Source organism: Agrobacterium sp. 22-226-1 (genome assembly GCF_053522345.1).
In genome coordinates this window covers 114,814-561,803 of record NZ_JBNWCP010000001.1, presented here as the reverse complement: position 1 = coordinate 561,803, position 446,990 = coordinate 114,814, and the positions used below count along the sequence as shown (strand labels likewise).

At 59.9% G+C, this 446,990-nt stretch carries 434 protein-coding genes, 7 tRNA genes, 2 pseudogenes and 2 riboswitches (2 of these 445 only partly in view); of the genes and pseudogenes, 197 read left to right on the top strand and 246 right to left on the bottom strand.

Annotated features, from left to right (window positions below; all coding sequences use genetic code 11):
* The 4 genes from ACQZ5K_RS02745 to moaB all read left to right on the top strand — a co-directional run.
* Window positions 1-866: the 3' portion of a polyprenyl synthetase family protein gene (locus tag ACQZ5K_RS02745; RefSeq protein ID WP_035261923.1), read on the top strand. Its footprint begins 151 nt before the window's first position; the window shows 866 of its 1,017 coding nt (coding positions 152-1,017); its start codon lies off the left edge, out of view; it ends in the stop codon at window positions 864-866.
* Between the two features lie 189 nt (window positions 867-1,055).
* Window positions 1,056-2,903 (top strand): tetratricopeptide repeat protein, encoded by a 1,848-nt coding sequence (locus ACQZ5K_RS02740; protein WP_137002924.1) that lies wholly within the window; start codon window positions 1,056-1,058, stop codon window positions 2,901-2,903.
* A gap of 6 nt (window positions 2,904-2,909) precedes the next feature.
* Window positions 2,910-3,800, top strand: coding sequence for a 4-(cytidine 5'-diphospho)-2-C-methyl-D-erythritol kinase (locus tag ACQZ5K_RS02735; RefSeq protein ID WP_448739570.1), 891 nt, complete (start codon window positions 2,910-2,912; stop codon window positions 3,798-3,800).
* Window positions 3,801-3,901: 101 nt separating this feature from the next.
* Entirely contained in the window at window positions 3,902-4,447 is a 546-nt protein-coding gene (gene moaB, locus ACQZ5K_RS02730; protein WP_059760674.1) for a molybdenum cofactor biosynthesis protein B, read from the top strand.
* Window positions 4,448-4,681: 234 nt separating this feature from the next.
* Here the strand turns inward: moaB and ACQZ5K_RS02725 are convergent, their stop codons facing one another.
* The 5 genes from ACQZ5K_RS02725 to ACQZ5K_RS02705 all read right to left on the bottom strand — a co-directional run bounded on the left by ACQZ5K_RS02725 (window position 4,682) and on the right by ACQZ5K_RS02705 (window position 10,161).
* Entirely contained in the window at window positions 4,682-5,557 is an 876-nt protein-coding gene (locus ACQZ5K_RS02725) for a dienelactone hydrolase family protein (protein ID WP_448739569.1), read from the bottom strand.
* Between the two features lie 118 nt (window positions 5,558-5,675).
* Window positions 5,676-6,704 carry an alcohol dehydrogenase AdhP gene (adhP, locus tag ACQZ5K_RS02720; protein ID WP_004440101.1) on the bottom strand — a complete coding sequence of 343 codons (1,029 nt, stop codon included), beginning with the start codon at window positions 6,702-6,704 and terminating at the stop codon, window positions 5,676-5,678.
* 150 nt (window positions 6,705-6,854) lie between these two features.
* On the bottom strand, window positions 6,855-7,256 hold the full coding sequence (locus ACQZ5K_RS02715; protein ID WP_035263190.1) for an MAPEG family protein: 402 nt from the start codon (window positions 7,254-7,256) through the stop codon (window positions 6,855-6,857).
* A 112-nt stretch (window positions 7,257-7,368) separates the two neighbouring features.
* Window positions 7,369-8,874 (bottom strand): IMP dehydrogenase, encoded by a 1,506-nt coding sequence (guaB, locus tag ACQZ5K_RS02710; protein ID WP_004432717.1) that lies wholly within the window; start codon window positions 8,872-8,874, stop codon window positions 7,369-7,371.
* 285 nt (window positions 8,875-9,159) lie between these two features.
* Window positions 9,160-10,161 (bottom strand): MBL fold metallo-hydrolase, encoded by a 1,002-nt coding sequence (locus ACQZ5K_RS02705; protein WP_448739568.1) that lies wholly within the window; start codon window positions 10,159-10,161, stop codon window positions 9,160-9,162.
* A 209-nt stretch (window positions 10,162-10,370) separates the two neighbouring features.
* Here ACQZ5K_RS02705 and ACQZ5K_RS02700 point away from each other — a divergent pair, with 209 nt between their 5' ends.
* Entirely contained in the window at window positions 10,371-11,768 is a 1,398-nt protein-coding gene (locus ACQZ5K_RS02700) for an MDR family MFS transporter (RefSeq protein WP_035236057.1), read from the top strand.
* On the opposite strand, the gene ACQZ5K_RS02695 is transcribed toward ACQZ5K_RS02700, so the two are convergent.
* The 6 genes from ACQZ5K_RS02695 to ACQZ5K_RS02670 all read right to left on the bottom strand — a co-directional run bounded on the left by ACQZ5K_RS02695 (window position 11,769) and on the right by ACQZ5K_RS02670 (window position 18,745).
* The gene (locus tag ACQZ5K_RS02695; RefSeq protein WP_448739567.1) at window positions 11,769-12,509 is read right to left on the bottom strand and encodes an RlmE family RNA methyltransferase; all 741 of its coding nucleotides are present in this window, start codon (window positions 12,507-12,509) and stop codon (window positions 11,769-11,771) included.
* A complete protein-coding gene (locus ACQZ5K_RS02690; RefSeq protein ID WP_448739566.1) occupies window positions 12,506-14,134 on the bottom strand; it encodes a Ppx/GppA phosphatase family protein in 1,629 nt (542 codons plus the stop codon). The genes ACQZ5K_RS02695 and ACQZ5K_RS02690 overlap by 4 nt, the downstream gene beginning before the upstream one ends.
* 217 nt (window positions 14,135-14,351) lie before the next feature.
* A complete protein-coding gene (locus ACQZ5K_RS02685) occupies window positions 14,352-15,119 on the bottom strand; it encodes an SDR family oxidoreductase (protein WP_448739565.1) in 768 nt (255 codons plus the stop codon).
* A gap of 11 nt (window positions 15,120-15,130) precedes the next feature.
* Window positions 15,131-16,330: a mandelate racemase/muconate lactonizing enzyme family protein gene (locus ACQZ5K_RS02680; protein ID WP_448739564.1), complete on the bottom strand. Its 1,200-nt coding sequence runs from the start codon at window positions 16,328-16,330 to the stop codon at window positions 15,131-15,133.
* A 180-nt stretch (window positions 16,331-16,510) separates the two neighbouring features.
* Window positions 16,511-17,659: a galactonate dehydratase gene (gene dgoD / locus ACQZ5K_RS02675; RefSeq protein ID WP_448739563.1), complete on the bottom strand. Its 1,149-nt coding sequence runs from the start codon at window positions 17,657-17,659 to the stop codon at window positions 16,511-16,513.
* A 54-nt stretch (window positions 17,660-17,713) separates the two neighbouring features.
* Window positions 17,714-18,745 (bottom strand): L-idonate 5-dehydrogenase, encoded by a 1,032-nt coding sequence (locus ACQZ5K_RS02670; protein WP_448739562.1) that lies wholly within the window; start codon window positions 18,743-18,745, stop codon window positions 17,714-17,716.
* 222 nt (window positions 18,746-18,967) lie between these two features.
* On the opposite strand from ACQZ5K_RS02670, the gene ACQZ5K_RS02665 reads away from it, so the two are divergent.
* Window positions 18,968-19,729, top strand: coding sequence for a GntR family transcriptional regulator (locus ACQZ5K_RS02665; RefSeq protein WP_004432690.1), 762 nt, complete (start codon window positions 18,968-18,970; stop codon window positions 19,727-19,729).
* A 46-nt stretch (window positions 19,730-19,775) separates the two neighbouring features.
* Here ACQZ5K_RS02665 and ACQZ5K_RS02660 read toward each other — a convergent pair whose 3' ends face one another.
* The 4 genes from ACQZ5K_RS02660 to ACQZ5K_RS02645 are packed head-to-tail and all read right to left on the bottom strand — an operon-like array spanning window position 19,776 to window position 23,987.
* Complete coding sequence (locus tag ACQZ5K_RS02660; protein WP_448739561.1) at window positions 19,776-20,936, bottom strand: ABC transporter ATP-binding protein; 1,161 nt, start codon at window positions 20,934-20,936, stop codon at window positions 19,776-19,778.
* A gap of 15 nt (window positions 20,937-20,951) precedes the next feature.
* Window positions 20,952-21,782, bottom strand: a complete 831-nt coding sequence (locus ACQZ5K_RS02655; protein WP_004432685.1) for a carbohydrate ABC transporter permease — start codon at window positions 21,780-21,782, stop codon at window positions 20,952-20,954.
* Window positions 21,779-22,696 carry a carbohydrate ABC transporter permease gene (locus ACQZ5K_RS02650; protein ID WP_059760857.1) on the bottom strand — a complete coding sequence of 306 codons (918 nt, stop codon included), beginning with the start codon at window positions 22,694-22,696 and terminating at the stop codon, window positions 21,779-21,781. The genes ACQZ5K_RS02655 and ACQZ5K_RS02650 overlap by 4 nt, the downstream gene beginning before the upstream one ends.
* Before the next feature lie 46 nt (window positions 22,697-22,742).
* Window positions 22,743-23,987 carry an ABC transporter substrate-binding protein gene (locus tag ACQZ5K_RS02645; RefSeq protein WP_448739560.1) on the bottom strand — a complete coding sequence of 415 codons (1,245 nt, stop codon included), beginning with the start codon at window positions 23,985-23,987 and terminating at the stop codon, window positions 22,743-22,745.
* Window positions 23,988-24,314: 327 nt separating this feature from the next.
* Window positions 24,315-24,424, top strand: a riboswitch (guanidine-I (ykkC/yxkD leader).
* 73 nt (window positions 24,425-24,497) lie between these two features.
* Here ACQZ5K_RS02645 and ACQZ5K_RS02640 point away from each other — a divergent pair.
* The 7 genes from ACQZ5K_RS02640 to atzF all read left to right on the top strand — a co-directional run bounded on the left by ACQZ5K_RS02640 (window position 24,498) and on the right by atzF (window position 34,206).
* On the top strand, window positions 24,498-25,571 hold the full coding sequence (locus tag ACQZ5K_RS02640) for a putative urea ABC transporter substrate-binding protein (protein WP_448739559.1): 1,074 nt from the start codon (window positions 24,498-24,500) through the stop codon (window positions 25,569-25,571).
* Between the two features lie 60 nt (window positions 25,572-25,631).
* On the top strand, window positions 25,632-26,450 hold the full coding sequence (locus ACQZ5K_RS02635) for an ABC transporter permease (protein ID WP_004432677.1): 819 nt from the start codon (window positions 25,632-25,634) through the stop codon (window positions 26,448-26,450).
* Window positions 26,447-27,193, top strand: a complete 747-nt coding sequence (locus ACQZ5K_RS02630; protein ID WP_448739558.1) for an ABC transporter ATP-binding protein — start codon at window positions 26,447-26,449, stop codon at window positions 27,191-27,193. Before ACQZ5K_RS02635 ends, ACQZ5K_RS02630 begins: the two co-directional genes overlap by 4 nt.
* A gap of 163 nt (window positions 27,194-27,356) precedes the next feature.
* Window positions 27,357-28,172 carry an urea amidolyase associated protein UAAP1 gene (locus tag ACQZ5K_RS02625; protein ID WP_448739557.1) on the top strand — a complete coding sequence of 272 codons (816 nt, stop codon included), beginning with the start codon at window positions 27,357-27,359 and terminating at the stop codon, window positions 28,170-28,172.
* Window positions 28,173-28,188: 16 nt separating this feature from the next.
* Window positions 28,189-28,839, top strand: a complete 651-nt coding sequence (locus ACQZ5K_RS02620; RefSeq protein ID WP_174056264.1) for an urea amidolyase associated protein UAAP2 — start codon at window positions 28,189-28,191, stop codon at window positions 28,837-28,839.
* Between the two features lie 4 nt (window positions 28,840-28,843).
* Entirely contained in the window at window positions 28,844-32,380 is a 3,537-nt protein-coding gene (gene uca / locus ACQZ5K_RS02615; RefSeq protein WP_448739556.1) for an urea carboxylase, read from the top strand.
* Complete coding sequence (gene atzF / locus ACQZ5K_RS02610) at window positions 32,380-34,206, top strand: allophanate hydrolase (protein ID WP_448739555.1); 1,827 nt, start codon at window positions 32,380-32,382, stop codon at window positions 34,204-34,206. The genes uca and atzF overlap by 1 nt, the downstream gene beginning before the upstream one ends.
* A gap of 232 nt (window positions 34,207-34,438) precedes the next feature.
* On the opposite strand, the gene ACQZ5K_RS02605 is transcribed toward atzF, so the two are convergent.
* The 4 genes from ACQZ5K_RS02605 to ACQZ5K_RS02590 form a co-directional block, all read right to left on the bottom strand.
* Complete coding sequence (locus ACQZ5K_RS02605; protein ID WP_448737323.1) at window positions 34,439-35,227, bottom strand: transporter substrate-binding domain-containing protein; 789 nt, start codon at window positions 35,225-35,227, stop codon at window positions 34,439-34,441.
* A 123-nt stretch (window positions 35,228-35,350) separates the two neighbouring features.
* Window positions 35,351-36,007 carry an amino acid ABC transporter permease gene (locus tag ACQZ5K_RS02600; RefSeq protein WP_142778715.1) on the bottom strand — a complete coding sequence of 219 codons (657 nt, stop codon included), beginning with the start codon at window positions 36,005-36,007 and terminating at the stop codon, window positions 35,351-35,353.
* Window positions 36,008-36,012: 5 nt separating this feature from the next.
* Complete coding sequence (locus tag ACQZ5K_RS02595) at window positions 36,013-36,816, bottom strand: amino acid ABC transporter ATP-binding protein (protein WP_004432658.1); 804 nt, start codon at window positions 36,814-36,816, stop codon at window positions 36,013-36,015.
* Complete coding sequence (locus tag ACQZ5K_RS02590) at window positions 36,813-37,436, bottom strand: DUF1989 domain-containing protein (protein ID WP_448739554.1); 624 nt, start codon at window positions 37,434-37,436, stop codon at window positions 36,813-36,815. Before ACQZ5K_RS02590 ends, ACQZ5K_RS02595 begins: the two co-directional genes overlap by 4 nt.
* Window positions 37,437-37,856: 420 nt before the next feature.
* On the opposite strand from ACQZ5K_RS02590, the gene ACQZ5K_RS02585 reads away from it, so the two are divergent.
* A complete protein-coding gene (locus ACQZ5K_RS02585) occupies window positions 37,857-39,035 on the top strand; it encodes a M24 family metallopeptidase (RefSeq protein ID WP_448739553.1) in 1,179 nt (392 codons plus the stop codon).
* 77 nt (window positions 39,036-39,112) lie between these two features.
* Here ACQZ5K_RS02585 and ACQZ5K_RS02580 read toward each other — a convergent pair whose 3' ends face one another.
* The 8 genes from ACQZ5K_RS02580 to pxpB all read right to left on the bottom strand — a co-directional run bounded on the left by ACQZ5K_RS02580 (window position 39,113) and on the right by pxpB (window position 46,008).
* The gene (locus ACQZ5K_RS02580) at window positions 39,113-39,526 is read right to left on the bottom strand and encodes a VOC family protein (RefSeq protein WP_004432652.1); all 414 of its coding nucleotides are present in this window, start codon (window positions 39,524-39,526) and stop codon (window positions 39,113-39,115) included.
* 47 nt (window positions 39,527-39,573) lie between these two features.
* Complete coding sequence (locus ACQZ5K_RS02575; RefSeq protein ID WP_448739552.1) at window positions 39,574-40,740, bottom strand: M24 family metallopeptidase; 1,167 nt, start codon at window positions 40,738-40,740, stop codon at window positions 39,574-39,576.
* Between the two features lie 100 nt (window positions 40,741-40,840).
* Complete coding sequence (locus ACQZ5K_RS02570; protein ID WP_448737318.1) at window positions 40,841-41,479, bottom strand: GntR family transcriptional regulator; 639 nt, start codon at window positions 41,477-41,479, stop codon at window positions 40,841-40,843.
* Between the two features lie 12 nt (window positions 41,480-41,491).
* On the bottom strand, window positions 41,492-42,733 hold the full coding sequence (locus tag ACQZ5K_RS02565) for a hydantoinase/carbamoylase family amidase (RefSeq protein ID WP_448739551.1): 1,242 nt from the start codon (window positions 42,731-42,733) through the stop codon (window positions 41,492-41,494).
* Window positions 42,730-43,677 (bottom strand): hydroxyacid dehydrogenase, encoded by a 948-nt coding sequence (locus tag ACQZ5K_RS02560; RefSeq protein WP_448739550.1) that lies wholly within the window; start codon window positions 43,675-43,677, stop codon window positions 42,730-42,732. The genes ACQZ5K_RS02565 and ACQZ5K_RS02560 overlap by 4 nt, the downstream gene beginning before the upstream one ends.
* Window positions 43,674-44,318 (bottom strand): GntR family transcriptional regulator, encoded by a 645-nt coding sequence (locus ACQZ5K_RS02555; RefSeq protein ID WP_448739549.1) that lies wholly within the window; start codon window positions 44,316-44,318, stop codon window positions 43,674-43,676. Before ACQZ5K_RS02555 ends, ACQZ5K_RS02560 begins: the two co-directional genes overlap by 4 nt.
* The gene (locus tag ACQZ5K_RS02550; protein WP_004432635.1) at window positions 44,315-45,286 is read right to left on the bottom strand and encodes a 5-oxoprolinase subunit C family protein; all 972 of its coding nucleotides are present in this window, start codon (window positions 45,284-45,286) and stop codon (window positions 44,315-44,317) included. The genes ACQZ5K_RS02555 and ACQZ5K_RS02550 overlap by 4 nt, the downstream gene beginning before the upstream one ends.
* Window positions 45,283-46,008 (bottom strand): 5-oxoprolinase subunit PxpB, encoded by a 726-nt coding sequence (gene pxpB, locus ACQZ5K_RS02545; RefSeq protein WP_448739548.1) that lies wholly within the window; start codon window positions 46,006-46,008, stop codon window positions 45,283-45,285. The genes ACQZ5K_RS02550 and pxpB overlap by 4 nt, the downstream gene beginning before the upstream one ends.
* Before the next feature lie 174 nt (window positions 46,009-46,182).
* Here pxpB and ACQZ5K_RS02540 point away from each other — a divergent pair, with 174 nt between their 5' ends.
* The 6 genes from ACQZ5K_RS02540 (at window position 46,183) to ACQZ5K_RS02515 (ending at window position 52,120) form a co-directional block, all read left to right on the top strand.
* Entirely contained in the window at window positions 46,183-46,956 is a 774-nt protein-coding gene (locus tag ACQZ5K_RS02540; RefSeq protein WP_196378002.1) for a LamB/YcsF family protein, read from the top strand.
* 15 nt (window positions 46,957-46,971) lie between these two features.
* On the top strand, window positions 46,972-47,826 hold the full coding sequence (locus ACQZ5K_RS02535) for a D-amino-acid transaminase (RefSeq protein WP_448739547.1): 855 nt from the start codon (window positions 46,972-46,974) through the stop codon (window positions 47,824-47,826).
* Between the two features lie 335 nt (window positions 47,827-48,161).
* Window positions 48,162-49,142 (top strand): TRAP transporter substrate-binding protein, encoded by a 981-nt coding sequence (locus ACQZ5K_RS02530; protein ID WP_448739546.1) that lies wholly within the window; start codon window positions 48,162-48,164, stop codon window positions 49,140-49,142.
* Window positions 49,143-49,223: 81 nt separating this feature from the next.
* Entirely contained in the window at window positions 49,224-49,757 is a 534-nt protein-coding gene (locus ACQZ5K_RS02525; protein WP_448739545.1) for a TRAP transporter small permease subunit, read from the top strand.
* A gap of 3 nt (window positions 49,758-49,760) precedes the next feature.
* Window positions 49,761-51,062 (top strand): TRAP transporter large permease, encoded by a 1,302-nt coding sequence (locus tag ACQZ5K_RS02520; RefSeq protein WP_174004789.1) that lies wholly within the window; start codon window positions 49,761-49,763, stop codon window positions 51,060-51,062.
* A 131-nt stretch (window positions 51,063-51,193) separates the two neighbouring features.
* Window positions 51,194-52,120, top strand: coding sequence for a dihydrodipicolinate synthase family protein (locus ACQZ5K_RS02515; RefSeq protein WP_448739544.1), 927 nt, complete (start codon window positions 51,194-51,196; stop codon window positions 52,118-52,120).
* 173 nt (window positions 52,121-52,293) lie between these two features.
* Here the strand turns inward: ACQZ5K_RS02515 and ACQZ5K_RS02510 are convergent.
* A tRNA-His gene (locus ACQZ5K_RS02510) sits at window positions 52,294-52,370 on the bottom strand.
* Window positions 52,371-52,686: 316 nt separating this feature from the next.
* Here ACQZ5K_RS02510 and ACQZ5K_RS02505 point away from each other — a divergent pair.
* Together ACQZ5K_RS02505 and ACQZ5K_RS02500 are read left to right on the top strand one after the other, a co-directional pair.
* Window positions 52,687-56,475 carry an ATP-binding protein gene (locus tag ACQZ5K_RS02505; protein ID WP_448739543.1) on the top strand — a complete coding sequence of 1,263 codons (3,789 nt, stop codon included), beginning with the start codon at window positions 52,687-52,689 and terminating at the stop codon, window positions 56,473-56,475.
* A gap of 78 nt (window positions 56,476-56,553) precedes the next feature.
* A complete protein-coding gene (locus tag ACQZ5K_RS02500; RefSeq protein WP_448739542.1) occupies window positions 56,554-58,218 on the top strand; it encodes an ABC transporter permease in 1,665 nt (554 codons plus the stop codon).
* A gap of 308 nt (window positions 58,219-58,526) precedes the next feature.
* Here the strand turns inward: ACQZ5K_RS02500 and ACQZ5K_RS02495 are convergent, their stop codons facing one another.
* The 5 genes from ACQZ5K_RS02495 to ACQZ5K_RS02475 all read right to left on the bottom strand — a co-directional run bounded on the left by ACQZ5K_RS02495 (window position 58,527) and on the right by ACQZ5K_RS02475 (window position 64,252).
* Window positions 58,527-59,339, bottom strand: a complete 813-nt coding sequence (locus ACQZ5K_RS02495; RefSeq protein WP_004432617.1) for an ABC transporter permease — start codon at window positions 59,337-59,339, stop codon at window positions 58,527-58,529.
* A 4-nt stretch (window positions 59,340-59,343) separates the two neighbouring features.
* Window positions 59,344-60,252 (bottom strand): ABC transporter permease subunit, encoded by a 909-nt coding sequence (locus tag ACQZ5K_RS02490; RefSeq protein ID WP_004432616.1) that lies wholly within the window; start codon window positions 60,250-60,252, stop codon window positions 59,344-59,346.
* Window positions 60,253-60,263: 11 nt separating this feature from the next.
* A complete protein-coding gene (locus ACQZ5K_RS02485) occupies window positions 60,264-61,421 on the bottom strand; it encodes an ABC transporter ATP-binding protein (protein ID WP_448739541.1) in 1,158 nt (385 codons plus the stop codon).
* 165 nt (window positions 61,422-61,586) lie between these two features.
* Window positions 61,587-62,684, bottom strand: a complete 1,098-nt coding sequence (locus tag ACQZ5K_RS02480) for a polyamine ABC transporter substrate-binding protein (RefSeq protein ID WP_004432613.1) — start codon at window positions 62,682-62,684, stop codon at window positions 61,587-61,589.
* A gap of 152 nt (window positions 62,685-62,836) precedes the next feature.
* A complete protein-coding gene (locus tag ACQZ5K_RS02475; protein ID WP_448739540.1) occupies window positions 62,837-64,252 on the bottom strand; it encodes a helix-turn-helix domain-containing protein in 1,416 nt (471 codons plus the stop codon).
* Between the two features lie 254 nt (window positions 64,253-64,506).
* Between ACQZ5K_RS02475 and aceA the strand changes: the two genes are divergently transcribed.
* Together aceA and ACQZ5K_RS02465 are read left to right on the top strand one after the other, a co-directional pair.
* Complete coding sequence (gene aceA / locus ACQZ5K_RS02470) at window positions 64,507-65,796, top strand: isocitrate lyase (protein WP_137452356.1); 1,290 nt, start codon at window positions 64,507-64,509, stop codon at window positions 65,794-65,796.
* Window positions 65,797-65,880: 84 nt separating this feature from the next.
* A complete protein-coding gene (locus ACQZ5K_RS02465) occupies window positions 65,881-66,138 on the top strand; it encodes an SMc00767 family acetate metabolism repressor (RefSeq protein WP_004432604.1) in 258 nt (85 codons plus the stop codon).
* A 65-nt stretch (window positions 66,139-66,203) separates the two neighbouring features.
* On the opposite strand, the gene ACQZ5K_RS02460 is transcribed toward ACQZ5K_RS02465, so the two are convergent.
* The 4 genes from ACQZ5K_RS02460 to ACQZ5K_RS02445 all read right to left on the bottom strand — a co-directional run bounded on the left by ACQZ5K_RS02460 (window position 66,204) and on the right by ACQZ5K_RS02445 (window position 69,270).
* Window positions 66,204-66,557: a hypothetical protein gene (locus ACQZ5K_RS02460; RefSeq protein ID WP_448739539.1), complete on the bottom strand. Its 354-nt coding sequence runs from the start codon at window positions 66,555-66,557 to the stop codon at window positions 66,204-66,206.
* Window positions 66,558-66,669: 112 nt separating this feature from the next.
* Window positions 66,670-67,542, bottom strand: coding sequence for a LysR family transcriptional regulator (locus ACQZ5K_RS02455; protein ID WP_448739538.1), 873 nt, complete (start codon window positions 67,540-67,542; stop codon window positions 66,670-66,672).
* A 253-nt stretch (window positions 67,543-67,795) separates the two neighbouring features.
* Window positions 67,796-67,930: a hypothetical protein gene (locus ACQZ5K_RS02450; RefSeq protein WP_280110028.1), complete on the bottom strand. Its 135-nt coding sequence runs from the start codon at window positions 67,928-67,930 to the stop codon at window positions 67,796-67,798.
* A gap of 155 nt (window positions 67,931-68,085) precedes the next feature.
* Window positions 68,086-69,270 (bottom strand): NAD(P)/FAD-dependent oxidoreductase, encoded by a 1,185-nt coding sequence (locus ACQZ5K_RS02445; RefSeq protein ID WP_448739537.1) that lies wholly within the window; start codon window positions 69,268-69,270, stop codon window positions 68,086-68,088.
* 123 nt (window positions 69,271-69,393) lie between these two features.
* On the opposite strand from ACQZ5K_RS02445, the gene ACQZ5K_RS02440 reads away from it, so the two are divergent.
* The 6 genes from ACQZ5K_RS02440 (at window position 69,394) to ACQZ5K_RS02415 (ending at window position 77,979) form a co-directional block, all read left to right on the top strand.
* Complete coding sequence (locus ACQZ5K_RS02440) at window positions 69,394-70,830, top strand: glutamine synthetase family protein (RefSeq protein WP_035260676.1); 1,437 nt, start codon at window positions 69,394-69,396, stop codon at window positions 70,828-70,830.
* A 12-nt stretch (window positions 70,831-70,842) separates the two neighbouring features.
* A complete protein-coding gene (locus ACQZ5K_RS02435; protein ID WP_448739536.1) occupies window positions 70,843-72,129 on the top strand; it encodes an NAD(P)/FAD-dependent oxidoreductase in 1,287 nt (428 codons plus the stop codon).
* Between the two features lie 136 nt (window positions 72,130-72,265).
* A complete protein-coding gene (gene zwf, locus ACQZ5K_RS02430) occupies window positions 72,266-73,741 on the top strand; it encodes a glucose-6-phosphate dehydrogenase (RefSeq protein WP_004432590.1) in 1,476 nt (491 codons plus the stop codon).
* 10 nt (window positions 73,742-73,751) lie between these two features.
* Window positions 73,752-74,450, top strand: a complete 699-nt coding sequence (gene pgl / locus ACQZ5K_RS02425; RefSeq protein ID WP_020812896.1) for a 6-phosphogluconolactonase — start codon at window positions 73,752-73,754, stop codon at window positions 74,448-74,450.
* A 127-nt stretch (window positions 74,451-74,577) separates the two neighbouring features.
* On the top strand, window positions 74,578-76,398 hold the full coding sequence (edd, locus tag ACQZ5K_RS02420; RefSeq protein ID WP_448739535.1) for a phosphogluconate dehydratase: 1,821 nt from the start codon (window positions 74,578-74,580) through the stop codon (window positions 76,396-76,398).
* Window positions 76,399-76,614: 216 nt separating this feature from the next.
* The gene (locus ACQZ5K_RS02415; protein ID WP_448739534.1) at window positions 76,615-77,979 is read left to right on the top strand and encodes a metallophosphoesterase; all 1,365 of its coding nucleotides are present in this window, start codon (window positions 76,615-76,617) and stop codon (window positions 77,977-77,979) included.
* 23 nt (window positions 77,980-78,002) lie between these two features.
* Here ACQZ5K_RS02415 and ACQZ5K_RS02410 read toward each other — a convergent pair whose 3' ends face one another.
* From ACQZ5K_RS02410 to ACQZ5K_RS02385, 6 genes are all read right to left on the bottom strand, one after another.
* Entirely contained in the window at window positions 78,003-78,359 is a 357-nt protein-coding gene (locus ACQZ5K_RS02410) for a hypothetical protein (protein WP_035236048.1), read from the bottom strand.
* Between the two features lie 241 nt (window positions 78,360-78,600).
* Window positions 78,601-79,689: an ABC transporter ATP-binding protein gene (locus ACQZ5K_RS02405; RefSeq protein ID WP_448739533.1), complete on the bottom strand. Its 1,089-nt coding sequence runs from the start codon at window positions 79,687-79,689 to the stop codon at window positions 78,601-78,603.
* 20 nt (window positions 79,690-79,709) lie between these two features.
* Entirely contained in the window at window positions 79,710-81,365 is a 1,656-nt protein-coding gene (gene bglA, locus ACQZ5K_RS02400) for a beta-galactosidase BglA (protein WP_448739532.1), read from the bottom strand.
* A gap of 37 nt (window positions 81,366-81,402) precedes the next feature.
* Entirely contained in the window at window positions 81,403-82,563 is a 1,161-nt protein-coding gene (locus ACQZ5K_RS02395; protein ID WP_448739531.1) for a carbohydrate ABC transporter permease, read from the bottom strand.
* A 1-nt stretch (window position 82,564) separates the two neighbouring features.
* Entirely contained in the window at window positions 82,565-83,578 is a 1,014-nt protein-coding gene (locus ACQZ5K_RS02390) for a carbohydrate ABC transporter permease (protein WP_004432574.1), read from the bottom strand.
* 105 nt (window positions 83,579-83,683) lie between these two features.
* Window positions 83,684-85,045, bottom strand: coding sequence for an ABC transporter substrate-binding protein (locus ACQZ5K_RS02385; protein ID WP_196378021.1), 1,362 nt, complete (start codon window positions 85,043-85,045; stop codon window positions 83,684-83,686).
* 274 nt (window positions 85,046-85,319) lie between these two features.
* On the opposite strand from ACQZ5K_RS02385, the gene ACQZ5K_RS02380 reads away from it, so the two are divergent.
* The gene (locus ACQZ5K_RS02380) at window positions 85,320-86,345 is read left to right on the top strand and encodes a LacI family DNA-binding transcriptional regulator (protein ID WP_020812905.1); all 1,026 of its coding nucleotides are present in this window, start codon (window positions 85,320-85,322) and stop codon (window positions 86,343-86,345) included.
* Between the two features lie 92 nt (window positions 86,346-86,437).
* On the opposite strand, the gene ACQZ5K_RS02375 is transcribed toward ACQZ5K_RS02380, so the two are convergent.
* From ACQZ5K_RS02375 to motA, 29 genes are all read right to left on the bottom strand, one after another.
* Window positions 86,438-87,337, bottom strand: a complete 900-nt coding sequence (locus ACQZ5K_RS02375) for a bifunctional methylenetetrahydrofolate dehydrogenase/methenyltetrahydrofolate cyclohydrolase (protein WP_448739530.1) — start codon at window positions 87,335-87,337, stop codon at window positions 86,438-86,440.
* A gap of 77 nt (window positions 87,338-87,414) precedes the next feature.
* Window positions 87,415-89,190, bottom strand: coding sequence for a hypothetical protein (locus ACQZ5K_RS02370; RefSeq protein WP_448739529.1), 1,776 nt, complete (start codon window positions 89,188-89,190; stop codon window positions 87,415-87,417).
* A 114-nt stretch (window positions 89,191-89,304) separates the two neighbouring features.
* Window positions 89,305-89,979, bottom strand: coding sequence for a WecB/TagA/CpsF family glycosyltransferase (locus tag ACQZ5K_RS02365; protein WP_448739528.1), 675 nt, complete (start codon window positions 89,977-89,979; stop codon window positions 89,305-89,307).
* A 200-nt stretch (window positions 89,980-90,179) separates the two neighbouring features.
* Window positions 90,180-90,713 (bottom strand): flagellar basal body-associated FliL family protein, encoded by a 534-nt coding sequence (locus ACQZ5K_RS02360; RefSeq protein WP_004432561.1) that lies wholly within the window; start codon window positions 90,711-90,713, stop codon window positions 90,180-90,182.
* A complete protein-coding gene (locus ACQZ5K_RS02355; RefSeq protein WP_004432559.1) occupies window positions 90,713-91,081 on the bottom strand; it encodes a hypothetical protein in 369 nt (122 codons plus the stop codon). Before ACQZ5K_RS02355 ends, ACQZ5K_RS02360 begins: the two co-directional genes overlap by 1 nt.
* A 29-nt stretch (window positions 91,082-91,110) precedes the next feature.
* Complete coding sequence (locus ACQZ5K_RS02350) at window positions 91,111-91,668, bottom strand: rod-binding protein (RefSeq protein ID WP_035236043.1); 558 nt, start codon at window positions 91,666-91,668, stop codon at window positions 91,111-91,113.
* 115 nt (window positions 91,669-91,783) lie between these two features.
* Window positions 91,784-92,203 carry a hypothetical protein gene (locus ACQZ5K_RS02345; protein WP_004432556.1) on the bottom strand — a complete coding sequence of 140 codons (420 nt, stop codon included), beginning with the start codon at window positions 92,201-92,203 and terminating at the stop codon, window positions 91,784-91,786.
* A gap of 14 nt (window positions 92,204-92,217) precedes the next feature.
* The gene (gene fliR / locus ACQZ5K_RS02340) at window positions 92,218-92,973 is read right to left on the bottom strand and encodes a flagellar biosynthetic protein FliR (RefSeq protein WP_020812910.1); all 756 of its coding nucleotides are present in this window, start codon (window positions 92,971-92,973) and stop codon (window positions 92,218-92,220) included.
* Window positions 92,970-95,057, bottom strand: coding sequence for a flagellar biosynthesis protein FlhA (gene flhA, locus ACQZ5K_RS02335; RefSeq protein ID WP_004432552.1), 2,088 nt, complete (start codon window positions 95,055-95,057; stop codon window positions 92,970-92,972). The genes fliR and flhA overlap by 4 nt, the downstream gene beginning before the upstream one ends.
* A 157-nt stretch (window positions 95,058-95,214) precedes the next feature.
* On the bottom strand, window positions 95,215-95,481 hold the full coding sequence (fliQ, locus tag ACQZ5K_RS02330; RefSeq protein WP_003503352.1) for a flagellar biosynthesis protein FliQ: 267 nt from the start codon (window positions 95,479-95,481) through the stop codon (window positions 95,215-95,217).
* Between the two features lie 48 nt (window positions 95,482-95,529).
* Window positions 95,530-96,000, bottom strand: coding sequence for a flagellar hook assembly protein FlgD (gene flgD / locus ACQZ5K_RS02325; RefSeq protein ID WP_020812913.1), 471 nt, complete (start codon window positions 95,998-96,000; stop codon window positions 95,530-95,532).
* Complete coding sequence (gene flbT, locus ACQZ5K_RS02320) at window positions 95,991-96,440, bottom strand: flagellar biosynthesis repressor FlbT (RefSeq protein WP_004432543.1); 450 nt, start codon at window positions 96,438-96,440, stop codon at window positions 95,991-95,993. The genes flgD and flbT overlap by 10 nt, the downstream gene beginning before the upstream one ends.
* Window positions 96,437-96,781, bottom strand: a complete 345-nt coding sequence (gene flaF, locus ACQZ5K_RS02315) for a flagellar biosynthesis regulator FlaF (protein ID WP_004432537.1) — start codon at window positions 96,779-96,781, stop codon at window positions 96,437-96,439. Before flaF ends, flbT begins: the two co-directional genes overlap by 4 nt.
* A gap of 34 nt (window positions 96,782-96,815) precedes the next feature.
* Complete coding sequence (locus ACQZ5K_RS02310; protein ID WP_448739527.1) at window positions 96,816-97,919, bottom strand: flagellar hook-associated family protein; 1,104 nt, start codon at window positions 97,917-97,919, stop codon at window positions 96,816-96,818.
* Between the two features lie 3 nt (window positions 97,920-97,922).
* Entirely contained in the window at window positions 97,923-99,401 is a 1,479-nt protein-coding gene (gene flgK / locus ACQZ5K_RS02305) for a flagellar hook-associated protein FlgK (RefSeq protein WP_448739526.1), read from the bottom strand.
* Between the two features lie 22 nt (window positions 99,402-99,423).
* Entirely contained in the window at window positions 99,424-100,719 is a 1,296-nt protein-coding gene (locus ACQZ5K_RS02300; RefSeq protein WP_035263923.1) for a flagellar hook protein FlgE, read from the bottom strand.
* Window positions 100,720-100,824: 105 nt separating this feature from the next.
* On the bottom strand, window positions 100,825-101,496 hold the full coding sequence (locus ACQZ5K_RS02295) for a response regulator transcription factor (RefSeq protein ID WP_004432529.1): 672 nt from the start codon (window positions 101,494-101,496) through the stop codon (window positions 100,825-100,827).
* 282 nt (window positions 101,497-101,778) lie between these two features.
* Window positions 101,779-102,345, bottom strand: a complete 567-nt coding sequence (locus ACQZ5K_RS02290) for a lytic transglycosylase domain-containing protein (RefSeq protein WP_059760571.1) — start codon at window positions 102,343-102,345, stop codon at window positions 101,779-101,781.
* Window positions 102,293-103,654: a flagellar hook-length control protein FliK gene (gene fliK, locus ACQZ5K_RS02285; RefSeq protein ID WP_448739525.1), complete on the bottom strand. Its 1,362-nt coding sequence runs from the start codon at window positions 103,652-103,654 to the stop codon at window positions 102,293-102,295. Before fliK ends, ACQZ5K_RS02290 begins: the two co-directional genes overlap by 53 nt.
* Entirely contained in the window at window positions 103,651-104,928 is a 1,278-nt protein-coding gene (gene motC / locus ACQZ5K_RS02280; protein WP_448739524.1) for a chemotaxis protein MotC, read from the bottom strand. Before motC ends, fliK begins: the two co-directional genes overlap by 4 nt.
* On the bottom strand, window positions 104,925-106,232 hold the full coding sequence (locus ACQZ5K_RS02275) for a MotB family protein (protein WP_448739523.1): 1,308 nt from the start codon (window positions 106,230-106,232) through the stop codon (window positions 104,925-104,927). Before ACQZ5K_RS02275 ends, motC begins: the two co-directional genes overlap by 4 nt.
* Window positions 106,229-106,885: a hypothetical protein gene (locus ACQZ5K_RS02270; RefSeq protein WP_448739522.1), complete on the bottom strand. Its 657-nt coding sequence runs from the start codon at window positions 106,883-106,885 to the stop codon at window positions 106,229-106,231. Before ACQZ5K_RS02270 ends, ACQZ5K_RS02275 begins: the two co-directional genes overlap by 4 nt.
* Window positions 106,886-107,198: 313 nt before the next feature.
* A complete protein-coding gene (locus ACQZ5K_RS02265; protein ID WP_448739521.1) occupies window positions 107,199-108,491 on the bottom strand; it encodes a flagellin N-terminal helical domain-containing protein in 1,293 nt (430 codons plus the stop codon).
* A gap of 308 nt (window positions 108,492-108,799) precedes the next feature.
* Entirely contained in the window at window positions 108,800-109,237 is a 438-nt protein-coding gene (locus ACQZ5K_RS02260) for a hypothetical protein (protein WP_004432518.1), read from the bottom strand.
* Window positions 109,238-109,242: 5 nt separating this feature from the next.
* Window positions 109,243-110,325, bottom strand: coding sequence for a flagellar biosynthesis protein FlhB (gene flhB / locus ACQZ5K_RS02255; RefSeq protein WP_004432517.1), 1,083 nt, complete (start codon window positions 110,323-110,325; stop codon window positions 109,243-109,245).
* A 128-nt stretch (window positions 110,326-110,453) separates the two neighbouring features.
* Complete coding sequence (gene fliG, locus ACQZ5K_RS02250; RefSeq protein ID WP_020811423.1) at window positions 110,454-111,497, bottom strand: flagellar motor switch protein FliG; 1,044 nt, start codon at window positions 111,495-111,497, stop codon at window positions 110,454-110,456.
* Window positions 111,498-111,524: 27 nt separating this feature from the next.
* Window positions 111,525-112,064: a flagellar motor switch protein FliN gene (gene fliN, locus ACQZ5K_RS02245; protein ID WP_035263929.1), complete on the bottom strand. Its 540-nt coding sequence runs from the start codon at window positions 112,062-112,064 to the stop codon at window positions 111,525-111,527.
* A gap of 64 nt (window positions 112,065-112,128) precedes the next feature.
* Complete coding sequence (locus ACQZ5K_RS02240; protein ID WP_168207961.1) at window positions 112,129-113,088, bottom strand: FliM/FliN family flagellar motor switch protein; 960 nt, start codon at window positions 113,086-113,088, stop codon at window positions 112,129-112,131.
* The gene (gene motA / locus ACQZ5K_RS02235; protein ID WP_004432509.1) at window positions 113,085-113,957 is read right to left on the bottom strand and encodes a flagellar motor stator protein MotA; all 873 of its coding nucleotides are present in this window, start codon (window positions 113,955-113,957) and stop codon (window positions 113,085-113,087) included. Before motA ends, ACQZ5K_RS02240 begins: the two co-directional genes overlap by 4 nt.
* A 186-nt stretch (window positions 113,958-114,143) precedes the next feature.
* Between motA and ACQZ5K_RS02230 the strand changes: the two genes are divergently transcribed.
* From ACQZ5K_RS02230 to ACQZ5K_RS02150, 17 genes are all read left to right on the top strand, one after another.
* A complete protein-coding gene (locus ACQZ5K_RS02230; protein ID WP_004432508.1) occupies window positions 114,144-114,923 on the top strand; it encodes a DUF1217 domain-containing protein in 780 nt (259 codons plus the stop codon).
* 1 nt (window position 114,924) lies between these two features.
* Complete coding sequence (gene flgF / locus ACQZ5K_RS02225; protein ID WP_004432506.1) at window positions 114,925-115,659, top strand: flagellar basal-body rod protein FlgF; 735 nt, start codon at window positions 114,925-114,927, stop codon at window positions 115,657-115,659.
* Window positions 115,660-115,670: 11 nt separating this feature from the next.
* Window positions 115,671-117,077, top strand: a complete 1,407-nt coding sequence (gene fliI / locus ACQZ5K_RS02220) for a flagellar protein export ATPase FliI (RefSeq protein ID WP_448739520.1) — start codon at window positions 115,671-115,673, stop codon at window positions 117,075-117,077.
* A gap of 42 nt (window positions 117,078-117,119) precedes the next feature.
* Window positions 117,120-117,644 (top strand): hypothetical protein, encoded by a 525-nt coding sequence (locus ACQZ5K_RS02215; protein WP_425292520.1) that lies wholly within the window; start codon window positions 117,120-117,122, stop codon window positions 117,642-117,644.
* Between the two features lie 171 nt (window positions 117,645-117,815).
* Window positions 117,816-118,208, top strand: a complete 393-nt coding sequence (gene flgB / locus ACQZ5K_RS02210) for a flagellar basal body rod protein FlgB (RefSeq protein WP_004432502.1) — start codon at window positions 117,816-117,818, stop codon at window positions 118,206-118,208.
* Window positions 118,209-118,211: 3 nt separating this feature from the next.
* Window positions 118,212-118,631, top strand: a complete 420-nt coding sequence (gene flgC, locus ACQZ5K_RS02205; protein WP_020811275.1) for a flagellar basal body rod protein FlgC — start codon at window positions 118,212-118,214, stop codon at window positions 118,629-118,631.
* A complete protein-coding gene (locus ACQZ5K_RS02200; RefSeq protein WP_004432500.1) occupies window positions 118,628-118,963 on the top strand; it encodes a flagellar hook-basal body complex protein FliE in 336 nt (111 codons plus the stop codon). Before flgC ends, ACQZ5K_RS02200 begins: the two co-directional genes overlap by 4 nt.
* 18 nt (window positions 118,964-118,981) lie before the next feature.
* The gene (gene flgG / locus ACQZ5K_RS02195) at window positions 118,982-119,770 is read left to right on the top strand and encodes a flagellar basal-body rod protein FlgG (protein WP_004432499.1); all 789 of its coding nucleotides are present in this window, start codon (window positions 118,982-118,984) and stop codon (window positions 119,768-119,770) included.
* 20 nt (window positions 119,771-119,790) lie between these two features.
* Window positions 119,791-120,279 (top strand): flagellar basal body P-ring formation chaperone FlgA, encoded by a 489-nt coding sequence (gene flgA / locus ACQZ5K_RS02190; protein WP_004432498.1) that lies wholly within the window; start codon window positions 119,791-119,793, stop codon window positions 120,277-120,279.
* Complete coding sequence (locus ACQZ5K_RS02185) at window positions 120,276-121,397, top strand: flagellar basal body P-ring protein FlgI (RefSeq protein WP_078051260.1); 1,122 nt, start codon at window positions 120,276-120,278, stop codon at window positions 121,395-121,397. Before flgA ends, ACQZ5K_RS02185 begins: the two co-directional genes overlap by 4 nt.
* Complete coding sequence (locus ACQZ5K_RS02180; RefSeq protein WP_004432496.1) at window positions 121,394-121,930, top strand: MotE family protein; 537 nt, start codon at window positions 121,394-121,396, stop codon at window positions 121,928-121,930. The genes ACQZ5K_RS02185 and ACQZ5K_RS02180 overlap by 4 nt, the downstream gene beginning before the upstream one ends.
* On the top strand, window positions 121,927-122,646 hold the full coding sequence (gene flgH, locus ACQZ5K_RS02175) for a flagellar basal body L-ring protein FlgH (RefSeq protein WP_020810646.1): 720 nt from the start codon (window positions 121,927-121,929) through the stop codon (window positions 122,644-122,646). Before ACQZ5K_RS02180 ends, flgH begins: the two co-directional genes overlap by 4 nt.
* A gap of 28 nt (window positions 122,647-122,674) precedes the next feature.
* Entirely contained in the window at window positions 122,675-123,175 is a 501-nt protein-coding gene (locus ACQZ5K_RS02170; RefSeq protein WP_035259607.1) for a flagellar basal body-associated FliL family protein, read from the top strand.
* On the top strand, window positions 123,172-123,909 hold the full coding sequence (gene fliP, locus ACQZ5K_RS02165) for a flagellar type III secretion system pore protein FliP (protein WP_448739519.1): 738 nt from the start codon (window positions 123,172-123,174) through the stop codon (window positions 123,907-123,909). The genes ACQZ5K_RS02170 and fliP overlap by 4 nt, the downstream gene beginning before the upstream one ends.
* 372 nt (window positions 123,910-124,281) lie before the next feature.
* Window positions 124,282-125,202, top strand: a complete 921-nt coding sequence (locus tag ACQZ5K_RS02160; RefSeq protein WP_020810649.1) for a flagellin N-terminal helical domain-containing protein — start codon at window positions 124,282-124,284, stop codon at window positions 125,200-125,202.
* Between the two features lie 408 nt (window positions 125,203-125,610).
* Complete coding sequence (locus ACQZ5K_RS02155; RefSeq protein ID WP_142778667.1) at window positions 125,611-126,573, top strand: flagellin N-terminal helical domain-containing protein; 963 nt, start codon at window positions 125,611-125,613, stop codon at window positions 126,571-126,573.
* Between the two features lie 240 nt (window positions 126,574-126,813).
* Window positions 126,814-127,755, top strand: a complete 942-nt coding sequence (locus tag ACQZ5K_RS02150) for a flagellin N-terminal helical domain-containing protein (protein WP_059760551.1) — start codon at window positions 126,814-126,816, stop codon at window positions 127,753-127,755.
* A gap of 187 nt (window positions 127,756-127,942) precedes the next feature.
* Here the strand turns inward: ACQZ5K_RS02150 and ACQZ5K_RS02145 are convergent.
* A tRNA-Thr gene (locus ACQZ5K_RS02145) sits at window positions 127,943-128,017 on the bottom strand.
* Window positions 128,018-128,172: 155 nt separating this feature from the next.
* Between ACQZ5K_RS02145 and ACQZ5K_RS02140 the strand changes: the two genes are divergently transcribed.
* The 10 genes from ACQZ5K_RS02140 to ACQZ5K_RS02095 all read left to right on the top strand — a co-directional run bounded on the left by ACQZ5K_RS02140 (window position 128,173) and on the right by ACQZ5K_RS02095 (window position 135,023).
* On the top strand, window positions 128,173-128,439 hold the full coding sequence (locus tag ACQZ5K_RS02140) for a hypothetical protein (protein WP_448739518.1): 267 nt from the start codon (window positions 128,173-128,175) through the stop codon (window positions 128,437-128,439).
* Between the two features lie 103 nt (window positions 128,440-128,542).
* A complete protein-coding gene (gene murA / locus ACQZ5K_RS02135; protein ID WP_127756374.1) occupies window positions 128,543-129,835 on the top strand; it encodes a UDP-N-acetylglucosamine 1-carboxyvinyltransferase in 1,293 nt (430 codons plus the stop codon).
* A gap of 114 nt (window positions 129,836-129,949) precedes the next feature.
* Complete coding sequence (locus ACQZ5K_RS02130) at window positions 129,950-130,390, top strand: DUF2948 family protein (protein WP_004432481.1); 441 nt, start codon at window positions 129,950-129,952, stop codon at window positions 130,388-130,390.
* A 133-nt stretch (window positions 130,391-130,523) separates the two neighbouring features.
* Window positions 130,524-131,822, top strand: a complete 1,299-nt coding sequence (hisD, locus tag ACQZ5K_RS02125) for a histidinol dehydrogenase (protein WP_448739517.1) — start codon at window positions 130,524-130,526, stop codon at window positions 131,820-131,822.
* Between the two features lie 3 nt (window positions 131,823-131,825).
* Window positions 131,826-132,299 (top strand): UPF0262 family protein, encoded by a 474-nt coding sequence (locus tag ACQZ5K_RS02120; RefSeq protein WP_004432477.1) that lies wholly within the window; start codon window positions 131,826-131,828, stop codon window positions 132,297-132,299.
* A 2-nt stretch (window positions 132,300-132,301) separates the two neighbouring features.
* Complete coding sequence (locus ACQZ5K_RS02115) at window positions 132,302-132,790, top strand: arsenate-mycothiol transferase ArsC (RefSeq protein ID WP_448739516.1); 489 nt, start codon at window positions 132,302-132,304, stop codon at window positions 132,788-132,790.
* A 143-nt stretch (window positions 132,791-132,933) separates the two neighbouring features.
* Entirely contained in the window at window positions 132,934-133,152 is a 219-nt protein-coding gene (gene infA / locus ACQZ5K_RS02110; RefSeq protein ID WP_003503453.1) for a translation initiation factor IF-1, read from the top strand.
* Between the two features lie 33 nt (window positions 133,153-133,185).
* A complete protein-coding gene (locus ACQZ5K_RS02105; RefSeq protein WP_425647871.1) occupies window positions 133,186-133,809 on the top strand; it encodes a Maf-like protein in 624 nt (207 codons plus the stop codon).
* 3 nt (window positions 133,810-133,812) lie between these two features.
* Complete coding sequence (gene yacG / locus ACQZ5K_RS02100) at window positions 133,813-134,040, top strand: DNA gyrase inhibitor YacG (protein WP_448737286.1); 228 nt, start codon at window positions 133,813-133,815, stop codon at window positions 134,038-134,040.
* A 149-nt stretch (window positions 134,041-134,189) separates the two neighbouring features.
* The gene (locus ACQZ5K_RS02095; RefSeq protein WP_448739515.1) at window positions 134,190-135,023 is read left to right on the top strand and encodes a DUF6030 family protein; all 834 of its coding nucleotides are present in this window, start codon (window positions 134,190-134,192) and stop codon (window positions 135,021-135,023) included.
* A 12-nt stretch (window positions 135,024-135,035) separates the two neighbouring features.
* Here ACQZ5K_RS02095 and galE read toward each other — a convergent pair whose 3' ends face one another.
* The 3 genes from galE to mscL all read right to left on the bottom strand — a co-directional run bounded on the left by galE (window position 135,036) and on the right by mscL (window position 138,146).
* Complete coding sequence (gene galE, locus ACQZ5K_RS02090) at window positions 135,036-136,067, bottom strand: UDP-glucose 4-epimerase GalE (RefSeq protein WP_448739514.1); 1,032 nt, start codon at window positions 136,065-136,067, stop codon at window positions 135,036-135,038.
* A 329-nt stretch (window positions 136,068-136,396) separates the two neighbouring features.
* Window positions 136,397-137,563 (bottom strand): pyridoxal phosphate-dependent aminotransferase, encoded by a 1,167-nt coding sequence (locus ACQZ5K_RS02085; RefSeq protein WP_448739513.1) that lies wholly within the window; start codon window positions 137,561-137,563, stop codon window positions 136,397-136,399.
* A 154-nt stretch (window positions 137,564-137,717) separates the two neighbouring features.
* Complete coding sequence (gene mscL / locus ACQZ5K_RS02080) at window positions 137,718-138,146, bottom strand: large conductance mechanosensitive channel protein MscL (RefSeq protein WP_448739512.1); 429 nt, start codon at window positions 138,144-138,146, stop codon at window positions 137,718-137,720.
* Between the two features lie 218 nt (window positions 138,147-138,364).
* On the opposite strand from mscL, the gene ACQZ5K_RS02075 reads away from it, so the two are divergent.
* Entirely contained in the window at window positions 138,365-141,874 is a 3,510-nt protein-coding gene (locus tag ACQZ5K_RS02075; protein WP_127756378.1) for a PAS domain-containing hybrid sensor histidine kinase/response regulator, read from the top strand.
* A 54-nt stretch (window positions 141,875-141,928) separates the two neighbouring features.
* Here the strand turns inward: ACQZ5K_RS02075 and ACQZ5K_RS02070 are convergent, their stop codons facing one another.
* From ACQZ5K_RS02070 to ACQZ5K_RS02010, 13 genes are all read right to left on the bottom strand, one after another.
* Window positions 141,929-143,776, bottom strand: a complete 1,848-nt coding sequence (locus ACQZ5K_RS02070) for a methyl-accepting chemotaxis protein (protein WP_448739511.1) — start codon at window positions 143,774-143,776, stop codon at window positions 141,929-141,931.
* Window positions 143,777-143,919: 143 nt separating this feature from the next.
* Window positions 143,920-144,621: a transcriptional regulator VisR gene (gene visR / locus ACQZ5K_RS02065; protein ID WP_003522758.1), complete on the bottom strand. Its 702-nt coding sequence runs from the start codon at window positions 144,619-144,621 to the stop codon at window positions 143,920-143,922.
* Window positions 144,622-144,674: 53 nt separating this feature from the next.
* Window positions 144,675-145,406, bottom strand: a complete 732-nt coding sequence (visN, locus tag ACQZ5K_RS02060; RefSeq protein ID WP_003522759.1) for a transcriptional regulator VisN — start codon at window positions 145,404-145,406, stop codon at window positions 144,675-144,677.
* Between the two features lie 370 nt (window positions 145,407-145,776).
* The gene (gene fliF, locus ACQZ5K_RS02055; RefSeq protein ID WP_448739510.1) at window positions 145,777-147,459 is read right to left on the bottom strand and encodes a flagellar basal-body MS-ring/collar protein FliF; all 1,683 of its coding nucleotides are present in this window, start codon (window positions 147,457-147,459) and stop codon (window positions 145,777-145,779) included.
* Between the two features lie 129 nt (window positions 147,460-147,588).
* Entirely contained in the window at window positions 147,589-147,972 is a 384-nt protein-coding gene (gene cheT, locus ACQZ5K_RS02050) for a chemotaxis protein CheT (protein ID WP_003522761.1), read from the bottom strand.
* 14 nt (window positions 147,973-147,986) lie between these two features.
* Window positions 147,987-148,532 (bottom strand): chemoreceptor glutamine deamidase CheD, encoded by a 546-nt coding sequence (gene cheD / locus ACQZ5K_RS02045; protein ID WP_003522762.1) that lies wholly within the window; start codon window positions 148,530-148,532, stop codon window positions 147,987-147,989.
* Window positions 148,529-148,918, bottom strand: a complete 390-nt coding sequence (gene cheY2 / locus ACQZ5K_RS02040; protein WP_003503467.1) for a chemotaxis response regulator CheY2 — start codon at window positions 148,916-148,918, stop codon at window positions 148,529-148,531. Before cheY2 ends, cheD begins: the two co-directional genes overlap by 4 nt.
* On the bottom strand, window positions 148,918-149,973 hold the full coding sequence (cheB, locus tag ACQZ5K_RS02035; RefSeq protein WP_003522763.1) for a protein-glutamate O-methylesterase CheB: 1,056 nt from the start codon (window positions 149,971-149,973) through the stop codon (window positions 148,918-148,920). Before cheB ends, cheY2 begins: the two co-directional genes overlap by 1 nt.
* Window positions 149,970-150,878 (bottom strand): protein-glutamate O-methyltransferase CheR, encoded by a 909-nt coding sequence (cheR, locus tag ACQZ5K_RS02030; protein ID WP_003522764.1) that lies wholly within the window; start codon window positions 150,876-150,878, stop codon window positions 149,970-149,972. The genes cheB and cheR overlap by 4 nt, the downstream gene beginning before the upstream one ends.
* Window positions 150,879-150,891: 13 nt before the next feature.
* Window positions 150,892-153,159 carry a chemotaxis protein CheA gene (locus ACQZ5K_RS02025; protein ID WP_448739509.1) on the bottom strand — a complete coding sequence of 756 codons (2,268 nt, stop codon included), beginning with the start codon at window positions 153,157-153,159 and terminating at the stop codon, window positions 150,892-150,894.
* Window positions 153,160-153,175: 16 nt separating this feature from the next.
* Window positions 153,176-153,541, bottom strand: a complete 366-nt coding sequence (cheY1, locus tag ACQZ5K_RS02020; RefSeq protein WP_003493773.1) for a chemotaxis response regulator CheY1 — start codon at window positions 153,539-153,541, stop codon at window positions 153,176-153,178.
* Window positions 153,538-153,837: an STAS domain-containing protein gene (locus tag ACQZ5K_RS02015; RefSeq protein ID WP_003522766.1), complete on the bottom strand. Its 300-nt coding sequence runs from the start codon at window positions 153,835-153,837 to the stop codon at window positions 153,538-153,540. The genes cheY1 and ACQZ5K_RS02015 overlap by 4 nt, the downstream gene beginning before the upstream one ends.
* Window positions 153,837-155,444, bottom strand: a complete 1,608-nt coding sequence (locus ACQZ5K_RS02010; RefSeq protein ID WP_448739508.1) for a globin-coupled sensor protein — start codon at window positions 155,442-155,444, stop codon at window positions 153,837-153,839. Before ACQZ5K_RS02010 ends, ACQZ5K_RS02015 begins: the two co-directional genes overlap by 1 nt.
* Before the next feature lie 506 nt (window positions 155,445-155,950).
* Here ACQZ5K_RS02010 and ACQZ5K_RS02005 point away from each other — a divergent pair.
* The 7 genes from ACQZ5K_RS02005 to mnhG all read left to right on the top strand — a co-directional run bounded on the left by ACQZ5K_RS02005 (window position 155,951) and on the right by mnhG (window position 162,435).
* Window positions 155,951-156,328 carry a hypothetical protein gene (locus ACQZ5K_RS02005; RefSeq protein WP_142780088.1) on the top strand — a complete coding sequence of 126 codons (378 nt, stop codon included), beginning with the start codon at window positions 155,951-155,953 and terminating at the stop codon, window positions 156,326-156,328.
* A gap of 106 nt (window positions 156,329-156,434) precedes the next feature.
* A complete protein-coding gene (locus ACQZ5K_RS02000; protein WP_448739507.1) occupies window positions 156,435-159,353 on the top strand; it encodes a monovalent cation/H+ antiporter subunit A in 2,919 nt (972 codons plus the stop codon).
* Window positions 159,353-159,688 carry a Na+/H+ antiporter subunit C gene (locus ACQZ5K_RS01995; protein WP_003503487.1) on the top strand — a complete coding sequence of 112 codons (336 nt, stop codon included), beginning with the start codon at window positions 159,353-159,355 and terminating at the stop codon, window positions 159,686-159,688. The genes ACQZ5K_RS02000 and ACQZ5K_RS01995 overlap by 1 nt, the downstream gene beginning before the upstream one ends.
* Complete coding sequence (locus tag ACQZ5K_RS01990) at window positions 159,685-161,331, top strand: monovalent cation/H+ antiporter subunit D (RefSeq protein ID WP_035239397.1); 1,647 nt, start codon at window positions 159,685-159,687, stop codon at window positions 161,329-161,331. Before ACQZ5K_RS01995 ends, ACQZ5K_RS01990 begins: the two co-directional genes overlap by 4 nt.
* Entirely contained in the window at window positions 161,328-161,816 is a 489-nt protein-coding gene (locus ACQZ5K_RS01985; RefSeq protein WP_448739506.1) for a Na+/H+ antiporter subunit E, read from the top strand. The genes ACQZ5K_RS01990 and ACQZ5K_RS01985 overlap by 4 nt, the downstream gene beginning before the upstream one ends.
* Entirely contained in the window at window positions 161,813-162,094 is a 282-nt protein-coding gene (locus tag ACQZ5K_RS01980) for a K+/H+ antiporter subunit F (RefSeq protein WP_003522772.1), read from the top strand. Before ACQZ5K_RS01985 ends, ACQZ5K_RS01980 begins: the two co-directional genes overlap by 4 nt.
* Window positions 162,091-162,435 carry a monovalent cation/H(+) antiporter subunit G gene (mnhG, locus tag ACQZ5K_RS01975; protein ID WP_003522773.1) on the top strand — a complete coding sequence of 115 codons (345 nt, stop codon included), beginning with the start codon at window positions 162,091-162,093 and terminating at the stop codon, window positions 162,433-162,435. Before ACQZ5K_RS01980 ends, mnhG begins: the two co-directional genes overlap by 4 nt.
* Window position 162,436: 1 nt before the next feature.
* On the opposite strand, the gene ACQZ5K_RS01970 is transcribed toward mnhG, so the two are convergent.
* Window positions 162,437-162,715: a hypothetical protein gene (locus ACQZ5K_RS01970; RefSeq protein ID WP_448739505.1), complete on the bottom strand. Its 279-nt coding sequence runs from the start codon at window positions 162,713-162,715 to the stop codon at window positions 162,437-162,439.
* Between the two features lie 102 nt (window positions 162,716-162,817).
* On the opposite strand from ACQZ5K_RS01970, the gene ACQZ5K_RS01965 reads away from it, so the two are divergent.
* The gene (locus ACQZ5K_RS01965) at window positions 162,818-163,078 is read left to right on the top strand and encodes a helix-turn-helix domain-containing protein (RefSeq protein ID WP_020810388.1); all 261 of its coding nucleotides are present in this window, start codon (window positions 162,818-162,820) and stop codon (window positions 163,076-163,078) included.
* A 123-nt stretch (window positions 163,079-163,201) separates the two neighbouring features.
* Here the strand turns inward: ACQZ5K_RS01965 and ACQZ5K_RS01960 are convergent.
* The 5 genes from ACQZ5K_RS01960 to ACQZ5K_RS01940 form a co-directional block, all read right to left on the bottom strand.
* Window positions 163,202-163,277 (bottom strand) — tRNA-Phe (locus tag ACQZ5K_RS01960).
* A gap of 239 nt (window positions 163,278-163,516) precedes the next feature.
* Complete coding sequence (locus ACQZ5K_RS01955) at window positions 163,517-163,942, bottom strand: hypothetical protein (RefSeq protein ID WP_448739504.1); 426 nt, start codon at window positions 163,940-163,942, stop codon at window positions 163,517-163,519.
* 155 nt (window positions 163,943-164,097) lie between these two features.
* The gene (locus ACQZ5K_RS01950; protein WP_448739503.1) at window positions 164,098-166,314 is read right to left on the bottom strand and encodes a 3-hydroxyacyl-CoA dehydrogenase NAD-binding domain-containing protein; all 2,217 of its coding nucleotides are present in this window, start codon (window positions 166,312-166,314) and stop codon (window positions 164,098-164,100) included.
* A 147-nt stretch (window positions 166,315-166,461) separates the two neighbouring features.
* Window positions 166,462-167,670 (bottom strand): acetyl-CoA C-acetyltransferase, encoded by a 1,209-nt coding sequence (locus tag ACQZ5K_RS01945; RefSeq protein ID WP_448739502.1) that lies wholly within the window; start codon window positions 167,668-167,670, stop codon window positions 166,462-166,464.
* Between the two features lie 36 nt (window positions 167,671-167,706).
* Window positions 167,707-169,503, bottom strand: a complete 1,797-nt coding sequence (locus ACQZ5K_RS01940; protein WP_448739501.1) for an acyl-CoA dehydrogenase C-terminal domain-containing protein — start codon at window positions 169,501-169,503, stop codon at window positions 167,707-167,709.
* Window positions 169,504-169,879: 376 nt separating this feature from the next.
* On the opposite strand from ACQZ5K_RS01940, the gene podJ reads away from it, so the two are divergent.
* From podJ to ACQZ5K_RS01920, 4 genes are all read left to right on the top strand, one after another.
* A complete protein-coding gene (gene podJ / locus ACQZ5K_RS01935; RefSeq protein ID WP_448739500.1) occupies window positions 169,880-173,620 on the top strand; it encodes a cell division protein PodJ in 3,741 nt (1,246 codons plus the stop codon).
* A 263-nt stretch (window positions 173,621-173,883) separates the two neighbouring features.
* Complete coding sequence (locus ACQZ5K_RS01930) at window positions 173,884-174,810, top strand: sulfite exporter TauE/SafE family protein (protein ID WP_003522786.1); 927 nt, start codon at window positions 173,884-173,886, stop codon at window positions 174,808-174,810.
* Window positions 174,807-175,634, top strand: a complete 828-nt coding sequence (locus tag ACQZ5K_RS01925; RefSeq protein ID WP_035265149.1) for a TIGR02186 family protein — start codon at window positions 174,807-174,809, stop codon at window positions 175,632-175,634. Before ACQZ5K_RS01930 ends, ACQZ5K_RS01925 begins: the two co-directional genes overlap by 4 nt.
* A gap of 160 nt (window positions 175,635-175,794) precedes the next feature.
* Window positions 175,795-176,232, top strand: a complete 438-nt coding sequence (locus ACQZ5K_RS01920; RefSeq protein WP_003522788.1) for a universal stress protein — start codon at window positions 175,795-175,797, stop codon at window positions 176,230-176,232.
* 48 nt (window positions 176,233-176,280) lie between these two features.
* On the opposite strand, the gene pdeM is transcribed toward ACQZ5K_RS01920, so the two are convergent.
* Together pdeM and ACQZ5K_RS01910 are read right to left on the bottom strand one after the other, a co-directional pair.
* Window positions 176,281-177,009 (bottom strand): ligase-associated DNA damage response endonuclease PdeM, encoded by a 729-nt coding sequence (gene pdeM / locus ACQZ5K_RS01915; RefSeq protein ID WP_065654494.1) that lies wholly within the window; start codon window positions 177,007-177,009, stop codon window positions 176,281-176,283.
* A 34-nt stretch (window positions 177,010-177,043) separates the two neighbouring features.
* Window positions 177,044-179,563 carry a ligase-associated DNA damage response DEXH box helicase gene (locus ACQZ5K_RS01910; RefSeq protein ID WP_448739499.1) on the bottom strand — a complete coding sequence of 840 codons (2,520 nt, stop codon included), beginning with the start codon at window positions 179,561-179,563 and terminating at the stop codon, window positions 177,044-177,046.
* A 121-nt stretch (window positions 179,564-179,684) separates the two neighbouring features.
* Here ACQZ5K_RS01910 and ACQZ5K_RS01905 point away from each other — a divergent pair, with 121 nt between their 5' ends.
* Window positions 179,685-180,188: an RrF2 family transcriptional regulator gene (locus tag ACQZ5K_RS01905; RefSeq protein WP_003519926.1), complete on the top strand. Its 504-nt coding sequence runs from the start codon at window positions 179,685-179,687 to the stop codon at window positions 180,186-180,188.
* A 97-nt stretch (window positions 180,189-180,285) separates the two neighbouring features.
* The gene (locus ACQZ5K_RS01900; protein ID WP_078051285.1) at window positions 180,286-180,747 is read left to right on the top strand and encodes a carboxymuconolactone decarboxylase family protein; all 462 of its coding nucleotides are present in this window, start codon (window positions 180,286-180,288) and stop codon (window positions 180,745-180,747) included.
* 26 nt (window positions 180,748-180,773) lie between these two features.
* Here ACQZ5K_RS01900 and ACQZ5K_RS01895 read toward each other — a convergent pair whose 3' ends face one another.
* The 3 genes from ACQZ5K_RS01895 to ACQZ5K_RS01885 all read right to left on the bottom strand — a co-directional run bounded on the left by ACQZ5K_RS01895 (window position 180,774) and on the right by ACQZ5K_RS01885 (window position 183,174).
* Complete coding sequence (locus ACQZ5K_RS01895) at window positions 180,774-181,415, bottom strand: YitT family protein (protein ID WP_448739498.1); 642 nt, start codon at window positions 181,413-181,415, stop codon at window positions 180,774-180,776.
* Between the two features lie 71 nt (window positions 181,416-181,486).
* Complete coding sequence (locus ACQZ5K_RS01890) at window positions 181,487-182,098, bottom strand: YitT family protein (protein ID WP_035236585.1); 612 nt, start codon at window positions 182,096-182,098, stop codon at window positions 181,487-181,489.
* 134 nt (window positions 182,099-182,232) lie between these two features.
* Window positions 182,233-183,174 carry a methyltransferase domain-containing protein gene (locus ACQZ5K_RS01885; RefSeq protein WP_448739497.1) on the bottom strand — a complete coding sequence of 314 codons (942 nt, stop codon included), beginning with the start codon at window positions 183,172-183,174 and terminating at the stop codon, window positions 182,233-182,235.
* 168 nt (window positions 183,175-183,342) lie between these two features.
* On the opposite strand from ACQZ5K_RS01885, the gene ACQZ5K_RS01880 reads away from it, so the two are divergent.
* A complete protein-coding gene (locus ACQZ5K_RS01880) occupies window positions 183,343-183,609 on the top strand; it encodes a DUF6460 domain-containing protein (protein ID WP_003493739.1) in 267 nt (88 codons plus the stop codon).
* A 1-nt stretch (window position 183,610) separates the two neighbouring features.
* Window positions 183,611-184,108 (top strand): CAP domain-containing protein, encoded by a 498-nt coding sequence (locus ACQZ5K_RS01875; RefSeq protein ID WP_003519931.1) that lies wholly within the window; start codon window positions 183,611-183,613, stop codon window positions 184,106-184,108.
* Window positions 184,109-184,305: 197 nt separating this feature from the next.
* On the opposite strand, the gene ACQZ5K_RS01870 is transcribed toward ACQZ5K_RS01875, so the two are convergent.
* Window positions 184,306-185,397, bottom strand: coding sequence for a quinone-dependent dihydroorotate dehydrogenase (locus ACQZ5K_RS01870; RefSeq protein ID WP_448739496.1), 1,092 nt, complete (start codon window positions 185,395-185,397; stop codon window positions 184,306-184,308).
* Window positions 185,397-185,750, bottom strand: a complete 354-nt coding sequence (locus tag ACQZ5K_RS01865; protein WP_448739495.1) for a DUF952 domain-containing protein — start codon at window positions 185,748-185,750, stop codon at window positions 185,397-185,399. The genes ACQZ5K_RS01870 and ACQZ5K_RS01865 overlap by 1 nt, the downstream gene beginning before the upstream one ends.
* 243 nt (window positions 185,751-185,993) lie before the next feature.
* Here ACQZ5K_RS01865 and ACQZ5K_RS01860 point away from each other — a divergent pair, with 243 nt between their 5' ends.
* Both ACQZ5K_RS01860 and ACQZ5K_RS01855 read left to right on the top strand, forming a co-directional pair.
* Window positions 185,994-186,644 (top strand): response regulator, encoded by a 651-nt coding sequence (locus ACQZ5K_RS01860; protein WP_035265127.1) that lies wholly within the window; start codon window positions 185,994-185,996, stop codon window positions 186,642-186,644.
* A 112-nt stretch (window positions 186,645-186,756) separates the two neighbouring features.
* The gene (locus tag ACQZ5K_RS01855; RefSeq protein ID WP_003519935.1) at window positions 186,757-187,407 is read left to right on the top strand and encodes a S24 family peptidase; all 651 of its coding nucleotides are present in this window, start codon (window positions 186,757-186,759) and stop codon (window positions 187,405-187,407) included.
* Between the two features lie 55 nt (window positions 187,408-187,462).
* Here ACQZ5K_RS01855 and ACQZ5K_RS01850 read toward each other — a convergent pair whose 3' ends face one another.
* Window positions 187,463-188,215: a polysaccharide deacetylase family protein gene (locus ACQZ5K_RS01850; RefSeq protein WP_003519936.1), complete on the bottom strand. Its 753-nt coding sequence runs from the start codon at window positions 188,213-188,215 to the stop codon at window positions 187,463-187,465.
* Window positions 188,216-188,241: 26 nt separating this feature from the next.
* Entirely contained in the window at window positions 188,242-189,537 is a 1,296-nt protein-coding gene (gene uppY / locus ACQZ5K_RS01845; RefSeq protein WP_448739494.1) for a Wzy-type polysaccharide biosynthesis protein UppY, read from the bottom strand.
* 287 nt (window positions 189,538-189,824) lie between these two features.
* On the opposite strand from uppY, the gene uppX reads away from it, so the two are divergent.
* Window positions 189,825-191,117 carry a Wzx-type polysaccharide biosynthesis protein UppX gene (gene uppX, locus ACQZ5K_RS01840; RefSeq protein ID WP_448739493.1) on the top strand — a complete coding sequence of 431 codons (1,293 nt, stop codon included), beginning with the start codon at window positions 189,825-189,827 and terminating at the stop codon, window positions 191,115-191,117.
* A 37-nt stretch (window positions 191,118-191,154) separates the two neighbouring features.
* Here the strand turns inward: uppX and ACQZ5K_RS01835 are convergent, their stop codons facing one another.
* Window positions 191,155-191,916, bottom strand: a complete 762-nt coding sequence (locus tag ACQZ5K_RS01835) for a transporter substrate-binding domain-containing protein (protein WP_448739492.1) — start codon at window positions 191,914-191,916, stop codon at window positions 191,155-191,157.
* A 170-nt stretch (window positions 191,917-192,086) separates the two neighbouring features.
* On the opposite strand from ACQZ5K_RS01835, the gene ACQZ5K_RS01830 reads away from it, so the two are divergent.
* Complete coding sequence (locus ACQZ5K_RS01830) at window positions 192,087-194,051, top strand: glycosyltransferase family 2 protein (RefSeq protein WP_448739491.1); 1,965 nt, start codon at window positions 192,087-192,089, stop codon at window positions 194,049-194,051.
* Between the two features lie 178 nt (window positions 194,052-194,229).
* On the opposite strand, the gene ACQZ5K_RS01825 is transcribed toward ACQZ5K_RS01830, so the two are convergent.
* The 4 genes from ACQZ5K_RS01825 to ACQZ5K_RS01810 all read right to left on the bottom strand — a co-directional run bounded on the left by ACQZ5K_RS01825 (window position 194,230) and on the right by ACQZ5K_RS01810 (window position 196,666).
* Complete coding sequence (locus ACQZ5K_RS01825) at window positions 194,230-194,523, bottom strand: hypothetical protein (protein WP_003519942.1); 294 nt, start codon at window positions 194,521-194,523, stop codon at window positions 194,230-194,232.
* 52 nt (window positions 194,524-194,575) lie between these two features.
* Window positions 194,576-195,301, bottom strand: a complete 726-nt coding sequence (aqpZ, locus tag ACQZ5K_RS01820; protein WP_003519943.1) for an aquaporin Z — start codon at window positions 195,299-195,301, stop codon at window positions 194,576-194,578.
* Between the two features lie 137 nt (window positions 195,302-195,438).
* Window positions 195,439-195,512 (bottom strand) — tRNA-Gly (locus ACQZ5K_RS01815).
* 56 nt (window positions 195,513-195,568) lie between these two features.
* Window positions 195,569-196,666 (bottom strand): 2'-deoxycytidine 5'-triphosphate deaminase, encoded by a 1,098-nt coding sequence (locus tag ACQZ5K_RS01810; protein ID WP_080818826.1) that lies wholly within the window; start codon window positions 196,664-196,666, stop codon window positions 195,569-195,571.
* A 73-nt stretch (window positions 196,667-196,739) separates the two neighbouring features.
* A riboswitch (SAM riboswitch) is annotated at window positions 196,740-196,818 on the top strand.
* A gap of 42 nt (window positions 196,819-196,860) precedes the next feature.
* On the opposite strand from ACQZ5K_RS01810, the gene ACQZ5K_RS01805 reads away from it, so the two are divergent.
* The gene (locus ACQZ5K_RS01805) at window positions 196,861-198,045 is read left to right on the top strand and encodes an O-succinylhomoserine sulfhydrylase (protein WP_448739490.1); all 1,185 of its coding nucleotides are present in this window, start codon (window positions 196,861-196,863) and stop codon (window positions 198,043-198,045) included.
* 233 nt (window positions 198,046-198,278) lie between these two features.
* Entirely contained in the window at window positions 198,279-198,671 is a 393-nt protein-coding gene (gene apaG, locus ACQZ5K_RS01800) for a Co2+/Mg2+ efflux protein ApaG (RefSeq protein ID WP_003503545.1), read from the top strand.
* Window positions 198,672-198,720: 49 nt separating this feature from the next.
* Here apaG and ACQZ5K_RS01795 read toward each other — a convergent pair whose 3' ends face one another.
* The 3 genes from ACQZ5K_RS01795 to ACQZ5K_RS01785 all read right to left on the bottom strand — a co-directional run bounded on the left by ACQZ5K_RS01795 (window position 198,721) and on the right by ACQZ5K_RS01785 (window position 202,127).
* A complete protein-coding gene (locus ACQZ5K_RS01795; RefSeq protein ID WP_080817974.1) occupies window positions 198,721-199,710 on the bottom strand; it encodes an Hsp33 family molecular chaperone in 990 nt (329 codons plus the stop codon).
* A 242-nt stretch (window positions 199,711-199,952) separates the two neighbouring features.
* On the bottom strand, window positions 199,953-200,870 hold the full coding sequence (gene argF, locus ACQZ5K_RS01790; protein WP_448739489.1) for an ornithine carbamoyltransferase: 918 nt from the start codon (window positions 200,868-200,870) through the stop codon (window positions 199,953-199,955).
* A 57-nt stretch (window positions 200,871-200,927) separates the two neighbouring features.
* A complete protein-coding gene (locus ACQZ5K_RS01785) occupies window positions 200,928-202,127 on the bottom strand; it encodes an acetylornithine transaminase (protein WP_448739488.1) in 1,200 nt (399 codons plus the stop codon).
* Window positions 202,128-202,558: 431 nt separating this feature from the next.
* On the opposite strand from ACQZ5K_RS01785, the gene ACQZ5K_RS01780 reads away from it, so the two are divergent.
* Window positions 202,559-203,092, top strand: a complete 534-nt coding sequence (locus ACQZ5K_RS01780; RefSeq protein ID WP_003519984.1) for a GcrA family cell cycle regulator — start codon at window positions 202,559-202,561, stop codon at window positions 203,090-203,092.
* Window positions 203,093-203,461: 369 nt separating this feature from the next.
* Here the strand turns inward: ACQZ5K_RS01780 and phoB are convergent, their stop codons facing one another.
* From phoB to phoR, 7 genes are all read right to left on the bottom strand, one after another.
* Window positions 203,462-204,145, bottom strand: coding sequence for a phosphate regulon transcriptional regulator PhoB (phoB, locus tag ACQZ5K_RS01775; RefSeq protein WP_003493692.1), 684 nt, complete (start codon window positions 204,143-204,145; stop codon window positions 203,462-203,464).
* Between the two features lie 30 nt (window positions 204,146-204,175).
* A complete protein-coding gene (gene phoU / locus ACQZ5K_RS01770; RefSeq protein ID WP_003519985.1) occupies window positions 204,176-204,901 on the bottom strand; it encodes a phosphate signaling complex protein PhoU in 726 nt (241 codons plus the stop codon).
* Window positions 204,902-204,997: 96 nt separating this feature from the next.
* Window positions 204,998-205,813 (bottom strand): phosphate ABC transporter ATP-binding protein PstB, encoded by an 816-nt coding sequence (pstB, locus tag ACQZ5K_RS01765; protein WP_003519986.1) that lies wholly within the window; start codon window positions 205,811-205,813, stop codon window positions 204,998-205,000.
* 14 nt (window positions 205,814-205,827) lie between these two features.
* The gene (pstA, locus tag ACQZ5K_RS01760; RefSeq protein ID WP_448739487.1) at window positions 205,828-207,150 is read right to left on the bottom strand and encodes a phosphate ABC transporter permease PstA; all 1,323 of its coding nucleotides are present in this window, start codon (window positions 207,148-207,150) and stop codon (window positions 205,828-205,830) included.
* Entirely contained in the window at window positions 207,147-208,631 is a 1,485-nt protein-coding gene (gene pstC / locus ACQZ5K_RS01755; RefSeq protein WP_065654532.1) for a phosphate ABC transporter permease subunit PstC, read from the bottom strand. The genes pstA and pstC overlap by 4 nt, the downstream gene beginning before the upstream one ends.
* Window positions 208,632-208,894: 263 nt before the next feature.
* On the bottom strand, window positions 208,895-209,929 hold the full coding sequence (locus ACQZ5K_RS01750) for a substrate-binding domain-containing protein (RefSeq protein WP_065654533.1): 1,035 nt from the start codon (window positions 209,927-209,929) through the stop codon (window positions 208,895-208,897).
* 195 nt (window positions 209,930-210,124) lie between these two features.
* Complete coding sequence (gene phoR / locus ACQZ5K_RS01745) at window positions 210,125-211,396, bottom strand: phosphate regulon sensor histidine kinase PhoR (RefSeq protein WP_448739486.1); 1,272 nt, start codon at window positions 211,394-211,396, stop codon at window positions 210,125-210,127.
* Between the two features lie 233 nt (window positions 211,397-211,629).
* Here phoR and ppk2 point away from each other — a divergent pair, with 233 nt between their 5' ends.
* On the top strand, window positions 211,630-212,511 hold the full coding sequence (gene ppk2 / locus ACQZ5K_RS01740) for a polyphosphate kinase 2 (RefSeq protein WP_003519991.1): 882 nt from the start codon (window positions 211,630-211,632) through the stop codon (window positions 212,509-212,511).
* Window positions 212,512-212,560: 49 nt separating this feature from the next.
* Here the strand turns inward: ppk2 and ACQZ5K_RS01735 are convergent, their stop codons facing one another.
* Entirely contained in the window at window positions 212,561-213,706 is a 1,146-nt protein-coding gene (locus tag ACQZ5K_RS01735) for a hypothetical protein (protein ID WP_448739485.1), read from the bottom strand.
* Between the two features lie 255 nt (window positions 213,707-213,961).
* Here ACQZ5K_RS01735 and ACQZ5K_RS01730 point away from each other — a divergent pair, with 255 nt between their 5' ends.
* The 4 genes from ACQZ5K_RS01730 to ACQZ5K_RS01715 all read left to right on the top strand — a co-directional run bounded on the left by ACQZ5K_RS01730 (window position 213,962) and on the right by ACQZ5K_RS01715 (window position 215,882).
* Entirely contained in the window at window positions 213,962-214,924 is a 963-nt protein-coding gene (locus ACQZ5K_RS01730) for an NAD(P)H-dependent flavin oxidoreductase (protein WP_020811427.1), read from the top strand.
* Between the two features lie 136 nt (window positions 214,925-215,060).
* Window positions 215,061-215,136, top strand: a tRNA-Thr gene (locus ACQZ5K_RS01725).
* Window positions 215,137-215,280: 144 nt separating this feature from the next.
* Entirely contained in the window at window positions 215,281-215,469 is a 189-nt protein-coding gene (locus ACQZ5K_RS01720; RefSeq protein WP_003519994.1) for a type II toxin-antitoxin system HicA family toxin, read from the top strand.
* A 5-nt stretch (window positions 215,470-215,474) separates the two neighbouring features.
* The gene (locus tag ACQZ5K_RS01715; protein ID WP_448739484.1) at window positions 215,475-215,882 is read left to right on the top strand and encodes a type II toxin-antitoxin system HicB family antitoxin; all 408 of its coding nucleotides are present in this window, start codon (window positions 215,475-215,477) and stop codon (window positions 215,880-215,882) included.
* A gap of 50 nt (window positions 215,883-215,932) precedes the next feature.
* On the opposite strand, the gene ACQZ5K_RS01710 is transcribed toward ACQZ5K_RS01715, so the two are convergent.
* The gene (locus ACQZ5K_RS01710) at window positions 215,933-216,148 is read right to left on the bottom strand and encodes a helix-turn-helix domain-containing protein (protein ID WP_448739483.1); all 216 of its coding nucleotides are present in this window, start codon (window positions 216,146-216,148) and stop codon (window positions 215,933-215,935) included.
* Between the two features lie 45 nt (window positions 216,149-216,193).
* Here ACQZ5K_RS01710 and ACQZ5K_RS01705 point away from each other — a divergent pair, with 45 nt between their 5' ends.
* A complete protein-coding gene (locus tag ACQZ5K_RS01705; protein ID WP_020811433.1) occupies window positions 216,194-216,352 on the top strand; it encodes a YqaE/Pmp3 family membrane protein in 159 nt (52 codons plus the stop codon).
* Between the two features lie 317 nt (window positions 216,353-216,669).
* Window positions 216,670-216,912, top strand: a complete 243-nt coding sequence (locus tag ACQZ5K_RS01700; RefSeq protein WP_003519998.1) for a DUF982 domain-containing protein — start codon at window positions 216,670-216,672, stop codon at window positions 216,910-216,912.
* A 94-nt stretch (window positions 216,913-217,006) separates the two neighbouring features.
* Here ACQZ5K_RS01700 and ACQZ5K_RS01695 read toward each other — a convergent pair whose 3' ends face one another.
* The 6 genes from ACQZ5K_RS01695 to ACQZ5K_RS01670 all read right to left on the bottom strand — a co-directional run bounded on the left by ACQZ5K_RS01695 (window position 217,007) and on the right by ACQZ5K_RS01670 (window position 224,859).
* On the bottom strand, window positions 217,007-217,399 hold the full coding sequence (locus ACQZ5K_RS01695; RefSeq protein WP_020810556.1) for a PRC-barrel domain-containing protein: 393 nt from the start codon (window positions 217,397-217,399) through the stop codon (window positions 217,007-217,009).
* A 128-nt stretch (window positions 217,400-217,527) separates the two neighbouring features.
* A complete protein-coding gene (locus ACQZ5K_RS01690; protein WP_448739482.1) occupies window positions 217,528-218,409 on the bottom strand; it encodes a helix-turn-helix transcriptional regulator in 882 nt (293 codons plus the stop codon).
* Between the two features lie 109 nt (window positions 218,410-218,518).
* Window positions 218,519-220,708, bottom strand: a complete 2,190-nt coding sequence (locus ACQZ5K_RS01685) for a TonB-dependent siderophore receptor (protein WP_448739481.1) — start codon at window positions 220,706-220,708, stop codon at window positions 218,519-218,521.
* 179 nt (window positions 220,709-220,887) lie between these two features.
* The gene (locus ACQZ5K_RS01680) at window positions 220,888-222,564 is read right to left on the bottom strand and encodes an ABC transporter permease (protein WP_448739480.1); all 1,677 of its coding nucleotides are present in this window, start codon (window positions 222,562-222,564) and stop codon (window positions 220,888-220,890) included.
* A 73-nt stretch (window positions 222,565-222,637) separates the two neighbouring features.
* On the bottom strand, window positions 222,638-223,654 hold the full coding sequence (locus tag ACQZ5K_RS01675) for an extracellular solute-binding protein (protein ID WP_003503602.1): 1,017 nt from the start codon (window positions 223,652-223,654) through the stop codon (window positions 222,638-222,640).
* A 149-nt stretch (window positions 223,655-223,803) separates the two neighbouring features.
* The gene (locus ACQZ5K_RS01670; protein WP_448739479.1) at window positions 223,804-224,859 is read right to left on the bottom strand and encodes an ABC transporter ATP-binding protein; all 1,056 of its coding nucleotides are present in this window, start codon (window positions 224,857-224,859) and stop codon (window positions 223,804-223,806) included.
* Between the two features lie 360 nt (window positions 224,860-225,219).
* Here ACQZ5K_RS01670 and ACQZ5K_RS01665 point away from each other — a divergent pair, with 360 nt between their 5' ends.
* Entirely contained in the window at window positions 225,220-226,932 is a 1,713-nt protein-coding gene (locus ACQZ5K_RS01665) for a long-chain-fatty-acid--CoA ligase (RefSeq protein ID WP_448737245.1), read from the top strand.
* Window positions 226,933-227,071: 139 nt separating this feature from the next.
* Window positions 227,072-228,697, top strand: coding sequence for a glucose-6-phosphate isomerase (gene pgi / locus ACQZ5K_RS01660; RefSeq protein WP_448737244.1), 1,626 nt, complete (start codon window positions 227,072-227,074; stop codon window positions 228,695-228,697).
* Window positions 228,698-228,758: 61 nt separating this feature from the next.
* Here the strand turns inward: pgi and ACQZ5K_RS01655 are convergent, their stop codons facing one another.
* The 17 genes from ACQZ5K_RS01655 to ACQZ5K_RS01575 all read right to left on the bottom strand — a co-directional run bounded on the left by ACQZ5K_RS01655 (window position 228,759) and on the right by ACQZ5K_RS01575 (window position 248,385).
* On the bottom strand, window positions 228,759-229,487 hold the full coding sequence (locus tag ACQZ5K_RS01655) for an esterase family protein (protein ID WP_448739478.1): 729 nt from the start codon (window positions 229,485-229,487) through the stop codon (window positions 228,759-228,761).
* Window positions 229,484-230,449, bottom strand: coding sequence for an acetylxylan esterase (locus ACQZ5K_RS01650; protein ID WP_448739477.1), 966 nt, complete (start codon window positions 230,447-230,449; stop codon window positions 229,484-229,486). The genes ACQZ5K_RS01655 and ACQZ5K_RS01650 overlap by 4 nt, the downstream gene beginning before the upstream one ends.
* A 124-nt stretch (window positions 230,450-230,573) precedes the next feature.
* On the bottom strand, window positions 230,574-231,500 hold the full coding sequence (locus ACQZ5K_RS01645) for a carbohydrate kinase family protein (protein ID WP_003520009.1): 927 nt from the start codon (window positions 231,498-231,500) through the stop codon (window positions 230,574-230,576).
* 100 nt (window positions 231,501-231,600) lie between these two features.
* Complete coding sequence (locus ACQZ5K_RS01640) at window positions 231,601-232,299, bottom strand: orotate phosphoribosyltransferase (protein ID WP_448739476.1); 699 nt, start codon at window positions 232,297-232,299, stop codon at window positions 231,601-231,603.
* A 167-nt stretch (window positions 232,300-232,466) separates the two neighbouring features.
* Window positions 232,467-233,504 (bottom strand): dihydroorotase, encoded by a 1,038-nt coding sequence (pyrC, locus tag ACQZ5K_RS01635; protein WP_448739475.1) that lies wholly within the window; start codon window positions 233,502-233,504, stop codon window positions 232,467-232,469.
* Window positions 233,505-233,617: 113 nt separating this feature from the next.
* The gene (locus ACQZ5K_RS01630; protein WP_269830508.1) at window positions 233,618-234,655 is read right to left on the bottom strand and encodes a 4-hydroxyproline epimerase; all 1,038 of its coding nucleotides are present in this window, start codon (window positions 234,653-234,655) and stop codon (window positions 233,618-233,620) included.
* 126 nt (window positions 234,656-234,781) lie between these two features.
* Window positions 234,782-236,104 carry an alpha/beta hydrolase gene (locus ACQZ5K_RS01625; protein ID WP_269828426.1) on the bottom strand — a complete coding sequence of 441 codons (1,323 nt, stop codon included), beginning with the start codon at window positions 236,102-236,104 and terminating at the stop codon, window positions 234,782-234,784.
* 186 nt (window positions 236,105-236,290) lie between these two features.
* The gene (locus ACQZ5K_RS01620; RefSeq protein WP_448739474.1) at window positions 236,291-237,787 is read right to left on the bottom strand and encodes an acetyl-CoA hydrolase/transferase family protein; all 1,497 of its coding nucleotides are present in this window, start codon (window positions 237,785-237,787) and stop codon (window positions 236,291-236,293) included.
* A gap of 291 nt (window positions 237,788-238,078) precedes the next feature.
* Window positions 238,079-238,879, bottom strand: a complete 801-nt coding sequence (locus ACQZ5K_RS01615) for a phosphodiesterase (protein WP_448739473.1) — start codon at window positions 238,877-238,879, stop codon at window positions 238,079-238,081.
* 66 nt (window positions 238,880-238,945) lie between these two features.
* Window positions 238,946-240,238 (bottom strand): ABC transporter substrate-binding protein, encoded by a 1,293-nt coding sequence (locus ACQZ5K_RS01610; RefSeq protein WP_448737237.1) that lies wholly within the window; start codon window positions 240,236-240,238, stop codon window positions 238,946-238,948.
* Between the two features lie 42 nt (window positions 240,239-240,280).
* Window positions 240,281-241,102, bottom strand: coding sequence for a carbohydrate ABC transporter permease (locus ACQZ5K_RS01605; protein ID WP_448737236.1), 822 nt, complete (start codon window positions 241,100-241,102; stop codon window positions 240,281-240,283).
* Entirely contained in the window at window positions 241,102-242,028 is a 927-nt protein-coding gene (locus ACQZ5K_RS01600; protein ID WP_448739472.1) for a carbohydrate ABC transporter permease, read from the bottom strand. The genes ACQZ5K_RS01605 and ACQZ5K_RS01600 overlap by 1 nt, the downstream gene beginning before the upstream one ends.
* Window positions 242,025-243,170 (bottom strand): ABC transporter ATP-binding protein, encoded by a 1,146-nt coding sequence (locus ACQZ5K_RS01595; protein WP_262534735.1) that lies wholly within the window; start codon window positions 243,168-243,170, stop codon window positions 242,025-242,027. Before ACQZ5K_RS01595 ends, ACQZ5K_RS01600 begins: the two co-directional genes overlap by 4 nt.
* 216 nt (window positions 243,171-243,386) lie before the next feature.
* Entirely contained in the window at window positions 243,387-244,199 is an 813-nt protein-coding gene (locus ACQZ5K_RS01590; RefSeq protein WP_448739471.1) for a class I SAM-dependent methyltransferase, read from the bottom strand.
* A 174-nt stretch (window positions 244,200-244,373) separates the two neighbouring features.
* Window positions 244,374-244,450 (bottom strand) — tRNA-Arg (locus ACQZ5K_RS01585).
* A gap of 217 nt (window positions 244,451-244,667) precedes the next feature.
* Complete coding sequence (locus ACQZ5K_RS01580; protein ID WP_035263949.1) at window positions 244,668-246,086, bottom strand: ATP-binding protein; 1,419 nt, start codon at window positions 246,084-246,086, stop codon at window positions 244,668-244,670.
* Window positions 246,087-246,336: 250 nt separating this feature from the next.
* A complete protein-coding gene (locus ACQZ5K_RS01575) occupies window positions 246,337-248,385 on the bottom strand; it encodes a methyl-accepting chemotaxis protein (RefSeq protein WP_448739470.1) in 2,049 nt (682 codons plus the stop codon).
* 351 nt (window positions 248,386-248,736) lie between these two features.
* Here ACQZ5K_RS01575 and rpmH point away from each other — a divergent pair, with 351 nt between their 5' ends.
* Genes rpmH through yihA form a run of 4 tightly spaced genes read left to right on the top strand, consistent with a single transcriptional unit; the run spans window position 248,737 to window position 251,746 of the window.
* Window positions 248,737-248,874 (top strand): 50S ribosomal protein L34, encoded by a 138-nt coding sequence (gene rpmH / locus ACQZ5K_RS01570; protein WP_003493611.1) that lies wholly within the window; start codon window positions 248,737-248,739, stop codon window positions 248,872-248,874.
* 36 nt (window positions 248,875-248,910) lie between these two features.
* On the top strand, window positions 248,911-249,294 hold the full coding sequence (gene rnpA, locus ACQZ5K_RS01565) for a ribonuclease P protein component (protein WP_003520031.1): 384 nt from the start codon (window positions 248,911-248,913) through the stop codon (window positions 249,292-249,294).
* Window positions 249,294-251,096: a membrane protein insertase YidC gene (gene yidC, locus ACQZ5K_RS01560; protein WP_448739469.1), complete on the top strand. Its 1,803-nt coding sequence runs from the start codon at window positions 249,294-249,296 to the stop codon at window positions 251,094-251,096. Before rnpA ends, yidC begins: the two co-directional genes overlap by 1 nt.
* The gene (gene yihA / locus ACQZ5K_RS01555; RefSeq protein WP_035263945.1) at window positions 251,093-251,746 is read left to right on the top strand and encodes a ribosome biogenesis GTP-binding protein YihA/YsxC; all 654 of its coding nucleotides are present in this window, start codon (window positions 251,093-251,095) and stop codon (window positions 251,744-251,746) included. Before yidC ends, yihA begins: the two co-directional genes overlap by 4 nt.
* Before the next feature lie 12 nt (window positions 251,747-251,758).
* On the opposite strand, the gene ACQZ5K_RS01550 is transcribed toward yihA, so the two are convergent.
* Window positions 251,759-252,136 (bottom strand): hypothetical protein, encoded by a 378-nt coding sequence (locus ACQZ5K_RS01550; RefSeq protein WP_269828265.1) that lies wholly within the window; start codon window positions 252,134-252,136, stop codon window positions 251,759-251,761.
* 271 nt (window positions 252,137-252,407) lie between these two features.
* On the opposite strand from ACQZ5K_RS01550, the gene argB reads away from it, so the two are divergent.
* Complete coding sequence (gene argB, locus ACQZ5K_RS01545) at window positions 252,408-253,292, top strand: acetylglutamate kinase (RefSeq protein WP_003503698.1); 885 nt, start codon at window positions 252,408-252,410, stop codon at window positions 253,290-253,292.
* Between the two features lie 47 nt (window positions 253,293-253,339).
* On the opposite strand, the gene ACQZ5K_RS01540 is transcribed toward argB, so the two are convergent.
* Complete coding sequence (locus tag ACQZ5K_RS01540) at window positions 253,340-254,257, bottom strand: EamA family transporter (RefSeq protein WP_448739616.1); 918 nt, start codon at window positions 254,255-254,257, stop codon at window positions 253,340-253,342.
* Window positions 254,258-254,363: 106 nt separating this feature from the next.
* Here ACQZ5K_RS01540 and ACQZ5K_RS01535 point away from each other — a divergent pair, with 106 nt between their 5' ends.
* Both ACQZ5K_RS01535 and ACQZ5K_RS01530 read left to right on the top strand, forming a co-directional pair.
* Complete coding sequence (locus ACQZ5K_RS01535) at window positions 254,364-255,077, top strand: pyrimidine 5'-nucleotidase (RefSeq protein WP_448739468.1); 714 nt, start codon at window positions 254,364-254,366, stop codon at window positions 255,075-255,077.
* Window positions 255,078-255,177: 100 nt separating this feature from the next.
* Window positions 255,178-255,795, top strand: a complete 618-nt coding sequence (locus ACQZ5K_RS01530) for an EF-hand domain-containing protein (RefSeq protein ID WP_448739467.1) — start codon at window positions 255,178-255,180, stop codon at window positions 255,793-255,795.
* 41 nt (window positions 255,796-255,836) lie between these two features.
* Here the strand turns inward: ACQZ5K_RS01530 and ACQZ5K_RS01525 are convergent, their stop codons facing one another.
* Window positions 255,837-256,094 (bottom strand): BQ00720 family protein, encoded by a 258-nt coding sequence (locus tag ACQZ5K_RS01525; RefSeq protein WP_448739466.1) that lies wholly within the window; start codon window positions 256,092-256,094, stop codon window positions 255,837-255,839.
* Between the two features lie 56 nt (window positions 256,095-256,150).
* Window positions 256,151-256,576 carry an Hsp20 family protein gene (locus ACQZ5K_RS01520; RefSeq protein WP_080791469.1) on the bottom strand — a complete coding sequence of 142 codons (426 nt, stop codon included), beginning with the start codon at window positions 256,574-256,576 and terminating at the stop codon, window positions 256,151-256,153.
* A 206-nt stretch (window positions 256,577-256,782) separates the two neighbouring features.
* Between ACQZ5K_RS01520 and ACQZ5K_RS01515 the strand changes: the two genes are divergently transcribed.
* Window positions 256,783-257,727, top strand: coding sequence for a nucleoside hydrolase (locus ACQZ5K_RS01515; RefSeq protein ID WP_448739465.1), 945 nt, complete (start codon window positions 256,783-256,785; stop codon window positions 257,725-257,727).
* A gap of 70 nt (window positions 257,728-257,797) precedes the next feature.
* On the opposite strand, the gene ACQZ5K_RS01510 is transcribed toward ACQZ5K_RS01515, so the two are convergent.
* Window positions 257,798-260,131 (bottom strand): methyl-accepting chemotaxis protein, encoded by a 2,334-nt coding sequence (locus tag ACQZ5K_RS01510; protein ID WP_448739464.1) that lies wholly within the window; start codon window positions 260,129-260,131, stop codon window positions 257,798-257,800.
* A 166-nt stretch (window positions 260,132-260,297) separates the two neighbouring features.
* Window positions 260,298-261,164 carry an LOG family protein gene (locus ACQZ5K_RS01505; RefSeq protein ID WP_031234344.1) on the bottom strand — a complete coding sequence of 289 codons (867 nt, stop codon included), beginning with the start codon at window positions 261,162-261,164 and terminating at the stop codon, window positions 260,298-260,300.
* A 138-nt stretch (window positions 261,165-261,302) separates the two neighbouring features.
* On the opposite strand from ACQZ5K_RS01505, the gene dapD reads away from it, so the two are divergent.
* From dapD to ACQZ5K_RS01490, 3 genes are read left to right on the top strand one after another with little or no spacing between them, the layout of a single operon-like run.
* Entirely contained in the window at window positions 261,303-262,157 is an 855-nt protein-coding gene (dapD, locus tag ACQZ5K_RS01500) for a 2,3,4,5-tetrahydropyridine-2,6-dicarboxylate N-succinyltransferase (protein ID WP_059759385.1), read from the top strand.
* Between the two features lie 15 nt (window positions 262,158-262,172).
* The gene (dapE, locus tag ACQZ5K_RS01495) at window positions 262,173-263,369 is read left to right on the top strand and encodes a succinyl-diaminopimelate desuccinylase (protein WP_448739463.1); all 1,197 of its coding nucleotides are present in this window, start codon (window positions 262,173-262,175) and stop codon (window positions 263,367-263,369) included.
* Window positions 263,353-263,949: a hypothetical protein gene (locus ACQZ5K_RS01490; RefSeq protein ID WP_003520047.1), complete on the top strand. Its 597-nt coding sequence runs from the start codon at window positions 263,353-263,355 to the stop codon at window positions 263,947-263,949. Before dapE ends, ACQZ5K_RS01490 begins: the two co-directional genes overlap by 17 nt.
* Window positions 263,950-263,971: 22 nt before the next feature.
* Here ACQZ5K_RS01490 and truA read toward each other — a convergent pair whose 3' ends face one another.
* Genes truA through def form a run of 3 tightly spaced genes read right to left on the bottom strand, consistent with a single transcriptional unit; the run spans window position 263,972 to window position 266,268 of the window.
* Entirely contained in the window at window positions 263,972-264,775 is an 804-nt protein-coding gene (gene truA / locus ACQZ5K_RS01485) for a tRNA pseudouridine(38-40) synthase TruA (protein ID WP_448739462.1), read from the bottom strand.
* Complete coding sequence (gene fmt / locus ACQZ5K_RS01480) at window positions 264,775-265,710, bottom strand: methionyl-tRNA formyltransferase (protein WP_448739461.1); 936 nt, start codon at window positions 265,708-265,710, stop codon at window positions 264,775-264,777. Before fmt ends, truA begins: the two co-directional genes overlap by 1 nt.
* A 45-nt stretch (window positions 265,711-265,755) precedes the next feature.
* A complete protein-coding gene (def, locus tag ACQZ5K_RS01475; protein ID WP_448737225.1) occupies window positions 265,756-266,268 on the bottom strand; it encodes a peptide deformylase in 513 nt (170 codons plus the stop codon).
* A gap of 148 nt (window positions 266,269-266,416) precedes the next feature.
* Between def and ACQZ5K_RS01470 the strand changes: the two genes are divergently transcribed.
* Window positions 266,417-267,610 (top strand): DNA recombination protein RmuC, encoded by a 1,194-nt coding sequence (locus ACQZ5K_RS01470; protein ID WP_448739460.1) that lies wholly within the window; start codon window positions 266,417-266,419, stop codon window positions 267,608-267,610.
* Window positions 267,611-267,663: 53 nt separating this feature from the next.
* Window positions 267,664-268,563, top strand: a complete 900-nt coding sequence (locus ACQZ5K_RS01465; protein ID WP_448739459.1) for a ribokinase — start codon at window positions 267,664-267,666, stop codon at window positions 268,561-268,563.
* Window positions 268,564-268,575: 12 nt separating this feature from the next.
* On the opposite strand, the gene trmB is transcribed toward ACQZ5K_RS01465, so the two are convergent.
* The 27 genes from trmB to sppA form a co-directional block, all read right to left on the bottom strand.
* Window positions 268,576-269,274: a tRNA (guanosine(46)-N7)-methyltransferase TrmB gene (gene trmB / locus ACQZ5K_RS01460; RefSeq protein ID WP_448739458.1), complete on the bottom strand. Its 699-nt coding sequence runs from the start codon at window positions 269,272-269,274 to the stop codon at window positions 268,576-268,578.
* 167 nt (window positions 269,275-269,441) lie between these two features.
* The gene (gene metK, locus ACQZ5K_RS01455; protein ID WP_003520054.1) at window positions 269,442-270,704 is read right to left on the bottom strand and encodes a methionine adenosyltransferase; all 1,263 of its coding nucleotides are present in this window, start codon (window positions 270,702-270,704) and stop codon (window positions 269,442-269,444) included.
* Between the two features lie 190 nt (window positions 270,705-270,894).
* The gene (locus ACQZ5K_RS01450; protein WP_003520055.1) at window positions 270,895-271,314 is read right to left on the bottom strand and encodes a helix-turn-helix domain-containing protein; all 420 of its coding nucleotides are present in this window, start codon (window positions 271,312-271,314) and stop codon (window positions 270,895-270,897) included.
* A gap of 133 nt (window positions 271,315-271,447) precedes the next feature.
* Window positions 271,448-273,037, bottom strand: coding sequence for an apolipoprotein N-acyltransferase (lnt, locus tag ACQZ5K_RS01445; protein WP_448739457.1), 1,590 nt, complete (start codon window positions 273,035-273,037; stop codon window positions 271,448-271,450).
* 222 nt (window positions 273,038-273,259) lie between these two features.
* Entirely contained in the window at window positions 273,260-274,405 is a 1,146-nt protein-coding gene (locus ACQZ5K_RS01440) for a hemolysin family protein (RefSeq protein WP_448737220.1), read from the bottom strand.
* 15 nt (window positions 274,406-274,420) lie between these two features.
* Window positions 274,421-274,927: an rRNA maturation RNase YbeY gene (gene ybeY, locus ACQZ5K_RS01435; RefSeq protein WP_448739456.1), complete on the bottom strand. Its 507-nt coding sequence runs from the start codon at window positions 274,925-274,927 to the stop codon at window positions 274,421-274,423.
* Between the two features lie 10 nt (window positions 274,928-274,937).
* Entirely contained in the window at window positions 274,938-275,993 is a 1,056-nt protein-coding gene (locus ACQZ5K_RS01430; protein WP_020812441.1) for a PhoH family protein, read from the bottom strand.
* A gap of 40 nt (window positions 275,994-276,033) precedes the next feature.
* Window positions 276,034-277,437 carry a tRNA (N6-isopentenyl adenosine(37)-C2)-methylthiotransferase MiaB gene (gene miaB / locus ACQZ5K_RS01425; protein WP_448739455.1) on the bottom strand — a complete coding sequence of 468 codons (1,404 nt, stop codon included), beginning with the start codon at window positions 277,435-277,437 and terminating at the stop codon, window positions 276,034-276,036.
* Window positions 277,438-277,502: 65 nt separating this feature from the next.
* Window positions 277,503-278,297, bottom strand: coding sequence for a lyso-ornithine lipid O-acyltransferase (olsA, locus tag ACQZ5K_RS01420; protein ID WP_059759361.1), 795 nt, complete (start codon window positions 278,295-278,297; stop codon window positions 277,503-277,505).
* A gap of 30 nt (window positions 278,298-278,327) precedes the next feature.
* Window positions 278,328-278,756 (bottom strand): Fur family transcriptional regulator, encoded by a 429-nt coding sequence (locus ACQZ5K_RS01415; RefSeq protein WP_003503749.1) that lies wholly within the window; start codon window positions 278,754-278,756, stop codon window positions 278,328-278,330.
* A 64-nt stretch (window positions 278,757-278,820) separates the two neighbouring features.
* Window positions 278,821-279,315 (bottom strand): GNAT family N-acetyltransferase, encoded by a 495-nt coding sequence (locus ACQZ5K_RS01410; protein WP_059759360.1) that lies wholly within the window; start codon window positions 279,313-279,315, stop codon window positions 278,821-278,823.
* A 68-nt stretch (window positions 279,316-279,383) separates the two neighbouring features.
* On the bottom strand, window positions 279,384-280,052 hold the full coding sequence (gene tsaB, locus ACQZ5K_RS01405; RefSeq protein ID WP_448737217.1) for a tRNA (adenosine(37)-N6)-threonylcarbamoyltransferase complex dimerization subunit type 1 TsaB: 669 nt from the start codon (window positions 280,050-280,052) through the stop codon (window positions 279,384-279,386).
* A 19-nt stretch (window positions 280,053-280,071) separates the two neighbouring features.
* Window positions 280,072-280,635 carry a NifU family protein gene (locus ACQZ5K_RS01400; protein ID WP_003520066.1) on the bottom strand — a complete coding sequence of 188 codons (564 nt, stop codon included), beginning with the start codon at window positions 280,633-280,635 and terminating at the stop codon, window positions 280,072-280,074.
* 146 nt (window positions 280,636-280,781) lie between these two features.
* Window positions 280,782-281,273, bottom strand: a complete 492-nt coding sequence (locus ACQZ5K_RS01395) for a universal stress protein (RefSeq protein ID WP_003503758.1) — start codon at window positions 281,271-281,273, stop codon at window positions 280,782-280,784.
* Between the two features lie 115 nt (window positions 281,274-281,388).
* Window positions 281,389-282,453 carry a tryptophan--tRNA ligase gene (gene trpS, locus ACQZ5K_RS01390; protein ID WP_059759352.1) on the bottom strand — a complete coding sequence of 355 codons (1,065 nt, stop codon included), beginning with the start codon at window positions 282,451-282,453 and terminating at the stop codon, window positions 281,389-281,391.
* 103 nt (window positions 282,454-282,556) lie between these two features.
* Window positions 282,557-282,961, bottom strand: a complete 405-nt coding sequence (locus ACQZ5K_RS01385; RefSeq protein ID WP_448739454.1) for a VOC family protein — start codon at window positions 282,959-282,961, stop codon at window positions 282,557-282,559.
* Window positions 282,961-284,550 carry a murein biosynthesis integral membrane protein MurJ gene (gene murJ, locus ACQZ5K_RS01380; protein ID WP_448739453.1) on the bottom strand — a complete coding sequence of 530 codons (1,590 nt, stop codon included), beginning with the start codon at window positions 284,548-284,550 and terminating at the stop codon, window positions 282,961-282,963. The genes ACQZ5K_RS01385 and murJ overlap by 1 nt, the downstream gene beginning before the upstream one ends.
* A 4-nt stretch (window positions 284,551-284,554) precedes the next feature.
* Window positions 284,555-287,383 (bottom strand): [protein-PII] uridylyltransferase, encoded by a 2,829-nt coding sequence (locus ACQZ5K_RS01375; RefSeq protein ID WP_448739452.1) that lies wholly within the window; start codon window positions 287,381-287,383, stop codon window positions 284,555-284,557.
* A gap of 96 nt (window positions 287,384-287,479) precedes the next feature.
* Window positions 287,480-290,131 (bottom strand): DNA mismatch repair protein MutS, encoded by a 2,652-nt coding sequence (gene mutS / locus ACQZ5K_RS01370; protein ID WP_448739615.1) that lies wholly within the window; start codon window positions 290,129-290,131, stop codon window positions 287,480-287,482.
* Between the two features lie 190 nt (window positions 290,132-290,321).
* A complete protein-coding gene (olsB, locus tag ACQZ5K_RS01365; RefSeq protein ID WP_003520073.1) occupies window positions 290,322-291,203 on the bottom strand; it encodes a l-ornithine N(alpha)-acyltransferase in 882 nt (293 codons plus the stop codon).
* A 94-nt stretch (window positions 291,204-291,297) separates the two neighbouring features.
* Entirely contained in the window at window positions 291,298-293,544 is a 2,247-nt protein-coding gene (locus ACQZ5K_RS01360; protein WP_448739451.1) for an ATP-binding response regulator, read from the bottom strand.
* A gap of 55 nt (window positions 293,545-293,599) precedes the next feature.
* On the bottom strand, window positions 293,600-294,088 hold the full coding sequence (lspA, locus tag ACQZ5K_RS01355; protein WP_003520075.1) for a signal peptidase II: 489 nt from the start codon (window positions 294,086-294,088) through the stop codon (window positions 293,600-293,602).
* Complete coding sequence (locus ACQZ5K_RS01350; RefSeq protein ID WP_448737212.1) at window positions 294,088-294,948, bottom strand: TrmH family RNA methyltransferase; 861 nt, start codon at window positions 294,946-294,948, stop codon at window positions 294,088-294,090. The genes lspA and ACQZ5K_RS01350 overlap by 1 nt, the downstream gene beginning before the upstream one ends.
* A complete protein-coding gene (locus ACQZ5K_RS01345; RefSeq protein ID WP_448737211.1) occupies window positions 294,945-296,078 on the bottom strand; it encodes a class I SAM-dependent rRNA methyltransferase in 1,134 nt (377 codons plus the stop codon). Before ACQZ5K_RS01345 ends, ACQZ5K_RS01350 begins: the two co-directional genes overlap by 4 nt.
* A 92-nt stretch (window positions 296,079-296,170) precedes the next feature.
* Window positions 296,171-296,512, bottom strand: coding sequence for a LapA family protein (locus ACQZ5K_RS01340; RefSeq protein WP_448739450.1), 342 nt, complete (start codon window positions 296,510-296,512; stop codon window positions 296,171-296,173).
* A gap of 64 nt (window positions 296,513-296,576) precedes the next feature.
* Complete coding sequence (locus ACQZ5K_RS01335) at window positions 296,577-296,903, bottom strand: integration host factor subunit beta (RefSeq protein ID WP_219256707.1); 327 nt, start codon at window positions 296,901-296,903, stop codon at window positions 296,577-296,579.
* Between the two features lie 2 nt (window positions 296,904-296,905).
* Window positions 296,906-297,859, bottom strand: coding sequence for a signal peptide peptidase SppA (sppA, locus tag ACQZ5K_RS01330; RefSeq protein WP_448739614.1), 954 nt, complete (start codon window positions 297,857-297,859; stop codon window positions 296,906-296,908).
* Window positions 297,860-298,093: 234 nt separating this feature from the next.
* On the opposite strand from sppA, the gene lptC reads away from it, so the two are divergent.
* From lptC to ptsN, 6 genes are all read left to right on the top strand, one after another.
* Complete coding sequence (gene lptC / locus ACQZ5K_RS01325; RefSeq protein WP_059759327.1) at window positions 298,094-298,759, top strand: LPS export ABC transporter periplasmic protein LptC; 666 nt, start codon at window positions 298,094-298,096, stop codon at window positions 298,757-298,759.
* A gap of 13 nt (window positions 298,760-298,772) precedes the next feature.
* Entirely contained in the window at window positions 298,773-299,336 is a 564-nt protein-coding gene (locus tag ACQZ5K_RS01320; protein ID WP_003503784.1) for an LptA/OstA family protein, read from the top strand.
* Between the two features lie 9 nt (window positions 299,337-299,345).
* On the top strand, window positions 299,346-300,155 hold the full coding sequence (gene lptB / locus ACQZ5K_RS01315; RefSeq protein WP_003520083.1) for an LPS export ABC transporter ATP-binding protein: 810 nt from the start codon (window positions 299,346-299,348) through the stop codon (window positions 300,153-300,155).
* A 153-nt stretch (window positions 300,156-300,308) separates the two neighbouring features.
* Window positions 300,309-301,859, top strand: coding sequence for an RNA polymerase factor sigma-54 (rpoN, locus tag ACQZ5K_RS01310; protein ID WP_448739449.1), 1,551 nt, complete (start codon window positions 300,309-300,311; stop codon window positions 301,857-301,859).
* A 234-nt stretch (window positions 301,860-302,093) separates the two neighbouring features.
* A complete protein-coding gene (gene hpf / locus ACQZ5K_RS01305; protein ID WP_059759321.1) occupies window positions 302,094-302,666 on the top strand; it encodes a ribosome hibernation-promoting factor, HPF/YfiA family in 573 nt (190 codons plus the stop codon).
* 82 nt (window positions 302,667-302,748) lie between these two features.
* Window positions 302,749-303,210: a PTS IIA-like nitrogen regulatory protein PtsN gene (gene ptsN / locus ACQZ5K_RS01300; protein ID WP_003503792.1), complete on the top strand. Its 462-nt coding sequence runs from the start codon at window positions 302,749-302,751 to the stop codon at window positions 303,208-303,210.
* Between the two features lie 80 nt (window positions 303,211-303,290).
* Here the strand turns inward: ptsN and grpE are convergent, their stop codons facing one another.
* On the bottom strand, window positions 303,291-303,926 hold the full coding sequence (gene grpE / locus ACQZ5K_RS01295; RefSeq protein ID WP_080852756.1) for a nucleotide exchange factor GrpE: 636 nt from the start codon (window positions 303,924-303,926) through the stop codon (window positions 303,291-303,293).
* A 112-nt stretch (window positions 303,927-304,038) separates the two neighbouring features.
* Window positions 304,039-305,130, bottom strand: coding sequence for a heat-inducible transcriptional repressor HrcA (gene hrcA, locus ACQZ5K_RS01290; RefSeq protein ID WP_020811203.1), 1,092 nt, complete (start codon window positions 305,128-305,130; stop codon window positions 304,039-304,041).
* 135 nt (window positions 305,131-305,265) lie between these two features.
* Here hrcA and rph point away from each other — a divergent pair, with 135 nt between their 5' ends.
* Genes rph through hemW form a run of 3 tightly spaced genes read left to right on the top strand, consistent with a single transcriptional unit; the run spans window position 305,266 to window position 307,849 of the window.
* Entirely contained in the window at window positions 305,266-305,982 is a 717-nt protein-coding gene (gene rph / locus ACQZ5K_RS01285; RefSeq protein WP_003503798.1) for a ribonuclease PH, read from the top strand.
* Window positions 305,983-305,999: 17 nt separating this feature from the next.
* Window positions 306,000-306,644, top strand: a complete 645-nt coding sequence (gene rdgB / locus ACQZ5K_RS01280; protein WP_003520089.1) for an RdgB/HAM1 family non-canonical purine NTP pyrophosphatase — start codon at window positions 306,000-306,002, stop codon at window positions 306,642-306,644.
* A gap of 5 nt (window positions 306,645-306,649) precedes the next feature.
* Complete coding sequence (gene hemW / locus ACQZ5K_RS01275) at window positions 306,650-307,849, top strand: radical SAM family heme chaperone HemW (protein ID WP_448739613.1); 1,200 nt, start codon at window positions 306,650-306,652, stop codon at window positions 307,847-307,849.
* Window positions 307,850-307,920: 71 nt separating this feature from the next.
* Here the strand turns inward: hemW and dnaA are convergent, their stop codons facing one another.
* From dnaA to mutM, 4 genes are all read right to left on the bottom strand, one after another.
* Window positions 307,921-309,381 carry a chromosomal replication initiator protein DnaA gene (gene dnaA / locus ACQZ5K_RS01270; RefSeq protein WP_448733069.1) on the bottom strand — a complete coding sequence of 487 codons (1,461 nt, stop codon included), beginning with the start codon at window positions 309,379-309,381 and terminating at the stop codon, window positions 307,921-307,923.
* An 869-nt stretch (window positions 309,382-310,250) separates the two neighbouring features.
* Complete coding sequence (gene rpsT / locus ACQZ5K_RS01265) at window positions 310,251-310,517, bottom strand: 30S ribosomal protein S20 (RefSeq protein ID WP_006310170.1); 267 nt, start codon at window positions 310,515-310,517, stop codon at window positions 310,251-310,253.
* Between the two features lie 195 nt (window positions 310,518-310,712).
* Window positions 310,713-311,486 (bottom strand): enoyl-CoA hydratase, encoded by a 774-nt coding sequence (locus tag ACQZ5K_RS01260; RefSeq protein ID WP_003520092.1) that lies wholly within the window; start codon window positions 311,484-311,486, stop codon window positions 310,713-310,715.
* Between the two features lie 31 nt (window positions 311,487-311,517).
* A complete protein-coding gene (gene mutM, locus ACQZ5K_RS01255; RefSeq protein WP_448739448.1) occupies window positions 311,518-312,414 on the bottom strand; it encodes a bifunctional DNA-formamidopyrimidine glycosylase/DNA-(apurinic or apyrimidinic site) lyase in 897 nt (298 codons plus the stop codon).
* 143 nt (window positions 312,415-312,557) lie between these two features.
* Between mutM and ubiE the strand changes: the two genes are divergently transcribed.
* The 3 genes from ubiE to olsE all read left to right on the top strand — a co-directional run bounded on the left by ubiE (window position 312,558) and on the right by olsE (window position 316,025).
* Window positions 312,558-313,334 (top strand): bifunctional demethylmenaquinone methyltransferase/2-methoxy-6-polyprenyl-1,4-benzoquinol methylase UbiE, encoded by a 777-nt coding sequence (gene ubiE / locus ACQZ5K_RS01250; RefSeq protein ID WP_003520094.1) that lies wholly within the window; start codon window positions 312,558-312,560, stop codon window positions 313,332-313,334.
* Window positions 313,335-313,370: 36 nt separating this feature from the next.
* Window positions 313,371-314,945 carry a 2-polyprenylphenol 6-hydroxylase gene (gene ubiB, locus ACQZ5K_RS01245; RefSeq protein ID WP_448739447.1) on the top strand — a complete coding sequence of 525 codons (1,575 nt, stop codon included), beginning with the start codon at window positions 313,371-313,373 and terminating at the stop codon, window positions 314,943-314,945.
* Window positions 314,946-315,110: 165 nt separating this feature from the next.
* Window positions 315,111-316,025, top strand: a complete 915-nt coding sequence (olsE, locus tag ACQZ5K_RS01240) for an ornithine lipid hydroxylase OlsE (protein WP_448739446.1) — start codon at window positions 315,111-315,113, stop codon at window positions 316,023-316,025.
* Window positions 316,026-316,033: 8 nt separating this feature from the next.
* Here olsE and ACQZ5K_RS01235 read toward each other — a convergent pair whose 3' ends face one another.
* The 3 genes from ACQZ5K_RS01235 to ACQZ5K_RS01225 form a co-directional block, all read right to left on the bottom strand.
* Window positions 316,034-316,408, bottom strand: coding sequence for an MmcQ/YjbR family DNA-binding protein (locus tag ACQZ5K_RS01235; RefSeq protein ID WP_078051349.1), 375 nt, complete (start codon window positions 316,406-316,408; stop codon window positions 316,034-316,036).
* The gene (coaBC, locus tag ACQZ5K_RS01230; RefSeq protein WP_448739445.1) at window positions 316,405-317,610 is read right to left on the bottom strand and encodes a bifunctional phosphopantothenoylcysteine decarboxylase/phosphopantothenate--cysteine ligase CoaBC; all 1,206 of its coding nucleotides are present in this window, start codon (window positions 317,608-317,610) and stop codon (window positions 316,405-316,407) included. Before coaBC ends, ACQZ5K_RS01235 begins: the two co-directional genes overlap by 4 nt.
* 69 nt (window positions 317,611-317,679) lie before the next feature.
* Window positions 317,680-319,263 carry a peptide chain release factor 3 gene (locus tag ACQZ5K_RS01225; RefSeq protein WP_003520100.1) on the bottom strand — a complete coding sequence of 528 codons (1,584 nt, stop codon included), beginning with the start codon at window positions 319,261-319,263 and terminating at the stop codon, window positions 317,680-317,682.
* A gap of 90 nt (window positions 319,264-319,353) precedes the next feature.
* On the opposite strand from ACQZ5K_RS01225, the gene dut reads away from it, so the two are divergent.
* The 3 genes from dut to cysK all read left to right on the top strand — a co-directional run bounded on the left by dut (window position 319,354) and on the right by cysK (window position 321,638).
* Window positions 319,354-319,824, top strand: a complete 471-nt coding sequence (dut, locus tag ACQZ5K_RS01220) for a dUTP diphosphatase (RefSeq protein WP_448739444.1) — start codon at window positions 319,354-319,356, stop codon at window positions 319,822-319,824.
* Between the two features lie 87 nt (window positions 319,825-319,911).
* A complete protein-coding gene (locus ACQZ5K_RS01215; RefSeq protein ID WP_448739443.1) occupies window positions 319,912-320,529 on the top strand; it encodes a LysE family translocator in 618 nt (205 codons plus the stop codon).
* A gap of 140 nt (window positions 320,530-320,669) precedes the next feature.
* Window positions 320,670-321,638 carry a cysteine synthase A gene (gene cysK / locus ACQZ5K_RS01210; protein ID WP_003520103.1) on the top strand — a complete coding sequence of 323 codons (969 nt, stop codon included), beginning with the start codon at window positions 320,670-320,672 and terminating at the stop codon, window positions 321,636-321,638.
* A gap of 211 nt (window positions 321,639-321,849) precedes the next feature.
* On the opposite strand, the gene ACQZ5K_RS01205 is transcribed toward cysK, so the two are convergent.
* From ACQZ5K_RS01205 to rsmI, 11 genes and pseudogenes are all read right to left on the bottom strand, one after another.
* Window positions 321,850-323,382: a YifB family Mg chelatase-like AAA ATPase gene (locus ACQZ5K_RS01205; protein WP_448739442.1), complete on the bottom strand. Its 1,533-nt coding sequence runs from the start codon at window positions 323,380-323,382 to the stop codon at window positions 321,850-321,852.
* A 185-nt stretch (window positions 323,383-323,567) separates the two neighbouring features.
* Window positions 323,568-324,527 carry a glutathione synthase gene (gene gshB, locus ACQZ5K_RS01200; protein WP_003503823.1) on the bottom strand — a complete coding sequence of 320 codons (960 nt, stop codon included), beginning with the start codon at window positions 324,525-324,527 and terminating at the stop codon, window positions 323,568-323,570.
* A 244-nt stretch (window positions 324,528-324,771) separates the two neighbouring features.
* Window positions 324,772-325,284: a cupin domain-containing protein gene (locus ACQZ5K_RS01195; RefSeq protein WP_174055919.1), complete on the bottom strand. Its 513-nt coding sequence runs from the start codon at window positions 325,282-325,284 to the stop codon at window positions 324,772-324,774.
* Window positions 325,285-325,367: 83 nt separating this feature from the next.
* Window positions 325,368-326,495, bottom strand: a complete 1,128-nt coding sequence (locus ACQZ5K_RS01190; RefSeq protein ID WP_448739441.1) for a sn-glycerol-3-phosphate import ATP-binding protein UgpC — start codon at window positions 326,493-326,495, stop codon at window positions 325,368-325,370.
* Window positions 326,496-326,505: 10 nt separating this feature from the next.
* Complete coding sequence (gene ugpE, locus ACQZ5K_RS01185) at window positions 326,506-327,348, bottom strand: sn-glycerol-3-phosphate ABC transporter permease UgpE (RefSeq protein ID WP_448739440.1); 843 nt, start codon at window positions 327,346-327,348, stop codon at window positions 326,506-326,508.
* Between the two features lie 11 nt (window positions 327,349-327,359).
* Window positions 327,360-328,328, bottom strand: a complete 969-nt coding sequence (locus ACQZ5K_RS01180) for an ABC transporter permease subunit (protein WP_170985783.1) — start codon at window positions 328,326-328,328, stop codon at window positions 327,360-327,362.
* A gap of 83 nt (window positions 328,329-328,411) precedes the next feature.
* Window positions 328,412-329,710 (bottom strand): extracellular solute-binding protein, encoded by a 1,299-nt coding sequence (locus ACQZ5K_RS01175; protein ID WP_080818117.1) that lies wholly within the window; start codon window positions 329,708-329,710, stop codon window positions 328,412-328,414.
* 120 nt (window positions 329,711-329,830) lie between these two features.
* A pseudogene (locus ACQZ5K_RS01170) lies at window positions 329,831-329,995 on the bottom strand (DapH/DapD/GlmU-related protein); the annotation flags it as partial.
* Window positions 329,996-330,223: 228 nt separating this feature from the next.
* Window positions 330,224-330,358 (bottom strand): annotated as a pseudogene (locus tag ACQZ5K_RS01165) (maltose acetyltransferase domain-containing protein); the annotation flags it as partial.
* Window positions 330,359-330,391: 33 nt separating this feature from the next.
* Window positions 330,392-330,760, bottom strand: a complete 369-nt coding sequence (locus ACQZ5K_RS01160) for a YraN family protein (protein WP_448739439.1) — start codon at window positions 330,758-330,760, stop codon at window positions 330,392-330,394.
* Window positions 330,750-331,691: a 16S rRNA (cytidine(1402)-2'-O)-methyltransferase gene (gene rsmI, locus ACQZ5K_RS01155; RefSeq protein ID WP_448739438.1), complete on the bottom strand. Its 942-nt coding sequence runs from the start codon at window positions 331,689-331,691 to the stop codon at window positions 330,750-330,752. The genes ACQZ5K_RS01160 and rsmI overlap by 11 nt, the downstream gene beginning before the upstream one ends.
* A gap of 268 nt (window positions 331,692-331,959) precedes the next feature.
* Between rsmI and dnaN the strand changes: the two genes are divergently transcribed.
* The 7 genes from dnaN (at window position 331,960) to ACQZ5K_RS01120 (ending at window position 337,184) form a co-directional block, all read left to right on the top strand.
* Window positions 331,960-333,078, top strand: coding sequence for a DNA polymerase III subunit beta (dnaN, locus tag ACQZ5K_RS01150; RefSeq protein WP_080818129.1), 1,119 nt, complete (start codon window positions 331,960-331,962; stop codon window positions 333,076-333,078).
* A gap of 193 nt (window positions 333,079-333,271) precedes the next feature.
* Entirely contained in the window at window positions 333,272-333,865 is a 594-nt protein-coding gene (gene pmtA, locus ACQZ5K_RS01145) for a phospholipid N-methyltransferase PmtA (protein ID WP_003520115.1), read from the top strand.
* Window positions 333,866-333,960: 95 nt separating this feature from the next.
* Window positions 333,961-334,557 carry a histidine phosphatase family protein gene (locus tag ACQZ5K_RS01140; RefSeq protein ID WP_448739437.1) on the top strand — a complete coding sequence of 199 codons (597 nt, stop codon included), beginning with the start codon at window positions 333,961-333,963 and terminating at the stop codon, window positions 334,555-334,557.
* A 4-nt stretch (window positions 334,558-334,561) separates the two neighbouring features.
* The gene (pyrF, locus tag ACQZ5K_RS01135) at window positions 334,562-335,269 is read left to right on the top strand and encodes an orotidine-5'-phosphate decarboxylase (protein ID WP_448737195.1); all 708 of its coding nucleotides are present in this window, start codon (window positions 334,562-334,564) and stop codon (window positions 335,267-335,269) included.
* Between the two features lie 20 nt (window positions 335,270-335,289).
* Complete coding sequence (locus ACQZ5K_RS01130; RefSeq protein ID WP_003520118.1) at window positions 335,290-335,577, top strand: DUF1330 domain-containing protein; 288 nt, start codon at window positions 335,290-335,292, stop codon at window positions 335,575-335,577.
* Between the two features lie 121 nt (window positions 335,578-335,698).
* The gene (locus tag ACQZ5K_RS01125) at window positions 335,699-336,679 is read left to right on the top strand and encodes a complex I NDUFA9 subunit family protein (protein WP_448739436.1); all 981 of its coding nucleotides are present in this window, start codon (window positions 335,699-335,701) and stop codon (window positions 336,677-336,679) included.
* A gap of 349 nt (window positions 336,680-337,028) precedes the next feature.
* Window positions 337,029-337,184: a hypothetical protein gene (locus tag ACQZ5K_RS01120; protein ID WP_004439462.1), complete on the top strand. Its 156-nt coding sequence runs from the start codon at window positions 337,029-337,031 to the stop codon at window positions 337,182-337,184.
* Window positions 337,185-337,287: 103 nt separating this feature from the next.
* Here the strand turns inward: ACQZ5K_RS01120 and ACQZ5K_RS01115 are convergent, their stop codons facing one another.
* Window positions 337,288-338,094, bottom strand: coding sequence for an undecaprenyl-diphosphate phosphatase (locus tag ACQZ5K_RS01115; protein WP_080852772.1), 807 nt, complete (start codon window positions 338,092-338,094; stop codon window positions 337,288-337,290).
* Between the two features lie 159 nt (window positions 338,095-338,253).
* Between ACQZ5K_RS01115 and ACQZ5K_RS01110 the strand changes: the two genes are divergently transcribed.
* The 13 genes from ACQZ5K_RS01110 to guaA all read left to right on the top strand — a co-directional run bounded on the left by ACQZ5K_RS01110 (window position 338,254) and on the right by guaA (window position 351,811).
* Window positions 338,254-338,946, top strand: coding sequence for a glutathione S-transferase family protein (locus ACQZ5K_RS01110; RefSeq protein WP_003520121.1), 693 nt, complete (start codon window positions 338,254-338,256; stop codon window positions 338,944-338,946).
* Between the two features lie 126 nt (window positions 338,947-339,072).
* Window positions 339,073-340,224: a tRNA epoxyqueuosine(34) reductase QueG gene (queG, locus tag ACQZ5K_RS01105; protein ID WP_448739612.1), complete on the top strand. Its 1,152-nt coding sequence runs from the start codon at window positions 339,073-339,075 to the stop codon at window positions 340,222-340,224.
* A gap of 3 nt (window positions 340,225-340,227) precedes the next feature.
* Window positions 340,228-341,100, top strand: a complete 873-nt coding sequence (locus ACQZ5K_RS01100; RefSeq protein WP_448739435.1) for an SDR family oxidoreductase — start codon at window positions 340,228-340,230, stop codon at window positions 341,098-341,100.
* A 428-nt stretch (window positions 341,101-341,528) separates the two neighbouring features.
* Complete coding sequence (locus ACQZ5K_RS01095) at window positions 341,529-341,897, top strand: septal ring lytic transglycosylase RlpA family protein (protein ID WP_059759243.1); 369 nt, start codon at window positions 341,529-341,531, stop codon at window positions 341,895-341,897.
* A gap of 61 nt (window positions 341,898-341,958) precedes the next feature.
* Window positions 341,959-343,248 (top strand): RsmB/NOP family class I SAM-dependent RNA methyltransferase, encoded by a 1,290-nt coding sequence (locus ACQZ5K_RS01090; RefSeq protein WP_448739434.1) that lies wholly within the window; start codon window positions 341,959-341,961, stop codon window positions 343,246-343,248.
* A gap of 155 nt (window positions 343,249-343,403) precedes the next feature.
* Window positions 343,404-344,681 (top strand): imelysin family protein, encoded by a 1,278-nt coding sequence (locus ACQZ5K_RS01085; RefSeq protein WP_425648000.1) that lies wholly within the window; start codon window positions 343,404-343,406, stop codon window positions 344,679-344,681.
* Window positions 344,682-344,739: 58 nt separating this feature from the next.
* Window positions 344,740-346,263 (top strand): di-heme oxidoreductase family protein, encoded by a 1,524-nt coding sequence (locus tag ACQZ5K_RS01080; protein ID WP_448739433.1) that lies wholly within the window; start codon window positions 344,740-344,742, stop codon window positions 346,261-346,263.
* Window positions 346,263-347,384, top strand: coding sequence for an imelysin family protein (locus ACQZ5K_RS01075; protein ID WP_448739432.1), 1,122 nt, complete (start codon window positions 346,263-346,265; stop codon window positions 347,382-347,384). The genes ACQZ5K_RS01080 and ACQZ5K_RS01075 overlap by 1 nt, the downstream gene beginning before the upstream one ends.
* 4 nt (window positions 347,385-347,388) lie before the next feature.
* Entirely contained in the window at window positions 347,389-348,483 is a 1,095-nt protein-coding gene (locus ACQZ5K_RS01070) for a DUF1513 domain-containing protein (RefSeq protein ID WP_448739431.1), read from the top strand.
* A gap of 51 nt (window positions 348,484-348,534) precedes the next feature.
* Complete coding sequence (locus ACQZ5K_RS01065) at window positions 348,535-348,987, top strand: TspO/MBR family protein (RefSeq protein ID WP_448739430.1); 453 nt, start codon at window positions 348,535-348,537, stop codon at window positions 348,985-348,987.
* A gap of 78 nt (window positions 348,988-349,065) precedes the next feature.
* Window positions 349,066-349,515, top strand: a complete 450-nt coding sequence (locus ACQZ5K_RS01060; RefSeq protein WP_003520131.1) for a PaaI family thioesterase — start codon at window positions 349,066-349,068, stop codon at window positions 349,513-349,515.
* Window positions 349,512-350,150 carry a 5'-methylthioadenosine/S-adenosylhomocysteine nucleosidase gene (locus ACQZ5K_RS01055; protein WP_020812397.1) on the top strand — a complete coding sequence of 213 codons (639 nt, stop codon included), beginning with the start codon at window positions 349,512-349,514 and terminating at the stop codon, window positions 350,148-350,150. Before ACQZ5K_RS01060 ends, ACQZ5K_RS01055 begins: the two co-directional genes overlap by 4 nt.
* Before the next feature lie 83 nt (window positions 350,151-350,233).
* Window positions 350,234-351,811, top strand: a complete 1,578-nt coding sequence (gene guaA / locus ACQZ5K_RS01050) for a glutamine-hydrolyzing GMP synthase (RefSeq protein WP_149742833.1) — start codon at window positions 350,234-350,236, stop codon at window positions 351,809-351,811.
* Window positions 351,812-351,851: 40 nt separating this feature from the next.
* Here the strand turns inward: guaA and ACQZ5K_RS01045 are convergent, their stop codons facing one another.
* Together ACQZ5K_RS01045 and ACQZ5K_RS01040 are read right to left on the bottom strand one after the other, a co-directional pair.
* Window positions 351,852-352,340 (bottom strand): hypothetical protein, encoded by a 489-nt coding sequence (locus tag ACQZ5K_RS01045; RefSeq protein ID WP_448739429.1) that lies wholly within the window; start codon window positions 352,338-352,340, stop codon window positions 351,852-351,854.
* 143 nt (window positions 352,341-352,483) lie between these two features.
* Window positions 352,484-353,062 carry a TetR/AcrR family transcriptional regulator gene (locus tag ACQZ5K_RS01040; RefSeq protein WP_448739428.1) on the bottom strand — a complete coding sequence of 193 codons (579 nt, stop codon included), beginning with the start codon at window positions 353,060-353,062 and terminating at the stop codon, window positions 352,484-352,486.
* Window positions 353,063-353,405: 343 nt separating this feature from the next.
* On the opposite strand from ACQZ5K_RS01040, the gene ACQZ5K_RS01035 reads away from it, so the two are divergent.
* Entirely contained in the window at window positions 353,406-354,107 is a 702-nt protein-coding gene (locus ACQZ5K_RS01035; protein WP_448739427.1) for a methyltransferase, read from the top strand.
* Window positions 354,108-354,198: 91 nt separating this feature from the next.
* Window positions 354,199-354,915, top strand: a complete 717-nt coding sequence (locus tag ACQZ5K_RS01030; RefSeq protein WP_448739611.1) for a 2'-5' RNA ligase family protein — start codon at window positions 354,199-354,201, stop codon at window positions 354,913-354,915.
* Window positions 354,916-355,113: 198 nt separating this feature from the next.
* Here ACQZ5K_RS01030 and ACQZ5K_RS01025 read toward each other — a convergent pair whose 3' ends face one another.
* Window positions 355,114-355,281 carry a hypothetical protein gene (locus ACQZ5K_RS01025; protein ID WP_003503889.1) on the bottom strand — a complete coding sequence of 56 codons (168 nt, stop codon included), beginning with the start codon at window positions 355,279-355,281 and terminating at the stop codon, window positions 355,114-355,116.
* Window positions 355,282-355,518: 237 nt separating this feature from the next.
* On the opposite strand from ACQZ5K_RS01025, the gene ACQZ5K_RS01020 reads away from it, so the two are divergent.
* The 3 genes from ACQZ5K_RS01020 to ACQZ5K_RS01010 all read left to right on the top strand — a co-directional run bounded on the left by ACQZ5K_RS01020 (window position 355,519) and on the right by ACQZ5K_RS01010 (window position 357,682).
* Window positions 355,519-355,866 carry an ArsC family reductase gene (locus ACQZ5K_RS01020; protein ID WP_448739426.1) on the top strand — a complete coding sequence of 116 codons (348 nt, stop codon included), beginning with the start codon at window positions 355,519-355,521 and terminating at the stop codon, window positions 355,864-355,866.
* A gap of 12 nt (window positions 355,867-355,878) precedes the next feature.
* Entirely contained in the window at window positions 355,879-356,355 is a 477-nt protein-coding gene (ybaK, locus tag ACQZ5K_RS01015; RefSeq protein WP_125145165.1) for a Cys-tRNA(Pro) deacylase, read from the top strand.
* Between the two features lie 88 nt (window positions 356,356-356,443).
* Window positions 356,444-357,682 (top strand): aminopeptidase, encoded by a 1,239-nt coding sequence (locus ACQZ5K_RS01010; protein WP_448739425.1) that lies wholly within the window; start codon window positions 356,444-356,446, stop codon window positions 357,680-357,682.
* Window positions 357,683-357,688: 6 nt separating this feature from the next.
* On the opposite strand, the gene pecM is transcribed toward ACQZ5K_RS01010, so the two are convergent.
* Window positions 357,689-358,552, bottom strand: coding sequence for a 4-hydroxybenzaldehyde efflux transporter PecM (gene pecM, locus ACQZ5K_RS01005; protein ID WP_448739424.1), 864 nt, complete (start codon window positions 358,550-358,552; stop codon window positions 357,689-357,691).
* An 81-nt stretch (window positions 358,553-358,633) separates the two neighbouring features.
* Between pecM and ACQZ5K_RS01000 the strand changes: the two genes are divergently transcribed.
* The 3 genes from ACQZ5K_RS01000 to ACQZ5K_RS00990 all read left to right on the top strand — a co-directional run bounded on the left by ACQZ5K_RS01000 (window position 358,634) and on the right by ACQZ5K_RS00990 (window position 361,209).
* Window positions 358,634-359,134: a MarR family winged helix-turn-helix transcriptional regulator gene (locus ACQZ5K_RS01000; protein WP_448739423.1), complete on the top strand. Its 501-nt coding sequence runs from the start codon at window positions 358,634-358,636 to the stop codon at window positions 359,132-359,134.
* Window positions 359,135-359,241: 107 nt separating this feature from the next.
* Window positions 359,242-359,949: a FadR/GntR family transcriptional regulator gene (locus tag ACQZ5K_RS00995; protein WP_003520144.1), complete on the top strand. Its 708-nt coding sequence runs from the start codon at window positions 359,242-359,244 to the stop codon at window positions 359,947-359,949.
* Between the two features lie 57 nt (window positions 359,950-360,006).
* Window positions 360,007-361,209: a mandelate racemase/muconate lactonizing enzyme family protein gene (locus tag ACQZ5K_RS00990; protein ID WP_448739422.1), complete on the top strand. Its 1,203-nt coding sequence runs from the start codon at window positions 360,007-360,009 to the stop codon at window positions 361,207-361,209.
* On the opposite strand, the gene xseA is transcribed toward ACQZ5K_RS00990, so the two are convergent.
* Window positions 361,210-362,808, bottom strand: coding sequence for an exodeoxyribonuclease VII large subunit (gene xseA / locus ACQZ5K_RS00985; RefSeq protein ID WP_448739421.1), 1,599 nt, complete (start codon window positions 362,806-362,808; stop codon window positions 361,210-361,212). It lies immediately after the preceding gene.
* A gap of 189 nt (window positions 362,809-362,997) precedes the next feature.
* Between xseA and ACQZ5K_RS00980 the strand changes: the two genes are divergently transcribed.
* The gene (locus tag ACQZ5K_RS00980; RefSeq protein ID WP_448739420.1) at window positions 362,998-363,240 is read left to right on the top strand and encodes a hypothetical protein; all 243 of its coding nucleotides are present in this window, start codon (window positions 362,998-363,000) and stop codon (window positions 363,238-363,240) included.
* Between the two features lie 12 nt (window positions 363,241-363,252).
* The gene (locus ACQZ5K_RS00975; protein WP_448739419.1) at window positions 363,253-363,624 is read left to right on the top strand and encodes a hypothetical protein; all 372 of its coding nucleotides are present in this window, start codon (window positions 363,253-363,255) and stop codon (window positions 363,622-363,624) included.
* Here ACQZ5K_RS00975 and ACQZ5K_RS00970 read toward each other — a convergent pair.
* Entirely contained in the window at window positions 363,621-364,604 is a 984-nt protein-coding gene (locus ACQZ5K_RS00970; protein WP_448739418.1) for a Gfo/Idh/MocA family protein, read from the bottom strand. The genes ACQZ5K_RS00975 and ACQZ5K_RS00970 overlap by 4 nt on opposite strands.
* Before the next feature lie 180 nt (window positions 364,605-364,784).
* On the opposite strand from ACQZ5K_RS00970, the gene ACQZ5K_RS00965 reads away from it, so the two are divergent.
* From ACQZ5K_RS00965 to ACQZ5K_RS00950, 4 genes are all read left to right on the top strand, one after another.
* The gene (locus ACQZ5K_RS00965) at window positions 364,785-365,345 is read left to right on the top strand and encodes a cysteine hydrolase family protein (protein ID WP_448739417.1); all 561 of its coding nucleotides are present in this window, start codon (window positions 364,785-364,787) and stop codon (window positions 365,343-365,345) included.
* Window positions 365,345-366,328: a GlxA family transcriptional regulator gene (locus ACQZ5K_RS00960; RefSeq protein ID WP_448739416.1), complete on the top strand. Its 984-nt coding sequence runs from the start codon at window positions 365,345-365,347 to the stop codon at window positions 366,326-366,328. Before ACQZ5K_RS00965 ends, ACQZ5K_RS00960 begins: the two co-directional genes overlap by 1 nt.
* 108 nt (window positions 366,329-366,436) lie before the next feature.
* Window positions 366,437-367,387, top strand: coding sequence for an aldo/keto reductase (locus tag ACQZ5K_RS00955; protein WP_448739415.1), 951 nt, complete (start codon window positions 366,437-366,439; stop codon window positions 367,385-367,387).
* Window position 367,388: 1 nt separating this feature from the next.
* Window positions 367,389-367,832, top strand: coding sequence for a GNAT family N-acetyltransferase (locus tag ACQZ5K_RS00950; protein ID WP_003524518.1), 444 nt, complete (start codon window positions 367,389-367,391; stop codon window positions 367,830-367,832).
* On the opposite strand, the gene ACQZ5K_RS00945 is transcribed toward ACQZ5K_RS00950, so the two are convergent.
* On the bottom strand, window positions 367,833-368,723 hold the full coding sequence (locus ACQZ5K_RS00945) for a LysR family transcriptional regulator (RefSeq protein WP_448739414.1): 891 nt from the start codon (window positions 368,721-368,723) through the stop codon (window positions 367,833-367,835).
* A 115-nt stretch (window positions 368,724-368,838) separates the two neighbouring features.
* Here ACQZ5K_RS00945 and ACQZ5K_RS00940 point away from each other — a divergent pair, with 115 nt between their 5' ends.
* The gene (locus tag ACQZ5K_RS00940; RefSeq protein ID WP_448739413.1) at window positions 368,839-369,840 is read left to right on the top strand and encodes an aldo/keto reductase; all 1,002 of its coding nucleotides are present in this window, start codon (window positions 368,839-368,841) and stop codon (window positions 369,838-369,840) included.
* Window positions 369,841-369,892: 52 nt separating this feature from the next.
* Here ACQZ5K_RS00940 and pheT read toward each other — a convergent pair whose 3' ends face one another.
* The 6 genes from pheT to infC all read right to left on the bottom strand — a co-directional run bounded on the left by pheT (window position 369,893) and on the right by infC (window position 375,845).
* On the bottom strand, window positions 369,893-372,316 hold the full coding sequence (gene pheT / locus ACQZ5K_RS00935) for a phenylalanine--tRNA ligase subunit beta (protein WP_448739412.1): 2,424 nt from the start codon (window positions 372,314-372,316) through the stop codon (window positions 369,893-369,895).
* A 24-nt stretch (window positions 372,317-372,340) separates the two neighbouring features.
* Complete coding sequence (pheS, locus tag ACQZ5K_RS00930) at window positions 372,341-373,423, bottom strand: phenylalanine--tRNA ligase subunit alpha (protein ID WP_080833170.1); 1,083 nt, start codon at window positions 373,421-373,423, stop codon at window positions 372,341-372,343.
* Window positions 373,416-374,294 carry a phosphotransferase gene (locus ACQZ5K_RS00925; RefSeq protein ID WP_127756722.1) on the bottom strand — a complete coding sequence of 293 codons (879 nt, stop codon included), beginning with the start codon at window positions 374,292-374,294 and terminating at the stop codon, window positions 373,416-373,418. The genes pheS and ACQZ5K_RS00925 overlap by 8 nt, the downstream gene beginning before the upstream one ends.
* A gap of 175 nt (window positions 374,295-374,469) precedes the next feature.
* The gene (gene rplT, locus ACQZ5K_RS00920; protein WP_003493358.1) at window positions 374,470-374,874 is read right to left on the bottom strand and encodes a 50S ribosomal protein L20; all 405 of its coding nucleotides are present in this window, start codon (window positions 374,872-374,874) and stop codon (window positions 374,470-374,472) included.
* Between the two features lie 40 nt (window positions 374,875-374,914).
* Window positions 374,915-375,118, bottom strand: coding sequence for a 50S ribosomal protein L35 (rpmI, locus tag ACQZ5K_RS00915; RefSeq protein WP_003493355.1), 204 nt, complete (start codon window positions 375,116-375,118; stop codon window positions 374,915-374,917).
* Window positions 375,119-375,308: 190 nt separating this feature from the next.
* Window positions 375,309-375,845 (bottom strand): translation initiation factor IF-3, encoded by a 537-nt coding sequence (gene infC, locus ACQZ5K_RS00910; RefSeq protein ID WP_078051391.1) that lies wholly within the window; start codon window positions 375,843-375,845, stop codon window positions 375,309-375,311.
* Window positions 375,846-376,032: 187 nt separating this feature from the next.
* Here infC and ACQZ5K_RS00905 point away from each other — a divergent pair, with 187 nt between their 5' ends.
* Both ACQZ5K_RS00905 and ACQZ5K_RS00900 read left to right on the top strand, forming a co-directional pair.
* Window positions 376,033-376,821: an alpha/beta hydrolase gene (locus tag ACQZ5K_RS00905; protein WP_448739411.1), complete on the top strand. Its 789-nt coding sequence runs from the start codon at window positions 376,033-376,035 to the stop codon at window positions 376,819-376,821.
* 118 nt (window positions 376,822-376,939) lie between these two features.
* Window positions 376,940-377,554: a transglutaminase-like cysteine peptidase gene (locus ACQZ5K_RS00900; RefSeq protein ID WP_003524508.1), complete on the top strand. Its 615-nt coding sequence runs from the start codon at window positions 376,940-376,942 to the stop codon at window positions 377,552-377,554.
* 57 nt (window positions 377,555-377,611) lie between these two features.
* On the opposite strand, the gene mbfA is transcribed toward ACQZ5K_RS00900, so the two are convergent.
* Entirely contained in the window at window positions 377,612-378,595 is a 984-nt protein-coding gene (gene mbfA / locus ACQZ5K_RS00895; RefSeq protein WP_448737165.1) for an iron exporter MbfA, read from the bottom strand.
* A 140-nt stretch (window positions 378,596-378,735) separates the two neighbouring features.
* Between mbfA and ACQZ5K_RS00890 the strand changes: the two genes are divergently transcribed.
* Window positions 378,736-379,206, top strand: a complete 471-nt coding sequence (locus ACQZ5K_RS00890) for a group III truncated hemoglobin (RefSeq protein WP_174038732.1) — start codon at window positions 378,736-378,738, stop codon at window positions 379,204-379,206.
* A gap of 162 nt (window positions 379,207-379,368) precedes the next feature.
* Window positions 379,369-380,472: a TRAP transporter substrate-binding protein gene (locus tag ACQZ5K_RS00885; protein ID WP_065654685.1), complete on the top strand. Its 1,104-nt coding sequence runs from the start codon at window positions 379,369-379,371 to the stop codon at window positions 380,470-380,472.
* Window positions 380,473-380,479: 7 nt separating this feature from the next.
* On the opposite strand, the gene ACQZ5K_RS00880 is transcribed toward ACQZ5K_RS00885, so the two are convergent.
* On the bottom strand, window positions 380,480-381,574 hold the full coding sequence (locus ACQZ5K_RS00880; RefSeq protein WP_448739410.1) for a helix-turn-helix domain-containing protein: 1,095 nt from the start codon (window positions 381,572-381,574) through the stop codon (window positions 380,480-380,482).
* 145 nt (window positions 381,575-381,719) lie between these two features.
* Here ACQZ5K_RS00880 and ACQZ5K_RS00875 point away from each other — a divergent pair, with 145 nt between their 5' ends.
* The gene (locus tag ACQZ5K_RS00875; RefSeq protein ID WP_448739409.1) at window positions 381,720-382,793 is read left to right on the top strand and encodes an alpha/beta hydrolase family protein; all 1,074 of its coding nucleotides are present in this window, start codon (window positions 381,720-381,722) and stop codon (window positions 382,791-382,793) included.
* A gap of 18 nt (window positions 382,794-382,811) precedes the next feature.
* Here the strand turns inward: ACQZ5K_RS00875 and ACQZ5K_RS00870 are convergent, their stop codons facing one another.
* The 3 genes from ACQZ5K_RS00870 to ACQZ5K_RS00860 all read right to left on the bottom strand — a co-directional run bounded on the left by ACQZ5K_RS00870 (window position 382,812) and on the right by ACQZ5K_RS00860 (window position 384,428).
* The gene (locus tag ACQZ5K_RS00870) at window positions 382,812-383,330 is read right to left on the bottom strand and encodes a GNAT family N-acetyltransferase (RefSeq protein ID WP_448739408.1); all 519 of its coding nucleotides are present in this window, start codon (window positions 383,328-383,330) and stop codon (window positions 382,812-382,814) included.
* A 19-nt stretch (window positions 383,331-383,349) separates the two neighbouring features.
* Window positions 383,350-383,931 carry a helix-turn-helix domain-containing protein gene (locus ACQZ5K_RS00865; protein ID WP_448739407.1) on the bottom strand — a complete coding sequence of 194 codons (582 nt, stop codon included), beginning with the start codon at window positions 383,929-383,931 and terminating at the stop codon, window positions 383,350-383,352.
* Window positions 383,932-384,026: 95 nt separating this feature from the next.
* Entirely contained in the window at window positions 384,027-384,428 is a 402-nt protein-coding gene (locus tag ACQZ5K_RS00860; protein ID WP_448739406.1) for a ketosteroid isomerase-related protein, read from the bottom strand.
* A gap of 73 nt (window positions 384,429-384,501) precedes the next feature.
* Here ACQZ5K_RS00860 and ACQZ5K_RS00855 point away from each other — a divergent pair, with 73 nt between their 5' ends.
* The 3 genes from ACQZ5K_RS00855 to lepA are packed head-to-tail and all read left to right on the top strand — an operon-like array spanning window position 384,502 to window position 387,875.
* The gene (locus ACQZ5K_RS00855; RefSeq protein WP_448739405.1) at window positions 384,502-385,110 is read left to right on the top strand and encodes a GNAT family N-acetyltransferase; all 609 of its coding nucleotides are present in this window, start codon (window positions 384,502-384,504) and stop codon (window positions 385,108-385,110) included.
* Window positions 385,107-385,976, top strand: coding sequence for a carbon-nitrogen hydrolase family protein (locus tag ACQZ5K_RS00850; RefSeq protein ID WP_448739404.1), 870 nt, complete (start codon window positions 385,107-385,109; stop codon window positions 385,974-385,976). Before ACQZ5K_RS00855 ends, ACQZ5K_RS00850 begins: the two co-directional genes overlap by 4 nt.
* 60 nt (window positions 385,977-386,036) lie before the next feature.
* Window positions 386,037-387,875 (top strand): translation elongation factor 4, encoded by a 1,839-nt coding sequence (lepA, locus tag ACQZ5K_RS00845; RefSeq protein WP_448739610.1) that lies wholly within the window; start codon window positions 386,037-386,039, stop codon window positions 387,873-387,875.
* Between the two features lie 64 nt (window positions 387,876-387,939).
* Here the strand turns inward: lepA and ACQZ5K_RS00840 are convergent, their stop codons facing one another.
* Window positions 387,940-388,347 (bottom strand): DUF2000 family protein, encoded by a 408-nt coding sequence (locus tag ACQZ5K_RS00840; protein ID WP_142780032.1) that lies wholly within the window; start codon window positions 388,345-388,347, stop codon window positions 387,940-387,942.
* Between the two features lie 94 nt (window positions 388,348-388,441).
* Between ACQZ5K_RS00840 and ACQZ5K_RS00835 the strand changes: the two genes are divergently transcribed.
* Window positions 388,442-389,218, top strand: a complete 777-nt coding sequence (locus ACQZ5K_RS00835; protein WP_448739609.1) for an AraC family transcriptional regulator — start codon at window positions 388,442-388,444, stop codon at window positions 389,216-389,218.
* On the opposite strand, the gene ACQZ5K_RS00830 is transcribed toward ACQZ5K_RS00835, so the two are convergent.
* A complete protein-coding gene (locus ACQZ5K_RS00830) occupies window positions 389,219-390,106 on the bottom strand; it encodes an NAD(P)/FAD-dependent oxidoreductase (protein ID WP_448739403.1) in 888 nt (295 codons plus the stop codon).
* Between the two features lie 154 nt (window positions 390,107-390,260).
* Here ACQZ5K_RS00830 and ACQZ5K_RS00825 point away from each other — a divergent pair, with 154 nt between their 5' ends.
* On the top strand, window positions 390,261-390,719 hold the full coding sequence (locus tag ACQZ5K_RS00825) for an Rrf2 family transcriptional regulator (protein ID WP_020808452.1): 459 nt from the start codon (window positions 390,261-390,263) through the stop codon (window positions 390,717-390,719).
* Window positions 390,720-390,790: 71 nt separating this feature from the next.
* On the opposite strand, the gene ACQZ5K_RS00820 is transcribed toward ACQZ5K_RS00825, so the two are convergent.
* Together ACQZ5K_RS00820 and ACQZ5K_RS00815 are read right to left on the bottom strand one after the other, a co-directional pair.
* Window positions 390,791-391,108: a hypothetical protein gene (locus ACQZ5K_RS00820; protein WP_003524488.1), complete on the bottom strand. Its 318-nt coding sequence runs from the start codon at window positions 391,106-391,108 to the stop codon at window positions 390,791-390,793.
* A gap of 72 nt (window positions 391,109-391,180) precedes the next feature.
* On the bottom strand, window positions 391,181-392,593 hold the full coding sequence (locus ACQZ5K_RS00815; RefSeq protein ID WP_448739402.1) for an aminotransferase-like domain-containing protein: 1,413 nt from the start codon (window positions 392,591-392,593) through the stop codon (window positions 391,181-391,183).
* A 116-nt stretch (window positions 392,594-392,709) separates the two neighbouring features.
* Between ACQZ5K_RS00815 and ACQZ5K_RS00810 the strand changes: the two genes are divergently transcribed.
* Window positions 392,710-393,585, top strand: a complete 876-nt coding sequence (locus ACQZ5K_RS00810) for a DMT family transporter (protein WP_448739401.1) — start codon at window positions 392,710-392,712, stop codon at window positions 393,583-393,585.
* Between the two features lie 12 nt (window positions 393,586-393,597).
* On the opposite strand, the gene ACQZ5K_RS00805 is transcribed toward ACQZ5K_RS00810, so the two are convergent.
* The 4 genes from ACQZ5K_RS00805 to ACQZ5K_RS00790 form a co-directional block, all read right to left on the bottom strand.
* Window positions 393,598-394,710 carry a glycoside hydrolase family 25 protein gene (locus ACQZ5K_RS00805; protein WP_035240397.1) on the bottom strand — a complete coding sequence of 371 codons (1,113 nt, stop codon included), beginning with the start codon at window positions 394,708-394,710 and terminating at the stop codon, window positions 393,598-393,600.
* A gap of 178 nt (window positions 394,711-394,888) precedes the next feature.
* The gene (locus ACQZ5K_RS00800; protein WP_059759498.1) at window positions 394,889-395,077 is read right to left on the bottom strand and encodes a YegP family protein; all 189 of its coding nucleotides are present in this window, start codon (window positions 395,075-395,077) and stop codon (window positions 394,889-394,891) included.
* Between the two features lie 58 nt (window positions 395,078-395,135).
* Complete coding sequence (locus tag ACQZ5K_RS00795; protein WP_448739400.1) at window positions 395,136-395,861, bottom strand: type 1 glutamine amidotransferase; 726 nt, start codon at window positions 395,859-395,861, stop codon at window positions 395,136-395,138.
* A gap of 138 nt (window positions 395,862-395,999) precedes the next feature.
* Window positions 396,000-396,449, bottom strand: a complete 450-nt coding sequence (locus ACQZ5K_RS00790) for a DoxX family protein (protein ID WP_003524478.1) — start codon at window positions 396,447-396,449, stop codon at window positions 396,000-396,002.
* Between the two features lie 145 nt (window positions 396,450-396,594).
* Between ACQZ5K_RS00790 and ACQZ5K_RS00785 the strand changes: the two genes are divergently transcribed.
* Both ACQZ5K_RS00785 and ACQZ5K_RS00780 read left to right on the top strand, forming a co-directional pair.
* Window positions 396,595-396,900 carry an Rdx family protein gene (locus ACQZ5K_RS00785; RefSeq protein ID WP_003524477.1) on the top strand — a complete coding sequence of 102 codons (306 nt, stop codon included), beginning with the start codon at window positions 396,595-396,597 and terminating at the stop codon, window positions 396,898-396,900.
* A 119-nt stretch (window positions 396,901-397,019) separates the two neighbouring features.
* Window positions 397,020-397,106, top strand: a tRNA-Leu gene (locus tag ACQZ5K_RS00780).
* Between the two features lie 186 nt (window positions 397,107-397,292).
* Here the strand turns inward: ACQZ5K_RS00780 and ACQZ5K_RS00775 are convergent.
* Window positions 397,293-397,703 (bottom strand): pilus assembly protein N-terminal domain-containing protein, encoded by a 411-nt coding sequence (locus ACQZ5K_RS00775; protein ID WP_448739399.1) that lies wholly within the window; start codon window positions 397,701-397,703, stop codon window positions 397,293-397,295.
* Between the two features lie 415 nt (window positions 397,704-398,118).
* On the opposite strand from ACQZ5K_RS00775, the gene ACQZ5K_RS00770 reads away from it, so the two are divergent.
* The 9 genes from ACQZ5K_RS00770 (at window position 398,119) to ACQZ5K_RS00730 (ending at window position 406,981) form a co-directional block, all read left to right on the top strand.
* The gene (locus tag ACQZ5K_RS00770) at window positions 398,119-398,301 is read left to right on the top strand and encodes a Flp family type IVb pilin (protein WP_196378158.1); all 183 of its coding nucleotides are present in this window, start codon (window positions 398,119-398,121) and stop codon (window positions 398,299-398,301) included.
* 74 nt (window positions 398,302-398,375) lie between these two features.
* Window positions 398,376-398,888, top strand: coding sequence for an A24 family peptidase (locus tag ACQZ5K_RS00765; protein ID WP_142780024.1), 513 nt, complete (start codon window positions 398,376-398,378; stop codon window positions 398,886-398,888).
* A gap of 117 nt (window positions 398,889-399,005) precedes the next feature.
* The gene (gene cpaB, locus ACQZ5K_RS00760; RefSeq protein ID WP_127756704.1) at window positions 399,006-399,812 is read left to right on the top strand and encodes a Flp pilus assembly protein CpaB; all 807 of its coding nucleotides are present in this window, start codon (window positions 399,006-399,008) and stop codon (window positions 399,810-399,812) included.
* 11 nt (window positions 399,813-399,823) lie between these two features.
* A complete protein-coding gene (locus ACQZ5K_RS00755; protein WP_424243863.1) occupies window positions 399,824-401,392 on the top strand; it encodes a type II and III secretion system protein family protein in 1,569 nt (522 codons plus the stop codon).
* 56 nt (window positions 401,393-401,448) lie between these two features.
* Window positions 401,449-402,141: a CpaD family pilus assembly protein gene (locus ACQZ5K_RS00750; protein WP_448739398.1), complete on the top strand. Its 693-nt coding sequence runs from the start codon at window positions 401,449-401,451 to the stop codon at window positions 402,139-402,141.
* A 34-nt stretch (window positions 402,142-402,175) separates the two neighbouring features.
* Entirely contained in the window at window positions 402,176-403,459 is a 1,284-nt protein-coding gene (locus ACQZ5K_RS00745) for a CtpF protein (protein ID WP_448739397.1), read from the top strand.
* A 33-nt stretch (window positions 403,460-403,492) separates the two neighbouring features.
* Window positions 403,493-404,965 (top strand): CpaF family protein, encoded by a 1,473-nt coding sequence (locus ACQZ5K_RS00740; protein WP_448739396.1) that lies wholly within the window; start codon window positions 403,493-403,495, stop codon window positions 404,963-404,965.
* A 15-nt stretch (window positions 404,966-404,980) separates the two neighbouring features.
* On the top strand, window positions 404,981-405,985 hold the full coding sequence (locus tag ACQZ5K_RS00735) for a type II secretion system F family protein (RefSeq protein WP_448739395.1): 1,005 nt from the start codon (window positions 404,981-404,983) through the stop codon (window positions 405,983-405,985).
* 9 nt (window positions 405,986-405,994) lie between these two features.
* A complete protein-coding gene (locus ACQZ5K_RS00730) occupies window positions 405,995-406,981 on the top strand; it encodes a type II secretion system F family protein (RefSeq protein WP_080852824.1) in 987 nt (328 codons plus the stop codon).
* Between the two features lie 77 nt (window positions 406,982-407,058).
* Here ACQZ5K_RS00730 and ACQZ5K_RS00725 read toward each other — a convergent pair whose 3' ends face one another.
* Window positions 407,059-407,883, bottom strand: a complete 825-nt coding sequence (locus ACQZ5K_RS00725; RefSeq protein ID WP_448739394.1) for a tetratricopeptide repeat protein — start codon at window positions 407,881-407,883, stop codon at window positions 407,059-407,061.
* Between the two features lie 142 nt (window positions 407,884-408,025).
* Between ACQZ5K_RS00725 and ACQZ5K_RS00720 the strand changes: the two genes are divergently transcribed.
* Complete coding sequence (locus ACQZ5K_RS00720) at window positions 408,026-409,420, top strand: leucyl aminopeptidase family protein (RefSeq protein ID WP_448739393.1); 1,395 nt, start codon at window positions 408,026-408,028, stop codon at window positions 409,418-409,420.
* A 109-nt stretch (window positions 409,421-409,529) separates the two neighbouring features.
* On the opposite strand, the gene pncB is transcribed toward ACQZ5K_RS00720, so the two are convergent.
* The 8 genes from pncB to ACQZ5K_RS00680 form a co-directional block, all read right to left on the bottom strand.
* A complete protein-coding gene (pncB, locus tag ACQZ5K_RS00715) occupies window positions 409,530-410,834 on the bottom strand; it encodes a nicotinate phosphoribosyltransferase (RefSeq protein ID WP_065654709.1) in 1,305 nt (434 codons plus the stop codon).
* A 211-nt stretch (window positions 410,835-411,045) separates the two neighbouring features.
* Complete coding sequence (locus ACQZ5K_RS00710) at window positions 411,046-411,405, bottom strand: hypothetical protein (protein ID WP_448739392.1); 360 nt, start codon at window positions 411,403-411,405, stop codon at window positions 411,046-411,048.
* A gap of 95 nt (window positions 411,406-411,500) precedes the next feature.
* Entirely contained in the window at window positions 411,501-412,352 is an 852-nt protein-coding gene (locus tag ACQZ5K_RS00705) for a C40 family peptidase (RefSeq protein ID WP_448739391.1), read from the bottom strand.
* An 18-nt stretch (window positions 412,353-412,370) separates the two neighbouring features.
* The gene (locus ACQZ5K_RS00700) at window positions 412,371-412,715 is read right to left on the bottom strand and encodes a MarR family winged helix-turn-helix transcriptional regulator (RefSeq protein WP_003524457.1); all 345 of its coding nucleotides are present in this window, start codon (window positions 412,713-412,715) and stop codon (window positions 412,371-412,373) included.
* Between the two features lie 363 nt (window positions 412,716-413,078).
* Window positions 413,079-414,185: a DUF475 domain-containing protein gene (locus ACQZ5K_RS00695; protein WP_269830597.1), complete on the bottom strand. Its 1,107-nt coding sequence runs from the start codon at window positions 414,183-414,185 to the stop codon at window positions 413,079-413,081.
* A 291-nt stretch (window positions 414,186-414,476) separates the two neighbouring features.
* Window positions 414,477-415,394 carry a DMT family transporter gene (locus ACQZ5K_RS00690; RefSeq protein WP_121490394.1) on the bottom strand — a complete coding sequence of 306 codons (918 nt, stop codon included), beginning with the start codon at window positions 415,392-415,394 and terminating at the stop codon, window positions 414,477-414,479.
* Window positions 415,395-415,517: 123 nt separating this feature from the next.
* Window positions 415,518-416,399: a LysR family transcriptional regulator gene (locus tag ACQZ5K_RS00685; protein WP_448739390.1), complete on the bottom strand. Its 882-nt coding sequence runs from the start codon at window positions 416,397-416,399 to the stop codon at window positions 415,518-415,520.
* Entirely contained in the window at window positions 416,396-416,686 is a 291-nt protein-coding gene (locus ACQZ5K_RS00680) for a putative quinol monooxygenase (protein ID WP_448737143.1), read from the bottom strand. Before ACQZ5K_RS00680 ends, ACQZ5K_RS00685 begins: the two co-directional genes overlap by 4 nt.
* 178 nt (window positions 416,687-416,864) lie before the next feature.
* On the opposite strand from ACQZ5K_RS00680, the gene ACQZ5K_RS00675 reads away from it, so the two are divergent.
* Window positions 416,865-418,361 (top strand): CoA-acylating methylmalonate-semialdehyde dehydrogenase, encoded by a 1,497-nt coding sequence (locus ACQZ5K_RS00675; protein ID WP_448739389.1) that lies wholly within the window; start codon window positions 416,865-416,867, stop codon window positions 418,359-418,361.
* A 92-nt stretch (window positions 418,362-418,453) separates the two neighbouring features.
* Here the strand turns inward: ACQZ5K_RS00675 and ACQZ5K_RS00670 are convergent, their stop codons facing one another.
* Window positions 418,454-419,503 carry a Fe(3+) ABC transporter substrate-binding protein gene (locus ACQZ5K_RS00670; protein ID WP_035264601.1) on the bottom strand — a complete coding sequence of 350 codons (1,050 nt, stop codon included), beginning with the start codon at window positions 419,501-419,503 and terminating at the stop codon, window positions 418,454-418,456.
* A gap of 173 nt (window positions 419,504-419,676) precedes the next feature.
* On the opposite strand from ACQZ5K_RS00670, the gene rirA reads away from it, so the two are divergent.
* The 7 genes from rirA (at window position 419,677) to ACQZ5K_RS00635 (ending at window position 425,945) form a co-directional block, all read left to right on the top strand.
* The gene (gene rirA / locus ACQZ5K_RS00665) at window positions 419,677-420,144 is read left to right on the top strand and encodes an iron-responsive transcriptional regulator RirA (protein WP_003524449.1); all 468 of its coding nucleotides are present in this window, start codon (window positions 419,677-419,679) and stop codon (window positions 420,142-420,144) included.
* A 172-nt stretch (window positions 420,145-420,316) separates the two neighbouring features.
* Window positions 420,317-421,363 (top strand): AbrB family transcriptional regulator, encoded by a 1,047-nt coding sequence (locus ACQZ5K_RS00660; protein ID WP_448739388.1) that lies wholly within the window; start codon window positions 420,317-420,319, stop codon window positions 421,361-421,363.
* 141 nt (window positions 421,364-421,504) lie between these two features.
* The gene (gene osmF / locus ACQZ5K_RS00655; RefSeq protein WP_003524447.1) at window positions 421,505-422,416 is read left to right on the top strand and encodes a glycine betaine ABC transporter substrate-binding protein OsmF; all 912 of its coding nucleotides are present in this window, start codon (window positions 421,505-421,507) and stop codon (window positions 422,414-422,416) included.
* A gap of 93 nt (window positions 422,417-422,509) precedes the next feature.
* Window positions 422,510-423,676, top strand: coding sequence for an ABC transporter permease (locus ACQZ5K_RS00650; RefSeq protein ID WP_448739387.1), 1,167 nt, complete (start codon window positions 422,510-422,512; stop codon window positions 423,674-423,676).
* Window positions 423,673-424,611, top strand: a complete 939-nt coding sequence (locus tag ACQZ5K_RS00645; protein WP_448739386.1) for an ABC transporter ATP-binding protein — start codon at window positions 423,673-423,675, stop codon at window positions 424,609-424,611. The genes ACQZ5K_RS00650 and ACQZ5K_RS00645 overlap by 4 nt, the downstream gene beginning before the upstream one ends.
* Window positions 424,608-425,348 carry an ABC transporter permease gene (locus ACQZ5K_RS00640; protein WP_448739385.1) on the top strand — a complete coding sequence of 247 codons (741 nt, stop codon included), beginning with the start codon at window positions 424,608-424,610 and terminating at the stop codon, window positions 425,346-425,348. Before ACQZ5K_RS00645 ends, ACQZ5K_RS00640 begins: the two co-directional genes overlap by 4 nt.
* A gap of 108 nt (window positions 425,349-425,456) precedes the next feature.
* Window positions 425,457-425,945 (top strand): gluconokinase, encoded by a 489-nt coding sequence (locus ACQZ5K_RS00635; protein ID WP_448739608.1) that lies wholly within the window; start codon window positions 425,457-425,459, stop codon window positions 425,943-425,945.
* Here the strand turns inward: ACQZ5K_RS00635 and ACQZ5K_RS00630 are convergent.
* The 7 genes from ACQZ5K_RS00630 to ACQZ5K_RS00600 all read right to left on the bottom strand — a co-directional run bounded on the left by ACQZ5K_RS00630 (window position 425,942) and on the right by ACQZ5K_RS00600 (window position 436,079).
* On the bottom strand, window positions 425,942-427,243 hold the full coding sequence (locus tag ACQZ5K_RS00630) for an NAD(P)/FAD-dependent oxidoreductase (RefSeq protein WP_448739384.1): 1,302 nt from the start codon (window positions 427,241-427,243) through the stop codon (window positions 425,942-425,944). The two genes, ACQZ5K_RS00635 and ACQZ5K_RS00630, sit on opposite strands and share 4 nt — an antisense overlap.
* A gap of 1 nt (window position 427,244) precedes the next feature.
* Complete coding sequence (locus ACQZ5K_RS00625) at window positions 427,245-428,606, bottom strand: glutamine synthetase family protein (protein ID WP_003524441.1); 1,362 nt, start codon at window positions 428,604-428,606, stop codon at window positions 427,245-427,247.
* A gap of 253 nt (window positions 428,607-428,859) precedes the next feature.
* Window positions 428,860-430,107, bottom strand: coding sequence for an NAD(P)/FAD-dependent oxidoreductase (locus tag ACQZ5K_RS00620; protein WP_448739383.1), 1,248 nt, complete (start codon window positions 430,105-430,107; stop codon window positions 428,860-428,862).
* 101 nt (window positions 430,108-430,208) lie between these two features.
* Window positions 430,209-431,849 (bottom strand): ABC transporter ATP-binding protein, encoded by a 1,641-nt coding sequence (locus ACQZ5K_RS00615; protein WP_448739382.1) that lies wholly within the window; start codon window positions 431,847-431,849, stop codon window positions 430,209-430,211.
* 5 nt (window positions 431,850-431,854) lie between these two features.
* Window positions 431,855-433,000 (bottom strand): ABC transporter permease, encoded by a 1,146-nt coding sequence (locus ACQZ5K_RS00610; protein ID WP_448739381.1) that lies wholly within the window; start codon window positions 432,998-433,000, stop codon window positions 431,855-431,857.
* The gene (locus tag ACQZ5K_RS00605; RefSeq protein WP_448739380.1) at window positions 433,000-434,094 is read right to left on the bottom strand and encodes a microcin C ABC transporter permease YejB; all 1,095 of its coding nucleotides are present in this window, start codon (window positions 434,092-434,094) and stop codon (window positions 433,000-433,002) included. The genes ACQZ5K_RS00610 and ACQZ5K_RS00605 overlap by 1 nt, the downstream gene beginning before the upstream one ends.
* A 140-nt stretch (window positions 434,095-434,234) precedes the next feature.
* Complete coding sequence (locus tag ACQZ5K_RS00600; RefSeq protein ID WP_448739379.1) at window positions 434,235-436,079, bottom strand: extracellular solute-binding protein; 1,845 nt, start codon at window positions 436,077-436,079, stop codon at window positions 434,235-434,237.
* A gap of 205 nt (window positions 436,080-436,284) precedes the next feature.
* On the opposite strand from ACQZ5K_RS00600, the gene mepA reads away from it, so the two are divergent.
* From mepA to dapB, 4 genes are all read left to right on the top strand, one after another.
* On the top strand, window positions 436,285-437,334 hold the full coding sequence (mepA, locus tag ACQZ5K_RS00595) for a penicillin-insensitive murein endopeptidase (RefSeq protein ID WP_448739378.1): 1,050 nt from the start codon (window positions 436,285-436,287) through the stop codon (window positions 437,332-437,334).
* 100 nt (window positions 437,335-437,434) lie between these two features.
* On the top strand, window positions 437,435-437,818 hold the full coding sequence (locus tag ACQZ5K_RS00590) for a methylglyoxal synthase (protein ID WP_003524431.1): 384 nt from the start codon (window positions 437,435-437,437) through the stop codon (window positions 437,816-437,818).
* A gap of 22 nt (window positions 437,819-437,840) precedes the next feature.
* Window positions 437,841-438,863 carry a glucokinase gene (locus ACQZ5K_RS00585; RefSeq protein ID WP_059759115.1) on the top strand — a complete coding sequence of 341 codons (1,023 nt, stop codon included), beginning with the start codon at window positions 437,841-437,843 and terminating at the stop codon, window positions 438,861-438,863.
* Window positions 438,864-438,989: 126 nt separating this feature from the next.
* Window positions 438,990-439,817 carry a 4-hydroxy-tetrahydrodipicolinate reductase gene (dapB, locus tag ACQZ5K_RS00580; RefSeq protein WP_035240383.1) on the top strand — a complete coding sequence of 276 codons (828 nt, stop codon included), beginning with the start codon at window positions 438,990-438,992 and terminating at the stop codon, window positions 439,815-439,817.
* Between the two features lie 9 nt (window positions 439,818-439,826).
* Here dapB and phnF read toward each other — a convergent pair whose 3' ends face one another.
* Window positions 439,827-440,564: a phosphonate metabolism transcriptional regulator PhnF gene (phnF, locus tag ACQZ5K_RS00575; protein ID WP_448739377.1), complete on the bottom strand. Its 738-nt coding sequence runs from the start codon at window positions 440,562-440,564 to the stop codon at window positions 439,827-439,829.
* 82 nt (window positions 440,565-440,646) lie between these two features.
* Here phnF and phnG point away from each other — a divergent pair, with 82 nt between their 5' ends.
* The 8 genes from phnG to phnC all read left to right on the top strand — a co-directional run.
* Complete coding sequence (gene phnG / locus ACQZ5K_RS00570) at window positions 440,647-441,108, top strand: phosphonate C-P lyase system protein PhnG (RefSeq protein ID WP_448739376.1); 462 nt, start codon at window positions 440,647-440,649, stop codon at window positions 441,106-441,108.
* On the top strand, window positions 441,108-441,716 hold the full coding sequence (phnH, locus tag ACQZ5K_RS00565; RefSeq protein ID WP_448739375.1) for a phosphonate C-P lyase system protein PhnH: 609 nt from the start codon (window positions 441,108-441,110) through the stop codon (window positions 441,714-441,716). Before phnG ends, phnH begins: the two co-directional genes overlap by 1 nt.
* Window position 441,717: 1 nt before the next feature.
* Window positions 441,718-442,827, top strand: coding sequence for a carbon-phosphorus lyase complex subunit PhnI (locus ACQZ5K_RS00560; protein WP_448739374.1), 1,110 nt, complete (start codon window positions 441,718-441,720; stop codon window positions 442,825-442,827).
* A gap of 133 nt (window positions 442,828-442,960) precedes the next feature.
* Complete coding sequence (locus ACQZ5K_RS00555) at window positions 442,961-443,863, top strand: alpha-D-ribose 1-methylphosphonate 5-phosphate C-P-lyase PhnJ (protein ID WP_065654731.1); 903 nt, start codon at window positions 442,961-442,963, stop codon at window positions 443,861-443,863.
* Window positions 443,860-444,636 carry a phosphonate C-P lyase system protein PhnK gene (phnK, locus tag ACQZ5K_RS00550; protein WP_003524419.1) on the top strand — a complete coding sequence of 259 codons (777 nt, stop codon included), beginning with the start codon at window positions 443,860-443,862 and terminating at the stop codon, window positions 444,634-444,636. Before ACQZ5K_RS00555 ends, phnK begins: the two co-directional genes overlap by 4 nt.
* Before the next feature lie 4 nt (window positions 444,637-444,640).
* Window positions 444,641-445,348, top strand: a complete 708-nt coding sequence (phnL, locus tag ACQZ5K_RS00545; RefSeq protein ID WP_448739373.1) for a phosphonate C-P lyase system protein PhnL — start codon at window positions 444,641-444,643, stop codon at window positions 445,346-445,348.
* Window positions 445,345-445,962: a transferase hexapeptide repeat family protein gene (locus tag ACQZ5K_RS00540; protein WP_448739372.1), complete on the top strand. Its 618-nt coding sequence runs from the start codon at window positions 445,345-445,347 to the stop codon at window positions 445,960-445,962. The genes phnL and ACQZ5K_RS00540 overlap by 4 nt, the downstream gene beginning before the upstream one ends.
* A gap of 234 nt (window positions 445,963-446,196) precedes the next feature.
* A protein-coding gene (gene phnC / locus ACQZ5K_RS00535; protein WP_448739371.1) for a phosphonate ABC transporter ATP-binding protein crosses the window boundary here: on the top strand, window positions 446,197-446,990 show its 5' portion. It continues 67 nt past the right edge of the window; the window shows 794 of its 861 coding nt (coding positions 1-794); its start codon is at window positions 446,197-446,199; its stop codon lies off the right edge, out of view.

Here is a 446,990-nt window from a genome sequence, read left to right as displayed (position 1 = left end):
ACCACCTCATCTCTTCCGGCGGCAAGCGCCTGCGGCCGATGCTGACGCTCGCCTCGGCCTCGATGTTTGGTTACGAGGGCGACAACCACATCAAGCTCGCCACCAGCGTCGAATTCATGCATACGGCGACGCTTCTGCATGACGATGTGGTGGATGAAAGCGATCTGCGCCGCGGCAAATCCACCGCCCGCACCATCTGGGGCAACCAGGCGAGCGTTCTCGTCGGCGACTTCCTTCTCGGCCAGGCGTTCCGCATGATGGTGGATGTCGGCTCGCTCGATGCGCTCGACGTGCTGTCCACCGCCGCTTCGGTGATCGCCGAGGGCGAGGTGTTGCAGCTTTCGGTCGCCAAGAACATGGAAACGACGGAAGACGATTATCTGCAGGTGATTCGCGCCAAGACCGCCGCCCTTTTCGCGGCGGCGGCGGAAGTCGGCCCCATCGTCGCCAAGACCGACAAGGCGACCCGCAGCGCGCTGAAATCCTACGGCATGAATCTCGGCCTCGCCTTCCAGCTGGTCGACGATGTGCTGGACTACGGCGGCAAGTCCGCCGATCTCGGCAAGAATACCGGCGACGATTTCCGCGAAGGCAAGATCACCCTGCCAGTCATCCTCTCCTATCGTCGCGGCACGCAGGATGAGCGCGCCTTCTGGCGCAATGCCATCGAAAAGGGTGAAAGCAGCGACGAGAACCTTGAAAAGGCGCTGGGCCTGATCACCAAATACAACGGTCTTGGCGATACGATCGGCCGCGCCACGCACTACGGCACCATCGCCCGCGATGCGCTCGCACCGCTGCCGCAGAGCCCCTGGAAAGATGCGCTTCTGGAAGTGATCGACTTCTGCATCGAGCGTCTGAACTGACGCCGCAGGCCGGGCGAAAGGCGGATGGAAAAGACCATCCGCCCACTGTTCCGGGCCAGCTTCTCCGCAAGGCGTGATTGTGGCCGGGGCCATAATTTCTTGCGGCGTTGCTTCAAAAAAGCCATTCTATCGTGACCAACAATGGAAACTGATTTTTCCGTGCTTCTGCACAAAGGCAAAGGTTCCCTCATGCGGCGTAAACCAGCACTCCGTCTTCTCTGCAGCGCGGCTCTTGCCGCTGCTCTCGCAATCGGCGCGGGTGCAAGCCCCGGCTTTGCGGAGACGAAGGCGACACCGGAAGACAAGGCCGTCACGTTCGATCCCGGCAAGGTGAATACCTTCTCCGGCGCCTTCCTCGCCGGGCGCAATGCCGATGTCGATCAGGATTATCCCACCGCGATTTCGCTTTACAAAAAGGCGCTGGAATTCGACCCGGCCAATACGGAAATCCGCCAGCGGCTGATGATCGCCGAACTTCTGAGCGGCAATTTCGAGGCCGGCGCAAAAATCGCCGATTCGATGAAGGACGATACCTCGGTGGAGCGCGTGACGACCATCGTGCGCGGTCTCGACGCCATCAAGGACAAGGAATTCGCCAAGGCCGAGAAGATCCTGAAATATACCGGTCCGAACGATCTCGACCGCATGGTCAACACGCTTTTGACCGCTTGGGCGCGCGCCGGTTCCGGCAAGCCGAAGGAAGCGCTGGCGCTGGTCAACAATATGAAAGGCCCGGGCTGGATTTCGATCTTCCAGAAATACAATGCGGCGGCCATCGCCCTTGTTTCCGGCAATAACGAGGCCGCCCGCAAGAGCCTGAACGAAGCGGTGACGGACCGCGAAGGCGGGGCAACCGCCTCCGATACCTATATGCGCGCTGTGATGGCGCTTGCCCGGCTGGAGGCTTCCGCCGGCAACAAGCAGAAGGCGCTGGATGCGATTGCGGTCGGAGACACTTTCGCACCGAATTACGCGCCGCTGAAAGCGCTTCGCCAGTCCATCGAAAATGGTGAAAAGCCGGAACAGCAGATCACCAACGCGGTGGAAGGCGCCGCCAGCGTCATGTTCTCCATCGCCGGCGCGCTGAACCGCGAAGGCGCCGAAGAGATCGTGACGCTTTATCTGCAGACGTCGCGCGCGCTCGATCCGAAGAGCCCGGATACGCTCATCCTTCTCGGCGGTCTCTCCGAAGCGCTGAAACAGCCTGACCGCGCCATTGCCTTCTACCGCGAGGTGCCGAAGGATTCGCCGATGTATCGCATCTCCGAGCTGCAGCTCGGGCTGACGCTCGCACAGACCGGCAAGGTGGATGAGGCGCGCAAGCACCTCAAATCCCTCCTCGAATCCGATCCGAAGGACATTCGTTCCTATCTCGCCTATGGTAGCGTGCTTTCGGACGCCAAGGACTACAAGGCGATGGCCGAGAACTACGACAAAGCCATTGAGGTCATCGGCTCCGTGCCACAGAAATCCGACTGGTCCGTCTTCTTCCAGCGCGGCATCGCCTATGAGCGGCTGAAGGAATGGGACAAGGCCGAACCGAATTTCAAGCGGGCGCTGGAGCTGAACCCGGAACAGCCGCAGGTTCTGAACTATCTGGGTTATTCCTGGGTGGACAAGGGCATCAATCTCGATGAAGGCATGAAGATGATCAGCCGCGCCGTCGAGCTTCGGCCGAATGACGGCTACATCGTCGATTCGCTCGGCTGGGCGCATTATCGCCTCGGCGCTTTCGATGAAGCCGTGACCGAGCTGGAGCGGGCGATCGAACTGAAAGCCGGCGATCCGACCATCAACGACCATCTGGGCGACGCCTATTGGCGGGTCGGCCGCAAGATCGAGGCGGTCTATCAGTGGAACCGCGCATTGATCGGCGATAGCGACGACGTGGACAAGGCCAAGGTGAAGGAAAAGATCGCCAACGGCCTGCCGCCGGTGGAAAAGGATGCCGAAAATACCGCCAAGAAGGACGTCGCGCCGGTGCCACCGGCTCCTCCGGCACCGGCACCGGCTGCCACTCCGGACAAGAAATCCTGACGCCGCATGCGCGGGCATGACGTTTCCGGGGCCACCGAGACCATCGAGGCGGCCCCGGCCAAGATCAATCTGGCGCTGCATGTGACCGGCCAGCGAGCGGATGGGTATCACCTGCTCGAAACGCTGGTGACCTTTAGCGAAGCCGGCGACACGATCCGTATTCGCGACGCCGATGCCGACAGTTTCTCCATCTCAGGCCCTTTCGGCGATCTTTTGCGCGCGGGCGATGGCGGCGATAACCTCGTCACCCGCGCCAGAGACCTGTTGCGCGATGCGCTTGCATCGACGGGTCAACCGGCACCCCCGGTCGCCATTCATCTTGAAAAGAACCTGCCGGTGGCTTCCGGTATCGGCGGCGGCTCGGCGGATGCGGCGGCGACGCTGCGGGGGCTTTTGCGGCACTGGCGTGCCGGGATCGCACCGGATACGCTTGCATCCATGGCGCTGACGCTCGGGGCGGATGTGCCGATGTGCCTTGAGAGCCGATCCCTGATCGCGCGCGGCATCGGCGAGGACATCGAACCGGTCACCGACCTGCCGGAACTGGCGATGGTTCTGGCCAATCCGCTGAAGGCGGTCTCGACGCCGGAGATTTTTCGGCGATTGCAGAACAAGACCAATCCGCCCCTGCCCGCCTCTGCGACAATCGGCTGGATGGATTTTCTCGCTCAAAGCCGTAACGATCTGCAACCGCCGGCTCAGGCGCTTCTGCCAGAGATCGGGGAAATCATTGGGTTGCTGTCGCAGGAGGGGGCTGCGCTTGTGCGCATGTCCGGTTCAGGGGCAACCTGTTTCGGGATTTTTCATTCCCTTGAAGCGGCCAGGAAAGCGGAAACATCGCTTCGGAAGAGGCGCCCCGGCTGGTATTTTCAGGCGACGCGGACCATTGAGGATTAGGGCGGCGGGCCCGCCGCTCCCAGTTTTGTTTGAGCATCGGATTTTCCGAAAACCGCAATACACTTTTCGGTCCGATGCTCCCGGCATTCGAGGATAAGGCCATGGCAGGCGAAAGACCCTTCATTCCCCTTGGCATTGCGGTTTTGACCGTTTCGGACAGCCGCACGCTGGAGAACGACAAATCCGGCGATACGCTCGTCGCAAGGCTGGAGGAAGCGGGCCACAGGCTCGCGGCCCGCGCCATCGTGCCTGATGACAAGGCAGCGATTGCCGGCACGGTGCGCGACTGGACGCTCTCTGAAGGCGTGGATGTGGTGATCACCACCGGCGGCACCGGCTTTACCGGCCGCGATGTGACGCCCGAAGCGCTGGAGCCGCTGTTCGAAAAGCGCATGGATGGGTTTTCCGCCCTCTTCCACCGCATCTCCTATGACAAGATCGGCACCGCCACCATCCAGTCACGCGCGACCGGCGGCGTGGCGAATGCAACCTTCATCTTCGTGCTGCCCGGCTCGCCGGGTGCGTGCAAGGATGCGTGGGACGGCATTCTGAAAGCCCAGCTCGATTATCGCCACCTGCCCTGCAATTTCGTGGAGATCATGCCGAGGCTCGACGAGCATTTGAAGCGCGGGGCTGGGGGCGTTTAGATCAGCGAACCGGAGGTGCGTGGGGCTTCACCCCCCTCTGCCCTGCCGGGCATCTCCCCCTCAAGGGGGGAGATCGGCAAGAGGCCCTCTTGTCGCTTCATTCTCAAGCTTCAAGATGGACGAGACATCGCCGCAGATCGATCTCCCCCTTGAGGGGGAGATGCCCGGCAGGGCAGAGGGGGGTGAAGCCCCACGCACCTCCGGCTCGCAGACAATGCACACCCAAAACCCCCATCACGCCAGATACTTCTTGAAGAACTCCGTCGTTCTGCCCCAGGCGAGATCGGCAGCCGCCTTGTCGTAGCGCGCCGAGGACGTGTCATTATTGAAAGCGTGGTTGACGCCGTCATAGACGAAGATTTCGAAGGTCTTGCCGTTTTCCTCCAGCGCCTTCTTATAGGCGTCGATGCCGGCATTGATGCGCTCGTCGAGACCCGCATAGTGCAAAAGCAGCGGCGCCTTGATGGCGGGTACATCGGTCGCCGGGGCCTGCTGGCCGTAATAGGCGACACCGGCATTCAAACCTGCCGATTTGGTGGCAAAACGGTTGACCAGCCCGCCGCCCCAGCAGAAACCGACAGCACCGACCTTGCCATTCGCCCCCTGCCGGGCCGCAAGCCATACCCGGCCCGCTTCGGCATTGGCGACGGTCGCATCCATGTCGAGACCGCTGAACATCTGCCGCGCCTTCTCCTCATCGGCGGGCGTGCCGCCCTGCGGGGATAGGAAATCGACCGCAAGCGCCCTGAAACCGGCGAGTGCCACACGCCTTGCCACGTCACGAATATGGTCGTTCAGACCACGGTTCTCGTGGATGACGATGACCGAGCCGATGGGGCCGGAAACGGTTTTCGGTGTAACGAGGTAACCCTTCATCTCACCGCCGGGGGCGGGATAGGTCACCTCCTCGGCGACGATCCTGTCGTCATCGGCCGCGATGACTGCCGCACGGGCGCTGTTGGCCGAAAGAAGCGGGGCGATGGCCGTCGCCGCTGCACCAGACCCGGCCAGTACGGTGAGCTTTTCCATGAATTTGCGGCGATCGAGGCTGAGATGGGTATATTCATCGTAAGCGTCGATCATGGCCTGCGTGATCTTGGGCTTGTCCATCGCTCTATCCTCCTTGAACGCACGGATGCGGAAGGATAGCGCAGATCGCCCCGCGGGGAACGAGGCGGGGGCAAGCGGCGCCACACATTTGCGTGAGCGCCGCCAGCCAGTTTTCACATCAGGCGGCGAGGTCCACGACGATACGGCCGTCGATCTTGCCCTCTTCCATGCGGTGGAAGATATCGTTGATGTTTTCGAGCTTGTCCCAGGAGAAGTGGGCCGCCACCTTGCCTTCGCCGGCAAAGGTCAGCGCTTCCTCCAGATCCTGCCGCGTGCCGACGATGGAGCCGCGCACCGTGATGCGCTTCAGCACCGTGTCGAACACCGGAATGGAGATGAAGCCCGGCGGCAGGCCGACAAGCGCCATTGTACCCTTGGAGCGCAGGAAACCGTAAGCCTGCTCCATGGCCTTGGGCGACACCGCCGTCACCAGCGCGCCATGGACACCGCCGGTCGCCTTCTGCACCTGCTCCACCGCGTCAGGCGCGCGACCATTGACGACGACATCGGCTCCGAGTTTTTTCGCAAGCGCCAGCTTGTCGTCAAAAATATCGGCGGCAACGACATGCATGCCCATGGCCTTGGCATATTGCACGGCCATGTGACCAAGCCCGCCAATGCCTGAAATGACCACCCACTCACCGGGCCTGACCTCGGTTTCCTTGAGGCCCTTATAGACGGTGACGCCGGCGCAGAGCACCGGTGCGGCGGGGCCGAAATCGAGATTATCCGGCAGGCGGCCGACGAATTTCGGATCGGCAAGGCCATATTCGGCAAAGCTGCCATTGACGGAATAGCCGGAATTCTTCTGGCTCGGGCACAGCGTTTCCCAGCCCGTGCGGCACGGAATGCAGCATCCGCAGGCGGTGTAGAGCCAGGGCGTGCCGGCGCGGTCGCCTTCCTTGATGCCGGTGACGCCAGCGCCGATCTTGGCGACGTAACCCACGCCTTCGTGGCCGGGGATGAAGGGCGGATTGGGTTTGACCGGCCAGTCGCCGGTTGCGGCGTGCAGGTCGGTGTGGCAAATGCCCGTCGCCTTGTAGTTGATGAGAATTTCACCGGGGCCGGGATCCGGTATCGCCACTTCCTCGATGGTCAGCGGTTTTCCAAACGCGCGGACGACGGCTGCCTTCATTGTCTTAGCCATGACATACTCCCTAATCTCTGCTCGCCTGAAATCCTCGACGGCGAGGCAGAGATTAACGGGGATGGGGCGTCATGGAATTGACCCATCGCAAATCGGAGCATTTTGCAAGGCGGGATTGTCTCACTTATGAGGCAACCTCACGGTGCTGATTTACTCCAGCGCCAACCATATGGCGAGCCATGCCCACAGGCAGACGACCAGCGCAAAGCCGATGCCGAACAATGCGCCACGCTGACGCAGGCGGTTGCTGGTGACGTGGACATAGGAATGGGCATAACGCGAGAGCACGAACAGCCATGCCAGAACGACGGTGACGATATTGTCCGCATCCGTGATGTAGAGCAGCAGGCAGGCGATGTGAAACAGCACCGGCAATTCGAATTGATTGGCGATGTTGCGGTTCACCAGATGGCTTTCGCGCGCCTCCTCGCCCCGGTCGCGCAGCTTGATCGCCGATTCGCGATCCTTGAAGGTGTATTTGTTGCGCCGGACGATCAGAAGCCCGTAAAGCCAGAAGACCAGAAAGACATGGGCGATCATCGGCCAGAACATTGCGGTCGTGGGTGACATGCTTTCTTCTCCAATCATGAAAACGCTCCCCGATCCGGCATGAATCGGGGAGCGCCAAATACTCAGTATCCTTTTACGGATTCGCCTCGAAAGATCAAACCGCGCCGGGGTAGTTCGGGCTTTCGCGGGTGATCGTCACGTCATGGGCGTGGCTTTCGCGCAGGCCCGCGCTGGAGATGCGAACGAAGGTGGCACGCTCCTGGAATTCCTTGATGTTGCTGCCGCCGACATAACCCATGGCGGCCTTGAGGCCGCCGGCCAGCTGGTGCAGGACGCCGGAAACCGGACCCTTATAGGGAACCTGACCTTCGATGCCTTCCGGAACGAGCTTCAGCGTGTCGCGCACCTCGGCCTGGAAATAACGGTCGGCGGAACCGCGCGCCATGGCGCCAACGGAGCCCATGCCGCGATAGGCCTTGAAGGAGCGTCCCTGGTAGAGGAACACTTCGCCCGGGCTTTCATCCGTGCCGGCCAGCAGCGAGCCGATCATGACGGCGGAAGCGCCGGCGGCGATTGCCTTGGCCAGATCGCCCGAGAACTTGATGCCGCCATCGGCGATAACGGGGATATCAGCCGCATTGGCGACTTCAACCGACGACATGATGGCAGCGAGCTGCGGAACGCCAACACCGGCGACGATGCGGGTGGTGCAGATGGAGCCGGGGCCGATACCGACCTTGACGCCATCGGCGCCAGCATCGATCAGCGCCTTGGTGCCGTCGGCGGTGGCGACATTGCCGGCGATGATGCGAACCGAGTTCGACATCTTCTTGACCTGCGAGACGGCATCCAGCACGCGCTGCGAATGGCCATGCGCGGTATCGACGACCAGAAGGTCGACGCCGGCATCGATGAGGCGCTCGGCGCGCTCAATGGCGTCAGCACCGACGCTGATGGCGGCGGCGGCGCGAAGACGGCCCTGCGCATCCTTGGTGGCGTTGGGGTTCAGCTGCGACTTCTCGATATCCTTGACGGTGATGAGGCCGACGCAATTGCCCTTTCCATCCACCACCAGCAGCTTTTCGATGCGGTGCTTGTGCAGCAGGCGGCGCGCTTCCTGCTGATCGACGCTGCTTTCCTTGACCGTGACCAGGTTTTCGCGGGTCATCAGTTCGTAAATCTTCTGCTGCGGATCGGAGGCGAAGCGCACGTCGCGGTTGGTGAGAATGCCAACGAGACGGCCGTTCTTGTGGCCGCCGGAACCGCCGTTTTCAACGACCGGAATACCGGAAATGCCATGCGCCTTCATCAGCGCCTGTGCTTCAGCAAGCGTCGCATCCGGGCCGATGGTGACCGGGTTGACGACCATGCCGCTTTCGAACTTCTTCACCTGCCGTACTTCTTCGGCCTGCTCGATGGGGGTCAGGTTGCGGTGGATAACGCCGATGCCGCCGGCCTGGGCCATGGCGATGGCGAGGCGGCCTTCGGTAACCGTATCCATGGCGGAAGAGAGAATCGGCAGGTTGAGATCGATATCGCGGGCAATGCGGGTAGCGATATTCGTCTGTCCCGGCATGACTTCGGAATGCCCGGGTTGCAGCAACACATCGTCAAATGTGAGAGCGTCCAAACCAGTGGGTGTTTGAATGATGCGTGCCATGACCAAATTCCTTCATACTGAAAATGCGTGGCCGTTCCGGAACGAAAAGTTCACCCCGGCGCCCTGCAAGGATTGCTTGGAAGTTGGCGAGGGCTGGTAACACGTTCATGACAGGAAGGGAATAGAAAAAACCCGGAATCGGCTTCCGGGCTTTTTCTGTTGCTGCATTGCAGCAGACGCTGGAGAGTGTCGTGTGGATTCCTGTTTCACACGACGCGCTCTAACTGCTTGTTTTTATGCATGTCGTTATCGCAAAACCCGCTTAACACTCTTGCGCGTCATGCATCAGATGTCGAACTGATAGGATTTCGGCACGAAACGATAGCCGGTATCCAGCTTTTCCGCGTAACCGACCGCCGGGAAAGGCATGTGATACCCGAGGAAAGGCAAACGGTCGGTGGCGATCATGTCATAGACCTTCTTGCGGGTCGCGGCGGCTGCCGCCTTGTCCATGTCGAATTTCACCTCCCAGTCTGGTTTCTGCAGGGAAAGGACGAAATGGTTGGCCGTATCCGCCGTCAGGATGAGTTGTTTGCCTTCCGATTCGACACGGAAGATCATATGGCCCGGCGAATGACCGAAGGCCGCCACGCCGGTGATCCCGGATACGACACTGGCGCCGTCGCCAATGAAGGTCGCCTTTTCCGCCAGCGGCTTGACGTTCGTGAGAACGCCCTTGTGGCCGCCTTCGGCAGGCGTGCCGACGCGCTTCTCATCCGTCCAGAAATCATATTCCGCCTGGCCGAACACGTAGCGCGCCTTGGAAAAAGCCGGAGCGCCCTTTTCCATCAGGCCGCCAATGTGGTCGCCATGCATATGGGTCAGCACCACCACGGTCACATCTTCCGATGTATAACCGGCGGCCGCCATGCCCTCGATCAACCGGCCATTGCCCGCACCGCGCCCGGCCTCACCGAAACCGGTATCGAACAGCACGAGATCGGTGCCGGTATTGACGAGGACCGGCGAGAAGGAATTGACGAATTGCTCCTTCGGCAGAAAATTGTCTTCCAGCAGTTTTCCGACCGTCTCCGCCGGCTGGTCGGTGCCGAAGGTCTCGCCGGGATTGGGGGCCGCGCGCGCGCCATCCTTCACCACCAGCACTTCGAAATTACCGAGCTTGAAGCGATTGGTTTCAGGCGGCATCGCGTGTTCTATCTCCATGGAGGTTTGCGGCTGGTTGGTCTGGGCCGTTGCCGTGCGCGCCATCAACAGCGGCGCACCGAGAACGCTTGCGCCCGCCGCACCGATGAGGCCGCGTCTGCTCATGCTCAAGGATTGGGTCATTATCTTTCTCCCGATATCGCCAACTGGCCGTGATCGCCAACTGAACCAAGCCAACGGACAATAGAGCGATAAAGTTGCAAGAAAACCGGCCTCACGCAGGTTTGATCGGAACTTGAGAAATTGATAATTAACGTGTTGGCAAGCCCGCTTATCAGGCGTAGGAGGAACGGCGATATCCTTTGTCGCAGCGGAAAGCCGCAGGCAGCCTCATGAACCGCATCATTCCCCTCATCCTGGCAGTCGCTCTCTTCATGGAGCAGATGGACTCCACCGTCATCGCCACCTCGCTGCCGGCAATTGCCGCCGACCTTCATGTCGGGCCGATCACGCTCAAGCTCGCATTGACGGCCTATATGGTGGCGCTGGCGATCTTCATTCCCATCAGCGGCTGGATGGCCGACAAATATGGCGCGAAGAAAATCTTCCGGTTCGCCATCGGCGTCTTCGTGGTGGGGTCGATCTGCTGCGCGGTGTCGTCCTCGGTGTTCGAATTCGTGCTCTCGCGTTTCCTGCAGGGCATGGGCGGGGCGATGATGACGCCCGTCGGCCGCCTCGTGCTTTTGCGCACGACCAAGCGCAGCGAACTCGTCTCCGCCATGGCGCTGCTGACAATTCCGGGGCTGGTGGGACCGCTGACCGGCCCGCCAATCGGCGGCTTCATCACCACCTATTTTTCATGGCACTGGATTTTCCTGATCAATGTGCCGATCGGCGTCATCGGCATCTGGCTCTCGACGATCTTCCTGCCGGAAATCGAAACCACCAACCCGCCGCCGATGGACGGCAAGGGCTTCGTGCTTTCAGGCATCGCCGCCTCCGGCGTGGTGTTCGGCCTCTCCGTCGTCAGCCTGCCGGCGCTGCCGCCCGCCATCGGCATTGCCTCGACCATCATCGGTTTCATCTGCGGTTTTCTTTATCTGCGCCACGCCGCGCGCCACCCCGCCCCCATTCTGGATTTTCGCATTTTCCAGAACGCGACCTTCCGGGCGGCGTCCGTCGGCGGCACCGTTTTCCGCATTTCCACGGGCGCCATACCCTTCCTGATGCCGCTGATGCTGCAGATCGGTTTCGGGCTCAACCCGTTCCAGTCGGGCATGATTACCTTTGCCGGCGCAATCGGTGCGATCACCACGAAATTCATGGCCAAGCGGGTGTTTGCGGCAACCGGATTTCGCTCGACACTGATCGGGGCCGGCATCGTCGGCGCCTGCACGACGCTCGCCAACAGCTTCTTCACCCCGGAAACGCCCTATCCGCTGATCATGATCTTCCTTGTGACAGCGGGATTTGCCCGGTCCTTCTTCTTCACCGGATCGAACGCGCTCAGCTACTCCGATATCGAGGACAGTCAGGCCAGCCAGGCGACCTCGATGGCGTCGGTGCTGCAGCAGATCAGCCTGGCGCTGGGCGTGGCTTTCGCCGCCTCCATTCTGGAAGTCAGCAGCATGATGTCCGGCACGCATCTGCAGCTCGCCGATTTCCACATCGCCTTCACCATCGTGGCGCTGGTATCGCTGTTCGCCATCGTGCCGATCATCCGCATGGACGGTAATGCCGGGGCGGCCGTTTCCGGCCACCGGGGCAAGGTCTCACAACCGGCGGAGTGATCAGTCTTCGGAAGCCTCTTCGGCTTCGGATACGTCGGTCGGCTCGTTCTTGCGGCCCTTGAAGTGCTTGGCAAGCAGGAACATTTCCACCGATTCCGAGCGTGAGGACGCCGGCTTGATGTGCAGAACCTGCTTGAAGTTCTTCTTCAGCATATCCAGCAATGCCTTTTCCGTGCCGCCCTGGAAGGTCTTGGCAAGGAAGTGACCGCCTTCCGCCAGCACCTGAACGGCGAAATCGGCCGCGACTTCGCACAGATACATGGTGCGGATATGGTCGGTCTTCTGGTGACCGGTGGTGGGCGCGGCCATATCCGACAGCACCAGATCGGGCGTGCCGCCAACGGCCTCCATCAGCTTTTCCGGCGCGCTCGGATCGAGGAAGTCAAGCTGCAGGATTTTCACACCGGGAATGGGATCGATCTCGAGGAAATCGATAGCCGCGACGCGGATATCGTCCTCGGTCGAATCCGTCACCTTGGAAGCGATCTGAGACCAGCTGCCGGGAGCGGCGCCAAGGTCGATGATGCGGCGCGCGCCTTTGAGAATCTGGTGCTTGTCGTTGATTTCCAAGAGCTTGAAGGCGGCGCGGGCGCGGTAGCCTTCAAGCCTGGCGCGCTGCACATAGGGGTCGTTGATATGACGTTCCAGCCAGCGGCGCGACGAGGCCTTGAGCTTGGTCTTCTTGACCTTCTGGCCGATCTTGCGGCCGGTGCGGTTGTTGCTTGTCGGCGCCTTGCTCATGTCAAACCTTCCGTCCTGTCCTGCCGTGTCATCTGCATGCGCCGAATGCGGTTGCGCCGCCATGCGCCGTCATCCGCCATCATATCCGTCAAAAGGCCTTCGCGCAGGCCGCGATCCGCCACGCGCATACGGCGTGCCGGCCAGCGGCGGCGAATGGCCTCGAGAATGGCGCAGCCGGCCAGAACCAGATCGGCCCTGTCAGGCCCGATGCAGGCATTGGCGGCGCGGCCCGCGAAATCCCATGCGAGCAGCTTGTCCTGCATCGCCGTCACCTCGGCATCGGAAAGCCAGAGGCCATCCACCTTGCGGCGATCGTATCGTGGCAGATCGAGATGGACGCCGGCAAGCGTCGTCACCGTGCCCGAGGTCCCGATCAGGTGAAAATCCTCGTGATGGGTTTGCGGCGCGAGAGGCGGGCAATGGAAGGCATCGAGCAGCCCCTCGACTTCCCGCACCATGGCGGCGAAGACGTCCGGCGTCACATCGCGCCCGCCATGACGTTCCGAAAGCGTGACGACACCGACCGGCAACGAGGTCCAGTGGGTGATGTGATTGGCGAGCCGGTTCGAGCGGTTTTCCCCGACCTTGATGACGGCGATTTCCGACGATCCGCCACCGATATCGAACAGCACGACGGAGCGGGCTTCGCGCCCGACGAGAGAGGCACAGCCAGACACCGCAAGGCGGGCTTCCGTCTCGCGGCTGATGATTTCGAGCTTCAGTCCCGTTTCCCGCGTAACCCGCGCCAGAAACTCTTCGCCATTCGACGCAGCACGGCAGGCCTCGGTAGCGATGAGCCGCATGCGCCTGATCGGACGACCGGAGAGTTTCGCGGAGCAGACTTTCAGCGCCTCGACCGCACGATCCATGGCGTCGTCGGAGAGCCGGCCGCTCGACACCAGCCCCTCGCCCAGCCGGACGATGCGCGAAAAGGCATCGACGACCCGGAACTGACCGGGCCGCGTCGGCTGCGCAATCAATAGGCGGCAATTATTGGTGCCGAGATCGAGCGCGGCATACATATCCGCCGGCGGCTCCTGGCCATGCTCATGCTGGCGGCCTGCATGGCGCGCGGATATTTCAGATTGCCGATGCGGTTCCTGCCCGGCCCCATTGGCGCGGCCATTCTGCTTGCCGACATGTTTCGGCGCATGGGTGGGAACCAGCGGACGGCCCTGTGGATCGCGACCGCGTGGATCGCGGTGACCACGCTTGCGGTGGCGCGACTTTCGCCCTGCGCCCGGCGGCACGGAGGATGGATTGGCAGCATCTGTTGCGGCTGGAGCCTGCGTCTGCACGGTGGAAGCTGGGGCAGCCTGCTGAGACGCACCCTTGCCGCGAGAGCGCCTGCGGCGCTTTCTCTTGCGCGGCTCGGCATCCGGCTCAAGAGCCGATACATAGGAGGAACCGGCCGGAACATCCGCGGCAACATCATGCGACAGCACAACAGCGTCACGGGGCTGACCGTCACGCTTGTGTTTCTTGCCACGACGGGATCGCTTCGCTTTCCCTTTGTTCGCCACCGACGCCCCTTGTTCCGACGGCTTTGGGCCGTTTCCGGGGTCGATCACTGTCTTGTCCATTTCGCCGCGCACAAGCGTAGACGCTATGCTGCTGGCTTTCATAAGGTTTCGTTGGGCGGACAATACCAGCGCAAGCGATTTTAGCCAAATGGTTTTTGCCGGGCGGCGTGTGGCAAAGGCTCACACATCACCAAGGTTGCGTGACGCCCGCGCCGAGTGCACGCTTCATCGATAAGAGTTTCATGCTGCTCCTCCGCTGGTTTTGCTGGAACCCGTCACGCTCTCCCCAAGCGTGACGAAACCAATTGCGGGCGCTCGCCTACAACACGGAGATCATGCCGCCATCGGCATAGACGATCTGGCCATTGACGTAGTCGGATGCGGCGGACGCAAAATAGATGACGGTTCCCGCCAGTTCTTGGGGCCGGCCCCAGCGCCGCGCCGGCGTGCGCGCCTTGACCCAGGCGTCGAATTCCGGGTTGGCGAGCAGGGCCTCGTTCATATCGGTGATCATGTAACCGGGGCCGATCGCATTGGCCTGAATGCCCTTTTCGGCCCACTCGGCCGCCATGGCCTTGGTCAGCATCTTGATGCCGCCTTTCGCCACGGTGTAAGGCGCAACCGTTGCCCGGGCGAGTTCGGAGGTCAGCGATCCGATATTGATGATCTTGCCGGAACCGCGCTCCGCCATTCGCCTCGCCGCCTCCCGGCCGACGAGGAAGGCCGACGTCAGATTGGTGTCGATCACCCTTCGCCAGTCGGCGGTCTCCAGCTCCAGCATCGGCTTGCGGAACTGGATGCCGGCATTGTTGACGAGGATATCCACCCGTATGCCGTCCCGGTCGAACCGCTCGAAGGCTGCGATGACAGCGGCTTCGTCGGTCACGTCGAACGCCGCCGTCAGCACCTCACGACCTGTCGACCGCATCGCCGCAGCCGCCTCTTCCAGTCGGTTGGCATCGACGCCATTGAGGATCACCCGGGCGCCGGCATTCGCCAGCCCCTCGGCAAAGGCCCGCCCCAAACCGCGGGAGGAACCGGTGATCAGCGCCGTCTTACCGCTGAGATCGAATAGTGAAACGCTCATGACGATTCCCCTCAGAGTTCAGAGACGCGGACGGACAGATCCGAGCGTTCGAAGAAGGACGGTTGCAGTTCAGTGCCGAGGCCGGGGCCTTCCATCGGATAAACGAAGCCGCCCTCGATACGCGGAACCTCCGTCACCAGTTCGCGATACCAGCCCTTGTAAAAAGCGCGCACGCTTTCCTGGATAAGCGTGTTGGGCTGCGAAAAGCTCATGTGGATGGCGGCGGCGAAGCCGACTGGGCCGATGCAGTCATGCGGGGCAAAAGGCCGGTGATAGGTTTCCGCCATGGCCGCGATCTTGCGGCCCTCGGTCAGACCTCCCGTCCAGCACAGATCGGCCATGACGACATGGGCGGCATCGCGGTCGAGATAGTCCTTATAGGCAAAACGGGTGCCGAGCGTTTCGGAGGCGCAGGTCCACACATCGGTGGAATGCGCGTATTCGGCAAGCGCCTGCGGCGAATTCATCCGTATCGGATCTTCGTACCATGTGGGCTTGAACGGCTCGAGCGCCCGCGCGATCTGCTTGGCAACCGGCAGGTTCCACAGCGAGTGGAACTCGACCATGATATCCATCTTGTCGCCGACCGCCTTGCGGATCAGTTCGAACGGCTTGATCGCCGTCTTCATCTGTTCCGCCGTGATGAACAGGCCGCGGTTTTCCATCGCCGGAGGATCGAACGGCCAGATTTTCATGGCCGTGATGCCGTTCGACAGAAGGTCTTCCGCCAGTTCGCCCGCCCGGTTCATGAAACCGTCGAGGTCTTCGTAAGGACCGGCTTCCTCATCCAAATTCCAGGTATCGACCGGCTTGATCTTCTTCGTCCGCACATAGCGGCTTCCGGCGCAGGTATTGTAGACACGCATCTTCTCCACGCAGAGCCCGCCCAGCATCTGGTGGACAGGCTGTCCGCACACCTTGCCGAAAATATCCCACAGCGCGATGTCGACTGCGGAAGCCGCCCGGTGTTCCGCCCCCGTCGAGGCATGGGCCATCGGCAGGTTGAGCATTTCCCGGTGAAGGGCCTCTATATGAAGCGGATTGCGGCCCACGAGCCGGCTTGCCAGCGTATCGTGGATGTGGGCCTCGACGGCCGCCGCCCCATAAAAGGTTTCGCCGAGACCGGTAACGCCCTGATCGGTCTCCACATGCACCCAGAGAACATTGGAGAACTCTTCTGCTCGAAAAGTCTTGATCGCAGTTATTTTCATCATTGCTTCCATTTCTGTCTGCCCGTCGTTTCGTTTCCAAATTGCATGGACAGGACCATCTACTTATCTCTCACAAGAAAACATGCTCCAGTCCCAAAGGCGGTTCTCGTCAGCTCTCCGATGCACCGGTTCCAACGGAGAGAATCGTCACTGTCAGAAAAGCCTGCCTCATCGCTGCGCTTACCATTCGGCGAGACTGCCATCCTGATGACGCCAGAGCGGATTGCGCCAGCGATGGCCTTGCCTTGCCATTTCGATCACATGCGCCTCATCAACCTCGATACCCAGGCCGGGACCCTGCGGTATTTCGACAAACCCGTCCTCGTAACGGAAGACATCCTTGTTGGTGATGTAGTCCAGAAGGTCGCTGCCCTGATTGTAGTGAATGCCAAGGCTCTGCTCCTGGATAAATGCGTTGTAGCTGACAGCATCGATTTGCAGGCAGGCAGCCAGAGCAATCGGCCCAAGCGGGCAATGCGGCGCAAGGGCGACGTCATAGGCCTCCGCCATCGTCGCAATCTTGCGGCATTCGGTAATTCCGCCCGCATGCGAAAGGTCCGGCTGGATAATATCGACATAGCCGCCGGAGAGGACGGATTTGAAATCCCAACGTGAATAAAGCCGCTCGCCGAGCGCGATCGGAGCCGAGCAATGATTGGCGATTTCCTTCAGCGCCTCGAGATTTTCCGAAAGTACCGGCTCTTCGATGAACATCAGCTTGAACTGCTCGAGTTCCCTTGCCAGCACCTTGGCCATTGGCCTGTGAACCCGGCCATGGAAATCGGCGCCTATGCCGATATGCGGCCCCACCGCATCGCGCACGGCGCCTATGGTCGCGACGATGGCGTCAATCTTGTCGTTGCCGTCGACGATCTGCAGCTCTTCGGCGCCATTCAGCTTGATCGCCTTGAAGCCCGCGGCAACGACGGCCCGCGCATTGTTCGCCACGTCGCTCGGACGGTCACCGCCGATCCATGAATAGACCTTGATCCGGTCGCGGCACTGGCCTCCGAGCAGCGCGTGGATCGGCTGGCCGAGCGCCTTGCCCTTGATATCCCAGAGCGCCTGGTCGATCCCGGCAATCGCGCTCATATGGACTGCACCGCCACGATAAAACCCGCCGCGATACATGACCGTCCAGTGATCCTCGATCAGGAACGGATTCTTGCCGATGAGGTAATCCTCCAGCTCATGCACGGCAGCCTGAACCGTCAAAGCCCTGCCTTCGACCACGGGCTCGCCCCAGCCGGTGATGCCCTCATCCGTCTCGATCTTGAGGAACAGCCAGCGTGGCGGAACGATATAGGTGGTGAGTTTTGTGATCTTCATGATAGTTGCCTTCATCTCCGCCATCGAAGCGGATCGCCGCGCCCACGGTGCCTCTTAGAACGATAATTGCACCTTCATCGCCCGCGACCTGTCAGTGGCGAGCATGAACGCGTCATTCGCCTCCTGAAACGGCAATGTATGGGTTACGAGCGGTGTAAGATCGATGCGGCCGGAGTTCATCAAATCGATGGCCTGCTGGAACTCACTGTCGAAACGGAAGGTGCCGCGCAGCTGCAATTCCTTGGTGACGATGGCGTTGATCGGCAATGTAACATCGCCGCCAAGCCCGAGCTGGACGATGATGCCGCCGGCGCGGATGGCTGCGAGTGCGCCGTTGAGCGCAGCCTGATTGCCCGAGGCCTCGAACAAGATGTCGACCGTACCCTTGCCCGTGGCGTAGGGCGCAAGCGCTTCCGGCGTCGTCGCCATGTTTAGAGCCGCTGTCGCGCCGAGTTTACGCGCGACCTGCAGCGGGAATTCGCCCACATCCGTCGCGATGATCTCCGCAGCGCCCGCATTCCGCGCCACCAGCACGCACAATGCCCCTATCGGACCGCAGCCCGTGACCAGAACCCGCTTGCCCAGAAGCGGCCCCGCCTGTTTCATGGCGTGCAGAACAACCGCAAGCGGCTCGGCCATGGCCGCTTCCGCCATGGTAACCGTCTCGGCAATCGGAATTGCCTGGGCGGCGCTGACGGTGATGCTCTGGCGAAAACCGCCCTGCGCATGCGGCAGGCGCATGGCGCTGCCCATGAACTGCATGTTCATGCACTGGTTATGGGCGCCCTCCCGGCAATATTCACATTCGTAACAGGGAGAACTCGGATTGACCGACACCCGCATGCCCGGCACCAGATGCGAAACACCGGCGCCGCATTCCTCGATAATGCCGGCCATCTCGTGGCCGAGCGCCATCGGCTCACGCACGCGGATGCTGCCGGAACCGCCATGCAGGTAATAATGGAGATCCGAACCGCAAATGCCTCCGGCCTTGACGGCAATCCGAACCTGACCGGCAGCCGGGGCGACGCTGGCCACGGGTTCGATCCGCAGATCCTTTTGAGCGTGAATGATAACGCCTAACATCGAATTTTCCTTCCTGATTTCGCTGTGACGGTGCCTGAGCAGCCTTCAAGCGAGACATTTTTTGGTTTGATGGTGCCGTGCGCTGGCGAAAAGCTTTCTCGCCGGGCCGGCGCTTCCTTTGAAAATTCTGGAAATCTGAAATATTGAGAAATTTCCTGTCATTGCATTTTGCAACTGACGAGACGGAACGGTAACGTCAGGCAGAATCTCGAGGAATGAAGCATGACCAGTGAAGACAAGAACGGGACGAAAGATGAGGACGGCAATCCGCAGGAGAAGAAGAGACGCAACAGCGTCAACCTGACGGAGCTTGCCTATGAGCGCATCGAGCACCTGATCATTACCTGTGAACTCAAGCCTGGCCGCTTCCTTTCCATTCAAGACCTGCAGAGAGAGACCGGATTGAGCCGCACGCCCGTGCATCAGGCGGTCAGCCGGCTGGCAGCCGATACGCTCGTGATCATTCAGCCCCGTCATGGCCTGCAGATCGCGCCCATCGACCTCGCCCGCGAGCGAATGCTTCTGCGTTTGCGGCGCGACCTCGAGCGTTTCGTCGTGTCGCTGGCCGCCGAGCACTCCACGTCCACGCACCGTTCGCAGATGCTGCACATCACCCGCATTCTGAAAGACCAGCGCGACACGATGGCGATCGGCGATTTCAATATTTTCGACCGTCGTATCGACAAGCTGATCCTGCTGGCGGCGGGAGAGCCGTTCCTCGAGCATACGCTGCGGCCGCTCCACACCCTGTTCCGGCGCATCGGCCTGATCCATCACCGCAATATCGGCGGCGCGGAAAGTCTGGCCGGAAGCATCCAGAGCCATATCGGCATACTCGAGGCAATCGCCAAGCGGAATGTCGCGCTGGCCGTCGAAGCGTCCGACCAGCTGATCGACTATGTCGACCGGATGTTCGATGCCCTCGAGAGGGACATCGATCCATCCATCCTCGATTCCAGCCTGGAATCGCTGATCTCGCTGTGAAGTATCGCCTCTTGCATTCTTCATGATCCGGCTCCGGTGCTGAAGATTATGGGCGTAGCCGCAGGCCGGTTTCGGCGGAAAACAGAACGGCGTCATCGAGGTTGAACGCCAGCGAAACCGGATCACCGACTTTAAGCCCGGTATAGCCCTGTTCGGTGACCATGACGGCGTCCAGTTCGCCTTCCTCGCGATGCGCCGTGCGGGCATTGCTGAGCGTGACCGCAATGACGGATTCGGCGCCGATATGCTCCACCAGCGTCACCGTTCCTTCGACGCTGCCGGGTTGACGTTCGGGCGTCAGCCGGATCGCATTCGGGCGGATGCCGAACAGAACCTTGCCGTCTTTCCTGATCGCTGCCGACAGGCCCTGCGGCAACGCCAGCGTAATGCCACCGACGCTAACGACACCGCTTGCCGCATCGGCTTCGATGAGGTTCATCGGCGGCGTGCCGATAAAGCGCGCGACATAGGTATTGGCCGGATCGCTATAGATTTCGCGGGACGAACCGAATTGCTGAACGACACCGTCGCGCATCAGCGCGATCTTGGTTCCCATCGTCATGGCCTCGACCTGATCGTGGGTCACATAAACGAATGTACCGCCGATATCGGCATGCAGCTTGGAAATTTCCGCCCGCATCGACGTCCTGAGCTTGGCATCCAGATTGGAGAGCGGCTCATCCATCAGGAAGACTTCGGGCTGCCGCACCATCGCCCGGCCTAGCGCGACACGCTGCCGCTGCCCGCCCGACAGAGTGCGCGGAAACCGGTCCAGCATCTCGGTCAGGCCCAGTATCTTCGCATTGCGCTGTACCATTTCCTTCACCTGCGGCGAATTCTCGATCCGCCGCCTGACAAGGCCTCCGATGATCGGCAGGTGATGCCACCAGCGGAACTGTTTCATCACCAGCGGAAACGTCATGTTCCTGCGCACGGTCAGATGCGGATAGAGTGCATAGGACTGGAAAACGAAGGCCATGTCGCGGTCGCTTGGCGGCAAATTGTCGACGCGACGGCTGCCGATCAGTATTTCTCCGCCGGAAATGCTTTCAAGACCGGCCAGCATGCGCAGAAGCGTCGATTTTCCGCAGCCCGAAGGGCCAAGCAGCACCAGAAAATCGCCGTCCGAAACGGCGATATCGATATTGCGGATAACGTCCTTTGCGCCGAAACTCTTGCTGACGCTTTTCAGGGTAATGGATGCCATTTCAAAGATCCTTTATCAGCCCTTGACGCTGCCAGCCGTCATACCGGCCACGACATAACGCTGGACAAGAAGGTAAAACAGGACAGCAGGCAGCGTGTAGATGAAGCCAACGGCCATGACGGAATGCACTGGCGTCGACAATTCGCCGACGAAACCGGCGAGCCCCACCGAGGCGGTGCGCAGACTTTCGCTGCTGATGAGCGTCTGGGCGAAAACATACTCGTTCCAGCCGTTGAAGAATGCGATGACCGAGGCGGCGGCGAGCGTCGGCCCAATCAGCGGCACCACGATCAGAAGCACCACGTCGAGCTTGGAGCACCCCTCCATGCGGGCGGCCTCTTCAACCTCGATCGGCACTGCATCGATGGCCCCTTTGAGAATCCAGGCGATGACCGGCACCGTAAAGGCGGTGTTGGCGAGGATCAGGCCGGTCAAAGTATTGAGCAGCCCGAGATCACCGAAGATGGCGTAAAGCGGCACGACCAGCATGGCTTCGGGCAGCATCTGGGTGGCAAACAGCACGAAGCCGAGAAGAGCAAGACCGGCGAACCGGAAACGGGAGAGCGCATAGGCGGGCAGGATCGCCAGCACAATGCTCAGCACCGTCGTGCCGGAAGCAACGATCACGCTGTTTTTCAGCCATGTCGCAACCGGTATGGTCTTGAACACGTCCTGATAAACATTCAGTTCCGAAAACGACGGCAGGAACTGCGGGGTTGCGGCAAAGAGTTCCGAAGACGTGGTGAGCGATGTCACCAACATCCAATAGATCGGGAAGACAGCAACACCGAGAAGGGCAAGGACGCTGATCATGCGCAGGCTGTGCTGCCAGGGAGAGGTTTTCATGCGCGTCTCCCCTGCGCACGTTCGGCACGCTGCGATATCTTGAAGTAGATCATTGTCACGACAAGCGCGATGGCGAGGCCCACCATGCCGATGGAGGCAGCACTGCCGAGCTCGCGATAGACGAAGCCCTGACGGTAAAGCTCGATCACCAGCGTATTGGTCGCGCCGATCGGACCTCCCTGCGTCATCAGCCAGATCAGATCGAAACGGCGCAGCGACCAGATGGTGACGAAGAGAGCGAGCAACAGCACGGTCGGCTGGATGGTCGGCCATACAGCCGTCTTGAAGACGTTGAACCGGTCGGCTCCATCGATGATCGCAGCTTCGCGCACTTCCGATGGAACGCCCTGCAGAGCTGCCAGAATGACGACCGAAGAAAACGGAAAGATCTGCCAGATGGTCGTGATCATGATGGCAGGCAGGGCAAGCGAGGGATTGTCCAGCCAGTTTTCACTGGAAAACGGCAGGCCCAGCACCCGCAGCGCATAATTGAACACGCCATATTGGGAGTTGAGCATCCAGGTGAAAATCAGTGCAACGGCAACCGGCGGCGCCGCCCAGGGCACCGTTACCAGGGCGCGGGCAATGCCGCGTCCGGTAAAGGGGTTGTTGAGAAGCAGCGCCGTACCGAGACCGAAACCGATCGCAAGCACGACGCAGAGGATCGTATAGATCAGCGTGACCCAGAGAACCTGCGCGAAATCGCTGGTTTCGAAGATGTAGAGATAGTTTTCGAAACCGACAAAGAGCTGGTCGTCGGGAGACAGCAGCGAAGTCGATGTGAAGCTGAGCTTCAACTCCTGCAGCAAGGGGTAGATTTGAAACAGCAGAAGATAAAGGGCGACAGGCGCGGCGAACCAATAAGGTGTCCACCGGCTGCCCTCGATCCCGCTGCGTGAGTCGGATGATCGCATCGACATTACTCGCTTTGTGAAAATTGCAGGTAAAGTCTGCGCCGCATCAGCGGCGCAGCACCCGTCGCTCGATCAGCCGCTGCGCGGCATCCATGGCGTCCTTGGGGTTTTCCCCGCCCTGAAGAACCTTCAGCACGCTCTCGAGCACGATCTGCTGGATTTCCGGCGTCTTCGTCTCAAGGCCCATGACCAGTTGCGGAACCGCCGTTTCGACCTGCTTGTCATAAACGGTAAGCCAGGGCTGCGCCGCCAGATCCTCGGCGGAATATTGCGTCACCGTGCCGACGATGGTTCCCATGGCCTTTTGCAGGCCCTGCTGATTTTCCGGCTCCAGCGCCCATTTCAGGAAGGTGAGGGCCGCATCCTTGTGCTTGGTATTGGCGTTGATCGACAGCATGGTCATGATCAGGCCCTGAGCCGGTGTCGGGAAAGGAGAAGGTGCGGCGGCAAAGGGAAGGTTCGGGGAATTCTGGTGGAAGATCGCCGCAACGCCGCCATTGTCGACATTCATGGCAATCTTGCCTTCCCAGAACATGCGCCGGTAGGTGGCGGCATCGGCGCCTTTCGGAATGACATCGAGATCGTAGACCGCCTTATACGCCTCGATACCCTTGATGACCTCGGGGCTGTTTACCGTCAGATTGCCGGAAGCGTCGCTCCAGCGGCCACCAAATCCGTAGACGAAATTGCAGACGTCCTGCCAGAAACCGGCCCGTTCTGCCATCGTGGCGCGATAGGCGTAACCATATTTGCCGTCACCCGTTGTTTCCTTGGCAACCTTGAGGAAATCCTCGAATGTCGTGGGCGGTGCGCCCTTGACGATATCCTTGTTGTAAAGAAGCCCGTAACCGGTGGAATCGAAGATCACGCCATAACGCTTACCGTTCACCGCGAGATATTTGTCGGGGCCGATGAATTTATACTGCGATGGATCGATAAGGCCTTCGAGGGAAAGAACGCGCCCCGATGGCACGGCTGCGAAATAGTCGATCTGGTCGAAACGGACCAGATCCGGGCCGCCGCCCCCACCCATCTGCGTGAAGACGGTGTTGGCGAAACTGGAGAACGGGATCGCGATCGGCTCGACCTCGATCTTGTCCTGACTTTCATTGAATTTCTGAACCCACGCCTTGGCGCGGTCACCGCGGCCTGCCTCGGAGAACATCGCAGCGGCAAATGTGATCTTCTCTTTCGCCTGCTGCGCAAAGGCCGTGCCCGATAGCGCCGAGACCAGCAGCACGGACGCCAGGGCGCCGCGAATAATTCCACGTCTTGAATGCAGATAAGCCATTTGGATCCTCCATCCTTATACATATCCGATGGACGTTTCCTCCACCGCCGGACATGCCTCCTCATCCGCGAACTAGAATGTTGTGATATTTCACGAAAGTCAATGCTGTTATTTTACGTTGTTGCCCGCTGGCAATTCTGCGATGACGATGGTGACGGAATGGCCTGATGAAAGCCACGACACGGCGGCTCGTCGAAGCTGCGCCTAAAAAATATGCTCGGAAGCCCATCGGCAAGAACACAAATCAGGCACTCTTCTTCGCATTTTGACGAAATCGCGCGTCAAACCCCGAAATCCAATCTGGCACGCGGTTTGCTTCGTTTATTCCGAGTTGGCCGCTAGGGTTCCGGTGCAGGTTTGCATGACTGGTCCGAGAGCAGCCACTGTGCGAGGAGAAATCTCGCACGGATGCACGGCGGGACAAAAGCCCGGGAGACCTCGTTAGCCAAGGGATTGGCGGCGTTGGTCTATGCCGATCCCTTTTTGAGAACAAGCAAAAGGGGAATACCAATGCAGACTTTCAGAACAATCATTTCCATTTCCGCGCTGGGGGGCCTTCTTGCGCTCCCGCTGGTTTCGACAGCGGATGCTGCGCCCAAAAAGGATTTCAAGGTCGCCTGGTCGATCTATGTCGGCTGGATGCCCTGGGGCTATGCCGCCGACCATGGCATCGTCAAGAAATGGGCCGACAAATACGGCATCAATATCGAGGTCACGCAGTTCAACGATTATGTGGAATCGATGAACCAGTATACGGCGGGCGCCTATGACGCCGTGACGCTGACCAACATGGACGGCCTGTCGATTCCCGCTGCCGGCGGCGTCGATACAACCGCCGTCATCGTCGGCGATTTCTCCAATGGAAACGATGCCGTCATCCTCAAGGACAAAAAAGACCTTGCCGAGATCAAGGGCCAGAACATCAATCTCGTGGAGTTCTCCGTGTCGCATTACCTGCTTGCACGGGCGCTCGAAACCATCGGCTCATCCGAACGCGATGTGAAAGTCGTCAATACGTCCGACGCGGACATGGTCGCCGCTTATCAGACGCCGGAGGTTTCCGCTGTCGTGACGTGGAATCCACTGGTTTCGACCATTCTCCAGAATTCCTCGGCCAACAAGGTTTTCGACAGTTCCAAAGTCCCCGGCGAGATCATCGATCTGATGGTCGCCCATACCGATGTGCTGAAGGATAATCCCGATTTCGGCAAGGCGCTCGCGGGCATCTGGTACGATACGATGAAGGTGATGACCGCCGAGAGCGCGGAAGGCAAGGCGGCGCGCGAGGCGATGGGCAAGGCATCCGGCACGGATCTTGCCGGTTTCGAAGCCCAGATGGCGGCCACCAAGCTGTTCGACAAGCCGGCGGACGCGGTCGCCTTCACGGCTTCGCCGGACCTGCCGAAGACCATGGACCGGGTGCGGCACTTCCTGTTCGACAAGGGCCTGCTTGGCAACGGCGCTTCATCGGCGGACGCGATCGGCATCGCGTTTCCGGATGGGGCCGTCCGCGGTGACACGTCCAACATCAAGTTCCGCTTCACGACGGACTACATGGCCGAAGCGGCCAAGGGAATGCTCTGAGGACCAGCCGCACCGCGCCCCGGCGCGGTCTTCCACCCTGCCATCACCCCGGAGTTTCCCATGCGCTGGATCAATTCGCGTCCTTCGAACGGCGCCCGTCTTGGACTTGCCGTCCTGCCCTTTGCGGCCGTGCTGATCGCTTACACGGTCGGCTCGGCGGCACGGCTTGCCGAAAACGCCAATGACAAGCTTCTGCCGGGCTTAGCCGGCCTTGCCGACGCCATCAACCGGCTGGCCGTCATCCCCGATGCCCGCACGGGTGATATTCTTCTATGGACGGATACGGCCGCAAGCCTCATCCGCCTGTTTTCGGGACTGGGGATAGCGACCGCGATGGCGTTGGCCATCGGCATGCTGATCGGCATGCTGCCTTACGCACGATCGCTGCTTTCGCCCTTCGTCGGCGCCATTTCCATGGTGCCGCCGCTGGCGCTTTTGCCCATCCTTTTCATCCTGCTCGGCCTTGGCGAAATTTCCAAGATAGCACTCATCGTCATCGGTGTGGCGCCCGTGATGATCCGCGATCTGGCGCTCAGGGCCATCGAACTGCCGCGCGAGCAGATCATCAAGGCCGAGACGCTCGGGGCAAACTCATGGCAGATCGCGCTGCGCGTGGTGCTGCCGCAGGTCCTGCCGCGGCTCATCACCTGTCTGCGTCTCCAGCTCGGACCGGCCTGGCTTTTCCTGATCGCCGCGGAAGCGATTTCGTCCGATGCGGGGCTCGGTTATCGCATCTTCCTCGTTCGCCGCTATCTCGCGATGGATGTGATTTTTCCCTATGTCATCTGGATCACGCTTATCGCCGTGCTGACCGACTGGTTGCTGGACCGGCTGCGCCTTGCCGTCTTTCCCTGGTCGGCAACGGAGAACAAGGCATGAGCACGCTCACCATCGACAATGTCTGGAAGGAATATGGCGACCAGATCGTGCTTGAGAATGTTTCGCTCGAGATCGAATCCCGCGCATTTGTCGCGCTTGTCGGTCCGTCCGGCTGCGGCAAGACCACCTTCCTGCGCATGATCCTCGGCCAGGAGCGGCCGAGCCGCGGCACGATCCTTCTCGACGGCAAACCGCTGCCCGACGAACCGGGATCGGACCGCGGCGTCGTGTTCCAGAAATATTCGGTGTTTCCGCATCTGACCGTGCTCGGTAACGTCCTGATCGGCAAGGAACTTGCCGCCTCGCCCGTCAGCGGCAGGCTGTTCGGCGCCGCCCGCCGGACCGCGATCGACGAGGCCCGCACCATGATCGCCGATGTCGGCCTTTCAGGGTCGGAAGATAAATATCCCGCCCAGCTTTCCGGCGGCATGCAGCAGCGCCTGGCGCTTGCCCAGACGCTGCTGATGCGGCCGAAAATCCTGCTGCTCGACGAACCCTTCGGCGCACTTGACCCCGGCATTCGCGCCGAAATCCACCAGCTGATGAAACGGCTGTGGAACGAAGCGCAGATGACGGTGGTGATGGTGACGCACGACATGCGCGAGGCCTTCACGCTTGCCACCCGCGTCATCGCTTTCGAGCGCCCACGCGACCGCCCGGAGGAAAAACTGCGCTATGGCGCAACGGTCACCCGCGACATTTCGATCTGGCCGCCGCGCCGGGCCGGCGGCGTCGCCGCCTGAAACGATATGCATCAGGGCCAAGCCCTGATGTCGACTGCGCAGTTGCGGATAGAGGGGCGGCTCAACACCCCTGCCGGAATTGCTTCCGACGGCCCGCCGGGACGACCCGGCAAACAAGGGCAGACACCGGGACGACCCGAACTCAACCGCCATGGAGCACCTTATGCACCAAAGACGTTCGCCCGAAGAAATCGCCGCCAATCGCGCCCGTTATGAAGATCATCAGAAAAAGGGGCTGGAATTCGCGCCCAAGGCGCTGCCCGGCTTCAGCCTCCTGCCCGAACCCACGCTCAACGAAACGAAAATCCTTTACCGCGAAATCATTCCCGGCGGCTGGTACTGGACGACCAGGCTGCGCAGGGAAGAGGTGCTGCGCATCAGCCTCAGCCACGGCTTCTCTTCGATTGCGCTCATCGCCTGGAATGCCGCCGACACCTCGGAACGCATCAATCTGCCCGACACGATCAAGGTGCAGTGGACGACGGGGCTTTCCAAAGGCCGCGTCATCTTTTCCGACATGGGGCGTGTGATGTTTTCGATTACCGAAGACAGTTCCGGCGCGCATGATTGCCTTGTCGGCGGCTCGAACGCGCAGAGCAACGTCCGTTATGAGGGCGCACATCTGCGCGACACCCGCGATAACTTCATCAAGCTGGCGATGAAGCTCGGCCTCGACCGCCGTGACATTCCCGCCGCGCTGACGCTTTTCGCGCCCGTGCGTGTTGATGCCGAAGGCCGGTTTTTCTGGAACCCGGCCCTCCTCAATGGCGGGGACTATGTTGAGCTGCGTGCGGAAATGGACATGCTGGTCGGTTTTTCCAATTGCCCGCATCCGCTCGATCCCAACCCGGCCTATGCGCCGAACCCGGTGACGGTCACCCGCCTTGCGGCCGCTCCGGTCGCCGCCGACGACCTGTGCCGGACCGCCACCGCCGAGGCCGTGCGCGGTTTCGAGAACAACGCGCTTTCCAACCTTTGAGCCGGGAGAAACGAACATGACCGATTTCATTGAAACCGTTTCGTCGCGCACATGTGAAAATGCAGCGCAAAACCACTACGTCCCGGCTGAAAAACCCTTCTCCACCTTCATCCGCAAGGGCGCCACGGTTCGTATCGAAGACACTTACGGCCAGCAGGCCATCGACACGCTGTTTTACAACGCTCGGGACTTTTCCGAACGCTACTCCAGTCAGGATACGGTGCGGGCGCAGGGCGCGGCCTATATTTCGACCGGCACGAAAATCATGTCGAGCGAGGGTCGGGTAATGCTGACCGTGACCGCCGACAGCTGCGGCCGTCACGATACCTCCGCCGGCGCCTGCTCCTGCGAAAGCAACACGGTGCGTTTCGGCCATGGGACGAAATATCTTCATGCCTGCCGGGACAATTTCGTCGCCGAGGTCGCCAGATACGGCATGGGCAAACGCGATGTCGTTTCCAATATCAACCTTTTCATGAATGTGCCCATCTCGCCCAATGGCGGCATGACCATCGTGGACGGCATTTCCTCGCCCGGCGACTACGTCGAACTGGTGGCCGAGATGGATGTGCTGCTGGTCATTTCCAACTGCCCGCAGATCAACAATCCCTGCAATGGTTTCGATCCGACGCCGATCCGGGTGCTCGTTTGGAACGGGGAGGATTGAGCCGATGTTCAAGAAAGTCCTCATCGCCAATCGTGGCGAAATCGCCGTCCGCATCATCAAAACACTCCGGGACATGGGTATTGCTTCCGTCGCGGTTTATTCCGATGCCGACCGCTTCGCCAAAGCAGCATTGACGGCCGACGAAGCGATACGCCTCGGACCCGCACCCTCCGCAGAAAGTTATCTCGATGTCGAAGCGGTGATTGCCGCCTGCAAAAAGACGGGGGCGGAAGCAGTCCATCCCGGTTATGGCTTTCTTTCCGAAAACATCGGCTTTGCCGAAAGGCTGGCGGCCGAAGGCATCGTCTTCATCGGCCCGACACCGGAAAACATCGCCGATTTCGGCCTGAAGCACACCGCCCGGGAACTGGCGCAGAAAAGCGGTGTGCCGCTGCTTCCGGGATCCGGCCTGCTTGGCTCGGTCAAAGAGGCGCTCGCCGCCGCGGAAGGCGTCGGTTATCCGGTCATGCTGAAATCCACCGCCGGCGGCGGCGGTATCGGCATGCAGCTTTGCGCCGACGACGCCGCGCTGAAAGCGGCCTTCGAGAGCGTGCAGCGCACGGCGAAAGCGAGCTTTGGCGACGCCCGCGTCTATCTGGAACGGTTCGTGGCGAAGGCTCGCCATGTCGAAGTGCAGATATTCGGCGACGGCAAGGGACGGGTGATCGCGCTTGGCGAACGCGACTGCTCGCTTCAGCGCCGCAACCAGAAGGTCATCGAGGAAACACCAGCCCCCGGGCTTTCCGATGAGGTTCGGGCGCGCCTGCATGCGGGGGCCGTCTCGCTGGGGAAACAGGTGAATTATCGCTCCGCCGGCACGGTCGAGTTCATTTACGATCCGACCCGCGAGGAATTCTATTTCCTGGAGGTCAATACGAGGCTGCAGGTGGAGCACCCGGTGACCGAAGCCGTCTTCGGCATCGATCTGGTGGAATGGATGATCCGTCAGGCCGCCGGCGACGATGTCCTGACCGGCGCAGAGGAGCTGATACCGAAGGGGGCGGCAATCGAGGCGCGTGTCTATGCGGAAATGCCGCATGCCGATTTTCGCCCGAGCGCCGGTCTTCTGACCGAGGTAGTTTTTCCCGAGGATGTCCGGGTCGACGGCTGGATAGAGACCGGCACGGAGGTAACGCCTTTTTACGACCCCATGCTGGCCAAGATCATCGTCACGGGCGCGGATCGCAACGCGGCGATCGCCAGTCTCGGCGCCGCCCTGTCGCACACCGCGATTTCAGGCATCGAGACCAATCTCGACTATCTCAGGGCGATTGCCGGCTCCAGCCTTTTCCGGACCGGCAATGTCGCGACCACGGCGCTGAAGGATTTTCCCTTCGTGCCGGATGTCGTCGAGGTCATTGCGCCGGGAGCCCAATCGAGCCTTCAGGAACTGCCTGGCCGTCTCGGCCTGTGGCATGTCGGGGTGCCGCCGAGCGGACCGATGGACGAACGTTCCTTCCGTCATGCGAACCGGCTGGTCGGCAATCACGATCACACCGCGGCTCTGGAAATCACCGTTTCCGGTCCGGTGCTCAAGTTCTTTGCGGATGTGACGGTGGCGCTTGCCGGCGCGGAAATGCCGATGACGTGCGACGGCGAACCCGTTCCGCATAACACCCCGATCACGGTCAGGGCCGGGCAGACGCTTACCATCGGCCAGATCGGTGGTGCGGGGCAGCGGGCCTATCTGGCGGTGGCCGGCGGTTTTGACGCGCCGGTCGTGCTCGGCTCGCGCGCCACTTTCGGGCTTGGTCAGTTTGGCGGCAACGCCACCGGCACCTTGCGCGCCGGCCACGTTCTTCGCCTCGCCCGCGCGCCCCAGGGCGATGCGAAAGCCGCCTCCGAACCTGCCGACCTGACCCGCGAATGGTCGGTAGGCGTGCTCTACGGGCCCCACGGCGCGCCGGATTTTTTCCTTGAGGACGATATCGAGACCCTGTTTGCGACCGAATATGAGGTGCATTTCAATTCCGCCCGCACGGGTGTACGCCTCATCGGCCCTGCGCCGAAATGGGCGCGCCAGGATGGCGGAGAAGCCGGGCTTCACCCCTCCAACCTCCATGACAATGCCTATGCCATCGGCGCCATCGATTTTACGGGCGACATGCCGATCATTCTCGGGCCGGATGGCCCGTCTCTCGGCGGCTTCGTTTGCCCGGCGGTGATTGCCGCGGATGAGCAATGGAAGATGGGACAGTTCAAACCGGGCGACAAAATCCGCTTTCATCCGGTTGCGCGGGCGGAAGATCCCATTGCCGGCCCCACCGTCAAACGCATTGGCGACAATGCCGGCTCCCCCATTCTCGGCCATCGCGATGACGGCGAGGTTCCGGTCGTTTATCGCCGGCAGGGCGATGACAACCTGCTTGTCGAATATGGCCCGATGCAGCTCGATGTCAGCCTGCGCCTGCGCAGCCATCTTTTGATGCAGGCGGTGCGGGAAGCCGGCGTTCCCGGCCTGATAGACCTGACCCCCGGCATCCGCTCGCTGCAGATTCACTACGATGGATCGCATGTGACGCGTGGCCGGTTGCTCGGCCTTCTTTCCGAAATCGAAAGCGGCATGCCTTCCGTTCACTCGGTGAAGGTGCCGAGCCGCACCGTCTGGCTGCCGCTGTCATGGGACGATCCGGATGCGGCGCTGGCGATGCGCAAATATCAGGAGCTGGTGCGCCCCAATGCGCCCTGGTGCCCCTCGAACATCGAATTCATCCGCCGCATCAACGGTCTGGATGACGAACAGGCGGTAAAAGACAAAATCTTCGACGCCTCCTATCTCGTCATGGGGCTTGGCGATGTCTATCTCGGCGCGCCTGTTGCCACTCCTCTCGACCCGCGCCATCGCCTCGTCACGACAAAATATAATCCGGCGCGCACCTGGACGCCGGAAAACGCCGTCGGCATCGGCGGCGCTTATATGTGCATCTACGGCATGGAGGGACCGGGCGGCTATCAGCTCTTCGGGCGCACCATCCAGATGTGGAATACGTGGCGGCAAACCCCGGTCTTCGGCAAGGACAAACCCTGGCTGCTCGATTTCTTCGATCGGGTCCGTTTCTTTCCCGTCAGCCACGGCGAATTGACCGAAGCCCGCGCCGCCTTTCCCCATGGGGGTTATCCCGTCCGTATCGAAGAGGGCGAGTTTTCCTATGCGGATTACGAGGCGGAGCTTCAGAAGAATGCCGCCGCAATCGGCGCATTCAAGGCGGGCCAGCAGGCCGCCTTCGAGGCGGAACGCCAACGCTGGAAAGATCAGGGGCTCGACAGTTTCGTTGTCGATGAAGGTGTCGGTCCCGGCCTCGGGGGCGATATTCCCGACGGCTGCTTCGGCATTGAAAGTGCCGTGCCGGGCAATGTCTGGAAGGTGCTGGTGGAAAAAGGGCAGAAGGTGGCGGCCGGAGAAACGCTCGCCATCATCGAATCCATGAAGATGGAAATCACCGTCAACGCGCACGCCGCGGGCAAGGTGCGCGATCTCCGCGCCGGGCCGGGCCGCAATGTCAGGGCCGGCGACGTGCTGGTCGTTCTGGAGGCCATGTAATGTTGCCGATCATTCTCGATATCGCGTCGCTGAAAGATGCCTATTCGAAGGGGCTGAGCCCGCTCGATCTCGTCGAGGAGATAATTCTTCGCATCGAGGCGTCGGACGATCCGGCGATCTTCATAACGAAGACGCCGGACGAGGATTTGCGCGCCGCCGCCCGCGACCTTCTGGCCCGCGCGCCCATGGCCAACAGCCTGCCGCTGTGGGGCGTACCTTTTGCCGTCAAGGACAATATCGACGTGGCCGACCTGCCGACGACGGCCGCCTGCCCGGCCTTTGCCTACCGGCCGCAACAGGATGCGACCGTCATCGCCCGGCTGAAGGCCGCAGGCGCAATCGTCATCGGCAAGACCAATCTCGACCAGTTCGCCACCGGGCTCAACGGCACACGCTCGCCGCACGGCGCTCCGCGATCGGTGTTCGACAGGGCCTATGTGTCGGGAGGCTCGTCCTCCGGCTCCGCCGTGGCGGTGGCGTCTGGCCTTGCCAGTTTCGCGCTCGGCACGGATACGGCCGGTTCCGGCCGCGTGCCCGCGGCCTTCAACAATATTGTCGGTATCAAGCCTACGCCCGGACTGGTGCCGAATGTCGGCGTCGTACCCGCATGCCGCTCGGTGGACGTCGTGACCGTTTTTTCCGCGACGGTGGGCGACGGTGTAGCCGTGCGCAGGGTCATGGAGGGTTATGACTCCGCCGATCCCTTCTCGCGCAGGGCAAAGCCGGCCGCCCTGCCGGCTGCCGGGCTGCGCATTGGCGTGCTTGAGCCCGGGGAACGGGAATTTTTCGGCAATGCCGCTTTCGAGGCGCTTTATGACGCGGCTATCGAAAAAGCGAAAATGCTCGGCGCAGACATCGTCCCCTTCGACTATGCGCCGTTCCGTCAGGCCGCCGAGCTGCTCTATAACGGCCCGTGGGTGGCCGAGCGTCTGGCGGCGGTGAAGCATTTCCTGGCGACCAATGCCGGCGATTTCGATCCCACCGTAAGGGCAATAATCGAGGGGGCAAGGCGATACGATGCCGTCGACGCCTTCGAGGGACTATACGGGCTCGAGACGCTTCGCCAGAAGGCATCGGCGGAATGGGCGAAAGCCGACATGTTGATGTTGCCGACATCCCCGACCACCTACACGGTGGAGGAGATGCGCGCAGATCCGATCGCGAAGAACGGCCATTTCGGGCGATATACCAATTTCGCCAATCTGTTCGGTTATGCGGCCATCGCTGTTCCCGCGGGCTTCGATGCCGCGGATCATTTGCCGGCGGGTGTCACCCTGTTCGGCCCGGCCTTTTCCGACGATGCGCTGGCGCCGTTTGCCGATATGCTGCACCGCGCATTGCAGCCGGGCATGGGCAGGGACCGCAGGGCTGCCCTGCCGGAAGCTTCGAAAGTGGCGGATACCGATGACGGGCTGGTGCCGATTGTCGTTGTCGGCGCCCATCTCACCGGCATGCCGCTCAATCACGAACTCACAGGCCCCGGCGGCCGGCTGATGAAATCCTGCCGTACGGCCGGCGACTACCGGCTGTTCGTCTTGCCGAATACCGTTCCACCAAAACCCGGCTTGCGGCGGGAGCCCGGCTTTAAAGGCGCGGGTCTGGAGGTGGAGGTCTGGAGGGTGACGCCCGAAACCTTCGGACGTTTCGTGCAGAACATTCCCGCTCCACTTGGCATCGGCAAGGTGACGCTGGACGACGGATCACAAATCTCCGGCTTCCTGTGCGAACCCTATGCGCTCAAGGGTGCTGTGGAAGTGACAGGCCTTGGCGGGTGGCGCGCCTATATCCGGTCGATCAAACAAGAAGAAAGGAAAAGCCATGCGTGACATTTTCTCCAGATATCTGGGCATCCTCCGGCGAGCAACGGTGATGCTTTTGACTGCGCGAGCCGGAATGTATTGGGGCCGAGGACGTCGAAACGGCTAAGTCCGGTTTCATCGCAATCGCTGTTCCGGGCATCGGAGACGCCAGATCGAACAGGCGACACTATCTTCGCCTGTTCGACCCTGAACGCTCCTCGCACCGGCCGACCGGGAGACGGTCTTAGCGACCGGGCGCTTATTCGAGGCTCTTGATCGGGTCTTTCGGCGCCGGATCGAAACCCACGAGTTCGACGGTCAGCTTCGCATAGGTGCCGTCGGCCACGATGTCGGCGAGCGCCTTGTTCACCGCCTTCACCAGCTCGGGCTTGCCCTTCTTGATGGCGAAACCTTTCTGGACGTGGCTGACGAAATCCGGCGTCATTTCGAGGGGAAGGCCGGAATTCTTGATCGCCCATGCACCGGCGATCGCATCGGTAATGGTCGCGTCGATATTGCCGTTGACGAGGTCCTGCATCGCGTCCGATTCAGCCTTGTATCCTTTGACGACGGCACCCTTTTCCTCGGCGATTTTTGCGAAGGTGGAAGAGACGAGCGCACCGACGGTCTTGCCTTTGAGATCAGCGGCACTTTTGATGGCCGAGCCCTTCTGGACGACGATGCGGCCGCCCGATTCCAGCCAGCCATTGGCGAAGGTAACGCGCTTCTGCCGCTCTTCGGTTATATCCATCGAAGCGCTGATGATATCGTACTGATCCGCCTGAAGACCGACCAGCAGGGAGTCCCATTTGATCAGAACCGGCGTGTAGGTGAGGTCGAGGCGCTTTGCCACTTCCTTCATCACGCGGATTTCCAGACCGTCGAGCGTTCCATCCGGGGCACGCATGCTGAAGGGCGAAAATGTTCCTTCCGTTGCGACCTGCAGCTTCCCGGGCTCCAGCAATTCAAGCTCTGCGGCAAATGCCGGAGCGTTGGTGATGGTCGCAGCGAGTGCGGCGACGGCAAATGCGATAGATTTGATTTTCATGACTCGTTCCCTTATTGATTTTTTGAATTTTCCTGTTCGTCAGGCGACATTGGCGTCACCCGCAGTCGATCCTGCGGATCGCTCCGCCGGATATTTCAGGCATTGCTGAGAACCGTCGGGGCCTCAGCTTGAAAGGGCATAACGGCGTTCCAGCAAGGCTGCGAGCTGTGTCAGCACCGTCGTAAGCAGGAGATAGATGACGGCCACGGCGATGTAGAACTCGAAAGGCCTGAATGTTGCGGCAATCAGCGTCTGGGCATAAAGCGTCAGCTCCACGACGGTGATCGTCGATAGCAGCGATGTATTCTTCAACGTCGAAATGGCTTCATTCGTGACCGAAGGCAGGATGATGCGGAATACCTGCGGCAGGATAATGCTGCGCATGGTTTCCGCCGGGCTGAACCCCAGCGCCAGAGCCGATTCCGTCTGCCCGCGCGGGATGGCGGACAGGCCTCCCCGGATGATTTCCGCGACATAGGCGCCGCTGTTGACGCCGAGCGCCAGCACGCCGGCGGTGAAGGGCGAGAGCTTCACGCCGAATTGCGGCAGGCCGAAATAGATGATGAAGACCTGGATCAGGGTTGGCGTGCCGCGAACGAACCAGACGTAGAAGGCGGAGGCGGCACGCACCGCGCGCCAGGGCGAACGATGACTGAGCGCCGCAAGCAGGCCGCAGCCCCAGCTGACGATAATGGTCAGGATCGTCAGCCAGAACACCGTCCAGGCAGCCAGCAGAAAGCCCGGACCGTAAAGCTGCACTTCGTCAATAAAATTCGCCATCGTCGTCACGCTCCCCCGGCGCCATCTGCTGCGCCGCTGGGGGCAAGCTGGTCATGCAAAATGCGGTGAAGAAATTGCCGCAGGCGATCGCTCTGCGGATTGCGAAGAATGTCGGGTGCGCCGGTTTCAGCGATGACGCCCTTGTCGAAAAAGAGCACACGTGATGAAACGTCGCGGGCAAAGGCAATTTCATGGGTCACCAGCAGCATGGTCATGCCGTCCGCGGCCAGCGAAGCCATCAGCACCAGCACCTCATGGACAAGTTCGGGATCGAGCGCGGAGGTCACCTCATCGAAAAGCATCAGGCGCGGTTTCATGGCGAGCGCCCGGGCGATGGCGACGCGCTGCTGCTGGCCGCCGGACAGGCGTGCCGGATAGCTGTGGCGTTTCTCATAAAGGCCGATGCGGGAAAGCAGAGCCTCCGCCTCTTCGACAGCCTGGTTTTTGGGTCGTTTCAGCAGCCGGACCGGAGCATGGATGACATTTTCCAGAACCGTCATATGCGGCCAGAGATTGTAGCTCTGAAACACCATGCCGACGCGGGCGCGCAGGGCCTGCAGCTGCGAGGGCGTCGGGAAAAATCGCGATTCCGGCCGAAAATCGAAAGACAGGTTCTCGAATTCGAGATAACCCGACTGAGGCATTTCCAGACCGTTTATCGAACGCAGGAAGGTGCTCTTGCCCGAACCGCTCGCGCCGATGATGGATACGACCTCACCCGGTTCGACACTGAGCGAGACGCCTTTCAGAACCTCGTTTTCCCCGAAGCTCTTGCGGATATCCCGCAGGTTCAAAACGGGTCCGGTCATGGGGTCGTCTCCTTGTACTCATCGACGATCTGCACCGCGACATTCCTCGGTGTGCGGTCCACACCGTTGATCTCGGTAATGTCCTGCGGACAGGCGGACAGCACGAGCAGCAGATCCATCTCGGCCCTCAACGCCACATGGTCACCCGCAGCGGACGCCGGCGGGCGTCGGTCGAGACTGCCATCGGCGTTCACCGCCACATTCATGAAAAGGTTGAGAGATGCCGGCGTCTGGGCGACGGCAAGACCCTTCTCCGCCAGCGCCTCATGGAAATTTCCGGAACAGCTGCGATGAAAACCCTCGCATCCCAGTTGCCGGTAAAGATCCGCATTGCATGGGCAGAGCAGCGTATCATGCCGCAGGGCGGCACTGTCGCTCACCAGCGTCATCATGGCTCTTCTGCGGTTGCTGAAGACACCCATGCCGCGCTCGATGAAGATATTGCTGTTTACCGAGCGCGTATGATCCATCGAGCTGATCTCGGATGGATCGGCTGCCGCAACAGCCCACGCATCCACGACCTGATTTCCGTGGGAATTCGTAACGATGGCGATCTCGCCGGCCAGCATGCGATAGGCTGCGCCATGACCTGCCAATAAATTCTGCACATTTTCAGTCATCGGACACCGTTGGAAGGAATGCTGAAACCGGTGAGACGGCGGCAAGCAGGCGATAGACCCGGATCGATACCGCTCGGTCGAACCAATTTATATTCAGTATACCAACGGAATTCAATAAAGATTTTCAACTATTTATAGCAAATTTATTAGGCTAAACAGCCATAAAACGAGCAGTAAAATGCACAAAATTGCATCATTTATGCCTCCCGCATCATTCGCTTGCACTGCCATCAATCACGGGATACGTTTGGTGTACCTAAAAATTCGACCCGACAGTCTTCCGGTCGTAAATCCGTGAATGCGGGCTTCTCCGGGAGGACCGCGCATTGAGGGAAATGCTGCCCGAGTTTGCCGCAGGTCCCGATGGATCGGCGCGCGAAGATCGCCCGGCCAAACAGCAGATTGAATGGAGTGGAACGCGTGATCCGGTATTTTGCGATCGAGGAATATGAAAGCCGCTGGCAGCGGGTTTTGCGGGAAATGCAGCGCCGTGGCTATGAAACAGCGGTGGTCTTCGGCCGGGGCGGCGGCACCACGGACAATTGCGGTGACATACTCTATCTTTCCAACCACTACGCCATCAGCGGCGGCATGGATTCCCTGATATGGACCGCCCGGTCCTTTTCCGGGATCATTCTACAGCAGGGCCGCGAGCCGCAGCTTCACATCGATGAACCGGAAGTGCGCACCGACCTCGTCTCGATCCGCGATACCCATTGTTCCAGCCATCCTTTTCGAAGCGTGGCGAAAGCCCTGGTCGAAAGGGGTATCAAAGGGCGTGTCGCGATCGTCGGCACGCAGTTCATCCCCGTTAAATATTACCAGCAATTGCTTCAGGACGCTCCAGACATTGAGTGGGTAGCCGAAGACGATCTGATCCGCTCCGTCCGGCGCATCAAAAGCCTGAAGGAACTGGAGTGCTATCGCGTTGCCGGCGAAGGCGCGACGGCCGGCCTGAACAGGTTGATGGAAGGCCTGACCGGCGGCCTTTCAGAGCAGGAAGCGGCGGGAGAGGCGGCCCGTGAAGTGGTGCGGCGCGGCGGCCGGCTGCAGATGATCGGCTGCAACCATGGCGAAACGCTGGGTTTCGACCAGCGTTTTCCCCTGACCGGCTATAGCGCGGACACACCAAAGCCCGGCGACATCGTCACCGGCACCATCCATGCGGCATTTTTTCAGGGCTATTATCTCGATCCCGGCCGCACCGGCATATGCGGCAAACCGACAGCGGACCAGCGACGGCTGATCGAAGCTGCGGCCAATATCGTTCATCGTCTTTCCGACATGATGCGGCCGGGCGTGAAGCTCATCGATATTGCCGCTGAAGGCGACCGTCTGACGCAGGCCTTTGGCGGCTCGGTATCCGCCATCATGAAGAACTTCCCATTCTATGGTCACAGCATCGGTCTCGGCTTCGAACAGCCGAGAATTTCAACCAGCATGTCGCAGCCTGAAGATATTGCCGAGGAAAACATGGTGTTCGGTATCGAATCCTTCCTTTCGCTCGACGGTGTCGGCGCGGCTTTTTATGAGGATATCATCATCGTCGGGCGCGACGGCAACGAGCTTCTGACCCGTTCGCCCAGCCACTGGTGGTAATTTTCCGGCAAGGCGACGGCCGGCACGCGGCTCCCGAGTCCATCGGGGCGGCCAACAGCCGCCCCTTGTTTTCTATTTTAGTGGGCGAAAACGCCGTCGAAATCCTTAAAACCCTTCACCTCGATCGGATTGCCGCTCGGATCGAAGAAGAACATGGTGCGCTGCTCCCCCGGCTCTCCTTCAAAGCGGACGACCGGCGGAATATCGAAGGCCACGCCGGCATCTTCCAGACGCTTGGAAAGCGCGAACCAGTCATCGAGAGGCAGGACCACACCGAGATGCGGCATCATCACCATGTGATTGCCGACCTTGCCGGTCCGGGTAACCTCGAACGGTTTGCCCAGATGCATCGATATCTGGTGGCCGAAAAAGTCGAAATCCACCCAGGTATCGGTGGAACGGCCTTCCTCGCAGCCGAGAACGCCACCATAGAAGCGACGCGTTTCGTCAAGGTCGGTGACGTGATAGGCAAGGTGAAAAAGTGAACGCATTTCGGACTCCTTTCAATTTTTAAAGGGAAATGGCCGCTATCGGGCCATCAGCGGATGGTCAGGTCACGCGGCAGGCTGGAGAGAGGTTCGGCCCCCGTCTCTGTCACGATGACCGTTTCGGATGCGCCAACCGTCCACACGCCATAGCTGCGCAGGGTGGCTGGCAGGTGGAACACCATGCCGGGTTCGATTATCCTGTCGACGCCGGTAAACAGGCTCAACAGCGCACCTTCGCCCCAGTCCGGCGCGAAAGCGGTTCCCATGGAATAACCGATGCGTTTGCGGAAGGCGGCATTGTAACCTGCCGCGTCGATCACACGTTGCGCGGCCTCATGGGGTCCGGCACACGAAACACCGGGCCGAATGGCGGCCAGCGCCGCATCGAGGGCTTTCAACGCGCAATCCATCATCCGCCGGGCTTCGGCGGGCGGAGAACCGATCCACACGGTACGCATCAGCGCGGCGTGATAGCGCGCATGGCAGGCGGCGAGTTCCAGAAAAACCGCATCGCCATTCTCAAGCTTGCGGCGTCTCCAGGTCATGTGGGGCAAACCGCTGCGCGGCCCGGAAGATACGAGCGGTTCCATGGCCATGACCTCCGAGCCCGCCCTTGTGGCAGCATCCAGCATGGCGGCGGCTATCGCGTTTTCGTCGGTTCCGGCAGCGCAGGCGGCAATGCCGGCCGAAAGCCCCGCCTCGGTGTAACCCGCCGCCAGCCGAATGGCCTCCAGCTCGGCTGCGGACTTTATCGTCCGCAGCGGCGAAAGAATGGAGGAACCGTCCGGGATGGACGCAACACCCATCTGCTCCGCGATTTTTGCGGCAAGTACCGGAGAAACAAACCAGCCGTCCAGTTCTATGGCCGGCCGCTCGATATGCCGCTTTTTCAAGAGATCGACCAGGGCGACCGCCGGGTTTCCGCCATCCTGATAGGCGACGACGTCGTCCAGCCAGGTATTGGCGATGGATCCTGCCAGTTCCAGCTGCCGGACGAGAAGCGTCGGCGGTCCATTCACCGGCATGATCAATGCCTGGAAAGCGAAGTATCCGGCCGTCTGCCGCCCGGTCAGCCAGTAGATGTTTTCAGGACCGGTGACGACGAGCGCTTCATGACCCGCATTGCGGATGGCGGCGCGCGCACGATCTTGCCTCGCGGCGAACTCCTCTCTGGGGAAAGAGGCGTCGCACCCCTGCAAATCGGCGAATTCCTGCATGAAACTGTCCATATCATCGTGCTCGGCTTTTGCATGAGAAGCCGGCAAAAGCGTCTCAAGACCGGAATGAAGAAAGAAAAAGCGCTGGCGGCTGCCGGTTTCAGGGGCGGCTCAGCCACCCCAGAAAACGGCTTTTCACGCTTTCGAAATGCGCCTCCATGGCGGCGGAAGCCTTCTGCGGATCCTGCGCCTCGATGGCGTCGATAACCGCAATATGTTCGCGTGCCTGTTCGGCAAAACGGTCATGCGTGCGGGTGATGGTGCAGCGTCGGGCGATACTGCGCATTTCGGTCAGCATGGCAGGCAAAAGCTCAAGCCCGGCGGCAGCGGCCACGGCCTCGTGAAACTGGTCGTCGTCCAGCCAGAACTGATCGAAGGCCACGTTCCTGCCATCCGCATAAGCCTGCATGATTTGCCGCGAATGTTCGAGCGCCTCGGGAAAGGGATGCTCAGCGGCGCGTGCCGCCGCAGCACTCTCCAGCAAGCGCCGTATCTGCACGATTTCCAGCAGCTGCTCCACCGTGACGGGCCGAACCATCAATGCGCCATTGGCAAGCCGCGAAATCACGCCCTCTTTTTCAAGCCGGGAGATTGCCGCCCTCAGCGGCGTGCGGGAAATGCCGGATTCGAGCGCCAGGGCTCTCTCCGTCAGAACGTCACCGGCTTTGAACTTCCCCTCCAGAATGCGTTGTTTGACATCCGTATAGGCCTGCTGGGTCAAAGTTTCCTTTTCGCTCATGCTCTCTCCCCTTTACCGAGCCGACCAGGTCTGTCGCAGAATATCAACGGCATGCGCCAGATCGGCCGGATCCATGGCCTCATCCGGGTTATGGCTGCCGTTCCAGTTCCGCAGAAAGACCATCACCGATTCCCATCCCGCCTGGGCAAATGCCGCCGCATCATGCCCGCCGCCCGATAACATCTGCCGGGGCGAGATGCCGGTCCGTTCGGCCGCAGCGACTATCTGCCGGCCAAGCGCGGAGGACAGACGGGTGGGCTTGCTGCGGGACTGGACGCCGGTGACGACGCGCACGCCCCTTCGTTTTTCGATCTTCTCGATTTCCTGTCGGAAAATTCCATCCGCCCGGTCCAGCACCGCGTCGTCGGCGCTGCGGATATCGATACAGAAATCCACCCGGCCCGGAACCTTGGCGAAAGCATGTTCACTGCTTGCCGCATCCACCCGGCCGAAGGTAACGGCAAGATCGTGCCCTTCCGCCAGAATTCCTTCCCAGGCCCTGTCCATGGCGACGATGATATCCGCCAAGGCAAAAACGGCATCCGAGCGGGCATCGCGCGGCGCGCCGCCCGAATGGGCCCAGACCCCTTCAATCCGCGCTTCACGGTAACGCAGGCCGCCGCGCACACCATCGACGACGCCGAAAGCCTCACCGGCGTTGTCGAGCACCGGCCCCTGCTCGATATGCAATTCCACGAAACGCGCCGGCGGCAGTCCCGGCCCACGCAGGACGGCGTCCGGGTCGCCCCCGAGTTCCTTCATGTGCTCGGCGAGTGTTCTGCCGCTGTCGGCGCGGCGCGCCTGCATTTCCGGCGCCGTGAGCAGGCCAAGCGCCGCACGCGACCCGATATAGGAGACTGGAAACCAGACGCTCTCCTCCGCTCTCGTCACCGTCACGACAATATCTGCCGGTGGGGCCTGCCCGCTTTTCACGAATGCAGTGACGAGTGCCATGGCGCCCACCACACCCGCCGTGCCATCATAGGCACCGCCCATCGGCACGGTATCGAGATGCGAGCCGATATAAAGCGGCGTGGCCTGCCGGTCTCTGCCGGGCAGCCGGGCAAACAGGTTCAGTGCGGCATCCCGCGTCACAGTGAGGCCAAGGACTTCACATTCTTCGGCAATCACCTGATGCGCTTCGCTTTCCAGCGCACTGTAGGAAGGCCGGGTAAAACCGGGGCCTTCCGCTGAAATGGCATTGATGCGGTCCAGCAGACGGTTGACCGTCTCTGTGATCACGGTTTGCGTCATGCCATCATCTCCTGCGGCGCATTGAGCGCGGTGACCGGGCGTTCGCCCGCAAGCCCCGTCAAAACATGCCTTGCAGAGCCGAGAGCCACGCGGCGAAGCGCTTCCAGCGTCGTGCCGCCGAGATGCGGTGTGAAAATCACCCGGCCGCCGGCGGCCAGAGGGCCTGTCGGCGCACCAGGCGAATAAACATCCAGCCCGGCTGCGGCTATGCGTCCGGTTTCGATGGCGCGGGCAAGGGCCGCCTCATCCACCAGTCCCGCCCGTGCCGTGTTGATTAGTATCGCGCCCGGTTTCACCGCTGAAATGGCCAGTTCTCCGAACAGGCCGCGCGTTTCCGCACGGAGCGGCGTATGAAGGGAAATCAGATCGGCCTGCCTCAGCCCGTCTTCAAAGCTGTCAGCCCGTTCGAAGCCATCGAGATCGGCCACCCGCGGCGAATAGACCAGCACCCGCATATCCAGAGCGGCCTTCAGCATCCGGCCGAGCCCGGCGCCAATCGCCCCCCAGCCGACGATAAGGGCCGTCTTGCCGGACAATTCGGAAAAACTCTCCGTCTCGCGAAAGCCATGGACCCCGGCCCTTTCGCTGCGGTCGGCAGCAGGAATACGTCTTGCGGCGGCCAGTGCCAGACCGAGCGCCAGCTCGGAAACCGAGCGGGCATTGGCGCCGGGGGTGTTGCAGACCAGAACACCCTTCGCCGTCGCCGCTTCCTTGTCGACAGCGTCATGACCCGTGCCGTGAACGGCGATGACCCGCAGCCTGTCGCCGGCCTCGATGGCCGATGCGGACAGGCCAGCATCGCGCGTGATGACGGCATCGCAACCCTTGATCATTGCGGCCACGGTCGCCATGTCCGGTTTCGGACACAAAACCGGTTCAACCCCCGCCTCACGCAGAAGGGCGAGACCATCGGCATGAATAGGCTGGACAATAAGGCATTTCATGCGTCCCTGTTCCTTTCGGGAAATTGTTCCAGTTTTTCAAGAATGGCGTCGCGGGCGTGAACGATATGGCGGGCCATGAGCGAGCCTGCCCGTTCCCCGTCGCCGGCGCGCAGGGCGGCAATCATCTCCAGATGTTCGTCGCAGCTTTTCAGAAAACGATCCGGCACCTGGGCATGGTCGAACATGCAGGTACGGCGCCGCAAATCCTCGATCGTGCTCACCATCATCTCGCTGCCCGTGGAAAGGGCAAGCGTCCGGTGGAAAGCATCGTCCACGCGGCGCTGCTCGTCGTCCTCGCCGGGGCCATGCTGTTGCAAATGTCGTATCCGGGCTTCCAGCTCGCCAAGCTCCGGCCGGGCCATCGTCGCCTGTCTGGCGCAATGGGTCTCCAGCACCTGACGAAGGAAGAAAATCTCTTCGACCTCTTCCGCCTTCAGCCGGCGGATCTTGAGAAATCGTCCTTCCTGCGTGGCGAGACCCTCGGCCTCGATCCGCTTGATCGCCTCACGCACGGGCGTCCGGGACATGTCCAGCAGATCACCCAGTTTCGCTTCCTGCAAAGCGTCACCCGGCGTCAGCGCACCGGACAGGATCATTTCGATGATCTTCCCATAAGCCTGCTTGGCGAGCGGCTGATTCATGATGGCATACCTCCTGAAACATCATCCGTTTCCGGCTTTTCTACCAGATTTGCCAGGCGTTCGCGCAAGGCCGTGCGTTCCGCAATCAGAAGCTCTTCGGCTTTTTCCCGTGAAATGGCCGCGAAAGAGACATGTCGGCCGCTCGGAACCTGCGCAAGCCGGGGCAGATCGACGGTGGCGACCGTTGCGATTTTCGGATAGCCGCCTGTCGTCTGGCGCTCCGCCATCAGCACGATGGGCCGTCCCGACGCCGGGACCTGTATCGATCCCGCGCAGGTTCCGTCGGAGACGATATCGTGCCCGCCTTCGGCATGAACGGCGTGTCCGTCCAGCATCTGCGCCATGCGATCCCGGGCGGGAGAAACGATGAAGGAGGCTTTCAGGAAAGCCCGCTGGGTTTCGGCAGAGAAATAGTCGTCCTGTGGGCCGGGAACAATTCGGACGGGACCGCCGGACCGCCGCCAGAGTTGCCGGAGCGCCAGATTGGCGCCGGGATTATCCCGGCCGAGCGGCAGGCGGTCACCCGCCTGCAAACGACGCCCTTCGTAACCGCCGAGACCCGTTCGAACATGGGTGGCACGCGAACCGAGCACAGGCACGGTATCCACGCCGCCGGAGACGGCGAGATAGCCCCAGACGCAATCGCGCAGGGCGCCGATAGAAAGCACGTCATCCGGCAAAATAGTATAGCTCTCCCATGGCGACAGCTTTCGTTTGCCGAGACGGATATCGACGGCGCCTCCTGTCACGGCGATGCGTGCCGGCCGCAAAACGGAAAAGCTGCCCCCGGTGCCGCCGAATTCTATTGCCGCGCTGTTTTCGACATTGCCGACCAGCGCGTTCGCAATACGAAAAGAAGGCATATCCATCGGGCCTGAACCGGAAACACCGGCGTGGCTCAATCCCCTGCGGCCGAGATCCTGAACGGTGGCCATCGGCCCTATCTGCTGGATGACGAGAAAACTCATGAAAGCTGCGCCTCCATGACGGGCTGGCCGGCGGCGACCGCCCGGTCGAGCTCTGCGGCCTCGTCTTCGCTCACCGGCCGAAAACGGACCCGGTCTCCGGCCTGCAACAGAAACGGCTCCGGGCGATGCGGGTCGAAAAGCCGAAGCGGCGTGCGGCCGATGAAGCGCCATCCGCTTGGCCCCGGCACGGAATTGATGCTTGCCTGCTTGCCGCCGATTCCAATCGCACTTGCCTCGATCCGCTGGCGCGGCGTGGCAAGGCGCGGCGTATGCAATTGTTCGGGCAGGCCGCCGAGATAGGCAAAACCCGGCGCGAAACCGATCATATAGACACGATATTCAGCGGATGCGTGCAGCTCGATCAGGGCGGCAGGCGTCATTTCCTTCATGTCCGCCAGTTCCTGCAGGTCGAGCCCGACCGATCCGCCATAAACTACAGGCACATCGAAACGTCTGGCCGGAACGCTGTTCACCGTCAGCGTCATCAGACGCCGGTGCAACTCCCGGTCAAGCGCATGGCCGCGAATGACGGACGGATCATAGATGACCATGAGGGACCGGTAGGTCGGCACCAGTTCCTCGACGCCTTCCACGGGTGTTGCAGCGAGATTTGCCGCAAGCGCGATGATGCGCTCGCTCACCGATTCATCGATGGTATCGGCGAGTTCAACGGACAGGGCGCTGTCACCACAAGCAAGAATGCGCGGAAATTTGCCGCCCATCGATTACACTCCCTCACGTCCACGCATGCGAATTCGATTCTCCCGCCAATCCTTCCTTGCTATTTCAGTATACCAATTGTATGTCAATGAAAAGATGCAATGAATGCGTGCTGCCTGATATCACGCGTATGAACTGGACGAGACCGGGCAACGTCTCGCCCGGAAAGAGGGGCTATGGCGACGATCGATCTGAACTGCGATATGGGAGAAAGCTTCGGGGCCTGGACCATGGGCGAAGACGAAGCGATGATGGAGCTGATTACCACGGCAAACATCGCCTGCGGTTTTCATGCCGGCGATCCGGTTGTCATGCGCGACACCATTCTTGCCGCCAAGGCAAGGGGCATCGCGGTCGGCGCCCACCCGTCTTTCATGGATATTTACGGCTTCGGCCGCCGCCGTATATCCGGCGAACGCCCCGAGGATGTGGAGGCCCAGCTGATCTACCAGATCGCCGCGATGCAGGGCATGGCGGCTGCGCTTTCCTGGCCCATCACCCATGTCAAAACCCATGGGGCGCTGGGCAACATGGCTGCCGTCGATCAAGATCTCGCGCAGGTCTGCATTCGGGCCATCAAGGCGGTGGATCCGTCGCTGGTCTTTATTACGCTGCCCTATTCGGAAACCATGAAGGCCGCCGAAAAAGCGGGGCTGCGCATTGCCTGCGAAGTTTATGCCGACCGCACCTATGACGATGCGGGAATGCTCACCTCCCGGCAGATGCAGGGTGCGGTGATCCACGATCCCAACCAGAGTGTGGATCAGGTTCTGTCCATGGTCTGCGACGGCGTAATCCCCACAACGGGCGGAAAAAAACTGCCGGTGGAAGCCGCCACCATCTGCGTTCACGGCGATACGCGCGGCGCCGTGGATATGGCGCGCGCCCTTCGTTCATCGCTCGCCCGACACGGGCTGCAATTTGCTCCTTTCGCCACACCAAACACCTGATCCGGGGACGTTCCATTGACACGCATTGTATATCTGAACGGCGACTGGCTTGCCGAAGCCGACGCCAAGGTTTCCGTTTTCGACCGCGGCTTTCTGTTCGCGGACGCCATTTATGAAGTCACCGCCGTGATCGGCGGGAAGCTGATCGATTATGCCGGCCACAGCGCCCGTCTTCAGCGCTCGCTCGCTGAACTCGGCTTGACCTGCCCGCTCGAAGCGGAGGAACTTCTGGCCGTTCACCGTGAAATCGTTCGCCTCAACCACATGGACGAAGGCCTGATCTATCTGCAGATCTCCCGCGGTGTGGCGGATCGCGATTTCGCTTTTCCGGCCAATGCCCCGCCGACGATAACCCTGTTCACCCAGGCAAAACCCGTGCTGGACAATCCGCGCACGGAAACCGGCATTGCCATCGCCACCATGCCGGACTGGCGCTGGGAGCGGCGCGACATCAAGACGGTACAGCTTCTCTATCCCTCGATGGCCAAGATGGAGGCGCTCAAACGCGGTGCGGACGATGCATGGCTGGTGGAGGATGGTTTCGTGACCGAAGGCAGCGCCGCCAATGCGCATATCGTCAAAAAGGACGGCACGCTGGTCACGCGCGAACTTTCCAACGCACTTCTGCACGGTATCACCCGCGGAAGCATTCTCGATCTTGCGCAGGGCGCCGGAATTGCCGTCGAACAGCGCGCCTTTACGGTGGATGAGGCAAAGGATGCAGCCGAAGCCTTCATCACATCGGCGACAAATTTTGCCATGCCGGTCGTCAAGATCGACGAAGCCATCATCGGTGACGGCAAGCCAGGCCCGGTCTCGAAGACATTGCGTGAGCTTTACATAAAGACCCGCCTCGCATCGGCGATCTGATTTTCAGCCCGCATTCAGCGAGCCGCCGCACCCCCGGCGGCTCCGCAAGCCTGGCCCCTTATTCGGCACACAGCGGCAACTCCCTGCCTGCCGATCCGCGCCTTTTCGATAATTTCCCTGAAATGCAATCCACTGACGCCAGCCCGGCACAAAGGCTGGTGGACAAGGGAATCCGCTCGAAATCGAACAAAGATTAATCACCTTATTGCGCCGCTCAAAAAACGCCCATATAGTCCCCCTCATTCGGAGTACGTGCTGTATACCGAAAATAACCGCGCCGTCCTGTCGCCAAGGGACAGGGTGAGCCGGAAACAATAAGTGAGGGGATCACAACCATGAAAAACGCAGTTCTCGCCGGGCTGGCTTTGACGATTGCCGGCTTTGCAACCTCCGCGACCGCCGAAACGGCCTGGGACATGTCGGTCGTCTGGCCGGAAGGTAATTTTCACACCAAGAACGCGGTAAAATTCGCTGAAACCGTAAAGACCGTCACGAATGGCGAGGTCGCCATCACCGTGCATTCCGGCGGGTCACTCGGTATCAAGGGTCCGGAAGGCATGACCGCCGTGCGCGACGGCATCGTTCCCATCGCCGATATTCTGATGAGCCAGCAGGTGGGTGAAGCACCGGTACTGGGTGTCGAGACGCTGCCATATCTGGCCCCGACGATGCCTGACCTTGCGCTGCTGCACAAATTCTTCCGCCCCAAGATTGAGGAAGTCGCAACCTCGATGAACCAGAAGCTGCTTTACATGGTGCCGTGGCCGGGACAGGCCGTCTATGCGCCGAAACAGATCGAAAAAATTGAAGACGTCAACGGCCTCAAGATCCGCGTCGTCGATGCGAACGGCCATAATTTCTTCCACGCCCTTGGCGCTCTTCCCGTTCAGATGCCGTGGGGCGAAGTCGTGCCGTCGCTTGCCGCCGGCACCATCAACGGTGTCACGACCTCCTCTTCGTCCGGCGTCGACGGCGCTTTCTGGGAGTTCATGAAAAGCATGAGCACCTTCAACTGGCAGGCATCTTCCAACATCGTCACCGTCAATCTCGATGCCTGGAATGCCCTGTCGCCAGAAAATCAGGCGGCGATCGAACAGGCATCGAAGAAACTCGAAGGCGAATTCTGGCTGGTCAGCCGGGCCGAGGACGAAACCAAGCTCGCCACCCTGAAGGAAAAGGGCATTACCGTCACGTCGCCTTCTCCCGAACTCAAGGCCGCCCTCATCGAGCGCGCCAAGCCGTTGTGGGACGATTTTCTCAAGCGCGTGCCCGATGCCGCGCCCTATGTCGAAGCCTATCTGAAGGCGCGTAACTGACTTTCTCCCGTCGGAAATGAAAGGGCAGCCAGCAATCCCGGCCGGCTGTCCGCCTCCTTCTGCGCACTCCGGAGAAACATCATGACAAATCCAGCCAGTCCCGCATTCGCTGCCATCATAACGCCGATCGACCGGTTGACGGAGGCTGCAAACCTGCTCGCAGCCCTGTCTCTCCTCGGCATTTTCATTCTCATCGCCTGCGAAATCCTTCTCAGAAACCTTGCCGGCTACTCCCTGCCATTCGCCTGGGATGTCGCCGCTTACCTGATGGCCACGAGCTTCATGCTCGCCGGCGCCAGCGCGCTGAAATCCGGTTCGCATGTCCGCGTCACCGCAATAGGCGAGGCGCTTTCTTCAACCGGCGCAAGACGGCTGGATATGGTGGCATGCCTTGTCGGCCTTGTTATCTGCGTTGCCCTTTCGGTCGCATTGACGGACATGGCCGTCCTGTCCGCGCTGCGCGGTTCAACCTCCTCGTCGGTCATCCGCATTCCGCTCATCTATCCGCAGAGCGCGCTCGCAATCGGCGCGATCATCCTGAATTTGCAGATGCTGGCGCAGTTCCTGCGGCTTCTTCGCGGCGAAACACTTTCAACCGGCCCGGGACTGGAATAAATCATGGGAAAGATCACCTTCAGCCTGCTCGGCCTGATGACGCTCATTCTGGGTACGGGGGTCTGGATCGGCCTTGGCCTCGTAGGCACGGGGGCGGCGCTGGCCGCACTCTATCGCCCCGCTTTGCCGCTTTTCAAGCTGCTGGCCCAGCAAACCTGGAACACGCTGGTTTCGCCGGAAATGCTGGCCCTGCCGCTCTTCATCTTCATGGCGGAAATCCTGTTCCGAACGAAGATTTCAGAAGCGCTGTTCTCCGGCCTTGCCCCCTGGCTTCGGCATGTGCCCGGCCGGCTTGCCCATATCACCGTTCTCGGCTGCACGCTTTTTGCCTCCGTCTGCGGCTCATCCGCGGCCACCACGGCAACGGTCGGGCGCATCACCGCAAAGGAGCTTATTTCGCGCGGTTATAACCGCGACCTCATCACCGGCAGCCTTGCGGGGGCAGGAACGCTGGGCTTTCTCATCCCGCCATCGACGATCATGATCATCTATGGGGTCATGGCGGAGGAATCGATCCTGAAGCTGTTCATGGCGGGCATCCTGCCGGGCCTGCTGATGGCCGCATCCTATATGGGCTATATCGGCATCCGGGCGCTAATGAATCCGGCCCTTGTCGGTGAGGCCCTCGCGCCCACCACCTTCATCGAAAAGCTGGTGGCGTTGAAGGATCTGGGACCGCTGCTGCTGCTCATCATCGGCGTGGTCGGCTCGATGTATGGCGGGATCGCCTCGCCGACGGAAGCAGCCGCGGTCGGCGTCGGCGGCGCAATCCTTATCGGCGCTTTCCAGAAGACGCTGAACCTTTCGAACCTCATGCAGGCGGCGAAACAGGCGGCCGATTCCTGCGCCATGATCGGCCTCATTATGGTCGGCGCGATGTTCCTGTCGACCGTCATCGGTTATCTCGGCATGCCGCGCTATATCGCCGGCATCATCGAGGGCTGGGGCCTTTCGCCATTCATGCTCATCATCGTGCTCCTGATCTTCTACATCATCCTCGGCACGGTGATGGAAGGGCTGGGCTGCATCGTCATGACGCTGCCGATCACCCTGCCGCTGGTCATGGCGGCCGGTTACAGCAAGGTCTGGTTCGGCATATTCATCGTCATCGTGGTGGAGATGGCGCAGGTCTCGCCGCCCGTCGGTTTCAACCTCACCGTCATCCAGCGCCTGACCGGCGACAGCATGGCCCGCATTACCCGCGCGACCATGCCGTTCTTCTTCATCATGTGCGCTTTCGTCCTGCTCATCGCCATCTTCCCGGAAATCGTTTCGATCGTTCCGGATATGCTGGCGAATAACTGACGCAAACGGTTTGCCGGCTAAAGCGCTCCCATGCGCAGGGCCGGCATCCCCCAGACCCGGCTCCGCCGCGGTCAATTCCACGGGTTGGAACAGACCCCTTGCAACACAGGCGGCTCAAATAGGAACATGTCATGTCGCTCATAAATTCCAGTACCAAGGGTGTGTTCGTCATTGCCTGCACACCGTTTGCCGAAGACGGTTCGCTCGATGGCGAAAGCATCGGCCGCATGGTCGACTTCTATTATGAAAAAGGCGCGGACGGGCTGACGATCCTCGGCATGATGGGGGAAGCACCCAAGCTCACCCAGGCGGAATCGATCGAAGTCACGAAGCTGACGCTGAAGCGTTCCGAAGGAAAACCCGTGGTGGTCGGCGTCTCCGCACCCGGCCTTGCCGCCATCGGCGAACTGGCCAAGGCAGCCATGGATCTGGGTGCCGCCGGCGTCATGGTCGCTCCGCCACCCGCGCTGCGTACCGATGAGCAGATCGTCGCCTATTATCGTAACGTCGTCGAGACTGTCGGCGCCGACGTGCCTGTGGTGCTGCAGGACTTCCCGCTCTCCACCGGCGTTCAGATAAGCGCAAAAACGCTGGGCGTCATCTTCGAGGCCCATCCGAGCATTGTCATGCTCAAGCATGAGGATTGGCCGGGCCTGCAGAAGATCACCGACCTGCGCGAAGCGGAGGCCAAAGGCCGTCGCCGCACCTCCATCCTGTGCGGCAATGCCGGTGTTTTCCTGACCGAGGAAATGCAGCGCGGCGCCGATGGCGCCATGACCGGTTTCGCCTATCCGGAAATGATGGTGGATGTCGTCCGTCTCAGCAATGAGGGCAGATACGAAGCCGCGCAGGACTTGTTCGATGCCTATCTGCCGCTGATGCGCTATGAACAGCAGCCCGGTCTCGGCCTTGCCGTGCGAAAACATGTTCTGGCAAAACGCGGCGCCATCGCCAGCGCGACCCAGCGCCGCCCAGGCGCACCGCTGAGCGCGCTCGCCGTGAAGGAAGTCGAGACGCTGATCGAACGGCAGATGCGCCGATTGGACTTGTTGCGTTGACGGAGATGAATTCACTGCCGTTGTGACGGACCCGATCAGCGAGGCAATGCGGGAACGGCATTTCTGCTCGCTTCGCGACGAGTCCAACAAAGCTCACGGACAGCAGATCTATGGGGAAGACTCCCCTCTCCCGGTAAGTCACTGTGACATATAGACTTATCGGGAGAGGGGAATGGTACGGTTGAGTGGGGTCGAACCACCGACCTCAGGTGCCACAAACCTGCGCTCTAACCAACTGAGCTACAACCGCACATGAAACGCCGAAGCGGCGTCACGGGGGGTGACATAAAAGGTGTTTTCCCCATTTGCAAGTGCCTCTTCGAATTTTGCGAAAAAAGGCTGAGAAAGGCAAGTGCTTTTCAATGGGCCGGGCTGACATAAAGAGGCCGCAGCGGCCTGTTGATGTTAACTCTATTTGGCGATTCATCCGGCGGATGGTGGACCGGACCGCGCTGTGAAGTTATTTAAAATTCTGTTAACGTGATGCCTCGGCGGGTTTACGTTTAGAGCTTCATGAGGAAGCCGAAAAGCCCGCAAGGTCCGGTAGTGCCAGAATAGGTTTCGACATGCCCGCCGTCCAGTATCCCTTTATCGATATCGCAGTGCATGAACGGGTGCGTGAAGGTTTCGGGCGCGGCGCGGCCATGGCGTTGTTCTCGCTCGACCTTAAAAACGCCCTTTGGGCCAATGGCCGGGGTGCGGCGCTGTTTGGCACGCCGATGGTCTATGATTTTCTGGAACAGGGCCCGAAACCGCAGGACGTGACCTTCCGGCAACTGGCTGCCACGGCGGCGCGGCTTTCCAAAGCGGGCGACAGCCTGCCGTTTACCATTCGCATCACCTCAGGTTTCCGCAGCCTTGCCGTTACGGCGCGCGCGGAAATCATCGAGGCCGAACCCGGCCAGCCGGCCATCCTGTTTTCCGCCCTCACCGACCAAGTCGCACCCGACACGGCGGAATGCGCCCGGCGCATGATCGAAGGTTTCGACGACCCCGATATCCATATGGCGGTTCTGAACGGCGAGAACGAGATTGTCGCCGCCTCGCCCGGCTTTTCGTCGCTCGGCATCACGCCGCATACCGCACGGATACTGGTGAAAATGGCAGCCGGACAGTCCGGCCATCTCGTCAAGCGGCCGGTGCCGACCGGCAAGGGTTATTTGCCCGCCGCCACCGGCCAGATTGCGGCATCGCCCGAACTGAACCTGATGTTCGTGGTCGAAACCGCGCTGGGCACACTCGATCCCGTCAATGGTTTCGCAGAAGACAGGCCGCAGGAAACGCCAGCCGCCGCCGAGCCCGCCCTGCCGGTTGCGGAGGTCGCGCCTGTTGCCGCTGCAACCTCCTTCGATTCCGTGCTCGATGCCGTCGCTGGCATCGAGGATGTGGAAGAGGTGCAGGAACTGCCGGCCGATCCCGAAGAGGAAGAGGCAGCGCAGCAGGATGAGAACAACCTTCTCTCATTGCCGGAAAGCGGAGCGGAGACCCCGGCGGCGCTTTCCGTGCAGGACGCCGACGCGGCTGCGCATGTGGCGATGACCGACGACATCGCCGATCTTTTCGAACTCGATGAGGATGAAGCAGACGCCCCCTTGACCGAGCGGACAATCGCCGATGCCCCTGCCGAAGAGACCCGGGCCGAAGAAAACGCAGTCGCGGACGATGAAATCGTCGAAACAGCGCCGTCAGACGCTGCTCCTGCGGTGGATGAGGAGATAACGGCGGAGGCGGAGACCGAGGAAACGGACATCGGCGCTGGCGCAGAAGCGCAGCCTTTTGTTTTCAATGCCGGTGCGCGCGCTTCCCGTTTCGTCTGGAAAATCGATGCGGAAGGGCGCTTCAGTTCGATCTCGCATGAATTTGCAGAGGCTGTGGGCGCCAAGGCGGCTGCCGTGGAAGGCATGGGCTTTGCCGATGTCGCGGCCCTGTTCAATCTCGATCCCGACGGCAAGATCCGCGAGCTTCTCGGCCGTCGCGACACATGGTCGGGCAAGACGATCTACTGGCCGGTGGAAGGCACATCGCTGATGGTGCCGATCGATCTTGCCGCCCTGCCCACCTATACGCGCTCACGCGAATTCGACGGTTTCCGCGGTTTCGGCATCGTGCGGCTTGCCGATGCCGCCGAAGACCCGCATGCCACGGGCCTCACCTTCCTCAACGGCGAAGAGGCCGATCCGGCGGAAGCCCTGCCGCAGCCCGCCATCGAGGATGAAAGCTACGAATTGCTGGCCTTTATCGATGAAGATGACGACGCGGCGCAAGACGCCGGTTCCATCGCTGAGGATGAGGTCCCGGCAACGGAGGCCGATGCGGCGGATGATGAATCGGACGTGGTTTCGGCTGAAGAACAGCACCATGATTATACCCCGCCGGAATTCGAAGCGCCGGTTGCAGCGCCCGCGCTGGAGCCGGCCTATTCCGACAAGGTCGTCCATCTGGAGGAGCGCCGCTCGCGCTCCCGCGAGGGGCTGACCGCAGGCGAACAGGCCGCCTTCCGCGAAATCGGCCGGGCCCTGGCGCCGGCGGATGCTGCTTCCGAAGAAGACCGGGAAACGGAGTCGGAGGCCATTTCCGCTGAGCCGATCATGCAGGATATTCAGCAGGATATCGATGCGGATGCTTCGGAAAGCGCGCCCTCCGAAACGGAAAATGACGACAGGAAAACCGAACCGGCGGAGGAAGACGATCTTTTCGCCGATTATGTTCGTGGCGAGCAGCCTGCAGCCATTCGCGCACCGGCGGATGAAAGCGGTTCCGGCGAAAAGCAGGAGCCTGCGGCTGACGAGCGGCCGGCTGCCGATATTGCCGCCGCCATGGTCAGCCCATCCGTTCGCCCCGCGAATGCCTTGACGGCCGAGACGCTGGACCAGATGCCCGTGGCGCTTCTGGTGCATGCCGGCGACAGGCTGATCCACGCCAACCCGGATTTCCTGCGCTTGACGGGCTATGGCTCTCTCGCCGAACTCGAAGAGGTGGGCGGTCTGGAAGCGTTGCTGCAGCGGCAGGAGCTGGAGGACATGCCGGACAACGAAGGCGGCATGGTGGTCGTCAGCTCTGACAACGACATCATTCCCGTCAAAGCGCGGTTGCAGTCCATCCGCTGGGAAGAAACCAAGGCGCTGATGCTGTCGCTGGTGCCGCTTGAGGAAAAGCAGGCGCCGGTTGCGGCCGCCAACGAAAATATTGCTGCCGGCGATGCCGAAAATGCGGAAGCAGGCAGCCTCTCCCTGTTGCAGGGCGAAGTGGAAGAGCTGCATTCCATTCTGGAAACGGCCACCGACGGCGTGGTGCTTCTGGGAGACGAAGGCGAAATCCGCTCGCTCAACCGTTCCGCCAGCGCGCTGTTCAACTATGACAATGGTGAAATCGCCGGCAAGCCTTTCGTCACCCTCTTTGCCCATGAGAGCCAGCGCGCCGTGCTGGATTATCTCTCCGGTCTCGCCAATAACGGTGTCGCCAGCGTGCTGAACGACGGCCGCGAAGTGATCGGCCGCGAAGCATCCGGCGGCTTCCTGCCGCTGTTCATGACCATCGGCCGGCTAAAATCGTCGCATGGCTATTGCGCGGTTATCCGCGACATCACCCAGTGGAAGCGCACGGAAGAAGAACTGCGCAACGCCAAGCGGGCGGCGGAAACCGCCAATGCCCACAAGACCGATTTCCTGGCGCGCGTCAGCCATGAAATCCGCACGCCGCTCAATGCCATCATCGGCTTTGCCGACATGATGGCGACCGAACGTTTCGGGCCGATCGGCCATCCGCGTTATGTCGAATATGCCAATGATATCGGCCGTTCCGGCCGGCATGTGCTCGACATCGTCAATGATCTGCTCGATATTTCCAAGATCGAGGCCGGGCAGATGGATGTGGATTTCGTCGCCGTGCCGCTCAACGAAACGGTGGCCGAGGCGGTCTCGCTGGTGCAGCCGCAGGCCAACAACCAGCGCGTCATCATCCGCACCGCACTTGCGCAATCCGTGCCGCAGATCGTCGCCGACCTGCGCTCGATCAAGCAGATCGTGCTGAACATCCTGTCGAACGCCATCCGCTTCACGCCGTCCGGCGGCCAGATCGTGGTATCCACCGCCTATGAGGCCAATGGCAGCGTGTCGCTGCGCATTCGCGACACCGGCATTGGCATGACCCGGGCGGAACTGGAACAGGCCATGAAGCCGTTCCGGCAGGTGGCCTCCTCCGGCAAGCGCGTGCGCGGCGACGGCACCGGGCTCGGCCTGCCGCTGACCAAGGCGATGGTGGACGCCAACCGGGCGAATTTCTCCATCACCTCCACGCCGAATGAAGGCACGCTGGTGGAAATCACCTTTCCGTCGCAGCGGGTTCTTGCCAACTGAGGCCATGCGGGCGTAGCAATGCGGAAGCCGCCGGCACAATGGTCGCCGGTTGAGGCCTTTGCACGACAGTAGACTGGCATGTCCATGACGGTTTCCCTTCCGGCAACAAGACGCTTCTCGGTGTTGCCCATCACGGCGGTCATCGTCGCGGCCATTGCCGCCATGCCCTTTCTGGCAATTTTCTGGCTGGCGCTGACCGGCAGCACGGAAGGATGGCAGCACCTTCTCGCCAATGTCCTGCCGCGCGCCGGGTTTCGCACCTTCCTGCTCCTGGGGATGACGGCCGCAACGACCGCTTTCTTCGGCATCGTCTGCGCCTGGCTTGTCACCACATTCGAATTTCCGCTGCGGCGGTTATTGTCCGCGGCGCTCGTGCTGCCGCTCGCCATCCCCTCCTATCTCGCCGCCTATGCGTTCGGCGAGTTTCTCGACTTTACCGGCCCGGTGCAAAGCGCGTTGCGCGCCGCTTTCGGTTATCACAGCATCCGCGATTACTGGTTTCCGGACATACGCTCGCTCGGCGGTGCGGTGATCGTTCTGAGTTCGGTCCTCTATCCTTACGTTTATCTCTCGGCCCGCGCCGCCTTTTCCATGCAGGGCCGGTTTGCGGCCGACGCGGCCCGCACGCTTGGCGCAAAACCGCTGAACGTGTTTTTATCCGTGCAATTGCCGATGGCCCGGCCGGCCATCGCCATCGGGCTTTCTCTGGTCCTGATGGAAACGCTGAACGATATCGGCGCGGTTGAATATCTCGGTGTCCAGACCCTGACCTTCACCATTTACGAAACCTGGCTCAATCGCGGCAATCTCGCCAATGCGACGCAGATCGCCGCCGTCATCCTCATCATCGTCGGTGCACTGATCATCATCGAACGCAACGCCCGGGAAAAGCAGCGCTTCGGCGCGCCAAAGGCGACAAGCATGGCCCAGCGTCACCGGTTGAAGGCGCTGACCGGCTGGCGGCGCTGGAGCGCCTGCCTGTTCTGCTTCATACCCGTGGCGAGCGGGTTCTTCATTCCGGTGATCGTGCTCGGCGGTTACGCAGCAAAGAGGCTCGACGCGCTGTTTTCTCCGAAGCTTCTGAAAGCGCTCGGACACAGTCTCGAAGTCTCGCTTTCCGCCGCCTTTGTGACGCTGATCGCCGCTTTCGTGTTTTCTTATGCCATACGCACCGAGCGCTCGCGCAGCTCCAAGGTCGCCGCCCGCTTCGGCTCCATGGGATATGGCGTGCCGGGAACCGTGCTTGCCATCGGTGTTCTCATTCCGCTGGCAAACCTCGATAATGGCGTCGACGGTTTCATCCGCTCCCATTTTGGCTTTTCCAGCGGCCTGCTGCTTTCAGGCACCGCCTTTGCCATCATCTATGCCCATGCCGTGCGCTTCATGACCATGGCGGAGGGCACACTCGACGCGGGTTTCCAGAAGCTTTCACCGCATATCGACATGGCCTCGAGAACGCTTGGGCGCAACCGGGCGCAGACACTGTTCAAAGTGCTGTTGCCGAACATGCGGCCGGCGGCGCTGACTGCATTCCTTCTGGTCCTGATCGAATCCATGAAGGAACTGCCGGCCACGATCCTGCTCCGGCCTTTCGGTTTCAACACGCTGGCCACGCTGGTTTATGAGGATGCGTCGCGCTCAAGGGTGCAGGATGCGGCCGTGCCGGCGATCATCATCATCATTGCCGGGCTTATTCCCGTGCTGCTCGTCTCGAAATCGATGGATCATCCGGAAAACAGCTGAATGGCTCACCCGTCGCGGCAAAAAGAAAGGCGGCTTTTCGGCCGCCTGTATCAGTTGTGCTTTTTCAACGAGAGAAAGGGGGACAACCTCGCGATATGGAAATTATCAATCCCGGCCGTCAGTATTTGACAGCCCTGCGTTGGGTTTACTTTCCGCCAACTCCCATTAACAAGCGGTTAAAACCAAAATCGAGCAATTACCGACGAAAATTCCTATTCTGATACCGTAAAGCGCCGAAACTAAATTAAAAGTCCCTGAATTAATCGTGATTTCAACAGCAACGCGAGAAATCAAAGACGTCCGTTTGATCAGTTTCGAGCTGCGGCGTGTTCATCGCGCATCCGCTGCAACTCCGTGCGCTTGGATGCGATGGAAGCAACGATAACGCCGATCGTGACAAGCCCGATAAGGATCGTGCAAATGGCGTTGATTTCCGGTGTCACACCAAGGCGAACCTGCGAGTAAATCTTTATCGGCAGCGTCGTCGCACCGGGGCCTGTGGCGAAGCTGGCGATGACGAGATCATCAAGCGACAGGGTAAAGGCCAGCATCCAGCCGGCGATGACCGCGGGAAAGATCAGCGGCAGGGTGATGCGGAAGAAGGTCTTGACCGGCGGGCAGCCGAGATCGAGCGCGGCTTCCTCGAGACTGCGATCGAAAGTAAGCAACCGCGACTGCACGACGATCGCCACGTAACACATGGTGAAAGTCGTATGCGCGATGACCACCGTCCAGAAACCGCGATCCACCCCGACGGCCACGAAGAGCAGCAGCAGCGACAGGCCGGTGATGACTTCCGGCATGACGAGCGGCGCATAGATCATGCCCGAAAACAGCACCCGGCCGGGAAACCGGGCGAAACGGGTGAGCGACAGCGCCGCCAGCGTTCCGAGGATGGTGCCGATGGTGGCGCTGAGGATACCGACACGCAGCGTCACCCAGGCCGCATCCATCAGCCCCTGGTTCGACCACATGGAGCGGTACCATTGCAGCGAGAAACCGCCCCAGACGGTGACGAGCTTCGAGGCGTTGAAGGAATAAACGATCAGGATGATGATCGGGATATAAAGAAAGGCAAAACCGAGGGTGAGGACGGTGATGTCGAATTTTCCGCGCTTCATGGCTTCACCCCACCTTCTTCTGCTGGTTCTGGAAGATGGCAATGGGCACCACCAGCAACAGCAGCAGCAGCACGGCGACGGCGGATGCCAAGGGCCAGTCGCGGTTGCCGAAGAATTCCGTCCACAGCGTCTTGCCGATCATCAGCGTCTGGGCGCCGCCAAGCAGATCGGGGATGACGAATTCCCCTGTTATCGGAATGAAGCAGATCATCGAGCCGGCCACGACGCCCGGCAGCGACAGCGGGAAGGTGATCTTCCAGAAGGCCTTCCATGGCGGGCAACCGAGATCGGCCGCCGCTTCCAGCAACGTATTATCGAGCTTTTCCAGCGCTGAATAGAGCGGCAGCACCATGAAGGGCAGATAGGAATAAACGATGCCGATGAAGATCGCCGTCTCGGTGCGGAAGATATTGACCTGCTGGTCGGGTCCGAGAAAACCGAGCCATTGGAACAGCACCGTCAGCAGGCCCTCCGGCTTCAGAATGCCGATCCAGGCATAAACGCGGATCAGGAACGAGGTCCAGAAGGGCAGGATCACCAGCATCACCAGCGTCGGGCGAATGGAAGACGGTGCGCGCGCCATTGCCAATGCCATGGGGTAACCGATCAGCAGCAGCAGGAAGGTGGAGATGAAGGCGATGCGCAGCGACGACAGATAGGCGTCGATGTAGAGCGGGTCTTCCGTCAGGAAAAGGTAATTTTCAAAATCCAGTTCGGAGAAGAACGCGCCGAGCTTCGAAAACCCTTCGAAGACCGGCGTATAGGGCGGCATGGAGATTGCCGTATCCGACAGCGAAATCTTGAAGATGATGAAAAACGGCGCTGCGAAGAACAACAGCAGCCAGAAATAGGGAACCGCGACGACCAGCCAGCGCCAGGGGCTTTGCCGGTTTTCGGGAGTGGTGATCGCCATGAAAGCCTCCCTCAGCGCGTCAGGACGAGGCCGGAATCCGGCTTCCAGTTCAGCCACACCATATCGCCGAAGGTGATCGGGCGATCGACGAGACGCGAAACATTTGCCTGCGCGGCGCGAATGACGCGGCCATCGGCAAGCTTGACGATGAAGACGGAGAAGTCGCCGAGATAGCCGATATCCCAGACCTCGCCATAGGCGGAGTTGACGCTGCTATCGCCGGGCTGGTCGAGCGAGATGCGGACCTTTTCCGGACGGATGGCGAAAGCTACCTGGCTGCCGGTCGCAGCGGCGCATTCCTGCTCCACCGCCACCTTCAGCCCTTCGCAATCCAGCGTCACCAGGCCGGGCTTGCCGATACCGGAAGCATTGGCGACGACATTGGCGTCGAAAATATTGATATCGCCGATGAAGTCCGCCACGTAGCGGCTGTTCGGCGCTTCATAGATCTCGGCCGGCGTCGCCACCTGCACGACATTGCCCTTGTCCATGACAGCGATGCGGTCCGAGACCGTCATCGCTTCTTCCTGGTCGTGGGTGACAATGAGGAAGGTAAGGCCGAGATTGGTCTGGATGTCCATCAGTTCGAATTGCGTTTCCTCGCGCAGCTTCTTGTCGAGCGCGCCGAGCGGTTCATCCAGCAGAAGCACCTTGGGCCGCTTGGCAAGCGAGCGGGCAAGCGCCACGCGCTGCCGCTGGCCGCCGGAAAGCTGGCTTGGCTTGCGCCTTGCGAATTCCGTGAGCTTGACGAGCCGCAGCATTTCTTCGACGCGCGCGGCGATATCCGCCTTGGGCAGACCGTCCTGCTCCAGACCGAAAGCGACGTTCTTTTCCACCGACATATGCGGGAAAAGCGCGTAGGACTGGAACATCATGTTGGTGGGCCGCTTATAGGGCGGCACGCCGGAAATATCCTTGCCCTGCAGCAGGATGCGACCTTCGGTCGGTTCCTCGAAACCGGCCAGCATGCGCATCAGCGTGGTCTTGCCGCAGCCGGAGGGACCGAGCAGCGAGAAGAATTCGCGTTCATAGATATCGAGCGTCAGATTGTTGACGGCGACGAAATCGCCAAAACGTTTGGTGACGTTTTCAAAGCGGATGAAGGGCACCGCATCGGGATTGTCCCAAGGGCTAAATTTGCGTTTGACCGGCCCCAGAGTTTTCGCCATTCACCCTACCCTCAAATCCCGTTGGTCGTGTAGATTTGAGCATCGGATTTTCCGACTTTCGGTCCGATGCTTTGAGGCGGGCGGCGCCGGCAGGTAACGGAACCTGCCGGCAAAGGATCAGAGAAACAGGCCCGCCGGCCGTTCCTCAACCAGCGGGTGGAAGTTTCAGCTGCCGGTCTTTATCTGCGTCCAGACGCGGTTCAGGACGCGCTGTTCCTTCGGTCCGTAGGGCGAGATGGTGAAGAGCTTCTTCAGCGTCTCGGCATCGGGATAGACCGCCGGGTTCTTGGCGACGGACTCATCCATCAGCGCCTGCGAGGCGAGGTTGCCATTCGCATACTGAACATAGTTGGAGGCCTTGGCGATGACTTCCGGCCTCATCAGATAATTGATGAAGGCGTGGGCTTCCTCGACATTCTTGGCATCCGCCGGGATGGCAAGGTTGTCGAACCACATATAGGTGCCTTCCTTCGGAATGACGTAGTTCACCTCGACGCCGTTCTTGGCTTCCTCGGCGCGGCTTTTCGCCTGCAGGATATCGCCCGACCAGCCGATGGTGATGCAGCTGTCGCCATTCGCCAGTTCATCGATATAGGCGGAGGAATTGAAGGTCTTCACATAGGGGCGGATCTTCATGTAGACGTCGCCGCCCGCCTCGAGATCGGCGGTTTCCTTGCTATCCGGATTCTTGCCGAGATAGTTCATGGCGATGGCGAAGGTCTCGTCCGACGCATCGAGAATATTGATGCCGCAGGATTTCAGCTTTTCGGCATTTTCCGGCTTGAAGAGAATATCCCAGCTGTCGACCGGAACATCGCCGAGCGCCGCCTTCACCTTGGCGACGTTGTAACCGATGCCGGTGGTGCCCCACATGTAGTTCACGGCATATTCGTTGCCAGGGTCGTATTTCGCCAGACGCTCGGAAACCTCGGGCCACATGTTCTTCAGATTCGGCAACTTGGACTTGTCGAGTTTCTGGAACACGCCGGCATTGATCTGGCGGGCGAGGAAGGGCCCGGTGGGCACCACGACATCATAACCGGAGCTGCCGGCCAGAAGCTTGGTTTCCACAAGCTCGTTGCTGTCGAAAACGTCATAGACGACCTTGATGCCGGTTTCCTTGGTGAAATCGGCAAGGATCGATTCGTCGATATAATCCGACCAGTTATAGACGTGGACGACCTTCTCCTGGGCCATTGCCGAGCCTGCTGCAACGAGCGCGGTGGTGAGAGCCAAGGTCAGGCGGAGAGAACGGTTTTTCATGATGTCTCCTGTTAACGCATCCTCACGATGGGAGCGTGATCCCCTTTTTTGGGAGAGACTAGAAAGGAAAACAAAAGGGAGCAAGCGGGAAATGTGCAGCACAGCATTTTCAACCAAATGTGTTCCGGCCACAAAAAAGCGAATGGAAACACCTACTGGAAGTCGAAAACACTGAGACCGGTAACCATTTCATCGAGCCCGAGCGGCCGCGTCAGCGGCGCTTCCGCCCGCGACAGACAGCCCTGCCTTTCGCACAGCCGGCACGAGGGGCCGACGGCGACAGGCGCAGCACCCGAAGCGGCGGGGCCATAGACGGTCTCCCCGGCCTGGGCGAGATCGCAGCCGAGAAGCACGGCCGTTCGCCGCACCCTTTCGCCGAAACCCGCCTGCGGACCTTCCAGCGTGCGCGACACCGTGAGGAACGCGTCGCCATCCGGCATCTCCACCGCCTCCACCAGCACCTGTCCCGGCTGGGCGAAAGCGGCATGGATGTTGAGACGCGGACAGAGGCCGCCAAAACGCGCCCTTGGAAAACCGCCGGCCCCTGCAAGGCGGAAACGGTTGCCGGCATTGTCGATCTCCATCAGGAAAAACGGGATCGCCGCGGCTGACGGCCGTTGCAGGCTGACAAGACGGTTGGCCGCCTGTTCGAAAGAGACGTTGAAACGCGAGCGCAAAACCTCGAGATCGTATTTCGCCCGCTGGGCGGCGCTGAGGAATGCGCCATAGGGCATCATCAACGCATGGGCGGCGTAACGCGCCAGTTCGAAACGGGCGATGCGCCTTGCCTCCTCCCCTTTCAGGCCAAGCCCTTCAAGCTCCGTGCCGATTTCTTCGCGAAGCGCCAGAAGACAGGTCTCCATCGCCATTTCCCGCAATTGGTCAGGCTGCGACAGGCGTTCGGATAAAAACAGCCGCATCGAATGGCGGTCATAACGCCGCCTGAGATTCGGCATGGCATGAACCGGGAGGGTGCGGACCACGATGCCGTGGTTTTTCTGAAGCCATGCACGAAGGCCGGAGGCGAGATCGTCGCCCGCCGACAGGTGTTTGTGGAGTTCTTCCGCCGCCGCGTCGATGGCATGGAAATAGGCCGGCCGATTTTCAAAGACGTGGCGCACCTCGTCGATCGGCAGGCGGGTGGAGGAGAGCGCCGTCTCGTGCCCCTCCCGCGCCAGAAGATCGGAGAGATCGGAAAGGCGCTGCGCCTGCTCCCTATAGGCCCGGTAAAGCTTGAGGACACCGCTTGCCGCATTGGGCGCGGCATCGGCAACCTCGATCAGCTCCTGCGGCGACGGCACTTCACCCGAAAGCAACGGATCGGCGAAGACCTCGCGCAGCTGCCCGGCGGAACCGGCGCTTTCGCCCTGCAGGTCGTCCAGATCGACCTTGTAGACGGAGGCAAGCTTCAAAAGCAGCTGCACCGTCAGCGGCCGCTGGTTGCGCTCGATGAGGTTGAGATAGGACGGCGAAATCGCCAGCGCCTCGGCCATGGCCGTCTGCGTCAACCCAAGACCATTGCGAATGCGGCGCACGCGCGGGCCTGCAAAAATCTTGTTTTCCGACACCGCCTCGCCTCCCGTGCCTGCGACTCATACAAATCTATTACAAATTCGCGGGATGCAGGACTTTTACAAAATTTACAATTTTACATCTCCACCCTGTCATGCACTCTACAGGATAACCTCTTTCAAGTCACTGTTTTTATGTTTGTTCTGGCACTCAAATCTCGAAAAATGTAAATGTAGTCACATCAAACGGCGCCATATGATGTTGAAGAGGGCCCGTTACGGAAACCGCATTTATCATGGGAGAGAGAAGTATGACGGATTTTTACAAACTTGTTCCGGGTGCTGCGCAGGGACGTTTCGATGGCATCGAGCGCACCTACACCGCCGCCGACGTGGAACGGCTGCGCGGCTCCGTCGAAATCCGCCATTCGCTGGCCGAGATGGGCGCGAACCGGCTGTGGAAGCTGATCAACGAGGAAAATTTCGTCAACGCGCTCGGCGCGCTCTCCGGCAACCAGGCCATGCAGATGGTTCGCGCCGGGCTGAAGGCGATCTATCTCTCCGGCTGGCAGGTTGCCGCGGATGCCAATACGGCGTCGGCCATGTATCCGGACCAGTCGCTTTATCCGGCCAATGCGGCACCGGAGCTTGCCAAGCGCATCAACCGCACCCTGCAGCGCGCCGACCAGATCGAGACGGCGGAAGGCAAGGGCCTTTCGGTCGACACCTGGTTCGCGCCGATCGTTGCCGATGCGGAGGCCGGTTTCGGCGGGCCGCTCAACGCCTTCGAGATCATGAAGGCCTTTATCGAGGCAGGTGCTGCGGGTGTTCATTATGAAGACCAGCTGGCATCGGAAAAGAAATGCGGCCATCTCGGCGGCAAGGTTCTGATCCCGACGGCGGCGCATATCCGCAACCTGACGGCGGCGCGGCTTGCGGCGGATGTCATGGGTGTACCGACGCTGGTTATCGCCCGCACGGATGCGGAGGCCGCGAAGCTTCTGACCTCCGACATCGACGAGCGCGACCGCCCCTTCGTGGATTACGATGCCGGCCGCACCGTCGAGGGTTTCTATCAGGTAAAGAACGGTCTTGAGCCCTGCATCGCCCGCGCCGTTGCCTATGCGCCCTATTGCGACCTGATCTGGTGCGAGACTTCCAAGCCGGATCTCGAGCAGGCGCGCAGGTTTGCGGAAGGCGTGCACAAGGTGCATCCGGGCAAGAAGCTCGCTTACAATTGCTCGCCGTCGTTCAACTGGAAAAAGAACCTCGACGACGCAACGATTGCCAAGTTCCAGCGGGAACTCGGCGCGATGGGCTACAAGTTCCAGTTCATCACGCTTGCCGGTTTCCACCAGCTGAATTTCGGCATGTTCGAACTGGCGCGCGGTTACAAGGATCGGCAGATGGCGGCCTATTCCGAGCTTCAGGAAGCGGAATTCGCAGCCGAGGCCAATGGTTACACCGCCACCAAGCATCAGCGCGAAGTCGGCACCGGCTATTTCGACGCCGTGTCTCTGGCAATCTCTGGCGGCACGTCGTCCACAACAGCCATGAAGGAATCCACCGAGCACGACCAGTTCCGCCCGGCGGCCGAATAAAATCGAGAAACTGCCCTTCCCGGTGACGGGAAGGGCTTGCAAACCGGATCAAGAACCCCAACCAATAATGAGAGGAGAAATGCCATGAATGCCCATAACCCCATCAAGACCCACGTCAAGGAACGCGCCGAGGAACAGTCCTCCGCCATGACGCAGGATCAGCAGGCCGCCATCCGCATGCTGGCCAATGATCTGCACCGCCTCAACCAGGCCGTCATGAAAGCGGTTGAGGCCGGCGTTTCCGTCGAGCTGGTCCGCTCGGCCCGCCACCATGGCGGCGGCGGCAACTGGGGGGATCTGCTTATCCCGGTCATCGTCGCGCAGGGGCGTGACGCCGCCTGAATCGAAAGACCGGAACATCATAATCGATGCTCCGGTCTTCAATGCAAACGTCCGAAGTGGCCGCCTCAGAAGCTCGCCGATACGGAAACGCCGATGCTTACATTGACGCCCATCGCCTCGACGTTACCCTGGAGTTGAGGCGCATAAGGAGCGAAGCAGGCAAGCTGCGTCAGGGGAATCGGGTTCAAAATGGCGGGAGATTCCCACGCCAGATGCATCGCCACACCCCCCACGAGCTTTTCCCAGCCTGCGATCTTGGTGCCTGCGGCTGCCGGCGCAATGGCCGTGACAGATTGTGAAAGAGCATCGGCAACGACTGCCGCGAGACCCTTGCTGACTGCTGCATAAAAGAGCTTTGCTGCTTCTTCCGGCGTTCCTGCTGCGGACATCGCATTTACATATGATGCTGAAACTATCATGGTGGCCTCAACCTAAAGGGGTTAAACTTACAGGAAGCAACCTATGGATATTTTGACGTACGCGCAACTATAAATTATTAAAAGTTATTTATGCAACTAAAAGTAATTTCACCTATGCGGGGCGGCTCTTACGCCCGGCATATAGATCGGAATGGCTCTTGATCAGACGGGTCATCCGATCCGCCACCGCCCTGATATCGCGGCGGTGGCGGTCGTCATTGTTCATGACGATCCATTGATTGTGGCGAAGACTCTCCAGCTCTTCGCCTTCCCGAGCGAGCCGCGCATCGGCATCGCCCACGAAACAGGGAAGCACCGCGACCCCCGCCCCGGCCAGCACCAGATCGAGAAGCGCCGTCGGCCGGTTCACTGTCACCACGATCTCGTTGGTGCGATTTTCATGCGGCCAGCGCAGATAGGCTGAAATGGCGTTTTCCTCCGCCACCGCCAGCCAGCGGTCGGCGACGGAAACGGCGGCGTTGCGCAGCCTGTAGGGCGCATAGGCCACTTCCCCCGTTCGGATGGCGGCAAGGTTCTTTTCCTGCGGCTCGAAAGCGCGGATGCCGATATCGTTTTCGCGATGGGCCAGAGACGCCCTCTGTTCGGCAATGAAAAGATCGATGCGGAAATCGTCGCGATCCGTGCAGATGGCCGAGAAATTTCCGGTCAGCAGCCAGGCGTTCCAGGTGCCGACGGCGATGCGCACGACAGACGAGGCCAACGACGCCTTCTGCCATCCCTCGATGTCCCTTGCCGCATTCTCCATCGCCTGAAGCCGGTCGAACAGCGTACGGCCATCCGCGGTCAGGGCGTATCCCGTCTGGCTGCGCTGGAACAGCGCCTTGCCGATACGCTCCTCCAGCTCGACCATTCGCCGCCCCACCGTCGCGGGGCTCAAGCCCGTCAGCGCCGCAGCGCCTGTCAGGCCGCCGCTGCGTGACACATCGAGGAAAAGCTGATAGGAATCCCAGGTGACGTTTTTCATGGGTGAAAAACGTAGCGCATTTTCTTGCGCAGATAAATCAAAAAACGGCGCGCATCATGGCCCTCCGCATTAGAAGGAGAGCGACATGCACGCGATTTTTGCAGCCCGCATTATCATCGAAAATCAGCAGCCGCGCACACGGCACGAAGCCATTCTGCAGGAAGAGAAATTTTATGCCGATATGGCGGAGGCATCTCGGCCGTGGCGGCTTTTCAGCGCGCTTATGAGCCGGATGAGGGCAAAGAACAGCAGATCAGTGAAAGAGAGCGATCAGGGCTGCCAGAGCACCGGCTGCGATGAGGCTCAGGCGAAAGGCCAGATGACGGCTCTCGTTGTCGGCGCGGGCGATGGCAATGGCGCGAGGGCGGCGATGTGCAGATCTGTTCATGCGCGGGTTCCTGACGAAAAACTCAACCGACCCATGCCCTGTTGAGGGCCTCCAGCAGGACATCATGTGCAGCGGGATCAGTGAGCGATCCGGCTTTGCTGGCATTTGGTCAGGATGACTCCACGCCCATTAACAAGGCATTAACGGGCGTGGTCTCACGCGAATTCACCCGCCGCCTGCCCGGACGCCCAGGCCCACTGGAAATTATAACCGCCGAGCCAGCCGGTCACATCGACACATTCGCCGATGAAATAGAGGCCGGGCACGGACTTCGCCGCCATGCTACGGGAATCGAGGCCGGTCGTGTCCACGCCGCCGAGCGTGACTTCCGCCGTGCGATAACCTTCCGAACCGGCGGGCTTGATCTGCCAGTCCTGCACCTCGCCCGCCAGCTTTGCCAAAGCCTTGTCGGACATATCCGCCAGATGGCCGGTGAGGCCGGATTGTTCGACGACGTGCTGGGCAAGCCGTTTCGGCAGGATTTCCGACAGAGCTGTCTGGGGCGACTGGCGGCCGTTCTTCTGTTTCGCCTGCTTCAGCAGCGCGGCTATATCGCGATGCGGCTCGAGCTTCAGGCGGACCACATCACCCTCGCGCCAGTAGGATGAGATTTGCAGGATGGAAGGACCGCTCAAACCGCGATGCGTGAAGAGCAGCGCTTCTTCAAACGAGGTTTTACCGTGATAGACCTCCGCCGGAACCGCGACACCGGCAAGCGGGCTCAGCTTTTCCAGCGAGGCGGGATCAAGCGTCAGCGGCACGAGGCCCGGACGAGTTTCGATGAGCTTGAGGCCGAACTGTTCGGCGATCTGGTAGGCAAAACCGGTCGCGCCCATTTTCGGGATGGACTTGCCGCCCGTCGCCACAATGAGGCTTTCCGCCTCAATGACGCCGACGGATGTCGTGGCGCGGAAACGAGCGCCATCATGGGTGACGGCCGAGACGGACGTTTCGAGCCGCAGCTTCGCATTCACGGCCTGCATTTCGCCAAGCAGCATGCGAATGATGTCCTTGGCGCTGTCATCGCAAAAGAGCTGGCCGAGCGTTTTTTCATGCCAGGCGATGCGGTGTTTTTCGACAAGGGCGATGAAATCGCGCGGCGTATAACGGGCGAGCGCGGATTTGGCGAAATGCGGGTTGGCGGAGAGATAATTCTTCGGCCCGGCATGAATATTGGTGAAGTTGCAGCGGCCGCCGCCGGAGATGCGAATCTTTTCGCCCGGCGCTTTCGCATGGTCGAGAATGACGACGGAGCGGCCGCGCTGGCCGGCGCGGATGGCGCACATCATGCCGGCAGCACCAGCCCCCAAAATCAGCACGTCACATTTCTCTGTCATCATTCCATCCGATCCGTTTCCTTTCCTCTTTTCGAAGTGCCGCCGCTTGTCAATGGCGCTTTCCCCCTCGCCAATTGCCAAACTACGGTTATGATGGCGCCAGTCGAAACACAGACCCGGTGATACATGCCCGCCAAGAAAACCATGCTCCGCCCGAAGAAACAGGCAACCATGGCAAAGACACCTCCCCTCGACCTTTCCTCCCCCCGTGGCGTTTCCTCCTGGCGTGAAGCCGCGCAATGGCTGCGGGCGCGCGGGATCGAAGACATAGAATGCATCACGCCCGACCTTGCCGGCGTTCCGCGCGGCAAGATGATGCCGACGGCGAAATTCACGGGCGACACCTCGCTTGCTTTGCCATCCGCGCTCTACCGCCATACGATCTCCGGCGAATATCCCGATGAGACCGCGAATTTCCGTTACGAGCCGCGCGACAGCGACCTGAAGCTGGTGCCCGATCTTTCCACCCTTTCCGTGGTGCCCTGGGAAACCGACCCGACCGCGCAGGTGATCTGCGACGTGGTGGATGCGGAAGGCAATTTCGTGCCCTACACGCCGCGTAACGTGCTGAAGAACGTGCTTTCGCTCTATACCGAAAAGGGCTGGAAGCCGGTCGTGGCGCCTGAAATCGAATTCTACCTCGTCGCCATGAATGACGACCCGGATTATCCGCTGCATCCGCCGAAGGGCCGCTCCGGCCGTTCCATCGTCGGCGGGCAAAGCTATTCCATCGCCGGCATCAACGAATTCGACGAGCTGATCGACGACATCTACCATTTCTCCGAAAAACAGGGCCTCGAGATCGATACGCTTATCCATGAGGAAGGTCCGGCGCAGCTTGAGATCAACCTGCGTCATGGCGACCCGATCGAGCTTGCCGACCAGGTGTTCCTGTTCAAGCGCACCATTCGCGAAGCGGCGCTGAAGCATGGCATCTACGCCACCTTCATGGCCAAGCCGATGCAGGGCCAGCCGGGTTCCGCCATGCACATCCATCAGTCGGTGGTGGAGATCGATAGCGGCCGCAATATCTTCTCCAATGCCGATGGCAGCCCTTCGAAAGAATTCTTCTCCTTCGTGGGCGGCATGCAGCGTTATGTTCCGAACGCTCTCGTCATGCTGGCGCCCTATGTGAATTCCTATCGCCGCCTGACGCCCGACATGGCCTGCCCGGTCAACAATGCCTGGGGTTACGACAACCGCACGACCGCCTTCCGCGTACCAATTTCCGGCCCGCAGGCGCGGCGTGTCGAAAACCGCCTGCCGAGTTCGGACGCCAATCCCTATCTCGCGCTTGCCGCCTCGCTCGGCTGCGGCTGGCTCGGCATCGTCAACAATATCGAACCGACCGAACCCACCGCCGATACGGCCAATGAAGGCTCCATCGAATTGCCGCGCGGTCTTCTGGAAGCCGTGGCGCTGCTGGAAGGCGAGGAGCAGTTCGACCGGGTGTTCGGCCATGAATTCGTGGGCCTCTATGCCGGTTTGAAACGCGGGGAGTTCGAGACCTTCATGCAGGTCATCAGCCCCTGGGAGCGGGAATTCCTGCTTCTCAACGTGTGAGGAACCTCGAGCATGACATGGCAAAGCCCGATTGCGCCGGGAATTTCCTGGTATCAGGCAACCGTTGGCGAGCGGCCGGACTATCCCGCTCTCGACGGGTCGAAAGAGGTGGACGTGGCCATCATCGGCGGCGGTTATACCGGCCTTCAGGCCGCCTGTAACCTCGCCGAAAACGGCGTCTCCGTCGCCCTCATCGAAGCGCATCGCTTCGGCGATGGCGCTTCCGGCCGCAATGGCGGGCAATTCGGCACCGGCCAGCGTTCCTTCCCCGACGAGATGGAAGAAGAGATCGGCTTCGAGCAATCCAAGCTGCTGTTCGACATTGCCGAGGACGCCAAAAACTACCTGCGCGGCTTCGCCGTCAGCCGCGGCATCGATATGGAATATCTTCCCGGGCAGCTCTATGTGGCGCACAAGGCCGCTTACGAGGACGACTATCGCCGCAGTGTCGATGCGATGAACAACCGTTATGGCTATCCGCATATTTCCTACATGGAACGTGCAGAAGCACGCAAACGTGTCGGCTCCACCCATTATTTCGGCGGCACGCGCGATACCGGCACCGGCCATATCCACCCGTTGAAGCTGCTGGTCGGGCTGGCGAAGGCTGCGAAAGCGGCGGGTGCTGGCATTTATGAAATGACGCCGGCGAAATCAATCCGCCAGACGGGCAGCAAGAGCATCATCGAAACGCCTTTCGGCACGATCACCGCGCCGCGGGTACTGATCGCCACCAACGCCTATATCGGCAATCTGGAACCGGTGACGGCCGCCCATATCATGCCGATCCGTTCCTTCATCGGTGCCACCGTGCCGCTGGATGCGTTTCCCGACATCATTCCCGACCGGGAAGCCGTGGCGGATTCTCGGTTCGTGGTGCGTTATTTCCGCAAGACAGCCGATAACCGGCTGCTGTTCGGCGGGCGCGAAGCCTATACGGCCGATACGCCGCGCGATATTTCCAGCCACATCCGCCGGCAGATCGCGGAAATCTATCCTGCGCTGAAAGATATAGAGATCAGCCATTCCTGGGGCGGTTCGGTCGGCATTACCCTGCCGCGCAAAGTCTTCGTGCGCGACGTCATGCCCGGCGTCACCTCCATCGGCGGTTATTCCGGCCATGGGGTGATGCTGTCGAACTATTGCGGCAAGCTCTATGCCGATCTCGTTCTCGGCAAAAAGGACATGCTGGCGCCCTTCGCGCAGCTGAAGGTGCCCTCTTTTCCCGGCGGGGCGTCGATGCGCGCGCCGCTGCTTTTCCTAGCGCTCTCCTGGTACGCGTTGCGAGACAGGTTTTAGGCCAATGTTTACAGACTGTTGCCGGCGGCGAACGAGTTGCCGGAAGCAAAATTCATAATTTCACATAACTGAGTCTGGCATTTTTAAATCGATTAGATTATTGATGCCCCAACCTTTGAAGATCGAGAGAATCGATATGAGCAGTCAGATCATTCCTGTTGAACCTTTTGATTGTGTCGTTTTCGGCGGCACGGGCGATCTTGCCGAGCGCAAGCTTCTGCCGGCCCTTTATCACCGGCAGGTCGAAGGCCAGTTCACGGAGCCGACCCGCATCATCGGTGCGTCGCGCTCGGTCATGACCCATGAGGAATATCGCAAATTCGCGCAGGACGCGCTGAAGGAGCACCTGAAGGCCGGCGAATATGACGACGCGCAGGTCGCCATCTTCCTGAACAGGCTTTTCTACGTGCCAGTCGATGCCAAGGGCAATAATGGCTGGGACGTGCTGAAGAAGCTGCTGGACGAGGGCAAGGAGCGCGTCCGCGCCTTCTATCTGGCCGTCGCGCCCGGCATTTTCGGCGATATTGCCGACAAGATCCGCGAGCACAAGCTCATCACCCGCTCGACCCGTATCGTCGTTGAAAAGCCGATCGGCCGCGATCTCGCTTCCGCACAGGAACTGAACGACACCATCGGCCACGTCTTCAAGGAAGAGCAGATTTTCCGTATCGACCACTATCTCGGCAAGGAGACGGTGCAGAACCTGATGGCGCTTCGTTTCGCCAACGCGCTGTACGAGCCGCTGTGGAATTCCGCCCATATCGACCACGTGCAGATTACCGTTGCCGAAGCGGTGGGCCTTGAAGGCCGCGCCGGTTATTACGACAAGGCCGGCGCGCTGCGCGACATGGTGCAGAACCATATTCTGCAGCTGCTTTGCCTTGTCGCCATGGAGCCACCTGCATCCATGAATGCGGAAGCCGTGCGTGACGAAAAGCTCAAGGTTCTGCGCTCGCTGAAGCCGATCGACACCAGCAATGTCGAAAAGCAGACGGTTCGCGGCCAGTATCGCGCCGGCGCTTCCGCCGGTGGCCCGGTCAAGGGCTATCTGGAAGAGCTGGAAGGCGGCGTTTCCAACACCGAAACCTTCGTCGCTATCAAGGCTGAAATCGCCAACTGGCGCTGGGCCGGCGTTCCCTTCTATATCCGAACGGGAAAACGCCTCGCGACCCGCGTTTCGGAAATCGTCGTCACCTTCAAGCAGATCCCGCATTCGATCTTCGACGATGCGGCCGGCAAGATCGAGGCCAACAAGCTGGTCATTCGCCTGCAGCCGGATGAAGGCGTCAAGCAGTCTCTGCTCATCAAGGACCCCGGCCCGGGCGGCATGCGCCTGCGTCAGGTCTCGCTGGACATGAGCTTCGCTGAAGCCTTCAACGTGCGCAGCCCCGATGCCTATGAGCGGCTGTTGATGGATACGATCCGCTCCAACCAGACGCTGTTCATGCGCCGCGACGAAGTGGAAGCGGCGTGGGATTGGGTCGATCCCATTCTCAAGAGCTGGGAAGATCTGGGACAGGGCGTGCAGGGTTATACCGCCGGCACCTGGGGTCCGAGCGGCTCGATCGCGCTGATCGAGCGCGACGGCCGCACCTGGCACGATGCCGATTGAGGGCCCGGCGATGAGCGAAACGATCCACGTCTTCGACACCGCCGCCGAACTGGCAACCGCTCTTTCGGCAGAGGTTGCCAAACGCCTTGATGCGGCAACGAAGGATCGCGGTGCGGCAAGCATTGCCGTCTCCGGCGGTTCGACGCCCAAGCTGTTCTTTCAGGCGCTTTCCAAACACGATCTCGACTGGCCCAATATCAGCGTGACGCTGGTGGACGAGCGTTTCGTGCCGCCGGAAAGCGACCGTTCGAACCACCGCCTCGTTGCCGAGAACCTTTTGCAGGACAAGGCGAAGTCGGCTTATTTCGTGCCGCTGTTCCAGCCGGCGGCCTCGCCGGAAGATGCGGCGACGCTTGCGACCGTCAAGACCGAGGCGATCTGCGATCCCTTCGATGTCGTCATTCTCGGCATGGGAACGGATGGCCACACGGCATCGTTCTTCCCCGGTGGAGACAATCTCTACGAAGCGCTGGACCTCGATGAACCGCGCGGCGTTTTGACCATGGCGGCGGAGAATGCCGGAGAGGAGCGGTTGACCTTCAACTTCTCCAGCCTGCACGATGCCGAGTTTCTGGTGCTGCATATCGAAGGTGCTGCCAAGAAGGCGACGCTGGAGAAGGCACAGTCGGGCGAGGATGAGGATGAAATGCCGATCCGCGCCGTGCTGAACCGGGCAGAAACGCCCGTGGATATATACTGGGCGCCATAAGCCAAACGCCACCGCCGCGATTGCGGCCCGGCGACAAAGCGCCCGAAGACATGAAGACTGAAACACGACAACCGGCCGTTCACCTCCCGGAACGCCGGTTGCCGACCAACGAACAGGATGAACGCCCATGTCCGCCGATTCCCGCATTCAGGCCATCACCGCCCGCATCGTCGAACGTTCCAAGCCCTACCGCGAGACCTATCTCGAGCGGCTGCGGCTGCAGGTCTCGAAGGGCGTTCACCGTTCCGTGCTTTCCTGCGGCAATCTCGCGCATGGATTTGCCGTCTGTTCCCCCGCCGACAAGGACATCCTTGCCGGCGACCGGATTCCCAATCTCGGCATCATCACCGCCTATAACGACATGCTGTCGGCGCACCAGCCTTACGAGACCTTCCCGGCTATCATCCGCGATGCAGCCAAGGAAGCTGGTGGCATAGCGCAGGTGGCAGGCGCGGTTCCCGCCATGTGCGATGGCGTGACGCAAGGCCAGCCGGGCATGGAGCTTTCGCTGTTTTCCCGCGACGCCATCGCCATGGCCGCCGGCATCGGCCTCTCCCACAACATGTTCGACGCCGCCGTCTATCTCGGCGTCTGCGACAAGATCGTGCCCGGCCTCGTCATCGCAGCCCTCGCCTTCGGCCATCTGCCCGCCGTCTTCGTTCCTGCCGGCCCGATGACATCCGGCCTGCCGAATGACGAGAAGTCGCGCGTGCGCCAGCTTTATGCCGAAGGCAAGGTCGGCCGCGCCGAGCTTCTGGAAGCGGAATCGAAATCCTATCACGGTCCCGGCACCTGCACCTTCTACGGCACCGCCAATTCCAACCAGATGCTGATGGAAATCATGGGTTTCCACATGCCCGGTTCCTCCTTCATCAACCCCGGCACACCGCTGCGCGATGCGCTGACGCGTGAAGCTGCAAAGCGGGCGCTGGCGATTACCGCGCAGGGCAATGAATTCACGCCGGCGGGCGAGATGATCGATGAAAGGTCTGTCGTCAACGGCGTCGTCGGCCTGCATGCGACGGGCGGTTCCACTAACCACACCATGCATCTGATCGCCATGGCGCGTGCCGCCGGCATCATCCTCACCTGGCAGGATATTTCCGATCTTTCCGACATCGTGCCGCTGCTCGCCCGCGTTTATCCCAACGGTCTTGCCGATGTGAACCACTTCCACGCCGCTGGCGGCATGGGTTTCCTCATCAAGCAGCTGCTGAAACAGGGCTTTGTGCATGACGATGTGCGCACCGTCTTCGGACAGGGCCTCGAGGCTTACACTGTGGATGCCATGCTTGACGAGAAGGGCGCGGTTGTACGCCAGCCCTCGCCCGAGCAGAGTCACGACCCGAAGGTGCTTTCCAGCATCGAGACCCCGTTCCAGCCGACCGGTGGCCTGAAGATGCTGACCGGCAATCTCGGCAAATCGGTCATCAAGATTTCCGCCGTCAAGCCGGAGCGCCACATCATCGAAGCGCCGGCTATCGTGTTCCACGACCAGCAGGAGCTTCAGGACGCGTTCAAGGACGGCAAGCTCAACCGCGACTTCATCGCCGTCGTCCGCTTCCAGGGACCGAAGGCCAATGGCATGCCGGAACTGCACCGCCTGACACCGCCGCTCGGCGTGCTGCAGGATCGCGGTTTCAAGGTGGCGCTGGTGACGGACGGGCGCATGTCCGGCGCTTCCGGCAAGGTGCCGGCCGCCATCCATGTCACGCCGGAAGCTTCCGACTGTGGCCCGATCTCGCTTATCCGCGATGGCGACATCATCCGTCTCGACGCCATTTCGGGAACGCTGGAAGTGCTCGTTTCCGCCGCCGAACTGGCGAAACGCGAACCAGCGCGCGCCGATCTTTCCGGTAATGAATGGGGCATGGGCCGCGAGCTTTTCGCCCCCTTCCGCCGCAATGCCGGTCCGGCCGATCAAGGCGCCAGCGTTCTGTTCCATTGATTTTTGATGGGCGAAGGCCGGGTGCGGCTTTCGCCTTTCAACCCCACTTTGCGGCATCGCCTGAGTGCACCCCTCATAGCCGAGAGCTGGCGCAGAAACCACTTTATTTCCCACGTCTTAAACGTCAGACTTGTCATGCGGCTGTGATGATCGCCCTTTAGGGCCTTCTCAGCCAGCCGCGGGACGGCGGTGCAGTTTCGGATGATGGGGCCTGATATGACGATTTTCTCGAGCAAACGCCGCGATGTGCTGAAGCTTATGGCGGGCACCGCGCTGTTGCCGCTGATGGTGGCGGCAAAGCCGGCTATGGCGCAGGACGTGGCGCTGCGTGCAATCGTCATCTCCGACCTGCATTCGGCCTATGAGCGTATCGGCCAGCTTCTCGCGGCCATCGAAACGCGCATCGCCGCCAACAAGGCGCCTCATATCATCTTGCTGAACGGCGACCTTTTCGAGATCGGCAATGCCGTGGCCGCACGTTCGGCCGGCGAAATCGAATGGACCTTCCTGGCGGCGCTCGCAAAGCTCGCCCCCACCGTCGTCAATATCGGCAATCATGAGTCCGATATCGACAACGACCTTGCCAATTTCGTCAGCCGCGCGCAGGCGCTCGGCATCACCGTGCTTTCCAACATCATCGACAAGCGCAGCGGCAAGCCCTATGCCGCCGCCAGCGCCGAAGTGAGCGTCGGCGGGCGGAAGGTCGCTCTGGCGGGTCTTGCCACCAATGCGATCAACACCTATCCGAAGGCCACGCGCGAAATGCTGGACATTCCACAGCCGGTCGAATGGGCGAAAGCCAATCTGCCTGAGATTGTCAAACCGGATGCGATCAACATCGTTCTCAGCCATGCCGGCGTTGTCGCCGACCGCGATATACTGCCGCTCCTGCCGGACGGCACCCTCTTGGTCGGCGGCCATGACCATCTGAACTTCGTGCACGAACAGGGCGCCACCCGTTATGTCCATACCGGTTCATGGTGCACCTCCATGACGGTGGCAACGATTGCGGCTCCCGGTAAGGCTGCTGCCATAGAGACCGTCATGATCGATCGCAGCGCTCCCGCCTCCCCGGCTCTCAAGACGCTGATCGAACAGACACTCGAAAAGCACCTGACCGCAGAAGAACGGGCAATCGTCGGCAAATCCGCGAAGGCAATGACCGTCGACGAAGCCGGCCGCCGTGTGGCGCAACTCATCGCCGCAAAAACCGGTGCGGATGTCGGCTTCATCGGCCATACTTCGTTTGGCGCCGGCCTGCCCGAGGGCGATATTCGCCGCTACGATTTTAACGCCTCGCTGCGGTTCGACGGCAAGCTGATGGTGGCGGAAGTCGATGGCGAGGCGCTCGCCCAAATCCTCAAGCGCTGCAATCAGGATGGCGACATTCCGCTCGCCGTACGCACCGGCGACTATCTCTACGCCATGCCGGAAAAGCCGGAAGTGAAAGAGCGCTACAAGCTGGTCTGCAACGACTGGTCCGCCACCAACCAGAAATCCTATTTCGGCCGCAGCGACCTTGCGTTCACCGAGGTGCCGGATGTGAAGCTCAAGCAGACGGTTCTAGGCGGGCTTTCTTAAGACCCGCGTCGATCATCCGATTTTCAGAAAGACCGGATATCGAGCTTCCGGTCTCTATGCGCCGGATGCGTGCTGAACACGAAAATGCGGTCCAGTTCCTTCTGCGTCAGCATGCGCAGGAAGCGGACGTGGATGGTGTTGTTGGCGTTGACGCGCAACATCACGCAGCCGATCTTGGTGATGCGGGCGTCGGGAATATCGAGATAGAACTGGTTCGGCAGGTTATATTTCGTCAACAGCGCCAGCACCGCTTCAGTCTGGGAGATGCGGATGACATCGCAGCGGCGCGCCGCCATGTGCATCACGGCCTTTTCGGTATATTCGATGCGCGCGGCGTTCATGGTATCTTCCATGCGAAACCGGCTTTCGCGGTCATACATGAAGGATTCTTCCTTGCTCAGGTAATGGTTCCTGATGACACCCGTACCGCTCTGCACGCCCAGACTCCCATGCTCGATCAATGGATTGAGACTAGGTCATAGTCTTTAACAATTCATATCAGCGCAGGCTTAAACAGACCGGAAGCGGGACATTTCCGACATTTTTCCACAGCGGTAAAAAGGTCAGCAAAAACCCCGGAACGAGGAGGTTCCGGGGGCACGGTTTCGGTATCGACGGCAATTAGCTGCGATAAGTCTTGCCCTCGGCGTCGAAGAGGTGGAGCTTTTCCTGCGGTGCCGCAAAACGCAGGGTTTCGCCCTTGCCGACGGAAACGATGCCCGGCACCTTGACGATGATCGGCTCCTGCCCCTTGGGCGCTTCGAGATAAAGCAAAGTCACTTCACCGAGCGCTTCGACGATCGCGACTTTTCCCTCGAAAAGATAATCGTCCCCGGTGACGATGCTCAGATCTTCCGGCCGGACACCGAAGCTCGCCGCCTTGCCCTTTTCGGTTGCGCGCGTCGGAACATAAACGGCGAGCGCCTTGCCGCCGGCAAGTTCCATTGAGGTCCGCTCACCCGTTCCGGTGATTTTTGCAGCGATGATGTTCATGGCCGGCGAGCCGATGAAGCGCGCCACGAAAAGATTGGCCGGCCTTTCGTAAAGTTCGAGCGGCGCACCCACCTGTTCCACACGACCGGCATTCAAAACGACGATACGGTCCGCCAGCGTCATCGCCTCCACCTGGTCGTGGGTGACGTAGATCATCGTGGTATCGGCCATCTGCTCGTTGAGCTTGGCGATTTCGATGCGGGTGGCGACACGCAGCGCCGCATCGAGGTTCGACAAGGGCTCATCGAACAGGAAGACCTTGGGATTGCGGCAGATGGCACGACCGATGGCGACACGCTGGCGCTGGCCGCCGGAGAGCGCCTTGGGCAGCCGCTCCAGATATTGCGTCAGTTGCAGGATTTCGGCAGCGGCGCGAACGCGGCGGTCGATCTCCTGCTTGTTCTCTTTCGCGATCTTCATGCCGAAGGCCATGTTGTCATAGACGGTCATATGCGGATAAAGCGCATAGGACTGGAACACCATGGCGATACCCCGCCGCGAGGGCGGGATTTCGTTGACGAGCTGGCCGTCAATATACATCTCGCCACCGGTGATTTCCTCCAGACCGGCGATCATGCGCAGCAGCGTCGATTTTCCGCATCCGGAGGGACCGACGAACACGATGAATTCGCCCTGTTCGATCTGAAGATCGATGCCGTGCAGGACCTTCACCTGCCCGTATGATTTGCGGATATCCTTGAGAACGAGACTTGTCATGGGTGTTCCTCCCTCATCTGTCAGGCGTAACGGGCGAAGAATGCGCCCCATGCCGGAAGTTCTACGCTTCTGCCTTCAAAACCGCCTGCAAAGCCGTGGCCTTCGAGAACCTCCCAGTTCCCTTCCGGCAGCGTCGCCTTTGCGGGTGTCGCGGACAGATTGAAGAGGCAAAGCACGGTTTCGTTGCCGAGCGTGCGGGTGTAGCTCAGCACATCCCCCTCAACCGGCTGGAATTCGATGCCGCCCTTGGCAAAAGCGGGGTGCTTTTTGCGGAAGGTCAGGAAGCGACGATAATGCTCAAGCACCGAAGCCTCATTGCCCTGCTGAGCGCTGACGGCGCGCTGCTTGTGCTCGGCCGGAATGGGCAGCCACGTCTTGTCGGCGGTCGAGAAGCCCGCCTGCGCATGGCCGGCGTCCCACACCATCGGCGTGCGGCAACCGTCGCGACCCTTGAATTCCGGCCAGAACTGGATGCCGTAGGGATCCTGCAAATCTTCGAAAGCGATGTCCGCTTCGGTGAGGCCGAGTTCTTCACCCTCATAGATGCAGACGGAACCGCGCTGTGTCATCAAGAGTGCCGAAAGTATCTTGGCGAAGGCGTCTTTATCTTCGACATGCTCACCCCAGCGGCTGACATGGCGCACGACATCGTGGTTGGAGAAAGCCCAGCAGGCCCAGCCTTCCGGTGCGGCCTTGGCAAAATCCGCCTGCACATCGGCCACGCGCTGTGGGGTGAGCGCATCGGGCGCCAGGAATTCGAAGGCGTAGCACATCTGCATCTTGTCATCGCCGGAGGTATATTCACCGACGATTTCGAGACCGCGCTGGCTGTCACCCACTTCGCCGACGGCGGCGATATCCGGGAACTCGTCCAGCACCGCGCGGAAGCGCTTCAGGAAGGCGATGTTTTCCGGGCGGTTCTTGTCGTAGAGATGCTCCTGGAAATTGTAAGGGTTGACCGCCGGAGCGGTCGAGGCGTTGCGGCGCTCCGGCGCCAGCGCCGGGTTGTCGCGCAGCTCAAGATCATGGAAATAGAAGTTGATGGTATCGAGGCGGAAACCATCGACGCCGCGCTTCAGCCAGAAGCGGGTGATGTTCAGCAGCTCTTCCTGCACTTCCGGATTATGCAGGTTGAGGTCCGGCTGCGAGGTCAGGAAGTTGTGCATGTAATATTGCATGCGGGTCGGATCCCACTGCCAGGCGGACCCGCCAAAGATCGACAGCCAGTTATTGGGCGGCGTGCCGTCCGGCTTACTGTCCGACCAGACATACCAGTTCGATTTCGGATTGCTGCGGCTGGCGCGGCTTTCCACGAACCACGGATGCTGGTCCGACGTGTGCGACATGACGAGGTCGATCATGACCCGGATACCGAGGCGATGGGCCTCCGCAATCAGCCCGTCGAAATCGGCAAGCGTGCCGAACATCGGATCGACATCGACATAATTCGAGACGTCGTAACCGAAATCCTTCATCGGCGAGGTGAAGAAGGGCGAAATCCAGATCGCATCGGCACCCAGATTGGCGATATGCCCCAGGCGGTCGGTGATGCCCTTGAGGTCGCCAATGCCGTCGCCATTGGAGTCCTGATAGGAGCGGGGATAGATCTGATAGATAACAGCGCCGCGCCACCAGTCCTTGTTGGGCGTCAAAGCGGAAGTCACCGAAGCGGTCATGGAAGTGTCCTGTCTGGTATGGGCGTTCATGGAATAATCAGCCTCCCTTGACGGAGCCTGCGAGCAGGCCACGCACGAGATAACGTTGAAGGGCGAAGAAAACGCAGAGCGGCACAACGATGGTGACGAAGGCCGAGGCGGTGAGGATTTCCCAATTGCCGCCGCGCGAACCGAGCAGCGCATTGAGCGCACCCGTCAGCACCAGCTCGTCCTTCTGCGTGCCAAGGAAGACCATGGCGACAAGCAGGTCGTTCCAGGTCCACAGGAACTGGAAGATGGCGAAGGAGGCGAGCGCCGGAAAAGACAGCGGCAGGATGATCTTGACGAAGATTTCAAAATCGCTCGCGCCATCCACACGGGCGCTTTCGATGATCTCCTTCGGCAGGCCGGAAATATAATTGCGTAGCAGATAGATGGCGAGCGGCAGGCCGAAGGCGGTGTGCGCCAGCCAGATGCCGGCATAGGTCTTGGACGGCACGCCGAAGATGGTGCCGATTTCATTATAGAGCCTGAGAAGCGGGATCAGCGACATCTGCAGCGGCACGACGATCAGGCCCACCACCATGGCAATCAGCAGATTGCGGCCGGAAAAGCTCATCCATGACAGCGTATAGGCGGCGAAGGCGGCAATGAGGATGGGGATGACGGTTGCCGGCACGGCGACGGTCAGCGAGTTGACGAAGGACTGGCCGATGCCTTCCGAGGTCAGGACCGTGCGATAGTTGTCGAGCGTGAAGACGGGCGGCGTCGCGACGGAGATATAGACGCGCTTGCCGCGAGAGCCTTCAAAGCTCGCGGCCTTGCTGTATTCATAGGTGCCGTCCGTATTGACGAGCAATGTTTCGCCGTCACCGATATCGGCCGCCTCGCCGGCTTTGAATGCCGTGGGCTCCTGTACGCGAACGCCGAAGGCCGCAACCTTGCCGCCCTGTCCGCTTTCGAAAACATTGCCGGATATGACATAGCGGTTACCTTCCTGCTTCTGCACCGAAGCATCGGCGAGGCGAACTGCCGAGGTCTGTTCGGAACTGGAGAAGGCCGTCCACCAGCCGGAGACGGTGATCTGGTCCTTGTCGCGCAGCGAGCTGACGAGAATGCCGAGCGTTGGCAGGAGCCAGAGCAGCACGACGACCAAAACGCTGGCATGGACGATGAGGCGCGGCAGGCCGATGCGGCGAAGGCGTTTGAAAATATTCATCTCAGCGGCCCTCCATCTCACGGTTCGCCTGGCGGATGTTCCAGACCATGATGGGGGTGACGGCCGCCATGATGATGAGCGCGATGACCGCACTTCGGCCGCTGTCGCCACCGCCGCGGAACATCCAGTCGAACATGAGATTGGCGAGAACCATGGTGTTCCATTGCCCGTTGGTCATGGTCAGTACGATATCGAAGACCTTGAGCACGAGAATGGTGATCGTCGTCCAGACGACGGCGATGGTGCCCCAGATCTGCGGAACCATGATCTTCCAGAAGATCTGCCAGCCATTGGCCCCGTCGATGACGGCCGCCTCGATGGTTTCTTCCGGAATGCCGCGCAGCGCCGCTGACAGGATGACCATGGCAAAACCGGTCTGGATCCAGATGAGGATGATCATCAGGAAGAAATTGTTCCAGAAGGGCATGGAAATCCAGACCTCGGGATTGCCGCCGAAAAACTCGACGATGGCGTTCAAGAGGCCGATCTGCACCTGCCCTTCGGCACGGTATTCATAGATGAACTTCCAGATGACGGAGGCGCCGACGAAGGAGATCGCCATCGGCATGAAGACGATGGATTTGGCGATGTTGCCCCACCAGATGCGATCGGTCATGACGGCGATGACGAGGCCGAAGAAGGTGCAGGCGGCCGGCACGACGGCGAGCCAGAGGATATTGTTGAAGATTGACTGCCGGAAACCGGCATCGAAAAACGCCCAGCGATAATTGGCAAGACCGACGAATTCGCTGCCGGTCCGGTCATAGAAAGACAGGATCAGCGTCGCGATGACAGGGTAAACCAGATAGACCAGCAGGAGGATCAAAGCCGGACCGATGAACAGCCAGGGCCGGACGGCGGCGCGGCGATTGAGGTTGCGGGATGCCTGCAATACGTCTCCGGAGCGGACCGGAAAGATCGCCTGAAGCACCTTGTCGGATAGCCAGTAATAGGCAGCACAGGCAAAGACCCCCGCCACCATCACGCCGATGGCCGAAACGAGTTGTTGAGCCATGTTCCCTCCCTTGATCCTCTCCGCGCCGCGCTGATTTATGCGGTCGTCGGGGCAGCGCCGTTGGTAAGGGCCCGGCAGTAAACCGCCGGGCCCGATCCGATATCTTTACTTCAGGCCGTCCCAGGCCTTCTGGATATCGCTGGCGACCTGATCGGCGGACTTTCCGCCGACGAAATCGATCATGCCGGTCCAGAATGCGCCGGCGCCGATCTTGCCGGGCATGAGGTCGGAACCGTCGAAGCCGAAGCTTGTCGCGGTCGTCAGGATTTCACCCTGTCGCTTCATCTGCTCATTGGCATAGGTATCGACATTCACGCCCTTATAGGGTGTCAGGAAGCTGGACTGCGCCATCCAGACCTCATGGGCGATCGGGGTTTGCAGGAATTCGACGAAAGCCTTGGCGGCAGGCGCTTCCTTGGTGATGGTGACCAGCGTGCCTGCGCCGAGAACCGGCTTGCCGAGGTCAGGCTTGGACGCGTAAGTCGGCATGTAGAAGAAATCCGCATCCGTTCCGACCTTGGTGCCCTCAGGGAAGAAGGACGGAATGAACGACGCCTGATGGTGCAGGTAGCACTTCGGCGGAATGTCGAAGAGGCCCTTGGGGCTGTCGCGGAAGTCGGTGGAGGCCACGGCCGCGACGCCGCCGCTGACATATTTTTCGTTCTTGGCGAATTTGCCGAATTCGTTGATCGCCTCGACCACGGCCGGATCGGTGAACTTGACCTCGTTGGTCGTCCATTTCTGGTAGACGTCGAGCGGCTGCGTGCGCAGCATCAGGTCTTCCACCCAGTCGGTTGCCGGCCAGCCGGTGGCGCCGCCGGAGCCGAGACCGATGCACCAGGGCGTGCCGCCATCGGCAACGATCTGGTCCGTCAGCTTGAACAGGTCTTCCATGCTCTCGGGCACCTTGTAGCCCGCTTCTTCGAAGTTCTCAGGCACGTACCAGACGAGCGACTTCACATCCGCCTTGAAGGGGAAGGCGAAATAGGCCTTGTTGCCGTCCTTGCCCTTGTAGCTGCCGAGATCGACCCAGGACTGGCCCGCGCCGTAATTTTCCTTGACCCAGTCGGCGGTCTTGTCGCCGAGCGGCACGAGGAAGCCCTTGGCGGCCAGATCGGCCAGAAGGCCGGGCTGCGGCAAAATGGCGATATTGGGCGGCGAACCTGCCTGCGTATCGATGACGATCTGTTGCTCGTAGTTTTCCGACGAGGAATAACGGACATTCACGCCGGTCGCGTCAGCGAAATAGGCGAGCACCGACTGAAACAGAGCCTCGTCCTCACCACGCCAGGGGCCGAAAATCGTCAGTGTTTGGCCTTTCAGATCGGCATGGGCCGCCTTGAAGTCCTCGTAGCTTTTCCAGTTGAACTTGGCGTCGCCGCCGGGTGCAAACTTCAGGTCGGCGGCAAAGGCCGCACCGGACAGCAAAGCCATGACGGCGGCCGTCGCCAAAAGAGTCTTCTGCATGTGATTTACCTCCCATCACATAAAAGGCTCAAAGCGTCCTCTCCAATCAAAGCGCTTTGGCTGCCTATTCATCTCATTGTCATCAAGACGGAGTCAAGAGGCTCTTTCTGCGGAAACGTTGCAGCGTCTTATGAATAGTCATATTTAATTCGGAAGGCGGCTATCCTTTTCGATTGAGAAATACGGTGGAGACTGGTAAAAATCTAAAGCGCTTTGGGAATTGAGGAGAGGCTTTGCCGTATTCTCGGGCGCGCGCATGGAGGAAATAAGAGACATGAACCTGAAACAGTTGTCGCAACTGCTGGGCATTTCGCAGACGACCATCAGCAGGGCGCTCAACGGCTATCCGGAAGTCAGCGCCGAAACGCGCCGCCGCGTCATGGAAGCTGCCGAAAAGACGGGCTATCGCCCTAATGCCGCGGCACAGCGACTGGCGACGGGCAAGGTCGGCTCCATCGGGCTTGTCATGCCGATTGGCGAGCATCACCGTTCCGACGTGCATTTCGGCGAATTCCTGAGCGGTCTCGGTGAGGAAGCATCGCGCAGCGGCTTTCATCTCGTTATCATGCCGACAGAGCCTGAAAAGGAACGCGAAGCCCTGCGGGGGCTCGCCGCAAGCGGCAGCGTCGATGGCATCTATCTCGCCTATATGAAGAAGAACGACCCGCGCATCGCCATGATGCAGTCGCTCTCCCTGCCCTTCCTCGTGCATGGCCGCTCCGTCGGCGTGGAAGAGGATTATCCCTATCTCGACGTGGATAATGAGGGCGCGTTCCGCGATGCGACCCAGCTTCTCCTCCAGCTTGGCCATACGCGCATCGGGCTGCTGAATGGCCCGGAAGGCTATGACTTCACCTATCGGCGCTGTCTCGGGGTGGAAAAGGCGCTTTCGGCAAATGGCCTGACATTGCATGCGAACAACAAGAGACACAGCAGCATGACCGATGAGGAAGGTTATCTCGGCATGGAAGCGTTGCTGTCACGCCCGGAAAAACCGACCGCCATTCTCTGCGCCAGTACCGCGCTTGCGCTCGGCGCGATCCGTTCGCTCAACCAGCGCGGCTTGAAACCCGGCAAGGACATTTCGCTGATCGCCCATGACGACGTGCTGCCGCTTTTGAAGCCCGATAATTTCTCCGTGCCGCTCACCACCACCCGCTCGTCACTCCGGGCGGCGGGGGTGCGCGTGGGCCAGCGCCTTATCAACCGGATCAAGCTGAACCAGACCGAACCGCATCAGGAACTCTGGAAGGCGGAACTTGTGGTGCGCGCCTCAACGGGGCCGGCTCCGAAAACGTAGAGGCTGGCCTCCATGCCCCGGCCGTCATACCGGCCTTGAGGGGCAGCGCGCAAAAATTCCTGTGCCGTGAAGATCGGTTGAACGCCGCAGGCTTAAAACTTCGGCGCGGTCAGACCCAGCGCTCGATGGGCGGCGATGACGGTGTTGGCCATCAGCATGGCGATCGTCATCGGGCCGACGCCGCCGGGAACCGGCGTGATGGCGGCGGCAACGGCGCTTGCCTCGTCATAGGCGACATCGCCAACCAGCTTGGACTTGCCTTCGCCCTTTTCCGGCGCGGGGATGCGGTTGATGCCGACATCGATGACGGTCGCGCCGGATTTTACCCAGTCGCCCTTCACCATCGCCGCGCGGCCGACCGCCGCGACGAGAATATCCGCCGTCTTGCAGATGCCGGCCAGATCCTTGGTGCGTGAATGCGCCATGGTCACCGTGGCATTGGCATTCAGCAGAAGCTGGCCCATGGGCTTGCCGAACAGGTTCGAGCGGCCGATGACCACGGCGTTGAAGCCGGAAAGATCTTCGCCATGAATGCCGCGTACCAGAAGCATGGCGCCGGCGGGCGTGCAGGAGATGAGACCGGTGGCGAGATCGCCGGTCGCGAGCTTACCGGCGTTGAGTACGCTCAAGCCATCCACATCCTTTTCGGGCAGGATCGACTGGATGATCTCATCGGAATTGAAGTGTTTCGGCAGGGGAAGCTGCACCAGAATGCCGTGAATGGAAGCGTCGGCGTTCAGTTCGCCGACCAGCTTGAGGAGTGCGGCCTGCGTGGTTTCCTCCGGCAGCGTGTGCTGGATGGAGTTGAAACCGCATTGCTTGGCCATCTTGCTCTTGGAGTTCACGTAGGCATGGCTGGCCGGATCGTTTCCGACAATGACAACCGCGAGACCGGGCTTTACGCCCTTTTCCGCCTCAAGCGCTTCTGCCGATTTGCGGACCGCCTCCGTTACCGAAGCCGCCTTCGCCTTCCCGTCAATCACAACTGCCATGCGTCCTGCTCCTGCTGGGTTACGTAGGCTCCGTATGGTGCCCCCTTCGCAGGAATGCAAGCGAAAATGCGGCGTTTTCAGGCTGTTTTGCGGTAGTCTTCGCGGCGATCGGCGTAATCGGCAAGACGCTCTCTCAGGAACGCCAGTTCGCGTCGCAATTCCATCAGTTCCTCGGCTTCGGCCTGGGCATGGTCGAAGTCTCCGGCCAAGGCTTCGGCCAGAAGCGGCGGAAGTCCGGAAGAGGCCGGATCAGCACTCCTGACCGTGCGGTTGCCCATCAAGACCTGCCGCACGCGCTCGTCCAGCGGCATGTCGTCGTCGTCATTGACGGCCTCGCCGTAATAATCGGCAAAGCCGTCTTTCTCCGGCTCGATGTTGTCCACTGTGGCAAGATCCTGCAGATCATCGAACACAGCCGGTTCGATCGGTTCGAACTCGGAAATCTGCAGAGAGTCGACCGGCGGCTCGACGGAGGATGGAAGTTGCGCGCCCTCTTCGATGAGCAATGCGCCCTCCTCTTCCTCGTCATGGCGACGGTAGCTCAGGAGATAAAGACTGCCCAGCAGGCCGATCAAGGCGCCGCCGCCAGCCAGCATGGCGGCCTGCGTCAGATCGCGGGTCAACTCGCCGGGTGCCGCCTTCTTCGCCAAACGGGTTTCGACCGCGGGCGTGGCGGATGCGGAGAGGTCGCGGCGTTCGCTTGCCTCCAGATAGACATTTCGCGCCGTTTCCAGTTCACCCTGCAATCTGGAAAATTCGCCGGGGGCGACACCGAGTTCGTTCAGGCGGTCGAGATACTTCTTTTGTTCGCCATTGGCGGTCGCGATCTCCTGAGAGATGCGCTTTTCATCCGCCCGCAGGCCTTCCAGCAATTGCCGCAATGCGGGGGCGGCAAGCGCCTGTGCGGCATCCACCGCATTCTGGGCGGCGATGCGGCGGGGATGTTTCGGGCCGTAATCGACCGAAACCGCAGCAAGCGCCATGCTGGCGGTCGAATGCTTCTGCCTGATATCCTCAAGCGCCGAAAAACCCACGCCGGCCGGCAGAGGCTTCGCAAAGATATCATTCGGCTTCAGCGCCGAAGCCGCCGTCAGATCGGCCTGAATGGCCAATTGCTGCCGGGTGGTTCGCGCCAGATTGTCGCTTACGTCGCGCAGCTGCTGTTCGAGTTGCTGCGCCTCGGCCATCACGGTGTCACCGTGGCGCATCTGGAAACCGTTCAGCGCGGCTTCCGCTTCATCGAGCCTTGTCCGCGCCCTCTCCGTCTCGCGCATGGCGGGCGTCATGGTGCCGGCCTTGCCATCGGCGATCACGCGCATCGAGAGGTAATCGGTCAGCCGCATGGCGGTTTCCGGCGTTGCGGCCTTGCCGGTCACGATCAGCGTATTTTCATCCGGGGTCAGTTCCAGCCGGATCGCTTCGCCCACCGCACCGTTCAGCGCCTCACGCTCGGATAACGGACGCGCATCCGCGCCAGTCAGAAGGTCGAAAAGCAGGCCAAGCTCGCCCTGATTGCGAACGCCGACCATATCGGCGGACTTCAGCTTGAGATCGGCGGTTATGCGGTCGAGCCCGGAGGGTGAAAGCAGGGTACGACGCGCCATCGCCAGAAAGCGGGCAGCATCGGGGGCATCGTAAGCGGTCTGGGAGACCTCGATCCGGGCCTGCGAAACATAACCGCGAAAGCCCGAATCGACGAGCAGAAGCGGAAGGGCAGCCCCGGCAACGGTGGCGGCGGCGATGCAGCCGGACGTCAACAGCCGCCGACAATGTCTGCGCCATTGCGATACGGGCGCAGCGACATCATCCTCGTCAGGGCGGATCGCCATCATGTCCGGATTGTCATCAACCATCTGAAGCCGTCTGCCGCCCTCGGTGCCGCCCGCAACGGGCGACTGTCAAAACCTTACGAGAGGTTAAAGGATCGTGGCAAACAAATGGTTAACGCAACGCCTGCGAGAACGGCCTCAGCTCTTGCCGAGCGCGATGTGCCAGGGTTCGGCGCAAAGGCTGTAGAGCCAGCTCATGTGAAGCTTGCGGAAAATTTCCGGCATGCCGGCCACTTCCAAAGACAGGACCTTGAACAGCGGGCCAACCGCGATGGTGACCCGCGCATTCTCGCGGCTGACGGTGCGGTGCAGCCATGTCTCCTGGTTTTCCTTCAACATTCCCGCCAGCAGAACATCCACCTTAACGCCCGATGCATCGCGGTTCAGCATGACGAAATCGTGCCAGGGCGCGTGCGCCCGCAACCTGGCGAGAACCTCGCCGATCTGCGCCGCATCATCTCCCGCCACACCGATCCGCTTCGGCACCGCCATATAGGTCAGAAGCGCCATGGTGAAGGCGACGCCGTCGATGGGCGCAGGCAAAGGCTCGCCATTCTCGTTGCGCGCGGCGACCCTCATTGCCTTGCCCTGCGGCAGAAGCAGGCAGCTTTCCAGAATCTCCCGGTAGGCATTGTCCTTGAGCGAAAGCTTGGCTTTTTCGAGAGTAAGAAAGGACAGCATCGTGTGCCCTTCACAGGCTGAAGCCCTGCCACTGACCAATTCCAGCGCCCCATTCCAATCGAGATCACAGACGCGCAGTCCGTGGATATTCCGTTGCGATTCCGGCCGCGCGAAACCTGACGCGAAACTCATTGCCAACCCCCAAATGCCAAACCCATCGCCACCGATCCGACACATGGCCTGCGGGATGGCGGTTCATGGGTTTGTTATACAGGTGCAGGTTGAATTTAGCTTGAAAGCAATCTCTAGAATGCCTGGGGATGCGGCAAGAGACAATTAACCAGAAGGATGCCGCAATTCCCTATCCCGCCGACGCCCTCGCCTCCTGGTCGTCAGTGGCTTGGCGCCGCTTCTTTCCCGGCTTCGGCCTTCTCGCCCTCGACGAGCTTGACCGAACGGGGCGTGCCATTGCCGTTCTGCTCGCGGATGTCGGCTTTCGACAGATAATCGAGCTGTTCGATCAGCACATCCTCGACCACCTCGTCATCGAGCCTCTTGTTCAGCCCCTCGCGGATGCGCTGCTTGAAGGCTTCGGGATCGAAGGTGGAAATATTGGCGATATTGACCATGGAAGAACCCGCAAGCAGCGTGAACAGTTCATCGGTCATCAGCTGCGTTGCCGGCAGCTCGATCTTCGCCATCTTGGTCTTGTCGACGCGCAGCGAAATACGGCTGAGGAAATAGCCGTTCACACCGCCATCATTGATGACGGGGATAGTGATGCTTTCGCCCTTGACCAGTTGCAGATTGGCCTTTTTCGCCCCCGCCTCATCCGGCGCGGGCGCCGTCGCCAACTGGACGGAGAAATACACCGCGCCGAGCGTGACGGCGCAAACCCAGACGCCAGTGAGAAGAAGCTTCAACATCAGGAGGCTGCGCCGTACATGAACTGTTCCTGCGAATAGGTGCCGTCCGTATCGGCTTCCTGGATGGCGTTCTTCAAGAGGTCCGCGACCGCGCGAACCGCATTCAGATGCGCCTCGACGCGGCTGGCATTGGTGGCGAGCTTGGACTTGATGCCCTTGACCTGCTCCATGTAACCGGCGGCGATTTCCTCGCGCGGCGTATCGCGGAACAGCATCGTCAGCTCATAGAGGCAACGGCTCTTGTGGGCGTTGGAGACCTTGAAGTCGAACTTGGGGTCCTTACCGATATTGTCGTTCTCGTTGTCGATGATCATCTCAAGGCGGCCGAGAACGGATTGGATACGGTGGTCGTTCGACATAAGGTCCATGCTTGTCTCCTCGTTAACGTTTTTCATTCTCAAGCCTCGTCCGTTTTCTCATTGGAAACGCCGAGAACCTGCCGCTCGAACTCCGCCACCATCCGAATTGCAGCATTATTGTCTTTTTCATTCATCGATACGTCGGTAATGCCTTTGCTTTCAGCCTTCCGAAGCGCATCCTTGTAAGCCTGCTCCGCGATGCCGACGCCGCCATTTCTGGAAATCGTGTCGGCAAACTGTTCGGCCATCATGCTCTTCCAGATCTCGCCGGCATTGCCCTTGCCGTAAACTTCCTCGCTGTCTTTCGGCAGCATGTTGGCCACGAAGGTCTGGAGAACCGAGGCTTCATATTTGCGGTATGTTTCCGGGATTTCGGTGCGGGCCGCGCGAATATTGGTGTCGCCGAGTCCAGCCTTCGAGGAGGCGCCATCCAGCATCTCGACCGCGGCGCCAAAGCCCTTGCCGGCATCGGCAAGGCTGGTTGCGGCAAAAGCCGCCTTGTTCGCCTTGAGTTTTTCCTGGGCGACCTGAACTTCCTGTGGGTCCGCAGCGCGAACCACATCCATCACCAGATCACTTATCACCGATATCGCCACGTCCAGATCTCCCGAGCTGACGAATGGACGGTACAGAAAACCGGCGCATCCGCTCAATCAAGAAACATCGCCGGAGACGTCCTCAAAAACGCCCGCGATGCAACAATGGGACAGATTATGGATCGCCAACCTTGCTGGAGGCTGGTGTGTGGGAAACATTCGTAATTTCTAACAAATCATAGATTGCATTATCGTCGGCCTCGCGGTCCTCAAGATCGCGCGCAAGGTGCATCCTGTCCTCGAGCCGGTCAGCCTTGGTCTTTTCCTTCAGGACCTTGTTTTCCTGAAATTGCTGAACGCCTTCAAGCTGGCGGTCCTGGACGACGAGACGGCCGTAGCGGTCCGAATAGTGCCTGGAGAATGTCTGGTGCACCGGTTCCATGGAACTCATGGCCTCCAGCACGTTCTCCATGGATTGCGCAACTTCCGCCCGTGTGCGGGTGGTATCGGCCAGTTCCACCTCGGCCATTTTTTCCATGTGCCGCTGGACGGTTACCAGACGCTTGAGTTTGGCCGAGCGCTTGTCCGAAGCCATCGCATTTCCCCCGATCAAAAGCCGATGAAGACCGGCCCGAAACCATCCACGAATTGGCGGATGAGGGCTGCAACCGACAAATAGAGCATGAAAAGACCACCCGCGAGAACGAAGGGCGTCGAGATAAAGAAGACCGGAATCTGCGGCGCGAGCTTGTTGATGAGGCCTACCGCGACGTTGAACATCAGGCCGTAAATCACGAAGGGGCTGGCAAGCCGCAGCATGATCGAAAAGGAGGCCCTGAGCGTGTCGGTCAGCGTAATCAGCATCTTCTGGCCGCTGATAAGCGCACCGACCGGCGTGGCGGTGTAGGAATCCACCAGCGCCTTGAGGACGATATGGTGGAAATCGAATATGAACAGAACCAGCAGACCGCCGAAGGTGATGAAGTTGGATATCTGGTTTTCCTGCACGTCTTCGATGACATCGGCACCGCCCGGCGCACTGAGACCGATGGAAGCCCCGATGAGCGCGCCGGTGAACTGGAAACCGAGCGTGTAGAACCGCGCGATCAGGCCATACATCGAACCGATGACGACCTCGGTAAAGATGAGGCCGACGACCGTGCCCTGGCTTGCGCCGGAAACTTTCGGATAGATCGTGTCCCACAGCACGGGCAGAAGCGCCATGGACACCGCGACGCACAGAAGCATACGAATCTGCGGCGAAATGCGCGAGCTTGAAAAGCCCGGCATGGTCATGAAGCATGCGCCGATACGGCAGATGGCAAGGAACAATGCAATGATTGTCCCCTGCGGGTCGGTTATCATGAAATGGCGCCCAGAATCTTGATCTCGAGACCCTTGGCCAGTTCCACATGCGAAAGAACCGGCAGGGTCGCAAAGAGTCGCTCGATAATCATGCGCACATAGGACCGCGTTTCCGGCGAGGTTACAAGGACAAAGGGCAGGCCGCGATCCATGAATTCACGGATAACTTTCGAAGCCTGCTCCGAAAACTCCTCGAGATGGCGGGGATCGATGTCGAATTCGACGATTTCGCCCTTCTGGTCGCGCTTCAGCGCCTGATGGAAGACCATGTCCCACTTGTTGCCGAGGCGCAGGACGCGCAACACGCCATTGTCGGCCAGATCGCCGCAGAGCTGCTGCGACATGCGCACCCGCACATGTTCGACGATCTGTTCCGTCTTGCGCACATGCGGCGCAAGTTCGGCGACCGCTTCGAGAATGAGGTGCAGGTTGCGGATCGATACGCGTTCGGCGAGCAGCAGTTTCAGCACCGCCTGCAGGCCGGAATAGGACATGTGCGACGAGCAAATCTCGTCGGCCAGCTTCTTGTATTCGGGATCGAGCCTGTCGATGAGGATTTTAACGTCCTTGTAGGACAGGAGCTGCGGCAGGTTGTTGCGGATGACTTCGCTCAGATGCGTCAACACCACGGAGACGTTGTCGATCGGATGGAAGCCTTCGCGCTTCAGATCCTCGGTGAAGGTTTCGAGAATCGAGACGGCGGGCATACCGAAAGCGGGTTCGCGGATTTCGTCGCCCGGAATGCTCGGCTTGCGCCCTGCACCCGTCACGACAAGAACATCACCGACACGCAGGTTGCTGGATGCGATGGTCGTGCCGTGGACGCGGATCTGATAGGCTTTTTCCGGGATCATGATGTCGTCGGAAACCTTGATCTCCGGCACAACGAAACCGTATTGGGTCGCGAATTTCTTGCGCATCTTGCCGACGCGGAAGGCCAGTTCCTGATGCGCCCCGAGAAGGCGGGTGGAAACCTGCTTGCCGAGCGCCAGTTCGATCTCGGCCGTCTTCAGCACCTGCTTGACCGAATCCTTTTCCGCCTCGGTGGTCTGGAGAACCTTGTTCTCCTCTTCCTGACGCCGCAGCGCGCTTTCGGCCTCCGCCTGGCGCGGAATATACCAGCTGCCGAAGGCCATGATGCCGCCGAGGAAGATGAAGGGCAGGAAGGGAAGGCCCGGAATGATGGCGAGCAGTCCCATCAGCATGGCCGAGACCATCAGCGCGCGCGGATAGCCGCTCAGCTGATTGACGACCGCCTGGTCCGTCGAGCCGGCGGTGCCGCCGCGCGAGACCAGAAGGCCGGCTGCCAGCGATACGATCAGGGCCGGGATCTGCGAGACGATACCGTCACCGACCGAAAGCTTGACGAAAACGTCGGCCGCCTCGCCGATGGGCATGCCGTGGCGGAAATAACCGATGATGATGCCGCCGAAAATATTGATCGCCGTAATGATGAGACCGGCAATGGCATCGCCGCGCACGAATTTCGAGGCACCGTCCATCGAGCCGAAGAAGGAGCTTTCCTCTTCCAGCTCGCGGCGGCGGCGCTGCGCTTCCTTTTCGTCGATGATGCCGGCGGACAAATCCGCATCGATCGACATCTGCTTGCCGGGAATGGCATCCAGGGTGAAACGCGCGCCGACTTCGGCGATACGCGTCGCACCCTTGGTGATGACAATGAAGTTGACGGTGATCAGGATCAGGAAGACGATCAGACCGATCACGAAATCGCCGGACATGACGAGGCTGGAGAAGCCCGCAATCACGCCGCCCGCCGCCGTCGGCCCTTCATTGCCGTGGGAGAGAATAACGCGTGTCGTCGCGATGTTCAGCGACAGGCGAATCATCGTCGCGATCAGCAGCACGGTCGGGAAGGACGAGAAATCCAGCGGCCGCTGAATCCAGAGCGCTACCATGAGGATGAGGACCGAAAGCGCAATCGAAAAGGCCAGACCGATATCCACCAGCATGACCGGAATGGGCAGGAAGAGAACGCAGAGGATCGCCACGATGCCCAGTGCGAAACCGATATCACGCGTGCTCGGACTGACCTTGGGCAGGGAGATGACTGGTGGTTGCGCCATAAATTCGTCCTGTCTCTTCATGAGAAGGGCGACGGAAAAGCCGTCGCACGGTTCCGTAACAACGGTTTTCGAAAAGCGCACGCAATTCGGCCCGATGCTTTCCGCCTATCCCTAGCGGCTGAAGCTTGCGCGAAGGTGGCATCCGCAGCGGACGGCGTCAGAAGCCGGACTGGATGCGGGAAAAGACGAGATTGGAAAAGAGCGATATCTGCGCGCCCACGAAGGGGGCGGCAACGCCGAGCACGAGCATGATCGTGACGATCTTGGGAACGAAGGTCAGCGTCATTTCCTGAACCTGGGTCAGGGCCTGAATGAAGGCGATGACGACACCGACGATCATGGCGGCGAGAACCGCGGGACCGGCCGCGACGAGAACCGTCCAGACAGCCGCCTGCATGATGTCAAGCGCATCGGCCTCGTTCATCGTCGCATCCTCAATCCGGAAAGGCGGCGTCATGCCGCCTCTTCAATGTCAGGAACCGGTCGCGCTATCCGAATCGGTTCCGCTATCAGATGTACTCGTAATCGGGCCGTTGGAGAAGGTCACGCCGGCCTGCAGCAGCACCTTGTCACCAGCTTCGGTGATGGCGACAACGCCGTCCGAATAGACCTCGACTTCCTTCACCACGCCGGTGACGGTGTCGTCGGCGCTCTTGACCGTCTTGCCGACCAGATCGGAGGCGCGCGTCAGGGCTTCCGCCTGCAGCATGCTTTTCAGATGGGTGTTGGTCTTGATGGTCTGCTCGACCTGCGAGAAGCTTGCGAGCTGCGACATCTGCTCGCCGGCATCCATCGGGCTGGTCGGATCCTGGTTCTTCATCTGGGCGATGAGGAGCTTCAGGAAGCTGTCGTAGTTCAGCGACGCCGCGCTGCTGTCGGAGCTGCTCGCCCCGGCATTGGCCCAGGGATTTGACGCTGCCGAAGTGACTGCATCTACCGCCATGGTGCGATCTCCTTGCGAATCTGTTCGATCGTTGCGGGGGTCATTTCCTGATTGTTGAGGATTTTTTCCTCGATCGGGTAGAGACCGCGAATGGCCTTCAGCGCTTCGAAAGCCTTGCCCGAGGCAACCAGCCCGTCGATCCGCTTGAGTTCCGCCAGAACCTCGTCATGCTGGAAGCAGTTCAACAGCATGCTGACCGACTTGCGGAACATGTTGGTGGACTGTTCGCGCCCTTCCGGGTTGATGAGGATCATCTGCGCGATGAAATAAAGCTGTCTGAGCGGCGTCGTCGCCTGATCGGGCTGCAGAACGTGGTTTTCAAGCAGGAACGTGACATCGTTCAGGAATTCGAGCGCCACCTTGCGATCCACACGCAGAACCGCGCCGTTGATAAAAATCTTTTCGCCCGATTTCAGCGAAATCCGAAGTGTACTTTTCATTTCAGTCCATCCCTGATGATGGTTGTCACGTCAATTATGCCCTGGAAATTCGTCGACTGACGTTTCCGGATCAGTTCGCACTCTTTCAATATCCAGATCGCGATGGAAATCAGATTGGCCCTGAGCTCCATGGCAAGCTGGTTATCGGGTTGCTTGAGATCCTCAATGAAGCGGATCCAGACCCGTCGAGTGTAAAAAAGCGCTTCGATCGTGTGGCGCTGCGAAGAGGAATCCCTTGCCTCCACCAGAAGGTCGATCGATTTTGTCAACGCCTGCCGCTCGCGATCCTTCGCGTTGGCGACACCATCCTCCATGATTTCGGCGTAGGAAAACTGGTACATTCATGTATCCTTTATCTGCCGCCACCCCTGTTCATCAGAGGTAGTTCACCAGACTCATTTTTTGCAGACGCGACGTGAGGCTGTATGCGATTTCAATCTGCTGCTGCAGCAGATCGAGGCGGGTCTTCGCCTCGTAGGTATCGATCCCCTCAATATCCAGCAGATGCGTTTCGATGATCTTCTTCTGGGCTGCCAGCGAATCATTGGCCTTCGAAACGCGGCTTTCGGAAAGGCCGAGCTGGCTTTGCTGCTGGTTCAGGCCACTGATGGCGGTGCCGATATTGGTCACCGACTTGGTCGCCACCATTTCGCGAACGCCGCTATCCACCTTTTCGTCGAGGAAGGTCATCGCCGTCATCGCCGTCAGTGCAAAATAACGCATACCCTGCGAATTGCTGTTGCTGGAGGTTTCCACGACCTCGTTCTGGCTGATGCGGCTCGTCATGTTGGTGTCGCTCGCCTTGGAACCGAAGGTCGTCCAGAAATCGTAGTTCTGGCCGGCCGTCAGGCTGCTGTGGGGCGGGTTCGTTACCGTCGTGGCGCCGTTGAACACACCTTCGATATGGGTCATGAAGGCTTCGGCCTGCGTTTTGGACAGGCCGGTGATGTCGCCAACCGCCGGCGTCTGCGCAGCCATGAATGCGTTCAGCTCGGTCTCATAGGCTTCCTTCAGGGCAGACCCTTCAGCGAAATAGTCATCGACGGGCTTCACATCCGTATTGATGCCGGAGAACAGAAACTCGCCATTGACCGCCGTATTGGCGAAGCTGGTGAAATTGTTGAACGCATTCGAGATGGTTTTGGCAACCGTCGTCAGCGTCGGCGCTTCGCTGCTGGTATTGGGGACAAGAACCTTCTGAATTTCCTGTGCGGCCTGCGCCATGCCGTCCAGCGCCGTCTGCGAGGATTTGAGGCGTTGCGTTGCAATCGAATTGACGCTCACCAGCGAAGAGATGCGGTCGATATCGCGATTGAGATCGAGGCTGCGGGCGGTGTTGGCGCCCAGCGTCACGCCGAGATCGGCGTGCTTGCCCGTCGTCAGCTCGGTATTGAGATTGGTCATCTCGAGCTGAGCCTTGAGGATGGTGCTGCGCATGCTGTTCTGCATCGCCAGCGATGAAATGAATGACGTTTTCATCGTTTACCTCACCATGTCCATCAGGGACTTGAGCATTTCATCGACGGTCGTCACCAGTTTGGTCGCGGCCTTGTAGGATTGCTCGATATCCATGAGCAGCGACAGTTCCTCGTCCAGGCTGACCGCCGTATTGTTCGAATAGGACGTGGCGGAGCGCTCATAAAGCGCGCTTTTCGCTTCGTTGGCAGAAGTCGCGCCGGAACGTTCCTGTTCGAGCCACCCCATCGAGTTGGTGCCGTATTTCAGGATGCTGGTATTCGTATCGATACGTGTCGACGCGGCAAAATTCATGGGCGCGTCGAAAGCAGTAACATAGCTGCGGATCAGCTCGGAGAAACCGGTTCCCCCCGACGCTGCGGTATTGATCACGTAATCGGTACCGTTGATACCGCCGTCACGCAACAATTCCGGATTGCCACCTTTGGAAATAATTAACGCCGGGTTGACGGTAATGCTGGCCGCGAGCCCGGGAGAGACAATCCCGTCTGCCGGAATGGTCGTCGCCGCCGGCGAGCCGTAGGTGAAGAGACCCGGCATATCCGGCAGGCCGCTGGTCGCGTCGGCCGGCTTTTCCGCAAACATGGTGATGAGGCCGCGGGCGATTTCGTCGAGCTGGCTCTGCATCGTCGGCGCCAGATCGTCACGAACCTGCATCAGGCCCTGAAGCGAGCCCTCAGACGTCGTGTTGCTGCCGCTTCCTGCCTTCAGCGCTACGCCATCGACATAGATTGCGTTGCCCGTGGTCGTCGCATCAAAGCCCGGCTGCGTCTTGAAGGCGACGCTGCGCGGCACGACTTCGAACAGCGTCGCGCCATCCGTCGTATAAAGCGCCACGTCGTTGTTGGGACGATTGACGACATTGATGCCGATGATGGAGGAAATATCCTTCAGAAGCGTCTCGCGCTGATCGAGAGCGTCGCTTGGATCGCCGCCGATCGCCGTCTGCGCCTTGACCTCGTTATTGGCTTCCTCGAACTTCGCAAGCAGCCCGTTCAGCTTGTCGACCTGAAGGGCGATTTCCTTGTCGGCGCGCAGACGCATCGCCTGCAATTCGTTCGAGGCCTTGTTCAGGGAACTGGCGACATCAGTAGCCGAGGTGACGGCCGTGGCGGCCAGAGCGGCATCGCTCGGCTTGGCGGCGTAAGCGTCCAGGCTCTTCAGCAGTTCCTTCATATAGGTGGCCGGCGAACTCTCATAATCGTTGCCGCCGAAAATGCTCTTCATTTCCTCAAGACCGGTCAGAACCGTGCTCTGGCCGGAAGCGAGAGAAGAGCTGGAAATCGTCTGCCTGAGAAGACTTTCATTCTGGGCACGGCCGTTGGAGACGATACTCGCTCCAGCCATGGTCGTGCCGAGAATGGCGGTTCGCTTGACGTAGTTAGCATTGCCGACATTGGCAATGTTCTTGGAGGTAACGTCCGTCTGCTTACCTGTATTATTGAAAATCGACTGCGCAGTATTCATTGCTGACGTGAGCGACATTCATCTGTCCTCGTGAGAAGTATTATCTCTTCAGATTGATCAGGACGTCCATCAAATCCGATCCAGTCTGGAAGACTTTCGAATTCGCTGTGTAGATACGCTGGGATTCAATCATGTCGGTGAGTTCGCTGGCGATATCGACGTTCGAGCCTTCCAGCGCACCCTTCTGGATGTAACCGAAGCTGCCCGTCTGCGCGAAACCGATGGTGACGACACCCGACTCGTTGCTCGGCAGATAGACGTTACCGTTCTGCGGGCTGAGATTGTCGACGCTCGGCACCGTGGCCAGCGCCAGCTGGTAGATATTGCGGCGACCGCCATCCTGATAGACCGCCGTCACCAGGCCATCCTTGCCGATTTCGACGTCCTTGATCTGGCTTGGGCCGTTACCGTTCAGAACAGCGGTGCCAGGCGTGAACTTCGAGGAGAACTGCGTCATCTGCGACAGGTCGATCTCGATCGCCTGCGCCACGCCGCTGTTGCTGTCGTTAATCGTGATCGAGCTATCCGATCCGCTGGTGAGCTTGTTGGTGGCGGGATCGAAGGTCAGGGTGACCGTTTCCTTGACGAGCGTAGCCGGCGCGGTTGCCGTATAGGGGAAGCCGCCATCCGTCGACTGATCCTGACGATAAACCGACACTTCCCACTGCGGATTGCCGGACGCATCGTTGTCAATCCGCGTGTAATAGAAGTCGTAAAGAACCTTGGCACCGCCGCTGTCGAACGCCGTGAGCGACGTCTTGCTGCCAACCGTCGACGTTGCGAGGTTGTCACTCGGGCGCGATCCCGCAGCAACGATTGCCTCATCACGATTAAGGTTGGCCGGGAAGCTGCCCTGCGTGGAGGGAGACGCCGTCAGACCGAAGTCATTGATATTGATGGCCTCAAGACCGGTAAAGCCGTTGACGACCGCAGCCGGCGGGTTGGCGCCGTAAGGGTAACCCATCAGCATGAAGCCTGCCGCATTCTCTAGATAACCTTCCGAATTCTTCTGGAAGGAGCCGGCGCGGGTGAGGTAGGGTGTGCCTGCACCGTCCTGAACCACGAAGAAGCCGTTGCCCTGAATGGCAAGGTCGGTGCTCGAGGTGGTGTAGGAGAGGTTGCCCTGCTCCGAAATGCTGTAGCGAACGTTGGACTGCACGCCGCCGGACGCATAGCTGCCCGACGAGGAGGGCAGAACGAGCGAGGAGAACGACGTCGATGCGCGCTTGTAGCCGGTGGTGCTTGCGTTGGCGATGTTGTCGCCCACGGTCCCCAGCTTGTTCGCCTGTGCATTCATGCCGGACACACCGGTTCGCATAGTGCCGAAAATACTCATTCAAAAACCCTCGTGGTCATCTTTCAGGGAGAAGGTAAAGCGTTTGGCTTGCGTGAAGCTGTCGGAAATACCGCGTTTGAAAAAGACCACGCGGGTCAATGAAAATCATTGCCAATCAATGCTGTAGCCGAGGAAACGTTTGGAATCGACCGGATCATAGCCAAGCTTCTTGCGCAGCTTCTTGCGCAGCTTGCTGATGTGGCTTTCAACGACGTTTTCTTCGACGTCGTCATCGAAGATGCCGTAGATGGCATTGAAAATCTGCGCCTTGGAAACGCGGCGTCCGCGATTGGCGATCAAATATTCGAGGATGCGGCGCTCACGGCGCGGCAGGGGGAACACTTCACCACCCACTTCCGGGTCGCGGCCATCGGAGAAAACCCGGATCGGCCCGGCATCGGTGAAGTTCGAGATGACCTGCAATCGGCGACGGATCGCCGCCGCACGCGCAAGGATTTCACGGGGGTGTACCGGCTTGCGCACGACGTCATCGACGCCGCTGTCGAAAAGCGCCAGCGTCGATTCCAGCGAGGGCTGGTCGCTGACCGCGATCACCGGGGCCGTCGTGCGATCCCTGATCGCCTTCGGCAAAGAAAAGCTCCGGTCGCCCTGGCCGATCAGGAAGGCTTCCACAGCCGCAAGATCGCTTTCCGCCGCCGTCGAGACCCACTCCCCGAATTCGACCGGATCGAACCCGGTCGAGGGAATGCCCTCACGCCCAAATAGAGATGTATAGCCGTCTTTAACGAGCTCGCGCTCATCAACCACTACGATCATTCGTCCGCCTCCGAATCAGTGTGGTGTTTTCCAATGTGGCATTGGTACGAATCGGGCGATTCAGGGACAACTGTAGGAAATCATCGATAGATATTAATAATTGATTAACCATTTTGTGCCGATTTGATCTATATATAGTGGGTATTAACCATATATGGCACAAAATTTTTGTGTAGAAATTTCAAAATTCCGAAAAAACCACTTGAAATGCCTTTTTTCGATCAATCTATCGCCACATTTCAAAATACGAGTCCTGCGGTGCCTGAAAGCAATTTCAGGTTGTCAACCGTCGCAGAAATTTTTCGCGTTGGCAGTCCATTTCCCGTAGCCCGTCGCCACCAGATTGGCGATGACACGGCAGACATATTTCTTCTGTGCCGGATCATTGTTGGGGCCGGCATGATAGCGGGCGACCGCCATGGTCCAGGTTTCATGCCTGTTGTGAAGGTTGCGCAGAAACATGGCGGCATATTCCACATTGCGGCGCGGATCGAACATTTCCCGCGCGGATGCGAAGTTTTCGCCATGGAAATAATGATTTATCTGCATGCATCCGAGGTCGATCAGCTTGGCGCCGTTGCGCTTTGCCGCCTCAAAAGTGGTCAAAGCCTCCTCGGTGGAGGAGGCAAATACCGGTTTTCCCTCGATATTCATGGCGTTGGGGTCGAGACGCCCCTTGCGGCCCGTTTCGGTCAGCCCCACCGAATAGAGAATTCCCTCCGGCACGCCATATTTGCGTGCCGCCGACTGGATCTCTCTTTCACAGACACCTGACGTTGCCGAAGCGGACGCGTTTTCAGAGGTAGACGCCATTGTCAGCAGAAGAGCGGGCAGAGCCAGAAACGCCATCCATGCCTTCATTATGCACCCCCAAATTATCGCCATTGCCTTGCCGGTCGCCCCGTGCTCCGGACTCGTCACGGTTGCGCCCGGCGGCGGCCTGCTGACCCTGCTGCTGCGCCTGCTGATTTTGCTGATTGTTGCCTTGTGTGCCCGTTTGGTCACTCTTGTCGGAAGAAGCGATGCTGATGGTGATGTTATCGACCGTCAGACCCTGCGCCTTGAGGCCATCGAGGATGCTCTTGCTGTCTTCCTGGAGCTTTTTATAGGCCGCAACACTCTCCACCGTCATGTGAACGGCAAGCTCGTCACCGGCAAGACGCAGCGACATTGTCACCGATCCAAGCTCGATCGGCGTCATGTGCAGCTTCAGCGTATGGACGACCCTGCCGGTGCTGCTCTGGGCCGCCGCATTGGAGAGCGACGAACCGGGCTGCATGGCGCTCACCCATTCCGGATCGTTGACGATCAGGCCGGTCAGGGCCGAGGCGTTGGTCGAGGGCGCCAGGCCGATGAACCGCCGCGAATCGAGAACAGTTATGGTGTCGGTCGCTTTACCTGTGCTTTCGCGTGCATCGAACTCGACACGGCCTTCACGCTGAACGGTGCTCATATCCAGAGCCCGGGCCACGCCTGAGCGCGGCGACGAAAAACGGAATGCCGAGGCATCGCCCTCGTTTTCCGAAGCAGAACCCGCCTCGTTACCGGCTGGTGCGATCCCCGTCGGCATGTCCTTGACCGAATGCTCGACCTTGCCACGGACAGGTTCAGCACGGTCTGATTTCACCGTGTCGGCCTTGCCGGCAATCGCCTGTGCAATTTCCTCAAGCGGTGTCTTGGCCGTCGCCATATCGGCGGTATTGGCCGTCACCAGCTGCAGTTCCGCCAGCTTCGGATTGATCGTATCGTCCGTCACCTCCGCGTCCTTGTCGGCGTCGTCCTTGAGCTTCTTGCCGGTCTTGCCGTTTTCCGGCGTTGTGCGGGCCGTTTTCACGGCGCTCTGAAACTCGGCCACCGTCTCCTGGGCACGACCTTCGCCGGCATGCTCGTTGACGATCACATTGAGAAATGTTGCGGGCCGCTTGACCGGGACATCCATCTTTTCCGCCTCGCCATCGGGCTGCGCCTGCTGTTCTTCAGCCGGGCTCTCGTCCTGCTGATGCCGCGAATGCAGCGCCTGCGGCGGGCGCTCGTCCCGAACCGTGGAAAGGGCATCACCGAAACTGCCGCCCTTGGCGTCGTCCCTGACGCTGGCGCTACCGGCGCGCGGATCGGATGGCGGCGCATTCATTATCGCGTTGATGGTTGCGTCGATCATGGTGCCCCCTCGCCTTTCTTCAACAGGCTGTCGATTTCATCGAGCTTGCTGCGACCGCTCGTCACGAGTTGCCGCACGTTGTCGCCCTCATCGTCAGCCTTCTGGGTTTCGACCCGCCATATGCTCCTTGCATCGGCAGCGTTCGCTTCGTGTTCGGGCACATTCCGCCCGGTGTCCTTCGTGGCTGCAGTGTCGGTCTCGACACCGGACTGCGGGGAAGGAGGACGAACCACCTGCTCGGCAATCGCCCTTGCCGCCTCCCGCAAGGCCCTGTCCCGATCCGAAAGCTGCGCTTCGGGAATTTGCCCTATTGTCTCGATTGCGCTCACCACATCGGGCGTGCCGATGTTGGAAAGGCTTTCATAGAGATTTGCCTGCACTTCCGGCTCACCCGGCAGCGCAGGAGATAGCGCCTTCGCCTTCAACGCCGCCATGCGCGCCAGCGAATCCTTGCCGCTGATCGCCGCGAGGCGGGAAAGCCGCAGATAGGCTTCCTTCTGCCTCTCGGTATCCATCATGGCGAAGGTTTCCTGTATCGCCTCCTCCCCGATGGAATCGGCGCGCTTGACCACCAGCGAGACCAGAAGGTCCGCAAACTGGCTGGCATAGGGCGAATGCAGGAACCGCCGCGCATAACGCTGCGCATAATCGACGCCGCGTGCCGCATCGCCGTCCTCAACCGCGATGGCGAGCGAACGGCGCAATGCGGCTTCCTCGACGATGGTGCCCGGCGCTTCGAGCCGGGCGATATCGTAAAAACCAAGCGCCGCCAGCGGATCGCGCGGGATCGTCACATTGCCGCCGATCAGCGCAAGATAGGCGCCAATCCGCTTGCCGCGATATTCCGGCACCATGGCCGCAATGCTCTGCGCGACAAGCGTTCCCTTGCCGGAGAGGTATTTGCGCAGGATATCGGCAACGCGGCTGTCGAAATTGCCATCCACATCGCGCGCGACCAGCAGTTCCAGCGTGGCCGGATTGCCGCCGCTCATCGCATAGATGAGCGCCGCATCGACATTGCGCGGATCCTTGAAGATCGCCGAAGGCGCGCTCTTCAGCCGCTCATCGATGGTCTGGAGTAGAAACCGCTGCATTTCCGAAGCGGAATGGTCGCCCATGGCGACCGAATCCTGCACGAATTGCAGGGAGCGCAGCATGGAATAGGGCATGAGATTGTCTTGCGACTGCGAAAACGCCCGGCCCGGCTCGGAGCCGAGACCGCAAAGCGTCGCCGCAAGAAGAAGCCAGCGTTTCGAGGTTTTCGTCACACTCACCCCCGATCGGCCTCAAGCAGAATTTCGATGCGGCGGTTGGCGTCCGCCAGAGGGTCCGCCGGCACCTGCAATCTGCGGTCCGCAAAACCCGAGACCTGCTTTACCCGCTCTTCCGACAGGCCGCCGCGCACCAGCATGTAATAGGCGCTGTGCGCACGGTCCATGGAGAGCCGCCAGTTGTCATTGGCCTCGCCCTTGAACTGCCGCCCGTCGGTATGGCCGCGTATCACCACGCTGCCGCCGCGCTCCTGAAGCAGTTTGCCGATTTTTTCCATGGCCAGAACCATTTCACGCCGGGGAACGGCCGATCCGATGTTGAACATCGGCGTTTCCGTCTGGTCGGAAATGGTGAGCAGCAATCCGCCTTCGGCCGGCGTCACCACCAGGCCTTCGGAAAGCTTGCCGGTAATGCCCGATATCTGCTTCTCGATCTCCTCGCGCAGCGTGTCGGCCTTTTCCCACTCGGCGTCGCTGGTCTTTTGCTGTGCATCGCTCGCCTGGCGCGGCTCATCCGGCTTTGGCTGCGCGAGCGCTGCCTGCTCGGCCGCATCCGGGCGCTGCTGCGGCACAACGGCGGCGACTTCCATCGGCTTGCCGTCTTGCGCCTTGTCGGCCGGTGTCTCGGACGCCTTGAGCGCGACCGCCTGAGCGTTTTCGGCTGCATCCTCCTGTTTGCTCTCGGTGACTTGCTGCTGTTCAACCGGTTTCTGCGGCTGATCGGCGCGAGTGATTTTCACCTGCTGGGTCCAGAAATCGGGATCGAACGGATCACGATAGGCTTCACCGCCGCTTGCGCCCGTCGCCGGGCCGGAATCGGCGGCGCCGCCCTCGCCCTTGGCGCTGACATTGGCCTGCTGCCCCACCTGCTGGGCGATTTCCGCCAGCACGGAATAGGGATTTTCGAAAAAGTCCGCTTCGGAGAAGTTCGACTGCTCACCAGTCTGCGAGGTCAGGTCTTCGCCCGTCGCCGCGGCGGAGCCTTTGGTGACCTTTTCCGCCTGGATGTTGGACTGGTCCTTCTTCTGGACGCCCTCTTCCTTGTCCACCGGCTTTTCCAGCCCCTTGGACGAGGGTTTCTCATCGGACAGCTTGATCGGATTGAAGTAGCTGGCGACCGAGGCCTTGGTTTCCTCATTGGCGGCATTGACCAGCCACATGACGAGGAAGAACGCCATCATCGCCGTCATGAAGTCGGCATAGGCGATTTTCCACGCACCGCCATGGGCGCCATCGTGCCCGCCCTTGTGGCGCTTGACGATGATGATCTCGTTTTTACCGTGGTGGTGATTTTCGCCTTCACTCATTTCATCACCTTGCGAAGACTGGACGCCCAGGCGGACATGCGCGTCACGAACACGCTCTCACCCAACTCGACGGAAAGATCGATATCGGTGGTCTCGGTAAATTTCATCGTTTCTTCTTCAAAGCCGGGCTGTATCTTCAGCCGCTCGAACAGATCTTTCGGGCCTTTCACGACAAGCGTGACCCCTTCTCCATCCGGCATGGCGCTACGCACCACATCCGCCAGCGCCGAGACCGCCTTGAGCGACAGCTTTTCCGTCAGGACCGGAGCAAGGATATTGGCGGTCTGTTCGCTGAGATTGGCCGCAATCGCGTCGATACCCTCGCGCAGACCACGGGACAGGGAAGACGCGATTTCTTCGAGGTGCCCCGAACGCAGGGCCTCCAGCTCGGCCGCATGGGCGGCGATCAGCTCTTCCCGCTCCGCCTGCATCTTCTCGGTGATCTCGCGGGCAGCATCTTCGCGGCCGCGGTCATAGGCCGCCTGTTTCTCGCTCTCCACATCGACGGGAGCAAATTCGTCGAAACCGGAAGCGCCGTCAGCAAAACCGGACAGGAAATCTGTATCGGCCAACGGGTCGCCGAAGGCCTGCGCCGCCGGTTGCGGTTGCGCTTCACCGAAGTCCTTGAGAAACCGTGCGATGGACGCGCTCATGCCTGCCCCCGGCAAAACAGGAGAAAGGGGCCAGATATGTTTCGTTGCCCGCGCGAATCGCAAAAGCCTCGCCGCATTTCCGGACGGAAAACCGGGGTCCACTTTTCCTGGAAATGCTCTAAGCCGTTTGGCGGCACCACCGTCATCCTTGCTACCCTGCCCGTCTCTTCCACGTTTCCCGGCCGGATCACGCCATGCGATCCGCCCCATATTGACCCGACGTTAGGTGTTCAAACTTGTGCGAGGATGAAGGCGGGCTCGATCAGGAAGCCTGCGCCCATTCATCCCCGCGCGCCCACGCCGGCCAGACCCGTTACTTGAAGAGCTGGAGGATATTTTCCGCATTGGCGTTGGCGATGGAGAGCGCCTGGATGCCGAGCTGCTGCTGCGTTTGCAGCGCTTTCAGCCTGGTCGATTCCTCGTTCATGTCGGCATCGACGAGACGGCCGATACCCTTGTCGATCACATCCATCAGGCTGGAAACGAAGTTATCCTGCATGCTGATGCGGCTCTGCAGCGAACCCAGGCTGGAAGCCGTGCTGGTCATCGCCTCAAGCTGCCCGTCGACGAAGGACATCATCATGTCGATAGCGTCTGCGTCGGTATAGGTCGTGCCGCCGCCGGCAAAACCGCCCATGGCTGCGGCAACGATATCGAGATTGCCGAGATCGAGAGTGGAGACGGAAAAACCGAGGGAACGATCGGCGGACGCCGCTCCGCTGCTGGTATCGTAAAACCAGTCGTTGCTGCTGGTGTCGCGATAGGCGGGAGAAACGGTGGTGCCGCCGCTCGACGGATCCGTCCCCGTCACCTTGACCCACACATTTTCGGCAAGGCGGAGATAATTGGTGGTGCCGTCGCTATAGACATTCGGATCCGTATTCGTATCCGTCGTCGCAGCATTCAGCGCGCCGATTTCTGCATCGGTGAGCTTCGGTACGACATAACCCGCCTCCGTCGCCGTGCCGGCGGTCGTCGACGTCTGGGTGACTTCATATTCCGTCTTGCTGACGAAAACGGCGTTTTTGTCGAGAATACCGAGCTTTCCGCCACTGAGGTCGAAAAGCACGGTACTGCCGTCGAGCGTGTAGTCAACGGTCGTGACCCCGACATTGCCCGAGCCTGTGCGGGTGAAGGATGCAACGACCTTTTTGGTGATCGATTCTTCAACCGGCGGCGTGCCACCGTTGCTGATACTGGCCTGCAGCCAGTTTTCACCCGAGAAGGAGGCCGATTCGGAGATGCTCTTCAGCTGTTCCTGAAGCTGCTTGATTTCATCCTGAATCTTGCTGCGGTCTGCGCCCACGCCATAGGCGGCGACGAGCTTGGCCTTGATCTGCTTGACGACCTCGATCGTGCTTTCAAGCGCGTCATAGGCGGTGTCGACCTTGGCGGCGCCCAGACCCAAAGCATCCTGCACGGCCGAAAGCGCATTATTGTCGGAGCGCATCGTCGTCGCAATGGACCAGTAGGCCGCGTTGTCCGCCGCAGTCTCGACACGATAGCCGGAGGAGACGCGCGCCTGCGTCGTTTCCAGATTCTTGTCGATCATCCGCAGGGTTTGCAGCGCGGCCATTGCCGCCGCATTGGTCAAAATGCTGGTCATGGGGTCCACCCAACTCAAAATTTAAGAAAAAATCCGGCGCTGTGCCGACAACGAGCAGGGGCATCATGCGCATCGGCAATGGTCTGAACCGACCACCGCGACCTGCCGTTCGTTAACAAATCGTTAATACGATAGGTAACAAACAACGAGACTGATTTGCAAGGCGTTCCTCGCTTTCGCAGCCGGGTTTCGCATAAACCGGCAGGCTTCAGGCAAGCTCGGGTTAAAACGCACCGGAACGAGGCCGTTGCGCCCGCGATTTCGGCGCGCGCAACGGACATGACGGAAATAGGGAGCGGGTGATCCGGTTAAGCCGCTTCGCCCTGACGGGTGGGCACGAATCGGGCAGCCGTCAGGCTTTGACGAAGAAACTCGGTGTTCTCGTCCGGATTTTCGGAAGGGTTCTGAAACGAGACGTGATTGATCTCAATCGCCGCATGCTCGTTGGCGAGCGTCAACCGCGCATAGACCGTGGCGCCCTTCGGCTTCAGTTCAAGATCGAGGACGATCTCAGGCGCGCCTTCCCATTCGAGCTTATACTCGCCGCCGGCGCCGAAATTGATCGTCCCGGGATGATAATAAAGCTCCGCAGCCGATGAAACGAGGTCGGCGATACTGCCGTAGCACTCGAATCGGAGCAGCGAAATCAGGTCGGCCGGGTCTAACAATCGAAGTTCGGTGGCGATCGGGTTGATCGCCTCTGCGACGATCATTTCCCGCTGTTCGGAATAGGCGGATTTTTTCATTGGTTTTATTGAACCCGTATTTTCGATGACTTCATGGCGTAAACCCGGTGAACGAGCTCAGCCACAGCCTTGTAAAAGACTGGTGGAATCACACTATCTACCGAGACTTGCGCAAACATGGAGCGTGCAAGCGGCGGGTCTTCAAAAACGGGGATATTGTTTTCTTCCGCAATCTCGCGGATTTTCAATGCGATAAGGTCCTGACCCTTGGCGACGACAACAGGTGCGTCGCCTTCTTCGCGAACATAACGCAGCGCCACCGCAAAGTGTGTCGGGTTGGCGATGACAAGTGTGGCGCGCGGCACGTTGTTGATCATACGGCGGCGGGCGCGGTCGCGGGCGATGGAGCGCTGGCGGGATTTGACCACGGGGTCGCCCTGCGACTGCTTGTATTCTTCCTTCACCTCATGCTTCGTCATTTTCAGCTGGCTGAACCAGTGATGGCGCGTCCACAAAACGTCGACGGCGGCAAGCAGCGCGGTCGAAAGCAGAATCACGACCATCATCTTTTTGACGATCTCGACGACGCGGACGAAAATCACCTGCGGATCGGAGAACATCAGATCGATGAGGCTGTAAAAGTCGCCACGCAGGGCAAGGAACATGATGACCGAGACGATCATGATCTTGAATACGGATTTGCCGAATTCAACGAAACCCTGCTTGCTGTAGATGCGCGTGAAGCCCTTCGCCGGCGAGACGCGCGACCATTGCGGACGCACCCGCTCAAGCACCGGCGACGGCAGGTTCTGGAAAAACGACGAGGCAAGCCCGAAGACGATGAACATGATCATCGCCGGCATGAGTAGATAGGCCATCGAGGTGCCGAGAAAATACAATAGCGACAGGGCATCCGGCCGGGTACTGAGGTCCCACTGTTCCGGCTGGCCGAACAGGTCCTTCAATGTGACGCCAAGACGACCGGCGCCATCGGGCAGGAAGAAGACCAGGTAACAATAAAAGGCAAGCGACGAGGCAAAGATCGGCACTTCGCGGGAAAAGGGAAGATTGCCCTTTTCCGCCGCATCGCGGAGTTTTTTCTCCGTCGGGGCTTCTGTTTTACTGTCCTTGTCCTGATCGTCTGCCAAGGCACGTCCCCGGGATCAAAAAAAGGCCCGCCGATCCCGGCAGGCCGTCATTCCCGAAACTAGCGTCCGTGACCGGCCATCGCAATGGCCGCTTCCGCCGTAAGGGCGGGTTATCAACCGGCTTCCGCTTAAGCCGCGGCCGGTTGTTCCTCCGCGGAGGCTTCCTTCAGCTGGATCTGGCCGGAATTGGCGAGCCGGATCGCTTCCTGCGCGACGGCGCGGCGTGCAATCGCCACTTCGCGGGTGTTGATCGAGGCCTGCGGCACCGCAAGGTCCGATTCGATCATGCGGCGCTGGCGCGGGCTGATGCTGGAGAGCACGCATTCCTTGATTTCCATCGTGGCGCCGCGCAGCGCCATCGTCAGAACATCCGCCGAAACATCGTTGAGCAGCAGGACGCGGCTGCGCTGCGGCATGAACATGAGGTCGTCGAAGAGGAAGATCTTCGGCTTGACCTTGTTTGCGGCTTCCTTGCTGAGCGTCTCGAGCGAGCTGAGCAGCGTATCGACCTGCGGCTTGTCCAGTTCGTTCATCAGATCGGCAACCTTCGTGGAACCGCCGGCATTGCGCTCGGCTTCGATTTCGTTGATGAGGTTGACCACACGCTTCTCGATGATCTGGGCAGCCGTGGGGCTGACTTCCTTCATGTTGACGGTGCGGTTCATGATATCGGCGCGCTGCTCTTCCGGAATGGTCAGGAGAACCTTCGCACCGAAGGACGAGGGCAGCATGGAAAGAATATAAGCGATGGTCTGCGGATGTTCGCGCAGCAGGAACTTGCCGACGAATTCCGGCTCGGCTTCCTGCAGGCGGTCCCAGATGGATGCTTCATAGGCCTGGAAGGCCGCGCGGCGCCCGAGAAGGCTGTCCACCTCTTCAGGGGTCAGGCCCTCTTCGAGAATGCTTTCGATTGCCTTGGCATTGTCCATCAGACCCGTTCCTTCGGTGAACAGGTCTTCGAACTCGGCTACGATCTGGGCAAGCTCATCGGGAGGAATGACGCGCAGGGTCTGGGCCGAGGAAATGATCATCTGCAATTCGTGCTGCGTGAAAAATTTGAGCAGCTTGCCGGCGACGCCCTTGCCCATGGCAAGAAGCACCGCGGCCGCCTTGTCGGCCTGAGACAACGGTTTCCCTGCCAGGGGGTTACCGAAATCCTCGAAGTCCATCATGGTCTTTCCTCTCCGTCCCCACAGGGATCAGGCTTTTCGCGTACTCAGTACTTCAATCAATTTTACGCCGAAGCGCGTATCGTCGTCTTCCAGAACCGTTATTTCACCGCGCGCAATACGGCGGCCATTCACCATGATTTCGACCGGCTCGCCGATCTTGCGGTCGAGTGCGATCGTCGCTCCTTCTTCAAGGCTCATCAGCCCCGAAACGAGCATTCTGCTGGTGCCGAGAACGATCTGGACATCGATCGGGATGTCCATGATCATTTCCATGTTTTCGGACAATCCGCTGCCAAGCGGCGCCTTCACCCCCGCAACCTGCGGGGCGGCGGCAAAATCATCCATCCCGAAATCGGCCGTTCCGCCGCCGAAAGCGGAAAGGTCGGTATCCGTCGAAACCTCGTCCGTGCTTCCGAAATCGCCGAAGTCGCCGAAATCGGAGAGCGAACCTTCCGCATCCGTCTTGAGGACGCCACGCAGATCGCCGATAGCCTGGTCGAGGTCGCCGCCGTCTTCAAACGACGGCAGCGCCGCATCATCGGTCACAGGTGTTTTCTTCGTAGCCATGCGCTGATTATTCCCTTTGAAACTTGCGTCAGCCTGCCCAAATCCCCGAAGGCCGGGCAGGATTTTAACCCATCAAATGTCGTAAGATCTCGTCGTCCGTGCTGACATTGTTCTTCACCCGAACCATGTAGCGGTCGCCGGACTTGCCGAATTCGCAATTATAAAGCTTGGAACCGTTGGCGCTGACCTCGACGCCGATGTCGTCCTGCTTCAGAGCCTGGAACGGAATGACGTCGCCGGCCACCAGCTTGGAAATTGTCCTGAGCGTCAGCGTTTCGAGCTTGATGCGCGCCTCGAGCGTGACCTGTGATCGCTTCACCTGCTCCGAAATCATCTCCATCCATTCCTCCTGCTTCTTCAGCGCCTGGGCTGAAGCCTTGGGGGCAACAATGGAAGTCTTGAGCAGGGGTCGCTGCGGCACGATCAGCGAGAATTCCGACGATACCTTGCCGATATCGATCTTCAGGCGGATGGTCACACCGTAAAGGCCGGCGATCATCTCGTCGAAGGCGCTTTTACCGTTGGAATTGAAGGGCGGATCGATGGCCGCCTCAAAACCGCCCGGCGCGTTGACACCGGAGCGCAGGACACCCGCGATGCGGCCAAGAACCATGGCCGCGAGGTCGAGCTCGATATGGGACAGGCTTCGCTCGTCCGGTTCGCCGATCATGTCCGGCGACGCGCCCAGCATGCGCTCCATGAGCGCGATGACGAAGCCGTTACCGACCGTCATCATGAAATTGGGGCACCAGTTGCGCAGGGAACAATCGGCAACCGCGACATTGCGCCCGACATTGGCGATCAGGTCGGTCATCAGTCCCGATTCGGAACCGACATATTCGACGTCGATCGCGATGCCGGTCTCGCTGTGGAAGATATCAGGCAGGAATTCGCTGTAGAGATGGCCGATATCGGAACCGATCTTGGCGATCGTCTTGCGGTCGGACAACCCTCCCGTCAATTTTGCGAGCAGGGCGGTGTCGATGGCGGGTGCTTGTTGCGCTGCAGCTTTTGCCATCGTCATGCCGCCTTGTTTTCGCCGCCGGGGTTCATCATCTCCTGTTCGACGGCGTCAATCGACGGCCGCTCGTAGTTGGAGATGGTCTTGCGGCCGTATTCGAGTGCGACCTGCGGCACCGAGCCGTTCATGTAGGCGATCAGCGTCTGCTTGACGATGATGTAGAGGCGGTGCTGCTTGGTGCGGACGATCTTGACCTGCGACGCCAGCGGGTTGCAGATCGAATAGGACAGGATGATGCCGAGCATGGTGCCGACGAGTGCGGCGCCGATCAGGCCACCCAGCACTTCCGGCGATTCGTTGATCTTGCCCATGGCCTTGATGACGCCGAGAACCGCCGCGACGATACCGATGGCGGGGAAGGAATCGCCCATGGTGGTGATCGCGTGATAGGGTTTCAGCTTGTCGTTCAGGATGGTCTCGATTTCCTCATCCATCAGCGCCTCGATTTCGTGGCTGCGGGCGTTGCCGATGATGATGAGGCGGACATAGTCACAGATGAACGAGGTCAGTTCCTTGTTTTTCAGAACCGAGGGCGCGCTCTGGAAGATCGAGGATTCTTCCGGATTGTCGATATGGGCCTCGATCTCGTTGCGCGATTTCGTGCGCAGATCGCGCATCAGCGAATAAAGCACGCCGAGCACGTCGAGATAGTTTCGCTCCTTCGGGACCGAATGCTTGAAGGCCTCGCCGAGCGCCTTGCCCGAGTCCTTCACGACCTTCATGGGGTTCGCCATGATGAAGCCGCCGAGACCGGCGCCGCCGATGATCATCAATTCGAACGGCTGAATCAGCACGTCCAGATGACCGCCCATCGCCATATAACCGCCGATGATGCAGCCGAAGGTGATTATAAGTCCAATTACAATATTCATTGATCGACCACGCCCGAACAGTGTTCCATGCCGCCATGTCTAAAAAATGTGGCTTGCGTGAACCTGTCCGCAAAGCCTCTCCCGCGCTGCCGCCTCCAGCCAGTTTCGCACAAGCAAGCCACGGCACTATGCCGGCAAAGGCGGACGTGCGCCTTGAGATCGGGATCAAACGAGAGCGGCGGTTCAGTGACTTCCACCTACACCAGCTACAGACTGATCAGTCAGGATATCGGGAAATCGCTTGAGCGGGTGTCGGAGCAGCCCGACGTGGCGCGCGAGACCGAATATTACCGCGCGAAGATCGGCGATGTGAAATCCATCGACGACTTCATGGCCGATACGCGCCTTTACAATTACGCGCTGAAAGCCCACGGGCTCGAGGACATGGCCTATGCGAAGGCCTTCATCCGCAAGGTGCTGACGGAAGGCACCTCGGACAAGGACGCCTTCGCCAACAAGCTCTCCGACAGCCGTTATGCGGATTTTGCGAAGTCGCTGGATTTTGCCGGCCTGGGGGCCGCGGCAACCTCCACTGACGCCGCCAAATCGGGCGTCATCGGCAAATACACGCGCCAGACGCTGGAACAGGAAGCGGGCGACGACAATAACGGCGTCCGGCTTGCCCTTTATTTCGAACGCAAGGCGTCAACCATCACATCCGGCCTCGACTTTCTGGCGGACGATGCGCTCGCGCAGGTGTTTCGCACGGCCTACAACCTTCCCGACGAGTTTGCCGCCGCCGATGTCGACAAACAGGCGGCGCTCATCGAAAAAACCATCGATATCAAGGATCTGCAGGATCCCGAAAAGGTCGGCAAGCTGCTCGAGCGTTTCACCATCATGTGGGAAATGCAAAACCCCTCGACGACCTATGACCCTCTGGCCGTTTTCGGCTCTTCCAGCGGCTACGGCATTTCCCCCGACCTGCTGATCTCCATCAACTCCCTGAAACTCGGAGGCAAATGATATGCAATCCGGACTATACGTCGCCCTGTCCTCGCAGATCGCGCTGGAGCGCCGTCTCACCACCATTTCCGACAATATGGCGAATGTGAACACGGTCGGCTTCCGCGGCTCCGAAGTGAAATTCGACGAAATGGTCGCCAAGAACCACAATGACATGAATGCCCGGGTGGCCTTCGTTTCGCAGGGCAACGACTACCTTTCCACCCGTCAGGGCGCTTTCGAGCAGACCGGCAATTCCTTCGATTTCGCCATCAAGGGCGACGCCTGGTTTTCGCTGGACACGCCCGACGGCCAGATTCTCACCCGCGACGGCCGTTTCACCATGCGTCCGGACGGCGCGCTCATCTCCTCGAACGGTTATCCCGTTCTCGATGCCGGCGGCGGTCCGATCCAGCTCAATCCGAATGGCGGCCCGATCACCGTCGGTCTCGACGGCGCCATCCGGCAGAACGAAAACATCGTCGCTACCCTCGGCATCTTCCAGGCGGATTTCTCGCAAGGGTTCCTGCGTCATCCCAATAGCGGCGTGAAGCCGGTGGCCCAGCCGGTTCCGGTGGTCAACAATCATGAAGTCGGCGTCGTTCAGGGTTATCTCGAACAGTCCAACGTCAACGGCATTTCCCAGATGACGCAGCTCATCCAGGTCAACCGCGCCTTTGAAAGCATCTCCTCGCTGATGCGCGATACCGAATCGACCTTCGGCGAAGGCATCAAGACGCTTGGCGGCGCGCGTTGAGGAACTGAGTAATGACAATTCCGGAATCCATGCTCTCGGCTGACGCCATTTCACCGAAGCTCGCACAGCTGGCCAGCCTCGCCGGGCATTATGCCGATCCGGAGTTTTCAGTGGCGCATGGCGGGCATGTCCGCACCATCGCCGCCGGGCACTATACGGTTTCCGGCCTGTCACGGCATGTGCGGCTCGGAGAATTCGTCGCCCATCGCAGCGCGACCGGCATTCATCTCGGCGAAGTGGTGCGCGTGGAACCGGACATCTGCTATGTCTGCCCCATCGAGCCCGGCGAGCCGATCGGCATTCACGACACCGTCATCCGCAAGGGCGCCTTCCGCGTCTCGCCCGACGACAGCTGGTGCGGGCGCACCATCAATGCGCTCGGCGAACCTATCGACGGCCAGGGTCCGCTGGCCTCCGGCATCGAGCGCCGTTCGATTTCCAACAATGCGCCACCCTCGATGACGCGCAAAAGGGTGGAGACGCCTTTCAAGACCGGTGTGCGGGCAATCGATATCTTCTCGCCGCTTTGCCTCGGCCAGCGCCTCGGCATTTTCGCCGGTTCCGGTGTGGGCAAATCCACGCTGCTGTCGATGCTCGCCAAGGCAGACGCCTTCGACAAGGTGGTAATTGCGCTTGTCGGCGAACGCGGCCGTGAAGTGCGCGAATTCATCGAAGACACGATGGGCGAGAATATGAGCAAGTCCATCGCCGTCGTTGCGACAAGCGATGAGAGCCCGATGCTGCGCAAGATGGCGCCGCTTTCCGCCGTCACCATCGCCGAACATTTTCGCGATCAGGGCGACAATGTCCTTCTCATCATCGACAGCGTGACGCGCTTTGCCCATGCGATCCGCGAAGTGGCGGTCGCTTCGGGCGAGCCGCCGGTGGCGCGCGGCTATCCGGCCTCGGTCTTCACCGAACTGCCGCGCCTTCTGGAGCGGGCGGGACCGGGCGCGGAAGGCACCGGCACCATCACCGCCATCGTCTCCATTCTGGTGGATGGCGACAATCACAACGATCCGATTGCGGATTCGACGCGCGGTATTCTCGATGGCCATATCGTGCTCGACCGCAGCCTTGCCGAAGAAGGCCGTTACCCGCCGATCAACCCGCTCGCCTCGATCTCGCGTCTCGCCAAGAAGGCCTGGACACCGGATCAGGAAAAGCTGGTGTCGCGCCTCAAGGCGCTGGTGCATCGCTTCGAGGAAACGCGCGATCTTCGCCTCATCGGCGGCTATCGGCCTGGAACCGACCCCGATCTCGACATGGCGGTGAAGCAGGTTCCAATCATCTACGAGACATTGAAGCAGCTGCCGGACGAACCGGCGGCACAGGATGCCTATGCTGATCTTGCGACCGCCTTACGGAACGGAGCGCAGAACAGTCAGCCGCAGGTAACCCCGAGAGCGAGAGGCTGACCCGTGAAGAAAAAGCGGAACAACGATAGCCACGATGAAGACGTGCTGCCCAGGCCGATTTTCTTCACGCCCGACCGTATTCTGGCATGGACAGGCATCACGCTTGCCGCTGCAGCAGCATTTTTTCCGTGGTACGTGTTCTTCAACGAGGAAAAATTCGGCATGAAGGTGGCGGGCGGCGACCGCACCCGCGATCTGCCCCATACCGGCCCGCGGGAAGTCTTCAGCGTCTCGCCGATGGCCATGACCAACCGCAACAAGGAAGACACCCCGCCGCCGGCGGATCTGCCCGACATGCTGACGACGGCGACCGTGAACGCTGGCGGCAAGGAAAAACAGAACAATCTGGCAGCCGGGATCGAGGATCAGCCCTTCCCCGGCCAGACCTCCTTCCGTCTGCTGCATGTTTCCAACGGCCGCGCCCTGATCGAGGACGGTTCGGGCATGTATATGGTGAGGGTCGGTTCGACCCTGCCGGACAATGCGTTGCTGACGAAGATCGAACAGCGCAACGGCGAGTGGCTGATAGAGACGTCTTCCGGGAAAACCTATCGCCCTGAAAAATAGAAGATTTTTCTCTGGTTCAAAAGGCGCGCCGCATCTGCCGGCGCGCCTTTTTTGTTTTGGGCAGGCCGCATCCATATCCGCGTCTTGCGCCGTTCCGCGCCTTCTCCCCTCTCCGCAAGTCTGACGCAAGATTAGCCCCGTAGGTTCGGGCCATACGAGATGGAGAAGTCTATGCAACCGATTCAACTGTTCGATCTGGCATCCCGCCAAGCGGAATGGCTGAGCGTGCGGCAGGAAGTCGTGGCGACCAACATCGCCAACGCCAACACACCCAAGTTCCGCGCCAAGGATGTCAGCCCTTTCGAAGCGGTCATGCAGGCCACCAGCCAGCAGGTCGGCATGGCGAGGACCAACCCTGCCCACTTCGGCGAAAGCACCCTCAGCGACAATATCGCGGTGCGCGACAACCCGGTCAATAACGAGATCGGCATGCAGGAATCGGGCAATTCGGTCGCGCTTGCGGAAGAAATGACCAAGACCGGCGAGATCAAGCGGCAGTACGAGCTGAACGCCAATCTCGTCAAATCCTTCCATCGCATGATGCTGATGACGGTTAAGAGGTAAGCCATGGATCCCTTGAGTGCGGCGAGCAAGATTGCCGGCAGCGGCCTGGAGGTGCAGTCCACGCGACTGCGCATCGTCTCCGAAAACATCGCCAACGCCAGATCGACCGGCGACACCCCCGGCGCCGACCCCTATCGCCGCAAGACCATCACTTTCGGTTCCGAGCTCGACCGTGTCAGCGGCGTGGAGCGCGTAACGGTGAAGAAGCTCGGCGTCGACCGTGGCGATTTCATTAATGAATACGATCCCGGCAACCCGGCCGCCGACAGCAACGGCATGGTGAAGATGCCAAACGTCAATATCCTGATCGAAATGGCGGACATGCGCGAAGCAAACCGCAGCTACGACGCCAATCTTCAGGTCATCCGCCAGACACGCGACCTCGTCGCCTCCACAATCGACCTTCTGAAGGCATCGCAATGATCGACGGTATCAAGCAAGTCAGTTCCCTTTCGCTCACACGCGGCGCAAGCGGCATTTCCTCACTGACGGAAAGCGTTTTCGGCAGCGAGCAGACGACGCCTGCCCAGCAGACGGGCGCAAGCTTCGCCAGCGTTCTCGGCAATATGTCGGTGGATGCGATGAACAATCTGAAGAAGGCGGAAGTCGCTTCCTTCGAAGGCATTCAGGGCAAGGCGAATACGCGTGAAGTGGTCGACGCCATGCTTTCGGCCGAACAGTCGCTGCAGACCGCCATCGCGCTCCGAGACAAGATCGTGTCGGCCTATCTCGACATTACCAAGATGCAGATCTAGCCCAGCAGGAATATTGACATGAGAGCTCTTGCCATCGCTGCCACCGGTATGGACGCCCAGCAGACCAATCTGGAAGTCATCGCCAACAACATCGCCAATATCAACACCACCGGTTACAAGCGCGCGCGTGCGGAGTTCACCGATCTTCTTTACCAGACCGAGCGCATGCAGGGCGTGCCGAACCGCGCCAACCAGGCGATCGTGCCCGAGGGCGCCAATATCGGCCTCGGCGTGCAGACCTCGGCCGTGCGCAACATCCACACCCAGGGCAACCTGATCGAGACCGGCAACAAGCTGGACGTCGCGATCATCGGCCAGGGCTGGTTCCAGATCGAGGCGGCTGACGGTTCGACACTCTACAGCCGCGCCGGCGCCTTCAACAAGAATGCCGACGGCAATCTGGTGACGATCGATGGCTATAACGTCATTCCGAACATCAATATCCCGACCGATGCGCAGGACATCACCGTTACCCGCACGGGACAGGTGACCGCCCGTATCGGCAATGCCACGGAATTCACCGAACTCGGCCAGCTCACCATCGCCAACTTCGCCAATGAAGCCGGCCTGAAGCCGCTCGGCGACAACCTCTTCGCCCAGACGCCGGCCTCCGGCGACGCGGTGATCGGCGTGCCTGACGATCCGAGCTACGGCTACATCAAGCAGTCCTATCTCGAAGGCTCGAACGTCGACGCCGTCAAGGAAATCACCGACCTTATCACGGCGCAGCGCGCCTACGAGATGAATTCCAAGGTCATCACCACCGCTGACGAAATGGCTTCGATTGTCAGCAAGAACCTGAAGTAAGAACGGAAAGGCAGGCGAACATGAGGTTTGGCCGGAAACATAGCAGCAGCAGAACGGCGCTCGTCCGTATATGCCTTGCGTCTGCCTTTTCACTGGGCGTCCTGACGCCCGCTCTTGCCCAGGCGCCGATGGCGCTGGTTCCCACCCGCACGATCTATCCGGGCGAGACGATCACGCCCGAACAGGTGAAGCCGGTGGAAGTGACCAATCCCAATATTTCCTCGGGTTATGCGAGCGATATCAGCGAAGTGGAAGGCATGATCTCCAAGCAGACCCTGCTTCCCGGACGCACGATCCCCGTTGCCGCCCTGCGCGAACCCTCGCTGGTGGTGCGCGGCACCAGCGTCAAACTCGTCTTCACCATCGGCAACATGACGCTGATGGCTTCGGGAACGCCGATGACCGACGGCTCGCTCGGCGAAATCGTGCGGGTGCGCAACATCGATTCCGGCGTCATCGTCAACGGCACGGTCATGAAGGACGGAACCATTCAGGTGATGGCGAAATGAGAGTGCTTCGTATTCTGGCCGCGGCCATTCTGTTTTCGGCCCAGCCCTTCCTTTCCGTTCCGGCAGCGCACGCGGACACATCCCGCATCAAGGATATCGCATCGCTGCAGGCGGGACGTGACAACCAGCTGATCGGTTACGGTCTCGTGGTCGGCCTGCAGGGCACGGGCGACAGCCTGCGCTCCTCGCCGTTTACCGAACAATCCATGCGCGCGATGCTGCAGAATCTCGGCATCACCACGCAGGGCGGCCAGTCGAACGCCAAGAACATCGCCGCCGTGATGGTGACGACCAATCTGCCGCCCTTCGCCAGCCCCGGCAGCCGTGTCGACGTGACGGTCAGCTCGCTGGGCGACGCCTCGTCGCTGCGCGGCGGCACGCTCATCATGACCTCGCTTTCCGGCGCTGACGGGCAGATTTACGCGGTCGCCCAGGGCGCGCTGATCGTCAACGGCTTTTCAGCGCAGGGCGATGCCGCGACGCTGACGCAGGGCGTCACCACCTCCGCCCGCGTGCCGAACGGCGCGATCATCGAGCGGGAGTTGCCGTCGAAATTCAAGGATTCGGTCAATCTGGTCCTTCAGCTGCGCAATCCCGATTTTTCGACGGCGGTGCGCGTCGCCGATGTCGTCAACGCCTTTGCGCGCGCCCGTTATGGCGATCCCATCGCCGAGCCGCGCGATTCGCAGGAAATCGCGGTGCAGAAGCCCCGCGTCGCGGATCTCACCCGGCTGATGGCGGAAATCGAAAACCTGACCGTGGAAACGGATACGCCGGCCAAGGTCGTCATCAACGAGCGCACCGGCACGATCGTCATCGGCGCGGATGTGCGCATTTCCCGCGTCGCCGTCAGCTACGGAACGCTGACCGTGCAGGTGACGGAAACGCCGCAGGTCATCCAGCCGGCGCCCTTCTCGCGCGGCCAGACGGCCGTGCAGCCGCAGACGGATATCATGGCATTGCAGGAAGGCAGCAAGGTTGCCATCGTCGAAGGGCCTGACCTTCGCACGCTGGTTGCCGGTCTCAACAGCATCGGGCTCAAGGCGGACGGTATCATCGCCATTCTGCAAGGCATCAAATCCGCCGGCGCCCTTCAGGCGGAGCTTGTGCTGCAATGATGGAAACTCGGAAGAACAACGCTTTCCCGAATGGCCTTGTCCGCTTCGCGGCCGTCGCCTCGCTGCTTTTCCTGCTTCCCGCTGCTGGCGCGGAAAGCCAGCAGAACGTGGTTTCGGAACTCAGCACGCAGGATGAAATCCAGAAATTCTGCACCAACATCGCCGATGCGGCCCGCGACCAGCGCTATCTGCTGCAAAAGCAGGAGCTGGAAAAGCTGCAGTCCGACGTCAACGAGCGCATTGCCGTGCTGGAAGACCGCAAGGCGGAATATGAGGACTGGCTGGCCCGCCGCGAACACTTCCTCAATCAGGCGAAAAGCAATCTCGTCGATATCTACAAGACGATGAAGGCCGATGCCGCCGCACCCCAGCTCGAAAAGATGCATGTGGAAATAGCGGCCGCCATCATCATGCAGCTGCCGCCGCGCCAGTCGGGCCTCATCCTCAGCGAGATGGATGCGCAGAAGGCCGCTGTCGTCGCCGGCATCATGTCGCAGGCAACCGATAAAAACACTTCGAAGGATCCTTCATGAGCACGCGTCGTCTTCCGGCCCTCCTCCTGCCGCTCGCTTTGCTTGCCGGCTGCCAGAACAACCAGACCCTGAAGGAAATCGGCAATGCACCCGCGATGAGCCCGATCGGCAGCGGCCTGCAATTCAGCCAGACGCCGCAAATGGGCATGTATCCGAAGCAGCCGAAGCACATGGCGAGCGGCTATTCGCTGTGGAGCGACAGCCAGGGCGCCCTGTTCAAGGATCTGCGCGCCCTCAACATCGGCGACATCCTGACCGTCAATATCCAGATCAACGACAAGGCCGATTTCGACAACGAGACCGAGCGCAACCGCACCAATTCCAGCGGTTTGAACTGGAAGGCGGATGCGCAGGTGTTCGGCTGGAACCCGAAGGCCGATTCCAGCATCAATTACGGTTCCGACACCGACACCCAGGCAAAGGGCAAGACCAAGCGGTCTGAAAAGCTGACGCTCCTCGTGGCCGCCGTGGTGACCGGCATTCTCGAAAACGGCAACCTCATCATCAGCGGTTCGCAGGAAGTGCGCGTCAACCACGAAATCCGCATCCTCAATGTCGGCGGTATCGTCAGGCCGCAGGATGTGGATGCACAGAACATGATCTCCTACGAGCGCATCGCCGAAGCACGCATCTCCTATGGCGGTCGCGGACGTCTGACGGAAGTGCAGCAGCCCCCGGTCGGGCAACAGGTCGTCGACCTGTTCTCGCCGCTCTGACCTCGGCACACGGGAACGGGACTGACCCATGGAAAACGAACAGGCTGAGGGCAAGAAAAAATCCTCCCCTCTGGTCATGACCATCGCAGGCGTTGCGATCCTCACGCTGCTCGGCGCGGGCGGCGGCTGGCTGGTGGGCGGCATGATCGCGCCGAAGATCGCCGGAGCGGAGGCGCATGCCCCGGCTGCGGCCGGCGGACACGGCGAGAAAAAGGAAGAGGGTATCGAGAAAATCTCGGCCGAGGCGAACGGCATCGTCCAGCTCGATCCCATCACCACCAACCTCGCTTACCCCTCGACGAACTGGGTGCGGCTGGAAGTGGCGCTGATGTTCAAGGGGCCGGTCGAGGTGGGTCTGGCGGAAGATATCCACCAGGACATCATGGCCTATGTCCGCACCGTTTCCCTTCAGCAGCTCGAAGGGCCGCGCGGCTTTCAATATCTTAAGGATGACATTCAGGAACGAGTTGACCTGCGCTCTCAAGGGCGCGTATCCAAGGTCATGTTCCGGACCTTTGTCATCGAATGATTCGATTTCTTGTAACCATCGCCGTCCTCCTTGCCTTGCCGGGTCTTGCCAGTGCCCAGCAATTCCCGTCCGATCTGTTCAACACGCAGATAGACGGCTCCGTTGCGGCATGGATCATCCGCACCTTCGGCCTGCTGACGGTTCTGTCGGTCGCGCCGGGCATCCTGATCATGGTCACGAGCTTTCCGCGCTTCGTGATCGCCTTTTCGATCCTGCGCTCCGGCATGGGACTGGCCTCGACCCCGTCCAACATGATCCTGCTGTCGATGGCGATGTTCATGACCTTCTACGTCATGTCGCCCACCTTCGACAAAGCCTGGACCAACGGCGTGCAGCCGCTTCTGCAGAACCAGATCAACGAACAGCAGGCCGTGCAGCGCATCGCGGAACCCTTCCGCACCTTCATGAACGCCAATACGCGTGACAAGGATCTGAAGCTTTTCGTGGATATCGCCCGCGAGCGCGGCCAGGAAGTGATGACCGACAATGTCGTCGATTACCGCGTGCTCGTTCCGGCCTTCATGCTGTCGGAAATCCGGCGCGGTTTCGAGATCGGTTTTCTCATCATCCTGCCGTTTCTGGTCATCGATCTGATCGTCGCCACCATCACCATGGCGATGGGCATGATGATGCTGCCGCCCACCTCGATTTCGCTGCCGTTCAAGATCCTGTTCTTCGTGCTGATCGACGGCTGGAACCTGCTGGTCGGCAGTCTCGTCAGATCGTTCAACTGACGGCCTCTGTGCCTGATTGACACCCGTTAACCCTGTTTTTTAACCCCGCGTGCCCAGGTACGCGGGTTTTGCGCGTTTTTACGCTTTGGTTACCAGTTTTTCTGGCGACTTGGTAACTATCTTTTTAAATAAAAAAATTACCATTTAACTAAATCAAAAAGTAACCATAAGTATTTTCCAATATTTCTTGGCCACCAAATTAATAATTGGGCAATTTTTCGCTGCGAATTTCTTTCTACACGCAGCGGGTTTGGTTTCTGAAACTAAGCATTTCCGAACCGAGTGGCATGAAGCCGAAACGTTGCGACCGGTAATACCAAACCCGGTATGTCCCCACTCCAGTATCTCGTAAAAACAAGGGACACATTTATTATGGCAAGCATTCTCACCAACACCAACGCAATGGCCGCTCTCTCGACCCTGCGTTCCATCGCTTCCGATCTGTCGACCACGCAGGACCGCATTTCTTCCGGCCTGAAGGTTGGTTCGGCTTCGGACAACGCTGCTTACTGGTCGATCGCGACCACCATGCGTTCCGACAACAAGGCTCTCGGCGCAGTATCTGACGCACTGGGCATGGGCGCTGCCAAGGTTGACACCGCATCTGCCGGTATGGAAGCCGCTATCGATGTTGTTACCCAGATCAAGGCCAAGGTCGTTGCCGCAAAGGAAGAAGGCGTCGACAAGACCAAGATTCAGGAAGAAGTTACCCAGCTTCTCGATCAGCTGAAGTCGATCGGCACGGGCGCTTCGTTCAACGGTGAAAACTGGCTCGTTTCCACCGCCAACGCCACCAAGACGGTCGTATCCGGCTTCGTCCGTGACGACAACGGCAATGTCAGCGTCAAGACGACGGACTACGCGCTGGATGCATCGTCCATGCTCTACACCGAAGCGACGCCGGGCACGATCGATGCCAACTCCGGTATCCTGAACGCTACCGGTGCAACCACCACCGTCGGCGCCAAGACCTACACCCAGATTTCCGTTCTCGACCTCAACGTCGGCACCGATGACCTGGACAACGCTCTTTACTCCGTTGAAACGGCCCTGACGAAGATGACCAGCGCCGGCGCCAAGCTCGGCTCGCTGTCTGCACGTATCGACCTGCAGACCGACTTCGCCGACAAGCTGTCCGACTCCATCGAAAAGGGTGTTGGCCGCCTCGTCGACGCCGACATGAACGAAGAGTCCACCAAGCTGAAGGCTCTGCAGACGCAGCAGCAGCTGGCAATCCAGGCTCTGTCGATCGCCAACAGCGACTCGCAGAACATCCTGTCGCTCTTCCGCTAAGAGCTGAACTTCTCATAGCCCTTCGGGGCTGGGGGACCCATTTTCTTCCCACATGCATTCGGGGGCTGACCAAATGCATATCCGGGCAGAAAGCATAAAGGTTCGATAGGCTGAATCGAACCGAATGCACCAGACAGGCCGCATCCCGAATAAGGATGCGGCCTTATCTTTTTTTTAAATATTTCGGGATACGCGCGCGCACGCGCGAGAGTTGTAATTTTGAATTTTCATAATGCTGATTTTCTTTTCCCGCTTATCAATTCATTAACCAAACTGGCGTTACCTAAGCTCATCGAAACGGCGAGCTAACGTTAAAAATCAGCCAGTTAGCAGGCATGATGCTGTGCGCCGTTCCCGGTGAAACCGGAATGTCCCTTCTTTAATCAGCCATTCAAGGGGCACACTACTATGACGAGCATTATTACCAATGTCGCAGCAATGTCTGCGCTCCAGACTCTGCGCACCATCGGCCAGAACATGGAATCCACCCAGGCACGCGTTTCCTCCGGCCTCCGCGTTGGCGAAGCTGCTGACAATGCTGCTTACTGGTCGATCGCGACCACCATGCGCTCCGACAACATGGCGCTTTCCTCGGTTTCCGACGCTCTCGGCCTCGGCGCTGCCAAGGTAGACACCGCTTCTGCCGGTATGGAATCGGCAATCGAAGTCGTTAAGGAAATCAAGGCAAAGCTGGTCACGGCAACTGAAGAAGGCGTCGACCGCACCAAGGTTCAGGAAGAAATCGATCAGCTGCAGAACCAGCTCGTATCGATCGCACAGGGCGCATCCTTCTACGGCGAAAACTGGCTCGTAGGCACTTCGACCCTCGGCGCTACCACGCCCGGCACGGACCCGGACAAGTCGGTCGTTGCTGGCTTCGTTCGCTCCACCGGCGGTGCCGTTAACGTCACGACCACGAAGTACGCCCTCGACAACACCGCTACCGGCAACACTCTTTTCGGTTCGGTTGACGCCACGGGCGCCCCCGACACGAGCGGTATTCTCGGCACGACCGGAACGTTCACGACTGTCACCGCTCAGTCCGTCTACACACTGGACATCACCCAGTATGCAGCCGCAGACCGCGCCACCAACATGGCCGAAGCACTGACGCTGGTTGAAAACGCTCTCAAGGCAATGACGAGCGCCGCAGCCAAGCTCGGCTCGCTCTCCATGCGTATCGGCCTGCAGGAAGACTTCGCTTCCAAGCTGTCCGACTCCATCGACAAGGGCATCGGCCGCCTCGTGGACGCTGACATGAACGAAGAGTCCACCCGCCTCAAGGCCCTGCAGACCCAGCAGCAGCTCGGCGTTCAGGCTCTCTCGATCGCCAACAGCAACTCCGAAAGCATTCTGTCGCTCTTCCGTTAATCGAAGACCGAAAGCGAAAAAATCAACCGCGCCGAAAGGCGCGGTTTTTGTTTGTGCAATTGACTGCAAAATTCATTCATTTCTTGATTAAGACTTCATTAACCAAATCACCGCTAAATCAAGCCATCGAAACGACTCGTTAACCAAGACGAAAAAGAGGTTAACAGGCATCACGCCGCGTTGTCGTTTCCGGCGATCCCGGAATGTCCCTTCCCATTTAGCCAGCTCAGAGGGGCAATTATGACAAGTATTCTGACAAACACCGCCGCCATGTCGGCGCTTCAGACACTGCGTGCAATCAGCGGCCAGCTCGAAGACACACAATCCAGAGTTTCTTCCGGGCTGCGCGTTAAAACGGCTTCCGACAACGCCGCTTATTGGTCGATCGCGACCACCATGCGTTCGGACAACATGGCCCTTTCCGCGGTTCAGGATGCACTCGGACTCGGCGCGGCGAAGATCGATGTCGCTTATTCCGCAATGGAAAGCGCCGTCGAAGTCGTGAAAGAAATCAAATCGAAAATCGTTGCGGCAACCGAAGAGGGCGTCGACAAGACGAAGATCCAGGAAGAAATCGACCAGCTGAAAAAGCAGCTGGAATCGATTGCGCAGGGCGCATCTTTCAGCGGTGAAAACTGGTTGCTGGGTACCGGCGCAAAGACCGTCGTTTCCGGCTTTGTCCGTGACGGCAGCGGTTCCGTCAACGTTACGAAAACCGACTATACGCTTATCGATACGACGACCGCGACAGAAACACCCAATGTGATTTTTGGCCTGACCGGCACGCCGGCAACGCTCGACACCACAAAAGGCATCATCGGAGAGGCCGGCGTAGCCTCGGGCATTTCAGTATGGGACATCGATCTCAAACTTTTCGATAGTGCAACGCCCCCGACCTACACGATCGGCAATCTTCTCACCGATGTCGAAACCGCGTTTCAGTCTCTGAGCAGCGCCTCCTCCGCCCTCGGCTCCATCAAGATGCGCATCGGTCTGCAGGAAGATTTCATCTCCAAGCTTACCGACTCCATCGACAGCGGCATCGGCCGCCTGGTGGATGCGGACATGAACGAAGAATCAACACGCCTCAAGGCATTGCAGACACAGCAGCAGCTGGGCATCCAGTCGCTTTCCATCGCCAATACCAGTTCCGAAAATATCCTGTCGCTATTCCGTCAGTAAGCGGCGCCCGATGGCTACGGGCGGTTTCGTCCCGCTCTGGCAGCAACAGAATATTCGGATATGGAAACCGCGCTTCGCAAGAGGCGCGGTTTTCCACTTGCCGCTAACTGCGCGGCGCGCGCATGCATCAACCGCCGCAGGCGATCGGTTCAACAACCGCGTAAACATTTGAAATTTCGGAGAGAAATGGTGCTGCTAGAGAGATTTGAACTCTCGGCCTCTCCCTTACCAAGGGAGTGCTCTACCCCTGAGCTATAGCAGCATCCGGTGCCGAAGCGTTTGCTTCAGCATCAAGCGTGGCGGCCTATTGCCATAGGTTTTTGACGAGCGCAAGTCGCAAAACGATATTCTTCATCAAGCGGGGCAAAAAAGCGTGCCCCCTGTTGAAAAATACATTTTTCAGATATTGCTGAATCTATGAACGAACATCATGACAAACAGGCAAAGGCAGCGGTTTTCGCCGGCGCTTCCGCGGAAGCATCCGCCCCGGTGGCCGATGGCAAGCCGCAGGCGGGGCCTGGAGAAAAGGCGCGGCAGCGCGAGGCGGAACGCAAGGCGCGGGCGGCCAAGAAGCTTCGTGAAAATCTTTTAAAGCGCAAACAGCAGGTTCGCGCGCGCCGTGCCGGCGAAGAGGACGAGACGATTGGCCTGCCTGCCGCAAAAACGGACGAATCATCCTCATAGAGAATTCACCAAGCATAAATTGAAACGCCGCGGAAATTCGTCTAAGGACGCGCCTTTCCGCAAGGCACGATAAAGAAAGGCGGGCACAGGCCCGTAGGGACGCATGGATCGCATCAGAATTACGGGTGGCAACAAGCTAAACGGCATCATTCCCATTTCCGGCGCCAAAAACGCCGCCTTGCCGTTGATGATCGCATCGCTTCTGACCAGCGACACGCTGACGCTCGAAAACGTGCCGCATCTGGCGGACGTGGAGCAGCTCATCCGCATTCTCGGCAATCATGGCGTCGATATTTCCGTCAACGGCCGCCGCGAAAGCCAGGGCGAAGCCTATTCCCGCACCGTGCACTTCACCTGCCGCACCATTGTCGATACCACCGCACCTTACGAGCTGGTGTCCAAGATGCGCGCAAGCTTCTGGGTCATCGGCCCGCTTCTGGCGCGTGAGGGCCGCGCCCGCGTTTCCCTGCCCGGCGGCTGCGCCATCGGCACGCGCCCGGTCGACCTGTTCATCGAGGGCCTCGAGGCGCTCGGCGCAACGATGGAGATCGATGGCGGCTACATCAACGCCACGGCGCCCAAGGGCGGCCTGATCGGCGCGGTTTACACCTTCCCGAAAGTTTCCGTCGGCGCGACGCATGTGATGCTGATGGCAGCAAGCCTTGCCCGCGGCACCACCGTCATCCACAACGCCGCCCGCGAGCCGGAAGTGGTGGATCTGGCGCAATGCCTGATCGCCATGGGCGCGAAGATCGAAGGCGCCGGCACCTCCACCATCACCATCGAGGGTGTTTCCTCACTCTCCGGCGCGCGTCACCGGGTTCTGCCGGATCGTATCGAGACCGGCACCTATGCCATGGCGGTGGCAATGACCGGCGGTGACGTCGTGCTGGAAGGCACGCGCGCAGCGCTGCTCGATAACGCGCTCGACACGCTCAGGCTTGCAGGCGCCACAATAAGTGAGACGGAAACCGGCCTTCGCGTCGTGCGCAACGGCAACGGCATCCAGCCGGTCGATATCGTGACGGAGCCCTTCCCCGGCTTCCCAACCGACCTGCAGGCGCAGTTCATGGCGCTGATGACCCGTTCGCAGGGCGTCTCGCATATCACCGAAACCATCTTTGAAAACCGCTTCATGCATGTGCAGGAACTCGCCCGTCTCGGTGCGAAGATTTCGCTTTCCGGCCAGATGGCACGCATCGAGGGCGTCTCCCGCCTGAAGGGTGCGCCTGTCATGGCGACCGACCTGCGCGCTTCCGTATCGCTGGTCATTGCCGGCCTCGTGGCGGAGGGCGAGACCATGGTTTCGCGCGTGTACCACCTCGATCGCGGCTTCGAACGCCTCGAGGAAAAGCTCACCCGCTGCGGTGCGCTGGTCGAACGCGTCAGCGATTGATCCTGTCTTCGCCGCTCATCCGTTTTCTACCCGTTGCAGAGTGGGCCCGGACTGCCTATTTCCAATGTAAGTCATGGAAATAGCGGTCCGCACCGCAGAAGAAGGAAGAAAAAGATGAGCGGCCTGAAATTGCTCGCGCTGGATACTGAAGATCTCTCCGTCATCTCGACGCATATGCAGGACAGTGTCTTCAAGCTGAAGGATGTTGCCTTCGAGCCGAAGCACGGCCAGTTCACGCTTTCCGCCAACCGTTTCGTCTGGGAAAGCACTGACAAAAAGAACCTGCCACCGGAACGCTGCCGCAGCGTCGTTTTTCTGAAACGCGTCTCGGCCGTCCGCTCGCACGGCATCAACCGCGCCGACAGGGAACAGGTGCTGTCGCTTCTTGCCATCCGCTTCGTGCAGAACGGCGAAGGACCTGATGGAGCCGTGGAATTGACGCTTTCGGGCGGCGGCGCCATCGCGCTCGATGTCGAATGCATCGAGGCGCAATTGACCGATGTGAGCGGCGCCTGGGAAACCGCTGCCAAACCGCACCATCCCGATAGCGAATAAGCACACCGCGCCATTGCAACGGTTGCCTTTCGTCACCGTTTCGATTTATGCCACATACCAGAGCCGCAATTTTTCTGCGGTAAGTTCGTGCACCTCGCGGGATCGCCCGCGGGGACAATGAAAGGGTAATGGCGTGGCAATCTGGCTGGAGCAGGCGTCGGCGGATTTCGAACGGAAATTCGCGGCCTTCCTGACAACCAAGAGAGAAGTTTCCGAAGACGTCAACGCAACCGTTCGCGACATCATCAACGATGTCCGCTATCGCGGCGATGCGGCCCTTGCCCATTATTCCCAGAAATTCGACGGTATCGATTTCGCCAAGGTCTCGATGCGTGTCACGGCGGACGAGATCGATGCGGCCTTTGCCGCCGTCGACAAGAGCGTCATCGAGGCGCTTGAACTTGCTGCCCGGCGTATCGAAAAACACCATGCGCGGCAGATGCCGAAGGATGATATTTACGAGGACGATATCGGCGTGGGCCTCGGCTCGCGCTGGACCGCCATCGAAGCCGTGGGCCTTTATGTGCCCGGCGGCACGGCGAGCTATCCAAGCTCGGTGCTGATGAACGCCGTGCCTGCCAGGGTCGCCGGTGTGGAGCGTATCGTCATGGTCGTTCCGGCCAATGGCGGCGCGGTCAATCCGGCGGTGCTGGCTGCGGCGCGTATTGCGGGCGTCGAGGAAATCTATCGCATCGGCGGCGCACAGGCCGTCGCCGCACTTGCCTATGGCACGGAAACCATCGCGCCGGTCGCCAAGATCGTCGGCCCCGGCAATGCCTATGTGGCGGCCGCAAAGCGCCAGGTCTTCGGCACCGTCGGTATCGACATGATCGCCGGTCCCTCCGAAGTGCTGGTTATTGCCGACAGGGACAATGATCCCGACTGGCTTGCCGCCGATCTTCTGGCGCAGGCGGAGCATGATCGCGGCGCGCAATCCATCCTGATCACCGACAATGCCGAACTCGGCAAGGCCGTTGAAGCCGCTGTCGAGCGGCAGTTGAAGCGCCTGTCGCGCTCCGAGACGGCGGCGGCGAGCTGGGCCGATTTCGGCGCGGTCATTCTGGTCGAAAAGCTCACCGACGCCATTCCGCTCGCCAACCGCATCGCCGCCGAGCATCTGGAACTTGCCGTCGATGACCCGGATGCCCTGATGGCGCATATCCGCAATGCGGGCGCGATCTTCGTCGGACGCCATACGCCGGAAGTGATCGGCGATTATGTCGGCGGCTCCAACCACGTGCTCCCGACGGCGCGGTCGGCGCGCTTCTCCTCTGGCCTCTCGGTGCTGGATTTCGTCAAGCGCACCTCGATCCTGCGGCTTGGACCGGAGCAGTTGCGACAGCTTGCGCCCGCGGCCATCACCCTTGCCCGGTCCGAGGGACTGGACGCGCATGCGCGTTCCGTCTCCATTCGCCTCAATCCGGAAAGTTAAGCGATGGCTTCAGGCGATTTCCGGCTTTGCGACGTGGTACTGGACGACAGCATCGGCCGGTCCACGCCCGACGTTGAGCATGAACGCGCCGTCGCCATTTTCGACCTGATCGAAGAAAACAGCTTCGAACCCTTCGGCCATGATGGCGGCCCCTATCGGCTGCATATATCGCTGGTCGATGCCAAGCTGGTTTTTTCAATCCGCACCGAAGACGAGAAGGATGTCGCGACCCATATTCTGTCGCTGACGCCGTTCCGCCGCATCATCAAGGATTATTTCCTGATCTGCGAAAGCTATTACGAAGCGATCCGCTCCTCTACGCCGAGCCAGATCGAGGCGATCGACATGGGCCGGCGTGGCATTCACAATGATGGCTCGCAGACGCTGATGGACCGGCTTTCGGGCAAGATCAGGATAGATTTCGACACGGCGCGCCGCCTCTTCACCCTTGTCTGCGTGCTTTATTGGCGGGGTTAGAGATGATCGATCCTGCCGCAGCGCCAAACGAGGGACGAGCGCCCAAATCGGTCCTCTTCATGTGCGGCATGAACTCCATCCGTTCCCCCATGGCGGAGGTCATCGCCAAACGGCTGGTGGCGCCCGGCATCTATATACAGTCCGCCGGCGTGCGGGCCGGCGAGCGCGATCCATTCGTGGATGCGGTGCTGGAAGAACAGGGGTTTTCGCTCGGCAAGCACAAACCGCGCACTCTGGACGAGATCGAGGATGATTTTTTCGATCTGATCATTACATTGACGCCGGAAGCCCATCACGCCGCACTGGAACTGACGCGCTCGAATTCGCTCGACGTGGTCTATTGGCCGACCATGGACCCGACGGTGATCACAGGCACGCGCGAGCAGATTCTCGACGCCTATCGCGAGGTGCGGGAGCATCTGGCAAAGCTGATCTCGGAACGACTGCCTAGGCGGCAGCAGCCGGTGGCGGATACGCTTTCAAAAGACTGAAAACTGCCTCGGCCTGTTAAAATCAATCGCGATTTTCAAGCCGATGCTTTAGAGGTTCACAAATGTGCCGGGATTGTGTAGTTTCCGCGCAATTTTCCCGGACTCGATATGTCCGGCACTATCAACAGGAAGAAAACCCTTACATGACAAAAGAAGAAGTCCTTGAATTCCCGGGCATCGTAACCGAATTGCTGCCGAACGCAACATTCCGCGTGAAGCTTGAGAACGACCACGAAATCATCGCCCACACGGCGGGCCGCATGCGCAAGAACCGTATCCGTGTTCTGGCCGGCGACAAGGTGCTGGTCGAAATGACGCCTTACGACCTCACCAAGGGCCGCATCACCTATCGCTTCAAGTAATCCACGTTCCGCAACGGACGCCCGGGCCGCGCAATGACCAATTCAAAACAAAAGCTCGTTCTGGCATCCGGCTCGCCGCGGCGTCTGGAGCTGCTGCATCAGATCGGTATCGAACCGGCACGTCTGATGCCGATGGATATCGACGAGACGCCGGCCAAGCTCGAGCATCCGCGCACGCTCTGCCGCCGTCTGTCACTGCAGAAGGCGGAAGCCGCGCAGGCGGCGCTGAAAAGTGAACAGACGTGGAAAGACGCCTATGTTCTGGGGTCCGATACGGTGGTCGCCGTTGGTCGCCGCATCGTCGGCAAGGCCGAATATACGGAAGAGGCCTCGGCGGCGCTGCATCTTCTCTCGGGACGCAGCCATTGGGTCTATACCGGCATCTGCCTTGTGACCCCCGGCGGCAAGATCCGCCAGAAGGTCGCGGAGACCAAGGTGCGCTTCAAGCGCCTCTCCACGCGAGAGATCGAGGCTTACATTGCGTCGGGCCAGTGGCGCGGCAAAGCGGGAGCCTATGGTATCCAGGGCATTGCCGGCGCCTTCGTGCAGAAACTGACCGGCTCCTATACCAATGTCGTCGGCCTGCCGCTTTATGAAACCATGTCGCTTCTTTCCGGAGAAGGATTTGAGGTGACTTCGGGCTGGCTCGAAGGATAGGCCATGGCAAAGTCCCCCACCGAAGGCGCTGGAAACGTCACCCCGCTTCGCAAATCCCAGCCATGCCCGGAATGCGGGCGGCCCTCGACGCGCGAGGACTATCCTTTCTGTTCGGATCGCTGTCGCTCGCTCGATCTTGCCCGCTGGCTGAAAGGCTCCTACGCCATTCCGGTTGCAGACGATGAAAGCAGCGCCGGCGGACAGGACGGCGGTAAAAATAACGCCGAATGAGACCGTGCACCGCCGGAAACTTCGGCGGTGAATTGCATAAGATTTTCAGAGCCACCGCTCACACCACATATTCACCGGGTTGCCGACAGCCCGAAAAACCATATCAGAACCGGCTGACGCCTTTTCCGCCAGCCCCTTAAGGTCTTGCGATGGACGCAGGCTTGCAAAAGAGAGTGAGCCATGGCGCGCTGCTGTTTGCGGTGCTGGCCGTTTGCCTTGCCATAGGCGCGACGGTGCTGCTGGCCAATGACAGGAAGCACCTCAAAAGCGTGCTGGCCTATCTCAATCTGGCGCCCGCCATGCAGTCCGCCACGCCACCGAAGATGAAGCCTGTTAAACGACAGAAACTCGCCGTCCAAAAAGTCTCTCTGCCGCCGCATCTGTTGAAGTTCGAGCAAATGGGCGACAGAGCATCTTTCGCCCGCGATTTCGTTGTTTCCGGCAAGGAGCTTTGCGACCGCTTTACCGCCGCTGGTTTCTCCAACCCGCGTGGCTGGGACGCGAGCCCGGTCAACATCCGCAGTTTCGAATGCATGGCCGATTTTGCGGCAGGAAACGCATCAGACCCGGCCGAGCGGGCATCGCTCTTTCTTGAAATCAGGGGGGAAGCCTCGGGAGAAATTCGCTCCATCCGGATGAAGGCGGTTGCACCCAAGACGCCGGACGGCGCGGCCGTTCTGACGAAGCTCGATGAAGCGCTCGCCATGATCATCGGACAGACACGTTGGGCCGATCTGGCGGATATGCTTGAGCCGGCACGCCGGATGCAGCCCTATCAGGCACAACATTTCGGTATTTCGGTTTCCATAAAACCGGAACCGACGGCGCCGCATCGCCTGAACGTGATTTTGCTCGCAAGCGAACAATCGCCGGGATTGAAGCTGACACGCAGCTTCTTTGACAGGGATCGCTGGCTTAGCCCAGCCGCTCCACAGGATCGGCCGGCGCTCTATCCCTCCGTCAAGAAAGACCGTGTCCGATGAAGCGAAGGCCGCTCAGCCTATTGCAGCCAGCTTGCGCCGCACCGGCGGAATCCTGTCGCTTTGCTGGCCCTGACGTTTGGCCTCCCACTGAAGCGCGGTGCGAACGATTGTCGCCAGATCGTTGAAGCGGGGACGCCAGCCCAGTTCCGACTGGATACGCGACGAATCCGCCACCATGGTCGCAATATCGCCCGGGCGGCGCGGACAATGGATGATCGGAAAATCGCGTTCCGATTCCCGCTGCACCGCCTGCAGGACATCCAGAACCGAATAACCGACGCCATAACCGCAATTGAGCGTGCGGGTGCCACCACCGGCGCGCAGATGCGCCATGGCGAGCATATGGGCGTCGATCAGGTCGCTGACATGAATATAGTCGCGGACACCGGTGCCATCGGCGGTCGGGTAATCTGTTCCGTAAACGTCCACTTGATCGCGGCGACCGGTTGCGGCTTCGCAGGCGACTTTGATGAGGTTCGCCACGCCCGTGGGGGAAGGCCCGGCGCGGCCCTGCGGGTCGGCTCCGGCGACGTTGAAATAACGCAGCGCCACATAGTTGAAATCATGCGCCTGCACGACATCGCGCAGCATGATTTCGGAAGCGAGTTTCGACAGGCCGTAGGGGTTTTCCGGGCTGAGGACCGCGGTTTCAGGAACCGGGCCATCAAAGGGCTGGTTTCCGTAGACGGCGGCTGTCGAGGAGAAGATGAAATTGCGGATGCCATGGGCGACCGCCGCAGCGACGAGGGCGCGGGTCGTGCCCGTATTGTTTTCGTAATATTCGAGCGGCTGGCTGATCGATTCAGGAACGCTGACAGAGCCTGCGAAGTGGAAGATGGTCTCGATCTGGTTCTCTTCGAAAATCTGGTCCAGCAGGGCGCGGTCCGCCGCATCGCCCAGATAAAAACGCGCCGCTGGCGCAACAGCCCAGCGCGACCCCGTCGAAAGCCGGTCGACAACAACGACCTCTTCCCCGGCATCGAGCAAAGCCCACACCATGTGGCTTCCTATATAACCGGCCCCACCCGTGACCAGAACAGCCATGACAATACTTCCCTGTTTGCTTTTCTTGAGCCTATCAAAGCCAATAATTCTTCATCATTGATTACTTGCACAGCGAATATACAACCGAGCGCCCGCCCCATTAAAAAGGTGGCTTACGATTGGTTAGCGCAATGAGTTTCTTTTTAGTGATTAGATGAAAATGTTCTCATAAATGGAACGAGGAGCGAATAGCACAGAAAAAGCCCCACGTCGATGGTTACGCCGTGGGGTTGCAGTTATAGGTCTTCGCTGTGATTTTGTTGCCGATTTCCCTACCGCAGCGCGATGCCCTGCCCTGCAGGGGACACCGTTGTCAGGAAGATCGAGGCTTACCTGCCGAGAATGTAGGATGCCAGCCGATCGGCCGCATCTTCTATCTGCCTGGGGTTGCGCAGGAAGCACGCGCGCAGGAACAATTCTCCGCCCGGGCCGAAAGCCGTACCGGGCGCAAGGCCGACGCCGGTCTTGTCGACGATATCGAGCGCCGTGGCGCGGCTGTCCGTGACGCCGTCGATCTTGAGGAAAGCGTAAAGGGCGCCATCCGGCTTCAAGGTTTCCACACGGTTCGTGGCTATCAGCGCGTCGCAAAGAATGTCGCGAGAGGTCAAGGCACGGTCGTAGTTCTCGCGGATGAAACCATCACCATGGTCGAGCGCGGCAACCGCACCGCGCTGCATGAATTGCGCCACGCCTGACGTGGAATATTGAATGAGGTTTTCGATCACCTGACCGATGGCGGGCGGCGCAACAAGCCAGCCGACGCGCCAACCGGTCATGGACCAGTTCTTCGAGAAGGAATTGGCAAAGACTATTTTGTCGTCCGGCTCCATCACGTCGAGGAAGGACGGCGCGCGGCTGCCGGCATAGTGGTAGAGTGCATAGATTTCGTCAGCGACGATCCACAGATCGTGTTTGCGGGCGAGCGCCAGAACGTCACGGAGATTGTCGCGTGTTGCCGTCCATCCCGTGGGGTTGGAGGGTGTGTTGATGAAAAGCGCCTTCGTCTTGCCGTTGATCGCGCTTTCCAGCCTGTCGATATCGAGATCCCAGCGGCCATCGCGGAAATCGATACCGACCGGAACCGCCTTCGCGCCGGCCACGCCGATGGCGGCAACGATATTGGGCCAGGTGGGTGAGAGATACACCATCTCGTCGCCCGGCGAGGTGAGCGCCTGCACGGCAAGCACAATCGCCTGCATACCGGAACCGGTAGCATAGAAATGCTCCGGCGGCAGCGACGCCGCGAAATGGCGCTCGTAATAACGGCTCAGCGCCTGCCGCAATTCCGGAATGCCGCGCTGCCAGGTATAGAAGGTTTCGCCATTGTTCAGCCCGTCGATGGCGGCCTGATTGATGAAGTCGGGGCTTGGCAGATCGCCTTCGCCAACCCAGAGCGGCAGCAGATTGTCCCGCCCCCGGGCATAATTGACGACTTCGACAATGCCGCTCTCGGGAGCCGCCAGAGAGCGCGCACTCAGACTATTCAAAATGGACATTAAAGACACTCCGTTGGGTGCCTTCTTATCGCATCGAACCAGCCATGTGCATGATATTCCGTGAGGCGATCATGGATTTTCTTTATGGGTCATCCCCGGCAGGAGATCGCCGGCCTCATGGGCCGGCACATCAGGCCGGGGACGATGGCGACAATCAACGCGTCTTCAGCAGATCGCGGATTTCGGTGAGGAGCTTGACGTCTTCCGGCGGCGGTGCTGCTTCCGGCTTTTCCTCGACCTTCTTGCGCTCAACGGAATCACGAAGCTTGTTGACGCCCTTGACCATCAGGAAAATGATCCAGGCCAGGATAAGGAAGTTGATGAGAACCGTCAGAAAGTTGCCGTAGGCGAAGACGGCGCCCTGCTCGCGGGCGGCGGCGAGCGAGGGGGCGTTGACGCTGGAGCTCAGCGGCAGGAAGTAGTTCGAAAAATCGAACCCGCCGAAGATCGCGCCGACAATCGGCATGATGAGATCGTTGACGACGGAGTCGACGATCTTGCTGAAAGCCGCACCGATAATAACACCCACGGCCAGATCCATGACATTGCCGCGGGCAATGAAGGTTTTAAATTCGTTAAGCATTCAGATTGTCCCTCTCTCCTGCTTCGCGAGCTGAAGCTATGTGACTGTCCCTACGGGTCGAACCATATAGGGTCCGGGCTTCATTTGGAATCCGCGGGATTGCATTTATTAGCTTTTTTGCACGCTCACCTTGAACTTTATGCTCAGACCGCGCTCATTCTCAACGGCGCGGAATTCGCCTATGCTGATATTCGGGAATTCTTGCATGGGGAGGATGCGTGCTTCCTGGGTGGATCATATTCGGTTCGGCCTTCGCTTATGTCCTGCTGCTGTTTGCGGTTGCAAGCTATGGGGACAGGAAGAGCCGCAAAAGAAACGCTCCGAACAAGGGGCGTCCGTTCGTCTATGCGCTCAGCCTGGCGATCTATTGCACCTCCTGGACCTATTTCGGCGGCGTGGGGCTTGCGGCAGACAGGGGGCTGGAATTTCTCGGCATCTATACCGGCCCGATCCTTGCCTTCACCATCGGCATGCCGATCATCCGCCGCATCGTCGAACTGGCGAAAACGGAAAAGCTGACTTCCGTTGCGGATTTCATTGCCGCCCGTTACGGCAAGAACTCCACCGTGGCGATGATCGTCGCCATCATCGCGCTCGTCGGCGCCATTCCCTATATCGCTCTGCAGCTGAAAGCCGTTTCCAGCTCGGTGGCGACGATGGTCGATCCCGGCGATTACGGCATTGGCAGCGGCAATCTTTATTTCCTCGATCTGCCGCTGGTCGTCACCATCGTCATGGCGGGGTTTGCCGTCATGTTCGGCACCCGGCACACCGATGCCACCGAACATCAGGACGGGCTCATTCTGGCGATCTCGATGGAATCGCTGGTCAAGCTCGTCGCCATGTGCACCGTCGGCTTTTATGTGCTCTTCGTGCTCTTCGACGGTCCCGTGCACCTATGGCAGCTCGCCTCCGATAACGAACAGGCCATGCGGGCCATATCCTATCACACGCCCGTCAGCCGGTGGATCGTGATGACCCTGCTTTCCGGCTTCGCCATCATCCTGCTGCCGCGCCAGTTCCACGTCACCGTGGTTGAAAACCGCACGCCACAAGAGCTGCGCATGGCTGGGTTCCTGCTGCCGCTTTATCTCATCGCGATCAACATCTTCGTGCTGCCGATTGCTCTGGCCGGCATCCTGACGCTCGGCGCCAATGGCGATGCCGATCTCTACGTGCTGCAATTGCCGCTCAATCATCAGATGCCGGTCGTGTCGCTGATCACCTTCATCGGCGGATTTTCGGCGGCGACCGCGATGGTGATCGTCGCTTCGGTGGCGCTATCGATCATGATTTCCAACGACATCGTCATGCCGATCTTCCTGCGGCAGAAGCTGCTGAACCGTTCTCCGCACCGGGACGACTTCGCCAAGACGCTGCTCAACATCCGCAGGACGGCAATCTTTGCGGTTCTGCTTCTGGGCTATGGCTATTATCGCGCCGCCGACAGCGCCACGGGCCTCGCCTCCATCGGCCTTCTCGCATTCGCCGCCATTGCGCAGATGGCCCCTGCCTTGTTCGGCGGGCTGTTCTGGCGGCGCGCCAATGCGCGCGGCGCAATCGCCGGCTTAAGTTCCGGCTTTTTCGTCTGGGCCTATCTGCTGTTCCTGCCGAGCTTCGGCGGGCCGGATAATTCCGAGGTCGCGGCGAATATTCTCGGCTTCCTGTTTTCCGGCAGCACGGTGTTCAACGGGCCTGAAGCCGATCCATTCGTGAATGCCGTCATTCTCAGCCTGCTCGTCAACAGCCTTGCCTTCGTGCTCGGCTCGCTTTCGCGTAATCCGAGGCCGGTGGAGCGCATCCAGTCCGGCATCTTCGTCAAACGCCATTCGAAATCGCAATTTGCCACGCGCGGCTGGAAAACCCGTGTCAGCGTCGGCGACCTCAAAAGCGCGGTGGCGCGCTATCTCGGCGAGGAGCGCATGCTGCGGTCACTCGCGACCTATGAAAAGACAGCGGGCAGGAAGCTCAACGACGACCAGCCGGCGGACATGGCGCTGATCCATTTCTCCGAACAGTTGCTGGGCAGCGCCATCGGCTCTTCCTCCGCCCGTCTGGTGCTTTCGATCATTCTTCAGAAGGCGGAAGACACCAGCGCGGACACGGCATGGCTACTCGACCAGGCGAGCGAGGCCCTGCAATATAATCAGGACATGCTGCAGACCGCGCTCGCCCAGATGGACCAGGGCATTGCGGTTTTTGACAGTTCGCAGCAGCTCACCATCTGGAACCGGCGCTTCCGCACGCTGCTGGATTTGCCCGAGCAATTCGGGCAGGTCGGCGTACCGCTGACGGATATCGTTTCGATGCTGCAGGAACGCGGCGACATGCCTGATGGCGACACGAACGAGCTGATTACCAGCTTCCTGACCATGGACCTGCCCTTCTCGCTGGTGCTGGCGGGCGGCGAGCGCATCATCGAAGTGCGCTCCAACACCATGCCGGACAAGGGCATCGTCGCCACCTTCACCGATATCACCCAGCGTGTTGCGAGCGATCAGGCGCTGAAACAGGCAAACGAGACGCTGGAGCAGCGCGTGGCGGAGCGAACCGTGGAGCTTACCCGCGTCAACCGGGAACTGGCGGAAGCGAGGGCATCCGCCGACGAGGCGAATATCGGCAAGACACGGTTTTTCGCCGCCGCCGGCCACGATATTCTCCAGCCGCTGAATGCCGCCCGCCTCTATTCCTCTTCGCTGGTCGAACGGCTTGGCGCATCGGGAGAAAGCGATCTCGTCCACAATATCGATTCGGCGCTGGAATCGGTCGAAACCATTCTCGGCGCGGTTCTCGATATTTCCCGTCTCGACACCGGCTCGATGAAGGCGCGCATGACATCCGTGCCGCTGAATGAGCTGCTGAAACGCATCGAAACCGATTTCGCGCCGATGGCGCAGGAAAAGAACCTCGACCTCGTGGTCATGCCAACCTCACTCACGGTCCGCTCCGACCCCAATCTCCTGCGGCGTCTGATACAGAATCTCGTTTCCAACGCCATCAAATACACCTTGAAGGGCAAGGTGGTCGTCGGTGCGCGCCGTCGGGGCGGCGAAGTGGTCATTCAGGTGACGGATTCCGGTATCGGCATTCCCTCATCCAAGTTTCGCACCGTCTTCAAGGAATTCGCCCGATTGGACGAGGGTGCAAGAACGGCATCCGGCCTCGGGCTCGGTCTTTCCATCGTCGACCGGCTGTCGCGCATGCTGCACCATCCGGTCCAGCTGATTTCCACCCCCGGAAAAGGCACGACCTTCCGCATCCACCTGCCGCGCGAGGCGGATCGCATCGTACCGGCCAAAGCCGATGGCGGGACAATCAGTCCCGCAGCCAGCGACCGCCTTCAGGGCGTCCGGGTCCTGTGCATCGACAACGAGCCGAAAATCCTCGAGGGCATGACGCTGCTCTTGACGGGATGGGGCTGTGAGGTTTTACCCGCAGGTTCCGTGGCGACGCTTGAGGAGCCCTTCCTCACTTTGGCCGCAGCCCCCGACGTCATCGTCGCCGATTACCATCTGGACGATGGCGACGGCATCAGTGCCATCCGCCTCATCAGGACATTTTACGGCAAGACGATCCCTGCCCTGCTGGTGACGGCGGATCGCAGCCCGGAAGTGCGCAGCGATGCCGAAAAATACGGGATTTCGGTTCAGCACAAACCGGTCAAACCGGCGGCGCTGCGGGCCTATATCAACCAGATATCCGGTACTGTGCGGGCAGCGGCCGAATAAAAACTCCCGGACCTTGCGATCCGGGAGCGGTTTTGACCTTCAAAAACAGACCTATCAGGCCGCCTGGTTGTAGCGATCCCTGCCGGCTGCCGAACCCTGTTCCATCTGGAACCGCTGCACCAGATCGAGCAGCGCTTCCACCTCGCCTGACAGTACCCGGCTGGCCGCGCTCGACTGTTCGGCAAGCGCCGCATTCTGCTGCGTCATCTGGTCCATCTGGTTGACGGAGCTGTTGACGTTGTGAAGAGCGGAGGACTGGTCCTGCGTCGCCGTCGCAATGGTTTCGACATGCTGGCTGACGGTAACGATCTGCTGGCTGATGGCGGAAAGAACCGTGCCCGCCTCCTGCACCAGCTTCGAACCGGAGCTGACCTCATGCGTCGACTGGTTGATGAGCTGCTTGATCTCGCGGGCCGCGTCTGCGGAGCGCTGGGCAAGCTCGCGCACTTCCTGCGCCACAACGGCAAAACCCTTGCCCGCCTCACCCGCACGCGCCGCCTCGATGCCCGCATTCAGGGCGAGGAGGTTGGTCTGGAAGGCGATGTCGTCGATGACCTCGATGATCTGTTCGATCTTGCGCGACGCGTCTTCGATGCGGCCCATGGCGTCGACGGCGTTGCTGACGACCGAACCGGAACTGTCGGCGCTCTGCTTGGTGATGCGCACGGCCTCATTGGCCTCCCGTGCCCGCTCGGCCGACGATCTGACGGTAACCGTGATTTCATCTACGGCGGCGGCGGTTTCTTCCAGCGAGGCGGCCTGATTTTCGGTACGCTTCGACAGATCGACCGACGATTGCTCGATTTCAAAGCCGCTATGCTGGATGATGAGCGTGCGCTCGCGGATCTGCCCCAGCGCATCGCGCAGATTGAGAAGGGATTCGTTGAAATCCGTGCGCAGGCGGTCGAGACGACCGGCGAAAGGCGTCTCGATCGTGCGGCTCAGATCGCCACGCGAGAGTCTGCCGAGGCCGGAAGCAATCTCGCTGACCGCAAATTCGATCTGGCCGTCGAGCTCCTGTTTCTCGGCGTCGTTGCGGTGACGTTCGGACTCGGCTGCGGAGCGTTCCTCGGCGCTTTTGCCCTCAATCGCCAGTTTCTCGATCGCATTCTCGCGGAAAATCACCAGCGCGCGGGCGATGTTGCCGAATTCATTGGTGTTGGTGGCGTAGGGGATCGGCGTGTCGAGATTGCCGTCCGAAAGGGACTTCACCGCATCGGTCAGCTTGCCAAGCGGCTGAAGCGTGCGCTTGATGACGAAATAGGCGAGCAGGCCGACGCCAAGCATGGCGAGCGCGCCGCAGATCAGCATCATGTCGCGCAGGCTGTATATCTGCGCATCGTAGACATCCATGGGAACGCCCACGAACAGAATGCCGACGGTTGCGCCGGTCTTGTTCGTAACCGGCATATAACCGGTCATATAGCTGGTGCCGAACAGCGTGGCGGTGCCAAAATAGGCCTCTCCCTTGGAAACTTTCGGGAAAGCGGGATGATCGGTAGCAAGCTTGGTGCCTGCTGCTCTTTCACCCTTTTCGTTCTTCAGATTGGTGGTCAGGCGAATGAACTCGCCGGCCTTGGCTTCAAAAACAGTAGAGATACCGCCGTTGCCGGCCGCCGTGCGATCGACGAGATCATTGTCACGCATCGTTCCGATGCTGGCGCGACCGACGCTCTTCAACTCGCCATCCACCATTTCGAGGGCAACGCCGCCGACCTTCATCTCATAGAGGATGGCCATGCCGCGCATTGCGCTGTGCGTATCACGCAGCGCGGTGGTGATGATGTTGTCCTTCAAGCGAATGTAGGTCGAAAAACCAACTGCCGCCACGCTGAGCGTGATCAGGCCGATCGTCAACGCGACGACCTTGCCGGCAACGGACTTAAAGAGCCGGTTGTGCATGAAACAGTTCCCCAAAGCCAAACTTATAAAAGTTCTAATAGGCAACTGTTAAAAAAACGCGAAGTGTCGATAGCGCCTTTTAGGGGGGCACAAGCCGGGGCGGCACCTACCGGCTTATGAGGGACGGGAAAACCCGTCCGCCGTCAGTGGATATAACCGAGCCGGATGGCCTTGGCGATCGCCTGGATGCGGTTGACGGAATCGAGCTTGATCGTCGCCGAACCGAGATAGGCGTTGACGGTGTGCACGGAAAGCCCGAGTTTGACCGCGATTTCTTCGCTGATACGGCCGTCCCCCGCCAGTTGCAGGCAGGCGATTTCCCTCTCGCTCAGCGCTTCCGAAGGCGCCGCCTTGCGCTCGTCCAGCGCCAGCATGTCCACCATGATTTCACAGCATTTGATGTGCTGTTCGATCACGACCTCATTGTCGAGAACGAGGTTGGTGCCGCAGAAGACGATATAACCGTTGCCGATGGTGCCGAGCCGCACCGGAAGCGCCAGCCCCGCATAGGGCAATGTGTCATTCTCGATGCGGCGCAGAAGTGCAGGCACGTCGGGAAGGTCGGCAAAGCCGCCGGCATTCTTGTTGCGCCAGATGACCGGCAGGAGCGATGTCTCGATATGATCGAGAAGAATATCGCCGACGGCGCGGATGAACTGCGCGCTCTGCTCTGCGGCATTCATGCCCCAGTTTTCCAGTTCGCAGGTCAGCTTCTTCTTGTTGGGGAAACCGGAAGCGGCAGCCTTCGTCACCACGAAATTTCGCGCGCCGACAAGCTTTTGCATGGCGACAAGCTTCGGAAAAAGATCCGACCGGCTCGTCACGACAGGACTGCGGTAAAACATGCCCGTTTGACCTGTACCCTCATTGTCTTTCGTCTGTACCATCCGTCCGACCATTATACGAGGTTGTTGCGCACGGCGTAGGCAATTGCCTCCGAGCGGGTTTTCGTCGCGGTTTTACGCATCACGCTTGTAATGTAATTATTGATCGTATTGCGTGAAATGCCAAGGATCATCGCAATTTCATCGCTTGTCTTGCCTTCCGCGATCCAGAACAGGCATTCGAGCTCGCGCTCTGTGAGATCGATATCGCGCACGGTCTTTGCTTCGCTGGCAATGCCGAAGCTGACGCAATAGCCCGTGAGCAGGGCGATTTCGCGCAGCCTTTCCGGCGAAGGCACCGCTTCTTCGGGAAACAGCAGCAGCAGCGAAAGCCGGATGCGGCCTACACAGAAAGACAGCGCCGAATATTGCCGGTCTATGCCGTAGGGAACCGAAACATCGTCGGGAAGGAAGAGCAGCCGCGGCTGCAGAAGCGAAAGGCATTTTTCCATTTCGCTCGATCTGTTCTGGCTGTTGGCCAGTTCAAGGCCAAGCCTGCGGACCAGATCGAAAGGCCAGTCGGAGGTGACGATGAATTTCAGTCCGGTTTCTTCGAGAAGATCATCCCGCGCCAGCAGATAATGCGAGGCGCCAGCGTAGGTTACGAGCAGATCCAGTGCGCCTGCAACGTTACCGGCAGCAGCCGTGGCTGCGACGTTTTTAGCAAGCTGATCGCGCGGCAAGGGCTTACCCATGCCCTCCATAGGCTTGGCAGACAGCCTGCGGATATCAACATCGACTTTCAATCGCCTACGCCCTCTTGCTCCCAGTGGGAGATTATACCTCGGGATGGAATCATTCCATTCGAGAAGCTTACCAAAATGGGACGGCAAGCCCCCGGAGACCGAATCATTTCATTTTATGGAACGGACTGGGATTTGCCATTACCTGACACCAGCCTTTCCACGTATTTCACTGTTCGTCTATTGCTAAAAAAACATACTGAAAAGCTGTTCAATCCATAAACGGCATTCTCAGCCAATTCCCAGCAAACTGTATCGTTGCTGAATTTTTTGTAAACACTGTCCTGAAACGAGATTGCCACGATGCGCCTGCCAAGGATAGCAAAAAGCCCAAAAACGGAAAAAAGGCCGGGTAAAACCGGCCTTTTCGATATTATGCTGCTTTTTCCACCGCCCATTTGCGCAGAATCTTGGCGGCTCTTTCCTCGCTGATTTCCACCATGCGGGAGAGCCTGCGTTCCGGCCCTTCGCGAACCCGGCGGTTGAATGTGCCCTCGCCATCGCCGCCCGCCAGAAGGTCGTCGGTGCTGTCGAAGCCGAAATCCGCCCCGAAACCTTCCATGAGACCGCCTGCGCCCGCATCCATGCCGGGAGAGAAATCCGGCAGTTCGAGACCGGCGGCCTCCTGGCTGAGCTGGCCTGCGGCGGCGCCGTTGCCAGTGACCGTGCGGACCAGAGGGCGTACACCGAGCCAGACAACGAGGAAGGCGACCGCGACAAAGGCAAGCGAGTTGATGATGCCGGCGGAGTTGCGGCTCAGCACTTCCATGATGCCTGGACCACTGGCAGCCTCGTCAAGCAGCTGTGTTTCGAGGAAGTCCATTGCAGTCAGCGTCACCATGTCGCCGCGGTCAGCCGAAATGCCAGCTGCGGAGGTGACGATCTTCTGCATTTCCGCAAGATAGGCGTCGATCTTGGCCTGATCGGCAGGTTCGCCGACCATTTTCGCGATGCGTCCCTTGTTGACGACGACGGCAACCGAGAGCTTCTCGACCGTGTAGCCGTTCTTGACCGTGGCGACCGTCTTGGAATTGATCTCGTAGTTGGTCTGCTCTTCCTTCTTCGCCGACTGGTCGGAGGACTGCGGACCACCGCCGCCACCCTGCGGTGCTGCCTGCGGCACGTTCTGTTCGACGGTCGCGGCGGTATCGGGCTGGGTTTCCTGCGACTTCTGGTCTTCTTTCACCGTGCGCACGGAGCGCTCGACGCGCGATTCCGGATCGTAGACGGTTTCCTGGATCTGGCGGCTGTCGGTATTCAGCTGCGCCGTCACGCTGGAGCGGAAATTGTCCATGCCGAGGAAAGGCGCCAGCGCCTTGTCGATGTTGGTCGAGATTTCCTGCTGGACGTTCTGGGCCAGTGTCAGCGAGCGGTTCATCGCGGCATTGGTGACATCGTCACCCGAAGCAAGAAGCTGGCCGGTCGAATCGAGCAGGGTCACATCATCGACTTCAAGGCCGGGAACAGCCGAGGCGACGAGGTGACGGATGGAAGCCGATGCCTTGCGCCCTGCGGTGGCGCTGGCGCGGATCATGACTGATGCGGTGGGCTTCTGTTCGCCACGGCGGAAATTGCCGACGTCAGGCATGACGATATGGACGCGTGCGGCCGCAATGCCGTCAATTTGCTGGATGGAGCGGCCGATCTCGCCCTCAAGAGCGCGAACGCGCGTCACTTCCTGCATGAAGGAGGTCAGGCCGAGAGAGCCGACATTGTCGAAAAGCTCATAACCGGCATTGGCGCTGTCGGGCAGGCCGCGCTCGGCCAGAAGCAGCCTTGCCTTGCTGGTGAGGCCGACGGGAACCTGAAGGCTGGAACCATCAGTCCCCACCTGAAAGTCCAGACCCGATTCGGCGAGCGCAATGCTGATCTTGTTAAGGTCGCTTTTTTCAAGCCCCACATAGAGGGTCTCGTAAGCGGGACGGTTCACGTAAAGAGCTGCAGCAAGGATGATGGCCATGGACACAACGCCCACGCCGCCCAGCATCAGCAGCCGCGTCTGCCCCAGCGCCGCGACATTCTTCAAGACCTGAGGGATTTGATTTAACAGATTCATTCTGTTCCGCACCGTCATTCATAGAGTCCGAGACCTTTTGGCCCCGTCGTGACAATAGGGTGCGAAGCTTGCGCGAGCGTTGCCTTTCTCCGCATTCAGCAAGGAAAGGAACGTCGGCGGGAATATGGTCTAGAACAGGTCGAAGTCGCCGGAAGCCTTGTCGAGCGGCTGGGAATGGCCATGGCGGAAGGCCGCGCCGAGCGCCTTCTGCATTTCGGCCAGCTTGACCAGGCTGAGGGCGGTGGAAACATCCACGATCCAGTTTCCGGGGATGGAGCCGGTGATGGTATCGATGAATTCCGCAAGGCCGCGGGTTTTCTGGACGGCAAGATCGATGCCCTGCAGCAGCTTGACGCCTTCGCTGGACAATTGACCGCTGGTCACTTCAAGCAATTGCGGCTCGATGCGCTCGATGAGATAGGCGACGTCGTGCAGTTCCGATACCACGCGCATCAGAACGTCCGGCAGGGCTTCTTCGAACGGAGTGGCGGCGGTGTGCTCTGCAAGCTGCATTGGAAACTCCGTGACTAGAAAAATTCGATGTCGTTGGCGACTGGCTTGGGGGCCGGCACCGGACGCGTTTCCATGGCAACCGTCTTCTGGGTTTCCGCGCCGCTCAGCGGATGCTGACGTGCACGCCCGGAGACCGGCCAGAATTCGATCTTTCGGCCGTGGTCCCCGCCCGTGGAGGAGCTTAAGACCGGAATACCTTCATCCTTCAGAAACTGCATGGCGAAGATGGCATTCTGCTCGCCGACGTTTGAGAAGCTGGCAATCGTCTTGGCGCCGCCGAAAACCTTGGCTTCCAGCCGGTCGCGCCTTGCCCCCTGCTTCAGGAGGCCGTTGATCAGGAGCTCCATGAGATGCACGCCGTAACGCGTGGCATCTCCGCCGGTCACATTTCCCGTTCCCGGCAGCAGGAAGTGATTCATGCCCCCTAAGCCGGCAACGGGGTCTCTCAGACAGGCGGCCACGCACGAACCGAGTATCGTCGTCAGCACCACATCGGGATCGCTGACGACCTTATACTCGCCCTGAATGATATGTACGCGCTTGGCCGCAGCTTCAATCATTTCAGCGATCCGAAAACCGCCTCGATGGCAGCGCGCATCTTGTCGATCGTGAAGGGCTTGGCCAGCACGTTGTTGGCGCCGAGCTGGGCTGCCTTCTGCACCAGCGCGCGGTCGCCCTGCGCGGTGAGGATGATGAAGGCGGCCTTCTTGGTGGTCGGGTTGGCCCTGACGGCATGCAGGAAACCGAGACCGTCCATCTTCGGCATGTTGAAATCGGAAATGACGAGATGATGGGGCTGCTGCTCCATGATCTTCATTCCCTGCTCGCCGTCACCGGCGGCGGTGATCTGCTTGAAGCCGAGCTGTGTCAGCGCATCGCTGAGGAGCAGCCGGCTGGTCACCTGATCGTCGACGATCAGAACTTTGATCTTTTCTGCGAGAGACATTAGTCAGCACCTTCTTTGCGGGCAGTGGTTAGTTTCAGGATTTCTTCGCCGATGGAGGCCAGCGGGAGTTGCTGTTCCACGGCGCCAAGTTCATAGGCCACGCGGGGCATGCCGTAGACGACACATGTTTTTTCGTTCTGGCCGACGGTGCGCGCGCCGGCATGACGCATCTTCAACAGCCCGGCTGCGCCATCGCGGCCCATGCCGGTGAGAATGACGCCGACGGCGTTACGGCCGGCAAGTTCAGCCACCGAATCGAACAGCACATCGACGGAGGGTCGGTGGCCGTTGACGGGATCACGCTCGACAAGCCGGCAGCAGGGTGCGGACCGGTTGGCGATCTGCAAATGGCGCTCGCCGCCCGGCGCGAGATAAATCTTGCCGGTTTGCAGACGCGCACCGTCTGTCGCTTCTTCCACCACGGGGGCGCAGATGCGGTTCAGCCGTTCGGCAAAACTCTTGGTGAAGGTCGGCGGCATGTGCTGGGTGATGACGGTCGGCGGGCAATTGGCCGGGAATTTCTGCAGCACGGCGATCAGCGCTTCGACACCGCCCGTGGAGGAACCGATGGCCACGACCTTGCGCCCAGCCCGATATTCACTGACCGGGACCGGCTGTGGCGCGGCAGCGGCTTCCGGGCGTGCCGCACGATAGGCGGCGTGTTGCGAGCGGGCGGCGGCCTTCACCTTGTCGGCCAGATCGCCGAAGGGGCGCGCATCGCCCGGCGCCGGCTTGCCGACACAGTCGAAGGCGCCGATTTCAAGCGCGGCCAGCGAAGCATCCGCACCGCGATGGGTCAGCGACGAAACCATGATGACCGGCATGGGCCGCAGGCGCATGATCTTTTCGAGAAATTCGAGACCGTTCATTTCCGGCATCTCGATGTCGAGCGTCACGACATCGGGGTTGAGCTGCTTGATGGCGGCCCTCGCCTCCATGGCGTTGCCGGCCTGCCCGACGACCTCGACTTCCGGATCGGCCTTGAGGACAGCCGAAATCAGGCCGCGCATGGTGGGGCTATCATCGACGACGAGTACCCGTGCGAGTGCGCTCATGCCTTCCTCCCCGAAGCGTGGCCAGTGAAGCGGTAGGTGGTGATGCCCGTATTGTCGAACAGGTTCTTGGCGTCACCGGAGACGCGTTCGGAATGCCCGATATAAAGATGACCGCCTTCCGGCAGCAGCCCGGCAAAACGCGACCAGATGCGCATCTGCGTCGGCTCATCGAAATAGATGACGACGTTGCGGCAGAAGATCACGTCGAAATTGCCCTTGAAGGGCCATTGCGTCATCAGGTTCAGTTCGTTGAAGGTGATGAGACGCTTGACCTTGTCGTCGATACGGAACTTGCGGCGACCGCCGGCATCGACTTCCGTGAACCATTGCTTGCGCATGGCGGGAGACACGGTTTCCAGCGCATTGTCGTCATAGACCCCTGCCCGGGCCTGCGCCAAAATCTTGGGGTCGATATCCGTCGCCAGGATTTTGAAATCGTAATCCGCCGCATTCGGGAACATGGCGAGCACGGTAAGCGCGATGGAATAGGGCTCCTGCCCATCCGAACAGGCGGCCGACCAGATGCGGACACGCCCGCCGCTCTTCGCCCGGGCGATGAGGCCCGGCAGGACCTCGTCACGCAGATGCTCGAAATGGTGATTTTCGCGGAAGAAGCGGGTGAAATTCGTCGTCAGGTGCGACAGCATTTCGCGCCGTGCCTGCGCGCCATCCGGCGAGGACACCAATGCGCAATATTCGCGAAAACCCGACAGACCGAGATTGCGGATATGCTTCGAAAGGCGGGAATAGACCAGCGACGCCTTGGTGTCGTTGAGGTAGATGCCCGCATCGGCATAGATCATCGCCGCGATTTCCGACAGGTCACGTCTCGTCAGCGGGTATTCGCCGCTGGCAAGAACCTCATCGGGAGACTGGCGCTGGTCGCTGAAATTAAGTGCTGCCATGGATGATCCGCTTTCAACCCGTCGCCGCAAGCGACATTTCCTGCTTCAGGGGCTGTCCGCGCGAGGCGCTGACGATGGCATCGACATCCAGAATAAGCGCGACACGGCCGTCACCCAGAATAGTGGCGGCGGCGATGCCCTGAACATGGGTATAGTTGGCTTCCAACGACTTGATGACAACCTGGCGCTGGCCCTGGATCGCGTCGACCATCAGGGCGCGCTGGCCGCCGCCTTCCGATTCCACCAGAAGCGCGACACCTTCGACCGGATCGGCCTGGGTCGGGCGGAAGTTCAGCACGCGGCCGACATCGACCAGCGGGCAGAAGGAGTTGCGGATGGAGATCAGCCGCTGGTTCGCGCCGAAGGAATGAATGTTCTTCGCTTCCGGCTGCAGGGTCTCAACGATTGCCGTCAGCGGCACCACCAGCGTCTGGCCGGCAACGGTCACTACCATGCCGTCAAGAACGGCAAGCGTCAGCGGCAGGCTCATGGTGAAGGTTGAGCCATGGCCGGGGCGCGAGGAGATGCTGATGCGGCCGCCAAGCGCCTGAATGGAGCGCTTGACCACATCCATGCCGACGCCGCGGCCGGAAATGTCAGAAATCTTGTCGGCGGTGGAAAAGCCCGGCGCGAAGATCAGATTGTCGATCTCCTCATCGGTCAGGTTCGCATCGGCGGCGATGAGATCGTTGTCGATTGCCTTCTGGCGAACGCGCTCGCGGTTGATGCCGGCGCCATCGTCCTGAAGCTCGATCAGGATGCGGCCCGAACGGTGCTTGGCCGAAAGCTTGATGGTACCTTCCGGGTTCTTGCCCGCCGCTTCGCGTTTTTCCGGTGTTTCGATGCCGTGGTCGACGGCATTGCGGATCATATGCGTGAGCGGCTCGGCCAGCTTGTCGATGACCGTCTTGTCGACTTCCGTGTTCTCACCTTCGGTGACGAGGCGGATTTGCTTGCCGATCATGTCGGCGACTTCACGGACGATACGCGACATGCGCTGGAAGACCGGCTTCACCGGCTGCGCTCGGATCGCCATGACGCTGTCCTGAATTTCGCGCGTCAGCTGCTGCAGCTCGTCGAGGCCCATATTGACGGCGGAGGTGCCGCTCGCATCGTTTTCGATGACGCTCTGCGACAGCATCGCCTGATTGATGACGAGTTCGCCGACGAGGTTGATCAGGCGGTCGACGCGGTCGAGGTCGACGCGGATGGTCTGGCCGGCGCTGGCATTGGCCGCTGCATTGGCGTTCGCCTGGGCTGCGGCGGGTGCTGCTGCCGCCTCACGCTTTTCGATGGCGGCATTGACGCTCTGGGCGATCTGCGTCGTCGCGACGGCCGTTTCGACGGCTGCGGCAACGTAGGACGCTTCAGGCGTGGCGATTTCAACAGCGGGCTGCTCTTCCGGTCCGCTATCGAGGGCCGAAAGATCGAACGGCACCGGGATCATCGGAAGCTCTTCCGCATCGTCTGCGGCATCCGAAACAACCGGCACGATTTCCAGATCGCAATCCCATTCGGCGAATTCGAAGACGCTGCGGATGCCCTCTTCACCCTTGTCGGTCGCAATCGAAACCGTCCAGGAAAGATAAGATGCTTCAGGATCGAGCTTGTCGAGCGAAGGCAGCTCCGACATGTCGCAATTGATGCTCATATCGCCGATGCGCGAAAGATCGCGCAGGAGAAGTGCCGCTTCGTTGCCCTTCGAATAAAGCGACGCATGCGGCTTGAAGGTGATCTGAAAGGACGGCGCTTCCATCAGCGGCGTGGTTTCGTCGGCAAAGTCCGTGAAGGAGAACGGGATCGGCTCGAAGCCGCTCTCATCCGTCGGCTTGGGTGCGACGGGTTGCGGCGCCTTGACGGCAGCCGGCGCTGCCACGGGCGCGGAAACCTGTATGGTTTCGCCGTTTGCCAGCGCTTCCAGTTCCTTGACGAGGCCGCGCGTGCGGCTTTCATCGACGCTGCCACCGTCTCTTGCCGCATTGGTCAGGTCCGCCAGCACGTCGGCGGAGCGCAGCATGACTTTCAGAACATCCTGTGTCGGCTCCAGCTTGTTGGAGCGGACGCAGTCGAGGGTCGTTTCAAAAACGTGGGCGAAGGCCACGAGATCATCGAGACCGAAGGCACCCGCCCCGCCCTTGATGGAATGAACGGCACGGAAAACGGCGTTGACGGTTTCCGGATCGCGGTCGCCGTCATTCAATTTAAGAAGCCCCGATTCCAGTTCCGCGAGCTGCTCCTCGCATTCCTGGAAAAAGATTTCCTTGATTTCGTTCATATCCATCGTGAAATGTCCCGTATCAGGCGGTTACGCGTTCAATGGCATCGATGAGTTTCGCAGGGTCGAACGGCTTGACGATCCAGCCCGTCGCACCGGCCTGACGGGCGCGGTTCTTCTTCTCTGCGTCGCTTTCGGTCGTCAGGACGAGGATCGGGATCGCACGATACTTTTCGTTGCGCCGTACACCCTCGATGAAGCCGAAACCATCGAGACGGGGCATGTTGATGTCCGTCACGATAACATCGGGGTTGCTCTGCTCGAGCACTTCGAGGCCCTCGATGCCGTCTTCAGCCTGAATGGTTTCGAAACCGGCATTGTTGAGCGTGACCAGGAGCATGTTCCTGATCGTCCGGGAATCATCCACGGTAAGAACTTTTTTCTTCACTTTTGCATCTCCTTGGGGAGCAAATGGTCAATATCGACGCCTATCAGTTTCATCGTCTTGTCGAATGCATCGGACACCCTTGCAAAACCGAACCGCTTGCCATCCTCTTCCCAGGATTTCGCGCCGGCCATGAGGACCTGGGCGCAAAGCGCACCGATACGCTCCACCTCGGACGCATCTACCGACAAAGGTGCTCCCCTCAGCGTCATCAGCTTGCCGTGCAGGGCCGATGCTTCGTTGAGATCCAGCACCGGTGACAGTTTCAGCGTCGCCTCAGCTGCTTTTCTGGCTGCCATTACATGACTCCCTGACGTCTGAATTGTTGGTAATCCTGGCCGTAATCCGTGCGATTATCCGCACGGGCCATAAATGAAGTGTCCTGTCGGTCCGCACCGGACGCCGCTTTCGCCTGCACCTGACGGGCAATGCGGAATTCGCGGATGGTGCGGCCTAGTTCCAGAATAACGGTATGAAGCGCGTCGGCCTCGGAAGCGCTCGCGCTGATATCGACGGCGTTCCGGCCGGCCTGCCTTTGCTGCTCGCCGATATCGGCGGCAACCGATTGCAGTTCGCCGGCCTGCTCGGCCGTATGCCGGGAGACTTCCGCGATCATGTCGTTGATGCCCGAGACCTGCCGGACGACGCCGCCGATTGCGTCCTGCGTGCGGTTGACCATGCGCACACCGCCCTCGACCTGCGTCTTGGTGGTGCCGACAAGGCTCTTGATTTCCCTTGCAGCGTCGGCGGAACGCTGGGCGAGCGCCCGGACCTCCTGTGCGACGACAGCGAACCCACGTCCGCTTTCACCAGCACGTGCCGCCTCGATGCCGGCATTGAGGGCGAGAAGGTTGGTCTGAAAAGCGATCTCGTCAATCGTGCCGATGATCCTGCCGATCTGTTCGGCGGATTGTTCGATGTCCGACATGGCGTCAATCGCCTCGCCGATCGCCTTGCCGCTTTCGACCGCCGCCTCGCGGGCGCGGGAAACAGCCGTTTCCGTGGCCGCTATGCGCGCGCCGTTTTCAGCGACGTTCCCGATCATCGTCTGGATGGCGCGGGAGGTTTCGGCCAGGGCTTCGGCCTGCTGGCGGGAGCGCTCGGCCATGGAGCGGCCCATATCGGCAAACCGCGCGCCGAGCGCCTCGGCCTCGCCAATGCTGTTTTGCGCCGCGATCAGCGATGCACCGATCGTTTCCAGAGCCGCATTGAAGGAAGCCGCAACATCGCGATAGGCTTCCGGCACTTCGCCGCCGATACGGGCCTGCAAATCGCCTGCGGCAAAGGCCGTCAGTGCCGTGCCCAGCAACTTCGCCGCTTCGGAACGGTCATTGTCGCGCTGTTCCGCCAGTTCGCGGCCATGGCGCAGGCGCAATTCGTTGAAGCGCAGCGAGACGGCGATTTCGGTATCGACCATCACCAGACGGACGACATTCTTGACGGCTTCCGCCAGTTCACGGGTTTTCTTGCGGTTGCCCGGAAGGATGGAGCGCGGCGCATGTTCGGCCACCAGCCCGCCGACAAGATGTTCCAGAACCACCGCGTGGCTGGCGATCTGCCAGCGTGGATCGAGCCCCATGCGGCTGGCATTGTCGGAAAGAACCTTTACCCGCTCGGCATAGAGCGCGTCAAAACGCGCATCGGTCAGAACGCTCCAGTGCGAGGATTGCAGATCGTGCAGGCGGTCGAGCTGGTTTTCGCTTTCGAAAGACGGAGAACAGTCCGGCATGGACTGAAAACGGGTCATCACGTCCCGCAGGCCGGCCTTGACGTAAGGCTCCAGCATGCTGCGATAGCTGCGCAGGAAATCGGATTGCGTCTCGTCGAGGCCGGCAAAACGCAACCGTCCCGCCAGGCTTCCGCCTGCCGATCTGCGCGCTTGATCTGATGGCAAATCCTGCCCCAACCGACGTCCCCAACAACATGACGGCCGGTAAAACCCGGCCAAATTGGCCAAGGTTCAGAACGCCAGCACCCTAAAGGGGATTTTTGAACGAACATACCCATCGCGAACGATGCGGCATCGACGCCTGCCAGACCTTCTTGAACCAAGAAACGAAAATACCGGATCGGCACCGGTACGGCAGTGCGGCGTCATGCCTGGAAGGGGAGAGAACCCCATTCCGCCGTGGAAATACCATCAATCTTTATGGTTAATTCCTTGCTTGAAAGTTAAGAAACACAGGCGTCGGCGTCAAACGGTAAAATTTGTAAAAGCTTTTAGCCAATGCCGCCCTCACTTTGCCGCAAACGGGCAAAAACGAAAAGGAATCGGACGGTGCGGGCGGTTTTTCCCGCATGCGCGCTGGACAAGCATGTCCGGCTTCCCCTAAAACAAATCAACAGGATATTCGCTCAACGGTGATGCTTTAAAGAGACCTTTACGATCAAGGAGATGCCAACTTGCCATGGATGGAGAAAGGCCGCAGTTCAAGGCGCCATCCGCAAGTGTTGATCGGCCTTGTGGTCGCGAGCCTGCTGGTCATGATCGGCTTTCAGGCGCCGGCCGGAGTCAAGCCCCTTTCCAAAACCAGCCGCCTCGAACGATTGCAGAGCGTCGATCCCGGCCGTTCCCTTTCTCTTCGCGAAAAGGATTGCGATAGCGGCAATGATTTCGGCTGCAGGACCGGCGATGCCGGCTCAGGCTTTCGCCTGGACGCGTTTGCCTCACCCGCCCCGAGCCTCAGGGATAATGCCGACGTCTCGCTCGTTGCTGTTGCCATCGTGCCACAAGCTTTCCGAGACTTTGCCAGCGTGGTTCCACGCGCGCCTCCGCATATTATGTATTAGTCATTCCGGCGGTCCTCATCATTCGGTTCATTGCGAACCTTGAGGGATCGGAGTCGTCGGAAACCCGCCGTAGGCTCCCATTCCAGAGAGAAAACCGCCGCCGCATATGACACTTGCAACCATTCTTCCATTCATTGTCGCATTGCCCTTCGTTGGCGCGCTTCTGACGGCCTTCATGCCGCGCGAGGGTGCGGCCGCCGGTCCCGCCTCCGTTGCGGGCGCAGTCGCCCTTTTCGGCCTTGTCAGCAGCATTTTTCTTTATACGAGCGTCAGCGGCGGCGCGGTTCTCAAGTATGATGTGGAATGGCTGCCCCAGCTCGGCCTGAACTTTACCCTGCGGCTGGACGGATTTGCCTGGATTTTCACGATGCTCATTACCGGCATCGGTCTGCTGGTGGTGCTCTACGCGCGTTATTATATGTCGGCCGAAGACCCGATTCCCCGTTTCTTCGCCTTCCTGCTCGCCTTCATGGGCTCGATGCTTGGTGTGGTGCTCTCCGGCAACGTCATCCTGCTGTCGATCTTCTGGGAAATGACCAGCATCTTTTCGTTCCTGCTGATCGGCTACTGGCATCAGAACGCCGGTGCGCGCGACGGGGCACGCATGGCGCTGACCGTCACCGGCATCGGCGGCTTCAGCCTGCTGGCGGGCCTGCTGATCCTCGGCCATATGGCGGGAAGCTACGATCTCGACAAGATCATCGAGGCCGGTGCGGCGATCCGCGCACATTCCCTCTATCTTCCGGCGCTTATCCTCATTCTTGGCGGCGCGCTGACCAAGAGCGCGCAGTTTCCGTTTCACTTCTGGCTGCCCAACGCCATGGCGGCGCCCACACCGGTCTCCGCCTATCTGCATTCGGCGACCATGGTGAAGGCGGGGGTTTTCCTGCTGGCGCGGTTCTGGCCGGTGCTGGCGGGCACGCCGGAATGGTTCTGGCTGGTGGGCGCGGCCGGCATCATAACCCTGCTGCTCGGCGCCTATTTCGCCATGTTCCAGCAGGACCTGAAGGGTCTGCTCGCCTATTCGACTATCAGCCATCTCGGCCTCATCACCACGCTGCTCAGCCTCGGCAGCCCGCTTGCGGCGGTGGCGGCCATCTTCCACATGGTCAACCACGCCACCTTCAAGGCCTCGCTCTTCATGGCGGCCGGTATCATCGACCATGAAACCGGTACGCGCGACATGCGGCGCTTAAGCGGGCTTTACACCTATATGCCCGCAACCGCGACGCTCGCCATGGCGGCAAGTGCGGCCATGGCCGGCGTGCCGTTGTTCAACGGCTTCCTCTCCAAGGAAATGTTCTTCGCCGAGGCCGTCGAAACCCATGCCGACTCGCTGCTGGACCGGGCCCTGCCCTATGTCGCGACGCTGTCGGGCGCATTTGCCGTCGCCTATTCGCTGCGCTTCATCCACACGGTGTTCTTCGGCCCCAAGCCCGTCGATCTGCCGAACCCGCATCCGCACGAGCCGCCGCGCTGGATGCGTTTCCCCATCGAATTCCTCGTCTTCGCCTGCCTGATCGTCGGCATCGTTCCGAGCCTCTCCATCGGCCCGTTCCTGCATTCGGCCGTGCTTTCGGTTCTGGGTGCGCAGACACCCGTCTACAGCCTATCGATCTGGCACGGTTTCAACCTGCCGCTGATCATGAGTATAGCGGCGCTGATCGGCGGGGTTACGATCTATGCCCTGCTCGGCGGTTATTTCTCGCGCTGCGATGACGGTCCGCCCGTCTTCCGGCATTTGCGGGGCCAGCGCATCTTCGAGCGCATTCTCGTCACCGTGTCCTGGAAATGGGCGCGGTGGCTGGAAAGCACGCTCGGCACGCGGCGTCTGCAGCCGCAGCTGAGGCTTCTCATCCTCGTGGCGCTTCTTGCCGGTTTCTCGCCTCTCTTCCTTTCGGAATTCTCCCTGTCGCTGCCGCGTGTGACGACCTTCGATCCGATCTTCGCCATGCTCTGGCTGATCGGCATGATCGCGGCCATGGGTGCGGCCTGGCAGGCGAAATATCATCGCCTCGCCGCGCTCGTCATGCTCGGCGTCTCTGGCCTCGTCACCTGCCTTACCTTCGTCTGGCTTTCCGCGCCGGATCTGGCCATCACCCAGCTGCTGGTGGAAATCGTCACCACGGTTCTCATCCTGCTCGGCCTCAGATGGCTGCCGAAACGTGTCGAGAAGGTCGACAGCAGCGATGAGCTGCCGGCGCAGCTTCGCCGCGCCCGCGACTTCCTGCTCGCCGCAGGCAGCGGTATCGGCATGTCCGTCATCGCCTATGCCGTGATGACGCTGCCGGTGCCGAACGCGATTGCGACCTATTTCCTCGAACGCGCGTATACCGAAGGCGGCGGCACCAATGTCGTCAACGTCATCCTCGTCGATTTCCGTGGCTTCGATACCTTCGGCGAAATAGCGGTGCTGGCCATCGTGGCGCTCACCGTCTTTGCGCTGCTTCGCCGTTTCCGCCCCGCCCATGAAAGCATCGGGGTGCCGGAACAGCAGCAGATGCAGAACGCCTTCGATGCCGAACGGCCAGACCGGAGCAATGGCGATACGGTTCGTGACTATCTCTATGTGCCGTCGATCGTGATGCAGTGGATGTTCCCGGTCATCATCACCTTCTCGATCTTCCTGTTCATGCGCGGCCACGACCTGCCGGGCGGCGGCTTTGCGGCCGGCATCACCATGGCCATCGGCTTCCTGCTGCAATATCTTGCCGGCGGGGCGCGCTGGGCGGAGGACCGCATCCGCATCCTGCCGCTGCGCTGGATGGGTTTCGGCCTTTTGATGGCGGCGGCGACGGGTATCGGCTCCTGGTACTTCGGCTACCCGTTCCTGACCTCCTATTTCCAGTATACGGAGATACCCTATATCGGCAAAATGCCGACGGCATCCGCCCTGCTGTTCGATCTCGGCGTCTTCTCGCTGGTCGTCGGCTCCGTTGTTCTTATCCTGATAGCACTGGCACACCAATCGTTGCGTAACTACCGCGTTCGCACGCCTGAAGCCGCAAAAGCGGAGGACGTGTAATGGAACTCATTCTCGCCATCGGCATCGGCATCATGACCGGCTCCGGCGTCTGGCTGGTGCTGCGCCCGCGCACCTATCAGGTCATCGTCGGGCTTTCGCTGCTGTCTTACGCCGTCAACCTCTTCATCTTCGGCGTCGGCGGCATCAAGACCAATGCGCCGCCGGTGCTGGTCAACGGCGTCGACAGCTCCACGCTCGCCGACCCCGTGCCGCAGGCGCTGGTGCTGACGGCCATCGTCATCGGTTTCGCCACCACCGCATTGTTCCTCGTCGTGCTGCTCGCCGCCCGCGGCCTCACTGGCACCGACCATGTGGACGGGAGGGAGTCGAAATGATGTCTTTCCCCTTCCACATCGTCATCGCGCCGATTCTTCTGCCGCTGATTACCGCCGCGCTGCTGCTGTTCTTCGACGAGCGCCAGCGCGTGGCGAAAGCCGCCATCAGCCTCACCTCGACGGTGCTGTTGCTGGTGGTCGCCATATTGCTGTTCCGCGAGGTGAACTCGACGGTCAATACCGAGATCGCCGCCGTGGTGTCGAGCGGCGTCTATCTGCTCGGTAACTGGCCGGCGCCCTTCGGCATCGTGCTCGTTGCCGACCGTCTTTCGGGTCTGATGGTGCTGTTGACGGCGCTGCTTGCCATCCCGTCCTTGATCTATTCGATGGCGAAGTGGCACAGGTCGGGCGCGCATTTCCATTCGCTGTTCCAGATGATGCTGATGGGCGTCAACGGTGCATTCCTGACCGGCGACCTCTTCAACCTCTTCGTCTTCTTCGAAGTGATGCTGGCCGCTTCTTACGGCCTGCTGCTGCACGGTTCCGGCCAGCAACGCGTCAAGGCCGGGCTGCATTATATCGCCATCAACCTCGTCGCCGCCCTGTTCTTCCTGATCGGCGTCAGCCTCATCTACGGCGTTACCGGCACGCTGAACATGGGCGATCTCGCCCATCGCATCGAGGGGCTCAACCCCGATCAGCGCATGCTCTTGGAAACCGGCTCTGCCATCCTCGGCATCGCCTTTCTGGTCAAGGCCGGCATGTGGCCGCTGAATTTCTGGCTGCCTTCCGCTTATGGCGCGGCATCGGCCCCGGTGGGCGGGCTCTTCGCCATCATGAGCAAGGTCGGCATTTATGTCATCGCCCGCCTGTCCTTCCTGCTTTTTGGGCAGACGGCCGGGGAATCGGCCGGTTTCGGCCATGATGCGCTGCTGGTCGGCGGCATCGCCACCATCATCTTCGGGGCCATCGGCGTTCTGGCGTCGCAGGCGCTGGGGCGGCTTGCCGGCTTTTCGGTTCTAGTCTCGTCGGGAACGCTGCTTGCCGCCATGGGCACCGGCAATCCCACGGTTGCGGCCGGCGCGCTTTATTACATGGTCAGCTCCACCCTCACCATCAGCGCCTTCTTCATGCTGATCGAACTCGTCGAGCGCGGACAGGATGCCGGCGCGAACGTTCTTGCCGTGACCATGGAGGCCTATGGCGAGGGCGACGAGGAAGAGGAGGAAGAGGAAGTCGGCGTGACCATGCCCGCCACCATGGCGGTGCTCGGCGCCTGTTTTGCCGCCTGCGGCATTCTTCTGGCCGGCCTGCCGCCCCTTTCGGGTTTCATCGCCAAATTCTCGATGCTGACCGCCATCCTCAACCCTTCCGGGCTCGGGGCCAATGACAGCGTTTCCACACTGTCCTGGTGGCTGGTTTTCCTGATCGTCTTTGCCGGTTTCGCCTCGCTGATTTCGATGACGCGCGCCGGCATCCGCACCTTCTGGGCCTCCATCGAAGGCACCGTGCCGCGCGTGCTCGTCATCGAAATCGCCCCCGTGATGTTGCTGCTCGGCCTGACGCTCGCCATGACCGTACAGGCAGGGCCGGTGATGAGATACATGCAGGAAACGGCGCGTATTCTCGACCTGCCGGCAAGCTATATTCAGGGCGTCATTTCCGCACCCCGAGCGGGAAGCAACCCGGAGGCAGAGCCATGATAAGCCGTGTCCTGCCCTACCCGCTGCTGACGATCTCGCTGATCTTCTTCTGGATGACGATCAACAGCTTTTCGCCGGGGCATCTGCTGCTCGGCACCGGGGTTGCACTTGTCGCCTCCTGGGCGATGGCGTCGCTCAGGCCCGCCAAGCCGCGCATCCGCAACTGGCACAGGCTGGTGCAACTGATCGTGATCGTGCTTTACGATATCGTCAGGTCCAATCTCTCGGTCGTGAAGATCATCCTGTTCAAGCGCGAGAGAGACCGCAAATCCGGCTTCCTGGCCGTGCCGCTCGATATTCGCGATCCGATGGCGCTTGCGGTTCTGGCGACGATCCTGACCTCGACGCCGGGAAGCGCATGGCTCGAATATAATTCCAGCCAGGGCACGCTGCTGCTTCACGTTCTCGACGATGTGGATGAGGCGGCCTGGATAAGCCTCATCAAGAACCGTTATGAAAAACTGCTGATGGAGATATTCGAATGAGTTCGATTATCCTTTTCTGGTCCTTTTCGCTGGCGCAGTTCATGCTCGCCATTGCCATGGCGATCTCGGTCTATCGCATCGCCATCGGCCCGCGCGCGCAGGACCGCGTGCTGGGTGTGGATACGCTCTATGTCAACGCCATGCTGCTTCTCCTGACCTTCGGCCTGCGCACCGGCAACGACATCTATTTCGAGGCATCGCTGCTGATCGCCATCCTCGGCTTCGTCTCCACCGTCGCCCTTTCCAAATTCCTGATGCGCGGCGAGGTGATCGAATGAGCGAGGCGCACGAATTTCCCCTCTGGGCCGCCATTGCCGTGGCCTTCTTCGTGCTGCTGGGCGCCTCGCTGACGCTGATCGGCACCATCGGCTTTGCCAGGCTCAACAGCTTCTATGAGCGCCTGCATGCGCCCACACTCGGCACCAGCTGGGGCACCGGCGGCATCGTCATGGCCTCGATCATCTATTTCTCCGTCTCCGGCGACCGCTTCGCCTTCCACGAAATCTTCATCGGCATTTTCATGACGGTGACGACCCCGGTTTCCCTGATGCTACTCGGCCGGGCGGCGCTTTATCGGGACCGGGCGGAGCAGAATACGGATAATCGGGAGCATCTGTAGGCTAAGGCTCTTTACGGCGGCGAAGCTCCGCGCGCACCCGCCGCCATTTGCCCTGTTCGAAATTTTGGGAATATCGCCAGGCGCGATCTTCCTCGATGACCGCGAATTCCTCGGCAGCATTTCCATATGTCTTGCTTAAGATATCGGCGATGCGCGTTATCTCGGCGCGCGGGACAAGCATGGGTCGCACAGCTTGCTGCCAAAAGACATACATAAAAACGGATAGTCCAAACGCCCCAATCACCACGATTGAGCACCAACTCCATGCGGATAGTTCCATGACTGCACTCCATGGCTATCCCGCAAGACTTTATCCCATAATGGGATAATTCTAAATCAGGATTAATCCGTGAGCTCCTAAAATTTCGGGGTTCTGGAGCTCGTGACGAAGTCTACACATACACCCGAGTACCAGCTTCTTGTTGAGATACTGACCGACACGCGGCGAAAAGCGGGCCTGACACAACAGCAGGTCGCAGATCGGTTGGGCAAGCCACAGTCCTATGTCGCGAAGGCCGAAGGCTCTGAAAGACGAATAGACGTCGTTGAATTTGCAAAATTGTCGGCCGCAATGGATCAAGACCCAACCGCGCTTCTCCAACTGTTGCTCACAAGAATGGAGGAACAGGGCGTTCCTCTTTGATCAAGACTGTTTCGAAGCGATGACAAAAGCATATGATAGAAACAGCCAATGATGGAACTGCCCGCGCCCTGCGAATGGAGACGCCAACACACAACCAGTTCATTCAACAATGAAATTGAGAAATGGTGCCCGGAGGCGGATTTGAACCACCGACACGCGGATTTTCAATCCGCTGCTCTACCAACTGAGCTATCCGGGCACTTCAGGTCCTTGAAGAACCTCCGCTTTTGGCGGGCGGGGCTGTTTGGTGCCCCGAAAGTGAGCGGGGTTATAACATCTTGTTCGGACATGGCAAGCGCCATCGCGAAGTTTTTTGACAGTTTTTTCACGGCGCCTGTGGATGGCTGGAAAGTCTGCCCGGCGAAGGCCGGATTGCGGCGGAAAACCCGCTCTTGGGCATCCGCCGGGCCAGCGGGCGGCGGCGCGGCAGGGGACGGCTTACGCCCCCTCATTGCGCCGTGCGGCAAGGCCAAGAGCGATTGGCACAACGGCCACCAGCGCCGCCATGACGGGCGAGGAGGCGAAGATGCGGCTTGCCAGTGAGGTGACGGCAACGGAGCGCACCACCGTCATCAGGCGCGAATTCTCACGGTCGCGCTCATGCCGGGCATCGGTGAATTTATGATGCGGCGTGTTGGAGGCGGCTTCCAGCCGTTTGACGTCGCGGCGAATCTTTTCGAGCTGTTTGCGAAGGTCTTCCAGTTCCGCCCGCAAGGATGATTCCGCCGGGGCGGCGGCACGCGCCCTTCGGGCAGCAGCGGGTTTTACAGCCTCCTTCTCCGCGGCCTCTTCGTCCAGTTCGGCCAGATGGTCGTCAAGGTCCGAGGGCTTGTCGAAACCGTGGGATCGCAGTGGTGCTTTCATCGCTGTCTCCTGGGGCGTGCTGAATTGCGGCGGCGGGCGCTTTTGCCCGCTCAGCCTTTTCAACGCCTCAGCCGGGCAAAGGATGCACGGACAGCAGGGAAACAGGCATAATAAAACAGGCCCCGGAGGGCCTGTTCAATGTCTTACTTGAAGCCTCAGGCCGCCTTGGCGGCGCTGGCATAGGGATCGAAGCGACCGTAAAAGGTCTCGCCCTTGGCGGCCATGTCCTTCAGCAGCGGCGTCGGCTTGAAGCGCGGGCCATAGGTCTCGCTGAGCTTTTCGGCAAGTGCCACGAAGTTCTTCACACCCATGCCGTCGATGTAGGACAGCGCACCGCCGGTATAGGGCGCGAAACCGAAACCGAGGATGGAGCCAACATCCGCCTCACGCGGATCGGTGACGATGCCTTCTTCCACCGTGCGGGCGGCTTCCAGCGCCACGGTGACGAGGAAGCGCTGTTTCAGCACCTCCATATCCACCGCTTCTGGCTTCTGCTGCGGATAAAGGTCCTTCAGGCCGGGCCAGAGGGATTTTTTGACGGGCTTTGGCGGATAGTCGTAAAAGCCCTTCGCGTTCTTGCGGCCAAAACGGCCCTCGCCTTCCACCAGCGTCTTCACCAGCTCCATATGGCGCGGGTCGACGGCCTTTTCGCCGAGATCGGCGACGGTGGCTTTCAGGATCTTGTAGGAAAGATCGATCGCCACCTCATCGTTCAGCGCCAGCGGGCCGACCGGCATGCCAGCGAATTTCGCGGCGTTTTCGATCATGGCGGCGGGTAAGCCTTCGATCAGCATATCGTAGCTTTCCGCCATATAACGCAGCACGCAGCGATTGACGAAGAAGCCGCGCGTATCGTTGACCACAATCGGGGTCTTTTTGATCTTCGCCACATAGTCCAGCGCGACGGCGAGCGCCTTGTCGCCGGTTTCCTTGCCGAGGATCACTTCCGTCAGCATCATCTTCTCGACCGGCGAGAAGAAGTGGATGCCGATGAAATCCGCCGGTCGCTTCGAGTTCTTCGCAAGGCCGGTGATCGGCAAAGTGGAGGTGTTGGAAGCGAAGATCGCGCCCTGCGGCAGCACGGCTTCCACGGCCTCGATGACGGCCTTTTTCACGTCGCGGTCTTCGAAGACGGCCTCGATGACAAGATCGGCATCGGAGAGCGCCTTGTAATCCGCCGTCGGGGTGACGAGGTCGAGCAGGGCCTTGCCCTCCTCCTGCGTCAGCCTGCCCTTGCCGATGGCGGACTTCACGCTTTCCTCGCAATGGCCCTTGCCCTTGTCCGCCGCTTCCTGATCGCGATCGACCAGCGTGACGGGGATGCCGGCTGCGGCGGTAACATAAGCGACAGCTGCGCCCATGAAGCCCGCGCCGACGACGCCCACCTTTTTGAACTCCGTCTTCGGCTGGCCGGCCGGGCGGCGCGCGCCCTTGCCCAGTTCCTGCATGGAAATGAACAGCGAGCGGATCATGCCGAAGGCTTCCTTCGAGCGAAGGATTTCGGTGAAATAACGCTGCTCCACCTTCAGCGCCGTGTCGAAGGGCAATTGCAGGCCTTCATAGACGCATTTGAGGATGGCGAGGGCGGCCGGATAGTTGCCGGCGCTTTCGCGGCGCAAAATGGCCGGTGCTGCGGGCCAGAGCTGGGCAGCCGCCGGCGTCCAGATGCCGCCACCGGGGGCCTTGAAGCCCTTTTCATCCCAGGGAGCGACCGGTTTCAGGCCGTCCTTGATCATCTGCTTTGCGGTTGCAACCAGCTGATCCGGCTCCACCACCTGATGCACCAGCCCCATGGCCTTGGCGCGCGCGCCGGTCAGCGACTGGCCGGTGGTCATCATCTGCAGCGCCGATTGGGCATCCGTCAGGCGCGGCACGCGCTGGGTGCCGCCGGCGCCGGGGAAGATGCCGACCTTGACTTCCGGCAGGGCGATCTTGAGGTTCTTGGCGCTGGAGGCGACCCGACCGTGGCACGCAAGCGAGAGTTCGAAAGCGCCGCCCATGCAGGTGCCGTTGATGGCGGAAACCCAGGGCTTGCCGTTGGTCTCGATCTTGCGGAACAGGCCCGTCATGCGGCCAACCAGTTCGAACAGTCTTGCAGCCGCCTGATCCGGGTTCTTCGTCTTCTCATCATTGTAGAAGGAGAACATCGACTTGATCATCGAAAGATCGGCGCCGCCGGAAAAGGTGCTTTTGCCTGACGTGAAGACAACGCCCTTGACGGCGCCGTCCGCGACCGTCGCGTCAACAATGGCGTGCAGCTCGTCCATCACTTCTGACGTGAAGACGTTCATGGATTTTTCCGGCATATCCCAGGTGACGAGGGCAATGCCGTCTGCGTCCGTCTCGATGGTGAAATTGGTGTAAGTGCTCATTTGGGATTCCTCTTCCCTGAATCTTAATGGCCGCTTCGCTTTCTCCGTCATCCTCGGGTTTGACCCGAGGATCCAAGCACCGGGGATAGATCCTCGGGTCAAGCCCGAGGATGACGGGGGAACCGTTGCGGTATCAGCCGAAGCCTCTCAAACCCGCTCGATAACCGTCGCCGTGCCCATGCCAGCGCCGATGCAGAGCGTGACGAGCGCGGTGTTCAGATCGCGCCGCTCCAGCTCATCCAGCACCGTGCCGAGGATCATCGCGCCGGTTGCACCCAGCGGATGGCCCATGGCGATGGCGCCGCCATTGACGTTCATCCGGTCGTGGTCGATGTCGAAGGCCTGCATGTAACGCAGGACCACGGCGGCAAAGGCTTCGTTGAGTTCGAAAAGGTCGATATCGGCAAGCGACATGCCGGTCTTTTTCAGGAGCTTTTCGGTCACATCCACCGGGCCGGTCAGCATCAGCGCCGGATCGGAGCCGATATTGGCGAATGCCTTGATGCGGGCGCGGGGCTTAATGCCCATCGCCTCACCGCCCGCCTTCGAGCCAACCAGCACAGCGGCCGCGCCATCGACGATGCCGGACGAATTGCCGGCGTGGTGCACGTAATTGATCCGCTCCACTTCCGGGTGGGCCATGATGCCGACGGCTTCGAAGCCGCCCATTTCACCCGGCATCTGGAAGGATGGGTTGAGGGAGGCGAGCGCCTGCATGTCCGTGCCGGGGCGCATATGCTCGTCACGGTCGAGGATCGTCAGGCCGTTTGAGTCCTTCACCGGAATGACCGACTTATTGAAATAGCCCTTTTCCCAGGCGTGCGCCGCACGCTTCTGGCTTTCGACGGCGTAGGCGTCGACATCGTCACGGGAGAAACCATATTTGGTGGCGATGAGATCGGCCGACACGCCCTGCGGCATGAAGAAGGCCGGGAAGTTGACCGAGGGGTCCATATACCAGGCGCCGCCAGACATGCCCATGCCGACGCGCGACATGCTTTCGACACCGCCGGCGATGACGATATCGTCCGACCCCGCCTTGACCTTGCCGGCTGCGAAGTTGATGGCATCGAGACCCGAAGCGCAGAAGCGCGAAATCTGCATGCCCGGGGCCCTGTTGGAATAACCCGCCTCGAAGGCGGCGGCTTTCGGGATCACCGCGCCGGCATCCATAACGGGATCGACGCAGCCCATGATGATGTCGTCTACCGTGGATGTATCAAGTCCGTTGCGGTCACGGAGGGCTTCCAGTGTCTTGGCGGCAAGGCGAACGGAAGGCACCTCATGCAGGCTGCCATCCTTCTTGCCGCGTCCGCGCGGGGTGCGGACATGGTCGTAGATAAATACGTCGGTCATAACTCTCTCCCTGTGGCGTTATGAACGCCAGATTTCTCAGAATGCTTCCGCAGCCAGTTCCATCATCGTATCCGCGCCGGTTTCGATGCGGGCCTTGCGCAGCGCCGTTTCCGGCATGATGCGCTCCATATAAAACTTCGCCGTGACAAGCTTGGTCTTGAGGTAATCCTCGTCCGAAGCGCTGCCTGCTGCAAGCGCTTCGCTGGCGGCTTTCGCCATGCGCGCCTGCATGTAACCCAGCACCACGATGCCAAAGAGATGCATGTAGTCGGTCGAACCGGCACCGGCATTGTCGGGCTTGGCCATGGCGTTCTGCATGAACCACATGGTTGCGGCCTGCAGATCGTTCAAGCCCTTCTTCAGGCCTTTGGTGTAAAGGCTCAGCTTTTCATCGGCGCGGTTTTCCTCGCAGAAATCGCCGATTTCCTTGAACAGCGCCATCACGGCGCGGCCGCCATTCATGCCGAGCTTGCGGCCAACCAGATCGAGCGCCTGAATGCCGTTGGCACCTTCGTAGATCATGGTGATACGCGCATCGCGGACATACTGGCTCATGCCATGTTCTTCGATGTAGCCATGGCCACCGAAGACCTGCTGCGCCATCACAGCGTGGTCAAAGCCCTTGTCGGTCAGCACACCCTTGAGGATCGGCGTAACGAGGCCAAGCAGATCGTCTGCCGCCTGCCGCTGCTTTTCGTCAGCGGCGCGGTGGGCGATATCGGATTGCAGCGCGGTCCACAGAAGGAAAGCGCGGCCGGCCTCGTTGTAAGCCTTGATGGTCATCAGCGTGCGGCGGATATCGGGATGCACGATGATCGGATCGGCCTTCCTGTCGGGGAACTTGGCGCCGGAAAGCGAGCGGCCCTGAATACGTTCACGGGCATATTCGACCGCGTTCTGATAGGCGATTTCACCAACGGAGAGGCCCTGCAGGCCGACGCCGAGGCGGGCCTCGTTCATCATCACGAACATGGCGGAGAGACCCTTGTTCTCCGCGCCGAGCAGATAACCCGTCGCCTCGTCATAGTTCATGACGCAGGTGGCATTGCCGTGAATGCCCATCTTGTGTTCGATGGCACCACAGGTGACGCCGTTGCGCTCGCCGAGCGTGCCATCGTCCTTCACCAGGAACTTCGGCACGATGAACAGCGAAATGCCCTTGGTGCCTTCCGGCGCGCCTTCAATGCGGGCAATTACCAGATGAACGATATTGTTCGTCATGGAATGTTCGCCGGCGGAGATGAAGATCTTCTGGCCGGAAATTTTGTAGCTGCCGTCAGCCTGCGGCACAGCCTTGGTGCGCAGCATGCCGAGATCGGTGCCGCAATGGGGTTCGGTCAGGTTCATGGTGCCAGACCATGTGCCTTCCACCATCTTCGGCAGGTAGGTGTCCTTCTGCTCCTGCGTGCCATGCACCAGAATGGCGGCAATCGCACCCTGCGTCAGGCCGGGATACATCATCAGCGACAGGTTGGCCGACGACATATATTCGCCAATGGCGGCGTGCAGCGTATAGGGCAGGCCCTGACCGCCGAATTCCGGCGGAACGGCAAGGCCGATCCAGCCGCCCTCGCAATAGGCGTCATAAGCATCCTTGAAACCATCCGGCACGGAAACCGAACCGTCATCGGCGCGCTTGCAACCCTGTTGGTCGCCGGAAAGGTTGAGCGGGAAAAGCCGCTCTTCGGCAAGCTTTGCGGCTTCACCGGTAATGGCCTCGATCATGTCGGGGGTTGCATCCTCGAAGCCTGGCAGGTTGTTATACCGCTCCAGGCCGAGAACGTCGTTCAGGATAAAAAGCGTGTCTTTAACTGGGGCCTTGTAAACAGGCATTACCGATGTTCCTCCGCACCGTGGGCGCCGGCGATAATCCGGCCGATATGGGATGACAATATTTGACGTGCGCGTAAACGTCAAATAAATTTCAGCGGAATATCCTTCTCCTTTTTCGCGGAATGGACCTCCGGCCCGGCGCAAGGCTGTCGCCTGCCGTAAAAGTTAAAAAATTCCGACCATAGTTAACCACTTCTTTACCACGTTTCGTGAATTCTCCCGACAGAGGTAACTGCTTCGTACTCCGGCGCATTTTCCTCAACGGGGGCGAATACTGGCTCTAGGATTGCTGCATGTTGCGGCGACGGCGTGTCCAGACAGGCAACGTCGCGACAGATAACCGGGCACGGCGGGCGGAAGCGAAGCGAGCGAAAAGATGAACGGATTGCGATCGAAAACCCAACAGCCAAGCGACAGATCGTCTCTTGATGCGCTCAATCGCACCATTGAAGGCCTTGAAGCCCGTATCGAAGGGCTGATGAGCCAGAAGTTCCCGCGCGACCCCCGGGCCGCGAGCGCTCAGCCCGAAACGAAAAGCGAGGCTTATGCCGCGCGCGCCGCCGTCACGCCGCCGCAGCTCGATCCCGTCAACGAAATCCGCCAGCGCCAGCGCCTTCTCGAGGCGAGCTTCCAGCGCCCGCAGGAATCCGCCGCCCGCCCGGAACGGACGATTACCAGACCGCTTGCACCGGAATACCGGCCGAGGGACGCGCAGCAGGCAACAGCCGCTCCCGCACCGCGCGAGCGTTCCATCCCGCCCTATCAGGAGCCGCAGCGCAATGATGCAGCCTTGCAGGAAATCGCACAGGCGCTCGTCAATCTGCGGCATGAGCTGAAGCACGACATTGCCGAGGGCGTTGCCCGCGAAGCGCAGGGCCTGCGCGCCGAGATCCGCAATATTCGCGCGGTGGCGGAAGACCAGCAGTTCATCGGCGATCTGCGCGACGATATCGCACGGCTGGCCGGCAGCATCGACCAGCTTGGCAATCTGGCATCTCCCGATGCCTACGGGCTGCGCAATGAATTCGAGGACCTGCGCCTGACGATCGATCAGCTTGCGCGCGAAGACAGCGTGCACCGGATCGAAAGCCGCTGGAACAATGTGGAAGACACGCTGCGCGGTTTTGACGCCGGCGCGTTACAGGATGAGATCGTTTCGCTCGCCTATCGTCTCGACGACATCAAGACGCAGCTCGGCGGCATGAGCAACAATCCGGCCGTGCGCGTGCTCGAAGACAAGCTGATCGCCATTGCCAGCGCCGTGGAGCAGCTCGGCAAGCACATGCAGCCGAACGAAGCGGCCTTTACCGAACAGTTTTCCGGTCTCGACCAGCGGCTGGACGAAATCAGCCGCGCCATTGCCGCAACCGGCACGCGCGCCAATGCGCAGGCAACGGACAATGCGCTGGCGCAGCGTCTGGAAAACCGGCTGAACGGCCTTGCCGAACAGCTCGGCGACATCAACCGCCTTGCCGCCGCAAAACCTGAACCGGCGCTGGACCTGACCGCCCGTCTTGAAGCGCTGGCCGGCAAGATCGACGAACTCAGCACCGCCCGCGACGCCGCCCAGTTGCATGAGCGGCTGGACCAGCTTTCCCTGCTTCTGGAGCGTTCGCAGCGCCCCTCGCAACAGGCGGAGCTGACGTCTTTCCTCAGCGACATTTCCCGCAAAATCGATGCGCTGGATCACGGCGCCGTCAATGACGGTCTGGCCGAACGGCTCGACCTGCTCTCGCGCCGGATCGAGGACCTCGATTATCGTTACAGCCAGCCGCAGCCGGCATCGGGCCTCAGCGAAAGCGCCTTCTCGCGTCTGGAAGAGCGGCTCGGCAATATTGCCGCCCGTCTCGACGAGACCGCCCATGCCGCGCCCGCCGACAGCGACGCGCTGGCAAGCCTCGAAAACCAGATCGCCCATCTCTCGACGCTGATCAGCCAGCCGGTGCAGATGCAGGCCGCGGGCATGCCGCCTGAACTCGATGCCCGCATGGCGGCCATCGAAGACTACATGGCGTCCAACGACGAATATATCATCGAGGCAGCCCGGCAGGCGGCCGAGGCCGTTCTGGACGCCTATACCCGCAACAATCTCTCGGCCGGCGCAAACCTTGCCGACATGACCATGCTGACCGATCTTGCGACCGATCTGCGCAATCTCGAAGCCTTGAGCCGCAACACCGAAGAGCGCACGCACCGCACATTCGAAGCGCTGCACGAGACGCTGGTGCAGATCGCCGGCCGGCTGGATAACCTCGACAATGCCCCCGTCTACCGCGAAGAGGCCGCGCCCCGAAACGTTGCGAAGCCTGTGTCGGCCACCGCGCACGAAGATGTGTCCATGCCGGCCGCCATCTTCCCGGAAGAGGGTTATATCGCCGAAGAACAGGCCATTCTCGACGCCGACGGGAAAGATGGGGATGCCATCGTGCCTCCCGCTGCGGCAAAGCCCGCGAAGGCGGAAAAAAAGAGCCTGCTTGCCGGCCTGACGAAGCGTTTCAAGACGGGTACGGCAAAGACCGTCAAAGCCGCGGAAGAACCCGTATCGGCCTCCTCCTCCGCCCGCACGCAGGTCGAGCCCGCCCCGTCGCTCGATCCGATCGACGTTCTGCCGGCGGGTCAGGAGAACGAACTTCTGGAGCCGGGTTCGGGTGCGCCCGATATCAAGAAAATCCTCGAGCGCGTGCGCGCCAGCCAGGTGGCCGCCAGCGGCAAGGCCGCAGACGCCGAAGGACGGACGGATTTCATTGCCGCCGCCCGTCGTGCGGCGCAGGCCGCCGCCATGGAAACATCGCCGGAGAAGCTTGATACCGGCAAGAAGGGCCGCAAGGCCGAGGCATCGGGGCTTTCGCGCTATCGCCGCCCGCTGCTGCTCGGCATCGGCGCCATTCTTCTGGCAATGATGGCCATGCCGCTCGTCAAGACGCTGATCGGCGGCGCGGAAGCTCCGGCGCCGGTCATCGAGCAGAAGCAGGACAATGGCCCGGTCTCCGCGCTTCCCGAAACCGGCGACAAGGCCGTGACCATTCCGTCCGATCTCGCTATCGATCCGGAACAGGCCGCATCCGCTGACAGCATCGAAAACACCGCACCGGCGGAAAACACCATCGATCCCCGCACCGTCGGCGGCGCACCGCTGCCTGACGAGCCGCCGGTTGCCGACGTTCCCGCCGTGGATGCGGCAAATTCCGGCACCGTCGCGCAGAACGAACCTTCGGCTCCGGTACAGGTCACAGCCACGGCTGTTCCCGCCCAGGACGCCATCACCGTTCCCGCCGGCATCGAGCCGGCATCGCTTGCCGAAGCTGCCGCCAAGGGCGACACGCAGGCGCTGTTCGAGATCGCAGCGCGCTACACCGATGGCCGCGGCGTTGCCGCCGACCGCACCGAGGCGGCAAAATGGTACAAGCTCGCCGCTGATCGCGGCCTTGCACCCGCGCAATATCGTCTCGCCAATCTCTACGAGAAGGCGAACGGCGTCGAACGCAACCTTCCCGAAGCCAAGCGCTATTACACCCTGGCCGCGGAACAGGGCAATGCGGGTGCCATGCACAATCTCGCCGTCCTGCTCGCTTCCGATGCGGCCGGCCAGCCGGATTTCGCTGCCGCCGCGCAATGGTTCATCAAGGCTTCCGACCTCGGCGTTCGTGACAGCCAGTTCAACCTCGCCATTCTCTATGCCCGCGGCAGCGGCGTGAAGCAGGATATCGAAGAATCCTACAAGTGGTTCGCCATCGCCGCCAGAGACGGTGACGCGGACGCCGCCCAAAAGCGCGACGAAGTGGCAGGGGCCCTGAACCCGCAGCAGCTTCAGAGTGCGAAGGCCAAGGTGGACGCCTGGAAGGTCAAGCCGCTTTCGGAAGACGCCAACAGCGTCAACCCGCCCGAGGAATGGGCCGGCAAGGAGGGTGTGAAGACCGCCTCCGTGGACATGGAAAAGGCGATCCGCAACATTCAGGCGATCCTGAACAAGAACGGTTTTGACGCCGGCCAGCCCGATGGCAAGCTCGGCAAGAACACCGTGACGGCCATCAAGGACTTCCAGAAGTCCGTGGGCCAGACGCCGGACGGCCGCATTACCAACGAGCTGGTGACCGCGCTTCTCGCCCGCAACAAATAAACATTCGAGAACCGGCGAAGCGGCCCCTTGGCCGCTTTCGCTCAGCCCGGCGCAGGAATGTGGCCGGCTGCCGACACACGGCCGCTATCTTTCCAAATTATCAACGTATTTACCGTTGAATGTTGACAGGTCAGGCCCTCGCGGGCATGACGGATGAAGGCCGGGCATGCCCGGTCTTTTCAGACAGAAAGTGTAAATCGCGGCGCGGCCCCCTCACCCGGACAAGCCCTGCCGCCCGGAACCATTTGCCCGAGGTCCGAGCCGTGACTGTCTATCTGCCGATTGCAGAACTGTCGGTGAATATTTTCATCATTCTCGGCATGGGCGCGGCCGTCGGTTTTCTTTCCGGCATGTTCGGCGTGGGCGGCGGTTTTCTGATTACGCCGCTTCTGATTTTCTACAATATTCCGCCTGTGGTGGCCGTGGCGACGGGTGCAAACCAGGTGGTCGCCTCCTCCGTGTCAGGCTCGATCACGCATTTCCGGCGCGGCACGCTCGACGTCAAGCTCGGTAGCGTGCTGCTTGTGGGCGGTCTGGTTGGGGCGACGGTCGGCGTGTGGATATTCTCTTTCCTGCGCAGCATCGGCCAGCTCGATCTCATCGTATCGCTCCTTTACGTCATACTGCTCGGCACCGTCGGCGGGCTGATGCTGAAGGAAAGCATTTCGGCGCTTCGCCGCGCCGCCCGCAACGAAACCGTGACGCTGCGCCGGCCGGGCCACCACAACTGGGTGCACCGCCTGCCGCTGAAAATGCGGTTCAAGAAATCGAAGATCTATCTCAGCATCATTCCCATCGTCACGCTGGGTTTCGGCATCGGCATCCTCACCTCGATCATGGGTGTGGGCGGCGGCTTCATCATGGTGCCGGCGATGATCTATCTCTTACGCATCCCCACCAGCGTGGTTGTCGGCACCTCGCTGTTCCAGATCATTTTCGTAACCGCCTATACGACCGTGGTTCAGGCGGCGACCAACTATTCCGTCGATGTGGTGCTGGCCTTCATCCTGATGGTGGCGGGCGTCATCGGCGCGCAATACGGCGTGCGCGTCGGCCAGAAACTGCGCGGCGAACAGCTGCGCGCCCTGCTTGCGCTTCTCGTTCTCGCTGTTGCGCTTCGCCTTGCCGTATCGCTAGTGGTGCGCCCGGAAGACCTGTTTTCGGTTGCCGTCGGGGGGTTAGGTTATTGACCCGCCATTTGCTGCTTGCCGCCCTTGCACTGGCCTCATGTCTCACTTTCGGGCAGACCGCCTCGGCCCAGACGCCGCCGCTTGCCCTGCCGCCCGGCCCGCAGCAGCGATCCCTGCTGGAAAATATCGAAATCGGCGCGTCGACGACCGAAATTCCCATTGCTTCCGATTTTCGCGGCGCGGATTTCACGCTTTTCGGCGCGCTGAACAATACCGACCAGTTGCTGCTCGCCATCGGGCAATACGACATCGTCGTGACGCTGGAAGGGCCGAGCGACTATATGACCGTGCGCAAGAAGGAGCGTGTGGCGGGCATCTGGATCAATACCAGCGCCATCACCTTCACGCCGCTGCCGGAATCCTATTCCATGGCCAGCACGCGCAATATCAGCGACGTCGCTTCGCCCGGAACGCTCCGCGCCATGGGGCTTGGCGTCGACCATCTGTCACTGAAAAGCGCGGTCTTTTCCGGCGTGCCCGACAATGTCTTCGATTTTCAGGAAGCCTATCGGCGTCTGAAGCTTTCGAGCGGCATCTATCGCAACGACACGACCGGGGTGCGGCTGGAACGCACCGGCCTGTTCTGGGCGACTTTGCGCCTGCCGGCCAACGTGCCGAACGGCGTGCACACCGCACGCGCCTATCTCTTCAAGAGCGGCAAATTCATCGCCCAGCGCGAACTGAAACTGCGCGTCGTCAAGACCGGCATGGAACAGGCGATCACCGACGCCGCGCATCAGACGCCGCTTGCCTATGGTGCGCTGTGCGTTCTGCTCGCCGTCGTGACCGGCTGGGGCGCCAGCATAATCTTCCGCAAGGACTGATCGGTTTTCATCCCGCAAAAGAGAGCGTCTGCCGCCCTTGCCGGCAAAGATAGCATTCGCTTCCGTCATCGGTTTGCAGTAAAATTCAAGGCGTTACAATCATACGTGCAGCTCCAGGCGAGCATGTGTGGTTGTGACCGGGATGAAAAGGAGAAATGTCATGTTCAAGCACATTCTCATTCCCACCGATGGCTCGCCGCTGGCGCAGATCGCAATCGACCAAGGGTTCGCTCTCGCCAAGGAGGCAGGCGCAAAGGTGACCGTCGTGACGGTATCGGAACCCTTTCACGTGATTGCCAGCGATGTCGAGGACATTGCCGCCATCGCCGAAGAAGAATTCCACCGCTGCGAGGAAGCGGAACATCTGCTGAGGGATACGCAGGCGCAGGCCACTTCCATGGGGCTGGATTGCGAAGCGCTGCTGGCGCGGGCGGGAAGGCCCGACGAGGCGATCATCGAAGCCGCCAACAGGAGCGGCTGCGATCTCATCGCCATGGCCTCGCACCGGCGCAGGAGCTTCGTGGAAATGCTGCTCGGCAGCGTCACGGCCAAGGTACTGAAGAATTCGAAGATACCGGTGCTGGTCTACCGGCAATAGGGCATTTCCAGTAAAGCTGCGTTGCGGTTTTACGTCCGGAAAATACGCTCAGCCGAGAAGATTTGAAAACCGCACCGAATAGATGCGGTCCCTCCCCATCAGATGCGCGACGAGAGCGGCATGATCGAACAGGCCGCGCATGGCTTTGTGCCGCAAATCCAGCCCGCCGCTCATCACCCCGAAAGCCGGCATCAACAGACGCGAACCGTCGGTGGCGAAACAGGGCCGCCGCACCGTCTTTTCACGGCGGCGGACCGTGGCAGAGGGATGCAGGTGCCCGGCGATCTCGCCGGCGGCATCGCCCGGCTTCGGCTCGTGGCGGAAGACGAGAGTGCCGTAAAACATTTCGTCCACCGAAGAGCCCGGTAGATCGACCGTGCCGTCGGGATCGTGATTGCCGTTGATCCATATCCATTCGCGGCCACGGGCCATGTCGCGGATGAGCTCGCGCAACGGCAGCGGCAGGTGCTCGGAACCGACGCGGTCGTGGAAATTATCACCGAGGCTGACCACGATCTTCGGATCGTAACGGCTGACGAGGGAGGAGAGGATTTTAAGCGTGGCAATGGTGTCGTAAGGCGGCAGCATGCGTCCGCGCCTTGCAAAGGCCGCGCCCTTTTCCAGATGCAGGTCGGAAACGACGAGTAGCGACAGGTCCGGCAGGTAAAGCCCGCCCAAAGGATCGCACCAGGCGGCGACGCCATTGATGGCGGTTTCGCTGCCGAGGCATTCGAAGCCATTGGAAAACCTGTCGCTCAATGTCAGCCGGCTCAGCACTTTTACCTTTGTTCCTTCATTCCGCCCAGATGTCTCAGGACATGGCCTCGGCGATCAGCTCGTCTGCGGCCTCGGCCAGCACATCGTCCATCGCCTCACCCGCCACCGTCTCGCGACCGATTTCCAGCATGACCGGAACGGCAAGCGGCGAGACATGTTCCAGCGCGCGGTGGGTGGTGTGGCCCTTGATTCGCTTCAGCATATCGCCAAGACGGCCAATGTCCAAAAGTCCCGCTGCGGCATCGCGCCGCGTCGCTTCCAGCAGGATATGATCCGGCTCATGGCTGCGAAGAACGTCATAAATAAGATCGGCGGAGACCGTGACCTGTCTGCCGGTCTTTTCCTTGCCGGGATGGCGGCGTTCGATCAGGCCGGAAATGACGGCGCAGTTGCGGAAGGTGCGCTTCAGCATGAAGGATTCGTCGAGCCACGCTTCCAGATCGTCGCCCAGCATGTCCTCGTCCAGCAGGTCCGCAAGCGAAAGGCGGCGGGATTTCAGCCGCCTGCCGATATCTTCCATGGCCCAGATGGCGAGCGAATAATCGGTGGCGACGAAGCCCATCGGTTTTGCGCCCGCGCGTTCCAGCCGCCGCGTCAGCAGCATGCCGAGGGTCTGGTGCGCCAAGCGTCCCTCGAAGGGATACATGACCATGAAGAAGCGCTTGCGGAAGGGGAAGGTCTCGACCAGCAACTCATCCCGCTTGGGGATGATCGACTTTTCCTTCTGGATCGCCAGCCAGTCGCGCACCTGATCCGGGAGCGTATGCCAGCGCGTCGGGTCTGCCAGCACGGAGCGCACTTGATCCGCTAGGTAGGTGGAGAGCGGGAACTTGCCGCCGGCATAGGAGGGTATCTTCGGGTCCATGGAAAAGGCCTGCGAGACCAGGCATTCATTCTCCCTGATACCTTCGAAACGCAGCACCTTGCCGGCGAAGAGGAAGGTATCCCCCTGCACCAGCTGCTCAAGGAAATATTCCTCGACCTTGCCGAGCGACATGCCGCCGCGCCCGACCGTACCCTTGGCATTGCGCTTGACCATGCGGACGTTCAATTCCGCCGCCTCGACGATGGTGCCGAGGTTCAGGCGATATTGCTGCGCGACCGCCGGATTGGAGACGCGCCAGTGGCCGTCCTTCATCTGGCGGATGCGGGCGTAACGCTCATAGGTGCGCAGCGCATAACCGCCGGTGGCGGTGAAATCCACCACCCTATCGAAGGTAGTCCGCGGCAGGTCGGCATAGGGCGAAGCGCTGGTCACTTCACGATAGAGATCATCCGCATCGAAGGGCTCGGCGCAGGCCATGCCAAGTATGTGCTGGGCGAGAACATCGAGCGCGCCCTCGGCAATCGGCGGCGTATCCTGCGCGCCGATATAGTTCGCATCAAGGGCTGCCCGGCACTCCATCACCTCGAAGCGGTTGGCGGGAACGAGGATCGCCTTTGACGGCTCATCCATGCGGTGATTGGCGCGGCCGATGCGCTGGGCAAGACGGCTTGCGCCCTTCGGCGCGCCGACATGCACGACGAGATCGACATCGCCCCAGTCTATGCCGAGATCGAGCGTGGAGGTGGCGACGACGGCGCGCAATTTGTTTTCCGCCATGGCCGCTTCCACCCTGCGGCGCTGGCCGGCATCCAGCGAACCGTGATGCAGTGCAATCGGCAGATTGTCGTCATTGATGGTCCAGAGTTCCTGGAAGATCAGCTCAGCCTGCGAGCGGGTGTTGACGAAGATCAGCGTCGTCTGGTGGTCTTTCAGCGCGGCGTACAAATCCTTCATGGCGTAACGTGCCGAATGGCCGGACCATGGGATACGCTCTTCCGTGCTCAGGATGGAGATATCCGGCTTTGCCCCACCTTCGACGGTGATGAGGCCGGCGGGCGGCTCATCCTGCCCCTGCGGTGCGAGATAACGGCGCAAATCCATCGGCTCCGCCACCGTGGCCGAAAGGCCGATGAAGCGCACATCGGGTGCGTGCCGGCGCACACGGGCGAGCGCCAGTGCCAGCAGATGGCCCCGTTTGGAGGTGACGAGCGAATGCAACTCGTCGAGCACCACATATTTCAGATCGCGGAAAAAGCGCTCGGCCTCCTTGTTGGCGAGCAGCAGCGAGACCTGCTCCGGCGTCGTCAGCAGAATATCCGGCGGCTTGACCTTCTGGCGCTGGCGTTTGCCCTGCGGCGTATCGCCGGTGCGGGTCTCGATGGAAATCGACAGACCCATTTCGGAGACGGGTCTGGTGAGGTTGCGTTCGATATCCACCGCCAGCGCCTTGAGCGGCGAGATATAGAGCGTGTGCACGCCTACGAAGCCCGAGCCCGCCGGCACCTTGCCGCGCTCCGCCAGATCGGTGAGAGAAGCCATGAAGCCGCCCAGCGTCTTGCCGGCGCCGGTGGGCGCGATCAGCAGCATGTTCTCACCGCCGCGCGCCCGCGCCATCAGCTCCAATTGATGCGCGCGCGGAGACCACCCCTTTTCGACAAACCATTTCTGGAATGGAAGGGGCAAAGCGCCGACATGGGTGCCGGAAATGGGAGACTCGGTGTGTTTCACGTCTTCAAGGTAGTGAAAAACCTGCAAAAAAGAAGGGCGGAACGGGACCGCTTGACAGAAAGCATAATCGCGGATAAATTTTATCCATGATACTGAAACGAACCGCACAGGGACAAGTCGGATGAAACTCGGCGACGGCGTGGAACAGGCCATTCACAGCGTGGGCATGCTGGCGGGACTTTCCGAAGGCGGCGTGCTGTCGGCGGCGGCGCTGGCGGAATTTCACGGCGTTTCCACGAGCTATCTTCTCAAGCATCTTCAGTCGCTGTCCAATGCCGGGATTGTCGCCACCGTACCGGGGCCGAAGGGCGGTTACCGTCTGGCCCGGGCGACCGACAGGATCACCCTGCTCGATATCGTGCTGGCCGTCGAAGGGCCGCAGCCCGCCTTCCGCTGTGCGGAAATCCGCCAGCGTGGGCCGAACCCCTTGCCGGGGCGTTATTTCACCAAACCCTGCGGCATCAATGCCGCAATGCTGAAAGCGGAGAAGGCCTATCGGGCGGAGCTCGCCAAGACCACCATCGCCGACATTCTGGGCGATCTCGCCGCCAATGACGATGGCGGGATTGCCGCGCGCGGCTGCGCCTTCCTGGAGCTGAACGAGCGCAAAACAGCAACGCGCTGATACAGCCACACCTTAACCAACCCAATGCCGGTCAGCCCGAGAGCTTTCCGGACCGATGACGCATGACTTCAAACAGACCCAACCAATGGAGAGACCCATGAAAACCCGTATCAACTATGCCAAAGCATCGCCCGAAGCCTTCAAGGCAGTCATGGCTCTGGAGAATTATGTCCAGAGCAGCGGGCTTGAGCGCCGTTTCGTTCACCTTATCAAGCTGCGTGCCTCAATCATCAACGGCTGCGCCTTCTGTGTGGACATGCATGTGAAGGAGAGCCGCCATGACGGGCTTTCCGAACAATGGATCAACCTGATGAGCGTGTGGCGGGAATCCCCCGTTTATACCCAGCAGGAAAGGGCGCTGCTCGGCTGGGTGGACGCGGTGACGAAGATTGCCGAAACCGGCGCCCCGGATGACGCCTTCGAGACGCTGAAGGCGCATTTTTCCGATGAGGATATCGTGAAGATCACCGTCGCCATCGGCGCGATCAACACCTGGAACCGCATTGCCGTCGGTTTCCGCTCGCAGCATCCGGTCGATGCGGCTGCGAAGGCGGCCTGACCCCTTAAACCCGAAACGGGCGGCCGCTACATGGCAATGTAGCGGTCGTTCCTGTGATTGATGGCAAGCGTGAGGTTCATGACCAGCGCGCCGAGGACGGAGCAGATGATGACGAAGGGTGTGGCCACGAAGAACGAGCAGGCCAGCACCATGCCATCAAAGGCGAGCTGCACGAGGCCTGCACGCCAGCCGAAACGATCCTGCAGATAAAGCGCCAATATGCCGAAACCGCCAAGGCTGGTGCGGTGGCGAAACAGCGCCAGCATGCCGGCCGCAACCGTCAGCCCGCCGAAAAGTGCGGCGGCAACCGGGTTGATGCTCTGAAAGGCGAAGAAGCCGGGCATATATTCCGACAGCAGCGCCGTCATGGCGATGGCGCAGAAGGTCTTGACCGTGAAGGCAAGGCCGAGGCGACGGAAGGCAAGATAATAAAACGGCAGATTGACGAGAAAGAAGACCGTACCGAAGCTTAGATCGGTGCCGTAATGCACGAGAAATGCCAGCCCGACCGTGCCGCCCGTCAAAAGGCCGGCAGCGGAAAACAGCGTGACGCCGAGCGAAACCAGCATGCTGCCCGCGAGAACGCCCTGCGCGTCTTCCAGCAAGGAATGACGATCCGGCGCGGAGGCCCAAAGGTTCAGACGCCTGCGCGCAGTCGTATCATCCATGCCCATTCCCCTGTCTTTCGGCCCCTGCCGAGCTATTGCGCCGAAGCGCGGCGGATTTCAACCACCTTCGGTCAGCGCACGACGATGTATCTGTCCGAGCGGTGATTGATGGCCAGAAACATGTTGAGCACGAAAGCGCCGACAATCGAATAGACAACCGTGGCCGGATCGATGACGAGGAAGGCGCAGAGCATCACGAAGGCGTCGAAGGCGAGCTGGATGAGACCGGCGCGGATACCGAAGCGATCCTGAATATAGATGGCGAGAATGCCGATGCCGCCAAGGCTGGCGCGATGGCGATAAAGCGCCAGCAAGCCGTAACCCAGAAGCAGACCGCCGAGCAGCGCCGCCCAGAGCGGGTTGATGCTGTCGATCACCATCCAGCGCGCTTCGACTTCCGTCAGCACCGAAACAAGGCCGATGGCGATAAAGGTCTTGAAGGAAAAGGCAAGACCGAGGCGGCGGAAGGACAGGTAATAGAAGGGCAGATTGACGAGGAAGAACAGGAGGCCGAAGCTGATGCCGAAAGCATAATGAAGCAGGAAGGCGACGCCGGCGGTGCCGCCGGTCAGAAGGCCGACCTTGTTCAGAAGATAAAAGCCGAGCGCCGAGACGATGGCACCGGTGACGATGCCCTGCACGTCTTCCACCGGCGCATGTTTGGCCGGATCGGAACTCCACATGCCGTAAACGCTTCTCGTTCTGCTCACGCTTTTTTCCTCAGCTTCAGGCATATTTTGCACTGCAAAAAACATCTGAGCAAGATGGATACGTAAGGAAGCCTGACCTATCGCGAAAATGGCAAGAAACGGAATGTTCAGCCTTTGGCACGGGCAAGAAAAAGAATGCCGGAAAGGGGTTTTCCGGCATCCTTGCGAATGGTGGTTTTGCGGATTTCGATGAGGGAAAAGCCCGTCCGCTCAAGAAGCTCGCTCACATAGCTCTTCGAATGGGCGTAACGAAGGGATTCCCGCAGCACGAAACCGTCTTCCTCCCCCGCATCCTCCACCGAAAAGGCGAAAAAGCCGGAAGGCGCAAGCAGGGCGGAAACGAGCGGCATGACGGTTTCGAGACTGCCGAGATACATCATCACATCGGCGGCGGCCACAAGGCCGGCGCGGTGCTGCGCGAGCGTGGGGGTGAAGAGCCCCGAGGCCTCCGGCTCCAGCGAAAGATCGGCCTGGTCGAGATGATCGTAAAGCCCCTTTTCCTCCGCCTTGGCCAGCATGTTCTGGGAAATGTCGAAACCTTCCAGCCGGTTCGCGAAAGCGCGGATTTCAACGCCAAGGAGACCGGTGCCGCAGCCAATATCGACAATGGTGTCGAAGACGCCGCTTCCCGCCGCTTTGCCGATCAGTTCCGCCAGCTTTTGCGGCACACTGTAATCCAGCTTTTCCACGAGCGAGGTTTCGAAACGGTCGGCATAATCGTCGAAGAGCCCTTCCACATAGCGGCTTGGCGGTTGCTCGGGCGTTTCGGCGGCGCCGAGAACCGCGAGTTTCAGCTCGGCTGCAAACAGTCCTTCGGTGTCCAGTTCGGCGACTTTCCCGTAGGCCGCCACGGCTTTTTCCGTTTCGCCCGCTTTTTCGTGATATTCCCCGAAGCGAAACCAGCCCGCCGTCCACCGCGGCGCAAGCTCCAGCGCCTGTTCCATGAGTTCGGCGGCGGCGGGAAAGTCACCGCCCTCCGCCAGCATGCGGGCATAGTCCGCCCGACGGTCGGCAATGACGTCACCGGAAGAAAACTGGTTTGGGGCCATTCAAGATTCCTGAGAAGATGTCGGCTGTCATTTATCAAGCCATAAAAAAACTCAAGTCCTATTTCATGGCGGCCTCGTGGAATTGGCGAATTTGACGCGATATAGTGCGCCGAAACTTGCATCGAAGCGTCGTGCTTCATATGTCAGGACAAAACAGGAGACGTGCTGATGGCCGGTGAGGTCAACAAAATGCTGGGTGACACGGTGGCCCGTACCGTGGTGAAGCTGCTGGTGGTTTCATTGCTCGTCGGCTTTCTGATGGCGATCTTCGGATTGACGCCATGGAACATCATCTACGGCGCGCGCGATTTCGTAGTCGACCTGTGGCGCAGCGGTTTCCATGCGCTGGGCGCAATCGGCGACTATCTGATCCTCGGGGCAACCATCGTCATTCCGGTTTTCATCATCCTGCGTCTCCTGAGCTACCGCCGCTGACATGACTCACTCCACGTTTCAAACGCTTTCACGGCGCGGCTTCGTGCTGCTTTCCGCCGGCTCCGTTCTTTCCGCCTGCGTTTCCATGCCCACCAACAAGGGCATGCCCTCCGGCACCCGCGACGAGACGGCGGCGGCCCTTCCCATGGTCAACGATCTGCGGCGCTCCAAGGGGCTTTCGCCGCTTGCCATCAATGGCGCGGCAAGCGGTGCTGCCGCCTATCAGGCCGGCCGCATGGTCAAGGCGCAGAAGATGGCGCATCTGATCGGCCTGACCGACAGTTTCCTGATCCGCATGAAAGACGGCAATGTGCCGCTTCCTGCAGCGGAAAACGTGGCCGCCGGGCAGGACAGCGTCGAGCGGGTGGTGAAGGCCTGGATCGGCTCACAACATCACCTCGAAAACATGCTCGGGCCTTATAACGGCCTCGGCGTCGCGGTCGCCTATGACGCGGCCAGCCGCAATCGGCCCTATTGGGCGATGGTGCTCTGCGCTTGAGATAGTGGTGGGGAACTAGGGCTACCCTCGTGATCCTCATTCCTGTGCTCGTCACAGGAATCCAGCCGACGCGCGTCTGCGCGGCGAGAGGACTCTTTTCAGCCCAAGGACTTGGGCTGGCTGGATCCCTGTGACAAGCACAGGGATGAGGAAGGAGAGCCCCTGAGGAAGCGCTGCCGACCGTCCAAGCTCCGCTGTCAGCTAAGCTTGCGATCCGCCCAGCGGTCCACCGCGCTGTCGCGCAGGTCGCGAATGGACTGTACGCCCTCGCGGGCGACCAGCTTCGACAGGCCCTTGACGATGGCCGAGGGCAGGCCGGGACCTTCATAGACCATGCAGGAATAGAGCTGCACGAGATCGGCCCCTGCCCTCACCTTTTCCAAAGCTGTCTCTGCCGATGACACACCGCCGACGCCGATGATCGGCAGGTTGCCGCCGACGCGGCGGCGCATCTTGGCGAGAACCGTGGTGGAAAGCTCGAAGAGCGGCTTGCCCGAGAGACCGCCTGCCTCGCCCTTGTGCGGGCCTGGCCTCAGACCTTCGCGGGAAAGCGTGGTGTTCGAAACGATCAAGCCATCGAGATCATGAGCGAGCGCCTCCTCGGCAACGTCGTCCAGCCCCTCTTCGGTCAGATCGGGCGCGATCTTGAGGAAAACCGGGATGCGTTTGCCGAAACGTTCGGCTTCCACTTTCCGGCGTTCCAGCACGGCGGCGAGAAGAGCGGCAAGGCTTTCGCGCGCCTGAAGATCGCGCAGGCCGGGCGTGTTGGGCGAGGAAATATTGATGGTGAAATAGGATGCAACCGAATAAAAGGCCTCGATGCCCTGCACATAATCGGCAATGCGGTCTTCGCTATCCTTGTTGGCGCCGATATTGACACCGACGATGCCACGCAGCTTTGCCTGCTTCAGGCGCTCCAGCGCGGCCGCATGGCCTTCATTGTTGAAGCCGAGGCGATTGATGACACCTTCGTCTTCGACCAGACGGAAGATACGCGGCCTGGGATTGCCGGATTGCGCCTTGGGCGTGACGGTGCCGATTTCGGTAAAGCCGAAACCGAGCCTCAGAAGCGGCCCCGGCACTTCCGCATTCTTGTCGTAACCCGCCGCCATGCCGAGCGGATTGGGGAAAACGAGGCCAGCCACGGTCTGCTGCAGAAGCGGATCGTGCGGCACCATGCAGGTGGGCAGGAAACCGCTTTTCAGCGCCGCAATGGACAGGCCATGCGCCTTTTCCGGATCGACCAGAAACAGGCCCTTGCGGCCGATAGAGGAAAATAATCCGCTCATCACAAAATCTCCGGAAACTGGTGCTGGCCGTCGTGACCGAGCGAAAGCGGCGTTTCCCAAAGCACGGCGGTCCAGGGAAGAGGCGCATATAGATGCGGGAAAAGATCGCCGCCTCTGGAGGGTTCATAAACCAGCTTGTCGCCGAGGGCCGCGCCGTCGACCGCGATCAGAAGCAGATCGACCTGGCCGGAAAAATGCCGTGCGGCGGTCTCTGCCGCCTGTTTTGCCGTTGAAAAATGAATGAAGCCGTCAGTCAGGTCGATGGCCGCACCTTCGAAGACGCCCTTCGCCTTTGCCGCGCTCCATAACGTCTCCGGCACGATTTTATAGATGATCGCGGGCGTTTCCTGCATAGGGCTCTCCAAGGCTTTCCACTCAGCGGGATTTGCCGCAAAGCTCGAAGATTGTCCACAGTTTCCACGGCATTTTTATTGCGGAGAGCCTGAAAGGCCGCCTGTCCACAAGCTTTTCCTTGTAATGCGGGACCGATTGGCGCAACCTTTCGCGGAGGAGCCGGACGTGTTTCGACCACCGGCAAATGGGAGTGAGCCAGTATCAGAAAAAGAACCGCATAACGCCCTTGGGAGGGGGCCAGAATGTCGGAACTTGTCATTATCATAGCAGACGACCACCCGCTTTTTCGCGGCGCCCTGAAACAGGCCGTATCCGGCCTCGACGGGCAACAGAGCATTATTGAAGCCGGGGATTTCGAGGCCGCCCGAAGTGCAGCCGCAGCGCGCAACGACGCCGATCTCATGCTTCTCGATCTCGCCATGCCGGGGGTCAGCGGATTTTCAGGCCTGATGGCGCTCCGGGCGGAATTCTCCAGCCTGCCGATCGTCATCGTTTCGGCAACGGACGATGCGACCACCGTGCGCCGCTCCATCGAACTCGGTGCTTCCGGTTTCATTTCCAAATCCTCGGGTATCGACGATATCAGGGACGGTATCCGTGCGGTTCTGGAAGGCGATGTCTGGATACCGGCGGGCCATCAGGGCGACAAGGAGCAGGATCCTGACGTGGCCGATCTCATCGGCAGGCTCAGAACGCTGACGCCGCAGCAAAGCCGGGTTCTGGGCATGCTGGCCGAAGGGTTGCTCAACAAGCAGATCGCCTATGAGCTCAATGTTTCCGAAGCCACCATCAAGGCGCATGTCTCCGCGATCCTGCTGAAGCTCAAGGTCGACAGCCGCACCCAGGCGGTGATCCAGCTCGCCAAGATAAATACATCGGCCATGGTGGCCTAGAAAAGGATTTTATTCCTTTCCTTGCTTTACTCCTGACCGGATATGGTCTAGATTCCGGTCAGTAAACGACAGGAGCTTTTCCGCTATCGGCTCCACTTGCGGGCTTTCTATCATGCTGTCACACGAGACGATCTGGAGCGCCATCGATACGCTTGCCGAACGCCACCAGCTAACGCCTTCGGCATTGGCGAAGCGCGCCGGCCTCGATCCGACCTCGTTCAATAAATCGAAACGTTTCGGGCCGGATGGCCGCAAACGCTGGCCTTCGACGGAATCCGTCTCCAAGGTGCTGGAGGCGACGGGAGCAAGCGTCGACCAGTTTTTCGGTTATGCTTTCGGCAGGGCGCAGACCATGCAGCCTTCCGGCGCCGACAACGCCATTCCCCTGCTCGGCTTCGCGCAGGCGGGCTCCGGCGGCTTTTTCGACGATGGCGGTTTTCCGGCGGGTCAGGGCTGGGATGTGGTGGAATTCCCCTCCTCTCCCGAGCGCAGGCAGGGCGTCTATGCGCTGGAGGTGCAGGGCGAGAGCATGATGCCGCTCTACCGCGACGGCGACATCCTCATCGTGGAGCCCGGCGCACAGGTGCGGCGCGGTGACCGCGTGGTGCTGAAAAGCCGCGACGGCGAAGTGATGGCCAAGGTGCTGGCGCGGCAAAGCCCAAAAAACATCGAGCTTCTTTCGCTCAACCCGGAACATCCGAACCGCAGCTTCGACATGGCCGATGTGGAATGGATCGCCCGCATCATCTGGGCCAGCCAATAACCCGCAACTGCGTTTTCCACGGTATCGACCGGGCAGGCGCGCTGAGAATATTCCTTTAAAGACCGAGTGTCCTTGCGGCGGCATCGACCGTCATGATCTTCGCACCGCCCGACACCGCCCTGCGGACGAGACCCTGAAATCTGCCTTCCGGACAACCGTAAAAGCTCGGCGTCTGCGAAACATCATGGGTGAAGATGATGAGCCAGCCGCCTTTTTGCAGAACATCCTCCAGCCAGCCATCGGCGGCGTCGAGATAGTTTTGATCCGAACGCAACTCGACTGCGGCAAGATTATGCGGGTCGACACTGCCCCGGTTGATCCCCGGCATGATGCCGCGCGCCGTCCTGAACCGGCGTCGCAGCAGCGGCTGCATGACCGGTGAGGCCATGCCGAAGGGAACGGAGAAATTGCGCCCGTGGCGGCTTGCATCGAACGAGCCGAGCACGCGGTCATTGCGATCGAGATCCTCCTCGAGCCCCCGTCGGGAAAAGCTCGAGAGTTTGCGATGGGAAAAGGTGTGGCAGGCAAGCTCATGGCCGGCCGCCGCCAGTTCCGAGCAGCCTTTCGCGGAAATCATCTGCTGCTGTCCATCGTATTGGTCGATGAACACGCCGGCGATGTAAAACGTGCCGCAAACGCCCTCGTTTTCCAGAATGCGCGCACCCGCCGTCCAGGCGCTTGCCGGCACATCGTCGAATGTGAAGGACACGATCGGTTCGGACGTTTCGATCCGCACCGCCGGTCCCGGGAAATAGCGCACCAGCCGATTATTGATCCGGTCGGTAAAAGTCCCGATTTTTTGCGTCATACAAAGCCCCCCGGCCTGTCTGCAAATTACTGTCCCTCTTCGAGTATGTCGTAAGCCTGATGCCTCAAACAATAGATTGCGATTAGAAGAGAAGACCAGATAGGCCCGGTTCCGGTAAAGAAATTACTCTCTAAACACGAAGAAAGTAACGCATACACCCAAATTCTTGCAAAAAGTCGGGTCAGGCCCGGATCCGTGCCCTTATCCACCGCCGTGCGGAAATCGTTCGCGGGTATTATGACCAACCAGATAACGGTGAGAATGAAAGCCGGCAGGCCGCCGTTCAGCAGACTTTCAATATAGCCATTATGGGCATGGAAGGCCGTGACCGCCCAGGTGCCGGCAATATCGGCCTGTGACAGAAGCCGGTCGCTCGCCCAGAATGCCTGGAACCCCTGACCGAAGATCGGCGATTGCGCGAAAGTATCGAAGGACAGCCGCCATATGTCCGTCCGCCCGGTGAAGGTGGAATCGATGCCCAGGCTTTCGACAAAATTCTGTATGCTTGGAAAATAGGTGGAGCCGACCGCGGATATGTTGATGAAGGCCAGAAGACCGCCGATCATCAACAAAGTGCGGTTGGCATGCCTTTCCATGATCCAGATCAGCGCCACGGTGACGGGCAACAGCATGGCTGCGGTTTTTCCGTTGGTCTTCCACAGGAAGAACCCTGCCAGCAGCGTGATGGCGAGGCCGCCCAGCGCCGACCAGGCATTGCGCAGGTAAAGCCCGATCATGAAGAGAATGATCATGGCCGGCGCGGCGGCATTCTTGTGATTGAAGATACCGCGCCAGTCACCCGCCAGCGCTTTTTCATCGAGATCATAGGGCTGATGGATCGAGCGCGAGCTGAGGAAGATTACCCCCAGATAACACAGCGCCAGGAGAATGATGGCGAAGATGGCCATCATCCGGTCGAACTGCCGCCGGTCGCGCGGCATGACGACAAGGACGCTGGTGATGAAGCACAGGAGCGCCGTGAAGATCAGACGTTGCAGCGACGTGCCGGGCTGGGTTCCAATCACCGAGCATATCGCCAGCCAGAAGAACAGCAGCAGAATGGGCAGCCGCGGCCGCAGCAGAAGCCCCGTCAGCCGGTGGCGCAGCGCAAAAACGCCGAGGATCAATGCGATCACGAGGCCGGTCAGCTGGTTTGCGGCGGCGTGCGGCACGGGCGGTGCTGCGAGATTTTCGAAAGGCGCGACGGAAATCCAGATATAGAGCATGGTGGCGACGAAAAAAAACGCGTCGCGCCGGCTGCCGGCAAGGGATATGGCGCTGCCTTGCGCAGAGACAGGCTGCGTATCAGCCAAACGCGGCATGGTCGCCTGCATCGAAAATGGGTAGTCGGATCATTGGCCTGCCTTGTGACGAACAACGAAACCCTTCTGAAACAGGGCCATGTCCAAATAACCATAAACAGTCATTATCATCATTATTATGCAATTGCTTTAACCCTCTCTTACCTCAAGAGGGATAAGACAGGATAAACTGCCATTCATTCGGGTCGCGGACTTTCGCTTTATTGGCCGGTTGCGGCTTTTTCAGTTCGCCAGATTTTAAAAAGCAGCGCAGTCATTTTTGAATTCGCCCGGCAATGCCGGAAAACATGGAGAATGAGGTGTCGTTCAATACGCCGCGGCTCGGCCATCTAGTCAGACTGGGATTGACCTACATGGCATCCGGCGGAGCGCTCCTCATGTCCAGCGCCGCTCAGCTTCTGACCTTCGCGCTGCTTGCCCGCCATCTCGGTGTCGAACAATTCGCGCTTTACGCCTCCATCACGGCCGTCACCAATCTCGGCGTCCAGATCTGCGGTATCGGTTCGCAGGAATCGCTGATCCGCCGTGTCGCGCAGGATCGCAGCATGTTTCCCATCATGCTCGGCCACAGCTATCTTTTGAGCGCCGCGACAGGCGTGGTGCTGACCATCATCGGCATGGTGACGATCCCGGTATTTTTTCCGACCTCGGAAACATTGCTGCACACGCTGATCACCACCTTCCTGATCCTGTTTACGAACCTCGTCCTCCTGAAAGTCATCTCGCTTTCCACGCAGAGCTTCATCGCCCATTCCGACTTCGCCTCCGCCAACAAGCTGGAAGTGATGTTCGCCGTCGCCCGCACCATTGCCGCGGTGGTCGCCTGCCTCATCTTCAAGGTGGAAACGGTGGAGGCCTGGGCGCTGTGGAACCTTGCGGCCCACACCATTGCGGCCATGATCTCGGTCAAGGCGATAACGAGACTCGGCAGCCCGGTGTTCCGTATCGTGCGTGAGGAAATCCGCATCGGCGTCCTGTTTTCCACCCAGTTCCTGTTCAAGGCCGTGCGCGGCAATGCCGATATTCTCGTTCTCGGCGCCATTGCCAGCGCCGAGGTACTGGGCAGCTATTCCATCGCCCGGCGCATTCTCGACAGTTCCTATCTCTCCGTCGAGGCTCTCAACCGGCTGATCTATCCAGGTTCGGCTTCCGCCGCCCTGCAGGGCATCAGCAGGACCATAGAACGCGCCTATAACGTGCTGAAGGCCGCACTTTTCATCGCGACCGGCAGTGCGCTCGTCATTTTCATCATCGCGCCCTTCCTGCCGCTTTTGTTCGGCGATGAGTATGTTTCACTGCCCATCATCACCCGCGTGCTTTGCTGGGCGGTTCTGCCCATGGCCGTTGCCGCCACCGCGCTCGAGGCGCTCGGCGCATCCGGGCGGCAGGATATTCGCGCGAAGATCTGGAACAGCGGCAACCTCATCGGCTCCGTCATCGTCGCTTTCTTCACCTGGTCATTCAGTATTTCGGGAACGATCGGCAGCTATTTCATGGTGGAAACCGCCATCGCTGCCGCCGTATGGATCGCGTTGCTGCGCCTGCGCCGCAATGAAGAGGTTTTCGCGCCAGCAAAATAGGAGCTGGCGTAAGAACCGATCCGGTGGCTGGCTCTCCCTAATAGAGCCCGTAGGGGAAATAACGCCGATAGATTTCTTCCAGCCGGCCGTTGCGGGAAAGGGCCGCCAGCGCCTGATCGAAAGCCGGAACAAGCACGTTGTCGGGATCGACGGTCATGATGGACAGGCCTTCACCGAGAAACCTGTCGGACATATAGGGACCGCCGAAGAGGGCGCAACAGCCTTCGGAAGCGCTTCCTGAAACCCAGAAAGGCAGGCGCAGACCATCGGCGAAGATGGCGTCCACCTTGCCTTTCTTCAGCGCGTCATACATCGGCTCGTAGCCATCGAAGCCCTCGGCCGCAGCCTTTGGAAAGAACGCCTTCAGCATCTGTTCGTGCCGCGAGCCGGCAACCACACCCACCTTCTTTCCCGAAAGCGCATCGGCACCGGAGCCGGTGAATTTCGCCGCCTTGTTCACCGCGAGACGGGCGGGTATCAGGAGATAGGGCCGCGAGAAGGTAAAACTCTTGCGCAGGTCGGCGGTGGTGGCGAGGCCGGAAATCACCGCTTCGCCCTCGCCCATTTCAAGCGCTGCCTCCAGCTCATCAAACGGCAGCGCCTGCACCTGGCATTTGCTTTCGACCTTCAACTGAGCGCAGATTTCACGCACCAGATCGACATGGAAACCCGCAAGCCGGCCTTCCTGATCGGTAAAATTGAAGGGCGGGAAATCGACCGACATCAGAAATCTGATGCGGGGAACGGAAGAAAGATCGCCGCCCGGAAATCGCTCCTGCGCATCGAACAGCACCGGCATCCGGTTCCCGTCCGACAGGCCCTCCGCACGTACATCGCTAAAAAAACCAGTAAATTGTAAAGCGAAAGCTAAAGTAAATCCGAGACTTATATTTCGCGTTACATTCTTCATTCTCATCTATACTATCCGTGACAGGAAGTGGGGCGTTACCATGACGGCGGCGGCGATGCATGGATTATTCTAGGCAATATACACGAGATTCGTTTCGCACGACGCCGGCGACACGAAAAATTGCATTTTCCCATGTCAGTGAAAATCCTCTTTCAACCGCTTCCGAACAGGACCAGGCCGGACAGGCCCGCTTTCTCTCTTCGCTGGGATTTGGCAGGCCCTATATCGAGGCATTCGAACAACGGGCTCTGGAAAATGGCTCGACTTTGGAGGACGAATTGCTGGCAAGCGGTCTCGTCACGACGGATGCCTATTTCGGCGCTTTCGCCAGATTCCTGCGATTGCCGTTTCTCCCGGAAATCGGGCCGGACCGGGTGACGGATTTGAATAAGCTGGACACTCAGCTTTCCGAACCAAGGTTCCTGCGGCTGACACCGCTGAACGGCACGCCAACGCTGCTGATCGTGCCGGAACTGGCGCGGATGGCGTCGCTTAAAAACATGCTGGATCAGCGTCCGGGTCTTCTCGGCGAATTTGCCGTGACAACCCCGCAGGCCATGCGCAGAGCAATCTGGAAAGCGGGCGAGGCCCGTCGCTCGGCGGAAACCCAGCAGCGGCTTTTCAACACGGCGCCGCACCATTCCGCCAGGATCACGCTGCATGGCCAGCAGGGTTTTTGCAGCGGCGTTCTCCTTACCCTGCTCATTCTGTCGCTGCTGTTTTACACGGAAGCGGCATTTGCGTATCTCCATGTCACCCTGACGATGCTTTACCTTTTGACCCTGCTTTTCAGGCTGTTCGCCCTCTTCCATCTACCCATGGAAAAGGACGCCACCTTGCCTCTTCGGCAGGAAAACGAATTGCCTGTCTATACCGTTCTGGTGGCGCTTTACCGGGAAGAGGCCGTCGTCGGACAACTCATCGGCGCATTGGAGCGTCTGGACTGGCCCAAATCCAGGCTGGACATCAAGCTTGTCTGCGAGGCGGACGACGGTGCGACGATTGAGGCGATCCAGCGGATGAATCCCGGCCCGCATATGGAGGTCGTCAGGGTGCCGCCCTCCCTGCCGCGCACCAAACCCAAAGCCCTCACTTACGCGCTTTCCGGCGCGCGTGGCGCATTCGTTGTGGTCTATGATGCCGAGGATCGGCCCCATCCGCAGCAATTGCGCGAAGCCCATGCCGCCTTCCGCAACAAGCCGGATAAGGTGGCCTGCCTGCAGGCGCCGCTTATCATCAGCAATGCCTCTTCTTCCTGGCTCAGCGCCTGTTTCCCATTGGAATATTCCGGCCTCTTCCGCTGCATGTTACCTGCCCTTGCCGCACACGGTTTGCCGCTGCCGCTTGGCGGCACCTCCAATCATTTCCGGACCGCCGTGCTGCGGAAGGCCGGCGCCTGGGACCCCTATAATGTAACGGAAGATGCAGATCTCGGCCTCCGGCTGCACCGGCTGGGTTATCGTTGCGGCGTTATCCGGCGACAGACACTGGAGGATGCGCCGACCTCACTACCCGTGTGGCTGAACCAGCGAACACGCTGGTACAAGGGCTGGCTGCAAAGCTGGCTGGTGATGACCCGTGCGCCCTTTGCGACCGCGCGCGACATGGGATGGTTTGCCTATGTGGTCTTTCAACTGCTGATCGGCGGCATGCTTCTGTCGTCACTGGCGCACCCCCTGCTCTTCGTTTCGCTCGCATTCATGACCATCGCCCTCCGGGAAAATGGCGCCGACCTGCTGCTCACCTGGCAGGGCCTTCTGTTTTTTATCGATGTACTGAATATCGTCGGAAGCTACACGATCTTCGTGCTGATGGGCCGAAGCAGAATGATCGCTTATGAAAGAAGGCATGTCGGAAGGCGGTGGCTTGCAATGCCCGCATATTGGCTGATGCTGTCCATCGCGGCCTGGCGGGCCGTGGTGGAACTCAAAACCAAACCCTTCGCATGGCACAAGACGCCACACGCACCGGTCGTCAAAACACCTGATGATCCGGCATCATCGGCAGAGCCAAAACAGTCCTGATACTTCTTTCGACCAGCCGCGGCAGCGGCTCATAGCTTCAGTCACATTGCTGGTGCCAGCAAAGCCACTTCACACTTTCCACTACCGCCGTCATCGATAACAGAAACCAGTGCCTTGCCGAACGACGTTCCTCCTCCGGCAAGATCCGTCATTTCATCCTGAAGGCGACCGAACCGCTCTACTTGGTAACGAGCTTGTTCTTGATCAGGCCGACGATGATCTGCACGATCAGACCGCCGACACCGCCGCCAACGAGTTGGCCGGCGAGAGCGCCGATATCAACGCCGCCGGCTGCCGCATCGCCCGCCGCGCCGAGCAGCGAACCGAGCACGGTTCCGCCGCCGAGACCGCCGATGGCGCCGGCAATCAGATTGCCGAGCGAACCAAGATCGGAGTCCTTCACTATCTTTCCGCCTGCCGTGCCGCCTACCGCACCGCCGACGATCTGGGCCAATATCGAAGCAAGATCCATGTCATCCTCCTCAGTCGTTTCCCCGACCATTCGAGGAAACAAAGCCTCTTATTCATGTCTGCGCAGGTTGAACCGAACCGGCATGGCCGGCCTTCTCTTCCTCGCCGAAGATTTTCCAGATCACGGCCCCAATGGCGCCGCCGAGGATCGGAGCAAGCCAGAACAGCCAGAGCTGCTGCAGCGCCCATCCGCCAACGAACAATGCCTGTCCCGTGGAGCGGGCCGGATTGACGGATGTGTTGGTGACCGGAATGGAAATCAGATGAATAAGGGTAAGGGCAAGACCGATGGCGATCGGCGCGAAGCCGGCAGGAACCCTGCCATGCGTTGAGCCCAGAATGACGATCAGGAAAAACGCCGTCAGGATGACTTCGATCAGCAGCGCCGATACGAGAGAATATCCGCCCGGCGAATGTTCACCATAACCATTGGCGGCAAAACCGCCGATTTCAGCCCCCGCCTTGCCGGTGAAGATGACATAAAGCGCCGCAGCCGCGACGATCGCCCCCAGAACCTGCGCCACGATGTAAGGCACGAGGTTCGCCGCCGGGAATTTACCGGCAACGGTGAGGCCGACTGAAACGGCCGGATTGAAATGACCGCCCGAAATGCCGCCAACCGCATAAGCCATGGTCAGAACCGTCAGACCAAAAGCGAAAGCGACACCAAGGAAGCCAATGCCGAGTTCAGGAAAGCCGGCGGCAAAAACCGCACTGCCGCATCCACCGAACACGAGCCAAAAGGTTCCCAAAAATTCCGAAAGAAGTTTGCGACTCATAACACTTCCCCTATGTTACGACTGCATCAACTATTACGTGCAATTTAATCGTAGTCAAGCTAAATTGCATATTCGCGCAACGACCGACACGATGGCGGCTAAACGTGGCACAGGAAGAGTGTCAGACGCCTGGAAGATGGAGCGGGTGACGGGGATCGAACCCGCTTCGTCAGCTTGGGAAGCTGCTGCTCTACCATTGAGCTACACCCGCACCGCGCATAAGACATCGGATAGTTCGCAGCGGGTGTCAAGCGCCCGCCGGGGTCGTTATTCGGCGCGAAAATGCTTGGAGAGCTTCAGCCCCTGCGCCTGATAGTTGGAGCCGAGGCCGGTGCCATAGAGGCCTTCCGGTTTCTGCAACATGTGCTCGTAAACCAGCCGGCCGACGATCTGGCCGTGTTCGAGGATGAAAGGAACCTCGTGGCTGCGGACTTCGAGCACGGCGCGGCTGCCGGTGCCGCCCGCCTGCGCATGGCCGAAGCCGGGATCGAAGAAGCCGGCATAGTGCACGCGGAATTCGCCCACCAGCGGGTCGAAGGGTGTCATTTCGGCCGCATAGAGCGGCGGAACGTGGACGGCTTCGCGCGAGACGAGAATATAGAATTCATCCGGGTCGAGGATCAGTTCGGCGCGGCCGCGCGCATAGAGCGGCTCCCAAAAATCGAGAACGTCGTGCTGGGCCTTCTTGTCGACATCCACCACCGCCGTGTGATGTTTGCCGCGATAGCCGATCAGTCCGTTTTCGCCGAAACCCTTGAGGTCGATCGAGAGCGCGATGCCGCCACCGGTCACGTTGGGCGTGTCGCTGGCAACCAGCGTTTCCGTCTCGTGCAGCTTCAGCAGTTCACTTTCGTTGAGCAGCGAATGGCCGATGCGGAAGCGGATCTGCGACAGGCGCGAGCCGCGTCGCACCACGATCGGGAAAGTGCGCGGGCTGATTTCCAGATAGAGCGGGCCGGCATAACCCGCCGGTATCTTGTCGAATTCCTGCGCGCTGTCAGTCATGACGCGGGTGAAGATATCGAGACGGCCGGTCGAGCTTTTCGGATTGGCCGAGGCCGACATGTCCGCCGGCAGCGCAAGGCTCTCCATCAAGGGAACGATATAGACACAACCGGTTTCCAACACCGCGCCCTGTGTGAGGTCGATCTCGTGCAGGCTTAGACGATTGAGCTTGTCGATGACGCGGTTTCCGGGGCCGGGCATGAAACTGGCGCGCACGCGATAGGCCTTCGAGCCGAGCCTGAGATCGAGGCTGGCGGGCTGCACCTGATCAGCATCGAGATCGGCCTCGCTCTTCAGCTTGCCGCCCGCAAACAGCGCCTTGATTGCGCCATCCGCCAAAATGCCCGTGGTTCTGGTCATGGTCATCATTCCTTTTTACGGCGACAAAACCAAAAGGAAAGCATTGACGCAAGCCGGTAACGGCAGTATGGCAAGCTTATCCCGTGGTGATTTGGCCGGTCGGCTTGCAGCCACGTTAAACAAGTGGCTAAAAAGACCGGGTGCTAGGAACCGGTCTGCTTTTGCGGCCGGTTTTTTGTTTTGAAGGTGATCACATGAGCAATAAATGGCGCCCGGCAACCCAGCTCGTTCACGGCGGTACGCTACGCTCCCCTTACGGTGAAACGTCGGAAGCGATCTATCTGACCCAGGGTTTCGTCTATGAAAACTCCGAAGCCGCCGAAGCGCGCTTCAAGGGTGAAACGGATGGGTTCATCTACGCCCGCTATGCGAGCCCGACCAATGACATGTTCGAAAAGCGCATGTGCCTGCTGGAAGGCGCTGAAGACGCCCGCGCACTTGCCTCTGGCATGGCCGCCGTCACCGCCGCCATCATGTGCCAGCTGCGCGCCGGCGACCATATCGTTGCTGCCCGCGCCCTCTTCGGCTCCTGCCGCTGGGTGGTCGAAACGCTCGCGCCGAAATACGGCATCGAATGCACGCTGATCGACGGTCGCGATCTCGGCAACTGGGAAAAGGCGATCCAGCCGAACACCAGGCTGTTCTTCCTCGAAAGCCCGACCAATCCGACGCTTGAAATCATCGATATTGCCGGCGTGGCGAAGCTCGCCAACCAGATCGGTGCGAAGGTGGTGGTCGACAACGTCTTCGCCACACCGCTTTTCCAGAAGCCGCTCGAACTCGGCGCCCATATCGTCGTTTATTCGGCAACCAAACATATTGACGGCCAGGGCCGCTGCCTTGGCGGCGTGATCCTTTCCGACAAGAAGTGGATCGAAGAAGAGCTGCAGGATTACTTCCGCCATACCGGCCCGGCCATGTCGCCTTTCAATGCCTGGACGCTTCTGAAAGGCATCGAGACCCTGCCGCTGCGCGTCAAACAGCAGACGACCAATGCCGGCAAAATCGCCGATTTTCTCGCCGATAGCGGCAAGGTCGCCAAGGTCATCTATCCCGGCCGCGCCGATCACCCGCAGGCCGATATCATCGCCCGGCAGATGTCCGGCGGTTCAACGCTGGTGGCTTTCGAACTGAAGGGTGGCAAGGAAGCAGCCTTCAAGCTGCAGAACGCGCTTGAGATCGTGAAGATTTCCAACAATCTCGGCGATGCCAAGAGCCTCATCACCCACCCCGGCACGACGACGCACAAGAACCTCACCGACGAGGCGCGTGCCGAACTCGGCATTTCCGGCGGCACGCTGCGCCTCTCCTGCGGCATTGAGGATACCGACGATCTGCTGGAGGATCTGGCGAAGGGTCTGGCGGCCGTTTCGGCCTGAAAATTCAATCTGCAAAGCGCCATGGCCTGACCGCGTGTCGGGCCATGGTTCGCCTGCACGGTCCAAAAAGACCGCTTCAGGCAACCAATATTTACCTTTACCGTTATCCCTAACGGTGGAAAACAGCGCAACAGGAGACGCCTCCTGCCCGTCAAGTCATTCATTTTCTTGACGATAGCCAGAGCCTATAGTGTAGGATGCGGCGGCAGGCATAATATCGAGGTGTGGCGCGTATGTATCGTGCTCTGACAAGGGATATCGAGGTAACGGTCGATCCGTATTATCTCGAGGAACAATCCGACCCGGATGACGATCGTTACGTCTGGGGCTACAAAGTCGTGATCGCGAACAATTCCGATATTCCGGTTACCCTCGTCAATCGCTATTGGCACATCACCGATCAGAACGGACAGGTGGATGAAGTCTACGGGCCGGGCGTCGTGGGTGAGAAGCCGCATCTGAAACCGGGCGACAGCTACGAATATTCCTCCGGCTGCCCGCTGGATACACCTTCCGGCCTGATGTTCGGCCACTATGAAATGGAAACGGAAAATGGCGAGGTGTTCAACGTCACCATACCCGCCTTTTCGCTGGATTCACCCGGCCTGATGCGGGTCCTTAACTAACACCTACCGGGCAGTGAAAAAGCCGTGCCCTTCAGGACGCGGCTTTCATTCAGGCATTTTCAAATTCGCTGACATCGTAGCGATAGGTCGTGGAGCAGAACTCGCAGGTCACGGCAATGGCGCCGTCTTCCTCGCTCGCCTCGATCTCCTCGGCGGTGAAACCGGACAGCACGCCCTTGATCTTGTCCCGCGAGCAGCTGCAACGGTCGAAAACCGCCTGCGGCTCATAGATGCGCACACCGCTCTCGTGGAAAAGCCGGAAGAGAAGACGTTCCACCGGCACCTGCGGGTCGGTCAGCTCATCGGTATCCACCGTGTTCAACAGCGTGACGGCTTCGGTCCAGGCATCGTCTTCCTGCACCTCGTGACCGCCCTCATCGCCATCGCCGCCATGCAGGTCGCGCATGCGCAGCCGCTCGGGCGCCTGCGGCAGGAACTGCGCGATAACGCCGCCCGCACGCCAGCCATGACGCGGCTTGCCTTCGCCATCACGGTCGAAGAACTCGGCAACGCCCAGCCGCACGCGGGTTGGAAGCTGTTCCGACTGGCGGAAATAAACCCCGGCAATGTCTTCCAGCGAGGAGCCATCGAGCGGCACGATACCCTGATAAGGCTGCATGCCCGCACCCTGATCGATCGTGAAGGCCAGAATGCCGTTGCCGAGCAATTGCTCCGGCGACGTCGCTCCGGCCGCAATCGCCTCCGCCAGCCGCTCCTCATCGAAACGGGCATAAGCGCGCATGCTTTCCGGCGCGGTGAAATCCGCAACCAGAAGGTCGACCGGGCCGTCACCCTTGGTCTGGACGGTCAGCTTGCCGGAAAACTTGAGCGACGTGCCGATCAGCGCCGTCAGAACGGTCGCTTCCGCCAGCAGGCGGGCGACCGCCGGGGGATAGTCATGCCGCTCGAGGATGGCATTCAGCAGCGGACCCACCTGCACGGCGCGGCCGCGCACATCCAGACCTTCGACCTGAAAGGGCACAACCTTGTCGTCGCCAGCAAAATCGAGATCGTCCAGTTCAACCGTTACATCTGCCATGTCATACTCCCTGGCGCAGCCGTGGCGCCGCTACCGTCCAAAAGTCCGGCTTTTAAAATGTGCTTTTTTCGCTTGTCGCACAGAGACCCGGGAAGAGAAACCGCTTCCGGGGAAAAACGTGCAAATCGTGATGATGGCCCGCCAGCAAAACCGACGAGCCTCTTCGAAGTCCCACAGATGGTAATCTATGCGCGCAAGTTCAAGCACCCGGCGTGACACGTGTCAGGCCGGGCGATTGCTCATCAAATGACGCCCATGCACCATGCGATGATGGACTTCTGCGCGTGGAGGCGGTTTTCCGCCTCGTCGAAGACGACGGATTGCGGACCGTCGATCACGGCATCCGTCACTTCCTCGCCGCGATGGGCCGGCAGGCAATGCATGAACAGCGCATCTTTTTCCGCCTTGGCCATCAGGGCTTCATTCACCTGATAGGGCTGGAAGATGTTGTGGCCGCGCGCTTTGTGTTCCTGGTTCATGGACACCCAGGTATCGGTGACGACGCAGTCCGCGCCCGCAACGGCCTTGTCGGCGTCGTGGCACAGCATGATCTCGCCGCCATTGTTGCGCGCCCAGTTCAGAAACTTGTCATGCGGTTCGGAGCCCATCGGCACGGCCATCGTCATGCGGTAGCCGAAACGGGCCGAGCCTTCGACGAAGGAATGCAGGACGTTATTGCCGTCACCCGTCCAGGCAATGGTCTTGCCTTTGACCGGACCGCGATGTTCCTCGAAGGTCATGATATCCGCCATGATCTGGCAGGGATGCGTGTCATCCGTCAGGGCGTTGATGACCGGCACGGTCGCGTGGTCGGCAAGCTCCAGCAGGCGCGAATGATCCGTCGTGCGGATCATGATGGCGTCGACGTAACGCGACAGCACCTTGGCCGTATCGCCGATCGTTTCGGCGCGACCGAGCTGCATTTCCGTACCGGAGAGGAAAAGCGTCTCGCCGCCGAGCTGGCGCATGCCGACATCGAAGGAGACGCGGGTGCGGGTGGAAGGCTTTTCGAAGATCATAGCCAGCATCTTGCCGGCAAGCGGCTTTTCCGCCGTTCCGGCCTTGGTGGCGGCCTTGCGTGTGCGGGCGTCGTCGAGAATTGCCCGCAGGTCCTGCGAGCTGACGGCCGACAGGTCGAGAAAATGTTTAGGTGAAGCCATTTCAAACTGTCCCATGCTCGCGAGCCTCGGGGAAGAGGCCCGCCCTTTATTGTTTCCTCAGGCGATTTTTGCCTGTTTCGCTGTCAGGGAAGCGGCGGCCGCTTCCACGCGTGACAGACCCTCGCGGGCCTCTTCCGCCGTGGTGACGAGCGGCGGCAGAAGACGGATGACGTTGTCGCCCGCCGGCACACCCAGCAGATGCTCGGCGCGCATGGCCTGCAACAGCTCGCCCGATGGAACCTTGGCCTTGATGCCGAGAAGCAGGCCTTCGCCACGGATTTCCTCGATAACGTCAGGATAACGATCCTTCAGCGAAGCAAGGCCCTGGCGGAAGACCAGCGCGACATCACGGACCTTTTCCAAAAAGCCCTCGGAGAGGACGACATCGAGCACGGCGTTGCCGACAGCCATGGCCAGCGGGTTGCCGCCATAGGTGGTGCCATGCACGCCCGCCGTCATGCCGGAAGCGGCATCCGCCGTCGCAAGGCAGGCGCCGAGCGGGAAACCGCCGCCGATACCCTTGGCAACCGCCATGATATCCGGCGCAACGCCCGTCTGCTCATAGGCAAAGAGCTTGCCCGTACGGCCAACGCCGGTCTGGACCTCATCGAAAATCAGCAGCATGCCATGCTCATCGCAGAGCGACCGCAGCAGCTGCAGGAATTCCTTGCTGGGTGCGCGAATGCCGCCCTCACCCTGAATGGGCTCGATCAGAAGCGCGGCCGTCTCGGCCGTGATGGCGGCTTTCAGCGCATCGACATCACCGAACGGCACCTGGTCGAAACCTTCGACCTTGGGACCGAAGCCTTCCAGATATTTCTGCTGGCCGCCGGCGGCAATCGTCGCCAGCGTGCGGCCATGGAAGGCGCCTTCGAAAGTGATAATCCGGAACTTTTCCGGATGCCCCTTGGAATAATGATAACGGCGCGCGGTCTTGATCGCGCATTCCAGCGCTTCCGCGCCGGAATTGGTGAAGAAGACCTTGTCTGCGAATGTCGCTTCCGTCAGGCGCTTTGCGAGCTTTTCCTGGCCCGGCACTTCATAAAGGTTCGAGACGTGCCAGACCTTCTCGGCCTGGGTCTTGATCGCCTCAACGAGGTGCGGATGGGCGTGGCCCAGCGAGTTGACCGCGACGCCGGCTGCAAAATCCAGATATCGTTCGCCGCTTTCCGTGAACAGCCAGACGCCCTCGCCTCGCTCGAAGCGCAGGGGGGCTCTTGCAAACGTATCGAACAATGGCGCGGCGGCTTCGGCCATGGCTGTATCACTCCTTGCGCGGATGCGCTGTCAGACGGTTGTCAATAGGCTTTCGGGGTTATCCCTTGCCTGAAAATCAAAAATGCCGCCTCGCGGCGGCAGGGGCACTATTGTCACTTCGCCTGCCGATGTCAACAAAAGTCCGCGTTTCCCGGGCTTCTCAAGCCCTAGTAGGTGGCGGCGGATGAGGCCCAAGGTGTTGCCTTTCAGACTCAACTCGCCAGCAAGTTGGGGAAAACCGGAAAATCGATTCGAGATGATTCCCGCGACTCTTGCCACGGAGTCTGCGTGGCACTAGGTTAATCGCTAATTACTAGACTGCATTGCGGCGGAACTAGTCACCAAAAATCAGGCAGAAACCACGCTCGCGGCACGCCCGCGAGGCGGAGAGGGATTCTGCCGACATTATACGCGACAAGCGGAGAAGCGGCATGAACTGGACAGACGAACGAGTCGAAAAACTCAAGAAATTGTGGTCCGAGGGGCTTAGCGCCAGCCAGATAGCAGCGCAGCTGGGCGGCGTGAGCCGCAATGCCGTCATCGGCAAGGTCCATCGCCTCAACCTGCCGGGACGCGTGAAGGCCGGCGGCCCGGTTACTTCGGCGCGTTCCGCGCCCAAGCGCACCGCTGCCCCTGCCCCGCGCGCGACGAATTTCGCGACCCGCGTCAGCGCAGCACCTGCACGCGCCTTGAACCGCTCGAGCGCGGCAACGGCGCTGCACGAGGAGATCGATATCGAGACCGCCGAAGTTCTCGATTACGTTCCCTCCAAAAATGTCGTTACGCCGATTTCCCGCCGCCTGACGCTGACGGAACTGACGGAGCGCACCTGCAAGTGGCCGGTCGGCGATCCGCTGAAGGATGATTTCCATTTCTGCGGTTGTGAAGCACTGGAATCTTCGCCCTATTGCAAGTTCCATGCAAAGCTTGCCTACCAGCCGGTAAGCGAGCGTCGCAAGGCTTGAGTGTTGCGGCACGCATTCGACACTCAAAAACTACGGGCCTTCGGGCCCGTTTTTTTATGGCGGAATCCAAAGTGGTTCAAACGCGGAGCCCACGTTGTTTAAGAGGCGCTCCCAATCCCTGTTCTTGCGCATTCTCCGGATGTGAAGCCGCGATGGGCCCTTGCGGCAAATGCTCAGAATTTGTCGGCGACGTGCCGCGCCCTCCTCCCGTCAGGTTTCACCGCGCAATCCGGCTTTCAGCGGACCTTCTATCGCCTTCAAAAGAACAAGGATACGCATGTGCGGAAGGTTCAAAATCGAAAGGCCCGACACCGTTCCTTCTGATTTGGGGGGAATTTATCCCGGGTGAAACCATCGGTTTCGGTTTTCTCAGGCTTCCATTGAATATCCGGCGCCGCGCACGGTGCGGATGACATCCTGCATGTGCGAAAAATTGAGCGCCTTGCGCAGACGTCCGACATGCACGTCGACGGTACGTTCATCCACATAGATATCGTGACCCCAGACGCCATCCAGCAACTGCGAGCGGGAAAACACCCGGCCGGGAGAGGTCATCAGGAATTCCAGCAAGCGGAATTCCGTCGGGCCGAGGCGTACTTCGCGGCTCTTGCGGTGAACGCGATGGGTCTCACGATCCAGTTCGATATCCCCGCATTTCAGCACCGAAGACAGAACCTCGGGGCGGGCCCGACGCAGCATGGCCTTGACGCGGGCCATGAGTTCCGGCGTCGAAAACGGCTTGACGACATAATCGTCCGCGCCGGTGGCAAGACCGCGAACCCGTTCGCTTTCTTCGCCGCGCGCCGTCAGCATGATGATGGGCAGGCGCTCGGTTTCCGGCCGCATCCTGAGCCGACGGCACAGTTCGATACCGGAAACGCCGGGAAGCATCCAATCCAGGATAAGGAGGTCCGGAATACGTTCCTGCAGCCTGATTTCTGCCTCGTCTCCACGGGGTATCGTGTCGACGTCATATCCCTCAGCCTCGAGATTGTAACGAAGCAGGACGCTCAGCGCTTCCTCGTCTTCCACAACTGCAATCTTGGGCACCATATACTAACTCCGCAAGCCGTTGCCTGTCTGTTACTCGGTCACCGAACCGAGCGTGTTGGAACTGTCGTCCTTCGGACGTTCGCCCTCCGGTTGGCTGCCGGTGGTCATGTAATAGATCGTCTCGGCGATATTGGTGGCGTGGTCGCCGATACGCTCGATGTTCTTGGCGCAGAACAGGAGATGCGTGCAGGTGGTGATATTGCGCGGATCTTCCATCATATAGGTCAGAAGCTCACGGAAGAGCGACGTGTACATGGCGTCGATTTCCTCGTCGCGCTCGCGAATGGCATTGGCCTTCTCGGCGGAACGCGTGGAATAGACGTCCAGCACTTCCTTGAGCTGCACCAGCGCCAGTTCCGACAGGTGTTCGATGCCACGGGCAAGCTTGCGCGGCACGCCGGTGCCGGCAACCGCAATCACACGCTTGGCGGTGTTCTTGCCAAGGTCGCCGACACGCTCAAGGTCAGCGGCGATACGCAGCGTGCCAATGATCTCGCGAAGGTCTGCCGCCATCGGCTGGCGTTTGGCGATGGTGACGATGGCCTTGTCGCCGATCTCGCGCTCGGCGTGGTCGAGGATCGCATCGTCGGAAATGACCTTCTGGGCGAGCGCGGCATCGGAATTGACGAGCGCACGCACGGCGTCGGCGCACATCTGCTCCGCAAGACCGCCCATTTCGGCGATGCGGCGCGTCAGAAACTTCAATTCATCGTCATAAACGGAAACGATGTGCGAATGGGTCGTTGTCTGTGTCATGGTCTAGTCCTCCGGCTTGGCCTGCATGCGCGTACCCGGAAGCGGGCACGGCAGAAGCACCAGTCTTGTACGGTTTCGATAAAGCGCCGGCCGGGATCAGCCGAAGCGGCCCATGATGTAATCCTGCGTGCGCTGGTCATCCGGATTGGTGAACATCTTGTCGGTTTCGTTTTCCTCGACAAGATGACCAAGATGGAACATGGCCGTGCGCTGGGAAACACGCGCCGCCTGCTGCATGGAGTGCGTGACGATGACGATGGTGTAATTGGTGCGCAGCTCGTGGATCAATTCTTCGACCTTTGCGGTCGCGATAGGGTCGAGAGCCGAGCAGGGCTCGTCCATCAGGATCACTTCCGGGCTGACGGCAACTGCGCGTGCGATGCACAGACGCTGCTGCTGACCGCCGGAAAGACCGGTGCCGGATTCGTGCAGACGATCCTTAACCTCGTTCCAGAGACCCGCCTTCTGCAGGCTCTGCTCGACGATCTGGTCCATATCCGCCTTGTTGCGGGCGAGACCATGGATGCGCGGGCCGTAGGAAATGTTTTCGTAGATCGACTTCGGGAAGGGATTCGGCTTCTGGAACACCATGCCGACGCGGGCGCGCAATTCCACGACGTCAATCGCCTGATCGTAGATATCGTCGGTGTCGAGCGTGATCTTGCCGGTGACCCGGCAACCGTCAATCGTGTCGTTCATACGGTTCAGGGTACGCAGGAAGGTGGATTTGCCGCAGCCGGACGGGCCGATAAGCGCGGTCACCGTATTTTCCCGAACGTTGAGGTTCACGTCGTAAAGCGCGCGCTTTTCGCCGTAATAAACCGAAACGTCCTTGCCGATCATCTTGTATGAGACTTCATTCATTTTCTTGTCCAGCGCCTTTTCAACTGCTGCTTCCGACAACATGTTCATTGCTCAAGCTCCTTCTACCAGCGCCGTTCGAAGCGGCGACGCAACAGGATTGCGCCAACATTCATGACGATGAGGAACAGAAGCAGGATGATGATAGCGCCGGATGTCCTTTCGACAAAGGCGCGCTCGGCTTCGTTCGCCCACATGTAAATCTGCACCGGCAGGGCCGTGGACGGATCCATCGGCGTTGTCGGGTAATTCGCTACGAATGCCACCATGCCGATCAGGAGCAGCGGCGCCGTTTCGCCCAGCGCGTGGGCGAGGCCGATGATGGTGCCGGTCAGAATGCCGGGCATGGCGAGCGGCAGCACATGGTGGAAGATCGTCTGCATCTTGGAAGCGCCGAGGCCGAGGGCGGCGGCGCGGATTGACGGCGGCACGGCCTTCAGGGCAGCGCGGGTCGCGATGATGATCGTCGGCAGGGTCATCAGCGTCAGGACGAGGCCGCCGACCAGCGAGGCCGAGCGCGGAAAGCCCATGAAGTTGATGAAGACCGAGAGGCCGAGCAGACCGTAGACAATCGAAGGAACGGCCGCGAGATTGTTGATATTCACCTCGATAAGATCCGTCAGACGGTTCTTCGGGGCGAATTCCTCGAGATAGATGGAGGCCGCGACGCCGATCGGCAATGACAGCACCAGCACGATCAGCATCATGTAGAAGGAGCCGATCAGCGCCACGCCGACACCCGCCGCTTCCGGACGGCTCGACGCGCCGTTGACGAAGATGCCGGTATTGAAATGTTTGCCGAGCTGGCCGCTTTCGGCGAGCTGGTTCATCCAGCCGAGCTGCTGGTTCGAGATACGGCGATTGGCTTCATCCGCCGTCAGGTCGACTTGGCCCTTGAAGGCGCTGTCGACGTCGCCCGACGCCAGCAGCGTGACGGTGCGCGTGGTGCCGATAACGGCGGGATCGGCAACGACGATGTCGCGAAGCTGCGTGCGCACGCTGTCGGAAATCAGGAGATTGACGGCGCGAAGGCCGGCGCGGTCCGTCGGCGCAACACCCAGGACCTTGGCGACCGCATCGCGGGCGATGACGGGATAATTGGCCGTCATCAGCTTAGTGGGATTTATGGCGCGCTCATTTTTCGGATCGATGATCTGTTCCGAAAACTCAACTGGAACGGTGATCATCGTCTGCTGGAAAGCGGTGTAACCCTTGGAAACCACCGAGAAAAGCAGCAGGAAGAGGAAGATGAGGCCGAAGGAAATCGCTGCCATGCCGTAGGCACGGAAGCGGCGTTCGGCGGCATAGCGGCGCTTGATGCCGATATCACGGCGCGTGGCCTTGTTGACGGCGCTCGCGCCGGCTGCGGGAGAGACGATGTCGGTCATTCATATTGCTCCCGGTATTTGCGCACGATGTAAAGCGCGTAGATATTCAGGCAAAGTGTGATGGCGAAAAGCGTGATGCCGAGTGCAAAGGCAACCAGCGTCTGCGGCGAGGTGAATTCAAGGTCGCCGGTAAGCTGGCTGACGATCTTGACCGTCACCGTGGTCATGGGCTCGAAGGGATTGAGCTGCAGACGGGCAGCAACACCGGCCGCAAGAACCACGATCATGGTTTCGCCGATGGCGCGCGAAGCCGTCATCAGCACGGCGCCGACGATGCCGGGAAGAGCGGCCGGAATAATGACCCTCTTGATCGTCTCGGAGCGCGTGGCGCCAAGACCGAGCGAACCGTCACGCAGCGAGCGCGGCACGGCGGTGATGATATCATCCGACAGCGACGACACATAGGGGATCAGCATGATGCCCATGACGAAGCCGGCGGTGATGACGCTCTGCGCCTGGATGAAGTTGGCGTAGTTGCCCGTCGCCAGGCCGTTGATCTGCGTGGAAATGTCTCTGAGGAAAGGACCGACCGTCGTGAGCGCGAAGAAGCCGTAGACGATGGTGGGAATGCCGGCGAGCACTTCAAGCAACGGCTTTGCCATGGAGCGGAAGCGCGGCGAGGCATATTCCGCCATGTAGATCGCCGAGAAGAGACCGACCGGAACCGCAACCAGCATGGCGACGAAGCCGATATAAAGAGTGCCGGCGAGCAGCGGGATCAGGCCGAACTGGCCGGAGGAATCGGTGGCGCCTGCCGCCGCAAAACGCGGATCCCAGACCGTTCCGAAGAAGAACTGGTGCGCCGGGACCATGGTGAAGAACTGGATCGCCTCCGTCAGCATCGACAGGACGATGCCGATGGTCGTGAGAATGGCGATGGACGAGGCGACGAGCAGGGCCGCGAGAATGACTTTCTCGACCTGGTTGCGCGCCCGGAAACGCGGCGCGATTGCACGCAGCGCATAGGCGCCGCCGCCGAGCGCGGCCAGCAGCACAACGGCGATCATCGCGATACGGCTGGTGGAGGTCATGCTGTTGAGCGTGTGTGCGGCATCGACCATGAACCGCTCGGGATCGCCGGCGATTGCAACACCCTTCGATGCCAGAAGCGGCCGGACTGCAGCCGTGTCGGCCTCGACCTGCGCGGTTTCCTCCGGTGTCAGCCGCTGGAGGCCACGGGCGATGGAGGTCACCATACCGTAGGTCAGGCTCTGCTGCGCTTCGGATTGCGCCCGGACATCCTCGGGGAAACTACCGCGCACCGCCGAGGTGACGAGCAATGGGCTGACAATGAGCCAGGCACAGAGAATGAACGCCGCGGGCAGCACCGCCCAGACGACCGCGTAGGAACCGTGATAACCGGCACGGGAATGCATGCTGGAGGGGCGACCGCCAGACAGGGCAACGGCACGGCGGCTGCCGAGCAGATAGCTGCCGATGCCGATGAGCGCCAGTATCAGCAAAAGGATCGATGTGTTCATTAGAGTTCCCTCGGCGTGCCTCAAGAGCACGGTGCGATATCGGGCAAATCAAAAAGTCATCAAAACGAGACCGCTGGACCATCCCATGATGCCTGCCGCCTGACTGTATCATAGTCTGGCAAGCGTCAAGGTTGATACATCCTATCCATCTGTAATCCATCGACAATCATGTGGATGGCGATGGTTAGGAACTGTCAACCGCGGACGACGGCCCAAGCGAAGCCGAATGAGGGGCACGGCAAAGCCGCACCCCTCTTTCTTCATTACATCGTGGAGCCGGCCGAGAACTTCGAGCGGATTTCTTCGCGCTCTGCGTCCGGAGCAGCAACCAGGCCGTAGTTGGCGAGCGGGGAATCCGGGCCGATCATCTCGTCGGAAACGAAGAACTCGACATATTCCTTAAGGCCCGGGATAACGCCCAGGTGAGCTTTCTTCACGTAGAAGAACAGCGGGCGGGAAACCGGGTACTTGCCGCTGGCGACGGTTTCGGTGGACGGAACGACGCCCGAAACGGTCGCGACCTTCAGACGGTCAGCGTTGTTTTCATAGAAAGCGAGGCCGAAAACGCCGAGGCCGGTCTTGTTGGCATCGATGCGAGCAAGCGTCTCAGTGTAGTCGCCGTCGATGTCGACTGCCGCGCCGTCTTTACGGACTGCAACGCACTTGGCAGCAGCCTGCTTGGCGTCGGTGATGAGCGTCTTGATGACGTCGGTCGCCTTGGCTTCCTTGCAGCCGTCAGCCATGATCTTCTCTTCGAAGACTTCGCGCGTGCCGTGCTTGGAACCCGGGATGTAAGCAGCGATTGCTACATCAGGCAGTTCCTTGTTGATTTCCGACCACTTCTTGTAAGGGTTGGCAACGAGCTTGCCGTCCTTGACGACTTCAGCGGCGAGCGCAAGGTACAGATCCTTCGGCTCGAGCTTGATGTCCTTGTTGGAAGAGTCCATTGCGAAGACGATACCGTCGTAACCGATCTTCACTTCCTGAACGTCGGCAACGCCAGCAGCCTTACAGGCGGCCAGTTCGTCGCTCTTGATCTTGCGCGAAGCGTTTGCAATGTCGATGGTGCCTTCGCCGACGCCCGAGCAGAACGCCTTCAGACCGCCGCCCGTGCCGCCGGACTCAACAACGGGAGCCTTGAAGTTCGGGAAGGTTTCGGCAAAGGTCTCGGCAACGATCTTGGCGTAAGGCAGAACCGTGGAGGAACCGGCAACCTGGATCTGGTCGCGAGCAGCGGCGGCGCCAGCGAAGGCGACAGAAGCCACCAGAGCTGCTGCGGAAAATTTAACGATGTTCATTTGTCTCTCCCGTCGTGGGCTTTGTTGTGGACGCAGCCGATAGCGACACTCGCTCTTAGCTTGCGCTCGGCGACCTTTTCTTAACCACCGTAGCCCCATCCTTTTATGTCACTTTGACGAAAGATTTGTGACAAACTAAATTATTGATTTTATTTATAAATATACGCGACATTAAAAGCAGATGCATATTTTATGTCAGAATCTCACAGTGAAGTCCGTGCCGCTGCCCAATTCCGATTTAATGATGAGGCGGGCGCGGTGGCGGGTGAGGATGTGCTTGACGATGGCAAGTCCGAGACCCGTGCCCTTTTTCGAGCGGCTGTCGGCGACGCTGACACGATAAAAACGCTCCGTCAGGCGCGGCACATGTTCGGCGGGAATGCCCGGCCCCTTGTCGATGACGCTCACCTCCACCGGCTTGCCGGGTTCGGCCCGCAGCCAGACATCCACGACCTTGCCTTCCTGGCCGTATTTGCAAGCATTTTCAACGAGGTTCTGGAATACCTGCACCAGCTCGTCGCGGTCCCCCTGCACCTCTGCCGGCCGGTCGGGCAGGTGCAGCGTGATGGTCACATCCAGCTCGTCGGCAAGCGGCAGCAGGGTATCGCGCACATGGCCGATGACGGGAACGAGATCGACCTTCTGGTCGGGCGCGATGTTGGCCCGCAATTCCAGCCGCGACAGCGACATGAGATCGTCCACCAGCCTGCTCATGCGGGTTGCCTGATCCAGCATGATGGCGAGGAAACGTTCCTGCGCCTTCGGATCGTTGCGCGCCGGCCCCTGCATGGTTTCGATGAAACCGCGCAGCGAGGCGAGCGGTGTGCGCAATTCATGGCTGGCATTGGCGACGAAGTCGCTGCGCATGCGGTCGATGCGGCGAAGCTCCGAGACGTCGCGGAACGACAGGATATAGAATGGCGGGCCTGCCCCCTCTCCCACATCCGCACGGGCGATGCGGACGATGAAGACCCGTTCGGAAGGGAAGCGCTCCGAATGTTCGACCTGGTTGGGCTGGCCGGTGGTGATGGTTTCGCGAATGACATCCAGGAGGCCGGGAGAGCGCAACCGGGCGGAAATATGCGCCCCGGCGGGCAACTGGCCGAAGGCGCGCTCGGCCGCGCCGTTCTGAAACAGCACGCTGGCGTTCCTGTCGAGAATGAAAACGGGGGTATCCAGAACCGCGAGGCCCGCCCTTACGCCGGAAATGACGCTTTCGCCGGGCACTTCCTGCTCATCTGCCTCCGCAGCCGGGCTCCCGTCCTTTGGGGGAGCCGCCGCCGGCCCCTCCCGGGCGGCGAGGATGGCAATGACGGCGCAAAGCCACAGGGCGGCGGGCATGTAGGGCGTGTTGAGCTCGGCAACGGCCACGATGGCTAGCATGCTGACGATGAGAACGGGCAACCAGTTTCGACCGAACTTCCTTCCCAAACGCCTTAACCCACCATCGCCTTCCATGACTGCCATTTCAGCCTGCTCTTTCCACTTTCATCTGACAGCGCATCGAAATCTCATAGGCCAGTTTCATGACAGAGATTCATCATCGCGCATTTTCCACAACGTATATGCGCAAAATCGACGCCGCAATCGCTGCCGCCGCAGCACCCCGGTCAAGCGCTCCTGTTTCACTTGAATTCTGGCAATGGATGTGAACTCATTGGCGTCGAGTTGCCTTTACACAACAACAGCCGGAGGAAACCATGGGCGAAGAAACGAAGAAGCGGACGGTCGATATCACCATAGGCGGCAAACTGCGCAGCTTCGACATCGACGATCCGGTTCTTCCTGACTGGGTTGAGGAAAAGAAACTTTCCGCAGGCGATTTTCCCTACGACAAGAAGATGAAGCGGGAAGACTATGACACTGCCCTCGAGGCGCTGCAGGTGGAGCTGGTCAAGGTGCAGTTCTGGCTGCAGGCCACCGGTAAAAGGGTCATGGCGGTTTTCGAGGGCCGCGATGCGGCGGGCAAGGGCGGCGCGATCTTCGCGACGCGGGCCTATCTCAATCCCCGCTATGCCCGCGTGGTGGCGCTGACCAAACCGACGGAAACCGAACGTGGCCAATGGTATTTCCAGCGCTATATCTCACATTTTCCGACCGCCGGCGAATTCGTTCTCTTCGACCGCTCGTGGTATAACCGCGCCGGGGTGGAGCCGGTCATGGGTTTCTGCACGCCTGAGGAACACAAGCGTTTCCTCAAGGAAACGCCGCGTCTGGAAAAAATGCTGGTCCATGAGGACGTTCATCTGTTCAAGTTCTGGCTCGACATCGGCCGCGAAACGCAGATCGAACGCTTCCATGACCGTCGGCACAGCCCGCTAAAATGCTGGAAGCTTTCGGATATGGACATAGCCGCACTGACGAAATGGGACGACTACACGCAGAAGCGCGACGAAATGCTGGAAAAGACCCACACCGACGCCGCCCCCTGGACGGTGGTGCGCGCCAACGACAAGCGCCGCGCGCGGGTAAACCTCATCCGTCACATTCTTCTTGCGCTCGACTATGAGGGCAAGGACAAAAAGGCAATCGGCGAAATCGACGACAAGATTTTGGGATCTGGGCCGGATTTTCTCAAATAGGACCGGAAGACGCTGACAGGCGCCTCCATTCGAGACGCCTGTCTTTCCCTTACTGGCCCGGCAGAATGCGCACGGAATAAAGATTGACCGGGCGGCCGCTGCCATCGATATCGCTGTTGATGAAGATCCTGCCCGGCGCATTGGGCGCGAGAGATCGTTCGAATGTCGTGTTCAGCAGCATGTCCGCGCGCTCGGCCGTGGCGGTGAAGCGGTGGCGGGAGCAATCGCCCAATGTCGCGAAATCGCAGGCGACAGACACCTGGGTCTGCCGGTCGCTGGAGGATTGCAGCGTGATCGAAATGGTCGAGGACTTGCCTGCCATATCCCGCATCACCTCCACCGGAACCTCGACGCTGACGGCGCCATCCTGCGAGACACTTCTCGAGGTTACCTTTATCGCCTTGCCAGCGGGTGTGGCGATGTTTTCGACATTGGCGCGTGGACCAGCCGAAACACCGGAACTGCCACGCTCCGCATTGAAGACTTCCACCCAGTCATCGGAAAAACCACGACCGGCGGAAAGGCTCGGCGCGGGCTCCGTCCCGTTGAAATCCTCCGCCTGCACCTGCGCCGGCGGATTGGGCACGCTGGTATCGCGCTGCTCCGGCGAGAGCAGGAGGCCTGAGGAATAGACCCACCAGGCGCCGAAACCGATAAAGGCCAGAAGTGTCACGTAGATGAAAAGCCGGGCGAAAAGCCCCCGGCGCTTGCGGCGGCCAACCGCGCCTTCCGGCCGGAAGGCAAGCGAAGAATCGCCCGCGCGGGAGCTTCTCTTCGGTGGCTTGCCATTACGCTGCCCCGCACTCAGCGGCTCCGGAGCAGCGGCAGCGCCCGGCCGCACATCGCGCGTTTCACCACGCAGCTCCGGCTCAACACCCATATCGCCGTGGTGGGGCGATTGCGAAACGGGATCGACGGAGTGATCGTCCTGCGCCGGACTTTCCGGTGCGGGCGGGCGCAATTGCTGCTCCACCCTGTCCAGAAGCCGGTTGCGCTCTTCATTCTCGATCTGGTGGATCAGGCCTTCAAGCCGCTGGCGCTGCTGGGAGACAACCTGCGGATCGTCTATGCCCTGCTTGCGCAGGCCCGCTTCCAGTGCCTGGCGGGAGGATTGGTAAATCCGTGCACGAACTTCGGCGTTCGATCTGTCCGATTTTTCCAGAGCATTTCTGATTGCCGTTTCCAGTCCGCTCACGACCGATCCTTGTTCTATTGCGCTTTGCAAAAAATATGCGGCGCTGCGCCATGGGTTCACGATTCGGTAACGGCTATACCGCCCCTCCGCAAGCATCGTTTGTGATAAAGACCGGATTGCCTTGGGGAAAATCAATTCATTGTGGCGCTACGAACGCAGATTCGAGAGGCGAATGCCACGCTGTTTTCGCTTTCAATCTGCTGCTGAACGCGATATTTACTTACGTGCGCGTAAACGTAATTCGTGGGAGGAGACATGCTACCGTCCGTGCTGAAAGACAATCTGCGTCTTCCGGTCATAGCATCACCGCTATTCATCATTTCACATCCGCAACTGACGCTGGCGCAATGCAAGGCCGGCGTCATCGGCGCTTTCCCGGCGCTCAATGCGCGGCCCGAAAGCCAGCTCGACGAGTGGCTGGCAATGATCACCGAGGAGCTTGACGCTCACAACCGGGCCAATCCCGAGCGCCCGGCGGCGCCCTTCGCGGTCAACCAGATCGTGCACATGTCCAACCGACGGCTGGAGCACGATCTCGGCCTTTGCGTGAAATACAAGGTGCCGGTGGTGATTTCTTCGCTTGGCGCGGTACCGGAGGTCAATGCGGCCGTGCATTCCTATGGCGGCATCGTGCTGCATGACGTCATCAACGACCGCCATGCCCGCTCCGCCATTCGCAAGGGCGCGGATGGGCTGATCGCGGTGGCGACGGGTGCCGGCGGACATGCGGGCACGCTTTCGCCCTTCGCCCTCGTTCAGGAAATCCGCGAATGGTTCGACGGCCCGCTGCTGCTGGCCGGCGCCATCGCCAATGGCGGCTCCATTCTCGCGGCGCAGGCCATGGGCGCGGATATGGCCTATATCGGCTCCCCCTTCATCGCCACCGAGGAAGCGCGCGCTTCCGAAGGCTACAAGCAGGCGATTGTGGACGCGCAGGCGAAGGATATCGTCTATTCGAACTATTTCACGGGCGTACACGGAAACTACCTGAAAAGCTCGATCGTCGCCTCCGGCATGGACCCCGACAATCTGCCCGAAGCCGATCCTTCGAAAATGGACTTCGAAACGGTCTCCGGCGGCGCCAAGGCCTGGAAAGACATATGGGGCGCGGGGCAAGGCATCGGCGCCGTCAAGGCGGTGGAGCCGGTGGCGGCACTCGTCGATCGTCTGGCAAATGAATATGAAACGGCCAAAAAGCGCATCTGCGGGAAAGGCTGACGTCTCCGGCAAACAATGGACAGGCAAAGCTTTTTGCGGAAATTTCAAAACCAGCACATTCAAGGCTTGAAATCCGTCAGCATTGCCTGTATCAGCCCGCCATGAAGCTGATCCGCAACAAACGGGTCACAATCGGGCCGCTTTAGCTCAGTTGGTAGAGCACGTCATTCGTAATGACGGGGTCACGTGTTCGAGTCACGTAAGCGGCACCATTTCCAAATAAGAAATCCATTTCAAAGCGCTGGGTTGTCAAGCCTTGTCTCTATCTGTCTTTACGCGCGGCAGAGGGCAGAAGGTTTATTCTCGCAGTCCGCCAATTGTTGACTTTTCACATAATTATGTGTATTTATACACATATGAAGAACGGCGATATCATTTCGGTATTGAAGGCGGACGGCTGGTACGAGGTGAACACCAAAGGCAGTCACGTTCAATTCAAACACCCTACGAAACATGGCCGTGTGACCGTTCCCCATCCGAAGCGGGATTTGCCGATAGGCACGCTCAAAAGCATTGAAAAACAATCCGGACTGAAACTGAGGTGAAAACAATGCGTAACTATATCGGGCTGATCCACAAGGACGCTGATAGCGATTACGGTGTTTCCTTCCCTGATTTTCCCGGTGTCGTAACTGCCGGCACCGATCTTGACGATGCCCGCCGCATGGCGGAAGAAGCCCTGGCGCTCCATGTTGAGGGCATGATCGAGGATGGGGAAGCGATTCCCGAACCGTCGTCTCTCGATACGGTCATGGCTGCCCCTGAAAACAGGGATGGCGTCGCCATTCTCGTCGCTCTCAGGACAGAAAGCAAAAAATCCGTTCGCCTCAACATCACGCTTCCGGAAGATGTCCTGAAGGAGATTGACGCCTTCGCTGAATCGAGAGGGCTGACACGATCCGGGTTTCTTGCACGTGCAGCTAAACACGAGATGTCGAACGCAAGCGGCGAACGATAATCGGCTAAGCCGCTTAGAATCGTGATCTACGTCGATCGATGATGGCGTTCTTATTCGCCGCTGTTGCACAGCAGGTCGGCGGTCGTCGTGTTCAGCGCTTCAGCAAATTTTGCGACCACGGTGATGGTGGGGTTTCTTACCTGCCGCTCAATACCCGATACATAAGTTCGATCGATTTGCGTTCGCGAGGCAAGTTCTTGCTGCTGCTGGATGAGTCTTCGCCCCGTTCCGGCGATAACCAGAACCTTTGAAACCAAACCGCCCACCACACGTTCTCCGGCAGGTCATAAACAACTGGAAAGCCTGTCATCGTGGACGTCATTCGTATCCTGATCGCCATCATCCTTCCGCCCGTCGGCGTGTTTCTTCAGGTCGGGCTCGGCCTGCATTTCTGGCTGAATATTCTCCTGACGCTGTGCGGTTATGTTCCCGGCATCATCCACGCGATCTGGGTGATCCTGCGGAGGTGATACACGCTCTCATCGGCGATGGGACGCCCGCAACATTTTAGTGCGTGATTAAATTCTCATTTGCTGCTGGAACCTCGTCTTCTCCCTCACGTTATGGTGATGACATCAGCGAAGGAGAAAATCATGAATCAGATCATCTACATCGTCGGCCTCGTCGTCATCGTTCTGGCGATCCTGTCGTTTTTCGGCTTCCGTTGATCCCCGTTGTCAATTCGATCGCTTGCGCATATCCTAAGCAGCAGTGACACACGACTGCGTTCATGGGTTGCTTCGCTGTCGGGTGTATTTCGGGATCGCGTTGCTCTGGGAGGTGCACGATGAAGAACGAGAGATGGACAGAGCCTGTCGAGGTCAATCTCGAGGCGAATGGCAAGAGTGTCATCGCCGGCCCCTTCGAAGCGTTGACATTATTGACCGAAGGCTGGCCCAAAATTGGCGGATTGAGCTTCGTGAGAGCGAGAAGCGCCTGCCGTGCCGCCCTTGACGGACGTAAATCGCCCGAAGAAGCGCGCAAGTGCTTCACCGACGCGGTTTCCGAGATGCAGAAAAACCCGCATTGACGCACCCAAAAGAAAACGGCTCCTGAAAAGGAGCCGTTCTTTTATTTGCGACGCTTCGGCGATCAAACGGCCGGAAGCGCTTTTTCCCTGGGCGTTACATCCAATAGGGTGCGACGCCGTAATAATCATAGACCTTGCGGTCCTTGGCGTTCAGCAGGTCATTATCATCGAGATTGGCGAAGTGCGGCGCGTTTTCGATCTCTTCCTTGGTGAGATCGATGCGGTAGCCGTCGAGTTCTTCGTCGTAATGCAGCTTTTCCCAAGGCAGCGGATAATAGTCGTCACCGATGCCGAGGAAGCCGCCAAAGCTCAAGACCGCATAGGCCACACGCCCGCCACGCTTTTCCAGAATGATGCGCTGGATCGAGCCGATATGTTTGCTGTCGGCGCCGTAAACACGGGTGCCTTCCACCTTGTCGCTGGCGATCAGGCTCGGCGTATCCTTGACATAGGGGTCCTGTCCGGCGCGGGGTTCCTGATGCATCATCTGCCTTTCCTCCTTGATTTTCCTCGTTTGTGTCATGTCTGGTAAACCCCTCGACGGACAATTCGTTCCGCGGCGTTTCAGGCGCTGCGGCGGGAATTTTTTTGAAGGAGAATGGAACGAAAACGACTTTATTGGCGGATTTTCTGCCAGATGGAGGGAGAAACACCGACCATCTTGCGAAAGACGCGGGAGAAATGCGCCTGATCCGAAAACCCGGCGGCAATGGCGATGTCGGTCAGCGCCATGTCGGTCCGCATCATCAGTTCCTTGACGTGATCGATGCGCGCCTGCATCTGCCATTGGTGGGGCGGCACGCCGGTGGAGGCCTTGAAGGCATGGCTGAAATGCGATTGCGACAGGTTGGTGAGTTCCGCAAGTTCCTCCAGCCGGATCGACCGCAGGCAATGTTCGCGGATGTAATCCGTCGCCGCTCTCAACTGCCATGCGGCGAGCTTGCTGCGTTTTTTGACCGGCTCCCGCTTCACTTTCAGAAAATCCGTCAATAGCGCCAGCACGAGGCTTTCGCCATAAAGGTCATGCAGCGGATCGGGATTGTCGCATTCGGCGGCAATCAGTCGCGCCAGCGCCAGCAGGCGCTCATCCTCGAACATCAGATGCGGATCGAGCAGGCTGTGCGGATCGAAGCCCTGCACCAGCCGGGCACCCAGCAATCCCGCATCGAAATGCAGATCGAGGTGGCGCACGAAGGAGACGTTGCTCAGTTCGGCATGCACGTCCAGATCGGCGGGCACGAAGGAAATACGGTTCGCCTTGGACGACCCGTAATTGTTGCGACGGCAGCGGTTCATCATGAACCGGCCGTCATCCGTCCCGTCCATATCCAGCAGGAAAACGAAACGCGGATCCTTGCCGACATAACGGCCGCCGGCCTTCGGGGCGCAACGCACATCCCAGAGATCGGCGACGATGCCGTTCCAGACCCGCGAGCGCGGCCCGCCGATGACGGCAAAACCCTCGATCTCATTTTCCATCCGCACGCGGAAAGCCATGGCCTCTCGATCCCGCAGGGCGCCATGGCGCCACTATAAACATGATAAATCTATTCATGTTTATAGTGGCAAACTGCTTTCCCCGCAACTGCCGGCCTTCAGCCAAGCCTTACCACTTCTTGGAAAGCTTGAAGGTGATGGTGCGGCTATCGCCCCAGCCGCAGACGGAGACGCCGGCGCAGCTCTTCACATATTCCTTGTCGAAGACATTGGCGACGTTGATCGATGCGGTCCAGTCGTTCTTCTCATAGCGGATTGCGGCGTCGAAGACGGCAGCATCCGGAACGCGCAACGTATTTGCCTCATCCGCCCAGGACTTGCCCTGATACCGCACGCCGCCGCCGAGGCTGAGGCCTTCCAGCGCGTCTGTGGTAAAGGCATAGTCCAGCCACAGCGAGGCGGTGTGGGCGGGCACGATCCATGGCGATTTACCAATCAGATTGGGATTGGCATCGCGGGTAATCTCGAGATCCGTATAGGAATAAGAGGCGAGCGCCTTCCAGTTGTCGGTGAGATTGGCCTTGGCCTCCAGCTCGAAGCCGGTGGATTCCACCTGCCCGAACTGACCGCTCGTGGTCACACCACCGGCCGTATAGGAAACGATGGCATTGTCCTTCACCAGCTTGAAGACGGAGGCCGTGATGCTGCCGTCGAAGAAGGTCGGCTCATATTTGATGCCGGCCTCGAACTGGTGTCCCTCTTCCGGCAAAGCGGGAGTGCCATCCGCAAGCGTATCGATGAGCGGATTGAAGAAAGTGGCGGCCGAGACATAGGGTGTCAGGCCATTGTCGAATTCATAGGCGAGACCGGCGCGGCCGCTCAGTGCATCGTCATTCGAGCGGCGGGAAAGGCCCGCAGGGAGCCTGTTGTTCAGCTCGGTGTCGACATAGTCATAACGGCCATTCAGCGTGACCAGCCAGCCATCGCCGAAACGCAGCTGGTCCTGCGCGTAGATGCCGATCTGCTGCTGGGTCACGATATTGTCGGCATAAACGAAATTCGTTCCCTGCGTCGAGCCATAGACCGGGTTGAGCGCACCGATTGCATTCGATCCGCAGCAGGCCTGCACCTGGTCCAGCCGGTAATATTTATAGTCGAGACCGAAAAGCAGGGAGTGATTGACCGCGCCGGTATCGAACTGGCCTTCGACCCGGTTATCCACGCCGAAACTGTCGACTTTCGACACGCCATCGTAACCGAAGCGGGTCAACATATAGTCGTTGGTGGTGGCATCGAGTATCGGCTGGCCGTTTGCATCTGTATTGGCCCAGCCGCCGGCATAGGGTCCGGTCTCGTGCTTGTAGAGGTGACCATAACGGGCGTTCTGGCTGATCTTCCAGCCATTGTCGAATTCATGGCTGACCTCGTAACCCACCATGGACTGGTAGACGCGGCCATTGTCGATATCCGGCTCGCCATAAAAGGCCTTGCGGTCGAGCTTGCCGAAGGGCGCGTCGACCACGGTGCCGACATAGGGCAGGAAGCCGTTGCCGATATGAACCTGATCGAGCGCCGAGAAATAGCCGTAGAGCGTGGCACTCGTCTGCGCGTCCGGCTCGAAGGTGATCTGCGGCATGATGAAGCCACGCAAATCCTCGGAATAATCGGTGTAATTGTCGCCGCCGGAGACCTTGCCGGTGACACGGTATTTCCACACGCCTTCACCATCGACCTTGTCGCCGAGATCGAAGCCGAAGAAGGCATTGCCGAAATTATTGATGCCGATTTCCGTTTCGCGCACCGGCTCATCCTGCGTGCGCTTGCGGACCATCTGCACGATACCGCCGGGATTGGCGCCGCCATAAAGCACCGAGGCCGGGCCTTTCAGAATTTCCACGCGCTCCAGACCGTAGGCATCCATCTGGAAACCGCCGAAACCGTAGCTGAACAGGTTCAGACCATCCAGAAACACGCCGGTCTGGGTGGCCTGAAAACCACGGATGTAAATCCAGTCCGTGTCCGGGTCGGTGCCGAAGGGCTCCGCCGTCACACCGGGGGTGTAACGCAGCACCTCGTCAATTTTCGTCACCGCGCCGCGGTCATCCATTTCCTGGCGGCCGACGACCGATACGGATTGCGGAATATCCCTGGTTTCCGTCTCGGTTTTCGAACCGGTCGCACTTTTCTTCGCAACATAACCCCGGACCGGACCCGTCGCGTTTTCCGCGCCCTGCCCTTCAACGGTAATCTGCTGCAGAACGGTCGTGTCCTGTGCGTGGCCCATCGCTGGCGCCAGCAAAACAACGGCGGCCGTGCCCAAAGCCAGACGGCTCAAAAACATCCCATGCAAATTTTTCAAGATATGCCCCGAAACAGATCGCGGCCGATGTCCAAATTCGACAGGCCGCGGCACCTCAATTAAGCTGAGTATTTACATCAGGATTAAGGCAGGATGCTTGTCGTTTTCTGGCGGGATTTGAAGCTTATTGGCCTCTCGCACAGTTTTGCGCCCGTCATTTATCGGACAGGGCTTCGATATCAGCCCTTGCGCCGGCCGATCCTTGCAAGCTGCATGACCGGAAGCATGCCGATGACGACGATTGCCAGCGCTGCGATTGCCGCTTCCTCATAGGTGCCGCGCGCCGCTTCGCCATAAAGATGGGTAGCGAAGGTTTCGAAATTCAGCGGCCTCAACAGGAGCGTGGCGGGAAGCTCCTTGACGCAATCGACAAAGATCAGCAGCGCCGCTGCCGCAAGCGACGCCTTGGATAGCGGCAGATGAATCTGGCGGAATGTCTGCGTCGCGGATCGCCCGAGCGTTCGCGAGGCGTGATCGAAGGATTGCGGTATGCGGCTGAGGCCGGCATCCACGCCGCCCGCCGCAATGGTGAGGAAACGCGCCGAATAGGCATAGATCAGCGCCGCGCCGCTGCCGATGAAAATGAGGCCGGTAGAGATGCCGAACCAGTCACGCATGGTCTGGTCGACAAACCGGTCGAAGCCGCCAAGCGCGATCAGCACGCCGATGGCGATGACCGTGCCGGGGGCCGCATATCCGACCGTTGAAAGCCGGTAGGACCAGAGCGAGAGACGGCCCGGTGCAAGGCGCATGGCGTAAGCAACCGCAAGGCCGAGGATAAGGGTGATAACCGTCGCCAGCCCGGCAAAGACGATGGTGTTCAGAGCCTCCTCGGCAAAGCGGGCGGACAGGCCGCTGAAACGGAACCGTTTCCATGCCTCGATGACGAGATAGCTGGCCGGTGCCACAAAGCCGATCAGGACCGGCAGGCCTCCCAGTACGAAAGCGGCCCAGCCCTTCAGGCCGTTGAGTCGCAGCGGCTCGAGTTCCCTGCTTTTCTGCGCCGAAACGGCATAACGCTGCTTGCGCCGCGCCCAGCGCTCCAGCGCTACGAGGGCGACAACGATGAACAGCATGGAAAGCGCGATCTGCGCCGCACCCGGCAGGTCGGATTTCGTGACCCAGGTGGTGTAGACGGAAACGGTGAGCGTGCGGACGCCGAGGAATTCCGATGCGCCTATATCATTCAGCGCTTCCATCAGGGCAAGGCTGATGCCGACCGCAATCGCCGGTCGCGCCAGCGGCACTGCCACCTTGAAGAAAGCCGCGCGTCTGGAGACGCCGAGCGTTCGTGCCGCTTCCAGCAGGTTGCCCGCCTGCGTCAGGAACATGGCACGCACGGGAATATAGACATAGGGAAACAGCACGAAGCCGAGAAGGACGATGCAGCCCGTCATGGACCTTATGTCCGGCAGGCGAAATTCGCGCGGGCTGGAATAACCGAGCAGCCAGCGGATCGCGCCCTGCACCGGTCCGATGGGATGCAGAATATCCAGATAGGCGTAAGCGACGATATAGGTGGGCATGGCCAGCGGCAGCAGCAGCGCCCATTCCAATATTTTGCGGCCGGGAAAATCATAGGCGGTGACCAGCCAGGCGGCATAGGTTCCGACGACACCGGCCAGCAGCCCGACCCCGGCGAGAAGGATCGCCGTATCCGGAAGCGCCGTCCAGAGCACGGTCGAGCCGAGATGCGCCCACAGGCCTTCAGAACCCTGCAACGCCTGCGATACAAGCGCCAGAACCGGCACCATAGCGCCGCAAACCGCCAGCACGGAGAGGCACAGCCACCAGAAGGAGGATGAAAACCTGGCTCGGGCACGAGGTGTCAATGGCTGGATGGCGTCTGGATTCATGTGCTTTTAGAAAATACGCGGAAAGGCGCCCGCAAATGCGAACGCCTTCCACCATGTTATCGCTGATTGGCCCTTACTTGTCGAAACCGACTTTGTCGACCAGCTCGCTCGCCTGTTTGCGGTGCGAGACGATTTCCGTGAGCGGCTTGTTATCGATCTTCAGCGTGCCGAAGGAAGCGATGATCTCGTTGAGAGCCGCACCCTGCTTGACCGGATATTCGTAGTTGGCTTCAGCATAGATCTTCTGGGCTTCGTCGGAGACGAGATATTCCAGCAGCTTGACGGCTTCCGCCTTGTTCGGAGCATTCTTGGCCACAGCCGCGCCGCTGATATTGACCTGCGTGCCGCCATTCTTGAAGGTCGGCAGCACCACCTTGATGGCGTCGCCCCACTTCACCTGCTCCTCGCCGCCCTTGCCCGAGCGCATCAGGCCGACATAGTAGGAGTTGGCGATGCCGATATCGCAAATGCCGCCGAGGATGTCCTTGGCAACGTCGCGGTCGCCGCCGCCTGCCTTGCGGGCCAAGTTTTCCTTGACGCCGGCAAGCCACTTTTCGGTGTCCGCAGCGCCGTAATGGGCGATGTAGTCGGCAAAAAGCGCCGTGTTATAGGGGTGCTGGCCGGCGCGAATGCAGACCTTGCCCTTCCACTTCGCATCCGCCAGATCTTCATAGTTGAAGGAAGCGAGATCGACATCCTTCGCCGCATAAAGAACGCGGGCGCGCATGGAGAGCGCGAACCAATGGCCCTTGGCGTCGCGAAGTTCAGCCGGAATAGCCTTCGTGAGAGTCTCGGATTCGACCGCCTGGGTGACGCCCTTTTCAGCGAGATCGACGAGGTTGCCGGCATCCACCGTCATCAGAACGTCGGCAGGCGAGCTTGCGCCCTCGCTCAGAACGCGCTCGGCAAGGCCGTCCTTCAGGAACACGGTGTTGACCTTGACGCCGCTCGAGGCGGTGAAGGATTCCAGCAGCGGCTGGATCAGGCCCGGTTCGCGGGTGGTGTAAATGTTAAGCTCCGCAGCGCTAGCCGTTCCGGCTGCAAAGGCAACCGTGCTGGCAAGCAGGGCAAATCTGGTAAATTTCGTCATGTTTTGTCTCCCTCTCCGATAGCGGCAATATAGAGGGAGCAGACATCATACCTGATGACCCAAATCAAGTTTTATTTCTCTGTTTTTCGCGCGGATTCGATCACCAAGAGTTGAAAATGGAGCGGAAATAAACATACAAATCCGCTCACTCAACTTGCAGTAAATATCAGCACTCCCTTGGGATCGATACCGAAGCGCACCGCCGTCGTCCGGGCGGGTGTACGCTGCATTGTCCTGACACGCAGATCGGCCGACAGTCCGGGCACGGCTATGCCAAGCTGCTCGATCTCCCCGAGGAACACACGGCTCGATATTTCGCCGGCAAATCCTTCTTTCGCCGCACCGTCCTCGATGATCGAAATCGCATTCGGGCGAACATAGGCAACGGCGGCGAGACCGTCAGGCAGATCGGACGCATCGCCCAGAAGCCCGAGCGGCGTTTCGACGCGGCCTTGTCTTACCCGGCCTTCGATCTTGTTGAAGGCGCAGAAAAAATCGGCGGCATAGCGGGTTTTGGGATGATCGTGGATTTCGTAACCCGTGCCGCTCTGCACGATGCGCCCGCGCTGCATCAGAACCACACGGTCACCTGCGGAAAGCGCCTCTTCCGGATCATGCGTCACCATGATCGCCGTCGTGCCCAGTTGCCGCAACAGGCCGAGCGTTTCCTCGCGCACGCTGTCGCGCAATCCCCTGTCCAGATTGGAAAAGGGCTCATCCATCAGGAGCAGGCCAGGCTGCGGGGCAAGCGCGCGGGCGAGCGCCACACGCTGCTGCTCGCCGCCCGAAAGCGTATGCGGATAACGTTTCGCCAGTTCCTGCAGGTGAACATGTTCGATCATTTCTGCAGCGCGGCGGCGGGCTTCCACCTTCGGCAAAGACCGAAGGCCGAACATGACATTCTGCTCGACGGTCAGATGCGGAAACAGCGCATAATCCTGAAAGACAAAACCGATATTGCGCTTTTCCGGCTCGATGAAAACAGCGGGGCCAGCAACGACAGCCCCGTTCAGGGAAACGCTGCCATGGTCCGGCGTCTCCACGCCCGCCACGATGCGCAGCAGGGTCGATTTTCCGCAGCCGGAGCGTCCCACCAGACAAATGATTTCGCCGCGTTCGACGGAAAGATCGATATCGGACAGCACTTCCGTATCGCCGAATCTCTTCCCGACCGATTTCAGTTCCAGCGCTGCCCTGCCTGCCATTTCCAATCCTGCCCTGCTTTGCGAATTATGTTGATCGCTCAAATCAGGATTAAAGTCAAAAAAGCCGGGCAAAATGCTTTTCCCTTCACGAGTTGGCGAGATGTGCGGCAGCAATATTGACGTTTACGTTAGAGTTAAATAGGCTTTGCCGACGAGATGGACGTCAAGGGATTACGCGTCTATCATTCGTCACCGGGGAGCGAGAGGAGCGGTCGATCCGGTGACGCCACAGGGAGTTCCCTCAACCCGGCCGATTGGGGCCGGCTGAATGCGGGAGCTTCGTGAACATCAGGCAGCCGAAAGCGCCCTTCACGCGTTTCAAAAAATGCGCGGCGCGACAAAGACTCTGGGAGGAGAAGCATGAGTGAACTGTCCCTGGGACACCCGGAAAACGTCAGCGCAGAGAAGCGCTGGCTGGCATCCTATCCGCCGGGCGTACCTTCCGAAATCCCCGCATCCGCCCATGCCTCCCTTGTCGAACTTCTCGAAAAGAGCTGTGCGCAATTTGCCGACCGCAAGGCCTTTTCCAGCATGGGAAAGTCCCTGACCTATCGGGAACTGGACGCTGAAACCCGCGCGGTCGCTGCCTGGCTGCAATCCAGAGGGCTGGAAAAAGGCGACCGGGTTGCCGTGATGATGCCGAATATCCTGCAAAATCCCGTCGCGGTATACGGGATCCTGCGGGCGGGCATGATCGTGGTCAATGTCAATCCGCTCTACACACCGCGCGAGCTGGAACATCAGCTCAAGGATTCCGGCGCAAAGGCGATCTTCGTTCTGGAAAACTTCGCCCATGTGGCCCAGCAGGCGGTGCCGAAAACAGCGGTGCGGCATGTGGTCGTCGCGGCGATGGGCGATCTCCTCGGCCTGAAGGGACATATCGTCAATCTGGTGGTTCGCAAGGTCAAGAAACTGGTGCCCGCCTACACCATCCCCGGTTCCATCAGCTTCAAGGCCATGCTGAAGGAAGGTCAGGGATTTTCGCTGAAGCCGGTCAGCCTCACGGCGCAGGACATCGCCTTCCTGCAATATACCGGCGGCACAACCGGCGTATCCAAGGGTGCGGTTCTCACCCATGCCAATCTTCTGGCCAATAAGCTTCAGATCAGCCTGTGGCTGGACGCCGCTTTCAATGGCCGAAAGGACCGTCCGGAAGTTCTCAACTTCATCTGCGCCCTGCCGCTCTGCCACATCTTCGCATTGACGGTGAATTCGCTGATGGGCATTGCGCTCGGCGGTCACAATCTGCTGATCGCCAATCCGCGCGACATTCCCGGCTTCGTGAAGGAGCTGACGCATTATCAGCCGCATATCTTCCCCGGCATCAACACGCTTTTCAACGCGATGATGAACAATGAGGATTTCCGCAAGCTCGATCTGTCGTCGCTTATTCTGGTTCTCGGCGGCGGCATGGCCGTGCAGAGACCTGTTGCGGAACGCTGGCTTTCGATCGTCGGCTGCCCGATTGCCGAAGGCTACGGCCTGTCCGAGACATCCCCGGTCGCCACCGTCAACCGCCTCGATTCCACGGAATTCAGCGGCACCATCGGCCTGCCCATCTCCTCGACGGAAATCGATATTCGCGATGAGGACGGCAACAGCCTGCCGACAGGCGAAGTCGGCGAGATCTGCATTCGCGGGCCGCAGGTCATGGCCGGCTATTGGCAGCGGCCGGATGAAACCGCAAAAGCCATGACCGCCGACGGCTTCTTCCGTTCCGGCGACATGGGTTTCATGGACGAGCGCGGTTACACCAAGATCGTCGACCGCAAGAAGGACATGATCCTCGTTTCCGGTTTCAACGTCTATCCGAACGAAGTAGAAGAGGTGGCCGCCAGCCATCCGGGCGTGCTGGAATGCGCCGCCATCGGTGTCCCGGATGAACATTCCGGCGAAACCGTCAAACTCTTCGTCGTCAAGAAGGACCAGTCGCTCACGGAAGCCGAGCTCAAGGCCTTCTGCGCCAAGAACCTGACGAACTACAAAAGGCCGAAAATCATCGAGTTCCGCACCGAGTTGCCGAAATCGAATGTCGGCAAAATCTTGCGGCGCGAATTGCGCAATCTGAACTGATTGTCTCGCGCAATGGGGTGAGCCGGGCGACCGGCTCTTTCTTTCATCCCGGCCCTTTTCTTTTATCAAAGTCGCCTTGATTTGGCCGCCTGAAAAAGAATAGTTTCCTCATCCTTCCACGGAAGCCGAGGAGCACGAGATGCAGGCCACCATCGAAAAACTGAAAGCAACGGCGAGCAGCACAGCCGCAACCGATCTTCGCGCCGCCTTTGCGGCCGACGACAAGAGATTTAGCCGTTTCAGCGCCAAATTCGATGACCTGCTGATGGACTATTCCAAATGCGCCGTGAACGAAGAGATCGTCACGCTTCTCGAACAGCTCGCACGCGAAGGCGGCGTCGAGGCCAAGCGCGAGGAGATGTTCTCGGGCAAGGCGATCAACTTCACCGAAGACCGCGCCGTGCTGCATACTGCACTGCGCAACCGTTCCAATACGCCGGTTCTCGTGGACGGCAAGGATGTGATGCCTGATGTGAACGCCGTTCTCACCGCCATGGGCAAATTTGCCGATGCGATCCGCTCCGGCTCTCTCAAGGGTGCGACCGGCAAGAAGATTACCGACGTCATCAATATCGGCATTGGCGGTTCCGATCTCGGCCCAGTCATGGCGACGCTGGCGCTCGCACCTTTCCATGACGGCCCGCGCGCGCATTTCGTCTCGAACATCGATGGCGCTCATATCGCCGACACGCTGAAGCTGATCGACCCGGAAACCTCGCTGTTCATCGTCGCGTCGAAGACCTTCACCACCATCGAGACGATGACGAATGCCGCCACCGCGCGCCGTTTCATCGCCGAGAAACTGGGTGAGGCAGCCGTCAAGCATCACTTCGCCGCCGTTTCCACCGCACTGGAAAAGGTTGCGGCCTTCGGCATCGAAAGCGACCGCATCTTCGGTTTCTGGGACTGGGTTGGCGGACGTTATTCGATCTGGTCGGCCATCGGCCTGCCGCTGATGATCGCCATCGGGCCGGATAATTTCGGCAAGTTCCTGGATGGTGCGCATGCCATGGACAGGCACTTCCGCGAAGCGCCGATCCGCGAAAATCTGCCGATGCTGCTCGGCCTCATCGGTTTTTATAACCGCAACGTGTTGAATTATCCGACCCGGGCGATCCTGCCCTATGATCAGCGCCTGTCGCGTTTCCCGGCCTACCTGCAGCAGCTCGACATGGAGTCGAACGGCAAGGGCGTGACCATCGACGGCACGCCCGTCGAAGGCCAGTCCGGTCCGGTCGTCTGGGGCGAGCCCGGCACCAATGGCCAGCACGCCTTCTACCAGCTCATCCACCAGGGCACGAGCGTCATTCCGGCCGAATTCATGATCGCCGCCAACGGTTTCGAGCCCGAACTGCGCCATCAGCACCAGCTTCTCATCGCCAATTGCCTGGCGCAATCGGAAGCGCTGATGAAGGGCCGCACGCTTGCCGAAGCGAAAGCACAGCTCACCTCCAAGGGCATGGAAGACAAACTCGCCGATTTCATCGCGCCGCATCGCGTCTTCACCGGCAACCGCCCCTCCATCACCTTCGTCTACGACAAGCTGACACCCTTTGCGCTTGGCCGCCTGATCGCGCTCTACGAGCACCGCGTTTTCGTCGAAGGCGTGTTGTTCCGCATCAACTCCTTCGACCAGTGGGGCGTGGAGCTTGGCAAGGAACTGGCGACCGGGCTGCTTCCCGTCGTTGAAGGCAAGGAAAGTGCGGCCGGCCATGACAGCTCGACCCAGGGGCTGGTGAAAGCGCTGGCGGGACTGGCGGGCTGAGGGTCGTTACGCCCTCGATCTAAAAAGCCGGAGACACCTCCGGCTTTTTTAATGTGGCCGCTCAAATATAAAGCGCCGCCATCTTGCGCCACGCGCCCGCCCGGTGGGCGCGACCATCCCAGACATGCATCCGATGCCCCACCTGCTTCTCCGACAGAACCCGGCTGAGGTGATGGTTGTTGTCCAGAAACGGATCGGCATCGCCGATGGTGAAGACCATGTCGATACGCCGCAGGCTATCGAGCCGCCATGGGCAGGCAAGGCCCGGCAGGAAATGGCTCGGCATGTGGAAATAGACATCGTCGTCGTAATAGCCATCGAACAGGTCGCCGAAGGATTCCACCTTCATCGTCAGGTCATAACGGCCGGAAAAGGCGACGAGCTTGCAAAAAAGATGCGGGTGGCGAAAGACGAGGCTGGCGGCCTGAAACGCACCCAGGCTGCAGCCCTGCACGATCGTATCACTATTCGGATTTTTCTCGGCCATTAGCGGCAGCACTTCGTTCAGAATATACTCTTCGAAGGCTGCATGGCGGCGAATACGATCGGCGGGATGATGCCCGGCCGCATAGAAGGTCTCTCTGGCCAGCCCCTCTATGCAATAGAGCTGAAGGTGGCCCGCCTCCAGCTTGTCGGCCAGACTGCCGACAAGGCCCAGTTCCTCGTATTCGAAGAAACGCCCGTCGCGGGTGGGAAACATCAGCACCCTGGCGCCGGAATGTCCGAATATTAACAGCTCCATGTCGCGATGGAGCCTTTGACTATACCAGCGGAGATATTCGCGTTTCATGGCACCTTGAAAAACCGTCTGACCTTGTCCTTATGGACCGCATCTTGCGATGCGCTGTCAGGGTAATCGAAATGCCCGGCGTCGAGGATGAATATTTCATTAAATTTTGATTGTGGCAGCGCATTGGCCACCGCGAACTGGCAGGGCGGCGCGACCGCAGGGTCGAAAAGTGCGGGCGCGACCAGCATCGGCACTTTTATGCGGGTGGCGGCACTGGCGGCATCGAACAGGCGCAGCGTCTCAAGCAGGTTGGCATGGGTTTTCTGATAGGTCTGAACCGCATCCGCGCTGCCGACGGTCGGCAGCGTCAGCCAGAACGGCCGGTGTCCGAATGTGGGCACGACAAGATGGCCGCGGTCTATGCGCTCGTCGAAAGGGATGGCCAGGGCACCGATGCCGCCGCCGAAACTGATGCCGCTGTAACCCACCTGCCCTTCCAGCCACGGATAGAGGCTGATGAGCGTGGAAACGGCAACCCACAGGTCGTCGACGCAGCCGCCGATGATGTAATCGTCTTTCCTGTCGATATTATAGAGAACATGAAGGGCGGGGTCGGACGAAATCGGCGGACAGGCGCTCAGCGAAAGCCCGCGAAAACAGGGAAACAGCACGACTGTTTCTTCCACCGGCACGTCGAAATCGGGCTCCCCTCGCCCACCATAACCATGGCCGACAACGAGGCCACGGCGCACCTGCCCTTCGCGCGGCAAAAGCAGCCACCCGCCGATGCGAAAACCGCCGGTGGAGGTGTAGGTTATATCGAGGACGTGCCAGCGGGGGTCGCTGAGCCTGCTCTTGCGCAGCACCGGTCGGGGATCCGTGGCGAGCGCGCGGCGATAGCGCTTTTTCCAGAAATCATCGAAGCCCGGCGGCGCTTCGGGCGGGGTGATGGCCAGCAGCTGCTCGCGCTGCATGCCATAGGTCGGGTCGAAATCGAAAGGATGGGACTTGGGAACGCTCATGCGATGCTTGTTTCGTGAAAAAACAGCGGACACAAGCTTCATAATATCGAAATAACGGTTTTTTACGGCTTTAGCACCGGGAAGAGTGTTGAACCACCTTTTCAAAATGGTTCAACCGCGCTCATCACAAACCGATTTCATGCGCAAAGGGCGGATTCGCGCCAGCCCGCGAAACGGTGACAGCGGCCGCTTTCGCGCCCAGCGCCAAAGCCTTCCTGATCTGGTCTTCCGTCAGCGAGGCAACCTGCGCCTTGGTCAGAAGGCCCTGCATTTTCAGCGAGGCGAGAATGCCGGCATCGAAGGTATCACCCGCGCCGACAGTGTCGACCACTTCCACCCGCTCAGAAGCCACTTCAACCTTGAGATTGGCGCTATACCCCACCGCGCCCTTGGCGCCACGGGTGACGACGACGAGTTTCGCACCATGGTGCAGCCAGTGGCGGGCAAGCGTGTCCTCATCTCCTTCCAGCCCGAACCAGGCAAGGTCTTCATCCGAGAATTTCACGATATCCGACATGGCCGCCATGCGGCGGATGCGGGCCATGTGGGACTGCTTGTCCTTGATGAAGCCGGGGCGGATATTCGGATCGAGCGAGATGACGCGGCTTTCATGCTCGCGTGTCATCAGCGCCTCATAGGTGCTGCCGCAGGGCTCCGGGATGAGGCTGATCGCGCCGAAATGCAGCGCCTCGCAATCCGCGCCCAGTGCCGGAAGCTCCGCCTCGGTAATCATCCGGCCGGCGGTGTTTTCGTCGTAGAAGGCATAGGTCGCATGGCCATCCACCAGCTTCACGAAGGCAATTGTGGTCGGCCGCGAAAGGGTGGCGCAATAGCTGAAGTCGACATTGCTGGCGCGCAGGGTTTCGCGCAGGATATCGCCCATCATATCATCGGAAAGGCCCGTGAAGAAGGCGGATGGAACACCGAGACGCCCCAGCGCAATCGCCGTGTTGAAGACCGCTCCGCCTGCATAGGGGGCAAAACCCGCCTCACCCAGCGTCGTCTGCCGGGGCAGCATGTCGATCAGGGCTTCACCACAACACAGGATCATTACGGTCCTCCTCAAAACAGCAAATCAAATGGACTTAAATCGATTTAGACGAAGATCGATCGGAAGGCCAGCCGCAAAACCGGGCTGGCCGCATCCGAAATTAAGATTGCGGCAATTCGCTGACACCGCCGCGTTTTGCCGACCATGGCAGCGGGTTATCGAGGAAGGCTTCGACCTCGGAGAGGGTCTTTTCATCGAACAGTTTTTCAGCCCGGGCAACGGCCAGAACATCACGCCAGGTGGTCAGGTAATGCAGCTTGACATTGCCATTGGCGAAGCGCGCTTCAGCCTCTTCGAAGATGCCGTAATAAAACAGCGCGATACCGTGATCCACGATACCGCCCGCCGCACGGATGGCGTCAATGAAGGTGAACATCGAGCCGCCGGCCGTCGTCAGATCCTCGATGACGAGAACACGTGCACCTTCCGGCATATGGCCTTCAATCTGGGCGTTGCGGCCATGGCCTTTCGGCTTCTTGCGGCAATAGATCATCGGCAGGCCGAGGCGATCGGCAAGGAAAGCGGCGAAGGGAATGCCCGCCGTCTCGCCGCCTGCCACACAGTCGAACTTCTCGAAACCGGCCTCACGCATCACCGCCGCCGCCGCAAAATCCATCGCCGCCGAGCGGATGCGCGGGAAGGAGATGAGCTTGCGCATGTCGATATAGACCGGGCTCTTCATGCCCGAAGCGAAGGTATATGGGCTTTCGGAATTGAAGTGAACCGCCTTGATTTCCCACAACATCTTCGCAACCAGTTCCGCAACGACGGCGCGGTCAGTGAATGTGAAATGGTTCATAGGCGTTCTCCTTTTTCGGCCTTGGTTTATCGCTCCGAAAACCCGGATCGGTTTTCGGAAAGCACAACATCTCGGTTCAGCATTGCAGGCATCCGCAGGCGACGCCGAAGGGCGAATGCCTGGGGACCATAACAAAACCGCCGGCAGTGCCGGCGGTTACTAAAAAATCAACTCACATCCCAATGGAGCGGGAACATCGGATCGAACACGGTGACCGGCCCGGCGCCCGTCTCGATTTTTTCAGGAAAAGCCACCGCTTCCTCGCGCTTGACCAGCGTGATGGTCTCCTCGTTCGGGACCAGCCCATACCAGGCCGGGCCATTGAGCGACGCGAAGGCTTCCAGTTTATCGAGGGCGTTTTCATCCTCAAAGACGTGGGCGAGACAGCTCATGGTGTTGATCGAGGTATAGATGCCGGCGCAGCCGCAGGCGCATTCCTTCAGCGGGTCCACATGCGGAGCGGAATCCGTGCCGAGGAAGAAGCGTGCATCGCCCGAAGTCGCGGCAGCCCGCAGCGCCAGCCGGTGCTCCTCGCGCTTGGCGACCGGCAGGCAATAATAATGCGGCTTGATACCGCCGACGAGAATGGCGTTACGGTTGATGATGAGATGGTGGGTGGTGATGGAGCCGGCGATGTTGGCCTTGGACGACTTGATGTAATCCACGCCATCGCGGGTGGTGATGTGTTCCATCGTCACCTTGAGTTCCGGCAGGCGCTGGCGCAGAGGCTCCAGAACCGTATCGATGAACACCTTCTCACGGTCGAAAATATCGACTTCCGGCGTCGTCACCTCGCCATGCACGCAGAGCGGCAGGCCAATCTTCGCCATGCGTTCCAGAACCGGCATGGCCTTGTTGAAATCGCGCACACCGCCATGGGAGTTGGTGGTCGCACCGGCCGGGTAGAGCTTTACGGCAGTGATGAGGCCGCTTTTTTTGCCCTCTTCCACATCGTCGGCCTGCGTGTCCTCGGTCAGATAGAGGGTCATCAGCGGCTCGAAACGATCACCCGCCGGAATTGCCTTGACGATGCGCTCGCGATAGGCGCGGGCATCGGCCGTGGTGACGACCGGCGGCACCAGGTTCGGCATGATGATGGCGCGGGCGAAATGGCGGCTCGTATCCCCGATCACCCCTTCCAGCATTGCCCCATCACGCAGGTGCAGGTGCCAGTCATCAGGGCGGCGCAGGGTGAGCGACTTCATCGGGATACCTCGGAGCATGACGGAATTGGCGCCCGCTTAGCATCTTTTGCCGCGGGAAAACAGCCGCCAAAGTCCATCCGGCGGCTGTAAATGTCATTTTTTTAAAGCGTGCCTTAGATGTTGCCCGCTTCCGGCCCCCAGACATCGGTCATGGCGAAACCATCGGCCAGCGGATCAAACGGATCGAGACCCACCTGATGCAGCCCGAAGGTGAAGCCGCGCCCGGCAATGGTGGGGATGACGGCCGGGCGGCCCGCCACCTCGGTGACGGCGGAAAGGCCGACATCGAATTCCGAACCGATGATCGAGCGAGATTTATACTCGTCTCCCACCTTCACCCTGCCGCGCGCATAAAGCGTGGCGAGATTGGCGGAATTGCCGGTGCCGCAGGGCGAGCGATCCGCCCGGCCCGGCCACATGGTGGTGCAGGTGCGGATGGAGCCATCCGCATCCACATCGCGGAACATGACATAGGCGACACCGGAAATGGCCGGGATTTCCGGATGAACGACGGTCATTTCACGGTTGACCAGATCCTTCAGGATCATGCCCGCCGAGACCAGTTTTGCCGCATTGGCCTTTTCGATCGTCAGGCCGATCTGGCGGACATCGACCAGCGCATAAAAGATGCCGCCGTACGAAATATCCATCGTCACCCTGCCCCATTCGGGCGTGTCGATGCTGACATCCAGCTCATGCACGAAGGACGGCACCATGGTCAGCTTGACTTTTTCGCAACGGCCATCGCGGCAGGTGGCCGTGGCTTTGACCAGACCGGCGGCCGTTTCGAGGATGATGACGGTTTCCGGCTCCTGCATTTCCACCATGCCGCTTTCCAGCAGCGCCGTCGTCGCGCAGATGGAATTGGAACCGGAGCTGGCATGCGCCTGATCCGGCTGGAGAATGACGAAAGCGGCGTGCGCATCCGGGTGCTTCGGCGGCAGGAGAAGATTGACCGATCCCATCGGCGTGCCGCGCGGCTCCAGTGTCAGAAAGCGACGAAGCGTCTCACCCTGCGGATCGGTATTCATCCAGTGAAGCTGTTCGGCCACCGTGTTGCCGGGAATTTTCGGCGCGCCGCCGGTGACGACACGGCCGATTTCGCCTTCGCAATGGACATCGAGAAGCTGGAGGGTGCGTTTCCAACGCATGGGGGTCTACTCCGGAAGTTGGGTTGTTGACCCGACCATACAGATAAAAATACAAGCTGTATACAAATCTACAAGGGTGCGGCCTCGAAAACGCGGAAAGTTCGAAGTCGCCCCTTTAATCACGATTTAGCGGCTACGGCATTCCGCCCGATTTCGGTTGGCGACCGCCTCGCAATTCACTCTCGATGACTGAACAGCCTGATCGTCCACCACGGAACCGGCGGTATCGCCCACCGATCCGACGGTATTTTCCACGGATCGGCCGAGCCGTTCCACCTGCCTGCCGTAATTTTCACGCGTGCGCGGATCGAACACCGCAATCGGCGCGCTGACAACGACGCTCGCCGCCGTCCCAACGGTTTGCGCAGCGCCGATGCTGACGGCACCCAGCGCCTCACCCAGACCGACATCTGAATCCGTTACCGTCTGCCCGGCGATAAGGCGGTCGCCGATAAGCCGGACAACTTCAGGGCTTTCGGCAAATTTTCCATGGTTCAGGCGGTCGCCGGATTGCAGCTTGGTCAAATCCAGAACAGTGATGCCGGCTTTTTCAAGCTCGCTGCGATAGGGCTCGACGGATGGGTCGATCTGGCCGAGACGATCGACATTGCCGGAAATGCGGCGCGACAGGCTAAGAGCGCGATCATCCTGCGAAACGAACAGAGTGAATTTCGGCGGGGTTTTGCCGAGGCTTGCGAATTGCCGGCTGAACACATCCACATCAAGATCCGGCGCGGCGAGAATGACATTGCCGATCTTCGGATCGACGCGGCCATTGCGAATGGCCATCTGGCGCAGCGCCTCCACCGCAAGCCAGGTGCCCATGGAATGGGCCATGACCGTGACCTCACCGATGGACTTGTCCTTGGCGAGGCGGGTCAGCATCTCTTCCAGCGCATCGCGCGAGTAGTTGGTGCTTTCCTTGTCGTAATTATAGTCGAAAATGCTTGCCCGCGACGGCCAGGTGAAGACCACCGGCACGACATCCGTGCCGGAATCATGAACGATCTGGGCGAAACGATAGACGGATTCTTCGTAACGGTTATTGAAACCATGTACGAAGACCAGCACGCGGCGGTCCTTCTGGATATGTTTGCCGATCCAGCTTCGTGTCTCGGCTTCGGAGCGAATGGGCTCCACCGCCACCGTTGTAAAATCCTTCAGCGGGTTCGGCGGCAGTTTCTTCGGCCATTGCACCTGCCCGACCTTGCGGTTGGCATTGGGCGGAATGGAAACCGTCACCGCATCCACCTTCAGACCCGTTCCACGCTCGCCGCCAAAAAGCACGGCAGCGTTTTCCGATGGCGCGCGGGTGGTGGCGACCAGAAGATTGACCGGTGTGGTTCCCGCTACGGTCTGCCCCGTCGGCGTCATGACCCCAATCGGACGCCCCCCGCAGCCGGCAAGCAGGGCGACAATGGCGATCATGGCCACGAAGCGAATGGGCATCACGTTACTCTCCTACAACCCAGAGGCAGCCGGACAGCAGCCGGGGGAGAGGATTTTCTACCGGAGGCGGAACAGACGCGCCAGCAACCACAGCACAGGAGCGGACAATTTCCGCCCCGGTGTGTCCAAACGGACCCAATTGCGCTGCTGTCACACCGGCAACGGGGCGCCTTCTAAAATGCAGGCCTATTTCTGCGGCAGCATCGTGCCCCTTTCGCGCAGAGCCGCATGCCAGGAGAGCGCTTCTTCGATGAGATGCGGCGTGTGTCCACCCCGCGCCGCCGCCCGCCGGTAATAATCCGTCAGCGCATCGCGATAATCAGGATGCACGCAGTTCGCGATGATGACCGCCGCGCGCTCGCGAGGCGCCAGCCCACGCAGATCGGCAAGCCCGATTTCGGTGACGAGAATATCGACATCATGTTCGGTATGATCGACATGGCTGACCATCGGCACGACGCTTGAAATGGCCCCGCCCTTGGCGATCGATTTGGTGACGAAGATGGACATATAGGCGTTGCGGGCGAAATCCCCCGAGCCGCCGATGCCGTTCATCATGTGCGTTCCACCGACATGGGTGGAATTGACGTTTCCATAAATATCGAATTCCAGCGCCGTGTTGATGCCGATAATGCCAAGGCGGCGGATGACTTCCGGGTGGTTGCTGACCTCCTGCGGCCGCAGGATAAGCCTGCTCTTATATTCCGCCAGTCGCGGCATCACCTGCTCGTTCATGGCGGAAGACAGGGTGATCGACGAGCCGGAGGCGAAGGTGAGCTTGCCCGCATCAAACAGTTCGAAAGTCGAATCCTGCAGGACCTCCGAATACATTTTGAGATCTTGAAACGGCGTATCGATGAAACCATGCATCACGGCATTGGCGATGGTGCCGATGCCGGCCTGGAGCGGCTGGAGCTCATGGGTCATGCGGCCATGACGCACCTCGTTCAACAGGAACTCGGTGAGATGGCCGGCGATGGCCTTGGTCTCGTCATCCGGCGGCAGCACCGTCGAAAAACTGTCGCTCTTATCACTCAGCACGATGGCGGCGATCTTTTCCGGGGGCACCGGAATGAACGGCAGGCCAACACGGCTATCCGTCGCCACAACCGGAATGGGCATGCGGGTCGGGCGTCTGGCGGGAATGAAGATGTCGTGCAACCCCTCCAGCACCTCGGGCTGCGACAGGTTGATTTCAACGATCACCTTGTCGGCCAGAATGGCGAAGCTTGCGGAATTGCCGACGGAAGTGGTTGGCACGATGCCGCCTTCCGCCGTGATCGCCACAGCCTCGACAATGGCGATATCGACCCCGTGGATCTGACCGCCGCGCAATTGCTCGACCGTTTCGGAAAGGTGCTGATCGATGAACATCACCTTGCCGTCATTGATCGCCCTGCGCAAAGCCGGATCGGACTGGAACGGCATGCGGCGCGCCAGCATGCCCGCCTCCACCATGGTCTTGTCGAGATCGTTGCCGAGCGAGGCGCCGGTCATCAGGGTGATTTTCATGGGGTTCGTCTTGGCGCGCTCGGCCAGCGCCAGCGGCACCGCCTTCGCTTCGCCGGCGCGCGTAAAGCCGCTCATGCCCACCGTCATGCCGTCCTGAATGAGACTGGCAGCCTCTTCGGCGCTGACGATCCTGTTCAAGAGGGACGCGTTGCGGATACGCTTTTCAAGCATGCAATTCTCCATGATCTGTCATCACGATGGCACGGCATTCGGCTGGCCACCTTTCGGCGACTATGGCGTGCAGTTTCATCGATGAAACTGACATAGATCAAGGGTGCGCACGGAACCATGGTTTCGATCCATCACATCCCGTTCAACAAACCAGAAGTGGCGCATCGGCGCGACAGGCCACCGGGGTCTTCTCACCGCCGCAGCCTTGCAATCGTCAAAAACCCCTCCCTCACCACCGGCAACAGGCGACGAGGCGAAGGTCATCTCCGTGCAACACGGAAACGTCCGGTGTCAGGGACCTTCGCAGACAGGCGCCTGACCGAGCACGACCTGCCCCGCTTCCGCATCATAGGCACGCAGACCGAATGCGCCGAGGTTTATGACCCGGTAACAGGGATTGCCGCCCGTCCACAGCGGATCGACAACATCGATATCGGTGATGAAACGGTGGGCGCAGGCCTGACCGGAACTGTAGGCGATGCCTTCGGCGGTCGTACCGGCCATCGGCACATGGATATGGCCAAAAATGATATGACGTATACCGGCCGGATGAGCGGCGAGACGGCGCATGACAGCACCGTCATCATGCATGCCGATATGTTCGAAATGGCGGATGCCGCAATCCATCGGCGGGTGATGAATGAACACCGTCACCGGCAGGTCGCCCGCGCTTTCCAGCGCACTCTCCAGCCATGCCAGACGATCCGCACCATATATGCCGCCGATGACATCGGCCTCATGGCTGTCGAGAAACAGCAGCCGGCCGAATTCGGTATCGATGAAGGACTGGATGTAGCCGTTATCGTCACGCGGCTGTTCCGGAAAAGCCGCGACGAATTCAGGGCGGCGGTCGTGGTTGCCGAGCATCAACTGCACGGGGATCGAGACGGGCGCGAGGATGTCGCGAAGCAGCTCATAGGCTTCCGGTTCGCCGTAATTGCAGAGATCACCCGTCATCACAAGAAGATCGGCGTCGGCATGTTTTTCGACAATATCGGCCACCGCCGCGCGCAGCTGCTTTTCCGGGTCGACGCCGTTTACAGCAATGCCGGGGGGTACGAGATGGGTGTCGGTGATCTGGATGATCTTCATAACAGGTCTTTCTGCGCAAAATGGCTGCGGGAACGGATTTCCCCGCAGCCTTTTCGATGGTTCTGCTTATTTCAGCAGGGCGTTGGTCTGCTCGACGATCTGCTTGAGACCGGCTTCCGGCGTCACTTCACCACGCATGACGGTGCCGATGATGTCGCGCTGCGTTTTCCAGATGCGGACGGATTCGCCACCCGGATAAGCACCCCAAGGCATCGAGCGATCAGCCTGCAGCGAAGCAGTCTTCACGTTCGGGTTCTCGACATAGTAAGGTGCAAGGAAGTCGGGGCCGGTTGCGAGCTTGTTGGTCGGCAGGTAACCGGTGATGCGAACGATGGTGTTCTGCGCTTCGGGACCGGTGATCCACTTCAGGTACTTCCAGGCAGCATCCTGCTTGGCCTTTTCCTGTGTGAGGATCACGGCCGAGTTACCGCCCGTCGGTACGCCGCCCTTTTCCTTGTTGTCGAGCGGGAAGGTCGCCGTCTTCAGCTTGAAACGGTCGCCGACCAGACCTTGAATCGTCTGGACGTGAGCCGGGGTCGAGAAAGTAAATCCGGTCAGGCCAGCGCCGAACTGCTGACGTGCCTGTTCCGGGTCGAGCAGGTTCTGGCCGCCCTCAGTCACGAACTGGCGGGCCAGCTTCAGGGCGTTGAGGCCGATCTCATTGTCGAAGCCGACGGTTTTCGCTTTTTCATCAACGAGCTTGCCGCCCTGTTCAAAGATGAGCGCCTGCCACAACCAGTCATCGCCCCAGCCATTGATGTCGTAGCTCATGCCAGCCAGCTTCGGGTCGAGAGCCTTGATCTTCTTGGCGAGAGCAATGAGTTCCGGGAAGGTCGTCGGCATCTTGTCCGGGTCGCCGCCAGCCTTTGTGACGAGGTCGGAGTTGATGTAGATGATCGGCGAGGACGCGTTGACCGGAAGGCCGTACTGCTTTCCGTCGATCTGGCCGAGTGCGGCCATCTTCGGGCTGTAATTCTTGTCGAGGAAGGCCTGACCGCCTTCAGCCTGAATGAACGGGCCGAGATCGGTGATCTGGTTGCGCGGTGCAAGCGTGTGAACGAGTTCCGCCGTCAGGTTGTAACCCGAGAAATAAACATCCGGCAGATTGCCCGTTACGGCGGAACGCAGAACCTGCTGCTGGCCTTCATTATAACCGGCGGCCGGAGCGAGAAAGTTGATCTTCACATCCGGGTTCTTCTTCATGAATTCATCGGCCAGCGGCTGATGGAACTTGGTGAAGCCCGGCAGGTTGTAAAGAACGTTGAGCGTGATTTCATTGGCCAGAACCGGCTGAGCGAGGCCCGCAAAAGCCATGCCGAGAGCCAGACCGCCCATCACAGCGCGTCGGTTGAGTTTCATGTCAGTCTCCAGAGAGGTTGGGAAGAGGAAATCTGAACGGCGTCACTTGACGCCGGTCATGGTAATACCGGCGATGAAGTGCCGTCGTGCGAGGAGGAAGCACAGCACCATCGGCGCGGTAATCAGTGTAGCGCCCGCCATCAGCGCACCGTAATTCGCGCCGGACTCGATATCCGCGAAAAACATCATGCCGAGGGGCGGAGGAGCGAGATTGGTGTCCGTTACAACGATCATCGGCCAATAGAGATCGTTCCAGTGCGCAACGAGCGAAAAGACGGAAAAAGCAGCGAGCGACGGCAGCGAACCGCGTAGAACCAGACCCCAGCAGATCTCCATCTCCGAAAACCCGTCCATACGCGCAGCCTCGATGATTTCATCGGGATAGCTGCGGAAGGACTGATTAAACAGGAAGATGGCGAAGACCGACAGGAAGAACGGCAGCATCATCGCGAAATAGGTATTAAGAAGCTGCGCCATTGCCAGGCCGACGAAGAGAGGCAGCGCGAGCGCCTGGATGGGCACGGCGAGAGCCGCAACAATCAGCCCCAGCAACAGCTTGCGCCCCGGAAAACGAAGCTTCGCCAATGCGTAGGCTGCAGGAACCGACGTCAGTATCTGCACGATAAGGATACCGAAACATACGATCACGCCATTCAGCATGAAGCGCGCCATGGGTACCTGCCCCGCCGCACGGGAATAGTTTTCGGCAGCGTCAAATTTCTGCGGGATCGGCCAGAGCGAAACACTGAACACCTCTGCTGGCGGACGGATCGAGGTCAACACCATCCAGTAGAACGGCAGGAGCATCACGAAAGCGCCAAGGGCAAGCACGAGATGTGGGAGATATTTGCGGAGTGCGGCCATCAGTAGTGCACCTTCCGGTCCATGTGCAGCGTCTGGCCGATAGACAGGACCAGCACGATCGCGAGGAAGATAATCGTCAGCGCGGCGGCATAACCGGTGTTCGAATATTCGAAACCTTCGAGATAGAGATCGAACAGCAGGGTTTCCGATCCGAAGCGGCCCTTGGTGAGCACAGCCACCGTCTCGAACACCTTGAAGGCCGAGATGGAGGTGGTGACCACCACGAACATGGTCGTCGGCCCGAGCATCGGCCAAGTCACGGTCAGGAAGCGGTCGATCGGGTTCTTGGCGCCATCCAGCCGCGCCGCCTCGTGCAGATCCTTCGAGATGGCGGTGAGGCCCGCGAGGAACAGCACCATGTTGAAACCCAGGATCTGCCAGACGCCCATCAGCGCCATGGTGGGAATGAGGAGGACGGGATTGGAGAGGAAGGCGACCGGCTCGAAGCCCAGCCATTTGATCGCCGCATTCACCGGGCCGAGCGAGGGATGCAGCAGGAACTGCCAAACGGTCGCCATGGCGACGAGGGTTGCTGTGACGGGGAGGAAATAAGCCACCTCCCAGAAAGCCCGGCTGCGCTTGCGGTTATAAACGAGCAAAGCCACGCCGAGCGCCAGAAACACACCGAAGGGAATGACGATGAGCGCATAAATGGCGGTATTGGCCAGAGAGCGCAGGAAGACCGGATCCTGAAACGCCTTGACGAAGTTTCCAAGGCCGACAAAGCGGGTGGAGAGCGAACCGAGCTGGTAATCGGTGACGGAAAAACCGGCCAGAACGAGCATCGGAACGATATAGATCGCCAGAAGCAGCAGGCTTGCGGGGGCCGCGAACATCAGGCCGCGCCAGATCATCCGCCGGTCCGCCTTTGATAGCCGCGGGCGAGGCTTCACGCGCGCGGCCGTGGAAAAATCGACCGCCGTCATGCCGGCACCCGTTCGCGCACCGTCACCTTGCGGCGCAGGCCATCGGCCGCGAACAGATGCGCGCGTTCCGGTGCAAAGCCAAGATTCATCACGCCATTCATATCCGCGCCCACGGCATCGCCGGCGCCCTGACGCAGGGTGATGGCGACCGTCTCGTCGCTCAGCAGGCGGCAGCTCACAAAGCGGTCGGCGCCGTGGGTTTCGCTGCGCACCACACGCACGGCAAAACCTTCTTCGCCCGGGCGCAAATCTTCGGCACGAAGGCCGAGCGTCGCCGGGCCGGCATCGCGGCCCACACCCTCGATGCCAAGATCGCGTCCAAAGGCCGTGACTTTACCCTGCGCGTCGATTTCGACCGGCAGCAGGTTGATGGATGGCGTGCCGATGAAACGCGCGACTGTCAGCGTCGCGGGCTTGCGGTAAAGCTCATCCGGCGTGCCCAGCTGCTCGATGCGGCCTTCCGACATCAACGCGATGCGGTCGGACATGGTCATGGCTTCGATCTGGTCGTGGGTGACATAGATGAAGGTCGCCCCCAGCCGACGGTGCAGTCCGGCCAGTTCCTCACGCATATGGGCGCGAAGCTTTGCATCGAGGTTGGAGAGCGGTTCGTCCATCAGGAAGGCGGCAGGCGAACGCACCAGCGCCCGGGCAAGCGCCACACGCTGACGCTGGCCGCCGGAAAGCTGCGCCGGCTTGCGATCCAGCAGATGCGCGATCTGCAGGGTTTCGGCCGCCTGTTCGACGGCGGCATCGATCTGGCCCAGCGTTTCCGCCGGGGCCGCAAACCGTCCGATCAGCGGCAGGCGGGCGGCAAAGGGCAGACGCCGCATCCTGAGCGGTGTGGCAATGTTCTGGCGCACGCTCATATGCGGATAAAGGGCATAGGACTGGAAAACCATCGCCAGATTTCGATCGCTTGGATCAACCTCAGTCACATCCTGATCGCCGATGGAGACCGAACCGCGATCCGGTGTTTCCAGCCCCGCAATGATACGCAGAAGCGTGGACTTGCCGCAGCCCGACATGCCGACGAGAGACAAAAACTCTCCGGGACGGATGGAGAGATCGATCTCTTTCAGAACATCGTCAGCCCCGAAGCCTTTGCCGATGCCCGAAAGCTCAAGTGATTGTGGCGTCATTCTGCGCTCCTTTTCTGGAGCGCATATGCTTATATTGTATGACAATATGACGAAGGTTTGCGGAAAGTTCGATGACACTCGAAAGCCCGATAATCTCGGGCTGTCGGAAAATCCTTTGGTACAGGCCTCCACCCAAAACCACTAATATTTAGGGGGTATTGCTTAAATATTCCCCGTTCGCACTTATGGACTGAGAACCGGGCCGGCAGCGCCGGTTTAAACGGCGGCGAGAATCACATGCGCCTGAATTTTCGCGGCAACCGCGCCACCGCCATGCCGCGTTTCAATGGCCGCAGCGGCGCAATCTGTCGCGGTGTCGAGCCCTCCCGGTGCTCTCGCCTCAATTTCCGTCCGAAGCACGGTTCCCTGACAATAAGCCATGGCCGGAATGCGCGATGAAGAGGCGCGGCTCTGCGCAGTCACCGTCTCAATCGTCACGCGGGAAAAACCGGCCGCCTCCAGCTCGCGGCGAATGAGTACCGTATCATGATAACCGTGCGGGGTGCGGGCCATGAAGCGCGGCGGATCATCGGGGAACAGGCGCGCCAGAGCGTTCGTCACATCATCCGCAAAGTGATTTTCCTCGATGCGGTCCCATACATTGAATAGATAATGTCCGCCGGGCTTCAATACCCGCTTTGCCTCGCGATAAGCCGACAAGCGGTCATTAAAGAACATCGCGCCGAACTGGCAGAAGACGAGATCGAAAACGGCGTTTTCAAAAGGCAGCGTCTGGGCATCCACCTGCTGCCATTTTATGCGGCGATCCGGCGCCTGTTGCGACGCCGCAAAGTCGAGCATCGGCTGGTTGAGGTCGGTTGCCACATAGTTTGCCGCGGGCAATAATCGGGGGGCCAATTCGCGCGTGACGGCGCCGGTGCCTGCGGCGATTTCCAGAATATCAATCGGCATCAAGGCCGCCGCCCGACGCGCCAGATCGGCGGCGAATGGCGCAAAAATCAGCGGCACCATATAGCGGTCGTAATTTTCCGGAATCGAACCCGCAAACACCTTGTCCGCTTCCAACATGGCTTTCACCCCGGGAACAGCTGATGACGGGGTGACTTTAGCACATATTCGGGACGTTCGGAATTCACTCGGTGCTGCGGAGCGTCGAAGCATCCGCCTGAACGGACTTGCCGATACCAGCCATATCGCACGTGAAGGCGATTGTTTCAGGACTTAATTTTATGGGAAGAGAAATGGCGCACCCGAAGAGATTCGAACTCCTGACCCCCAGATTCGTAGTCTGGTGCTCTATCCAGCTGAGCTACGGGTGCGTGCCGTTCCGGTCGTTTCCGGTGGCGTGGCGATCCTCTAAAACGTCCTCATTCCGAATGCAAGCGATTTCGCTTCGAAATTGTCATTTTTCCGCAGCAATTCATGTATCTCATTGATTTTATTTTAAATTCCATGAGGATCATTTTCCACGGGCCAGATACCCTGTCCGTTTGGGCGGGGAGAATGATTGCGCGAACCGGCTGCAAAGCAGGTTTTTCAGGCGGTTCTGGCCGCCTGTACGGAAGCGGCGCGGTCGGCGATCTCGATGCGGAACTGCGTGCCGGGACCGGGCTTTTCGACGAGCGCGATCGTGCCTCCATGGGCAAGCACAAGCTCGCGGGCAATGACCAGCCCGAGGCCCGTGCCGCCGGAGCGGGCCGAACCTCTGAAAGCGGAAAACAGGTTCTCCTTGGCCTTGCGCGGCATTCCCGGCCCATTGTCGTCGATGACGATGCTGACGACGCTGCCGGCCCTCTGGGCCGAGATGGAAAGATGCCGAAGCCCGGCATTCGCGGTATCCGATTGCAGGGCCTGAACGGCATTGCGACAGAGATTGTGGATGACCCGGAAAAGCTGCTCGGAATCCGCATCGACCGTGAGGTCGGATGGAACGCTGTCCTGAAATTCTATACCGCTGTCCGGATCGAGCGCCAGAATATCGCGCACATCCCGCACCAGAAGACTCAACTGCACCATCTTGCGTTTCGGTGCGCCTTCAGTCGCCTGGCCATAGGCCAGAACCTCGCCGGTATAGGCCACGGCGCGGTCGATGGTGCGCAGCAGTTTCGGCGCGAAGCTCCTGACCATCGGATCCTTGGCATCCACCAGACGGTCCGACATGAGTTGCGCGGAGGACAGGATGTTGCGCATGTCATGGTTGATCTTCGAGACCGCGAGACCGAGATCCACGAGGTTCTTCTGCTGGCGCAGGGTTTTCTGCAGTTCGGTCTGCATGTCGGCGAGGTGGCGGCCCGCAACTGCCAGCTCGTCGGCCCCCTGCTCGGGCACGAAAATCCGCTCGGGATTGCCCGGATCCTCCGAGAAGTTCTGCATGCCGAGCGTCAGCCGGCGTATGGGCCGGATCATGATGCGGTTGATGGAGATGAAGATCAGGCCTGCGGTGATCAGCGACAGGACGATGGAAATCAGGAAAACGTTGCGGGCATAGGCAAGCATTGCCGCCCGCAGCTTGTTTTCGCCGAGCACCAGTTCGATGATCGTGTCGCTGTCGCCGACGACATCGAAAACGCGAATGACGCGGTTGCCCCCGAACAGCAGGGTGGAAAAGGCGTCCCGCACCGCCGCCACCTGCGAAACGTCGGAAAGATCATATTGCTCATCGACGCCCGGCGGCGTTTCCGCCACGGCGAGCAGGCGTGAGGTGCCGTCCTTGCGCAGCGCGATAAGCTTCGCCCCTGTCGCCATCAGCGTGTCGTTCTGCACGCTTCGCGGCAGTTCGGCCTGCAGGCCGTCGATGACAGCGCCGGCGGCCGCAGCCGTATTCAGACGGTCGCGCAACCATGAAAGACGCATATTGGCGACGGAAGGCACGAAGATCAGCACTTCGGCGATCATCACGAAGATGACCGTGAGCAGCAGCAGCCGTCCCGAAAGACCGGCGGTCAATCCCGGCATGCAATGCACCGGATCGTCTTGCGTGCGGTCCAAGCTGTCTACGCCTTTAGAAAACACCGGGCCATGATCCTGTATGCGCGCCGCTGCTTGCGTGGAACGGCTCGGTTTATATGCAGCGATGATAATAGGACCTAATGGATATTTTTCCAATGCGCTGCAAAATAAAGGTTTTCATTGCCGGGAAAACAAACGCCGCCCGGCACGGGCGGCGTTCGAAGGTAAGCCGGTTTTGAAGCAACCCGCCGGTCGCCTAGAACTCCTGCCAGTCGCCATGGGCGGGTGCCACCGCAGGCTGGGCATTAAGCGCGCGGCTAACGCTGTTCATCAATTTGCGGGCCGGAGAGGCCACCGCCGGCGTCCTGCCGGAGACCGCCACCGGTCCGGCGGAAACCGTCATCGGCCTCGCGGGCTGCTCGATGCGGGGCGCGCGCTGCACATTCTCCGCGCCGACGTTGAAGCGCGCCACGAGCGTCACGAGATGGTCGGCCTCGCTGCTCAGCTTGTGGGTTGCGGCCGAAGTCTCCTCCACCATGGCGGCGTTGCGCTGCGTTACCTGATCCATCTGGTTGATGGCGGTATTCACTTCATGCAGGCCGGTAGACTGTTCCCTGGCGGCCGTGGCGATCGAATGGATGTGCTCATTGATTGCCAGAACGCGTGTTTCGATTTCGCTCAGTGCGCCGCCGGTTCTCTGCACCAGCGATACGCCACGCCCGACCTCTTCGCCGGATTTGGTGATCAGCGCCTTGATGTCCTTCGCCGCCGTTGCGGATCGTTGCGCAAGTTCTCGCACTTCCTGAGCGACGACGGCAAAGCCCTTGCCGGCTTCACCCGCACGCGCGGCTTCCACGCCGGCATTCAGCGCCAGCAGGTTGGTTTGGAAGGCGATTTCGTCGATGACGTTGATGATCTGGCTGATTTCGCGCGAGGCGTGCTCGATGCGATCCATGGCGGACACGGCATCGCGCACGACATTGGCGGACTCTTCCGTCTTCTGCTTCGTTTCGGCAACCATGGCGCTGGCTTCCTGCGCACGGTCGGTCGAATTGCGAACAACGGCGGTAATCTCATCCAGAGCGGCGGAGGTTTCCTCCAGCGCCGCCGCCTGCTGTTCGGTCCGCTTCGACAGGTCATCGGCCGCCGAGCGCAATTCGTTCGCGTTGCCGCTGATGCCTTCCGTGCTGCCGCGCACTTCGCGCATCGTCTCGCGCAGCTTGGTCAGCGTCTGGTTGACGTTCCCCTGGAGTTCGGCGAAGACGCCGCGGAACTCGCCATCCATTCTCTCCGTCAGATCGCCCCGCGCAAGGCCTTCGATGACGCGGCTGGTCTCGGATACGCCATTATGGACGCCGGTGAGGAGCGAATTGATCGTCGCGGCGAAACGATTGAGGTTGTCGTCGCCATAGTCCTTGTTGATGCGGCGGCTGAAATCGCCCTGGGCCGCGGCATCGACAACGACGGCCATGCCGGCCTGCAGATCGTCGCTCTTGGCGCGCATGGCGGCTTCCTGCGCATTCATACGGCGCACTTCGCTGCCGTTTTTCTTGAAGACCTCAACGGCCGCAGCCATTTCGCCGATTTCGTCGTTGCGGCCGAGATAGGGGACGTCCGCGTCGAGATTTCCATCGGCCACGGCATTCATCACCTGCGAAACCCTGCGGATGGGTGCGCTGAGCTGCCGTGTTCCGATGTAGAGGCCGAAGGCGGCTCCCGCGCCGACACCGGCAACCGTCACCGCGACGATCACCCAGAATATGGCGGTGCTGAAAGAATCGACTCCCGCCTTCACGACTTCGAGCTCGGCAAGGTCGTTTTTCACGACGCTGTCGATTTCCGCCTGATAGGCCTTGCGGTTGGCGCGGTTCGCCTCGTTATTGCCCTGCTGGCTGGCCGCCTGCGGCCCGTTTTCCTTCGCCAGTCGCACGGTCTCCAGACGGAAGGTGCGGAATTCCTTGGACCGGCCGACAAGCTTGTCGAAACTCGCCTGTTGTTCGGCCGGCACGAGCGGCGCCCAGCTGGCAATGAGCTTTTCCATGGCGTCGAGGTTTTTGACCATGCCGTCGGCAAAGGGGGTGGCTGCCGCCACATCGGCTGCCGCGTAGACACCGCGTGCTTCCATGACGACTGCCGTTACCAGACGGTTGAGCGCCTCGCCCTTGTAGGCCCGTTCGGCGGCTTCCTCGAAATGATGCGACCGAACCCGGAATTCGTTGATCGCATAGATGGACAGCCCGCCAATGGTACAGGCCACAAGGCTCATCAGCCCGACAAGAAGATTGATACGACCGCGAATTCTCAACTTCGTTCCCCCAACAAAAACCAGCCGCGCGATGAAAATGGGAAGCTGGCATAACTTTTCGCGTCACAAGATTTATCAATGCTGCGTTAAGAAAGAATTTCAGATTTTATCGATTGCGCGCCGGAATCGGCCTCTATCGGCAGTCGGCGAAGGAGAAGGCGGTGCGTTTTCCGCAAAAGGTGAAGCGCGAAAACCCCTTCGGCAATTGACTTTGCTCGGCCTATGCCCTTATAAGCCGCGCACGCTCGGCCATTGAAAGCTCGCCCAGGCGGGGTTAGCCGTGCAAAAAACGAAACGCTCTTGCAAATTATTGCAAATTCAAGAAGGGCCGCACACCGCGGTATTAAATAAATGTCGAAGCGTACTTACCAACCGTCCAAGCTTGTCCGCAAGCGTCGCCATGGCTTCCGCGCCCGTATGGCTACCGCCGGCGGCCGCAAGGTTCTCGCAGCCCGCCGTGCGCGCGGCCGCGCTCGTCTTTCGGCTTAATTGCCGCCTCTGTGACCCGGTGAAAGTCGCGGGCACATGAGTAAGACAGGAAAACTGCCCGGCCGGCTTAAAAACCGGTCGGATTTCCTTGCCGTTCAGGCAGGAGAAAAACGGCGGGGAGGCACCTTTCTTCTGGAAGTGCTTGACCGGAAAGCCCCGGAAACCGAGCCTCGCGTCGGTTTTACCGTAACGAAAAGACAAGGCAACGCGGTCGAGCGAAATCGCATGCGCCGCCGTCTCAAGGAAGCCGTCAGGCTTTCTGCCGGATTCGCAATGAAGCCCGGTCATGACTATGTGATTGTCGCCCGCAGGGACGTGCTCGATACGGCCTTCCCGAAACTTCAGTCTCTCCTTAACGAGCGAATTGAAGGAACGGCGAAACCGAAACGGTCCCAGGAGACCCGCTCCAGGAAAGAATGATGGAAAAGAACCGTAATTACTTCATCGCGATAGCCCTTTCGGTTGTCATCGTCCTCGCCTGGCAATTCCTTTACATGAATCCGCGTATCGAGCAGCAGCGCCGCGCCGAAGAGGCCCGCCAGGCGCAGCAGCAGACGACGCAGCAACAGCAGCCGGCGCCGGGCGCCGCACCAGGCGCTGCCGTTGAAGGCGCACCGCCCGCTTCCTCACCGCAGACTGCCGCCACGGCGACCCGCGAAGAGTCGATTGCGAGAACCCAGCGCGTCGCCATCGAGACCAACGCCATCGCCGGCTCGATCAACCTTACCGGCGCCCGCTTCGATGACATCCGGCTCAAGGACTACCATGAGACCGTCGATGACTCGAGCCCGATCATCACGCTGTTCTCGCCCTCCGACACCAAGGACGGCTACTTCACCGAACTCGGTTACGTTGCGGCACAGGAAGTCGGCGGCGCTCCCGGCCCGACCACCGTTTGGACGCTGGCAAGCGGCGACAAGCTGACGGAAACCACCCCGGTCACCCTCACCTACACCAATTCCAAGGGCGTGATTTTCTCCCGCACGGTTTCGATCGACGAGCACTACATGATCTCGGTCGCCGACAAGGTGGAGAACCCCGGACAGGCGGCGATCTCCTTCGCCACCTATGGCCGCGTGACGCGCAACAACAAGCCCGCAGTTCCTCCGGTCTTCGTCATCCATGAAGGCTTTCTCGGCGTTTCGGGCAAAGACGGCAGCCTGACGGAAGAAAAGTACAAGGACGTCGAAGAAGCACCGGTAACGGTTGCCAAGGCGACCGGCGGCTGGCTCGGCATCACCGACAAATATTGGGCCGCGGCCATCGTTCCCCCCCAGACGACGCCGTTCGAAACCCGTTATTCGCACATTACCGGCAATCAGCCGAGCTATCAGGCCGATTTCAAGAGCGACCCGCTGACGGTCGAGCCCGGCCAGTCGATCGAGCTGAAGAGCCTCGTTTTCGCTGGCGCCAAGGAAGTGCCGCTGGTCGACCGTTACGAGACGACCTACGCCATTCCGAAGTTCGACCTTCTGATCGACTGGGGCTGGTTCTACTTCATCACCAAGCCGATGTTCAAACTGATGGATTTCTTCTTCCGTTATTTTGGCAATTTCGGCGTGGCGATCCTGCTCACCACCATCGTCGTCAAGGCGCTCTTCTTCCCGCTCGCCAGCAAGCAATATGCTTCCATGGCGAACATGAAGCGCGTGCAGCCGAAGATGGAAGAGCTGAAGGCCAAGCATGGCGATGACCGCATGGCCATGCAGCAGGCGATGATGCAGCTCTACAAGGAAGAGAAGATCAATCCTGTTGCCGGCTGCTGGCCGATGCTTTTGCAGATCCCGGTCTTCTTTGCGCTCTACAAGGTCATCTACGTCACCATCGAAATGCGGCATGCGCCGTTCTTCGGCTGGATTCACGACCTTTCCGCGCCGGATCCGACGTCGCTGTTCAACCTCTTCGGCCTTCTGCCCTATGATGTGCCGCACTTCCTGATGATCGGTGTCTGGCCGCTTGTCATGGGCATCACCATGTTCCTCCAGATGCGCATGAACCCGACGCCGCCCGATCCGACGCAGGCGATGATCTTCAACTGGATGCCGCTGATCTTCACCTTCATGCTGGCCTCCTTCCCGGCCGGTCTGGTCATCTACTGGGCATGGAACAATACGCTCTCCATCACCCAGCAGGCTGTCATCATGAAGCGCCAGGGCGCCAAGATCGAGCTGTTCGATAACATCAAGGGGCTGTTCAAGCGAAAGCCGGTGCAATCGAAATGAGTGAGACCGGCACGGCAACCGAAAAGCCCCTGTTCGGGCGACCCTGGATTTTCATTCGCGGCGTTCCCGCAATGAAATTCCTGCCGCCCGAAGGCCCGCCGGAGATTGCCTTCGCCGGTCGTTCGAATGTCGGCAAGTCCTCGCTCATCAATGCGCTGGTGGGCCACAAGGGGCTTGCCCGCACGTCCAATACGCCCGGACGCACGCAGGAACTGAACTATTTCGTTCCGGATGGTTATTCCGGCGAAGCGGGCGATCTGCCGCCGATGGCGCTGGTCGACATGCCCGGTTACGGTTATGCGCAGGCCCCCAAGGATCAGGTCGACGCCTGGACGAAGCTCGTCTTCGATTATCTGCGCGGCCGTGCGACGCTGAAGCGCGTTTACGTGCTGATCGATTCTCGCCACGGCGTGAAAAAGAACGACGAGGAGGTTCTGACCCTGCTCGACAAGGCGGCCGTTTCCTACCAGATCGTGCTGACGAAGACGGACAAGATCAAGGATGCCGGCGTTCCGCGGCTGATCGGCGAAACGCTGGAGAAAATCCGCAAGCGTCCCGCCGCCTATCCGGAAGTTCTCGCCACATCCTCGGAAAAATCATTCGGGCTGGATAGCCTGCGGGCCGAGATCGTCAGAACGATCTCTCTTTGAGAGGCACGCCTCTCAGGCGATGGTGAAAAGCAGAACGGCGGTCCAGAGCGTCGCCGTCAACGCCAGAAGACGCCAGAAGCGCACGGAATGCCAGACCTCCGAAAGCATGGCTGCGAACATGCTGCCACCCCGTAGCGGCTGGCCCCTGAATGGCAGGCCGGAGCGGCCTGGGTCCCGTTCCAGCAGCGCGGCGACGGTCGCGTTTTCGCGATATTCGGTTTCCGCCAGATTGTCCCGCCAGCGCCTGACCATGGCCGCGAACTGGCGGTCGCGTTTGACGCGTTTGGCAAGCTCCGCCATGCTTTCCGGCGGCAGGGCACCCAGCACATATTCGCCCGCAAGGACTTCATCCCGCAAACCGCTTTGCTTGTCTCGATCGGGTGCCGTCATGTGGTCTCTCGCTCCTCGGTCGTTCAGGTCAGCATCGCTCCCGCGGCGCGCGACATCCCATGTCGCCCTGAATTAACCCCTCCCCTTTCCCCTGCAAGGCTGGTCCCATTGGGCCTTTATGTCAATCTCATTACGGGGCCGGGACAGCCAAAAAAAAGAAATTTGACCGCTGCCGACACAATAAGGCCAGGAGGTTATTTCATCCGTCAAAGACTTGCTTTAGAGCGGTGACAGGCTTTCAACGGCCGCAACCACAGACCGAGGTTTTTAGATGACGTCTTCCGAAAGCGAAACTCAGGCGCGGCTGCTCGCACAGGCTCTGCCTTTCATGCAGAAATACGAGAACAAGACCATCGTGGTGAAATATGGCGGCCACGCCATGGGGGATTCCACGCTCGGCAAGGCTTTCGCGGAAGACATCGCCCTGTTGAAACAATCGGGCATTAACCCCATTGTCGTACATGGCGGCGGCCCGCAGATCGGCGCGATGCTGACCAAGATGGGCATCGAATCGAAATTCGAGGGCGGCCTGCGCGTCACCGACGCCAAGACGGTCGAGATCGTCGAAATGGTTCTGGCCGGCTCGATCAACAAGGAAATCGTCGCCCTCATCAACCAGACGGGCGAATGGGCGATCGGCCTGTGCGGCAAGGACGGAAACATGGTCTTCGCCGAAAAGGCGAAAAAGACCGTTATCGATCCCGACAGCAATATCGAACGTGTCCTCGATCTCGGTTTCGTCGGCGAAGTCACCGAAGTCGACCGCACGCTGCTCGACCTGCTCGCCAAGTCGGAAATGATCCCGGTCATCGCCCCGGTCGCGCCTGGCCGCGATGGTGCCACCTACAATATCAACGCCGATACCTTCGCCGGCGCGATTGCGGGTGCGCTTCACGCCTCGCGTCTGCTGTTTCTCACCGACGTTCCCGGCGTTCTCGACAAGAACAAGGAACTCATCAAGGAACTCACCGTCTCGCAGGCGCGTGCGCTCATCAAGGACGGCACGATTTCCGGCGGCATGATCCCGAAGGTCGAGACCTGCATCGACGCCATCAAGGCTGGCGTTCAGGGCGTGGTGATCCTGAACGGCAAGACGCCCCACTCCGTCCTTCTGGAAATCTTCACGGAAGGCGCCGGCACGCTCATCGTGCCCTGATGTGCTTCAGGTGGCGGACGGGCAAGCCTGTCCGCCACGACAGGCATTCAGCCGAATGCCAGCAGCGACAGCACGCCCACGACAATCAGCAGGCAGCCGGAGAGTTCGAGCCGGTTGATCTTCTCCTTGAAGAAAAGCACGGTCGAGGCGAAGGCGAAGAGCATCTCTACCTGCGCCAATGCCTTCACCACGGCGGCCTGCTGCAGGGTCATCGCCGTGAACCAGCCGAATGAGGCCGTGGCGCCCACGAAACCGACCGCAAGCGACGGTTTCCACACCCTTGCGATGCGCCGCAACTCTTCCCGCTCGCGCCAGACGATCCACAGGAACATCGAAACCGTCTGCATGACGATGACGACAACGAGGGTAAAGCCCGCCTGTATCATCGCGTCCGGAGCGGGAAGGCTCGGCGCAAGCGCAAGCGACGCCGATCGATAGGCGACCGATGACAGGCCGAAGAAAGCGCCCGAGGCAAGGCCGATACCCGCTGTCCGGCTAAAGATAGACGTGAAGAAGGAAGCGGGCGTGACTTCCGTGCGTGCCACCGAAATCAGCATGACGCCGGCGACCGAGATGGCGATGGCCGCCAATGTGCCGCCATTGACGCTTTCCCCGATGAAAATAAGCGCGAACAGCGCTGCCTGCGCCGGTTCTGTGCGGGAATAGGCCGTTCCAACCGCGAAGTTGCGGAACGAGAACAGGTGCACCAGCAGGAAGGTGGCGGCGATCTGCGCCATGGCGCCGACCGTCGCCCACACGGCAAAGGACGTGTTGGGCACCGGCAGAGGGCGGCCGAGCCCGAAATGCAGGAAAGCAAGATAAGCGAGAGCGAAAGGCATGCCGAACACGAAGCGCACGAAGGTCGCGCCCGTGGTGCCCATCATGCCCTTGAGGTGCTTTTGCAGGGTCGAGCGCAGGTTCTGCAAGAACGCGCTTGCGAAAGTGATGCCTATCCAGAGTTCCATGGCCTTGGCGGTATCATGCACCGGAGGCCGCAGCCAAGCCCGATTTTCTGATCAATCGTCGTCTTTTCGATTTTCTTCGGCCTTCGAAACGGGCATAAAGCAGGCCATGGACACAAAGCCGAAAAACCTGCCCGAAGCCGCCGATTTCGACCATGTGAGCGAATGGGTCTTCGATCTCGACAACACGCTCTATCCGCATCACATCAATCTGTTTTCGCAGATCGACCGTAACATGACGGCCTATGTGGCGGAGCTTCTGAAGCTCGATCCCGACGAAGCCAGGGCGCTGCAGAAACGCTATTATCACGACCACGGCACGACGCTTCAGGGGCTGATGATCCATTACGGCATCAGCCCGGACGAGTTTCTGGAACGCGCCCATGCCATCGATTATTCGGCGCTGAAGCCGCATCCGGAACTCGGCGAGGCAATCAAGGCTTTGCCGGGCCGCAAATTCATCCTTACCAATGGCAGCGTCAAACATGCGCAGGCGGCCGCCGGTGCGCTCGGCATTCTCGATCATTTCGAGGATATTTTCGATATCGTCGCCGCGGGCTATCTGCCGAAACCGGCCAGCGCGACCTATGAGAAGTTCGCGGCGCTTGCGAAACTCGACACGCAAAAAGCTGCCATGTTCGAGGATTTGCCGTGCAATCTCGCGGCGCCCAAGGCGCTCGGCATGAAGACCGTTCTGCTCGTCCCCGCCAATCTCGAGGGCATCATCATGGAACGCTGGGAAATCCCCGCCGTCACCGATGCGCATATCGACTACATCACCGACGACCTGACCGGTTTCCTGACGAAAACCATCGCAGGCTGAGCAGCGAACATTACCGAAGCTTCATCCACCTTACGGATGTTTAAGTGGTGAGGCGTGCTGGACGTCACTATCTTCTCTTCAGGGACACCAAAGAAAGGTAATGACGATGACCACACGAAAAATCGCCCTGTCTGCTCTTGGCGCAGCCCTTTTGATCGGCACGGCCGCGACGGCAAGCTTTGCCGCCCCACCCGCTCCGGGCAAGGGCCATGGCGAGCGCATGCCGATCCGCCAGGAAGCGGCCTTCGTTCACCTGCTGAAGGTGGCTGACAGCAACAAGGACGGCAAGATTTCCAAGGAGGAATTCGCCGCCCGTCAGGACGCGCTCTTCACCGAGATCGACAAGGACAAAGACGGCTCGATCACACCGAAGGAAATGCGTGAGTATCGCCAGGCGAAGATGGAAGCTTTCCGCGCCGCCAATCCGCGCCCCGAGCGTGAGGACGCCAAAGCCGAAGACGGCAAAGGCCCCGAGGGCAAGCGCGCCGAAAGACATGCCGAGCGCGAACATGGCGGCCGTTTCGGCCATCAGGGCTGGGGCAAGCATGGCGGCAAGGGCGCAGGTCTCGCGCTGATCCGCTGGGCCGATACCGACGAGAACGGTCAGGTCAGCAAGGCCGAATTCACCGCCGCCGGCGAAAAGATGTTCGAACGGCTGGACAAGAACAAGGACGGCGTCATCTCCATCGACGACATGCCGGACCGCCCGTTCCTTTAACCCGCTAAAGAAAAAGCCCGCTCAAAAGCGGGCTTTTTTCTTCAATGCAGGCTGACGGTCTGGAGATCGTCTTCGGCAGCCTTGAAAAACGTACTGGACCGGTTGTCCGTCAGGAGGATCGGCGTACCATCTGCACCGAACAGCGCCCAAAGGTCCAATTGCGGATCGAGATCGGGCGCTTCCGGGAAACAGCGGCTGACGTCTTCCGCGCGGATCTTGCGGATATATCCCACTTCTCCTTCGCCGATATGGGCGAGCTGGGATTGGGTGAGACGCGCATGCGCTTCTTTCAACACCATATTTCAGCCTCCTTCTTCACGCCGAGCGATTCGTGTCGGATTCCGGCGTTCACGTTCTACTCTGAGACGGAAATATTAATTTTCTTCACCACGTTTGAAATTTCCGGCCGGACCAGATCGATGGAAAGAAGGCCGTTGCGCAAGCGCGCTTCCCTGACCTGCATGCCATCGGCAAGCACGAAAACCCGCTGGAACTGGCGGGCCGCGATGCCGCGATAGAGAAAATCGCGTTTCTCCTGTTCCTGCTGGCGTCCGCGAATGACGAGTTGGTTGTCGGCCGTCGTCACATCCAGATCGTCCTGCGAAAAACCGGCAACCGCGATGGTGATGCGCAGGCGTTCCGGCACATCGTCACTGCCCGGCAGGCGCTCGATATTATAGGGAGGATAGCCGTCATTTGCCTTCGCCATGCGCTCCAGCGTCTTTTCCATGGCATCAAAACCCAGCAAAAGCGGGTGGGTGAATGGCGTCATGCGGCTCATGTCTCTTTTGTCCTTGCAACCAAGCGACGTTTCGCGGTCCCGCTTCCGGCAACCTCGCCGGTCAATCGCACCGGCCCCTGCAATATGGGAAGCACAACCGCAATACGCAAGACGCGGCGACGAGCAAAGGGGACACCGGGGAATGAGGCTTGACAAGTGAGCACCCGCCGCTCGAAAAAAGCGCTCATCTCAACGGCGGGCAAGACATGGCAGAACGCAGAAAAATCATTATCGACACCGATCCGGGCCAGGACGACGCGGCGGCAATCATGCTCGCCTTCGCAAGCCCGGAGGAAATCGACATTCTCGGATTGTGCGCCGTCGCCGGCAACGTTCCGCTGAAGCTCACCAGCCGCAACATCCGCATCATCAGCGAATTGTGCGGCCGCACCGATATTCCCGTCTATGAGGGCGCCGAGAAGCCGCTGGTGCGCAAGCCCATCACCGCCGAGCACGTTCACGGCAGCACCGGCCTCGACGGCCCGGTTCTCGATGAGCCTACCATGGAAGCGCAAAAGCAGCATGCGGTCGATTTCATCATCGAAACGCTGATGCGGGAACCCGCTGGCACCGTAACGCTCTGCACGCTCGGCGCGCTGACCAATGTGGCGCTGGCGCTCCTGAAGGCGCCGGAAATCGCCGACCGCGTCAAGGAGCTGGTGATGATGGGCGGCGGCTTCTTCGAGGGCGGCAACATCACGCCGGCGGCGGAATTCAACATCTATGTCGACCCGCAGGCCGCCGATATCGTGTTCCGCTCCGGCATGCCGATCGTCATGATGCCGCTCGACGTCACCCATCAGTTGCTGACGACCAAGGCTCGGGTCAGCCGCATTCGCGACATTGGCACGCGGCCGGCCATAGCCATGGCGGAAATGCTGGAATTCTTCGAGCGTTTCGACATCGAAAAATACGGCTCAGACGGCGGCCCGCTGCATGATCCGACCGTCATTGCCTATCTCGTCAAACCCGAACTGTTTCAGGGTCGCGAGTGCAACGTCGAAATCGAGGTCCATTCGGAACTCACCATGGGCATGACCGTGGTGGACTGGTGGAATGTTACCGAACGCCCCGCCAATGCCCGCGTGATGCGCAATGTGGATGCCAACGGTTTCTTCGAGTTGCTGACGGAACGTTTCGCCCGTCTCTGACGGAAGCGGAAATGAAAAAGGGCCGCTGGCGATGCCAGCGGCCCTTTTTATTTGAGGCTGAAATGGCGCGTCAGAATTCCGTCCAGTCATCCTGCGCCAAAGCGTTTGCACCGCTGGTTCTCGGGCGGGCGCGGGGCGCGGCCGGGCGGCCCGACGCCTGCGCCGGAGCGGCGGGTGCACGCATTGCCGCCGCCGTGGCGCGAAGTTGCTGGCTGGAATGGCTGCCGGAAACGGAGAAACCGGCAACGAGCGACTTCAGCGTTTCGGCCTCGCTGTTCAGCGTCACACTCGCAGCGGTAGTTTCTTCCACCATCGCCGCATTCTGCTGGGTCACCTGATCCATCTGGGTGACGGCGGAATTGATCTCCTTGAGGCCGACTGCCTGTTCGCTGGCGGAAGCGGAAATCTGCCGTATCAGCTGGTTGATCTGCAGAACCTGATCGGCGATCTTTTTCATCGTCTCACCGGCCTTGCCGACCAGCTGGACGCCCTCGCCCACCTGCATGGCCGAGGTGTTGATGAGACCCTTGATCTCCTTGGCGGCGGTGGCGGACCGCTGCGCCAGTTCGCGCACTTCCTGTGCGACGACGGCAAAGCCCTTGCCGGCATCACCGGCGCGGGCGGCTTCCACGCCCGCATTCAGCGCCAGAAGGTTGGTCTGGAAGGCGATCTCGTCGATAACCCCGATGATGCGGGAGATTTCGGCCGAGGATTGCGCGATGCCTTCCATGGAGTTTACGGCCTGCTGCACGACCTCACCCGACTTCCCCGCATCGTCGCAGGCATGGCTGACGGCTCCGGCCGCCTCTGCGGCGTTTTCCGCGCTGGAATTAACCTGCGCGGTCAGCTCATTGAGGGCGGCGGCGGTTTCTTCCAGGCTTGCGGCCTGCTGTTCCGTGCGGTGCGAAAGATCGCTGGCGGCGCGAGTGATCTCGCCCGTGCCGTTGCCGATGCTGACGACGGTTGCATTGACGGTGGAAACCGTTTCCTCGAGGCTCGCCAGCGCCGAGTTGAAGTCCTCGCGCAGCTTCGCATATTCGCCGGGGAACTCGTCCTCGATACGGTAGGTGAGATTGCCCTGCGAAAGCGCATTGAGGCCCGCACCCAGCACGCCGACAATGTGCTGCTGCATGCGGCTGTTTTCAGTACGCTCGGATTCCGAGCGCTGGCGCGCCGTTTCCGCGTGACCACGCTGGGCCTCGGCTTCGGCCTCCATCTCGCGGATGCCGGCAAGCTTTGCACGGAAACCTTCCAGCGCGGTAGCCACCGCACCCGTCTCATCCCGACGCTCCTGTCCGGAAACCGGCACATCGTAACGCCCGTCGCTCAGCGTCCTGACGTCGGAAACCAGCGAGGCAAGCGGATTGCGGACGAAATGGCGCACGGCGAAATAAAGCGCGGTGATGACGGCGGCGAGAATGACAATCGCGCCGATGATCATCATATAGGTCTGTTCCTGAACCGGTGCGTTCAGGGCCTGATGGGGAATATCCACCAGCACCACCCAGGTCGCGTTGAGACCTGGAACGGCGAAGGGATAGACCAGACGATTATAGGGCGCGTCCGTATCTAGGCCGAGATTTTCGATGAGGCCCTGCTTACCGGACGTGATCGCCGCCTGAACGGTGCTCGCACCGTCTCCATCATAGGCTTTCATGTTCTGCGCGGGTGTCGGCGGCACCAGCCACTGGCCGCCCTGCGAAACGAGCGTCACGCGGCCGGTCTCGAAAGGGTGCAGCGCCTGTAGCTTCTGCGACAGCGAGGCCAGCGAGATATCGACACCCGCCACGCCGATCATCTTGCCGTCCGACATGACTGGATAGGCAAGCGAGGTCATGGTTGTGGGTACTTCCGTGCCTTCCGCGAGATAGGGCTGGGTAATGGCGCCCTTGCCGGATTTGGAGGCAAGCGCATACCATTCCGCCGCGTAATCATTCTTGAAGGTCGAAAACTGGATGTCGCCCTTCTGGGTCTTCGACCAATAGGGCGCAAACGCGCCGTTTTCATTGGTGCCGAGATCGAGCCTGCCCGCAATCTCCTTGCTCTGCCCATCAAAAAGGCCGAGCTGCTCGCAGAACCAGCTTCCGAAAGCAAAGGCATTCTGCTCGACATTGGCCTTGAGGATATTGACGATGCCGGGGCGATCCATCGATTTCGCCTGATGCGCACGGCCGATGACACCGGCCATGGAGCGCGCGGCGCTGCCGAGTTCACCGACATCGGCGGCGATGACGTTGGCGATGGCGCGCGCTTCGGTATTGGCCTGATCCATGGTCAGCGCGTGCACGCGCTCACTCGTCTGGGAAATGAGGAAGGAATTCGATGCAACGAGAACCGTGGTGATAGCGCAGCCGGTTACGAGGATCAGCTTGGTCGCAAGCGACTTCACTTGGAAATTGAACATTTTGGCCTCGATCAAATCGCCCGCCCGAAAAGGCTGACGTCAACGGATGATAAATCTCCGTCATGGAGGCCCGTCCGCAGGGGACAGTGCGCTGCAGCGCGACGGGGCAAAATTAGAAGAAGATTGCTAATTAAGCCCTAAAATTACTTCGTCGCGCCAAGCATAATCAGTGTTCGTAGTGGGCCGAGATGATTTTCCATGCATCGTCGGCCGTTTCGGCGAAATGCAGAAGATTCATATCTTCAGGCGCGATGGTGCCGAAATCCGCCAGGAATTCGAAATTGATCACCGATCGCCAGAATTTCTCGCCGAACAGGATGAGCGGAATGGGCTCCATGCGCTTCGTCTGGATGAGCGTCAAGGCCTCGAACAATTCGTCCAGCGTGCCGAAACCGCCGGGAAAGATCACCACCGCCTTCGCCCGCATCAGGAAATGCATCTTGCGAATGGCGAAATAGTGGAAGTTGAAGCTCAGTTCCGGCGTCACATAGGGGTTCGGCGCCTGCTCGTGCGGCAGGACGATGTTGAGGCCGATGGACGGGCCGCCGGCATCGGCAGCGCCGCGATTGCCCGCTTCCATGACACCGGGACCGCCGCCGGTGACCACGACATATTCGAGGTGGTCGGATTTCGCGGCATAGTCGGTGCAAAGCCGCGCGAACTTGCGCGCCTCGTCATAATAGACCGAGGATTGCTCCAGATTGCGCTTCTGCGTCTCGTTGCGCGCCGCCCAGGCTTCGCCGCCGGGTTCCGGAATGCGGGCGCCGCCGAACATGACGACCGTGGATTTGATGCCGCGCTCGGTCAGCGCCATTTCCGTCTTCAGCAGTTCCAATTGAAGCCTGACGGGGCGCAATTCCTCTCGGCAGAGGAAATCCATGTCCACATAGGCGAGGCGATAGGACGGGGAATCCGACTGCGGTGTTTTTTGAACGACCTCGGCCTGCTGCTTGTCCACGGCACTACGCTTCAAGGGGTCCCATACCCCGTCCTTGCGCCGCAACTTGCCGTTTTTCAGTCGTGTCATTTCCATGCCTTTCGTCTGACGCGCCAAATCACCCAAATCACATTGACGCCTTTCCAACACTCCCTTAGATCAAATGACCAAAGCCTTCCAGCGGCGCGGGACCATCCGTGACCACGAACACCACGCGACTTTAAGGAATTTTCCATGAGCCTTACGGATCTCACCTCCCTCGAAACCATCATCGAAACCGCCTTCGACAACCGAGATGGTGTGAACGTATCGACGAAGGGCGAGGTTCGCGACGCCGTGGACACATCTCTTCAACTTCTCGATAGCGGCAAGGCACGCGTGGCCGAAAAGCAGGCTGACGGAAACTGGAAGGTGAACCAGTGGCTGAAAAAGGCCGTGCTTCTCTCCTTCCGTCTGAACGACATGGAGATCGTCACCGGCGGACCGGGCGAATCCACCTGGTGGGACAAGGTGCCGTCGAAGTTCGAAAACTGGGGTGAAAACCAGTTCCGCGCCGCCGGTTTCCGCGCCGTACCGAACGCCGTCGTGCGCCGCTCCGCCTATGTCGCCAAGAACGTGGTGCTGATGCCTTCCTTCGTCAATCTCGGCGCCTATGTCGATGAAGGCACGATGGTAGACACCTGGGCAACCGTCGGCTCCTGCGCGCAGATCGGCAAGAACGTGCACCTCTCCGGCGGTGTCGGCATCGGCGGCGTTCTGGAGCCCTTGCAGGCGGGCCCGACGATCATCGAGGATAATTGCTTCATCGGCGCCCGTTCGGAAGTCGTCGAAGGCTGCATCGTGCGTGAAGGCGCCGTTCTCGGCATGGGCGTCTTCATCGGCAAGTCCACCAAGATCGTCGACCGCGCCACCGGCGAGATCACCTATGGCGAAGTGCCGCCCTATTCCGTCGTGGTTGCCGGCACTATGCCGGGCAAGCCTTTCCCGAACGGCGAACCGGGCCCGAGCCTCTATTGCGCCGTCATCGTCAAGCGCGTCGATGAAAAGACCCGCTCCAAGACCGGCATCAATGAGCTTCTGCGCGACTGATATAAAGCGACTGCCATGACCACGACCGATCCCGTTGCCAATCTCGCCGCCCTCATCCGTTGCCCTTCGGTGACGCCTGCGGAAGGCGGCGCGCTTTCCCTGCTCGATACCCTGCTTTCGCCGCTTGGTTTCCAGGTGGACAGGATGGTGGCGAGCGAGGCGGGAACGCCTGACGTGGAGAACCTTTACGCCCGGCTCGGCACCGAGGGCCCGCATCTGATGTTTGCGGGCCATACGGATGTCGTTCCGGTGGGCGATGAGGCCGCATGGAGCCATCCGCCCTTTGCGGCCGAAATCGCAGGCGGCGAAATGTTCGGTCGCGGTGCGGTGGACATGAAGGGCGGCATCGCCTGTTTCGTTGCCGCCATTGCCCGCCATATCGAAAAACACGGCAAACCGCAGGGCTCCGTTTCTTTCCTGATTACAGGCGATGAGGAAGGCCCGTCGATCAACGGCACTTCCAAGCTGCTGGAATGGGCGGCCGCCAAGGGCGAGACATGGGATGCCTGCGTGGTGGGCGAGCCGACCAATCCCGACCAGCTTGGCGACATGATCAAGATCGGCCGCCGGGGATCGCTTTCCGGCCGCATCACGGTTCATGGCGTGCAGGGCCATGCCGCTTATCCGCATCTCGCCGACAACCCCATTCGCGGTTTGCTGCAACTGACCCATGCGCTGATGCATCCGCCCTTCGATCATGGCACCGACAATTTCCAGCCCTCCAATCTGGAAGTAACGACCATCGATACCGGCAATGCCGCCACCAATGTAATCCCGGCGCGGGCGACGGCCTCCTTCAACATCCGTTTCAACGATACGTGGACTGCAGAGAGCCTGCGCGCGGAAATCGTCCATCGCCTCGATGCCGCCGCAGCAGAAGGCGAGCTTCGCCCCGAGCGTGCGCCGGTGAAATACGATATTGTCTGGGCGGACCGCCCAGCCCATGTCTTTCTTACCCGGAACAATGCCCTCATTTCGTCGCTTTCCGGCGCGGTGGAAGCCGTGACGGGCAAGGAACCCAAGCTTTCGACCACCGGCGGCACCTCGGATGCGCGCTTCATCAAGGATTATTGCCCGGTGGTGGAATTCGGCCTCGTCGGGCAGACCATGCATATGGTCGATGAGCGTGTGGCGGTTGCCGATCTCGAGACGCTGACGCGCATTTACGAGACCTTTATCGAACGCTGGTTCGCCCATGCCGACGGCAAGTGAAATAAGGCTCTATCTGACGGGCCTGTGGCTTCTGCTGCTCGGCGACCATAATGGCGCACGTTATCTGGACCTCTCCGAGCGCGGTATGTGGCGATCCTTCTATTCCGCCCTCTGGTGCCTGCCCGCCATGCTGGTTTCATGGCTGTGGCTACGCGCCGCCTTCCTCGCCAGCTATCCGCCCGGCACCGGAACGGGCTTCATCTTCTTCTTCCGTCTGGCGATGGTCGAGGCCATCTGCTGGATCGTGCCGCTGCTGTTGATCGGCATGCTGCTGTTTGCCTTCGGCGCACGGGAAAAATTCGCGCCGCTCGTCACCACCATGAACTGGCTGTCGCTGCCGTTTTCCTACGCCTATGCGGTTCTGATCCTGATCGCATTCTTCCTGCCGCCCTTGCAGGGGCTGATCGCCATTCTCTGGCTGGCGCTGCTTCTGTCGCTGGTCTTCGCCTTCTCGCGAATTGTGCGGTTCTTCATCCGCGACCAGTCGCTGCTCGTCTCGGCCATCGTCATGACGCTGCTGGTGCCCGGCATGCTTCTGTCGGAAGCGCTGCAGCGTTTTCTCGGCGTTTATCCGGCCTGAGAACCGGCGTGGGTTTTAGCGGTCAGTCCGCGTCCTCAGCCATATCGGTTTCAGGGTACCTGCGACGCGGCGGAATGACGTCGGGATAATCGACCTGCATGAAATAGAGACCGTCCGGCGGCGCGACAGGGCCGCAGGCCTTGCGATCCCGCGCCTCCAGCGCGGCACGCACATCCTCCGGCGTCATCGTGCCTTCGCCCGCCAGTTTCAGCGTACCCGCGAAAGAGCGTATCTGGTTATGCAGGAAGCTCTGCGCGGTCGCACGGATTTCGATGAGATCGCCGGTGCGCGTCACATCCAGCCGGTCGAGCGTGCGCACCGGGCTGTTCGCCTGACAATGCACGGAGCGGAAGGTCGTGAAATCATGCCGGCCGACAAGCATCTGGGCGGCTTCATGCATGCGCTCATGGTCCATGTCCTTCGACACCCACCATGCCCGCTTGTGCTCCAGCGCCAGCCGGGCCTTGCGGCAGATGATGCGGTAAAGGTAGTGCCGACGAAGGGCGGAAAACCGGGCATCGAAATCCTCGGTCACGGAAGTGGCATCGAGGACGGCCACGGCTTCACCCGCCATGGCGAGATGCGCATTGAGCGCGTTACGAAGCTTGTACGGCTCCCAGTCTCGGGAAAGATCGACGTGGACGACCTGCCCGACGGCATGCACGCCGGAATCGGTGCGGCCGGCGCCGCGAATGGAGACGCTCTCTCCCGTCAACGAGCGAACCGCAGCCTCCAGCGCACCCTGAACCGAGGGGCCGTTATCCTGTCTCTGCCAGCCATAATAAGGCGTGCCGTCGTATTCGACGGTCATGCGGAAACGTGGCATCAGCCGAGCCTCGTTGTGGTCGGAACCGGTGTGCCGCGCACGAAATCGGCCGCCGACATCGGCTTGCCGCCCGCCTTCTGCAGACGGGTGAGCCGCACGGCGCCGCTGCCGCAGGCAATGGTAAGGGCGTCATCGAGCGCCGCGCCCGCTTCTCCCATGCCGCTTGCCAGTTCGGAGGCCAGAACCTTCACGCGCTCCGCCTTGCCACCGATGTCCATTTCCAGCCATGCGCCGGGAAACGGCGAAAGGCCGCGAATGTGATTATGCACATCCTGCGCCGGCCTCGAAAAATCGATGCGGGTCTCGCCCTTGTCGATCTTCGCGGCATAGAGCACGCCTTCTTCCGCCTGCGTGACAAGCGGCAGGCCGCCGGATTCCAGCTTGTCCATAGCCTGCCGCATCAGCCGCGCGCCGGCCAGCATCAGGCTGTCATGCAATTCTCCGGCGGTCATGTTCTCATCGATCGCGACCTTGGCGGTCAGCGCGACGGGGCCGGTATCGAGCCCCTTTTCCATTTTCATGACCATCATGCCGGTCTCGGCATCGCCGGCCATGATGGCCCGCTGGATGGGGGCAGCGCCGCGCCAGCGCGGCAGCAGCGAGGCGTGGCCGTTATAACAGCCAAGGCGCGTGCCGCTGAGGATCGCTTCCGGCAGCAGCAGACCGTAAGCCACGACGACCGCGACATCGGCATTGAAATCCCGGAACTGCTGTCGGTCTTCCTCTGCCTTGAAGTTCACCGGCGTCAGCACGGGCAGGCCCAACAGTTCGGCGGCCTGATGCACCGGGGACTTCTGCAGATCGAGGCCACGACGGCCGCCGGGACGCGGCGGCTGGGTGTAGACCGCAAGGATCTCGTGGCCGGCCTCCACCAGTGCACGCAGGGTGGGAACGGAAAATTCCGGCGTACCCATAAAAATGATGCGAAGAGCCATCGTCGCCCCCTGCCCTGTCATCCATTCCGGTCCAGAGAGGACGGATCAGATCTTTGCGCGGGCCGCTTTCGTGAATTTCTTGATGACCATGTCGCGCTTCAGCCGCGAAATATGGTCGATGAAGAGAACGCCGTTCAGGTGATCGATCTCATGCTGCAGGCAGGTGGCGAGCAGGCCATCCGCCTCGACCGTCTGCTGCCTGCCGTCACGGCCGACATATTGCACCGTGAGCGACGCGGGACGCTCCACCTCGGCGTAATAATCGGGGATGGAGAGGCAGCCTTCCTCATAGGTCGAGACATCGTCCGACACCTTGAGGATTTCCGGATTGATGAAGACGATCGGGGTCTTTTCCTCGCCTTCACGCGCAACGTCGATCACCAGCATGCGGCGCGCCACGCCTATCTGAATGGCGGCGAGGCCGATACCCGGCGCATCATACATGGTTTCCAGCATGTCGTCGGCAAGACGCAGCACCTCGGCATCCACCTTTTCGATGGGCTTCGATTGCTGGCGCAGCACGGGATCGGGCAAAATGATAAGCGGTTTGATGGTCATGGCTTCCCATAACGTATCTCTTGCGCGGAGGAAATAAAAAACACGAGGTTCAAACCGCCTCCGGCATCCGCCCCGCCCGACTCATTTCCGCCGCAGGAATGTTCTTGTTTTGATCTTCCGAATCACAAGAAACCTGCTAGATTTAATCATGAGCATAGATTTCTCCGTTCTCCTCGATCCCGCGTTACGGGCCGGCTCCGTCGACATCAGCTTCGGCGCGCTGCTCGCGGCTCTGGTTTTCGGTCTGGTAACCATCTGGCTGGTGACGGCGAGCCGTGGGAAAAAAGCGGGAGCCGACGGTGAAATCTCCGACCTCCTCAAAACACAGTCCGAACTGCATGGCCGTATCGCCGCCATGGCGGAAACGCTCGGTACCCGCCAGACCGAGATGAGCCAGACGCTGAACCAGCGCCTCGACGGCATGTCGCAACGCCTTGGCGAAACACTGACGGAGCAGACCCGGTCGACGCATGAGAATCTGAGCCGCCTGCAGGAGCGCCTCGCGGTCATCGACGCCGCGCAGGGCAATATTCAGGATCTGGCAAAGGACGTCGTCGGGCTTCAGGCCATCCTTTCCAACAAGCAGACGCGCGGCGCCTTCGGACAGGCCCGCATGGAGACGCTGATTGCCGATGCGCTTCCGGCCGGGGCCTTCCAGTTGCAGCCGACACTTTCGAACGGTTACCGGCCGGACTGCACCATCAAGATGCCCAACAATGCCCCGCCGCTCGTCATCGACGCCAAGTTTCCGCTGGAGGCGTGGAACGCCATCAAGGCGGACGAAACACCCGAAACCAAACGCGCCGCCGTGCAGCAGTTCCGCCGCGATATGGAAGTGCATATTCGCGACGTGGCCGAGAAATACCTCATCCGCGGCGAGACGCAGGATACGGCCTTCATCTTCGTGCCGTCCGAATCGATCTTCGCCGATATCCACCAGCACTTCGAATATCTGGTGCAGCGCGCTCACCGCGCCCGTGTCGTCATCGTTTCGCCGTCGCTTCTGATGCTGTCGGTACAGGTCATCCAGTCCGTGCTCAAGGATCAGCGCATGCGCGAGCAGGCACATCTCATCCAGGGTGAAGTGGCATTGCTCATGGACGATGTGCGGCGGCTGGACGACCGGACGCGCAAGCTGCAGGCCCATTTTGGATTGGCCCAAAAAGATATCGACATGATGCTGATCTCCTCCGACAAGGTGCTGGCGCGCGGCCAGAAAATCGAAGGTCTCGATTTTTCACCGACGGAAAAAGAGACTTCGCATGGGGAAATCGAGCAGGCCCGACGCTTTGCCGAGAACAGGGCGGGAACGGCAAAGTTGCGGGTGGTTGACGACGAGTGATCCGCTCGGGCAAAGTCGCCGCCTTGCTTGAATTCTATACGGATACGCCCTCCATGATTACTGTTTTCGGCTCCATCAACATGGACCTCGTCGCCACCGCCAAACGCCTGCCCAAGCCCGGTGAAACCGTGACGGGCGAGACCTTCTCCACGGCCGCCGGCGGCAAGGGAGCCAACCAGGCGCTGGCCGCACGGCGTGCGGGCGCCACGGTCAAGATGGCAGGGGCTGCGGGCGATGACACCTTTGCCGCACCGGCGCTGACATTGCTGCGCGACGCCGGCACCGATCTCTCACTGGTGAAGACCACGCCCGGCCCTACGGGGACGGCAGTGATCCTTATCGGCGAAGGCGGGGAAAACATGATCTCGGTCATTCCCGCCGCCAACGGCGAAGTCTCCGCATCCGACGCCGCGAAAGCCCTGGCGGAAATGTCGGCGGGCGATATTTTGATGCTGCAGTTCGAGATACCCGCGTCCGCTATCGAAGCGGCGCTGATGGCTGCGAAGGCAAAGCGCGTCACCACCGTCATCAATACCGCGCCACTGACCGCCGATGGGCCGCGCCTTGCGGGCCTTGCCGATATCGTCATCGCCAACGAAACCGAGTTCGAATTGTTGCTCGGAAAGAACGGACTTTCCGGTTCTGAGCGGGAAAACGAACTGAAAGCCCTGCATGACAGGACCGGCCAGACATTGATCGTGACGCTTGGCGCCGATGGTGTGATCGCCATGCGCAACGGCAAGGTTTTCCGGGCTTCCGGCCTCAAGATCGAGCCGGTCGATACGGTCGGTGCGGGCGATACCTTCTGCGGTTATCTTGCCGCGAGCCTCGATCAGGGAATGGATTTCGAGAAGGCGCTGAAGCGCGCCGCCGTCGCAGGTTCGCTCGCCTGCACCCGCGCCGGCGCCCAGCCTTCCATTCCGCTTGCAGCGGAAGTGGATGCGGCCCTCTGAGGGATCAGCCGCTCAATGGCGAATGAAGGTGAGATAGGCCGAGCTGCGGCCTTCTCTTTTCGCCTTGTTCTCATAACGCGTGCCCGGCCAGTTGGCGTAGGGCGTGCGCCAGTCATCGGCGCTCGTCGCCGTCCATTCGAAGCCGCCATGGCGGGCGCAATGCTGCAGCGTCCAGTTGACGTAGGTATCGATATCGGAAGCGAAGCAGAACTTTCCGCCGGGTTTCAGCACACGATGGAAGCGGGCAAGGTTGACGTCTGAAACGAACCGACGCTTCCAGTGCTTCTTCTTCGGCCACGGGTCAGGATAGAGAAGGTCGATATGATCGATCGATCCCTCGGGCAGCCAGTCCAGCAATTGCGTCGCATCATCGTCGTAGAGGCGGATATTCATCAACTCGCGTTCGCGCACGGCGGCGAGCAGCTTGGCCATGGAATTGACGAAGGGTTCCACGCCGATGAAACCCATCTCCGGGTTTTCAACCGCGCGGTGGGCGAGATGCTCGCCGCCGCCGAAACCGATCTCCAGACGGATCGATCGCACATCCGCGGGAAAAAGAGCGGCGAGATTTTGCGGCGGGGTGCTTTCCAGATCGATTTTCAGCAAAGGCAACAGGTTCTCGATTGTATCGACCTGCTGATTGCGCAGGGGCTTGCCCTTGCGTCTGCCAAAAAAAGCTTCCGTCGCGCGCGAACGCCGTTCTTCCGTCATCTCATACTCTCAAGAACAAATAGACTTAACCCGCACAGCGCCACATGAGGCACTGTGCGGGTTACAAAGTTGGTGACGGTATCTCTCAATCGCCGCCAAATGACAAGGGCGATATCCCCTGCACATATTCCCGGACGTAAAGCCGCTGTGGCCTTACTGGAAATGCCTCAGGCGCTCAAAGCTTCCTTGAGCGGCTTTACCAGATCGAGCTTCTCCCAGGAGAAGGAGCCGTCACGGCCGGCCTTGCGGCCGAAATGGCCGTAGGAAGACGTCTTGGCGTAGATCGGCTTGTTGAGATCGAGATGACGGCGAATACCCGACGGCGACAGATCCATTACCTTACGGATCGCGGCCTCGACCTGATCTTCGCTGACCTTGCCGGTGCCATGCAGATCGACATAGATCGACAGCGGCTGGGCGATGCCGATTGCGTAGGAAATCTGGATCGTGCAGCGCTCGGCAAGACCGGCAGCCACGACGTTCTTGGCGAGATAACGGGCGGCATAGGCGGCGGAACGGTCGACCTTGGTCGTGTCCTTGCCGGAGAATGCACCGCCGCCATGGGGCGCAGCGCCGCCATAGGTGTCGACGATGATCTTGCGACCCGTCAGGCCGGCGTCACCATCAGGACCGCCGATGACGAACTTGCCGGTCGGGTTGATGTACCACTGGCAATCGTCAGCGATCTTCAGGTCGCCCAGAGCTTCGCGGATATAGGGCTCGACAACGGCGCGAACCTTCTTCGAATCCCAGCTTGCATCGAGATGCTGCGTGGACAGAACGATGGATACGGCTTCCGCCGCCTTGCCGTCGACGTAACGAACCGTGACCTGGCTCTTGGCGTCGGGGCCGAGCTTTGCCGCTTCGCCTTCGCCGCTTTTACGGGCGGTGGCGAGCAGCTGCAGGATACGGTGGGAATAATAGATCGGAGCCGGCATGAGGTCCGGCGTTTCCTTGCAGGCGTAACCGAACATGATGCCCTGGTCGCCGGCGCCCTCGTCGCCCTGCTTGTCGGAGGCGTTGTCCACGCCCTGCGCGATGTCAGCAGACTGCGGATGCAGGAGAACGTCGATCTTGGCGGTCTTCCAGTGGAAACCATCCTGCTCGTAGCCGATGTCGCGGATCGCCTTGCGGGCGGCGGACTTGAACTTCGACGGGTTGATGACCGGATGGCCAGCGGCGTCCTTGAGGACCTTGCCGTCCTTGTCCTTCTTCAGAAGCGTATCGGGAACCCGAACCTCACCGGCGATAACGACGCGGTTGGTTGTCGCAAGCGTTTCGCAGGCAATGCGCACGGTCCAGGGATCAACGCCCGTCTTGGACGCTTCACGATAGATGAGATCCACAATTTCATCGGAAATACGATCACAAACCTTGTCCGGATGACCCTCGGCCACGGACTCGCTGGTGAACAGATAATTGGCACGCATGCGGGATTCCCCTCAAAGAACGGTCTTGGAGTTTGTTAGTCATTTCGGCCGTGAAAAACAAGGACACAACCACATAAATATATCTTTATGTGAGAATTCCTTTCTAATCTGGCACAAAAAAACGGTCCTTGCGGACCGTTGAGTGCCCGGCATCCCGTGCCGGAAATTTTCTGCGTCACGCGGGCTGCGCTTACTCGGCGTCACCTTCGGCGGCGAGCGCCTTGACGAGATCGACGAGACGGCGGCGAACCTTCGGGTCGGCGATCTTCACGAAGGCGCGGTTCAGCTGCAGACCTTCAGCCGAGGACAGAAAGTCGACCACATAGTTGGAGCTCGACGCCTCCGCCATGCCGGGTGTGCCGCCAGCCTGATCGCCGGGTGCATCTTCGAAGAAAAAGGAAACGGGCACATTGAGGATCGCGGAAATATTCTGGAGGCGGCTGGCGCCAACGCGGTTCGTGCCTTTTTCATACTTCTGGATTTGCTGAAAGGTAATTCCGAGACTTTCACCCAGCTTCTCCTGGCTCATTCCGAGCATGGTTCTGCGAAGGCGAATTCGGCTTCCGACATGAATGTCGATGGGGTTAGGCTTTTTCTTATTCTCGGTCATCATGCGGTCCTGACACTCGGAAAGGGTTGATATCTCGCTTCGCTACTATTCGAAGAAATGAGTCGGCAATTCGACAGCGTCTAAACTTGTTTTACGACTGACGTATTCACTATGCAATTACAGGGGGTCCCGGTCAATTCTGGCGCCGAGCGAAACTCAAGGCGGGAAATACCGCAACGATCATCAAGATAGAAAAAATCAACCAGAAATACGTCCGATGTGTGTCGTAAGTAAATGCGTCGTTTGACCCACCACTCAAAGTGGCGTCAACAATTCCCACCCGACCGTAATCGAGTCCCGCAATAATGCGGCCATAGGGGTCTATGACAGCGGAAATTCCGGTATTGGCACCGCGAATCACCGGCACGCCCGTCTCAACGGCCCGGACTCTCGCCTGCAGAAAATGCTGATAGGGGCCGGGCGTATCGCCAAACCAGCCATCATTGGTCACATTCAGGATGGCGGCCGAGCCGGCCAGCCCCGGCGTCATCTCACCCGGGAAAATGATCTCGTAACAGATGAGAGGATAGAAGGTCTTGCCCGAAGGAAGCGTGAGCGGCGTGCGCGATGAGGCGGCGGAAAAGCCCCCCGGCAGGGCGATGACATTGTCGATGCCGAATTCCCGCAGGATGCCTTCAAAGGGGACATATTCGCCAAAGGGGGTCAGATGCACCTTGTCGGTCGCGCCGATGATCTCGCCCTGGCTGTCGATCGCATAGACCGAATTGTAATAACGCGGCGGGCGGCCGGCTCCCTGATCTTCCATTCTGACGGCGCCGGTGAACAGCACCTGCCCATCCTCCAGGGTTTTGGCGATTTCCGCCAGAGCATCCGGGTTTTGCGTCAGAATGAACGGCACGGAGGTTTCCGGCCAGACGATGATATCAGGGCGCTTTTTTCCTTCGCCGGGCGGCAGCGCAGAGAGCCGCAGATGCTCGCCAAAAATCTCCGCCCTGTCCGCGTTCAGCATCTTGCGTGACTGATCGATGGACGGCTGCACGATCCGAACGGTCAGTGCGTCTGCGGGCACCTCCGCCGGCGCCTGGAGACGGTAGAAGCCATAACCGAAATGACCGGCCAGCAGCAGGCCCGCCACAACGAGACCCGGCCACATGCCTTTTTTCGTGCCTATCAGCGCGGGCGAGGCGAAGATGAAAACCGCAAGCGTCGTCACGCTGAAAAGACCAAGCAGATGTGCCGACTGCATCATGATCGGGATGGGCATGATGCCGTAGCCGATGGCGTTCCAGGGAAAGCCGGTGGCCAGGAAGCTGCGCAGCCATTCCGAAAAGCCGAACGCGGCAGCAAGTGCAGCGATACGGCCGAGGCCCTCCGACCAGAGGAGATTGGCTGCGGCAACCGCAAAACCGTAAAACAACGCCAGAAAAGCAGGAAGACCAAGAATGGCGAGCGGCAGCGCCCAGGCGAATTCATCGGCTTCCAGCAGGAGAGCATTGCCGAGCCACCACAGGCCCGCGACGAAATAACCGAGCCCGAAACACCAGCCGATGCCGAAGGCCGGCAGGATGCGGCTGAAGAGGCCGCCGCCCGGCTTTCCGGTGCAGCCATCCACGAGCCAGACAAGCAGAGTGAAAGTCAAAAATAGCGCCGCGAAAAAGCCGAATGGAGGCAAAGCGAGCGCCCCGACCGCACCTGCGGCAATCGCCATAACTGCGCGGCTCATGCCGCCGGCCAGCATTACCCTGCCTGCAAGACGCTCCATGCCATCTCCGTTTATGCGCGTCCGGAAAAGCCCGCCGCCGACAAGGCCGCGCCACGGAATTTCCCCTCAGACCCGACGTAAAGGAAAAAAGATTCGCAGTCCACAGGAGGCATGGCGACCGAGGCGCCATGTGTTCTTTTCGACGCCGAACACGGGCATTCATACCTGTCGGATTGACATGTCGAAAGGTGGAAGCGACGGAGAAAACCCCGTCACCCTTTCTTAATCGGCGTTGTGCTGGTGCGTGATAAGGCGGACATCCGGCGCAGGCAGCGCAATCACCTCATTGGCGCCCGCTTCGCCCGGAGCGCGATCATCCTCACCTTCAGAGCCGTGATCACGGACGATACGAACGCCCTTGATGCGCCTGCTATCCGCATCGAGGATCTGGAACTCGAAACCGGGCACGGCCCGGACCACCTCGCCCTTGGCCGGAATGCGGCCGAGCGCGAAGAAGATGAGACCGCCGAGCGTATCGATTTCCTCCAGATGTTCACGCACATCGAATTCCGGCCCGATCGCCTCGGCAAGTTCGGTGAGTTCCGCGCGTGCATCCGCGACAAGCACATCGGCGGAAAGACGGGAGAACATCGCCTCGTCCTTGTCGTGCTCGTCATCGATGTCACCCACGACCATCTCGACGATATCCTCGTGGCTGACGAGACCGTCGGTGCCGCCATATTCATCGATCACCAGCGCAAGCTGGGTTCTCTGGGCCTGCATCGTCTTCAAGAGGTCGGAGGCCAGCATGGAGGGCGGTGCGAAAAGAATTTTGCGCACCAACCCGGCAGCGGCGACCGTCTGCTCCAGATCGACACGTGCCAGGTCGAAATTCGGCCGCGGTGAACGCGGCGCCTTCACCTCACCGTAAGCGACGCTTCGCGAACCGGCCCGGCGTTTGTTGCGGGCCTGCTTGGCGACATAGGCCAGCAGATCGCGAATGTGGATCATGCCCTTCGGATTATCCAGCGTCTCGTCATAGACCGGCATGCGGGAACGCCCGGTTTCCTCGAAGAGGATCAGCGCATCGCCGATCGTCATATTTTCATCGAGACCGTCGATGTCCACACGGGGGATCATGATATCTTCGACCCTAACCTCGCGGAAACGCAGGATATTGTTGAGCATCGCCCGTTCTTCGGGCGAAAAGGCCGCACCGATTTCGGTGTCGTCCATCAGCGCGTCGGTCAAATCCTCGCGCAGGCGCTCGCCCTGTGACGGTTTCAGCAACCGCGCGATGCGCGACCAGATCGTCGATCTCGGCTTTGCAGTGAAGTCTTGACGTAAGTGACTACTGCCCTCCTCCGAAGAGGACTGCTCGCCGTTTTCTCTGCCCTCATTGGCAGGTCGTGCAGAATGTTCGTTCATGGCTCCAGACAATATTTAAAGCGGTTCCTGACCCGCGTAAGGATCAGATAGGCCAAGCACCGCCAAAATGCGAGTCTCAAGCGACTCCATTTCTTCCGCTTCTTCCTCGTCCATGTGGTCGTAACCGAACAAATGCAGGAACCCATGGACGAGCAGATGGGTCAGATGATCCCCGAAACTCTTCTCAAGTTCAAGGGCCTCGCGTTCAACCGTCTCGCGCGCGATGACGATATCGCCCAGCATGGGGCCCGGCATTCCGCCCGGCTCCAGCGAAAAAGCGGGGAAAGACAGGACATTGGTTGCCTTGTCCTTGTCGCGCCACTCGGCGTTGATTTCGCGAATATTTTCGTCGTCGGTGAAGACCAGCGACAGTTCCACCGGCATTTTCGGGAAGGGTTGGTCCTCTTCCCGCTTCAGGAAATCGACCGCCACATCCAGCACCCTGGTGGCAAAGGCAGCCAAGTCCTCTTCCGAGGACCAGCCTTCGGCCTCGACGCTGATTTGAATATCCAGAGCTGTCATTGCCTTTACGTCAGCTGCCCTTCACGAGGCTTTCATCCGGCACAGCCGTGTGGGATTCGTAAGCCCGGACGATGCGCGCCACCATTGGATGACGAACGACATCGACATCCTTGAAGCGCACGACGGACACGCCTTCGACATCGCCAAGGATTTGCAGGGCCTCGACAAGACCGGATTTCACGCCGCGCGGCAAATCCACCTGGCTCGGGTCGCCGGTCACGATCATGCGGCCGTTCTCGCCAAGGCGGGTCAGGAACATCTTCATCTGCATGGTCGTGGTATTCTGGGCTTCGTCCAGAATGACGGCGGCGTTGGCCAGCGTGCGGCCGCGCATGAAGGCCAGCGGTGCGATTTCGATGACGCCCGCCTGAATGGCGCGTTCCACCTTGTCACCCGGCATCATGTCATAAAGCGCGTCATAAAGCGGGCGCAGATAAGGATCGACCTTTTCCTTCATGTCGCCGGGCAGGAAGCCCAGGCGTTCACCCGCTTCGACGGCGGGGCGCGACAGGATGATGCGGTCAACCGCGCCGCGCTCCAGAAGCTGCGCCGCATGAGCGACGGCCAGATAGGTCTTGCCGGTACCGGCCGGGCCGACACCGAAAACCAGTTCGGATTGCTCCAGTGCCCGCATATAGACGTCCTGTGTCGGCGTGCGGGCAGCGATGGTCTTCTTGCGGGTGGAAATCTGCGCCATGGAAATCTTCGCCTTGCGTTCCATCGTCGGCAAGGTCAGCTGGTCGTCCGCAGCCATGGCCATGCGGATCGCGCCTTCGACATCGGAGACCTCGGCGGTTCCGCCCTTGAGCAGCCGTTCATAAAGGAAATCCAGCGCCCGACGGGCCTGATTGGTGGCAACGACATCGCCGGTGATGGCAACGGAATTGCCGCGCGGGCGAGCGTCGATATTGAGGCGCTGTTCCAGAAGCTTCAGGTTCTGATCGAACTGACCGAATAGCTCTCCCGCTATCCTGTTATTCTCGAACGTGAGGACGAAGTGATTGGCGTCGGTCGCGGCTTGGCGTGGCTGGCGCGATGAATTTGATACCAATTCGTGTGCGTTCAAGCGGTCAGGCTCCTGTCCCAATCAGTGTCGGCTCCTCACTCTAACTCCCTGCCACCTCGGCAAACAAGCTGTTTGGACCCGTTGCGGTGATTCGTACATTAACAATGTCACCGATTTTCAAAGTCTTTGCATCAAGATTCACGGATTGCAGCCATGGAGAGCGACCTATCAACTGCTCAGGCATGCGGCCGGGCTTTTCCAGCAGCACATCCATGGTTTTTCCAACCAGCGATTCCGCAAATTCCTTCTGCTGCCGCAGCAACAGGGCCTGCAATCTTTCCAGTCGCTCGGCCTTCACCTCTTCCGCAACCTGATCCGTGAGATCGGCTCCCGGCGTGCCGGGGCGGGTGGAATATTTGAACGAAAAGGCCTGCGCATATTTCACCGTCTCGACCATCGCCATCGTATCTTCGAAATCGCGATCCGTCTCACCGGGGAAACCGACAATAAAGTCTCCCGACATGGCGATATCAGGGCGGGCGGCGCGGATTTTTTCGATAAGCTGGATATATTCCTCACCCGTATGGCGACGGTTCATCGCTTTCAGAATGCGGTCCGAACCGGACTGCACCGGCAGATGCAGATAGGGCATCAGGAGGCGCAGATCGCGATGCGCGCCGATCAGGCGATCATCCATGTCGCGGGGGTGGCTGGTGGTATAACGCAGCCGCGCAAGGCCGGGAATTTCCGCCAGCCGGTAAAGCAGTTCGGCAAGACCCCATTTTTCGCCCTTCGGGCCTTCGCCCTGCCAGGCATTGACGTTCTGGCCGAGCAGCGTGATCTCGCGCACACCGGCATCCACCAGCTTCATCGCCTCATCGACGATCTGGCGCACGGGGCGGGAGACTTCCGAACCGCGCGTATAGGGCACGACACAGAAGGTACAGAACTTGTCGCAGCCTTCCTGCACCGTCAGAAACGCCGTCACGCCGCGCGTGCGCAGCGTCGCCTTTTCGGCCACGGGCAGATGCTCGAACTTGTCCTCAACCGCATATTCGGTCTCGATGACACGCTCGCCGCCGCGCACCCGCTTCAGGGCGTCCGGCAGGCGATGATAGGTCTGCGGGCCGATGACGACATCGACGGCGGGCGCACGGCGAAGGATTTCCTCGCCTTCCGCCTGCGCAACGCATCCGGCAACGCCAATCATGAATTCGCGACCCTGCTCTTCGCGCGATTTTTTCATGTCGCGCAGGCGGCCGAGCGCCGAATAGACCTTTTCAGCCGCCTTTTCGCGGATATGACAGGTGTTCAGCAGAACCAGATCCGCCTCGCCCATATCCTCCGTCTGAACATAGCCGTCCTTCGCCAGCGCATCGCTCATACGGACGGAATCGTAGACGTTCATCTGACAGCCGTAGGTCTTGATGAAGACCTTCCGGCTGTTAGAGCCCTCGCGGGCGATCATGGGTGGGGCGTCAAGGCCAAGCGTTTCCTGGGTCATGGCGGCTATCTAGTGTTTTTCACGGCCAGATTAAACAGAAAAATGCCGGAAAAGCTACGATCTCGCTAATTCCGCCAGCCGCCGCGCAGGCTGAAGGCCAGCATGGAGCGGATGGAGGCGGCGATATCGGTCGCCAGGCGCTTGCGGTTATCCGTGCTGTGAAACGGAACGCTGTCACCGAATGTCACATCGACATCGATGGCGCCGGCCCTGATGATGCCGAGCAGATGCGGCACGAGCGTGATGCTGCCCGGCCAGGCGGCGATGACGCGATGGTAACGCCCCATGGCCATGCCCTGCACCCTAGTATAGGCGATGGCGACCGGCTGCACATAAACCAGTTTGCCCGGAACCTGTTCAGCGGCGGTGGAGGCCGCACCGAACAGCGAGGATTTGACGGCAAGCATGCGGTTGCCGTCCGAGGTGGTGCCTTCCGGAAACAGAACGACGATCTCGCCATCGGCCATGCGGCTGGCGATCTCGCTCACCTGCGCGCCGGTGCTGCGCTTCTGTTCACGCTGAACGAAGATGCTTTTCTGCAAGCGGGCGAGCCAACCGAAAACCGGCCAGTCCCGCACTTCCGTCTTGGCGATGAACACCACGTCGGCAATGCTGCCCAAAACGAGAATGTCCTTCCACGAGGCGTGATTGACCGCCAGCATCAGCGGTTTTGCCCGCTCCACATCGCCATGCACATGCACACGGATGCCGAGAACATGGCAGGCGATACGATGCCAGAGGCGGGGAATGCGACGGCGAAGCCGCCAGTCGAAGGCAAGGCCCAGCAGTTGAAGCGGCAGCAAGACGAGCGTGACGATCAGCAGAACGACCGCAATATAGGCTGTCCGCAGCCACATCATGAGAAAAACGCCCGCTTGTTCACCGGCGTCTCAGTGTTCGCCGGGCTTCAACGGCACACCGTAAAGTTCCAGCCGGTGATCCACGAGCTTGAAGCCGTGCTCCCTGGCGATCTTTTCCTGAAGGGCCTCGATCTCGGCCGAATGAAATTCGATGACCACGCCGTTCTTCAGGTCGATCAGGTGATCGTGATGTTCCTCGGGCACGGTCTCGTAGCGCGAACGGCCGTCGCGAAAATCGTGACGCTCGATGATGCCGGCATCCTCGAACAGCTTCACCGTTCTGTAGACGGTGGAAATCGAGATGCGCGGATCCACGGCGGAGGAGCGGCGGTAAAGCTCCTCGACATCGGGATGGTCGGCTGACTCCTGAAGGACGCGGGCGATGACACGGCGTTGATCCGTCATCCGCATGCCGCGTTCGGCACAAAGCTCCTCCAGCGTTTTCGAAAGGTCTGTCACGTCTTCTGGCCTTTTGAGAATTCCGGTTTGCGGCTTTCGCCGAAAAAATGCCTGTCGCAGGGAACTAGCGAAGATCGCGGCGCATGACAAGCGCCGTCGACTTCGTTCCATCCTTTGCGGTGTAATAGGCCTTGCGTTCCGCGACGGTTTTGAAGCCGAGCTTCCTGTAAAGCCCCAGCGCGGAGGCATTATTATTATCCACCTCAAGAAACATGGTTTCGGCGCCGCGCATCATCGCCTCGCGGATGGCCGACTGCATCAGACGCCAGCCGAGACCGGCGCGTGCGAACTTGTCGGCCACGGCAACGGTCAGGATTTCCGCTTCGCCCGCCACTTCCCGCGCCAGCACGAAACCACCGAGCGGCTTGCTGAAAAAGGCGTTGGTCTGGCGTGCGACAGCACCGAAAACAGCCCCTTGCGTCAGCAGCCCGGAAAACTCCCCGTCGTTCCAAGGGCGCGGAAAGCGCAGCGCATGCAACTCCGCCACCGCGGCGCAATCCTCATGCTGCATCGGCACGATCTCGAAATAGGGCTTCCAGCTCAGGTATTCGTCAAACATAGCAGGGATCGGGCATAACAAGAATCGGACATCACAGGAATCATTCGCACAGGCTGACGAATGCCCTATCAGGCAACGCCCTGACGTGCCAGCGCAAAACCGGTCTGCGGCCGGGCATCCGGCCCGCGCAGATAAAGCGGCGCGGGTTTCGGCTGGCCAGCCGGCTTGCGCGCAGCAGCACGCGCGACCGAGGCAATCGGGAAGTGATCCGGTCCCGAACCCGCCTCCAACCCCGCCAAAAGCGGCGCGGCTGAACCGATGACGGCGCCGTCGAAACCGGTAGTGACCGTTTTGGCGTCGTCCAGAGACAGAAGCGCAGCTTCGCGCAGCGGCGATCCATCCGCACCGAATGTCTGGAGATAGGCTTCGCCGCGTTTGGCATCCAGCCCGACGGCCACGGGCCGGCCGGGATTTTCGAGCAGATGATGAAGCGCCAGTGTTTCAAGCGTGGTGACGCCCACGGCCTCGACGCCGAGCGACAGGGCAAAGCCGCGCGCGGCGGCAACCCCGACGCGGATACCGGTGAAAGACCCCGGCCCGATGGTAACGGCGATACGCCCGACATTCTGGAGCGAGAGTTGCGCCTGCTCCAGAGCACCGTCGATCACCGCCATCAACCTTTCGGCATGGCCCTTGCCGATCGTTTCGCATACCTCGCCGAGCACCCTGTCGGAGGCGCTGTCATAAACGCAGGCGGAACAATCCACACCTGAGGTGTCGAGTGCGAGAACAATCATGATGGCCTGGCTTGCGCTTTTATACCGCTTCGACTTCGCGCACTTCCGGCACGAAATGGCGAAGCAGATTCTGAACGCCATGCTTCAGCGTGGCGGTGGAGGATGGGCAACCCGAGCAGGCGCCCTTCATGTTCAGGAACACCGTGCCGTCGCGGAAACCGCGGAAGGTGATGTCGCCGCCATCCTGCGCCACGGCGGGGCGGACGCGGGTTTCCAGCAGTTCCTTGATGGTGGCGACGATGGTTTCGTCACCCTCTTCGAAGAATTCGCCCTCCTCATCCGACACTTCAGCCGCAACAGCCGTGCCCATGATCGGGCGGCCGGACATGAAGTGTTCCATGATCGAGCCCAGAATAGCAGGCTTCAGGTGCTGCCATTCCGCACCGTCCTTGGTGACGGTGATGAAATCGAAACCGAAATAAACGCCGGTCACACCCGGAATGGTGAAGAGGCGCTCCGCCAGCGGCGAAGCCTGCGCCTGCGACGGGTTGAGAAACTCAGCCGTACCGCTTTCCAGCACCACCTTGCCCGGCAGGAACTTCAGCGTCGTCGGGTTCGGCGTGGCTTCCGTCTGAATGAACATCGTCTGTCTCCTTCGAGGTCGCCGTTCACGCCCCGTAATTTAGAATTCTTCCAAAAAATACGCCCGGCGAAGCTGCACTTCAAGCCCTGACATGATAATTACATTCAAGAAATCGTCAGCCCCTAAATCTTGTCCGGGACCCCGGATCAGCAGAGCGCGTCGATTTCCTCGTCCGACAGCGTATCCGGCAGCACGGTGACGGGAATGGGAAAGGCTGCCCCGCGTCCGGCGATGGAGGAAACAAGCGGTCCCGGCCCTTCCTTCGTCGAGCCTGCCGCCAGAACGAGAATCGCGATATCGCGGTCTTCCTCGATCAGCCCGTGGATCTGCTCGGTGGCGCTACCTTCGCGGATCACCGCTTCCGGCTCGATGCCGATGGTCTCGCGCACCTTCTGGGCGATCTTGGCAAGCGTAGCTTCCGCCTCCTCACGCGCCTCGGCCCGCATGATCTGTTCGACACCCAACCATTGCTGGAAATCGCCTTCCGGGATCATGTAAAGCAGCACCAGTCCGCCATTGGAGTTCTTGGCGCGACGACCGGCATAGTGCACGGCCCTTTCGCATTCCGGTGTGTCATCGATAACAGCGAGAAATTTGCGACGATGCCCTTCCAGACGCGACAGCCGTTTTGAAACCATTCCGCACTCCCTTAGGTCCGCCGTGATCCGAGAAACCGCCCGACGGTTCGGGCGGAGATTATATCAAATCACGGCAGGCGCAAACCGCCCGCCGCATTCGCGCAGCAGCAACCTGTCAGCGCAGGAAGCCGATGATGTCGCGCACCTCGTTCATCGTCTTTTCGGCAATGGTGCGCGCCCGCTCACCGCCCTGTTTAAGGATGGCGTCGATATGGGTCGGGTCATCGAGAAGGCGGCGCATCTCGTTGTTGACGGGGGCCAGAACATTGACGGCAAGCTCGACGAGGGCCGGCTTGAAGGCCGAGAACTGCTGTCCGCCGAATTCGGAAAGAACATCCGCCTTGGTCCTGTCGGACAGCGCGGCATAGATGCCGACGAGGTTTTCGGCCTCGGGACGGCCCTTAAGACCTTCCACTTCGCTCGGCAGCGCGTCCGGATCCGTCTTCGCCTTCTTGATCTTCTTCGAGATCGCGTCGACATCATCCATCAGGTTGATGCGCGACAGATCGGAAGGGTCGGACTTCGACATCTTCTTGGTGCCGTCCTTGAGCGACATCACGCGCGGCGCCGGACCGCCGATCAGCGGTTCCACCATCGGGAAATAGGCGTGCACCGGCTCATCGCCGACTGTGATATCGAGGCCGAGACCGGCCTTGCGGATATGATCGCCGAAATCGATGTTGAATTTCTGGGCGATGTCGCGGGCAAGTTCCAGATGCTGCTTCTGGTCGTCACCAACCGGAACATGCGTGGCGCGATAGACGAGAATGTCGGCAGCCATCAGGCTCGGATAGGCGAGCAGGCCGAGCGACACCTGCTCGGCATTCTTGCCGGACTTGTCCTTGAACTGCGTCATGCGCTCCATCCAGCCGATGCGCGCCACGCAGTTGAACACCCATGCGAGTTCCGCATGCTGCGGCACGGCCGACTGGTTGAAGACGATGTGTTTTACAGGGTCGATGCCCGAGGCGATGAAGGCGGCCGCAATCGAGCGGGTCTGCGCCTTCAGGTCCGTATGAACGAGCTGGGCGGTGATGGCATGCATATCGACGACGCAATAGATGCAGTCGTTATCTTCCTGCAGCGCCACGAATTTGCGGATGGCGCCGAGATAATTACCGAGATGCAGATTGCCGGTCGGCTGGACGCCCGAGAAAACCAGCGGCTTGAATGCGTTCATTGTCGTCCTCGAAAAGGCTTGTGGAGGGCCCCGCCCCATGGTTGGAATTGCACGCGCGCTTATGCACCCGCAGCCCCCAGCAATCAAGCGGTTTCAGGGCATGTCAGCCGCGCGGTTCCAGAAGATCCCAGCGATTGCCATAAGGGTCGGCAAAGACCGCAACGGAGCCGTAAACCTCGTGGCGCGGTTCTTCCAGAAAGCGCACGCCGCGGGCGAGCATGGTCTCATAATCGCGTTGGAAATTATCGGTGTGCAGGAAAAATCCGACACGGCCGCCCGCCTGGTTGCCGATGGCAAGCCTCTGCGATTCACCGTCCGCCTGGGCAAGCAGCAGGGCACCGCCATCGCTGCCTTCAGGTTTCACCACCAGCCATCGCTTGCCATCACCAAGCGGCTGATCGGACAGGCACTCGAACCCGAGAACATTGCAATAAAACGCTTTTGCCCGATCGTAGTTATCCACGACAAGCGTAACAAGCGCGATGCGGCGGTTTTCGCCAAAGGACATCAGCCCGCCTCCGTTTCGACGTTCTTTTTGCCGCGCTTGCGGATAGCTCGCTTGACCATGCCGATATCGGCCCCACCCGAAACAAAGGCCAGCACGAAATAAACCAGCATGGCCGCGAAGACGAGAGCCATGATGGTGCCAGCCCGCACGAAAATGGACGAGGCGGAAGACAGTTCGAAAGTCAACCAGGTCAGCGCATAGTGCACGAAACCGGCCATCAACGCCGCAGCCAGCAGCAAACGCGGAATGCGGGTGAGCAGCGGAATATCCACATGCCAGTGCCCGCGCCACAAAAGCATGCCGAACAGCAGGGCGGCATTGACCCAGCCGGCGGTGATTTCGGCAATGGCGATGCCCGGGCCTCCAAGACGCGGAAACAGCGTCAGCGCCAGCGAAACGTTCACCACCACGGAAATCGCCGCGAAGATCATCGGCGTACGCGTATCCTCGCGGGCGAAGAAGCCCGGAATGAAGGCCTTGATCAGCACGAAAGCCGGCAGGCCAAGACCATAGACACCGAGGATTTGCGCGACGGTGATCGTGGCCGAAGGCGAGAAGTTGCCGCGCTCGTAAAGGAAGCGCACGATGGGTTCCGCCATGACGAGAAGAGCAGCCGCAGCGGGCAATGTCAGGAACAATACGAATTCGACCGAGCGGTTCTGCAGGCTTCCGGCCTCCACCATATGCCCGCCGCGCAAAGCCCGCGCCAATTCCGGCAGAAGCACGGTGGCCACCGCGATGCCGACCACCCCGAGCGGCAGCTGGTAAATACGGTCCGCATAGGCAAGCGAGGAGATTACGCCCTCGCCGGCGGAAGCGATATTGGTGTTGATCAGCAGATTGATCTGGGTGATGCCGCCGGTAATCGCTGCCGGCAGCGCAAGAACCAGAAGGCGCTGCACATTCTTCGTCAGCCGGGGCCTGCGGAAACCGATGCGCATGCCGGCATTGCGCACGGCGATCCAGACGATGGCAAGCTGCACCAGACCCGCCGCCATCACACCCCAGGAGAGCGCATAACCCACCTGAAGCGGATCGTAATTTTTCCACCAGGCCAAAGCGAGCACGCCGATGAGGATGATGTTGAGGAAAACGGGGGCAATTGCGGCTGCGAAATAGCGATGCAGCGAGTTCAGCATGCCGCCCATCATTGCCGCCAGAGACATGCAGGCGAGATAGGGGAACATGATGGTGGCGAGATGGACGGTGTTGTCGAATTTCACCGGGTCTTCCAGAAAGCCCGGCGCGATCACCGTGCGCACGATGAACGGCATCGACAGTTCCATCAGGATCGTCAAGGCCAGAAGCACGGTGAACAGGACGCCGAAGACTTCCTCGGAAAAGCGTCTCGCGCCCTCCATGCCGTTCGCCTCGATTTCCTTGGCGAAAAGCGGCACGAAGGCCGAGTTGAAAGCACCTTCGGCAAACAGCCGCCGGAAGGTATTGGGGAAACGGAAAGCGGCATTGAAGGCATCCGCCACCGGGCCGGTGCCGACGGCGGCTGCCATCAGGGTTTCTCGCAGGAAGCCGAAAATGCGGCTGCCGAGCGTGGCGGTGCCGACGGTGGCGAACTTGCCGATCAGGCTCATAATCTCAAGCCTTTGCCGTGCGCGCGGCCGGCAGTGCGGCCACGTCTGGGTGGGCGATGATGCCGTTCGGCATACGGTCTCGCAATTCGTCTTCCTGCTCGCTCATCACCGCCTTCAGGCGCGTGGCGATGCTGGCCTGCCGGTTGTCATTCGTTACCTTCTGGCCGAAGAGATCCGTCACATAGAAGGTATCGATGACCTTTTCGCCGAAGGTGGTGATGCGGGCGGAATGAATATCGAGCGACAGGTCGGCGATCACAGCCGTCATGTCAGCCAGAAGACCCGGCCGGTCGAGGCATTCCACTTCGATGACGGTGAACTTGTTCGACAGCCCGTTGGAAATGATGACGGAGGGCGGAATGGTGAAGGCGCTCTTCTTCTTGCGGCTCTTGGTGCGGGTAGCAATCATTTCCGGCAGGCGCTGCTTGCCGGAGAGAACCTCCTCGATGAGCTTGCCGACATTGTTGCCGCGCCGCGTCTCGTCCTCATCGATCGGAAATTCGCGGTTGATGAGGATCGTATCCAGCGCCCGCCCGTCGGACGTCGTGAAGATTTGCGCATCGGCGATATTGGCGCCGGCGGCAGCACAGGCGCCGGTGATGATGGACAGCAGACGCGGATGGTCCGGCGCCAGCACGGTAATTTCCGTGATGGCATGGAAGGAATGGGTGCGCACCATGGTCGACAGCGCTTTTTCCTGCTTGTCGGCCTCACGGATGAAGCGGGTGTGGCGTATCTGATCTTCCAGCGCGACCGTCAGCAGATAGGGCTCATAATGCAGCTTGGTATATTTGCGCCGCGCCTTCTGGCCCCAATCGTCGAGTGCGTCGTAGAGCGCCTGCCGGGCGATCTGCGCGCGCTCCTTGCGGGAGACCTCCGAGAAGCCGCCCGAGAGCAACAGTTCGGTCTCGTAATAAAGCGAACGCAGCAGCTGTCCCTTCCAGCCGTTCCAGACACCCGGGCCAACGGCGCGGATATCGCAGACCGTCAGGATGAGCAGCATCTTCAGCCGCTCCATGGATTGCACCTTGTCGGCAAAATCGGTGATGGTCTTGCGGTCATGCAGGTCGCGCGTCTGGGCGACCATGGACATCAGAAGATGCTGCTCGATCAGCCAGACCACCGTTTCGGTCTGTTTGCCGGTGAGGCGAAAACGCTGGCAGAGCTTGCGGGCGACACGCGCGCCGGCAATAGAGTGGTCCTCCTGCCGGCCCTTTGCCACATCGTGCAACAGCACGGCGACATAAAGCGCCTCGCGTTCCTCGACGCTCGGCATCAGCTGGTTGGCGAGCGGGTGGGCATCGACGGCCGTTCCCTTGTCCACTTCCGACAGCACGCCGACGGAGCGGATCAAATGCTCGTCCACCGTATAGTGATGATACATGTTGAACTGCATCATCGCGACGATCTTGCCGAATTCGGGAATGAACTTGCCGAGCACGCCGGCCTCGTTCATGCGGCGCAGGGTCAGGGCCGGATCACGCCGCGACGTCAGGATTGACAGGAAGAGCCGGTTTGCCTCCTCGTTTTCGCGAAGCTCGTCATTGATGAGCGACAGCGAGCGGGTGACGACGCGCAGCGCATCGGGATGCAGTTCGAGATTGTTGATATCGGCAATGTGGAACAGCCGGATCAGATTGACCGGGTCGTTCTTGAAGACATCCGGCTTGGCGAGCGCGATGCGGCCGCGATCCTCGACGAATTCCACCGAGCCGGGAATCTTGCGTACACGGTGGGCGAAGCGGCTGAGAACGCCGGAAAGACCCGGTACATCCTTCGCCTGCCGGTCTTCAAGGGCGGCGCAAACGATGCGGGTCAGATCGCCCACATCTTTTGCCACGAGGAAATAATGCTTCATGAAGCGTTCGACGGCGGAAAGGCCGGGGCGCGGCTGATAATTCAGGGCATCGGCGATTTCGCGCTGGATGTCGAAGGAAAGGCGCTCTTCCGCCTTGCCGGTGATGAAATGCATCTGGCAACGCACAGCCCAGAGAAAATCATCGGCCTTTTCGAACAGCCTGAGTTCAGGCCGCGACAGCACGCCGAGCTTGACCAGATCGGCCGTATCGCGGACGTGATAATAATATTTGGCGATCCAGAACAGCGTGTGCAGGTCACGCAACCCGCCCTTGCCTTCCTTGACGTTCGGCTCCACCAGATAACGCGTATCGCCAGCCTTGCGGTGGCGCTGGTCGCGCTCGGCGAGCTTTGCGGCAATGAATTCCGGGCCGGTTCCGGTGACGACTTCTGACTCGAAGCGTTTTTCGAGATCGTCGGTCAGGGATTTCTTGCCGCAGATCGCCCGCACTTCCAAAATAGCGGTACGGATCGTCATGTCGGATTTGGAGAGGCGGATGCATTCATCCACCGTGCGGGTGGCGTGGCCGACCTTGAAGCCGAGATCCCAGAGGAGATAGAGCACGAACTCAACGGCCTTGTGCATGTCAGGTGTGTTCTTGGTGGGAAGCAGGAACAGGAGGTCGATATCCGATCCCGGCGCCAGTGTGCCGCGTCCATAACCGCCAACCGCGGCAACCGCGATCTGCGGCGCATCTTTCGGATAGACGTATTGGCAGGCGAGATCATAGAGCGTTTCGATCAGCCGATCCTGGAGCCAGGAGATGCGCCGGGCGCAGTCAATGCCGCTGCCATCGGCTTTCAGCAATTCTCTGGCCTTTTCCCGGCCTTCCGTACTGGCCTTGCGGAAGATCGGCAGTAGATCGGACTTGATATCGGCGATGCGTTTGCCGTCTTCCTTGAAGATGATGTCACAGTCGCGCTTCAGCGCCGATACATCGAGAATGTCGGAAAAATCCAGGTCCTTGATGGCCATCTATGCCGGTATCCATGTCCTGTGGGAGATCCCACCACTTGCGATGGGAGTGTCCTATAGCGAGTTTTAAAGGCGATGGACAGGCAATCTATCCCTTCAAGCCTTGCCAAGTTCTTTCTTCAACGCATAGAGCGCGTCCAATGCCTCACGCGGCGTCATTTCGTCGGGGTTGAAGCCTTTCAGAGCTTCCTCCAGCTTCGACGGTCCGGCCTTGCGGGTTTCCTCGCGGCGAACCGCGATCTGGAACAGCGGCAGATCGTCGATGAGCTGGCTGGCCGGGTTCTTGCGGTCGGCATCTTCAAGCTTCGTCAGCACCTCACGGGCGCGCTCCACCACCGAGGCAGGCAGGCCCGCAAGCCGGGCCACCTGAATGCCATAGGAACGATCCGCAGCACCCGGCCCAACCTCGTGCAGGAAGATGACGTCACCTTCCCACTCCTTCACCCGCATCGTGGCATTGGAAAGGCGGCCGAGTTTTTCCGACAGCACGGTCAATTCGTGGAAATGGGTGGCGAAGAGACCACGGCAGCGATTGACCTCATGCAGATGCTCCACCGCCGCCCAGGCGATGGAAAGACCGTCAAAGGTCGCCGTGCCGCGGCCGATCTCGTCCAGAATGACCAACGAACGATCCGTCGCCTGATTGAGAATGGCGGCGGTTTCCACCATTTCCACCATGAAGGTCGAGCGGCCGCGCGCCAGATCGTCGGAAGCGCCGACACGGGAAAACAGCCGGTCGACGACGCCGATATGGGCGGCCTCCGCCGGAACGAAGGAGCCGATCTGCGCGAGAATGGCGATCAGCGCATTCTGGCGCAGGAAGGTCGATTTACCGCCCATATTCGGGCCGGTCAGCAGCCAGATCGCGCCGTTCTTGCCGCCGTTGACGGCCGACAGATCGCAGTTGTTGGCGATGAAGGGTCCGGCCGACTGCCGCCGCAGCGCCTGCTCCACCACCGGATGCCGCCCGCCCTTGATCGCAAAGGTCATGGAAGCATCGACGATCGGTCGGCAATAGGCCTGTTCGGTGGCGAGATAAGCAAGGCTCGACGCAACATCGATCACCGCAAGCGCCAGTGCGCCGGCCTTGATCGCTTCTGCCTGCTGCACAACGGCCTTGACCATGCGCTCGAAGGCTTCCAATTCCATGGTCAAAGCCTGCGCAGCGGCATTGGCGATGCGGCTTTCAAGATCGGCAAGCTCGGTCGTGGTAAAGCGCATGGCGCCTGCCATGGTCTGGCGGTGGATAAAACGGGCCTTGGCCTCGTCCGTCGCCATCATCACATCGGCATTGCCTGCCGTCACCTCGATGAAATAGCCCAGCACATTGTTGTGCTTGATCTTGAGCGACTTGATGCCGGTCTCATCGGCGTATTTGAGCTGCAACCCGGCAATCACCCGGCGCGACTGGTCGCGCAGCGCCCGTACCTCGTCGAGTTCGGGATTGGCGCCGTCACGCAGGAAACCGCCATCACGTTTCAAAAGCGGCAGATCGTCAGCCAGCATCGAGCCGAGCATGGCTTCGAGACCACCGGGCAAGGCTTTCAAATCCTTCAGAGCCGTTGCCAGCTCATCCGGCAACAACCCGTCATCGAAAATGGTCGCTATTTTTTCGGCGGAAACCAGTCCCAGCCGGATGGCGCCGAGATCGCGGGGCCCGCCGCGCTCCAGCGCCAGACGCGAAAGCGCGCGCGGCATATCGGCGACATGTTTCAGCGCATCACGCAGGCCATCACACAGCGAGACGTCATCGATGAGATAGGCGACGGCATCGAGGCGGGCGTTGATCCTTTCCGGGTCGGTCAAGGGCGACATCAGCCGCTCGGCCAGAAGCCGTGCACCGCCGCCGGTTACCGTTCGGTTCAGGGCATGCAGCAGCGATCCATCTCTCTCACCGGACAGCGTCTTCACCAGCTCCAGATTGGCGCGGGTGGCGGGATCGATGAAAAGTGTCGAAGCGGCACTTTCGCGCTCCGGCGCACCAAGCGGCGGACGCTCGGCGATCTGGGTCTTTTCGACATAGGCCACGGCAGCAGCGGCAGCCGCCATCTCCACCCGTGAAAACGTGCCGAAGCCGTCCAGTGTCGAGACGTTGAAATAACGGGCGATGCGCCCTTCCGCCGTGGCGCTGTCAAAGAGGATCGCTGGCTGCGGCACTGCTACGCGGCCAAGCACATCGAACACCGGCCTCAGCTCTTCGTCGTGAAACAGGCTGTCGGCGACGATCAGCTCGCGCGGATCGATGCGCCAGATATCGGCCAGAAGCCGCGTCAGCGTGGTTTCCGCCAGACGGAAAACGCCGGTGGAAATATCGATCCAGGCAAGCGCAAACTGCGCCTCGACACTGCCGCGAATGCGGGCGAGCGCCATCAGATAGTTGGATTCCGTCGGCGACAGCAGCTTTTCTTCGGTCAGCGTGCCGGGCGTGACAAGCCGCACCACATCACGCTTGACCACGGATTTAGAACCGCGCTTCTTGGCTTCCGCCGGATCTTCCACCTGTTCGCAGACGGCAACGCGATAACCGCGCAGGATGAGTTTCTGCAGATAATCATCCGCCGCATGGACGGGGACGCCGCACATGGGGATATCATGACCCATATGCTGGCCGCGTTTCGTCAGCGTGATGCCCAGAGCGCGGGAAGCCTCAACCGCATCGTCGAAGAACAATTCGTAAAAATCGCCCATGCGGTAGAACAGCAGCGAACCGGGATTGTTCGCCTTGATCTCGATATATTGCTCCATCATCGGAGTGGCCGTCGCGCGGCTCTCTTCCGAGATCAGGGAAGCGGTTGTCAGAACGTCCGTCAATGGCCTGCCGATGTCATATCGTGTTGCGGAAAAGAAGGGCCGACACTAGCGGCAATCTCCACCTCAACACAACACGCGCGGGAACGCTGCCCACAGGAACATCCCGCCCGGCTGCGCCGAAACCCGTTCAGCCGTTGATGCGCTCGGCCTCGCCGCCATAATAGCTGATGTAACGGCCGGCGATGGACGAAACCGGCAGGACCACGAGGACGTCGGTGGTGTTGAAGGCATGGTCCACGACCGCGCCGGAACCGAACATGGCGCCAAGGCGCATATAGCCCTTGATCAGCGGCGGCATGGCGTTCAGCGCCTTGCGGGCGTTGAGCGCCTCTGCCGGAACGAGGTCCATCTCATGATAAAGCTCGGGAAGAGCGGAGGCTTCCCACTCGCCCTTGGCCACGCAATTATGATGCAGGAAAGACAGGGCAAGCGCGTGGGCTTCCGGCTGCACGCCGGGGAAGGAGGCACAGCCGATCATGGCATCCATGCGGTGTTTCACGGCATAGGCCCAGTTGCCCTGCCACAGAAGCTCGACGGTGCGCTTGGTGCGATATTCCGGTAGCACGCAGGAACGGCCAAGCTCCATGAAGCGCTTGCCCGGATGGCGCGCAACGAGACCGGCGATGTCGAATTCGCTGGCGGAATAAAAACCGTTATTGGCAAGCGCGATTTCCTGCCGCAGCAGGCGATAGGTGCCGACGATCTGGTCTTCGCTGTCGCCTTCGATCGCCTTGTCGAGCACCAGCAGATGATCGCAGACACTGTCCCAAGCGTCGATGTCGCGCTTGCGGCGCATGGCTTCCGCGGGAAGCCGCGCCTTCATTTCCTCGACGAAAACCCGGTAACGCACGGATTGCGCGGCATCGATCTCGCGTTCATTTCTGGCGAGCCGTGTTTCCAGCGTGCCGATACGGCCGAAAAGACCCTCATTGTCCTGAGCTGCCTCGGGACGAGGATTAATGACAACATTGTTTTCACAAATGTCGTGATTGAGGATTTCGGCAACCATGGGGAATCGCTCCGCCACCAAAGAATTTTCCTGTCATAAATCACTAATTGACGACAGAATAGTGACAAAATGCCGCCAGCGCGAGTCTGTCAAGTTATGATAGCGACAGGCGTTTCGCCTCCAGCAGACGGCGAATTTCCTCAACCAGCCGTCGCGGGTCGGCAGGCTTGGTCAAAACCGCACCGACACCAGCCCCAAGCAGGATTTCGGCAGTCGCGTCACTCGCATCTGCGCTGAGCGCGATGACGGGAATATTTCTTTCGTCCTTCAGCATATGGAGAAGGTCGGGAAGCACATCGAGCCCCTCGCCGCCCGGCATGTTGAGATCGGAGACGATGAGGTCAGGCAAGCGGGATGCGCCCGGCTCCACAGATTGCCGCAACGCCTCAAAATCCTCGACAGCGCGGACGATATAGCCGCTTTTTTCCAGAACGGCGCGGATGATGCGCTGATTGACGGCATCGTCTTCGGCCACGAGTATCTCGATACCGCTCGCCCCTTCCGCCACCCGTGAGGAAAATCCCACATCCGGATGGTTGTCGTTGATGGCGTCGCGCCTCTCAATGCCGCGCAGACGGCCGCACAGGACGTCGATCAGGGATTTTTCCCGCAGCGGCCGGATCAACCAGGCGTCGAAGGCCACATGCATGGTCGACGGCCGCTCTTCGGGGCTGACCAGCAGCGTGCGGCGGACATTCTGTTGCGGCCAATCCCTCAGGGCATCCCTGAACAGCGGCGAAATGCGCCGGTCGACGATGATATCGGTGAGCTCGGCCGCGCGCGTGGCAGAACCCTTCCTCAGTTTTTCCAGATCTTCAGGCTGATGGATGAGAGTGCATTGACCGCCGAAAGCCTCGATCGCCTCCATCGTCACCGCCGCCGCCACGCCCTTCGGTGCGATGAGCAGGACATTTGTATGCCGCAGGCAATGACGCCTTGCCGGATCCGCCATTTCGGCAGGGGCGCCCGCCGGGCGAAACGCCAGTTTGAAAGTGCTGCCCTTGCCCTTGCGGCTCGAAACCGTGAGGCGGCCGCCGAATTCCCGCACGATACGGGCGGAAATCGCAAGTCCAAGGCCGGTGCCGGCACTTCGCTGCGACAACGGGCCCGCCTGCTCGAATTCCCCGAAAATACGGGCCTGTTCCGCCCGGCTCATGCCCGGGCCGGTATCCTCGACGGCAATGTGCAATTCGTCGTCGGCCATGCGCGCCCGGATGACGACGCCGCCTTCCTGCGTGAATTTGACGGCATTGCCGAGGAGATTGAAGAGGACCTGACGTAGCCTCGCCGGGTCGAAATCGAGATGATCGGGCACATTCGGCGCAACGAAGGAGGTGATTTCTATGCCTTTTTCATGGGCGCGATGGGCCAGCATCTCGACGATGCTCTCGATCAGCCGGCGCAGGTTTTCCGCGCGCGGATTGAGCCTGAAGCGGCCGGCCTCCATTGTCGAATAATCCAGCAGATCCTCGACAAGCTGCACCAGCGACTGGCCGGATTGCCGCATGCCATCGAGATAATTTCGCTGCTCCTCGTTGAGCCTCGTCTGCGACAGAAGATGGTTCATGCCAAGCATACCGGACAGCGGCAGGCGAATTTCATGGCTTACGGTGGCAAGCAGCCGCGCCTTTTCGGCATCGGCCTTTTCGGCGCGCAGCCGGGCGTCCTCGCGCTCACCGAGCGCAAGCCGTTCTTCGGTCACATCCCGGGCAATGCTGCTGATGAGAAGACGGCTGCTTGCCAGATCGCGGGTCACGACGTCATGCCAGGAAAAGATGCGCTGACCAAACGGGGTCGCGATCTCCACATCATAGGCATGGACCTTGTCGCCCGGACGGAAAGCGATGCCAATTTCCTCGCAGCTCAGGCCTTCGGGGGCCGCACAGCCGGTCATTTCGCGAAAGACCCGGTTCGCTTCGACAATGCGCCGGTTCATGTCACGGATCACGACGATATCGCCCATGAATTCCTGCATCTCAGCAATCAGCGAGCGGTTTTGCGTTTGCCGCAGCCGAAGATCGGAATCCGCAGCCCGCACGGTGGGCTGATGGAAAGATTCATCAAAGAGCGCATAGAGCAGGACACCAACGAGCACGGCGCCGAAGAAGGTCGCCAGCGCAACGGTAACCGCATAAGGCACAGCAAGCGCGATCAGGGCTGCGGAAAAAGCCCCGACCGATAACGACGCGGCGACATAGAGCGCAATCGACCTGTTATCGGTCGCATTTTCTTCATCCGCATGGTGCGTTGTTGCCTCGACACGATCCGCCGGCTGCGCCGCCGTCGCGGCCAGGCCCAGCTCATCTGAAACTTTCTGCCGAAGTCTTGCCAGTTCGCTCATAGGCAACCGCTACCACGGCAGCGGTTTTGATATGTTTGGCTGAAACCCTAAAATTTTACTTTTTAGCCGTTCGGGCGTGCAAAAACTCGTCGAGAATGACGCAGGCTGCGCCGATGGTTATGAAACTGTCAGCCAGATTGAAGACCGCGAAAGACCATGTCTGCGTATGAAACAGGATATAGTCGATGACATGTCCATAAAAAAAACGGTCGAGCAGATTGCCGGCAGCACCTGCGATAATGAAGGCAAAGCCGAGATGGGCAAAGGTGCGGTCCGCCGCCGTCTTGCGCCACAGCCACAAGACGAAGACCACGATGACGAGCCGCATGCTGACGATGAACCAGCCGTGCATGTCCTCCAGCATCGAAAAGGCCACGCCGAGATTATAGGTGCGATAAAGCGCCAGGAACGGGGCAACGGGAACCATCTCCTGCAGTGGCAGATAGGCTTCGACCAGTTGCTTGACGATCTGGTCCAGCACCAGTGCGGCGACGATCAGCGCGAAAGCCGGACCGAATTTCGAGAACAAAGCCGCTTTGGCCATTACGTCACCGATGCGAGTTCGAGGAGATGTCGCCGTGCTTCAAACAGCATGACGGCAGTTGCTATGGCGAGATTGAGGCTGTCGGCGCGGCCCTGTTGGGGAATGCGCGCGAGCTGGTCGGCCTTGCCGGCGAGTTCCGGCGGCAGGCCGGATTGCTCATTACCCATCAGGAGCACGACCGGCTTTCCGGCATAGTCGATCTTTCGATAATCCACCGAGCCGGCCAGATGGGTGGCGACGACGCTGACCTGCGCCGATTTTTTCCATGACAGGAATTCCTCGACCGAAGCGCGGGCGACGGGCGTGGCGAAAACCGACCCCATGGTGGCACGCACCGTTTCCAGCGAAAACGGATCGGTGCAGTCGCCGACAAGAATGACGCCCGAAGCACCCGCCGCATCTGCGGTGCGGATGATGGTGCCGAGATTGCCGGGATCGCGGACCCGGTCGAGCGCGATATAGGTCTCGCCCTTTTCCGGGCGGATATCCTTCAGCGGCTTCCATTTCTGTTCGAAAATGCCGACGACCATCTGCGGATTGTCGCGGCGGGTGATCGAGGCGATAACCTTTTCGCTGACTTCGAGCACCAGACCGCCCGATGCGACCGTCTTTACCGCCGCCTGCTCCACCAGCGGCTTGCCCTTGGCGGCCTTGGCATAAACCAGCGTCTTGATCGTCCAGCCCAGTTCGAGCGCGTCGATGACCAGCTTCAGACCTTCCGCCATGAAGGTGCCGGTCTCTTCCCTGCCCTTTTTCTGGGTGAGCGCCTTGATATCCTTGATGATGGGATTGGCAAGGCTGGTCACTTCCTTGACCTGGCCAACCCGGCGCGTCGTGTTTTCGCGCATATCTTTCATCATTTCGGCTCCCAGCGGCTGAACAGCGATGTGGAAAGCACACGGCCCGGCGTCTTGCCGTCAAGACCGGCCTCGCGAATGACCAGTTCGCCGGACGCGACCACGCCACCGGCGCCGCGCATGGTTTCACGCATCAGCTCATGCATCGAATAAAAGCTGGCCCTGATCGAATAGGCCGTCAGCACAAGGCCGAGCGCCTTGGGCGACAGGATTTCGCGGCAGATATCCAGCATCAGCGGCAGATGGTCGAACAATTGCCAGACCTCGCCGTGGGTGCCGCGGCCGAATTTCGGCGGATCGGTGAGGATAATGTCGTAGCTGTTGCCGCGACGCTCCTCACGCTGGATGAATTTCATCGCATCTTCGCAGATCCAACGGATGGGCGCCTGCTCGAGCCCGGCGAGCGCCTGATTTTCCTTGGCCCAGCCAATTGCCTTCTTGGAGGCATCGACATGGGTGACTTCAGCGCCTGCGGCCGCCGCGATCAGCGAGGCAACGCCGGTATAACCGAAGAGGTTCAGCACTTTCAGCGGCCGGTCGGCGGTCTCGACGGCGTTTTTCAGCCATTCCCAATGGACGATCTGTTCCGGAAAAACACCAACGTGACGGAAAGCGGTGAAACGGCCAAGAAAGTCGACCCCGAGCAGGGATAGTGGCCAGGTTTCGCCAAGCGCCGCCTTTGGAAAACGCCAGCGGCCCATGCCGTCCTCATCTGTATCGCCGGTGAAAATGGCGTCGGCATTCTGCCATACACGGTCGGGAACCGACGGTTGCCACAGCGCCTGCGCCTCCGGACGGACGATGCGGTATTCGCCGTATTGTTCGAGCTTCAGGCCGTTACCGCTGTCGATCAGGTGAAAATCGCCAGCACCGCTCGATTCCAGAATAATCGGAACCTGTTCAGCGGGACGGTCGCCGGTGCGGGGCTTGAGCGGTCGCGCAGGCACCTGCTCAACGGCTGTCGCCGGAGTAACCTTTTCCCTCGGCGCAGGTTTTGGCGCGCTGCGGACAGCGTCCGGCTCGCGCTTTTTCGGTGCCACTTCCGCCCGTCGTGCCGGCTTTGCGGCATGAACCTGTTTTTTCTCGCTCCCGGCACGTGCACGATTGCCCGGCCGACTGTCTTTTTTCTTCAATGGAAATCTTTCCGCTTCTGCCCGCGTCTTATGGCGCAGCAAATAGCATTCCATGCGCCGCTCGCCTAGAGCCGGAACGAATGTCGGCTACATCACTTTGCCGGGAGTTGTCCGGCATTTGGAAGATGGCCTGTCGCAGCGGCTTTCTGCCGGTTCGCTTCGTCATGCCAGCGAACGGCTTCCTTCGCCTCGATACGGGCGCGTTTGCGATGTTTGCCCTGGGCGAACCATGTGGCCGCCGACCCCAGCAGCACACCGAAAATGACCGCCAGAAACAGGAATACGAAAAACGGCGCGGTGAAGGACAGAACGCCATCTTCCGGTCGGAACGGATTGAGCGCCAGCGTCACGCATTGACGATTGGCCACGCACAGGATGACGAGAATAATCGCCAGCGGAAGCAGGATGATGAGGTTGATGATTTTTTTCGACATCCGAGAATACTCCATCGCTGCGGGGCTCCGCTAGCTCCGTTTCCGGCGCGGGCAGTGAGGACGATCAATCGTCCTCTTCGTCACCCATGCCGGGGTTCAGGCGCTCGCGCAGTTCCTTGCCCGTCTTGAAGAAAGGCACCCATTTTTCTTCGACAAAAACCGACTCACCCGTGCGCGGGTTCCGACCGGAACGCGACGGACGGTTTTTCACCGAAAATGCGCCGAAACCACGAAGCTCGACACGATTTCCTGCCGCCAGGGCGTCGGTGATTTCATCCAGCACCGCATTGACGATGTTTTCCACGTCACGGTGATAAAGGTGCGGGTTACGCGCAGCAACGATCTGCACCAGTTCAGACTTGATCACGGTTGCCCCCTGAAAGAATTGGATTTTTAACGCGGCTCAACCTGCCAAACGGAAACAAGACCGTCAAGAAACAACTTGTCCGTACCGAGCTGGCCGGGGCCTGCGAAGGGAATTAAATCGTCATATCCCAGAAACTTCGCTATTTGCGCAACACTGAAAACCGCAAAAGGCGAGCGGGACGACGGCGCGCGCCATTCAACGATCGGCAGATCCTTGGCAACACCGCGTGTTTCGAAATAGCTGCGAATTTCCTTTTCGCCGCCCAGCGTATCGACCAGCTTGTTGGCGAGCGCCTGCCTGCCGGTGAAAATCGATCCATCCGCCAGTTTCAGCACGTCTTCGCGCGGCAGCTTGCGGCGATCTGCCACAAGGTCGACAAACCAGCCATAGCTGTCCATCACCATGGCGCGGATCATCGTCTTCGCCTCCTCCGGCGCCTCGTGGAACGGCGAAGGCTCCGCCTTCATCGGCGACGACTTGATTTCCTGCAACGAAACGCCGAGCTTTTCCATCAACTGGCCAAGCTGGGGGTACTGGAAGATCACGCCGATCGAGCCGGTTATCGAGGTCTCGCCGGCGACGATGACATCGCCTGCCGATGCGATCATATAACCTGCCGAAGCGGCGAGCGTGCGCACATCCGAGACAACCGGCTTCTTTTCCGCAACGCCTCGAATGGCCTTGAAGATGCGCTCACCGCCATAGGTGGTGCCGCCTGGCGAGGAAATCGACACGATCAGCCCTTTGACATTCTCGCTCTTGGCGATCTTGTCGAGCCGCTCGATAAGTTCGGTATTGTCGGTGATCAGGCCGGAGACCTCGACGCGGGCAATATGGGGTTTCGCATTTTGCTGCGGTCCATCCCATAAAAACCGGTAAAGACCGAAAGCGCCGGCGACAAGCAGGAGAACGGCGGCAACCCGCCAGAAAGTCAGCTTGCGGCGCAACCGCCTGCGATCCGCTATCGCCATATTGTCCATAAAAACCTCTGTCATCCGCTTTTGCGCTTCAGGCCATATGGTTCTTCTAACGCGAAGCCGCAAGGAAACAATAAGGAAACCAGAATTACGATAAAATTCGCATTTCCCTTGCACCTCTCCAGACAAAAACCATATTGGCAGGACAAAGCACTCATGCCAAAGACATTTAGATAGAGACACAAGCTTCGATTGTGCGCCAGAATGGCGCCCTAGAAGCATTCCGGACCCACTCTTATGCTCGAAAGACTCCGCGAACCCGCGCCAGCATTTTCGCTGCCCAATGACCAGAACGGCGCCTATGACACCGCGCTGCGGCATTCTGCGCGCGTGAAGCGGCTGAAAATCATTCTGCCGCTCGGCGCGGCAATCATTTCGCTCGCCTTCATCGCCGTTTCGGTTATCCGCACCTGGGCGCCCGACGAGGTTTCTCTTGAGAGCGCGCGAATTGAAGACGGCAAGATCGTGATGGAAAAACCGGCTGTTGCCGGCCGCAACGAGAAGGGGATCGATTATTCCATGAACGCCGACCGTGCGTTGCAGGACATCGCCAACCCCAATCTCATGACCCTTGAGAAGGTTCTGGCGGCAGTGCCGGTAAACGACAGCGTCGCGCAGGTGATCGCCCAGGAAGGCATTTTCGACCGGGCGACCAACAAGCTGAAGATGACCGCTCCTTTTGACATCAATCTCAGCAATGGCATACAAGCGAAGTTCCAGTCTGCGGATGTCGATCTGAAGGCCGGGAAAATGAGCAGCCAGGAGCCGGTTTCTATCAAAACAAACGACGGCTCGATTGTTGCGCAATCGATTGACATCGCCGATAATGGCAAGACAATTACATTTTCGGGGCAGGTACGGGCACGTATCGCTGCATCCAATATCAAGAATGAAGGCAAGTGAGAGCCCGGTCCAGATGATGCAAATTTCCCGTCCCGTTTCCCTTGGCAAATCCGCCGGCCTTGCAGCCGCAGGCCTTGTCTTTTCGTGTCTTGCAACTGTGGCTTTCGCCCAGAACACCACCAGCAACATGCAGGGCGTCAAGCTTTCCGGCGACCAGCCTATCGCGATTGAAAGCGATCAGCTCGAGATTCGCGATCAGGAGCGCAAGGCCTATTTCACCGGTAATGTGAAAGTGGTGCAGGGAACGACCACCCTTCAGGCCGGCAAGATGACCGTGAATTACAAGGGCGAGGGTTCTTCGCTCACCAGTGGCGACGCAAATATCGAAAAAATCTTCGTCGACAATAATGTCTATCTGACGTCCGAGACCCAGAAGGCGACGGCCGATCACGGCGAATTCGACATGGCGGCGCAGACCTTCATCCTGACCGGCAAGCAGGTCGTGCTGTCCGAGGGCACGAATGTGTTCACCGGCTGCAAGCTCACCGTTCTGATGAATACGGGACAGGCCAAGCTGGAAAGCTGCGGCGGTCCTGTCCGGATCATGCTCGATCCGAAATCGCAGAAAAAACAGTAGTCTTTCCTCGTGAAGATACCCTCGATCTCAAAGATATTCGGCGGCGGGCGCAGCCGATCCGCGGACGCGGCCTCGCCGGCGGACAAGACCCCCTATCAGGGCACGCTGATCGCGCATGGCCTGACGAAGACCTATAATACGCGCCGTGTCGTCAACGGGGTTTCGCTGGTCGTGCGCCGAGGCGAGGCCGTGGGACTGCTCGGCCCGAACGGTGCGGGTAAAACCACCTGTTTTTACATGATCACGGGCCTGGTGCCCGTGGATACCGGCAAGATCGCCATCAACGGCAATGATGTCACCACCATGCCGATGTATAGACGCGCGCGTCTCGGCGTCGGTTATCTTCCGCAGGAAGCATCGATCTTCCGGGGCTTGACGGTCGAGGAAAATATCCGCGCCGTGCTGGAAGTGCATGAGCCGGACGCTGCCAAGCGCAACCGCAAGCTCGATGAGCTGCTGGAAGAGTTTCATATCGCGCAACTGCGAAAGTCGCCTGCCGTGGCGCTTTCGGGTGGCGAGCGGCGGCGTCTGGAAATCGCGCGCGCACTCGCGACCGATCCGACCTTCATGCTGCTCGACGAACCTTTCGCAGGCGTCGATCCGATTTCGGTCAGCGATATCCAGAATCTGGTGAGACACCTGACAGCGCGCGGCATCGGCGTTCTCGTGACTGACCACAATGTCCGTGAAACGCTCGGTCTCATTGACCGCGCCTACATCATCCATGCCGGCGAGGTGCTGACGCATGGACGTCCGGACGATATCGTCAACAATCCGGATGTACGCCGTCTCTATCTCGGCAATAATTTCAGCCTTTGAACGCCTGGGCGCGAAAGATTCTTCATCGCGCCCCGCCCTGACGCTTGACCAAACAAAATAAAAAAGCAATTTTTGGGCCAAGTTCCGTCGTCTCAGTAAAATTTCTGGAAAATCAGGCGACGGAGAAGCTGTAAGGGGAGTTTCGCGTCCGCCATGGCATTGTCTGCCAGCCTTTTGCTGCGTCAAAACCAGTCTCTCGTGATGACACCGCAACTGATGCAGTCCATCCAGCTGCTTCAGATGACGCATTTCGAGCTGACGCAGTTCATTGCGCAGGAGGTGGAGCGCAATCCGCTGCTGGAAATTGCGGCAAACGATGGCGATTTGAGCAGCGATGCACCTGTAGACGCGGAAAGTTTTGGCGACGCCGATAGCGAAAGTTCGGAGAGATCCGCCACGGTGACGTCAGACAGTGACGACTGGTATGGCGACCGTGCCGCAAATCTTGGCGAGCAGCTGGATACCAGCTTCGAAAACGTCTTTCCCGATGATGCCGAGCCCCGAAAAGCCGATGCGCCCGAACTGGCCGGCCAGTGGAAATCCATGCCCGGCCAGGAGTCGGGGGAAAGTTACGATCTCGACGATTTCGTCGCGGCCAGACAGAGTCTCGGCGACCATCTCAATCAGCAACTGCCGCTCGCCATATCCGCCGCCGAGGACCGGATGATCGCCGATGCGCTGATCGGCCAGCTTGACGAGACCGGCTATATTGCGGCGGATGCCGTCGACGACGTCGCCGAACGGCTGGGCGCGGCCCCGTCGGCGGTCGAGCACGTTCTGAAGACGCTTCAGGGCTTCGATCCACCGGGTGTATTTTCCCGTTCCTTAAGCGAATGTCTGGCGATCCAGCTTGCCCAGAAGGACCGGCTCGACCCGGCCATGCGGGCTTTCGTCGACAATCTGGAACTTCTGGCGAAACGCGACTTCGCCTCCTTGAAAAAAATCTGCGGTGTCGATGAGGAAGACCTCCTCGACATGCTGGCGGAAATCCGCACGCTCAACCCCCGCCCCGGCGCGGGTTACGATTCGATGGTTTCGGAGACCATCGTTCCCGATATTATCGTTCGTCCCTCCTCCACCGGCGGCTGGCTGGTGGAAATCAATCCCGAGACGCTGCCGCGCGTGCTCATCAACCAGAGTTATTTCGCCGAGGTGTCGAAACACAAGGCACGCGCAGGCGAGGATCAGGATTTTCTGACTGAGTGCATGCAGACGGCGCATTGGCTGACCCGCAGCCTCGACCAGCGCGCCCGGACAATCATGAAGGTGGCGACGGAAATCGTGCGCCAGCAGGATGCCTTTCTCGTCAATGGCGTGGATCATCTGCGCCCGCTGAACCTCAAGACGGTGGCCGACGCCATCAAGATGCACGAATCCACCGTCAGCCGGGTGACATCGAAAAAATACATGCTGACGCCGCGCGGTCTGTTCGAGCTGAAATATTTCTTCAGCGTGTCGATCAGCGCCGTGGAAGGCGGAGACAGCCATTCGGCGGAAGCGGTGCGCCACCGCATCAAGGCCATGATCGCGCAGGAGGCCGCCGAGGCGGTTCTTTCAGACGATGATATCGTCGACAATCTGAAAAAGAGCGGCATCGATATCGCCCGCCGCACCGTCGCCAAATATCGGGAGGCGATGAACATCCCCTCCTCCGTGCAGAGACGTCGGGAAAAGAAGGCGATGGCCAAGCTATCCGCCTTCTGAGCGGTGGCCGCGATCACGTTTATGGCGGTTTTTTGCCGCACCATTGACTCTTGCCACGGCAAGGGCTAGAAGCCCGCCGCACACGTAAGCAAGGTCATTTGTAACGGATTCATCTCCACCGTCCATGGGCGTAAAATTCGAATGAGGGCTTTTTAAGGTCTTCGAAACGCTTGGATGCGCGCGCGGCTTGACGTAAGCTGGTACTCGCAAATCACTACAAAAAGGAAAATTTCCATGAGTGTGCGTGTATCTGGTAAACATATGGAGATCGGTGAATCTTTCCGTCAGCGGATCGAGGACAATATAGGTCTGGCGGTTACCAAATACTTCGATGGGGGGTATTCAGGCCAGGTGACCGTGGAGAAGTCCGGATCGCGTTTTGCCGCGGACTGCAAGCTGCATCTCGATACCGGCATTGTATTGCATGCGGCGGGTCAGGCAAATGATCCGCAGGCCAGCTTCGATGCCGCCGCAGAGCGGATCGAGAAGCGCCTGCGCCGCTACAAGCGCAAGCTTAAGGACCACCACAATGGTGCGAATGGCGTGTCGCAGGAAATCGCCTATACGGTGATGGATGCTATTCCCGATGAGGACCACGAGGTTCCTGAAGATTACGCACCCACCATCGTAGCGGAGAGTTCGAAACAGATTAAGACAATGTCCGTCGCCAGCGCCGTGATGGCGCTCGACATGACGGACGAACCGGTTCTGCTGTTCCGCAGCCCGGGCAAGGAATATCTCAACATCGTTTACCGGCGTCATGACGGCAATATTGGCTGGATCGACGCGGAAACGATCAAGAGCTGAACAGTCTGACAAGACGTGGGAGGCAGAGCGCGAAAGCGTAGCTGCCTCCTGCATCGTCTCGATGGCATGAAGGAAAAAGAGAATGGCGTTGGCAGATTTGCTGCAACAAGATGCGATTATTCCCGCCCTCAAGGTGAATTCCAAAAAGCAGTTGCTTCAGGAGCTGGCCGCAAAGGCAGCCAGAATTACCGGAGTCTCGGAACGGGAAGTTTTCGACGTCATCCTCCAGCGTGAGAAACTCGGCTCCACCGGTGTGGGCCACGGCATCGCCATTCCGCATGGCAAGCTCAACAGCATCCATCAGATCACCGGCGTCTTCGCGCGCCTTGAAACACCGGTCGATTTCGAAGCGCTGGACGACCAGCCGGTCGATCTGGTTTTCCTGCTGCTCGCGCCCGAGGGCGCCGGCGCGGATCACCTGAAGGCGTTGTCCAGAATTGCACGCGCCCTGCGCGACCCTGAACTGGTCGCCAAGCTGCGCGCCACCGATTCCGATACCGCAATCTACGCTTTCCTCAATCAGGAGCAGGCGACGGCGGCTTGATCGCGGCTAACTCCCTCAGTTTAACGGCAATAAAAAACGCGCCCTGAAGGCGCGTTTTTTATGACGTAAGGATAGATGCCTTACGCGTCTTTTTCATTGAGAGACGAGGTGCCCGGCTCGGCCGATGCGGCAACTTCCGCCTTCGGGCCGCCCTTGGCGACGCCGACCATTGCCGGGCGCAGGACGCGGTCGCCGATGGTGAAACCGGCCTGAACCACCTGCAGCACGGTATTGTTCGGAACCGCCGGATTCGGAATTTCGAACATGGCCTGATGGAAATTCGGGTCGAACTTCTGGCCCTCGGCATCGATCTTCTTCACGCCGTGGCGTTCCAGCGTCGACAGCATCGAACGTTCCGTCATCTCGACGCCTTCGATCAGACCGTTGAGACCGGCTTCGCCATTGGTCTTGAGTTCATCGGGAATGGCTTCAAGCGCGCGGCGAAGATTATCGGAAACGGCGAGCATATCGCGCGCGAAACCAGCGAGAGAATAGGCTTTCGCATCCTTGACATCGCGTTCCGTACGACGGCGAAGATTGTCCATTTCGGCCGCAAGGCGCAGGAACTTGTCACGCAGGTCGGCATTTTCAGCCTTGAGCAGCTCGACCGGATCGGGTTCGGCAGCGTCAATCGGCTCTTCCCCGGCGAGCGCGGGTTCGACAAACTCTTCGGCGACGTCCGCGTCAGGTCCGGGCTTTTTTGTATCGTCGGTCATGACGTTCTCCAGATTTGAATATGTTGGTTGCGCCCGATATCGAGCTTTGACGGGCAAAAATCAAGGCTTGCGGCGAAAAGCTTGCCGCATTCCCTGACCTTGCGGGTCTGTCCTATCTCTGCTTGCGGGAAAGGCGGGCCATGATCTGCGCCGTATAGTCCACCATCGGCACAATACGGGCGTAATTCAGCCGGGTCGGGCCAATGACGCCGACCGCACCCACGACACGATTGTCCTCATCGCGATAGGGCGCGACGATCAACGACGAACCGGACAGGGAAAACAGCTTGTTTTCCGAGCCGATGAAAATCCTGACCCCCGAGCCGCTTTCCGCGAGATTGAGGATTTCGATGAGATTTTCCTTGCGCTCCAGGTCGTCGAACAGCAGGCGCACCCGATCGATATCTTCCTCACCGGCGAGACCCTCGAGCAGGTTGGAGCGACCGCGAACGATGAGACGGCCGAGCTTGCCCTCCTCATTGTCTCCCGCCCATACCGCCAGACCGCGCTCCACGAGGTCCTGCGCCAATATGCCGAGTTCCGATTGCAGTTCCGCCCGCTGCGTCTGGAATTGACCGCGCAACTCATGCAGCGTCTGACCGGAGAGATGGGCATTGATGAAATTCGCCGCTTCGGTCAATTGCGACGAGGAGATGCCGGCCGGCAATTCGATGATGCGGTTTTCGACCTGATTGTGGTCGCCCACCAGCACGGCGAGCGCCTTGGTGGGCTCCAGCCTTATGAATTCGACATGCTTGAGGATGACGTCGTTCTTCGCCGTCAATACGAGGCCCGCGCCGCGCGACATGCCGGACAGCATGCGGCTAGCCTCCGTCAACAGCCCTTCCAGCGACTGTTCGTGGCCGGCGACCGGTCCGATCTGACGGTCGATAGTCGCCCTTTCCTCGGCGGGCAGGTCACCCACCTGCATGAAGGCGTCAACAAAGAAGCGCAGCCCCGTCTGGGTCGGCAGGCGACCGGCGCTGATATGCGGCGAATAGATGAGGCCCAGTTCCTCGAGATCGCTCATGACGTTGCGAACGGAGGCGGGTGAAAGCGACATCGGCAACAGCCGCGACAGGCTGCGCGATCCGAGCGGCTCGCCCGTATCGAGATAGCCTTCGACGATGCGCCGGAAAATTTCCCGCGACCGTTCATCCAGCAGCGATGCCTGATCTTTTGATAGCGGTGCGGAAAAACCCATTTCGTCCGTTCTTTGTCGTTCAAACCAGCTCGCATCAATATAATGCGTTGCAACGCCGCGGCAAAATGGAAATTGGCTTTGCAAAAGCCCGGACCTCGCCTTAGAAGGCAGGGACCAACATGGAGAGTGGATCATATGCGGCCTTCAGGCAGAAAAACCGACCAGATGCGCAAGGTTTCCTTCGAGCGCAATTTCTCGAAACATGCCGAAGGTTCCTGTCTCGTGAAATTCGGCGACACGCATGTGCTCGTCACCGCAAGCCTTGAAGAAAAGACGCCGCCGTGGCTGCGCAACAGCGGCAAGGGCTGGGTCACCGCCGAATATGGCATGCTGCCGCGCTCCACCCACGAGCGCATGAAGCGCGAAGCCGCTTCCGGCAAGCAGGGCGGTCGCACGCAGGAAATCCAGCGCCTCATCGGCCGTTCGCTGCGCGCCGTCGTCGATCTGCAGGCGCTGGGTGAGCGCCAGATCAGCATCGACTGCGACGTCATCCAGGCCGATGGCGGCACCCGCACCGCGTCCATCACCGGCGCATGGATTGCCCTGCATGACTGCCTGAAATGGATGGAAACCCGCAACATGATCAAGGTCGAGAAGGTTCTGAAGGACCATATCGCCGCGATCTCCTGCGGCATCTTTGCCAACCAGCCGGTGATCGATCTCGATTACCTCGAGGATTCCTCCGCCGAGACCGACGCTAATTTCGTCATCACCGGCTCCGGCGGCATCGTCGAGGTTCAGGGCACAGCGGAAGGCGCGCCCTTCTCCGAGGAAGAATTCCTGACGCTGCTCGGTCTTGCCAAGGCCGGTTGCAGCGAACTGGTCGCCCTTCAGAAACAGGCAATCGCCTGAGCCGACAGGAAAGCACCATGCGCAAGCTCGATACCAGAACGATCGTCGTCGCCAGCCACAACAAGGGCAAGATCGCCGAAATCGCCGATCTGATCGGGCCTTTCGGCTTCTCCGCCAAATCGGCGGCGGAACTGAATTTCGAAGAGCCGGATGAGACGGGTACGACCTTCGAGGAAAATGCTGCCATCAAGGCGCTTGCCTCCGCTAAGGCATCGGGTCTTCCGGCTTTGTCCGACGATTCCGGTCTGGTCATCGATGCGCTGGATGGTGCGCCGGGTGTCTATACCGCCAATTGGGCGGAAACGGCCGATGGCACCCGCGACTTCGCCATGGCGATGCAGAAGGTCGAGGATGCGCTGGCCGAGCGAGGCGCATCGAAACCGGAAGACCGCACCGGCCGCTTCGTCAGCGTGCTGTGCCTGGCGTGGCCGGACGGGCATCTCGAATATTTCCGCGGCGAGGTGGAAGGCACGGTGGTGTGGCCGCCGCGCGGAACGAGCGGTTTCGGTTACGATCCGGTCTTCAAACCGGAAGGATACGACACCACATTCGGCGAGATGAGCGCGGATGAAAAACACGGCTGGAAACATGGCGACGCCTTCGCGCTTTCGCACCGTGCCCGGGCGTTTAAAAAATTCGTAGAAACCTGCCTGGAGGCATGAACCCGATGGTCGGGGAGCATCAACTTTCTGCCCCCGGCGCGTCGCTTCTGCCGGATACGGGCGATCCCGGTTTCGGGATCTATCTGCATTGGCCCTTCTGTGCGGCCAAATGTCCCTATTGCGATTTCAACAGCCATGTCCGCCACCGGCCGGTGGATCAGGAACGGTTTACGGCAGCCTTTCTCCGTGAAATGGAACATATGCGGACGCTGAGCGGCCCGCGCGTCGTGACCAGCATTTTTATGGGCGGCGGCACGCCGTCGCTGATGGACCCGCAGACGGTCGCGGCACTTCTCGATGGCGTCTCGCGCTTCTGGCATGTGCCGGATGGTATCGAGATCACCATGGAAGCCAATCCTTCCAGCGTCGAGGCCGAGCGTTTTCGCGGTTACCGCGCGGCGGGCGTCAACCGTGTCTCGCTCGGCGTGCAGGCGCTGAACGACCGCGACCTGAAGTTCCTTGGCCGCCTGCATGATGTTGCCGATGCCTTGAAGGCCATCCGGCTGGCGCGGGAGATTTTTCCGCGCATGTCCTTCGATCTCATCTATGCCCGACCGAACCAGACGGTGGCCGAATGGGACGCTGAGCTGAAAGAGGCTGTCTCCTACGCGGTCGACCATCTGTCGCTCTATCAGCTGACCATCGAGGAAGGCACGCCCTTCTACGGGCTGCACAAGGCCGGCAAGCTGATCGTCCCGGATGGCGAACATTCGGCCGTGCTTTATGAAGCGACGCAGGAAATCACGGAGCGTTACGGCATGCCGGCATACGAGGTTTCCAACCATGCCCGGCCGGGTGCTGAAAGCCGCCACAACCTGACCTACTGGCGTTATGGCGATTATGCCGGCATCGGCCCCGGCGCGCATGGACGCCTGACGCGAGGCGCTTCCAAGCTCGCAACCGCCACCGAGCGCCACCCGGAAAACTGGCTCGAAACCGTCGAGCGGGAAGGCCACGGTATGGTCGATCAGGAGCTGCTTGGCGTCGATGAGCAGGCCGATGAATTGCTGCTGATGGGCCTTCGCCTGCGCGAAGGCATCGATCTCGCCCGCTGGAGCGACCTTTCCGGCCGCAATCTCGATCCGGAAAAGGAGGAATTCCTCCTCCAGCACGGTTTCGTGGAAAGGCTCGGCAATTCCCGCCTGCGCTGCACGCCGTCCGGCATGCTCATTCTGGACGCGGTGGTGGCCGATCTCGCCTGCTGACGCCAGCCTCCACCCGGCTTTAGCCCAATAAACAAGACGACAATAAAAAAGCGGCCCGAAGGCCGCTTTTTTCATGCGTTGTTTTCATTGATCAGGCGTTTCAACAGCTCAACCTCATGGCCGAGCTTGGTGTCGCCGGAAATCAGTTCCTCGATCTTGCGCACGGCATGCAGAACCGTGGTGTGATCGCGACCGCCGAAACGGCGACCGATCTCGGGGAAAGACCGCGGCGTCAGCATCTTGGCCAGATACATGGCGATCTGGCGTGGCTTGACGATGACGCGGGTGCGGCGGTTGGACACCAACTCCTGTCGCGACACATTATAGTGCTTGGCGACGATGCGCTGAATATCCTCGATGCGTACACGCTTGGCCTCACCCGTCCCGACGAGATGCGACAGCAGCTCATCGACACGATCAACCGAGAGGTTCGGCTCGAAAGAGCGACGGAACATCAGCTGATTGAAGGCGCCTTCAAGCTCGCGTCCGCTTGCCGTCACGCTCTTGGCCACATGGGTCAGGATTTCATCCGAAATCTCGAAGGACGGATCGTCCTGGCGTGCCGAGCCGAGGCGGCGGTTGAGCATCTCATAGCGCATGTCGTAGTCGGGACCTTCGATCTCGATGGCCATGCCGCCCTGAAGGCGGGAACGGACACGCGGATCGAGCGATTCCAGCTCCCATGGCGCACGGTCAGCCGCGACCACGACCTGCTTGGCGCTGTCGAGCAGCATGTTCAGCAGATGGCAGAATTCGTGCTGGATCATCTTGCCCTGCAGGAACTGCATGTCATCGATGACGAGCAGGTCGATATTGCGCAGCGTGTCCTTCAGCGTCAGCGCGTCATTGTCGCGGATCGCAGTGGCGAAACGCCACATGAAATATTCGGCCGTCAGATAGACCACGCGCGGATTGCGTGGGCTGTCAATGGCGGCATTGGCGATTGCCTGCAGAAGATGCGTCTTGCCGAGGCCGACACCCGCATGGATGAACAGCGGGTTGAAGCGCACGGCGCCGGCACCGGCTTCGGCGATCGTCTTTGCCGCCGCAAGGGCGACGCGGTTGGACGAGCCTTCGACAAAGGTATCGAAGGTGAAACGTGTGTCGAGCGGCGAACCGAACAACGGCCCGGAACCGCCCTGACGCATGGTCGCCTGCGAAGCCGCAGGCTGTGCGGCAGGCGTCGCGGGCTGCGACGGAATGAAGGACTTGTTACGCTGAACCGCACCGACTTCCGGAACGGGCTGCGCCCTTTCCTCGGTCTGAGCTGGACGGACCGGGCGGCTGGCCGAGCGGACCAGAATCTCCACCTTCAGCACATCCGGATCCTCGCTCTGGACGAGGTTCGTGATCAGATCCATGTAACGGTTGTTGATCCAGGACTTCAGAAAGGTCGTCGGAACGGTAAAACGGACGACGCTTTTCGAAACGGAATGGAGTTTGAGCCGTGCAAACCAGCTTGCATAGACCTCCGGACCAACCTGTGCCTTGAGCCGCGCGCTAAAACGTTCAAACAGCGCATCGTGCGTCATTGCCGATTTGTCCCCTGCCGCATCTGAGCAAGCTGCATCACGCGTCTTTGGTGCGCGGTCCCCATCAACCACCGCACCCATCGCCAAATTCAATTGCATATTGCCGCCTTTCAAATTGCCAATCATAGCCTGACGATCAAAGATCGATCGCCAGAGATCCCCCTCGTATATTTTTGCCTCCAGCGTTCCCCTCGAAAGAACGTCAAAGGCGACTACTCGTTTGCGAGCCGGTTATCCCATTTCCCTCCCCCTCATGGAGAGGCCTGCGACACGCTAAAACGCTCCTTTCGTTACAACCTTAAGGCGCATTCTTGAGGACAAAAAACTCCCGCCCGTTCCGGAGACCGAAACGGCACAAAAAGCTCCATGACCTGAAAAAACGGACCCCGAAAGACCCGCCAGCAAGAAGGTGAATATCGTCGATACGATCATCGAGATAATCTGTGGACTGAGATCCGCACCCCTTGTTGAAATGCATTTAGGCAGGATCGTGGGGAGAGATCAATGGCGTTTTTTCTGCAAAAACTCAGATCGGCCATTGACTCGCAAAGGCCGTTTTGCATCACCGACAAGGTGCGAAGCAGAATCGCTTATGAATCAATGAGATTCAATTTTGGCAATTTTTGAGAGCTGATTTTGGCAAAAAAATAAAAATCTTCTTGACTCAAAACTAGCCGCGACTTCCGTAGAGAAAGCGCCTGAGTTTTCCAGAGACCTCCAGCAAACCTTTGTTTTTATTACAAATTTCCTGTCGTCCATCTGACATGCGTTTGTCACGTTACGGCAGCAATGGTTAACGGGCAGTTAGAATCACAAAAAGCCCGGTCAAAAGACCAGGCTTTTTGAATAATTATTTGTGATTAGCCGGATTAGGCGGAAAGAGCCTTAACGCGCTGTGCGAGACGCGACACCTTGCGGGATGCCGTGTTGCCGTGCAGAACGCCGCGGGTCGCTGCGCGCTGGATCTCAGGCTGGGCTGCCTTCAGAGCTTCGGTGGCAACTGCCAGATCACCGGTAGCGATTGCTTCCTCGACCTTGCGGATGAAGCCGCGAACGCGCGAACGGCGAGCCTTGTTGACTGCGGTACGGCGAGCGATCTTGCGGGTCGCCTTTTTCGCCGAAGTTGTATTGGCCATGTATGCCTCTCTTCGAATTCAAACCAAATTCCGCAACCATAGGATCGGGTCGTTCGAAGACCTCAGCTAACCCAAGAATGCGGGAGTAATTTCGGACAAGCCGGATGGCTTTCCTTAACCGTGGGCGGGCATATACCGCTAAAGCTTACGCCCGTCAACGCGCAAAACGCTTAAAAGCGCCGATATTCCGAATCCTTAGCGATTCCGGAAAGCGGGCTTGCGCTTTTCCACGAAGGCGGCCATGCCCTCCTTCTGATCCACTGTCGCAAAGAGCGACTGGAAGGATCGTCTTTCATATCTCAGTCCTTCCGCAAGCGGCACCTCGAAGGAGCGATTGACGCTTTCCTTGGCCATGAGAACGGAAGCACGCGACAGGGAAGCGATGCGGGTTGCCGCCTCCACCGCCTCGTCCATGAGATTTGCAGCCGGCACGACACGCGACACGAGACCGGCCCGCTCAGCCTCCGCCGCATCCATCATGCGCCCGGTCAGAACCAGATCCATGGCCTTCGCCTTGCCGACTGCCCGTGTCAGCCGCTGCGAGCCGCCCATGCCAGGGATGACGCCGAGGGTGATTTCCGGCTGGCCGAATTTTGCCGTGTCCGAAGCGATGATGAAATCGCACATCATCGCCAGCTCGCAGCCGCCGCCCAGCGCAAAGCCGGATACGGCAGCGATGACCGGCTTGCGGGTGGCCGCAACCTCGTCCCAGCCGCCGAGAAAATCGCCGACATAGGCATCGACGAAATCCAGCCCCTGCATTTCCTTGATATCGGCGCCTGCCGCAAATGCCTTTTCCGAACCGGTGATAATGATCGCACCGATGGAATCATCGGCGGAAAACGAAGACAGAATGTGCCGCAGCTCTTTCAGAAGCACCGAATTGAGAGCGTTGAGCGCCTTGGGGCGATTGAGGGTGATGACACCCACCTCATCGCGTTTCTCGACCAGTATCGTTTCATAGTCCACGGCAATCTCCCCTTCCGGCACTCCGGCTCCGTTACTTCTGGCAGGCGGCGCAATAAAAAGTCGAACGACCGGCCTGCACCACCCTTTCAACCGTACCCCCGCAGCCGGGTGTCCGGCAAGGCTGGCCTTCCTGATCGTAGACCGAAAAGGAGTGCTGGAAATAACCGAGCGTTCCGTCCGTCTGTATATGGTCTCGCAATGAGGAGCCGCCGGCGGCGATCGCATCCGCGATCACGTCGCGGATTTTCTCCGTCAGATCGACGAGCTGCGCCTTGGGCTTGCCACCTTTCGTCACCAGCGTTCCCGCCGCCCGCAAAGGCGAAAGATGCGCGCGCCACAGCGCCTCGCAGACATAGATATTGCCGAGACCGGCAATGACCTTCTGGTCCAGCAGCGTGCTTTTCAGGGGCTGGCTTTTACCTTCAAACCGGCTCGCCAGATAATCCGCGCTCAGCGCATTGCCTGTCGGCTCCGGGCCTAGCTCGGCAAAGGCAGGGTAAAGGTCGAGCTTGTTGCGCTCCACCAGATGCATGAAGCCGAAGCGGCGCGGATCATTATAGATGACGCAGACGCGCTCTTCCCCTTTATCCAGATGAAAGACGACATGGTCATGCTTGCCGTCTTTGGAACGGGCATGGTGAAACGTACCTGGCGCATTGCCAATCTCTTCTGCCTCCGCCTCGATGCGAAACGAGCCGGACATGCCGAGGTGGGAAACGATGGTCAGCCCATCCTCCAGTTCGATCAGAAGATATTTCGCCCTGCGCCCGAGCGACAGGATCGTCTTGCCTTCGATAAGCGCTGCGAAATCCTGCGGGAATGGAAAGCGCAAATCGGGGCGACCGAGATGGAGCCTGCGGACCCTTGCGCCTTCCATGGCGGGCGCAAGGCCGCGTCTGACGGTTTCGACTTCTGGCAATTCTGGCATCTGGCTTATCCGACAGTTTATCGTTAGGACCATGTGGTCTATACAGTGCACGCGAAATGTCGCGCCCAGGCGATGCGGCAACAGATAGCGTTGCCATGGCGTTTCCGCTATGGTCCGCCACGCAATAAAGATGGAGACAAACGATGACCGACGCCCGTACCACTGCCCAAGGCGGCATGGAAACGTCCTATGGCTTCCACAAGGTGGACGAAGGCAAAAAGCAGGGGCTGGTCAACGAAGTCTTCCACAAGGTGGCCAAACGCTACGACATCATGAACGATGTGATGTCGGCCGGCCTGCACCGGCTGTGGAAAGACGCCATGGTCTCTTCGCTTTCGCCGCGCAAGGATGCGTCCTACAAGGTTCTGGACGTTGCGGGCGGCACCGGCGATATCGCCTTCCGCATCATCGAAGCCTCCAACCGTCTGGCGCATGCCACCGTTCTCGACATCAACGGCTCGATGCTGGCCGTCGGCGAAGAACGCGCGGCAAAAAAGAAGCTTTCCGACAATCTGACCTTCGTGGAAGCCAATGCCGAGGAACTGCCTTTCGAGGCAAACAGTTTCGACGCCTATACAATCGCGTTCGGCATTCGCAACGTACCGCGCATCGATGTCGCGCTGAAAGAGGCACACCGCGTGCTGAAGCGCGGCGGGCGGCTGCTGGTGCTGGAATTTTCCGAGGTAGAAATGCCGTTGCTTGACCGCGTTTACGACGCCTGGTCGTTCAACGCCATTCCGCAATTCGGCAAGATGATCACGGGTGACGCCGAGCCCTATCAATATCTGGTCGAATCGATCCGCAAATTCCCCAATCAGGAGGATTTCGCGACGATGATCCGCACCGCCGGCTTCTCCCGTGTCACCTATACCAATTACACCGGCGGCATCGCCGCCCTGCATTCCGGCTGGAAGCTTTAAGACCATGGCCGGCAGACGCAGGAGACAAGCATAAGCATGAGTACTTTGGGCGCATATTTCCGCCTCGCAAGGGTTGGCTGGGTTCTCGTGCGCGAAGGCGTCGTGCTGGCCCTGCCTTCCGATGACCTGCCTGCTCCCGCCCAATTGTTGAAAGCGCTGCTGAAGCCGTTCGCCCGCAGCAAGGCGAAAAGGGCGCAGCGCAGCGACCGTCTGGCGGTGGCTGTGGAGCGGCTCGGTCCTTCCTATGTGAAGATGGGTCAGTTTCTCGCCACCCGGCCGGATGTGGTGGGCGCCGACTTCGCCGACGATCTCGCGAGCCTTCAGGACCGCATGGCCTTTTTCCCGGCGGCTGCGGCGAAAGCGAACATCGAAGGCTCGCTCGGCCGTTCGGTGTCTGATCTCTACAGGGAATTCGGCGATCCTATCGCCGCCGCCTCCATTGCCCAGGTTCATCCGGCAATGGTGGATACGCCGAAAGGGACGCGCAAGGTGGCCGTCAAGGTCATCCGCCCCGGCGTGCGCCAGCGTTTCCAGAACGACCTCGAAGCGATGTATCTGATTGCCGATCTGCAGCAGCGTTTCGTTCGTTCCGCGCGTCGCCTGCGCCCTGTCGAGGTGACACGCACGCTGGAGCAGACCACCAAGATCGAGATGGATCTGCGGCTCGAGGCCGCCGCCCTTTCCGAACTTGCGGAAAACACCAAGGACGATCCCGGATTCCGAGTTCCCGAGGTCGACTGGGAACGCACCGGGCGCGATGTCGTCACCATGGAATGGATCGACGGCGTCAAGATGTCGGATATCGAAGGGTTGAAGGCCGCCGGCCACGACCTGAACAAACTCGCCGACACGCTGATCCAGTCCTTCCTGCGGCACACGTTGCGCGATGGTTTTTTCCATGCCGACATGCATCCCGGCAATCTCTTCGTCGATGCTGAGGGCGAGATCGTCGCCGTCGACATGGGTATTGCCGGACGTCTCGGCAAAAAGGAACGCCGCTTCCTTGCCGAAATTCTCTACGGCTTCATTACCCGCGATTACATGCGGGTGGCGGAAGTGCATTTCGAAGCCGGTTACGTGCCGGGCCATCACGATATAGCAAGCTTCGCCCAGGCGATCCGCGCCATTGGCGAACCGATCCACGGCCAGCCGGCCGAAACGATCTCCATGGGCAAGCTTTTGACGCTGCTATTCGAAGTGACCGAGCTTTTCGACATGGAAACGCGGCCGGAACTGGTGATGCTGCAAAAGACCATGGTGGTGGTGGAAGGCGTGTCGCGCATGCTCAATCCGCGCTTCAACATGTGGAAGGCGGCAGACCCGGTCGTCGGCGGCTGGATCAGGGACAATCTCGGTCCGAAACGCATCGTCACCGATCTGAAGGACGGCGTGAAGGCGGCCCTCAAGCTTGCCGAGGCAGCGCCGGAGATCGCCGCCAAGACGGAGAAGCTGCATTCCGAGTTGATGTATATGAGCGAGAACGGTCTGCGTTTCGACGCGCAGACGGCGGAAGCTATCGGCAAGGCGGAAGCGCGCCACACCAAATGGGGACGGGCGGCACTCTGGGTGATAGCGCTGACGCTTCTTTACATCGCCGTCAGGATAAGCTGAGCATCTCGGCACCGGTGAGTGCCATGTTTGTGTAATGCATTGGAGCGATAAGGGCCTGATCTCTAATGGAGACAGGTGATCGATGCGGGGTAAGGGCTGCTTTGATGCCTGCGCGGAATTGCGCCGGCGGTATAGACGGACGATGCCGGACGGGATTTGATTTTGATGGCAAAAGCGCAAGTACTGAAAGAGGCCCTTTCCTATTCTTCGTGGCCGCTGGTGTTCGTCGGCGGCCTGGTGGGGTCCTATTTCGCTTTCACGAGCAGCCATCCGATCGTGGCCTTTTTGACCGTTTATGCGGGCGCGGTTTTGAGCCTGTTTCTTCTCGAACGTTATATTCCCTATGAAATCCAATGGCTTGATGGTGATGGCGAGACCGCGAACAGCATCGGCCACACGCTTTTGACGAAAGGGCTGGTCCAGCTCGCAGCCGCCGCAGCGGCAATCTTCCCGATGGTGACCGCCAATGTGCTGCAGCCGCTCGCCGCCATGCGGTTCGATCTTTGGCCGTCTCATCTGCCGATGATCGTTCAGGTCGCCCTTGCGGTGACGATTGCCGAATTCGGCCTCTACTGGTCCCACCGTATTGCGCATGAAACCGTATTCTTCTGGCGTTTCCATGCGCTGCATCACAGCGTCGTGCGGCTCTGGGTCATCAATACGGGACGGTTCCATGTGGCCGATTCCCTGTTCAAGATCGCGCTCAGCCAGATTCCGCTTTATTTCATGGGTGCGCCGCTACAGGTTTTCTGGTGGCTGGGTGCCGTTACCGCATTCATCGGTATTTTGACCCATTGCAACGTCGATATGAAAACGGGGCCGCTCGATTACGTGTTCAGCACCCCGCGCCTGCACCGCTGGCACCATTCAAAACAGCTTCCGGAAGGAAACACCAACTACGGCGAGAATCTCGTCTTCTTCGATCTGATCTTCGGCTCCTATCATAACCCCGATAGGCCCTCTTCCACCGATATCGGCATCAAGGGTAAGATTGCGAAAGGATTCCTGCCGCAGCTCCTGCAACCCTTCACCAAGGAAGGCGTCCGCCAGATCATCGGCAAGGACACCAAACTGGACTGAACCGAAAACTAGAGGGCGCGCGCAGTATCGATCACGATACCCAGTTCGCCCCGCAGTTTTTTGGTCAAACCGGCTGCGACAAGCTCATAGGAGCGGCGCACATAATGCTCCAGTTCTTCCTGTTCGAGCGGGGAATGATCGCCAATCGATATCCATTTGCGTTTGGCGAAATAGGGCGCCTGCCCTATGCCTTCCAGCGAGGTCAGTATTTCGAAGCTCTCTTCCGAGCATTTCACGACCAGCCGCCAGTCCTCCCGCTCGCCAAGCACGGCAAAAACCTTGTCGCCCACCTTGGCGACATGGGAATCCCATTGGTCGACAAAACGCACGCCCGGCCATTTGCCGAGCACCCTGTCGAATGTCTTGCGATCGAACAGGCTCATGCGAGTTTCTCCGCGATCAGGACCGCCAGACGTTTTGCAACCTCGGCCTTGTCGAGATCCGGCCAGACGTCGATGCCATCTGCGGAAATGATCTTCACGCTGTTGCGATCCCCGCCCATGATGCCGGTTTCCGCCGAAACATCATTCGCGACGATATAATCCGCCCCTTTGCGCTCCAGCTTCGCCCGGCCGTTCTTCTCGACATCCTGCGTTTCGGCGGCGAAGCCCACCACAATCTTCGGGCGCTTTTCATGATGGCCGACGGTTTTGAGAATATCGGGATTTTCCGTCAGTTGCAGCGCCGGCGGCGCATCGCCCGGTTGCTTCTTGATCTTCTGCTCCGACGAGCCCGTCACCCGCCAGTCGGCGACGGCGGCGACCATGACGGCGATATCCGCCGGCAGTCTCGATATCACCGCATCGCGCATCTCCTCGGCGCGCTCGACATGGATCGTCGTGACCCCGGCAGGATCGGCGATGGTAACCGGGCCGGAAACCAGCGTGACCTCTGCCCCCAGTTCCGCCAGAGCCGCCGCAATGGCATGGCCCTGCTTGCCGGAGGAGCGGTTGGCGATGTAGCGCACCGGGTCAATCGGTTCATGCGTGGGGCCGGAGGTCACGATCGCCGTTCTCCCCTTCAGGGGCTTTGGCCCCTCATCCAGCAGTGCGGCGACGGCTTCGACGATCTGCAACGGCTCGGCCATACGGCCAAAACCAGCCTCGCCCTTCTCTGCCATCTCACCGGCCATCGGGCCGATGAAAAACACGCCGTCTTTTCTCAGCGTTTCGACATTACGCAGCGTGGGCTTTGCCGCCCACATTTTCGGGTTCATCGCCGGTGCCACCAGCACCTTTCGATCCGTCGCGAGAAGGATAGTGGAAGCAAGATCGTCTGCCAGACCATGCGCCATCTTCGCCATCAGATCGGCGGTGGCGGGCGCCACAAGCACGAGGTCGCAGCCGCGCGCCAGCCTGATATGGCCGACATCCTGTTCATCCTGCCGGGAAAAGAGCTCCGTGAAGACATGGGTGGCGGAAAGTGCACCGACAGCAAGCGGCGTGACGAATTCCTGGGCGCCCTTGGTCATGACCGGCGTCACCTTCGCGCCGCGCTCTTTCAGGCGGCGGATGAGATCGAGGCTCTTATAGGCCGCGATGCCGCCGGAGATGATGAGGAGAATATGTTTGCCTGAAAGCGTCATGATGCCGGACCAGTTTCCCGTTTCAGGGGAAACTAAGCCCTTGGCATACAAAGTGCAATCACGCCTTTGTCACGCCGCCTTGGCGACGTGATATTCCTTGATCGCGACCATCTTGATCGCCGGAAAACGCTCGGACTCATAGCGAAGCGAGAAAGCGTCCTGCGCCAGAAACACCGGATCGCCATCCAGATCGCGGGCGATATCGCCCCGCTTGACGTTGAGGAACTTGTCCATTTCCGCCGGCTGATCGGAGGAAATCCAGCGGCAGACGGAAAAGCGCGACATTTCGAAGGAGACCGGCAGGCCATATTCGCCCATCAGGCGCTCCTTCAACACGTCGAGCTGCAGCGCGCCGACAACGCCGACGATGGCCGGCGAACCGTCTTCCGGCGAAAACAGCTGCACAACGCCTTCTTCCGCCATCTGCTGCAGGGCTTCCTTCAGCTTCTTCGCTTTCATTGCGTCTTCCAGACGCACGCGGCGGAGAATTTCCGGTGAAAAGTTCGGCACGCCCTGGAAAACCAGGTTTTCACCCTCGGTCAGCGTATCGCCGATGCGCAGCGTGCCGTGGTTCGGGATGCCGACCACGTCACCCGCAAAGGCCGTATCGGCCAGCTGGCGCTGCGAAGCGAAGAAGAATTGCGGCGCGGTAAGACCCATCTGTTTGCCGGTGCGGGCAAGCCGCGCCTTCATGCCGCGCTCCAGCTTGCCGGAGCAGATGCGGGCAAAAGCGATGCGGTCGCGATGGTTCGGGTCCATATTGGCCTGAATCTTGAAGACGAAGGCCGTCATTTTCTCTTCGGCCGCATGTACGGTGCGGGTATCCGCCACCTGATCGCGCGGCGGCGGTGCGAAATCGCCAAGCGCATTGATGAGATCACGCACACCGAAATTGCGCAGCGCCGAACCGAAGAACACCGGCGTCATATGACCTTCGAGAAACGCCTGACGATCGAAAGGACGGCAGGCTTCCAGCGCCAGTTCAGTTTCTTCGACGAAAAGATGGCGCTCATTTTCCGGCAGGCGATCGGCAACCGCCTGCGGACCGTTGACCGGCATGGCTTCCACCTGCGTATCGACGCCACGGAAGGTGCTGTCGGCGAGATTATAGGCGCCACAGAAGGTCTTTGCCCGACCGACCGGCCAGGTGATCGGCGCGGTATCAAGCGCGAGCTTCTCTTCCACCTCATCCAGAATCTCGAAGGGGTCGCGGCTTTCGCGGTCCATCTTGTTGATGAAGGTGATGATCGGAATATCGCGCATGCGGCAGACTTCGAAGAGCTTCAGCGTGCGCGGCTCGATACCCTTGGCGGCGTCGATGACCATGATCGCCGCATCCACCGCCGTCAGCGTGCGGTAGGTGTCGTCGGCGAAGTCCTCGTGGCCGGGCGTATCGAGAATGTTGAAGACACGGTCGTTATATTCGAAGGTCATGACCGAGGTGACGACCGAAATGCCGCGCTCGCGCTCGATCTTCATCCAGTCCGAACGGGTCTGGATGCGGTCCTTCTTCGCCTTCACCTCACCGGCAAGCTGGATCGCTCCGCCGAACAGCAGCAGTTTTTCGGTAAGCGTGGTCTTACCCGCGTCCGGGTGCGCAATAATAGCAAAGGTGCGGCGGCGGGAGACCGCCTCGGCAAGTGTTTCGGCCATCTGACAAATCCTGTGGAATTGCGGGCTATCTAGCGTTTCAGGCCCACATTTGCAATTGACCTTGCCGCGATCTCGGCAAACTAATGCCGCATGACCCTTCAAAACGACAATCGCCCCCCTCTCCGGCTCGTCCGCCTCGCCCATGGCGCTGACCTCGAATTGCCGTCCTATGAGACCCGTGGCGCCGCCGGCATGGACCTGCGCGCTGCCGTACCTGCCGGTGAACCGCTGGCCCTGCGACCCGGCGAACGCGCCCTGGTCCCCACCGGTTTCATCTTCGAGGTTCCGCAGGGATACGAGGCGCAAATCCGCCCCCGCTCCGGCCTCGCCATCAAGAACGGCATCACCTGCCTCAACTCTCCCGGCACGGTGGACAGCGATTATCGCGGCGAGGTGAAAGTCATCCTCGCCAATCTTGGCCAGGAGGTTTTCGTCATCGAGCGCGGCATGCGCATTGCGCAGATGGTGATTGCGCCGGTAACCCAGGTTGTTGTGAGCGAGGTGACGGAAACCTCGCAGACCGCGCGCGGCGCCGGCGGTTTCGGCTCCACCGGCGTTTAACGACACCACTGGGACAGACGCGCGGACTGATTGTCTTTACCCGGCAATTTCGTTATGGATTTAGCGGATTTTCCGGGAAACACGATCATGACGCTGACGACCCTTTTCGCCTATGCCACCGCCCTCTTCATCGCCGCCGCCATTCCCGGCCCCGGCATGACGGCGATCGTGGCGCGGGCGCTGGGTTCGGGCTTTCGCGAAACCTTCTTCATGGGTCTCGGGCTGGTGCTGGGCGACATGATTTACCTGACCGCTGTGATCCTGGGCCTGGCCTTCGTCGCGCAGACCTTTCAGGAAGCCTTCATGGTTCTGAAATTCGCGGGCGCGACCTATCTCCTTTATATTGCCTGGAAGCTTTGGACCGCCGGCCTGCTGCCGCAGGAGCTGAAGGCCAAGAAAAGCACCAGCATGCCCATGTCCTTCCTGTCCGGACTGCTGATCACGCTCGGCAACCCGAAAACCATGCTGTTCTATGTGGCGCTGGTGCCGACGCTGATCGATATCCGCATGATCGGCCCTTCGGAATATGCGACACTTCTCGCCATCACCTTCGTCGTGCTGATGGCGGTTCTCCTGCCTTACATCCTGCTTGCGGCCAAGGCGCGTAACCTCCTGAAAAGGCCGAGCGCCTTGACGATCCTCAACCGCACGGCGGCGGGTATTCTGGCCGGAACCGCGACCATGATCGCGATCCGCAGCACGTAAAACAAATTCGTGCATTTACGCGATTTATCGTGAAATTATTCCTGCAATCTAGGGATATTAGGACGAACGTTCGCTAGCTTGCGAAAGCTATTGCTCCTATTCTGCCGCTCAAATCTTGCGGTCTTACACAGGAGAGCATCATGCCCGAAGCCAGAAAGCCCGGACGCGGACGCGTCTATTCCTCGATTACGGAAACAATCGGCGACACGCCGATCGTGCGGCTCGACAAGCTGGCGAAAGAGAAGGGCGTGAAGGCCAACCTTCTCGCCAAGCTCGAATTTTTCAATCCCATCGCCTCCGTGAAGGACCGCATCGGCGTCGCCATGATCGAAGCTCTGGAAGCTCAGGGCAAGATCACCCCTGGCAAGACCACGCTGGTGGAGCCGACCTCCGGCAACACGGGCATCGCGCTTGCCTTCGCGGCCGCTGCGAAGGGCTACAAGCTGATCCTGACCATGCCTGAAACCATGTCGGTTGAGCGCCGGAAAATGCTGGCCCTGCTCGGCGCCGAACTGGTGTTGACCGAAGGTCCCAAGGGCATGAAGGGCGCCATCGCCAAGGCGCAGGAACTGGCCGAAACGCTGCCTGACGCCATCATTCCGCAGCAGTTCGAAAACCCCGCCAATCCCGATATTCACCGCAAGACGACGGCTGAAGAAATCTGGAACGACACCGAAGGCACGGTCGATATTCTCGTCTCGGGTATCGGCACCGGCGGCACGATCACTGGCACGGGTCAGGTGCTGAAATCCCGCAAGCCCGAGGTGAAGGTCATTGCGGTCGAACCTGCCGACAGCCCGGTTCTTTCGGGCGGCAACCCCGGCCCGCACAAGATTCAGGGCATCGGCGCCGGTTTTGCACCCGCCATCCTCGATACCGGCATTTATGACGAGATCGTCACCGTGACCAATGACGAGGCTTTCGAAACCGCACGTCTGGCGGCAAGGCTGGAAGGCGTGCCGGTCGGCATCTCCTCGGGTGCGGCGCTGGCGGCGGCAATCAAGGTCGGCGCGCGGGAAGAAAATGCCGGCAAGAACATCGTCGTCATCATTCCTTCCTTTGCGGAACGTTACCTTTCGACAGCGCTTTTCGAAGGCCTTGGACTTTAAGCCACGCTTTCAAGCGCGGTACGGTCGCGCGCCAGATTAGCGAATATTCTTATGTGCCGCCGGCTCCGCTGGCGGCACAGTGTTTTTTCAGGGAAGGCACAAAAGGCGACCTTCTGGAGCATATCCGGTTTAAACGGAATCGTTAGACGTTCTCTACTTCCTTGGCATACTTTCCTGACAAAAACGGCTTCGTGCTTTTACTGGAAATGCTCTAGGCCGCCGCCGTCAGCCTTTCGCCAGCGATACGATAGGACACGGCTTCCGCCACATGGATGCGGCCGACCGTCTGTTTGCCATCCAGATCGGCCAGGGTGCGGGCAACCTTGAGAATGCGGTGATAACCGCGCGCGGAGAACTTCAGCCGCTCGGCCGCATCGCGCAGCAATTGCAGCCCGGACGCATCCGGCTCAGCATATTTTTCTATCAGGGTCGTCGTGCAGCGGGCATTCGTGCGAATGGCGGCAAATCCCGCCGCCGCGTAACGTTCCTGCTGCGCAAGGCGTGCCCGGGCGACACGGGCGGCGACCGCCGCACTCGGCTCGGACGCGACGGGGCGGATGAGATCGGCGGCGGAGACGGCGGGAACGTCGATGCGGATATCGATACGGTCCAGCAGCGGGCCGGAAATGCGGGCCTGATAATCCGTCACACAACGCGGGCCTCGGGCGCAGGTGAAACCCGGCTCTCCCGCCATGCCGCAACGGCAGGGGTTCATCGCCGCAACGAGCTGGATTTCCGCCGGATAGCTGACGCGATGATTGGCCCGTGCAATGACGCATTCGCCCGTTTCCAGCGGCTGGCGCAATGCATCCAGCACCTGCGGCGAAAATTCCGGGAACTCATCCAGAAAAAGAACGCCGTGATGGGCGAGCGAAGCCTCACCCGGCTTGGCGCGAAGCCCTCCGCCGATCAGCGCCGCCATGGTGGCGGAGTGATGCGGGGTGCGGAACGGCCTGCGGTCCGAAAGCTTGCCGCCGGACAATTGGCCGGCGATGGAATGGACCATCGAAACTTCCAGCAATTCCGCCGCCTCCAGCGGCGGCAGGATGGAAGGCAGGCGGGCTGCGAGCATGGATTTGCCGGAGCCGGGTGGACCGACCATAAGCAGGTTGTGTCCGCCGGCGGCTGCCACCTCCAGCGCGCGCCGGGCGCTCTCCTGTCCTTTGATATCCGCTAAATCCGGCAGATTGACCGGGTTGGCGCGAATGGCGGGCGTCGGGCGCGAGAGAAGCTGGGTGCCGCGAAAATGATTGGCCAGTGCAATCAGGCTGCGCGGGGCGAGAATATCGATACCGGCGCCGGCCCAGGCCGCTTCCGGCCCGCTTTCAGCCGGGCAGATCAGCCCCTTGCCAAGCGCATTGGCGCCGATCGCCGCCGGCAGGGCGCCCGAAACCATACCGATGGTGCCATCGAGATTGAGTTCGCCGAGAACCACATAACGTGCCAGCATTTCTGCCGGTATCGCGCCCAAAGCGGCCATGAGGCCAAGCGCAATGGGAAGATCGAAATGCGATCCTTCCTTGGGCAGATCGGCAGGTGCGAGATTGACGGTGACTTTTTTTGCCGGCAGCGCCAGACCGGAGGCATGCAGGGCGGCCTGCACCCGCTCGCGACTTTCGGCCACCGCCTTGTCGGGCAGGCCGACAATCTGGATGCCCACCTTTCCCGGCGCGACCATGACCTGCACCTCGACGGGCACACCCTCTATGCCCTGAAATGCAACCGTATTGACCCTTGCCACCATGGCCTGCCCCCGCAAACCGGCCGCGCTAGTCAGAGCTTCATGCCCTATCGCGGCCACCCGCAAGCAACGTGCCACAGGGCAAAGAATAAAACAAGAACATTCAGCGAACAATTTCTCGCTGGCGATGTATTTTAGTTGTGTCTAGTTGTACTCGCGGAACAAAGCTGGACCGGCGAAAGCTCGCCTCAGAAATCCTGCGCTTCGCGCTTTTTCTCGATCGCATCCCACAACAGGCTTGCGACATCCGCACCGCCGAATTTCCGCACTTCGCGTATGCCGGTCGGCGAGGTGACGTTGATTTCCGTCATATAGTCGCCAATCACATCGATACCGACGAAGAGGAAACCGCGTTCCCGCAAGGCAGGACCGATGCGGCGGCAGATTTCCTTCTCGCGCGCCGTCAGTTCCGTCGGTTCCGGCCGACCGCCGGCATGCATGTTGGAGCGGGCGTCGTTTTCCGCCGGCACGCGGTTGATTGCGCCAACCGGTTCGCCATCCACCAGGAGGATACGCTTGTCGCCCTTGCGGACATCAGGCAGATATTGCTGGGCGATATAAGGCTCGCGGAACATCTGGCCGAACATCTCCAGCAGAGAAGAGAAATTGCGGTCGTCGCGCGCGGAATGGAAGACGCCGGCGCCGCCATTGCCGTAAAGCGGCTTGAGGATGATATCGCCCATTTCGTTGCGGAAGCGGGCGATTTCCTCCACATCCTTGGTGATCAGCGTCTTCGGCATCAGATCGGCGAATTCGGTGACGAAAATCTTTTCCGGCGAATTGCGCACCCAGGCGGGATCGTTGACCACCAGCGTTTTCGGATGAATGCGTTCCAGCAGATGGGTCGAGGTGATGTAAGCCATGTCGAATGGCGGATCCTGACGCAGATGGATGACATCCATGGTCGACAGATCGACGCGCTCCGGTTCGGACAGCGAGAAATGGTCTCCCTTGATGTCACGCAGTTCCATCTGCTCGACGGTGGCGTAAATCTTGCCATCGCGCATGGAAAGGCGCTCAGGTGTATAATGGAACAGCCGGTATCCGCGTGCCTGCGCCTCAAGGCTCATGGCGAAGGTGGAGTCACCGGCGATATTGATGCCGGAGACATGATCCATCTGGATCGCGACGTTCTTGATCTTCGCCATGCGCATGTTCCTCTTGCAGCATGCGGACGCCTTGTCGGCCCGCGGTGCCCATTGCCTCGCCTTTTCAAGCTTCCCTGCAGGACCGGTAGAAACCCGGAAATGCTTCAGAAAACCCTGAAGATGTAGGGCAGCGACCATTCAAAGGCAACTGCTGCAAGCGGTGGTTTGTGTGAGTTTTATTGAACCTTCACAATTCCGTCGGCGAAGCCATGCAGGCACCCGCCGACTGGAATGTTTTATGGGTTCAGGCCGCCAGCTTATAGGAACGGCCGGCAAACAGCTTGTTCTTGACACGATAGGCAAAAGCCAGCGCCTTGGGGAACGGACGGCGCATGAAGGCAACCTTGCGGACATAATCATCCACCCGCCAGGTGGCCCATGTTCCCGCAGGGAAATAGGCGACATCGCCGACCCGCAGGATACTGATGGAACCGTCTTCCGCGGTCACATGCACTTCGCCTTCGAGAATATAGACGGTTTCATCCCAGCCGAAGAACCAGCGGAACTCACCCGCCGTGCAATCCCACATGGCGGTGCTGGAAGCGCGGTCGCCGCTTCTGGAATGATCCGCCGCGCGCGCCTGGGGGTTGCCGGAAATGATCCATTCCGGATTGATGGGGGCCGGCTGAAGCCGCAGATCGGTGCAGGATGCGCTGACGACAGCCTCGTCTTTTGACCGGCGCAAATAGGCCGGCAAAATCGGCACCGTGCGGATCGCCATGGTTGCCGCGGCAGCGAACATCATTTTGAAGGACATATTAGAAAACCCCCGTGAAATATTGGAGGTCTTCTATCATCGGGATCGTAACGAAGCGGTTTTGACAATCGGCGCAATTTTAGTCATCGCACCGATTTCTGCGATGCGCTCAGGCCGTCGCCATTTGCGCGGGCTGCACAGCCCAGCTGCTCGGCTTTGCCGGCAATGCGCTTGCCGGTTTCGCTGGAGAAGAAATGCAGTTTTTCCGGCGCGATCGTGACGGAGAGCGCAGACGGAACCTCGACATCCGGCGGGAAGGCCACGGTCAGGTTCTGGTCGCCGATCATGCCGTGGATAAGGCGCTGCGAACCCAGTTCTTCGATGTAATCGACCCGAAGCGGGAAGCCCTGCTCACCTGCCGCTGCGAGGCGGAAATCTTCCGCCCGCATGCCCACCGTCACGGAGCCGGAGGCAGGTGCGAAACCGTTGAGCGCAAAGAGCGACGGACCGATGGCGAGGCTATCGCCATGCAATTCGGCGTTCAGCAGGTTCATGGCGGGAGAGCCGATGAAACTCGCAACGAAGGTCGAAGCAGGGGTGTGATAGACATCGAGCGGTGCGCCGATCTGTTCGATACGGCCGCCATTCAGCACCACGAGACGATTGGCGAGCGTCATGGCTTCCAGCTGATCGTGGGTGACGTAGATCGAGGTGGTGCCGAGACGCTTTTGCAGGCGCTTGATCTCGCCGCGCATGGAAACGCGCAGCTTGGCATCGAGATTGGACAGGGGCTCGTCGAACAGGAAGGCCGCCGGTTTGCGCACGATGGCGCGACCCATGGCGACACGCTGCCGCTGGCCGCCGGAAAGGGCGCGCGGCTTGCGATCCAGATAGGGCTCAAGTTGCAGCATACGCGCGGCTTCAGCCACACGCGCATCGATCTCCGTCTTCGGCGTCTTGCGGTTCTTCAACCCATATTCCAGGTTCTGGCGCACCGACATATGCGGGTAAAGCGCGTAGTTCTGAAACACCATGGCGATATCCCGGTCGGCCGGATCGGCCTGATTGACCACCCGGTCGCCGATCTTCACCGTGCCTTCGGAAATATCCTCAAGCCCTGCGACCATGCGCAGGAGCGTGGATTTGCCGCAGCCGGAGGGGCCGACCAGAACGATGAACTCCCCGTCCCTGATGTCGATATCGACGTGGTGCACGGCGCGCACGCCACCATGATAATCCTTGCAGACCTGACTGATTTCTATCGCGGCCATTTCGGTCTCCTTATTTATCGCTTTCGGTCAGGCCCTTGATGAACCAGCGCTGGAAAATGACGACGATCAGCACCGGCGGCAGCATGGCCAGCACGGCGAGCGCGAAAGCTTCGTTGTAATCGGGAATTTGCGAGCCGACCCAGACCTGCAGGATCGACTTGATACCGCGCATCAGGGTGAAGAAGCCCTCATCCGTCGTCATCAGCATGGGCCAGAGATACTGGTTCCAGCCATAAACGAACATGATGATGAAGATCGCCGCCATCATGGTGCGGGACAGCGGGATGAGAACGTCGATGAAGAACTTCACCGGCCCTGCGCCGTCAATGCGGGCAGCCTCCAGCAACTCCTCCGGCACGGATTTGAAGAACTGCCGGAAATAGAAGGTGCCCGTCGCCGAAGCGAGAAGCGGCACGATGAGGCCGGTATAGGAGTTCAGAAGGCCAAGTTTGCTCATCATCTCGTAGGAGGGCATGATGCGCACTTCGAGCGGCAGAAGCAGCGTGGTGAAAATGATCCAGAAGGCGAGCGTCGCAAAACGGAAGCGGAAATAGACGATCGCATAGGCCGCCGTCATCGACAGGACGATCTTGCCGACGGCAAAACCGATGCCGAGGATCAGCGAATTCAGCACCATGTTGAGACCCGTGATCTGCCCGGTGAAGCCGCCCTTCTGGGTCAGGACCTTTTCATAAGTCTCAATGAAATTGTCACCGGGAACCATCGTCAGACCGCTGCGGTGGATTTCCGCAGCGGTGTGGGTGGAGGTCATGAAGGCCACGATGACCGGCAAGATCAGGAACAGCGCGCCGATGATCAGCACCAGATGATCGAGGGGTTTTGTCTTGTACATGGTATTTTCCCTCAATTGTAATGGATGCGCTTTTCGATGAAGCGGAACTGGATGATGGTGAGAACGAAGACGACCAGCATCAGGATGACGGACTGGGCCGAAGAGCCACCGATGTCATTGCCGCGGAAACCGTCCAGAAACACCTTGTAGACCAGCGTGATCGGGTTGTTGGCCGCCTTGTCCTTCACCATCACGTCGATGACGCCGAATGTGTCGAAGAGCGCATAGGTGATGTTGATGATCAGCAGGAAGAAGGCCGTGGGCGCCAGAAGCGGCATGATCACCGTCCAGAACCGGCGAAAGCCCGAGCGGCAGTCGATGGCGGCGGCTTCCCGCACGGAGACCGGAACGCCCTGAAGACCGGAGAGGAAGAAAATGAAGTTGTAAGGGATCTGCTTCCAGACCGCGACAACGATCATGGCGAAGGCCGTATCGAAATAATTAAGGCCGACCTTCATGTCCCAGCCGAGGAATGCGGCCATCTTGACGAAGGGGCCGATATGCTGGTCGAAAAACATCATGCCGATGAGACCGGCGACCGGCGGCGCGATGGCATAGACGGAAATCAATAGCGTCTTGTATGTCGAGCTGCCGCGAATGACCGCATCCGCCTTGACGGCGAGAAGCAGGCCGAGCGCCAGCGAAAAGAAGGTGACAAGCACGGTGAAGACAACCGTGAATTTGGCGATGCTGAGATATTCGGGGCTGAAGATCGCATCCGAATAATTGGCAAGTCCGACGAAGGAAGCGCCGAAACCGAACGGGTCTTCGATATAGAAGGACGAATGTATGGCCTGAACCGATGGCCAGTAGAAGAAGATGAAAATCACCGCAAGCTGCGGCGCCAGAAACAGGTAAGGTACGTAGGACGAGGAGAACTGCACGCGCTTCATGCCGGCGTCGGCAGGTTTGGCTGGCTTTCCAGCCTTTGCGGACCAGCCGGACAAAAACCGGCGCGGTTGAGACGATGTATAGGCCACGCTTGCGCTTCCTTATCCGAGAGCGAGCCTCCCTTCCGTGGGAAAGGAGGCTCGGCAATGGTCATTGGTTTCGAAACAGACGATCAGCCAGCCGTCTTGGCGAAACGGGCGAGCAGGTCGTTGCCTTCCTTCTCGATGATCTCGAAAGCAGCCTTCGGCGTAACTTCGCCAGAGAAGATGCGGTTATATTCGCGTTCCATGACGGCGCGGATCTGCGGGTAGAAGCCGAGGCGGTAACCCTTCGACCATTCGCCGCCCGGCAGCGAGAGCTGCTGGATACCGACTTCCGCGACCGGCTTTTCCTTGTAGTAGCCTTCAGCCTTGGCCTTTTCGTAAGCCGCCTTGGTGATGGCGACGTAACCGGTCGCCTTGTGGTAGAAGACCTGGATTTCCGGCGAGGTCAGGAACTGGAAGAAGTCGGCCACGCACTTGTTTTCGGCTTCAGACTTGCCAGACATTGCAAAGAGCGCTGCGCCGCCGATGAAGGAGTTGGTGCCGGCACCCTTGATGGAGCCCCAGTAAGGAAGGAAGGTTGCCGAGAACGGCATGGTCGCCGTCTTCTGCAGGCCGCCGAAGGAGCCCGAAGAACCGATCCAGAACGCGACCTTGCCTTCTTCGAACGGCTTCTGGTTGTCGTTCCAGCCGGCGCCGTAATAGGCGAACAGGCCCTTGTCCTTCCAGTCCTTCAGCTTGTCGAACATCATGACGAGGTTCGGGTCGGTGACCTTGAGCTTGGTGTCGGTGACGCTGTCATAGCCGTTATTGTTGGTGGCGAACTGGATGTTGTTGCGGGAGAAGAAGTTCTCCGTGAACTGCCAGGTCAGCTGCGACTGAACGAGCGGAATGTAGCCGGCTTCCTTCAGCTTTGGCGCAACCTGCTCGAACTCTTCCCAGGTCTTCGGGGCTTCGACGCCGGCCTTCTTCAGGGCTTCGTCATTGACGTACATGATGGGAGCGGAGGAGTTGAACGGCATGCCGACAAACTTGCCGTCAGCGGCAGCGTAGAAATAACGCACGCCGTTGATGAAGGCGTCGCGGTCGAACTTGTAACCGGCCTTGTTGATGAGGTCTTCGGCGGGAATGACAGCGCCCTTGGCGTTGATGATGGTGGCGGCGCCAGCATCGAAAACCTGGAGGATGTTCGGCTGTTCGCCAGAGCGGAAAGCAGCGATGCCGCTGGCCAGGGCTTCTTCGTAGGAGCCCTTGGAAACCGGCGTCAGAGCGCATTCTTTCTGGGCTTCGTTGAACTTCTGGGCGACTTCGTTGATGACTTCGCCATTGCGGCCGCCCATGCCGTGCCACCAGGTGATGTTGGTAGCAGCCATGGAAGACGTCGCCGAAATGCTGACGGCCACTGCGGCCATGGAAATCTTCTTCAACATTACTAAATCCTCTCCACCATTTATTGGGATGAGGATGCGAATAGAGACGTTCCATGACGCCTCTTTGACAGTTCCATGTCAGATTTATTACAGCGACTGACGAAAATCTCAGTCGGTCATGCGCTTTATCGGCCGAGCGGGATTTCCGACCACCGTCACGCCCGGCGGCACATTGCGTGTCACCACCGAACCGGCACCAACAATCGCTCCGTCACCGATGGTGATGCCAGCCAGAAGGATCGCTCCGCCGCCGATCCAGACATCACGGCCGATCGTGACGGGCTTTGCGATTTCAATGCCTTGCGCACGCGGCACCGGGTCCAGATGGTGTTCCGCACAATAGATCTGCACCGCAGGCCCTAGCATCGCGCCGTCGCCTATCGTAACCTTTGCGGAATCGAGAATGGTGCAGCCGGCATTGAGATAGACATTTTTGCCCAGCGTGATGTTGAAGCCGTAAGCGCAATGAAACGGCGCTTCGATAAATGCCCCTTCACCCACAAAAGCGAACAGAGACCGTAGCAAGGAGGCCATTGCCCCGCGCTCATCCGGCGGCATCGTATTGTGCTGGTGGACGGCCCCTCGTGCCCGCCAGCGCAATATATCCAGCTCGGCATCCATGCAGCTGTACCATTCGCCCGCGGCCATTTTTTCCCGCTCGGTGGACATGTTTCCCTCCCCTTAAAAGGCGTCGATAAAATGCTGCGGCAGGCGTCGCGGCAGGACCGCGACAATATCGAAACGCAGCGAAAACCGCGCGGCATCCTTGCGACGGGCGAGCCATAGATCGGCCGCCGCCCGAATGCGTTGCTGCGAATGGAAACCGACGGCATCGACGGCACCTTCACCGGACGTTCGCGCCTTGACCTCGACGATGGCGACGAGGTCCTTCTTGCGGGCGATGAGATCGATTTCCCCCAGCCGGGTGCGATAACGAATGGCGAGGATGCGATATCCCTTCAGCAGCAGATAAAGAGCCGCCCAATATTCCGCGGCATGGCCGCGTTGCTCGGCCTTGCGCCTTTTATTGCTTCGCCCGTCAGCGGCCATCCGTTTCCTTCATGTCCAGCAGCCTTTGATAGAGCTCCTTGCGCGGCAGGCCCGTCAGCTTTGCGGCTTCGCCTGCCGCCTTGGCGGCGGGCATGGTGGCGACGAGATCCTTCAGCAGTTTCTCGACATCCTCGATATCGGGAATCTCGTCATAGGAGGGCGGCTCCACCAGAAGCACGATCTCGCCCTTCACCACACGGTCGCCACCGTAATAATCCGCAAGCTCGCCCAGCGTGCCGCGCCGGAACTCCTCGAAGGTCTTGGTCAGCTCGCGGCAGACCACGGCGCGGCGGGCGCGGCCGAGCACTTCGGACGCGACCTTGACGGAAGCGCCGATGCGATGCGGCGATTCAAAGAAGATCAACGTGGCCGGGATTTTCGCGAGTTCGGCAAAACGATCGCGCTTGCCGCGATCCTTTACCGGCAGGAAGCCTGCAAACAGGAAAGCGTCGCTCGGCATTCCCGAACCCACGAGGGCGGCGAGCGGCGCGGAGGCTCCCGGCACCGGCACGACACGATGCCCGGCGTCAAGCGCGAGCTGGCCGAGGCGGTAACCGGGATCGGAAACGAGCGGCGTTCCGGCATCCGAGACCAGCGCCACGGATTTTCCCGCCTCAAGCGCCGCAATGAGCTTCGGCCCCGCTTCGTTTGCATTGTGCTCATGATAAGAGAGCGGGCGGGTGCGGATGCCGTAACGTTCGAGCAGGATGCGGGTGACGCGGGTATCCTCGCAGGCGAGAACATCGGCCGAGGCCAGCGTTTCCAGCGCGCGGATAGTGATATCGCCAAGATTGCCGATGGGCGTGGCCACGAGATAAAGCGCCGGCTCCAGCGGCCGCGCCGGAATGGTGGCAGTGCCGATCCTGAAGCTCTTGGTCGCCTCTCTCATGTCGCTGTTCGATATGTCTTCCGTCACTCGGCTTCCAATCATTCTGGCCGATCCTGTCTGGCCGGCCGCTCTGGTTTACCCCTCTTTATGGGCAATAGAAAACAGGCGAACAAGGTCCATGAGCGGTGCCAGCCTGTGGATCATGCTGTATAGCAGCAAAATGACCCGCGGCAGATGCACTCGGCTCTTGCATTTCCTGCAATAACTCTGCCATTTTGCCCGTCCACATTATCCGGCTTTCTGGCCGGTGAAGACTCTTCTTGCCGATCCGGCGGTGGCCGGTTCGCAACGGTTGAAAGCGGTAGCGTCCATGCGTATTACTCTTGAGCGGTCGAACCTTCTGAAATCGCTGAACCACGTCCACCGGGTCGTCGAGCGTCGCAACACGATCCCGATCCTGTCCAACGTCCTGCTGCGCGCATCCGGCGCCAATCTGGACATGAAGGCGACCGACCTCGATCTCGAAATCACCGAAGCGACGCCGGCCATGGTGGAGCAGGCAGGCGCCACCACCGTGCCGGCGCACCTGCTTTATGAAATCGTGCGCAAGCTGCCGGACGGTTCCGAAGTGCTTCTGGCCACCAATCCGGACGGCTCCTCGATGACGGTTGCCTCCGGCCGTTCGAAATTCTCGCTGCAATGCCTGCCGGAAGCGGACTTCCCGGACCTGACGGCCGGCACCTTCAGCCACACCTTCAAACTGAAGGCGACCGACCTGAAGATGCTGATCGACCGGACGCAATTTGCGATCTCGACCGAAGAAACGCGCTATTACCTGAACGGCATTTTCTTCCATACCATCGAAAGCAATGGCGACCTGAAGCTGCGCGCCGTCGCAACCGATGGCCACCGCCTGGCGCGCGCCGATGTGGATGCGCCTTCCGGTTCCGAAGGCATGCCGGGCATCATCATTCCGCGCAAGACCGTCGGCGAGTTGCAGAAGCTGATGGACAACCCGGAACTGGAAGTCACGGTTGAAGTTTCGGATGCGAAAATCCGCCTGACCATCGGCTCGGTCGTTCTGACCTCGAAGCTGATCGACGGCACCTTCCCGGATTATCAGCGCGTTATCCCGACCGGCAACGACAAGGAAATGCGGGTCGATTGCCAGACCTTCGCGCAGGCTGTCGACCGCGTCTCGACCATTTCCTCCGAGCGCGGCCGCGCTGTGAAGCTGGCGCTGACAGAGGGGCAATTGACGCTAACCGTCAACAATCCGGATTCGGGAAGTGCTACGGAAGAAGTCGCTGTTGGCTACGACAATGATTCGATGGAAATCGGCTTCAACGCCAAATATCTCCTCGACATCACCTCGCAGCTTTCCGGCGACGACGCGATTTTCCTGCTGGCCGACGCCGGTTCGCCGACGCTCGTTCGCGACACCGCCGGCGACGATGCGCTTTATGTTCTGATGCCGATGCGCGTTTGAAACGGGACTTTTTTGCAGGTTTCATTAAAAAAGCCGGTGGAACGCTTCACCGGCTTTTTTTGATTCGGTGACGGTGTATTTCAAACCGTAAGCGAATTTTTCCAGCTACGACATTTTGCCTTGTTTTTGCGCCAAATGGGATCAACATTGCGTAACAGTTTTTTGACAATGACCAAAAGCATCTGAGGGAACTATGGCACTTAACCTGAAGCAACGGCTTGAACAGAAATTTGAAGAAGAAATCCGCTTTTTCAAGGGCATGGTCAGCCAGCCGAAAAAAGTCGGGGCCATTGTGCCGACATCGTCCATCACGGCGAAAAAAATGGCGAGTGTCATCAATCCCCATTCCGGCCTGCCTGTTCTCGAACTCGGCCCTGGCACGGGCGTCATCACCAAGGCCATTCTGGCGCGCGGCATCAAGCCGGAGAACCTGACCGCCATCGAATATTCGACCGATTTCTACAATCAGCTGCTCAGGAGCTATCCGGGCGTCAATTTCGTCAATGGCGACGCCTTCGATCTCGATGCGACGCTTGGCGAACACAAGGGCCAGATGTTCGACAGCGTCGTCTCCGCGGTGCCGATGCTGAATTTCCCCATGGCCGCCCGTATCAAGCTTCTCGACGAATTGCTGAAGCGCGTGCCCCATGGCCGCCCCGTCGTGCAGATATCCTATGGCCCGATTTCCCCCATCGTCGCGCAGCCGCACCTCTACCACATCCGCCATTTCGATTTCATCGTGCGCAATATTCCGCCGGCGCAATTGTGGACCTATACGCGGGCCTGATCTTCGACAGAGTGCCGGAACCCGTCATTTCCCGGTCGTGACGAATGGTTAGGGTGTCGATTTGCCCTTTCCATCGCCCTTGAGGACCGATTGCCATGCATGCGCTCTACATCACCCACCCCCAGGTCAGGATCGATCCGGCTGTTCCCGTTCCCGAATGGGGGCTTTCGGGCAGGGGCGCCGAGCGCACGCGCGAGGCAAGCCGCCTGCCCTGGGCACGGTCATTGCGCCGCATCGTTTCCAGCGCCGAGACCAAGGCGATCGAAACCGCCCGCATCCTGGCTGAAACCTCCGGGGCGGAAATGGACATCGTCGAGGCGATGCATGAAAACGACCGGTCAGCCACCGGCTTCCTGCCGCCGCCGGAGTTCGAAAAGGCGGCGGACTGGTTCTTCGCCCATCCCGAGGAAAGCTTTCACGGCTGGGAGCGTGCAATCGACGCGCAGGCGCGGATCGTCGGGGCAGTCAAAGCCGTTCTTGACCGGCACGACCCGCAGCAGCCGATTGCCTTTGTCGGCCATGGTGGCGTGGGCACGCTTCTGAAATGCCATATCGAAGGCCGCGGCATCAGCCGCAGCAAGGACCAGCCGCCCGGCGGTGGCAATCTCTTTCGCTTCTCCATCGCCGACTTTTCACTTGCAGCCGCGTCCCCCACATGCGACTGGACGGCAATGGAAACATGGCAGGGATAAGACAATGACCGCGCGCGAAAAACTCATCGTCGGGCTGGATGTTCCGACTGTGCAGCAGGCCGAAGACATCGTGTCGAAGATCGGCGACGAGGTTCTGTTCTACAAGATCGGTTATCAGCTGGTCTTTGCCGGCGGTCTCGAATTTGCGCGCGACCTTGTCCGGAGCGGCAAGAAGGTCTTTCTCGACATGAAACTGCTCGATATCGACAACACCGTCGCCTCCGGTGTCGAAAACATCGCCCGCATGGGCATGTCGATGCTGACGCTGCATGCCTATCCCAAGGCGATGCGCGCTGCCGTCAAGGCCGCCGAAGGCTCCGGTCTCTGCCTGCTGGGCGTCACCGTGCTGACCTCAATGGACGACGTCGACCTCGCCGAGGCGGGTTATGCCTCTGACGCCCGTTCGCTGGTGCTGCGCCGGGCGGAGCAGGCACGCGAGGCGGGCATGGGCGGCATCGTCTGTTCGGCGGAAGAATCGACCGCCGTGCGCGAAATCCTCGGCCCGGACCTTGCCGTCGTCACCCCCGGCATTCGCCCGGCCGGCGCGGATCTCGGCGATCAGAAGCGGGTGATGACACCCTACGACGCCATCAAGGCCGGATCGAGCCATCTGGTCGTCGCCCGCCCGATCGTCAGGGCGGAAGACCCGAAAGCGGCGGCCCGCGCCATTCTTGACGACATGCTGCGCGCCAGCTTTCCGGCCAATCAGTAACGACAATCGGAGGAGATGAAATGGCAAAGGGATATTGGATCGCCCGCGTCGATGTGCGCGATAGTGAGCGTTACAAGGACTATGTCACGACGGCCAAGCCCGCTTTCGAGCGGTTCGGCGCCAATTTCCTGGCCCGTGGCGGCGCGCTGACCGAGCTGGAGGGCAAGGCGCGTGCACGCAACGTCGTCATCGAGTTCCCGTCGGTGCAGCACGCCATCGACTGCTATAATTCTCCCGAATATCAGGCCGCGGCCAAAATCCGCCAGGAAGTCGCGGATGCGGAGATGATGATCGTCGAAGGAATTTGACGACCGTCAACCGCATTTCCCAAACCGTCTTCCAGCCTCGCGACAACATCTCTTCACGCGCGCGCGGCTTTGGGCTAAGAGACTGAAAAACGCTTTATCGACAGCTTCTGAGGAGCCTCCCATGACCTTGGCCAACCTTCCACCCCTCGTCACCGTTTTCGGCGGTTCGGGTTTTGTCGGGCGGCATGTCGTGCGGATACTTGCGAAGCGCGGTTACCGCATCCGCGTCGCCGTGCGCCGCCCGGATCTCGCCGGTTTCCTGCAGCCGCTCGGCAATGTCGGCCAGATTTCCTTCGCCCAGGCGAACCTGCGTTATCGCGATTCCATCGTCAAAGCAGTGGAAGACGCCGACCATGTGGTCAACTGCGTCGGCATCCTGACCGAAAGCGGCCGCAACACCTTTGACGCCGTACAGGAATTCGGCGCGAAAGCCATTGCCGAGGCGGCCCGCGATGCCGGTGCCACGCTGACGCATATCTCCGCCATCGGCGCGGATGCCGGTTCGTCGACCGGTTATGGCCGCACCAAGGGCCGCGCCGAGGCCGCCATTCATTCCATTCTGCCTGGCGCCGTGATCCTGCGCCCGTCGATCATTTTTGGACCGGAAGACGATTTCTTCAACAAGTTCGCAAAAATGGCCCGCAGCATGCCGTTCCTGCCGCTGATCGGCGGCGGAAAAACCAGATTCCAGCCGGTCTATGTCGAGGATGTCGCGGAAGCCGTCGCCCTTGGCGTCGATGGCAAGCTGAAGCCCGGCGCGATCTACGAACTCGGCGGTCAGGATGTCATGACGTTCCGTGACTGTCTCGAGGCGGTTCTTGCCGCAACCTACCGGGAGCGTCCCTTCGTCAACCTGCCCTTCGGCGTCGCGTCGATGATTGGCAAGATCGCTTCAATGGTGCCGCTGATTGCGCCGCCGCTGACGCCCGATCAGGTGACCATGCTGAAAAAGGACAATGTCGTTTCCACTGACGCCGAAAAGAACGGCCTGACACTGGAAGGCATCGGCATCACCCCCGTTCGCGTCGCGTCCATTCTGCCTTCCTACATGGTGCAATACCGCCCGCACGGCCAGTTCTCAAATGCCGGAAAAGCGGCCTGAAGCCCACCTTCAGCCTCATCGACCATAAACGAAAGCGGGAGCCATTCCCGCTTTTTGTTATTGCGCAATTCAATCGCAACCAAACCGCTATTCGTGCATTTTCCCCTCAACTGCAGGGGAGGTGTTGAATGAACCAGGGCTGTTTTGCAAAGCCGGGTAAAAGTTAACGGTGGTCCGGCCTCCACAGGCAAGCGTGGCACAAGCGCAACTGTGGAAAAGACTTCGTATTAACCCGGTATTCAACAAGCTGCTTTATTGATATTCGCCACATTCCAAACATATCCCGACCACTCAATTCACACACGGCGGCATGATCCGCGCGAACGAACGTCTGAAAGGCAATCATAAAATGGGCAGATCTATCGCACTCTTTTTTGCGTGTGCGGCTTTGGTGGTTCTGGCGGGTTCTTTCATGGCGCCGGGAACGGTTGCAGCGGGCAAGAGCGGTTGCGCTCCCGCCTATGGCGTCGACCCCTGCGCAACGGCTTCGATCAGCACCAACTGATCGGCCTTTAAAAGTTTCAAAGAAAAAGCGCCGCCGGTTCTCCGGGGGCGCTTTTTCTTTTTCTGTTCGTTCGTCGCGAACGGAGATTATTCCCGCCCCTGGTTCAACCCAGAACCAGAAGCGCGATCAGTCCCAGCGAACCGATGGCGATGCGCCACCAGGCGAAGGGTGCAAAGCCCCGCCGTGACACGAAATCCAGCAGGGAGCGAACGACGAAGAGACCCGAGACGAAAGCGGCGATGAAACCCACGGCGATCAGTGCGCCATCATCGAAGCTCAGCGCATCGCGGTTCTTGTAAAGATCGAGCGTGAAAGCGCCGAGCATGGTCGGCATCGCCAGGAAGAACGAAAATTCGGCGGCGGAGCGCTTGTCCGTTCCCATCAGCAACGACCCGACGATTGTGGCGCCGGACCGCGACGTGCCGGGAATCATCGCAAGGCATTGGAAGAGGCCGATCTTGAAGGCAAGCGACGGCGGATAGTCCATGATGTCGGTATATTTCGGTTTCAGCGGCATGCGGTCGACGCCGAGCAGAATGACGCCGCCGATGATCAGCACCACGCAGATGAGCATCGGCGTTTCAAACAGCACGGTCTTGATGAAGTCATGCGCCAAAGCGCCGATTATCGCCGCCGGCAGGAAAGCGAGAGCAACGGCCAGCACGAAGCGGCGCGCTTTCGCGCTTGTCGGCAGAGCGAGCGCAATCGACACAAGCTTTTGAAAATAAACAAGAAGGATCGCAAGGATCGCACCAAGCTGAATAAGAACGGCAAAGGTGTTGCCGGGTGATTTGAAGCCGAGGAAATGCCCGGCCAGCAGCACGTGCGCCGTTGAGGAGACGGGAATGAACTCCGTCAGACCCTCGATAATGCCCAGCAGAAGCGCGCTGATGATCGATTGGTCACCCATGAGGTATCCTTCTTTTCAGGGGGAAAGTGGCAATGGAAGGCAATTGCGTTAAACTTGTTTTAAAGTAGCCAAGCTCTTATAGCGTCTTGATGAAGCGAAACTGAAAAAGTTTTTCGGCAAATGCCGATCATGACAACCAATCGTAAAAATTGAGTACCGATGCCAACTCTCTATCACTCTCCGATGTCGACCGCATCCCGGTTCGTTCGTCTGATCCTCGCGGAATACGGGTTCCAGACCGATCTCGTAGAGGAGCAGCCATGGGAAAGACGGCGGGAGTTTCTGGCGCTCAATCCGGCCGGCACCCTGCCGGTCTATCTGGACGACAATATGCGCTCGCTGAGCGGGCCTTATGTGCTTGCGGAATTTCTCGATGAAACGCATGGGGTTCTGAAGCGCGACCGTCGGCTTCTTGCAGAAGACCCGTTTCAGCGCGCGGAAATCCGCCGGCTGACGGAATGGTTTCTGCAGAAGATGGAAAACGATGTGACCCGGCCGCTGGTGCGGGAACGGGTCTATAAATTGCAGATGACGGCGGCGCAGGGTGGCGGACCGCCGGATTCCAAGCTGCTGCGCACCGCCCGCAACAATATTCGCCAGCACATCAAATATCTGGAATGGCTGGCCGGTTCACGCACCTGGCTGGCTGGCGACCGGTTGAGCTATGCCGATCTTGCCGCGGCTGCCGCGGTCTCGGTGCTGGATTATCTCGGTGAGATCAACTGGCTCGAAGCGCCGATTGCCAAGGAATGGTATCAGCGGGTGAAATCCCGGCCTTCCTTCCGGCCGTTCCTCAGCGAACGCATTCCGCGCCTTGCCCCTTCCTCCCACTACGCCGATCTGGACTTTTAAGGTCTGGCCTCCCGGTGATTTGCTGTGGCGTGCGGCTGTATCTAAAGCATGTCGCCCGAAATCGCTGCGCACTTTCGGGCGACATGCATTATATATGCCGCAGAATAACCCGCAGGAGAGACGACCATCGACGTCGCGAGCGAAAAGCAGCGGATACGCGCGCGTAAACTGACGGACTTCGTTCGTCAGGAAGCGCTTTCGCTTGGCTTCGATCTCTGCCGCATCACTGCCCCGGACAGCATTCCGCTCGCACCCGAACGGCTGAGGCAATTTCTCGACAATGGCTATCACGGCACGATGGCGTGGATGGAAGAAACCGAGGCCCGCCGGGCAGAGCCGAAAACGCTCTGGGGAGACGTGCGCTCCATCGTCATGTTCGGGCTGAACTACGGCCCTGAGGAAGACCCACGCGGCCTGCTTTCCAAACCCGACAAGGCGGCCATTTCGGTCTATGCCCGCAATCGCGATTATCACGACATCATCAAGGGGCGGCTGAAGGAAATCGCCACCCGTTTTGCCGCGCGTGCCGGCGAGGATGTAAAGGTCTTTGTCGATACCGCACCCGTAATGGAAAAACCGCTTGCCGCCGCCGCCGGTCTCGGCTGGCAGGGCAAGCACACCAACCTCGTCAGCCGCACCCATGGCTCATGGCTGTTTCTCGGCAGCATGTTCACCACGGCCGAACTCTGTCTTGACGAGGCTGAGAGGGACCATTGCGGCTCCTGCCGCGCCTGTCTCGATGCCTGTCCGACGGCCGCCTTCCCCGCTCCCTATCAACTGGATGCGCGCCGCTGCATTTCCTATCTCACCATCGAGCACAAGGGGCCGATCCCGCACGAATTCCGGCCGATGATCGGCAATCGCATCTATGGCTGCGACGATTGCCTTGCCGCCTGTCCGTGGAATAAATTCGCGGCCAGCGCCTCCGAAATGAAATTGCAGGCGCGCGAGGATCTGAAGGAACCTTCCATCGCCTTCCTGCTCACGCTCGACGACGCCGCCTTTCGCGGTTTTTTCAGCGGCTCGCCCGTGAAGCGCATCGGCCGCAATCGCTTCATCCGCAATGTGCTGATCGCGGCGGGAAACTCCGCAGACCGGCAATTCGTGGAACGATGCAAGGCGCTTGCTGAAACCGACCTTTCGCCCGAAGTACGCGGCATGGCCGCATGGGCTTTGTCACGGCTTATGGACAGGGACGAATTCCGTACATACTCTGCCGGTCGCGCGCCGGAGCCTGATCCGGAGGCGGAAATGGAATGGCAACTGGCAGAGGCGTGACGCATGCATGTGATGATTTTCGGCGCGGGATATTCGGGAAAAGCGATCGCTAGCGCGCTGAGAACCGAAGCGGGAAGCGTTTCCGGCACCACACGCAGCCAGGACAAGTTCCCAAACCTCGTTGCCGCAGGCATGACACCGTTGCTCTTCGATGGCGTTCAGCTCAATGACGCGCTCGTCGCCGCAATGGGCAATGTCACGCATCTCGTACAATCCGTCGCGCCGGGCAAGGAGGGCGATCCGCTGCTTGCGCTTCTGGGTGGCGATCTGAAAAAGCTCATGCCCAATCTGAAATGGGTCGCTTATCTTTCCACCGTCGGCGTTTATGGAGACCATGGCGGCGCCTGGGTGGACGAGACAACACCCTGCCGCCCGGTCTCCGCGCGATCCGTGGAACGGGTGGCTGCGGAAACCGCCTGGACTGCGACAGCGGAAAAGGCGGATGTGCCGCTTTCCATCCTGCGCCTTTCCGGAATTTACGGCCCCGGACGCAATGCCTTCATGAATTTCGAGAAGGGAACGGCGCGGCGGCTGGTGAAGAAAGACCAGGTGTTCAATCGCATCCGGGTCGAGGATATCGGTGCCGCACTTGCCTTTCTGGCACGGAAAAACGAACGCGGCATCTTCAACGTGACCGACGACGAACCCTGCCCGCCGCAGGATGTGGTGAGCTTCGCAGCAGCGCTGATGGGGGTGGAACCGCCGCCCGAGCAGGCCTTCGAGACCGCCGATCTGACGCCGATGGCGCGCTCTTTTTATGGCGAGAACAAGCGCGTTTCCAACGCCAGAATACGCGATCTCGGCTTCGATTTCCGCTTTCCGGAGTACAGGTTCTCCCTCAGACAATTGTGGCAAAACGGCCTCTGGCGAGGCTGAAAAATCCCACCCTGAAAAGCGATGAAAAATCCTTCCAATCCCGCTTTTGCGGATGGTTTTCGTCTTATTTCAGCCAATTAGGATTTTATTAACCATCCAAAAATCGCTAAAATCGTAGTCATTAGAAAAATATTTCACTCACATTTCGTGAACTGGATTCACGAAGCCGTGACCCGCAACAGCATTTCCGTTATCCATTGATTCTGCGTTATTTTTTCCAGCTTCTGGCCGGGATGCCCTGCCGACAGCTTTCCGGCTAACGATCACGAATATTACAGACTGTAACAGTTCGTGATTTGAGGTCAGCTTTTTTTCGCCATTTTTCCCTCGCCCTACAATCTCGCATCAAAAGGCGTTCAGGCCAGTTCATGGCCGTTTAGCAAGGGCACAATCAATCGGCGCGGGGCCGATTTTCAGGGAAGCACAGTTTGTTGAATATCCGTCGTATAACTTTCACCGCTGCAACTATCGCCGCCTGTTCCATCATTGCGCCTCTTCAGGCGAATGCGGCAAATGGTTGTGGAGGCGCATCGTGGTATGCGTTGACGTCCAAGACTGCTTCGGGCGAGCGCATGAACGCCGCCAACCTGACCGCCGCCCACCGCTCGCTGCGGTTCGGCACCAAGGTCAAGGTGACCAATGCGCGCAATGGCAAGGCCGTTGTGGTGCGCATCAATGACCGTGGGCCGTTCATCAAGGGCCGCGTTCTCGATCTTTCCAAGGCAGCCGCCAAGAACATCGGCATGATCAACTCCGGCACCGCCAAGGTCTGCTACGAGGTCGTCAAGGCCGATTGAGCCTTGCCCTCGCCGCCATTCGCGTCTACCAACCGGGCTTAGCACAAGAACGAGGTAGACAATGCGTTTAGGCGGGCGTTTGGCCGGAGCAATCGAAGTATTGGCGGATATTGAGGGACGCAGGCGTCCCGTCGCCGATGCTCTGAAAGATTGGGGCCTTGCCCATCGTTTCGCCGGTTCCGGCGACAGGGCTGCAATCGGCAACATCGTCTATGACGCGCTGCGCATGAAACTGTCGCACGCCTGGCTGATGGATGACGACAGCGCTGCCTCGCTTGGTTATGCCGTGTTGCTGCGCCAATGGGGCAAGAGCTTTTCGGACCTTTCGGCGGAATTCGATGGCGACAAATTCGCCCCGGCCGCACCGGATGAACAAAGGCAGAAGGCCTTTCTGTCCCGTTCCCTTAGCGATGCACCGGCCCATATTCAGGGCGACATACCCGAATGGGTGCAATCCTCCTTCGAAACCGCCTTTGGCGAGCGCTGGCTCGCCGAGGCACAGGCGCTGAATGAGCGGCCCACGCTTGATCTGCGCGCCAACACCTTGAAAGCGACGCGTGACAAGGTGCTGAAGGCTTTGGAAGAAAGCGGCGCGGAAGCCACGCATATCGCCCGGCAGGGCGTGCGCATTCCCGCCGGCGAAGGCCCTTCCCGCCTGCCGAACGTCACTGCCGAACTGTCCTTCCAGAAGGGCTGGTTCGAGGTGCAGGACGAGGGCTCGCAGATCGTTGCCGATCTTGCCGGCGCGCATGAAGGCGAACAGATCCTCGATTATTGCGCGGGCGGCGGCGGCAAAACGCTGGCCATGGCGGCCAGCATGAACAATAAGGGCCAGGTCCACGCCTTCGACGCCGACCGCAAGCGGCTTGCGCCGATCATCGAACGGCTGAAGCGGGCCGGCACGCGCAATGTGCAGGTACACGACCGCGCCTCCGGCCTGACGCCGTTTCAGGAAAAATTCGATCGCGTTCTGGTGGACGCGCCCTGCACCGGCACCGGGACATGGCGTCGCCGGCCCGACACCAAATGGCGGCTGACGGCCCGCAATCTGGAAGAGCGCGTACAGCAGCAGGGCGAGGCGCTCTCACAGGCCAAGGGGTTCGTACGCCCGGGCGGAGAGCTGCTTTATGTCACCTGTTCCGTGCTTCCCGAAGAAAACGAACAGCAGGTAAGACGTTTCTGCGCGGAAAATCCGGAATTTTCCATCGGCTCCGCACTGGAACGCTGGCAGACGACTTTCGGCGGCAACGCAAACAAACCGCATTCTTCCGACGGCAAGACAGTGACGCTGACGCCTGCAACCACAGATACGGATGGCTTCTTCTTCTGCTTGATGAAACGCAAAGCATAACGCTGTCTTTGCAAGCACTGATTTTACTTGGAAAACAACGCCAGGTCTTGTTTCAAAGCATTCTAAACTAGAATGTTTGACACAAGTTTGTGATTGGGTCAGAACTCGCTTGCCGCGGCGCGAAGTCATTTCACGCCTGCCGAAGGAGAGGGATCATGATCCGCAAAACCATTCTCAGCGCTTCTTTTGCGCTTCTCGCCGCATCTGCGGCTTTCACCGCGCTCCCAGCCCGGGCCGCCACCGACGCGGCCGCCGTCGTCAAGCATTATGCCGATGTCGCGCATGCGAAATATGAGGATTCGCTGACCACGGCGAAGGCGCTGGACAAGGCCATCGATGCGCTGATCGCAACGCCGAGCGAAGAAACCCTGAAGGCCGCCCGGGAAGCATGGATCAAGGCCCGCGTTCCCTATCAGCAGTCGGAAGTCTATCGTTTCGGCAACCCGATCGTCGACGATTGGGAAGGCAAGGTGAATGCCTGGCCGCTGGATGAAGGCCTGATCGACTATGTCGACGGTTCTTATGGCACGGAAAGCGACGAGAACGAGCTTTACGTTGCCAACATCATCGCCAATCCGAAGATCAAGATCAGCGGTGAAGAGGTCGACGCCTCCAAGATCACCCCCGAGCTGATCGAAAGCCTGCACGAGGCAGGCGATGTCGAAGCCAATGTGACGACCGGCTACCACGCCATCGAATTCTTGCTCTGGGGTCAGGATCTGAACGGCACCGGACCGGGCGCAGGCAACCGCCCCTATACCGATTACGACAAGGCGAAATGCACGAATGGCAATTGCGACCGCCGCGCTGACTACCTGAAATCCGCCTCGACCCTGCTGGTCAAGGATCTTCAGGAGATGGTGGATGCCTGGGCGCCGGAAGGCGAAGCCACGAAAACGGTGGAAGCCGATCCGAAAGCGGGCCTGACCGCCATTCTCACCGGCATGGGTTCGCTCTCCTATGGCGAGCTGGCGGGTGAGCGCATGAAGCTTGGCCTTCTGCTGCACGATCCGGAAGAGGAGCATGATTGCTTCTCCGATAACACCTACAATTCGCATCTTTACGACGCGATCGGTATCGCCTCGGCCTATACCGGCGACTATACCCGCGTGGACGGGACGAAGATGACGGGCGCCTCGCTGTCGGAACTGGTCGGCGCCAAGGACAAGGCGCTGAACGACGAGATGATGGCGAAGCTGAACAAGACGCTCGACGCCATGCATGCCATGGAAAAGCGCGCGCAGACCGTCGAGGCCTATGACCAGATGATCGGCGAAGGCAATAAGGAAGGCAACGCCGTGGTTCAGACGGCCATCGACGGCCTTCTCGACCAGACAAAGACTGTCGAACGCGTCATCGCGGCGCTCGATCTCGGCAAGATCGAGCTTGAAGGCTCCGACAGCCTCGACAATCCGAACGCCGTCTTCAAATAAGCGGTAAAACGGGCCGCAGATCGCTGCGGCCCGTTACTTTTCACCCGCCCTTATTGTCATGCAATTTTTGCTGCCGCCGATCCGCAAGCCATTCTTCTTCGCCGGGGCAGCCTGCCTTGTGGCGTCGATGGCGCTTGCCGAACCGCTTCGGGACGACCTGACGGAGAAAGATCGAAGCCGTGTGCTGGCCGTGACTGCGCCAACGGCGGATTTTACCGAGCCGGAACCTTTCGAGGCCATGGCCGGCGGAGCGACGACCAGCACCAGCAAGGCCGACAGCGGCGCGTTCTCCCATCCTTCCGCCACAATGCCGCTCGAACGGAAGCAGGATTTCAAGCTCGGCAATGCACTGTTCCAGAAGCTCTGGGTCTCCTCCCCCTCTTCCACACAGGCCTCGGACGGGCTCGGGCCGCTGTTTAACGCTCGATCATGCCAGACCTGCCATGTGAAGGATGGCAGGGGTCGACCGCCACTTGCCGGAGAAGATGCCGTCTCGCTGTTTCTGCGACTGGCGCGACCGGCGCGCAATGAAGCCGAACGACAGGCCATTGCCAGCCACCAGACCTTAAATTTTCCCGATGAGACCTATGGCCGGCAGCTTCAGAACCTGGCCATTCCCGGCCTCGCCGCCGAAGGCAAACCGGTCATCGCCTATACGGAAGAGCCGTTTCAGCTGGCGGATGGTGAGGTGGTGATGCTGCGCAAGCCCGACTATGCCGTGGCGAACCTGCAATATGGCCCGCTCGGTGCCGACACGACGCTTTCGGCGCGCATCGCCATGCCCACCCTCGGTCTTGGCCTGATCGAGGCCATTTCCGAGGCCGATATTCTGGCCAGGGCCGACCCGGACGACAACAATGGCGACGGCATTGCCGGGCGTCCCGCATGGGTCAAAGACCATCGCACCGGCGAGGTGAAACTCGGGCGGTTTGGCTGGAAAGCGCAGAATGCGAGCGTGCGAGACCAGAGCGCCGGCGCCTTCTCCCACGATATCGGCATTTCCACACCGGATGCGCCGAATGCCTATGGCGACTGCACGGACGTCCAGAAGGAATGTCTTGCCATGCCGACCGGCGTGCAGCTGAGGCTCGGGTCGGTGGAGGCGCCCGATCCGGTTCTCGACCTCGTGACCTTCTACACCGAAAATCTCGCCGTGCCGCGCCGCCGCAACGTCGATGATCCGACGGTCCTGCAGGGAAAGCAGCTTTTCTACGCCTCCGGCTGTACGGCCTGCCACACCCCGAAATTCGTCACACGCCGCGACGCTGCCAACCCCATGCATTCTTTCCAGCTGATCTGGCCCTATTCCGATTTTCTGCTGCATGACATGGGCGAAGGACTTGCCGATGGCCAGCAGGTGGGCGAAGCAAACGGCAGACAGTGGCGAACCCAGCCGCTCTGGGGCATAGGCCTGACGCAAAAGGTCAATGGCAACGGTTTTTACCTGCATGACGGGCGGGCGCGCAGCCTGACGGAAGCGATATTGTGGCACGGCGGCGAAGGGCAAAAAGCGCGCGACGCCTTTGCCGCCTTGCAAAAATCCGACCGGCAGGCTTTGCTGGCCTTTCTGGAGTCCCTTTGATGAAAAATGCCATGCGAAAAATTTCCGGCGTCATGTCCGTGCTGCTGCTTTTGACCACGCCGCCGGCGAGGGCGCAGGATGTGGAACTGATGCCGCCGCCGCCGCTCGACCCGGTTGAGGTGCGGGGTGTGATGGAAAAGGCGGTGAACGGCTTCATCCGTCCCGGCTATGATCGCTTCCGGCAGTCGGCGGAGACGCTGGAAGGCCGCATGAAAGCTTTCTGCACCGCTCCTTCCGAAACGACGGCAGCGGCGGCCAAGGCTGCCTTTGTCGATACGGTGTCAAGCTGGTCGACCATCGAGATTGTGCGTGTCGGTCCTGTCATCGAGAAGAACCGTTTCGAACGCGTGCTTTATTACCCCGACAAGAAGGGTCTCGGGCTGAAACAGGTGCAGCGTTATCTCACCGAAAAGGATGAAAGCGTCACGAGTGCGGATGGCCTCAGCGGCAAGAGCGTTGCGGCGCAGGGGCTCGGCGCTCTTGAGTTCGTGCTTTACGGAACCGGAGCGGAAGAACTGCTCGACAGGAAGGGTGATTTCCGCTGCCGTTACGGCGCCGCTATCGCCGGCAATATCGCGAATGTGGCGGCGGAACTTTCTGACAGCTGGAATGCGCCTGACGGCGCGCAGAAAAACTGGACCCAACCCGGAGCGGACAACCCCGTCTTTCGTGACGAGCGCGAGGCGCTTGTTGCACTGCTCGGCATTCTCGTCCATGGCTCCGAAGCCATTCGCGATCAGCGGATCGAAACCTTCTACAAGGGACCGGACAAGGCAAGATTTCCCCGTACCGCCATTTATTGGCGCTCCGGCCTGACATGGCAGAGCATTTCCACCAATATCAAGGCGGTTCAGACCCTGCTGCACACGGCGGATATGGCCGAACTCGTACCGCCCGATCAACGCTCCATCGTCAACTCCATCGATTTCATCGCCAAATCGATGATCCGCGTTGCCGGGACCATCGATACGGATGTGCAAAAGGCGCTGGATCAGGACGATCAGCGCGCCAAGGTGGATTATCTGCTGCTCAATGGCAAAGACCTGATCTACCGCTTGAACGATCAATATGGCGGCGCCATCGGCCTCAGCTCCGGCTTCTCCTTCGCCGATGGGGACTGAGCCGATGATCTCCGGCACCAAACGGATGCTGATAGATCGGCGCAGCTTCATCAAAGCGGCGGGAGTTCCCTTCCTCGCCGCGCTGGCTCCCCGTTCACTTTATGCGCTGGAGCGGACAGACGCGGTCTTTGCCTCCGCCTTCCGCGCCCGTGACGGGTCCTACGGCATTGCGACGGTGAGCGAGCGCGGCGATATCATCGACCGCGTGGCGCTTCCTGCCCGCGCCCATGGAATGGCGACGAGCCATGCGACCGGCATGACCGTGGCCTTTGCGCGCCGGCCCGGCACCTTCTTCATGGCCTTCGACCCCGCGCGGCGCGGCGAACCGATCGTGATGCACACGCCGGAAAACCGCCACTTCTACGGCCATGGACAATTCTCCCCTGACGGGGCAATCCTCTATGCCAGCGAAAACGACTTCGACGGCAACCGTGGCGTTATCGGGCTTTATGACGCCCGCAACGGCTTTGTCCGCATCGGTGAATATGATGCGCATGGCATCGGTACGCATGACATGACGGTGAGCGATGACGGGCGGCTGATCGTGATCGCCAATGGCGGTATCGAGACCCATCCGGATTTCGGCCGAACCAAGCTCAATATCGACAATATGCAGCCGTCCCTCGTGCTTCTGGACGCCTCGACCGGGCAAGTGATCCAGAAACACGCCATGCCGGCGCATCTGCGGCAGCTTTCCACCCGCCATGTCGATCTCGGCGATGACGGGCGTATCTGGTTCGCCTGCCAATATGAGGGACCGCGCAACGATCTCCCGCCGCTTGTCGGCCATTTCTCCAGGGGCGAGGCTCTCACCTTCGTCGATCTGCCGGAAGAAACGACGGTGCGCCTTGCCAATTATGTCGGGGCCATTGCTGTCAACCGGCGCGATGGGCTGGTGGGCCTGACATCGCCCAACGGCAACGCCGCCGTGACGCTGGATGCGAAAACCGGGCGTGTCGTTTCCGAGACGACCGTGCGGGAAGCGGCAGGCGTCGCGCCCGCCGCGAGAGGCATTGCGGTTTCTTCCTATGACGGCTTTTTCGAGACCCGGCGCAGCGACGTGGCGTGGGACCAGCACATCGTGCGTCTGTCCAGCTAAAATACTGAAAATAAAGGGGAACAAAAGCCCGGCCGGCGCATTGGACGGATCATGAGAAATCTTGCCGTCTATGTCGTTTTTGTGGTTGCTGTTGTTGCCGTGGGGGCGCTGATCGGCGTCAACAATGTGCCCGGCGAATGGTATCAATCGCTGCAGAAGCCTTTCTTCAATCCGCCCAACTGGATTTTCGGGCCTGTCTGGACCACGCTTTACGTGCTGATCGGCATTGCCGGCGCACGGACCTGGATCCGCAAGCCGAGGGGAACGCGCATGCGGCTCTGGTTCACGCAGATGGTGCTTAACTTCCTGTGGTCGCCGATTTTTTTCGGAATGCAAAGCCCGGTAGGTGCACTCGTTATCATCGTTCCGATGCTGATCTGCATCGTCGCCTTTGTGGCGCTCACCTACCGTCGTGACCGCATATCCATGTGGCTTTTCGTGCCCTATGCCGTATGGGTCGCCTTTGCCACGGTGTTGAATGCAAGCATCGGCCTGCTGAACTAAATCCCCGCACCACCCTTGCCTTGCCTGCCGCCACGCGCCATGTCAGTTTGCGATGAGGCAGAAGCAGGCAGGTAGGCCATGGAGATCACGGATCCCGGCGATTTTCGTCAGCGGATAGAAAGAAGCTTTGCGCGGCAGGGCGTGGTGCAGGCGATTAACGCCGAGATCAGCCGTATCGAACACCGGCTGGTGGAAATCGAGCTTCCTTTTCATGAAAAGCTGACGCAGCAGCACGGCATATTGCATGCGGGCGTCATCGCCGCCGGTCTGGATACGGCCTGTACCTATGCCGCTTATACGATCATCGAGCCGGAAGCCTCGCTGCTGACCATCGAGTTCAAGGTCAACCTCATGTCGCCCGGGCGCGGCGAGCGGTTCCTGTTTCGCGGCGAGATCATCAAGCCAGGGAACAACCTGATCGTCGCCGATGGCCGCGCCTATGCGCTGTCCGACGGACCAGCAAAGTTGATCGCCTCCATGACGGGTACGATGATGGTGGTGAAGGGTCGCGAGGATATTACCGGATGAGCTACCGGCTTTTGCATGTTGCGGATAAATCCGTCCTCTTCGTCATGGCGGCTTCCCCCGAATACGGTCCCCATCTTCAGGCACGCATTGCGCCGCTGATGACCGGTATCGGCCCGGTCGAGGCGGCGATTGCCGTCACGGCCGTTCTTGCCGGTCTCGATGCGGCCGATCACCTGCCGGACCTCGTCGTTTCGCTCGGTTCCGCCGGTTCGCGGACGCTGGAGCAAACCGGCATCTATCAGGCGATTTCGGTTTCCTATCGCGACATGGACGCCTCCGCCTTCGGTTTCGAAAAGGGCTGCACGCCGCTGCTCGATCTGCCCGCCGAAGTGGCCTTGCCTTTGCGAATACCTGAAATTGCCGAGGCGCGGCTTTCCACGGGCGCCAATGTCGTTTCGGGCGAGGCCTACGGGCTGATCGACGCCGATATGGTGGAAATGGAAACCTTCGCGGTTTTAAGAGCCTGCCAGCGCTTCGGCGTACCGCTCGTCAGTCTGCGCGGCATTTCCGATGGCAAGGTGGATGTGAACCACGTGGACGACTGGACGGAGTACCTGCACATCATCGATGAAAAGCTGGCGGATGCCGTCCATCGGCTTTGCCGCGCCATCGAGGACGGCGTGATTGCCCTTTAGAACCTTGCGATTTTCGCAAATTTCCGCTGTTTGACGCCCGCTCCCGGGTTGCCTAAAGCCGCCATTTTCTTTAAAGGCTCGCCATGACCCAGATAGCCCATCCCGACAGCATTCTCATCATCGATTTCGGCAGCCAGGTGACGCAGCTGATTGCGCGCCGCATCCGCGAAGCCGGGGTCTATTGCGAAATCCATCCGTTCCAGAATGCCGCAGAGGCGTTCGAGAAGCTTCAGCCCAAGGGCGTGATCTTCTCCGGCGGCCCCGCATCTGTCACGGCGGAAGGAAGCCCGCGCGCGCCGCAGGCGGTGTTCGACAGCAAGGTTCCGATCCTCGGCATCTGCTACGGCCAACAGACGCTCTGCACGCAGCTCGGCGGTGTGGTCGAGGGTGGCCATGCGGCGGAATTCGGCCGCGCCGATATCGACATCAAGAAGGCGAGCCCGCTTTTCGAAGGCTTCTGGGAACAGGGCAAGAGCTATCCCGTCTGGATGAGCCATGGCGACCGCGTGACGAAGCTGCCGGAGGGTTTCGAGGTCATCGCAACCTCCGAGAATGCACCTTTCGCCATCGCCGCGGACGAGAAGCGCCACTACTACTCCACCATGTTCCACCCGGAAGTGGTGCATACGCCTGACGGCGGCAAGCTGCTCTCCAACTTCGTGCACAAGATCGTCGGGCTCAAATCCGACTGGACGATGGCGGCCTATCGCGCCGAAATGATCCGCAAGATCCGCGAGCAGGTCGGCACCGGCCGCGTGCTCTGCGCGCTTTCCGGCGGCGTCGATTCCTCGGTTGCGGCCATCCTCATCCATGAGGCGATCGGCGACCAGCTCACCTGCGTCTACGTCGACCACGGCCTGATGCGGCTTGGCGAAAGCGAGCAGGTCGTCGGCATGTTCCGCGACCATTACAATATTCCGCTGGTGCATGTGGATGCCGCCGATCTGTTCCTCGGCGAACTGTCGGGCGTTTCCGATCCGGAAGTGAAGCGCAAGACCATCGGCCGCCTGTTCATTGAGGTCTTCGAGGCCGAAGCGGCCAAGATTGCTGCCGATGGCAAGGGCGCACCGAATTTCCTGGCGCAGGGCACGCTTTACCCCGACGTCATCGAAAGCGTCTCCTTCTCCGGCGGCCCCTCGGTCACCATCAAGAGCCACCACAATGTCGGCGGCCTTCCCGAGCGGATGAACATGCAGCTCGTTGAGCCGCTTCGTGAACTCTTCAAGGATGAAGTGCGCGCGCTCGGCCGTGAACTCGGCCTGCCGGACAGCTTCATCGGCCGCCACCCCTTCCCCGGCCCGGGCCTGGCAATCCGCTGCCCCGGTACGATTACCCGTGAGAAGCTCGATATTCTGCGCAAGGCGGATGCGATCTATCTCGATGAAATCCGCAAGGCCGGTCTCTACGACACCATCTGGCAGGCTTTCGCCGTGCTGCTGCCGGTGCAGACCGTGGGCGTCATGGGCGATTACCGCACCTACGACTTCGTCTGCGCGCTACGCGCCGTGACCTCGGTGGATGGCATGACGGCGGATTTCTATCCCTACGACATGAATTTCCTTGGCCGCGCAGCAACCCGCATCATCAACGAGGTGCGCGGCATCAATCGCGTCGTCTATGACGTGACGAGCAAGCCGCCCGGCACGATCGAGTGGGAATAAGGACGATACTCGACACGGTCCTATAAAGATGACGCCGCGACTAGTTCGCGGCGTTTCTGTTTTGCCGTGCGAGATAGATGATCTGGGCGGTCAGGCCGACCACAAGGATCGCCAGCAACCCTGCCTGAGCGCCGAGAAGCAGCGGCGATTTCAGGTCTGTAACCAGAGGGTGACCGTCTGGAACACGACGCAGGATTTCGCTGACCGTCGGGACCATCAAAAGAAACGCACTGATGCTGAGACAGATGGTTTCAATATATCTGGCCATGCACGTTGAACCCAGAACACCTTCGATGCCGTAACCTGCGAGCAGGAACAGGATGGTCAGGACGCCAACGCCGTAACTGATCGGCTGATGCGCCACGAGGAAGACCGTCGCAGCGCCGATCAGCATGGAGGCAAGATAAAGAGTGCCTGGCGCTGATCGGGGAACGATTCGACCGTGGCGGGCAAACATGTAAATGGCGGCGGGAATGGCCGGCAGGCTTCCAAGCGTATGGATCCAGCCGAGCGGAGAAATTCCGAACATGAGAGATTGCCTTTCTCGTCCAAAAGGACGTGGTGGTCCGGGAAGCAGACCGTCATCGACAAATCTGCCAGCTTGATACGGTCTATTTTTTCGGTGGCGTGCCGCTGAGGTCATCCATCGAGCTCCCTCGCAAAACTGCAAGCTTAAGCGGTCATGCGCTCCAGCATGGGGCGGGTTATTGCGCCAAAAGTCGTCGCATCACCATGGGCACGGGCGGAAAGCATCGCGCCGTGCACGGTGGCCATGAAGATTTCAGCATTGGCTTTGGCGGTTCCGTTCAGCGCGAGGCGCCCCTGGGCAACGCCGCGTTCCAGAACGGCGGTGAGCCAGTCGGAGAGACTTCGAAAATGCGCGCGCACTTCAAGAGCGACTGTTTCAGGCAGAACCGGAATTTCACTGGCGAGCAGAGCGCAGACGCAGAAGGGATGAGTGGCCTCGGCGATACAGCCCTCCCAATAGCCGATATAGGCGCGGAGCTGTTCGAGCGGGTCGGAAATGTTTCGCTCCAGTTCGGCGATACCGGCTTCAGCCTCCTGCCTGTATTGAGCGACAAGTTTTTGGACCAGATCGGACTTGCCGGGAAAGTGATGGTGAATGCTCGCATTGCGAATGCCGACCACGGCGGAAATGTCGGCGTAGCTGAAACTGTTGTAGCCGCCCTTTATGATCAGGGAGCGTGCGCAACGGAGGATTTCATCGGCTTTGGTCTGTGGATTTTTCATGAGAGCTACATACCAACTAGTAGGTAGAATGTCAATGCCAGGCGGTTTTAACCTATGAACCGGAGACCGAATGCGCGTGACGGATATGGCGGGCCTATTCCAAGGCCGATGGCAGCTGATCCACGCCCCGAACCGAGGCCGCATCGTCCCGGTCCAGAAGCTCGTGTCATGCGGTTGACGAGCCACGAAGCCGCTTGCACGTTTGACTTTGCGCCCTTTTTCGCCAGTATTTCGACCATCCTTTGCAGAGCACCCGTCGGTCCGGCATGGCTTTAACCAGTGCCATGCAGTCCGTTAGGACGGGCTACATTCGCCTGCAAAGGACAATGGGAGGAGCCCATCGATGACACACGATGTCGATCCGAAGCCAATGTCACGCGCCGCCGCAATCCTCTACGCCATTATTTCACCGCTCAGCCTGATGGCCCTGATCTTTCTGCCTGCGGGCCGGATAGACTGGTGTCCGGGCTGGGTTTTCCTCGCGGTCGTCGTCGCCGCCTTTGGCCTTTCCGCGCTGGTATTGGCGCGTGTGAACCCGGTCATTTTCCGCGCGCGCAGCCGGTTCCAGCCGGGCACCAAGACATGGGACCTATTCCTCGTCACCGGTATCCTTCTCGCTTTTGCCGCTGAAATCCCGGTTGCGGCACTCGACGCCGGCCGGATGGGGTGGTCCATCGTGCCGCTTTGGGCCATTCTGCTCGGGTATATCCTGCTTGTCGGCGGCATTGCGGTTACGGCGTGGGCCCAGGCCGTCAATCCGTTCTTCGAGCCGGGTGTCCGCATCCAAAACGAGCGCGGACAGCGGGTGATCACGTCGGGCCCATACGGTATCGTGCGCCACCCCGGTTACACGGCCGCAATCGCCATGTTCACTGGCATACCGCTCGCATTGGGTTCCTGGGCGGCTCTGCTCCCCGCCGCCTTGGCCATCGCCCTGCTGATCCTGCGCACCGGCTGGGAAGATCGTCTGCTCCAGGCAGAATTGCCCGGCTATGCTGATTATGCCCGTGAAAGGCACTATCGGCTATTTCCCGGCATCTGGTAAGCGCCGCCAGACAATTGTTCTCATTTTGTTCTTTAAATTATTGCCGTTAGTGATAATATCCCGGCCCGGGCAAAGGCCGTGGAGCATCGCTATGGGTTTCGGGTTGGCAGATGAAGGAGGTTTAAGGCAGCTTTTCTTCGAAGGATGGGAGCCGGAGAAAATACGGCGTTTCAATCCGCGATTTAGCAGCAAGCTCTTGATCACGGTGAAACCGCCGGCAGCCCTGGCGGAACGAATTTTTGCCGATGCGTCGCGCCATGCCGCAGGGCGGACGAAGCGTGAAGCCTATCCGCCGGAGCTTCTGCATATAAGCCTGCTCTGTATCGGAGGTTTCGAGACCGTGCCTCAAGGGCTGGTAAAGAGGCTGAAGGCAGCACTGGGGGAGATCAAGGCGCGGCCCGTTCCGATCACATTCGATGAAACGTTGCTGTTCGGCAATCGCAACAGTCTGGCGCTACGCAGCAGCCGCGAGATGCAGGAACTTAAGGCTCTGGCGAAAATGGTGCAGCGCGCCCTACGGCGGGCAAACCTGCCCTATGTCGCCGCATCGTCGTTTACGCCACATCTCACCGTTATCTACGGCTGCGGGAAAATTGAGCTTATGCCGGCTGACAGACCCTATAGCTGGCTGGCGGGGAGCTTCGAACTCGTTTTCAGCCACAATGGCGAAACACGGCATGAGTTGCTCGGGCGCTTCGCACTCTCGCCGAAAGCGGAGCGTTATGAACGGCCTGAAAGCCAGCTACATTTGCCGGAAAAAGTGATCGGACCTTCGAAACGGCCGACACAAAGGGCGTCGGTGCGATAACATGCACTTGAAGCGGCATAGCGCTCTGATACCGACAATTTTTCCGCATTCTCCATTGGGAACTATGCGGAACCTTCTTGTGCGAATCCGGCGCTTTTCCCGCCAGCCGCACATCCGCCGCGCCAGCCGAAAACCGATCCGGTTATCGATCCCGAGCGCAAGCGAGGCGATATCGCCTCGCAACGGATAATGACCAGCTTAGAGCTGTACCTTGTCGAAAGCCTTGCCGTCGATGCCGAGGGCTTCGAGATCGGCGCGGGCGGGCTTGCGATGTGCGCGAACAGCGGCCGAAACCGAGAGCGCTGCACCGAGAACGGCGAAAGTTTCACCGAAGAAGTTACGCGATGTCTTTGCAACCTGACGCATTTTTCTCTCCATCTTTGATGCCCAGATAATGGGCATTTCCGGCCCGTTCTACAACTCATGATGCAGCAGGGAAGCCATGCAGCTTTGCTCGCGCTCGTTTGGATATCAGCCATTGCGATTTTGCATGGCTTAGGCACCGGGACCGGGTATATGCGCAGGGCACTTCAGCAGGCGGGTTGAATAAGACGGATATTTTGTTATGCCGGAAGTGCTTTTAGAGACGAAGAGGCAGAAGGCATGACGGTCACGATTTACGGCATCAAGAACTGCGACACGATGAAGAAGGCCAGAAGCTGGCTGGAAGCCAACGGTGTCGACTATTCTTTCCATGACTATAAGGCGGCCGGTATCGACCGTGCCCATCTGGAAACATGGTGCGATGCCACGGGCTGGGAAACGGTTCTCAACCGCGCCGGCACCACCTTCAAGAAACTCGCTGACGGCCAGAAGGCCGATCTCACCCATGAGAAGGCCATCGGGCTGATGCTGGAACAGCCCTCCATGATCAAGCGTCCCGTGCTTGAAGCGAAGGGCAAGATAACCATCGGCTTCAAGCCGGAAATCTACCAGACCCTTTTTGCGTGAACGCAGCCCGCCATGTCCAAAACAACCCGTGCCACCCAAATGCTGACCAAGGCCGGCGTTGCCTTCACCACCGTCACCTATGATTACGATCCGAATGCCGACCGCATCGGCCTGCAGGCGGCCGAGGCGATCGGTGAACCACCGCATCTCGTCCTGAAAACGTTGATGGCGGAACTCGATGGCAAACCGGTCTGCGTCGTCGTCCCTTCGGATCGCGAGGTCAGCATGAAGAAGCTGGCCGCCGCCTTCGGAGGCAAATCCGCAAGCATGATGAGGCCTGCCGATGCGGAGCGCGCCACCGGTTATCATGTCGGCGGCATCAGCCCTTTCGGGCAGAAGAAACAGGTGCCGACGGCCATTGAGGCTGGGGCCATGGCGCATGATTATGTTTACATGAATGGCGGGCAACGCGGCCTGCAGGTGAGGCTTTCGCCCCGCGATGCCCAAAGCGCACTGAAGGCGATTGCCGCGCCGCTGGTCGCCGATTGAAGCGCAGGAGGCGCGCCTGAAAGCATTTGGCTTTCGGAAGGAATGGGCTATGGTCGGCGCCTCCTATTGAAATAGACGAAGGCAGATCATGACCGTTTCCCCCATCGATCCCGTCAAACTCGAAAAACTGGCCGAAGTCGCCGTCAAGGTCGGCCTGCAATTGCAGAAGGATCAGGATCTGGTGATTACCGCACCGCTGGCGGCCCTGCCGCTGGTGCGATTTTTGACCAAACACGCCTATATGGCGGGTGGCGGGCTGGTCACCACCTTCTATTCCGACGAAGAAACCACGCTTGCCCGCTATCGCCACGCCAGCGACGCCAATTTCGACCGGGCTTCCGGCTGGCTCTACGAAGGCATGGCGAAGGCCTATGCCAATGGCGCGGCGCGGCTGGCCATTGCCGGCGACAACCCCATGCTGCTGGCCGAACAGGACCCCGCCAAAGTAGCCCGCGCCAACAAGGCCAACTCCACGGCCTACAAGCCGGCGCTGGAGAAGATTTCCAATTTCGACATCAACTGGAACATCATCTCCTATCCGAATCCCTCCTGGGCAAAGCAGGTCTTCCCCGATCTCGCGGAAGACGAAGCTGTTCGCAAGCTCGCGGACGCCATCTTCGCCGCATCGCGGGTGGATCTGGCCGACCCGGTCGCGGCATGGGCGCAGCACAATGCCAATCTCGCCAAACGTTCGGCATGGCTGAACGGCGAGCGCTTCTCTGCGCTGCATTTCACCGGCCCCGGCACGGATGTGAAGATCGGCCTCGCGGACGGCCATGAATGGCATGGCGGCGCCTCCACCGCCAAGAATGGCGTGACCTGCAACCCGAATATCCCGACGGAAGAAGTCTTCACGACCCCACATGCGCTGCGTGTCGACGGTTACGTCTCCAGCACCAAGCCGCTCTCGCATCAGGGAACGCTGATCGATGACATCCAGGTAAAGTTCGAAGCCGGCCGCATCGTCGAAGCCAAGGCTTCGAAGGGCGAAGCGGTGCTGAACAAGGTGCTCGACACCGACGAGGGCGCGCGGCGTCTCGGCGAAGTGGCGCTGGTGCCGCATTCCTCGCCGATCTCGGCAAGCGGCATTCTGTTCTACAATACGCTTTTCGATGAAAACGCCTCCTGCCACATTGCGCTTGGCCAATGCTATTCGAAATGCTTCCTCGACGGCGCTTCGCTGTCGCAGGATGAGATCAAGGCGCAGGGCGGCAACTCAAGCCTGATCCACATCGACTGGATGATCGGTTCCGACAAGGTGGATATTGACGGTGTGAAGCCGGACGGCTCCACGGTTCCGGTAATGCGCAAGGGCGAATGGGCCTGACGACAGCTATCTCGGCAACTGGCTGCGCTGACTGAGCCAGATGCTGAAAAGCACCGCAACGAAACCGGTGATCTGCGCTGGCGTAAGGCTTTGGCCGAGCGCCAGCCAGCCAAGCAGGGTTGCAACGACCGGGCTTAGAAAACCGAGCGACGCGGCGGCGGAAGGTTCGATGCGGGCAAGCCCGCGAAACCACAGAAAATAGGTCAGGGCGGCACCGATAAGTCCCAGATAGGCCATGCCGAGAATATTGGCCGTTGTCGGCGTCGGCAGGGCCGGTTCCAGGAAATAGGCGACCGGCAGCAACAGAAGGCCGCCCGCCGTCAATTGCCAGGCGGTAAACGTGAGGTTCGATACCGGCGGCCGCCATTTGCGGGTCAGCACCGTTCCAAAAGCCATGGAGACGGCACCGGCAAGACCTGCCGCCACACCGATACCATCCAGCGCAGCACCCGGCGCCAGAACCAGAAGCGCAACGCCGACAATGCCGAGAAAACCGGCCGCGATGGCCAGCGGCCGAACGGGTGCCGCGAGAAACAGCCGGGAAAGGCCAATCACGATCAGGGGCTGGACTGCACCCACCGTTGCCGCCACGCCGCCCGGCAGCCGATAGGCCGACACAAAAAGCATCGCCCAGAAGAACGAGAAATTCAGCGCCCCGAGAATGAAGCTGCGCGGCCACCAGATACCGTGCGGCAGCCTTCTTACGAAAAGCAGCAAAAGCACGCCGGCCGGCAATGCGCGCAGCATCGCGACATGAAAGGGATAGCCGTGCGGCAAAAATTCGGTCGTCACGAAATAAGTGGTTCCCCAGATGGCCGGGGCAAGGGCGGTCACCAGCACATCGGCGGCATAGGTCGTATTTTTCTTCATTTCAAGAATCTCTATATCAAGATAAATGCAATCTAGCCGATTTTATCTTGACGTCAAGACATCAATTGTTATGCCTTGGTGATGAGCAAAGAACCGTTGGACCATGTCGATCACATTCTGGCGCAATGGCGCAGGGAGCGACCCGATCTCGATGTCGGTCCCATGGGGCTGCTCGGGCGCCTGAACCGTCTCGCCACCCATCTCGGCCGGGAGGTGGAGGCGGTGTTGCTGAAGCACGGGCTCTCCTCTTCCGCTTTCGATGTGCTGGCTACATTGCGGCGCTCCGGCTCACCCTACAGGCTTTCCCCCGGCGATCTTTTGGCCATGACGATGGTGAGTTCCGGCACCATGACCAACCGGATCGACCAGCTCGAGAAAGCCGGATTGGTGGAGCGCATCCATAACCCGAACGACCGGCGCAGCGTCCTGATATCGTTGACGGAACGGGGATTTGCCATTGTCGAGGAAGCGGCAGGCGCTCACGTCGAAAACCAGCATCGCCTGGTCGCCGGTCTCAGCGAAGAAGAGCTTGCGACGCTGAACCGGCTGCTGAAACGGTTTTTGCGGGATTTTGAAGAATAGGCTTTTCGGCCCGACAAACACACAATGGATCCGTGATGGCGCTTGTTTCGCCCCCAAAAATCCTGTAAGCAATTTTCCATAAACCTGTACTACAGGTTGGAGGAAAAATGTTAACTGCCATTTCGCATGAATCCGGTCTCGTCAGCAGCACGATCGGCGCTATTACCCGCCATATCCGCGAAAACGAACTTGCACCGGGAGCGAAGCTCCCCAGCGAGCTCTCGCTCTCGCAGCAGCTCGGTGTCTCCCGTACCGTCGTTCGCGAGGCTTTCAGGTCTCTGTCGGCCATGCGGTTGATCGACGTGAGCGCCGGCAAGCGCGCCACTGTGGCGACGCTGGATCACGGTGCAATGTCCTTGATGTTCGAACATGGCATTCACACCGAACAGATCAACATCCAGCAGATCTACGATGTGCGCCGCACGATCGAAGTCAGAACCGTGACGCTCGCTGCACTGAGGCGCACGGATGCGGAAGCGCTCACCATTCTCGACCATGCCAACAATATGGAGCGGGATTTCGGCGACAACGACAAGGTCATGGAACACGACCTTGCTTTTCACATCGCCGTTGCCAGAGCCTCCAAGAACCCGGTTTTCGAACTCATTCTCGGCGCTTTCCAGAACGTGACGCGCCAGACATGGCCGATCGGCTGGAAAAGCCGCACATCCGATGCGCAGCGCCATGCCGCAAGCGAGCTTCACATCGCCATCGGACAGGCCATTGCCGCCGGCGATCCACAAACGGCTTCAACACTGATGGCGCGGCATTTCGATGAAAGCGTGCACGCGCTTCTGGCAGCCGGCATCGCCTGATTTTTCAAACACGGTTCCAGACGGAACACGACCTGCCTCTGGAGGAGGAGACACTTCATGAAAATCACAAAACTCGAGACCGTCCGCGTGGCGGAACGGACGAACTTGCTCTGGGTTCTGGTCCATACGGACGAGGGCATTACCGGGCTCGGCGAAACCTTCTTCGGAGCGGAGACGGTGGAGACCTATGTGCATGAATATATCGCCCCGCGCGTAATCGGGCGCGATCCGCTGCAGATCGACCTTCTGGCGCACGACCTCGTCGGTTATCTCGGCTTCCGTTCATCGGGCGCGGAAGTGCGCGGCAATTCCGCCTTCGATATTGCGCTGTGGGATATTTTCGGCAAGGCCACCAACCAGCCCATCGCCCAGCTGCTCGGCGGTTTCAGCCGCAAGGAAATTCGCACCTACAATACCTGCGCGGGCACCGAATATATCAAGAAGGCGACCGGGCAGCAGACCGCCAATTATGGCCTCTCCAGCGGCATGGATTACGACGACCTCAACGGCTTCCTGCATCGCGCTGACGAGCTTGCCCATTCGCTGCTGGAAGAGGGCATCACGGCCATGAAGATCTGGCCGTTCGATGCGGCGGCGGAAAAGACGCGCGGGCAATATATGTCGATGCCGGACCTGAAAAGTGCGCTCGAGCCATTTGAAAAAATCCGCAAGGCCGTGGGCGACAAGATGGATATCATGGTGGAGTTTCACTCCATGTGGCAGCTTCTGCCCGCCATGCAGATCGCCAAGGCGCTCACCCCCTACCAGACCTTCTGGCATGAAGACCCGATCAAGATGGACAGTCTTTCCAGCCTGACGCGTTATGCCGCCGTTTCGCCTGCGCCCATTTCCGCCTCGGAAACGCTCGGCTCCCGCTGGGCCTTCCGCGATCTGCTCGAGACAGGTGCTGCCGGTGTGGTGATGCTGGACATCAGCTGGTGCGGCGGCCTTTCGGAGGCGCGCAAGATCGCTTCAATGGCGGAAGCCTGGCATCTGCCGGTCGCCCCGCATGATTGCACCGGGCCGGTGGTGCTCTGCGCCTCCACCCATCTGTCGCTCAACGCGCCGAACGCGCTAGTGCAGGAAAGCGTGCGCGCCTTCTACAAAACCTGGTATCGCGATCTTGTCACCGCATTGCCTGAGGTGAAGAACGGCATGATCACCGTGCCGCCGGGCGCCGGCCTTGGCATGGAACTGCATCCCGATATCGAAAAGACCTTCACCGTCAGCCGCCGTTTTTCGGATGCAGCGTCGATCTGATCAGAACAGGCTGCCCTGATTGCCCGGATCGGAAGAAGCCGGTTTCGCCGGCTTCTTTTTGGGCACTACAGGGTTATCAGGGGACGGCGCGCCCTCCCCCGTCGTGATGGCCGAGACGCGGCCATCGGCAAATTCCATCGAGACCACAGCACCTGAAGCGACAGCGGCAGCGCGGGTCAGCGGCCGGTCCTCCTCGTCGCGGATCACGGCATAACCGCGTTTCAGCACGTTTTTATAAGAGAGCGATTGCAGGATGCGGTCATGGGCGGCAAGGCCTGCGCGGTTCTGCGTCATGCGGTGCAACACGGCTGTATCGGCACGACGTGCAGCGGTGACAATGCGTTCTTTCTGCCGTTCCAGCTGGCCGAGCAGCCGGGCGGGAAGCGAACGCAGCGAAGAATCAAAGGCATCGACACGGCCTTTTCCCTGCAGCAGACGGCGCTCGACCATTGTCTCGGCTCGATGCATGCGCTCGGTAATCCGCTGCCTGTGCTGTTTGAGACCGTTCAGCAAGGTTTCCGGTCTGAGGCCCGAGGCTGAGCGCTCGAAGGCGCGGCGCTTGTTGAGGGTTGTCATTTCCAAGCCGCGACCGAGATCGCTGGCGGCCTCATCGAACCGGCGGCGCGGCAAAGCGAGAAGCTGATCGAGCGACGGCAACGCCCGCACCAGCGCCCGCACACCCTGACGGCGATTGTCCATCTGCCGCGATACCGAGCCTGAAAGACGCGCGGCAAGGCCGGAGAGCTGCGCTTCCAGTTCCGCACGCACCGGCACGGCCATTTCGGCGGCCCCCGTCGGTGTCGGCGCACGCACATCGGCAGCGTAGTCGATCAAGGTCGTATCGGTTTCATGCCCAACGGCGGAAATCAGCGGAATTTCGCTTTCGGCAGCGGCGCGCACGACGATTTCGTCGTTGAAGCTCCAGAGGTCCTCCAGACTGCCGCCGCCACGCGCGACAATCAGCACATCCGGCCGCGCAATCTCACCGCCGGGCTGAAGCGCGTTGAAACCGCGAATGGCGTTCGCCACCTCCTCGCCCGAACCTTCCCCCTGCACCTTGACCGGCCAGACGACCACATGGACAGGAAAGCGATCCGAAATGCGGTGAAGAATATCGCGAATGACAGCGCCTGTCGGCGAGGTGACGACGCCGATGACATGCGGCATGAAGGGCAGCCGGCGCTTGCGGGCCGCATCGAACAGCCCTTCCGCCGCCAGACGCCGGCGGCGATCTTCGAGAAGCGCCATCAGCGCGCCGGCGCCGGCAGGCTCGAGGCTTTCTATGACAATCTGGTATTTCGACGAGCCGGGAAAAGTTGTGACCTTGCCGGTGGCGATGACTTCCATGCCCTCTTCCGGGCGGAACTTCAGCCGCGAGAAGGTGCCTTTCCAGATCACCGCATCGATACGGGCGCGGTCGTCCTTCAGCGAGAAATAGGCATGTCCTGAAGAATGCGGACCGCGATAGCCGGAAATCTCGCCGCGCACCCGCACCTGCTCGAAAGCCGTCTCCACCGTGCGCTTGATGGAACCCGACAGTTCGGAGACCGAGAACTCGGCAAGATTGCTCAATGCTGCGTGGGAGAAGATATCGCTCATGCCCGTTTGTAACCAAAACCCGTCGATTCGGAAATGCCGGCACCGGCCGGCCTCATTTTAACGGCGATGAAACCATATCCTCAACTAACGAGTTAGGAAAATGGGGATTGGAGGAGGAAACAAGGGTTCGTTAGGGAAAACGGCGTTACGTCTTGCCCCAGGCCCGGCAACCAAAGAGGAGGCGGCATCATGATTTTTCTTACCGCCACAGCGCTCGGCGTAACCGCAGTTGCGCTTCGTTCGGTTTTCAGCATCGTTTTCATCTGCATGATGATTATTGGTGCCTATGGCGTGGCGATTACACTTTCTTCCACGGCCGTGCCCTTGATGTCGCTGCTTCTGGCGCTCGCCGGTTACAATTTCGGTGTCGTGGGTGTCGTCCTTAGCCTTCTGGTGCTGCAGCGCCCGCGTTCCACCCAGCCAACCCTCTAAAAGCCCACAGTCTTGAGGCTTTCCCGCTTTGCGCTGACCGAGATTTGCGGACTGGCCGCCGACCTTGCCGTTACCTGTCTGCTTATTTTCTATCTCGGCGTCGATCCCCTGGCCGCCCGTTTGCCGGGCGCGGCAACGGGGCTTGCAACAAGCTGGCGGCTGAACCGTGCAAATGGTGAGGCGTCAGCCAGGCTGAACAGCTTTCTGATGAATGCCGTCACACTCACCTCACGTATCGTCAGCGTCGGGCTGTTTGCCCTGCTGCAATGGCGCAACCCGCTGGTGCAGCCGCTCGTCCCACTTGCCTTTTCAGCGCTGGCGGCACTGGCGCTGGCGCTTTACGGTTATTGGCGGCTTCAAAAGCAACGGCAAGATCAGGACTAAACCGTCTCCCAGCCATTCTTTTCCGCCGCTCGGTAGATGGCGTCGATGAAAAGCTGGTTCTTTCTCGAGCTTTCCAGCGTCACAACGTCGCCCTCGCCCTTCGCCGCACGGGCAAAGGCCTCCGCCTCCAGCTTATATTGGCGGCTATCCTGAAACCGGAATATTTGCGACTGGTTATGGGCCTGATTGGTCAGTTCGATCTCTTCCGCACCCCAGCGATTGGCGTTGAAGGGAGACTTGACCTCAATGTACCCCTCAGTGCCATGGAAAACCATGAGCTGACGGGCGGCAAGCTGTGTTGCCAGATAAAAACTCAGTTCGAAGCCGCCGAAATCGGCCCTGACACTGGAATAGATATCCGTGCCGAACTCCTTATCGCGCTCGACGGTGGCCTGTACGCGCCGGGGCTCCGCGCCGGTAGCGAAGCGGGTAACGATGGTCGGGTAAACGCCGATATCCGGCAAGGCGCCGCCACCCAGTTCGGGAATATTGCGCATATTGCCGGGATCGCGGTTGAAATAGCTGAAAGCGCCCTGAACATGCTTTAGTGTGCCTATCGCGCCGGACGCCAGCAATTCCTTCACCTTCGCCCAGACGGGCGCATAGGTGACCATGAAAGCTTCCGAGATGATAACACGGTTGCGGTCACGCGCGGCGATGAGGGTGTCGATCTCCCCCGCCTTCAATGCAATCGGCTTTTCGCACAGAACGTGCTTGCCGGCATCGGCGGCCTTGATGGTCCATTCCACATGCTGCGAGGTCGGAAGCGGAATATAGACGGCGTCGATCACATCCGAGGCCAGCATCTCCTCATAAGAGCCGAAGGCGTGTGGCACGGAAAAACGATCCGCCACCGCGCGCGCCTTGGCGAGGTCACGGCTGGCGATGGCGCTGACCACGCAGTTTTGCGCATCCTGTATCGCCGGAATGACGTGATCCTGAGCGATTTTCGCCGTTGAGATTATTCCGAAGCGCAGCATTCCGTTCTCCAGCTCTACCATCCATCGGAAACTTACCATCGTCACACGGTCTGGCAAGCCGCAGATGCATGACAGAATAATGTATGGCTGAATTTGTCCTGTCTTTGTCGGAATACCTGCTTTTCCCCGAGTGGGATAAGAGGAATTATGCTATGCATGAACCCAATGGAGAAACATGAAATGTCCTCTTCCCATACAGCACTGCTTGTCATCGACGTTCAGGAATCCTTTCGGCATGCCCCTTACTTCGAGGAAAGCGAGCTTGCCGCCTATCTGGAGAAGCAGCAGGCACTGATCGACGGTGCAAGGACTGCGGGCATTCCCGTCGTACAAATCTTCCATGTCGATGGCGACAGGGCCTTTTCAAAAGACAGCGGCTATATCCGGGCGCTGGAGGGTGTGCGGATTACCCCCGATGTCACCTTTCACAAGAACCGCCATTCGGCTTTTGCCGGCACCGGCCTCGAAATCTGGCTGACGCAGAAGGGCATCAACCGGCTGATCGTCTCCGGCATCCGTACCGAACAATGCTGTGAAACCACCACCCGGCACGCTTCCGATCTTGGTTACAGCGTCGACTACGTCACCGAAGCGACGCTGACTTTCCCGATGACACATGCTTCCGGCACCGTCTTCAGCCCGGACGATATCCGCAAGCGGACCGAGCTGGTGCTGGCTGGCCGCTTTGCGCGCATCGTGACCGTCGATGATGCATTGGCCGCCGTGAAAGAGGCCGCCTGATGGATAAAGGCGGCACGCTCACCATTCCCTTTTATACGCTTGTGCCGCCACATGCGCTGTTGCTCGATATTGCCGGCCCGCTCGAAGTGATCCGTTATGCCAACGGGGAACAACGGGACATCCATTTCGACTGCCGCTACATTGCGGCGACTGACAAACAACAATCTTCCATCGGCCTTGCGCTTTCAGGGCTGGAGAACTTGCCTGCGACCCTGCCGGAAAATGCTTTCCTGCTGATCTCGGGCAGCACATCACGCTTCGATAACGATCCGGAGACACGGCGAGAGCGGCAGGCGCTGGCGGCATGGCTGCGCCGCGCGGTGCGCCCCGATACGACAGTCATTTCCATCTGTTCCGGCGCGCTGCTGGCGGGCGAAGCCGGGCTTTTCGATGGGCGCAACTGCACGACCCATGCCGACTGCGTTGAAGGGCTGCGCCGCATTGCGCCGCTGTCCCAGGTGGCCGAAAACCGCCTTTTCGTCGAGGATGGCAACCGCTTCTCAAGTGCCGGTATTTCCACCGGCATCGACCTGATGCTGCATGTCGTTTCCCGGCTGACATCCCCGGCGGTCGCCGCGCGTATTGCCAAAACCATGGTGGTTTATCTCAGGCGCAGCGGCAGCGATCCGCAAATCTCCCCCTGGCTCACCGGCCGCAACCACATCCACCCCGCCATTCACCGGGTTCAGGACCGTGTGATGGCCGAGCCGGCGCAGGAATGGTCACTGGAGCGGCTGGCCGATATTGCGGCGCTCAGCGAAAGGCATCTGTCGCGTCTGTTTCGCGAGCATACCGGCATCAGCGTCATCGACTATGTCAACCTGATGCGGGTCAATCTCGCGCGCGACATTCTCGCCAACAGCCGCCTGGATATGGAAGCCATCGCCGAACGGGCGGGTTTTGCCTCTGCCCGGCATTTGCGGCGCGTCTGGCAGCAGCATAATCGTTACCCTCCCAGCCATTATCGCGGTTTTCAGGCCTGATAATCTCAGACCCCGCTGCTTCCTGATGAATGCCATCAAAGGAATTGAATGGTTATGCGGATGAGCAGTTGCTACCTTGCCACCAAGACAGCAACAGGAGCATTCCCCGTGGAAAAACGAAGCCTCGGCCGCACCGGCCTCTCCATCGCCCCGATCGTCTTCGGCGGCAACGTGTTCGGCTGGACAGCGGATGAGAAGACTTCCTTTGCCCTGCTCGACGCCTTTTTCGACGCCGGGTTCAACGCCATCGACACGGCGGATGTCTATTCCGCCTGGGTGGATGGGCATGTGGGCGGTGAGTCCGAGACGATCATCGGCAAATGGCTGAAGCAGTCGGGCGTCAGGCGCGAAGATGCGGTAATCGTCACCAAGGTTGGTTTTGACAATCGCGGCCAGAAGACAGGCCTCAGCGCCAAGTGGATCGCGGAGGCCGTGGAAGCGTCGCTGAAGCGGCTGCAAACCGACTATATCGACCTTTACCTCGCCCACAAGCCGGATGCGGATGTGCCGCTGGAGGAAACGCTCGCCGCTTTCGGCAAGCTGAAGGAGCAGGGAAAAATCCGCGCCATCGGCTGCTCCAATTATTCCGCAAGCCAGCTTCAGGAAGCGCTGGACACGGCTGCAAAAAACAATCTTCCCCGTTATAACGTGCTGCAGCCGGAGTATAATCTCTATAACCGCAAGGATTTCGAAGGTCCGCTTGCCGAGCTTTGCCAGAAGGAAGAGATCGGCGTCATCAATTATTACAGCCTCGCCGCCGGCTTCCTCACCGGGAAATATCGTGCCAAGGCCGATACGGAAGGCGTCGCCCGCAGCTATCGCGTGGGCGAATATGTCAATACGCGCGGGCTTGCCATTCTGGGTGCCATGGATGCGGTGGCAGTGGAAACCGGCGCGAAGCTCGCGGATATTGCGCTGGCCTGGCTGTTGCGAAAGAAGGCGATAACCGCGCCGATCGCCAGCGCCACCAGCCTGTCCCAGCTTGAAAGCTTCAAACGCGCCGTCAACTTAAAGCTGACGGATGAGATGATGACGCTGCTCGACAAGGCGGGCGCATAACATGGAGCTTAGAATTCGCGACGCGCAGCCGGCTGACCGGGCGGAATGGCTGCGCCTGTGGAACGACTATCTTGCCTTTTATGATGTCGATCTTGCCGATGAGGTGACCGAGCATACCTGGGCGCGCATTCTCGATCCCGCATCCCGCGTCTCCATGCGGGTGGCGCTGCTCGGCGACCGCATGGCCGGTTTCGCCATTCACCACTTCCATGATTCCACCTGGGTAAAGACGCCCGACTGCTATCTGGAGGACCTGTTCGTCGATGGCGAAATCCGCGGCAAGGGAACGGGCCGGGCGCTGATGGACGATCTTGTCGCCATCTGCAAGGATAAGGGCTGGTCACGGCTATACTGGCATACCGGCGAGGACAATCACCGCGCCCAGAAGCTCTATGACAGCTACGTTAAAAGCGACGGCCATATCCGCTATCGCATCAAGTTCTGATCAACTCCTGAAGCGGAAGAAATCCACAAAGGCTCTCAGCGCCGGCCGCATCTGCCGGCGCGAGGGATAATAGATATAGAAGCCATCGAAGGGCGCACACCAGTCCTCCAGCACGCGGATCAGCCTTCCCTCCCTGATATCGTCTTCAACACGCTGCTCGAAAACGAAGGCCAGCCCTGCGCCGTCAATCGCTGCCCGGCGAATGAGGCTCTGGTCCGACAGGATCAGCGGCCCCTGCACATCGACCACCAATGGCTTGCCATTCTTCTCCAGTTCCCAGCGGTAGATAAGGCCGCTGGCGAAACGCCGGCGGATGCAGCGATGCCGGATGAGATCCCTTGGGTCAATTGGCGGTGGATTTTCTACGAAGTAGGAGGGGGCGCCAACAATCGCGCCGCGCCATGCGCCGCTCGCTTTTACCGCAATCATATCCGCATCGAGGTGTTCGCCAAGCCGCAAACCCGCATCGAAACCTTTCGCGACAATATCCTCGAAACGATCATCCGTTGAAATTTCGAGTGAAATATCGGGATAGAGCCGCAGGAACTCGCCCAGCCGGGGCACGATGAGGTCCTCGGCAGCAAGTCGCGGCAGGGTGATGCGCAGGGGGCCGGCCGGTCTTCCGCCCTGCTCGGCGAGTGTCTCGATGACCGCATCGATATCGGCAAGCGCCGGACCAAGCGTCTCGAGAAGCCGCTTGCCTTCCTCTGTCGGTGAAACGCTGCGGGTGGTACGATGAAGCAGGCGCAGCCCAAGGCTTGCCTCCAGCGACGACACCGCATGGCTGACGGCGGAAGGCGCAATGGCAAGTTCGGCGGCGGCCTTGCGAAAGCTGCGGCCTTCGGCAACGGCGGCGAGAACAGCCAGCTGGGAGAGTTGCACACGGTTCATTGTTCTAAATGATAGAACAACCCAAGCGGATTTGCAGCGATTATTTTTGCCGCCACGAGACGCTATTTTCTCATAACGCCCTGATGACGGGCGGTTCCTTTGGAAGGACGAACAGATGAAAAAAAGAACCCTCGGAAACAACCTTTCCGTTTCGACGCTTGGCCTCGGCTGCATGGGCATGACACATGCCTATAGCCCGACCGGCGATGAGAGCAGCGCAATTGCAACGCTGCACCGCGCCGTCGAACTCGGCGTCACCTTTTTCGATACGGCGGAGGTTTACGGGCCTTACAATAACGAAATCCTTGTCGGCAAGGGTTTGAAGCCCTATCGCGACAGGGTGATCATTGCCACCAAGTTCGGCTTCAAAATCGACACCAGCAAACCCGCTGGCCAGATGATGGTGGGCACCGACAGCCGCCCGGAAAATGTGCGCGCCGTCGCCGAAGCCTCTCTCAAACGCCTCGGCGTCGATGAGATCGACCTGTTCTACCAGCATCGCGTCGATCCAAATGTTCCGATCGAAGACACGGTAGGCGCCATGGCCGAGCTGGTCCGGCAGGGCAAGGTGAAGCATCTCGGCCTTTCAGAAGCGAGTGCCGAGACACTTCGCAAGGCACACGCCGTTCATCCGATTGCGGCAATTCAGAGCGAATATTCGCTGTGGACCCGCGACGTGGAGGAAAACGGCGTGCTGGAAACCTGCCGTGAGCTTGGCATTGGTTTCGTCCCCTTCAGCCCGCTCGGGCGCGGCGCTTTGACTGGCGCATTAAAGACGCTCGACGGCCTTGCATCCGACGACTTCCGCCGCGGCCTGCCACGCTTCCAGAGCGAAAACTTCGACGCCAATCTGGCGCTCATCAAGCTTCTGGAGGACATGGCGACTGAGAAGGGCGTGACCGCCGGACAACTGGCGCTGGCCTGGGTTCTGGCGCAGGGCGACTTCATCGTTCCTATTCCCGGCACGACAAAAATCGCCAATCTGGAGAAGAATGTTGCCGCAGCGGAGGTATCGCTGACAGCAGAAGAAGCCGCCAGCCTTGGCGCGCTGCTTTCGCCCGCAAAGGTCGCCGGCGCGCGTTACCCAGAACAGATGTCACGGATGGCCAACCGATAAAACAAAAAAGCCGCGGCAGTTGCCGCGGCTTTTTTCATTTCGTCATCCGTTTTCAGGCGCGCAGAACACCGCCCGTCGATTTCTCGACATTGCCGACGATCTTGGCCGTCAGCGCCTCGAAATCCTCGTCCGTCAGCGTCTTGTCGACCGGCTGGATCTGCACTTCGATGGCCACCGACTTGCGGTTTTCACCGAGCGATGCGCCCTCGAAAATATCGAAGACATTGACGCCGGTGATCAGCTTGCGGTCAGCGCTCGTTGCAGCCTTGATGATGGCCCCCGCCTCTACCGACTTGTCGACCACGAAGGCGAAGTCGCGCTTCACCGCCTGGAAGGGCGAAAGCTCGAGCGCAGGCTTGGTGCGGGTTGCCTTCTTCTTCGGCTCCTGCATGGCGTCAAGATAAATCTCAAAACCGCAATAGGCGCCGGAGACATCCAGTTCGGACAGCGTCTTCGGATGGAACTCACCAAAATAGCCGAGCACGACCTTTGGACCCATCTTGATGGTGCCGGAGCGGCCGGGGTGATACCAGCCGGGGCCGCCGGCTTCGATCTGCACATTGGCCATGGGCAGGCCGCAGGCTTCCAGCACCGAGAGCGCATCGGCCTTGGCGTCATAGACATCCACGGGCTTGCCGCCGCCCTTCAAAGCATTGGACCACATGCGGCCGCTGCCTGCGAGCGAGGCCGTGCCACGACGAACACCGCCGGCAACGCGGCGCTGCGCATCAGGCGTATCGCCCTCATAGGTGCCGGAAACCTCGAAGATCGCGACGTCACCATAGCCCTTGTCGGCATTGCGCTGTGCGGCGGTCAGCAGGCCGGGCAGCAGCGAGGGCCGCATGTCAGACATATCGGCCGCAATCGGGTTTGCGAGCTTCAGGGCCGGCGAGCCACCGCCGAAGAGTTTCGCCTGCGCTTCCGGGATGAAGGACCAGGTGACGGCCTCGAGCATGCCGCGGCTTGCCAGCGCACGGCGCGCGGTGCGGGTGCGGATCTGCAGCGTGGTCAGGATACGACCGTTGACGGCGCCGAAGCTTTCCAGCGGTTCCGGCTTGATATTGTCGACGCCATGAATGCGCATGACCTCTTCCACCAGATCGGCCTTGCCATCGACATCCGGACGCCAGGACGGCACGGTGACGGACACACGCTCGCCCGTTCCCTCTACGCCGAAGCCGAGACCCTTGAGAATGGCAAGGCTCTCTTCCGCCGAGACTTCCAGACCTGTCAGTCGCTTCACTTCCGCCAGCGGAAAATCCACGACCTCGGGCTGATGGCCCTTGTAGCCGACGACTTTGGCTTCGCCAGCAACGCCGCCGCATAGCTCCAAAACCAGTTCGGTGGTGCGCTCCAGACCCGGAACCATATATTCCGGATCGACGCCACGCTCGAAACGATAACGCGCATCGGTGATGATGCCGAGCGAACGGCCGGTCTTGGCGATGTTGATCGGATCCCAGAGTGCGGACTCGATCAGCACGTCGACAGTATTGTCATCGCAGCCGGAATGTTCGCCGCCCATGACGCCGCCAATGGATTCGAGACCTTTCTCGTCGGCGATGACGACATTGTTCGGGCCGAGCTTATATTCACGCTGGTCGAGCGCGAGGATGGTCTCGCCCTCTTTCGCGCGACGAACCGTCAGATCGCCCTTGACCTTGGCGGCGTCGAAGACGTGCATCGGCCGGCCCTGATCGAAGGTCATGTAGTTGGTGATGTCAACGAGGGCATTGATGGGGCGCAGGCCGATTGCCAGCAGGCGCTGCTGCATCCATTTCGGGCTGGGGCCGTTCTTCACGCCGCGCACGATACGCAGCGAAAAGCCGGGGCAGAGCGCCGCATCGTCCAGCTCAAGCTTCACGTCGACCGGGGTTGCGCCTTCCACCTTGAAGGACGGCGCGGGTCTCGTCTTCAGCGTGCCGAGACCGGAAGCGGCGAGATCGCGGGCAATACCGTAGATCGAGGTGCAGTCCGGGCGGTTCGGGGTCAGGTTGATTTCGATGACCGGATCGTCGAGCCCGGCATAGGCGGCGAAAGAGGTGCCGACCGGCGCATCTTCCGGCAGGTCGATGATGCCGTCGTGATCGTCGGAAATGTTGAGCTCCTTTTCGGAGCACATCATGCCGTGGCTTTCCACGCCGCGTATCTTGCCGACGGCAAGGGTGACGTCGATGCCCGGAACATACATGCCCGGACGCGCGAGCGCACCGACGAGGCCGGCGCGTGCATTCGGCGCGCCGCAGACGATCTGCACCGGCTTGCCGTCGCCGGCATCGACGGAGAGAACCTTCAGGCGGTCAGCTTCCGGGTGCTTCTCGGCGGAGAGTACCTTGGCGATGACGAAAGGCTTGTAGGCCGCCTTGTCGTCAACATCCTCGACTTCAAGGCCAATTGCCGTCAGACGCTCGCAAATCTCATCCAGCGTCGCATCGGTATCGAGATGCTCTTTCAGCCAGGAAAGAGTGAATTTCATGTCTTTGCTCCTTGGCTAACCGGATTAAACGCTCAAACCGCCGAACAGCGTCGGCATGTCGAGCGGGCGGAAGCCGTAGTGGTTCATCCAGCGGACATCGGCGTTGAAGAAATCGCGCAGATCAGGCATGCCGTATTTCAGCATGGCGATGCGGTCGAGGCCCATGCCCCAGGCAAAGCCCTGATATTCATCCGGGTCCAGCCCACCGGCGCGCAGCACGTTCGGATGTACCATGCCGCAGCCGAGGATCTCCATCCAGTCCTTGCCTTCGCCGAACTTGACGATGGGGCCGGAACGGTCGCACTGGATATCCACTTCGAAGCTCGGCTCCGTGAAGGGGAAGAAGGAGGGGCGGAAACGCATGACGACGCTGTCGACCTCGAAGAAGGTCTTGCAGAATTCTTCCAGAATCCAGCGCAGATTGCCGACATGCGCCTTCTTGTCAATGACAAGGCCTTCGACCTGATGGAACATCGGCGAATGGGTGGCGTCGGAATCCTGACGGTAGGTCTTGCCGGGAATGACGATGCGGATCGGCGGCTTCTGGCTTTCCATGGTGCGGATCTGCACCGGCGAGGTGTGGGTGCGCAGCACCTTGCGCTCGCCCTTTTCATCCGGCTGGAAGAAGAAGGTGTCGTGCATTTCGCGGGCTGGATGGCCTTCGGGGAAATTCAGCGCCGTGAAGTTGTAATAATCGGTCTCGATATCGGGACCTTCGGCGATCGAGAAACCCATATCCGCGAAGATCGCGGTGATTTCATCGACGATCTGGCTGATCGGATGAATGCGGCCGCGCTCGGCCGGGGACTGGCGAACCGGCAGGCTGACATCCACCGTTTCGGCCTTCAGCCGGGCGGTAATGGCGGCGTCCTTCAGCGCGTTCTTGCGCTCGCCGATGAGGTCGGTGATTTCGGTCTTGAGCTGGTTGATGGCGGCGCCGCGGGTCTGGCGCTCTTCCGGCGTCATGCTGCCAAGCGTCTTCAGAAGCTCCGAAACCGAGCCCTTCTTGCCAAGCGCGGAAACACGCACGGCTTCAATGGCCGGCTCATCGGCAGCGGTGGCGATCTCCGACATCAATTGCGATTTCAAGGTATCAAGTTCAGTCATCTTTTCCTGCCTTGCCGGTCTTTTTAACAGCGGCTTCGGGGTTCACAGCATTCATCAGATAGTCGGTCGCCATGATAAAGCGTCGCAGATCACTACCCATCCGCACGCGCCCGATCAACCGGGCAACCGGTAAAAAACGCCCCAGAATGCCGGTCAGACGGCACAATTCTTCCAGCGCCCGGGGCGGGGCGTTTTCGCGCCAGCGGGCGAAGGCGGCATCGCAGGTTTTCCGCGCATCGCAGGCGCGTGTCGCGACCTGTAAAAACAGCAGCCATATATCCCGGGCCTGCGCCGTCTCGAGCGGCATGACTTCCTGCGGGCGCTCCTCGAAATCCATGAAACCGACGCGGCCATGTTCGAGAAAAAAGTCGCGCACATGCGGGCGTCCGTGGCAAAGGCCTGCCGCATGCAATTCGCCGAGTGCCTCGGCAGATTTGACCAGCAGGGCATCATGTTCCGCCGGCCTCGCGGTTTTAATCGCATCCATATGCTCCATGATGGTGGGGCCGACATCGCCGAGGACAACGGCCGTCAACGAAGAATAGATGATGGGCGGAACGGGAAACCCGCGAGCCTTGAAGACCTGCAATGTTTCGAGTTCACGGCGCATCAGGCCTGCGCCGTCGAGCGGCGGCGATGGGCGCATGAAAGTGTAGGGAAGCAGCTTTGCGAGAAAGGTCTGCAGCTTTATCCACCAGGATGGCGTTTCCGTGCCCTGGCGCTTGATCCAGACGGTTGTCGTGGAAAGCTCGAGTTTCTGCACGCGGCGCTCGCTCTTAAGCAAAGCCCGCATCAAGGCTGCGATATCGCCATCTTCGAGATGGACGTGGAAACCCTTCGCCTTTTCCGCCTCGCTTGCGGCAACCAGCATTTTCCGCCCCCAATGGAACCTGCCGACCGAGAGCCGGATGCCCCACCCTTTTGGCAACCTCGGCGCAAAAGCGTTCCACGCCCTTGCCGAAACTGCCGTGAATTCCAAAAAACGAAAACCCGCGCCGGAGGACCGGCGCGGGTTTCAAATGAACAACAGATTGTCCGCGCCGTAATTACTTTACAGCGGTTTCAAACTCGTTGGCCGTACCAGCATCCTTGAGGTACTCAAGAGCCTTCTTCGCTGCTTCGACGAGCGCGCCGAATGCTGCCGGCTCATGGATAGCCATGTCGGACAGAACCTTGCGGTCGACTTCGATGCCAGCCTTGTTCAGGCCGTCGATGAAGCGGCCGTAGGTCAGGCCGAATTCGCGAACAGCAGCGTTGATACGCTGGATCCACAGAGCGCGGAAGTTGCGCTTGTTGACCTTGCGGTCGCGGTAAGCGTACTGCTTGGAACGATCCACGGCAGCCTTTGCTGCGCGGATGGTGTTCTTGCGGCGGCCGTAGAAGCCCTTGGCTGCCTTGAGTGTCTTGGTGTGCTTGGCGCGGGAAGTTACGCCACGTTTTACGCGTGCCATGTCATGATCTCCTTAAAGTGTCCAAAAGTGCGGAAAAGTCTCAGAGACCGTTCGGCAGGTAGTTCTTGACGACTTTCTTGCCGTCAGCTTCGGCGAGAACCATGGTTCCACGCGCGTCGCGAATGAACTTGTTGGTACGCTTGATCATGCCGTGGCGCTTGCCGGCGGCGGCTGCAACAACCTTGCCGGTTGCGGTGATCTTGAACCGCTTCTTTGCAGCGGACTTCGTCTTCATCTTGGGCATTTTGCTACTCCGTTTTTGTATCGAAACAGGCAGACGAGGCCTATTTCAAGCTATTCAGGAACGGCCTCGGCATGCCCTGCCGGACCGTTCGGACGCGCGCTTATAACCGCAGTCGGCTAAAAGCGCAACGGGGAATGAAAATTTCCCCTTGCGGTGGGATACGCGCCGGTGATGTGAACGCGTAAAAAGATTATTTCGGGGCGAGAACCATCATCATCTGACGGCCTTCCAGCTTCGGCTCGGCCTCCACCTTGGCAATCGCCTGGGTGTCTTCCTTCACCTGGAGGAGAAGCTTCATGCCGAGTTCCTGGTGGGCCATTTCGCGGCCGCGGAACTTCAGCGTTACCTTCACCTTGTCGCCATCGTCAAAGAAACGTCCCATCGCCTTCATCTTCACGTCATAGTCATGCGTGTCGATGTTCGGGCGCATCTTGATTTCTTTAACTTCGACGATCTTCTGTTTCTTGCGCGCTTCAGCGGCCTTTTTCTGGGTCGAGTACTTCAGCTTGCCGAGATCGAGGATCTTGCATACCGGCGGTTCCGCGTTCGGCGAAATCTCAACGAGATCGAGACCGGCCTCCTCCGCCAGTTTCAAAGCCTGATCCGTCGGCATGCTACCGAGGTTCTGGCCCTCTTCATCAATAAGCTGAACTCTGGGAACCCGAATTTCCCGGTTGGAGCGCGGCCCCTCCTTGACGGGGGCATCGGCTTTGAAAGGTCTGCGAATGGTCGTATTCTCCTGATCTGTTTCTGGATCACGTCGGCAAAAAACAGCTTGTTTGGTACAAGCGGCGGAAATGTCGTTATTGCCGTGGCGAAGTCAATAGCATATCTGCCCGAAAAGATCACCTGTTGTCACGGTTTTTGCAAATACGCCGCCGTTGTTGCACCAAAATCAGGAGAATTGCATATACATGACCGAACAAGCCGCTGAATTCCTGCGTGTAGGCCCCGACAACGACACGCGCGACATCGCTTTCCTTCATCGCCCGGCGGCTTCGGGCGAAAATATACCGACGCTGGTATGGCTCGGCGGCTATCGTTCCGACATGACCGGAACCAAGGCGGTTGAACTCGATCGCTTCGCCGCGGAAAACGGTCTTGCCTGCCTGCGGCTCGACTATTCCGGCCATGGCGCTTCCGGCGGCGACTTCAGGAAGGGCACGATTTCCCGCTGGCTGGAAGAGGCGCTTGCCGTGGTGCGCGCAAAGGCGCCGTCGCGCGTCGTTCTCATCGGTTCCTCCATGGGCGGATGGATTGCGCTACGCATGGTCGAGGAGCTGCGCAAGACGGGTAGCGCGCCATCCGTCGCCGGTCTCGTCCTCATTGCGCCAGCGCCGGATTTCACGCAGGAACTGATAGAGCCAAGCCTTTCCGATGCGGAAAAAACCTCTCTGGTGGAAAAGGGGTACTTCGAGGAACATTCGGAATATAGCCCCGAGCCCAACATCTTCACCCGCGCACTGATGGAGGACGGGAAGCAGAACCGCGTGCTGCAGGGTATCATCACCACCGGCTGCCCCGTTCACATCCTGCAGGGCATGCGCGATCCCGATGTTCCCTATCAGCATGCGCTGAAGCTTCTCGAACATCTTCCGTCCGACGACGTCGTGCTGACGCTGATCCGCGACGGCGACCATCGGCTTTCCCGGCCCCAGGATATCGAGCGGATGCTCGCCGCGGTCAAAGCCCTTGCAATATAGGCATTTGCGCAACGCTCTTAACCATATTCGACGAGTCTTGCGCGCCGCCGATTGCTAGCGATTGACTCAAACCCCCTATCCCTCTTAACTTTTCGTTAAGAATTAAGGGACGGGTTTCATGATGAACGCACCGCTGGCGCGTGCGCTGCTGTTTGCAGTTGCCGCCGGGCTAATGACTGCCGCCTCCGCCACGGCGGAAACCAAGGGAAGCCCTTCCATGGTGACGGGGGGGATTACATCCCAGCCGATCGGCCATTATGAGTTCTGTCAGAAATATGCCGACGAATGCAATATTCGCAGCAAGGCGACACCGCCGCCGCGCGTCACGGATTATGGCTGGGATGTCATTCGCGAGGTCAATACGTCCGTCAACACCACCATCGTGGCGATGACCGACCAGGAAATCTACGGCAAAGACGAAGTCTGGGAATATCCGACGACCGCCGGCGACTGCGAAGATTTCGTGCTGCTGAAGCGCAAGAAGCTGGTCGAGCGTGGTTTTTCCGTGGCTGATCTTCTGATCACCGTCGTGCGCAAGCCGGATGGCGAGGGCCATGCCGTGCTGACCCTTCGCACCACCGACGGCGATTATATTCTCGATAATCTCACCGACGACGTGAAGCTGTGGACCGACACCAACTACACCTATCTGAAGCGGCAGGCGTCCTTCAATACGGGCCGTTGGGTGTCCATCGAAGACGGTCGCGACGTGCTGGTTGGCGCATTGCGCTGACACCTAATCCCAAGTTCGATGGAATTAAGAGCCCGCCCTCGCGGGCTCTTTCTTTTTTCACCCATTGCCGATGATGATGCCGGCCGCGAGCACCAGTGAGCCGCCGAGGACCACCTGAAACACCGCGCGCAGGAACGGCGTTTCCATGAAGCGGTTCTGAATGAAGGCGATGGCCCAGAGTTCCACGAAAACGACGACGGCGGCAATCGCCGTTGCCGTCCAGAAATGCGGAATGAGATAGGGCAAGGCATGGCCGAGACCGCCTATGGCCGTCATGATGCCCGAGGCCAGGCCCCGCTTTACCGGAGAACCGCGGCCAGAAAGCTTACCATCATCATGGGCGGCCTCGGTGAAACCCATGGAGATGCCCGCACCGACGGAGGCCGAGAGGCCGATGAGGAAGGTCTGCCAGGTATCCTGCGTGGCAAAGGCGGCCGCGAAAATCGGCGCGAGCGTCGAGACGGAGCCATCCATAAGCCCCGCAAGACCCGGCTGAATATAGGTCAGAAGAAATTGCCGTTTTGCGGTTTCCGCCTCTTCGGTCTTGCCGTTTTCATCGAGGTGTTTTTCTTCCAGCATCTGCGCAATGTCTTCGTGACCCCGCTCCGCCTCGGCCAGATCGCCGAGGAGCTTGCGTGTCGAGGCATCGCTGGTACGCTTGACGGCCTCATCGTAGAAGCGGATCGCCTGGGCTTCCATCAATTCGGCCTGAGCGCGGATTTTTTCGAGCGACAGGTTCTTCACCAGCCAGTCCGGGGTACGCTCGTAAAAACCACGGACATGTTCGCGGCGGATCAGCGGGATGGTTTCTCCGAAGCGACGGCGATGCATGTCGATCAGCACGTTTCGATGCTGCTGCTCGACCTCCGCCATATCGTCGAAGACTTTCGCCGATTGCGGATATTGCGCGCGCAGATGATCGGCATAGGAGCGATAGATACGGGAATCGTCCTCTTCGGATGAAATGGCGAGCGCGAGGATTTCCTGTTCGCCGAGGGAGGAAAAGGGGCGTTTGGACAGGGAAAAAAGACTGCGAAACATGGCTGAAACCTTTTTTAGAATAATTCTAAATACATCCATGCTGCAGCAGGATCAAGCTATTTTAGAATAATTCCAATAAGGCAAAGGGTCGCATTGCAGGCCGCATCGCAGCGGGGTAAATTCGCAAAAAAGGAAACACCATGCAGGACGACGTTGCGGCCAGAGCCGCTCACAGCGCGGAAATTCAGGACAGGGCGGAAAAAGCCATGGCGGAGATCGGCGTCGATGCCGGTTTTATCGATTTGCTGGTGGAAACATTTTACGGCCGCGTTCTTGAACATCCCACGCTCGGCCCGGTTTTTGATGCGCGGCTTGCCGGGCGCTGGCCGGAGCATATGGCCAGGATGAAACAGTTCTGGGCGGCTGTCGCGTTCAAGAATGGTGGCTATGGCGGCAAGCCCGTGCAGGCGCATCTCGGCGTAAAGGGCATGTCGGCGGAGCTTTTCCCGCAGTGGCTTGCGCTTTTTTCCGCCACGCTGGATGACATCGCGCCGAACAGAGAGGCCCATGGCTGGTTCATGGAAACGGCGGAACGCATCGCCAGAAGCCTGACGCTTTCGCTGTTTTATAATCCCGCAATGGACGACCCGGCGTTGATGCGCAGCAAGTGACGCGGAAAGACGTGACGAAGCAACATTCGCCAAGCATCACCGGAGATCACGCACGTTTCGAACATTCCCTCTTGATGGCTGCAGGGATAAATGATTAGTAGCCAGCGGGAGGCGTACCGTGCGGTTCGCCTGTAATATGCAGACATAGCAGGGCTTATCGACATGGATCGCAGATCATTTATCCGCAAGGCGGGCGCGCTCGGCGCCGGTGTTACCGCAACGGCGCTTGCCGCTCCGGCCATCGCACAGGAAAACCCCAAGATCACCTGGCGCATGACGTCGTCCTTCACCAAGGGCCTCGACATTCTTTTCGGCGCGGGCCAGATCGTCGCCGACCATGTCAAGGAAGCCTCCGGCGGCAACTTCGTCATTCAGCATTTTGCCGGCGGCGAAATCGTGCCGGCGCTGCAGGCGGCGGATGCGGTGACGGCCGGGACCGTCGAAATGGCGCATACCTGCTCCTATTATTACGTCGGCAAGGACCCGACCTTCGCGCTCGGAACCTCGGTTCCTTTCGGCCTCAATGCACGCCAGACGAATGCCTGGTTCAACCAGGCCGGCGGCAATGAGCTGCTCAATGAATTCCTTGCCCAGCACAATATCTACTCGATCCTGCTCGGCAATACCGGTGCCCAGATGGGCGGCTGGTTCCGCAAGGAAATCAACACCATCGATGACCTGAAGGGCCTGAAGATGCGCATTGCCGGCCTGACCGGCCAGGTGATGCAGAAGGTCGGCGTGACACCGCAGCAGATCGCCGGCGGCGATGTCTATGCGGCGCTGGAAAAGGGCACGATCGACGCCACCGAATTCGTTGGCCCCTATGACGACCAGAAGCTCGGCTTCTACAAGGTCGCGAAATATTACTACTACCCGGCATGGTGGGAAGGCGGCCCGGCCGTGCATGCCTTCGTGAACCTGCAGAAGTTCAATGAGCTGCCGGAGAACTACAAGCGCATCCTGAAAGACGCCTGCGCCGCCGGCAGCGCCAGCATGCTGGAGCGTTACGACGCGCGCAATCCCAAGGCACTGAAGGAACTCGTGGCGCAGGGCGCCATCCTGCGCCCCTTCAGCCAGGAAATCCTCGACGTCTGCCACAAGGCGGCCCAGGACACCTATGCGGAGATTTCTGCCAAGAACGAGAGCTTCAAGAAAATCTACGAGAGCCAGCAGGCCTTCAAAAAGGACGCCTATCTCTGGGCGCAGATCGCCGAATACACCTATGACACCTATATGATGATCCAGCAGCGCAACGGCACGCTCTGATCACCCATCATTTTCCGACGATCTTCAAACGGTCATCTGGCAGCTGCCGGGTGGCCGTTTTGTTTGGCGAGACCAGCTTCCACACTTCACGCTCGCGCCAGTCGACCGGGCTCATACCGGTGACGCGGCGAAATTCGCGGTTGAAGTTGGACTTGGTCTGAAAGCCGGAGGACAGCATGATCGCCGTCACCGATTGCTCCGTCTCTTCCAGCAACCGGCAGGCTTCGCGGATGCGCAACTGATTGACATATTGCGAGACATTGACGCCGAGCGAGCGGTTGATCGCGCCTGATATCTGCCGGCTCGGCAGGCCGAGGCGTCTTGCAAGCCGCGACAGGTTGAGGTTCTCGTCGCGGTAAAGCGCCTGTGTCTCCATCAGCCGATCAACCCTTGCAACGATATCGCGGTCCTGTTCCGATGGCTCCGCCAACGGTGGCAATTCCGCGACAGGTTCTATGGCTGTTTGCGGCGCCTTGCTCTTGCCGGCCAGCGCGGCCATGAGGCCAATCAACAGCAGGCCAAAAAGATTGGCGTTACTGACCAGCGCTGCAACATTCTGCCCATGCGCCCATTCGAAATCGAAAAACACGAGCAGATCGAACAGGGCAGAAACACAAAGAGCGATGGCAGCGATAATAAGCGCCCGGTGCGCCGAGGTGACGCTGGCAAATTGCGCCTCGTCCAGCCCATCCGGCCCCTTTCTGCCAAGAAGAAGCAGGGCAATGGCGTGGCCGACAAAGATGACGATCAGCGCAAGATCGATCGCCATCGGCCAGATGAATTCCATGATGACGATGAGCAAAGGCGACAAAGCAAGGTTGGCAAGCATCGCCATCCTGCTCTCCGCCGCCACTCTCATCAGCCCACGAAAAGCAATGTAGACGAGCGGCGGCAGGCAGGCGGCGAGGACCGGCAAAACATAACGCGCTTCGCTGACGCCATACCCCCAGCGCAGTCCGACAAGGACGGATTGAAGGGCACAAAGCGCGATCAGCGTCAGAAAGGCCCGATTGGTTCGCACATCGTCTCCGCCTCGAAAGAAAACGATGAACATGACAACCAGCAGAAGCGCCACGACGAAAGGCAGCGGAATGAACAGCACGAATGAATATCCCCGAAAGAACGGCTTATATTGCCAATTCATGGACCATATCGCGTTTCGGGACGACCTTTAACACGATCAAGGACGCAAAAAATATGTGGCAGCGCAGATTGAATCCCGTTCTTTTCAACTGCACGAGGTTTTCATGCGCCCTATCGCCACCATCACGGCCATCCTGTTTTCCGCTCTCGTCACCCAGCCTGTTCTTGCAGGCGAGCCTGTCGGTGTCAGCGAAACCACCATCCATTCGCCAGCACGCGGCAAGGACCTTGCCGTCACCATCTGGTATCCCTCCGACGGAAAGGGCACGCAGACGCTTTCCGGCGATGACCGGATTTTTCAGGGCACGCCCATGTTCAAGGATGGTGCCGTGAAAACGGGTCAGCTGCCGCTTGTGCTTCTGTCTCACGGCTCGGGTTCACGAGCGTCCGGCATGGCATGGATCGCCGCGAAGCTTGCGAGCGAAGGTTTCATTGTGGCCGGAGCCAACCACCCCGGGACCACCAGCGGCGATTCCACACCCGCCGATACACCGAAAATCTGGGAGCGAACGGACGATCTCTCCACGATTGTCACTGTTCTAACGGCAAAGGGCAAATGGTCGAGTGCGATCGACGCGCAGAGGATCGGCGTGCTCGGCTTTTCGCTCGGCGGCAGTGCGGCGATGGAGATTTCGGGTGCGCGCGCCGATCTCGATGCCTATGCGCGCTATTGCGAAGACTATTCCACGATGATGGATTGCCAATGGTTCACCGGTGGCCGGGGTTACCTCAACGGCGAGCCGGTCAGCGTGCCGAAGCTCGATCTCAGAACCATCGACAAGGCAAGATTCGAGCAGCAGAACCGCGATCCCCGCATTCGGTCCGCCGTGCTGGTCGATCCCGGTCTGGCGCTCGCCTTTCAGCCTGACAGCCTGAAGCAGATCGATATTCCGCTGACCTTCATCAATCTCGGCAGCAAGGGCAAAATTCCGCCCGCCGTGCTTGCGGATAAACTCGCGGACGAAGTGCCTGGCGCGACCTATCAGCAAGTAGATGAGGCCAATCATTTCAGCTTCCTGCCGCTGTGCAAACCGGGTGCCGACGCCTTTCTCAAATCCGTCGGCGAGCGCGATCCGATCTGCGAACCGGCCGGACTGAGGGACCGTGCGGATATTCACGCGCAATTGGAGACGATGATCGCTGCCGCCTTCAACCGTACACTGAAGCCGGGTCAATAGGGCGGCAGATTGGGAGGCCTAGCCGATCCGCTTGTAAAACAGGGTCGTGCCGCAAAAGCGTCCATCCGGAAACAAAGCGTAATCGGGGATGACACCGACCCGCTCCCAGCCGAGGCGAGGATAAATCGCCTCGGCATCGCTGCCCGTGGCCGTATCCAGCACCAGCAGGGTACGACCCCGTTTTGCCGCCTCCCCCTCCACTTTCTGCATGAGTTTGCGGGCAAGCCCGAGGCCTCGCGCGGACGGATGCACGAGAAGTTTCATCAGATCGCCGCGATGCGGCTGGTTAGGTTTGGAAGCAAGGCCGACCTGCACGGTGCCGACCACCTTGCCATCGACTTCCGCCACCACATGAATGGTCGTCCCCTCGCCCACTGTTTCCGCTGCGGATCGCCAGAAAGGTTCGGCATCGTGCGGGGAAAAGGGCAACATGAAGCCCACGGAAGCGCCGCCGTTCACGCAGGCGGCGAGGACTTCGCAGAGTTCGGGCAGGGCGTCGATCGTCTCTTGCCCGTTCAACACGCGGATGGTGGTCATAAAAACTCCTGTGGGGAAATCAGCGCTGTCGTTGATCCAGCACGACGGCATAACGGACAGGTTTTTCGGTAGGATTGTGGAAAACATGCCCCTCGCCCACCGGCATGAAAAGGCAATCGCCGGGTTCCAGCCGGTGAACGTCTCCGCCGCTCGTCATTTCCAGCACACCTTCGAAAAGCCAGACATATTGCGTCATCCCCCGGCTTGCCGCATGCGGAGGGAAGCCGACGCGCGCGCCGGGCGGAAACTCGACTTCGACGATATCGACATCGGATCCCACACGCGGCGGGGAGATGGCGCGGCGTACATAACCGGTCTCCGGATCTTTCCAGAGCTGCTGATCGCGCTTTTTCATGAGCGGGGAAACAGCCTCTTCGTTTTCGGCGAAGAAACCGGAAAGCGACAAACCAAGGGCTGCGCAGATGCGGGCGAGCAGCGACGCCGTGGGGCTCGCCTCTCCACGCTCGATACGGGAAATCATCGCGCGGCTGACGCCTGATTCGGACGCAAGTCGATCCAGCGTCAGGCCGTTTTCAGCCCGCAATGTTTTGATCCGCTCGCCGATCGAGCGTTCAAGAATATGATCTTCGTTTTCCATCATATGAGAATTGCACTCTCATATGATGGAGTCAATATCCATGATAATGGAAATTATCATCTTCTTTGCCGCTGGTTGCTTTGCGGCGAAAGGGCGTCTCAGGCGCCGACCTGTGCAATCCAGTCGTTCAGATTATAGTAGTTCGTTACTCGGCTAACTTTACCGTCCCTCAGGTCGAAAAAGGCGCCGGCCGGCAGGACGTATTTCTGACCATTCGCCTCGGGCAATCCCTCGTCGGTCTTGAGATATTCGCCATTGACGATGAATTCTGCGGAAGCGCGATTGCCGTCGTCGCTTGCCATAATCACCATATCGGTGAGGTTTTCCTTATAGCAGCGGTTCATGTGGTCCATGAAGGAGGCGAAAGCGGCCTTGCCAGACTGGCGCTCGCCCTGATTGATGTCGTGCACCACCTCATCGTGAAGAAGCGCCAGAAAGGCATCCATGTCCTGACGGTTGAAGGCATCGTAATAGGCGCGGATGGTCTCGGCAGCGGTCATCGTCTTCTCCGTTCAATGCTTGCGCGGGTTTTCCATGACGGTATAACCAGTGCAACCGAAAGTGAAAATGCCCATGACCGTCGAAATCAAGTCTCTTTCCGGCATTGACGCCACACCCTATTTCGATGACCTCGCGCGCCTGCGGATCGAAGTATTTCGCGCCTTTCCCTATCTCTATGACGGCTCGCTGGACTATGAGCGCAAATATCTCGCGACCTATGCCGATACGGACGGCGCCGTCTTCGTGCTGGCGCTCGACGACGGCAAAGTGATCGGCATGTCCACCGGCATGCCGATGGCGGCAGAGACAGACGAGGTAAAGGAGCCCTTCGTCAAAGCGGGTTACGGTCCGGACCGGATATTCTACTTCGGTGAAAGTGTGCTGCTGCCCGGCTATCGCGGCCATGGCGTCGGCGTGCGCTTCTTCGAGGAACGGGAGGCGCATGCAAAGCGACTCGGCTTCGACAGGTGCACTTTCTGTGCTGTGGAGCGACCCGCAGACCATCCACGACGGCCGGCGGACTACGTGCCGCTGAACGCCTTCTGGGAAAAGCGCGGTTATCACCATCACCCTGAACTGCGCACCAGCTTCACATGGCAGGACCTCGACGAAAGCACCGAGAGCCCGAAACCCCTGTCCTTCTGGATGAAGACCATTCTTGCCGGAGACGGAGACAAATGACGCGCCTCGCCGCCAGCCAATATGCCATCGAGCTGATCGAGACATGGGAGGCTTACGCCGCACATCTCTCCGCCATCGTTCGCGAGGCGAAGGAAAAAGGCGTGGAATTGTTGCTGCTTCCTGAATATTCGGCCATGGCGCTGACCGGGCAATTGCCGCCCGCCGCGCGCTCCGATCTGCATCGTTCCATCGAAGAGATACAGCCGTTGATCCCTTCCTGGGTAGAGCTTTGCGAGGAGCTGGCGCGGCAACATCAAATCCTCTTCCAGCCGGGCAGCGCACCGGTGAAGGACCCGGACGGCAAGTTCCGCAACCGCGCATGGCTGTTCGGCCCGGACGGGCTGATCGGTTATCAGGACAAGCAGATCATGACCCGCTTCGAGCGGGAGCAATGGAACATTCATGCCGGCGTCGAGGGCCTGAAAGCCTTCGACACGCCGATCGGCAGGCTGGGCATCCTGATCTGTTACGACAACGAGTTCCCGATGCTGGGCCGCCGGCTGGCGGAGCTTGGCGTCGAACTCGTGCTCGCGCCGAGTTGCACCGATACGCTGGCCGGCGCTTACCGGGTACGCATCGGCGCGCAGGCCAGGGCATTGGAAAACCAATATGCCATCCTCTCCTCCCCCACGGCGGGCGAGGCCCCTTGGTCTCCCGCTGTTGATGAAAATCGCGGCCGCGCCGCCCTTTACGTGCCGTCCGACTACGGCATGCCCGCATCCGGTATCGTCGCGGAAAGCGAAAGCGATGCGGTGACACAGAGCACGCTTCTGATCGCCGATATCGATCTTGCCGCCGTCGCAAGGCTCCGCACCGAAGGACAGGTGGCCACCCGCCGTGACTGGCCGGAGCAATTTGCGATCTGAAAGCCCATTTTAAAGGGCTTTTAACCAAATTCCCGCTTTGCGGTGTGACAAGCCCCTGCTATAGCGCGGGACATGAGCACAAATTCGACCCGCACGCCCCTGGACCATATCCGCAACTTCTCGATCGTTGCCCACATCGATCACGGCAAATCGACACTGGCCGACCGGTTGATCCAGTCGACAGGCGGCCTTGCCGAACGCGACATGTCGGAACAGGTTCTCGATTCGATGGATATCGAACGCGAGCGCGGCATCACCATCAAGGCCCAGACCGTGCGCCTGCACTACAAGGCGAATAACGGCGAGACCTATGTGCTGAACCTCATCGACACGCCCGGCCACGTCGACTTCGCCTACGAAGTGTCCCGCTCGCTTTCGGCCTGTGAAGGTTCGCTGCTGGTGGTCGATGCATCGCAGGGCGTGGAAGCCCAGACGCTCGCCAACGTCTATCAGGCCATCGACAACAACCACGAGCTGGTGACGGTGCTCAACAAGATCGACCTGCCGGCGGCCGAACCCGACCGTATCAAGGAGCAGATCGAAGAGGTTATCGGCATCGACGCCTCCGACGCCGTGATGATTTCCGCCAAGACCGGTCTTGGCATTCCCGATGTGCTGGAAGCCATCGTCCATCGTCTGCCGCCGCCGAAGAGCGAAGTTGGCGAAAACGGTCCGCTGAAGGCGCTGCTGGTCGATAGCTGGTATGACACCTATCTCGGCGTCATGGTTCTGGTGCGCGTTATCGACGGCGTGCTGAGCAAGGGCCAGCAGATCCGCATGATGGGTTCGGGCGCGAAATACGGCATCGAGCGCGTCGGCGTGCTGACCCCGAAGATGGTCAATGTCGACAGCCTCGGCCCCGGCGAGATCGGCTTCATCACCGCCTCGATCAAGGAAGTCGCCGATACGCGTGTTGGCGATACCATCACCGACGACAAGCGCCCGACGTCGCAAGCCCTGCCCGGCTTCAAGCCTGCGCAGCCCGTGGTGTTCTGCGGCCTCTTCCCGGTCGATGCGGCCGACTTCGAAGATTTGCGCGCGGCTGTGGGCAAGCTTCGTCTTAACGACGCTTCCTTCTCCTTCGAAATGGAATCGTCCGCCGCCCTCGGTTTCGGTTTCCGCTGCGGTTTCCTCGGCCTGCTGCATCTCGAAATCATTCAGGAACGCCTCGAGCGCGAGTTCAATCTCGATCTCGTCGCCACCGCTCCTTCGGTCGTCTATGAAATGACGTTGACCGATGGCACGGAGAAGGAACTGCACAACCCGGCCGATATGCCCGACGTTGTGAAGATCAAGGAAATCCGCGAGCCCTGGATCAAGGCCACGATCATGACGCCGGACGAATATCTCGGCGGTATCCTGAAACTCTGTCAGGACCGGCGCGGCCTGCAGACGGAGCTGACCTATGTCGGCAACCGTGCGATGATCACCTATGAGCTGCCGCTCAACGAAGTGGTGTTCGATTTCTACGACCGCCTGAAATCCATCTCCAAGGGTTACGCCTCGTTCGATTACAACATCATCGACTATCGCGAAGGCGATCTCGTCAAGATGTCGATCCTCGTCAATGGCGATCCGGTGGATGCGCTCTCCATGCTGGTGCACCGCTCGGCGGCCGACCGGCGTGGGCGTGGCATGTGCGAAAAGCTGAAGGAACTCATTCCGCCGCACATGTTCCAGATTCCGATCCAGGCGGCCATCGGCGGCAAGGTCATCGCCCGCGAAACCGTGCGCGCGTTGCGCAAGGACGTGACGGCGAAATGCTATGGCGGCGACGCGACGCGCAAACGCAAGCTTCTGGACAAGCAGAAGGAAGGCAAGAAGCGCATGCGCCAGTTCGGCAAGGTGGAAATTCCGCAGGAAGCCTTTATCGCCGCTTTGAAGATGAACGACGAATAAGCGGCAAAATCATATTGCCATCGCTATGGAAGGGAGGCCCACAGCCTCCCTTTTGCGTTAAGGGTCACGCGTGCAGCTTCGCACCCTTGGTGATCTTGTCGACGATCTTCCTGTCAGCCCTCAGCGCCATGCCGACCACCTTGGCGTTGTCAGGAGAAAACTCCGAAAATACCTGGCGATTGGCGACATCGTGCCCGGTGGCGAACATTTCCTCGATATAAAGCGATGTCGTGACGTCGCGCTCAAGGGATCGCTGGTGGATTTTGCGCAACGCCTCCTGATCCGTGGCCATGACGACAATCGGCTGGATGGACAGGGGATTATAGACGTTGCCCGCCCCGTCGCGGTATGGTTCTCCAATGATCTCCCTGGTCTGGGCGACGATCCCGGACATGAGAAATGCGGTAACGTTCAGTTTTTGCCACACGGCAAGGTCATCGCGAAGGATGACGGCGATCTTGGTATCAAACATGCGAACTCAATCTGGCTGTGGTTACGAAAGAGAAGCGATCCTAGCGCCTCGGGGCGTCGGCGATCTTGAACGTTCGTGCAAATTCGAAGGGATCGTGCAGGCGCCCTCCAGCGAAGGCATAGAACGCATCGAAGCGCGCTTTCATGGCAATGCCTATGCGCCGCACCGTCATGATACCTATGCGCTGGGTGTCACGCTTTCCGGCGTCCAGACCTTTTCCTATCGGGGGAAATCGCATTTCAGCACACCCGGAAAGATAATCGTGCTGCATCCGGACGAAGTTCACGATGGCGGCGCAGGCACCGATGAAGGCCTGCGCTACCGAATGCTTTATCTTCCGCCCGAAAAAACGACTGAGGCGGGATGTAATGCGCTGCCCTTCGCCCAGAACCCCGTCATCGAGGATGAGGAATTCCGGCAATGCCTCATCGAGGCGCTTGGCAATCTGGAAGGCGAGCCGGACAATCTGCTTCTCACCGACTGGCAGTCGAGACTGGCGGATTTGCTCTGGAAACATTCAAACGGAAGCGCCAGAACCATCAAACGGATCGACCGGATCGCCGTTTTACGATGCCGGGACTATCTGCTGGAGAATAGCGCCGACGCCGTCGGCTCTGAAGAGCTGGAACGGATAAGCGGGCTCGACCGCTTCACGCTCTTTCGGCACTTTCGCTTGCTGTTCGGCACCAGCCCGCACCGTTATCTCATCATGCGCCGACTGCAGAAATGCAAGGACATGATGCGTGCGGGTGCGGGCCTTGCGGAAACGGCATTTGCCTGCGGTTTTGCGGATCAGGCGCATTTTACCCGACATTTCAAAAATGCCTTCGGCATGCCGCCGGGACGCTGGCTCAATCTTGTTTCGCATTGATCACCCCGGAAACAGGATCGACCGGTGAGCCGCAGCACCCGCCATGGCGCCGTCTCCCACCGAAAGGGCGACCGAGCCGGCAGGCCTTGCCGCATCGCCGCAGGCGAAGATGCCGCGGGCGGTGGTCTGTTTCATGGGATCTGTCGCGATGGTCGATCCCATCGGCCCCTCCTCCACGGCGCAGCCAAGTTTTTCCAGCCAGTTCGAGGCGATACGCAACTTCGGCTGGGTGAAAAGGCCGGCCAATGCGATGCTGCGTCCATCCGCCAGAACGACATCCGCATGCCCCGTAATTTCCCGGATGCGGGTTGTTTCCACCCGCACACCCCGGTCCGACAACAATGCTTGCTGATCCCCATCCGGCTCGAATACGCCATTGGTGAAAAAGGTCGTCTCGCCCCAGTCGGGCAGCATCAATGCGTGATGAATGGCCAAAGGTGAAGCGGCGATGACGCCGATCTTTCCCTGATTGAGCTCGTAACCATGGCAATAGGGGCAATGGAAGACCGAAGAGCCCCAACGCTCTTTCAGCCCGGCAATAGCAGGCAATTCATCGGCGACGCCCATGGCGAGGATCAGCCGGTTCGCTGTCTCACGGCGTTTGCCATCGATCTCGATTACAAAATCGCCGAAGGCGCCTTCGGCATCGGTCACCCTGCCCTCAGCCCAATCTATGGTCGGATAACGTTCGATCTGGCGGCGCGCCTCGGCGATAATTTCACCCGGTGCCTTGCCATCCTGGCCGAGAAAACCGTGGGAATGGCTGGCGAAACGGTTTCTCCGTTCACCGGCATCCACCACCAGAATGTTTTTTCTGGCGCGTCCAAGCTGCAGGGCGGCCGAGAGGCCGGCATAGCTACCGCCGATAATGATGACGTCGAATTTCATGATGCACCCATCGTTTCAGGAAAGAGGCGGAAGCGCCCGTTCATTTCACGACACTTATATTGTTACGTGATTTTCGGAGTCAATAGTCACGCAACTTATATTGTTACGTCACATCGAAAGTGATAGCGTCGGTGTAAACAGACGGGTTTGGACAATGAGACACGACACGCGCCTTTCACGGGTGCTGCATATTCTGATCCATATGGAAAATCATAAGGGTGCGGCGACATCCGAGAGCATCGCGGCGATGCTTCAGACCAATCCGGTGGTGGTGCGCAGGACGATGGCCGGCTTGCGCGAGCATGGTTATGTCTCGTCGGAAAAAGGCCATGGCGGTGGGTGGGTGCTGGCGCGGCCGCTCAGCGAAATCACGCTGCTCGATATTTACCGGGCGCTTGGGGCGCCGGAACTGTTCTCGATCGGGCTGGCGGGCGACAACCCGAACTGCGTCATCGAACAGGCCGTCAATGCAGCCCTTTTCGACGCCATGAAAGAGGCGGAAAACATTCTGCTATCCCGTTTCGGGAGCATTGCCCTTTCGCAACTGGCACAGGAATCCATCAGCCGTTGGTCCAGGGTTTCCAACCACCCTTCCGCGATGGAGCAGCTTTAGGGCGCGGATGAGGGCCGCAAAGAAAAACCGCCTGCCCGGAGGCAGGCGGTTTTATCATATCAGTAAGCCCGTTACGGCTGGGTCTGCGTGCCGCCCGTATTCGGGCTTGCCGGTGCGGTGTTGTTCGCAGGCGGTGTTGCCGGAGCGGTCGGAGCCATGGGAGCCGGTGCCTGATCCGTTGCCGCAGGCGGCGTGGTGGAGGATGTCGTGGCCGGATCGGTGGTCGGGCCGCTCATCTGCGACCAGGCGAAAACGCCCACCAATACGACGACGATGATTGCCAACCACGGCACCCAGGACGACGACGTTCGGGCACGCGGTTCATTGCTGATATTCACTTCCGGACGAAGATCGCGGTCCGGACGCGGGTTGTTGGGATCGAATGTCATGGTGTTTCCTCCTCTTCATTCTGCGGAGAAAACGACGTTCACGGGATTTTGTTCCGATTCCCTCCAGAACGCTTACAACCGACGAGGTTCGGGCACTTGCTGAAGCGCCTCCGCCAGCACCGTCATGACCTGCGGACCTGCCATTTGCGACACATTGAAACGCATGAAACCGGAGGCGTTCTGCGAGGAACTGAACACATTGCCGGGGGCCAGCACCACCTGCCGCGAAAGCGCCCTGCGCGCCACATCGGCGGCATCAACCCCGTCCGGCAGGCGGCACCATAAAAACATGCCCGCCTGCGGTTCGATCCACGGCACACATCCGACCGACCTCAGACGCGCCGCGACCTCCGGCATCGTTGCCGCAAGACGTTGCCTCAGCGCCTCGACATGCTTGCGGTAACTGCCATCGGTCAAAAGCGACAGGATCAGCGCCGCCGAAAAATGCGTTCCGCCAAAAGTGGTGGCGATCTTGAGGTCGGTCAGGCCTTCCACCCAAGCCATGGGTGCTGCAATGAAACCGCACCGCACGGAGGCCGACAGTGTTTTTGAAAAACTGCCTATCTGGACGACGCGGTTCAGACCATCGAAGGCCGCCAGCCGGGGCGCGGCCTGGGTTTCGAAATCAGCAAAAATATCATCCTCGACGATGGTCAGCCCCACCTGCTCGGCCAGCATCAGCAGGCGATGCGCGGAAACGGCGGAAAGCCTTGCACCTGTCGGATTATGAATTGCGGAATTGGTGATATAGAGCCGGGGCTGATGGTCTTTCAGCGCCTGCTCGAAGAGTGCCAGATCCGGTCCGGTCGGCGTATAGGGAACGCCGACGATCTTCACCCGATGCGCCCGCAACAGAGCGTGGAAATTGAAGTAACAAGGGTCATCGACAACAACCGTATCCCCCGGTTGCAGCAGGAAACGGCACATAAGATCGATCGCCTGCGTGCCGGAATCGGTGAGCATGATCTGGCTGGCGCCCGCCTGCACCCCGTGTTCGGCCAGCCGGCGTGACAGAAGCTGCCGCAGCGGCAGCAGCCCCATCGGGTTGCCATAATCCGTAAGCAGGGCGGCGTCGGCGCGGGCAAGCCCGCGCATCGCCCGCCTCAACGCCTCCTGCGGCATCCACGATGCGGGAAGCCAGCCGCAACCGGGTTTGGCGAGAACGGAACCTTCATCCAGCGCCTGCCGCGAGACCCATAAAGGATCCACCGCCCTGTCGAGCTGCGGCTCGATATCGGCGAGCGACAGGGGCGCAAGCGGGCCCGAAACGAAAAAACCGGAGCCGGGGCGCGAGCTTATCGTACCATCCGCCACGAGCCGGTCATAAGCCTCGACAACGGTGGAGGTGGATACCTGCATGGCCTTCGCCAGCGCCCTGACCGACGGCAGGCGCGCGCCCGGGACGAGGCTGCGCGAGGCGATGCGTTGCCGCACACTTGCCATTACCTTTTCTATGCGCGTGCCCGCAGCGACTTGTCCGTCCACACTTTCCTCCAACTGTACCGCTTGTGATACCATAACAGTTTGTTGAAATTGTATATGATTGTCGCTGTTCCTGCCAGCCATTCCGGATCAAGAAAGGCAAAACGCAGGAGTTGACGATGGACAAGACGACGAGCGGTTGGCTGAGCGGTCTGACAGGCGTGGTGATATTCAGCGGTTCGCTGCCCGCGACACGCATTGCGGTAACGGGTTTCGATCCGGTGTTCCTGACCGTCGCCCGCGCCAGCATTGCCGGCCTGCTGGCGCTGGCGCTGCTGTTTCTGTTCAGGCAAAGGCGCCCGGCGCGCGATGACCTGACATCGCTTTTCATCGTCTCACTGGGTGTCGTGGTGGGCTTCCCGCTATTGACCGCGCTCGCCCTGCGGCATGTCACCTCGGCGCACTCCATCGTTTTCGTGGGGCTCTTGCCGCTCGCGACAGCAATCTTCGCCGTGCTGCGCGGCGGAGAACGCCCGCGCCCGGTGTTCTGGTTCTTTTCCTGTCTTGGAAGCGCGCTTGTTGCGGGGTTTTCGCTGTCGAATTCGTTTGCCGCCGGGATCGAGGCCTCGCTTGCCGGCGATCTTCTGATGCTCGGCGCAATCATCGTCTGCGGGCTCGGCTATGCGGAGGGTGCTGCCCTTTCCCGCAAGCTGGGCGGCTGGCAGGTCATTTCCTGGGCGCTGGTTCTTTCCCTGCCGGTAATGCTGCCGCTTGCTTTCTTCACCGGGCCGGAAACGCTTGCCGGCATCAACCCGCAGGCCTGGGCGGGCCTTGCCTATGTTTCCCTGTTCAGCATGCTGGTCGGCTTCATCTTCTGGTATCGCGGGCTGGCACTTGGCGGCATCGCAGCCGTCGGCCAACTGCAATTGCTTCAGCCCTTCTTCGGGCTCGCACTTGCCGCAACCCTGCTGCATGAGGAGGTGAGCCCGGCCATGATCGCCGTTACGCTTGTGGTGGTGCTCTGTGTTGCAGGCGCGCGAAAATTCGCGCGCTGATGATTGCCATCGTCAGCTCGAACGGCGGTCCACCCAGCGATGCCATGCGTCCTCGCTGCCATTGAAGACATTGAGATCGATGCGGCCATCGACGCCATGTGACAGGCCGGAACCGGAATATTGCCAGAAAAGCCACTTGCGGCCGGGATAAACCACCGACGGATGCTGGGCGACAGCGCGTAGCCAGAAGGGGTAATCCTGGAATTCGCCCTGGAGGTTGTCCTTGTAAAAATCGGGCGCCGTGTAAATGATCGGCCGCTGGCCATAATGGCGCTCGAGCTTGTCCATGAAGACGCGCATCTTTTCCAGAACGCGTTCGCGGGAATGGCGCATCTTGCAGCTCGATTCGCCGTTATATTCCACGTCGATCACCGGCGGCAGCGCGTCGGGATCGCGCGGTACATTGCGAATGAACCAGTCCGCCTGTTCGCTGGCGTTGCGGCACCAATAGAAGAAGTGGTAAGCGCCGCGGCGAATGCCCGCCTCCTTCGCGCGCTGCCAGTTGGTGCGGAACATCGGATCGAGATGGTCGCCGCCATCCGTCGCCTTGATGAAGGCGAAATTGGCGCCGCGCGTGCGCAGCTGCGGCCAGTTTATATTGGCCTGCCAGCGGGATACATCCACCCCGTGGACCTGAAAATGACGCGGCTGGACCCTGCCGAAATTGATCGGCTTGGCATCACTGAAGCTGGAGCGGAAAATGCGCGAGCGGATCTGCGCACCGGCGCTCGCCGCCGGGGCCGCAGCCATGGCCAACTGCACCGGACGCTCCATCTGGTTGATCGTGGGGCGCTCCGCGGGCCGCACCATTCCCGCCGCCTGTGACGGAACCGGCAAACGGATTTCAGGTGCATTCTGCGTTAACGACGCCCTGGGGGTGACAGCGGAAAAGGCCTTGGGTTCGTCAGGCACCGGCCCGCCCCATGCCAGAACTTCCTGCCGTGGCTGGGCGGCGATGGCCTGGGTACCGACGCCTGCCTGCGGCACCGGTGCGGATGGCGTGACCGAACTCGTCGTTTCCTTCGAGGGCAAGCCGGCCATCAGGCTTTCCGGCCCGGAACTGGACGTGCAGCCTCCAAGCAGGAAGCAACCGAAGAAAAGTGCTGGCACAGCCGATGAACGCATGAGAACCCGTACGCAAAACAAATAGGGGGCACTCTGATGCCGCCCGGAGACCTCGAAATACAAATGCTAACGGAAGATTATCAAAAAAGACTGAATCTTATCTTTACGTCGGCACCCGCCGATGCGCCCGTCATTTCTGGCAGGCGAAACGGTTCGAGTTCTCGCGCAGCGGCGCGGCTCAGGCCGTCATGGCGGTCAGATCGACAGTGTCGGCGCCGGGGGAATTTCTCTTGATCGATTCGATCGCATGGATGGCCGACGCCTTCGCCTTGTATCCTTCCGACGAGAACATTGTTTCCCCGTTGGATGCCTTGAAGCGGAAACGATATTCGCCGGCCTTGTCCTGATAGATTTCGAATTTGTACATGATCTTTGCGCCTCCTTTCGCGCGGTAGTCCATCAGCTGCAACTCTGTTCGGCCTCGATCACTTTCGCAACGGAAAATCGCCGATCTCAATGAGCCGTACCCAGGCTCGAGCGATCTCCAGCCCGGCTGCATCGGCCATTTCTGCGCGCAAGCCACGGTGGTCACGATAATTCTCCAGCCAGCCCGGCGACATTCTTTCGACGGAAGCAGGAAACGCCTGACACCAACCATCAACCACGGCGGTCGAGGCCTCGAAATGGAATTGCGTGCCATAGACCGCCCGGCCGATGCGAAAGGCCTGATTTCGTGTCGCGCCATTGGTCGCAAGCCGCGTGGCGCCCAGCGGAAGCGTAAATGTATCGCAATGCCACTGAAAAATAGGGAAAGTCTTTTCCAGCCCGGCCAATAGCGGATCGGACACGCCCTCTTCCGTCAGGGATATATCCTGCCAGCCGAATTCCGGCGGCCCCGAGAGAATATTCTCTCCCCCATAGGCACGAGCCAGCAACTGGCTGCCGAGGCACACACCCATGACCGCTTTACCAGCATCGCCAAAGGCTTTCATCAGAAGGGTGAGATCGGCAAGATAGGGATAAAGCGCATCGTCAAGCGCGTTCTGTTCGCCGCCCAGAACGACAAGCGCATCATGGTCGGCGGCATCCCTTGGGAGAGGCTCACCCGCATAGGCGCGGATGACATGGATTTCCGCCGCCGCTTCTTCCAGCGCGACGCCGAGCTGCCCGTGCGGCGTACCCGCCATGTTTTCTATGATTGCGACGCGCATAAGACCTCGTGGGGACGACAATGGATTCAACCGGTCAAGAGTGCCGATCGAATCCAGCTTCACCACGAGAAAAATCGATTTTCAAGAGCCGCGACATCGGCAGTGCGACGACAGGTGGATGACCTGACCTGATGCGCCTTAGAATTCACGCGCCAGCTTGGCGTCTGCGGAATGCCGGTTGCCGCCGCGAACCGCGAAGAACAGGAAAATCGCGGCCCAAAGAATCGATTTTTCCGCGCCGCCCAGACCTTCCGCCTTTACGATGCCGTGAAAATAAACCGTTACCAAAAGAACGATCATGGCCGCGAAAGATGCCGGCCGTGTAAACAGGCCGATTGCGACCAGAATTCCGCCGAAAAATTCCGTGGCAGCAAGCAGCGGCGACCAGAAAACGCCGGGATAAAAGCCGAGGCTCTCCACCATGCCGACTGCGCCGAAAGGATTGACGATCTTGCCGAACCCATGGGTGACGAGGAGAAGCCCGGCCGTAACGCGCAGGATCGTCTCCACCAGATCGTGTGTCGCATTATAAAGCGGTGCGACCGCCGGAACGAAAAGACGCTGACGATTATTCTCGAACTGGGCCATAGGATCTCCACGTTTCAGCCTTCGACAGCTTCTCTGTTCGCAAAGCCGCATGATAAGAACAAGCGTACGCCCGGTAAAAACATGAGTATTATAGTTGACATTATCGTGAACATTATTGCCGCCGGGCGGTGAAGGAGACCTGAGGATGACCGAGACCAAACCCCGCATAACCATCCGCTATTGCACGCAATGCAACTGGCTGCTTCGGGCAGGCTGGATGGCGCAGGAAATCCTTCAGACCTTCGCTTCCGATGTCGGCGAAGTCAGCCTCGTTCCCTCAACCGGCGGTCTGTTCGAGATCACCGTGGACGGCACGACCATATGGGAACGCAAACGCGATGGCGGTTTTCCCGGCCCCAAAGAACTCAAACAGAGAATCCGGGACATCATCGACCCGGAGCGCGACCTCGGTCATGTGGACAGAACGAAGCATGAAGGGCTCGACACCTGACCCGGCCACATGTTTCAACAGCCCCAACCAAGTTTTTTCCCTTTAAAATCAATGATCGTCATAAAAGTTCAAAAAGTCTGTTGACACCGGGCGGCTGCCCTCGTACATCGCTCTCCGTCGCCCAGATGGCGGAATTGGTAGACGCGCCAGCTTCAGGTGCTGGTACTCGCAAGGGTGTGGAGGTTCGAGTCCTCTTCTGGGCACCATTCCATTTTTGATCTTAGCCAGATCAAGAACTTAGCCGAAAAAACAGCAACATATAGCCGACCGGTAAACGCCGGGAAGCGTGTTGCTTTTTCGCCTTTTCCACTTACAGAAAAGCGGCGAACAAGCCGCTTCCGTTTTTGCCGGAAGGCCTGTTGTCCTGTCTGAAATATGATCGACCTTGCCTGTTATGGCTGAGCGTCTTTGTCGCCACTATTTTGCGAATGCTGTTCGCAATTCGGCGTACAGGACAGAACGGTCCGCTCCGTCTGGCGGAAAACACGCACCGTATTGCCCTCGTCGATAGAGACGAGAATGCGTTCATCCACGATAGGATTGCCATCGGCATCCAGAAGCACAAGATTGGTCGTGCCGAAACTGCGGCCTGTCAGAACGATCGTGGTGGCATCGGCAACCGTGGCATCGGCGACTTTGGAGTTGCCGACGATAACCTTGCTGACGGCGCGGTCGAGACGAAGGACACGGGCGTGATTCATCGAAACGCGCAATATGTCATCCTCAGCAAAAGCGGGCTGCAGCGAACCCGATATAAAGACGGACAAGCCGATCACAATTTTCGCCAGTTTTCCGGATGACACGCGTTTGGCCCTTGCTCACTACCCGCACTTTATTGCTCCACAGAATGCGCGGTTTTAGTGAATGAAGCGTTAAATGGCGGAAATCCGCAACGAGGATGGTAACCATTCGTAATGTATTGATATTTTCACGCCTCTCCGCCCCGCGTCAAAACTGAACAGCTACGCCTCTTTCAAAGGAAACTTTGCCGAAAGAGAGAAATGGTCAGCGCCTGAATATATTTGTTTATCAGCAAATATAAAAATGCAGACAATACTTTTTGTTTTTATTTACCAAGAGAAACTCATCCTGCCGTTTACTTTGAGTTAATCGTTTTTTTTAAGCGCTTGGAAATCGCTCCGCTGTAGTTTGAACCCAACCGAACAACGGAGAACAGTTGTCGGCGTGCTGAACCAACACAGAGTTAGGAGAGACCCTATGACCAAGATTTTCGCTCGTTTCCTCAAGGATGAATCCGGTGCGACCGCTATCGAATACGGCCTGATTGCGGCCCTTATTTCTGTCGCCATCATCGGCGGCGCCAAGACCCTGGGTACCAGCCTCAGCACCCAGTTCACGAACTTGGGCAGCTACATGAACGTTGCGAAAAACCCAGGTTGAAACTGGATTTCATTGTGTTGCGCTGGCTGCCGTCGGCGCAACACAATCCGTAACCATAGGTAGATTTAAAAATCATGACAGTTGCGGCGATATTCCTTATACTTCCATTATGCCTCAGCTTCGCCGCGCTGAACGACCTCTTCACCATGACGATTCCCAACAGGATACCGCTCATCCTGTTATTTTCCTTTATAATCGTTGCACCAGTTTCAGGCATGGACTGGCAAACTTTTGCCCTTAGTTTTGCCGCTGGCACCGCAGTTTTTGCCGCCTGTTTTGCGCTCTTTGCCGCCAATGTCATGGGCGGGGGAGATGCGAAACTCTTGACCGCCGCGGCGATCTGGTATGGCTTCAATATCTCCGTCATCGAATTCCTGCTCGCAGTGACCTTTATCGGTGGTGCTTTGACGATCGGCATCCTTCTTTTGCGGACACGCTCAAGAGAAATCATGGCGGCCGGAATTCCGGTACCCGATTCCCTGCTTGTGGCAAAAAAAATCCCTTACGGTATCGGCATAGCGATAGCTGGTCTTCTAACCTATGGGGAAACACCACTTGTCAAGGCAGCCATTGCGAGCCTTTCTTGAGTAACCTTGAGCGTTAAGCATCGGTTAACTACAAATCCAAGCATAATATTAACCATAATTATACCAATCGCACGCCATCCTGACGGGAGAAGAATCTGATTCCCTCAAGGATCGAGCATGAAACCGTCGCGTATCGTCATTCTGTCCGTTGCTCTGGTGGCCGCCGGTCTTGCCGGTGTTGTCGCCATGCAAATTTCCGGCGCGAAGCAGGTCATCGAAAAAGCAGAAACGATCATCCAGAAGGAGCCGACGGTCAACGTTCTCGTTTCGTCGGTCAACCTGCCCGTCGGCAGCCGCCTGAACGACAGTTCCGTGCGCTGGACACCGTGGCCACAGGGCAATGTGGTCGACAGTTTCATAACGGAAGCGAAAAGGCCCGACGCCATCACCGAACTCACCGGCGCGGTCGTGCGGCTGCCTCTGTTCGAAGGCGAGCCGATCCGGCCGGAAAAAGTGGTCGATTCCAGCACCCGCATCATGTCCTCCCTTTTGCCGGCCGGAAAACGCGCTGTCGCCACCGAGATTTCCGTCTCGACAGGCGCAGGCGGTTTCGTGCTGCCGAACGACCGGGTCGATGTAATCATGGTCCGCAAGGGCGACAATAATAACTTTCTGACCGAAAATGTTTTGAACAATGTTCGTGTCCTGGCGATCGATCAGCAGATCAAGGAAGGCGAGGACGGAACGTCGGCGGTTGTCGGCGCAACCGCTACACTCGAACTGACCCCGGAGCAGGCAAAGATCATAACGGTGGCGCAACAGATGGCGGATCGTCTCACACTCGCCTTGCGCTCCGTCGCCGATGCACAGGAAAACGACACGCTTTCGGCCGGATATCTTCTCAATGGAGGTTCCGGACAACCGGAAATTCAGGTGATCAAATCCGGCTCGATCGTGAAAAGCGGTCAAGGAGCATCACAATGACCGGGGAGCTCATGACAAACCGTCTAAAACAACGCCTGCGTTCATCGATGGCGGGTGGGCTCGCATTCTGCCTGGCCTTTTCAGGTGTTCCCGGCCAGCATGCCCCCGGGTTTCTGCGCGTCAGCGAAGCAGAGGCGCAAAGCGCGAGCGTCGTGCGGATCACCGAAAGCGGCGCTGGCACTCGCAAGCGCTTGAACCTCGGTTTGAACAAGGCGCTCGTCATCGACCTGCCGGAGGATGCCCACGACATTCTTGTTGCCGATCCAAGTCTTGCCGATGCCGTGACCCGCACATCAAGACGCATCTATCTCTTCGGTAAAACGGTGGGACAGACCAACATCTTCATCTTTGGTGAAAATGGCCGGGAAATCGTCAGCCTCGACCTGGAGGTCGAGCGCGACATCTCCGGGCTCGAGGCCAATATCCGCCGTTTCATTCCGGAGTCGGATATCAAGGTAGAAATCGTTTCGGACAACATCGTTCTTACGGGATCGGTGCGCACACCGCAGGACTCCGCCCGCGCCGTTCAACTTGCCGACGCCTTTCTAAAAGGCGGCGAGGCCACCACCCGCAATATATCGCTGACGGGCGGCGACAATGGCGGCGATGCGGCGATTTTTGCTGAGCGCCGGCAGGTATCGCAAATCGTCAACATGCTGACGATCGAAGGTGAAGATCAGGTGACGTTGAAGGTCACCGTCGCCGAAGTCAGCAGGCAGGTTCTGAAGCAACTCGGCTTCAATGGCTCCATCAGCAGTTCGACAAGCAACAATGGTTTCGAATTCGCAAACCCTTCCAATCTCGGAAATACAATCGACACTGCATCCAGGATCGCCAGCGGTGCAATAGGCTCCGGCTCACTCAGGTTCGCCTCCTATCTTAATGCCATGGAGCAGGCAGGTGTCATGCGCACTTTGGCAGAACCGAGCCTGACGGCAATTTCTGGCGAACAGGCGAAATTTTACGTCGGGGGAGATTTCCGGATCGCCGCGGAACAGGACGTTTCGCTTGACAAGGATACGAATACCACGGTCGTCAAACGTGAGGTGGAAACGGTTGACTACGGCATCACGTTGAACTTCAAGCCTGTAGTCCTTTCACCCGGAAGAATAAGTCTCAAGATAGAGACCAACGTGTCCGAACCGACTTATGAAGGCAATGTCGTCACCGGAAACTACGGGCGAGGCATTCCAGGTTCGACCTACATGTCTGTCCGCAAGCGCGAAACATCCACAACGGTCGAGCTTCCCTCTGGCGGTTCGATCGTGATCGCAGGTCTCGTTCAGGACAATATCCGCCAGGCAATGTCCGGCCTTCCGGGCATGTCGAAAATACCGATTTTCGGCACGCTTTTTCGCAGCAAGGATTTCCTGCGCAACGAAACGGAACTGGTCATCATCGCAACGCCCTATCTGGTGCGGCCCGTTGCCCGCAATCAGATCGCCCGGCCAGACGATAACTTCAATCCGGAAAACGACGCCGCCATGTATTTCATGAACCGCGTCAACAAGGTCTATGGCCGCAAGGATCAGGTTCAGGCCGCGCCCTATCAGGGGTCAGTGGGGTTCATCTACAAATGACGACACGCACACAAAATCCCCTCTTCACAACAAGCCCGGTCAGGGCAGGAAACGTCATGAAGGAACCCTATTCCTCCTTTTCCCCCCACCTTTCCGGAAGACGGACCGGCCTCGTCGTCATTGCCGCGCTTGCCGCCGGCATGTTGCAGGGCTGCGCGCGCGATCCGATGACCACCAACGCCATTCCTGACGATTATCGCACACGCCACCCGATTACCCTGTCGGAAGCGGAGCATTCGCTGGATATTCCGGTCTCGGCCGGCGACAGCCGGCTGACCACAGCGATGGCGGATAATGTCCGCGGTTTTGCCCAGAATTATGCGTCGATGTCGACCGGGATCATCAATATTCAGACCCCGTCGGGATCGGCCAATTCGGCGGCCGCATCGCGAATGGCAAAACAGATCCGCTCGACGCTTTCCGGCGCGGGTGTAGCGCCGGGCAAGATCATGGAGACGCGTTATGCCGCTTCCCCGAATGGCGACGCCTCCCCCATCCGACTGAGCTATGTCGCCGTTACCGCCATGACCGGTCAGTGCGGCCAATGGCCCGAGGATCTCTCGGACAATACCTTCGCCAACAAGAACTGGTACAATTTCGGGTGCGCTTCCCAAAGCAATCTCGCGGCGCAGATTGCCAATCCCATGGATCTGGTCGGCCCGCGCGGTATGAGCCCGATCGATGCCGAGCGCCGAGCGGTCGTCATCGACACCTATCGCGGCAAGACTTCGACCGCGGCAACAGATTGATGCAGACCCAACATTTGTCACGGCAGGAAAGACGATGAGCGCTGTAGAATACGATATCAAGCCTAGCGACGGCGCAGAAGCCGAACCGTCGGTGCGCGCTTCGGATATGGATCGCCTGCGCCCCCTGCCCCGTATTTCCGTTCACGCTTTCTGCGTCAGCGACAACATGCAAGGCGTCATGGACGCATTGTCCAGCGACCGGCGCATGAGCAAGGTCACCCTTCGGGTGACCAAAGGCGATATCAATGCGGCAGCCACGATGTTTTCGACGTCGCCCACGCCCAATCTCATCGTTCTTGAAACAGCAAGCTCAACCGCCTCGCTGCTGGACGATCTCGCGCCCCTGGCAGAAGTTTGCGATCCCTCCACGCGTGTCATCATCGTCGGCCGACACAACGACATAACGCTTTATCGCGATCTCATCCGCAACGGCATTTCCGAATATCTCGTCGCTCCGATCAATATGGCCGATCTCCTGGCCTCTATCGCCGCGATCTTCGTCGATCCGGAAGCGGAGCCGCTGGGCCGCAACATCGCCTTCATTGGCGCCAAGGGCGGCGTAGGCTCATCCACCATAGCGCATAATTGCGCCTTCGGCATTTCGAGTCTTTTCTCCACGGAAACCATTCTGGCGGATATGGACCTTGCCTATGGAACGGCGAATATCGATTTCGATCAGGACCCTGCCCAGGGCATGGCTGAAGCAGTCTTTTCGCCGGAGCGGCTGGACGAGGTATTTCTCGATCGTCTTTTGACGAAATGTTCCGATCATCTGTCGCTTTTGGCAGCGCCGTCTCTTCTCGACAGAACCTATGATCTCGATCGTCAGGCCTTTCTGCCGATCCTCGAGGTTTTGCAGCGCAGTGCCCCGGTTGCGGTTCTCGATCTTCCCCACCAATGGTGCGACTGGACGCGGGCAGTCCTTGCGGAAGCCGATGAGGTGGTCATAACGGCCGTTCCCGATCTGGCAAATCTGCGCAATACGAAGAACCTCTTCGACGCACTGATCAAGCTGAGACCCAACGATAAATTGCCGCATCTCGTTCTCAATCAGGTCGGCATGCCCAAGCGTCCGGAAATCGCGCCGGCGGATTTCCTTGAGCCGCTGGAAATCGAGCCGATCGCGATCATTCCGTTCGACGCACAATTGTTCGGAAATGCCGCCAATAGCGGCCGTATGATCAGCGAAATGGATGAAAAATCCCAGACGGCGGAAACCTTTTCGCAAATCGCCCATACCATCACAGGCCGCTCCGTGCTGCGCAAAAGCAGGCGCGGCGGTCTGGAAAAACTGAAGAATATTCTCAAGCGCAAGTAGGTCTTCTGCCTGCGTCCTTAGACGGAAACGCCGATGTTCGGAAAACGCGGGCCTGAAGGCCCAGCCAGAAGCACGAAGCCGGATCATGCTGCACCTGTGTCCACGCAGGTGATGACAGCGCCTGAGCCTCGTTCTGCTGCAATTGACACTCTTGAACCCGGCCAATCACCAGTGGTGCGTCAGGCGGCAACGAGCGCACCGCCCGCGCAGAGAAAACGCGCCCGCACGGAAGATTACTACAATACCAAGAGCCAGGTATTTTCCGCGCTTATCGATACGATCGACCTTTCGCAGCTCGCCAAACTCGACGCGGAGAGCGCGCGTGAGGAAATTCGCGATATCGTCAACGACATTATCACGATCAAGAATTTCGCCATGTCGATCGCCGAGCAGGAAGAGCTGCTCGAAGATATCTGCAACGACGTTCTTGGTTACGGGCCGCTGGAGCCGCTTCTCGCACGCGACGACATTGCCGATATCATGGTCAACGGTTCCGGCCAGACCTTCATCGAAGTCGGCGGTAAAACTATCGAATCCGATATCCGCTTTCGTGACAATGCGCAGTTGCTTTCCATCTGCCAGCGCATCGTCAGCCAGGTCGGCCGACGCGTGGATGAGTCGAGCCCGATATGCGACGCCCGCCTTCCGGATGGATCGCGCGTCAACGTCATCGCTCCGCCGCTTGCCATCGACGGCCCGGCGCTGACGATCCGAAAATTCAAGAAGGACAAGCTGACACTCGACCAGCTCGTACGTTTCGGAGCGATCACGCCCGAAGGCGCGACATTGCTCAAGATTATCGGTCGCGTCCGCTGCAATGTCGTCATCTCGGGCGGCACCGGCTCGGGTAAGACGACGCTTCTCAACTGCCTGACGAGCTTCATCGACAGGGATGAACGCGTTATCACCTGCGAAGACACCGCCGAACTTCAGCTGCAGCAGCCGCATGTGGTGAGGCTCGAAACACGTCCGCCCAATATCGAAGGGGAAGGCGAGATCACCATGCGCGATCTCGTCAAGAACTGCCTTCGCATGCGGCCCGAACGCATCATCGTCGGCGAAGTGCGCGGACCGGAAGTTTTCGACCTTCTCCAGGCCATGAACACCGGTCACGACGGTTCGATGGGAACGCTGCATGCCAATACGCCACGCGAATGCCTCAGCCGTATCGAATCGATGATCGCCATGGGCGGCTTCACCCTGCCGGCCAAGACCGTGCGTGAAATCATCTCAGGCTCGATCGATGTCGTCATTCAGGCGGCACGTCTGCGTGACGGCTCGCGCCGGATAACCCAGATTACGGAAGTGATCGGTATGGAAGGCGATGTCATCGTCACCCAGGATCTGATGCGATACGAAATCGAAGGCGAAGATGCGAACGGCAAGCTGATTGGTAGACACGTATCGACCGGTATCAGCAAACCGCATTTCTGGGATCGCGCACGTTATTACGGCGAAGAAAAACGTCTGGCGGCCGCGCTCGATGAGATGGAAAAGACATCCTAAGGGAAAGCGACTGCCATGGACCCGACAATAGTGTTACTGGCCTTACTCGTCGCCATCTCGGCAGGAGCACTCGCCTACGCCTTTCTTTTCCAGCAGATAGAGGTCGAAAAAAAGACCACCAGCCGTTTCAAGCGAGTGCAGGCCGCAGAGACGGATCACGTAAATATCAAAGCTGCACGCGATCGGGTCCAGGAGCTCAGCAAGCGCCGCAAATCCATGCAGGACAGCTTGCGGGATATGGAAAAGAAACAAAATGAAAAGGCGAAAAAAGCGAAGAATGTGAGCCTGCGCGATAAACTCGTGCAGGCTGGGCTGGCAATTTCCGTTCGGCAATTCCACCTTCTAAGCGTCGGCGCGGCGGCTTGTTCCGCTTTTATTGCACTTATCTATGGTCTCTCGTTGCTGACCGCTCTCCTCATAGCAGCCGTTGCGGCTTTGGGTTTGCCGCGCTGGGTATTGGCATTTCTCCTCAAGCGCCGGCAGAAAAAATTCCTCGAGGAGTTCCCTAATGCGCTTGATGTCATGTGCCGCTCGATCAAGTCGGGTTTGCCGCTGAACGACGCGGTACGTCTGATCGCCTCAGACGGTCAGGAACCGGTTAAAACGGAATTTCAGCGGGTTGTCGATGCACAGCAGGTGGGTATCGGAATCCCACAGGGTATCGAGCGCATGATGCTGACCATGCCGCTTTTCGAAGTCAGCTTCTTCAGCACCGTCATCAATATCCAGGCACAGGCAGGTGGTAATCTTTCGGAGGCATTGTCCAACCTTTCAAGGGTATTACGCGACCGAAGAAAAATGCGCGCCAAAGTGAATGCCCTGTCCATGGAAGCGAAAGCATCTGCCGTCATTATCGGCGCATTGCCTTTTATTGTTATGGTGCTGGTGCACTTCACGTCGCCGGACTATCTCTCGGTGCTTTTCACCGATGTGCGGGGCCACATCATTCTGGGCGCATCCGGACTATGGATGCTCATCGGGATTTTCATCATGCGCCAAATGATCAATTTCGATATCTGAGGGGCGACTATGACAGCAAATCTGCTTTCTCGTCTGACAGACCCGCAGACGATTATCGCCATCCTCGTCACACTGGCGGTTTTCGCGACCCTCTATACGCTGATCATGCCTTTTTTCGAACGGAAAGACTTCGCCAAGCGCATGAAAGCCGTATCGTCAGAGCGGGAACTCATTCGCAGCCGCGAGCGCGAGCGTCTGGCAACCGCGACCAGAGAGGGTAAAACCTCCCTTCGCAGCAATAACAACAAATCCGCACGGCGCATCGTTGAAAAATTCAATCTTCGCGAAGCGCTTGCCGACAAGAACACGATGAACAAGCTGCGCGCCGCCGGTTTCCGTTCACAGAATGCGCTCAATACATTTCTTGCTGCCCGGTTCGTCTTGCCGTTCATTTTCCTGGCCGTGGCATTCACCTGGGTTTTCATTCTCGGAAACCTGGCTGATCAGGCTTTTGTCGTTCGGCTGATGGCGGTGCTTCTCTTCGGCTATGTCGGCTTTTACGCCCCCAATATCTATGTTTCGAACCGCATGACCAAGCGGCAGGCCTCGATCAAGCGGGCATGGCCGGATGCACTTGACCTGATGCTGATCTGCATCGAATCCGGCGTATCGATGGAAGCAGCCATGCGCCGCGTGGCGGAAGAGATGGGTGAACAGTCGCCTGAACTGGCGGAAGAAATGATCCTGACGACAGCGGAACTATCCTTCCTGCAGGACAGGCGCATGGCCCTTGAGAATTTCGGTATGCGCACCCAGCTGGAAGGCGTTAAAAGCGTGGTGCAGGCCCTTATCCAGGCGGAGCGGTACGGCACTCCGCTTGCCCAGGCCCTGCGTGTTCTCGCGCAGGAAGGCCGGGACGAGCGAATGAATGAAGCCGAGAAAAAGGCGGCTGCTTTGCCGCCGAAACTGACCGTGCCGATGATCCTGTTTTTTCTACCGGTTCTCATCGCCGTCATTCTTGGGCCGGCCGGCCTTCGAGTCATGGATACGTTCTGACGAAGACACGCGCCGGCAGGTCGAGCGGAACAGAAGCCATAATGTTGCAGGATCGCACCGGTACAACCGAAAGCGTATCAGCCAGCCGGCTTGCCGTCCTTTTTCGCCAGTTGCTGCCAGGAGTTCTGCTGCGAAAGCATGGCACGCAGATAGGTGAGGTTTGCCTGCGCCTGCTGTGGCGAGAGTTCCTGAACCGCGATGCGCTCGGCTTCGGCAAAGCGGCCCTGTAGACCGACCACGAGCGCGAGGTTCTGGCGAACGCGGCTATCGGCGCCCGGCTGAGCAATAGCGGATTGCAGATATGTTTCGGCAGTGCGCGGATCGCTCGACAGGACATAAGACATGCCGAGGTTGGACAACACGCTCGGATCGTTCGGCTTCAAGTCAAGCGCCTGCCTGTAGCGGGAACGCGCCTCGTTCGAGCGTCCAAGCTGATCGAGCACGGCGCCCTCGGCGGAATAAAGCCGCCAGTCGGGCCGGTCCGGCGTCTGTGCCCGCTGGATGGTCGAAAGCGCCTGCTCCAGCTGGCCGGCGGCGGCCTGCGATTTGCCATAGGCGGCAAGCACATCGCGGTCGGCCGGATTGGCGATGGCGATCTGCTGCATGACGGCGAGAGCCTGTGTGTTCTTGCCGGTCATCATCAGCACGCTGGCATAATTCATGCCGACCGATTTATCCTTGGGGCTGCGTTCATAGGCTTTGCCCGCGCTCTCCTCCGCCTGCCGAAGCTGCTCCATGTTCATGTGATCATAGGTGCGCGTGGCGGCAGGAATGGAGCCGGTGGACATGCGATCGGGCTTGTTGGTGCTCGCGCATCCTGAAACCGCAAGAACCAATGCGGCAAGACACGCTCCCCGCAGCAACCCTGTCCGGTCCCTCTCGCCCAAAGAAAATGCAGTCATGGCAGCGCCCCCGCCCAAGAATGATCAATCTTGCGCCCGACACACGACAGACTCACATGACGCAACTTTCGCTTAAGCAATAATCTGTTAACCCTAACAGAGCGTTAATCGCACCGATTCTCGACATTTACGGAAGCATACAATGGCGCCCTATCAGTTCATCGAACGCCCGACCCCCTTCAGCTCCAAGGCCGGCAGCACATTGCCGGTTTTCGCCGTCACACCGGCCCATATCGAACAGGGCGCCATCGACCCTGTCGCTCTGGATTGGGCGAAGAAGGCGGGGTTCAAGGCGGAGGCAGGCGCCATCCTGCTCGTTCCTTCCGCCGATGGTTCACTGGGCGGCGTCCTTCTCGGCCTTGGCGGCAATCCCTCGGAAATCCCCTTCATCACCGGGAAACTTGCCCGTGAGCTGCCGGAAGGCGAGTGGCACATCGAGACAGCACCCCTGACGGCCAATCGCCTCGCTCTCGGTTTCGGTCTCGGCAGCTACCGCTTCGACAAATACAAGACCACCAAGACGAACGGGGCAAAGCTCCTTATTCCGCAGGACGCGGAAGACGGCGAGATCAAGCGCGTTCTGGCCGGCGTTTTCCTTGCGCGCGACCTCATCAATGTTCCGGCCAACGATATGGGACCGGATGAGCTTGAGATTGCCTTCCGCGCGCTTGCCGCCCATTACAAGGCGAAGGTGAAGATCACCACCGGCGATGATCTGCTCAAGGAAAACTTACCCCTGATCCATGCTGTCGGCCGGGCCAGCGAAAGCGCGCCGCGGCTTCTGGAGATGAACTGGGGCAAGAAGGGCAATCCGCGCCTCACCCTCGTCGGCAAGGGCGTCTGCTTCGATACAGGCGGCCTCGATATCAAACCCGCCGCTTCCATGGCGCTTATGAAGAAGGATATGGGAGGTGCAGCCAATGTGCTCGGCCTTGCGCTGATGATCATGGATGCGAAACTGCCGGTCGAACTTCGCGTTCTCGTGCCCGCGGTCGAAAACTCCATCTCCTCCAATGCCTTCCGCCCCGGCGATATCTACCGCAGCCGCAAGGGGCTGACGGTGCAGATCGACAATACCGATGCCGAAGGCCGTCTTGTTCTGGCGGATGCGCTGGCCTATGCGGACGAAGATGCGCCGGACCTGATGATCGACATGGCGACGCTGACTGGCGCTGCCCGCGTCGCGCTCGGCCCGGATCTGCCGCCATTCTACACCGATGACGAGGATCTGGCGCATGATATCGCGGAAGCCAGCATCGACACGGACGATCCGCTGTGGCGCATGCCGCTCTATATGGGCTACGACAAGGATATCCGCTCACGCGCAGCCGATATCACCAACGCGCCTTCGGGCGGCATGGGCGGATCGATCACCGCCGCCCTGTTCCTGAAGCGTTTCGTTACCAATACCAGGCGCTGGGCGCATTTCGATATTTATGGCTGGTCTCTGAGCGAGAGGCATCATTCATCGATCGGCGGGGAGGCACAGGGTATCAGAGCGCTCTTCCATTACATCGCACATCAGTTCGCGAAGTAATCTGCTGATAGGTACAGGCTTCCACGGGCGCTTCCTCAAGCGGAGCGCCCGTTCTCAATTTAGAGCATTTCCGGACGGAAAACCGGGGTCCAATTTTCCTGGAAAAGCCTTAAACCAGAACCTTCTGTTCCTTGTGGTCTTCTTCGCCGAAGAACTTCAGGTAACGCTCCACTTCGGCCGGGTCGCCGGTTGCCTTTTGCGGATTGTCCGAGAGCTTCACCGCAGGCCGGCCATTGGCGTCGCTCACCTTGCAGACGATGGAAATCGGCTTGAGGCTGGCGATGGTTTTTGGCGCGCAACCGGCAAAATCATTGGTGAGGTTGGTGCCCCAACCGAAGCTCATGCGCACCCGGCCTTCGAAATGCCTGTAGGTGTCGATGATGGCGTCGACATCGAGACCGTCGGAGAAGATCAACATCTTCTTGCGTGGGTCGCGGCCCATCTTCTGCCACCACTCGATGATCTTTTCCCCGCCTTCGATAGGCGGCGCGCTGTCGGGACGGAAACCCGTCCAGTCTGCCACCCATTCCGGCGCGTTGCGCAGGAAAGCCGCCGTGCCGAAGGCGTCCGGCAGCACGATCAGCAGGTTGCCGCCATAAAGCCGGTTCCAGTCCTTCAGAACCTGATAGGGTGCTGCAGCCAGCTCCTCATCCGTCTGCGCCAGTGCCGCGACCACCATCGGCAGTTCATGCGCGTTCGTGCCCACGGCTTCGAGATCGGAATCCATGGCGAGCAGGACGTTACTCGTACCGGTAAAGGCAGGCCCGATGCCTTCCTTCAGCGCTTCGACGCACCAGCGCTGCCAAAGGAAGCTGTGACGGCGGCGAGTACCGAAATCGGAAATGCGCAGGCCCGGCAGTTCCCGCAGCCGCTCGACCTTCTCCCACATCTTGGCCTTTGCGCGGGCATAAAGCACATCGAGCGTGAAATAACCGAGCGAACGCATGGCGCTGCGCGAGCGCAACTCGTTGATGATGGCGAGCGCCGGGATTTCCCAGAGTGTCGTATCCATCCAGCGGCCATGAAAATTCAGCTCATACTGCCCGTCGCGCTTGAAAAGCTCATATTCCGGCAATTGATAGCTCGACAGCCAGGAGAGGAATTCCGGCTCGAAAATCTGCGAGCGGCCGTAAAACGTGTTACCCGCAAGCCAGATGTTTTCCTTCTTGGAAAGACGCAGGGTGCGTGCATGATCGAGCTGTTCGCGCAGCTCCATCTCGTCGATCTCTTCCGCCAGCCGCACCGTTTTCGTGCGGTTGATAAGCGAAAACGTCGCATCGACTTCCGGATAGAGCTTCCAGATCATCTGCAACATCAACAGCTTGTAGAAATCCGTATCGATCAGGCTGCGGACGATAGGGTCGAGTTTCCAGGTATGATTATGGACACGGGTGGCTATATCGGTCTTCGTCATACTCGCATTCCCCAATATCGGCCAAAGGTCAGAATAGCCGATGTCACTCCGCACCCCGGCAGGTATCAACCTGTCATGCGGAAGATTTATCTGAAAAAGCGACAACAAGTCCAGAGCACCGGCCAGGCAAATGCCCGCCGCCACCGCTCACGCATCGATTTTCCGAAGAGCGCAAAGGGGGTTTTCGGTCCGGTGCTAGAGCGATGCCGCTTCAGAAGGTCGGGTCTACGGGGTTTATGCCGGGATACCAGTCCTTGGAAACCGGATTTCTGCCGCCGAAGCTGGAAATTCCGTTTTCATCGGTGCAATGGTAACCCTGAACGGGAAGTCCACGGCTGCCGAAAACATTCCGGTAGGGGCCGCGCGAATATCCGGTCGAGCCAAGTGCGCTGTGGCAATTGTAACGGACCTTTGGCTGCAGCGTGCGCGGATCCTTGACGCCCGGCAGGTTTGCATAGGCATCCGGCGCGGGAGCAAAACCATTCTGGAAAACAGTCTGCGCCTGCGCCGACGCGCTCAGCAAAACTGCCGTAAGGATCGCTGCCAATCGTGTCGCCGTTCTTGTCTTCATCGATGCCGGTCCCGAACCATCATCCAACCGATGTAGGCTGTCGGCGGCTCTCGCACAAAGGGCCGCACAGGCACAATTTCGTGAAAGTCGCCTTTTCAGTCTTCCAGGCGGCGGAAAGCCGTCGGCTTTTCGTAAAGCCAGCCGATGCGCTCGATGGCCGCATCGAGATTTTCGCGTGCGACATTCATCGTATGGCCATTGGCATGCAGCAGCGTTTCCTCGTTTTCCATGAGGCCGACATGGCCCTTCCAGAAGACGAGATCGCCGCGGCGCAATTCATCGCGCTCTATTTCCACGCCGAGCGACTTCACCTGCATGTCGGTATCGCGCAGAACCCGCCGACCCGTCATGGCCATGGAAAGCTGCACGAGGCCGGAACAATCGATACCGAAACCGGAACGGCCGCCCCAGAGATAGGGCGTTTCGATAAAGCGCAGCGCCACCGCCACATAATCTTCCTCAAGCGCCGCATCAACGGCGCGGCAATGGGCGGCGATGATGCCTTCGCCCTTTTCGGTCAGCAGGTAACGGGTGCCGCGTGTCTCCGCCTCGCCGACGATGCGAATGAGACTGCCCATTGACAGCGCTGCGACCGGCGGTTTGCGCAATTCAGCGGCTGGATAGAGAAAAGTGCGTGGTGCAATCACCCGATGGGTGGCGATAATGACATCGCCGATCGCCGTTTCCGGCACGTAACCGGCATACCCGTCCGCATCCGCCTGCACCCATGCCCAACCGCTGGCCCTGTCGAAAACGCGGATGGTTTCGCCAGACAGCAACTCGGTATCGATGCCGGCGGCAAGGTCCGGCGTGGGCCGCAGGCCAACAACCGGCACCGCGATCTGCGCGGGCGAGCCACTGACAAAACGTTCGGCCTGCACCACGCCCTGCAGCTTTTCATCGGCGAGATCGGAGCGGAAGACATTCAGGCGGCGGTCGAGCATCATGGGTTTCACATCCAGAGGTTAGATCTTGCGCGCCTGATCAATAATCAGATCGCCGAATTTTTCCAGATAAAGCGCACCGGCCACGGTGCGTTTTATCACGACATTGCGCTTGTCCCGCTCATCCCGAACCCGGTCGACCAGTCCGAGAGCACCCAGACTGTCGAGGGCGCGGGTAATAACCGGTTTGGTCACACCCAGCATGGCGGCGAGGCCCCGCACGGTGTGCGGCGGCGGCACGAGATAAATCTGCAGCAGGATGGCGGTTTGACGCAAGGTCAAATCCGGCTGATCGTCAATGACCTGCGCCGTGGATACACGATGCCAGAGGCCCAGGGCCTCCGTGGGCGACAATTGTGCAGGCAAACCGTGACCCTTCCAGTCGTTGTCTTATCGTTTTCATTCAACCGAACGGAAAACTCAAGAACCATCCCGCACAAACAGAACCGCCGCACGGCGCAGATCGGAAAGATCGCGCGGCGCGGCGGTATTTGTTGACCCGTTTTCGAGCCATAATGTCCCCTCTGGACTTGCAGAATGAGATGCAGGAAGCGTGCCAGTTTTGATGCGACGCACAAATACTCGTAAAAACAGCGCCTTAAGGCAAAAATTCCGCCTTTTGGCGAAATTTTCCGCAAAGGAAAAACAGCAACAAAAACAGGCAAAAAATAATTCAATGCTTAAAAACTGCCTTCCGCCACGACAGCGGAAGGCATGGGTAATCGCGGATCAGATCTCCGCGCCGCGCGCGGCATCAACCGCATCGGCACTCTGTCGCCGGTTATAGCGGATCGACGACCAGAGCGAGATGCCGATCAGGCCCGCGCCGCCAAGGCCAGTTATGACCTCCGGAATATGCACCATGGTCTGCACGTACATGATGACGGACAGGATGAGGATCGCATAAAAGGCGCCGTGCTCCAGATAGCGATATTCGGCCAGGGTTCCCTTCTCAACCAGCATGATGGTCATCGAACGCACATACATGGCGCCGATGCCGAGGCCGATGGCGATGATGAAGAGGTTTTGCGTCAGCGCGAAAGCGCCGATAACGCCGTCGAAGGAGAAGCTGGCATCCAGCACTTCAAGATAAAGAAACGCACCGAAGCCGCCTTTTGCCGCACCTTCCAGCATTTCCTGGCTGCGGTCGAGAATGCCGCCGACGACTTCCACCAGCAGGAAGGTCAAAAGACCCCAGATCGCCGAATGGAAGAAGGTGTTGGCCGCGACCGGACCAAGTTCCGGATTGTCGCTAGCACCGATGATGCGGGAAAAGATCAGCATGACGACCAGCACGAAGGCAATCTCGATGCCCTTGACGGAGGAATAGATTGCAGCCTTTTCCTCGATCCAGCGCACCCAGTGCACGTCCTTTTCATGGTCGAAGAAGAAGTTGAGACCGACCATCATCAGGAAGGTGCCGCCGAAAGCCGCAATCGGCAGATGGGCGTCACGCATGATTTCCGCATAACGTTCCGGCTGCGTGGCCGCCATGACGAGCGCAGTCCACGGGCCGACATTGGCCGCGACGACCACGATGAGCAGCGGGAAGACGATACGCATGCCGAAAACGGCAATCAGGATACCCCAGGTCAGGAAGCGGTGCTGCCAGACTGGCGTCATATCCTTCAGCTTGTTGGCGTTGACGATGGCGTTGTCGAAGGAGAGCGAGATTTCCAGCACCGCCAGAACGACGCAGATGAAGAAGATCGTCGCCGTGCCGCCGACCGTTCCGGTCATTTCCCAACCGAGATAACCGCCGAGGATCAAACCGACCACGGTGACGATAAAAGCCCACTTGAAGTAGGTAAGGGTGTTTTTCTGGGCAGCGCTCATGTCCGGTCGCCTCCCATAACGAGGGCGTTCACGGACCGACGCAGGGCGTCAGGCCGCACGCAGAAAGCACGCGCGCGAAGCACATTCAGGTTTTTCATAGTTTTTAATCCGCCGGCCAATTTTTGCAGGCGGTACCGACATCGCGAGAGCGCCGTAAAACTCTCGCCAGAGGGGCCCGGCACCTTTGTTTCCTCTGCCGTTGCGAGACAAATCATCGCAGGGCTCTTTCTTACTCCCCGAAGATCACGCCTTCGTCAAGTCCCGTGATCGTGATCAAGGCCCTGAGAAAGATCAAACCTGCTCCGCGGCCAGGTCTTCAGCGGTTTCGCGGCGGCGTTTGAGAGTATTTTCGCGGAAGAAGATATAAAGGCCGGAAAGAACGATCAGACCCGCGCCGACGACGATACTCGTCTGCGGCACATCGCCGAAGAACAGCCAGCCGAAAATCACCGCCCAGAGCAACAGCGTATATTGCAGCGGCGCGACGGTGGCGGCATCGGCGAGTTTAAGCGCCCGGTTGACCAGCACATGCGCCGTCATGGCGACGACGCCGAGCAGACCGAGGAAGGCGAGATCGAAACTGGACTGAACCGGCAGCCATCCCGATGGCGTGAGGAATACCGCGACAATGCCCGCAAGCGCCGCACCGATGATCTGCCAGAAGGCAAGCACCGTATCCGGCGTATTGCGCAGCTGACGGCCGGATAACATCATGAAAGCGAAAGCGGCGCTGCCGAGGATCGAAAACAATGCTGCGGAGGTAAGGCTTGCCGAACTGGGTTTGAGCGCGATGAGAACGCCGACAAAACCGATGGCGATGGCAGTCCAGCGACGCCAGCCCACTTTTTCTCCGAGCAGAAACGGCGAAAGCGCCGCCACATAGATGGGGGCGGCCAGCCAATAGGTCATGACATCGGCGAGCGGCAGGGCCGCAACCGCGAAATAGAAACAGAAAAGCTCTGCGGTGGAGAAGAAGACGCGCGCAAACTGAAGGCCGGGACGCTCAATTCTGACAAGGCCGGAGAGGCCGGCACGCCAGACGATCGGAACGAGGATAATAAGCGCCGCCGCGCTGCGAATGAGGATCACCTGACCCTGGCTATAGGTGGCTACGAGCCATTTCCCCATGGCGTCGTTCAGTGCGAAAAGCAGCATTCCAAGCAGCATGACGGCCACGCCGAGGCCAGTCGGCGAAAGCTTACGTATCATAGACATGTCAGTTCCGATCTCTCCCAATGGCTGCATTGGTCGTCCAGCCAGCCATCCTTTGTCAAGCCCCGAACGGCCGGGTCCGAACAATTAATAGTACTAATAATATCTGCATTTGGGATGTCAGGTGAAGATTCGCCGTTCTTCGGCTACGAGTTCCTGGAGAAAATCGACCACAGTGCGGACGCGGACCAGTTGACGGGCGGATTCGTGATAGGCCGTCCAGTAGGACCGGCTGATGGTGAGGTGCGGCATGATCCGCAGAAGTTCGGGATATTGCCCGGCGATGTAATTATGCAGGATGCCGATACCCGCACCGGAACGCACCGCCTCTGTCTGCCCGGTGGCGCTGGAGATTTCAAAGGCGGCGTCCCAGTCGCGCATGATCTCACCGGTAAAGTTCAGGGAAGGCGAAAAGATCAGGTCCTCCACGTAGCCGATCCGCCGGTGGCGCTTCAGCGCCTCGACATCATCAGGCGTTCCATAATCGGCCAAATAATCCACCGAAGCATAGAGGCCCAGCGAATAATCGGTGAGCTTCGAAAACATCAGCCTGCCCTGCTCCGGCCTTTCGATTGTGATGGCGATATCGGCCTCGCGCTGCGACAGTGAGAAAGAGCGCGGCACCGGCACGAGCTGGATTTTCAGATCGGGATAACGGGCCGTCAGCCGACCGAGCCTTGGCGCGAGGAAGGAAACGCCGAGACCATCCGGCGCACCGATGCGCACCGTTCCCGCCACCGCCGTATCGACGCGGCCGAGATTTGCCTGGGCATTCAGCATTTCCGTCTCCATGCGCTCGGCGGCGCCCAAAAACCGTTGCCCCTCCTCGGTCAATTCGCAGCCGTTCGTCCGGCGGATAAATAATTGGGTCTTCAGCGCCTGCTCCAGCAGCGTCAATCGCCGCGAAAGCGTCGCATGGTTGAGCCCGAGCCGTTTCGATGCAGCGAGAATCTGCCCGGAGCGGGCAACGGCAAGGAATATGCGGACATCATCCCAATTCATGGCTTGCTGCGCATCACTACGGGTTCAACCTCGATCAAAGTAAGCGATGTCACCATTCCCGCCACCCCCTCTTTGTATGTCAGGAAATGCGGCGTTTGCAGATGCGCCTCGTAGGCTGCGCGGTTCGCATAGATTTCGAGGATGCGAATCTTTTCCGGGCTGCCTTTGATCGCCACCGCATTTAGTGCAAGCACGCCCTTTTCAAGGCTGACCGAAGTCTCGATCTCTTCCGCAAGCAGTTTGCGATAGGCTTCCAGATGAATGGGATCGATTTCGATTTCAGCCATCCTCACGACAGGTTCTTCGCTCGCCACTTTTTTTGACCTTCTATTTTGACCTCGGGAAACGTCTCAAAAGGCTTGTCGTACTTTAATTTACGCACAACGGTTTATTATCTCAGTTCATTGATTTGTACAAATTCAAGTGCAATGCTGCGCTCATCAAAAAATCGCGGAGGAAAGCCCCATGAAGGAAATCGGTCATTTCATTAACGGCAAGCATGTGCCGGGCACCAGCGGCCGCACATCGAATGTCTACAACCCGGCCACCGGCGAAGTTCAGGCAACTGTCGCGCTTGCAAGCGACGCCGAACTGCGCGCCGCCGTAGAGAGCGCCAAGGCTGCGCAGCCGAAATGGGCCGCTACCAACCCGCAGCGTCGCGCCCGCGTTTTCTTCAAGTTCGTCGAACTTCTGAACCGCGACATGAACGAACTGGCGGTGCTGCTCTCCAGCGAGCATGGCAAGACCGTTGAAGATTCCAAGGGCGATATCGTGCGCGGCCTCGAAGTCTGCGAATTCGTCTGCGGCATTCCGCATCTGCAGAAGGGCGAATTCACCGAAGGGGCAGGCCCGGCCATCGACATGTACTCGATCCGCCAGCCGGTTGGCATCGGCGCGGGCATCACCCCGTTCAACTTCCCCGGCATGATCCCGATGTGGATGTTCGCGCCGGCAATCGCCTGCGGCAACGCCTTCATCCTCAAGCCTTCCGAGCGCGACCCATCGCTGCCGATCCGTCTTGCCGAACTGATGATCGAAGCCGGTCTTCCGGCCGGCATCCTGAACGTCGTCAACGGTGACAAGGGCGCCGTCGACGCCATCCTGACCGATCCCGATATCGGCGCGGTCTCCTTCGTGGGCTCGACGCCGATCGCCCGCTATGTCTATGGCACGGCCGCCATGAACGGCAAGCGTGCGCAGTGCTTCGGCGGTGCGAAGAACCACATGATCATCATGCCGGATGCCGATCTCGACCAGGCGGTAAACGCGCTGATGGGCGCAGGTTACGGTTCGGCGGGCGAGCGCTGCATGGCTGTTTCCGTTGCGGTTCCGGTTGGCGAGGAGACGGCAAACCGTCTCGTCGAAAAGCTCATTCCGCAGATCGAAAGCCTGAGAATCGGCCCTTATACCGACGACAAGGCCGATATGGGTCCGCTCGTCACCAAGGAAGCGCAGACGCGCGTCAAGGGCCTTATCGACAGCGGCGTCGCACAGGGTGCGAAGCTTCTGGTCGATGGCCGCGACTTTAAGCTGCAGGGCTATGAAGATGGCTATTTCGTCGGCGGCTGCCTGTTCGACCACGTGACCCCTGATATGGACATCTACAAGACGGAAATCTTCGGACCCGTTCTCTCCGTCGTTCGCGCCAAGAATTACGAAGACGCGCTGGAACTGCCGATCAAGCATGAATATGGCAACGGCGTCGCCATCTATACCCGCGACGGCGACGCCGCCCGCGACTTCGCAAGCCGCGTCAATATCGGCATGATCGGCGTCAACGTTCCGATCCCGGTTCCGCTTGCCTATCACTCCTTCGGCGGCTGGAAGGCCTCGAGCTTCGGCGATCTCAACCAGCACGGGACGGATTCGATCAAGTTCTGGACGAAGACCAAGACGATTACCTCGCGCTGGCCGTCGGGTATCAAGTCGGGCGCTGAATTCGTGATGCCGACGATGAAGTAAGCCGGGAAGCCGGTACACAAGCAAAAGCCCCGCTGGAAAAACAGCGGGGCTTTTTATTGGATTTCGGCTGGGCGGTAAGGGCTGCGCTGGGATCAGTTGGTCGGGCCGTCGTTGAAACCCACTTCATCCACCAGTTCGGACGCCTGCTTGCGATGGGCCGCTATGTCCGTCAGCGGCAGCTTATCCGGATTGATGGGGCCGAAGCCCTTCACGACATCGGATGGCTCCGCGCCGGGCAGCACCGGATATTCGAAGACCTGCTTGGCGTAGATTTCCTGCGCCTCGCGCGAGGCCAGGAATTCCATAAGCTTCAGCGCATTGTCTTTGTTGGGGGCGTATTTCGTCAGCGCCATGCCGGAAATATTCACATGTGTGCCGCGATCGCCCGCATTGGGAAAGATCACCCGCACCGATCCGGCCCATTCCTTTTCTTCCGGCTCGCGATCATTGGTCAGCATCAGGCCGACATAATAGGTGTTGCCGAGCGCGATATCGCATTCACCGGAAAAGATCGATTTCGCCTGGCTGCGGTCGGTTCCGTCAGGCTTGCGAGCAAGATTGTTCTTCAGGCCGGTCAGCCATGTGCGGGTATAATCGACGCCGTGATGGGCAATCATGGAGGCGATCAGCGCGATATTATAGGAATGCTGGCCGTCGCGAATGCAGATCTTGCCCTTCCATTTCGGATCGGCAAGCTCCTCATAGGTGATGTCCTTCTGGGTCACCCGCTCCTTCGACGCATAGACCACCCGGCCGCGCGTGGTGAGACCAAACCATTCGCCCTCGGGATCGCGCAGATTGGCGGGGATATCCTTTTCGATGACGGGATCGTTGAGGACCGGCTGGGTAACCTTGCCCTCCTTCGCCTCGACGAGACGGGCGATATCGACCGTCAGCAGCACATCGGCCGGCGAATTGACGCCCTCGGCCTGAATGCGTTCCACCAGCCCCTTATCGAGAAAAAGCACATTCGCTTCTATCCCGGTTTCCTTCGTGAAAGCATCGAGCAGCGGCTGGATCAATTCAGGCTGGCGATAGGAATAGACATTAACCTCTCCCTCTGCCAAAGCGACGGGCGCGGCGACAAGGATCGTCAGCCCTGAAAAAACGGCAGCGGAAAAGTATGATTTCAAGCTTGCCATTATGAATGCCTCCATTACATTCCGATTCTTGACTTGTTTGTTCATGAATCATCCGAACGGTCAACAAGGCTGTTCGAGAAATATCGGACGGGTGCCAGTTTTTTCAGTTTCTGGAATTGTTCTAAACTGAAAAAGAGACTATATAACTCCACATTGAGAGTTAGGAGACCAGCATGCGCTTGACCAAACAGACCAACTATGCCGTTCGCATGTTGATGTATTGCGCCGCCAATGAAGGCCATCTGAGCCGCATTCCTGAGATCGCCAGAGCCTATGGCGTTTCGGAGCTGTTCCTGTTCAAAATCCTGCAGCCGCTCAACAAGGCGGGCCTGGTGGAAACCGTGCGCGGTCGCAACGGCGGCGTGCGTCTTGGCAAACCCGCCGAAAAGATCAGCCTGTTCGACGTAGTGAAGGTGACTGAAGACAGCTTCGCCATGGCCGAATGCTTCGAGGACGGTGCTGTGGAATGTCCGCTTGTGGATAGCTGCGGCCTCAACTCGGCGCTTCGCAAGGCGCTCAATGCCTTTTTCGACGTTCTGGCGGAATATTCGATCGACGATCTCGTCAAGGCGCGGCCCCAGATCAACTTCCTGCTGGGCCTCGATACGGAAATGCCGAAGATCGCTGCCCCGGCGGCCTGATCATCCCGTTTCCCCCCGTCGGCAGTTGCCATAGCCCGTGTCCGTGAGGCCACGGGCTTTTCTTTTATAGAATACGCATGAAATGTAATATTTTTGATCCTGCGTGTTGACGTCGCGAATGGAAGCGGCGCATTTGGTCGCGAGCTTTTTCAAGCAACCAATCAGCGTCGCAATGATCATCAAGCCTGAATTCCATACATTTGCGCTCACCGCGCTCGTCGGCAGCATAGGGGCGCTACTCGCCAGCCTCATCGATATTCCGGCGCCTTTTCTTTCCGGCCCGGCGCTTGCCGTGACAATCACGGGGCTGGCCGGTGTAAGGCTTGGCGTTCCCGCCTTCATCCGCAATGCCTGTTTCGTCGTCGTCGGCATTTCCATGGGAACGAGCGTGACGCCCTCCGTGATCGACGCCGCCAAGACCTGGCCCGTGAGCTTCGTCGTTGTGCTCGTCGCTGTCGTTATCATGCTCTATGTCGCCTACTGGATCCTGCATTATGGCTTCGGTTACGACCGGACAACGGCGATGCTGGGCGCCTCTCCCGGTCATCTCAGCTATATCATCAGCCTCGGCGCCGAGACGAAAAGCGACCTTGCGACCGTCAGCATCGTGCAAAGCGTGCGGGTGCTGGCGCTGACGCTTTCCGTGCCGCTGATCGTCGAATATTTCGATCTCGTCAGCACGGAACCGCTTGTGGCCAACCCGCCAATGGGTCTGCTCACACTCGCGCTGACCATCGGCGCATCGCTTCTGACCGGCTGGCTTTTCCTGCGCTGGAAGTTTCCGGCCGCGCTGCTGCTTGGCGGCGTCGCCATTTCCATCGGCACCCACATTACCGGCCTTACCGAAGGCGGCGTTCCCACCTGGCTCAGCCTGCCCGTCTATGTGCTGATCGGCTGCCTTATCGGCACGCGCTTTTCGAATGTCTCACTGATGGACGTGCGGAAAGGCTTTCTGGCGGGCTTTGTCGTCACCATCGCCGTGATGCTGATTGCCGGAAGCATTGCCTGGATGATTTCCGGCGTGACCGGCGTTCCGCTCAATGCCGTCATGATCGCCTATTCGCCGGGCGGCCTGGAGACCATGGCGGCGATGGCGGTGATGATGCATGCAGATACCGCCTATGTCGGCTCCCACCACGTCATCAGGCTCCTGTTTCTTTCGGTTCTCATGCCGCTCGTCATGGGCAAGGATGCGCGCAAGCGCGACGGCGAAACCTGACCATCGGCGTGTGGCCGGAGCCATCGACGCGAAAACGCAGGTGGCATGCAACCATTTTTCCTCCCGGCCGTTTATATTCGGCCGCAATTGCGGCGGCGATCTTTCGCCTGTTCGGCAGGCTGACCCACCGGAGGAACACTCATGAACCGCTTGATGACGTTGACGGGCGCCGGACTTGCGCTTGCCCTTTCTGTTTCCATCGCTCAGGCGCAGGTGGTCGTGTCGTCGAAGATCGACACGGAAGGCGGTGTTCTCGGAAACATCATCCTCGCCGTCCTTAACCAGAACAAGATCGAAACGACGGATCGCATCCAGCTTGGCGCCACGCCGGTTGTGCGAAAAGCAATAACGGCCGGTGAGATCGACATCTATCCGGAATATACCGGCAACGCCGCGTTCTTTTTCTCCAAGGCGGACGATCCGCTCTGGAAAGATGCAGCCAAGGGCTATGAAGAAGCGAAAACGCTCGACTTCGACGCCAACAAGATCGTCTGGCTGACGCCATCGCCGGCAAACAACACCTGGGCCATTGCCCTGCGCAAGGATGTCGCCGACAAGAACAATCTGAAGACGCTTTCCGATTTCGGCAAATATGTTGCCGATGGCGGCGAAGTCGTCCTTGCTGCTTCTTCCGAATTCGTCAACTCCGCCGCTGCGCTCCCCGCATTTCAGACCACCTATGGCTTCACCATGAAACCTGACCAGCTGATCACGCTTTCCGGCGGCGACACCGCGGCCACCATCGCCGCCGCCGCCAACCAGACGAACAACGCCAATGCCGCCATGGTCTATGGCACGGATGGCGGCATCGCGCCCTCCGGTCTTGTGGTTCTGGAGGACGACAAACATGTGCAGCCGGTCTATCAGCCAGCGCCGATCATTCGCGAAGAGGTTCTGAAAAAGCACCCGAATATCGAAGAGCTGCTGAAACCGGTGTTCGAAAAACTCGATCTGGCAACGCTGCAGGATTTGAACGCCCGCGTTCAGGTGGGCGGCGAACAGGCCAAGACCGTGGCGCTCGACTTTCTGACAAAGAACGGCTTCGTCAAGTAACCGTTCGCGGCGCCGGAGGGGGTCGCGGGAACCGGTGCGTTCCCGTGGTTCCCTCCCAAATCATACACGGGCCAAAAGACAGGGGAGCAGGATTTGACGAAATGGCCTGACAAAGTGGGCGTGGTGATTTCGTACCTGCTTCTTTATGCGCTTTTTGCATCGCCTTTCATGACATTCCGTGCCAACCGGATCGTTCAGGGCGAGACACGGACGGTCTTCGAAGCTCTTCCGGGTTCGGCTGCAACTGTTCTCGTCACCATCGTTCTTCTTTCGGCCTTCATCGCGTTTTTCCGCTTTCCTACGCGATTGAAGCTGGCATTTGCGCTGGTCGGTCTTGCTGCACTGGCGGTTTTCGTCGGGAAGGCGGCTTCTTTCCTCATGCCGGAGGGTAACGGTTTTGCCCGAGTTTCACCTGCCAGCGGCTTCTGGCTGATATTTGCCGGGCTGGCTCTGCTCGCCACGGATTGCATTGCGCGTCTTGAGCCGAAGCCCACAGCCCGGATTTTGTTGCTGATTGCGGCCATCGCCGCGCTCGCGGCCGTGCTGACAAGCGGCCTCTGGAACGACCTCTCCATCATCAAGGAATATACCGGCCGGGCCGATACATTCTGGACAGAGGCTTTGCGGCATGTGGAACTTGCCATTGGCTCGCTGATCGCAGCGACCGTAGTGGGCATTCCCCTGGGGATACTCTGTTACAAGGTCGAGCGGTTGCGCGCAGGCGTACTGAACAGCCTCAACATCGTCCAGACCATTCCCTCCATCGCCCTTTTCGGCCTTTTGATCGCCCCGCTCGGGTGGATCGCGGCCACTGTGCCGGGTGCCGCGAAAATCGGCATCGCCGGCATCGGCATGGCGCCCGCTTTCGTGGCACTGTTTCTTTATTCGCTGCTGCCGGTGGTTTCCAACACGGTGGTCGGTCTTTCCGGCGTTTCGCAGGCGGTGCGGGAAGCGGCGCGCGGGCTTGGCATGACGCCGATGCAACGGCTGCTGCGGGTGGAATTTCCGCTGGCCATGCCGGTCATCCTCACCGGCATCCGCATCGTACTGGTGCAGAATATCGGCCTGGCGACGATTGCCGCCCTGATCGGCGGCGGCGGCTTTGGCGTTTTCGTATTTCAGGGCATCGGGCAGACGGCGATGGACCTCGTGCTACTCGGCACCGTGCCGACCGTTCTTCTCGGCTTTGCCGCCGCGATAACACTCGACGCCCTCATCGACAGCAATCTCTTCAGCGCAGGCGGAAGGCAAAAGGCATGATCGAAATCGACACCATTACGAAACGATATGGCGATGCAGCCGTCGTGGATCAGGTATCGCTGACTGTCGCGCCGCGCACCGTCACCGTCATCGTCGGCACGTCAGGATCGGGAAAAACCACCCTGCTGCGCATGATAAACCGGCTGGTGGAGCCGACCTCCGGCACGATCCGTATCGACGGTGAGGATGTCAGCGCGATACCCGGTTTCAAGCTTCGCCGCCAGATCGGCTACGCCATTCAGGGCCATGGCCTGTTTCCGCACCGGACGGTGGCCGAAAATATCGCGACCGTTCCGCAGCTGATCGGCTGGGATCGCAAGCGGATCGAGGCGAAGATCGACGCGCTGATGCATCTCTTCCAGCTCGATCCCGCGCTTTATGCCGACCGTTTCCCGCATGAACTCTCAGGCGGTCAGCAGCAGCGTGTCGGCGTGGCGCGTGCGCTCGCCGCCGAACCGAACATTCTCCTGATGGACGAACCCTTCGGCGCGCTGGACCCGGTGATTCGCGCCAAGGCCCAGAACGATCTTCTCGATATCCAGAAAAAGCTCGGCGTGACCGTCGTTCTCGTCACGCACGATATGGACGAGGCCTTTCATCTGGCGGACCGTATCGCCGTGATGGACAAGGGCCGCATCGTGCAGGACTGCCCGCCGGCCGAACTGGTGCTGAAACCGGCGACGGATTTCGTACGCACCATGATTGGCGAAAACGAACGGGCGCTGAAACTGCTGTCCGTTCTCTCCGTTGCCGATGTCGTGGAGCCGGGAAACGCAGAGGGCGAACCGCTCACCGAACATACGAGCCAGCGTGACGCCCTGTCGGCTATGTTATGGGCGGGCTGCGATGCCCTGCCGGTCGTCAGGGACGATGGGCAACCCGCCGGCCGGGTGCGGCGTGACGTTCTCCTCCAGCGTGCCGCCGGAGCCCCATGAAAAACGCCTTATCCTTCTTTACCCTCGGTTTCCTGACGCTGGCGCTGATCATCTTCCTTGCCGTGCCGCAGGTCTTCGCACCGGTGTTTCGCCCTCTCGTGCAGGCCAATGCGCCGGCAATCTACACGCAGGCCAATCTGTTTTCCCTCACGCTGTCGCATCTAACCATCGTGGCGATCGCCACGGGGCTGGCCACGCTCACGGCGGGAGCGCTTGCGGTTCTCGTCACCCGGCCATTCGGGGCGGATTTCCTGCCGCTGTCGCGCAGCATCGTCAATATCGGCCAGACCTTTCCGCCGGTAGCGGTGCTGGCGCTGGCCGTACCGATGATCGGTTTTGGCGAAAAACCAACGCTCATTGCCCTGTTTCTCTATGCGCTTTTGCCGGTATTCGAAAATACGCTGACGGGTCTTACGACCCTGCCCGCCACGGTGATGGATGCCGCGAGAGGCAGTGGCATGACCGGCTGGCAACGTCTTGTCAAAGTGGAGTTGCCGCTTGCCCTTCCAGCCATTCTCGCCGGCATCCGGCTTTCGGCGGTCATCAGCCTTTCGACCGCGACCATCGGCTCGACCGTCGCGGCGCGTACCCTCGGCGAAGTGATCATTGCCGGCCTGCAATCCAACAATCTCGCCTTCATTCTTCAGGGCGGGCTGATTGTTGCGGCGCTGGCGATCCTGATTCACGCTGCCTTTTCCGCCCTGGAGAAGAGTGCGGCGCGCAAAACCGCGCACTGACACAGGCAAGCCCCGCATTTTTATATTCCCGATACCTGCCGCACATGGTAGGGGCTGACCGTCGAAACAGAAACATTCGAGGTTCGAGTGACACAGGCAATTGTCGTGATGGGAGTGAGCGGCTCCGGCAAGTCCACGGTCGCGGAAGCAGTGGCGGAAAAACTGGGCGTTGCTTTCATAGAGGGCGACAAGCTTCACCCGAAATCCAATGTCGATAAAATGTCCGAAGGTATTCCGCTGACGGACGAAGACCGCTGGCCCTGGCTCGACCTGATCGGCGCGGAACTGCGCAAGGGCAGCGAAAGCAACGGTGTCGTCGTTTCCTGCTCGGCGCTCAAGAAAATCTATCGCGACCGCCTTCGCAAGGCCGCCGGCGGCCCGCTGGCTTTCGTCTATCTGGATGGCAGCCTGGAGCTTCTCAGCCGGCGCATGGGCGAGCGCAAGGGCCATTTCATGCCGCTTTCGTTACTTCAGACCCAGCTTGCCACGCTGGAAGTGCCGACGGGCGAACCGGGCGTCGTGACCGTCAGCATCGATGCCACACCGGAGGATATTGCGAATAACGCACTTTCCGGTTTGAAGACGGTGACGTTCTAAAATCCGAGCCTGTCGCGCAGGCCGTACCACCACGCGCCAAGCAGGGTCAGCGGCACCCGGAAGGTCTTGCCGCCGGGGAACGGATAGTTCGGCAGCGAACTCCAGATATCGAAACGTTCGGCGTGGCCGGCAACGGCTTCGCCCAGTATCTTGCCGAGCAGATGAGTTGTCGTAACCCCATGGCCGCTGTCGCCATGCGAGAAATAGATATTGTCCGACAGCCTGCCCATATGCGGAATACGCGTCAGGGTCAGCGCGAAATTTCCGCTCCAGGCAAAGTCGATTTTCGTTTTTTCCAGTTGCGGGAAGGTTTTGAGCATGTTCGGGCGGATCACGCCCGTCAGATCGGCCGGATCGCTGCCGCCATAACCGATGCCGCCCCCATAGAGCAGGCGATTGTCCGAGGTCCGGCGATAATAATCGAGAATGTAGTTGGCATCCTCGACACAATAATCGGCAGGCAGAAGAGCCTCGATCAGATCGGCATCGAGCGGCTCCGTCGCCATGACCTGGCTTGAGACCGGCATCATCCGGTCGCCGATTTCCGGCAAGAGTTTGCCGAGATAGGCGTTGCCGCAGACGAGGACATATTTCGTCTTGACGCTGCCTGTTGCCGTGCGCACCACGGGGTTTGCGCCCTGCTCTACCGCAATGACCCGCGAATTTTCGAATATGCGAGCACCGAGGCTTTCGGCCGCCGCCGCTTCGCCCTGCACCAGATTGAGCGGGTGGATATGCCCGCCGAAGCGGTCGATCATGCCGCCGGCATATCGATCGGTCTTCACATAGTGGCCGACATCCGCCTTCGAGACCATTTCGAGCCCGCCATGGCCGTGTTTCTCCCAATGGGCCTTATGGGCCTCCATCTCGCGGATCTGTTTCGGCGTGAAGGCGGCGAAGAAACCCCCATCGACGAGATCGCAATCGATGGCGTATTTGGCGATGCGGTTGCGGATGATCGCGCCGCCTTCAAGCGACATTTCGCCGAGTTTCACCGCCTTGTCATGCCCATAACGGCCAGCAATGGTTTCGAGATCGCGGCTATAGCCGTTGACGATCTGGCCGCCATTGCGGCCCGAAGCGCCGAAGCCGACGCGGACGCCTTCCAGAACGATGACGGAATAGCCGCGTTCACTGAGTTCCAGCGCGGCGGAAATGCCAGTGAAGCCACCGCCGATGATGCAGACATCGGCGTCCAGCGCGCCTTCGAGTGTCGGCCGCACGGTTTTGACATTGGCGGAGGCCGCATACCATGACGATGTGTGGCCGGGATTGGGAATATTCGTTACCTCAGCCATTTCACACCGTCCTGATATAGGCGTCATATTCGACGTCGGTTACACGCAGGGAAAATTCGGAAAGCTCCTGCTGTTTGCAGGCGGAAAACAGCGTGCGGTACTTCTGGCCAAGCGTTGCATAGGCAAAGCTCGACCGCGTGAAGCGCTGCAACGCATAGTCCCAGTTGGTGGGCAGCGGCTCGTGATTGATCGCGTGGCTGTCGCCGGCAATCGCGCCGCCAGGCTGGCGCTTCTCCTTCATGCCGGCAAGCGCAGCGCTCAGGATCATCGCAACGACCAGATAGGGATTGGTGTCGGCGCCCGCGACTCGATGTTCGATACGCGTCGCCGCCTTGCTGGCAACGATGACACGCACAGCTGCGGAGCGGTTGTCGATGCCCCAGGAGGCGTAGGTCGGTGCGTGTTCGCTGGGTGTCAGGCGGCGATAGGAATTGGCATGGGGGGCGAAGATCGCCATGCTTTCACCCATGTTTTCCAAGAGGCCGCCGACCGAATGCATCAAGGCATCCGATGGACCGTCCTCTCCGGCGTAGATGTTCCTGCCATCCCTGTCGAGAACGGAAAAATGCACGTGCATGCCATTGCCGGCCTGCAACCCATAAGGCTTGGCCATGAAGGTGGCGTCGAGATCATGCCGCCGCGCCACGCCCTTGACGATGCGTTTCAGGAAGACGGCGAAATCGGCCGCCTGCAATGCATCCGGCACATGGTTGAGATTGATCTCATATTGTCCGGGACCATTTTCCCGCAGCGTCGTGTCGGCAAGCACGCCCTGTGCGCGGCAGGCCGTGGCAATATCATGGAAGACGTCCTCGAAATCCTGCAGTTCGGAAATCGACAAAACCTGTGTCTGGCCCGTATGCCACCGACCCTCGCGGCTGTGCGGCGGACGAACGGGATCAAGCGCGGAGCGAACGGGATCGATCAGGTAAAACTCGAGTTCGGTGGCCACGACCGGCGTGAGGCCGGCCTTTTTATAGGCGCCCAGAACCTGCGCCAGCACATGGCGCGGATCGCCATAAAAGCCGGTTCCATCCGGATTTTTCATTGCCAGGAGAACCTGTGCCGTCGGGCGACCAAGCCATGTCACCCGCGACAGTGTGCCTGGAACGGGGAAACAAAACCCGTCCGGATCGCCTGTGCCTTCCGCAAGACCTGCGGCATGCACATCCCGGCCCCAGATATCCAGCGCATAGACCGACCGGGGAATGGCCATTCCCTTTTCAAGAACGTCGATTGCCCGTTCGCGCGGAATCCATTTGCCGCGCGGCACGCCGTTCGCATCTATGACGAAAGCTTCGAGAATTTCGATATCGGGATTATCGGCGAAAAATTTCTTTGCGTTTTCAATATCATCCATCATGCACCAGCAAGCCGTTTCCATCTCGTTCCATGCGCAGCGAGTTGCGCTAACGAAAGTCGTCCTGCTGCTGATAGATGAGAAACCTCGCCACCATGATGACGTTTTGCCCCTTTTCCCTTTAGATCATTACATGATCTAAATTATATAGTTAGAACGGGATTTCAGGCGAAAACCGCTTACACTTTTCGCCATCCCGCTCCAGCATGCGACCATGTTACGTGGCCTGTCCCCGGAAGGCCAGCGGATTTAGCTATCAGGGATTGAACCTTTCCGGGCGATAGGCGTCGATGGCGATAACCGGCGTTTCGCCAAGCATGGTTTCCGCCAGCACACGGCCGGTGATCGGCCCAAGTGTAAGGCCATGGTGGGCGTGGCCGAAAGCAAACCACAATGTTTTATGGCGCGGCGCTTTGCCGATGATAGGCATCATATCCGGCGTGCAGGGCCTCGCACCCATCCACGGTTCCGCATCCAGCCGGCCGCCGAGAGGAAAGACGGTGCGCGCCACCCGCTCCGCCCGCTCGATCTGCACGGGAGATTTCGGTGCATCGCGTTCGGCAAATTCCGCGCCCGTCGTCAGGCGGATGCCCTTTCGCATCGGCGCGAGGAAATAACCGCGCTCGGCGTCGATCAGCCAGTTATTGAGCTTCGTGCCCTCCTGCGGCGCATAATGCATGTGGTAACCGCGTTTCACGCCAAGTGGAAAGCGATAACCCAGCCGTTCCGTGACGGTGTCCGCCCAGGGGCCAAGTGCCACGACGGCATGTTCGGCCTCGACCGCGCCGGTTTCGGTGCGCACCGTCCACCCGCTCACCGTCTGGCTGAGGGTGGAGGCATCGCCCCTGACGAAGCTTCCGCCGAGGCTCTCGAACAGCCGGACATAAGCGAGCGTCAGTGCATGAGGATCGCGCACCGACCAGGGATCGTTCCATTTCAGGCCGCCGACGAAATCATGGCTCAGATGCGGTTCGGCTGCGGCAAGCTCCTTGGCGTCGAGTTTCGTATGGGAAATACCGTGGTCGCGCGCCAGACGCTCGGCGAAAGCAAAATCGGCATCCCGCCTCGCGGCGGTCCTGTAGGCCTCCATCCAGCCGTTCTTGACGATCAGATCACCGGCTTTCGCCTCCTCGATCAGGATATTGTGCTCCGAAACCGAATGCTCGATCAGCGGCGCATAGGCGCGGGCAATTGCCGCGTGGCGCGAGGCTGCGGAATTGTACCAGTAACGGCCGAGAAAAGGCGCGATCTTCGGCAGGGCGGAGAGATGATAGCGGGCATCGATGCTGTTGTTCAGGGAATAGCGCAGCAACAGGGCGAGATCCTGCGGGAAGGCATAAGGCACGACGCCTTCTCTCTGGATCAGCCCGGCATTGCCGAACGAGGTCTCCTCACCCGGTCCGCGCCGGTCGACCAGTACCACCGACTTACCCCTGCGGGCCAGTTGCAGGGCGATGGAGACCCCGATGATCCCTGCCCCCAAAACGATCACATCCGCTGCCATGGCAATCAATCCGTTTCCGCGTCACATGCCCCTCAACATGGGTCGGCATTTTCCGCGAAGCAACAGAAAAATCATTACCTTAACAGAAACAGCAATGCCGCCTACTGGCTTATCGCCTTCGTTTTCATCGCCTCGATGTCGAAGGCGGCCGCCAGCAGCGCCTTGGTATAGTCCTGCTGCGGGTCAGCGAAGATTTCCGCCGCCGGGCCGCTCTCCACCACCTTGCCATGGCGCATGACGATCAGGTCGTTAGCGAGCGCCTTCACCACCTTCAGATCGTGGCTGATGAAGAGATAGGCGAGTTCGTGCTTCGCCTGCAGATCGCGCAGGAGATCGACCACCTGCGCCTGCACGCTCATGTCAAGCGCGGAGGTCGGCTCATCCAGCATGACGAAACGCGGTTTCAGCACCATGGCGCGGGCAATGGCGATGCGCTGGCGCTGGCCGCCAGAAAATTCATGCGGATACCGCCAGCGGGTGGCCGGGTCGAGACCGACCTCTTCCAGCGCGGTGGCGACACGCGTATCGCGCTCGTCGGCAGACAGAGACCGCTCATGCACCTTCAGGCCTTCGGCGACGATCTCGCCGACCGACATGCGCGGGCTGAGCGACCCATAAGGATCCTGAAACACCACCTGCAGCCGGTTTCTGAGCGGCTTCATCATTTCATAGGAATAGTGGTCGATCGACTGGCCGATGAAGCTGATACGCCCTTCAGACGCAATCAACCGCGAGAGGGCCAGACCGAGCGTGGTCTTGCCGGAGCCGGATTCGCCCACCACGCCCACAGTCTGGCCGGCGCGAAGGGTGATATCGATGCCGTCCACCGCCTTCACATGGTCGACCACCCGGCGCATCAGTCCCGCCTTGATGGGGAACCAGACCTTGATATCGTCGCCCTGCATGACCACGGGTTTGCTGGCGTCGGAATGCGGCGGCTCGCCCTTCGGCTCTGCCGCCAGAAGATGGCGCGTATAAGCGTGCTGCGGATCGGTAAAGACCTGCTCCACAGTGCCGGTCTCGACAATCTTGCCCTTGGTCATGACGCAGACGCGATCGGCAAATTTGCGAACGATGCCGAGGTCGTGGGTGATGAACAGCATGGACATGCCGTGCTGCCTTTTCAGATCGCCGAGCAGCTCGAGAATCTGGGCCTGAACCGTCACGTCGAGCGCCGTCGTCGGTTCGTCGGCGATCAGCAGTTTCGGCCGGTTGGCGAGCGCCATGGCAATCATCACGCGCTGCCGCTGGCCGCCGGACAATTCGTGCGGATAAGCCTTCAGGCGCCTTTCCGGTTCTCGGATACCCACCTGCAGCAAAAGTTCCAGCGTGCGCGCCCGCGCCTGCGCCCCGGTGATTGCCTGATGCAGCTCCAGAATCTCACCGATCTGCCGCTCGATGGTGTGGAGCGGGTTGAGCGAGGTCATCGGCTCTTGGAAAATCATGGTGACGTCGTTGCCTCGGACCGCACGCAGGGAGCGTTCCGGCAAAGTCAGCATATCCTTGCCATCGAACAGGATTTTTCCCGAAGGATGGCTTGCCGCCGGATAGGGCAGCAATTTGAGAATGGAGTTCGCCGTCACGGACTTGCCGGAACCGGACTCGCCGACGAGGGCGACGACCTCGCCCGGCATCAGATCGAAGGAGACGTGGTCGACAGCGATGCTCGTCGCACCGCCCTGATGAAAGGCGACGGAGAGATCACGGACGGAGAGAAGCGGTTGGGTCTTTGTTTCCGTCATGGCGATCACCGGAACGTCTTGCGTGGATCGAAGGCGTCGCGCACCGCTTCACCGACGAAAATCAACAGTGAGAGCATGATGGACATGGTGAAAAACGCAGTGAGGCCAAGCCAGGGGGCCTGAAGATTGTTCTTGCCCTGCGCGATCATCTCGCCCAGCGACGGCGATCCCGGCGGCATGCCGAAGCCGAGAAAATCGAGCGAGGTGAGCGTCGTGATCGATCCGGAGAGAATGAAGGGCAGGAAGGTCAGCGTCGCCACCATGGCGTTGGGCAGAAGGTGGCGGAACATGATCGTCCAGTTGCCGACGCCAAGGGCGCGGGCGGCGCGGACATATTCGAAGTTTCTGGCCCGCAGGAATTCGGCGCGGACAATGCCGACGAAGCCAACCCATGAAAAAAGCAGCATGATGCCGAGCAGCACGAAGAAGCCCGGCGGCAGGATGGCCGCGATGATGAGCAGGATATAAAGCACCGGCATGGACGACCAGATTTCGATGAAACGCTGCAACAGCAGGTCCGCCCAGCCACCGAAATAACCCTGGATCGCGCCGGCGGTAACGCCGACAAGGGCCGACGCAATGGTCAGCGTTAGGCCGAAAAGTACGGAAATGCGGAAACCGTAGATCATCCGCGCCGTGACATCGCGCGCCTGATTGTCGGTTCCGAGCCAGTTGAGATTGCCAAGCGTGCAGCCGGGATCGGCATTGCCCTGCGGGTAGGCCGAGCAGCGATCCTTTTTATCCATCAGCCAGAAGGGCGCGGTGGGCGCCGAATGGGGAATATTGGAATTGACCGTCTGATAGGAGTAGCGGATCGGCGGCCAGATCATCCAGCCATTGGCGTTGATCTCATCCTGAATGAAGGAGGATTTGTAGTCGGTCTGGGCCAGGAAGCCGCCGAATTTTTCCTCCGGATAGTCGACCATGACCGGCACCAGTAACTCGCCCTTGTAGGAAGCGAGAATGGGTTTGTCATTGGCAATGAATTCCGCAATCAGGCTCAGGAAAAACAGGAGCAGGAACAGCCAGAAGGACCAGTAACCGCGCCGGTTTGCCTTGAAATTCTGCCAGCGGCGCTTGGTCGTGGGCGAAAACCACGGGCGCTTCGGTTTTACCGGCGTTTCCGTTTCGGCGGTATGGGTAAGCGTCATCACACGTCCCTCCGCTCGAAATCGATGCGCGGATCGATCCATGTATAGATCAGGTCGGAAATCAGGCCGACGACGAGACCCATCAGCGAGAAGATGAAGAGCGTGCCGAAGACGATCGGGTAATCGCGATTGACGACCGAGAGATAACCGAGGCGGCCGAGGCCATCGAGCGAGAAGATATTCTCGATCAGCAGCGAGCCGGTGAAGAAGGCCGAGATGAAGGCGCCCGGAAAACCGGCGATCACGATCAGCATCGCGTTGCGGAAGACATGACCATAAAGAACCCTGCGCTCGGTGAGGCCCTTGGCGCGGGCGGTGATGACATATTGCTTCTTGATCTCGTCGATGAAGGAATTCTTGGTCAGAAGCGTCGTCGTCGCGAAGGCCGAGAGTGACAGTGCGATGAGCGGCAGGGTCAGGTGCCAGAAGTAGTCGATGATCTTCTGCCACCAGTTCAGCTGATCAAAATTATCCGACACCAGACCGCGCAGCGGGAACCAGTCGAAGAAGGACCCGCCGGCGAAGAGGACGATGAGCAGAATGCCGAAAAGGAAGCTCGGCACGGCATAACCGATGATGATGATGCCGGAGGTCCAGACGTCGAAGGTCGAGCCGTCGGACACGGCCTTCTTGATGCCGAGCGGAATGGAGATGGTGTAGGAAATGATCAGTATCCAGAAGCCGAGCGACGCGGACACCGGCAGCTTGTCGATGATGAGATCGATCACCGAGGAATTGCGGAAGAAACTGTCGCCGAAATCGAACCGGATATAATTCCACATCATCTCGAGAAAACGGGTGAGCGGCGGCTTGTCGAAGCCGAACTGTTTTTCGAGCTTCGCGATCAGTTCCGGATCGAGACCCTGCGCACCGCGATATTTCGAACCGCTGTCATCGAAACCGCCGGACTGGCCCATGAGATCGCCGCCGCCCGAAAGCCGGTCGGAGGCGCTGTCGCCCTGCCCGGTCAATTGCGCGACGACCTGTTCCACCGGCCCGCCCGGCGCGAACTGGATGACGAGAAACGAAATGCCCATAATGCCGATGATGGTCGGGATCATCAGCGCCAGACGTCTGAGGATATAGGCGCCCATCAGCCTCTGCTCCCGGCCGGTACGTCAGCGGTTTTCGTTTCTGTCAAACCCGGTCCTTTCCTGAAAGCGCCTGCCTGCGCTTTAAGCGATTCGTCTCGCCCTATGTGAATCAAGCCTTCGCCACGAAAGCAAGGCCGGCGTCAGTTTCCGGCTTGGCTGGACCACCATGCATCGGGAAAACCGACACCATATTGGGGCAGGTTTTCCGGACGGATAAGCGTGTTCCAGTAGGCGATGAACATCTCACCGCGATAGAATTGCGGGATGACATAGCTGTTCGCCAAAAGCACCCGGTCGAGAGCGCGTGCGGCGGCCACCTGTTCATCCCGGTTGGGCGCAAATATGACCTTCCTGACCAACGCATCGACGGCCGGGTTCTTGATGCCGGCAATATTATTGGACCCTTGCCGGTCGGCGGCGGCCGAGCCCCAGAAATCCGCCTGTTCGTTCCCGGGGTTCGCCGAGGTCGCCCAGAGCTTGACGATCACGTCATAATCGAAGCTGCGGGTGCGGTTGGTATATTGCGAGGCGTCGACGGTACGGATCGTCGCGTTGATGCCAATCTTCTTCAGGTTCTGGACATAGGGAAGGATGGTTCTTTCCATGCCGGCGGAATCGATCAGAAACTCCATATCGAGCGGCTGTCCGGTTTTGGCATTGACCATGCGGTTGCCGCGCAGCTCGTAACCGGCTTCCTTCATCAGCTTGACCGCCTCGCGCAGATTGTCACGCTGCTTGGTGGGGTCGCCTGCCACGGGGTTGCGATATTCTGTCGTGAAGACCTCCGGCGGAACCTGATCCTTCAGTTCCTGAAGGATTTCCAGCTCGCGACCGGTCGGTAGGCCGGAAGAGGCCAGCTCGCTGCCCATGAAGAAGCTGTTGATGCGCTGGAACTGGCCGTAAGCCAGCGTGCGGTTCAGCTCCTCGAAATCGAAAGCATAATTGAGCGCCTTGCGCAGTTTCGGGTTCTGGAACTTCTCCCTGCGCATGTTCGGCACGAAGGCCTGCATGATACCGACGGAACGATAGATATTCGGCAGTTCTTCCTTCTTGACGCGGCCTTCCTTGACGGCCGGAAAATCATAGCCCGTGACCCAGCGGCTGGAGGAGGCTTCCTGGCGGAAATCCACGGTGCCGGACTTGAAGGCCTGGAATTCGACATCCTGATCGGCGAAGAAGGTGTAGGCGATGGTTTTGAAATTGTTCATCCCCACATTCACATTGACGTCCTTGCCCCAGTAGTCGTCGCGGCGTTCGTAAGCGATTGTCGAGCCGGGAGAGACTGAGGCAATCTTGTAGGGGCCGGAACCCATGACTGGTTCCAGCGTGCCGCGCGATATGTCGCGCGGCTTGCCATCCGGGCCGGCTGCCTCCCACCAGTGCTTGGGAACGATCAGCAATTGCCCGACAATCTGCGGCAATTCGCGATTGTTCTTTTCATCGAAAGTGAAGGTGACATCCCTTTCGCCGCTCACCTCCGCCTTGGTGACATGGGTGTAATAGGTCGCTAGCTGCGGGCTCAAATCCTTGGCTTTTTCGAAGCTGAAGACGACATCCTCCGGCGTCACCGGCTTGCCATCGGCCCATTTCGCCTCGGCGCGCAGCCGGAAGGTGGCTTTCGAAATATCGTCCGGGTAGCTCACGCCCTCGGCCAGAAGACCGTAGGAGGCCGACAGCTCCTCTTCCGTCGATTTCATCAACGTATCGAAAACCAGCGAAAGGCCGGTCGCCGCCTCGCCCTTGGCGAGCAGCGGATTGAGGGTATCGAAGGTGCCCGCCGTCGACAGGCGAAGGGTGCCGCCTTTCGGCGCCTTTGTATTCACATAGTCGAAATGATCGAAGCCATCGGGATGTTTCAGTTCCCCGACCGTCGAAATCCCCTTTCGCCACACATCGGCCGATTGTGCGAAGGCCGCCGCCGGTATCAGCAGGGCGGATGCCGCAAGAGCAATGAGGAGACGGGATTTCAGTGGTGCCAATATCATCGGGGGAATGTCCCTGTTTTCGCGTTTGTTGAAGAGAGCATAAAACAAAGATTGGCAAAAAACAGATGCGCTGGCTCACAAGCTCTTTATCCGCGCCTTTATCCTCCCGCTTTGCAACATGCGGGGCGAAACATGGTTTCAACAAAATCGCGTTCCAGTTTATCTTGAGGGGAAGAGAATCATCTGATCGGACGGGCACGACTATATGACGGCGGGATCATCGAGAGTTTTCAAGGCGGCCATGCTGGCGATTTCGGTCGTCTCCGCGCTGCAGTTGCAGATGGAAACCGCATCGGCCGAGGACAGGCCCGCGAAAGAAGTGTTCGGCCACATGGTGCTGCCTTCCGCCATGGGCTCGCAGCCGATCGGCTCCTATGCCAAGGGCTGCCAGTCCGGCGCCATCGCCATGCCGACGGACGGTCCCGGCTGGCAGGCCATGCGCCTTTCCCGCAACCGGCGCTGGGGCCAGCCGCAAATGATTTCCTTCCTCGAGCAATTTTCGCAGGATGCCCAGAAGATCGGCTGGCCGGGCCTGCTGCTGGGCGATATTTCCCAGCCGCGCGGCGGGCCGATGCTGACCGGCCATGCGTCGCACCAGATCGGCCTCGATGTGGACATATGGTGGCGACCGATGCCGAGCCCACGGCTGAGCGTGGAGCAGCGCGAAACGGTGCCTTTCATCTCCATGCTGGACAAGAGCAAGTTCCTGACGGTCGATGACCGCAAGTGGTCACCGCTCAATGCCCGGCTGGTGATGATGGCAGCAAGCTACCCGCAGGTGGAGCGTGTCTTCGTCAACCCGGCCATCAAGCAGAAACTCTGCCAGACATGGACCGGCGACCGCACCTTCATGGGCAAGATCAGGCCAATCTACGGCCATGACGAGCATTTCCACATCCGTCTCGAATGCCCGCCCGGCGCGCCCAACTGCAAACCGCAGGCGGCCGTGGGCAAGGGCGACGGCTGCGACAAGTCGCTTGCCTGGTGGTTCAGCAAGGAACCATGGGCGCCGCCGAAAAAGGACCCCAATGCCAAGCCGGTGAAACCGCGCCCGGTCATGGTTTCCGATCTGCCCTCGGCCTGCGCCGCCGTGGCTGCCGCCCCTTCCGCCAATCCCGAGGGACTTGCAGCTCAGGCCTATTCGCCTGCTCCGGCAACGCGCCAGCAAAACGTGGAACAGGTCATTCAGGCAGCCCCCGCCCTGCAGCCGCCTTCGGATATTCCGCTTCCCACCCAGCGCCCGACATTGAACTGAAACAGAAATGGGGCATTCAACAGCTTCCCTTTTCAAATGGCGGCAAGCTGTTATAGAAGGCTTCAAATCGATTTAATTCTTGATGGAACGGGCTGGGACCATGGAAGGACAACGCTGTATCGCGCTCATCGCTCACGACGAGAAAAAGGACGATATGGCGGATTTCGCCCGTCATCACCAGAAAGCGCTTGCCGGTTTCAGGATCGTCGCCACCGGCACCACCGGCGGACGGGTACAGGAAGCCTGTCCGGGTCTTGAAGTCATTCGCCTCAAAAGCGGACCTCTCGGCGGCGACCAGCAGATCGGCGCGATGATCGCCACCGGCGAGGTGGATATGCTGATCTTCTTCACAGACCCGCTGACGGCCATGCCGCATGATGTTGATGTGAAGGCGCTGACCCGGCTTGCTACGGTTTACGATATTCCCATGGCGCTCAACCGCGCCACCGCAGAAAATCTCATCGACTTCCACGTCGCCAACTGAACCTCCCAACATGGAACAGGCAATGCCGAAGACGTCCGATACCGAATATCTGTCCTTTCCGATCCTTCTTGGCGACATCGGCGGCACCAATGCCCGCTTTTCCATTCTGATCGATTCCTTTGCCGAACCGGTGCACCTCACCACCGTGAAGACGGCGGAATATCCGACCATCGACGACGCCATCCAGCAGGCAGTTCTGGACAAGACCTCGCTCCAGCCGGTCTCGACCATTCTTGCGATTGCCGGCCCGATCGAAGGTGACGAGATTCCCCTCACCAACTGCCATTGGGTCGTCAGGCCGAAGGACATGCTGGCCAATCTCGGCCTGAAGGATGTCATCGTCATCAACGACTTCGAGGCGCAGGCTCTGGCGATTGCAGCGCTTGACGACGACAACCGCGAATCCATCGGCTCCGGCCGCAAGGATGTGCTGGCGTCGCGCGTCGTTCTTGGACCGGGCACGGGACTTGGTGTCGCCGGGCTGGTTTACGCCCGCCATATGTGGTTCCCGGTGCCCGGCGAAGGCGGCCATATCGATATCGGCCCGAGAAGCGCGCGTGACTATGCGGTTTTCCCGCATATCGAAACCATCGAGGGCCGTGTCGCCGGGGAGCAGATCCTGTGCGGGCGCGGGCTTGTCAATCTTTACCGAGCCGTCTGCACCGCCGATGGCATCGAGCCTGTCTTTTCCGATCCGGCCGACATTACCTCGCAAGGCCTTTCGGGCGAGAACCGGCAGGCGAAAGAGACCCTGTCCCTTTTCAGCACCTATCTCGGCCGCGTGGCCGGTGACCTCGCGCTGATATTCATGGCGAAGGGCGGTGTCTATCTGGCCGGCGGCATTTCGCAGAAGATCATCCCGGCGCTGAAGAGCCCGGAATTCCGGGCCGCCTTCGAAGACAAGGCGCCGCACAGCGCACTGATGCGGACCATTCCCACCTTCGTCGTCACCCATCCGCAGGCGGCGCTTTCCGGGCTTGCCACCTATTCGAGAACGCCGTCCGATTTCGGCCTGTCGCTGGACGGACGACGCTGGAGGGCTTGATCGCCCTGCCTGTTCTTATGTGATGCTTGCGAAGCGGGCGGGCGGTCTTTAACGTCGCTGTAGAAAACATCAATCGACAGATACCGGCGGATCTCGATCCGTCCGAGATGAAAAGTGAGTGACAGCATGGGCAGCAGCGGCATGAAACTGGTGGTGGTCGGCGCGGCGGGCCGCATGGGACAGGCGCTGATCCGCCTTATTCACCAGACGCCCGGCGTCCAGCTGCATGCCGCCGTCGCGCGCGAAGGCTCGGCCTTTGTCGGCCGCGATGCGGGCGAGATCGCGGGGCTCGGCCCGATCGGCGTCGAGATCACCAGCGATCCGTTGCAGGCATTTCTGCATGCGGAAGGGGTGATCGATTTCACTTCGCCGGCAACCAGCGTCACCTTTGCCGGCCTCGCCGCGCAGGCCCGCATCGTGCATGTGATCGGCACCACGGGCTGCTCACCGGCGGACGAGGAAAAATTCAAGGCCGCATCGCGTCATGCGCGCATCGTCAAGTCGGGCAATATGAGCCTCGGCGTCAACCTGCTCAGTGTTCTCACACAGCAGGCGGCGCAGGCGCTGGATGCGCAGAACTGGGATATCGAAATCCTTGAAATGCACCACAAGCACAAGGTGGATGCGCCCTCAGGCACCGCCCTTCTGCTCGGCGAGGCGGCGGCGGCGGGCCGCAAGGTCGATCTCACCACATCGTCCGTTCGCGTGCGCGACGGGCATACGGGTGCGCGTGAAGCGGGGACCATCGGTTTTGCCACGCTGCGTGGCGGCTCGGTGATCGGCGAACACTCGGTGATCTTCGCCGGAGAGGGCGAGCGCGTGGAGCTTTCGCATTATGCCGGCGACCGCTCCATTTTTGCACGCGGCGCGATTGCTGCAGCCGTCTGGGCCTTCGACAAGAAGCCGGGCTTCTATTCGATGCTGGATGTGCTGGGGCTTTCGCAGGCGGAGTAAGCTTTCGGCTTAATTCTCCACCGTGAATTCGACCGTATCGGCCGAAAAACGGCTGATGGCATATTGCACCGGTACGCCATCCATATCGGCATTCAGCGCCTGGGTGACGAGCAGAATTGCACCCGGCGACAGCTCCAGATCGGCCAGATCCTGCGTGTCGGCATGGCTGGCGGAGATGACGGTGGAAATACGCACGTAATCCGCCACCCCCAGCATATTGAAGGCAGCCGTAATCGAGCCGCTTTTAAGATAGGCCTCACCTATTCCGGCGAAACGATCCGCCGGGAACCATGTGGTCGAACGGGAAACCGGGCGGTTATCGGCCTTGCGCAGCGTTTCGAGACGTATGAGCTGTGCACCCGCCGGCAATTGCAGCCGCGCCGCCAGATCGGCATTTGCCGGTTCGGTCGTATGGGACAGAAGCAGCGCTTCCATTTCCTTGACCTGATCGGCGATCCCCGCCGTGAACCGTGTGCGCCGTGAGATCGGAAAACTCAGGCGCTCCTTGCGGGCGATCATGGTGCCACGCCCCTGCACCGGCTCGAGGATGCCTTCACTGGCGAGTGCGGCAATGGCGCTTCGGACGGTATGACGGTTGACGCCGAATTTTTCGGCCAGCGCCATTTCCGGCGGCAACATGCCGGTTTCATCGTGATCGCCCGCCGCGATCTCGCCTCTGATCCTGTCGGCGATCTGCCGCCAGAGCGCCACGCCGTTCTTTCTTTTCATCGCTGCCGAAGGGCCCATGTCACACGCTTGTCATTCACGAACGTTAAATGTACCTTATATTGTATAGTTGTCTATATCAATAGACATTAGAGGTCAAGCGATGATTCACGAAACTGCAGACTTGCATGCAGACAGAAAGCGGGTGGCGGCGCTTCTTGCCCGCGCCACCGTGCAGGAACTCGAAACCGTCTGGAACCGGCAGGATGAGAGTCCCCGGACGGAAAATGTGCGCGGGCCGGAAACCGGCCTCGTCATGGTCAAGGGCCGCATCGGCGGCGGCGGTGCGCCCTTCAATCTGGGTGAGACGACCGTGACCCGGGCAACCGTCAAGCTTGCCTCGGGCACCGTCGGTCACGCCCATGTTCTCGGCACCGGCCGTAAGAAGGCCTGGTACGCCGCCGTTTTCGATGCGCTCTGGCAGGAAAGCCCGACCCGCGGCTTTGTCGAGACCGAGCTTCTTTCACCGGTCGAGAAACGACTGGCCGAAGAGAAGGACAGGAAAACAAAAGAGACCGCCGCTACCCGGGTCGATTTCTTCACCATGGTTCGAGGAGAGGATTGATGAGCGTCAAGGCCGAAGTATTGACGGGCGGTTTTTCCGATGCCGTCTTCGATTCCCAACGGATTTTCAAGAAACTCATGGATGGCATGGCCCGGCCGGGCACGCCGCAGACAATCGAAACCGCGGTCGCCCCGCCATCGCCTCTCGCCCTCGCCACCGGCGCGGTTCTGCTGGCGCTCTGCGATCACGATACGCCGGTCTGGCTGAGCGGCGCGCTACGAAAAACCACCGTCCCCGGCTGGATCGGATTTCATACCGGTGCGGTCCCGACCGAAGAAAAAAGCGTAGCGCATTTCGCCGTCATCGAAGCGGGCAGCGCCATAGCCTCCTTCGGTCTCTTCGCCCAGGGAAGTCAGGAATATCCCGACCGCTCCACCACGCTCATCATCGAGTTGCCTGATCTGGATGGGGGACGGGAATTGCTGCTCTCCGGCCCCGGTATCCGCCACGTCAACATCATCAGCCCCACCGGCCTGCCGGACATATTCCCGAGACTGTGGGCGGAGAACAACGCCATTTTCCCGCGCGGCGTCGACGTCATCCTGACATCCGCCGACAGATTTGTCTGCCTGCCGCGCACGACGCGCATTCAACCCGTGGAGGCGTAAGATGTATGTTGCTGTCAAAGGCGGGGAAACCGCCATTGCCAACGCCCACCGGCTTCTTGCCGACAAGCGGCGCGGAGACCGTGACCTGCCAGCGATGACGGTGTCGCAGATCGTTTCGCAGCTTTCGCTCGCCGTCGACCGGGTTATGGCGGAAGCGTCTCTTTACGATCAGTCGCTAGCAGCCCTTGCCGTCAAGCAAGCCCGCGGCGACATGATCGAGGCCATCTTCCTGCTGCGCGCCTATCGCACGACGCTGCCGCGTTTCGGTTATTCGGTTCCGGTCGATACCGCTGACATGACGGTGCAGCGGCGCGTTTCCGCGACCTACAAGGATTTGCCGGGCGGGCAATTGCTCGGGCCGACCTTCGATTACACCCATCGCCTGCTCGATCCTTCGCTTCTCGAGGACGAGGCCGTTGAGACAGCCACCCAGCGCGAAGGCGAGCCGGAACATGTCATGCGGGTTTCCGATATTCTGGCGCAAGAGGGACTGATCGAAACTGACGGCGATATGCCGGCTGACCATATTGCCGGCGACCTGACGCGGGAGCCGATGGAATTTCCAATGCCGCGTGACCTGCGCCTGCAATCGCTGGCGCGTGGTGATGAGGGTTTCCTTCTGGCGCTCGCTTATTCGACGCAGCGCGGTTACGGCCGCACCCATCCGTTCGTCGGTGAAATCCGCATCGGCGAGGTGGAGGTGGAACTGGAGGTGCCGGAACTCGGCTTTGCCGTCTCGCTTGGCGACATACAGGTCACCGAATGCCAGATGGTCAACCAATTCAAGGGTTCGGTCAAGGCGCCGCCGCAATTCACACGCGGCTACGGTCTGGTGTTCGGCCAGAGCGAGCGCAAGGCGATGGCCATGTCGCTGGTCGACCGGGCGCTGCGGGCAGGCGAATTCGGCGAGGACGTCGTGGCCCCCGCGCAGGACGAGGAATTCGTCATTTCACACGCCGACAACGTTCAGGCGACGGGTTTCGTCGAACATCTGAAACTGCCGCATTACGTGGATTTTCAGGCCGAACTCGGTCTGGTCAGGAAAATGCGTGCCGATTTCGAGGCGGTCAACGCCAATGGCGCGGAGTGGATGGGCGATGCGGCCGAATAGCTCAGCGGCTGTGCTGCTCGCCAAACCAGTAAGCGCAAAAGACGGTCGATGCTGCAAACACAGCAAAGAACACGGCTGCAAAAATTCCAATCTCCATGAGCTTGTACTCCTTTTTTCACAAGGCTAACGCGCAATGCTTGAAGAAGTTTCATTTGACGACGGGCTGGCTGCCTACAACTTCGCCTACCTGGACGAACAGACCAAGCGAATGATCCGCCGGGCGATCCTGAAAGCCATCGCCATTCCCGGTTATCAGGTTCCCTTCGCTTCCCGCGAAATGCCCATGCCCTATGGCTGGGGCACCGGCGGCGTGCAGGTAACCGCCTCCATTCTCGGCCCGGACGATGTGCTGAAGGTTATCGACCAGGGCGCGGACGACACGACCAATGCGGTTTCCATCCGCGCCTTCTTCCAGAAGGTGGCGAATGTTGCCGTCACCACCCGCACCAAGGATGCAACCATCATCCAGACGCGGCACCGCATTCCGGAAGAAGAACTGCATTCGGGTCAGGTCCTCGTCTATCAGGTTCCCATTCCCGAGCCCTTGCGCTTCCTCGAACCGCGTGAGACCGAAACGCGCGTCATGCACGCGCTGGAGGAATACGGCCTGATGCACGTCAAGCTTTACGAGGATATCGCCCGCAACGGACGCATCTCCACCACCTATGCCTATCCGGTGAAGGTGGCCGGGCGTTATGTGATGGATCCGTCGCCTACCCCGAAATTCGACAATCCGAAAATGCATCTCTCGGACGCCCTGCAGCTCTTCGGCGCAGGACGCGAAAAGCGCATCTATGCCGTGCCGCCCTATACCGACGTCGTCAGCCTCGATTTCGAGGACCATCCCTTCGAAATCCAGCGCTTCGACAAGCCCTGCGCGCTGTGCGGTGCGGAGAATGTCTATCTGGACGAGGTGGTGCTTGATGATAAGGGCGGGCGGATGTTCGTCTGCTCCGATACCGACCATTGCGAGGACCGCCGCGCCCATGGCCACAAAGGCCACCTGCTGGCGGATGTGAAGGAGGCCGCAGAATGAGCGACGCACCGCTTCTGAAAGTCAGGGACGTTTCCAAATATTATGGCGACCGCGCCGGCTGCCGCAATGTCTCCTTCGAGCTTTATCCCGGCGAGGTGCTTGCCATCGTCGGCGAATCCGGTTCCGGCAAGACCACGCTTCTCAACTGCATTTCCACCCGGCTGATGCCGACGGCGGGCAGCGTGGAATATCGCATGCGCGACGGTTCGGTGCGTGACCTCTATCATATGGGCGAGGCCGAACGGCGTTTTCTGATGCGGACCGACTGGGGTTTCGTGCACCAGAACCCGGCGGACGGGCTGCGCATGGCGGTTTCGGCCGGCGCCAATGTCGGCGAGCGGCTGATGGCCGTCGGCAACCGGCATTACGGCAACATAAGGCAATCGGCCAGCGAATGGTTGGAACGGGTGGAAATCGGCACCGACCGCATCGACGACCAGCCGCGCGCCTTTTCCGGCGGCATGCGGCAGCGCCTGCAGATCGCCCGCAACCTCGTCACCTCGCCGCGCCTCGTCTTCATGGACGAACCGACCGGCGGCCTCGATGTTTCCGTGCAGGCGCGCCTGCTCGATCTGGTCCGCGGTCTCGTCAACGATCTCGGTCTCGCCGTCGTCGTCGTCACCCATGATCTGGCGGTGGCGCGGCTGCTTTCCCATCGCATGATGGTGATGAAGGGCGGCGATGTCATCGAACATGGTCTGACCGACCGGGTGCTGGACGACCCGCGCGAGCCCTACACGCAATTGCTTGTTTCCTCTATTCTGCAGGTTTGACGCCATGCCGACGCCTCTTATCGTTTCGGAAGTCTTCAAAAGCTTCACCATGCATCTTCGCGACGGTATCGAATTGCCCGTTGTGCGCGATGTCAATTTCTCCGTTTGCGGCGGCGAATGTGTCGTGCTCGGCGGTCCCTCCGGCATCGGCAAAAGCTCGATCCTGAAAATGCTCTATGGCAACTACGCCATCGACAGCGGGCAGATTCTCGTTCGTCATGAGGGCCAGGTCATCGATATCGGTAACGCCTCGCCGCGCACGATCCTCGATATCCGTCACCGCACCATCGGTTATGTCAGCCAGTTCCTGCGCACCGTGCCGCGTGTCGCTGCCATAGATGTCGTCGCCGAACCGCTTCTGGCGCGCAAGGTTGCCGCCGATGAAGCCCGCGAACACGCAGCCATGCTGCTTTCGAAGCTCAACCTGCCACGGGAACTATGGTCACTGCCGCCGGCGACCTTTTCGGGCGGCGAACAGCAGCGCGTGAATATCGCGCGCGGCTTCATCACCGACCATGCGATCCTGCTTCTCGATGAACCGACAGCCTCGCTGGACGCCCTTAACCGGCGTGTCGTCGTCGATATGATTGTCGAGAAAAAACAGAAGGGCACGGCACTGCTCGGCATTTTCCATGACGAGGAGGTACGGGAGGCCGTGGCCGACCGCATTCTGGACGTCTCACAGTTTTCTCCCAGAAAGGCAGCGGCATGAGCGTCAAGGTCGGTCTGGAACCGGTCATCCATGAGACCGCCCGTGTCAGCAACTCCTCGATCGGCCGCTATACCGAAATTTCGGAACGCTGCCGCATAGAGGAGGTCGAGATGGGCGACTACTCCTATGTGATGCAGGATGGCGCGATCTGGTGCGCCACCATCGGCAAATTCGTCAACATCGCCGCCTCCGTCCGCATTAACGCCACCAATCACCCGATGCAGCGGGCGACGCTGCATCACTTCACCTATCGTGCCCACAACTATTGGGACGATGCGGAGGATGAGACGGACTTCTTTGCCGCCCGCCGCGCCAAGCGCGTCGTCATCGGCCACGATGTGTGGATCGGCCATGGTGCGACGATCCTGCCCGGCGTCACGGTGGGAAACGGCGCGGTGATCGGGGCGGGTGCAGTCGTCTCAAAAGACGTCGCGCCCTATACCATCGTTGGCGGCGTGCCCGCCCGGCCGATCCGGGAACGCTTCCCGGCGGAACTGGGCCGGCAAATGGATAATCTGAAGTGGTGGGACTGGGACCACGCGGCATTGCGCGTCGCTCTCGAGGATTTCCGTAATCTGGACGCCGAGGATTTCGTCGCGAAATATGGCGGATGAAATCTCCCTCTGCCGAACACCTGCAAATCCCGGGGCACCCCCGGGATTTTTGTTTATGCGATCAAAAAAGACACGCAGATTTGAACGGTCCAAGATTCCTCCCGAAAGCTTTGTCGGCGAACAGGCGGATGCGATATCCGTGAAATCTGTAATATTTTATTCATCAAACTGACATCCACACTTCACGCACCGCTGTTACGCCGAACCCCGTCAAAAAGAAGATTGGACGGGGAAATGAGCTTTCACCTGAAGCAAGTCACGCGCCGTTTCGGCAACCACACTGCGGTCGATTCCGTGAATGTCGAAATTCCGCAGGGCCAGATGGTTGGCGTTATCGGACGCTCGGGTGCGGGAAAATCGACGCTGCTGCGCATGATCAACCGCCTCGTCGATCCGTCCTCGGGTTCCATCCATTTCAACGACAAGGAAGTTTCGGCGCTGAAAGGCGCGGTGCTGCGCAGCTGGCAGCGCGACTGCGCCATGATTTTCCAGCAGTTCAATCTGGTGCCGCGCCTCGATGTGCTCACCAATGTCATGCTCGGTCGCCTCAATCACCGCTCGACGGCGCTCAGCCTGTTCAACATCTTCACCAATGACGAGCGCCTGATGGCGATCGCCGCCCTGGAAAGGCTTGGCATCGAGCATGTGGCCATGCAGGCTGCCGGCACGCTTTCCGGCGGCCAGCAGCAGCGCGTCGCCATCGCCCGCGCCCTGATGCAGTCTCCGAAGATGGTTCTGGCCGATGAGCCTATCGCTTCCCTCGACCCGCTGAACGCCAAGATCGTGATGGATGCGCTGCGCGACATCAACGAACGCGAAGGCATTACGGTCATCACCAACCTGCATACGCTGGATACGGCGCGCAATTATTGCGAACGCATCATCGGCATGTCTCAGGGCCGCGTCGTCTTCGACGGAACCCCTACTGAGCTGACGGCTGCGGCCGTCACGGAGATTTACGGAACCGATTCTCAAGGGTCCGGCATCGACGAGACGATGACCTCGACCAGCATCAATATTCCCGGCGC

What these genes read in the sequence shown, in the direction of transcription:
- ACQZ5K_RS02715 (WP_035263190.1), bottom strand. Translation starts at nt 7,256, where the DNA reads ATGTTCTGGCCGATGATCGCCCATGTCTTTCTGGTCTTCTGGCTTTAC.
- ACQZ5K_RS01990 (WP_035239397.1), top strand. Translation starts at nt 159,685, where the DNA reads ATGATGTCTTTCCCCTTCCACATCGTCATCGCGCCGATTCTTCTGCCG.
- osmF (WP_003524447.1), top strand. Translation starts at nt 421,505, where the DNA reads ATGAACCGCTTGATGACGTTGACGGGCGCCGGACTTGCGCTTGCCCTT.
- fliK (WP_448739525.1), bottom strand. Translation starts at nt 103,654, where the DNA reads ATGATCGACGCAACCATCAACGCGATAATGAATGCGCCGCCATCCGAT.
- ACQZ5K_RS00885 (WP_065654685.1), top strand. Translation starts at nt 379,369, where the DNA reads ATGGATCGCAGATCATTTATCCGCAAGGCGGGCGCGCTCGGCGCCGGT.
- pstA (WP_448739487.1), bottom strand. Translation starts at nt 207,150, where the DNA reads ATGACCGACATCGTCTCTCCCGCAGCCGGCGCGAGCGCCGTCAACAAG.
- ACQZ5K_RS01655 (WP_448739478.1), bottom strand. Translation starts at nt 229,487, where the DNA reads ATGAAACGCGAATATCTCCGCTGGTATAGTCAAAGGCTCCATCGCGAC.
- mbfA (WP_448737165.1), bottom strand. Translation starts at nt 378,595, where the DNA reads ATGTTTCGCAGTCTTTTTTCCCTGTCCAAACGCCCCTTTTCCTCCCTC.
- phoR (WP_448739486.1), bottom strand. Translation starts at nt 211,396, where the DNA reads ATGGCAGTCATGGAAGGCGATGGTGGGTTAAGGCGTTTGGGAAGGAAG.
- gshB (WP_003503823.1), bottom strand. Translation starts at nt 324,527, where the DNA reads ATGGCGAAGATCAAGAACGTCGCGATCCAGATGGATCATGTCTCCGGC.
- ACQZ5K_RS01730 (WP_020811427.1), top strand. Translation starts at nt 213,962, where the DNA reads ATGCTACCGTCCGTGCTGAAAGACAATCTGCGTCTTCCGGTCATAGCA.
- ACQZ5K_RS00630 (WP_448739384.1), bottom strand. Translation starts at nt 427,243, where the DNA reads ATGGCTGAGGTAACGAATATTCCCAATCCCGGCCACACATCGTCATGG.
- ACQZ5K_RS00790 (WP_003524478.1), bottom strand. Translation starts at nt 396,449, where the DNA reads ATGGCCCAGTTCGAGAATAATCGTCAGCGTCTTTTCGTTCCGGCGGTC.
- ACQZ5K_RS02180 (WP_004432496.1), top strand. Translation starts at nt 121,394, where the DNA reads ATGATGGAAACTCGGAAGAACAACGCTTTCCCGAATGGCCTTGTCCGC.
- ACQZ5K_RS02635 (WP_004432677.1), top strand. Translation starts at nt 25,632, where the DNA reads ATGCGCTGGATCAATTCGCGTCCTTCGAACGGCGCCCGTCTTGGACTT.
- ACQZ5K_RS00840 (WP_142780032.1), bottom strand. Translation starts at nt 388,347, where the DNA reads ATGTTTGATACCAAGATCGCCGTCATCCTTCGCGATGACCTTGCCGTG.
- ubiE (WP_003520094.1), top strand. Translation starts at nt 312,558, where the DNA reads ATGACCGACGCCCGTACCACTGCCCAAGGCGGCATGGAAACGTCCTAT.
- ACQZ5K_RS02435 (WP_448739536.1), top strand. Translation starts at nt 70,843, where the DNA reads ATGACATGGCAAAGCCCGATTGCGCCGGGAATTTCCTGGTATCAGGCA.
- ACQZ5K_RS00900 (WP_003524508.1), top strand. Translation starts at nt 376,940, where the DNA reads ATGATGAACGCACCGCTGGCGCGTGCGCTGCTGTTTGCAGTTGCCGCC.
- flhA (WP_004432552.1), bottom strand. Translation starts at nt 95,057, where the DNA reads ATGGCGCAACCACCAGTCATCTCCCTGCCCAAGGTCAGTCCGAGCACG.
- grpE (WP_080852756.1), bottom strand. Translation starts at nt 303,926, where the DNA reads ATGACCGACGATACAAAAAAGCCCGGACCTGACGCGGACGTCGCCGAA.
- yidC (WP_448739469.1), top strand. Translation starts at nt 249,294, where the DNA reads ATGGAAAAGAACCGTAATTACTTCATCGCGATAGCCCTTTCGGTTGTC.
- infA (WP_003503453.1), top strand. Translation starts at nt 132,934, where the DNA reads ATGACAAAAGAAGAAGTCCTTGAATTCCCGGGCATCGTAACCGAATTG.
- ACQZ5K_RS01340 (WP_448739450.1), bottom strand. Translation starts at nt 296,512, where the DNA reads ATGTCGAAAAAAATCATCAACCTCATCATCCTGCTTCCGCTGGCGATT.
- ACQZ5K_RS02105 (WP_425647871.1), top strand. Translation starts at nt 133,186, where the DNA reads ATGACCAATTCAAAACAAAAGCTCGTTCTGGCATCCGGCTCGCCGCGG.
- fmt (WP_448739461.1), bottom strand. Translation starts at nt 265,710, where the DNA reads ATGGCTCTTCGCATCATTTTTATGGGTACGCCGGAATTTTCCGTTCCC.
- ACQZ5K_RS00690 (WP_121490394.1), bottom strand. Translation starts at nt 415,394, where the DNA reads ATGATACGTAAGCTTTCGCCGACTGGCCTCGGCGTGGCCGTCATGCTG.
- cheY2 (WP_003503467.1), bottom strand. Translation starts at nt 148,918, where the DNA reads ATGTCTCTCGCAGAAAAGATCAAAGTTCTGATCGTCGACGATCAGGTG.
- ACQZ5K_RS00585 (WP_059759115.1), top strand. Translation starts at nt 437,841, where the DNA reads ATGCCGAAGACGTCCGATACCGAATATCTGTCCTTTCCGATCCTTCTT.
- ACQZ5K_RS02405 (WP_448739533.1), bottom strand. Translation starts at nt 79,689, where the DNA reads ATGACAAGTCTCGTTCTCAAGGATATCCGCAAATCATACGGGCAGGTG.
- flbT (WP_004432543.1), bottom strand. Translation starts at nt 96,440, where the DNA reads ATGAAAAGTACACTTCGGATTTCGCTGAAATCGGGCGAAAAGATTTTT.
- ACQZ5K_RS02515 (WP_448739544.1), top strand. Translation starts at nt 51,194, where the DNA reads ATGTCGCTCATAAATTCCAGTACCAAGGGTGTGTTCGTCATTGCCTGC.
- tsaB (WP_448737217.1), bottom strand. Translation starts at nt 280,052, where the DNA reads ATGATTGTTCTCGCACTCGACACCTCAGGTGTGGATTGTTCCGCCTGC.
- ACQZ5K_RS02620 (WP_174056264.1), top strand. Translation starts at nt 28,189, where the DNA reads ATGACCGATTTCATTGAAACCGTTTCGTCGCGCACATGTGAAAATGCA.
- ACQZ5K_RS00675 (WP_448739389.1), top strand. Translation starts at nt 416,865, where the DNA reads ATGAAGGAAATCGGTCATTTCATTAACGGCAAGCATGTGCCGGGCACC.
- def (WP_448737225.1), bottom strand. Translation starts at nt 266,268, where the DNA reads ATGACCATCAAACCGCTTATCATTTTGCCCGATCCCGTGCTGCGCCAG.
- ACQZ5K_RS01110 (WP_003520121.1), top strand. Translation starts at nt 338,254, where the DNA reads ATGCCAACTCTCTATCACTCTCCGATGTCGACCGCATCCCGGTTCGTT.
- pncB (WP_065654709.1), bottom strand. Translation starts at nt 410,834, where the DNA reads ATGACGAAGACCGATATAGCCACCCGTGTCCATAATCATACCTGGAAA.
- ybeY (WP_448739456.1), bottom strand. Translation starts at nt 274,927, where the DNA reads ATGACAGCTCTGGATATTCAAATCAGCGTCGAGGCCGAAGGCTGGTCC.
- ACQZ5K_RS02375 (WP_448739530.1), bottom strand. Translation starts at nt 87,337, where the DNA reads ATGGCAGTTGTGATTGACGGGAAGGCGAAGGCGGCTTCGGTAACGGAG.
- ACQZ5K_RS01395 (WP_003503758.1), bottom strand. Translation starts at nt 281,273, where the DNA reads ATGGTTTCAAAACGGCTGTCGCGTCTGGAAGGGCATCGTCGCAAATTT.
- ACQZ5K_RS01410 (WP_059759360.1), bottom strand. Translation starts at nt 279,315, where the DNA reads ATGTTTGACGAATACCTGAGCTGGAAGCCCTATTTCGAGATCGTGCCG.
- ACQZ5K_RS00620 (WP_448739383.1), bottom strand. Translation starts at nt 430,107, where the DNA reads ATGGCAGCGGATGTGATCGTTTTGGGGGCAGGGATCATCGGGGTCTCC.
- rpsT (WP_006310170.1), bottom strand. Translation starts at nt 310,517, where the DNA reads ATGGCCAATACAACTTCGGCGAAAAAGGCGACCCGCAAGATCGCTCGC.
- ACQZ5K_RS01970 (WP_448739505.1), bottom strand. Translation starts at nt 162,715, where the DNA reads ATGGAACTATCCGCATGGAGTTGGTGCTCAATCGTGGTGATTGGGGCG.
- ACQZ5K_RS00855 (WP_448739405.1), top strand. Translation starts at nt 384,502, where the DNA reads ATGACCGTCGAAATCAAGTCTCTTTCCGGCATTGACGCCACACCCTAT.
- flgK (WP_448739526.1), bottom strand. Translation starts at nt 99,401, where the DNA reads ATGTCGCTCACGTCAGCAATGAATACTGCGCAGTCGATTTTCAATAAT.
- ACQZ5K_RS00905 (WP_448739411.1), top strand. Translation starts at nt 376,033, where the DNA reads ATGACCGAACAAGCCGCTGAATTCCTGCGTGTAGGCCCCGACAACGAC.
- ACQZ5K_RS01075 (WP_448739432.1), top strand. Translation starts at nt 346,263, where the DNA reads ATGAAAAATGCCATGCGAAAAATTTCCGGCGTCATGTCCGTGCTGCTG.
- ugpE (WP_448739440.1), bottom strand. Translation starts at nt 327,348, where the DNA reads ATGTACAAGACAAAACCCCTCGATCATCTGGTGCTGATCATCGGCGCG.
- ACQZ5K_RS00945 (WP_448739414.1), bottom strand. Translation starts at nt 368,723, where the DNA reads ATGAACCGTGTGCAACTCTCCCAGCTGGCTGTTCTCGCCGCCGTTGCC.
- pmtA (WP_003520115.1), top strand. Translation starts at nt 333,272, where the DNA reads ATGGCACTTAACCTGAAGCAACGGCTTGAACAGAAATTTGAAGAAGAA.
- ACQZ5K_RS00605 (WP_448739380.1), bottom strand. Translation starts at nt 434,094, where the DNA reads ATGGGCGCCTATATCCTCAGACGTCTGGCGCTGATGATCCCGACCATC.
- ACQZ5K_RS02170 (WP_035259607.1), top strand. Translation starts at nt 122,675, where the DNA reads ATGGAAAACGAACAGGCTGAGGGCAAGAAAAAATCCTCCCCTCTGGTC.
- pgl (WP_020812896.1), top strand. Translation starts at nt 73,752, where the DNA reads ATGAGCGAAACGATCCACGTCTTCGACACCGCCGCCGAACTGGCAACC.
- pecM (WP_448739424.1), bottom strand. Translation starts at nt 358,552, where the DNA reads ATGAAGAAAAATACGACCTATGCCGCCGATGTGCTGGTGACCGCCCTT.
- ACQZ5K_RS01700 (WP_003519998.1), top strand. Translation starts at nt 216,670, where the DNA reads ATGAAGAACGAGAGATGGACAGAGCCTGTCGAGGTCAATCTCGAGGCG.
- truA (WP_448739462.1), bottom strand. Translation starts at nt 264,775, where the DNA reads ATGCCACGTTTCCGCATGACCGTCGAATACGACGGCACGCCTTATTAT.
- ACQZ5K_RS02300 (WP_035263923.1), bottom strand. Translation starts at nt 100,719, where the DNA reads ATGAGTATTTTCGGCACTATGCGAACCGGTGTGTCCGGCATGAATGCA.
- ACQZ5K_RS01160 (WP_448739439.1), bottom strand. Translation starts at nt 330,760, where the DNA reads ATGGCCGCTGACGGGCGAAGCAATAAAAGGCGCAAGGCCGAGCAACGC.
- ACQZ5K_RS01980 (WP_003522772.1), top strand. Translation starts at nt 161,813, where the DNA reads ATGAGTTCGATTATCCTTTTCTGGTCCTTTTCGCTGGCGCAGTTCATG.
- ACQZ5K_RS01385 (WP_448739454.1), bottom strand. Translation starts at nt 282,961, where the DNA reads ATGTCCTTTGGCGAAAACCGCCGCATCGCGCTTGTTACGCTTGTCGTG.
- ACQZ5K_RS01750 (WP_065654533.1), bottom strand. Translation starts at nt 209,929, where the DNA reads ATGAACATCGTTAAATTTTCCGCAGCAGCTCTGGTGGCTTCTGTCGCC.
- ACQZ5K_RS00960 (WP_448739416.1), top strand. Translation starts at nt 365,345, where the DNA reads ATGGATAAAGGCGGCACGCTCACCATTCCCTTTTATACGCTTGTGCCG.
- ACQZ5K_RS01885 (WP_448739497.1), bottom strand. Translation starts at nt 183,174, where the DNA reads ATGGCCCCAAACCAGTTTTCTTCCGGTGACGTCATTGCCGACCGTCGG.
- ACQZ5K_RS02450 (WP_280110028.1), bottom strand. Translation starts at nt 67,930, where the DNA reads ATGAACAGATCTGCACATCGCCGCCCTCGCGCCATTGCCATCGCCCGC.
- cheB (WP_003522763.1), bottom strand. Translation starts at nt 149,973, where the DNA reads ATGAGCGCACTCGCACGGGTACTCGTCGTCGATGATAGCCCCACCATG.
- rirA (WP_003524449.1), top strand. Translation starts at nt 419,677, where the DNA reads ATGCGCTTGACCAAACAGACCAACTATGCCGTTCGCATGTTGATGTAT.
- ACQZ5K_RS00625 (WP_003524441.1), bottom strand. Translation starts at nt 428,606, where the DNA reads ATGATGGATGATATTGAAAACGCAAAGAAATTTTTCGCCGATAATCCC.
- ACQZ5K_RS00720 (WP_448739393.1), top strand. Translation starts at nt 408,026, where the DNA reads ATGGCGCCCTATCAGTTCATCGAACGCCCGACCCCCTTCAGCTCCAAG.
- visR (WP_003522758.1), bottom strand. Translation starts at nt 144,621, where the DNA reads ATGTTTTACCGCAGTCCTGTCGTGACGAGCCGGTCGGATCTTTTTCCG.
- ACQZ5K_RS02530 (WP_448739546.1), top strand. Translation starts at nt 48,162, where the DNA reads ATGAAAAACGCAGTTCTCGCCGGGCTGGCTTTGACGATTGCCGGCTTT.
- ACQZ5K_RS01870 (WP_448739496.1), bottom strand. Translation starts at nt 185,397, where the DNA reads ATGAGCGGATTATTTTCCTCTATCGGCCGCAAGGGCCTGTTTCTGGTC.
- ACQZ5K_RS00980 (WP_448739420.1), top strand. Translation starts at nt 362,998, where the DNA reads ATGATTTTTCTTACCGCCACAGCGCTCGGCGTAACCGCAGTTGCGCTT.
- ACQZ5K_RS02725 (WP_448739569.1), bottom strand. Translation starts at nt 5,557, where the DNA reads ATGGACAAGCCCAAGATCACGCAGGCCATGATCGACGCTTACGATGAA.
- ACQZ5K_RS01855 (WP_003519935.1), top strand. Translation starts at nt 186,757, where the DNA reads ATGCTGTCACACGAGACGATCTGGAGCGCCATCGATACGCTTGCCGAA.
- ACQZ5K_RS01350 (WP_448737212.1), bottom strand. Translation starts at nt 294,948, where the DNA reads ATGATGAAAGATATGCGCGAAAACACGACGCGCCGGGTTGGCCAGGTC.
- ACQZ5K_RS02695 (WP_448739567.1), bottom strand. Translation starts at nt 12,509, where the DNA reads ATGAGCAAGGCGCCGACAAGCAACAACCGCACCGGCCGCAAGATCGGC.
- ACQZ5K_RS01235 (WP_078051349.1), bottom strand. Translation starts at nt 316,408, where the DNA reads ATGAGCCTGTTCGATCGCAAGACATTCGACAGGGTGCTCGGCAAATGG.
- ACQZ5K_RS00950 (WP_003524518.1), top strand. Translation starts at nt 367,389, where the DNA reads ATGGAGCTTAGAATTCGCGACGCGCAGCCGGCTGACCGGGCGGAATGG.
- aqpZ (WP_003519943.1), bottom strand. Translation starts at nt 195,301, where the DNA reads ATGAGTCGCAAACTTCTTTCGGAATTTTTGGGAACCTTTTGGCTCGTG.
- ACQZ5K_RS02130 (WP_004432481.1), top strand. Translation starts at nt 129,950, where the DNA reads ATGAGCGGCCTGAAATTGCTCGCGCTGGATACTGAAGATCTCTCCGTC.
- pxpB (WP_448739548.1), bottom strand. Translation starts at nt 46,008, where the DNA reads ATGGGCGGCAAATTTCCGCGCATTCTTGCTTGTGGTGACAGCGCCCTG.
- dapB (WP_035240383.1), top strand. Translation starts at nt 438,990, where the DNA reads ATGGGCAGCAGCGGCATGAAACTGGTGGTGGTCGGCGCGGCGGGCCGC.
- ACQZ5K_RS01880 (WP_003493739.1), top strand. Translation starts at nt 183,343, where the DNA reads ATGGCCGGTGAGGTCAACAAAATGCTGGGTGACACGGTGGCCCGTACC.
- phoU (WP_003519985.1), bottom strand. Translation starts at nt 204,901, where the DNA reads ATGACACAGACAACGACCCATTCGCACATCGTTTCCGTTTATGACGAT.
- ACQZ5K_RS01215 (WP_448739443.1), top strand. Translation starts at nt 319,912, where the DNA reads ATGACGCTGACGACCCTTTTCGCCTATGCCACCGCCCTCTTCATCGCC.
- ACQZ5K_RS00965 (WP_448739417.1), top strand. Translation starts at nt 364,785, where the DNA reads ATGTCCTCTTCCCATACAGCACTGCTTGTCATCGACGTTCAGGAATCC.
- ACQZ5K_RS01540 (WP_448739616.1), bottom strand. Translation starts at nt 254,257, where the DNA reads ATGGAACTCTGGATAGGCATCACTTTCGCAAGCGCGTTCTTGCAGAAC.
- ACQZ5K_RS01520 (WP_080791469.1), bottom strand. Translation starts at nt 256,576, where the DNA reads ATGAGCCGCATGACGCCATTCACCCACCCGCTTTTGCTGGGTTTTGAT.
- phnG (WP_448739376.1), top strand. Translation starts at nt 440,647, where the DNA reads ATGATTCACGAAACTGCAGACTTGCATGCAGACAGAAAGCGGGTGGCG.
- ACQZ5K_RS01195 (WP_174055919.1), bottom strand. Translation starts at nt 325,284, where the DNA reads ATGTCCTTCAAAATGATGTTCGCTGCCGCGGCAACCATGGCGATCCGC.
- ACQZ5K_RS01055 (WP_020812397.1), top strand. Translation starts at nt 349,512, where the DNA reads ATGAGCTACCGGCTTTTGCATGTTGCGGATAAATCCGTCCTCTTCGTC.
- ACQZ5K_RS01510 (WP_448739464.1), bottom strand. Translation starts at nt 260,131, where the DNA reads ATGTTCAATTTCCAAGTGAAGTCGCTTGCGACCAAGCTGATCCTCGTA.
- mutS (WP_448739615.1), bottom strand. Translation starts at nt 290,131, where the DNA reads ATGATGGAGCAATATATCGAGATCAAGGCGAACAATCCCGGTTCGCTG.
- murJ (WP_448739453.1), bottom strand. Translation starts at nt 284,550, where the DNA reads ATGAGCCTGATCGGCAAGTTCGCCACCGTCGGCACCGCCACGCTCGGC.
- dnaA (WP_448733069.1), bottom strand. Translation starts at nt 309,381, where the DNA reads ATGACGCACGATGCGCTGTTTGAACGTTTTAGCGCGCGGCTCAAGGCA.
- ACQZ5K_RS00590 (WP_003524431.1), top strand. Translation starts at nt 437,435, where the DNA reads ATGGAAGGACAACGCTGTATCGCGCTCATCGCTCACGACGAGAAAAAG.
- ACQZ5K_RS00725 (WP_448739394.1), bottom strand. Translation starts at nt 407,883, where the DNA reads ATGACTGCATTTTCTTTGGGCGAGAGGGACCGGACAGGGTTGCTGCGG.
- cheT (WP_003522761.1), bottom strand. Translation starts at nt 147,972, where the DNA reads ATGCAGCTTGCAGAGCACACCGCCGCCACTCCGTTCGAAGAAGCCCTG.
- ACQZ5K_RS00730 (WP_080852824.1), top strand. Translation starts at nt 405,995, where the DNA reads ATGACAGCAAATCTGCTTTCTCGTCTGACAGACCCGCAGACGATTATC.
- ACQZ5K_RS00685 (WP_448739390.1), bottom strand. Translation starts at nt 416,399, where the DNA reads ATGAATTGGGATGATGTCCGCATATTCCTTGCCGTTGCCCGCTCCGGG.
- ACQZ5K_RS02665 (WP_004432690.1), top strand. Translation starts at nt 18,968, where the DNA reads ATGACCAGTGAAGACAAGAACGGGACGAAAGATGAGGACGGCAATCCG.
- ACQZ5K_RS01035 (WP_448739427.1), top strand. Translation starts at nt 353,406, where the DNA reads ATGACACACGATGTCGATCCGAAGCCAATGTCACGCGCCGCCGCAATC.
- lspA (WP_003520075.1), bottom strand. Translation starts at nt 294,088, where the DNA reads ATGGCCAAAGCGGCTTTGTTCTCGAAATTCGGTCCGGCTTTCGCGCTG.
- pstC (WP_065654532.1), bottom strand. Translation starts at nt 208,631, where the DNA reads ATGAACACATCGATCCTTTTGCTGATACTGGCGCTCATCGGCATCGGC.
- phoB (WP_003493692.1), bottom strand. Translation starts at nt 204,145, where the DNA reads ATGGTGCCCAAGATTGCAGTTGTGGAAGACGAGGAAGCGCTGAGCGTC.
- olsA (WP_059759361.1), bottom strand. Translation starts at nt 278,297, where the DNA reads ATGATGTGGCTGCGGACAGCCTATATTGCGGTCGTTCTGCTGATCGTC.
- ACQZ5K_RS02490 (WP_004432616.1), bottom strand. Translation starts at nt 60,252, where the DNA reads ATGGCGATCACCACTCCCGAAAACCGGCAAAGCCCCTGGCGCTGGCTG.
- ACQZ5K_RS00750 (WP_448739398.1), top strand. Translation starts at nt 401,449, where the DNA reads ATGAAGGAACCCTATTCCTCCTTTTCCCCCCACCTTTCCGGAAGACGG.
- ACQZ5K_RS00695 (WP_269830597.1), bottom strand. Translation starts at nt 414,185, where the DNA reads ATGAGCGCTGCCCAGAAAAACACCCTTACCTACTTCAAGTGGGCTTTT.
- ACQZ5K_RS00860 (WP_448739406.1), bottom strand. Translation starts at nt 384,428, where the DNA reads ATGACCGCTGCCGAGACCATCCGCGCCTATTACGATGCCTTCAACCGT.
- ACQZ5K_RS02575 (WP_448739552.1), bottom strand. Translation starts at nt 40,740, where the DNA reads ATGCAGGAATTCGCCGATTTGCAGGGGTGCGACGCCTCTTTCCCCAGA.
- ACQZ5K_RS00820 (WP_003524488.1), bottom strand. Translation starts at nt 391,108, where the DNA reads ATGACATTCGATCCCAACAACCCGCGTCCGGACCGCGATCTTCGTCCG.
- ACQZ5K_RS02495 (WP_004432617.1), bottom strand. Translation starts at nt 59,339, where the DNA reads ATGAAGCGCGGAAAATTCGACATCACCGTCCTCACCCTCGGTTTTGCC.
- bglA (WP_448739532.1), bottom strand. Translation starts at nt 81,365, where the DNA reads ATGACCGCTTCGGTGACTTCCGCTTTGACGCCCAACAAGGACTGGTGG.
- ACQZ5K_RS02700 (WP_035236057.1), top strand. Translation starts at nt 10,371, where the DNA reads ATGAACCGCATCATTCCCCTCATCCTGGCAGTCGCTCTCTTCATGGAG.
- ACQZ5K_RS02240 (WP_168207961.1), bottom strand. Translation starts at nt 113,088, where the DNA reads ATGACGATGGCAAAAGCTGCAGCGCAACAAGCACCCGCCATCGACACC.
- ACQZ5K_RS02355 (WP_004432559.1), bottom strand. Translation starts at nt 91,081, where the DNA reads ATGGACCTTATGTCGAACGACCACCGTATCCAATCCGTTCTCGGCCGC.
- ACQZ5K_RS01100 (WP_448739435.1), top strand. Translation starts at nt 340,228, where the DNA reads ATGCATGTGATGATTTTCGGCGCGGGATATTCGGGAAAAGCGATCGCT.
- ACQZ5K_RS00875 (WP_448739409.1), top strand. Translation starts at nt 381,720, where the DNA reads ATGCGCCCTATCGCCACCATCACGGCCATCCTGTTTTCCGCTCTCGTC.
- ACQZ5K_RS00765 (WP_142780024.1), top strand. Translation starts at nt 398,376, where the DNA reads ATGACAGTTGCGGCGATATTCCTTATACTTCCATTATGCCTCAGCTTC.
- ACQZ5K_RS02385 (WP_196378021.1), bottom strand. Translation starts at nt 85,045, where the DNA reads ATGCAGAAGACTCTTTTGGCGACGGCCGCCGTCATGGCTTTGCTGTCC.
- sppA (WP_448739614.1), bottom strand. Translation starts at nt 297,859, where the DNA reads ATGGACAATATGGCGATAGCGGATCGCAGGCGGTTGCGCCGCAAGCTG.
- ACQZ5K_RS01715 (WP_448739484.1), top strand. Translation starts at nt 215,475, where the DNA reads ATGCGTAACTATATCGGGCTGATCCACAAGGACGCTGATAGCGATTAC.
- edd (WP_448739535.1), top strand. Translation starts at nt 74,578, where the DNA reads ATGTCCGCCGATTCCCGCATTCAGGCCATCACCGCCCGCATCGTCGAA.
- ACQZ5K_RS01320 (WP_003503784.1), top strand. Translation starts at nt 298,773, where the DNA reads ATGATGCAAATTTCCCGTCCCGTTTCCCTTGGCAAATCCGCCGGCCTT.
- ACQZ5K_RS00680 (WP_448737143.1), bottom strand. Translation starts at nt 416,686, where the DNA reads ATGGCTGAAATCGAAATCGATCCCATTCATCTGGAAGCCTATCGCAAA.
- ACQZ5K_RS02555 (WP_448739549.1), bottom strand. Translation starts at nt 44,318, where the DNA reads ATGAATCAGCCGCTCGCCAAGCAGGCTTATGGGAAGATCATCGAAATG.
- ACQZ5K_RS01795 (WP_080817974.1), bottom strand. Translation starts at nt 199,710, where the DNA reads ATGGCAGATGTAACGGTTGAACTGGACGATCTCGATTTTGCTGGCGAC.
- ACQZ5K_RS02685 (WP_448739565.1), bottom strand. Translation starts at nt 15,119, where the DNA reads ATGAGCGTTTCACTATTCGATCTCAGCGGTAAGACGGCGCTGATCACC.
- ACQZ5K_RS00785 (WP_003524477.1), top strand. Translation starts at nt 396,595, where the DNA reads ATGACCGAGACCAAACCCCGCATAACCATCCGCTATTGCACGCAATGC.
- ACQZ5K_RS02000 (WP_448739507.1), top strand. Translation starts at nt 156,435, where the DNA reads ATGACACTTGCAACCATTCTTCCATTCATTGTCGCATTGCCCTTCGTT.
- ACQZ5K_RS02740 (WP_137002924.1), top strand. Translation starts at nt 1,056, where the DNA reads ATGCGGCGTAAACCAGCACTCCGTCTTCTCTGCAGCGCGGCTCTTGCC.
- ACQZ5K_RS02380 (WP_020812905.1), top strand. Translation starts at nt 85,320, where the DNA reads ATGAACCTGAAACAGTTGTCGCAACTGCTGGGCATTTCGCAGACGACC.
- ACQZ5K_RS02085 (WP_448739513.1), bottom strand. Translation starts at nt 137,563, where the DNA reads ATGTCCATTTTGAATAGTCTGAGTGCGCGCTCTCTGGCGGCTCCCGAG.
- ACQZ5K_RS00830 (WP_448739403.1), bottom strand. Translation starts at nt 390,106, where the DNA reads ATGAAATTCGACGTCATCATTATCGGCGGTAGCTATGCCGGCCTCTCG.
- cysK (WP_003520103.1), top strand. Translation starts at nt 320,670, where the DNA reads ATGCCCGAAGCCAGAAAGCCCGGACGCGGACGCGTCTATTCCTCGATT.
- ACQZ5K_RS02150 (WP_059760551.1), top strand. Translation starts at nt 126,814, where the DNA reads ATGACAAGTATTCTGACAAACACCGCCGCCATGTCGGCGCTTCAGACA.
- zwf (WP_004432590.1), top strand. Translation starts at nt 72,266, where the DNA reads ATGAGCAGTCAGATCATTCCTGTTGAACCTTTTGATTGTGTCGTTTTC.
- ACQZ5K_RS01645 (WP_003520009.1), bottom strand. Translation starts at nt 231,500, where the DNA reads ATGATCCTGTGTTGTGGTGAAGCCCTGATCGACATGCTGCCCCGGCAG.
- ACQZ5K_RS02185 (WP_078051260.1), top strand. Translation starts at nt 120,276, where the DNA reads ATGAGAGTGCTTCGTATTCTGGCCGCGGCCATTCTGTTTTCGGCCCAG.
- ACQZ5K_RS00610 (WP_448739381.1), bottom strand. Translation starts at nt 433,000, where the DNA reads ATGACGCTTACCCATACCGCCGAAACGGAAACGCCGGTAAAACCGAAG.
- ACQZ5K_RS00640 (WP_448739385.1), top strand. Translation starts at nt 424,608, where the DNA reads ATGAAAAACGCCTTATCCTTCTTTACCCTCGGTTTCCTGACGCTGGCG.
- ACQZ5K_RS00645 (WP_448739386.1), top strand. Translation starts at nt 423,673, where the DNA reads ATGATCGAAATCGACACCATTACGAAACGATATGGCGATGCAGCCGTC.
- ACQZ5K_RS02070 (WP_448739511.1), bottom strand. Translation starts at nt 143,776, where the DNA reads ATGCACAACCGGCTCTTTAAGTCCGTTGCCGGCAAGGTCGTCGCGTTG.
- ACQZ5K_RS02500 (WP_448739542.1), top strand. Translation starts at nt 56,554, where the DNA reads ATGTCCATGACGGTTTCCCTTCCGGCAACAAGACGCTTCTCGGTGTTG.
- moaB (WP_059760674.1), top strand. Translation starts at nt 3,902, where the DNA reads ATGGCAGGCGAAAGACCCTTCATTCCCCTTGGCATTGCGGTTTTGACC.
- ACQZ5K_RS00560 (WP_448739374.1), top strand. Translation starts at nt 441,718, where the DNA reads ATGTATGTTGCTGTCAAAGGCGGGGAAACCGCCATTGCCAACGCCCAC.
- ACQZ5K_RS00600 (WP_448739379.1), bottom strand. Translation starts at nt 436,079, where the DNA reads ATGATATTGGCACCACTGAAATCCCGTCTCCTCATTGCTCTTGCGGCA.
- ACQZ5K_RS01070 (WP_448739431.1), top strand. Translation starts at nt 347,389, where the DNA reads ATGATCTCCGGCACCAAACGGATGCTGATAGATCGGCGCAGCTTCATC.
- ACQZ5K_RS01225 (WP_003520100.1), bottom strand. Translation starts at nt 319,263, where the DNA reads ATGGCCGAAACACTTGCCGAGGCGGTCTCCCGCCGCCGCACCTTTGCT.
- ACQZ5K_RS02565 (WP_448739551.1), bottom strand. Translation starts at nt 42,733, where the DNA reads ATGACGCAAACCGTGATCACAGAGACGGTCAACCGTCTGCTGGACCGC.
- ACQZ5K_RS01875 (WP_003519931.1), top strand. Translation starts at nt 183,611, where the DNA reads ATGACTCACTCCACGTTTCAAACGCTTTCACGGCGCGGCTTCGTGCTG.
- ACQZ5K_RS01900 (WP_078051285.1), top strand. Translation starts at nt 180,286, where the DNA reads ATGAAAACCCGTATCAACTATGCCAAAGCATCGCCCGAAGCCTTCAAG.
- dgoD (WP_448739563.1), bottom strand. Translation starts at nt 17,659, where the DNA reads ATGAAGATCACAAAACTCACCACCTATATCGTTCCGCCACGCTGGCTG.
- ACQZ5K_RS01125 (WP_448739436.1), top strand. Translation starts at nt 335,699, where the DNA reads ATGACCTTGGCCAACCTTCCACCCCTCGTCACCGTTTTCGGCGGTTCG.
- ACQZ5K_RS02590 (WP_448739554.1), bottom strand. Translation starts at nt 37,436, where the DNA reads ATGACTGAAAATGTGCAGAATTTATTGGCAGGTCATGGCGCAGCCTAT.
- ACQZ5K_RS01580 (WP_035263949.1), bottom strand. Translation starts at nt 246,086, where the DNA reads ATGCCGGGATTGACCGCCGGTCTTTCGGGACGGCTGCTGCTGCTCACG.
- dapD (WP_059759385.1), top strand. Translation starts at nt 261,303, where the DNA reads ATGAGCCTTACGGATCTCACCTCCCTCGAAACCATCATCGAAACCGCC.
- mutM (WP_448739448.1), bottom strand. Translation starts at nt 312,414, where the DNA reads ATGCCAGAATTGCCAGAAGTCGAAACCGTCAGACGCGGCCTTGCGCCC.
- cheD (WP_003522762.1), bottom strand. Translation starts at nt 148,532, where the DNA reads ATGATTGAAGCTGCGGCCAAGCGCGTACATATCATTCAGGGCGAGTAT.
- ACQZ5K_RS00995 (WP_003520144.1), top strand. Translation starts at nt 359,242, where the DNA reads ATGTTAACTGCCATTTCGCATGAATCCGGTCTCGTCAGCAGCACGATC.
- ACQZ5K_RS01490 (WP_003520047.1), top strand. Translation starts at nt 263,353, where the DNA reads ATGCCGACGGCAAGTGAAATAAGGCTCTATCTGACGGGCCTGTGGCTT.
- ACQZ5K_RS02480 (WP_004432613.1), bottom strand. Translation starts at nt 62,684, where the DNA reads ATGAAAAACCGTTCTCTCCGCCTGACCTTGGCTCTCACCACCGCGCTC.
- ACQZ5K_RS02395 (WP_448739531.1), bottom strand. Translation starts at nt 82,563, where the DNA reads ATGAATATTTTCAAACGCCTTCGCCGCATCGGCCTGCCGCGCCTCATC.
- ACQZ5K_RS01675 (WP_003503602.1), bottom strand. Translation starts at nt 223,654, where the DNA reads ATGACGAAATTTACCAGATTTGCCCTGCTTGCCAGCACGGTTGCCTTT.
- ACQZ5K_RS00990 (WP_448739422.1), top strand. Translation starts at nt 360,007, where the DNA reads ATGAAAATCACAAAACTCGAGACCGTCCGCGTGGCGGAACGGACGAAC.
- ACQZ5K_RS01045 (WP_448739429.1), bottom strand. Translation starts at nt 352,340, where the DNA reads ATGTTCGGAATTTCTCCGCTCGGCTGGATCCATACGCTTGGAAGCCTG.
- ACQZ5K_RS02415 (WP_448739534.1), top strand. Translation starts at nt 76,615, where the DNA reads ATGACGATTTTCTCGAGCAAACGCCGCGATGTGCTGAAGCTTATGGCG.
- ybaK (WP_125145165.1), top strand. Translation starts at nt 355,879, where the DNA reads ATGTCCAAAACAACCCGTGCCACCCAAATGCTGACCAAGGCCGGCGTT.
- ACQZ5K_RS01535 (WP_448739468.1), top strand. Translation starts at nt 254,364, where the DNA reads ATGGACACAAAGCCGAAAAACCTGCCCGAAGCCGCCGATTTCGACCAT.
- ACQZ5K_RS01025 (WP_003503889.1), bottom strand. Translation starts at nt 355,281, where the DNA reads ATGCGTCAGGTTGCAAAGACATCGCGTAACTTCTTCGGTGAAACTTTC.
- ACQZ5K_RS00735 (WP_448739395.1), top strand. Translation starts at nt 404,981, where the DNA reads ATGGACCCGACAATAGTGTTACTGGCCTTACTCGTCGCCATCTCGGCA.
- ACQZ5K_RS01695 (WP_020810556.1), bottom strand. Translation starts at nt 217,399, where the DNA reads ATGATGCATCAGGAACCCCGCGCCGGACAGGACCCCTATGTCAAGGAT.
- rdgB (WP_003520089.1), top strand. Translation starts at nt 306,000, where the DNA reads ATGCGCAAGCTCGATACCAGAACGATCGTCGTCGCCAGCCACAACAAG.
- ACQZ5K_RS01895 (WP_448739498.1), bottom strand. Translation starts at nt 181,415, where the DNA reads ATGGATGATACGACTGCGCGCAGGCGTCTGAACCTTTGGGCCTCCGCG.
- dut (WP_448739444.1), top strand. Translation starts at nt 319,354, where the DNA reads ATGACCCTTCAAAACGACAATCGCCCCCCTCTCCGGCTCGTCCGCCTC.
- ACQZ5K_RS00800 (WP_059759498.1), bottom strand. Translation starts at nt 395,077, where the DNA reads ATGTACAAATTCGAAATCTATCAGGACAAGGCCGGCGAATATCGTTTC.
- ACQZ5K_RS01890 (WP_035236585.1), bottom strand. Translation starts at nt 182,098, where the DNA reads ATGTGGAGTTCCGATCCGGCCAAACATGCGCCGGTGGAAGACGTGCAG.
- mepA (WP_448739378.1), top strand. Translation starts at nt 436,285, where the DNA reads ATGACGGCGGGATCATCGAGAGTTTTCAAGGCGGCCATGCTGGCGATT.
- ACQZ5K_RS01130 (WP_003520118.1), top strand. Translation starts at nt 335,290, where the DNA reads ATGGCAAAGGGATATTGGATCGCCCGCGTCGATGTGCGCGATAGTGAG.
- flgG (WP_004432499.1), top strand. Translation starts at nt 118,982, where the DNA reads ATGAGAGCTCTTGCCATCGCTGCCACCGGTATGGACGCCCAGCAGACC.
- ACQZ5K_RS01955 (WP_448739504.1), bottom strand. Translation starts at nt 163,942, where the DNA reads ATGAAAGCACCACTGCGATCCCACGGTTTCGACAAGCCCTCGGACCTT.
- ACQZ5K_RS02580 (WP_004432652.1), bottom strand. Translation starts at nt 39,526, where the DNA reads ATGCGTTCACTTTTTCACCTTGCCTATCACGTCACCGACCTTGACGAA.
- trpS (WP_059759352.1), bottom strand. Translation starts at nt 282,453, where the DNA reads ATGAACGCATTCAAGCCGCTGGTTTTCTCGGGCGTCCAGCCGACCGGC.
- ACQZ5K_RS02025 (WP_448739509.1), bottom strand. Translation starts at nt 153,159, where the DNA reads ATGGATATGAACGAAATCAAGGAAATCTTTTTCCAGGAATGCGAGGAG.
- ACQZ5K_RS00925 (WP_127756722.1), bottom strand. Translation starts at nt 374,294, where the DNA reads ATGCTGGTTGCCGCAAGCGAGGCGGAAAAGGCGAAGGGTTTCCACGTC.
- ACQZ5K_RS01810 (WP_080818826.1), bottom strand. Translation starts at nt 196,666, where the DNA reads ATGACCAGAACCACGGGCATTTTGGCGGATGGCGCAATCAAGGCGCTG.
- ACQZ5K_RS02440 (WP_035260676.1), top strand. Translation starts at nt 69,394, where the DNA reads ATGCCCGCCAAGAAAACCATGCTCCGCCCGAAGAAACAGGCAACCATG.
- ACQZ5K_RS00890 (WP_174038732.1), top strand. Translation starts at nt 378,736, where the DNA reads ATGCAGGACGACGTTGCGGCCAGAGCCGCTCACAGCGCGGAAATTCAG.
- ACQZ5K_RS01400 (WP_003520066.1), bottom strand. Translation starts at nt 280,635, where the DNA reads ATGTTCATTCAGACGGAAGCCACGCCGAACCCGACGACGCTGAAGTTC.
- rnpA (WP_003520031.1), top strand. Translation starts at nt 248,911, where the DNA reads ATGAGTAAGACAGGAAAACTGCCCGGCCGGCTTAAAAACCGGTCGGAT.
- rpmH (WP_003493611.1), top strand. Translation starts at nt 248,737, where the DNA reads ATGTCGAAGCGTACTTACCAACCGTCCAAGCTTGTCCGCAAGCGTCGC.
- ACQZ5K_RS02260 (WP_004432518.1), bottom strand. Translation starts at nt 109,237, where the DNA reads ATGAAAAAATCCGCCTATTCCGAACAGCGGGAAATGATCGTCGCAGAG.
- ACQZ5K_RS01985 (WP_448739506.1), top strand. Translation starts at nt 161,328, where the DNA reads ATGATAAGCCGTGTCCTGCCCTACCCGCTGCTGACGATCTCGCTGATC.
- ACQZ5K_RS02595 (WP_004432658.1), bottom strand. Translation starts at nt 36,816, where the DNA reads ATGACCGGACCCGTTTTGAACCTGCGGGATATCCGCAAGAGCTTCGGG.
- ACQZ5K_RS01120 (WP_004439462.1), top strand. Translation starts at nt 337,029, where the DNA reads ATGGGCAGATCTATCGCACTCTTTTTTGCGTGTGCGGCTTTGGTGGTT.
- ACQZ5K_RS02690 (WP_448739566.1), bottom strand. Translation starts at nt 14,134, where the DNA reads ATGAAAGCCAGCAGCATAGCGTCTACGCTTGTGCGCGGCGAAATGGAC.
- ACQZ5K_RS02155 (WP_142778667.1), top strand. Translation starts at nt 125,611, where the DNA reads ATGACGAGCATTATTACCAATGTCGCAGCAATGTCTGCGCTCCAGACT.
- ACQZ5K_RS02570 (WP_448737318.1), bottom strand. Translation starts at nt 41,479, where the DNA reads ATGAGCGAAAAGGAAACTTTGACCCAGCAGGCCTATACGGATGTCAAA.
- ACQZ5K_RS01515 (WP_448739465.1), top strand. Translation starts at nt 256,783, where the DNA reads ATGGCAGAACGCAGAAAAATCATTATCGACACCGATCCGGGCCAGGAC.
- ACQZ5K_RS01995 (WP_003503487.1), top strand. Translation starts at nt 159,353, where the DNA reads ATGGAACTCATTCTCGCCATCGGCATCGGCATCATGACCGGCTCCGGC.
- hpf (WP_059759321.1), top strand. Translation starts at nt 302,094, where the DNA reads ATGAGTGTGCGTGTATCTGGTAAACATATGGAGATCGGTGAATCTTTC.
- aceA (WP_137452356.1), top strand. Translation starts at nt 64,507, where the DNA reads ATGACGGATTTTTACAAACTTGTTCCGGGTGCTGCGCAGGGACGTTTC.
- ACQZ5K_RS02160 (WP_020810649.1), top strand. Translation starts at nt 124,282, where the DNA reads ATGGCAAGCATTCTCACCAACACCAACGCAATGGCCGCTCTCTCGACC.
- pyrC (WP_448739475.1), bottom strand. Translation starts at nt 233,504, where the DNA reads ATGAAGTCGCTCACCCTGCGCCGCCCTGATGACTGGCACCTGCACCTG.
- ACQZ5K_RS00795 (WP_448739400.1), bottom strand. Translation starts at nt 395,861, where the DNA reads ATGCGCGTCGCAATCATAGAAAACATGGCGGGTACGCCGCACGGGCAG.
- ACQZ5K_RS01805 (WP_448739490.1), top strand. Translation starts at nt 196,861, where the DNA reads ATGAGCAATAAATGGCGCCCGGCAACCCAGCTCGTTCACGGCGGTACG.
- ACQZ5K_RS01920 (WP_003522788.1), top strand. Translation starts at nt 175,795, where the DNA reads ATGTTCAAGCACATTCTCATTCCCACCGATGGCTCGCCGCTGGCGCAG.
- ACQZ5K_RS02540 (WP_196378002.1), top strand. Translation starts at nt 46,183, where the DNA reads ATGGCGACGATCGATCTGAACTGCGATATGGGAGAAAGCTTCGGGGCC.
- ACQZ5K_RS02115 (WP_448739516.1), top strand. Translation starts at nt 132,302, where the DNA reads ATGATCGATCCTGCCGCAGCGCCAAACGAGGGACGAGCGCCCAAATCG.
- podJ (WP_448739500.1), top strand. Translation starts at nt 169,880, where the DNA reads ATGAACGGATTGCGATCGAAAACCCAACAGCCAAGCGACAGATCGTCT.
- dnaN (WP_080818129.1), top strand. Translation starts at nt 331,960, where the DNA reads ATGCGTATTACTCTTGAGCGGTCGAACCTTCTGAAATCGCTGAACCAC.
- fliR (WP_020812910.1), bottom strand. Translation starts at nt 92,973, where the DNA reads ATGATAACCGACCCGCAGGGGACAATCATTGCATTGTTCCTTGCCATC.
- ACQZ5K_RS02275 (WP_448739523.1), bottom strand. Translation starts at nt 106,232, where the DNA reads ATGAGTGAAGGCGAAAATCACCACCACGGTAAAAACGAGATCATCATC.
- ACQZ5K_RS01850 (WP_003519936.1), bottom strand. Translation starts at nt 188,215, where the DNA reads ATGACGCAAAAAATCGGGACTTTTACCGACCGGATCAATAATCGGCTG.
- ACQZ5K_RS00540 (WP_448739372.1), top strand. Translation starts at nt 445,345, where the DNA reads ATGAGCGTCAAGGTCGGTCTGGAACCGGTCATCCATGAGACCGCCCGT.
- ACQZ5K_RS01505 (WP_031234344.1), bottom strand. Translation starts at nt 261,164, where the DNA reads ATGGAAATGACACGACTGAAAAACGGCAAGTTGCGGCGCAAGGACGGG.
- ACQZ5K_RS01525 (WP_448739466.1), bottom strand. Translation starts at nt 256,094, where the DNA reads ATGGTGTTGAAAGAAGCGCATGCGCGTCTCACCCAATCCCAGCTCGCC.
- pheT (WP_448739412.1), bottom strand. Translation starts at nt 372,316, where the DNA reads ATGAAATTCACTCTTTCCTGGCTGAAAGAGCATCTCGATACCGATGCG.
- ACQZ5K_RS01680 (WP_448739480.1), bottom strand. Translation starts at nt 222,564, where the DNA reads ATGAATCCAGACGCCATCCAGCCATTGACACCTCGTGCCCGAGCCAGG.
- ACQZ5K_RS01140 (WP_448739437.1), top strand. Translation starts at nt 333,961, where the DNA reads ATGCATGCGCTCTACATCACCCACCCCCAGGTCAGGATCGATCCGGCT.
- ACQZ5K_RS00615 (WP_448739382.1), bottom strand. Translation starts at nt 431,849, where the DNA reads ATGACGGAAACAAAGACCCAACCGCTTCTCTCCGTCCGTGATCTCTCC.
- ACQZ5K_RS01590 (WP_448739471.1), bottom strand. Translation starts at nt 244,199, where the DNA reads ATGTTGGAAGCGGACAAGGTGTTTGCGGGTTCGATTCCGGAAAATTAC.
- phnH (WP_448739375.1), top strand. Translation starts at nt 441,108, where the DNA reads ATGAGCGTCAAGGCCGAAGTATTGACGGGCGGTTTTTCCGATGCCGTC.
- flgH (WP_020810646.1), top strand. Translation starts at nt 121,927, where the DNA reads ATGAGCACGCGTCGTCTTCCGGCCCTCCTCCTGCCGCTCGCTTTGCTT.
- metK (WP_003520054.1), bottom strand. Translation starts at nt 270,704, where the DNA reads ATGCGTGCCAATTATCTGTTCACCAGCGAGTCCGTGGCCGAGGGTCAT.
- ACQZ5K_RS01175 (WP_080818117.1), bottom strand. Translation starts at nt 329,710, where the DNA reads ATGTTGAAGAAGATTTCCATGGCCGCAGTGGCCGTCAGCATTTCGGCG.
- ACQZ5K_RS01060 (WP_003520131.1), top strand. Translation starts at nt 349,066, where the DNA reads ATGGAGATCACGGATCCCGGCGATTTTCGTCAGCGGATAGAAAGAAGC.
- ACQZ5K_RS00755 (WP_424243863.1), top strand. Translation starts at nt 399,824, where the DNA reads ATGACAAACCGTCTAAAACAACGCCTGCGTTCATCGATGGCGGGTGGG.
- flgF (WP_004432506.1), top strand. Translation starts at nt 114,925, where the DNA reads ATGCAATCCGGACTATACGTCGCCCTGTCCTCGCAGATCGCGCTGGAG.
- argF (WP_448739489.1), bottom strand. Translation starts at nt 200,870, where the DNA reads ATGGCTTCACCTAAACATTTTCTCGACCTGTCGGCCGTCAGCTCGCAG.
- ACQZ5K_RS02505 (WP_448739543.1), top strand. Translation starts at nt 52,687, where the DNA reads ATGCCCGCCGTCCAGTATCCCTTTATCGATATCGCAGTGCATGAACGG.
- ACQZ5K_RS02370 (WP_448739529.1), bottom strand. Translation starts at nt 89,190, where the DNA reads ATGGTTGATGACAATCCGGACATGATGGCGATCCGCCCTGACGAGGAT.
- ACQZ5K_RS00810 (WP_448739401.1), top strand. Translation starts at nt 392,710, where the DNA reads ATGGACAAGACGACGAGCGGTTGGCTGAGCGGTCTGACAGGCGTGGTG.
- ACQZ5K_RS02390 (WP_004432574.1), bottom strand. Translation starts at nt 83,578, where the DNA reads ATGGCTCAACAACTCGTTTCGGCCATCGGCGTGATGGTGGCGGGGGTC.
- olsB (WP_003520073.1), bottom strand. Translation starts at nt 291,203, where the DNA reads ATGGTTGCCGAAATCCTCAATCACGACATTTGTGAAAACAATGTTGTC.
- ACQZ5K_RS01940 (WP_448739501.1), bottom strand. Translation starts at nt 169,503, where the DNA reads ATGCCTGTTTACAAGGCCCCAGTTAAAGACACGCTTTTTATCCTGAAC.
- ACQZ5K_RS01835 (WP_448739492.1), bottom strand. Translation starts at nt 191,916, where the DNA reads ATGCCGGTGCTGTTCGATGCGCAGGAGCGATTTCCGGGCGGCGATCTT.
- ACQZ5K_RS02640 (WP_448739559.1), top strand. Translation starts at nt 24,498, where the DNA reads ATGCAGACTTTCAGAACAATCATTTCCATTTCCGCGCTGGGGGGCCTT.
- phnL (WP_448739373.1), top strand. Translation starts at nt 444,641, where the DNA reads ATGCCGACGCCTCTTATCGTTTCGGAAGTCTTCAAAAGCTTCACCATG.
- ACQZ5K_RS02295 (WP_004432529.1), bottom strand. Translation starts at nt 101,496, where the DNA reads ATGATCGTAGTGGTTGATGAGCGCGAGCTCGTTAAAGACGGCTATACA.
- ACQZ5K_RS02410 (WP_035236048.1), bottom strand. Translation starts at nt 78,359, where the DNA reads ATGTATGACCGCGAAAGCCGGTTTCGCATGGAAGATACCATGAACGCC.
- uca (WP_448739556.1), top strand. Translation starts at nt 28,844, where the DNA reads ATGTTCAAGAAAGTCCTCATCGCCAATCGTGGCGAAATCGCCGTCCGC.
- galE (WP_448739514.1), bottom strand. Translation starts at nt 136,067, where the DNA reads ATGGCTGTTCTGGTCACGGGTGGGGCCGGTTATATAGGAAGCCACATG.
- ACQZ5K_RS01825 (WP_003519942.1), bottom strand. Translation starts at nt 194,523, where the DNA reads ATGGATCTTGCTTCGATATTGGCCCAGATCGTCGGCGGTGCGGTAGGC.
- atzF (WP_448739555.1), top strand. Translation starts at nt 32,380, where the DNA reads ATGTTGCCGATCATTCTCGATATCGCGTCGCTGAAAGATGCCTATTCG.
- apaG (WP_003503545.1), top strand. Translation starts at nt 198,279, where the DNA reads ATGTATCGTGCTCTGACAAGGGATATCGAGGTAACGGTCGATCCGTAT.
- ubiB (WP_448739447.1), top strand. Translation starts at nt 313,371, where the DNA reads ATGAGTACTTTGGGCGCATATTTCCGCCTCGCAAGGGTTGGCTGGGTT.
- cheR (WP_003522764.1), bottom strand. Translation starts at nt 150,878, where the DNA reads ATGGCAGCACTTAATTTCAGCGACCAGCGCCAGTCTCCCGATGAGGTT.
- ACQZ5K_RS02680 (WP_448739564.1), bottom strand. Translation starts at nt 16,330, where the DNA reads ATGAAAATAACTGCGATCAAGACTTTTCGAGCAGAAGAGTTCTCCAAT.
- ACQZ5K_RS02265 (WP_448739521.1), bottom strand. Translation starts at nt 108,491, where the DNA reads ATGACCAGCATTTTGACCAATGCGGCGGCAATGGCCGCGCTGCAAACC.
- ACQZ5K_RS01780 (WP_003519984.1), top strand. Translation starts at nt 202,559, where the DNA reads ATGAACTGGACAGACGAACGAGTCGAAAAACTCAAGAAATTGTGGTCC.
- ACQZ5K_RS01950 (WP_448739503.1), bottom strand. Translation starts at nt 166,314, where the DNA reads ATGAGCACTTACACCAATTTCACCATCGAGACGGACGCAGACGGCATT.
- ACQZ5K_RS01450 (WP_003520055.1), bottom strand. Translation starts at nt 271,314, where the DNA reads ATGACCGAGAATAAGAAAAAGCCTAACCCCATCGACATTCATGTCGGA.
- pstB (WP_003519986.1), bottom strand. Translation starts at nt 205,813, where the DNA reads ATGAACATGTTGTCGGAAGCAGCAGTTGAAAAGGCGCTGGACAAGAAA.
- ACQZ5K_RS02140 (WP_448739518.1), top strand. Translation starts at nt 128,173, where the DNA reads ATGAACGAACATCATGACAAACAGGCAAAGGCAGCGGTTTTCGCCGGC.
- ACQZ5K_RS01470 (WP_448739460.1), top strand. Translation starts at nt 266,417, where the DNA reads ATGAGCATAGATTTCTCCGTTCTCCTCGATCCCGCGTTACGGGCCGGC.
- ACQZ5K_RS02445 (WP_448739537.1), bottom strand. Translation starts at nt 69,270, where the DNA reads ATGATGACAGAGAAATGTGACGTGCTGATTTTGGGGGCTGGTGCTGCC.
- argB (WP_003503698.1), top strand. Translation starts at nt 252,408, where the DNA reads ATGACGTCTTCCGAAAGCGAAACTCAGGCGCGGCTGCTCGCACAGGCT.
- ACQZ5K_RS00710 (WP_448739392.1), bottom strand. Translation starts at nt 411,405, where the DNA reads ATGAAGACAAGAACGGCGACACGATTGGCAGCGATCCTTACGGCAGTT.
- ACQZ5K_RS02550 (WP_004432635.1), bottom strand. Translation starts at nt 45,286, where the DNA reads ATGAGTTTTCTCGTCATCCAGCAGATAGGGCCGATGGCCACCGTTCAG.
- ACQZ5K_RS02525 (WP_448739545.1), top strand. Translation starts at nt 49,224, where the DNA reads ATGACAAATCCAGCCAGTCCCGCATTCGCTGCCATCATAACGCCGATC.
- ACQZ5K_RS02460 (WP_448739539.1), bottom strand. Translation starts at nt 66,557, where the DNA reads ATGATAGTTTCAGCATCATATGTAAATGCGATGTCCGCAGCAGGAACG.
- murA (WP_127756374.1), top strand. Translation starts at nt 128,543, where the DNA reads ATGGATCGCATCAGAATTACGGGTGGCAACAAGCTAAACGGCATCATT.
- ACQZ5K_RS01530 (WP_448739467.1), top strand. Translation starts at nt 255,178, where the DNA reads ATGACGATGACCACACGAAAAATCGCCCTGTCTGCTCTTGGCGCAGCC.
- dapE (WP_448739463.1), top strand. Translation starts at nt 262,173, where the DNA reads ATGACCACGACCGATCCCGTTGCCAATCTCGCCGCCCTCATCCGTTGC.
- ACQZ5K_RS02455 (WP_448739538.1), bottom strand. Translation starts at nt 67,542, where the DNA reads ATGAAAAACGTCACCTGGGATTCCTATCAGCTTTTCCTCGATGTGTCA.
- ACQZ5K_RS01030 (WP_448739611.1), top strand. Translation starts at nt 354,199, where the DNA reads ATGGGTTTCGGGTTGGCAGATGAAGGAGGTTTAAGGCAGCTTTTCTTC.
- ACQZ5K_RS02655 (WP_004432685.1), bottom strand. Translation starts at nt 21,782, where the DNA reads ATGAAAACCTCTCCCTGGCAGCACAGCCTGCGCATGATCAGCGTCCTT.
- ACQZ5K_RS02095 (WP_448739515.1), top strand. Translation starts at nt 134,190, where the DNA reads ATGGACGCAGGCTTGCAAAAGAGAGTGAGCCATGGCGCGCTGCTGTTT.
- ACQZ5K_RS02520 (WP_174004789.1), top strand. Translation starts at nt 49,761, where the DNA reads ATGGGAAAGATCACCTTCAGCCTGCTCGGCCTGATGACGCTCATTCTG.
- uppY (WP_448739494.1), bottom strand. Translation starts at nt 189,537, where the DNA reads ATGCCGCGTTTGGCTGATACGCAGCCTGTCTCTGCGCAAGGCAGCGCC.
- mnhG (WP_003522773.1), top strand. Translation starts at nt 162,091, where the DNA reads ATGAGCGAGGCGCACGAATTTCCCCTCTGGGCCGCCATTGCCGTGGCC.
- yihA (WP_035263945.1), top strand. Translation starts at nt 251,093, where the DNA reads ATGAGTGAGACCGGCACGGCAACCGAAAAGCCCCTGTTCGGGCGACCC.
- ACQZ5K_RS02735 (WP_448739570.1), top strand. Translation starts at nt 2,910, where the DNA reads ATGCGCGGGCATGACGTTTCCGGGGCCACCGAGACCATCGAGGCGGCC.
- yacG (WP_448737286.1), top strand. Translation starts at nt 133,813, where the DNA reads ATGGCAAAGTCCCCCACCGAAGGCGCTGGAAACGTCACCCCGCTTCGC.
- ACQZ5K_RS02650 (WP_059760857.1), bottom strand. Translation starts at nt 22,696, where the DNA reads ATGCGATCATCCGACTCACGCAGCGGGATCGAGGGCAGCCGGTGGACA.
- hemW (WP_448739613.1), top strand. Translation starts at nt 306,650, where the DNA reads ATGGTCGGGGAGCATCAACTTTCTGCCCCCGGCGCGTCGCTTCTGCCG.
- ACQZ5K_RS02600 (WP_142778715.1), bottom strand. Translation starts at nt 36,007, where the DNA reads ATGGCGAATTTTATTGACGAAGTGCAGCTTTACGGTCCGGGCTTTCTG.
- ACQZ5K_RS01550 (WP_269828265.1), bottom strand. Translation starts at nt 252,136, where the DNA reads ATGACGGCACCCGATCGAGACAAGCAAAGCGGTTTGCGGGATGAAGTC.
- ACQZ5K_RS00670 (WP_035264601.1), bottom strand. Translation starts at nt 419,503, where the DNA reads ATGGCAAGCTTGAAATCATACTTTTCCGCTGCCGTTTTTTCAGGGCTG.
- ACQZ5K_RS01690 (WP_448739482.1), bottom strand. Translation starts at nt 218,409, where the DNA reads ATGGCTTTCCGCGTGCGGATGGAAAATGAGATCGAGGGTTTTGCCGTC.
- ACQZ5K_RS01085 (WP_425648000.1), top strand. Translation starts at nt 343,404, where the DNA reads ATGATCCGCAAAACCATTCTCAGCGCTTCTTTTGCGCTTCTCGCCGCA.
- ACQZ5K_RS01945 (WP_448739502.1), bottom strand. Translation starts at nt 167,670, where the DNA reads ATGACCGACGTATTTATCTACGACCATGTCCGCACCCCGCGCGGACGC.
- ACQZ5K_RS01620 (WP_448739474.1), bottom strand. Translation starts at nt 237,787, where the DNA reads ATGCTTGAAAAGCGTATCCGCAACGCGTCCCTCTTGAACAGGATCGTC.
- fliN (WP_035263929.1), bottom strand. Translation starts at nt 112,064, where the DNA reads ATGGCTACGAAGAAAACACCTGTGACCGATGATGCGGCGCTGCCGTCG.
- cpaB (WP_127756704.1), top strand. Translation starts at nt 399,006, where the DNA reads ATGAAACCGTCGCGTATCGTCATTCTGTCCGTTGCTCTGGTGGCCGCC.
- ACQZ5K_RS01000 (WP_448739423.1), top strand. Translation starts at nt 358,634, where the DNA reads ATGAGCAAAGAACCGTTGGACCATGTCGATCACATTCTGGCGCAATGG.
- ACQZ5K_RS02625 (WP_448739557.1), top strand. Translation starts at nt 27,357, where the DNA reads ATGCACCAAAGACGTTCGCCCGAAGAAATCGCCGCCAATCGCGCCCGT.
- ACQZ5K_RS02200 (WP_004432500.1), top strand. Translation starts at nt 118,628, where the DNA reads ATGATCGACGGTATCAAGCAAGTCAGTTCCCTTTCGCTCACACGCGGC.
- ACQZ5K_RS00850 (WP_448739404.1), top strand. Translation starts at nt 385,107, where the DNA reads ATGACGCGCCTCGCCGCCAGCCAATATGCCATCGAGCTGATCGAGACA.
- phnF (WP_448739377.1), bottom strand. Translation starts at nt 440,564, where the DNA reads ATGGGCCCTTCGGCAGCGATGAAAAGAAAGAACGGCGTGGCGCTCTGG.
- ACQZ5K_RS00805 (WP_035240397.1), bottom strand. Translation starts at nt 394,710, where the DNA reads ATGCGTTCATCGGCTGTGCCAGCACTTTTCTTCGGTTGCTTCCTGCTT.
- xseA (WP_448739421.1), bottom strand. Translation starts at nt 362,808, where the DNA reads ATGAGCGATATCTTCTCCCACGCAGCATTGAGCAATCTTGCCGAGTTC.
- guaA (WP_149742833.1), top strand. Translation starts at nt 350,234, where the DNA reads ATGACCCAGATAGCCCATCCCGACAGCATTCTCATCATCGATTTCGGC.
- ppk2 (WP_003519991.1), top strand. Translation starts at nt 211,630, where the DNA reads ATGGGCGAAGAAACGAAGAAGCGGACGGTCGATATCACCATAGGCGGC.
- uppX (WP_448739493.1), top strand. Translation starts at nt 189,825, where the DNA reads ATGGAGAATGAGGTGTCGTTCAATACGCCGCGGCTCGGCCATCTAGTC.
- rplT (WP_003493358.1), bottom strand. Translation starts at nt 374,874, where the DNA reads ATGGCACGCGTAAAACGTGGCGTAACTTCCCGCGCCAAGCACACCAAG.
- fliG (WP_020811423.1), bottom strand. Translation starts at nt 111,497, where the DNA reads ATGATGGACTTCGAGGATTTCGGTAACCCCCTGGCAGGGAAACCGTTG.
- ACQZ5K_RS01020 (WP_448739426.1), top strand. Translation starts at nt 355,519, where the DNA reads ATGACGGTCACGATTTACGGCATCAAGAACTGCGACACGATGAAGAAG.
- ACQZ5K_RS01625 (WP_269828426.1), bottom strand. Translation starts at nt 236,104, where the DNA reads ATGCCCATTCGCTTCGTGGCCATGATCGCCATTGTCGCCCTGCTTGCC.
- ACQZ5K_RS00660 (WP_448739388.1), top strand. Translation starts at nt 420,317, where the DNA reads ATGATCATCAAGCCTGAATTCCATACATTTGCGCTCACCGCGCTCGTC.
- ACQZ5K_RS01670 (WP_448739479.1), bottom strand. Translation starts at nt 224,859, where the DNA reads ATGGCAGGCAGGGCAGCGCTGGAACTGAAATCGGTCGGGAAGAGATTC.
- ACQZ5K_RS01600 (WP_448739472.1), bottom strand. Translation starts at nt 242,028, where the DNA reads ATGACGGCGGTCGATTTTTCCACGGCCGCGCGCGTGAAGCCTCGCCCG.
- ACQZ5K_RS01785 (WP_448739488.1), bottom strand. Translation starts at nt 202,127, where the DNA reads ATGGCCGAAGCCGCCGCGCCATTGTTCGATACGTTTGCAAGAGCCCCC.
- hrcA (WP_020811203.1), bottom strand. Translation starts at nt 305,130, where the DNA reads ATGGGTTTTTCCGCACCGCTATCAAAAGATCAGGCATCGCTGCTGGAT.
- ACQZ5K_RS01080 (WP_448739433.1), top strand. Translation starts at nt 344,740, where the DNA reads ATGCAATTTTTGCTGCCGCCGATCCGCAAGCCATTCTTCTTCGCCGGG.
- ACQZ5K_RS00555 (WP_065654731.1), top strand. Translation starts at nt 442,961, where the DNA reads ATGCTTGAAGAAGTTTCATTTGACGACGGGCTGGCTGCCTACAACTTC.
- ACQZ5K_RS02365 (WP_448739528.1), bottom strand. Translation starts at nt 89,979, where the DNA reads ATGAGTTTCGCGTCAGGTTTCGCGCGGCCGGAATCGCAACGGAATATC.
- pheS (WP_080833170.1), bottom strand. Translation starts at nt 373,423, where the DNA reads ATGACTGAACTTGATACCTTGAAATCGCAATTGATGTCGGAGATCGCC.
- adhP (WP_004440101.1), bottom strand. Translation starts at nt 6,704, where the DNA reads ATGGCTAAGACAATGAAGGCAGCCGTCGTCCGCGCGTTTGGAAAACCG.
- ACQZ5K_RS01865 (WP_448739495.1), bottom strand. Translation starts at nt 185,750, where the DNA reads ATGCAGGAAACGCCCGCGATCATCTATAAAATCGTGCCGGAGACGTTA.
- ACQZ5K_RS02645 (WP_448739560.1), bottom strand. Translation starts at nt 23,987, where the DNA reads ATGGCTTATCTGCATTCAAGACGTGGAATTATTCGCGGCGCCCTGGCG.
- olsE (WP_448739446.1), top strand. Translation starts at nt 315,111, where the DNA reads ATGGCAAAAGCGCAAGTACTGAAAGAGGCCCTTTCCTATTCTTCGTGG.
- motA (WP_004432509.1), bottom strand. Translation starts at nt 113,957, where the DNA reads ATGAATATTGTAATTGGACTTATAATCACCTTCGGCTGCATCATCGGC.
- ACQZ5K_RS01650 (WP_448739477.1), bottom strand. Translation starts at nt 230,449, where the DNA reads ATGAGCGTTCCCAAGTCCCATCCTTTCGATTTCGACCCGACCTATGGC.
- guaB (WP_004432717.1), bottom strand. Translation starts at nt 8,874, where the DNA reads ATGGCACGCATCATTCAAACACCCACTGGTTTGGACGCTCTCACATTT.
- ACQZ5K_RS01610 (WP_448737237.1), bottom strand. Translation starts at nt 240,238, where the DNA reads ATGAAACTCAACCGACGCGCTGTGATGGGCGGTCTGGCTCTCGGCATG.
- ACQZ5K_RS01640 (WP_448739476.1), bottom strand. Translation starts at nt 232,299, where the DNA reads ATGAACCATTTCACATTCACTGACCGCGCCGTCGTTGCGGAACTGGTT.
- ACQZ5K_RS01115 (WP_080852772.1), bottom strand. Translation starts at nt 338,094, where the DNA reads ATGGGTGACCAATCGATCATCAGCGCGCTTCTGCTGGGCATTATCGAG.
- ACQZ5K_RS01360 (WP_448739451.1), bottom strand. Translation starts at nt 293,544, where the DNA reads ATGAGCGAACTGGCAAGACTTCGGCAGAAAGTTTCAGATGAGCTGGGC.
- rpmI (WP_003493355.1), bottom strand. Translation starts at nt 375,118, where the DNA reads ATGCCCAAGATGAAGACGAAGTCCGCTGCAAAGAAGCGGTTCAAGATC.
- ACQZ5K_RS01665 (WP_448737245.1), top strand. Translation starts at nt 225,220, where the DNA reads ATGAGTGAACTGTCCCTGGGACACCCGGAAAACGTCAGCGCAGAGAAG.
- fliQ (WP_003503352.1), bottom strand. Translation starts at nt 95,481, where the DNA reads ATGAACGAGGCCGATGCGCTTGACATCATGCAGGCGGCTGTCTGGACG.
- rph (WP_003503798.1), top strand. Translation starts at nt 305,266, where the DNA reads ATGCGGCCTTCAGGCAGAAAAACCGACCAGATGCGCAAGGTTTCCTTC.
- ACQZ5K_RS02705 (WP_448739568.1), bottom strand. Translation starts at nt 10,161, where the DNA reads ATGACCCAATCCTTGAGCATGAGCAGACGCGGCCTCATCGGTGCGGCG.
- coaBC (WP_448739445.1), bottom strand. Translation starts at nt 317,610, where the DNA reads ATGACGCTTTCAGGCAAACATATTCTCCTCATCATCTCCGGCGGCATC.
- mscL (WP_448739512.1), bottom strand. Translation starts at nt 138,146, where the DNA reads ATGCTTAACGAATTTAAAACCTTCATTGCCCGCGGCAATGTCATGGAT.
- ACQZ5K_RS00770 (WP_196378158.1), top strand. Translation starts at nt 398,119, where the DNA reads ATGACCAAGATTTTCGCTCGTTTCCTCAAGGATGAATCCGGTGCGACC.
- ACQZ5K_RS02660 (WP_448739561.1), bottom strand. Translation starts at nt 20,936, where the DNA reads ATGGCATCCATTACCCTGAAAAGCGTCAGCAAGAGTTTCGGCGCAAAG.
- lptC (WP_059759327.1), top strand. Translation starts at nt 298,094, where the DNA reads ATGCTCGAAAGACTCCGCGAACCCGCGCCAGCATTTTCGCTGCCCAAT.
- fliP (WP_448739519.1), top strand. Translation starts at nt 123,172, where the DNA reads ATGATTCGATTTCTTGTAACCATCGCCGTCCTCCTTGCCTTGCCGGGT.
- lnt (WP_448739457.1), bottom strand. Translation starts at nt 273,037, where the DNA reads ATGGAGCGTCTTGCAGGCAGGGTAATGCTGGCCGGCGGCATGAGCCGC.
- ACQZ5K_RS02670 (WP_448739562.1), bottom strand. Translation starts at nt 18,745, where the DNA reads ATGTTAGGCGTTATCATTCACGCTCAAAAGGATCTGCGGATCGAACCC.
- rpoN (WP_448739449.1), top strand. Translation starts at nt 300,309, where the DNA reads ATGGCATTGTCTGCCAGCCTTTTGCTGCGTCAAAACCAGTCTCTCGTG.
- ACQZ5K_RS00970 (WP_448739418.1), bottom strand. Translation starts at nt 364,604, where the DNA reads ATGCTGCGCTTCGGAATAATCTCAACGGCGAAAATCGCTCAGGATCAC.
- ACQZ5K_RS02310 (WP_448739527.1), bottom strand. Translation starts at nt 97,919, where the DNA reads ATGAAAACGTCATTCATTTCATCGCTGGCGATGCAGAACAGCATGCGC.
- ACQZ5K_RS01040 (WP_448739428.1), bottom strand. Translation starts at nt 353,062, where the DNA reads ATGAAAAATCCACAGACCAAAGCCGATGAAATCCTCCGTTGCGCACGC.
- ACQZ5K_RS01065 (WP_448739430.1), top strand. Translation starts at nt 348,535, where the DNA reads ATGAGAAATCTTGCCGTCTATGTCGTTTTTGTGGTTGCTGTTGTTGCC.
- ACQZ5K_RS00825 (WP_020808452.1), top strand. Translation starts at nt 390,261, where the DNA reads ATGAGACACGACACGCGCCTTTCACGGGTGCTGCATATTCTGATCCAT.
- ACQZ5K_RS02485 (WP_448739541.1), bottom strand. Translation starts at nt 61,421, where the DNA reads ATGGCGAAAACTCTGGGGCCGGTCAAACGCAAATTTAGCCCTTGGGAC.
- ACQZ5K_RS02015 (WP_003522766.1), bottom strand. Translation starts at nt 153,837, where the DNA reads ATGGCAGCCAGAAAAGCAGCTGAGGCGACGCTGAAACTGTCACCGGTG.
- ACQZ5K_RS02630 (WP_448739558.1), top strand. Translation starts at nt 26,447, where the DNA reads ATGAGCACGCTCACCATCGACAATGTCTGGAAGGAATATGGCGACCAG.
- flgD (WP_020812913.1), bottom strand. Translation starts at nt 96,000, where the DNA reads ATGGCGGTAGATGCAGTCACTTCGGCAGCGTCAAATCCCTGGGCCAAT.
- ACQZ5K_RS00940 (WP_448739413.1), top strand. Translation starts at nt 368,839, where the DNA reads ATGAAAAAAAGAACCCTCGGAAACAACCTTTCCGTTTCGACGCTTGGC.
- ACQZ5K_RS00740 (WP_448739396.1), top strand. Translation starts at nt 403,493, where the DNA reads ATGTTCGGAAAACGCGGGCCTGAAGGCCCAGCCAGAAGCACGAAGCCG.
- phnK (WP_003524419.1), top strand. Translation starts at nt 443,860, where the DNA reads ATGAGCGACGCACCGCTTCTGAAAGTCAGGGACGTTTCCAAATATTAT.
- ACQZ5K_RS02120 (WP_004432477.1), top strand. Translation starts at nt 131,826, where the DNA reads ATGGCTTCAGGCGATTTCCGGCTTTGCGACGTGGTACTGGACGACAGC.
- ACQZ5K_RS01010 (WP_448739425.1), top strand. Translation starts at nt 356,444, where the DNA reads ATGACCGTTTCCCCCATCGATCCCGTCAAACTCGAAAAACTGGCCGAA.
- ACQZ5K_RS01615 (WP_448739473.1), bottom strand. Translation starts at nt 238,879, where the DNA reads ATGAAGATCATCCAGATCACCGACACCCATCTCGTACCCCCCGGCATT.
- ACQZ5K_RS02465 (WP_004432604.1), top strand. Translation starts at nt 65,881, where the DNA reads ATGAATGCCCATAACCCCATCAAGACCCACGTCAAGGAACGCGCCGAG.
- ACQZ5K_RS02560 (WP_448739550.1), bottom strand. Translation starts at nt 43,677, where the DNA reads ATGAAATGCCTTATTGTCCAGCCTATTCATGCCGATGGTCTCGCCCTT.
- ACQZ5K_RS02345 (WP_004432556.1), bottom strand. Translation starts at nt 92,203, where the DNA reads ATGGCTTCGGACAAGCGCTCGGCCAAACTCAAGCGTCTGGTAACCGTC.
- flgA (WP_004432498.1), top strand. Translation starts at nt 119,791, where the DNA reads ATGAGGTTTGGCCGGAAACATAGCAGCAGCAGAACGGCGCTCGTCCGT.
- ACQZ5K_RS01630 (WP_269830508.1), bottom strand. Translation starts at nt 234,655, where the DNA reads ATGCGTTGGAAACGCACCCTCCAGCTTCTCGATGTCCATTGCGAAGGC.
- ACQZ5K_RS02605 (WP_448737323.1), bottom strand. Translation starts at nt 35,227, where the DNA reads ATGAAAATCAAATCTATCGCATTTGCCGTCGCCGCACTCGCTGCGACC.
- fliI (WP_448739520.1), top strand. Translation starts at nt 115,671, where the DNA reads ATGACAATTCCGGAATCCATGCTCTCGGCTGACGCCATTTCACCGAAG.
- ACQZ5K_RS01190 (WP_448739441.1), bottom strand. Translation starts at nt 326,495, where the DNA reads ATGGCCGCGATAGAAATCAGTCAGGTCTGCAAGGATTATCATGGTGGC.
- ACQZ5K_RS00635 (WP_448739608.1), top strand. Translation starts at nt 425,457, where the DNA reads ATGGGAGTGAGCGGCTCCGGCAAGTCCACGGTCGCGGAAGCAGTGGCG.
- ACQZ5K_RS01830 (WP_448739491.1), top strand. Translation starts at nt 192,087, where the DNA reads ATGGATTATTCTAGGCAATATACACGAGATTCGTTTCGCACGACGCCG.
- rsmI (WP_448739438.1), bottom strand. Translation starts at nt 331,691, where the DNA reads ATGATTGGAAGCCGAGTGACGGAAGACATATCGAACAGCGACATGAGA.
- ACQZ5K_RS02005 (WP_142780088.1), top strand. Translation starts at nt 155,951, where the DNA reads ATGGAGAAAGGCCGCAGTTCAAGGCGCCATCCGCAAGTGTTGATCGGC.
- ACQZ5K_RS01720 (WP_003519994.1), top strand. Translation starts at nt 215,281, where the DNA reads ATGAAGAACGGCGATATCATTTCGGTATTGAAGGCGGACGGCTGGTAC.
- ACQZ5K_RS01375 (WP_448739452.1), bottom strand. Translation starts at nt 287,383, where the DNA reads ATGGCCATCAAGGACCTGGATTTTTCCGACATTCTCGATGTATCGGCG.
- ACQZ5K_RS02290 (WP_059760571.1), bottom strand. Translation starts at nt 102,345, where the DNA reads ATGGCGTTTCTGGCTCTGCCCGCTCTTCTGCTGACAATGGCGTCTACC.
- ACQZ5K_RS01465 (WP_448739459.1), top strand. Translation starts at nt 267,664, where the DNA reads ATGATTACTGTTTTCGGCTCCATCAACATGGACCTCGTCGCCACCGCC.
- ACQZ5K_RS02360 (WP_004432561.1), bottom strand. Translation starts at nt 90,713, where the DNA reads ATGTTGAAGCTTCTTCTCACTGGCGTCTGGGTTTGCGCCGTCACGCTC.
- ptsN (WP_003503792.1), top strand. Translation starts at nt 302,749, where the DNA reads ATGGCGTTGGCAGATTTGCTGCAACAAGATGCGATTATTCCCGCCCTC.
- ACQZ5K_RS01905 (WP_003519926.1), top strand. Translation starts at nt 179,685, where the DNA reads ATGAAACTCGGCGACGGCGTGGAACAGGCCATTCACAGCGTGGGCATG.
- ACQZ5K_RS01440 (WP_448737220.1), bottom strand. Translation starts at nt 274,405, where the DNA reads ATGAACGAACATTCTGCACGACCTGCCAATGAGGGCAGAGAAAACGGC.
- ACQZ5K_RS00865 (WP_448739407.1), bottom strand. Translation starts at nt 383,931, where the DNA reads ATGATGGAAAACGAAGATCATATTCTTGAACGCTCGATCGGCGAGCGG.
- ACQZ5K_RS01205 (WP_448739442.1), bottom strand. Translation starts at nt 323,382, where the DNA reads ATGGTGGCAAGGGTCAATACGGTTGCATTTCAGGGCATAGAGGGTGTG.
- trmB (WP_448739458.1), bottom strand. Translation starts at nt 269,274, where the DNA reads ATGACGGAAGAACGGCGTTCGCGCGCGACGGAAGCTTTTTTTGGCAGA.
- pyrF (WP_448737195.1), top strand. Translation starts at nt 334,562, where the DNA reads ATGACCGCGCGCGAAAAACTCATCGTCGGGCTGGATGTTCCGACTGTG.
- flgC (WP_020811275.1), top strand. Translation starts at nt 118,212, where the DNA reads ATGGATCCCTTGAGTGCGGCGAGCAAGATTGCCGGCAGCGGCCTGGAG.
- ACQZ5K_RS01605 (WP_448737236.1), bottom strand. Translation starts at nt 241,102, where the DNA reads ATGGCCGCACTCCGCAAATATCTCCCACATCTCGTGCTTGCCCTTGGC.
- flaF (WP_004432537.1), bottom strand. Translation starts at nt 96,781, where the DNA reads ATGTACCAGTTTTCCTACGCCGAAATCATGGAGGATGGTGTCGCCAAC.
- ACQZ5K_RS01595 (WP_262534735.1), bottom strand. Translation starts at nt 243,170, where the DNA reads ATGACGCCACAATCACTTGAGCTTTCGGGCATCGGCAAAGGCTTCGGG.
- ACQZ5K_RS00705 (WP_448739391.1), bottom strand. Translation starts at nt 412,352, where the DNA reads ATGATGCTCGACCGCCGCCTGAATGTCTTCCGCTCCGATCTCGCCGAT.
- ACQZ5K_RS01860 (WP_035265127.1), top strand. Translation starts at nt 185,994, where the DNA reads ATGTCGGAACTTGTCATTATCATAGCAGACGACCACCCGCTTTTTCGC.
- ACQZ5K_RS01090 (WP_448739434.1), top strand. Translation starts at nt 341,959, where the DNA reads ATGCGTTTAGGCGGGCGTTTGGCCGGAGCAATCGAAGTATTGGCGGAT.
- miaB (WP_448739455.1), bottom strand. Translation starts at nt 277,437, where the DNA reads ATGACCCAGGAAACGCTTGGCCTTGACGCCCCACCCATGATCGCCCGC.
- fliF (WP_448739510.1), bottom strand. Translation starts at nt 147,459, where the DNA reads ATGAATCTGTTAAATCAAATCCCTCAGGTCTTGAAGAATGTCGCGGCG.
- ACQZ5K_RS00870 (WP_448739408.1), bottom strand. Translation starts at nt 383,330, where the DNA reads ATGACCACCATCCGCGTGTTGAACGGGCAAGAGACGATCGACGCCCTG.
- flgB (WP_004432502.1), top strand. Translation starts at nt 117,816, where the DNA reads ATGCAACCGATTCAACTGTTCGATCTGGCATCCCGCCAAGCGGAATGG.
- ACQZ5K_RS00745 (WP_448739397.1), top strand. Translation starts at nt 402,176, where the DNA reads ATGAGCGCTGTAGAATACGATATCAAGCCTAGCGACGGCGCAGAAGCC.
- ACQZ5K_RS02270 (WP_448739522.1), bottom strand. Translation starts at nt 106,885, where the DNA reads ATGAGCGCGTCCATCGCACGGTTTCTCAAGGACTTCGGTGAAGCGCAA.
- pgi (WP_448737244.1), top strand. Translation starts at nt 227,072, where the DNA reads ATGCAGGCCACCATCGAAAAACTGAAAGCAACGGCGAGCAGCACAGCC.